This window comes from Winogradskyella bathintestinalis, assembly GCF_030407435.1.
In the GTDB taxonomy this organism is placed as follows: Bacteria; Bacteroidota; Bacteroidia; order Flavobacteriales; family Flavobacteriaceae; genus Winogradskyella; species Winogradskyella bathintestinalis.
In genome coordinates, this window is record NZ_JASDDK010000003.1 from 57672 (window position 1) to 409455 (window position 351784).

Sequence of the window (351784 nt, forward strand, 5' to 3'; positions counted from 1 at the left end):
GGTGTAAGCATAATTGCCTTGTATTAAAAAATCATGCGCTTTTAATTTATAACAGAATTCCATAGTGGCTTCCGCTCCATAATTTTGTGTTTCAGCAATGTTTTGAGGACTCCAGAAACCAGAACTTGTAGGTGTCCATTGTATAAGGTCAGTTGTTTTTATATAGAAAGCATTGAGTATGAGGTTGGCACTTTTGTATTTTATTTCCTGCCCTAAATCTATTTGATAAGAGGTTTCTGGGTCTAAATTTAAGTTACCACCTGGTTGCCAATACAAATCATTAAACGTAGGTACTCTGTAATTTTTTGAACCATTTAATTTCAACTTATAATTTTCTGAAACTTCATAAGCAACATCAAATGAAAACAACAATGGACTGCTAAAACCAGAGGTAACATCTTGTCTTAAATTAAAACCATATTGCCAAGCCTTATTAGGTTGGTATTGTAGCAAAACTGTTGAGGAAAATTCGTTTCGGTTAGGCTTACCAAAACTACTGCCACTGCCTTCAAAATAATTGTAAGCTACAATAGGTTTTAGTTTCAAGTTATCTAAGACATCAATGTCTGTAGTGTAATTAATAACATACGTATTGACTTTTCCGAAAGTAAAATTATTAGTTGTCTTGTTACCAAAATATTTAAAATGCTCTTGCAAGTGAGCTACTTTTAATTTAGAACTGGCATAATTTCCGATATGAGACCATTCTAACATGGTTCTAAAATTTTTATCTTCATATTTCGCTAACGAAGGAGAGGATAACGTGCCAGAGAATTCACGTTCTCCAACAAAAGATTGATGATAAAGCTTCAATACATCTTTATCAGATAAGATATAGCCTAAATTTGCATTTATACTTCCATTATTAAAAGCTCCGTTTTTATTACGCTGGTCTGTATTAAGATATTTATAATCATTTTTAGAGTCTATATATTTTAATCCAATATTCATGGATAGTTTTTCATTACTAAAAGACGATAAATAACTTACGTCCTTAGTATCATAACTTCCATAACTCAGCTTTACGGTATGATCAAAATGTTTGCTGAAATTTAATAAATTGTTTAAGTGAATACTTCCACCAATAGCTCCACTACCATATTGTACAGATCCACCACCAGAACGAATGTCGATACTATTAAAATTAGTAGTACTTACAGTATTAAAATCAGTTTGTCCTGTAAGCTGCGAATTAATATTAATACCATTCCATATCACGGCAGTTTGGGACGCGTTCGTGCCTCGAAATGAAGGCGATGACACCATGCCATACCCATTCTCTTTAAAATAAATATTGGAGTTAAAACGTAAGATGTCAGTTAATGAGATGCCATTTTTTTTGAGTAATGAATCACTTAAAACTGTAATTTTGTAGCCCTTGGCGTATCGCTTTAGTTTCACATCACTTAACACCACTTCATCCAACTTCTGAATAGAATCTGAAGAGATTTGTGCTTGCACGGTGCTACTAAATAGCAGTAATAAAAAAAAGCTGTTTAAATGTCTCATACTTAATCACTTTTATCCCGAAAGTTTGATTTCATTGTTGAATATGGCAGGTCTCCTGACTCGTTTTTTGTTACCTTACCTTCCCATCTCGCCTTGGCGGAACAGTGGTTTTGAAGAGTGTAACAACTCAATAAATGAGATGCCCAAATTAATTGGGTATAAAACTTACAGTTGCGGGAACAGTTCAGGACTAGAAAACTTTCGAGTTGCAATTTTTGATTTACGATGTAATAACTATTCGAAATTCTGAAATCTACAATCTATAATCTTCGCACCTGATTCCCTTTTAATCCAATCGGTTAACGATTAGAACCAAAATTCGGCGCAAAATTAAACATTTTGTTTAATGATTCACTCAAAACTTTAAATAATATTACATTTGAAACCGTAATAAATAATTTAGCATAAAAATGAAATCATCTTTTTACTTTTTAATGATACTCCTTTTTTTATCTTGTAAGAATGAGTCTCAAACAACCTTGCCCAATACATCAGTTTCTGAAACCTTAGAATTAAAATATGCGGAGGGATTTTCTGTTGATGATAATGGTATTTTTAAAGTTCTAAATATTACTAAACCTTGGCCTAATGCTGATACAAGCTATAAATATGTTTTAATTTCAAAAGAGAATATGGCCAAAACCACTTTTTTAAAAGATGAATACGATGGTTTTATAATTGATGAAATTAAAAATTTAGTAGTTACATCTACAACTCATATTCCAGCTTTAGAACTATTGGATGTTGAAAAACATTTAGTCGGTTTTCCTGGCACAAACTATATTTCTTCAGAAAAAACAAGACAATTAATAGACAACGGGAAAGTAAGAGATTTAGGGGAAAATGAAGGCATAAACACTGAAGTGTTATTGGAATTAAATCCTGATGTGGTGATTGGTTTTGGAGTAGAGGGAGTTAACAAAACTTTCGAAACTATTAAAAAAGCGGGCATACCTGTAATTTATAATGGAGATTGGGTAGAATCTTCAGCATTAGCAAAAGCAGAATGGATTAAATTTTTTGGTGTTCTATTTAATAAGGAAAAGGAAGCTGAGTCTATTTTTAACGAAATTGAAAAGGATTATTTAGCAGCAAAAAATATGGCGAAGAGCGCAAAAAAAAGACCAACCGTATTAAGCGGAGCCATGCACAAAGAGGTTTGGTATTTGCCCAACGGTTCTAGTGCAGAAGCGCAATTTCTAAAAGATGCCAACGTCAATTACATTTGGAGTGAGACCACAGGAAATGGTAGTTTAGCACTAAGTTTCGAAACCGTTTTAGACAAAGCCAATGATGCTGAGTTATGGTTGAGTCCTTCTTATTATACTAGTTTAGAACAGTTAGAAAAAGCCAATTCTCTTTACTCTAATTTCGACGCTTTTAAAAATAAGAATATTTATACGTTTTCTAACACGACTGGTGAAACGGGCGGTGTTTTGTACTACGAATTAGGCACGGCGAGACCAGATTTGGTCCTAAAGGATTTGATTAAAATTGCACATCCCGAATTGCTAAACGGTTATGAGCCTTATTTTTTCGAAAAATTAAAATAGTATAAACGAGATCTTACAAGATGTTAATACTTGTGAGATCTAACAGAGGTCATGAAAACCAACCACACATATTCATTCATTATCCTATCAGTCATTTTACTGTTTTGTTTGGTGTTAAATATTAGTTTAGGTTCAGTAAGTATACCTTTTTTTACAATTTTTGAAGGTTTATTTAGCTACACCGAAAATACAACTTATCAACTTATAATTACCAAAATAAGATTACCGAAAGCCATTACTGCGATTATGGTCGGTTCGGGTTTAGGAATTTCAGGGTTGTTAATGCAAACCTTGTTTAGAAACCCTTTAGCTGGTCCTTACGTTTTAGGCATCAGTTCTGGTGCGAGTCTGGGTGTTGCCATAGTAATTTTAGGTTCTGGACTTTTTGGTGGTGCATTGGCATCCGTTTTAATTTCAAAATGGAGCATTGTTATTGCGGCTAGTTTAGGAAGTTTTTTAGTGCTTTTGGCGGTTTTAGCAGTTTCGAGCAAAGTAAGGGATACCATGGCTATTCTCATCATAGGATTAATGTTTGGAAGCATAACCGCGGCCGTAGTCAGTGTGTTGTCTTATTTTAGCTCTGCCGAACAGTTGCAACAATACATCTTTTGGGGATTTGGAAGTCTCAGTAATTTATCTTGGGAAGAATTATTAATTTTCTTCGGACTTTACACTGTAGGATTACTACTGAGTATTGCGTCTGTAAAAGGTCTAAACAGTTTATTGCTTGGAGATAATTACGCTAAAAGTTTGGGTTTAAATTTGAAACAAAGTCGATTCATTATTATTTTAGCCACAAGTTTAATTGCAGGAACTATAACCGCTTTTGCTGGTCCTATTGCATTTATCGGATTGGCGATTCCGCATTTAACACGTCAGATTTTTAAAACCTCGAATCATAAAATATTATTACCAGCCGTATTTTTATTTGGTGCCATCGTCATGTTAATTTGCGATAGTATAGCCCAAGTACCAGGGAGTGATTATACCTTACCAATAAACGCGATTACAGCTTTGGTTGGCGCGCCTGTCGTTATTTGGTTATTGGTGAGACAACGGAAAATGATGTTTTAGGAAGTAGGAAGCATAAAGTTAGAAACGCAGCGTTTTTCTGCAAGGTTTTAAAAATCTTGTAGTAATTTTTAAAACAGTTAAAACAAGAAAGGTTTTAGTGACAGAAAATCAAAAACATATCATTCTAAAAACAGAGCAACTCGCAATAGGTTACAAAACCAAAAAGGTCGAAACCGTGGTGGCTTCAAACATCAATTTTGAATTGAAAAAAGGACAATTGATTGGTTTGGTCGGTGCTAATGGAATTGGGAAATCAACCTTATTGCGAACATTAATTAATGTACAATCTCGGTTATCAGGCGGTATTTTACTTAATGGAAATGCGATAAATTCAATATCAAATTTAGAACTTGCCAAACAATTAAGTATCGTATTAACTGAACCATTAATTTCTAAAAACCTTTCAGTATTTGAATTGGTGGCTTTAGGTAGACATCCTTATACCAACTGGATAGGAAATCTATCTGACGTCGATTTATCTAGCATAAATAAGGCCTTAGAGTTAGTAAATATTATAGATTTAAAAGACAAAAAGTGTTACGAACTTAGTGATGGTCAATTACAAAAAGTAATGATTGCAAGAGCATTGGCACAAGATACTTCGATTATTGTTTTGGATGAACCTACCACACATCTCGATATGTATCACAAAGCCTACATTTTAAAATTGCTTCAAAAATTAACAAAAGACACAGGAAAGACTATTTTATTTTCATCTCACGAAATTGATTTGGCAATTCAATTATGCGATACTATGATTGTAATGCAAAAAAATAAAACGGTTTGTGATTCTCCATGTCAATTAATTTCACAAGGTGTTTTCAATTCACTTTTTCCAAAAGATTTAATTGCTTTTGATTCTGAAACAGGAAGTTTTAGAGTCTCAAAATAGTCTTCAGCTTCATAATTTTAGTAAAAAAAGAATAGTTAGAAGTTGGTCGTTTGGATTGTGTTTAAGGTGCAACTTTAGAACTAATAGATTCCTTCACCTGACTTGTCGATTGTTCCTTCAAGCTTTTTTTATTTTCTTTAAAATATGTCTTGCTCTAGCTTTAAAAGCGGCACTTTGCATTTGGAAGTCGCGCTCTAAAATGATAACCAATTCTGTGTGTACCCAATCAAATTCAGTGCCTAATAAATTTAAGCTCACCATACTATACGCTTTAGGAGCCACTTTTTCGTCATTAATCATCCAATCAAAACACGTTTCTATAAGTCGTTCTTTGTGAGTTGAGGTTAAGCTATCTTTAATTTTAGAATCGTCTTTGCCATAATACGTCTTAGTTATAAGTTCGCATATTTTTGCTACAGGTCTAACGGCTGAGTCTAAATGCACTTTAGACATGTGCTTAGTAAATACATCTAAAAATGGAATAATAGTTTCAATATTCTTGCTACACATAAACTCAAAAACCCAAGCTGCTCTGCAAGATTTTTCATTATCCACACCAAAAAGAATGTCTAAAAGTGGAGGAATCAATTCTGGGTAATCAATTACAAGATTAGCATACTTCAACCGTTTTTCACGCGAATGATTTACGTAACTTAATTCTTTATAAAGTTCTGCTTTTGTCAATAGAAAATGATTATTTTAGTCCCGAACATTCGCTATAAAATTAATTAAAAATGAAGATTCTCAAAACCATAGGCCTTATACTTTTAATAGTTATTATAATTGCTCAGTTTTTTGGACCTGAAAAAAATAATGGTGATATCTCTTCTGTAGAGGCTTTTTATACGGATACTCAACCACCACAAGAAGTTAAATTAATTTTGCAAAATACTTGTAATGATTGTCATAGCGATCACACGCGCTATCCATGGTACGATAAAATCACACCTGTTAATTATTGGTTGGCAGATCATATAGAGGATGGGAAGAGACATTTCAACATCTCGAAATGGCACGATTATTCTGATAAGAAAAAAGATCATAAACTAGACGAGTTAATTGAAATGGTCGAAGAAAAGGAAATGCCATTACCAAGTTACACATGGACACATGGAGATGCTGACTTGTCTGAAGAGCAAATCAATGCTGTAATTTCTTGGGCAAAAACGGTGCGTTTAAAATATGTGTTTTTAGAGGAACCGCAATAAGAAAATAAATTCCAATTCCGAAAATTATCGGATCTAAATCGAAATTTTTAAGAGTAGACATTTTGAGATTTTGTGTTTAGAATTTTAGAACCTTTCATGAAAAAAGATTTACTTATCATTGGACTGGTTTGGCCAGAGCCTCATGGTTCTGCGGCTGGCAGCAGAATACTACAATTAGTAGAACAATTTCAAAATCAGAATTATACTATTACTTTTTGTTCAGCGGCGAAAATGTCGGATAAATCATTTGATTTAAATTCAATAAATGTTGAAACAAAATCGATTCGTTTAAACGATTCATCCTTTGATTTATTTATAAAAGAACTACAACCAAATGCGGTATTGTTTGACCGGTTTATGACGGAAGAACAATATGGCTGGCGCGTTGCTGAGCAATGCCCTAATGCCATAAGAATTCTAGACACCGAAGATTTTCATGGGTTACGAAAGGCTAGGGAAGTGGCTTTAAAACATAACGAGGAACTTTCAAGAGACCATTTTCAAAACGATATTACTAAACGAGAAATTGCAAGTATTTATCGTTGCGATTTGAGCTTAATTATTTCTGAAGCTGAAATAGAAATTTTATCGGAAGAGTTTAATATTGATTTGTGCTTACTTTATTATTTGCCGTTTTTATTAGAGCCCATTCAAGAAGAGAAAGTTTCGCAGTTACCGACCTTTGAGGCAAGGGAACATTTTATCACTATCGGCAACTTTTTACATGCACCAAATTACGATGCCATTTTGTATTTAAAACAAAAGATATGGCCGTTAATAAGACAGCAATTGCCCAAGACAGAATTACATATTTATGGTGCATACGAATCTCAGAAAATAACGCAACTCCATAATAAACAGAACGGATTTTTAATTAAAGGTTTTGCCAAAGATGCTAACGAAGTGATGCAAAACGCCAAAATCTGTTTGGCTCCCTTGCGATTTGGAGCGGGTCTAAAAGGTAAATTGGTTGATGCGATGCGCAACGGAACGCCTTGTATAATGACGGAAATTGCGGCAGAAGGAATGTTTGGGAATTTAGAAGCGAATGGATTTATAGAAGATAATCTTGAGGCATTTGTCGAACAAGCCGTGTCCATATATACTAGAACTGAAGTTTGGAAACAAAAACAACAAAACGGTTTTCAAATTTTAAATCAACGTTTTAATCGGCTAATTTTTGAAGACGGGTTTACTTCTCAGATAAAATGGCTTTCCGAAAACCTACAAACCCATCGCAAAAATAATTTCATAGGTCAAATATTGAGGCATCAATCAATGCAAAGCACAAAATATATGAGCAAATGGATTGAGGCTAAGAATAGTTAACACTTAGAGCACGTCTGCGATAAATAAATTGATCACATTTTTAAAAACTCAAAATCCAACCTTCCATATTTTATCGGATGCGTCAAGATATTCTGATAAGGCAGCCGAACCGTACCAGAGATAAAGTTCCGGTTTTAAGAATTTTGATTTTATTGCTGGATCAGTTTCAAGTATAAGGTTTGCGTCTTCGAGTGTAGAAACGTCTAAAATAAAAATTCCTCTGTAAGATTTTTCGTTTTTAATAAGTGGTCCAGCCACAATCAGCTTTTTTTCTTCAACCAATCGTTTAATATTGTCCATGTGACCTTTAAAGGCATTATTCTTTAGCTCTTGGTCAGTAGATGCGTTACTTCCCGTTTTAAGCATTACTAAGACGTATGTTTTCATTCCGTAGTCATCTGCGCCTAATTCGGTAGCTAATTCTGCATCATACTTTGGATTGGTTTTTTGAGCAAACGAAATATTCATAAGTAATATGAATGCGAAAATTGTAAAGATTGATTTCATAATTCTATTTTTGTTATGATGTGGTATACGAACTTAATCTTTTAGTTTCATAATGTCAAATCCAAATAAGTATGAAACAGAAATAGTATGATATCCTTATTGGTTTCTAAAAAGCTTACTAAAATTTTGAGGTAATTCACTTTTTAAAAGCATCATTTCCTTTGTAAAAGGATGTACAAATTTTAGAGAATACGCATGTAAATACATCCCTTTTCCGTTTAAAATTAAATCTTTAAAACCATAATCTTTATCGCCTAAAATGGGGTTTCCGAGTTGTGATAAATGAATTCGCAACTGATGCCGGCGTCCTGTTAAAGGTTTTAACTTTACCAAGTTTAGTTTTTCAAACCGTTTTGATAAAACAGTTGTTTCAACTTTAAATTTTGATTGTGACGGTTTATCGTCAACATCCGAAGTTATAATACCTGCATTCACCATTTTACCAATGGTAACGGCAAAATAAGTCTTTTCGATTTCTTTATTTTTAAATTGTCTGTTTAATGCTCTTATGCTACTGCTCGTTTTCCCGACTAATAAAATACCTGTAGTTGCAAAATCGAGACGGTGCACCGGTTGTGGTTTTGTGGCATCGGATAATGTACTTTGTTGTAAATTTTGAACAAGAGCATTAGCAATAGTTTTAAAGTGATTACCGCTGACTAAAATACCGGTAGGTTTATGGATAACGGCTAAATAATCATCTTCAAATAATACTTTAAGGTTTAAGTGAAATCTTTTCTTCGGAATTACATTTTCTGGCAAAGACAGTGTAATAGTTTCCCCACCATTAATAAACGTCGCGGAAGTTGCAACAGCTCCATTAACAGAAATATAATTTTTTTTTAAGGCTTTCTTTAAAGCTGATTTTGTAGGAAAGACTTCAAAAATTCCAACACCATATTCTTGGAGTCGAATAGGAGCAGAGATTTCTGGGACGATATGAGATGCTGTGCGTTTGATTTTACTTTTTTATAATAGTTTAGTAAATCTTATGCTAATATGTTTATTAAATCTTTAAGACCTTCCGTAGCCGATTTAGCTATAACCGTAATTTTTCCGCCACTTTCGATAGCAGGTTTCGGATCTATATAATAAATAGGGATATTCGGTTGCACATAATCAATTAAGCCTGCTGCGGGATAGACTTGCATACTTGTGCCGATGATTACAAGAATATCGGCTGCATCGCAGATTTTAACAGCGGTTTCAATTTCGGGAACAGCTTCACCAAACCACACAATATGTGGACGAAATTGATAACCCTTGTTGCACAGGTCGCCAAGCTTAAGGTCTTCTGACCAATCTTTTATATCAATAGGATTACCAGTACTTCTTATCTTTCGTAATTCGCCATGTAGATGTACAACATCAGAACTACCAGCACGTTCATGCAAGTCATCTACATTTTGTGTAATTATAGTGACTCTATAATCAGTTTCAAGTGCAGCTAAATCCTTATGGGCTTGGTTAGGTTCTACTTCATTTAATTGTTTTCGTCTTTCGTTATAAAAGTTTAAAACCAATTCTGGATTATGAGCAAAACCTTCGGGAGAGGCGACTTCCATGACGTTGTGGCCTTCCCAAAGACCATCCGCGTCTCTAAATGTTTTAATTCCGCTTTCAGCACTCATTCCAGCTCCTGTTAATACGACGATATGTTTCATAATTATTGATTAAGTGTTTTTTTTGAAATGCGTTAAGATCAACTTTAAATCAGCAAAACCAAATTAAGTGATTGTTCTAGATTGCGGCTATAACAAAAAAATCAAAAATTTATGAAAAAGACAATGAAATTAGCTCTAATGTTATTTATTTCTGTAGCACTTACAAATTGTAGTGATGATGATGACGGTGGAGTATTAGATGGACCAACTGGTGAAAGTAAAACCTATACATTAGGTTCTGTGGCGGATCCTAGTATTTCTGGTACAGCTAAATTTATAGAAAATTCGGATAATTCCGTGACTATTGAATTAGATATTAATGGAACTCCAGATGATGGTATGCACCCAGCACATATACATTTTAACAATGCTATAGAAAGTGGTGATATTGCCTTAACTCTTGGAACTGTTGAGGGATCTACAGGTTTTAGTTCTATAACGACCAGTACATTGAATGATGGTACTTCAATTACATATGATGAATTATTGGACTTTGATGGGTATATAAATGTACATTTAAGTGCTGATGAGTTAGGAACTATTGTTGCACAAGGTGACATTGGTGAAAACGAAATAGTAAATATGATGTCGTATCCATTGGCAACAGTAGATGTTGATGGTATCAGCGGAACAGCTAAATTTGAAGAACGTGCAAATGGTGAAACTTTTGCAACACTTTCATTAGATGGTACTCCAGATGGTGGTATGCACCCAGCACATATACACGCCGGAAGCGTGGCCGATGCGCCAGGTGACATTATTTTTACTTTTGAACCTGTAAACGGAACAACGGGAATGAGTATTACAGATGTAACGATGCTCGATGATGAAACTCCATTTAATTACGACGATGTATTAACCGTAGATGGTTATATAAATGTCCATTTAAGTGCCGATGACTTAGATACACTTGTAGCACAAGGTAATACAGGATCAAATTTTTAGAAATTTGTATAGTTAAAAAGAAACCTGATGAGTTAATTCATCAGGTTTTTTTATTTTTAGCCCATGGCAAACCTAAAACTTCTAGAGTACTTAGAAACTTTCTTAACCGAAAATAGAACAGAACGCTTCAAACAAGTACTTAAGCAACGCACCAAATATTTTACCGTAGCCACGGAAGATGTATATCAATTACACAATACGAGTGCAGTAATGCGAACCTGTGATGTTTTTGGTATTCAAGAATTAAATATTATTGAAGAAGATAACTCTAAAGATATAGATAGAGAAATAGCTATGGGCGCACAGAAGTGGGTAGATTTAAATCGTTTTGATTCGGTTAAAGATTGTATTTCTGATTTAAAAATAAATGGCTATCAGATTGTAGCTACCACGCCCCATGCTAATGATTGTGAATTAATCGATTTTGATATCACTAAAAAGTCCTGTTTTTTCTTTGGAAGAGAAACAGAAGGCTTATCACAACAAGTAATTGATGAAGCTGATTGTTTTTTAAAAATTCCGATGGTGGGTTTTACCGAAAGTCTTAATATCTCTGTTTCTGCTGCTATAATTCTTCAACATGTTACAGCACAATTAAGAAAGTCGGATATCAAATGGCAACTAACGGAAGAGGAAATTATGGAAAAACGTTTTGACTGGATTGGAAAGACCCTTAAGGATTATGATGCCATTGTAGAACGATTTAACGTTTAATTTTTAATCTTTCTTTTTATTACGATCCTTACTGCGATTAATAACTTTATACTCTTCATAGCATTCGCTAATAGCATCTAATATCTGAAGATCATTGGCTGTATTTATAAAATCTTTAGAATAGTTACATTGGTTAACAATTTCATCTAAATCGTACTTAGTAACCTGAAGTAAAACGAGTAACATTTCTCGATCGAAACGCTTAGCTAGTTGATTTCTAATCTCATCATCCTCTTTCATCTTTTTTAACTTATGCATCTCATTCGGTTTTCTACCAAACATATTGTATAAGAAATCTGCAGGGTTAAAAATAGCACCTAAAACTTTAGTGGCAATGTTAGGTTTTCCAGCTTCGTAGCCTTGACCGTATAAACCAGAAATGCGGTAGCGATTGTTTGAAGTTATAGGAATTTGCTCCATATCTACTTCTAAATAACCCGTTAATTTTAATTGTTTAACGGTCACCTCTTCAAGTGCCAAGGCCAATTCGGTCATTTGAATTTCAGTTGCTCCAAATTTTAACCAGTCATTAGTAACTCTAACTCTAATAGATTTATAACCTAAATATGATAAGTGTAGTGTATCGTTGACGTTCGCTCTTATTTCAAACTCACCATCCGTGTTGGTCGCCGTACCAACAACTAAATTGATGTTTACAATATTGGCTTCACTAAGCGGTAGTTCCGATGAAGCACTAACAAGCGTTCCTTTTACTGTGGTAGGTGTTTTGGTCGTTGTACTGTCTTGACTATAGCTGTAAACCGTAGTTAAACATAGCAGAATAAATAATAATTGGCGCATGTAATAGTGTTACGTGGTAAAGGTAACAAACAAAACGGATTTAACATATTACCCGTTTATTTTTGACTAAATATTAACTTTTTTACTCAGACTTCTATTTTCAATATAATCTAAGTTGATCCGAGTACTTTCCGATTATAGATTTAAGTCTTCCCAAATGCCAAACTAACAAAGTGTCTTTGGTTTATTTGGTTAGCAAAAAAAAATTCCAACCCTAAAGTAGTCCTTCAGTATTGGAATTTATTATTTTAAATTGAAATTTACTTACCGTCGGGAGCGCCTAGGTCGGTCCGATGATCCACTAGATTCCGATCGTCTGTCTCCTTTAGAGTCATTGAATTTTCTTTCTTGGTTATCATTTCTATTATCATTAGAACGTCTACTGCGTCTGTCGCTTCGGTTACCCGAACCTCCGTCAGAACGTCTGCTACTAGAGCGTCTATCTCCTCTAGGTTTATCGTCGCGTCTGCGACCACCGCCGCCAGAACGTCTATCGTTACCTCCACGGCCTCTTCCGCCACTTCTGCCACCACGACTTCTGCCTTTGTCTTCGCTGACTTCAACGTTAACAAATCTCCCTTCATGTTTAAAATCTGTGAAGAAGGCTAATACTTTTTCTTGTAAGCCTTTTTCTGTATTAAAGAATGAAAAGCTTTCTTTTACATCCACCTTAAAAACGTCATCTCGACCTAATTCCAATTGTTCTTTTAAGAAATCTTTCAACTTCATCCAATCGAAACCATCTTTGCTACCAACATTTATAAAATATCTAGAATCGTTGGATTGCTTATTATAGTCACGACCTCCATCTCTATCACTACCACGAGAATCTACTACGCTTAAATCTTTCGATTTTTGATAATAATTAAAGAAGCGATTAAATTCTACAGAAAAGAATTTTTTTATTAACTCCTCTTTTTCCGTATCTGCGAATAATTCATTGATATTTTCAAGATGCTTATCAATTTCATGATCGGTTTCAGTCTTATGAATTTTGTTAGCTAAAGACATTAATTGTACTTCAACAATAGACTCAGACGACGGAATTTCTTTTTTGTCGAACTGCTTCTTTATAATGCGTTCAATACTTTTAATTTTTCTAACTTCACTTTTAGAGACAATAACCATAGAAACCCCTGTTTTACCAGCACGTCCTGTACGACCAGATCGGTGTGTATAAGTTTCAATTTCATCTGGCAATTGGTAATTGATAACATGCGTAATATCATCGACATCAATACCACGAGCAGCAACGTCGGTTGCTACCAGCATTTGTATTTGTTGATTTCTAAACGATTTCATTACTAAATCACGTTGATTCTGACTTAAATCCCCATGTAAAGCTCCAGCAGAATAACCATCTTCAACCAATTTTTCTGCTACTTTTTGTGTATCACGTTTTGTACGACAGAAGATAACGGAAAATATATCTGGATTTGCGTCAGCCAAACGTTTTAAAGCTTGATAACGGTCTCTTGCGTTCACTAAATAATATTCGTGAGAAACATTGCTCGTACTTTCATTTTTATTTCCTACTGTAATTTCAATAGGGTCAAACATGAATTTTTTTGCAATGTTCGAAACTTCTTTTGGCATCGTCGCAGAAAACAACCAAGTGCTTTTGTCTTCTGGTGTGTGAGATAATATGTCTGTAATATCTTCATAGAATCCCATGTTCAACATCTCATCTGCCTCATCTAGAACACTGTATTGTATTTTTGAAATATCAACCATATTACGGCTAATCATATCTTTCATACGTCCTGGAGTTGCGACAATAATTTGTGCACCACGCTTTACTTGTCTAGCTTGGTCAGAAATACTGGCTCCACCATATATAGCGGTTACATTTAAGCCTTTGTAATATTTACCATAATGCTTAAGTTCGTTGGTGATTTGTAAACATAGTTCGCGCGTAGGTGATAAGATAAGACCTTGGGTAGTTCTACTATCAATATCGATTTGTTGCAACATCGGAAATCCGAAAGCTGCCGTTTTTCCCGTACCAGTTTGCGCTAAAGCCACTAAGTCTTTATCTTTTTCTAGTAAAATAGGAATTGCTTTTGCTTGTACTTCACTTGGTTCTGTAAAACCTAAATCTGAAATAGCTTTAAGAAGGTCTTCATTAAGACCTAGTTCTTGGAATGTGCTCATTCTTGAGTTTTATGTATTCGATTATATGCTTTTGGTGTTACAAAAGAAGCGAATCGACATACTAAACACTTAAACTTCTAGGTAACACATCCTCACCCTGAGGAATAATATGAAACTCTAATTTAACTCATTCTTTTTGTTGAGTTAAAAACTTATTAAATTAATCTTGCATTCAAAAAGGTATACAAGGTTTTATTTCTGAGTTTCAGCGTGCAAAGGTACGGTTTTTAATTATATAAATCGATTTAAATTTATTTGTCTTACAAAGCGGCCTCAAATCAATAATTTAATCGTTATTAAAATTATGATTATATGAGTAGCAGTGGAATGTTGAAGGACATATTTTGTGTAGGCAAGACGTATGAATTGAAATGTCAATAAGAAATTATTTACAAACATTTCACGATAAATTCAATCCATTTACTACATTTATAATCTATGGAATTCTTAAATCAACTACTCAAGGATTTTTCATCCTTTGCTTGGGGCTTGCCTTTGCTTATTATATTAATTGGTGGAGGCTTATATTTATTAATACGCTCCCACTTTTTACCGTTTAGATATCTGGGGCATGCTGTAAATGTGCTTCGAGGAAAATATGACGATCCTGATGATCCTGGTGAGATTTCACATTTTCAAGCCTTGACGACTGCCTTGTCTGCAACAGTTGGTATGGGCAATATTGCTGGCGTTGCTGTGGCAATATCCGTTGGTGGTCCTGGAGCTGTTTTTTGGATGTGGATTAGTGCTGTGGTGGGAATGTCCACCAAATTTTTTACGTCTACCTTGGCTATTATGTTTAGAGGAAAAGATTCTGCAGGCGCAATTCAAGGTGGTCCAATGTATTTTATTGTTGAAGGTTTAGGAAAATCCTGGAAACCTTTAGCTATATTTTTCAGTTTTTGCGGGCTTATTGGAGCACTACCAGTTTTTAATGTCAATCAGCTTACACAAGCGTTAAATGATATTTTGTTAATTCCGAATGGTGTAGAGGTGGGCTTACAATCCAATTTAATTATTGGTGCAATTTTAGTAAGTATTACGGCATTAGTGATTTTAGGTGGAATTAAAAGAATTGGTTCTGTTGCTTCGCGTTTAGTGCCCAGTATGGTTGCATTGTATTTTATCTTGGTTATAATTATTCTTGTGGTGCATAGTGATGTGTTGTTGTATTATTTCAAATTAATTTTTACAGATGCTTTTGCAGCTAACTATTACCCAAAAGATGATACGTTTTTAGGTGGGGTTTTAGGGGCGTTAATTCTTCATGGAATAAAACGTGGTGCGTTTTCTAATGAAGCTGGTATAGGTACAGCGCCTATGGCACATGGAGCCGCTAAAACTGATGAGCCTATTCGAGAAGGTTTGGTAGCTATGCTCGGCCCTGCTATTGATACACTTATTGTTTGTACACTGACCGCCTTGGCTATTTTAGTAACTGGAGTTTGGGAAACGACCTCCGATAATGGGGTTAGCCTAACGGCTTCAGCTTTTGCCAATGTGATGCCATTCTATGGTAAATATTTATTACTGCTTTGTATTGCTGTTTTTAGTATGAGTTCGTTGTTTTCTTATTCCTATTACGGTACAAAATGTATGTCATTTCTGTTTGGTGACGATAAAAAACATTACTACAATTATTTTTACATCTTAAGCATTCTCATTGGTGCAACTACTAGTTTAAGCATGATGATTAATCTTATAGATGGAGTATTCGCATTAATGGCCATTCCCACAATGACAGCTACGATTCTATTAGCACCGAAAGTCATAAAAGAATTGAAAAGTTATATTAACCGTTTAAAGCAAACTGAGCATGAAACCAAAAGAAGATCCTAGAGGGTACTGGCGAGCCAATATTAAATATGTATTAATATTATTGTCGATATGGTTTGCGGTATCTTATGGTGCAGGTATTTTATTTAAAGATGCATTAAATACTATTAAACTAGGTGGTTTTAAATTGGGCTTTTGGTTTGCACAACAGGGTTCTATGTATGTATTTGTTGTGCTGATTTTTGTATATGTAAAGTTGATGAACAATCTCGATAAAAAACATGGCTATGATGAATAATATACGTCTTATAGCAGATCTAGATGTTCAAACGTGGACTTACATTTTAGTCGGCATCACCTTCACGCTCTACATAGGAATTGCTATTTGGTCTAGAGCTGGCTCTACAAAAGAATTTTATGTCGCAGGCGGAGGTGTGTCGCCATTGGCAAACGGTATGGCAACTGCAGCTGATTGGATGAGTGCAGCATCGTTTATTTCAATGGCTGGTATTATATCATTTGCTGGTTATGATGGAGCGGTTTATCTTATGGGTTGGACTGGTGGTTATGTACTTCTGGCATTGCTCTTAGCTCCCTATTTGCGAAAATTTGGCAAATTTACCGTTCCAGATTTTATTGGTGATCGCTATTATTCCAATACCGCGCGTTTGGTTGGGGTTATTTGTGCGCTTATAGTATCGTTTACTTATGTCGCAGGACAAATGCGAGGAGTAGGATTAGTGTTTTCACGCTTTTTAGAAGTTGATATTAATACAGGTGTGATTATAGGTATGATCATTGTATTATTTTATGCTGTCTTAGGAGGTATGAAAGGTATCACCTACACGCAAGTGGCTCAATACTGCGTACTTATATTTGCCTTTATGGTACCGGCGATTTTTATATCCATACAAATGACTGGTAATCCGATTCCACAACTTGGTTTTGGAAGTACGTTATCTGATGGCTCGGGGACTTATTTGTTGGATAAATTAGATGGTTTAAGCACTGATCTTGGTTTTAGCGAATATACCGAAGGTTCAAAATCAACAATAGATATTTTTGCGATTACGTTGGCACTGATGGTTGGAACGGCAGGATTACCACATGTAATCGTAAGATTCTTTACTGTAAAACGTGTAAAAGACGCCAGAAAATCTGCAGGTTTAGCCTTATTGCTCATCGTGATTTTATATTCCACAGCACCAGCAGTTTCTGTCTTTGCAAGAACTAATATGATTGAAACCGTTTCCAATCAACCTTATGCAGATATGCCAGAATGGTTCAAAAAATGGGAAACGACGGGATTAATTACGTTTACGGATAAAAACAAAGACGGTATCATTCAGTACGTAGCAGATGCTTCAAAAAACGAATTGGTGGTAGATAATGATATTATGGTTTTGGCAAACCCAGAAATTGCCCAATTGCCCAATTGGGTTATTGCTTTGGTGGCAGCAGGAGCATTGGCCGCAGCGCTATCTACAGCTGCGGGTTTGCTATTGGTCATTTCGTCGTCAGTATCTCACGATTTAATTAAAAAAATAATCAATCCTAATATTTCTGAAAAGGGCGAGTTAATTGCGGCGCGTTTGTCTGCTGTTATAGCAGTTTGTGTTGCTGGTTATTTCGGAATCAATCCTCCAGGTTTTGTAGCAGCGACTGTGGCTCTTGCATTTGGGTTGGCAGCAGCGTCATTTTTTCCTGCTATAATTTTAGGCATTTTTTATAAAAAGATGAATAAAGAAGGTGCCATTGCTGGTATGATTGTAGGTATAATGAGTATGTTGTTTTATATGACCAAATTTAAGTTTGGTTGGTTTGGTAGTGGAGAAAAAGCGGACTGGTGGTTTGGAATTTCGCCAGAAGGGTTTGGAACTATTGCGATGTTATTTAATTTTATCGTATCCATAACCATTATGAAATTTACAAAAGCACCACCTCATAATGTACAAGAATTAGTAGAAAATATTAGAATTCCTAGTGGAGCAGAAGAAGCAGTTGAACATTAATTTAATTTATAGGAATAAATTTCCCCTATCTAAACAGCTCAAAAATTGTCTTTATTTATTTATCGAAGCTTTAAACTGCTGTGGAGTCATCATCTCTGTTTTTTTGAATTGTCTATTGAAGTAACTTGTATTATTGAATCCAGATTGAAATGCAATTTCAGACATCCTCAAATGTTTCGATGCTTTAATTAACTTTTTTGAAAACTTAATTTTTTCGGAATTAATATAATCAATAGGAGAAATACCTAAGGTGTTCTTAAATTGCTTATGAAAGTGAGATGTGCTCATGTACGCTTTCTTGGCTAATTGGTCTACGGAGATGTCTTTATTAGTTAAATTGTCTTTAATATATTTAATAACCGTTCCAATTCTCGTATCATTAAAAATATGCGTGTCATTTATAATTAAGGACTTAGCTTTAGTTTGAAGCAATCTTACAATCAATTCTTGTATCATTAAATCTACTAGAACATCTTTAGATTTGTTGCCATTTGTAAACGTGTAGGTCAAGCGTTCTATTAAATGACTAACATCCACATTGTTTATTAAATGCGAAGCGGATTCGTCTAAACTCCAGGAATTGTTCTCATTTTCAATAGCGACATTATAATTGAATTTTTCAACGACTTCTTCAATCTTATAGGCATCAATACCTAAAGCCAAACACTGTGTCGGTTTATTTTTTGTAGCCAATGGAAAATCAATTACCATTTCTTTATTTGTTGGCATTACCACAGATTCACCAGGGAAAAAATCGAACGCATCAAAACCGTCCAAATGCATTACTTTTTTTCCTGTTAACATGCTTGCAATAATAGGAAAATTGAATGTTAAGGATACTTTTTCGGCAATGGCATGGGTTTCATATATATTGAGCTCTGCATATTCTGCATTGTATGTTGTCCTATTTTCCACTAATGTAGATAATTTTCGTAGACTCTTATGTCGCGTTAATAGGTTGCTCATCATCAATATTACAAAAAATATATCTTAAAATTTGTTAATAAGAGATATGTTCAAGAATATAATCAATTTGTTCTATTTGTTTGCAATTTGATAAAATAACTTTATAAAAAATAAATTATCAGTAAAATTTATAATAAAAAATTAAACAAACAACAATTGTAATGAGTTATTCTAAACCACAATTCAAAGAAAAATATGCCAACTTCATAAACGGAAAATTTGTACCTCCAATAGGTGGTGAATATTTTGAAAACACATCTCCGGTCGATGGAAGTTTAATAGCAAAATACCCGAGATCTCAAAAAGAAGATGTAGAAAATGCTGTTGATGCAGCAAATGCGGCAAAAGAAGCATGGGGCAATACTTCAGCCGCGGAGCGTGCTGCACTACTATATAAAGTGGCAGATATTATTGAAGAGAATTTAGAAGAATTTGCTGTTGTAGAAACCTGTGATAATGGAAAACCGATTCGTGAAACATTAAATGCCGACATCCCTTTGGCGGTAGATCATTGGCGTTATTTTGCTGCTTGTATAAGAGCGGAAGAAGGCAGTGCTACAGAATTAGACGAGAATACCTTGTCCATGAATATTAAAGAACCATTAGGTGTTATTGGACAAATTATCCCTTGGAATTTTCCGTTATTAATGTTATCATGGAAATTACCGCCAGCATTAGCCACAGGTAATTGTGTGGTTTTAAAACCGGCCGAACAAACCCCATCTTCAGCCACCTTATTAATGGAAAAAATTGCGGATGTATTTCCTCCTGGCGTGCTGAATGTGATTCACGGATTTGGACCTGAAGCAGGAAAACCGTTAGCCTCAAGTTCTAAAATAGATAAAGTGGCTTTTACCGGAGAAACAACTACAGGACAATTAATTATGCAATATGCGTCCAAAAACTTAAATCCAGTAACTATGGAGTTAGGTGGGAAATCGCCTAACGTATTCTTTAATAGTGTAATGGACGAGGACGATGCCTATTTAGATAAAGCTATTGAAGGAGCAGTTTTATTCGCATTCAATCAAGGCGAAGTTTGTACTTGCCCTTCAAGAATTTTAGTGCAAGAGGATATTTATGAAAAATTTATGGAACGTGTGGTCGCTAGAACAGAAGCCATCGTACAGAAAAGCCCTTATGATATTGAAACAATGGTAGGAGCGCAAGCGTCTAATGATCAGTATGAAAAAATTCAATCTTATTTTAAAATAGGAAAAGATGAGGGTGCAAAGGTGTTAACCGGAGGAGACGCTAACAAATTGGATGGAGATTTAGCAAACGGCTTTTATATAAAACCTACCATACTAGAAGGGCATAATAAAATGCGCGTATTTCAAGAAGAGATTTTTGGACCAGTTGTTTGTGTCACTAAATTTAAGGATGAAGCGGAAGCTATAGAAATTGCTAACGATACCATGTATGGGCTTGGGGCAGGAGTATGGACGCGGGATGCACATCAATTATATCAAATACCAAGGGCTATAAAAGCGGGTCGTGTTTGGGTGAATTGCTATCATGCTTATCCGGCGCATGCTCCGTTTGGAGGTTATAAAAAATCTGGTTTTGGTAGAGAAAACCATCTTATGATGATGAGTCATTATAGACAAACAAAAAACATGTTAATTTCTTATGATAAAAATAAATTAGGCTTTTTTTAGAATTGATTAGTAGCAATTTGAAGCTGTCTAGAATCTAATTATTAGCTCTTTAGGCAGTTTCTTTTTTTAGATCTTCATTTTATGAAACTTGTATATTCAAATTTTAGCCATTTGCAGAACAATTATTAGTCAATAACAGACCATATAGAAAAAATAAATAAGATACATGAAACGCGTAGAAATTACAGAGAAAGCGGCAGAAATTGTAAAGCAACTGAAAGCAAAACATGGTGAATTAATTTTTCATCAAAGTGGTGGCTGTTGTGATGGTTCTGCTCCGATGATATTTGAAAAAGATGATATGTACCTCGATGAAAGTGATAATTTGTTAGGAGAAGTTGAAGGTGTTAAATTTTATATGAATCAAGATCAATTTGAATATTGGAAGCATACACACTTAACAGTGGATATTACTGTAGGTCGAGGAGCGAGTTTTTCTTTGGAAATTCCTTTAGGACTTCGTTTTTTAATTCATTCTAGATTATTAACTGAAGAAGAAGCTTCATTTTTTAATTCAAAATAACTACCTTTTTAAGCTCAAAAAATAACATCTACGAAATGAGTAATTACCACATCAAACAGTTTGAAGAATATTTTCAAGTTTATAGAAAATCAGTACGAAATCCAGAACAGTTTTGGGAAGAAATAGCCGAAGAACATTTTGTATGGAAAAAGAAATGGTCTAACGTATTAAGCTATGATTTTAAGAAAGCTGAATTCAAATGGTTCGAAGGTGCCAAACTTAATATCACCGAAAATTGCATAGATAGACATTTACATACCAGAGGAAATAAAACAGCACTTTTATTTGAGCCAAATAATCCTAATGAGTCGGCAGAGCATATTTCGTACAAACAATTGCACGAGCGGGTTTGCAAATTTGCTAATGTCTTAAAAGATAAAGGCATTAAAAAGGGAGATGTAGTTTGTATTTATTTACCTATGATTCCAGAATTGGCTATTTCAGTTTTGGCTTGTGCTCGTATTGGTGCGATTCATTCTGTGGTGTTTGCTGGATTTTCTTCAACAGCTGTTTCCTCTCGAATCAACGACTGTAATGCCAAGATAATCATTACCTCAGACGGTTCATATCGCGGTTCAAAGACAATTGATTTAAAAGGCATCGTCGATGAAGCGTTAGAACATACTCCAGGGATTGAATCTGTTTTGGTCGCTAAACGTATTGATTCAGAAATTAACATGAAAGAAGGTCGAGATCATTGGTTAACACCGCTTTTAGAAGAAGCGTATTCCGATTGTGTTGCAGAAGTTATGGATGCTGAAGATCCATTATTTATTTTATATACCTCTGGTTCTACGGGGAAACCAAAAGGAATGGTTCATACCGTGGGAGGCTATATGGTATACACGGCTTATACGTTTAAAAACGTCTTTCAATATCGTGAAGATGATATATATTGGTGTACGGCAGATATTGGTTGGATTACAGGTCATAGCTACATTGTTTATGGGCCTTTGGTAAATGGAGCCACTTCGGTAATGTTTGAAGGTGTGCCGAGTTATCCGGATTATGGACGTTTCTGGGACATTGTAGAAAAAAATAAAATTACACAGTTTTACACCGCTCCAACGGCGATTAGAGCCTTGGCAAAACAAGGTGCTGAATTTGTTGAAAAATATGATTTATCCTCATTAAAAGTTTTAGGCTCTGTAGGAGAGCCAATAAATGAAGAAGCTTGGCATTGGTACGATGAAAACGTCGGTAAGAAGAAAAGCCCTATTGTAGATACGTGGTGGCAAACCGAAACAGGCGGTATTATGATTACACCTATTCCGTTTTCTACACCGACGAAACCAACGTATGCAACTTTGCCATTTATTGGAGTGCAACCGGCCTTAATGGACGAAAACTCACAGGAATTAAAAGGCAATCAAGTAGAAGGCCGATTATGTATAAAATTCCCTTGGCCAGGTATGGCGAGAACTATTTGGGGAAATCATCAACGTTATATTGATACCTATTTTTCGGCTTACGATAATATGTATTTTACAGGAGATGGAGCATTGCGAGACGAAGTAGGTTATTACAGAATTACGGGTCGAGTAGATGATGTCATTATTGTATCTGGACATAATTTAGGAACTGCACCTATTGAAGATGTTATTAATGAGCATCCTGCAATTTCAGAATCTGCCATTGTAGGGTTCCCGCACGAGGTTAAAGGCAACGCTTTGTATGGTTATGTAACGTTAAAAGATGTAGGTGAAAGTAGAAACCACGATAATCTTAGAAAGGAAATTAATCAACTCATTACAGATCGTATTGGTCCGATTGCCAAGCTCGATAAAATTCAATTTACAGAAGGTCTGCCAAAAACAAGATCTGGTAAAATAATGCGTCGTATTTTACGGAAAATTGCGGCAAATGAAACCGATCAATTGGGAGATACAAGTACACTTTTAAATCCTGAAGTAGTTCAAGATATCATGGATAATGTGTTGTAAGAAGTAAATATCCAAGTAAAGAAAAATACAAATTTCATAATCTTTAGATGCTTAGCGCTAATTGTGATTTCGCCCTGTAGAAATCTATTAATTATCGTTTTTATTTGCCTGTTTGGCTTGGTCTACAATAGCCTTTAGCCTTGCCTTACGCTCAGCATCTTTAGATTTAATCTTATTCTTTTTTTGCGCAATTAGTTTGCTGTGTTTGGCTTTGTTAGCTGTGTTTTTCTCACGTCCTTTTTTTGCCATTTTATAATATTTAATGGTTTTACGATAATAAGCGAGACATTTCAAAACGATATTACCATTATATTAATAATGAGAATTCTCGTTGCAGTCGAAATAACACTTTACTATCTTCGTGGCTAAATTAATATAATTTATGCTAAAAGCTGTTTTATTCGATATGGATGGTGTAATCGTTGACACCGAGCCCTTACATCGAAAAGCCTATTATCAAATGTTTAATGATTTTAATATTGTTGTTGATGACACCCTTTACGAATCGTTTACAGGGCAATCTACAATCAATATTTGTAAGCGTTTAGTGGATCATTTTAACTTGAAAGATGCACCAGAGGCTTTAGTCAACATTAAAAGACAACACTTCAAATATTTATTTGAAAATGATTCTAGTTTGGTTTTAATTGATGGAGTTTTAGAACGAATTAAAGACTATCATGCCAATGGTTTAAAGTTAGTGGTGGCGTCTTCTGCTTCTATGCCAAATATAGAACGGATTTTTAATCGATTTGATTTGAATAAATATTTCATGGGAAAATTTAGCGGGGCAGATTTAGAAAAATCAAAACCACATCCAGAAATATTTATCAAAGCCGCCGCGCATACAGAATATAATAAATCTGAATGTATGGTTATTGAGGATTCTACCAATGGTATTAAAGCTGCACATGCTGCAGGTATTTTTTGCGCTGGTTTTAAAAGCGAACATTCTACAGGTCAGGACTACACATTGGCTAATGTGGTGGTTTCTAATTTCGTACAGTTGGCTTATACAGAGGCCAATCATTTTTTTAAACATTAAACATATCCAAACATGATTTGATTTGCTTTTTTCTTAACTTTAAAGAAATAGAAAATTTAAAATTATGGAAGTCAATGCATTTGCGGCAAAAAAGGCTGGCGAAGATTTAGAGAAATTCAATTATAACTTACCGGTAATTGGCAAAGAACACGTCGATATTAAAGTCCATTATTGTGGCTTGTGCCATAGTGATTTAAGTATGGTTAATAATGATTGGGGGAATTCGAAGTTTCCACTTGTTCCTGGTCATGAGATTGTCGGTGAAGTTGTCGCTTTAGGTGATGAGGTTAAAGGACTGAAAAAAGGAGACAAAGTTGGTTTAGGCTGGTTTTCAGAATCTTGTATGCATTGTGATCAATGTATGGACGGGAAACAGCATTTATGTAGTGATTCAGAAGGCACCATTGTTGGTCGCCATGGCGGATTTGCAGATCATGTAAGAGGGCATTGGTCTTGGGTAACTAAATTACCAGATGGTATTGATATGTCTAAAGCTGGCCCACTGTTCTGCGGTGGCATTACGGTTTTTAATCCAATTGTACTATCTGGCGTGCAACCAACCGATAAAGTTGGAGTCATTGGTATTGGAGGCTTGGGCCACATGGCCTTAAAATTTTTAAAAGCGTGGGGTTGTGAAGTTACAGCGTTTACATCTAACAAAGATAAAACAGAAGCCTTAAAGAAAATGGGCGCACATAATGTTGTGGATTCTACGGATTCTAAAGAATTGGAAAGTATAGCAGGTTCGTTAGATTTTATTTTGAACACTACTAATGTGAAACTCGATTGGGTTGCATTTTTAACCACCTTAGCACCACAGGGAAAATTGCATACGGTTGGTGCTGTTTTAGAGCCCATGGAAATTCCTGCTTTTAGTATGATTAGCGGTGAAAAATCCGTTGGGGGAAGTCCACTCGGAAGTATAGCCTTAACAAGAAAGATGTTAGATTTCTGTGTAAGGCATGATATTTATCCAGCTGTTGAAGAATTTAAAATGGAAGATGTCAACAAAGCTATTAAGCATTTACATGATGGAAAAGCAAGATTTAGAGTAGTGTTGAAAGCTTAAAATGGAATGCGTTAACCTATGAATGGATTCGAATAATTTTACCTGATGATTTGATGTAATTTTATATCATCTTCAGAAATAATGATTTGAAAAAATATCGATAGTTGGTAGAATCGATAGGTTGATGGTTGAAAAGCGTCTCTAAAGTATTGGAGACGCTTTTTTAATGTTTATACTAAACTATATAAAATGACAAAAAATTATTCATTACTAATATTGGCTGCATTATTTTGTGTGAGTTGTGCTTCAAAAAAGTATAAGGATATTCCTTATCAAGACAACGAGACTGTCAACAATTCACATCAACTCAATGTATTTAAACCTCGAAATTCAAGTATTAAAAAGCAACCTGTTGTCATTTTTGTGCATGGAGGTTATTGGACCGAAGGAGATAAGGATATTTACGGTTTTCTCGGTCGAAATTTTGCGAAGAATGATATCGTCACAGTTATTCCGTCATACACTTTGAGTCCAAATGGAAACTATAATACTATGGCGCATAATGTTGTAGAAGCCTTAAAATGGACAGAAAATAATATTGAATCATTCGGTGGTAATTCAGAACAAATATATTTAATGGGCCACTCCGCTGGTGGACATTTAATTGCGCTTGTAACCACTAATCCAAAATATTCTGAAGATACAAATTCCGTAAAGGGAGTAATTCTTAATGATGCAGCCGGTCTAGATATGTATTCTTATTTGCAGAAAAACCCACCAACTACGGAGTATCATTACCTAACTACTTGGACTAAAGATCCGAAATTATGGAAAGATGCATCTCCGTTATATTTTATGACTGACAAGATGCCTCCTTTTTTAATATATGTAGGTCAGAAAACATATGAATCCATTAAAACCCAAAACGCAAAATTTGTCGAAAAATTAAAAAATTATCAACCAAATGTTGAAGCGATCTACTTGGATAAAAAACATGTGCCAATGATGTCTCAGTTTTTTTGGCCTTGGAATGATCGTTATGATGAAATTTCAGCGTTTATAAATAAGAATTAATTTATTCGAATTTTGTTATTAAGTTATCCTGCCTAATCACAATCAATGTTAAGTTTTAATTGCTGAATTTTTCCTGTAAATTACGCACCACATCAGCAATTTTTTCATCCTTTTGCTTCGATAGAATAATTTTTGGCTCTACTTGTCTAACATCGCAATTCTGTATAGTACAACGCTCACAAGTTACACCAACTTGAGTGGTAGGTAAAGATTTACTTTTGGCAAACCCCACCTTTCTATTAAATTGATTGTTGATTTGAATTCCAATACTGACACTTCTATAACTCTCAGCTACAAATGGATCTGCTGTCGCAGAAGACAATACTAAATAGCTTTTCGCTTCATTTGGATAGTTAGAAATCTGAATTCCAAACTCGTGAGATTTGTTAGATTTACAGAGGTCTTGTATAACTTTTAGGGATATCCATCGTCTGCAATAGTGTTCATTAGTCTCATTGGCATGCGGAGATTGTTGTTTGGATAGATGCAATTCTTTATTCAATTTAAAATTTGAACTATTTTTTTTGTGAGAAAACCTTAAAAAGAATAGGCTCTTTAAGTTGAAATCTTTTGGTAATATATTAGTCATCCTTTGGTAAATGGATTCAGGGGATGCATTGTAGTTGTTTATAATGTGTTCAAAATCAGTATTTCTGAACGATTTTTTAGAGAATAACGATTTTAAATCGGCAACCAATCTAGCTCTTGGAATAATTAATGCACCAGCAAAATATGACGCGTAGAAATTATTGAGAACCTGATCAAAGTTTTCAAATTTAATCCAAGAAAAGGTGTAAAGTCGTTCACTGATATCTAAATAGTTATAAGCAATTTCTTTAGCATAAATAAAAGTTTTTTGCGCATCGTCAATATGTTTTGCTAATAACAGTGTTTTCGTTTTAGGCACGAAAACCGAACGTAAATTATCTAAAGCAGTGTGTGATTCTAATTCAGAGGTATTAATTGTGTAACCGTATTCTTCAACCAAAATCTCTTCGAGTTCTTTAGAATGAAGTGGTTGTGTTAAATCCACTTGATAGGTTTTTGCAACAGCAATAACGGCTTGTTCCAAATGATTAAAATAATTATTATTAGCTTCCTGAAAAGACCGTACCGAAGCTAAATAAAAACTTTCTTTACTAAAACTATAATTTTTGGCAATCTCAATAATGGTACTTATAAACGCGGTTACTTTTGAAGGAGCGTTCGATATGATGTCTATCATGGTACTTTCCTGAATCCCGAATAACTCTAACGGAATTTCCTTTAGCAATTTTGACTGTAAAATTTCACCAATAGGTGCTAAATTTTTATCCAATTTTAATGAAACCATTTCATCATAGGGTACATCTAAATGTTCAGATAAAGCAGCAATTTTGTCTGGCTTCGGATATTTTTTTCCCTTTTCAATTTCATTGAGATAGGATTTAGAAAGTCCAGATAATTTAGAAAGACCAAACAGCGAGAGCTCTCTGTCTGTGCGGATTTGTTTAAGTTTTAATCCAAATATTAGTTTAATATAGTCTTGTTCCATAATCACAAATATACTATAATTTGCGAACTTATATTTTTAGCGAAATATAATATTTAGCGAACGTTCGCTTGTGTTTTTGAAAAATAGGTTGTAACATTGTTTTATCAAAATACATCAATATGGAAATTACAGCACAACAAAAAATGAAATTCGCTCCAGAGGTGGCCGATTTTTATCCAGCACTTTTAACTGAAGATGCCCTCAAGTTTCTTTCAATATTACAAGAGAACTTTAATGCAACGCGTTTAGAGTTATTAAATCGACGCGAAATGGAACAATCCGTTTTTGATAAAGGTGTTTTTCCGTCGTTCCCAGCAGAAACGAAATCCATTAGGGAGTCAGATTGGGTTGCAGCAGAAATTCCACAAGATTTATTAGATCGTCGTGTGGAGATTACAGGACCTGTAAATCGAAAAATGGTGATTAATGCTTTAAATTCTGGTGCAAAAACTTTTATGGCAGATTTTGAGGATAGTAATGCGCCAAGTTGGAAAAACAGTTTAGAGGGGCAACAAAATTTAAAGGACGCTAACGAACGAACTATTGAACTCATAGATGAAGCACGCGGAAAACATTATAAACTCAACGACGAAACGGCTGTGCTTTTAGTGAGACCAAGAGGTTTGCATTTAAACGAGCGGCATCTGTTAATAGATGGGCAGGAAATGTCTGGAAGTTTGTTCGATTTTGGACTATATGTGTTTCACAATTCTAAACCCTTAATGGATAAAAACTCTGCGCCATATTTCTACTTGCCAAAGTTAGAACACTATTTGGAAGCACGCTGGTGGAATGCAGTTTTTGAGTTTGCTCAAAATTATTTAGAAATTCCCAACGGCACTTTTAAAGCGACATTACTTATAGAAACAATTACAGCAAGTTTTCAATTAGATGAATTTATTTATGAACTGAAAGAACACATTGTTGGCTTAAACTGTGGCCGATGGGATTATATTTTTTCATACATCAAGAAATTTAGAAATCATGATGGATTCATAGTGCCAAATCGCGACCAAGTGACCATGGAAACCCCGTTTATGGCCGCGTATTCTAATTTGGTTATTCAGCGATGTCACAAACGAGGAATTCATGCTATGGGAGGAATGGCAGCACAAATTCCAATTAAAAATAATCATGAAGCTAACAAAGCAGCACTGGAGAAAGTAAGGATTGATAAAGAGCGTGAAGCAAAAAATGGACACGATGGTACTTGGGTGGCGCATCCTGCTTTGGTTAGCGTAGCAATGAGCGAATTTGATAAATATATGCCCACGCCAAATCAAATTTTTAATAAGCGTGAAGATCTAACAGTAACAGAGGCGGATTTAGTGGAATTGCCACAAGGTACCATTTCAGAAAAAGGCATTCGAAAAAATATGAACGTCGGAATTTTATATCTCGAAGCTTGGTTAAGAGGTTATGGAGCGGTTGCACTTTATAATTTAATGGAAGATGCCGCAACAGCAGAAATATCTAGAACCCAAATCTGGCAATGGTTAAAGAATGAAGCCTTTTTAAATGATGGGAGAATTTTCAATAAAGCTTTATTTGACACCTTGTTTAAAGATGAAGTTGAAAAAATTACAACCGAAATAGGAGAGGGCAAGATTAAAAACACCAAATTCTCAGAAGCGATTGCGCTCTTTAAGAGATTGGTGACCCAAAGAGAATTTGAAGAATTCTTAACGCTTTCCGCATATCAATATATTTAATATTTAAAAAAAATGTCTCGCAACTACTGGAATAGATTACGAGACCTAACTATCAAAATTTGGAATAAACATTAATAATCAAAACAAAATTATGAAAAATTTATCACAAAGTAACTACCGTTCGGCATTACAAACCGTAAGAGATTTAAAAGAAAAATATGGACAAACTTGGAAAGCCATAAATCCTGAAAATGCAGCAAGAATGGTTGCTCAAAATAAATTTAGTACTGGTTTAGATATTGCGAAACACACCGCAGCCGTAATGCGAAAAGATATGGCTGAATACGATGCAGATTCATCAAAATACACACAGTCTTTAGGTTGCTGGCATGGATTTGTAGCACAGCAAAAAATGATCGCTGTTAAGAAACACCACAAAACGACTAGTAAACGATATTTATACCTTTCTGGTTGGATGGTAGCGGCGTTACGTTCAGAATTTGGACCTTTACCAGATCAATCCATGCACGAAAAAACGGCAGTTCCTAGTTTAATAGAAGAGATTTATGATTTCTTGCGCCAAGCAGATGCTATTGAACTGAATGATTTATTTAGACGTCTAGAAAACGGTGAAGATGTACAGAATGCTATCGATAATTTTGAAACCCATATCGTTCCTATTATTGCGGATATTGATGCTGGTTTTGGAAATGAAGAAGCCACCTATTTATTAGCTAAAAAAATGATTCAAGCTGGAGCTTGTGCTATACAAATTGAAAATCAGGTGTCAGATGCCAAACAATGTGGTCATCAAGATGGCAAAGTAACCGTTCCGCATGAAGATTTTGTGGCAAAATTAAATGCGGTGCGTTATGCTTTTTTAGAATTGGGTGTTGACGATGGAATTATAGTTGCTAGAACCGATTCTGAAGGTGCTGGATTAACTCAAAAATTACCGGTAAGTCAAGAAGCTGGGGATTTGGCTTCGCAATATTTAGCATTTGTAGACGCTAAAGAAGTGGCTATAGAAGACGTTAAAGATGATGAAGTGTTATTGAAAAGAGATGGGAAATTAGTACGTCCCATAAGATTATCAAATGGGTTGTATAAATTTAAGGATGGTTCAAATATCGATAGAGTAGTATTAGATTGTATAACGAGTTTGCAAAACGGTGCCGATTTATTATGGATCGAAACTCCGACACCAAATGTGGAGCAAATTGCCCATATGGTTAATAGGATTAGATCAGTTGTGCCGAATGCTAAATTAGTGTATAATAATTCTCCTTCTTTTAACTGGACCTTGAATTTCCGGAACCAATCTTATGACGAAATGCTTGCAGAAGGTGAGAATATGACGGCTTATGATCGTAATAATTTAATGGACGCTCAATATGATAATTCAGAATTATGCCATAGAGCAGACAAAAAAATTAGAACTTTCCAAAGAGATGGATCAAGGGATGCGGGTATTTTTCATCATTTAATTACTTTGCCAACTTATCATACAACAGCTTTGCACATGAATGATTTAACTGAAGGCTATTTTGGTGATGAAGGCATGTTAGCTTATGTAAGGGATGTACAACGACAAGAGATAAGAAAAAGCGTGTCCTGCGTAAAACATCAAAGAATGGCAGGTTCAGATCTTGGTGATGATCACAAATCATTTTTTGCAGGCGATAAAGCTCTAAAAGCTGGTGGCGGAAAAAATACCTCGAATCAATTTGAAGTTAAAGCAACCAATAGCGTTAATGATACGTTAGGGGAGGTTGCTTAAATTTTGAAATTAGATAAGTCATTAAAATTCAATTCCATTAAAAAAGCACATTCTTTGCTGAATGTGCTTTTATCGTATTATTCTTATTAAATTTTGGATACTTTAGAAAGGTGTTATTTCTAACTTTTATTGATGTTCAAATTGTTTATTAATACAATTTTCTACAAACCAAATCTCGAATATATTATACTAAGAATATTAGCCTTCGAAATCAAAGTCATCTTCTCCGTTAGCTCCTTCACCTCGTCCAGAACGCTCACGTTTGTTGAGTTGCTGGTTAAATCTATAAATTAGAGATAAGTTTATCTGTCGCTGTCTCCATTGATTTTCGCTGTACCGCTCAAAGAATTCTGTAGTTGTTGTGCCTTGTCGTTTTCTTGAGTTTAATAAATCACGAACACTTAAAGACATCGTAAGATTATTGTTTAATAATTCCTTACTGAAAGCTAAGTCAATGGATAAAATACCATCTGAATCCGTTTGTGCATCTTGTTGCGCCCCTCTATAAAACGCATTAGTTTGCCAGTCAATTTTTAATGGTAATGAAACTTTAGAACTAAAGCGTGCAAACCAACTGGTATTCTTAGCGCTATAATCTACTCCATTAAAATCGCCATCTGTTTCAAACTGAAAAACATTAAAACTAGAATTTAGGCGTAACCATTTTGCTGGGGTGTATAAAAAACCTAACTCAGCACCTGTACGTTTGTTCGAAGACAGGTTAATAGGAATTGTTCTAATAATATTAATTCCTGTAGTTTGTTGACCTGTGTTTTCTTCCACACGTTCAAAAGAATCCGTTTCGTGCTGGTAATATATAGATGTCGTTAATGTAAAGTTTTCCCAGCGTTTTAAATACCCTAAATCGAAAGCGCTAGAATAAGCAGGTTCTAAATTAGGATTTCCTTGAAAAACGTTGGTTCTACTAGACCTAGATGGGAATGGATTAATATACCATCCACGAGGACGATTAATCCTTCTGTTGTAGCCAAGTGTAATGCTTTCTTCTGTATCTGAATCTGGATTATTTAAGTTATAAATAAGATTAACCGTTGGAAAAAGACCCAAATAATTATTGTCGAAATCTGTATCAATAGGAAAATCATATTCTGCTTGCAGTTCTTCTTCTGTTAAGCGCGAATCAATTTTTCCTTTAAGCTGTGTATGTTCTAATCTTAAACCTAATAAAAAGGAGAACTTTCCGAATTTTGTTCCATATTGAGAATAAATAGCATTCACATTTTCATCATAGTCAAAAACATTAGACACATTTTCATTGATGTCTAAATTACCAGTTGTTTCATTTTCTTGGTTTAAACGATAATCGGTAACTTCATTTTCGTAATTTCCTCTAAATCCTGCTTCAAATCTAGAATCTTCTCCGATAGGTAAAACGTAATCTGCTTGTATCAAGAATTCTTTTTGATCTTCATCTGTAAGTTCTTGTTCAATTTGAATAAAATCTGGATCAATTTGATCGCTAAAAACATAATCTTCATTTAAGAATGTAGATCCTTCTTCCTTATCTTTTTCGTATTGAAAATCAACCGTCAACTTATGGTCTCTATCGTCTCCAAATTGTTTAACATAGTTAAGCGCAAATTGGTAACTGTTGTCTTCTTCTACTTCTTTTTCGCGTCTCAAAGTTCTTTCAACTATAGCGCCATTATTGTAGCGATCACTTTCATTTAATGAAAGATCAGCATCGCTACCCAATCTATAGAATAGGCTACCTGTAATGGAAGATGTTTCGGTAAGAAAATATTCCATACCTAAACTCACATTATAATTTCTATTTAGACGTTCCACTTCTTGGTCTTCAATAATTCTTCTAAAATCTGGTGTATTTACTGTACCGTCGTCTAAAAGTTCGTCAAAATAGGTGACATCATTATAGCTATTTCTTGGAGCATCAAAATAACGCCATCCTAAATTGGTGAAGAGGTTATATTTTTCGGTACGATAATTTAAATTTGCAGAAAGTCCAACATTATCAGGGTTTCCTGCTGATAAACTCACAGACCCATTAAAGCCTAAGGTTTCCTTTTGGCGTAAAATTATATTTAAAATACCAGCCGTTCCTTCAGCATCATATCTTGCGGAAGGAGACGTGATAACTTCTACACGCTCAATCGCTTCTGCAGGGAGTTGGCTTAAAACGTTGCTATCACCAAATCCGGCTAAGGCTGATGGTTTTCCGTTTATTAAAATTCTTACGTTTTCATTACCACGGAGGCTAATAGCTCCTTCAATATCAACGGCAACAGAGGGGACATTGTTTAGTGCGTCACTCACAGTTCCGCCGGCAGTTGTAATATCCTTGCCAATATTATAAACTTTTTTATCGAGTTTTATTTCAACTGTAGTTCGCTCTGCAACGACTTGAACTTCATCAAGAGATTCAATATCTAAAGCAAGAGCTACAGTGCCCAGATTAATATTTTCGGTGATGCTTTTATTGTTGTAGTTTTTTGTTTTGTAGGATATATATTCAACAATAATATCGTAAGTTCCTACGGGCACGTCGGTACTGAATTTACCTTCAGAATCCGTAATCTCACCAGCGACAATATTATTATCGGGTTTAGATTTAAAAGTGATTGTGGCATATTCTAAGGGAATATTGGTGTCCTGTTCTACAACAGAGCCCTCGACGGTAACTTCATTTTGAGCGAAAGAAAAGGTAAAGGAGAAAATTAATAATAGTTTAGAAAAAAGGTGTGGTCTCATTACAATTGTATAAAGGTTTATGACAATAAGACTTGCAAAAATACCTTTAGTTTAACTGAAATAGGTTAATCTTATGTTAAAGCGATTTGTTAAAAAATGCACTATTAATTTAACCGAAAATTTAGACTTTATTCATTTTTATTTCTCTTATTTCTACGTTTTTTCTTCTTCTTTTTTACGACTTCCTTTTCATCAAAATCACCCTTAATCATTTCTTTAATTTTAGACATGTCTCCTTCAGAAATAAGTTCTTCAATATCTTTAAAATGTGTATTTTCTAAATTTTCAATAGCATTTTTGCGATCAAGACTATGATCAAATCTTGTTTTTAAAATAATCATTCTTTCGTCAAAGAAACTATTTATATGCTGTTTTACGATATGTTTTTGAAATTCATCCGCTTCTAAGGTCGTTATAAAGTTATCAATAAACTCTTGCTTGCGCTCATTCATTTTACGCTCTCTAGTTTCAATTTCTTTCTCAGACGGTTCTCGGTTAGTCTGCGGAATATCATTCATGTGTCTTCGTCGTTGAGCATGAATATTTAAACCGAGAATAATGGCGAATAAAATTAAAATTGTCTTTTTCATTGTGTAATATTATATGATTTCTAAAATAGATTCTGGTGGTCTACCAACTACCGCTTTGTCGCCGTTAACCACAATAGGGCGCTCTATTAGCTTTGGATGGTTTACCATAGCTGCAATAATTTCATTATCTGAAAGTGTTTTGCCTTTATAATCCGATTTCCAAATGGTCTCATTTTTTCGGACTAATTCTATTGGTTTTATACCTAATTTAATAATAATATCTTCCAGTTCTATAGAGGTAAAATCGTTTTCAAGATATTTAATGATTTCAAATGATTTACCAGATTCCTCTAGTATTGAAAGTCCCTGTCTTGATTTTGAACATCTTGGATTATGGTAAATTTTGATCATAGCTTTTTTTAGTTTATTACAATTATAATGCCGAATCTTCTTTCTGTCCCATCATCATTAAATAGGCTTTTAAGAAAGGTTCTATATCTCCATCCATAACAGCATCTACATTACCAGTTTCGTGGGCAGATCGCACATCTTTAACTAATTTGTAAGGATGCATAACATAATTTCTTATTTGGCTCCCCCATTCAATTTTCATTTTACCTGCTTCAATATCATCGCGTTGAGCCATCTGTTTTTGCAGTTCTATTTCGTATAATTGGGATTTCAACATTTGAAGCGCTCTGGTACGATTATCGTGTTGAGAACGTGTTTCAGAGCATTGAATTTGAATGCCTGAAGGTTTGTGTAGTAACTGTACTTTGGTCTCAACCTTGTTAACATTCTGTCCGCCGGCTCCACTAGACCGCGCAGTGGTAATTTCTATATCTGATGGATTAATGTCAATTTCAATAGAATCATCAACCAAAGGATAAACGTAAACTGAAGCAAAACTTGTATGCCGTTTAGCATTACTATCAAAAGGTGAAATTCGTACCAAGCGCTGCACACCATTCTCCCCTTTAAGCCAACCGAAGGCAAAATCTCCTTCAATCTCTAAGGTCACCGTTTTTATACCGGCAACATCCCCATCTTGCAGGTTAAGTTCCTTTACTTTGTAGCCGCTTTTTTCGGCATACATTAAATACATGCGCATGAGCATGCTAGCCCAATCGCAAGATTCTGTGCCACCAGCACCAGCTGTAATTTGGAGCACCGCACTTAAGCTGTCTCCTTCTTCCGAAAGCATGTTTTTGAATTCTAGTTTTTCGATGGCATTTTCTGCCGCCTCAAAACGATTCTCTACATTTTCCATGGGAGCTTCATCTTCTTTGTAGAATTCGTAGATGACTTCTAAATCTTCAAATAAGGTTTTTGCTGCATTATAATCATTTACCCAACTTTTTTTCTCCCGAATGGATTTCATTACCAATTCGGCAGCTTTAGAATCATTCCAGAAATTGGGATCGAAAGTTTGTTCTTCTTCGTTGGCGATTTCTATAAGTTTGGCATCTAAGTCAAAGATATTGTCTAAGTATGTCTAGACGGGAATTTAGATCTTTTATTTGATCTGATGTTATCATAAGTAAATAAATTTTATGCAAATATAAGTTGCCGTATTAAAGTGCCATAATTTTGAATAGTTTTTTTAGAAATTCCGTAGTTTTATCACACACTAATAATCTCATAATTTTGAGACTATTGTATTTATTTTAAATATGAAAAAATTAGCTTTCCTTATTTGTTTTATTTGTTGTAATCTTCAATCTCAGTCTTCATTTTTAGATAAGAAGGACCTTAAAGCGTTTGAAGGTTACTTCAACTTTTACTATGAAGAAAGTACGGATAAAATTTATCTTAAGGTTACTAAATTAAATGATCAATTTCTGTATGTTAATTTCTTAGCTTCTGGTGTGGGCAGTAATGATATCGGTTTAGATAGAGGACAATTAGGGGGAGAACGTATTGTCTATTTCAAAAAAGCAGGTAATAAACTATTGCTGATTCAGCCAAATTTAAAATATAGGGCAAATACCGATAATGCACTAGAAAAGAAAAGTATAGAACAGGCTTTTGCAACGTCTGTGTTGTATGGATTTAAAATTTTATCGGATAAAGATGGCGAATATCTTATAGATTTCACTCCGTTTTTATTGGAAGATTCTCATGGTGTGGCTAATCGATTAAAAGCGAAAAAAGAAGGAACTTATAAATTAGATGCATCAAAAAGTGCGTTGGCATTAGATCGTACTAAAGCATTTCCTCAAAATGTTGAGTTTGAAGCGTTATTAACCTTTAAAGGAGAACCAAAAGGACGCAACTTGCGCAGTGTAACACCGACCAGTTCTTTAGTTAGCGTAGTATTACATCATTCGTTTGTAAAATTGCCTGATAATAAATACAAACCAAGAATATTTGATCCACGAAGCGGTGCAATTTCCATGTCGTTTTTAGATTATGCAACACCTATACACGAGGATATAAAAAAGCGAATCATTGTTAGACATCGTTTAGAAAAAAAGCATCCTAATAGTGAGATCAGTGAGGCCAAAGAACCAATCGTTTATTATCTGGACCCTGGTACGCCTGAACCGGTGCGATCTGCACTTTTGGAAGGAGCACGTTGGTGGAATGAAGCCTATGAAGCTATTGGCTTTAAAGACGCATTTCAAGTAAAAATGCTACCCAAGGATGCCGATCCAATGGATTGTAGGTATAATGTAATTCAGTGGGTGCATCGCAGTACAAGAGGTTGGAGTTACGGTAACAGTGTTGTAGACCCAAGAACAGGCGAAATAATTAAAGGCCATGTAAGTTTAGGTAGTTTACGTATTCGTCAAGATTATATGATTGCCCAAGCGTTAATGAATAAGCCGTTTGCTGAACGCAATGATAACTATAAACCTATGTTAGATATGGCTTTAGCACGTATCAGACAATTGAGTGCTCATGAGGTAGGGCATACTATCGGTTTTGCACACAATTTTGCCGCTAGCACCAACAATAGAGCTTCCGTAATGGATTATCCACATCCTAAAATTTCTCTTAATAATGGTAATATAGATTTTGAAAAAGCCTATGCTACAGGGATTGGTCAATGGGATAAAGTTACTGTGGCTTACAGTTATTCAGAATTTGATGAATCCGCAGACGAGAAATTGGCTTTAAGAACAATTTTAAAAAAGGCACAAGATGATGGACTGCGTTTTATTACAGATTCAGATGCAAGGGCATCTGGTGGGGCACACGCTTTTGCACATTTATGGGATAACGGCAAAACTCCAGATGAAGAATTGAATGCTGTTTTGGAATTACGTCAGCAAGCTATAGAAAATTTTTCAGTAGATAACATTAAGGCTTATGAGCCTTATTCAGTCTTAGAAGATGTTTTTGTGCCTTTATATTTTTATCATCGTTTTCAGGTTGAGGCAGCAACTAAAATTATAGGAGGTTTGGATTATAATTATGCTGTGAAAGGGGGTGGACAGTTAACGTCTAAAACAATTGATGTGGCAACACAACGACGTACTTTAAGTGTTATTCTCAAAACACTAAATGCAGAAACGTTAACAATTCCAAAAAATACGTTGAGCTTATTTCCGCCGAGAGCGTTTGGTTATGGTCGTACTCGAGAATCGTTTAAAGGAAAAACAGGTGTCAGTTTCGATCCGTTGAGTGCGGCAAATACAGCTAGTGACATGACATTAAAATATTTATTACATCCGCAACGTGCTAACAGGTTGATTCTACAAAAAAGTTTAGATGAAAACCAATTGAGTTTAGAAACTGTTTTAAATCAACTTTTAAAAAATGCTTTCGGTAAAATATATGAGGATTCCTATTTATCTGAAATTCAACAGCAAATCAACGTTAATGTTTTAAAATATTTAATGAATTTAGCTGTAAGTGATGAAAGTTATTTTCAAACTAAAGCAATAGCCAATAAAACAATTGTGGACTTATCAACTAAATTTTTAGATCTTGATGCATTAAATATGCAGTACAGATTGATGATTAAAGAATTTTATGAACATCCGGAAAAATTTAAAATAGAAAGTTCTCCACAAATTCCAGATGGTTCACCGATTGGTAGTGGTGTCTGTAATTACAGTGAAAATTAAAATAGTATTTGTGATTGAGCATTAAAGATTTCAAAACATCTTTTTAATGAAGCTAGCTTATATGTATGTTCATACCAAACAAAAAATATGTTTAACTAAATAAGATTCCCAATTTATACGGGCAATAAATATGATAATAGACCTAAGAAGCGATACGGTTACCAAACCGAGTAAAGGCATGTTAGATGCTATGATAACAGCAGAAGTTGGCGACGATGTTTATAAGGAAGATCTATCAGTGAATGCTTTAGAAAAACGATTAGCAGATATGTTCGGTATGGATGAAGCCTTATTTTTTCCAACGGGCAGTATGGCCAACCAAGCCGCTTTAAAATTGCATACCAATCCTGGAGAACAAGTAATTTGCGACAAGTATGCACACATTTATAATTACGAAGGTGGAGGAGCGTCTTTCAATAGTGGCATTTCTTGTAAATTAGTCGATGGAAACCGCGGAATGTTTACTGCAGCACAAGCCGAGGAATCCATAAATCCACCAGATTTTTATCACAGTCCGTTGACATCTTTAATAGCTATTGAAAATACAACAAACAAAGGAGGCGGTGCCTGTTGGGATTTTGAGGAATTAAAGAAAATAAGAACGGTGGCCGATGTGCATAATTTAGGCTATCACCTAGATGGTGCACGACTTTGGAACGCATTTATAGCTAAAAATGAAAATCCAAAACAGTATGGAGAATTATTCGATACTATTTCCGTGTGTTTAAGTAAAGGTTTGGGTTGCCCAATGGGATCTGTACTTATTGGTAATAAAGATAAAATGAAAGGTGCATTGAGAGTTCGTAAAATTCTCGGTGGCGGTATGCGTCAAATTGGTTTTGCTGCTGCTGCAGGTTTGTATGCTCTAGATAATCATTTTAATCGTTTAGCAGAAGATCATAAAAAAGCAAAAGAAATAGGCGAAGTGCTAGCAAATTTAACTACCGTAAAAAAAGTAGAACCTATAGAAACTAATATCGTAATTTTTGAATTGAATGACACTATGAGTGAAACGCAATTTTTGAATAAATTAGACGAAAAAAATATAAAGATTATAGGAATGGGCAGTAATAAACTACGTATGGTAACCCATTTAGATTATACAGATCAAATGCACAACAAACTATTAGAAAGTCTTAAGAGCCTTTAATAATACCAATAATTATCCAATTTAACTTGTTGAAATCGTTCAATATAGTACATCCCTAAAAAAATTAATACATTAAGCGAAACCATTTATCTTACAGAGTAAAGTAAAGATTAATCACCCACAGATTTTTCAAGGTTTCATGTGTAATCGTTACGTTTTTATTTAAACATGTCCATACCAGGAATATTAGGCATACCTTCTTTGGCTACGGCAGCGACTTCAGTTTCGTGAACGTTAGTCGCTTTTTCAATCGCTTTATTTAACGTAAGAATTAAATAATCTTCTAACATATCTTTATCTTGAAGTAACTCATCATCTATAGCTATAGATTTAATAGTTCTATTAGCGGTTATCGTTACTTTTAATTTGTTATCGCTGCTTTCTTCGTCAATTAAAACGGTGTGTAAACGTTCTTTTGTTTCTTCAACTTTCTTTTGGGCTTCTTTTAATTTGCCCATCATTCCCATCATATCTCCAAACATATATTGTATTATTTTAAATTATTAGTTTTTTCATCTGTATATATTTATTTCATTTAAGGTTAAAAACGAAAAGTTAAGATGAGTTCAATGCAAAATTACTAAATTGCGTCACTTTTTGAACAAAAATTTTCATAAAACACCAAAATATCCCCGAGGGTTAAAATCCACTTAATCGAGAACGATATTGAAATAAATTCAGCATAAAATGACAAAAATTTCTGTAGTGAATCCACCTATAGCTAAAAAAATACCACATCAATTAGAAATGCATGGCGATATTCGCATTGATAATTATTTTTGGATGAAAGATAGAGAACATCCAGAAGTTACCGATTATCTTAATTCAGAGAATGATTATTGTGAAGCTGAAATGGCACATACAAAAGAATTTCAGAAAGATTTGTTCGAAGAAATGAAGGCGAGAATAAAAGAAGATGATTCGTCCGTACCTTATAAATACAATGGTTATTGGTATATCACCAAATTTGAAAAAGGAAAAGATTATCCTATCTACACACGAAAAAAAGACACTTTAGACAATCCTGAAGAATTATTATTCGATTGTAACGAGATGGCTGAGGGTGAAAATTATTTCAAATTAGCAGGCATCAGTATCAGTCCGGATAATAAATTGGTGTCCTATGGCATTGATACTACTGGAAGACGAAATTATACCATTCATGTCAAAAATTTAGAAACTAACGAAGTTGCCTTGGATCGTGTGTTGCACACCACAGGTTCTTCAAGTTGGGCAAATGACAATGAAACTTTATTTTATACTAAAAAAGATGAGGTTACGCTAAGGGCATTTCAAATTTATAAACACCGTTTAGGTGATAATTCTGAAGATGAACTTGTTTTTCAAGAAGGAGATGACACTTTTGGAGTGGCCGTCTATAAAACTAAATCCAGAAAATTTATCATTATTGCTTGTTACAGTACGTTGACTAACGAATATCATATTCTCAACGCCAATAATCCTGAAGGTAGATTTAAAGTGTTCCAACCAAGAATTAGAGGTTTAGAATATAGTATTTCTCATTACGATAAGCACTTTTATATTCTTACTAATAAAGATAAGGCCACCAATTTCAAACTCATGAAAACGCCTGAAACGGATACTGAAATTGGAAATTGGAGAGAAGTCATGGCGCACAGAAATAATACCTTAATTGAAGGCATCGATATTTTTAAGGACTATTTGGTGGTCAGTGAGCGCCGTAATGGCTTAAATGAAATCAGGATTAAACGATGGGATGGAAGCGAAGATTATTATTTACCGTTTGATAATGAAACCTATACAGCCTACACGGGAACCAATGTAGAATTTGATACGGAAATATTGCGTTACGGCTATAATTCAATGACGACACCTTCATCAGTTATTGAATTCAATATGCGAACCAAAACGAAAACAGTTTTAAAAGAACAAGAGGTTTTAGGCGGTAAGTTTGATAAAAACAATTACACGTCTGAGCGTATTTGGGCAACCGCAGACGATGGCACTAAAATCCCCATGTCTGTTGTGTATAAAAAAGGCATTGAAAAAGACGGTACCAATCCCTTGTTGCAATATGCTTATGGAAGTTACGGTTCTACAATGGATCCTTATTTTTCAACCATACGATTAAGTTTATTAGATCGTGGATTTATCTATGTAATTTCGCATATTAGGGGCGGTGAATATTTGGGACGTGATTGGTATGAAAACGGAAAATTGCTGAACAAACAAAATACATTCTCAGATTTTATTGCTTGCTCTATTCATCTTATAAAAGAACGCTATACTTCTGCAAAACACTTATATGCTATGGGTGGAAGTGCCGGTGGTTTATTGATGGGAGCCATTATAAATAAAGCTCCGGAATTGTACAACGGAATTATTGCAGCCGTTCCTTTTGTAGATGTTATCACCACGATGTTAGACGATTCTATTCCATTAACAACTGGGGAATATGACGAATGGGGAAATCCAAATGACAAATTATTTTATAATTATATAAAAACCTATTCGCCTTACGATAATGTTGAAGCTAAAGCGTATCCAAATATGCTGATTACAACAGGATTACATGATTCGCAAGTGCAATATTGGGAACCTGCAAAATGGGTAGCAAAATTGCGAGACATGAAAACAGATGCCAATAAACTCTATTTAAAAACAAATATGGAAGCCGGTCACGGTGGAGCTTCAGGACGTTTTGAAAGTTTAAAAGAAGATGCCGAAGAGTTTGCTTTTTTATTGGATTTAGAAGGAATTTCGAGGTAATTCAAAAAAAAATGTTACTTTTGCGAGGTTTTAGGTGTCTAATAAATAACGACTACTGAAAAATTTCGTTTATGAACAACAACAAAAATGTATTTGATAATGTGTTACAGTTAATCGGTAACACTCCCTTAATCAAATTAAATAAAATAACCGCTAACTTCGATGGTGATTTTTATGCCAAAGTAGAAGCGTTTAACCCAGGTCATTCTTCTAAAGACAGAATCGCTTTACATATTATTGAAGAGGCCGAACGTCAGGGTATTTTGACTCCTGGTGATACCATTATAGAAACGACATCAGGTAATACAGGTTTTAGTATTGCTATGGTTAGTATCATTAAAGGGTACGAATGTATTTTGGCTGTAAGTTCTAAATCGTCTGCAGATAAAATAGACATGCTGAAATCAATGGGAGCAAAGGTATATGTATGTCCGGCGCACGTTAAAGCAGACGATCCACGTTCTTATTACCAAGTAGCAAAGCGCCTGCATGAAGAAAATAAAGGTTCTATTTATATTAATCAGTATTTCAATCAATTAAATATTGATGCGCATTACAATACTACTGGTCCAGAAATTTGGGATCAGACCGATGGTCAAATTACACATTTGGTAGCTTGCAGTGGCACTGGAGGAACAATTTCAGGAATTTCAAAGTATTTAAAAGAACAAAACCCAAACGTAAAAGTGATTGGTGTTGATGCTTATGGTTCTGTGCTTCAAAAATATCATGAAACACGTGAGTTTGATGATAAAGAGATTTATCCATACAGAATTGAAGGTTTAGGTAAAAACTTAATCCCTACAGCAACTGATTTTGATGCTATCGATAAGTTTGTAAAAGTTACAGATGAAGAAAGCGCACATACCGCCAGAGAAATTTCAAATACGGAAGGTCTTTTTGTAGGTTATACAAGTGGTGCTGCCATGCAAGCTATTAAGCAATTGCAAGAAGAAGGTGAGTTTAAGTCTTCTGATAAAATTGTGGTGATTTTTCCAGATCATGGGTCACGTTACATGAGTAAAGTCTATAACGATAAGTGGATGGAAGATCAAGGCTTTTTTGATAGTAAGTCTGAATTACAAGCCACTATTGAATATATTAAGTAATCACCCTATAACGATATAGGCCTATTACAAATAACGTAATAGGCTTTTTTATGTTCAAAACTTAGTTAATAGTTCGAAAAAATAAATTATGTGGTCATCATATAATTACCTAATTTTGCAGACACTAACTAAGTTAATTTAACTAATGTTGAAAGTGTGTTAATGCTCAATTCTTAGCGTGTAGCACATAATTAATAGCAATTTTAAAGTATGAAGGATTTATTTGAAAAGATTTATAGAGATAAAGGACCATTAGGTAAATGGGCAGCGCAAGCAGAAGGGTATTTTGTATTCCCTAAACTTGAAGGGCAGATCTCTAATAGAATGAAATTTCAAGGAAAGGATGTTATTACATGGAGTATTAATGATTATTTAGGCTTGGCAAACCATCCTGAAGTTAGGAAAATAGATGCTGAAGCTGCGGCAGATTACGGTTCAGCGTATCCTATGGGAGCACGTATGATGTCTGGTCACACTGATTTGCACGAGCAATTACAAAAAGAATTGGCCGAATTTGTTAATAAAGAAGCGGCTTATCTTTTAAATTTTGGATATCAAGGTATGGTTTCTACCATTGATGCCTTGGTTGCGAAAGACGATATTATTGTTTACGATGTCGATTCACACGCTTGTATTATTGATGGTGTGCGTTTACACATGGGAAAACGCTTTACATATAAACATAATGACATTGATAGCTTAGAAAAAAACTTAGAACGTGCTACAAAAATGGCAGAACAAACTGGAGGTGGAATCTTAGTGATTTCGGAAGGTGTGTTTGGCATGCGTGGGGAACAAGGGCGATTAAAAGAAATTGTGGCTCTTAAGAAAAAATTCAATTTTAGATTTTTCGTAGATGATGCCCATGGTTTTGGAACTCTGGGTAAAACTGGAGCAGGAGCAGGTGAGGAGCAAGGAGTACAAGATGAGATCGATGTTTATTTTGCAACCTTTGCTAAATCTATGGCAAGCACAGGAGCATTTATTGCTGCTGACCAAGAAATTATAGATTACTTGAAATATAACTTACGTTCACAAATGTTCGCTAAGTCCTTACAAATGCAACTCGTTGTTGGTGCATTGAAACGTTTGGATATGTTGCGTACTATGCCAGAATTAAAAGAAAACCTTTGGACAATTGTAAATGCGTTGCAATCGGGATTAAAGGAACGTGGTTTTGATATTGGTACTACACAAAGTTGTGTAACTCCAGTATATTTAAAAGGTAGTATTCCTGAAGCGATGGCTTTAGTAAGAGATTTACGAGAAAACTATGGCATATTCTGTTCAATAGTAGTCTATCCTGTAATACCAAAAGGAATGATCTTATTAAGAATGATTCCTACAGCAACGCATACATTAGAAGATGTAAGGGAAACTCTAGATGCTTTTGATGCTATTAGAGAACGCTTGGTAAACGGTACTTATAAAAGAATGTCTGCAGCGTTAATTGCTGCCATGGGTGAATAACAAATTATTCATTTATAGAATTCGTTTAGACTTTTTTACAATTTGCTAAGAATTCAAAAAGTTTAGACTAGTTCATTGTAGAACGATCATCTCAATTATAATTGAGATGATCGTTTTTTTTTATTATCTAAAACTCAAGACATTCTGCTATAAGTTTTTTATAAAAGTCTTACGTCTAGCATAAACCTTAGGATCAAAATGTTTCCAGATCTGCTTAATGGCCACATTGTCTTCTAGTTCAGGTGTTCTATAACATGTTTTGATACCTTTTTCAGTGAAAGTTTCGTAATATTCATTGAAAATTAAGGCATGGATGCCCTTATTTTGATAGTCTGGATGTATGCCGATAAGATAAAAAATAACCTCCTTACTATTCTTTTTTGCTTTTAATATATGTGTAAATCCAAACGGAAACAGTTTGCCGTTTGCTTTTTGCAGTGCTTCAGCAAATCTTGGCATTACAATAGCAAAACCTATTAATTGGTCGTCTTTATCTAAGACAAATTTAATATATTCAGGATTAATAAAACTAATGAATTTTTTCTTGAAATATTCTTTTTGAATATCTGTAATTTCAACAAAAGACGATAATGAAGCATAACTTTTGTTAAACAGATCAAACATGCGGTCTGCATATGGCATTACATCGTCGGTTTTTGTAAAAGATAAGGCCTTCACCTTATAACGCCGTTTTATTAGTTCTACAGCTTTTTTAAAAAACTGAGGTTTCACATTACTAAACGGAAATCTACTTTCTGAATATTCTTTTTCAATTTTAAAACCATGTGCCTTATAGTGATGCACGTAATAAGGGTGATTATACCAAGTAATCATTGTTGCTAAATGATCAAAACCCTCGGTCATAACTCCAACTTTATCCAAATTAGAAAATCCAACAGGACCTTCGGTGTAACTTAACTGATGATCTCTTCCAATATTTTCAACCGTTTCTAATAGTGCTTTGCTCACTTCCAAATCGTCAACAAAATCGAACCAACCGAAGCGCATTTTTTTAATATTTTGCTTGTCAACTTCCAACCAATTTATAATAGCGGCAACTCTACCCACAACCTTTCCAGACCTGTAGGCTAAGAAGAAACGGGCCTCTGCATCATTGAAAATAGGATTTTTATCCTTATTAAAAGTTTCTAACTCTTGTTTAATTATCGGTGGTACCCAATATTTTGAATCTTTGTATAATGTAAAAGGAAATTTAACAAATGCTCTTAAATCCTTTTTTGCTGAGGCTTCTTTAATTGTAATCATGTAGTTAGGTGAGCTAAATTAAGAGTCGAAATCATCTGTTTTTTTCTTTTTGTTCTTGTTTTTTCGCATTTTGCCATTTCCATATCTTGCCGAATTACCGTTATCGATCTTTTTATCTTTGTGAAAATCTAAACGATAAGAAGCGCCAAATGCAATATTGAATATAGTAGGAGTATCTTTGGTATTAAAAGCAATATTAGCATCTAATTGAAAATCCTTGGTCCAAAGATAGGCGCCACCAAATCTAAAAATGTTATCAGCATAAAAATCACTTTGAATACCTTGTGTTTCACCAAATACTACCCACTGTGGAGTAAAAGAATGGGTAAGCGTCAGCACATATGAAAAATCGGATTGATCCGTACCAATTCTATCTTTTATTAAATTCATTACAAAAACCCAACCTCCATTAAAGTTATTTTGTGTAGCTATCATAATTTTCGGGCTAAAGCCTTCAATATTAGGCGCCACATAGGGATTGTCTTTGGTGTCAAAATTTGCGCCGACATAGACGGATATCGCTGGTATTAATGATTTCCAACTAAAACCCCTATTGGCATGGAAACTGTACAAATTTGGTTTAGCATCTTCTGCGTTTTTGTAAGGGTCATATACCAAATATTTTGCTCCTAATGTAAAATTCTTAAAATTAGAACGGGGATCTTCAACTGGAATCGTTGTATTATTATAGGTAATATTATCGTTTTGATAAATGCCCTCAAGAGACAATTCTAATTCTTCAAAAAGTAAACCATATCTCAGGGCAAAATCGAGACCAAATCCAGAAACTTCGTAATTAAGAAGAGCATGTTCTTCTTTCACAGTAAACGCTCCAGCTTCAAATTGTACAATCCCAGTACCCACCGAAAATGCACTTTTGGATACGCCTGGACGATTAGAATTAATAACCTCGGTATATTGACCGAAAGCTAAATTAAAAGAAATTGAAAGTATTACTATTAGGGTTGATTTGAGTATTCTCATTTTTTAAGGGTTTAAAATCATTCAGTCCATTGAAGATTTCAGTCAAATATATAGATTTTATACCATTTCTAATTTGAAATTTTGAAACGGAATCGATATTATGAATTTTTTAAGGAATATTAGCGCAATATAATTGATGATAATTGTATTTTTGACTATTAGATTATCATTTATTCAATTAGCTTAGTCCATGGGATTACTGAGAACTATATTAATTATTTTATTGGTTTATTTCGGCTTCAAAATTTTAGCCCGTCTTTTTGCGCCGTTATTAATGCGTTTTGTCGCTAAAAAAGCAGAACAAAAATTTGGGGAGCAATTTGGTGGATTTCAAAATGCAAACCAAAAAAGACAGCAACAGAAACAGAAAGAAGGTGAAACGGTTATTGATAAAATGCCTCATCAAAACCAAAAATCTAATGATAAAGTAGGGGAGTATGTTGATTATGAAGAAGTTGATTAATACTACTTTTTTTTTAATTTATGCTGAATATCATTCAGTAATAGTGGAACTTTAATTTGGGTTTCAAAAAATATTACTACTTTTCAGAATCATTCAATTTAATGCATTTTCATGTCAATTTCCATTAAACGTTTATTGCCACATGTCCTAATCTTAATTGGGTTTGTCGTATTATCTTTAGCTTATTTTAGTCCAGTTTTACAAGGTAAAAAAATCAACCAAAGTGATATTATGCATTACATTGGTATGGCGCAACAGCAAAAAGAATTTGCCAAAACTACAGGTGAGGAAACTTATTGGACCAATAGTGCTTTTGGTGGAATGCCAACTTATCAATTAGGAGCAAAATATCCACATAATTATATTAAAAAACTCGATTTAACATTACGTTTTCTTCCTCGACCTGCAGATTATCTATTTCTTTATTTTATTGGCATTTATATATTGTTATTGTCTCTAAAAGTAGATTTTAAACTTGCTGCTTTAGGTGCATTAGCATTTGGGTTTTCAACCTATCTGATTATTATTCTAGGGGTTGGCCATAATTCTAAAGCGCACGCCATAGCCTATATGCCATTGGTTTTATCTGGGATTGTACTCACCTTCCGAAAGAAATATATTTTCGGTTTTTTACTGACTACAATAGCTTTAGGATTGGAAATTGTGGCGAATCATTTCCAAATGACATATTATCTATTATTGTTGGTTTTGGTTCTTGGTTTGGTATATCTCATTGATGCTTATCGAAAAAAAAAGTTACCACATTTTTTTAAATCGGTAGGTCTGTTGAGTGTGGCAGCCATTTTAGCCGTTGGTCTTAATGCTACAAACATTATGGCAACCCAAGAGTACGTGAAGGAAAGTGCACGTGGACAGAGTGATTTAACCATTAACTCAGATGGCTCACCGAAAGAAATCACATCAGGTTTAGATAAAGCCTATATTACCGAATACAGTTATGGAATTTTGGAAACTTTTAATCTCTTCATTCCAAAATTTATGGGAGGAGGTAATTACGAAGATGTTGGTAAAGATTCCGAAACCTATAAAGCTTATATAAATCTCGGGGCATCACCAATTGAAGCGCTCGATGCTGCCAGAAATGCACCAATGTATTGGGGCGATCAACCTATAGTAGAAGCTCCAGCTTATGTGGGAGCGGTTATTATTTTCCTGTTTGTTCTAGGATTATTTTTAGTGAAGGGCCGTTTAAAATGGTGGCTTGTTGGTGGCACAATATTATCATTACTCCTTTCTTACGGTAAAAATCTAGGATTTTTAACGGACTTCTTTATTGATTATGTGCCTTTATATAATAAATTTAGAGCAGTTAGTTCTATTCAAGTGTTATTGGAATTATGTATTCCAATTTTGGGCGTTTTTGCATTATCGAGATTGTTCAATGATTATCAGAAGGATGAGGAAAAGCTAAAAGCATTATTATATTCAGTAAGCATCACAGCAGGTTTAGCCTTAATCTTTTTATTGTTCAAATCTGCTTTATTCGATTTTGAAGGGCTAAGAGATGATCAGTATATTCAGGCATATGGCCAACCATTTGTCGATGCTGTAGTGGACGATCGAAAATCTCTAATGACCACAGATACATTAAGAACATTGATTTTAGTTTTATTATCAGCGGGAACCATTTATTTATTTCTTAAAAAGAAACTTTCCGAAAATTTAGTTGTGGTTGTATTTGCAGTTTTGATTCTTTTCGATTTAGTAAATGTGGACAGACAGTATGTGAATAACGATAATTTTATTTCAGCCTTAAATGTCGACAAACCCTATCAACCTAACCAAGCCGATAAAGAAATATTAAAGGATAATGACCATTTTAGAGTGATGGATATGTCTTCTGAGGGTCAGCGTATGCCGGCTAAAGCGGCTTATTTTCATAATTCATTGATGGGTTATAGCGCCGCAAAACTGGGACGTGCAGAGGAATTGTTAGATTTTCATGTGTATAAAAATAACATGAATGTCCTTAATATGCTTAACACCAAATACATTATTGCAGAAGAGCAAGGCCAAATTTTTCCATATACCAATACTGAGGCCAACGGAAATGCTTGGTTTGTTTCAAAACTTAAAATTGTCGCTAATGCCAACCAAGAGATTAGGGCTTTAGATAGTTTAAACACAAAGACCACAGCGGTTTTAGAACAAAAAGTTCAGACAGATAATCGTTTGAAAACATCGTATCAAGTAGATTCTATTGCGTCTATTCAGTTGAAGGAATTCAAACCCAATTATTTAAAATACGAATCTAATAATGAAAATGAAGGTTTGGCCGTTTTTTCAGAGATTTATTATAAGCAAGGATGGAATGCATACATTGATGGCAAATTAACATCACATTTTAGAGTGAATTATGTGTTAAGAGCTCTAGAATTACCAAAGGGAAATCACACTATAGAGTTTAAATTCGAACCACAAGTTGTTGAAACCGGAAGTAAAATAGCTTTGGCGAGTTCTGCTGTTTTGGGTATTTTAATTTTGTTTGGATTGTATTTTTCTTTTAAGCAAAATGAAAATTAACTGTCATTCCGAGAATTTATGATCGTTAATAAAAATGAAGTATTGCTATAATAAAAGAACGTATAATAGTATTTAAGATTTCTGCTTTCACAGGACTATAGGATGAGCACAAAAGTACTAATCATAACTTATTATTGGCCTCCAGCGGGTGGACCAGGGGTACAGCGTTGGTTGAAATTTGTAAAATATTTACCCGAATTTGGTATTGCCCCGATCGTTTATTGTCCTGAAAATCCTAATTATCCAATTCTTGATGAGAGTTTGGTTAATGAAATTCCTGAAGATATTATTATTTTAAAGCAGCCCATTAATGAACCTTATGATTTGGCGAGTGTTTTTTCAAAAGGTAAATCCAAAAAGATAAGTTCTGGAGTCATCCCAAAAGCTAAAAAACAATCTTTAACAGAAAAAGCGATGCTGTATGTGAGAGGCAATTATTTCATTCCAGATGCTCGCAAAAATTGGATAAACCCTTCGGTACATTTTTTAACAAATTATATAAAAGAGCATCAAATTGAGACGATTATAACCACAGGACCGCCTCACAGCTTGCATTTAATTGGTTTACAATTAAATGCAAAATTAGATGTTAAATGGTTGGCCGATTTTAGAGATCCCTGGACAACAATCGGTTATCACAAAGATTTAAAATTAACAGCAGCTTCAAAAGCAAAACATTTAGACTTAGAGCAAAAAGTATTAAATTCTGCTGACGAAATTATAGTTACAAGTTATCATACTAAAAACGAGTTCCAAACTAAATCTAAACGAACTATTACGGTTATTACCAACGGTTATGATTCGCATAATATAAGTATAGCGAAGAAGGATAGGTTGTTTACCGTATCGCATATAGGGTCATTATTATCAGAACGAAATCCTGAAGTTTTATGGGAAACACTTTCAGAATTAATCGAGGAAAATGCTGATTTCGCCGCGGTTTTTAAGTTGCAGTTGGTTGGTGTAGTTAGCGATGATGTTATTTCTTCCATACACAACTACCGCTTAAAAAATCATTTAGAAGTTGTGGGTTATGTCAGTCATGATGAAGCGATAAAATTTCAAATGCGCTCGCAGCTTTTATTGTTAATCGAAATCGATTCCGAAGACACTAAAGCCATCATTCCGGGAAAGGTTTTTGAATACCTTATTTCAGAAACACCAATTTTAGCGATTGGCCCCAAAAATGCCGATGTGGAGCAAATAATTAATTCGACCAATACTGGAACCTATTTTAATTACCATCAAAAAGAGTCATTAAAAACGCAACTATTGCACTATTTTGAAGCGTTTCAGAATAATGCGCTTAAAGTAAATGCTATTGGTTTAAAGCCTTATAGCAGAAAAGCTTTGACGGAGAAATTGGCAAAGTTGATTTTACGCTCTTGAGGGGACTTGAGGAGTGTTTTTAAAAATCATTTTGGAGTTTGATATTTTATAGTTGTTATTTGTACTTCTATGGGAATCGTATTAAACCAATCTTTCAAAAACACAATAACTACTTATTTAGGGTTTGGAATTGGTGCTGTTAATACACTTTTTCTTTACACCAATTTTTTGACGGATAAGTATTATGGTTTAGTTGCTTTTTTATTGTCTGCGGCTAATATTATGATGCCGTTTATGGCTTTTGGAGTTCATAACGCCATTGTAAAATTTTATTCAACGTTTAAAACCAAAAGTAGCATCAATAGTTTTTTAACCTTAATGTTGTTTTTGCCGTTATTATTTATCCTTCCGACTGCGTTCTTGGGCTATTTTGCCTATGATAGTCTCGCTGATTGGCTTTCAAACGAAAACCAAATTGTAGAAAATTATGTTTGGCATATATTCATACTAGCAATATCGATGGCTTATTTCGAAATCTTTTTTGCTTGGACGAAAGTGCAAATGCAGACTGTTTTTGGGAATTTGATGAAGGAAATATTTCACCGTGTATTAATTATGCTATTACTTATTGCCGTATATTTAGAATGGTTGACGGTAGATCAATTTATTACAGCTTTAGTTGGTGTGTACGTCTTTAGAATGCTTATAATGAAACTTTACGCATATTCTGTTAGATTTCCGAAGTTACAATTTCAAAAACTTGGAAATCAGTTTTCAATTATAAAGTATGCAGGTTTAATGATTATTGCGGGCTCTGTGGCGATGTTAATTCTCGATATCGATAAATTTATGATTGGACTTATGTTGCCAGATATCGAGCAAGTCGCTTATTATAGTGTTGCCATTTTTATCGCTACAGTTATTGCCGTGCCGCAACGTGCCATGCATCAAATAATGTTACCACTAACAGCACAATATCTCAATGAAAAAAATCATGAAGCCTTGGAAGATTTGTATAAACGTAGCTCTATGACACTTTTGGTGGTGAGTGGTATTATTTTTTTACTAATCATTTTAAACATCAATCAGTTATATGAAATTCTTCCCAAAGAATTTACAGGGGGCCTTTTTGTTGTGCTTATTGTGAGTCTGGCTAAGCTTTATGATAATAGTTTAGGGAATAACAATGCGATTCTTTTTAACAGTGATTATTACCGAATGGTGTTGTTTTTTGGAGTACTATTGGCTTTTATGGCTATAGTTTTGAATACCGTTTTTATTCCCATCTTTGGTATAGAAGGTTCTGCTTTTGCAACATTTTTAGCAGTGTTTATTTACAACACTATCAAAATTTTATATGTAAAACGAAAGTTTAATCTATTACCTTTTACCAAGGGATCAGTTAAGGTTGTCCTTATATTGCTAATATTGGTTATGACTTTCTATTTCTGGGATTTTTCATTTCATCCTATCATTAATATCATATTAAAATCTGTTTTATTAGGTTTAATTTATGTAATCCTAATCTTTAAGTTGAATGTTTCCCAGGATATAACTAATCAGATAAGAAAGTATTTGCGGTTGAAGTGAATAGGTATAGTATTGTGAGTGTTGATTAAAAAAAATCATAATTGAAATATTATTAATAGAATTGAAATTGAAATTTGAGATTCAAACACAAAAATTTTCCGCGAGGATCAGTGAAATTCTTAGTAGATTTTATAACTAGCAAACGGAGTGCTTAGAAGTATTTTAAAATAAAGTTTCCCAACCTTTACTAAAATATATAAGAATGTCCCGTAAGGTGCTCTGAGGCATACAACATACGGGACATTCAACCAACCAAAAAAAACTTTTATCCTCTTGTACGTCTTGTTTGAGATCCAGAAGAACTTTGGTTGCGCGTTCTACCTGCACTAGATTTACTTTTTACAGACGATGATTTTCTTTTATTTTGAACCACACCACGCTGACTTGTGTTTCGTGATGTGCTCTTATTATATATACGAGATTTTGTTGCTTGCGGTTTTCTAACTGATGTCGTTCTTGTTTTATAGTTAGACACAGCACTTTTTGATCGCGTCACATTCTTATTTAAATTTCTCTGCGAAACTGTATTATTTCTACCTGTAGTTCTTATCGGCGTCTTACCAATAATGTTAGAGCGAGATGTTGATGATTTAGACGTTCGAATCGATCTTACAGGAGCTTTCGTTCTGGCGTTAGAACGTGCTGCTACCACTTTACTATTTCTACTCGTATTAGCAGAATTGATAACTCGTTTACTTGAACGTTTCGTAGTTACTGTTTGATTATTACGTTGCGTTCCAAGTCTTGTAGTGGTAGTATTACTTTTTCGTGCTGTACTTTTGTTCGAAATATTGTTATTACTAAAACGTGTTGCTCTTGTATTTGCTATCGATTTATTAACTCTTGTTGCACGAGCCCTAATGTTTCTTTCGGTTCTATTTCTAGGTGTTTGTACATAACTGTTAGTTCGTCGTGTTTTAGAATAAGAACGTCTTATAGCGTAGCCATTATTATGTTTTCCGATATTGTAATAGCGCACATTATTAATGTAAGGTCTGTAATAAATGTGTCTCGTTGGTATATAATGTTGTCTATAAGGATTAACATGTACTACAGAATAATTAATGTGAGGTGCAGCATAAAATCTGTGCCATGGTCTATAGACATAAGATCTGTTATGAATATTAATAAATCCATCGTATCTCCAAAAGGTGTTATTTCTGTAATAGACATTAAGCCCACCAACCCTGTTTATTCTTCCAAAACTATTGTAGTTAATAAAGATATTTCCAATTTGATTTACACGACCATAATAATCATAGTAAATTGGCGTATTTTCAATTTGAATGATAGCACCAAAACTATCATACTGAACATAAGGGTTATAATCATAACCAGAATTGAAACTTAAGCTAAAACCTGGGCGATTAATATTTACGCTGACATCGGGACCGTAATTTGCGATGTAAAAATCGAACTGGCCGTCGGCGAATACTGAAAATTCAATTCCTGCCTCATTAAATATGAAAGAATTACCATAACCTCTAACATAGTTATCGATGGAAGCGTTAGATTCTGCTGTAGTGCTGTTGGTGGCGAATACAGTTGTGCTTATAGCGACAAAAGCTGCAAATAAATATAGTAGTCGTTTCATAATAATTGGGTTTTAAATTAAACTCGTTTAGTAAACTACAAACAACGTGCCAATATTACAAACAGCTGATTATCATTAGTGTTGTCAACTTTTAAGTTCATAAAGTTATGTTTGTGATATGAAGCGGATGCTAAATTTTATTTTTATACTTTAGTTTTCATATTAAGAAATAGTAATCTGTTAAATTGAAAGTTGTTTAACTTTTGATATTTATGCATCAATCAACATGAAAATTAATCAGGTAAAATGTAAAAACTGTGAACAGCCATTTGATGAAGGTTTTCAGTTCTGCCCGCACTGCGGACAAAAAACAAACGACGAATTAACGATTGGAGTTTTGTTCTACAATACCATAAGCAATTATTTTTCATTTGACGCCCGTTTTTTAAAAAGCTTTCTACCATTATTAACTAAGCCAGGTTATTTGGCTAAAGAATTTATAAAAGGAAAACGATTGCTGTATCTGCATCCAGCACAGATGTATTTATTTATCTCCGTTATTTTCTTTTTTATTTTTTCATTTAAGGCGCGCAAACAAGCTGAAACTTTAAATGAAGAATTGAAAAAAACGTTAACCACAGAACAGGTTGTTGAATTAGATTCCATTATGACGGACAAAAGAATGTCTGATTTAAAAATTGAAGATTCATTGTCTAAACTTGAAATAAGAAAAGCACTAAAAGATAATCAGTGGATTACACAAATGTCGAATAAGGAAATTGACTCTATTCTAGAACTTAAAAATATTCCAAAAAAAACGGATGTATCGTTTGGTTTTAATGAGTGGAAAATAGATTCGCTAATAAATATAAAAGCGACAGATGAGGAAATTTATAAAGAAATGGGGTTGGACGACGACGACGGTTGGTTTATGAGAAAATTATACACCCAAGCTCTTAAATTTTACCAGGCAAGAGATGGCGGCAATGTTTTACAAGCATTTTATGATACTGTACCGATAGCTTTATTTTTCTTGTTACCAATTTTTGCAGCTATAATTAAACTGTTGTACTACAATAAAGGCAGATACGCACATCATTTGGTGTTCAGTTTCTATTATTTTTCATATTTATTTACAGTTTTTAGTGCCATATTTGGTTTTAATTTAATTTGGGATATACCAGATTGGATCGATTTTCTTATCGCGTTATCCACCTTTATATATTTAATGATTGCTTTAAAACGCTTTTACGGACAAGGATGGCTGCTAAGTTGGCTAAAATGCAGCGTTGCTACATTTACATTTATTGCCATCATTATACCGACGGCCGCAATAATTATGGGCTTACTTGCTTTTATGATTTATTAATTCTAAAACGAAGAAAAACCTGTTATAATTTTTCTTGAAGATATGTCCCTGTCACTGAATTTTTGTTCTTTACAACATCTTCAGGTGTTCCCGATGCAACTAGCTTTCCTCCATGTTTTCCACCTTCTGGTCCAAGATCAATAATATAGTCGGCACATTTAATTAAATCGATATTGTGTTCAATAACTATAATAGAATGCCCTTTGTTTATTAAGGCCTGAAACGATTTTAATAATTTCTGAATATCATGAAAATGAAGTCCTGTAGTTGGTTCATCAAAAATAAACAAAGCATTATCACTTTTACTGCCTTTGCCTAAAAATGTGGCTAGTTTTATACGCTGTGCTTCACCACCAGATAGGGTAGAGGAAGATTGTCCTAATGTTACGTAACCTAAGCCTACATCTTGAAGAGGTTGTAATTTCTTTCGGATTTTAGATTGGTTATGGGCCTTAAAAAATGTAATAGCATCATCTATTGTAAGATTTAAAATATCAGCTATAGATTTGTCTTCGAATTTAACCTCTAAAACTTCTTTCTTAAAGCGTTTTCCGTTACAGGTATCACAGGTTAAATGAACATCGGCCATAAACTGCATTTCAATGGTCACTTCTCCTTCACCTTTACAGGTTTCGCAACGTCCACCATCAACATTAAAACTAAAATGTTTGGCCGCATAATTTCTTATGTTACTCAATTTTTGAGCTGCGAACAAGGCTCGAATATCATCATAGGCCTTTATATAAGTAACAGGATTAGAACGCGATGACCGACCAATAGGATTCTGATCTACGAATTCCACATGTTGAATATTGCTAAAATCTCCAGCTATTTCTGAAACCTGACCAATTTTATCGCTAAAACCTGTTAATTTCTTTTGTATCGCTGGAAATAGTATTTTTTTGACCAAGGTACTTTTTCCACTACCAGAAACGCCCGTAATAACGGTTAGCATTTCTAATGGAAATGTCACATCTATGTTCTGTAAATTATTTTCGCGTGCACCTATAATATCAACACTGTAAGGTGAAGTTCTACGTTTTTTAGGCACTTCAATCTCTAATTGACCGTTTAAGTATTTTGCAGTTAAAGTATTGGCAGCTAAAATGCCATTAAAATCTCCAACGGCAACGACTTCTCCACCAAAAGTTCCGGCTTCAGGGCCTATATCTATAATGGCATCAGCAGCTTTCATAATATCCTCATCGTGTTCAACCACGATTACTGTATTTCCTAAATCGCGAAGAGATTTTAATACTTCAATTAAGCGCTCAGTGTCTTTAGGGTGCAAGCCAATACTAGGTTCATCTAAAATATACATTGATCCTACAAGGCTACTCCCTAAGGATGTTGCCAAATTAATTCGCTGACTTTCACCACCAGATAGGGTGTTCGATTTTCGGTTTAGTGTTAAATAACTTAACCCAACATTGGTTAAAAATTCTAGTCGTGTATTAATTTCTGTTAGAAGTCGTTTCGCTATTTTGGCATCGCTTTCATTTAATTTTAAATTTTTGAAAAACACAATCAATTCATCAATTGGTAAATCCACTAATCCTGTAATAGTTGCTCCGTCAACTTTAACATAATTGGCTTCTTCACGTAAGCGTTTACCGTTGCAAACATTGCATTTGGTTTTTCCACGATAACGCGAAAGCATCACACGATTTTGAATTTTATAAGCCTTTGATTCTAGTTCAGCAAAGAAGCCATCTAACCCTTCGAAATATCTATTACCTTTCCAAATTAATGCTTTATGGGCATCACTCAACTGAAAGTATGGTTTATGGATGGGGAAATCGAAATGATGCGAATTGTTCACCAATTGGTCTCTGTACCAGCTCATACTTTCTCCACGCCATGGAAAAATAGCGTTTTCATAAACTGATAAAGCCGTATTTGGGATCACTAAATCATCATCTATTCCAATAACATCTCCATAGCCTTCACATTTAGAACAAGCTCCATAAGGATTATTAAAACTGAATAAATGAGCATTAGGCTCTAAAAAAGACATGCCATCTAGTTCAAATTTATTATTGAAAAGCGTTTGTTTATTATCCGCAAGCGATTCTATAACACTCGTACCAACACCTTCATAAAAAGCTGTTCCAACCGCATCGGCTAGGCGATTAAGAAAATCTTCATCATTTTTAAAGACTATCCTATCGACAACTAGGAATAAATTTTTATCAGTTTTGATCTTTGTTTTCAAGGCATCATCAATTCTAACAACGTCATTTTTCACTTTTATTCGAGCATAACCTTGTTGTTGAAGCGTTTGAAGTTTATTTTCAATGGTTCGTCCTTCCTCTAAAATAATTGGTGCTAAGAGTAAAAGTTTACTGCCTTCTTTAAATGTTGAAATAAAATTAATAACATCAGAAACTGTATGTTTTTTTACTTCATTGCCTGAAATAGGCGAGTAGGTTTTTCCGATACGAGCAAATAATAATTTTAAATAATCGTAAATTTCTGTGGTGGTCCCTACTGTAGAACGTGGATTGGTAGAATTTACTTTTTGCTCAATCGCAATAGCTGGAGCAATACCTTTTATATAATCTACTTTGGGTTTGTTCAATCTGCCTAAGAACTGACGCGCATAACTACTTAAGCTTTCTACATAACGTCTTTGACCTTCGGCATATAATGTATCGAAAGCTAAACTCGACTTTCCAGAACCTGATAAACCTGTAATTACTACCAATTTATTTCTAGGAATAACAACATCAATATTTTTAAGATTGTGCAATTTTGCACCCTTAATAATGATATTTTCTTTTGGGTTAACGTCTAAAACAGTAGTATTCATAGGTTCTATTCAGTATCTAAGTTTGCAAAGATACTATATTAGAAAATAATGAATAAATTATGCCTTATAATTTGTGAGCGTACCTGAATTAAGGATTTAATGAAAGGTAACTTTGTTTTTAATACATCGATTTTATCTGAACATAGAACACTTAAATAAATAAATTTTTACGAGGTCGAAAAAAAAAGAGGGTGTAAAATTTTGTGTATGTTTTTTAACCAACTAATAAAGAGCGTATTGAACGAAATATATTGTTAGTTTTCTTCTGAAAGGTTATATCTATAAAAGGAATATTTTATCCGATAAAATGTTAAATATTTTCGTTTTTTTTTGTTTTTTCGGAATGATTGTTGTTATATTTGGAACTTATTCATATATAAACACAAACGCGTATAGCATAAAATTACTTTAAGAAAACAGCTTTTAACCCCAGACTTAGTAGATTTTTACTAGGCTTTAAAGTAATTATTATGAACAAAGAACTTACCCAAGACGCGGTGTTGGTTAGCAACTACATTAATGGAAATGAGCAGGCATTATCTATATTAATAGAAAGGCATAAGCAAAAAATTTACAGTTTTATTTATAGCAAAGTTTATGATAGAGATGTGACTGAAGATGTTTTTCAGGATACATTTATAAAAGTGATTAGAACTTTAAAACGAGGTAAATATAATGAAGAGGGCAAATTTTTACCTTGGGTAATGCGAATTGCTCATAATTTAGTGATTGACCATTTCAGAAAAAATAAGCGGATGCCAAAATTTCAGAATGCAGGGGATTTTAGTATCTTCTCAGTATTAAGTGACTCTAGTTTAAATGCCGAAAAATCTTTAATTAAAGACCAAGTAGAATCTGATGTAAGACGTATTATTGAAGAATTACCAGAAGATCAAAAACAAGTACTTTTAATGCGTATCTATCAAGATATGAGTTTTAAGGAAATATCGGAGCGAACTGGCGTAAGTATTAACACAGCATTGGGTAGAATGCGTTATGCCTTAATAAATATGCGTAAAGTAATAGATCAAAATAATATTGTTTTAACTAATTGAGTAGCACCTATCAATTTTAAGACGATTTAGTATTTTCATACAATAAAAGAAAATTAGTTTCGTTTTTGCTATATAGAAACTCATAAATAGTTAAAATGGCGAAAATTTACTCTAATCCTTCCTCAAAAAATGAAAACCTAGCACCAAAGGGTGAAACGATAAGTTTTCTGTTAAATTACTCAAAAGCTTTAAGTGTTATAAGTTATAATAAAATGAAGTTTGAAACACTTCTAAATTAATTTAACTTTAGAAAAAATCCTGATGCGAGAGCATTAGGATTTTTTTGTTATTAAATTTCTTAAACTGTAGACTTAGTTTTAATGCTTACAAGTGTTTCAAGTCTTAACTAGGTGGAATACTCTTCAAATTTTACAGAAGCTTACTAATCTAAAAGAAATACTAATTCCTACGGTTGGGATCACTATAATTTAAAAGCCGTACACAAAAAAAAAATCCTAAGCCGATGCTCAGGATTCTTAAACTTATAATGTATGCTTTTGATATTGATGTAAAGTTCTACATATTATTTAAAGCATCTACTAATTGTGTCTTTTTATTTCGACTTAAGGGGATTTCATAAGCGCCAACTTCGACATTTTTACTGTTAAATCGGTCAATTTTATCAAGATTCACAATGTAGGATTTGTGAATTCTTAAAAACTTACCTTCTGGTAATTCCTGTTCGAATGCTTTCATGGTAGATAATACTACCAAGCTATTTTCTTCTGTAACTACTTTTACGTAATCGCCAAGAGCTTCAATCCATTTAATATCCTTAATATAAACTTTACGTTTTTTAAGATTGCTTTTTACAAAGATGTGCTCACCATCAGTTTCGTTAAAGTCTAATTTCAATTTATGCTGCTCAATAGCTTTTTCTACGGCAGTATTAAAACGTTCTTTTGTGATTGGTTTCTGAAGATAATCGGTGGCATCGTAATTAAATGCTTTAAAAGCATACTCTGTTTTGCCGGTAACAAAAATAATTTGGGGTTTGTTGTTGAGTACATCTAGTAATTCAAAACCGTTTAATACGGGCATCTCTATATCTAAGAAGATAAGATCTACTTTGTGGGTATTAAGACCGTTTTTTGTTTCTAACGCACTACTGTACTCTGCAATAAGATTAAGTGAGGAATGATTCTCAATTAACTTTACTATAGAGAGACGCTGAATCGCAGAATCATCAACAACTACACAGTTTAAAGTCATAACATTATTAATTTTAGGTTAAGATATCGACAATAGTACGATAAATTCGGTTAAAAAACAAATATTACCGACAAAGCGTATTATTTAACATATTTTATTCGTTAAAGTACTAATATAGTTATTACAATAAAAAAACGTTGCCTAATCTAGAATTAATATGTATTTTTGCAGCCGTTTTAACAATAAACAAATATATTTATTATGAATCATTATGAAACTGTTTTCATCTTAAATCCCGTTTTATCTGACGATCAGATAAAGGAGACAGTAAAGAAATACGAGGATATGCTCGTTTCTAAAGGTGCTAAGATGATTGCCAAAGAAGATTGGGGACTAAAAAAGTTAGCTTACCCTATCCAAAACAAAAAAAGTGGTTTTTACCATTTATTCGAATTTACCGTAGATGGTGAAGTCATTGAACCTTTAGAGTTAGAGTTTAGACGTGATGAGCGTTTTATGCGTTACTTAACTGTGAAATTAGACAAACATGCTATTTCATGGGCTGAGAGAAGACGAGAAAAAATGAAAGTTAAAGCAAAAGCAAAAGCGTAATTATGTCATCAATAGAACAACAAGCAAAAGGAAAAAAAGACGGAGAAATTAGATATTTAACTCCTTTAAATATCGAGACGTCTAAGACTAAAAAATATTGTCGTTTTCAAAAATCTGGTATCAAGTATGTAGATTATAAAGATGCAGATTGGTTATTAGGATTTGTAAACGAGCAAGGTAAATTGTTACCAAGACGTTTAACAGGAACGTCATTAAAGTATCAAAGAAAAGTATCTGTGGCAGTAAAAAGAGCTAGACATTTAGCCTTAATGCCATATGTTGCAGATTTATTAAAATAAAATATCATAACACAATGGAACTTATATTAAAACAAGACGTTGATAATTTAGGATTTAAAGACGATATTGTATCTGTTAAGAACGGTTATGGTAGAAATTTTTTAATTCCTCAAGGACAAGCTATAATGGCTACATCTTCTGCTAAAAAAGTATTAGCTGAGACATTAAAGCAAAGAGAATACAAAGAAAAAACTATTATTGCTGATGCAGAAAAAACTGCTGAAGGCTTAAAAGGTTTAGATATTAAAATTACAGCTAAAGCTGGAACTGGCGCAACTGCTGGTGATAAACTTTTTGGTTCTATTACCAAAATGGATTTAGCTGCTGCACTTAAAGACGCTGGTCATGAAGTTGACAAAAAGTTTATCGCTATTACAGGTGGTAACATTAAGCGTTTAGGTCAGTACGAAGCTGCAATTAGATTACATAGATCGGTAACTGTAGATTTAACTTTCGATGTTGTTGCTGAAGCTTAATCTTTATTAAGATAATTTTTAAAACCGTTTAGTTTTCTAAACGGTTTTTTTATAATTTTTTTTTAGACCTGAATTAACAGGTTTTAATTATATTCTATTATGAAACAGTATTTTATAATTTTATTTGTGTTGATTTCTCTCGGTTGTAAACAATCTAAAGAATCAATACCAACGCCAGATATTCAACCGTCTAAGCTCATAGCACTTTTTAAAGCTTCAAAATCCGACTTTCCAAATATTAGTGTGCATCGCGGTGGAAAAGGATTAGTGAATTATCCTGAAAATTGTTTAGAAACTTTACAATTTGTTAGCGATAGTATTGTTGCTATATATGAAGTCGATGTGGCTCAAACAAAAGATAATCAATTGGTGTTACTACATGATAAATCGATTGATAGAACTACAACAGGAAGTGGAAAAGTTGTGGATTTAACATACAGCGAGTTGAAACAATTTTATTTAGTGGATGATCACGGAAATGAAACTGATTTTAAAATTCCATTGTTTGCCGACGTATTATCCTGGAGTAAAAAGAATAATGTAATTCTTACTATTGATATTAAGAGAAGTGTGCGTCCGGAAGTTGTGATAGAAGCTATTAGAAAAGCAGAAGCTGAGGATATTAGTATTATTATCACATATGATGTAGATCAAGCCATAAACGCATACAATTTGGCCCCAGATTTATTATTGTCTGTTTCGGCTAGAAATAATGATGAATTCGAGCGTTTATTAAATGCTAAGATACCTACAGAAAATATGCTAGCTTTTACTGGTACACGACTGTCTGACGCATCGCTTTATAAAAGATTACACGATAATAATATCGTATGCATGCTAGGAACTTTAGGTAACTTAGATCGAAGCGCACAAGCCAATGGAGATGAATTATACATTGAATGGAAAGAAAAAGGTGCGGATATTATGGCTACTGATAGACCTTTTGAGGCCTATAAAGCAATAAATTAATTTATTAATAGAATAATTTACTGAACATGAAATATTCAAGATTAACCAAAGAACAATTCGAAGAATTACACAAAGAATTTATCAATTTTCTAGCTACACAATCGATAACAGGTGAAGAGTGGGAAGATATAAAAAAGAATAAACCAGAAACGGCTGAGCAAGAATTAGATGTTTTTAGTGATTTAGTTTGGCTCGGTGTCTTGAGTAAAGTCGAATATCTCGAGCATATTTCAGCACAACAAATCCATCTTTTTCAATGTAACGAAAAAAGTATGCGATTAATCGCTTTACGCATAGATAAATCAGAAATAGATCTTACCACTAAAGAAGGGTTTAATTGGTTAAGGGATAATTTATTATCGGATTCTGTAGAATTTTTTAATGCGAAAAAAGATTACTCGGAAGATAAGCATTTAGATATTTTCAAAATGATTCAGTCTGGTGCGAATATCACCAAAGGAGAACTGTTTAATTATTTTGCTAATTTGGTGAAGGGGTAACACACACCAACTGCAAAGGCAGTTGATCATTTTTAGCTTCTTTTATCTTTTTATTTTTTTTTGAATACAATTAAAATTCAATAGTTTCATATTGATAATTGATTACATTGGTGATTATATTGCCCATGAAATTAAATACGATAGTTGATTTTGTTGGGTAGCCTTGGTCATTATATTCATAAGTTGTTGTTGCTCCATTTCCGTTATCTAATATGTTATTTTGGTTAGCTCTTTCATCAATCCAAAAACTAGCGTCAGTTAGTCCCATAGCAAATTCAGGTCGTTTTTTGTTGTCATATGTAAAACCTGTTGAACTGCCTCCACCTTCTCCATCTGTGCTGTTTATTTCAGAAATATTACCATTTGAATTATACACAAATTCAGTTTCACAACAATATATATTATTATCATATTGAATATCTATTGTTTTTTGGCCAAGACTATTGTAAGTGTACTCTCTAGTAGTTATGATTCCTTCTTCATCCGGTGAGTTTGTAGCGATTTCAATTAGACCTGATGAGTTATATGAATAAGTAGAAAACCATTCTCCATAATCTGTTTTTATCAGCAGGTCTTCATTGTCATATATATAATCCCCAATATATGTACCAGAATAGGTATCGTTTATTATCCGTCTTAAATTTCCATTCGAATAGTATTCATAATTCGTAGTTTCAATATCTCCATCATTGCTAATTTCCGTTTTTTCAACTAATCTATAATAACTAGAGTTTTGATTAATATTTTCATTACTATCAGAACTACAAGAATAAAGAAAGGTTGTAATTATTATTGACATTAGAATTTTTTTCATTGTAATTTAATTTTAACTATTTCATAATTATACAAAATTAAACTCTAACTATAAAAGGAAAATTTCTTTTAAGATTCCTACCTTCGCAAGAATTTAGCTACTCATAACGCAGACTCTCAATAGGATCTAACTTCGCCGCTTTTGTAGCCGGATACAATCCAGAAACTACAGCTACAATAAAAGCAATACTCGTCGCCCAAATCATCGCGACCCAAGGAGTTGAAAATTCAAGGTCAAAACCATTAGCAACGGCTAGGCCGATTAAAATCCCTAGAATGGTACCTAAAATACCTCCAAGCTGACCAATGATAATTGTTTCCATAAAAAACTGAAATGCAATGGTTTTACTTTTAGCGCCAAGCGCTTTTCTAACACCAATTTCTCGAGTTCGCTCACTAACGGAAACCAACATAATATTCATCAAAGCAATCGTAGATCCGAATATAGTAATGATGCTAATGATCCATGCCGCCACATAAAGTGCAGCCGTATTTTGTGCGACTTGGTTTAATAGATCTTCACTGCGTTCTATACCGAAATCATTGTCTTCAACAGGATTAAGACCTCTAATATTACGAAAGGTTAAAATAGCATCTTCTTGAGCGGCTTCAAGCATATCATTCTTGTCTACTTTTACACTCAAGCTATAGTTAATATTGGGATTGGTAAATATAGAGCGGGCTTTCTGTATAGGAATAAATACACGTAAATCTTGGTTATTGCCAAATGTAGAACCTTTCTCTTTTAATACGCCAACCACTTTAAATTTAGAACCTCTAATACTTATGGTTTTGTTCACTGGATTTTCGACAGGAAACAACGCCTTTTGTAAATCGCTACCAATCACACACACGGCATTACTATTGTCTACATCAAATACATTCAACGAACGCCCATTTTCAATTTCTAACCCTGAATTTTCAATGTAAAACTCATTAGCACCAAAAACGCCAACTTCAGGATCTGTTTTTTTACTGTCATATTTTACTTCAGCAGTCATCGTTCCTGTAAATGAAACGGCAACCGTAGTGAAAGGGAAGTTATAATTATCTTCAAAATCCTTGACATCCCGATAGTCGATAACCGGATTTACCTTCTGGCGTTCTCTACTACTCTGACGTTGGTTAGTAAATTCGTAGCGTTGAAAATTGAACGTATTAGAGCCCATAGAAGAAAAATTACTAGTAATCGTATTTTCTAATGCAGACACACCACTTAGAATTCCGACCAAAGCCATAATACCAATAGCGATAATTAAAACCGTTAAAATGGTACGTAATAATTGACTTTTTATAGAATCGAACGCAATTCTAATATTCTCTCTAGCTAATGAAAACATAGTTATATTTCAAGTTAGTTGGGTTGTTTAAAAGTATAAGACTACTTAAACACGATAAAGTTACTATAAAATGAAGATATCTTTATAAGACCTCTGAAAATTATAATATTTTTGTGACTCGATAATAGAAACTTTGAGTTTTTATTATCGAGTCACACTGAGCGAAGTCGAAGTGTTTGTGTGAGGAAAATAAAAATATATCGGCTGTACTCAATATAACAGTTGAGTTCAAATTAATAGAAGTTTCACTAAATAAGATTTCCACTTTTGTGGAAAGTAAACATGGCACAAAAACCAAGTATACCAAAAGGCACAAGAGATTTTAACGCAGAAGAAGTGGCGAAGCGTTCCTATATCATGGAAACGATAAAAGCGCAGTTTCAAGTTTATGGATTTCAACCGATTGAAACCCCAAGTTTTGAAAACTCGGATACCTTAATGGGAAAATATGGTGATGAAGGAGATCGCTTAATTTTTAAGATTTTGAATAGTGGCGAGTTTTTGAAAAAAATCTCGGATAACGATTATAACTCTAAATCTGAAGGAGTATTAACATCTAAGATTTCAGAAAAAGCGCTTCGCTATGATCTTACAGTTCCTTTCGCAAGATACGTGGTACAGCACCAAAACGAAATCGAATTCCCTTTCAAACGTTACCAAATTCAACCTGTTTGGCGTGCAGACCGTCCGCAAAAAGGACGTTTTAGAGAGTTTTTTCAGTGTGATGCCGATGTTGTGGGATCTACGTCTTTATTTCAAGAAGTCGAATTTATACAATTATATGACGCGGTTTTTTCAGCTTTAAATCTAGAAGGTGTTACCATTAAAATTAATAATCGTAAAATCTTATCGGGAATTGCAGAGGTGATTGGTGCACAAGATAAATTGATTGATTTTACGGTCGCTTTAGATAAGCTAGATAAAATAGGTGAGGAGAAGGTTAAAGAAGAAATGCAAAGTAAAGGTATTTCTGAAGACGGTATTTCTAAGCTTCAACCGTTGTTTATATTAAAAGGAGATTTTGGAAATCAAATAGAAAGTTTAAAAGCGATTTTAAGTTCGTCTGAAATTGGATTAAAAGGCATTGAAGAACTTGAATTTATTAATACAGCGATTTCAAACTTAAAATTGAAAACGGCAACCTTACAATTAGATGTTACATTAGCAAGAGGTTTAAACTATTATACAGGAGCTATATTTGAGGTTTCTGCACCCAAGGATGTAAAGATGGGTTCAATTGGTGGCGGTGGACGCTACGATGATCTCACAGGAATCTTTGGTCTTAAAGACATGAGTGGAGTCGGTATTAGCTTTGGACTGGATCGCATTTATTTGGTGTTGGAAGAATTGGGTTTGTTCCCAGATACTATTGCTGATTCTACAAAAGTACTGTTCATTAATTTTGGGGAGAACGAAGCTATGGCTTGTTTGCAAACCGTTACTAAATTGAGACAAAACGGATTAAAAGCAGAATTGTATCCTGATGCGGCAAAAATGAAGAAGCAAATGAATTATGCAAACCGTCGTAATATACCGTTTGTGGTTTTAGTTGGAGAAGAGGAATTAAAATCTGAAGTTTTCACCTTGAAAAACATGAACTCTGGAGAACAGCATAAAGTAGAATTTAAAGAACTTGAAAGATTGTTAAAATAAAGAAAGCCCCAGTAAACATCATAAAACTGGGACTTTCTAATCACTAACTAATTACCAAATGATAAAATTCATTTGATATAAACAAACAATCAACTAACTCATTATTATATTTTTGCTCATTTCAGCAACATTTTCGGTTTTAACTTTATTATATAAATTCTAGTTTTTAATAACATATCTCGCGCTGAACGTTAAATATCAATTGCCTCGTAATCTAAAGCAATATTCTCTTGTTTAAAAAATATTTAATTAATAGACTATTTTGATTCCAACCTATATATAATTGAAATATCAGAACAATCGTCAATTAAAAAGATTTCGTCATCTTAATCAGTCTTACTATCAAAATTATTCCGAATTTTCATCCAGATTTATAGTTAATTTTCTAGTGACTGTAAATTCAAATGAATTTAAATCTTGAGTAAAATAATGCTCGCGACAAAATAAATTACAATCGAAAGTAAATGCGGTCTTTTAACAAAATTGGTATAGACCTTTATTTTTGGTTTTCTCCGTTTAAGACTAAATTCTTCGACAAACATACGTTATTAATCTTTAAAACGCAAATAAATCCGATAAAGTGTATTTTTTGTGTATAATGTACTTTTTAGAATTAAAAGAAAATGATTTAATTTACCTGACGCTTCACGTTTTGTTTAATAAAACTGGGTCTTAATAGCTGGCTTTTGCATTCTTTGGGGGATTATTTCAGTTTAAAACAGAAGTTTTTACTTTTGTTAAAGTAATATTTTTCTTATTTTTTTGATTCATTTTTTGCGAAGGAATTCTATATAAAAGGTCGTATATTATCTTAGATATTTTATTTCAATGGATTACATTACAGTTGTAATTTTTCTTACGTTTAAAGCAAATATTTATGAAATGTAAATAAAAAAAAATGATAACTTTTTGATAATGATTTGAATATTTACGGTTTAACTCGTTTCTTTGTAATCCCAAATTTACTAAAAAATGAAAAAATTTTACTTTACAGCATTAGCTGTAGCTTTTTGTTATACTACAATAGCTCAAGATTTATCTAGTACTGTGCATATAAGTGCTGGTACCACAGTTATCGTGTCATCAGGCACAGAAGTTTCTGCATCAGAAATAAACCTTAAATCCACATCCGATCGCTTTGCATGCTTATTTCTAAACGACGAATTAGATCCTACTACAGTTGTAAATTATGATCGTTATGTTAACAAAATTGGTTCATCAAGCCAAGGTGTTGGTAACGATTTAATTTCTTTACCTGTAAAGACATCAGCCGACGCTACGTTTTCTGAATTTTTAACGTATACAGATGGTACTAACATAAATTCATTGATTATACCTAATGCACCGTCCGTGCCTACGATATTTGCCTTCGGCCCTTATAATAATTCTAATCGATCTTACACCAATTATAATGCCATGACTGATGGCGGTGTAATACTTAAAAGGGGAGTAGGCTATAGAGCTGCAAGCTATAACGGACAGACCGTAAGGTTTACTGGTACGGCAACTATAGCATCTGAAACCGTTGAAATATCTACAAATAATAATTCATGGAACTCAGTAGGTAATCCCTATACGACGTATATAGATTCTCAGGCTTTTCTATCTGCAAATTCTGAGGTTTTAGATCCTAGCGCACAAGCGATTTATGCTTATAATAGTGGAACCAATACGGACACCGGTGCTGGGACCTTTGGTAATTTTACAATAATTAACGCATTAACCAATACAGACGTAAATATTGCGCCTGGTCAAGGATTTTTAGTAGCAAACGATCCTATAGATTCTACAAATCAGTTAAGCTTTACTACAGCTATGAGAATTTATGAAGGCACAGATGATTTTATATTAGGTAGAAATGCCAATCAAAATCAAATGCTACGTCTTAAAGTTGAAAATGGTACGGATAAGTTTGCTACAGAAATTTATTTTAATGCGAATTCATCTCAAGGTTTAGATCCTGGCTACGATGCAGCCCTTTATGGTGATAATAATCTGATGGTTTATTCACATTTGGTCGAAAATAACCTTGGTAAGAATATGGCTATTCAAAGTCTTGGACTAAATGATCTCAATGATATTAGTATTCCTTTAGGGTTAAAGGCAGCACAAGGACAGGAAATTATCTTCAGTATAGAGGCAAATACATTGATAAATGAATTTGATGTTTATATAGAAGACACCAAAGCCAATACCTTTACCTTATTAAATACTAATAGCTATTCGTTTACCGCTAATAATGCTATTTCTGGTACAGGACGATTTTATCTTAGATTTGAAGACCGTGCACTGTCCACTACTGTTATAAATACGGATGTTTTGCAAATATTGGCAAGCGACCAAACGCTTCAAATTAATGGACTACTTTTGGCAGATACTCAAGTCTCGGTTTATGATATACAAGGCCGTTTAGTGCTTTCTTCTATCTTAAAGGAAGCCTCAGATAGCAACGAAATTGATGTAGCAAGTTTAAGTCAAGGCATCTACGTCGTTAAGTTATATAATAACGCACAACAGCAAACAAAGAAAGTGATTTTTAAATAAATTTTAATTTACGCTTTTATGCCTATTAGTTATGCTAATGTTTTTACCCTGCTATTATATATTATTAAAATGGTGGATTACTTATAAAAACAAAATATAACCAAATATGGTCTTTTTAAGGCCGTTTTGAATGAGTGTCAGATTAGTACTCAGAAAAATAAAAACAATCATCTTCGAGATGAAACTATTCATTTATCCCAAATATACATTAAACTCACACCTCTAAATTATGAAACATTTTAAAACATTACTATTTAGTTTTTTACTTACCGTTACTGGATTATCCACTGCACAAGTAGGCATTGGCACGGATGAACCAAATGCATCATCGCTTTTGGACTTACAATCTAACAATAAGGGGTTGTTAGCGCCACGTATGACAACCTTAGAACGCGAAGCAATTGCTAGTCCCGCAGAAAGTCTATTAGTTTTTGACACGAATTTAAAGGCGTTTTATTTTTATAATTCTACAACTAGCTCTTGGGTAGAATTAGCGAATAACAACTCCGTTAAAAGAAATAATTACAAACTCATAAAATCTGCAGACGATTTGGCTCCAGAATTAACTGCAGGTGGAGGCTCTAGTTATCAACTAGAAGAAAACACCTATTATGAAATCAACGGAACGATAACATTATCATCGCCTATTGATTTAAATAACGCCTACATTTCTGGCTTAGATGCTAATGAAGATGTGCTTTTAGCAACAGGAGTTGTTTTTAAAGGTAGTACTGGTGGTGGTATCAGAAATGTAACACTAAAAGGAACTAAAGCTTTTGAAATTACCGGTCCAGGGTTAGCCACTTCTTCATCGCTTATTGTACAGAATATAATTATCGATGGTATGTCCTCAAGTGTAGGAAGCATTTCAGGACTAGGATTAGTTTTTGGTAATATTATTCAGTTTATAAATAATACAAATGGAATTACTTATTCTGAAATTGGCAATTTATTATTGAATAACCAAGCATGGTTAAGTAGCAACAACGGAACTTTTGAAACCTTTTCGGGTAACTTTGGGCTAATAGAAAAAGTGAGTGGTTTTAGTACAGTAGATGGCTCTGATGTCGCTATGGACGTTAGTGATGCTAGTCTTAACGTTGGTACTGGTATCTTGCAGGGAACTGTTTTTTCAGGGACAACTACGGCGCCTTCAGAATATATTAATGGTTATGCTACAGGATCTTATCTAGATTATAACTTTAATAGTGACTGGTCTGTTAGTGCACCTGGAATTCCTAGAGAAAATGACGATGCTAGTTCAGGTAACTTGTATTATGACGAGTCTAGTCCAGCTCCTATTGTTGATATCACTAATGCTACCCCTTTCAAACTACCTGTGAATACAGAAGCGATAAGACTTTTTAGAATGGCAGAAGGTACGGGTGTTAATAGTGAAAACCGTATTATATATAAAGGTGAAACAAGACGCGCCTTAAATATTTATGCAACAACTTCGTTTACTGCTACCGCCGGAACCCGTTTGGCCTTCTCTATTTATAAAAACGGTACTAAAGTGACCGGAACAGAAGCCATAGTAGATGTGATAGAAACTAATTCTAGACAATCGGTTTCAATTATCGGAACTGTTAATGTTGTTCAGAATGATTATATCGAAATATATGCTAGAAAAACCTCTCCAGATAATGAACAATTTTTAGTTACTTCTTATAATTTAATTGTGAACTAAATTCTTTTCTAAATCTAATTTCTAAAGCCTTCGGTAATTGATATCGAAGGCTTTATTTTTTACAATAAATAATCGGTTAAGATTGTTCAGAGCTCATCATTTCTGAAAATCCTTGGTTCCGACGCTGTCGGAATTTTGGGGTTCCTTATATAGTTGCTATTATTTACTAGTCTTCTTTATTTTCATAAAAAAACTATAGTGAACTTACCGAAAAATTACACTTTATAGTAGATTTTAACACTTCATCTGATTTTCTTACAGCCGTTTTGAAAAATGGTTTAACTTAAGTTCAATTCCCTGAGTGTTATGTCCTTAGTAACACAGAACTACATAGTTCGTTGTTGATACACGATAGTTTTACAGTATCCAAAAAATTGGATGTTGGTAGCTATAGTGTTTATTGTTAATAAGAACTACTAATCAACCCACTAAGTTATGCCTTTAAAAATTTCTACTTGGAATATAGAACATGCTAAAGCATTAATCGTTGATCAGCCAACTGACTCTGTGGTGGATAGAATCCGTAGGGTAGAAGAAACTATACGACATATTAATCCAGATATTCTCTTAATAGTTGAAGGTCCAAAAGGTGAAGCGGATATCCTGAAGTTTTGTGATCTTATCCTCAATAACCAATGGCTTCCTGTACTGCTTAAAGGAGGCCATGACCACGTTGGTGATTGTGATCGCGCTTATGGTAATCATATGGGAGGTACGCAGTGGTTATGGTATTTGGTAAAACCGGAAATTGCTGATAGGTGCCGTTTACAGGAAGCTTCGGTATGGCAAGCTTTTATCGGTGCCGATCGCTGGCGTGTGAATTATTGGGGTAAGATTGAGCCGGATAATTATAAGCATTACCGGCACCCGCAAGTGCTCATTTACCAATGTGATAATGGTCAAGAGATTGAGTGCATTGGTGTGCATCTCAAATCTAAAATAAATTTAAACCGTATTACCAGAGATAACAATGGTAATCTTACTGGTAAATATATTGAAACCGCATTAAAAGCTAGAGTTAAACTAGCGACCCAAGCCCGCAATATTAGACATTATATAAACGCTAAATTTAATCAATTGGAAGCTCCCGGAATTATAATATTAGGCGATTGTAATGATGGGCCTGGACAAGATTTTTTTGAAACCCAATACCTCTTTTTTGATCTTATTCAAAACTTGCAAGGTGATGTTATGCTGGCTGAACAGTACTTTAATCATGCGTTGTTTGATTATTCTGCTGAGTTGAGGTGGACGGCAAAATATAGAGATCCTATACTTGGTTTATCTGCCAAGAATAACCCATTACTTTTAGACCATATATTAATGAGCCAACCGCTTTGTGATGGTAGTTTTCCATTGAAGGTAAATGCTAAAGCGGGGAAGGTGGAACATGAGATTTTTGAACGTGCCAATGCTGGTTCTAATGGCCATACATGTACTAGTGATCATAGGCCTGTGTCTGTGGTTTTGTCGGAGACTATAGTTGTATAGTTAGTCCAATACCTGGCTTCAAGTTATTTTTTTTCAAATAATTGTAACTCAGAGCAAATAACTTAAATATGCACAAGAATTTCGGAAATTTATAAAAAACAAGGATGAGCAATGACTAACCACATCAACCGAATTAACCTATTAGGATGAATCCACTTTATTAGGTGAATTTTGGCGATATTATTAATATTTACTACTAACTAAATAACCAACCAGATTATGAGAACTAAATACGTCTTTTTAATTTTTCTTCATGTTTTTGCCGTTACTATTACAGCACAAAATTTCAAAGTAGGTGATTTAATTAAACTAAATAATACTGTGCCTGTTAATGACGCAGTGGTTTCTATATATTCCGATGATTCAAATTCTGAAAAAACAGTAAATCATCTTGAATCTGGAATCATATTTAGAATTTTAGAACTATCGAATACAGAGGTAAAACTCATAGCATTATCTTTTAAAACTAAAACTGAAAAACAAAAAGAAAAATTACTTGCTAGTAGGTCGAGCGAAAAACTTAAAAGTGATTATTACAATAATAAAGTCTATACCATCTCTCTAAAAGACTTTAATGCCTTTGCTCAATCCTTTCAATTTGATGATAGAATTAGTGTAGGTTTGATAACGCTACCATTTAGAGCAAGACCACAAGATGACTTCTCATTTGACATAGAATTTAATCTTAGTACTACTGTTAATATCAGAATCTTCGATGTATTTGGTTCATCCCTAAATGCACAATTAGGTGCAGGTATAAGTAGTGTGGGTTTAAACTCAGAAAACGCTTTGGGTATTACAGGAGGTGAATCTCAGGATGTTGCTACGTTGACAATGTTTAGTGGCTTAATGCTTCAATACAAAAAAGTGCAAATAGGCCTATATGCTGGAGTCGATCAAATAAATAATCAATCTAATTATCAATGGAAAAGTAATGGCAACCTTTGGTTTGGTTTAGGAGTAGGTTTTAATATTTTCACTATATCTATTTCAGACCCTAAAAACAAACAATAAGTATAAATCGAAAATATATTAAATAAATAAAATATGAACTATTATAGTAAATTACTAGTTTTTGTTTTGGTAATTCAAAGTTGCGCCATAACAAAAGGATCTGAAAATACAAATGTTGTTGAAGCAGTTAAAATGCAGCAAGCAGTGCTTGACGATGATTTGTTTTATAAAATTATTAAAGAAATGGATTACGAGAATAGTATTGACTGGAGCAATGGTAGATTAGACTATGTCAACCCAGAAGAACTCTCAAATTATAGCAATAATGGGAGTTGGTTAATAGATCAATACAAAACAGTTGGGGTTTATAATATAGACGAGGTATTTTTATGGAGTAAATGGAATCCATTTTCAAGTACAACCGCTGTGACTAATAAATGCATTAAATCTACAAAACTTAATAAACACAACCTAGATAGAACGAAGTATTCGATTCTCAATACATTAATACATGAGAGGGTGCACTCCTTTTGTGTAATTCATCCTAGTCAACAGAGTAAGGGGCAAGAATGCGATCCGTCATACATTGTTGGTGACCTTGCTCAGATGCTAGCATTATATCGTGACGGAAAAGATTTAAGTGCCTTCGAAAACGAGTTATGTGACGGACTAAGATCAAAACTTTTAAAGTATAATATTTTAACTAAATAAATATAAAAAGCTTGTTTTTGTAATTGCTTGTCACAAGCCTATTTACAGTTGATATATTGAAATTATACAAATTATTGTGTTAATGTAAGCGTATTTAAAATCACTGATCAAGTTGAACTGATTCAATTAAAATGTATTATTCATTTTCTTTTCCACAAAATCCGCGTATTATTTGCAGTTACAATCACCTAATTTAAGCCAAAATGAATTGCGTGTTAATTAAACATTAAGTCTTTGGTTTTAAGTAAGTTTTAAGGGTTTTACAACATCTAATTAGCGTTTTAAATCGTATCTTTATGGTAAGAAAATTGCTTTAAATTATGAAACGTTTACAACACTTAACCAACCAGCTGCGAAAATTTACATTTAGAAGATTTCAAAAGGCTCAGAATATTAAACAAACAAGTCCGCAAATATTCATTAGCAAATCGTTTTCTAAAGATGAAGATTCGTTTATGTTTATATAAATGAGTTGTTTTAAAATTAAAATTTGGCGTGTCTAATTTCACTATCCCATTTTTTACTTTTGAAACAGTAATTAATACGTCAGCTATTTACATCTTATATCTAAGGGAAGCTCATTAGATTCAATAAGAAATGTAAAGCCAGAGACGGCTCGAAAACCTAAAGATGGTTTAATTTCAAAATAAGCTAAAAAAATTAGTTAGAAGATAGAGCGCAGAAAGGATACCGATAAAACCACTCTAATTTGGGTGGTTTTTTAATAGAAAGCTATTACCTTTATTTTTTATTAATAGGACGTTTAAATTTTATGGACATAAAACTTGCTGTACTTATAGATGGAGACAATATTCCATCGGCCTTTGTTAAAGAAATGATGGAAGAAATTGCCAAATACGGCAACCCCACCATTAAACGTATTTACGGGGATTGGACGAAGCCGCATTTATCGAAATGGAAAAATATGCTATTAGAGAATGCTATAACACCCATTCAGCAATATGGTTATACTACTGGTAAAAATGCTACCGATTCTGCCATGATAATAGATGCTATGGATATCTTGTATTCAGAAAAGGTAGATGGGTTTTGTTTGGTGTCTAGCGATAGTGATTTTACACGTTTGGCTACCCGTTTGCGTGAAGCTGGCATGGCTGTTTATGGGATTGGTGAGAAGAAAACACCTAATCCATTTATTGTGGCTTGTGATAAATTTATTTATATCGAGATTTTGAAACAACAATCGACCGAGAATGAATTAGAGTCCACGGAAAAAACGATCGCGACTAAAAATCAATACGATAACATTACCGATAAGGATATTAAATTAATCTCTTCGACTATAGATGATGTTGCGGATGATGATGGTTGGGCTTTTTTGGGCGATGTTGGAAGTTTACTGCAAAAGAAACAACCTAATTTTGATTCCAGAAATTATGGATTTCAAAAACTAACACCTTTAATTAATTCTATTCCTACTTTCGAAATAGAAAGACGCGAAGATTCAAAGGGGCATAGGAAACTGATTTATGTGAAGCTAAAAGAGGAATCGCCTAAAGGGAAAAAGCGGTAGTCTAGAACTTTAGTGTCAACTTTTTGTTTATGTTTTAAAGATACGCTCCGTTATGCTTTCTGCTATTCCAATATTATAAATTTAGAAGCTGATGATATTCAAAACGTAGTAGAAAATGCGAATGCCGATTTTTCAGAATGCTAAAAAATAAAGTTACGAGAGCATTTAGGAAATCGCCCAAAATACGTGGTTTTAGCTAAGTAGTAATTCGTGTTTAAATTTCACCATAGTTAATAAATTATTCTGAATTATGTTGAATTACACAACGAAAACCATTAAAACAATTTATAACAAAGCAGACAGTATATTTGTAAAAAATTTTTAAACCCTTAATTTTTATCGCGGGACTTAAAATTATTTTTTGTTGCGGCGATTGTAATTTTTATCTCCTCTAGTCTTTGGTTTTTTATACTTTTTAGCTATTTCTCGTCGGTAAGAACCGCCTAAGTTTTCTTTAGAATTCTTTTCTGATTTTTCATGAAACGCAGGTCCGGGAGCATCCTCATCTCGTCGTTTAGTCGGATTATTTCGCTCTCTAATCTGTGGCCGTTCTTCTTCAATTAATTCGGTCGAAATTTCCACATGTTCTGGAATTGCTAAGGTAGTAATCGACATTTGCATTAAATGCTCAATGCGTTCTAACCCTTCTTGTTCTTTCTCAGTAGATAATAAAATAGAATGACCTTCTTGCTCTGCACGACCAGTTCTACCAATTCTGTGCATATAGTTTTCAGGGTAGTCTGGTGTATCAAAATTAATAACATGGGAAACACCTTCAATATCCAAACCTCTCGCCATAACATCGGTGGCAACCAACAATCGGTTTTCACCTTCTCTAAATTGTTCTATACTTCGTAATCTGTAATTTTGTGTTTTATTAGAGTGAATTACGCAAGATTCATTAGGAAATAACGCTTCAAGTTTGTCGAATAAACGGTCTGCCATTTTCTTATAAGCGACAAAAATCAACACTTTTGAAAACACATCTTTATCGTGAAGCAAATGTTCTAATAAATTGACTTTAGTGTAAAAATTTGGCACATTGTAACGTTCTTGCTTAATGTTTTCCAAAGGAGTACCAGATACTGCAATGGAAATTTTTGTAGGATTGGTGAAGAAATCAGTGATTAAATCATCCACATCCTTAGTCATGGTGGCGGAATACATAATGTTTTGGCGACGTTGAGGAAGAATATCGAAAATATTCATCAATTGGTGTCTAAAACCTAAATCGAGCATTACATCTACTTCATCAATGACTAATTTCTGAATGGATTTGAGTTGTAATACTCTGCTCACAGCCAAATCATACAAACGTCCAGGTGTTGCTACAATAATATCTTGGCCTTGAGCTACCGCTTGTTTTTGCGTGTTTATGTTGGTACCACCATAAACGCCTAACACACGATTGTTAATGTATTTCGAAAATTTTTCAATTTCACTGACTACTTGTACCACCAATTCTCGCGTTGGTACCAACACCAAAACCCTTGGATTATCTTGTTTTGAGAATTTAAGATTTCGCAGAATAGGCAACATATACGCAAGTGTTTTACCAGTACCTGTCTGTGCAATACCAACGACGTCTTTTCCCGAAGCCACTACACTAAATGATTCTTCTTGGATCGGTGTAGGAGTTGTAAACCCTAAATCGTCTAAGGCGTTGTATAAAGGTGTATTTAAATTAAGATCTTGAAAAGTCACGTTGTATAGTTTTGCTGCAAAGCTACTATTTTATTAAACAACTTAAGATAAAAGGCTGTTTTCTATTTCAATACTATAACTAGCCTCAAATGTAGCACCAGCGTCTAGACTTAAAATTCCTTCCTTATTTTCTATTTTTTGATCTGTAGTTTCATTATCAGCTATACCAAGCCAAGGTTCAATACAAACATAAGGAGCGTTCGGTTTTGCCCAAATACCTAATTGTTTAAAATCTTTAAATTTCAAGGCTAAAATTTTGCCTTTCGTTTTATGTTTCAAACTCACTATTCTTGAGTTTAAATCTTTAAAAATTAAAGCATCCTCGTTAAATAAATCGGGTTGTAAATTAATTTTATTCCCTTCTTTAAATATTAGTTTTGTTTGATTGGTTATCAAACCAGAAATCCTATTTAATAAGTAGGAAGTGGTGTCTTCACTGTGTTCAAATTCCAAATAATAATCGGTATATAGTTCATCATTCGAAATAGGACAATTAAATGCAGGGTGACCTCCTAAAGAGAAGTAAAGTGTTTTATCATCGGCATTTGTAACCGTATGATTAATCGTTAGCTGGTTGTTTAAAAGTGTATAGGTAATTTCAAACGAGAATAAAAATGGATAAATTTTATAGAGCGCATCATTTGAAACTAGCGAAAACGTAATGCTCGTTTCGGTACGATTCTTTATTGTGAAGTCATCATTATGTCTTACAAAACCATGCTTCGGCATTTGGTAAAACTTGTTATTGTAAGTGTACGTATCATTTTTTAAACTCCCAATAATAGGGAACAAATTCGGAGCATGACTTGCCCATATCTTTGGGTTTGCCTGCCAGATGAATTCAGTGTTATGTTTTACTGAAGTCATGTTGCATAATTCTGCTCCTTTATTTTTTATATTAATTTGTAAGAGGGTGTTTCTTAAACTATGCATTGGTTTATTTTTATTGAAATATACATTCTTATTATATATTCTGCAAAATGTAGGTTTAAGTTGTTTCCGCAGTTAACTTGTAAATATTTTAATTTTATAGGCAATAAGGTTTTAAAAATCCTAATAGGTATCTTACTTAAAGTTCAGTAAATTGCAGCAATTATTTTTCTATTGAGAACTACACAAATTCATCAGCCTAATGACATCAAAAACTTTAAGCAAAACATTCTGCTTTGGAGCCAGCAATTTGATGAGGTGGTTTGGTTAGATTCTAACAACCATAAAGATCAATATTCTAATTATGATGCCGTTTTGGCTGTGGAGGCTTTCACCGTTTTACGTACCGATTTTTTTGATGCTTTCGAAAGACTAAAAGAATACCAAAACACAACAAACGATTGGATTTTTGGTTTTCTGACCTACGATTTAAAAAATACAACAGAAAAATTAAAATCCGAAAATAACGATGGATTAGATTTTCCTGAACTCTATTTTTTTCAACCTAAAAAGTTATTTTTAATAAAGAATAACCTAGTAGAGATTCAGTATCTCAACATGGTAGACGATGAGATTGAAACGGATTTGGACGCCATTAATTCTTCACACGACTATCTTACTAAAAATAGTTTAAATGCGGACGAAAACAACATTAAAATCAAACTCCGAATTCAAAAAAATGAGTATTTCGACAAGGTTACAAAGATGTTAGCACATATTCATAGAGGAGATATTTATGAAGCCAATTTTTGTCAAGAATTTTTTGCAGAAAATAGTGAAATCAATCCACTGGAAACTTTTAAAAAGCTCAATACTATTTCTAAACCACCGTTTGCCAGTTATTTGAAATTTGAAGATAAATATTTAATGTCTGCATCACCAGAACGCTATATTAAAAAGAGTGGGACTACAGTAATTTCTCAACCTATAAAAGGCACCGCAAAACGGTCTGATAATAAAAAAGAAGATTTAAAATTAGCAGAAGATTTAGCAAAAGACCCAAAAGAGCGCAGTGAAAATATTATGATTGTAGATTTGGTGCGTAACGATTTATCACATACGGCTACTAAGGGGAGCGTAGAAGTTAAAGAATTATGTAAGGTTTATTCTTTTCTGCAGGTGCATCAAATGATATCAACCCTGCAATCTGAAGTGCCATTAAAAACCAATCCACTAGACATCATAAAAACAACGTTTCCTATGGGGAGCATGACTGGGGCTCCCAAAATTTCAGCAATGAAAATTATTGAAGTTTTAGAAGAAACAAAACGTGGGTTATATGCGGGTTCTGTAGGATATTTTATGCCAAATGGCGATTTCGACTTTAATGTTATTATTAGAAGTATTCTTTATAACGCATCAAAAAAATATGTTTCTTATTCCGTAGGAAGCGCAATTACAGCCCAAAGTGATCCTTTAAAGGAATATGAAGAATGTTTGATTAAGGCTAAAGCTATGCGTGAGGTTCTGGAAAATTAATGTCAAAAGTTGTTACAAATGAAACTTCCTAGGTTGATTTCCGTATTATTTAGCCTAATATTCCATCAACCATCAACCATCAACCATCAACCATCAACCAACAACCAACAATCTTAATCAATATGTCGTCTAAAGGTTCGCTTAACCTTATCGAAGATAGACTCCACTCGTTTTTGTTCAATTTTTTTAATTTTTGAAATAGACTCAAAATCGAGTTTACCAAAAATGTATAAATCCATTATATTAGAGATATTAAAAGGCAACCAATTATAAAGTTGACCAAAAACTTGGGAAGATTGTTTGGTCGATAAATCTTTGACCTCAAAAGCTTTTAAAATTGAAGATTCTTTATTGGCATACAATTGCAACGGATCTTCTTGATCTTGGTGGTAAGAGATGTCGGTAAGTTCTGTATTAAGTATATAATCAAAATCAGCGTCTACCGTAAAATTCTCGCTTAATTTAGAAAGTTCTTTTTTAAGAATGTCGTCTGTGCTAATGGTGTTTTTATGGTAAGCTTCATTTTTAAATAGCACATTCATATAACGATCTACAATTCTGAATAGTTCCAATTTCACAGCCATTGGTTCAGCATCTACATTAAATCCTTTATCGTACAGTATAATAATGCTTTCGTCAATAATTCCATTCGAAGAAAACATGTTTTTGGGTAAAATTCCAGTGGTCTCAGCGATGTATATTCTATGTTTTACGTAAGGATGTAAATGCGGTAAGGCAGAAAGTACCTTTTTGTCAAAGGAGGTTCGTGCAGATTTCGATGTTAACTCTTCAAGTACACTCATGGCTCAAAAATTTTAAATTCCATTAAAGTTAATTAAAAAGAAAATATGTTGTTATGATATAGGTCATTTTAACTTTAGAAGTGTCGTAATTTTTTTAATAAAGTGTAACTCCAACTACGTTCATGCCTCTAGTAATATACTATCAACAATCATCATCTTTTATACCTTAACATTATAACACCAATAAATAATTTCAATACCTTTGAGAAGTGCAAGACGTCTTTAAAAATCATATTTATAAAAACCTTTCATTTCTAAACGAAAGTCAATTTATTATTGCCATTTCTGGCGGAATTGATAGCGTTGTATTAGCTCATCTATGCCATTCACTAAAACTCAAGTTTTCCCTTGCGCATTGTAATTTTAATTTGCGAGAAGAAGAAAGTAATAAGGATGAAGAATTTGTTATACAGTTAGCGGAACTATTAGACGTTGAGGTTTTTATTCAGAATTTCGATACCGAAGTTTATGCTAAACAATATAAACGGTCTATTCAAATGGCTGCGCGCGAATTACGTTATCAATGGTTTAAGGAGTTGGCAGCACAATTAAAATTCGATTATATCTTAACGGCACATCATGCGGACGATAACCTTGAAACTTTTCTAATTAATTTTACAAGAGGTACTGGACTCAATGGTTTAACAGGAATTCCGATGATTAATGGCAATGTGGTTAGACCTTTATTGCCATTTTCAAGAGCACAAATTGAAGCTTATGCTACACAAAAAAATATTTATTGGCGCGAGGATGCCAGTAATGCATCTACAAAATATCTCAGAAATAAGTTACGGCATGAGGTTGTTCCGATTTTAAAAAGCATCAATCCTCAGCTGCTAGAAAGTTTTCAAAATACATTAACTAATCTCAATGATACTGCAGAAATCGTCAACGAAAGTCTAAATGCTTTTGAAAAAAAGGCTATCGTGAAACGAGATGACAGTGGAATTACTTATAACATTTCAGAATTTGAAAACGTAAATAATCCAAAGGCTTATTTATTTGAATGTTTTAGTAAATACGGCTTTACGGAATGGAATGATATTGTAGACTTACTTAATGCGCAATCAGGAAAATTGGTGAAATCGAATACACATCGACTCATAAAACATCGTGAACATTTGATTTTAGCAGAGTTAAATTCTACACCTAAAATGGATGTTACATTGAGTGCAATAGATGTACAAAACGGAGCCGTTGAGACACCATTAGGCATATTATTTTTTAATGAGGCCGATGCCATTACAGAAACCTCTAAAAATACTATTTACATTGACCAAAGTAAATTAAAATTTCCGCTAGAATTACATATTTGGATAGAAGGCGATAATTTTCAGCCTATCGGTATGACGGGAAAAAAGAAAGTTAGTAAATATTTAAAAGACGAAAAATCATCTTTAATTGATAAAGAAAACACGTGGGTTTTAAAATCAGATAATAAAATAATTTGGCTAGTCGGCAAACGTGCAGACGAGCGTTTTAAAGTTACAGAGAGAACGAAAACAATTCTTAGGATTACAGTAGGATGATACGTGAAAATTCACTTAAAAAATCATGTTTAGGATTTGCGTAGATTTGTGTAATTCGTATAAATAAATATAATTTGAAACTAAAAGGAAACATTGTAGACATCGAAAACCGTAAAATTTTTAAAGGTGAAATTACCATTGAAAACGGAAAAATAAAAAACATAGAAGAGAAAGACTGTAAAGAAAATCATTATATCTTACCTGGTTTTGTAGATGCACATATTCATATTGAAAGTTCTATGTTAGTGCCTAGTGAATTCGCTAAAATAGCGGTAAAGCATGGAACCGTTTCTACAGTTTCCGATCCCCACGAAATAGCGAATGTTCTTGGAGTTAAAGGTGTAGAATTCATGATTGAAAATGGTAAACAAACTCCGTTTAAATTCAATTTTGGAGCACCAAGTTGCGTACCAGCAACTAAATTTGAATCCGCAGGAGCTGTTATTGATTCCGACGCGATTAAAAATTTAATGGAAAACGCAGATATTAAATATTTGGCGGAAATGATGAATTATCCTGGAGTTATTTATGATGATGACGAAGTGCTCAAAAAAATAGGGTGGGCAAAACATTATAATAAACCTGTCGATGGGCACGCACCAGGATTGCGTGGAGACGATTTAACCAAATATATTTCAGCCGGTATTTCTACAGATCACGAATGTTTTACTTATGACGAAGGATTGGAGAAACTTAAAAAAGGCATGAAAGTCATTATCAGAGAAGGTAGTGCAGCAAAAAATTTTGAAGCCTTAATTGGTTTACTTGACGAACATTTTGAAAATATGATGTTCTGTAGTGATGATAAACATCCTGATGATTTATTGCTCAGTCACATTAATCAATTGTGCGCAAGAGCAGTAGAAAAAGGGATCGATATATTTAAGGTATTACAAGCGGCTTGTGTGAACCCTGTTAACCACTATAAATTAGATGTTGGTTTATTGAATGTTGGAGATGACGCAGATTGCATAATAGTTGAAGATTTAAAAAACTTTAAAACACTTCAAACCTATATTAATGGTGAATTGGTTTACGATAAGGGGATTTCAAAAATAAAACATGTAGACTTTGATAATTTAAATAATTTTAAAACAGATAAGAAAGAAATTTCAGATTTCAGATTAAATTCTAAATCTAAAAAAATTCGTGTCATAGAATGTGTTGATGGCGAATTGGTGACTAATGAATTAATAGAGAATGCAACGTTTAAAAATGGAAATTTAGTTTCAAATACCAAAACCGATGTTCTAAAAATGGCAGTGGTCAATCGTTATGAAAACCAAAAACCAGCCATTGCATTCATCAAAAATTTCGGATTAAAAGAAGGCGCTATTGCAAGTTCTGTAGGGCATGATTCTCATAATATTATTGCGGTTGGTGTCTCTGACAAAACCATTTGCGACGCGGTAAACCTTCTTATAGAAAATGAAGGTGGCATTTGTGCCATATCTGAAACAGACCACAAAGTTGTTGCGCTTCCGGTCGCTGGTATAATGAGTGATCAAAATGCTGAAACCATAGGAAAACAATATTCAGAATTAGATAAAATGGCGAAGCAAATGGGCAGTAAGCTTAATGCACCTTATATGAGTTTGTCGTTTATGGCTTTACTAGTTATTCCTGCATTAAAACTCAGTGACAAAGGTTTGTTTGATGGTGGAAAATTTCAATTTACTACAGTTGAAGTCGAATAAATTTTAATCTCAGTCTAGCTATTTCTTATTAGAGCGATAAATTGATAATATGATTTAGTTTATTAGGTTACATTTAATTTATCGTTTTGAAATTGGCTTGCCAGACCTGTATTTTTTTCTTTAAGAATTTCCTGCAAATTAAAACCACAACCTATAAATACAAATTAGTTATCTTTACGTTTTCCAGAAAATGAAACAAAAAATGACATTCCACAAAGCAGCACTCTATTTTGTAATTCTTATTATATTTTCAAATTGCAGTCCAACAGAAAAATCTATGAATAAAGGTTTTAAAACTGTTGAAACATCCGCTAATGTTGAGATTGAAAACGTTTATAATCCAGAAGATCATTACACCAAAAAAGAAGTAATGATCACCATGCGAGACGGTATTAAATTGCATACCACAATTTATTCGCCAAAGGATACCACTAAAGATTATCCGATATTAATGAAACGTACACCATACAGCTGTAGACCTTATGGTGAAGATGCCTTTAGTAGCCGTTTAGGACCTAACAAATATTTGATGGAGGAGGGTAATATTATGGTATATCAAGATGTGCGTGGACGCTGGAATAGTGAAGGCGTTTATGATAATATGCGAGCTTATATTCCTAATAAAACAGGCAATCAGATTGATGAAGCCAGTGACACGTATGATTCCATCGAATGGTTGGTAAATAATGTAGAAAATAACAATGGTAAAGTAGGAACTTACGGAATTTCATACCCTGGTTTCTATGCTACTTATTCTTTGTTAGATTCACATCCGGCGCTTAAAGCTGTGTCACCTCAAGCTTGTATTGGCGATTTCTTTTTTGATGATTTTATTCATAATGGAGCATTTTTATTAAGCTATTGGAGAGCGACTTCTGTGTTTGGTTATATGAAAGATCAACCGACAAAAGAAGCGTGGTATAATTTTCCTGATATTGGGACTGAAGATCAGCATCAGTTCTTTTTAGATCATATGCCTTTAAGTAAATTGAATGCGTTTTACGATAGTACTAATGTGTTCATGGAACAAATAAAAACACATGTCACTTATGATGATTTTTGGAAATCGAGGGGCATAATTCAACATTTAAAAGATATTAAACCAGCCACTATGATTGTCGGTGGTCTGTTTGATGCTGAAGATTTGTACGGTCCATTTAACACTTATAAAAGTATCGAAGAGAATAGTAATAACTACAATACCGTAGTTTTCGGACCTTGGAGTCATGGTGATTGGGCGAGAACTAGTGAACGCCAGGTGGTTGGGAATATTCATTTTGGAGATGAATTATCTGATGATTTTCAAAAAAATGTGGAAACTAAATTCTTTAATCATTTTCTAAAAGGCGAAGCCAGCGGAGAAACCGGTTTACCAGAAGCTCAAATGTTTAATACGGGAACAAAACAATGGCAATCGTTTAACACATGGCCACCAGAAAACACCACTAAGCATAATTATTATCTGCAACAAGAAGAGCTCTTAACCCGCTCACTCAATAATGTACAACAATCCTCAGATTTTGTGAGTGACCCTAAAAAACCTGTACCATATACAGAAGATATAAAAGTTGGCTTTACACCCCGTAAATTTATGACAGATGATCAGCGTTTTGCATCACGACGCCCAGATGTTTTAACTTTTGAAACCGAGATATTAGAAAATGACGTGACGCTTGCAGGAGACATTATGGCAAAGCTAAAAGTCTCTACAACAGGAACAGCAGCCGATTGGATTGTTAAGGTGATAGATGTATTTCCTGCAGACACAAAAAATACAGATGACGTTCAAGACCATTTAAAGCTAAGTAATTATCACATGATGGTGCGAAGTGAAGTTTTGCGCGGCCGTTTTAGAAATAGTTTGTCTAAACCAGAACCTTTTGTGCCGAACGAAATAACGGATGTCATTTTAAAATTACAAGATGTATTTCACACCTTTAAAAAAGGGCATAAGATTCAAGTGCAAATACAGAGTACTTTTTTCCCATATATCGATGCGAATCCACAAACCTATGTTGACAATATTTTTGAAGCGACGGAAGCCGATTTTCAGAAGCAAACACATAAAGTTTATAATGATTCCTCTATAGAGTTTCAAATATTAAGCAATTAAATTATAAAAGTTTTTGGTTTGAGCACTACAGTGTGGACTACCAGAAAACTACATAAGAAGACTCAACGTTGTGCAGAGCGTTATTACCTTATAGACATATCGTTTTACAATAATGAAAAATGGTATTAACATAATACTGAGACTGCGAAATTCTATTTTTATTTTTGCCAACTGAAGACTGAAAACTGCTGACTGAACCATGCCAATATTACAACCCACTTACAAACCACCATTTTGGGCAAAGAAGAGTTTTGTATCCACTGTATTTTCTGGATTAGCTCGAAAAGTTAAAGGAATTACCCAAACTCGAGAACGCATAACATTACCAGATACCGACTTTTTAGATCTAGATTGGAGCTATGCACAACAAAGGTCGAATAAAGTAATAATTCTTCTGCATGGATTAGAGGGTAATGCGCAACGACCTTATATTACAGGAACGGCAAAACTATTTAATGATAATGGAATTGATGCATGCGCAGTGAATTTTAGAGGTTGTAGTGGGGAGCCTAATTTATTATTTCGAAGTTATCATTCTGGTGCCACCGAAGATTTGGATGCTGTAATAAAACATATATTAACGAAAGCGAAATATACAGAAATCTACATTAAAGGGATCAGTCTTGGAGCCAATATGGCCCTAAAATATGTTGGTGAAGACCGAGATATTCCAAAAGAAATTAAAGCCGTTATCGCTATTTCCACTCCATGTGATTTAAAAGGATCTTGTGACGAATTATTAAGTTGGAAGAATAGACATTACGCTATTCGGTTTTTAGGACATTTAAAACAAAAATTACAACCTAAATTAATTCAATTTCCTAAAAACTTATCGATTACAGATTTTAATAGCATTAAAACGTTAAAAGATTTTGATGATAATTATACCGCAAAGGCACATGGTTTCGAAGATGCCTTAGACTATTATAAAAAGGCGAGCTGTTTACAGTTTCTACCGAATATAAAGTTACCCTGTTTAATGATCAACGCACTTAATGATTCATTTTTATCCGCGAAATGTTATCCTGTAAAGGAAGCCAAACAGAATTCTTATCTTTTCTTAGAAATGCCAAAATTTGGAGGTCATGTGGGTTTCATTGATAAAGGAAACGTGTATTATAACGAGCGGCGTGCTTTGGAATTCGTAATAGAAAATTAAATTTGTGGAGATGAGTTTATTCAATGTTATATCTTATAATTGTTTTGACATCTATCCTTTTAGGCTAAATTAGATCTAGTTAATAATTAAATAATATAGGTAACATTATGATGTAGTTATTGTAATTATCAAATAACACTGACGTAATATTTTAAAGGTTTTAATTTCATTTTTTTGTTAAATGAAACTGAAACCCTTTTTTATAATCCAGATTTGTGCTTTTCTAATTTTTATAGCAAGAGCCTACCAATTTTATTTTTTCGGAGCACCTTTTAGAGCAATTCTATGGGATGAAAGCTTAATGAGCCCTATAGTCGAGAATGTTTTTAACACATCTTGGTTTGATTATGCAACAAGTTCTAAAACTGATACAGGTATAGGTATACTTACCTTATTTTTTAGCATCATATTATTTGTATCAGCATTTGTCAGTCTTTTTTGGAAACAGATTCCTTATGTAAAATTTAAAAAAAGCATTATTGGATTTAGCTTATTCATCTTATTTGTACTTGGTATTTGCATGGTGAAAGATAAAAACTATGATTTTTTACAATTTTTTGAGCTTACTATACAATTTGCAGCGCCTTTAGTGCTCTTTTTTACTAAAGATTTTGAAACACTTAATAAGCAAAAACTTATTTTTTGGTTAAAAGTATCAATCGCAATGACGTTTATTCCGCATGGCCTTTTTGCTATGGGTCTAATTTATGTACCAGGTCATTTTATAGATATGACCATTAAAATATTGGGAGTAACAGAAACCCAATCTAGACAATTATTATTTGTCGTAGGATTTCTAGATATACTAGCAGCAGCTTTTTTATTCATTCCTAAATTAGTAAAGTCTGCTTTTATTTATATTATCATTTGGGGAATCTTAACGGCATTTGCCCGAATAGTTGCTGGTTTTAATTCTGATTTCTTCCTTAATTCAATTCATCACTTTTTCTACCTAACAGTTTATAGATTACCTCATGGTTTACTGCCCTTAGCTACTTTAATGTTATACGGCATTTATGATAAAACACTTAAAACAAAATACTAATACTAAAAACAAATCCTTATTATGAAATTAAAATTACCCTTAATGTTTCTAATTTTGTTAGGCTTATTTCGCTTAGGTTATGCAAATAATGACAAGTACAGACTGATTCTTGTAGATAATCCGGCAACAACAATTACTGTAGCTTGGAATCAAATTTCTGGTTCTAATGCTTCTGTTTATTATGATACCATAGATCATGGTACTGATTTTAGTGCATATGCTTTTAATAAAACGGTAGACAGAGAAACGTCGGCAAAAGGAATGACCAATCAGTTTGCTAGATTATCAGCTTTATTGCCAAATACAATATATTACTTTTTAATCCATGATAGCGAAGGTATAAGTCAACCATTTTGGTTTAAAACAGCACCAGATGATGATAGTCGATTATTTTTTATCGCAGGTGGCGATTCTAGAAATAACAGACTTCCAAGACAAAATGCCAATCAATTGGTGAGTAAATTAAAGCCACATGCCGTCTTTTTTGGTGGTGATATGACGGACTCTGATAGCAACACAGAATGGCAAGATTGGTTTGAAGATTGGCAATTAACTACAGCAGCTGATGGAAGAATGTTTCCAATTGTACCAGCTAGAGGTAATCATGAAAACATATCTTCAATATATGATTTATTTGATACGCCAAACCAAGATTCTTATTACGCAATAACGTGGGGGAATAATCTGATTAGAACGTACACGCTAAATTCTGAAATTTCAGTTCTTGGTGATCAATTGACTTGGTTAGAGGATGATTTAAACATGTCTTCTAATTTAACATGGAAAATGGCACAATATCATAAACCCATGCGCCCACATACGTCAGGGAAATCAGAAGGAAATGCACAATATGGAGCATGGGCACAATTATTTTACGACCAACAAGTAAGATTGGTTGTAGATTGTGATTCGCACATGGCTAAAACCACATGGCCAATTAAACCGTCTTCAGATCCAGGAAATGATGAAGGTTTTGTTATTGAGGAGCAAGGCGGAACGGTTTACACAGGAGAAGGCTGTTGGGGAGCTCCATTAAGAAATAATGATGATGATAAAATTTGGACAAGAAATTCTGGTTCTTTCAATCAGTTTAAATTGGTTTTTGTAGATACTGAAAAAATCGAATTAAGAACTATAGATGTAAATAACGCAGATGAGGTAGCCGAAGGAAGTAATACAGATCCTTTTGCCTTGCCGGAAGCCTTAAATATCTTTTCACCAGAAACAGGAAGTGTGGTTACCATTTCTAATGCTAATATACCTGACAATCCTTGTATTGTTGTAGGTACTACCTGCAATGATGAAGATGATTCAACATTATATGATGAAACGGATGGTTTTTGTAATTGTGAAGGTGTACCTGATTTGCAATTAGTAGAAGAAACTATTGCAGTACAAAACAGTAGTGATGATGCTGAAGAAGAAATTGGAACCGGTTTAGTACATACAACAAGTACCAATTTAGAATTGATCCATGATGATGCCGATCAGTTAGTGGGTATTCGATTTGAGAATGTTCAAATTCCTCAAGGTGCGACATTATATAGGTCTTATATTCAGTTTCAAACTGAAGAAACAAGTGCTGAAGAAGATGAAACTAATATAATTATTAACGGAGAATTATCATTAACTAGTGAAGCTTTTACTTCTAATAATAATGATATTTCAATAAGACCATTAACGGTTAGTAATGTAAATTGGAACGATGTTGCACCATGGGAGACAGTAGGAGAAGCTGGCGTTAATCAACGTACACCTTACTTGAATAATGTAGTAGATGAACTTATTTCTCAATCAGGTTGGGAAATCGGCAATACAATGACATTTATCTTGTCGGGTTCAGGATTAAGAAGAGCAGAATCTTTCGATGGTTCAGCAGCACCAGAATTAAAATTATTCTATCAATTGCCATGTAATCCAGTAGGAACAGCTTGTGATGATGGCGATTTAAATACGGTTTTAGATTTTGAAGATGGTAATTGTAACTGTATCGGAGTAGAAGAATCAGGTACATTGAATTACCAAATAAATCATAATGATGATGATGCCGAAGAAGCAGAGTTAGGAGGATTAGTATTTACAAATAGTTCTGATTTAGAATTAGCTGATGATGCCTATGAGGACCAACTTGGTCAAACTATTGCGTATAGCCAAACTATTGGTATGCGATTCAATGGAGTCACTTTACCAAAAGGTGCCGTAATTTTAGATGCTGCCATTCAATTTACAACAGATGAGTCTAATACAGTTGAAACTAACTTAGTTATTAAAGGAGAGAAAGTTATTAATAGTTTGCGTTTTACAACAGATGCTTACAATATTACAACAAGAGAAAAAACAGATGCCACCGTTCCTTGGAATAGTGTACCGGCTTGGGAAGTTGTTGGTGAAGCAGGAGACAATCAGAGTACACCGAATTTAGCAACTATTGTTCAAGAAATTGTAGATCAACCAGATTGGCTACCGTATGGTTCTATGTCCTTTTTTATATCAGGTTCTGGTGTAAGAACAGCAGAAGCGTTTAATGGTGACTCTGAAGCAGCACCTCAATTAGTCATTGAATATTCACTTTCTAATTTATCTGTAAAGAATGAAAACATAGAAAATGCTATTACATTATATCCGAACCCCGTTACTAATATATTAAATATTGAATCGAATGGTGTTATTGATCAAATAACTATTTATGATATAAATGGTAGACGTATTAATAGCCTTAAAAAAAATAAATATTCAACAATTAATGTTGACGGTTTATCAAATGGGGTTTACTTTTTAGAAATTCAATCTGGTATTAATAAAACAATTAAAAGGTTCGTTAAAAGCTAGATATTATATTGTATTATAACTATGAAGCCTTTCAATATATATTGAAAGGCTTTTTCGTTCATGTTAAAAGTATCCTATAAAATAAATCACACCTTATTTTATAAACTTCTCTTGCAGTTGCGCCAGTTGGTGGTACTGAACAATTAATTTCTTTTTGGCACTCAACAAGCTTACAGTTAGTGTATTGGTACTCTAGAAACCATACCTCCGTAGTATCTTTAAGATTTTTGATTCAATATAGAGAACTCTTTTATATATACGATTTTGTTCTAGCGGTGATTCTTTATCAACATAACAGTTTAATAATTAGAAACTAAAATCGAGTACAACTGCTAGTGTTTATGTTGGATGTTCTTTTCATAGTTAAATTAAATTGGGAAAACTACCCAGAAGATTATTCTACATTTAAACAAATAGAATTCTTTAAAATGTATTAAAATATTTAATGAATCACACGTTTAATAGTTGTCTTGTTGTAGATTTTTTATAATTAATGTTAAAAAAAAAGTATTTTTAAAGCTGTTTTTCGATTCTTAAGTCCACTATATATTCTAATTGAATAGTTTAACTTCCAACAGTATTAATATCGATTTAATATTGAGACATCAAATCAATACATGTGTTAATAGAAATGATGTTACCAGAGAGAAGGGCAAAATTTTAAATTCGTTGAATTGGATATCTTAAAAAAAATGATGTTTCATTTAATTCAAGAAATCTATGTGGTAGTGCTTTTAATTAGTTTTGCGAGTACGTCAAAAGCGACAGATTCTAAAAGTGTCAAAATTTTTAGTTAAAGATAATTTAGCTAAAAATCATAAATTTACTATACGTTGAAAAGAGATTTGTAATTAATTGATTTAAAATACTTTTCATACATTTATGAGTAAATAAAGGTTTATGCTCAAAAAAGTTTTTGCCAGTGCCGTTTTTGGTGTGGAAGCGTCCACAATTACTATTGAGGTCAATGTAGATAAAGGCGTTGGTTATCACTTAGTCGGACTTCCAGATAATGCGATCAAAGAAAGTAATTACAGAATCGCCGCAGCACTTCAGAATAACGGTTACCGAATTCCGGGTAAAAAAATTACCATAAACATGGCACCAGCCGATCTACGAAAAGAAGGTTCAGCATACGATTTAACTTTAGCCATTGGCATTTTAGCAGCAACAGACCAAATTAAAGCCGAGAATTTAGAAGATTATCTCATTATGGGTGAATTATCTTTAGATGGGAGTTTGCAACCGTTTAAAGGAGCATTGCCCATTGCAGTTAAGGCAAGAGAAGAAGGTTTTAAAGGTATTATTCTGCCAATCCAAAATGCAAAAGAAGCAGCCATCGTCGATAATTTGAAAGTGTATGGTGCAGAAAATATAATGCAAGTAATTCAACACTTTGATAACGGTGATCCTTTAGAACAAACCATAATTAATACCAGAGAAGAATTTTATAAAAGTTTAGATTTTCCAGAATTCGATTTTGCTGATGTCAAAGGTCAGGAGTCCATAAAACGCTGTATGGAAATTGCTGCAGCTGGAGGTCATAATATTATTCTCATCGGCCCACCAGGATCTGGAAAAACTATGTTAGCAAAGCGTTTACCAAGTATTTTGCCTCCTATGACTTTACATGAAGCTTTAGAAACCACAAAAATACATTCGGTTGTTGGTCGTGTAAAAGCACACACCGGACTTATGGCACAAAGACCCTTTAGAAGTCCACATCATACGATTTCGAACGTCGCTTTAGTCGGCGGTGGAAGCTATCCGCAACCAGGCGAAATTTCCTTATCGCACAATGGCGTATTGTTTTTAGATGAATTACCAGAATTTAAGCGCGAAGTATTAGAAGTAATGCGCCAACCTTTAGAAGATCGGGAAGTGACGATTTCTAGGGCAAAATTTACGGTTACTTATCCGTCTTCATTCATGTTAGTAGCAAGTATGAACCCGAGTCCAAGCGGATATTTTAATGATCCAGATTCGCCAATCACTTCATCGCCTGCCGAGATGCAACGTTATATGGGAAAAATTTCAGGACCTTTATTAGACCGAATTGATATTCACATTGAAGTTACACCTGTACCGTTTGAAAAATTGGCGGACGAAAGAAATGGTGAAACTTCTGTAGATATCAGAAAACGTGTCACTAAAGCCCGAGAACATCAAACGAAGCGTTTTGAAGATTTAGATAATATCCATTACAATGCACAGATGAACACGAAGCAAATTCGAAAGTACTGTAAGTTAGATGACTCCTCCATGAATTTGCTAAAATCGGCCATGGAAAGACTTAATTTATCTGCTAGAGCTTATGATCGTATTTTAAAAGTTGCAAGAACCATTGCGGATTTAGAAGGGTCCCAAGATGTTCTGGGAACCCATATAAGTGAAGCTATCCAGTATCGCAGTTTGGATCGCGATGGTTGGTTAGGATAATTGATATTTGCAAAAGCGTTATTCTCGAGCTAACAATTCAATAAGGTGGCTAATTACCTTTGCTGACAAGAGATACGGTTGAGCAAAAATTTTTATCGAACTGTAAAATCAATAATGTTGAATGACCTTCAGAACATTATAACTTTAATAGTATTGAATACATTTTTGGAGATAAGAACTGAAAATAAATTTAGATAATTTCATTCAGAGGAAAAGAAGTATTTACAAAAAATACCGCAACCTTTTCTGTTTTTTTTCATCTTATAATAAAACAACAACCATGAAAAATAAAATTTCACCTTTAGTATTTGCTCTAATAATTTGTTTACTACTCGTCAATTGTAATAGCGACGATGACAGTAGTGCGTTTATAGATCCCGTTACTGTAACCATTCCTGTAATAAAATCGAAATCTGAAATGCGGAATTCAATAACAATTATGGATCCACAACCGACAAATTCAGATGGAAAAATTTATGTTTATGACGATTTATTATTTTACATAGCTCAAAACTCAGGAATACATATTTTTAATAACCAAAATCCTGAAAACCCTCAAAATATAGCGTTTATACAGTTAGAAGGAGTGAATGATATTTCTGTGAAAAATGATATTTTGTACGCTGATAAGTTCATGGATTTAGTAGTGTTTGATATAAGTAGTATGTCGGATATTCAGCTCGTTAATATTGAGGAGGATATGTTAGTGTATTATGCCATATATCCTGATGGTGTTGAATATTATCAATCTGATATATCCCCAGCCAATGAAGATGAGTTTATAGCAACTTATTCAACGGTTGATATGGAAAGAACTGACGTCGAAAACAATCCGAATTTTTATTATTGGGGTTCGGAGATATTTATTAGTTTTAATGATGCAGCTTTAGCTAATAACGTTGGTGTTGGTGGATCGTATGCAAAATTTCAGATTTATGATAATGCGTTGTACACATTAGATGATTATAAATTAAACACTTTTGATATTTCCGATTATAATAATATCACTTTAACGTCGGAGACTTGGATGGGAGGCTGGTTTGGTGGTGAACTTGAAACGACCTATATTTTAAAAGAAAATTTGTTTATAGGTGCTACTAATGGTATGCATATTATAAGTTTAGAGGATGAATTTAACCCTATATACACATCGTCCTTTACACATGCTACAGGTTGTGATCCAGTGGTTGTTGAAAATTTCACAGCGTATATTACGGTAAGAGGTGGCAATTCTTGTGGTGCTATTGAAGATCAAATAAATGTAATAGATGTCTCAAATTTAAGTGCGCCTGTAGAATATTCTACATATTTTTTGTCTAGTCCGTATGGTCTAGGAATTAAAGAACACATATTATATGTGTGCAATGAAGACGGAATCAATGTATTCGATGCGCAAAATCCTAACAATATAATCTTGAAAAATACGTATGTTACGACGTCTAAAGATGTCATCCCATTATCATCTCATTTAATTGCTGTAGGAAACAATGTAATTCAACAATATAATTATGTTGATAATTTTGGACTAGAACTTATCAGTACACTACAGTTTTAATTGTTCTAGTATCTTGTTACTCGTATTGTGTTTTTTCCTAGTTTATTTTTAGGATCACCAAAATCAGGCAACGCTTTTTCATCTGTAGTGGACGTCGTTAAAGAGGGGACGTTATATCCAAGTACCACTAAAGTTTTCTTATCATATATTAAAAGCGAAAAAAATTGATATATCATTTGGCATTGGTGGAAATATAAACTTCTTAACAAATAACAGTCCGTTTCTAAACAATGAATATATAGGTGAAAGTTTAGGTGTGGACACTACAATTTTTGGAGCGACACTAAATGCCAATATATCTTATGAACGAGTAAAAAAAACGATTCTATTTGTAGAACCAAGTTATAATTTTTTTGAAAAACCCATTGTTTGTAGCGATCAATTCAAATTTATTTCTTTTTAAACATACTATTCATAATTGTATTGATACCAATGAATAAAAATGAAATTGCCAGTATGCACAATATTATTGAAACGATAAGTAGGGGAATGTACAGTGATTTGTCTTTATTGTCTAAAGTGAGGTGCAGTAAAGTAGGGCCAGCAAACATAAGTAAAAGACAAATTCCCATTTGTTTTAAACCTTTAGTTAAGATGTCCTTGTTAGTTCTGTTATTTTCGTCCATGAGAAATACTTTTTCTTACGCTTTTATGTTCGCTTAATAATAATGAAGCGTCTTCTTTGCTGATTTTTAATTCATTCATAATCATTTTTATGCCTCTATCCACCAATTTATCATTGCTTAATTGCATGTCTACCATTTTGTTGCCCTTTACTTTTCCTAATTGGATCATTGTAGTTGTGGTAATCATATTAAGCACCAGTTTTTGTGCTGTGCCAGCTTTCATTCTTGAACTTCCTGTTAAAAATTCAGGACCAACAACCACTTCAATAGGAAATTTAGCGGTCATCGCTAAAGGACTATTTACATTACATGTAATACAACCTGTAATGATATTTTGCGCGTTACATTTTTCTAAAGCACTTATAACGTAGGGCGTTGTTCCAGACGCCGCAATACCAACAACAACGTCTTTATGAGATATATGTTGTGCTTCTAAATCCTCCCAACCTTGCGTTTTCGAATCTTCAGCATTCTCAACAGCCTTTCTTATAGCATGATCTCCACCAGCAATTAAACCTATAACCAGATCGTGAGAAACACCAAAAGTAGGCGGACATTCGGAAGCGTCAAGAATACCTAGTCGTCCACTAGTACCTGCGCCGATATAAAATAAACGTCCTCCATTATTTAATTTTAACACCACTTGCTCAATGAGTGAATTAATTTGTGGTAACGCTTTTTCTACGGCTATAGGAACTTTTTGATCCTCTTTATTTATATGACTTATAATCTCGTTAATCGACATTTTTTCGAGATTATTATAGTCTGAGTCTTGCTCAGTTGTTTTTGTAAAATTCATGGTATAAAGGTAAGAATTAATTTTAGCGGAATGAGAATCTATATGATTGAAAACGCATAATTAATATCTAGAAATTATATTTAAAATCTGTGAAACCTAAGAAAACCCTATAGAAAATAATATATATGTTCTGTTTTGTGATTTTTTCAGTATACATTTTTAATGTAATGATAATCAGTGTATTGAAAATTAAAATTGCTTTCAAATTTCCGTAAATACCAAACATGTTCTCTTTAAGTCATCGGAAACATATTCTATATTAGAAGTCAAATATTAAGAATTACATTAATTCAAAATCTAAAAACCAATGAAAAAAATTACAATCTTATTAATGCTGTTTATGAGCATTGCTGCTTTTTCGCAAGTAGAAATTCTTGAGAATTTTGATGACACTCCAGTAAGCCAAGTTCCGATGGATTGGACCACATCGGCTATGGGTGGAAATACTGAAGTTTTTAAGGCTAATACACAATTTACCTGTGGTACAACAGGAAGTAACGTTAATGCCAATGTATTTGGTGGATCTAATTCTACATTAATAACACCAAATTTTACGACAGTTACCAACGCAACTGATTTAACCGTAAGTTTTGATTACAATGTTTTTGGACTTGCCTTTGGATTTCCTCCATCAGCAGTTGTACCACCAGCAGGATGGGGCAGTATCGCTTTGGAATATACCATCGACAATGGAAGTACATGGATTAACATCATAACTTTAAATGATACTGATTTTACTTTTGATAGTGCAAATACGTGTTCTAGTTCGGGAGTTGTTAATGCTGGTGAACTTGCAGCGGGCTTGGATTTCCAAGCACGATTTGTGGTAACTAATGATTCAGAAGATCGATTATTATTTTCAATAGATAATATTTCTATTACACAAGAAGCCATTACAGTTCCAAATTGTGACGCGACACTAACATCTCCTTTAGCAGATTCTAATACTGCAGAAACAGATGTTGTTATAAGTTGGCAAACTGCTTCGGGTATTGCAGAGGGCTATACAATTTCAGTCGGTACAACATCTGGAGGAACAGATGTTGTGGATGCCGTAACAACAACCGATACGAATTATAACTTAACGGGCTTAACATACAACACGGAGTATTTCGTAAATATTGTACCATATAATAGTTTTGGAAATGCAACGGGCTGTACAGAACAAAGTTTTACCACAAGAACGCCTCCATTAGATGGTGCAAGTTGTGGTGCTCCTATAGTTGTTTCTTCATTTCCATTTCTTGATTTAGGTGGTGATACAGCTGATTTTGAAAACAATATTGATGATAGCCCTTGTAATAGTTTTTATATGAACGGTAACGACGTTTTTTATGAGATTACACCAACAATGGATATGTCTGTTAACATTGAAGTTAATGGAATCGTTCCAAGTACAAGTAATAGAGCTAGCTTACATGTTATAAAGGATTGTCCCGATGTAGCTACGGAATGTCTTGCTTATGAAGGCTCATTTTCTGGCGATACGAGAAGTGCTTTAGACATTGTGTTGCGCACAGGTAATACCTATTTTGTAGTTTTAAGTAGTTCAAATACGAACAATACTTATGAATATGATTTAATTATTACTCAAAATAGTTGTATCAACCCAACAATCGATACCTTAACTCCAGTTTCAGATTGTGATAATGGTGAATTTTTTGTTGATGTAGATATATCTTATTTAGGTGATGCATCCTCACTAACATTATCAGATGACGTTGCTGGTTCAGCCGATATTACTAACATCACCGAAACAGGAATTGTATCTGCAGGACCTTACCCAAGTGGCACAATGGTTAACTTTGTGTTGACTAATGATGACGATGACACTTGTTCTTATATGGATTCGGCATTTTATTATTGTCCACCGACAAATGATGACTGTAGCGGAGCTATAGACTTAACTGGCTCTATAAACGCTGACAATTCATGTAATATGGTTACTGCAGCGTCTAATGCAGGCGCAACCGACTCAACAGGCGACCCAAGCAGTTGTTCTGGCGGTTCTAATGATGTGTGGTTTAGTTTTGTGGCTTCTTCTGAAATTATGATTTTAGAATATTTAAATATAGATTCTGCCCCTGGTTTTCCAGCAGGTGGTGTTATTCAGTCTACCGAATTATTAACTGGTTCTTGTGGTGACTTAACCAGTGTAGCTTGTTTTGGGTCTAATTATGTAACATTTACAGGATTAACTACTGGTACAACTTACTATGTTAGAAATAGAACAAACTTTGGTAGTTCGCAACAAAATTATGATATCTGTTTAAGTAATGCAGCATCAGCACCAGCAAATGATGAGTGTTCTAATGCAGCAGTAATAACGGCTTCTACAGATGATATGTGTACCAATCAAGTATCAGGATCTACTACAGGGGCTACCTTATCGTCTGGCAATTCTTGTAATACCGAAGGCTATGGTGATGTTTGGTATGTTTTTAACCCAACACAGAATGGTGTTTATGAGTTTACGTATGAACGATTAAGTACGACTCCTACATCGTCTTTTGCCGTTTATGAAGGCACTTGTGAAACATTGATCGAAAAAACAGATGGTTGTACAAATTCAAATCAAGCACTTACTTTAGATAGTGCGTTAACGTATTACGTTATGGTTCAATCGAGTCAGTCTGGTGCTGGAGTGGATTTTAATCTATGTATTACTCAATTACCAGATGCTGTGGCAAACAATGATTGCTCAGCACCTACGGTAATCTCAGAGTCGGATAGTACTGGAAACAATTCAATTTCAGGAAATTTAGAAAATTCTTATCCATCTCCAGAAAATTGTAATACAAGTAACAATGCAATATGGTACAGTTTTACTCCACAATATACAGGTGAATATAACTTCGATTTTACTAGAGGAGATATTGGCTCAGTATGGTATGCAGTGTTTGATACGGATGATTGCTCAAATACAAATGAAAATTATATTTCAGGATTCAACAGTTGTTTTAACTCTAGTGCAAAAACAGGAGATTTAATAGCTGGAAACACTTACTTAATTAGTGTCCATGATGATAACCCTGGGAATTTTGATTTCTTCATCTATCCTGACCCAGCTCTAAGTGTGGATTCAAATAGTTTTGAAAGTTTCAAGTATTATCCAAATCCGGTCAAAAATACATTGACAGTAGAAGCTAGAAGCTCTATTTCACAAATTAGCATACATAATATTATGGGGCAAAAAGTTGTGGAAACTATACCTAATAACTTAACAACTTCAGTTGATATGAACGATTTAGAAACCGGAGTATATTTTGTAACCGTAAAAATTAATAATGCTCTTAAAACCTTCAGAGTTATTAAGGAATAATTTTAATAAAATTGATCAATAGCTGAAAGGGCAACATGAAAATGTTGCCTTTTTTTGTTTTTTATAATTATGTCATTTAAAACGATGGTTAGGCTATTTTTTAATTTTTGATTAAATTTTAATACCTAATAATGAGAAGCCTTACTTAAGAATATCAGTTGATTATGGAAAAACTGAACGAGATTACATTACCCTTTCTCGGCTGAGCAAAGTTTGTTCTTTTAGAAAGTTTGTTATATTTACTATTTAACAATCGTTAATTGTTAGATTCTAATTTTTGAATAAAAGAAGATAATGCTCCAAGGTAAAAATAATTGGTGCTCTAGAATGATACATAAAATCCCTTGTTTTTATAAAAACATACGCTCAATTTGCTTTTGGGTTTGTCTTACTTTGGCATATTTTAGTCATTCACAAGAAAATGATCTCATTATTAAAGCACGCGAATTAGTGTATTCAGATCCTGATGAATCTATTAAAATAGCTAAGCATTTATTAAATACTAGTCAACATTCGCAGCAAAAAGTGCTATCAAATATTTTAATTTCTGAAGCTCAAATAGTAAAGGGGAATTATCATCAGGCTGTAATTTATGCATTTGATAAGCACAACTTGTCAGAATCCATTAGTGAAAATACTCAGATAGATTTAAATCTTCTCAAGGCCCAACTCCTAAGGCGTATATATTTAGACGAACAGGCTCAAAAGTATTTAGAAATTGGGCAATCATTAGTAGAAAAGTTACCTCAAAATACTTATAAAGATTCTATACGTAAATTAATAAGATTAGAACAAATCTATACGGATATTAATAGGCGAAACAATAATAAAGCCTTAAGGTCAATCAAAGATACGGAAGTCGAATTCGGCAAGTTTTTAAAAAACAATTCAATTGATAAACAAGCCTTGTACTTCGCGAAAGTTAGGGTCTACAACAAATTATCTAAGCACGACTCTACTAAAATTTATATCGAAAAAACTTTGGGTTTAGTTAATACTTCATCAATAAGCAACCTCTATTTAAAAGCTCTAATTTATAAAGAATTAGGAAATCTGCAACTGCAGCAAAAGGAATTTAAGGAAAGTGAAGAGTCCCTTTTTATAGCTTCAAAATTTGCTGAAATATTAGACAACCCAATGCTTTTAATGGGATTAAATAGAGATCTTTCAACGAATTATTTGGCGTCCGGGCAAAATATAAAACACAAAGTATTTAACGATAAGTATTTAACTTTAAATGCTGAGGTTGAGCGAACGGAGCAATTAGCTGTGAATACTTTGTATACTATGCTTTCGAATCAAGAAGAAGATGTTTTGAATGCAGAAAAACAAACCCATAACAATTACTTATATCTATTAATAGCTGGTTTTGTTGGTGTCTTGGTTATTGGTAGTTATATGGTTTTAAAAGGAGAAGCTAAAAAAAAGCGACATAAGGAAATTATTAGCTATTTAGAAATCGTTAGAAATAATGAAATTAAAACCAAACCAAGTAAAAAAGCAAGACCAAAGCGCATTGCTATACCTCAAGAAACGGAACAACTCATTCTGTCTAAGTTAAAACGATTTGAAAGTTCTAAAAAGTTCTTAAATAAAGATATTTCATTAGCTGTACTGGCCGGACAATTTGACACGAATACCAAATATCTTTCGGGTGTTATTAATAAACATTACGATGATAATTTCAACACCTTTATAAATAAACTTCGTGTTAATTATGTGATCGATAAATTAAAAAACGATTCAAATTATATTAATTATAAAATTAGTTTTTTAGCTGAAGAAAGTGGCTATTCTTCTCATAGTAGTTTTGCTACGGTTTTTAAATCTATTGTGGGTATGTCTCCAGTTACTTTTATAAAATTGATTCAGAAGGAACGTGCTGAATTAAAAAAGAAAAACATTACTTAGATGAAGAAAGGATACTTTAGCCGTTTTCTCGTTTTGGTATGTTCTATACCATGGTTTTTATTTGCGTCCTCCATAAAAGAAGGCAAACAAATAGACAGTATTTTAGAAGCGACACGATTTAGAGTTTATGAAAACCCTGATGAAGCTATAGATTTGGGACTTTCTGTATTTGATGAATCAGAGTATAGTGAAAAAACCAAAGTTAAAGCACTAATGTTGGTGTCTTTGGCATATACATCTAAAAGAGACTACCAAAAGGCACTAGATTATATTGAAAAAGCTGATAAGCTTTCCAAAAAACTCAACGATAAAGTATTACAAATTGAAATTTTATTTAGAACAGGGATATTATACCAACAGTTGAAAATCTTTGATAAATCAATTGAATTTTTAGAGAAAACAGAACAAATGGCTTTGCTATACCCAGATCGTGATGCTGTAAGTAAATATATTGCTAATAGTTATACGGTAAAAGGGTTTATATATAAGGATAATCTTAATTGTGATATTGCTTTAGAGTATTTTGACAAGGGCATTGAGGAATATCAGAATGTTAAAAATGAGGAAGTAAATACCAATCTTAGTATTGTATATTATAACAAAGGCAACTGTTACACCTTACTTTCTCAATATGGGAAGGCCAAAAATAGTTTTAATCGATCTATCGCATTAGGTCAACTAGCCAATGCAAATAGTCTCATAGCATTTGCAGAAAAAGGCTTGGCTTCGGTATTTACTGAACAAGGTGAATACCAGGTAGCTATAGACTATCTAAAATCGGCTTTAGAACAATCTAAAGGTGTTGGTGATATTGTACTGAATTCAAGTATTTATAATGGTTTGGCAGAGAATTATTTAGCGTTGAATCAATGGGAAGACTATCAGACCTATTATGAGCTTTATGCCAGCAGTCAATTAGAGATTAAAATTGCCGAACGGAATTCAGTTAGTGATTCTTTGGATGACAATACAGATCGTAAAAGCGAAAAACTTGCCGACCTTCAAAATCAAACTTCTAATAGGTTAAAATTATTTCTTTTCTTAGTGGTACTTATCTTTATTAGCGTGTTTTTTATTTATAAAAAGAATAGAAAATTAATAACTGCGTTGAAGAATAAGATCAAAATATTGCAAAATCAAAAATAAACTTTTCAAATGTTGTATTAAACTTATCGAAGGTTTAATTTATTGAAAACAAGACAAATAATGTGGTGTTTTAGTTTTTGAATTTCCGTAAATATCAAATACAAGCCTTATAATTGAGGTGGGTTTATTCATATATTTATACAGTTCATTAAAACAACTAGAAAATATCACATCATGAAATTTGAGTCACAACCCTCCCAAATTACTAATAGCTTTTTTTCATTCGGTCAGTATATAAATCCAAAATTTTCTAAACATAATTCAAAAGACAAGAACTTGAGCGTCGTCTTTATTTTAGTTTTTACCATATTTTTTATTAACCAAAGTTTTGCACAACTTACCGAGAATTTTGATAGTGGTATTCCCAGCACTTGGACGCTTATTGATAATGGAGTAGGAACCCTAAACTGGTCGGCAACGACGGATGGTTACTTAGGAACGAACGGCACCTCGATAAATCTAAGCGCAGATAATATTGGAGACCAAAATACGGCGCAATATTTTATGGTAACTCCACAGATATCTGTTCCTGTAAATGGTGAAATACAATTTTACACCAAACAAGCCAATGAAGCTGATAATGGTGCGCAGTACGAAGTAAGACTTTCTACAGCTGCACAACCCGACGTCAATGGTTTTAATATCCCACTCCAAACTTATACAGAAGCCAATTTAAATAATGGTGCACAAACCAATTATGAAAAAAAGGTTATTGAGATACCCACCTCAATTCCTCCAGGATTGGATATATATATAGCATTCGTAGCTATAAATACACAAAACGGTGCCACGCCAATAGGAGATGAATGGTTTGTAGATAATGTGTCCATATTAGAAGGTTGTACGGAAATTGATGAAGAAGATGTGTCTGTTGATGATATTACCGTTAGTGGAGCAGAAGTAATATGGTCGCATCCAACGGCAACAAATTTTGAAATTCAAATTTTACCGGTTGACGGAGTGCCTGCAAATAGTGGGATTCCTGTGTCTGGTTCTTCATACACCTTGTCTAACCTAGACGAAGACACCGAATTTGACATCTATATTTCTGCCATTTGTGATAATGATACTCAAAGTGAGTTTACAGGGCCTTATACGTTTAAGACCTTAAAATTTGGACTGTCGTGTGAAGCTCCTATTGAAATTCCAGATATTTCGACTACACCTTATGTTTTTCAAGATAATTTGGACCAATGGGCAAATCCTGATGTATCTTATTCTACACAAGGTGCCAATTGTATTTCGGGTACATCGACCAATAACTATTTAAATGGAAATAAAATATTCTTTAGTTATACTCCTGCACAGGATGGCTTAATCTCATTAACCCAAACAACGTTTACACAAGCGGGTGGTGGCGAGGACAATTGTTTTAACACTAGAAGTTCATTATTTGTTTATGATAGTTGTGCCGATGTTGGCGTAAATTGTTCAGCAGGTATAATTACCTTAAGCGCATTCGATCCTAAAACCATTTCTAATTTACTGGTTGAAGCTGGACAAACTTATATTATAGTCGTGTCCTCTGAATTGTCGGCATCAGCAGGTATATGCTTTGAACTTGAAGTTACGGCACCAACTTGTGCACCTCCAAGTGAAATTACTTATAGCAGTTTAACCGATAATAGCGTTAATTTTTCTTGGGATAATATTGGTGGATTTGCAGATTCTTGGGAATATATGGTAGTACCAACAGATTCTGGTGAGCCTACAGGTACAGGAACAGCAACCAGTACTAACATGAATAACAGTATCAATACAGGTCTCGCACCAGGAACCACTTACGATATGTATGTAAGAGCGGTTTGCGACGGTTCACCAGGTATTTGGAGCGATCCTTCTACTTTTACGACCCAATGTACAGTTTTTGATACTCCTTATGCAACTGACTTTGATGATGCCACCCCTGTCAATCCTGAACCGTGCTGGACAACTATTGATGCTAATGGAGATGGAACATCATGGTCTTTCATTGGAGGCTATGCTACCGTAAGAACCAATTTGGCACAGTATGAAAACCATGATCTCTATGTGTCGCCTCAAATTACTTTCGATGGTTCACCAAAACGATTAAAATATAAATATAGAGCAACACAAGGCTCATCAACATACTCCGTAAGGTTATCTACAACGGGAGTTGGAGTGGATGAATTTACTACCGTTGTTGTACCAGAAACTACCATTAGCAATACAGGCTTCATTGAAAATATGGTTGATTTTCCCGAAGGTATTACTGGAATTGTTAATGTCGCTTTTATTGTAGAACCTAATTCTACCGAAACAGCATTACGCTTTTCAATAGATGATGTGGTCATTGAAGATAAGCCATCTTGTCCAGATCCAATTGATCCTTATGTGTTAAATTCAAGTATAACAACGAACTCGGCTTGGTTTATTTGGGATGCAGGTGAGAATGAAACGCAATGGCAAGTTGCGATACAAGATCAAGATTCAGGAATTCCTACTGGTGATGGAATTATAGTTGATAATAACGCGCCATATATGGCTACGGATTTAATGCCAGGTACACGTTATGAATATTATGTTAGAGCTTATTGTGCTGCGGATGATCAAAGTCAATGGGTAGGACCAGTTCCTTTCATAACACTATGTGAGTCTTATGATACGCCATTTTTTGAAAGTTTTAATGATCAGGATCCTGATACTCAAAAATTTTGTTGGAATACCGACAATGGAGCATGGGTTATATCCGAAAACATAGCTGAGATATCAGGAAGTGGTCATAATGCTTATTTAATTTCTCCACAAATAAATATGGATGGAGTAAAAGAGTTGAAATTCAAATATAGAGCAGAAATTGGTTTTATTTTAGGAAATTTAATTCCGCCTCGTGCAGGTTTGGAAGTCCTAATGTCAACAACAAATACCAATGCTGGTAGTTTTTCTGTAATTTCTCCTTTTGAAGTATTTACCCATTCTGGTTATATTGAAAAATCAATAATTATCGAACATAATGGTCCAATTTATATAGCTTTTAGAGTGCCACCTGCGTTTACTGGAAATGCTTCAACCTTAAATATTGATGACGTAAGAATTACTGATCCGCCTGAATGTCCTAATCCTTCAGATTTAATGGTTGATACAGTCCTAACGGACGGAGCAGATTTATCGTGGTCGGCAGGATATCTAGAAACCGCATGGAATGTTGTGGTACAGCCAGTAGATTCTGGAGTGCCAACGACAGATGGCGTTCCGGTTACAACAAATAGTTATTCGGCAACAGGTTTGGATTCAGATACCGAATACGAGTTTTATGTCATGGCTAATTGTGCCAATGGTGATAGTCAATGGATGGGACCAGTAACGTTCCGTACAACCTGTCCTCCGTTTACAACACCATTTGTGGAAACATTTAATTACGATTCCACATCAGAAAGTTGTTGGACCGTAATTGATAATAATGCCGATTTAGATACTTGGGAATTGGATAGTGGTGCATTTCCTTATGAAGGTGATCAAGCAGCAGCCATGTTTACAGGTCATAATGGGCAAAATGAGGATTGGATGATCTCTCCAACCATAACCATTACAGAAAATCAGCGTTTACGTTATTATTACAGGGTAAATGATAGCTTTTTTACAGAAGATTTAGAAGTATTATTGTCCACTAATGGTATTGGTTTGGACCAATTCACAACGGTGCTTTATGATAATGATAACGACACTGAAATAATAAACAACGTAGAATATAAAGTAAAAATAATTAATCTTCCCGCAGGTATTGTTGGTGATGTTAATATTGCATTCCGTGTACCATTTTTTGCAAGCTCAGGACCATACAGAGGTCAGACTTTAGTAATAGACAATATTAATATTGAGGATATTCCAGAATGTGCCGAAGTTACTAATGTTACCTTAAATAACCTTACTGATACTGGAGTACAAGTCAGTTGGGATGAAAACGGTTCAACCGCACCTTGGGAAATTTCGGTACAACCTTCAGGAACTGATGCGCCCGTTGGTGACACGGATCCAGAATATTTGTATAGTGCGACATCAAACCCGTTTACAGTTACTGGGCTTACCGCATCAACGATGTATGATATTTATGTAAGGTCAGTTTGTGATGGCAGTGAAAGTGAATGGACAGAAGCAGAAGTAGTAACCACCAAATGTAGTTTTGAAAACCTATGTCAATATACATTTAAACTTTTTAGTGATTCTGATATCTCATCAACATTAGATATTACCCAGAATAATCAAGTAACGCAATCATTAGAGTTTACTGGTGTAGAAGATGGAGAGTCTTATAATGTATTGTTATGTTCAGGTGTTGAGTTTTCATTGTATTTTGATACGATTGGTACATCTGCACCACAGTACGAAAATTATTCATTTGAAATTACGGATGATGATGGAACAGTAGTTTATACAAGCACAGAAGCTTTATTGCCAAGAACGACAGTCTATTCTGGTTATTCATCTTGTGGCGATCTTTCTTGTCCAGAGCCAACAGATTTATCTATTACGGATACTTCAGTGATGTCTTGGACACCAGGTGGCAGTGAAACCCAATGGGAAGTCGCTATCCAACCTGTAGGTAATGGAACTATTCCTCAGTCTGGAACATTGGTTTCTACAACTTCATATACACCAGTTGTATCTGATTTTAGTGATCCCTTCGCTGTAACTTACGAGTATTTTGTGAGGGCTGTGTGTGGCACTGATGATGAAAGTTTTTGGTCGGGACCGTATGTGTTTGTTCGAAATGATGATATCACTAACGCGGTAACTTTACCAATCAATGCTACAGAGGTATGTACAGAATCTTCCATGGATGTTTCCTTTATTAATACAACGTTTTCATCGGAAGCCATGAGTTGTGACGTAACAAACGGAGGAGATATTTGGTTCGATTTTACGGCAGAATCTTTAATCCATATTTTTGAAATAAATAGTTTCACAGGAAATTTAAGAGGTGAAGCTAACCAACAATCACCTTACCCAGAAATTACCATGACCTTATATAAGGACAATGGAGCAGGAGCTCTAGTTGAAATGGCTTGTACATACGATAAGGTTCTTGTTGCCATGTATGCCACTGAATTAGTTGTTGGTGATAATTATAAATTACGATTAACACTTGATGGAACTGAGGAAAATCTATATAGATTCAGTCTATGTGCTAAAACACCAGAAGACCTTTGTGATTTTAACATGGCCGTTAATGGTGGTTTTGAATCACCAAACATTGCAGGTCTAAGTGGTGTAAATACCATAGTTTCATTGAGAACCGTACCAGGATGGCGACAAAATATGCCAGAAAGAAATGCTGTTTTTATGTGGGAATCGTTAAATGCTCCAGGATTTGTTCCTTATGAAGGTGGTCAAGTACCACAGGTTTTATCAGAGCAGATTCCGGTAAGCCCAGATGATATGGATATTAAAGGACTTTATAGGGATTTTGACACTTCTGAAGCCACTTTATTAAATTACAGTTTTGCTCATTATGCAAGGTTTCCGGACAATTCTATGCAATTATTAGCTGGTCCTCCAGAAGGGCCTTTTGTATCTTTGGCCGAACATGTAGGTGATCAATCTTGGCGTATAGTTTCTGGCGACTATGAAGTGCCAGAAGGACAGGACGTCACCCGTGTTTTCTTTAGGGCTTATGGTGAAGATACCGTAGGAAATCTTATAGATGCCGTAAGTTTTGTAGCTAACAATGAAATTATTACGGAGCCATTTACCGTAGATTGTGATAATACAAATGCAAATGTTGAAGCCAATGGTACTGGTACTTGGATTCCAAGTGATTCTAATCCAGGAACGGCTTCAATTACAGATGCCAACAGCAACACCACTTCGATAACTAACTTCACCCAACCTGGTGTTTATACCTTTACATGGCAAACTTTATATTGTGCTTACGACATAGAAATCACTTACAATGGTATTGCAGAGACACCAGAAGTAGAAAGTCCTGTGGAATATTGTTTAGGAGATACTGCAGAACAATTGACAGCTTCAACTTCTGATGCCTACAATTTAATGTGGTTTACACAAGCAACAGGGGGAACTGGTAGTGCAATTGCACCAACGCCAGATACATCAGTTGTGAATACAACTTCATATTATGCCGCTTATGTAGATGCTGAAGGTTGTGAAGGTCCTCGAGCAGAAATTCAAGTTGTGGTTAGTGAATCGTTTACTCCAGAATTGATTTTTACTTATGACGATACATGTGTTGTGGCAACCGAAAACCCTTCACCTATGTTTGTAGATGGTTTTGCTACAGGCGGAATGTTTTCTTCAACAACATTAACTGTAGATGCTACAACAGGTGTTATTGATATCTCTTCAGCTTCAACAGGTCAACATAACGTAATATACACTTTTGATGGAAATGAAGAGTCCTGTACTTCCGCAGGTTCTTTTATGGCAACCATAACATTTACTTCGGGATCAGCTCCTATTACGGTTTTTAATTATGGAACCACGGATTATTGTGTATTATCAACAGAGACAATTAACCCAACTTTGGCGAATAACTTTACAACAGGAGGTACATATAGTGCTACAACATTAACGGTTAATGAAGCTACTGGTGCCATTGATTTATCTAACGCTACAGTTGGGAGTCATGAGGTAACATATACAGTTGAGGCCAATGCTGCAACATGTTCGGATTCAGGATCATCTGTTACTACTGTTCAAATTATAGCGAGTACAAGTCCAGTTACGGAATTCACTTTTGCCGAAGATATATATTGTGCAGATAGCAACTTTATACTTCCAGAAATGGTTGCTGGTTTTACAACAGGAGGTTTATTTAGTGCTACAGATGGTTTAGCTATCAATGGGAATACTGGTGAAATTGATGTCACATCAAGTGCTGTTGGAAATTATGATGTTACCTACGAAATTGCAGAGGATGTTTCAAATTGTGTTGAAGCTTCCACAGGAACATTCAATATTACGATATTAGATGCTATAGAAGTTGCTATTGGTGGAGGCTGTGATGGTTCTGATTATAAATTAACGGCATCACCTGTAAACAATTCCTTCAACACCAATGAAGCTACTTACACTTGGAAAGATGTTAATGGCAATACGGTTGGTCAGAATTCAGAAGACTTTAATGTTACCAATTATTCGAATTTAAATCCAAATGTAACAGCACCATTGCAGTTTTCTTTAACTGTAGATTTTGGAGGTTGTTCTACTACAACTTCATATACCACCGAACGTTTAGCCTGTGGAACGATACCTCAAGGTATTTCGCCAGATGGCAATAATAAGAACGATACGTTTGATCTGACAGGTTATGGCGTTAATTCGTTAATTATTTTTAACCGTTATGGAACCGAGGTGTTTAAACATAGTGGCACTTATACCGATCAATGGTTTGGACAAACAAACAATGGAGATGAATTGCCAGACGGCACTTATTTCTACAGTATTGAGAAAGAAGATGGAGAAGCTATAACTGGATGGGTTTATATCAACAGAGCACAATAATCATAAACGAAAATAAAGTAATTTACAGATGAAAAAAATATATTTCACAATCGCTTTCGCACTTATGATTATAGTAAGTGTTAGTGCACAGCAAGATCCACAATATACGCAGTATATGTATAATATGAATGTTGTAAACCCAGCTTATGCTGGTTCTAAAGAAGCCTTATCCATCGGATTATTATACAGATCACAATGGGTTGGTATTACAGACGCACCAAAAACGGGAACTCTGGCGGTTCACAGTCCTATAGGTAAAAATGTAGGTTTGGGACTATCGGTAATCTCAGATAAAATAGGACCCGTTGAAGAAAACAACGTCTTTGCCGATTTTTCATATACCTTAAATTTAGGAGGTGAACATCGATTGGCTTTTGGGCTTAAAGCCGGAGCTACGTTTCACAACATAGGCTTGTTTAGCGATATAGGAAATGGCTTTGTGCCAGACGCAGGTGATGAAGCCTTTAGCGAAAATACAAGCAATACGTATTTGAATATTGGATCAGGTGCCTTTTATTATACGGATAAATATTATGTGTCTTTATCGGTACCAAATATGCTAAAAAGTACTTATTTAGATGTAACGAATAACGGCCAGGAAATCAACTACGGATCAGAGGTTTTGCATTATTTTCTTTCTGCAGGTTATGTGTTCGATTTGGCGGCCAACACAAAATTTAAACCTTCATTTTTATTAAAATCAGCTTTTGGTGCACCAACATCTTTAGATCTTTCAGCAAACTTCTTGTTTTATGATAAGTTTGAAGTTGGAGCCACCTACCGTTTGGATGATTCGGTCGGTGCCATGGCAAATTTTGCGGTAACACCAGATATAAGAATTGGGTATGCCTACGATTACACAACCTCAGACCTTAATATAAAATCATCGGGTTCACATGAGGTCATGTTATTGTTCGACTTAAATTTTGCCAAAAAAGTATCCATTTCACCTCGATTTTTCTAACATTCTAAACATATTAAAATGAAAAATATATATCGTCTTTTAAGCTTGTTTTTAGTAATTACGTATTCAAGTTTCGGACAAAATAAACACACAGAAAAAGCAGATAAACTTTACAATGGCTATCAATATGTTGACGCTATTGAAGCTTATCAAAAAATTGTTGCCGATAATGAGGCAGATACCTATGTCTATAAGCAATTAGCGGATAGTTATTATAAAATATTTAATATAGCAGAAGCTTCAAAATGGTATAAAAAAGCATTGGAAAACAATCAAGATGCGGAAACCCATTTTCGCTATGCACAAGTTCTAAAATCGCAAGGTGAGTATGATGCTGCCAATAAACGAATGGATGTATTCGCAAAAATGAATCCAGAAGATGTACGTGCAAAGGCGCATTTAAAAAATCCTAATTATATGCCACAATTAGCTGATATTTCTAAAACATTTAATGTTGAAAAAGTTGACATCAATGACGACAAGCAGAGTGATTTTGGCGCGGTGCTATCTAATGACAATATCCTATATTTTGTAAGCACAAGAAAAACATCAGGAAAAGAAGACGCATGGACTAATCAACCTTATTTGGATATTTATAAATCAGTGAGAAATGATGATGGTACATTATCAGATCCTGAAGACGTTGAAGATTTAAACACAATGTTTCATGATGGTCCTATATCGATTACTGCAGATGGAAAAACCATGTATTTTTCGAGAGATGGCCATACCGAAGGGTTTTTTAAGAAGAACAAGAAAAAACGTATAAAAGTTGCGCAACAAGGTATTTATAAAGCGACTTTAATTGAAGGCAAATGGGAAAATATTAAAGCCTTACCAATAAATAGTAAGGATTATACGGTAAGTCACCCAAGTATAAGCAGCGATGGTAAAACCCTTTATTTTGCGTCAAATATGCCAAGTGGGTTTGGAGATACCGATATCTGGAAAATAAGTGTCAATGAGGATACATACGGAGAACCCGAAAATTTAGGGCCACTTGTAAACACTTCAGGCAAGGAAGGCTTTCCCTATATAAGCGAAGATAGAATATTGTATTTCGCTTCAAGTGGACGACAAGGTTTTGGGGGACTGGATATTTTTAAATTTGATGTAAATGAAAATAAAGAAGCAGAAAATTTGGGAAACGCACTAAACACTAAAAGAGACGATTTTGCTTTTAGTGTGAACAATACATTTAAAGTCGGTTATTTTTCTTCAAACAGATCTGGAGTTGATAATATTTATATAGCCACTCCTATTTGCCAGTTTCAAACTGTAACTATGGTCAAGAATGCAGAATCTGGTGCTGTTTTGTCTAATGCAAATGTTACGATATTAGATGGACAGCTTAATGAAATGGCTTCAAAAAGATCCGATAAAAACGGTAAAGCAAGCTTTAATGTCAGTTGCGATAACACTTATACGCTACATGTGTCGATAGATGGTTATGAATCAGGTTCTTTTAAAGTTGAAAAGTCCGATGGAAAAGAAGTGATCGTCAACGCAAATTTAAAGCCTATAAATGAAATGATTACGGATACCGAAGTAAAATTGAACAACATTTACTTCGAATTTAATAAAAGTAATATTACTAATCGGGGAGCATTGGAATTAGACCGATTGGTAGAAGTCATGAAAGATCATCCAGATATGAAAATTTTGGTAAGATCGCATACCGATTCTAAGGGAAGTGCGGATTACAACTTGAAACTTTCTGATAAGAGAGCACAGTCAACCATGCAATATTTAATTTCTCAAGGCATCAATGCTGATCGATTATCTGCAAAAGGTATGGGACAGACGGATCCGAAAATAGATTGTAAATCTGATTGTACCGAAGACGAGGATGCACAAAATAGACGTTCCGAGTTTTTAATTGTTACAAAGTAACAACCAAATATAACGATATTAACAGGCAAATTTTTTTTAGAAAAGATTTGAATCATATACTTTTATATCAATTGATGATTGATAAAAATTGAATTTTAGTTTCTATAAAAAAGTAAAACACAACAGACAAGACTTTGACCTTTTAAAAAATTAGAAGCATTAAAGTCAGTTTGTTAGGCAGATGCATAAAAATAATAAATGAAGAAGATTTTACTCTTAATAATTTGTATAGTACTTTTTTCAAACCTACAAGCACAAGAACCAAATGATTGTATTGATGCTGTAGTAATATGTGGTAACGGTACATTTTCATCTAATGCAACAGGATCTGGTGATGATTTTGAGATCAACGGTTGTGGAGGTTTTGAGCATAACTCATTGTGGTTAGAAGTAAATATAGTTCAGGCAGGGACTTTAGGCTTTAATCTCATTCCTGATGATCCAGACATTATGGTCGATTATGATTTCTGGGTATTCGAGGCGAATAGCGTGTGTTCTAGTTTGGGGCCTATAATCCGTTGTGCCACTACAAACCCAAATGCAGCAGGACTTTCCGATAACCGAACAGGAATTAATGGAAGTACAACGTTAACCCAAACAGGACCTGGTGCTAATGGAAATGGTTATGTCTATTGGTTAAATGTCGAAGTCGGCGAATCTTATTTTATCGTTATTGATAGACCAGCAGGTGAAGGTGGATTTCAGTTGGAATGGACAGGAACAGCTACAGAAGGCACTGGAGCTTTTCCCGCTCCACCAGAAGCTAATGAAATTGAAGATGTTAAGCAATGCAGCAGTAATCCAGATATTGCTGTATTCAATCTTGACGGTTTAAAACCGAGTATCAATGCAGAATCAGATATTACCATAGACTTCTACGAGACAATTGCGGACGCCACAGACGATATTAATGAATTACCTGGAATATACGCTAATACTGACAATCCGCAGCAAATCTATGCCAAAGTAAAATCTGGAGTCACCGATTGTTATACTTTAGTTGATTTTAATTTAGTGGTTACACCGATCCCTACAGCTGCAGTAGTAGCGTCGAGTGCCGCCATTTGTGAAGGAGAAGAAGTGATATTTACCATCACGGCTACACCAGATTCTATGGTGCGTTATAATATAAATGGTGGCACAACGGAAGAAATTATTATTGATAATACAGGTACGGCGACCTTAGTTCAAAACCCAACCATAGATACGGTATTTAATCTAGAGGATGCACAAATTTTGAGTGCAACAGATACTGTAGTTTGTTCCCAGGTATTGACCGACATGGCTTCGGTCACCGTAAGTTCCAATACAGCACCAACCATAGTTAATAATTCGCCAATTTGTGAAGGAGATGATGGTGAGCTACAGTTTTCAGGTGATCCTAATGCCACAATTTCTTATGCTATAGAAGGTGGGGTTACTCAAAACTTTAATTTAGATGCCTTAGGAAATTTCACGCTAACACTGCCTGCATTAAACATCAATACTAGTATTGAAATTATTTCAGTAACCAGTGCAGCACCATCTAATTGTGAACAGATCTTAAATATTTCGGAAAGCATTATGGTGAATTCGTTGCCAACCGTTATAGATCCAGAGCCTTTATTGGCATGTGATAATGGAATTAATCCTAATTCCGCACCATTTAATTTAGACGATCAAAGTGCAGCTATTTCCAATAACGCACCCAATGTTACAGTTACTTATTACGCTACACAGTTTTTAGCCGAAGCAGGAAATACAACTGATGCTTTGACATCTCCATATAATAGCATTTCCCCGAATCAAATTATTTTTGTTCGTGTTGAAAGCGATTTGGGATGCACCGCATTTACTACAATGAGCTTACAAGTTGTTGGCGCACCCATTGCTAATACGGCTACAGCTTTAATATCATGTGACACGAATAATTTAGGAATCGGAACTTTTGATTTAACTCAAGCCGAAGCTGAGGTCATCGCAGGAAACACATTTACTGTTCAAGTTTCTTATTTTATGTCATTGGCAGAAGCCGATGCGGGAATGCCTTTCATTACAGACCCAACGGCATTTGAGAATACAGATCCTTATAACCAAACCGTTTATGTTCGTGTTGATACTGATGCTAATGGAACTGATTGTTATAACACGTCTACATTAAATTTAGAAGTATTCGATACTCCAATTATTACCACTCCAGAAGCACTTGAAACTTGTGATGATGCTAGCAACGATGGTTTGGCATCATTTAATTTGGATGATCAAACACCAATAATATTAAATGGGGCGACTGGAATTACTGTAACGTATCACGAATCACAAACCGATGCAGAAAACAATGACGGTTCTCTTCCAAGTTTATATACGAATGATAGTAACAATCAAACCATATATGTTCGTGCAGAAAATGATCTGAACACTGATTGTTTTACAACTACCACTTTCGATCTTATAGTGAACCCGCTTCCAACCTTAATAGCGGCAACACCTTTAGAAGTCTGTGATGACGGAAATCCAGATGGTCTTACTGAAATGGATCTGAGTATTAAAAATGCTGAAATAACAGGAAATAATCCCAACTATTCGGTAAGTTATTATGAAACTATAGCAGATGCAATTTCAGAAACAGATGCGCTGCCAACGTTATATACTAACACCAGCAACGGACAAATTCTACAGGTCCGTGTAGAAAATACCATTACGGAATGTTTTAATTTTTCAACTTTAGAACTGCTTGTACAACAAGCACCGGTGGCAAACGATCCGACACCTTTAGATTTCTGTGATCCCGATAGCGATGGTTTCGGAACCTTTGACTTAACGAGTAAGGATGATGAGATAACAGGTGGCGATGCGACATTAACGGTTAGTTACCACGAAACGATGGCAGATGCCGATAACAACGTCAACCCAGTATCAAGTCCTTACAATAATATTGTGATAAACTCGCAAACACTTTATGCTCGTGTGGAAAGTTCCACGATTTCTACGGATTGTGATACCATAGTGACCATGGAGATTATTGTTAACCAAACACCACAGTTGGGAGGTACAGCACCCGAACCTTTTGAGATTTGCGATGACAGCTCAGTAGATGGTTATGGGCAGTTTGACCTTACGAGCAAAGTTTCTGAGATTCTTCAGAATATAGCAGACCCAACATTATATACCGTATCATTTTATCTGAACGAAACCGATGCGGATGAGGCATTAAATGCTATAATGAATGAAACGAACTATACTAATAGTGATGATTTTAATCAAACTTTATGGGTTAGGGTAGAAGATAATGTATCAGGCTGTTATAAATTGACAACATTAGAGTTACTCGTAAATCCAATTCCTATATTGGTTCAAACCGTACCTTTAATGCTTTGTGATGATAATAATCCGGGTGATCAAATTGAAGCCTTCACGTTGGAAGATGCTTCAAATGAAATACTCAACGGGCAATCTGGCATTGATTTAACGTATTTTGAAACACAAGCTGATTTAGATGCTGATACCAATCCGCTTTCAAGTCCTTATGAAAATATCGAAAACCCACAAACTATATTTGTAAAAGCGATCAATTCTGAAACTGGTTGTGTTAATACATCATTATTAACATTACGGGTAAGGCCAATTCCGTCCCCAACAGCCCCAATGGATTTAGAACTCTGCGACGATGATGCAGATGGATTTACCGAATTTAATTTAGAAGATAGAACCATTGAAATTATGGGCGGGGAATTAGATATTGAAATAACGTATCACGAAACTCTAGAAGATGCCAATACTGGCAGCAATGCTATTGCAAGTCCATATACCAATATTGTAATTGATGAACAAACCATTTATATCCGAGCCACTAACACTGTAACAGGTTGTTATGATATTTCCAAAACAATGACTATTCGTGTTTTAGAAATACCACAAGCACCAAATAATATAGAACCATATACTATATGTGATACAGATGCCAATGGTTTCGCACAATTTGATTTGACTTTAAAAAATTCAGAAATTATAGGAAATCAAACCGATGTTAATCTAACCTATCATATTTCACAGGCTGATGCATTATTAGGAAATAATCCGATATCAACCCCTGCAAGTTACACTAATACTGCTAATCCACAGACCATTTTTGTTCGTTTGAAAAACGATAATAACGTTTGTTCTGATTTAGGTTCTTTCGAAATTAGCGTAGAGTTACCACCAGAAGCCATACAGCCATCACCATTGGAACTATGTGATGATGACATTGCCGATGAAATTACGACATTTAACCTGACCGTTAAAAACGATGAAATCACAGGAGGTGAAGGGAGCTGGAGTGTTGCTTATTATGAAACATTGGCTAATGCACAAGATGAAACCGATGCTGTAAATGCAGAAGCTTATACCAACACAGCCATAGGTACTGCGGAAGCCAATCCACAAACCTTAATCGCTGTTGTAACTGATACTGATACGGGTTGTACGGATATGGTTACACTGACCATCCGCGTAATACCTAACCCAACACCAACAGCGCTATTGCCAGATTTGGAATTATGTGATGTTGAAAATACTGGAGATATGGAAGAGGTATTTGATTTAACGACCAATGAACTTTTAGTGTTCAATGGGGAAGCAAATGTGTCCGCAAGTTATTACGATAGCTACCAAGCAGCAGAGATAGGACTCGATGCCATAACTGATCCTACACAGTTTCAAAATACAAGTACTCCTCAACAAATTTATATACGTGTTGCCAACAACATTACTGAATGTTTTACTATTGTGGATTTTACTTTAATCGTTAATCCATTGCCAGAAGTGGTTGCAATCACGGATTTTATACAATGCGAACTTTTTACCGACGGCATCGCCAATTTTGACTTGAAGACCAAAGACGCCGAAGTATTGAACGGACAGGATCCCTCACAATTTATAGTGAGTTACCATGAAAGTCAAACCGATGCGGATGAAGGCATGAACGCCGTGGTAAGTCCATATATCAACACCATGAACTTGCAAACAATCCATGTAAGGATTACCAATAGCGATACCGAATGTTTTGTTAGCTCACAGCTGTTTACGCTCGAGGTTCAAGAAGCAGCGCAGGCCAATCCTAATATGGATGCGATACTTTACGAGACATGTGATGGCAATATGGAAACGGACGGTAATCCAGCCAACGACAGTGCACAATTTAATTTAGCAATAAAAGACACAGAGGTGTTAGACGGCCAAAATCCATTAAATTATATGGTGACTTATTATGCTACCGAAGATGATGCAAATAATAATGTCAATCCATTACCAACCTTGTATGAAAATGTAGTAAATCCACAAGTGATCTATGCAAGGGTGGATAATGATACGCCAGATACAATAACAGGAGAGGACACGTCCATTTGCTATGCTTTAGCCGAAATAACGCTGAAAGTCAGTCAGTTGCCAGAATTCGACTTGGATGATAGTTATACCTTGTGTGTAAACACGAACGGTAGTGAAGTTTTGGATACATTGGTTATAGATACGAACTTGTCTGCAACGGACTATAGTTTTGTGTGGTATTTTAATGAAACAGAACTGAAAGGTGAGACTGGACCGAGTCTAATGCCCAGCCAAGGAGGTACGTATCGTGTCGACGTTACCAATTTGATTACCAATTGTTTTAATACGGATAGCGCAGAGGTACACGAAAGCGGCCCTCCAAACATTTCCGTTACTCTACTATCACAAGCTTTTGCGGATAACCATGTTATAAAAGTGGAAGTGATATCGGGAGATGAATTTGGTGATTATGAATTCAGTCTCGATGATGGCCCATGGCAAGATGAAACCTTATTTAATAGCGTATCACCAGGCCAGCATCATATCATAGCAAGAGACAAAAACGGCTGTGGTTCTACTACCGAATCCGTATTTATCATTGATTACCCGTTATATTTTACGCCTAATGGAGATGGCCAGAACGAAACATGGAATATCGATGGTATCGATGGTTCTGCAAAAATCTACATCTTTGATCGTTACGGAAAGCTGTTGAAGCAGATAAGTCCCACAGGTTTAGGCTGGGACGGTATATATAATGGTAATGCTATGCCAACTAATAGTTATTGGTTTACAGTAGAATATAACGAGCCTTTGACTGGAGAACGTAAAGAATTTCGAGCGTATTTTACTTTGAAGCGGTAAACGAAATTATTTTAGAAATAAACTGGATGATAAAATGATCATTCAGTTTTTTTTTATAGAAAAGTTTAAATATTCACCACGCATTATAATTTCTTTTGTTTTAGTTCAATCCTACATAGAAAACAAAACGATTTCTGCCAATTCAACTTTTAAAGTTGAATAAAATGATGGTGAATGACTTATCTAAATGTTCATGGAATAATTACAAAACCTTTATTTTTTTTTTAAGCATTAAAAGTTATGCTGTAATATTATCCGTTTTAGCACTTTAATAATTTTATCCTAAGATTTATCTTTTTCGGGTAATTATCTATAATTTTGAAATGAGCAGTTAATCAGACACTAATATTTTTTAAGTGCCAATTTTTATCTCTTTTTAGTATAAGACATGTATTAATTAAATTGGTTTTCTTATACTGACGATGTGTAGAACTAATAAATCTGGTCAAAATTATGTGCTACGATATCAAAGCAAGTTACGAAGCTCAATTAAAAAGGGCAAAAAGGCGAGGTGATAAAAGAGCTATTGAAGAAATTATTGAAAATTTAATTCCTTATACGGATTTACCAATTTTCCATGCATCTGGTTTTAAGCATCCAGAAATGCTTATATACCCAGACGCTTCAACGGATTATCCTATAGTTGCAACTTGGGGAATGGTTCCGCCCTGGATTTCAGATCAAGATCAAATAAAATCGATATGGAATAAAACATTGAATGCGAGAGGTGAAACGATATTTGAAAAACCGTCCTTTAAAACCGCAGCATTACACAATAGATGTTTGATTTATATCGATGGTTTTTATGAACATCACCACTTCGATAATAAAGTATATCCTTTCTTTATTCAACGACAAGATGAACAGCCAATTGCGTTAGCAGGTCTTTGGAATGAATGGGAGAATCCTGCAAATGGTGGTAAGATGACAACATTTTCAATAGTAACCACAAAGGGTAATTCTTTAATGTCTAAAATACATAATAACCCCAAATTAAAAGGGCCAAGAATGCCGTTGATTCTGTCTCAAAAATTAGAAGATGAATGGCTAAAACCTATCGTTAATAACGATGATAAATTAAAAATTAAAGAAATTACCGAAGCTTCACCTAGCGTTGAATTAAAAGCACACACGGTAAATAAATTGAGAGGTAAAGATTATCTTGGAAATACAGAGTGTATTTCTAAAGCGGTAAATTATAAAGAATTAATTTTTTAAATATACAAGATATATGATGAGATTTCACACCAGAAAATGGGTAAAACCAGAAGATTTAAATCCAAATGGTACATTATTCGGAGGACAACTTCTAGCATGGATCGATGAAGAAGCCGCACTTTATACTATTATTCAACTCGAAAATTCTAAAATTGTTACCAAATACATGTCTGAAATTAACTTTATGGCTTCTGCTAGACAAGGTGACATCATTGAAATAGGAATTGAAGTAACTAAGTTTGGAAAATCGTCAATTACCTTAAAATGCGAAGTTCGTAATAAAATGACCAGAGAAACGATTCTTACGGTAGATAATATTATAATGGTTAATCTGGGTGCTGATGGTAACCCAAAACCGCATAATAAAACTGAAGTTGAGTTTGTAAAGGACCGATTAAGTAATTAATTGGTTTATTTACCTAAGGACAATTCATATATTTCTAATTCAAAATACTTGACGGCTGCTAAAACATGGTCAAAGATATCTCCAATTATAAATTCGTAATTTTCCCAACGTTGATCTTTACTAAAACAATAAATTTCCATAGGTATTCCCTGTGAGGTCGGTTCTAATTGGCGCACCATTAAAGTCATATTTTCATTAATCGCCGAGTGTTTTTCGATATAAGTTTGAAGATATTTTCTAAACACCCCAAAGTTGGTTAAATTAATGCCATTAATTAAAACCGATTTGTCTGCTCCGTGTGCGATATTGTAATCTATAACTTCTTTAGATTTGGATTCAATATAATCTGAAACTAATTGAATTTTTTTCAGTTTTTCAATATCTTCAGCATCTAAAAATTTTATAGTAGAAACCTTTATAATAACGGATCTTTTAATTCGACGACCTCCAGAATCCTTCATACCACGCCAATTCTTAAAAGAATCTGAAATTAAAGCGTAGGTCGGAATCGTTGTAATGGTCATATCCCAATTCTGTACCTTAACGGTGGCCAAATTAATTTCGATAACATCACCATCGGCACCATATTTTTCAAAAGTTATCCAATCTCCAATCCGAACCATGTCATTTATGGAAACTTGGATACTGGCTACAAAACCGAGAATAGTATCTTTAAAAATGAGGATAATGATTGCCGATGCTGCACCTAGGGTAGTTGCAAATTTTACGAAAGATATACCCGTAATAATCGCAATAGCAGAAAAGGCACCAATAAGCCAAGCAAATATCATAAATACCTGAATGTAGCTATCTATTGGTTTATCTCTATATTGGGATTTTGTTTTAAGATAATCTTTTATAGATTTAAGAATACTCCTTATAATGCTCAGCGTTAGTATTATACCAATGACCATCAGCGTTTTTTGAATGATCGTTTCGGCATAACTAAAATCGGAAAATACTTGAGGCACAAACTCAATTAATATAATCAGAGGAATAATATGTGCAATATTTCTAGGAAGTTTATTATCTAATAGTATATTATCAAAATTAGTTTTTGTGCGTTTAGCAACACCTGCAGAAAACCTCCAGAGTAACCGTTTTGTCACATAATCTATTATAAAAGCAAAAAACACTACGGCACATAATAAAATAAGCATATTAATATAGCTAGCCGTATCTTCTGATAGTCCTTTTTCTACTAGAAAATCGAAAATAAAGTGTCGAATATTAGACATTCTTTTTAGATAAAAATTTCTTATCTACATAAAAGGTTCCAAAGGGAATGATGGATGCTGCTAAAACAGTGAATAAAGTTCTGTTGTTCCATTTCAAATCGCTACTAATAATTACCGCTATTACAATATAAGCTATAAATAAAACTCCATGTGGCATTCCTAGCATTTTTACATATTGGGGATCGTTATTCATATATTTTATAGGCACCGCTATAAACAATAATAAGAGATAGGATACCCCTTCTAATAAGGCAGTAATTCTAAAGATTGGCATTAATAGTCGCATCGTTCTAAATTTGTACAAAAATATGTTAGAATTAGATAAAAAGCGTGGTTTTTAACAGCTTTTAAGAAATTATACGATAATAAAATTCTTTAATTATCTTTATGCATACTTTTCAATTATTAAACATCAATTTATGAAAAAAATTCTAATTCTAGCACTCTGTTCATTTATTGTGCTCTCTTGTGCCACAGCACAATCTACCGGCAAACAAAACAATAGTTCCAAAACGACTCAGACCACTTCCAAAAATCCTAAAAATAAAACTAATGGAATAAAAGATTATAATAAAATTATAACAAAAGATGCCGTAACTGATACAGGGTTGTTTGATGTTCATGTAATTGGTGAGAAGTACTATTTTGAAATACCTATGGAGCATCTCAATACCGATATGCTATTAGTAAGTCGGTTTGCGAAATTACCATCAAATCTAGGTGGTGGCTATGTTAATGCAGGAACAAAAACCAATACCCGGATGATAAATTGGGAGCGTTTTAAAAATAAAATTTTAATCAAAGAGAAGTCGTCAAGTGCTGTTGCCGCTGATAGTTTACCCATTAACGTTTCTGTAAAATCCAATAATTACGAACCTACTTTATATGCATTCGATATTAAAGCATTTTCAGAGGATTCGACTACGGTCGTAATCGATGTTACTAGTTTTTACGGAACTGATGTAAAATCTATTAGTGGTTTAGGTTCTCGTTTACGTTCCACTTATAAAGTAAAGAATTTAGACAAATCTAGAAGTTTTATTAATTCGATGAAAAGTTTCCCCGAAAATATAGAAGTTAAACAAGATTTTACATACAATGCGTCTAAACCACCAGTTAATACAGGCGATGAAACCATAAGTGTGCAGATGAATCAATCTATGATTTTGTTACCGAAGGTTCCTATGCAACCACGACTTTTTGATGAACGTGTAGGCTGGTTTACCTTAAGCAAATATGATTATAGTAGTGAAGAATTAAAAGCTGATAGAAAAACATATTTAAGACGTTGGAAATTAATTCCTAAAGATATTGAGGCTTATAAACGTGGAGAATTAGTAGAACCTATTAAACCCATTGTTTATTACTTAGATCCTGCCACACCCATGAAATTTAGATCGTATATGAAAGAAGGCATTGAACTTTGGCAAACGGCCTTTGAAGCTGCAGGATTTAAAAATGCCATCATCGCAAAAGATCCTCCAACAAAAGAAGAAGATCCTGATTTTAGCCCAGAAGACATTAGGTATTCTGTTGTAAGATATGTTGCCAGTACTACAAGAAATGCTACGGGCCCAAGTGTATCAGATCCTAGAAGTGGGGAAATAATTGAAAGCGATATAATTTGGTATCACAATCATTTGCGCTCATACAGAAATCGTTATCTATTGGAAACAGGAGCTGCAAACCCATCGGCTAGAACTTTAAATACTCCAGAAAAAGAGATTGGAGAAATGATGAAAATGGTAATTGCACACGAAGTTGGGCATACCTTGGGATTACCACATAATATGAGTGCAAGTTATGCTTATGATGTGGAAAATTATAGAAATGGCGATTTTACGCAAAAAAATGGGATTGCCGCAACCATAATGGATTATGCACGTTATAATTATATTGCACAACCTGGCGATGAAAACATTAGATTTATTAGACAATTAGGACCTTATGATGATTATGCAATAAATTATGGTTACCGTTATATAGATAACGCAAAGTCTGCTGATGATGAAAAAGAAATTTTGAACAGTTGGGTTTTGGAGAAATCAAATAACCCTATTTATAAATTCGGAAAACAAAGTAGTCGATTTGATCCTACAGCACAAACTGAAGATATTGGAAATAACAGCATAAAAGCTAGTACGTATGGTTTAAAAAATTTGAAGATTGTTTCTAAGAATTTACCACAATGGACCAGTGATAAAACGGATAAATACGAAGATCTTGAAGAACTTTATGGCGAATTGTTAAGTGTTTGGGGACGTTATGTTGGGCATGTTGTTTCACATGTAGGCGGAGTAGTGGAGGATACTAAAACTCCATCTCAAGATGGTGCTGTTTATAATCCGGTTTCAAAGACTTATCAGCAATCGGCTATAGAATGGTTACATGATAATGCTTTTGAAACCCCAAGCTGGTTAATTGAAAAATCGATTCTTCAAAATATAGATTATGCTGGTTATACTGATCGCATTCGCCGTCTTCAATCGCGACATTTAAATAACTTATTAAATTTTGAACGGTTAGGACGTCTCATTGATCATAACGCTCTAGATTCTAAAAATTATTCTGCACTAGAAATGTTACAAGATATTAGAAAAGGAATCTGGTCAGAAACTAGGAGCGGACAAGATGTTTCGGTATTTAGAAGAAATCTTCAACGTTCTTATTTAGATGCGATGTCTAAATTAATGACGGAAGATTTAGATCCAGAAAGAAGTAGACAATATTTTAATGTTAATCAATCAGATGTTAGAGCTATAGTGAGAGGTGAGTTAAATATAGTTAAGAATATGCTTAACGCTGCATCAAAACTGAATGTAAATACAGAAACGAAATATCATTACAAAGATGCTATCGAACGTATTAATGTACTTTTTAATCCGAAATAACTGATTTTATATTAACAAAATAACCTGATAAGATGATAAAAGCCTAACTGAATTATGTATTTATATTAAAGTTTTTTAGGTAAAATAAAAAGTCGAGATGCGTTAATTATAATATTTGGTATAGAAATTGTATCTTTGTGATTAGTTTATTGAAGATATACTACACAAATAACAGTTCTCATAAGTTATTGTACTAGATTTTAATACTATTCATTGTTAAGTTAATTAACTTGGTTTGCATTATAAATATTTTCAAAAGCACACAAACATATTAATTTTTAAAACTACGAATGGCTAAATCACAACAGACTTTTAGTAAAAGTGAAAAAGAAAAAAAACGATTAAAAAAACGAGAAGACAAGCGCAAGAAAATGGAAGCGCGTAAACTCGAGAAAGAAGAAAACGGAACAGGCGGTATCCCTTTGGCTTATGTAGACCATAATGGGAATCTTACAGATACACCACCAGATCCAGCAATGAAGGTTAAAGTTAAAGCTAAAAACATTGTTCTTGGTGTACCTACAAAAGAGGAGTCAGATGAAGATCCTTTTGATCCAGTTAGAACAGGAAAAGTTTCTTTCTACGACAGTTCTAAAGGTTTCGGATTTATTATTGATACCGAAACAAACGAAAAACATTTTACGCATGTCAGTGGTATCATTGATGATATTGCAGAAAATGATAAAGTAACGTTTGAGTTAGAAAAAGGACAACGTGGGATGAATGCTGTTAAAGTGAAACAAGCATAACATTTTAAATTAAAATAATTAAAGCCATTATAGTATTGCTATAATGGCTTTTTTATGCGCTCTAAATTTGACGGATAATTAAAAATAAATGGGTTTACTGAATATTGTCCATAAAAAACAATCATAAAAAAATTCCGTAGGTAAAATGACAATATATTTAAATTAGGATTAGAATTAGTTTTAATAATAGATTGGTGTTTGTTACGAACTCTCAAAAGCACAAGTATTTTTTACTTGTGCTTTTTTTATACCTTTATAAATGAAAAAAAAAATGATGTCTTATATTATACAAACTAAATGAATCCAGAAATTAAGCAATGTTCAGAGAAAAAACTAATAGGCATATCCTCTAGTATCAATAAAAATGAACATCATAAAATAGCACAACTTTGGAAACAATTTATGACAAGGATGCGTGCCATAATAGACACTGATTATAAGGAAAAAATAGCAATACAAGTTTTTCCTAAGCATACAAATGCCCAAAATATTAGTGAATATACGATTTGGGCAAGTATGGATGTTTCAAATTTTGATGCTATTCCAAAGGAATTTGAGCTTTTTACTATTCCAGAAGGAAAGTATGCCGTCTTTATTCACAGAGGAATGAATGCTTCGGAAACATATCAAAAAATTATGACCGAATGGTTGCCAAATTCAGGCTATGAAATAGATAATCGACCGCATTATCAAGTGATGGGAGAAAAATATAAAAATGGAAGTCCAGATTCTGTAGAGGATTTTTACGTACCTATAGCAAAAAAAATATAGAAAATACTTCTAGAAAAAGTATTGGAGAATTTGTTAATCTATAAATGAAACTAGGTTTGATTATTATAAATATTAGAATTCAATCATTTGTTGGAATACTTCCATACCTTATTAAATATTTAAAATATTTAGCTTCAACCACTACTAATTGATATCTAATAAAAACAGATTAAAAACTTCATACCTGAACTTAACTTGTGTTAGCTAGCTTTTTTATTTTTTTAAATAATTATCTAAAAGCACATTGGTTTGGTTCTGAAGTTTTGTTTTGAATATCTGCAATCCACCGAAGAATATACCCTTTATTCCCATGGCTTGTTTTGCCCATTTATGAAGATTGAATTCGTCGGTATGTTTTATAATTAAATCGTCTTTAAAAACAAAAGAAGCATTAATTTTATTATGAACTTTTCGTCCTGTTTTGCTGAAAGTATAAATCGCTTCCCAATCTGCTGAACCTTTGTTTTCTTTAACTTCAACATTACAAAATTCAACATTAAATGCTTTATTTTTTTGAGTTTCGCAAAGCATTAACCACATGGCTTTAGCACGTTCACCTTCTAAAATACCGAAGGCGGGATCTTCAAAAATTATATCATCATGGTAACAAGCAACCATAGATTTACCATCACAATTATTCAATGCATTGTAGAATTTTTCAATTGTATTTTTCATTAGGTATAAAAATTTTTACGTTTTTAAAAACCACCCCTCACAAAAATACGTAAGTATTGTGCTATTGATTTATATTCATTCAATATTTATGTTGAATGGGGAATTGATTGTTATGAAGGGAAGGAAGGGCCATCTTTAATTAGATGGCTTTTTTACTTTAAAATAATTTATTAGCTCAAGCATATATCGCTATGCCTTTGATAAAAATAAAAACGCATGGTTGTACTGATTTCAATGCCAATTAATAGATTCAATCTATAATACACCAGCGTCATTTGTATATTCTAAAATACCATTCACACTTCAAATATTAATTATAATCTCTTTATAATTTAGCAAAAGAGGCACTTCTTATTACTAAGGCTCTAATCTAAATAACGCTTAATTTTATTCATAACTATTTGCAAATTAGAATATACAAACGCATTGGTTTTAGCATAATAAAACGAAATAAAGCAGACCAAAGAAAGAAAGACTATAGCTCCGACTATGGCTTGCCAAGGTAATAACGTTCTGCCAATAATTTGATGCAGACCTAAACCTGTAAAACTGCCGTAGATAATAATAAAATGAATGACATATATTGATAACGTTTTTTGACCAATTTTTAAGATAAGAGGCTGTTTAATATAGCGTTCTGCTAAATAGAATAAAGAGAATAAAATTAAAACATTACCTAAGCGTGTAAACAAATAATTATAATAGGCCACATCTTTAAAAATTGAAAAATCTAACCATTTATACAGTTCCATAAATGACCAAGATGATTTAAATATGAGCATAATTCCCACTATAAAAAAGCTAGATACAATAGCCAATTTAAATTTAGGTCGCTCCACATATCGATAAAATAATGTGGAAATAAATGCTCCAAATGCAACATAGCCAAACCACGGTATAATAGTAAAGACAGAACCATTAGCTTTAGATAAATAATTAGACAAAACTATAGGTATTTGAGGTAATTGTAAAGAACGATAAAGTGGTTCACTAATAAATATTATGGAGCCCGTAGCAAACATAATAATCGAAAAAATCAACGTCTTTTTTAAAGTTAGTTTGTAAATTATCACAATTAGAATAAGCGATAAACCAATACATTGTAAGACGTCTATAATAAAAAAATAATTATTGAAAATCCCTAATAACCATTCAAAAATAGGGATACGTAGAAGGTATCCTATTCCAATTAGCATTACTCCTCGTCTAATGCCTTTTCGCATACGTTCATTACTATTTCCATCTTTTTTTGCTTTAATTAGTAAATACGAAAAAATGAGTCCAGAAATAGTAAAAAATGTAGGTGCGGTAATTCCTCTAAAATATTCCCAAATTTGAAATATGGTATTACTTTGTTCTCTATAAGAAGTGTCGAGTAGCGTATCAATAAAATGGCCCTGCAGCATCATTAAGATGGCGAATGCTCTTACGGCATCGATAAAATATAGTCGATTTGAATTCAAGTTAAAGTTGGTTGCTTTACAAATGTACTACATAGAAAAGAAACAGGTCTGTATTGTTTTCAAGAATTAACTGGATTCAAAAAATCAATCAGTTGCGCAACGGCTTTTCCACGATGCCCAATTTTATTCTTTACGTCTAAAGAAATTTCCGAAAACGTTTTATCATAACCTTCAGCTTTAAAAATAGGATCGTAACCAAAACCACCGTCTCCGTGTATTTGGTTTGTAATTTCACCTTTACATATTCCAGTAAATGTGTGTAGCTTACCCTTATAATGTAGAGCAATTACGGTCTTAAATTGGGCTTTACGATTGGTGTTATTTTTAAGTTCGCTGAGTAGTTTATCAATGTTATCTTCAGCATTGCGCTGTGGTCCCGCATAACGCGCAGAAAACACACCAGGATCGCCATTTAGAGCTTCGACTTCTAAACCTGTATCATCGGCGAAACAATCGTAACCATATTGTTTTTTTAGATAATCTGCTTTTTGTACAGCATTACCTTCAATAGTAGATTGTGTTTCAGGAATATCCTCAAGACAGGCAATATCATTCAAACTTAAAAGTTTAATATGTGGTGGTAAAATAGCTTGTACTTCCTTTAATTTATTTAAGTTATTTGTAGCGAAAACGAGTTGCATAATGTAATGATATTAATGTAGCTTTGTTTATATACCTGCTTTGTAAAAATATGAATCTAAACACATATCTATTGCTAAAACCTACAATATTTAAAAAGACTTTATTATTAAAGTGCCTTTTACTTTTAGGATGCTGTTACAATGTTTTGACAATAAGTGCACAAAATTTTGATGAATTAGATTCTCTACTTATTGATAGGAATATTGAAAATTATTCCGTTCGTCTATTTACGAATTTTAAAGTGAACAAATTTAATATTAAAAACCAGGATTCTAAGATAAGATTTGTGCCTAATAATAGGCATGGCATTGGTTTCGGTTTTGCCAACAGAAAAATAATTTTAGATATTGCTTTTAATCTTAAGAATCCGAATAGAGAGGAAACCCGAAAGTTCGATTTACAAGGTACAACCATTATAAAAGATCGACATTATATAAATTTTTACGGACAAAGCTATAAAGGTTTTACGGCTAAAAATAATATCGACGAGCCATTTATATTTAGAAGTGATATGCGTTCAGTTAGTATTGGTTTTAATTATTTATACACTTTCGATGGTATTGAATTTTCTTACGCCCTTTTAAAAGCAGGTTTGTCTGAAAAAAGGCATAGAAATATCATTATAACGGGCGGTGTTGGTGCTTTTGCTAGCTTTGATTATTTTTCTGCAAACTCCAGTATTTTATCAGAAAATATCAGTCCTTATTTTAATGAAGAGGGAAATATTGAAAGGTATAAAGGTTTATCATTTGGGGTTTTGGCTGGTTTTATTTCTTATTTTAAACTTCCTGAAGGTATTGTTGCGACAGTTAATATAATACCTGGAATCGGATTTATGGCTAAAAAAATTAACTTACCAAATGGAGGTTATAAACCAGCTGATCCTATGTTGTATAAATTAGATTTTTCAATGGGAGTAGGTTACAGTTTTAATCAATTTTATGTCAACCTAACTTATAGTAATGGCATGTACTCCACTGATCTAGACTATGGGAATAAATACCTTTTAAACCTCACTAATGCAAAATTAGCTTTGGGTTACCGGTTTAGTGGTCATAAAAGAAATAATCTAAAATAAGGGTTAACTACCAAAAATCATATATTTAGCATTCCAATTAAAAAAAATATTAATGAAGCCATTTTTTTCTCTAATTCTAATATTAGGCACTGTATGCTACAGTAATGCTCAGCAAACGTTTAAATATCCAGATGTTTCAAAAGATTCCATAACTGATGTTTATTTTGATGATCATGTTATGGATTCTTACCAATGGATGGAAAACCCAAACGATCCGAGATTAGAAAATTGGATAAAAACTCAAAATAAAATAACAGCCAGACAACATAAAAAATATGTACAAATGTGGAGATTAAAAGCGCAATTGTCTACAATGTATAATAAAACAAAGGTTGAACAAAAAAAATCATACCAAAAGGAATCCGATAGTTTAAAATCTAAATATGAATTTAAATATACGCACACCTCTTCGAAACGCGCAAATGATTTAAATTATAGATTACGTGGAGCTAAAAATTATAAAAAATTAATAAACCTAAAAGATTTTAGATTAGACAAAGATGACAATGTAAGTATTACTAAACGTTATCTCAATGAAGACTTTAATTTAGTGGCTATTGAACTATCGCATAATGGTAGTGATTGGAGAGAGGTGTATTTTTTCGATTTATTAACGGGCGAACAATTTGCTAACAAATTAACGAACATTAGGGCTGGTAATGGCATCATTTGGAAGGGAAGAGATGTTATTTATAATGCTTTTGAAACTCCAAAGGAAGGGCGGGAGTTATTGGATAGAGCTAAAGGTCAAAAGTTATTCTATCATAAATTAGACAATAAGCAATCTGAAGACAGAATGTTGTACCAAAACCCTGATGTTTCGGGCGCAAACACATTTAAGTATTATGAAAAAAATGATAAACTGTTTTTTAAACATTATTACAATGTTAGAGGACAGATAGTCAAAGCTTTGTCGGTTGCACATATTCAGCCGGAATCCTTTTATTTATCGAATTTTTTATTGTACCCTAATTCAGAATCGATCTATGTTAATATTGAGCAAGTTAAAAATGATACGGTTATCTTGAGTACCAATTGGCAGGCACCTAATGGTAGAGTGCTTCAATCTAATATTACAGAATTAAATAAAGTTTCAGAATTAGTGCCTGAGTACGATTTGCAATTAATTTCAGTACATAAACTAGGAAGTAGCAAAATTGCCTGTATGTATGCCAAGGAAGGGAAAAACCTAGTAATGATATTTGATTTAAATGGGCAGCTTTTAAGAAAAATTGATTTCCCTGAAGGTAAAAAAATAAATCATTTTTATGAACATGAGGATAATGCTACCCATACAGATTTCAGTGTGTCTTCATTTTTTCATCCAGAATTATGGTTTCAATTGTCCCTTTCAGATCTTACTTTCAAGCCTGCACAAGTATTACGTGTGCCTTATGATCCAGAACGTTTAGAAACAAGGTATGTTAAATACAAATCGAAAGATGGCACAGAAGTACTTATGTATATAACATGTGCAAAGGATACAAAGTTGAATGGTGAAAATCCAACATTATTATATGGTTATGGAGGCTATGGCAATACCGTAGTCCCAAACTTTAATGAATCATTAACACTTTGGTTGTTGCATGGTGGTATACTCGCAGTGCCTAATATTAGAGGTGGTGGAGCACATGGTACAGATTGGAGTCTTGCAGGCAGACGATTAAATAAACAAAATACCATTGATGATTTTATTGCGGCAGCAGAATTTCTTATTACCGAAAAATATACAAATAGTGATAAATTGGCAATTAATGGAAGTTCGCATGGCGGATTACTTGTCGGTGCTGCTATTACTCAGAGACCAGAATTGTTCAAGGTTGCAATAGCAGAATCAGGCGCTTTTGATATGTTACGGTTTGAGAATTTTACGGTAGGCTCAGCTAATACGAATAGAAATGAGTTTGGGACCGTGAAGGACACATTAGATTATCAAAATTTAAAGTCTTATTCGCCAATGCATAATATTAAAGAAGGTGTAAAATATCCTAATGTTTTACTTATTGTTGGTAAAAATGATGATAGGGTTCCGCCATTTCACTCCTATAAATTCTTAGCTAATTTGCAAGAAAAAGGGAGTAATGAATCGCTATACGAAATTTTTATCGTGGAAGGCACCGGGCATGGTGGAGCATTAAATAATCAAGATTTTACACAGAAACTAATGCATAAGTATTCATTTTTATTTAATTTATTAGAAGTTAATATTAATTAAGTATTGCAAACCATACGTATATCAATAATTTAATTTTTTATCAATTATTTATGATATTTATCAGTCTAGTAATATCTATAATCCTTTATCTTAGACAAAAGAATTATTCATTTAAATACGATAGATTATGACGGTAAATTTTCAATATGTAAACATCGATACAAGTAATACGCTTTCTAGATTAACGGAAGAAAAACTAGAAAAATTAGCTAATAAATTTGAGTTTTTAATTTCAGCTCAAGTCTATTTTAAACAAGATGAAAAAGACCACGAGGCTGGTAAAATATGTAATATAGAATTAAGTTTACCTGGCCCACGAATATTTGCAACGTCTAACGCAAAAAATTATGAAATGGCAATGAATGAAACTATTGACGACTTAATTAGACAGCTAAAAAAACGTAAGGAAGTTTATAAAACACATTAGACTAAGTTCTTAGTTGCAGTCTCAGCAGTAGACTCAATTTTTTGAAGTGCTGAGATTGCGACTGAGACTTTTTTTTATTTGATTATGCAGAGCCTGTGATTGAATGTAGTAAACGTTAACTTTAAAAAAGCGATAATCAGAATTTCTTAAGGTGGCACACATACCATGAAAAATTATCGATGATGATAAGGTTCATTACGAAGAATTGTAAAACCGCGGTACAATTGCTCAATAAAAAACAAACGCACCATTTGATGTGAAAACGTCATTTTAGACAAACTCAATTTACCATTGGCTCTACTATATACAGCGTCCGAAAATCCATAAGGACCACCAATGATGAAAATCAAGGTTTTTATACCAGAATTCATGTGTTTTTGTAAGTAATTTGAAAAGGCAACAGAATCAGTTTGTTTACCATTTTCATCTAAAACAATAAGTACATCAGAAGTTTGCGTTTTAGCTAAAATCAGTTCCCCTTCCTTTTCTTTTTGTTGTGTTTCGGATAAATTTTTAACTTTCCTTAAATCTGGAATCACTTCAAATTCAAACTTAATATAAAACCCAAGACGTTTAGTATAATCCGTAATTAAGGCTTGCATATTCTTGTTATCGGTCTTGCCAATGGCTATAAGTTTTATATTCATGTTTCAAAGTTATAATTTTTTGGAATTTGATATTTAGTTTTTGATATTATTAATCTTTCAATTCCTATTTTTACATTAAATAAATGTCTAGATGATTTCAAAAGCACAATTCGATAAAGAAATAGAACTTATAATTTCTAATGCCATTAGAGAGGATGTTGGCGATGGTGATCATAGTTCGTTAGCCTGTATTCCGGCTTCGGCACAAGGTAAAGCAAAACTGTTGGTAAAAGACAAAGGAATTATTGCTGGCGTAGAATTTGCTAAACAAGTATTTTCTTATGTAGACAACAATATGAAAATCGAAACTTTAATCTCAGATGGCGAAAAAGTAAATCAAGGAGATATAGTTTTTTATGTTGAAGGAGCATCGCAATCTATTCTTAAAGCTGAGCGTTTAGTGTTAAATGCTATGCAACGTATGAGTGCTATTGCGACTAAAACAAATCAGTTTGTGAAATTATTAGAAGGAACCGGAACAAAAATATTAGATACCCGCAAAACAACACCAGGAATCAGAGCGCTTGAAAAATGGGCAGTGAAAATTGGCGGCGGGGAAAATCACAGATTTGCATTGTACGATATGATAATGCTTAAGGATAATCATATTGATTTTGCAGGAGGAGTAACTAAAGCTATTAACCTTACGAAACAATATTTAAAAGATACCAATCGTGACTTAAAAATTATAGTTGAAGCGAGAAATCTCGAAGAAATTAGAGAGATTTTAGCCTCTGGAGGCGTTTATCGCATACTTATTGATAACTTTAATTATGAAAATACACGCAAAGCGGTGAAGCTTATTGGTGACCAATGCTTAACGGAATCCTCTGGAGGCATCAACGAAAATACACTGCGGAAATATGCTGAATGTGGAGTAGATTATATCTCGTCTGGCGCATTAACGCACTCTGTCTATAATATGGATTTGAGTTTGAAAGCGGTATAATTATTTGGCTGTATTCAGTTGTAATTTTAAGTACCTATTTAGTGAATAAAAAATATAGAATAAGCAAATCACAAATCACAAATCACAAATCATAAATCGTACATCGTAATTCGTAATTTCTTTCATGTCCAAACCTGTAGAAGATAAAATTGATAAAATTCCAGTAATCAATCATTTGATGCGGTTTTTTAAACAGATTAAACTGCCAGGGTTTGAAGGTCTATCAATTTACGATTTGTTGGAGCTTTACATTATGGGTATTGTAAATGGTGCGTTAACAACTAGAGCTAGTGCAATTGCATTTAGTTTTTTTACGGCTATTTTTCCGTTTTTATTATTCGTAATTATTATAATTCCTCATATACCGATAGATGGATTTCAGATAGAATTTTTAAGTTTTTTAAGATCCATCTTACCACCACAAACTTCAGAGTTTTTTATTGATAGTATTTTTCAAGATATGAGTAGTAATTCAAGTGGAGGTATTATCTCTTCGGTGTTTTTATTATCAATATTTTTAATGTCAAACGGAGTAAATGCTGTTTTTTCTGGTTTTGAAACTTCGTACCACAAGCAATTATATCGCAATGTGTTTAAACAGTACGGTATAGCCCTTGGTGTAGCCTTGATTTTAGCGTTTCTCTTGTTATTAACCGTTGCCGTATTTGGTTATTTTCAAATTTATATTATACAACCGCTTTATGAAAGTTTAAGCGGTAATGCATTTGCAGAAGACGATAAAGGATTGGGCTGGATTATTTTGGCAAAATATTTGTTTTTTGTAATAATGGTTTATTTAGCTACAGCAACATTATATTATTTTGGAACTAAAGAGGGGAAGAATTCAAAGTTTTTTTCCGTTGGAGCTCTATTAACAACGTTATTAATAATGTTAACGTCATTTTTATTTGGTATTTATATTGAAAATTTTTCTCAATATAACGAGTTATATGGTTCTATTGGCGCCTTATTAATTTTGTTATTGTATTTGTGGTTGAATTCTAATATTTTACTTTTAGGTTATGAATTAAACGCTTCGCTACAATATTTACGAAAACACCCTAAGGCAAGAAAAGAAATTAAGCAAAAAGATATTGAAAAACATATTAGTTAAACTGCTTTAAAAATTCTTCTTTACGCCGCACCGAAATAGGAACTTGAGCATCGTTGGACATAAGTACATAACTTTGTTTACCCTTATAATATTTTTTTACGTTTTCTAGATTAATTAAGTGCGATTTATGCGTTTTAAAAAATGAATTATTAGCCAATAAATCTTCATAGAACTTTATAGGTTTGGAGACTAGGATTTTCTGGGTTTTCGTAAATATATGAGTGTAACTGGTATCTGCTTCCATATGTATAATATCTTCAATTTTAAGTGTTTCGAAACCGGTTAAGGACGGAATGGTAATCACTTTCTTCTGATCTGGTTTTAAATTTCTGAACAAATTCTGAAATTGCTGCTCCATATTAGAGGTCGACATATTTTTTTTTAGTCGAGCTACCGCATCATTAAAATCATCAGTATCAATCGGTTTTAATAAATAATCTATAGCACTAAATTTGAAAGCTTTTATAGCGAAGTTATCAAATGCGGTAGTAAATATAACTTTGAAATTAACAGAAGCTAAGTTTTGTAAAAAATCGAATCCGGTCTTATCATTTACTCTTATATCCAAAAACACTAATTCTGGTTGCAATTTGGGTACCATTTCAAGGGCGTCGTCTATATTATCTATAACTTTAAGTACCTTAAACATGTTTGGATGTTGATTAATGAGGTTTAAAATTCGATCCGAGCAATGTGCCTCATCTTCAATAATTATAGTTGATATCATATTAGTAGGCCAGTTGCATTGGTAGTGAAACGTCTATTCTTGTGCCTTTCGGTTTGTCAGTGATCTTAACTGTACCGTTGGTGTTTTTTAATTTATTAATAATTTCAATTCTACTTTTGGTGATTGCGATTCCCATCGATTTTTTATTTTCGGGTGTAACCGATTGATTACGGCCAACACCATTATCATCCACGCTACAAATTAGCATGTCACTTTCTTCCTTAAATGAAATTTTTACACGTCCCGGTTCATCTTTATGAGACAAACCATGAATAATGCTATTTTCAATAAATGGTTGAAGAATCATTGGTGGTACTAAAATATTGCTAGGATCTAAGTTCGCTTCAACCTCGATAGAATAATTAAACGTACTGTTGAAACGTTTACGCTCAATATCCATATATGTTTTAAGGAGCGAAATATCATCACTTAAAAAAACCTCTTTTTTTTCTGAATTTTCCAATGTGAGTCGCATCAGTTTAGCAAACTTGCTTAGATAGTCACTAGCCGATTGTGTGTCATTTTTTAAGATATAATCACCAATGGAATTTAAGGAATTGAATATAAAATGCGGATTCATTTGCGAGCGTAATGCTTTTAGTTCAGTGTCTGAAACTTTAGCATTAAACTCGGCTTCCTTAGATTTAGATACGGCATCTTGTTTTCTTCGGTATAGTACAAATCCAATTATGGAAGCTAACACAAGTCCAGATCCACCAACAATAGAAGCATTTTTGATCGATTTCTGACGTTCAATTTCTACTTGCGATATAGCACGATCTTTATCAGCTTTATACTGAATTTGCTTTCGAGAAATTTCGAGTTTTCGATCTGCATTTATCAAGCTATCTCTGAGTACAATATGTTTTTGATAAGTTAATAATGCATTTTTATAGTCTTTTTTTTCAGTATAAACGTTAGCGAGTGTGGCCAAAGCACTTTTTTCTGTGTATAAATTATTCAATGATTCGTTTAGGTTTAAGCTATTAAGCGCATAATATTCTGCTTTTTCAATATCCCCATTTTTCAGATAGATTTCCGCTGCATTTATGTAAGCAGGAACGCGTAAAGTTTCAATATTATGTTCTTCGATTAAATCTAGACTTTCAGTGGTGTTTTTTAAACCTTCTTCACTGTACCCTGCATTAGTTTGTATTAAACCTAAATTCGTTTTTATGTTTGCAATATAGAGTAGTTGCTTATTTTCTTCTGAACCAACTAGTGCTTTCTTATAGTAGTACATCGAGGAGTCTAATTTTTTTTGATCGCCATAGACATTTGCAATGTAGAATTCCGTTATATATTTAGTCTTATTTTCGGGGTTACTCAATAATGTTCTAAAGCTACTCAACGCTTTGTCATACTCTTGCTGCTCCAAACTTATGAGCCCAATATTAGTAAGAACGCTCAAGGCATATTTATTGAATTTGGGGTCATTATCAAAAATAGCATAACTCTTTTGGTAATAGTCAAGACCTTCTAAAGGATCAGACTTAAAATAATGATGGATGATTCCCAAATTGTTATATGAAATAGCAATTCCTTTAGGATAATTGAGGTGTTTAGAAATATCTAACGTTTTATTTATATAATCAATCCAAGTTGTATCAGTAGGTGTTAGAAACAATTTCCTTGCCGTATATTTAATTCTTAAGTTCACATAAGTAGTGTCTTCAACTTTATAATTGTTGATAACGTTTTCTAACGAGTCGAGCATTTTATTCTGAGAAAAACAAAACTGAGACAGCATTAAAAAGAAAATGGTTGATAATCTTTTCATACAGAATTTAAATAATAGCTGGCTTAAAAATAATAAATATATGTCTAAAATGTACTACTATTTGGGCGTTAATATATTCAAAATCAACGTTTATAGGTTGGTGCGTGCTATTTACCAATAATAGTGGTTTCTTTATTAGAGATTAATTCAAAAAATAAAAAAATGATGAACTTCAATCCTTTAAAAACCGTATTAATACTTTCACTATTCATTTTAAGCTGTTCTAGCGACGATGATAGTTCACAAAGTAACACTGTTTATGGTATTATTCAATTATCAGGTCCCGATACATCTTCTGTAGGTACGTCTTTAACGGTTGGTAATGTTAGCGCTAATGCATTAGGCTCAACAGGTACTTCTAGTTCTGTAATTTTGGTTGATGAAAACACTGAAATTGAAAATGGTGTACCTAATCCTAGCGATTTTTCTAATGTCTTTGTTATTGTTGCTGCCGAATTTACAAATGCTGATAATGCGGCGGTTAATAAATCAATTTCCATGACCATAGTTAAGAACGGTGATGAATACCGTTACGTATGTTCTACACCGGCAATTAATGCAGCAGATGATACCGACTGTGGTACTGGTTTTAGTGTAAATAAAGTGACTAAAATAGTAGAGTTTGATAATACTACAGTTATTAACACCGAATCTGGAACCATTTTAACAATGAATGGAACTATAAATTATAATTAATAAATTTTGTATGATCTATTAATTTAAATCTATCAGATGATGATCTACTGTAAAACTATATAATTCATTTAATCTTATATTATGAAGTCCATTAGTACTTTCCCTCGTATAATAATAATCGTAATACTCATTCTTTTTCTTGTACCAACATCGAGTTGGTCTCAAGAGAAACGCATTAAAGTACCAAAACGAAAATCCAAAATTACGAGTGTCGATAATTTTGTAAAACATTCGTTTGAATTGTATCATAAAATGTTTGTTTACGACAGTTTAACAAAAGTAGGAGTAGATATTCCAGCAGATATTGAAAATGAATTAATAAAACACGCCGAAAGTAATATTGACAGCCTTTGGCAACAAGTCCCCGATATTGCAGATGATATTAGTGATGCTCCTTTTATGCGACAAGCTAAAGCCACACTCAATTTAAACAAATCCAAAAAAGCTTTAAAATTTTGTATGCTTTCTGTAAAATCCTATTTCGTAGGCAACGAAGAAGAATAGTTGCAGTTCATAAATTCTAATATAATGAAACTAATAATATCAATTTTCACTACGTTCTCAATGCTTATAGTCGCTAATGCACAAACTTATAAAAGTGACTTTAGAGCAGACGTGTGCGAATGTCTGGAAATAGAAAGTCAAAAACGAACACTTACAGAAAACGCATACAAAGCATGTTTACGGGAAATGCTTCCAAAATATGCGGAGGAAATTGACGCGCAAATTGTGGAAGAAGATATAAATAAAAAATTCCATTTAGGACAATTAGCCCGTAAAGAGCTTTTGTTTGCGATATCTTCAGAATTAATCTATAAATGTGATGTTTATTTCCAGCATCTCGATTACCAACGAACAAGCCAAAAACTTATAGCTAGAGAAAATGCTAAGGAACACGAATTAGAAAAATATAATCAAATGGTAGCTTTAACCCCAAATGCAATGGCTTATTTTATGCGTGCAAAATTGCATTTTAATCTAGGAAACATTGAAGCTACAGAAGCCGATGTTAATAAAAGTTTAGAACTTAATCCTAATAGAGATAATGTAAAATCTACAAGACATGAACTTTTGCTGTTGGCATTTGTTTACGAAGAACAAGAACGGTTCTCTGATGCTGTTAAAATCTACGACGATGTATATTTTGGGGATTTAGATACTCAGGTAGCAAGATTACGAGCGCTTGCCAATAAAAAAGCTGGGGGAACTATGTCTACGATTCCCAAAACAGAAAAATCTGAAGTGACAAAAGCAAATTCAGCGATTACTAATCGTGAAAATACACAAAGAAATAGGAATTCAAATACTAAAAATGCATCAAGAAGAACGCTTAAACCTAGAATCGAAAAAAAGAAGGACTCGTCTTCTATTCGAAAATTATTTAAAATTGATAACGGATAAATTTTTAAAACATAAGGTTAGAAAATTAATGTAATACCCAGGTATGTTAAATAGTTATAGTAGTGACTTAAATCACAACAACTGGGTAAGAGCTAAGAGATTTAATACGTTAAATTGATGGTGACTAGAGTCAAACTATTAGAAAGCAAATTCAAATATTTACGTCTATTATTTAGAACCTAGACATACGATAACTTGCGGCAACTCGATTTAGATTATTAAAGGTGGAATTAATAGCTTAAATTTCACGACATAAAATGAAAAAGTACATTTAAAATCATAAAATAATAAGTGGTAGATTTTGAAATTATATATTGAAAATCCATTTCAATTCAAGATGATTTTTTCTATAAAGGTCTTACTTTTGAAGTATGCTACATTTTATAGACGTCATTCTACCAATACCGCTTCAAAAGGCATTTACTTACCATATTACTGAAGCAGAATCTAAGTTTTTATCAGCAGGAATGCGTGTGGCAGTGCCTTTTGGCAAAAGTAAGATATATACCGCTTTAGTTTATAGTATTCATCAAAATCCACCTACGGCTTATGATGCAAAAACGATTCATCAAATTTTAGACGATACTCCAGTAATTTCTTCAACTCAATTAGAACATTGGGAATGGATTGCTAAATATTATATGTGCAGCATAGGTGAAGTGATGCGCGCCGCTATGCCAAATGCTTTTTTATTAGAAAGTGAAACCATAATTTCTAAAAATGACAAAATAGATATTAAAGATTCGGAATTAAAGGATGATGAGTTTTTAATTTACGAAGCATTACAACATCAGTCATCTTTAAAAATTAACGAAGTCGTTTCAATTTTAGATAAAAAACGCGTTTTACCAATTATCAATAGTTTAGTAAAAAAAGGAGTTCTAAATTTACAAGAAGAGCTTTATGAAAAATACACTCCTAAATTAGTACGCTACGTAAAATTGCATCACAACCATAAATCTCAAGAGAAGCTTCAAGAGTTGTTAGAAGAATTAAGTCGTGCGCCAAAACAAAGAGCAGTTGTTTTAACGTTATTTACCATGGAAGCATCACTAAAACAACCTATAAAAGTTTCCGAATTATCGGAACGAAGTGGAGCGTCTTCGAGCATTATAAAAGCATTAATTGATAAACATATTTTAGAAGAATACCATGTTCAAACGGATCGTGTGCAGTTTGAAGGTGAAGGTGATAGAGTAGTCAAACGGTTAAGTGAAGCTCAACAATTAGCTTACGATGAGATTGAGGCTATTTTTAAAGAAAAATCAGTAGCGTTATTGCATGGTGTGACATCATCAGGTAAAACCGAAATCTACGTTCAACTCATTCAAAAACAATTAGAAATAGGAAAACAGGTTCTGTATTTACTTCCAGAAATTGCATTAACGACTCAGCTGGTAAACCGACTTCAGGATTATTTTGGAGAACAAGTGGCTGTTTTTCATTCTAGATATTCTGGAAATGAAAGGGTAGAGGTTTGGCAAAACATGCTGATAAATTCCGAAAAGGCACAAGTCATTATTGGTGCACGTTCAGCCTTATTATTGCCTTTTACAAATTTAGGGTTAATCATTATTGATGAGGAACATGAGCAATCATTCAAACAATTCGATCCTGCTCCACGTTATCATGCCAGAGATGCCGCCATTGTATTAGCGAATTTATTTAAAGCAAAAACGCTCTTAGGTTCGGCAACACCAAGTTTAGAAAGTTATTTTAATGCCAATCAGGGCAAATATGGTTTGGTAGAATTAAATACACGTTATAACAATGTATTAATGCCAGACATTGAATTGGTGGATTTGGCTGATAAGTATAAACGTAAACGTATGAAAGGTCATTTTAGTGACCGACTTATTGAAGAAATGACGGAAACCTTAGAAGAAGGATTTCAGATTATATTGTTTCAAAATCGCCGTGGATTTTCGCCTATTATAGAATGTACAACTTGCGGCACATCACCACAATGCCCTAATTGCGATGTGAGTTTAACCTATCATCAATATCGCGATCAATTACGTTGCCATTACTGTGGCTACAATTCAGCGATGCTTAAGCGTTGTCAGGGATGTGGAAATTCTACATTAGATACTAAAGGTTTCGGAACCGAACAAATAGAAGAAGAAGTTAAAGTGTTATTTCCTAATAAAAAAGTGGCACGAATGGATTTAGATACCACACGAGGAAAATACGGTTTTGAAAAGATTATAAACAGTTTTGAACAACGTGAAGTAGATATTTTGGTGGGCACGCAAATGCTAACTAAAGGACTCGATTTTAGATTTGTAAAGTTAGTTGGTATAATGAATGCTGATAATTTGCTCAATTTTCCAGATTTTAGAGCTCACGAACGTAGTTACCAGTTAATGGCACAAGTTTCTGGTAGAGCAGGACGAACAGATTTGCGAGGCAAAGTACTGATTCAAACTTATAATCCACACCATAATATATTGCAGCAAGTTTCTACAAATTCATATAAAGAAATGTTTGCTGAGCAAATGAATGAACGGTATAATTTCAAATATCCTCCAATATATCGATTGATAAAAATCACGTTTAAACACAAGGATTACAATCGTGTGAATTTAGCTGCAGAATGGTACGCGAAATCACTGAAACAGCTCTTTAAAACCAATGTTTTAGGACCTGAATTTCCGCCGGTTTCTCGAATCAGAAATTTATATCACAAAAATATATTGATAAAAATTCCACACCAACAATCGCTAGTAAAAACTAAAGAAGCCATTAAGAAGATTGACAACAGTTTTAACGCTATTAAGGATTTTAGACCAGTTAGGGTGGTTATAAATGTAGATAACTATTAATTAAACTTTTATTTATGAACTGAAAAAATCTGAGCGATTTAACAAAACATCAGATTTTTTTTGTAAAAAGTAATTCCTCATAGTTTTGAGTTGTAAGATACTCTTGCTGTAATGCTTTAAGATACTTAACGGTTTTTGCTTTTAAGGGATGTTTATCTTTTAAGCAGTTATTTATATTCTCATCATATATAGTTAAAACAATATACCAATGACCAGTTCTACTGGTATAATTATTTTCAAAAATTTTTAAGCCTGCCTTATGATCCAAGACTTCATCGGCAACTACTAATGGTAAATTAAATGTTTTGTCTTCGTGATTTGCTTCATAATACGATAAATACAATGTTTGGTCTTCAAGTTGAAATGATGCATTTATGCCGACGTCCACGTTATTCTGTCTAAACTTCTTATTAACGTATTGATAGAATTCATTGGCATTTTTTGAATCTTTAAATATAAAAGAGGTTTCTCTCGGCATTTTGCGCTGAAATTTCTTCGCTTGCATAATTTTATAATCTTGATTCTTAAATTTTGGGGCGATCTTAACAGGAATGCATGATGTTAAAATAATTGTTGAAGCAATAAATAGAAGTTGTTTCATGGATTGATGAATTTCCTAAAAACGCCACAATAAATATACCATAAATGTAATTTTATTTGAAGTAAAACTATTAGCCAAACTATGAAGTTAATTAGATCAACAGAGAAAACACGACAAATTTATAATAAAAAATTTGTTGGAATTTTTGAAAAAACTGAATTGTGAAAAATTAAAATAACGTTACTTAATCTCTAAAAACTATGGACGTTACAGAAATTTTACTTCTTTTTCTTAAAATAGTCATTCAAAACCGTTTTTCTGCCAATAGTTTTGGTGATAATATCTTTATCCAAATTCCAGCCGCGAGCAGGTGAATATTCTCTACCATACCAAATAATTTGAAGATGAAGATCATTCCACAAAGCTTCCGGGAAAATACGTTTGGCATCTTTTTCGGTTTGTACTACATTTTTTCCGTTGGTTAAATTCCAGCGATACATTAAACGATGAATGTGTGTATCTACTGGAAATGCTGGGATACCGAACGCTTGCGATAATACAACCGCCGCCGTTTTATGTCCCACGGCAGGAAGTGCTTCAAGTGCTTCGTAAGTTTGAGGCACTTCACCATTGTGTTTATCAATTAAAATTTGAGATAAACCATGAATACCTTTGCTTTTCATGGGTGATAAGCCTACTGGTTTTATAATTTCTCGTATTTCTTCTACACTCAATTTAATCATGTCATACGGATTATCGGCTCGCTCAAACAATAATGGTGTGATTTTATTTACACGTACATCCGTACTTTGTGCAGACATTAAAACCGCGATTAATAAGGTATAGGGATCTTTATGGTCTAATGGAATGGGAATAACAGGATATAATTTATCTAGTGTATTAATAACGAAATTTACTTTTTCTTGCTTAGTCATTTTGTATTTTTACCTTATTAGACATTTATATACAAATTTACATAATATGACACACTTAAAAGAAGGTAATAAGGCACCAAATTTTACAGCTAAAGATGAACAAGGCAATACGATATCACTATCCGATTATAAGGGTAAGAAATTAGTTGTTTTCTTTTATCCAAAGGCAAGCACACCAGGTTGTACCGTAGAAGCCTGTAATTTAAATGATAATTATGAACGCTTCAAATCCCAAGGGTATGAGATCTTAGGAGTTAGTGCGGATAGTGCCAAAAGACAAACGAATTTTAAAACTAAACATGATTTTCAATATCCTTTAATAGCTGATGAAGATAAAACTGTTATTGAAGCTTTTGGTGTTTGGGGTCCAAAGAAATTTATGGGAAGAGAATATGATGGAATTCACAGAACGACCTTTGTTATTGACGAAAACGGTATTATTGAAAACGTAATTACCAAAGTTAAGACTAAGGCGCATACCGAACAGATATTAGATGTATAATACTATGTAAATATTAAAAACATTATTGAAAAAAAAATGCGTGCTGATCTTAACATCAGCACGCATTTTATATAATCTAACTATTTTAGTTTAACTTTTATGAGTTACTTCTTCAGATTCAAAACTAAATAGACTTTTCGCTTTAATTAGTTTAGAAACTCCTTCCGGAAGCATTGGTTCCCATCCTTGTTCTCCTTCGGCTATCATTTTAAGAACAGTTCTAGAGAATACAGACAGATTAGACGTATCTATATCAGTAATATCAACTACTTTACCATTGTATTTAAAGAATTTATATAGCTCTTTCATACGTGGGTGTACTTTAAGGTTTTCGCTAGTCGTTAAACTACCGTCCTCATTTTGCATAGGGTAAAGGTACACGCGCAAATCTTTATAGAATAATTTACCAAAAGCTTCTAAAATTCCACCGCTTAAATGGCGGTAGTATTTCTCGTCAAATATATCTACAAGATTATTTACTCCCATAGCTAATCCCATTCTCGCTTTGGTATACTGAGAGTAATATTCAACTAATTTATAATATTCTTGAAAGTTGGAAATTAATACGGTCTGACCTAACGAACATAATAGTTTAGCCCGATCCATAAAATCTTGTTCATCAATTTTCCCTTCCGCTCTTAAATTAGATAATGTGATTTCGAAAATAACCTGAGATCGCTCTTTTTCTACTTTATTTTCTTTTATGAACATGTCGTAAGATTTTTCAAACATATCCATATTCACCTTGGTTACGGGTCTAAAACTTCCTCTAAGAGTTAAGATGTTCTTTTTGTATAGTACTCGAGCTGGCAATACATTGTTACCATCGGGAGCAAACATAACGGCATCTGTCATTCCGTTTTTAACCAATTGCAGACTCATTAAACGATTATCTACATTTTTAAAAACGGGCCCAGAGAAATTAATGGTATCTATTTCTAATTGATCTTTGTCTAAATGATCGTATAGGTAACGTAATAATTTACGTGGCTGATTGTATTTGTAAAAAGCACCATAAACCAAATTAGTTCCTAGCTTTCCTAGTGTTTCTTGTTGCAGACGTGCATCTGTTTCTTTAAATCTTATGTGTAATACAATATCATTATATTCACCGCCAGGCTTCACTTGGTATTTAATACCAACCCAACCATGACCTTTATATTTTTTTGCAAAATCTATAGTAGCCACCGTATTTGCGTAGGAAAAGAATATTTTATTAGGATGTTTGTCTCTAGTAATACGCTCTTCTGTTAAACTTACTTCATGGTTCAACATTTTACGAAGTCTAGCCTCGGTTACATAGCGTTTATCATCTTCAATCCCGTAAATGGCATCACTAAAGTCTTTATCGTAGGCAGACATTGCTTTAGCAATTGTACCAGAAGCCCCACCAGCTCTAAAAAAATGGCGGACAGTTTCTTGTCCTGCACCAATTTCAGAAAAAGTACCGTAAATATCAGCATTTAGGTTAATTCGTAAGGCTTTGTCTTTAAGCGACGGAATATTTTCAAAATCCGAGTCGCCTGTGTACGTTATATCCTTCATAAAGATTGGGTTTACATCATTGAAGCAAAGGTACAGTTTTACTATTGCAAACAAAAAAATAAGTTTATTTTTGTTGTGCTACATTAGCATAAGCATTACTCAACGCAATACTATTGAAAATAACATTTTTAGGTACTGGTACATCCCAAGGAATTCCAATAATAGGAAGTGAGCATCCTGTATGCTTAAGTGAGAATCCTAAAGACAAACGCTTACGTGTTTCGATATTAGTAGAATGGAATGATTATACTTTTGTAGTAGATTGTGGCCCAGATTTTAGGCAACAAATGCTGAAAGCAAAAGTCACTAAAATTGACGGAATTATTTTTACTCACGAGCATGCTGACCATACTATGGGATTAGATGATATTAGACCGTTTTTCTTTAGACAAGGCGACATTCCGTTGTATGCTCATCAGCGTGTTTTTAAATCTTTAGAAAAGCGTTTTGACTATATTTTTACAACAGAAAAGAAATATCCAGGTGTGCCTAGTGTAACAAAATATGAAGTAAAAAATGAACCTTTCTTAGTAGGAAATCTTAATGTTTCGCCTATTGAAGGCTTGCATTACAAGCTTCCAGTCTTTGGGTATCGATTTCAAAATTTTGCTTATTTAACTGATATGAAAACTGTTTCTGATATTGAGATTATGAAACTTAAAAATTTAGACGTTTTAGTCATTAATGCTTTAAGAATTGAACCACATATTTCACATTTCAATTTAGAGGAAGCTCTTAATTTTATTGCAAAAGTAAAACCGAAACGAGCCTATTTAACACATATAAGTCATCTTTTAGGATTTCATGATGAGGTACAACAACAATTGCCAGAAAACGTTTTTTTAGCTTACGATAACTTACAAATTACCCTTTAAATATGAAGCACAAAATTATCATGTACTTGTTTATTTTTTCTGTTCTATTACTTATTTTTCAATATGTGAATTCAAAAAATATTATTGATAAATATGAAACTGATATTGTAACCGTAAAAGCGCAGTTATCAGAAAGTGAAAAGACAGTTAAGTCTTTGGAAGAGCAAAATTTTGAAATGAGCTATTTTAATATCGATAGAAACGAAGATGCATTGACTTATTTTGAAGCACAAGGTTATAATACTGAAAAACTAATTCCGGCTATATTAGATGGACTATATAGTATGAACGATTACGAAGGTGACGATCACCCTATTGTTCCTTATGTATCTATGACGGACTCTAAGTTATTGATTAATAAAATTAGAATCTTAAATCATAAATGGATTATTGCAAATTTTACGGACGGCGAGTTCTGGGGTGAAATTTTTGTAAGTTATGAGATTGATGATAATAATCAATTAAAATATAAATTGGTTGAGTACTTAATGTATCCAACAATTAATTGACTTTAATTTATTAAAAATTCAATTATTTAGTACTACCTCGTAAATTATTCCAGAGAAAATAAAGTAAAATATGCGTATTCATTTTCAACAATAGAAATTCTTTCAGAAAAGAAACAACTAAAATTGGGTTTTGTGTATTACAGTCATCATTGAATCAACTAGAAGTTCTAAGTTAAATATGCTTAACCAACCAAGCTTTTAAATCGTAGAAGTTCTGTGGTGCGACTCCATGCCCTACAGGATATTCTTTATACACATGGTTGATATTGAGCGCTTTTAAAAATTCGGGTGCTTTTTGAGCCCAAGTTACAGGAATTACTTGATCCATTGACCCATGAGAACAAAAGAAATTTAAATGTGCAACTTCTTTTTCTTCAATGGAATTTGGTACAATATCCTCATTGATATAGCCACTTAATGCTACAATATTATTTACTTTATCAGGATATGTTAAGGCCACAGCATAACTTAAAATGGTGCCTTGGCTAAACCCTAACAAGGTGACTTTATTTGAGTCTACAGCATAGCTATTACAAGCGTAATCGATAAATTCAGCAATTAAATTCACAGATTCCACAGCTTGTTCATTATCGCTCCATTTCCCTTTTTCAGCATCAAAATTAATAGCATACCAAGCATTGCCATACGGTTGCATAGCATAAGGTGCTCTTAGTGAAATGATAAATAATTCTTCTGGCAATTCTGACGCAAAAGAAAATAAATCGTTTTCATCACTGCCGTAACCATGACACATTATTAAAAGTGGTGCATTTTCTTTAAGCGAAGAAGGTCTTGTGATATATTGTAATTTAGACATAATTATTGGCCAATTGATTTGAAAAAGTTTTGGAAAACATCTCCTAACATAGGGATTTTATTTAGTTTTCCTGTAATGGCACCAAAGATACCATAGATATATAAAACCGAAAAGAAAATCCAAAAGGACATACTAGCCATCATGCTATCCAAACTGCTTACTACAAAAGCAATGATGATATAAAGTAAGCCCAAACCCAACCCTTGCCTTACATGAAAAGCGGTGAACGGGTTTCGTTTATCTTGGTTCATGAAAAAAGCAATTAGTGTACCGAATAACGTTAAATAGGCAACTAGAGCCATCGTTTTTCCTTCTTCTACTGTACTATTATCCATTATTTAAAATTATTTTATTGTTGGCAACGATGCCGTAAGGTTTGCCTCGTAGAGCATTTCCTAAAAAAGCACTATTCTTTGAACGCGATGAAATATTACTAGTGTTAAATTCGTAAGTGATATCAGGATTAAACAATGTTATATTGGCTATTTCACCTTCGTTAACTGTTGTTTCAGATATACTAAACCTAGATTTTCCTTGGGTTAAAATGTGTATGGTTTTTTTAGTGGTAAAGATATTTTGTAACACGCCAAAAGCGGATTCTAAACCAATAGTTCCATATTTAGCATAATCGAATTCAATCTTTTTAGCTTCAATATCTATGGGGTTATGATCCGAGGTTACCATATCAATAGTACCATCCTTTAATCCCTCAATTAGAGCTTCACAATCTGTTTGTGTTCTTAGCGGAGGAAGAACCTTAAAATTGGTGTCAAATTCTTGTAAAACATCATCAGTAAAAACTAAATTATGAATAGCAACACTACAGGTTACATTCAACTTTTTAGCTTTTGCAGCTCTGATCAATTCTACAGATTTAGCGGTAGAAATCGTAGGAATATGAACTTTACCTTCGGTATACTCTAATATAAATAAATCTCTAGCTACTTGGAGTTCTTCTGCTAAAGCCGGATTTCCTTTCAATCCTAATTTAGTGCTATTAATATGTTCATTAACGACTCCGAGTCCAGAAATTTTAGACTCTTGTGGAAATGAAATAACCAAACCATCAAAATTACTTGCGTATTGTAAAGCAATTTTCATCAAATTTGGATTCGAAATGGGTTCTTGATAATCGTAAAAAGCAACGGCACCTGCGTTAGACATATCAAATAATTCTGCTAAATCTTCACCTTTACTGCCTTGGGTTAAAGCACCAATAGGGTAGAGGCTAACCGCATTATCTTGGGCTTTAGATTTTACAAATGTAATATCGGCATAACTATCAATAACCGGATTAGAATTGGCATTAAGAGCCACAGCCGTAAAACCAGAATGCCCTGCCGTTTTTAAGCCGTTGGCTATAGTTTCTCGCTCTTCGTAGCCAGGCTCACCAAAAGATACACTGCTATCAAACCAACCCTGAGAAACATGAAGATTATCTAATTTTATTTCTTGGTAGTTGTTAAGATTGGAAATGTGATTTGAAATTTGAGTAATACGACCTTTTTCAATTAAAATATCAACCATTTCATTGTGAAATTTACTTTTAGAATCAACGATGGTTGCAGATTTTATGAGTGCATTCATGGGTGCGTGTTCGTTTCAATTTAAATTATAAATTACTTCTGTTGCTGGTTATAATGATTAAAAGGTGAATAATGAAGGTCAATAAAGTCACCACAAATAGCCAATTAATATAGTTGCTTATTGAATTTTAAAATAATTATTCCCAATATTTTAAAAGTAACATTTCTATGAGCAAAAATACCAATGCAAAAATAACAAACCATTTCCATAACGCATTAATTGTTGTGTTACTTTTTATATTATTGATGGTCGTTGCCAAGCTTGATTCTACATTAATATCAGCTAGTGCATTTAAATCATAATAGCTTAGATTACTTTCTGTTCTGTTATAATTGAAACTTATATTTTGCAGAAAAATGTCTTTGTTATTCACATTTAGAATGCCAGCGGTATCTGGAAAATCGTCCATGTCAAGGACTACAGATTTGCTATAGGTTTGTTGCAGAGGAATAACAGATGTTGATTCAGAATTTAAAGTCAATATTTCGTCTTGTCCAATAGACGTCTGAATTGCGACAGAATTTGGCTCACCAATCGTATAATAGAGTTTAGACAATTTCAGACTTTGTAATCCTAAATTATATAATACAGGAATGATTAATTGTGAATTTTTAAAATTAGAATTATCTGAGTTTAATGCCGAAGAAAATACGTAGGTATCCCTGTTTCCAACTAAAAAAGGAGAACCATCTTCATAAGATAAAACGTTGTTTGAATTTGAAGAAAAACGATATGATTTTTTGACTTTCGGATACTGAAAATTGGAAACTTTAGAATAGAAAGCATTTGTTAGTAGTGGATGATTATAATTGATGTTTGTAATACGCTTTTCGTTACTATTTTCATTTTCAAAATCATGTATCTCTAATGATTTAAGAGTCTGATTATAAGACTCTAGATTGATTCCGTCGGATGGAATAATTAACTGTTTACCACCATCGGCTTTAAATGCAATTAAGGCGGTTTTTAAAGCATTTGAAATGGTTGTAAGCTCATTGAGAACAATGAGATTCTGATCAGGAATTAAATTAAAATTAAGCGCATTCCACTTGTAGCTTTTATAGTCAAATTCATCATCTGTATAAATCCGATTTAAAAAGGAATCATCGGCGGCTTCATTAATTGCTAGCACCTTAATTTTCGGTTTGGCATTAATATTAAAAAAGAATGTGTTATCATACTGTAAACCAGCATCAGCTATCATTAATTTTCCATTAATCACCTTATTGTTCGGGACTGTAAAAGTGGCTTCAGCGTCTTTATCGATATCAACAGCACTTTTAGTGAGCAATACATCGTCATTAAATAAAGAAATGGTGACATTATCGATAGGTGCGGTTTCATTAGATAATTTTACTTTTAACTCTATAGTTTCTGCGGTTATATTTGAAATGTAAGTACTATCGATACTTATGTTTGAAATCAATGTAGATTTTGGTTGAACCAATTTAAGTTGTACCGTAGAATCGACCTCAAAATTCAACAGTTTATCTGTTTGTTGAAAGTCCGATACTAAGACCAAATTCTGAGTCGCCGCACCTCGATTAGAAAATAATTGTTTGCCTTTTAAATATGCCGCCTCATAATTAAGTTGAGTTGGTGAATGCGTTAATTGAATTAAATCGTTTTTTAAGGATTTAACGGTAGTGGTTTTATAGGTAGCGTTGTTTGTAAATAAACTTATATTTTCATCCTCGGGCACCGTATTAATAATATCTTGAATTGCTTCGTTTAGCAAAGTTCCGTTATTGCCTTTAGCTTCCATACTAAAGGAATTATCTAAATAAATAACCGTTTTTTGTGATTGGTTAAAATCTTCAGTATTCGGAATAAAAGGTTGAGCAAATGCAAAAATGATACAAGTTAAAAGCAACATACGTGTTAAAAGTGTAATCCATTTTTTTAGCTGTGAACTTTTTCGAGTTTGAAGCTTTACGGATTTTAAAAATTTAACATTGGTAAATTCAACTTTCTGAAAACGTCGCAGTTGAAACAAATGTATCAGTATAGGAATAACCAGCAAAAATAATGCGTATAGTAATTCTGGATTTTTAAACTGCATGCGTAGTTATTATGATTTTTAATGACCAAATAGGTTAACTATTGAAATAAGTTCAGCATAGAAAACCTGGAAGATCTCAATATTTCAAATATATATAATCATAAGAGATTACAGAGTTTCGCTTTTGAGAAATTTAACAGAAAAAGAAATAATCTATCATAGATTGCATTTTTTGCTTTCTAAAATAACCTTTAATTTCCCTTTGGGCATTACTATTGGCAACAGTTACAATACTCTGTGGATTTTTAAGTGTAGTCAAATAATCAAAATTAAATAATTCTTGATCGTAAATATGTTTGCCTATTTTCTTCGGGTTATCACAAATCCAAAAAAATGGAATATTTTGTTTCAGTAAGATTTTGGCTAATGTTTTACCTTTATGTCCGGCTCCCCAAATGGCCAAGGGTCGCGACGCGTCATAGTTCAACTCTAAAAAATAATGAACCTTAAGGTCTAAAAAAGAATTCTCTGCATAATGCTCGTGAGTTCTAGAGGTTCTAGTGCTGTAATCGCGCCAAAGTAGTAGAGTTTTATCACAAGGAATACATTTAAAATTAGCTTTATAAAAACGAAATGCTAAATCGTAATCTTCAGGATAAATATTCGGATTAAAGCCATCGCAGGCATCAAAATCATCTCGATGCAGCATCCAACAAGGCGAAGGAATAACACATTCCTTATAAATTTCAGTATAGTTTTTACCTTCTACCGTTAAACTATTTAGCCATTTCTCGTAACGTGCAAAACCATCACTAAGACCATCGGCTCTAAAATATTTTACTTGTCCAACGGCTAGATGTTTCCGGCCATATATTTTTAGATTGGTGATCATAGTTTCTAATCGCATGGGCGTCATTAAATCATCGCTATCCATTCTTGTAATATATGCCCCGGAAGCATGTTTATATGCCGTTCTTAAAGCGTCTATGATTCCGTTGCCATCATTTGTATAAAGTTGTACTCGGCGCTCTTTTTTAATATAATCGCTGACTATCGTATATGAATTATCGCCAGAATTATCATCGATAAAAATAGCTTCCCAATTAGAATAGGATTGCGTTCTTATAGAATCTAAGCATTCAGCTATGAATGCTTCTGTATTTTTGAAAGGAACTAATATGCTAATTAAGGGTTGCGACATGCTGCGAATTTAACAAAACCTTTAGATTTAAAGTGGTAACAGATTGTAGATTTGTAAGACTATTTATAAAAATTTTTAAACATGAAGAATTATTTGGCCATACTTGGCTTGAGTATCGTTTTAGTGAGTTGCGGGTCTGCAAAAACAACAGTCGATGATTTAGCAGTAAATAATCCTATTGTAACAGCCTTAGATTTAACCGCTGTAAATAATGATAGAGTTCCTGTAACTATTAATCCCGGACGTTTTACAACGGAAACTGTAACGTATAGATTGCCAAGAGTAGTACAAGGTACTTATTCTGTTAGTGATTTCGGAAAATATGTTGATGAATTTAAGGCTTTAGACTATAACGGAAATGAATTAACAGTATCCAAAGATGATACTAATACTTGGACAATTACAGACGCTACAAAATTAGATAAACTTAACTACTATGTTAATGACACTTTTGATATAGAAACTAATGGAGGCATTGGTGGTGAACAACCCTTTTCCCCTGCTGGTACGAATATAGAATCGGATAATTATGTTTTAAATCTTCATGGATTTATTGGTTATTTCGATTCGTTAAAGAACAATCAATATGCTTTAGATGTTACAGCTCCTGCTGATTTTGAAAGAACTTCAGCTTTAGAAGACAAAGGAACTAAAACTAGTGAAGATGGTTCCGCTATAACGAGCAGTTATTTTGCACAGCGTTATTTTGATATTACAGATAACCCAATGATGTACGGAAAGTTGGACGTTGAGGAATTTATGGTTGGTGACATCAAAATTGTTTTAAGTCTTTTTTCACCCACAGGAAAACATACAGCGGAAAGCCTAAAAGAAACGGTCTATAAGATGATGGAAGCTCAAAAGAGCTATTTAGGTGACGTAAATAGTACACCACGTTACGATATATATGTGTATCTCTCAAAAGGTGATGAAACTTCTCCAAAAGGATTTGGCGCTTTAGAACACCATACATCAACGGTTGTAGTCTTTAGTGAAAACAGTAGTTTAGAAGGTTTGAAAGCTTCCATGATTGATGTGGTTGCTCATGAGTTTTTTCATATTGTAACACCACTCTCAGTACATTCAGAAGACGTGCACTATTTTGATTATAATGAACCTACATTTTCTAAGCATCTCTGGATGTACGAAGGTGTAACAGAGTATTTTGCACAACATTTCCAAGTGTATGAAGGGTTGGTAGATAATTCTACATTTTACAATACTATGAAGTCTAAAATTGATGTTTCTACACAACGTTTAGACGATGCCATGAGTTTTACTATAATGAGTGAAAATGTTTTGGATGAACCTTTTGCAGCACAGTATTATAACGTTTATATGAAGGGAGCCTTGATAGGTATGTGTATCGATATTTTAATGCGAAAGGAAAGTGATGGTAACAGAAGTATGTTGTCATTGATGAAAGAACTCTCTGCAAAATATGGGAAAGAAAAGCCATTTGTAGATGATAATCTTATCGCTGAAATTACAGAAATGACCTATCCAAGTGTGGGAGAATTTCTTAAAACACATGTTGAAGGTGATGTCCCTATTAATTATAACGAATTTTTTGATATGGTTGGTTTAAAGACGGGAGAAACCCAAGTAGAAACTAATTATATTTTTGCAGGAGGACAAAACGTAATATTTGATGGTGATCAAGAAAAAGGAACTATTTTCTTCTCCCCAGTAGCACTTAAAAACTCATTCTGGAAAAAACAAGGAATTCAAGAAGGGGACGTTATAAAAAAAGTGAATGGAACTGAATTAATCATGGCAAATGCACAACAAATAATTGGTGGCATGTTTGCCTGGCAAGAAGGTCAAGAAATTACTATGGAATTAGAACGAAACGGAAAGTCTGTTGAGATAAAAACTACTTTAACTAAAGCGTTCGCTACGGATGAATCTATTATAGAGGATGAAAATGCCACAGATGCACAAAAAGCACTTAGAGCGGCCTGGTTGAAAGGATAATTCGATTTTAAAATATTAATAAAAGCGTTAGTAATTCTTATTACTAACGCTTTTTTATTTTTCAATAGTGAAAGTAAAAGTACTTCCTTTACCAACCTCAGAATTTATCGTAATATGGCCATTCAATTTTTCTACTAGGTTCTTCACTGAACTCAGTCCAATTCCAGTGCTGGATTTACTAAAATCGCCTTGTATGGTTTGAAAAATATCGAAGATGGTTTCTTGCTGATCTACAGGAATTCCAATACCGTTATCGTCTACGGTGAACTGATGATGATTCTTTAACGAGTCGTAACTGATTTTCACAATACGTTGCGATTTATCATTATATTTTAAACCGTTATCTACAAGATTAATCAAAATCTGAGACAACGCTGATTTATTTATATTCTCAACGATCCTATTAGAACAAATTAATTCATCGTTCTTAACGATTAAAATTTGACTTATATCTTGGCATAAATCACTAAGTTCTATAGTTTCCCGCTTTGATTTAATTAATTCATCGGTCTTATAATGTTTAAGAATACCATCAATATAATTTTTTAAGATGTTCGCAGATTCTTCAATAGAATGAATATATAGAACAGTATCTTGAGTGAGTGTATCATTATTTTCATCTTTTAATAAATTGGTTAACGCTATTATATTAACTAAAGGAGATTTTAAATCGTGAGACACATGACTGGCAAACTTCTTTAACTGCTTGTATCGTACTTTTAGCTCATCGTTGGCATCTTGTAATCTATAATTATTTCTTCTAGATTCAAATAATTTTACAACCTGTTTGCCCAACGTTTTTAAAGCTTTTATTTGAGAAGGGCTGAATTCTCTTGGTTTGTGATCAAAAGTACAGAGTGTTCCAATTTTATAGCCTTCAGGATCTATTAAAGGGACACCAGCATAAAATATAGCTTGTTGCTCCACAACTAAAGGGTTATCTTTAAAGCGTTCATCTTTCCGAGCATCTTTAATAATTAAAATATCGTCACCTAAAATGGCATGACCACAAAATGAAATTTCTCTAGGAGAATCGTTAAATGGTATGCCGTGATGCGATTTAAAAAAATTACGATCTTCATCAAGTGCCGTAATTAACGCTATTGGTGTGTCGCAAACGGATGCCACAAGCTCAGTGATATCGTCATAATCTTGCTCTGGTAAAGTATCTATAATATTATATGACTTTACAGCTGCCATTCGCTGTGTTTCATTTTCAGGAAATTTAGGACTTATCATATTTGGGGAAATTAAGCTAAACAGATTTAACACTTTACATGCTAAAATAATCAAGAGGTTTATAAAAAACTATTAAGACAAGAATAATATTTAATATTTAGCCGGTTTCCCCTTTGGTAATGAGTGACTTATAAATTCTCTTAAATCGTCGTTGGCTGTAATTAAATCAACATTTCTGAGATACATCATGTGACCACTTTTATAACCTTTAAATGAAAAGCGATCTTTCATTTTGCCACTCGGGTCTATTTGCCATTGCGAATATTTGGCTGAAAAATAGGTTGTTGCACCGTCGTAATAACCAGATTGAGTCAATACTTTTAAGTAAGGATTCTGTGCCATGGCTTGGCGTAAACTTTCTCTTGTATCATCATTGGTTCTATCCCAATTTCCTGTATTGCCAAAAACATTATATTTTACATCAGTTTTAAAACCCAATTCATTCTGAATATAATAATTAATAGCAGGAGTAAAGGAATGTAGCCAAGAGCTAAGCTCTGCACTATAGTCTGGACGATCACCGGTTTCTACTTTGTCGATGCCAATATATCTCGAATCTAACCTGCCGATGGTTTCACCAGTGGTATTACGTAATAATTCTTTCCAGAAAAAACGATTTGGAACATCTAAATTTTGTTGTAAAATTACCTTTTCAGATACCCCTGAATAATAACTCATTTTCTTTGCAATAGCATTTTTTTCGGTTTCCCCAATAAATCCCCCTTTTGCTAATGCGGGCATTAAATCGTTAATGGCAAAATCTTCGGCCTCTGGTAGAATTTCTAATAAATCTTTATTCTGAAGAGTAGGTGAAAGCATGTTATGATACCAAGCAGCTGCTGTATAATACGGTAAATTTAAACTAGAGGATAAAGGACCACCAACACGCAAAACTTTATAATCTGCAGGAGACACCAAAATTACACCATTAAGATACATCCATTGGTTATTCTGTAGCTCTAAAGATAAACCCATAACGCGTGTGCCACCATAACTTTCACCGATAATATATTTTGGTGATTGCCATCGATTGTGTCTATTGGTAAACGTATTCATCCAACTTGCTAAATATTTAATGTCTGCATTTACACCAAAGAACAATTTATCGTCCGGCAATTTTCCTTCTTCATTGGCTACTTTTCTCGAATAGCCTGTATTTACAGGATTTATAAATACAATATCAGCTACATCTAAAATAGAATTTGGATTGTCTTTAATGCCATAAGGTTGTGTAGGATAGCCTTCGTCGTCAATAATTAAGATTTTTGGACCTGTATAAGCAATATGCATCCAAAGCGACGCTGACCCGGGTCCACCATTAAAAGAATATATAATTGGTCGATTGTTACCTTTAGTATCATTAGTACGTTTGTAATAGGTGTAATAGAGTGAAGCTATGATCTTGTCTTCATTATCCCAAACCGGTTGAAACCCAGTTTCGGCTTTATAATTTATTTGTTTACCTTTAATAGTGACTGAATGATTACTGACTATTGTGGTATCCACCGGAATTTTTAAATCTTGAGAAAAACTTAAAGTGAAACAAACTAAGAGTAGTAATGTGCTATGAATTTTCATGACAACGAATATTAATTAAAAAGATTAAAGATATAAATATAATTGTCATTCTTGCAAAGGCAAGAATTCAATATCAACCTATAAGTTTTTGTCTTTGCGATACGATTAAAATCCTTCAAAAATGCCTAAACCAAATAACGCAAAATCATATTTTACAGGATCTTTTGAATCGAGTTTACGGAGGGCTCTATCTAATTCATTTAAGGCCTTGCCATCATTTTGCTTTCGTTTTAGTAATCCTAATTTGCGAGCCACGTTACCAGAATGCACATCTAATGGGCAGCTTAATTGTGATGGGTATAACGTTTCCCATATTCCAAAATCTACACCGTTGTTATCCTTACGCACCATCCAACGTAGAAACATATTAATTCGTTTTGCTGCCGAATTTTTTAGCGGATCGCTGACATGTTTTTTAGTGCGTTCTAGATGTGGTTGCTCAAAAAAGACGTTCTTGAAATTATGGATACTATGTTGAAGCGAAGTATTTTCAGCATGCTTGGCAAACACAGCTTCTAAACCTTGGTGATTTTGATAAATGTGATGCAGACTTATTACAAACTGTTTTAAATCTTCGCTATTAAAAGTACGGTGAACAAAACCTTCAAAACGCTCTAAGTCTGATTTTTGATGTTGTGTAACAAACTCAAAAGGGGAGTGATCCAACATTTCCATCATACGATTTGCATTTTTTATAATGCTTTTTCTATTGCCCCAAGCAATAGTAGAGGTTAAAAAAGCTGCAATCTCAATATCTTCTTTTTTAGAAAATTGATGCGGAATTTGTATAGGATCGCTCTCAATAAATTTTGGGTTATTGTACAGAATTACTTTTTCTTCTAAGAAGTCTTTTAAGTCTTGTTTTTTTAGTTTCAATATTATATGTGTTTATAATAACCATTTAAAACTTTAATAGTCATATTTCTAGTAAAGTATATTTTTTTAATTTAAAATAGCTTAAAGAATATCCACTGAATATATCTTAACTTTAATAATAATGACGTTTATTGATAAAAGTATATGTATCTATAGTTAGTTAAGAATGTTTTTATATAAATAACAGTAATTATTATAAATGACGACAACCAACATTTAAAATAAAAAACCTATTGAAAACGCAAGGTTTAAAACAAATTACATAAAAAAATAGATTAGTTTTTTTTAGGATTTCATTTGTGATTTAAAGAAAGTATTACATGCAGTCTACGTAAAAGATAGAACCCATTAAATCTTTTGAGCTTTTAACGGTGCGCGATAAGCAGGAAAGTACCCCACGTTAAAGTCTTCATTATCTAAATCACTCTTGAAATGATTTTTGGTTAATGCTTTATAAGCTTTTTCATCAACGATATATTTCCAAATTTTAAAAGTTTTATGCTCTTTTGAAAAACCACGTTTAAATTTGAAAAGTGAATCTTCTTCACTTCCTAACCCACCTCCTAGATTAAAATATTTGTAGCCTTCATTAGTAGCATTAACACGCATTTCATCAATAAGCAGTTTTATAGGGTTTAGCTGAAAGTATTCATTACTAAGACCCGATAAATGATATTGAACTATATTACCCATTTTCATAAATAGGGCGCCGGCAATAATTTCTTTTGTTTTTTTATGTTGGCAGAGCATTAACTTCGTTTCAAATTCTTTGCTTGATAAAAGTTGATGATAATAATCGGTATCAAAAAAATAGTGATCGTCTGCATTAACACGTCTCATATTTTCTTCGTATAATCTAATAAAAATATTGAGATGTTCTTCTTTATTGCCTTCAAAAACACTACACAGTTTCCGTGCTTTATTTACATAGGTTTTTAACCTTCTATTATATTTTGCGCGTTGAACGTCTTGTGGATCAGTTAAATCTATATAAACGACTTTCCCAAGTTCTATAATGGTGCCTAATCCACTATGAAGATCTTCTTGATGATGGATATAGGGATGAAGTCTAGAGAAAACTGAAATAATTTTATTTTCGTTAAAATAAGCATTCAGCTCTTTATGGAAATCGGCTTTATTAAATTGTGGATCTAATTTTAAAACTAAAAGACCTGAATAACCATACACAGAAGTAGCGTCTTTATATATAGAATTTTCTATAGCTCTTAAGAGTAAAGGAAGTACTAAAATAGTGTTTCCCGTAGTGTATTTTAAAAGAATAGGAGACTCTTTTTTGGTTTTTGAAAGATGATGATAGTCGTAAGTATGATAGAAGTCCATTTCTTTCACCTTCGCTAAAAGTTCATTCCATTCTTTCTTATCTTTTATTACTTCAATCATTAAACCTGTGTATTAATAGCTCGTTGTTTTTTCAAAATTATAAGTTAACTTAAATAAATATAATAATTCTTAAAATCAATTTTTAACTTGTAATTTTCAGACTCAATATTGGTTAAATACTGAATCTTGAAATGTGATAATATTATATTCTAAACATAGCACCATTTGGTTTTAAACCCGCATATGCCATTCCAGCTTGATTCATCCAATGTGGTTGAACTATACCATGCTGTAGTACCGCATGTATATCTCTATGCGCACGTTCTATTTTGTATTTGGTATATAATGAAGCTGTGCCTGTAACAGCAAATATTTCCGTTACTAAAGCTCTGGACGATGTCGCTGCTTCAATTGCCGCAGCCCAAACGTCAGCCAATTGCACATCGGTGAACCTGTTCCCTTTCTGAGCTTCTTCCCATAATATGCCAACAGAATGATAAAGTTGTGTGCGTCTAGCATCTAAAGTCGTCTTACTTTTGGCGATAGCAGATTGAACTGTAGCTCGGTCTCGAATATCAGGACTTTTGTCTGGAGTCACTCTATCGAGACAAATACTTATTAATTCGTCTGTAGCAGACTTTAATAAGCCCAAGGCTATGGACGCACACCCCGCAGCATTTAAGCAACCAATGGGCAGTCGGTTGTAAGCATTATCCACATGCACCATACTTTCAAAATCTACAGCAAATGATTCTTTTACAAACGTATCTTTTATTTCTACATCATGGCTTCCGGTGCCTCGTAAACCTCCAACACTCCATGTATCTATTACGTTAACAGCTTCTTTTGGAATGAAAAATAATTTTAATTTTGCCCCCGGACCCAATGACTTAGGAAGATCATCGGAAGTGACTAGACAGCGCATAACAAACCAATCTGATAATTCACATCCAGATACTAAAGTCCAACGACCAGAAACATTATAACCGCCATCAACTATTTGGGCAAATCCTTCAGGACGTGCTGAGTTGGCATAAACGTGAGCTGAATTATTATATATCTCTCTCATACTTTCTTCATCTAAGAATCTGCCAAACGTACAGGCAAGATGATTGTTCCAAACACTCCAGGCCACCGCAGCTTCCCCACTACTCAATATTTCATAGGTCTTAAGAACTTCTATTGGATTATCTTCCCATCCACCAAGAAATTTTGGTAAACCTATTCTGAATAATCCCAACTCCTGTATTCGGTTCACTACAGCAGGAGCAAGTCGTCTTGATTCCTCCGTTTCTTCTCTGTGAGAAATTGATAATTCATATATTTCCTTAGCGGCTTCTGTAGGTCGTTTTGGTATGATGTTTAGTGTAGATGAATTCATAAAGTGAACTTTGTAAACTTTGTAAATTGATATGTAATTAATTTACAAAAATATTTTATGTAACTTTTTAAAATTTAAGGCTTTAGGGCTATTAAGATATTGCTAATCTTTAATTAAGAATATAATTTGCTGCTTAAATGCAAATAAAACTGATAATCTGAGTGCTCTAATTAAAGGTATGGATATTATCCGTTTTATAAAAATCCAAAAAACTATGCCTTCACAGCAATCATACTAATTTCTACATTTACAAACTTAGGTAAATTGGCAACTTCTACAGTTTCTCTTGCTGGAGCAGTAGCTTCATTAAAATATTTACCGTAAACTTCATTTATTTGTTTAAAGTTGTTCATGTCACTAATAAATATCGATGATTTAATAACATTTTCGAACGTCATGTCAGCAGCCGCTAAAACGACCTTCATGTTTTCCATAACCTGTTTGGTTTCGGTTTTAATATCATCTAAAACCAATTCCATTGTTTCTGGATGTAAAGCTATTTGACCGGATGTATAAAGGGTATTTCCTGTTAAAACCGCCTGATTATATGGTCCTATTGGTGCAGGTGCTTTTGAGGTATTTATTATTTTTTTCATGTTAAGCTGAATTTGTTCAGATATGTTCTATTATTTAAAATCTTATTCGCGTTATACTATATTTCAAATTTAACATATTTTTTGAAGAAAGGAATTGTTAATACGTTCAATTTGATTGCCAAAAAACAGCATAGCGATGGTTGTCATCGTAAAAGTTTTAAAGTTTTTAGCGTCTTAAAAAAAGAGGAATTGTCAACGTTGTGTGTTGCTGTAAAAGCTCGAAACTCTAACCTAATTCCCAACGCGTTGATCTGGTCGTTTACGCTGATCGTATTTTAAATCTTTTAGAAGACTAGACTTAATACCAATAAAGAAATTCCATGACGTACGTTCACTAAAGGGAATCCAAGAAAAATTCATTTTCCAACTTAATAAATCGCGTTCAAAGCGTAATTGGGTATAGGTAAATCCTTGATTTAAAAAATCGTAACCAGATGACGCTCCGACACTCCAACGTGGAGAGAGATCAACATCACCCGAAAACATTAACGAATGTGAAGAGATTTGATTTTCTCGTCTAGTATTACCGTAATTAGCAGCGTATGCCAATCTTAAACTCCAGGGCATCTTATAATTATAGAATTCATTATTTTCCTCTTCATTGTCTAAATTCTTATCGCTGTCTGAAAGTCGGCGATCCGCAAAATCTTGAGCTTTACCAAATAAGTCATCAGCGCGTCCTCCAGATCGCGTAGACTCTTCAAAAGAGGCTTTATCTTCTTCAGACGCTCTACCAGAAAAACTGTCGTTAGATAAGGTGTAGCTCATATTTATATTGGCAGAGGTCAGCCTAAATAAACTTCCGCCGTTATTAATATTGTAGGTATTAATAACGTTGTTATTGCTGTTTAAAGCGTAAGGATTAAGCGTCATTCCAAAATTAATACTCATTTTTTTATTTAAAATTTGAGTACCACCACTAACGCGTACAGGACTCCACTTAAGTGAATCTGCAGCAATATTATAAGAGGTTGAAAAATTAAGATTATTTAAGATGAATATTTTTTCAGGTTCTGTTTTTGTTGAATCTTTTGAACGGATTTTCGCTTCAAGGTTATTTCCTAAAGCAAGACCGACACTACTAGAGTAGACATTGCCTGGTCTTCCGTATAATGAATTTTCAAATCGGGTATATTCAACCTGGTCTAATATAGTATTATTGTCTGCATCTATCACATCGTAGGTTTCATAATACTGGTCGAATTTAGGGTTTACAGTATAACTGATAGAAGGTCGCATAACATGCCGAATTGCTTTTATTTTCTTATTCTCACCTTTTTCTTCAAAATTATACATGCCATAAATGGTGGTTCCAACACTGGCTCCAAAATTGTAGGTTAAGAAGCGATCAAATCCATTTTGGTCTATTAATACTTCTTGTTGTTCAGTTTGATCGTAGAATTTTTTAACGGTTTTTAGGGTCCATGATTCTTCGAAATTAGCGTTGGTACTAACGCTAAAATGATCGAATACTTTAAAATTGGTTGTAATAGGAATACTGTGACGCATGCCTACTTTAGCGTCATCAAACATTTCGCTTTTACCAAATATAGAATCATTGGTTTGAATTGAGTACTCTCCTCTAGTATTCAATTGAAAGTTAATATTGTGAATAGCCCCTTTTTTTGCTCCCGTTTTTGGTGCAAAAGGATAAATTCTACCCATCGACATTTGAAGGGTAGGCAAGGTCACATCAATATCTCCTGTGTTAGTATTTTGCCTGTGAGAAGCTGTTAAACTAACATTAACTTGTGGTTCACCAGAAAAAGTTTTCGAATACGAAACCGAAGAGGCTAATGTATTATTCAAAAAATTAGATTGATTTAACTGATTTATGGATTCTTGAAAATAAGTGCTACTTCCTAAATTCACAGATGCTGAAAAACGTGAATTCGGATTTGCTTTCGCATCTTGGCTATGTGACCACCTTATATTATATACGGTACTTTGACTAAAATCTGGAAATCCACGCTCACTACTTAACAAATTTTCATATCTAAAACTAACGTTTCCTCTATATTTATATCGAACTGCGTAACTGTTTTCTATACGCAAGCCGTAACTCCCATTGGTGTAATAATCTCCAAGTACAGCTAAATCTAGATAATCACTTATAGCAAAATAATAACCCCCATTTTGCAAGTTATAGCCGCGATCATTGTCTTCACCAAAGGAAGGAAATATAATTCCCGAAGTCTGCTTTTTTGTCATAGGAAAAAAGGCAAATGGAAGCGCAATTGGTGTTGGTATACCATAAATTTCCATATAAGTCGGACCTACAATCACTTTTTTGTTAGGTACTAATTTCATTTTAGATGTCACAAACTGATACTCTGGATCTTCTTCATCCTCAGCAGTTGTAAACTTGCCGTTTTTCATGAAATAAACCGAATCATTTTCTTTTTTAGTGATAGGGGAATACACTTTAAAACCCATTTGTTCCGTTCTAGAATTAAAAACTAGAGCTTTTTTAGTTTCTGTATTAAAAACAATAGAGTCGGGCTCAATGACGTTTTGCCCTTGTTTAAAAACAGGGCGTTGTGTATAACCAGTAGAATCTTTTATTCGACCAGCATATACCAAATTTTTACTATAATCAATAACAATAATACCAGCCTTTATTTCCATGTCTTGGTAGATCACTTCGGCTTCGTTATAAAGGTATATTTCTTTCTTTCTTTGATTTAGAGCTACATAATCGGTAGCTTTATAATTTACAATGGCCGCTAAAAGTCCTTTTTTCTTGGTGGAATCCTTTTTGGTTGAGTCAATTTCTTTTATATTCAGTGGTGGTTTTAAAATGGAATCAATGGCAATTGCATCAACATCAATAGCTGTAGAATCTGTAGAATGTTCAGCAGGAATTGATACGTTCTTTTTAGGTAATTCTTGTGCGAAGCTAAAAGTGTTTATAAACACTGTAAAACTCAGGGCAAAAAGTATGTGTAATCTATTTGTACGCAATCCTTTTAAATGTATTTTTGTAAAAGTATGGCTCGGTTTTTGAAACGCCAAAAGTACAGATATTTTTTGTGAATAATTTATTAAAATGATAAAGTTGAAAAATACTGTTATACAATTGATACCGTGTAATAAACCAAGTTTATAAACCGTTAAATTAAATATGCAAACGAAACAAAAACCTACATTATTATTCTTATTACTTCTATTTATAAGTACTTTAACATCATATTCAAACTTGAGTGCTCAAGCTGATGAGTTCGTGGTGGTTTTAGATGCTGGACATGGTGGTCATGACTCTGGAAATGTTGGAAACGGGCACAGCGAAAAAAATATAGCTCTTAAGGTGACATTAGAAGTCGGAAAGGAATTAACTAAAAACCCAGATATAAAAGTAATATACACACGCAAAACGGATGTATTTGTTGAGTTACACGAACGGGCCAATATCGCCAATAAAGCGGATGCAGATCTTTTTGTGTCTATTCATTGTAATGCACATAGTTCGCAAGCAAGCGGAACGGAAACTTTTGTATTAGGAGAAAAAAATACAGGTCGAAATTTTAATGTTGCAAAGCGCGAAAATGAAGTTATTTTTTTAGAGGACAATTATCAAGAAAATTATGAAGGTTTTGATCCGAGCTCACCAGAATCTACAATTGCCATCGGCATTGAGCAAGAAGTCTATGTAGAACAAAGTATTGTTTTAGCGCGTAAGATTGAAGATAATTTTATAAACAAAGCTAAACGCAAAAGTCGTGGACTAAAACAAGCAAGTTTATTAGTAATAAGAAATACATATATGCCAAGTGTTTTAGTTGAAGTGGGATTTTTAACTAATAAAAGTGAAGGGAATTATCTCAATACTAAAGCAGGGCAATCTAAAATGGCAACTGCAATTAAAGCTGCTATTTTAGATTATAAAAAGGAATTGGATCTAAATGTTGGAAATCATATTTTTAGTGTTGAACCAGAGATAACGATTGAAGCTGATGTTCCTCCTAGAATTATTGAAGGGGTTATTTTTAAAGTTCAGATTGCCGCGAGTTCAAGGACATTAGAACCCAAGCCTTATAATTTTGAAGGGCTTTCAGATATTTCTAGAGAAAAATCGGGTAATATATATAAATATTATAGTGGAAAAACTTCAGATTATAATAAGATAATACAGCATCAAGAAAAAGCTAAAAAAAGTTATTCTGGTGCATTTATCGTAGCATTTAAGAATGGTAAACGAATAAGTATGACAGAAGCATTGAAATCGACATCAAATTAAACTCGCATTTATATCAACTTTATTTATATATTTATTCCTAATTTTGTTTCAAATCAAAGTACAGCCCATTGAAAATTTCTAGAGAAGTTAAAACCGCCATATTAGTATTATCTGGTATCGCCCTATTTATATTTTTATTCACTTATTTAAAAGGCGAAGATATATTTTCAAGTTCCAATAATTACTATACAGAATTCGAGTATAACGGATTATCCATGTCATCTCCTGTTACTGTAAAAGGTAATAAAATTGGTAAAATTGAGGAGATAAGATACGATTTTGATTCTGGTAAAACCATTGTTGAATTCTCGGTTACACCGCAATTAAAATTTTCTAAAAACAGTAAGGTTAGTTTGTATCAGACAAGTTTAATGGGTGGCAACGCTTTAGCAATTCTAGATGCCAACGATGGGCAGTTAGCCGAACCAGGAGATTTTATTCAATCACACGTTAAAGAAGGTATCATAAATGCTTTAGGAGATGATTTCTCTGGGATAAGTAAAGACTTAGGAGTGACGCTTAGGTCTGCAGATACTTTAGTAAGTAGTTTAAATACACTTGTTGTTGATGAATCTGATGACGGTTTGCAAAACACTATTGCTGAATTAAATTCAACGTTAAAATCTTTTAAAAGTGTAGCCAATTCCGCTAATAATTTAATTAGCAATAATGATAAAAAAATCGCTTCAATGTTAGAAAATTTTGACAAGACTGCTGCAGAAATAGCAATTTTGGTCAACGGTTTAAATGACGCTAATCTTGCAAATACGGTTAAAAATTTAGACGAAATGGTTTTAAAATTTAATCAATTGGCAACCGGGTTAGAAGCAGGAGAAGGCTCCATTGGAAAACTTTTAAAAGACGAATCGCTCTACAATAATTTAGATAATGCTTCGAAGGAATTACAATTGTTATTGTTAGACATAAAACTACATCCGGCAAGATACAGACGTATTTTATCTAAAAGAGAAATTCCTTACGAGGAACCAACACAAGAAGAATTAAACAACAACTAGAGCCATCCAATTATGGAATACTTACCAAATATCATTTTCGCCATAATTCTAATCGCCGGTGTCGGTTATTTTGCGAGAAATATTAACAAACTGATTCGTAACATAAAGTTAGGTCACAAAGTTGATGCAAACGATAATACCGCCGAACGATGGAAAAATGTCGTTAATATCGCATTAGGCCAAAGCAAAATGGTAAAACGACCAGTATCTGGTTTTCTTCATGTTATAGTATATGTAGGTTTTATAATTATAAATATTGAAGTTCTAGAGATTATTATCGATGGTGTTTTTGGCACCCATCGCATTGGTTTATCAATATTACCAGAGTCGGTTTATGGTTTCTTAATTGATGCGTTCGAAATATTGGCACTTTTAGTTTTGGTGTCAGTGATTGTATTTTGGATTCGTAGAAACGTTATTAAAATTAGACGTTTTATAAGTTCAGACTTAAAAGGTTGGCCTAAAAGCGATGGTAATATTATCTTATATTTCGAAGTGGTTTTAATGGTTTTGTTCTTAGTTATGAATGCCACCGACACTCCATTTCAGAATTTAGAAGCTGGTAATGTGATTTCACAATTTATTGCTCCTTGGTTCGAAGGTTTTTCATCAGAAACGCTTTATACAATAGAAAGAGCAGCATGGTGGTTGCATATTGTGGGTATCCTTGTGTTCTTAAATTATTTATACTTCTCAAAACATTTACATATTCTATTGGCTTTTCCAAATGTATATTATGGAAAAGTAGTGCCTAAAGGACAATTTAATAATCTCGATGCGGTTACAGCCGAGGTAAAGTTAATGATTGATCCCGATGCAGATCCTTACGCAGCGCCACCAGAAACTGCAGAAGATGAAGTGCCAGCCAAGTTTGGTGCCAGTGATGTCATGGATTTATCACAAGTTCAACTTTTAAATGCTTATACCTGTACTGAATGTGGACGTTGTACAAGTGAATGTCCTGCAAATCTAACCGGAAAGAAATTGTCTCCTCGTAAAATTATGATGGACACACGAGATCGATTAGAAGAAGTAGGGAAAAATATCGATGCCAACAACGGCGTATTTAAAGATGATGGAAAACAGCTATTAGGAGATTATATTACTAATGAGGAACTTTGGGCTTGTACTACTTGTAATGCGTGTGTAGAGGCTTGTCCTGTAAGTATTGATCCATTATCCATTATTATGGATATGAGAAGATATTTGGTAATGGAGCAAAGTGCAGCACCAATGGAATTGAATAATATGATGACCAATATAGAAAATAACGGTGCACCTTGGCCTTATAACCAAATGGATCGTTTAAATTGGAAAGATGAGTAAAAGTTTATTTTTCTGGTTAGTAAATGGTAGTGATAATCTGCTATCAACACAGAATGTGAATTTTTAAAACTTTATAAAATGAGTTATATATTGAGTGTGAAGCCGCAACTTAGATTACAAGTAGGAATATTGATTTCTATCGTGGCGCTAATAGCAATAGGTGTTGTTTGGAATTCTGAAGTGGGATTTTTGGCTGGCTTTATAGCAGGTATACTTTTAGGTTTAGGGTTGGGCTTAATATTAACTTATAAGAAAACGAATACTAAATTATGAGCGAGCAACTAAAAGTGCCAACCATGGCAGAAATGATGGCAGAAGGCAGAAAACCTGAAATCTTATTTTGGGTAGGTTCGGCAGGTAGCTATGATGATAGAGCAAAGAAAATCACCAAGGCTTTTGTAAAGATTTTAAACAAAGCCAATGTTGATTTTGCCGTTTTGGGAACAGAAGAAAGTAATACGGGTGATGTGGCGAAACGTGCTGGTAATGAATTTTTATTTCAAATGCAAGCCGTGATGAATATTGAAGTGCTTAACGGGTACGAAATAATGCGTATTGTAACGTGCGACCCACATTCTTTTAATTGTTTAAAAAACGAATATCCTGGTCTTGGTGGTCATTACGAAGTTATTCATCATACTCAATTTATTAAAGATCTTATCAGCTCGGGGCGTTTAACTTTAGAAGGCAATACTTATAAAGGTAAACGAATTACATTTCATGATCCTTGTTATTTAGGAAGAGGTAACGGTGTTTACGAAGCACCACGAGACGTCCTTAAAAAGACAAATGCTACTTTAGTCGAAATGAAACGTCATAAAAACACCGCTTTATGTTGTGGTGCAGGTGGGGCACAAATGTTTAAAGAACCTGAAAAAGGTGATAAAGATGTTAATGTTTTAAGAACCGAAGAAGCATTAGAAACTCAACCCGAAATAATTGCTACAGGTTGTCCCTATTGTAATACTATGATGACCGATGGTGTAAAGTCTAAAGAAAAAGAAGATCAAATTAAGGTTCTCGATATTGCTGAGTTGATTGCAGATGCTTAATTTGTTTTAAGTTTTTCATTATATCATTCATTCAAGAGGTTATAGAAGAGCGCTGCTTAAGAAGACATTTTTTTAAGCGCTATCAACTCGTTAGAAAGATTCAAAATAGTTGTAAAACAACAACAAATCAATTTAAATGACGTTCAAAAATCTTCAAATACAACCAGAAAGTTTACCAAAAGTTGAAGATTTAATTCTAAGACCTATATCAAAATCTTACTTTAAAATAATTACGTTAAATAAATTAGCGATTTATGCTGGATTAATAGGTTTGGCATTTGGAGTAGTTTATTTTGTTGAAAAAAATGAAGAAGTTCAACTTAATTTATGGTACATACTTTCTATATTATTAGGATTTTGTATCGTTAATTTTATCATTGGATATTTGGCTTTCAAAAACCGAAAATATGCCATAAGAGAACATGATGTAGTGTATGCTAAAGGGCTAATAGTTCATTCTTTAATTACGATGCCAATGTCCAGAATCCAACATGTAGAAGAATCTCGAAGTTGGTTGGCCAGACATTTTGGGTTATCTACACTCAAAATATTTACAGCTGGAGAATCTGGAAGCGATTTAAGCATTAAAGGATTACCACGCATAGAAGCTAAGCAGATAAAGGAAATAATTAGTGCCAGGTTAAATGGAAGCAACTAATTTCTCACAACCTTTAAGACAATCATCCAAAGGCATTATTATCATTTTTGCTTTTAATGCTGTTCAATTTATTAAGAAATTTTTCGTGCTTTTTATAGCATTTGGCGTGTCGTTTATGAGACGACAATCCTTTGGTGGCATAACACCGACTATGATAATTCTTGGACTTATAGCCATAATGTTAATAATTTTAATTATTGCTATTTTAAAATATCTCAATTTTAAATTTCATCTCAGTAAAGACGATTTTCATTTGGCTACGGGAATTATTAATAAGGACAATACCATTATTCCGAAGACAAAAATTCAGAATGTCTATATCAAACAAAACTTTCTACAACAGCTGATAAACGTGGTGTCGGTTAAAATTGAAACGGCAGGAGACAAAAAATCTGAAATTGAAATCAGCGCCTTAGATAAGCCTACAGCACTCTTGTTAAAAAAGAAGTTGTTTCTTAAAGCGGCCATTGAAAATACCCCTTTAGAACAACATGAAAAACGTAATGTATTTTTTAAAATTTCACCAAAACGTCTTTTTTTAGAAGGGGTGTCACAAAATCATTTTAAAAGTTTCCTATTAATTTTTGCTTTTATTTTTGGACTATACAGTGAGTTTCAACAGTATTTGGAGGAACTTAAAATCGAGGAGCGTATTGAGGATATTGTTCAATTAGATGAGGACACACTTTTTAATCTCTTACTTACCAATATCGTCATTCTTATTCTTGTGGTTTTAGTTTCGTTCTTGTTTTCCATAATTAAAACTTTTATAATCAATTTTAATCTCGAAGTTGTAGAACATCAAAAAACGATAGAGATTAATAAGGGACTTTTCAATAAAGTGTCGTTAAGCCTAACACCAAGTCGAATTCAAAATTTAGTCATTAAAACAAATCGACTAAAACAATATTTTAATTTACATAGTTTGTCAGTTAAACAAGCGATGGTAAATGCGAAGCAACAGAAGAATTTTAAGATTGTTGCTCTCGAAAAAGAACAACTCAATTATTTAACCAATAAACTCTTAACCCATTATAATAGTGAGATAGAATCTGCAAAACCGAGACCTTATTTTATGCGAATTTCCGCACTGAAAATGTTGATCTTTGGTGGTGTAGTCAACATTATCACTTTAGGTTTAATTGGAGTGGAATTATTATGGATCAATGCGGTTTTTATTCCAATAGCTATGCTGTACGTATACATTGGGTACAAAAAGGCGTATTATAAAATTACGGATCACTTTATAACTATTGGAAGTGGCATAATTGACACTACGACTAATATCCTTGAAATTCATAAAATTCAAGCTATAAAATTGAAACAAACGGTTTTTCAAAAACGGCAACAGATTTCTTCTGTTATAATTTACACAGCTTCCAAATCGGTGACTATCCCTTATATTAATGAAAAAGATGCGCTACATATTTACAATTTCTTATTATATAAGGTGGAATCTCAAGATAAAGATTGGATGTAAAATTGTATTTTTGCATTGAATTTGTAATTTTTTGATAGAACCAAAACTTGACGTTCATTCGTAGACTTTATTTTGTTTAATTATTAGAATTTAGACAAGGTTCTAAGTTTAATAGAATAGTGGTCTTCAACCATTTTTATCAAAATTAATTAAAATGAAAACTCATAATATATGCTAGTCGATTTTAATACTTTACCAGAAGAATCCAGAGTTTGGATTTATCAAGCTAACCGTTCGTTTTCTGATGATGAAATAGCGCAACTAAAAACACAATTAGATACATTTATTGAAGCTTGGACAGCACACGGTAAGGATTTGCAAGCAGGTTATAAAATTGTTTATAGACGATTTATAGTAATTGCATTAGACCAAAAGTTAAATGTGGCAACAGGTTGTTCTATTGATTCATCCGTGAATTTCATTCAACAGATAGAGAAACAATATAATGTGGATCTCATGGATAAAATGAATGTATCCTACAAACAAGGAGAGTTTATTGCCTATAAATCACTAGTTGATTTTAAAAAAATGGCGAAACAAAAAGCGGTTTCTAAAAATACAATCGTTTTTAATAACCTAGTTACGAATATTGCTGAATTTAATGAAAATTGGGAAGTGCCAGCAAGCGAAAGTTGGCACAATAGATTTCTTAAATAATGGTTTTGAGTTTGCGAATTCCATTTAAATAAGACATAATTTTTATATAATTCACATCTTCAATAATTTTTATAATTCAATTAGAATTTTGATTTTTACGATTGTAAAAAAACTATAGTGGCCACAGATATCTTTTTATTAAACATTTCAGGACAAGACAAACCCGGACTAACGTCGTCACTAACCAGTGTTTTAGCAGATTATGACGCTAAAGTTTTGGATATAGGACAAGCCAATATTCACGATACGCTGTCCTTGGGGATTATGTTTGAAATTAAGAAAGGTAAAAAATCCTCTGCAGTACTAAAGGATTTGTTATTTAAGGCCTATGAACTTGGTATTAAGGCAAAATTCACACCGATTTCGCTTGACGATTATGAAAGTTGGGTAAACCAACAAGGTAAAGACCGTTATATTGTAACCATTTTAGGAGAAAAATTAGCAGCCGAACAAATTTCGGAAGTCACAAAAGTTATTTCAGAAAAGAACTTGAACATCGACTCCATAAAACGTTTAACGGGACGATTATCTTTAGTGAAAAAAGAAGAGTATCCAAGAGCTTCCATTCAATTATCTATTAGAGGTAAAATAAACGACAAAACGGATTTCACCACCAAGTTTATGGAGATTTCCAAGGAGCTAGATGTGGATATTGCTTTTCAGGAAGATACCATGTTTAGACGCAACCGACGTTTGGTTTGTTTTGATATGGATTCCACCTTAATTCAAACCGAAGTTATCGATGAATTAGCAGAGCGTGCAGGAGTAGGTGAAGCGGTAAAAGCAATTACCGAATTGGCGATGCAAGGTGAAATTGATTTTAATGAAAGTTTCAAGAAACGGATGAAACTATTAGCAGGTTTAAGCGAATCTGTGTTACAAGAAGTTGCTGAGAATTTACCTATTACTAAAGGAGCCAAACGCTTAATTGATACGCTTCATTACTACGGTTATAAAACGGCCATTCTATCTGGAGGATTTACTTATTTTGGTCATTACTTACAGCAAAAATTAGATATTGATTATGTTTATGCTAATCAATTAGAAATTAAAGATGGTGTTTTAACAGGCGGTTATTTGGGGGATATTGTTGATGGTAATAAAAAAGCTGAATATCTACAGCTATTAGCAAATAATATGCATATAGATATCAGTCAAACTATTGCAGTTGGCGATGGTGCAAATGATTTACAAATGCTAAATCTGGCAGGATTGGGTATTGCATTTCATGCCAAACCAAAAGTAAAAGATAATGCTCAAAGTTCTATTTCTAGTATTGGATTAGACGGAGTATTATATTTATTAGGCTACCATGATAGACATATTGATTTAATGTCATAATTTTTAATAGCGATTTCTAATTGCATTCGTGATTCAAGCTATAATTAAATGTTTTGATCTCGATACTCAAAATATAAATTTTGTTATTTATAATTCTCATTTTTTGAATTAGAGCCTTCATTTAAATGGTGAAATTAATAAGTAATTATTGAGATAAATGTGACTTCACAAAGTGGTATAGCTGCTTTTTCCTGTTAGGTAAATTATCCATATCAAAAATCTATCATAAAGTTTTTTTACTTCCTATTAAATATGCTAATTTGGCATACTATTCGTTATTTAATTTAGAAACGATAAAAGATTATAAATGCGTTACTTTTTCCTTTTTCTTATTTGCAGTTACTACCAAGTTAATTATGCACAAAATTATACTGAACATCCACTTCAGACCATAGATTCTATTCAACAACAAAAGTGGGTAGACGATCTTTATAATGGAATGACCATTGAAGAGAAAATAGGCCAATTGTTTATGGTGCAAGTGTTTTCGGATAAAGGTAAAGTACACGAAAATGAAATTGCTAAACTTATTACCCAACAACATATCGGGGGTCTAATTTATTCTAAAGGTGGTCCGGTGCGCCAAGCAAAATTAAATAACGAATTACAGGCAGGAGCCAAAATACCTTTGCTTATTGGTATGGATGCGGAATGGGGTTTAAATATGCGGTTAGATTCTACTTACGCGTTCCCTTGGAATATGACTCTTGGGGCAATTTCCGATAATAAATTGGTAGAACAAACTGGTCGACAAATCGGTGAACATTGCAAGCGATTGGGGGTGCATTTTAATTTCGCTCCGGCCGTAGATATCAATACTAATCCTAAAAATCCGATAATTGGTAATCGCTCTTTTGGAGAAGATAGAGATAACGTTACTGATAAAGGATTAGCCTTTATGAAAGGAATGCAAAGTGCGGGTACATTAGCAAACGCCAAACATTTTCCTGGCCATGGAGATACGGAAACAGATTCTCATTTAGAATTGCCAACTATTAATTTCAGCGCAAAACGAATAGATTCAATAGAACTTTATCCTTATAAAAAATTAATTAAACAAGGGCTAGCAAGTGTGATGGTTGCGCATTTAAATGTGCCAAGTTTAGAAGCGAGAAGAGGATTTCCTTCGTCATTATCTAAACATATTGTAACAGATATTTTAAAAGAGCAATTAGGATTTAATGGGTTGATTTTTACCGATGCGCTAACCATGAAAGGTGCTGCAGATTATGTTGAAAAAAGTGTTGACGGAACAAAGACGAAGAGTCTAGTTAAAGGAGGCGAAATAGATTTAATGGCATTTTTGGCCGGTAATGACGTTATGTTGATGTCTGAAGATCCTGAAAAAGGCATCGCCAAATTTGTTGAAGCATATAATAATAAAACAATTACTGAAGAACGATTAGCACATTCAGTTAAGAAAATATTAATGGCGAAATATAAAGTTGGTCTTCATAATTATTCACCAATTGGTATTTACAATTTAGAAAACGATTTAAATAGAATTAAAGATGATGCACTTTATGAGGAGCTCATGGAAAATGCTATTACGGTAGTAAAAAATACCAATTCATTATTACCACTTCGAGACTTAGAAACAAAAAAGATAGCGTATGTAACACTTGGTGATGACGACGGTTCTATATTTTTAGAAGAATTGAAGAAGTACACCAAAGTTCATGAGATAAAAGCAGATAAGTTAGATGAAATTATCACAAAGCTTCAGAATTATAATACTGTAATCATTGGATTTCACAGATCTAACGCAAATCCTTGGAAGGATTTTCAGTTTTCTCAAAAAGACATGGCTTGGTTATATGAAATTGCGAGGACTAATACCGTTATTCTAGATGTTTTTGCTAGACCTTATGCCTTAAATGATTTATTGTCTATTGAAAACATTGAAGGTATTGTAATGAGTTATCAGAATAGTAAAATAGCTCAAGAAAAATCGGCTCAGCTTGTTTTTGGTGCAATTGCTGCAAAGGGAAAATTACCTGTGAGTACTGGAGCATTTTTTCCAGTCGGTACTGGTATAGCCTATAATTCTTTAATGAATTTAAGTTATGGTTTACCAGAGCGCGTAGGCATGGATTCAAAATTGTTACGTCGGTTAGATTCTGTTGCTAATTTTGCTATCGATGGAAAAATGACACCCGGAATCCAGCTGTTAGTCGCACGAAAAGGTAAAGTGATTTACAATAAAAATTTTGGTTATCATACCTACGCCAAAACGAATAAAGTTGATTTTGATGATCTTTACGATGTGGCCTCTCTAACTAAAATATTAGCGACATTACCAGTTTTAATGGAGCTTGAGGAAAAAGGTTCTTTATCGTTAGATGATAAATTGAGCAAATTAATGCCAGTTTACAAAAACACGAATAAAAAGAACGTAACCCTTAAAAAGATGTTGTCGCATTATGCACAGCTTAAACCATGGATTCCTTTTTACTATGCTACTTTAGATTCGTTAACTAAGAAGCCAGACCCTAAATATTACAGAAAATCTAAAACTAAAGGTTTCGAAATAGAAGTGACCAATACGCTTTTTATGCGAAATGATTATAAGGATTCTATTCAAAAAATTATTCAGGAAAGTGATTTATTATCGAGCTTGCGTTATCGTTATAGTGATTTACCTTATTATATATTGAGTGATTATTTAGAGGATTTTTACGGTAAACCTTTAAGTGAAATTGTTGAAGATCGATTTTATAAATCTTTAGGAGCAAATTACACAACGTATAATCCGCGGAAAAAATTCAGTCTTAAAAATATTGTACCAACTGAGATCGACAACTATTTTCGCTATAGTAAAGTGCATGGTTACGTACATGATATGGGAGCGGCAATGCAAAATGGAGTAGGAGGACATGCTGGTATTTTTAGTAATGCTAATGATGTTGCAAAAATTATGCAAATGTATCTACAAAAGGGCTTTTATGGTGGAAAACGCTATCTTGAAAATGATACTGTAGATAAATTTAATTACTGTTATTACTGCGGAAATAACAACAGAAGAGGTGTTGGCTTTGATAAACCACAGCTGGGTGAAGAAGGACCAACTTGTGGATGTCTTTCTATGTCTAGTTTTGGACATTCAGGTTTTACAGGAACATATGCTTGGGCCGATCCAGAAGAAGAAATTGTATATATATTTTTAGCTAATAGAACTTATCCTCAAGCTGGTAAGAACTTATTACTCAGAGAAAATATCAGAACGGAGATTCAACGCTTAATTTACGAGGCCATTATAGAATAAAACATTTATAACCTACAAGGTCCTCGGAAGAAAATGCTAAAAGATATACGTTAAAAAGTACTTAAAGTTAGAGTCGTACATCTATGAAAAAACTAACTTTAAAAAGTTTACATTATAAAGCAACTTATTTTAAAATTGAAGAAAGGAATTTAGCGAATTCACGACTTTATCTCAATACGAACCTTTAAACAGGTTTAAAATTTTAAATACTTAAAACTTATCAATGAAAATAGGAATAGTTTGTTACCCAACGTTTGGAGGAAGTGGAGTTGTCGCTACAGAATTAGGTTTAGAACTTTCTAAGCGAGGACACGAAATTCATTTTATAACTTACAGTCAACCTGTACGTTTAGAATTATTAAGTAACAATGTTCATTTTCACGAAGTCCATGTCCCAGAATATCCTTTGTTTTTATACCAACCTTATGAGTTGGCATTATCGAGTAAATTAGTGGATATGGTAAAGTTACATGGTATAGAGTTGTTGCATGTACATTATGCTATTCCTCATGCTTATGCTGCTTATATGGCACAACAAATGCTTAAGGATGAAGGGATTCTAATTCCCATAGTTACTACCTTGCATGGAACGGATATTACCTTAGTAGGGAGTCATCCATTTTACAAGCCTGCAGTAACTTTTAGTATCAATAAATCTGATGCCGTAACTTCTGTTTCGGAAAGTTTGAAGAAGGATACTATGCGTTTATTTGATATTAAAAAGGACATTCATGTCGTACCCAATTTTATCGATTTAGAAAAGCATCAGCCAAAATTTACAGATTGTCAACGCCAAATGATGGCAGCTGATGACGAACGTATAATTACGCATATTAGTAACTTTAGGAAAGTGAAACGTATTCCTGATGTGATTAAAATTTTCAATAATATTCAAAAAGAATTGCCAGCAAAATTAATGTTAGTTGGTGAAGGGCCAGAAAAAGAAGGAGCAGAGCAATTGGTTGAAGAATTAGGAATTTCTGAACGTGTAATTTTTCTAGGAAACAGTAATGAAATAGATCGAATTCTATGTTTTAGTGATCTATTTTTATTGCCTTCACAAACCGAAAGTTTTGGTTTAGCAGCCTTAGAAGCTATGGCTAGTAGCGTGCCTGTGATTTCTACAAATTCTGGTGGTTTATCGGAAGTTAATAAGGATAATTTTTCAGGATATTTAAGTGAAGTTGGAGCAGTAGAAGATATGTCTGCCAATGCAATTAAAATATTATCTGATATTGAAACTTTAAATCAGTTTAAACTTAATGCTAAAGCACAGTCTAAAAAATTCGATTTACATAATATTGTGCCTATGTATGAGACTATTTATGAGGAAACCTTGAAAGCATTTATGGTGCATTAAATAGAGCTCTGAAAAGTCGATAGCTTTAATTACCAATTGCGTTCCTTTCGTCATTTAGGAAATGTCGTTTTACGTAAACTTCAATTATTAGTATTATTTTATAACTTTCAATTTTAAGCTACAACTTAATCTACCACATCTCACTGACTTCTTGTTTAATAAAAGCAAGTGCAGCTTTGCTTGGTGCTGGTTTGTTCATAAGTTCAGTTAATACCACTTCACGTAATTTATTTGCTGTGTCAGTTTGCTCTAGCATTGTAGATTTTCTAATTAACTGAATAGTGGCATTTTTAGCGGCTTGGGCAATTGACCAACATTGGTCACTAACATAAATTTGCTGTGATAAATTATGTTCAAATTCCTGTTCAATTGTTGCTATAAGTAAACTTTCATAATCTTCTTTCAATGAAGATGTTGGATTTACTCTAGTTAGTAATTTAGAAGGTGAAATGCGTTCTAAGAAAAGTGCCAAGCGTTCGTAGGCTTGTAAGCGTAAGGGGAACGTTTCCTTTTGTAAATCTTTTTGTAGTAGAAATCGCCTTCTGCTGTTCTCGTTTTCTATATGTTGTTTAAAGAAGTAATAAGCAATCGCGCCAACAATAAGAGCGGGAGCAATACTAAAAATGAGTTCTATAATATTATCAATATCCATTAAAACTGGTTTTATTTGGTTGGGTTAAGATTTATTTGTTATTGGTTAAGAATTTCATAACCTATTATGTAAATTCAATCACGAATTTGTAAAGTTAAATTATTTTGAAGATTCTAAAAATATATCGTTAAACTATGAATAAAAAGTATAAAAAAATTGGGGTAATAATAGCTATTGTATTAACGGTTATATTGATAACAACCTTTGTAGTAAATATAGTTATAGAAAATAAAATAACCACCGCTATCGAGAAGTTACCTAAGTCTGTTAAGATAAAATATGAATCGGTTGATGCCAATATTTGGACAGGCAATTTAGAGATGATAGCACCAAAAGTAATGGTTATTGGGGAAACCACTCAAAAAACTATTCTAGATGCAACGTTGAATACTATTGAAATTAATGAGATTAGTTATTGGAATTTTTTAATGAACGATAAAATTTCGGTTGAAACATTAATTGTAAACCAGTTGGTAGCCAAGTATAAGCATAACCCTGTAGTGAAGAATGACGATTATAAAAGTGGCTTTCTAGAGAATATAAATCAAATTATTAATATTGAAAAAATAAACATTAATAATGCGGATATTTTAATTACCAATTACAATACCGATTCCACGATTCTAAGTATTCCTAAACTTAATTTTGAATTAAAGGACATTAAAATCAATCCTGAAGCCTCCATAACCAAAAATAAATTTAACTATAGCGATTTTAATTTAGCGGCTAAAAATTTACAATGGGCCACTAATGAATATGATAAATTATATGCAGATTCGGTTCATGTAACTAATGATAAGTTGTCTTTAAAACATTTCAAATTAAAAACTAAATACAATACCACTGAGTATTCTAAGATTTTAAAAACTGAACGCGATCATTTTAATGTTCAGGTAAAAGAAGTGATATTTTCTAATATGGATTTCGGTTTTAATACTGCTGAGGAATTCTATTTTAAATCTAAAGAAGTTCTTTTTAATTCTCCAGAAACTGAGATATATAGAGATAAATTAGTCGCTGACGATACCACTTATAAGCCCTTATACGGAAAGATGTTGAGAGATTTGAATTTTAAATTAGGTGTGGATACGCTAAAAATAGCGGATGGGAAAATATCGTACTTAGAGAAAGTTAAATCAGACAAACCTGCAGGGCGCTTAGATTTTTTAGATATGAATGCTACAATTTCAAATTTAGGAAATACGTTTGGAAACGATGAGACTAGAATTAAGGTGAATACCATGTTTATGGACAATTCACCGGTGGAGGTTAATTGGAATTTTAAAGTGGCAGATACCACAGACCAATTTGTGTTTAAAGCAGATTTAGGAGTGTTTAACGCTTTGCATATGGATCAGTTTACACAACCTAATCTCAATGTGGATCTCAATGGTGAATTGGAACAAACTTATTTTACCATTAGTGGAAATCCTAGTACGTCTCATATCGATTTAAAAATGAAATATGATGATTTTGAAGTGTCAATATTAAAAAAGGATGGTGAAGAGAAAAATAAATTTTTATCTACAATAGCTAATTTATTTGTTTCTAAAGACAGTCAAGATGATAAGAAAGAATTTCGTTACGGACAGGCAGAATCCGTAGAACGCGATGTTACCAAATCTGTTTTCAATTATGTTTGGCTAAATATAAAAGCAGGATTGTTGTCCGCAATGACTGGAGATGGAGAGCAGGATAATTAAATTGAAAATGCATTAGTAATTTAAATTTAGTTTTAAAATTATTAACATTTATAAGTTAGAGTTTTACTTTACTTAAAATTAAGTAATAATTTGATACTCTAAATTATAAGTAAATGTAACAAGTATTATTTAAGCCATTTAGCCGAATTTTGAGAATACTTCTTCGAAAATTGGTTCAGTTCGAAATCCCATTGTCTCTTTAATTATTATTAAGGATAGAGTTACAGAAAAAGGTCATCTAGAAGGCGAGAAACAAAACGTTTTTTAGAAAATATCTCATTTCAATGCGGAAAACTATAAGACTATCCGTAATTTTACAGCTTCAAAAAAAATTAGCTTGGAAAAGTATCTCAGTCAACTTAATGACGCACAATTAGCACCCACAATTCAGGTAGATGGCCCAATGATTATCATTGCTGGAGCTGGTTCTGGTAAAACTCGTGTATTAACTTATCGCATCGCTTATTTAATGAGTAAAGGTGTGGATTCTTTTAATATTTTGGCATTGACTTTTACGAATAAAGCGGCCAAAGAAATGAAAGGTAGAATTGCCGATATTGTAGGTGATAGCGAAGCTAAAAATCTGTGGATGGGAACATTCCACTCAGTCTTTGCAAAAATTTTACGCTTTGAAGGTCATCATTTAGGTTATCCAAGTAATTTTACCATTTACGATACGCAAGATTCACAAAAATTAATGGGTTCTATTATTAAAGAAATGGGACTCGATAAAGATATATACAAGACTAAACAAGTCTATAGCCGTATTTCTTCTTATAAAAACAGTCTAATAACGGTAAAAGCCTATTTTAAAAATCCGGAATTGATGGAAGCCGATGCCATGGCAAGACGACCACGAATAGGAGAAATCTACAAAGAATATGTCGATCGCTGCTTTAAGGCTGGCGCTATGGATTTTGATGATTTATTATTAAGAACGAATGAACTCTTAACTCGTTTTCCTAATGTCTTAGCACAATACCAAAATAAATTCCGCTATATCTTAGTAGATGAGTATCAAGATACCAATCACTCTCAGTATTTAATTGTTAGGGCTTTGGCTGATCGTTTTCAAAATATCTGTGTGGTGGGTGATGATGCACAAAGTATCTATGCCTTCCGTGGAGCAAACATCAATAATATTCTAAATTTTCAAAAAGATTACGATGATGTAAAAATGTATCGATTAGAACAGAATTACCGTTCCACCAAAAATATTGTTGGTGCGGCGAATTCGGTCATTGAGCACAATAAAACCAAACTCGATAAAATTGTTTGGACAGCCAATGATATTGGTGAAAAGGTTATTGTTCATCGTGCTATGACCGATGGAGATGAAGGTCGTTTTGTGGCAAGTACTATTTGGGAAACCAAGATGAACCATCAACTTCAAAATAGTGATTTTGCAGTATTGTATCGTACCAATGCCCAATCGAGAGCTATTGAAGATGCGTTGCGAAAACGAGATATTGCATATAGAATTTATGGCGGGTTATCGTTTTATCAACGAAAAGAAATTAAAGATGTCACTGCTTATTTGCGCTTAATATTGAATCAAGCAGATGAAGAAGCCTTAAAGCGTGTTATTAATTATCCTGCTAGAGGTATAGGTCAAACCACCGTAGATCGTTTAATTGTTGAAGCAAATGCGTCAAATAAAACAATTTATGATGTCATTAAAACTATTGATTCGATTTCTATAAATATCAATAATGGCACAAAAAATAAACTGCGCGACTTTGTAACATTGATAGAAAGTTACAAAGTGATGAATCAAACAGCAAATGCATTCGATTTAGCAGAACATGTTACTAAAACAAGTGGTTTAATAAGAGAATTAGGAAAAGACGGTACGCCAGAAGGAATCACTAAATTAGATAACGTTCAGGAACTGCTGAATGGTATTAAAGATTTTGTTGAAGGCCAACTGGAACTAGCAGATGCAGGTGATTCATTGGCTGAGTTTTTAGAAGATGTAGCTTTAGCAACGGATTTAGATGCAGATAAAGGTGATCCTGACCATGTGGCATTAATGACCATTCACTTAGCTAAGGGATTAGAATTTGGCCATGTGTTTATAGTAGGGATGGAAGAAGATTTATTTCCTAGTGGCATGAGCATGAATACCCGAAGTGAGCTAGAAGAAGAACGTCGCTTATTTTATGTAGCTTTAACGAGAGCTGAAAAACAAGCTTATTTAACATATACCTTATCTAGATATCGCTGGGGAAAATTGATTGACGCAGAACCTAGCCGTTTTATTGAAGAAATAGATGATGAGTTCGTGAATATTACAACCCCATTAAAAGAACGATTTAATCCCATGTTAGATGCTTCCATATTTGGAGATATTGCACCTAACAAAGTCCGATTTGCAAAACCAAAAACAGCAAAAATGCCGAAAAAGAAAACAAAATCTAAACCTGAAAATTTTGAGATAAGTGCACCTAAAAAAATGGTGCCTGTAAGTGAAGCTGAAAGCGATAGCGATACCTTAAATACTAAATTAGAAGTGGGTAGTAAAGTAAATCATCAACGTTTTGGTAGAGGTGAAGTCATAAAATTAGAAGGAAAGGGAGCAGATGCTAAGGCCGAAATTAAATTTCAAAAAGGTGATACTAAAAAGTTATTGCTTCGTTTTGCCAAACTTCAAATTATGAGGGAATAACTTGCTATAATTAAGTTTTTATTAATTTTATTTTCAAGGTGCTATCCATTAGATTTAGTCCAACCCAACCATGGCCTTCATCAGTATATAATTCAGTTCTTCATAGATTTCAGAAGAATCTTATGATGTAATTATTTCGTTATCAGTGTCATTTTACGTGCATGAGAATAAAGAAAGGAAGCACACTTGTAGGATAATTACATTTTTTAAATACGCCATGTATTCCTACTTATTGAAAAAAATACTTACTTTGTAAACGTATTTGTAAGATTGTTATTATGGCTGAATTCATTAAAATATATCCAGAGAACCCTAATCCCAAGGAAATTCAAAAAGTTGTTAAAATTTTGAAAGGAGGAGGATTAGTAATCTATCCGACAGATACTGTATATGGTTTGGGCTGCGATATTACCAATATAAAAGCCTTAGAGCGGATCGCATTAATTAAAGGTGTAAAGCTTGAAAAATCGAATTTTTCTTTTGTTTGTGAAGATTTAAGCAATCTTAGTGATTACGTAAAACAAATAGACACTACAACATTTAAAATTTTGAAAAGGGCATTACCAGGGCCTTATACGTTTATTCTTCCAGGTTCTAAAAATTTGCCAAATCCGTTTAAAAAGCGAAAAACGGTGGGTATTAGAGTGCCAGATAATTCTATAGCTCTAGCTATTGTTTCCGCCTTGGGAAATCCTATTGTTTCCACTTCAATCAGAGATGAAGATGATGTTTTAGAATACACCACGGACCCTTCTTTAATCCTAGAGAAATGGGATAATTTAGTCGATTTGGTAATAGATGGCGGATTCGGAGATAACGAAGCTTCTACTATTATAGACTTATCGGTTGAACCGCCAGAAGTCATTAGAGAAGGTAAGGGAGGTTTGGAGATTTTTTAGGTTTGAAATATGACGTGAATTTTCTATAAACATAATATAAAATCCAACTTACGCCGTTCTTAATACCTTTCTAACGCTTTGATTATTAATATAAAACAATGCCAAAGAAATTAATCCACATACTAAAAAACCAACGAATAAAGGGGTCACAGAATTTTTTACATAACTCCCTATAAAATTTGCAATTGGTACAGCCATTACCGTAGAAATAAATCCATTTAGCGCTGAGCCTATACCAGCAATATGTCCCATAGGCTGCATTGCTAAGGCTCGTAGATTTCCAAATAAAAAGCCAATACAGAAAAATTGAAGCGCAAAAAAGACAATTAAAACTTCAATACTAGGATTATTACCAGAATAAAAGAGTATAATGAAAATTAAGGATGTAAGTATGAAACATAGCATAGCCACATGCACAATTCGTTTCATTCCAAACCTTACCACCAATTGACTATTTAAAAAAGTAGCCAAACCGACCGAAATAGCTAGGCTAGCAAAAATAAGCGGAAATTCCTCGGCTAAATTATACTGCTTTTCAAATATTTGTTGAGATGTACTAAGATATACCATAAAAGACCCAGTTATAAACCCAGACAGTAATGTGTAAATTACAGCTGATTTTATTTTTAGAAATTGAATGGTTCCAGTTTTGAAAATGGAAAGTCGATAGGGAATTTTATACTTATCTTTTAATGTTTCAGGCTGTCTTAACCAAAACCATATCATCACCAGTACCCCAAAAACCAAAGTGAATGTAAATATAAATTTCCAGTTGTAATTATTCATTAAAAATTGTCCTAAAGTAGGAGCCACAACAGGAACCAAAATAAATACCATAACCACCACAGAGATTATTTTCGCCATATAGTCACCATCGTAAGAATCTCTAATCATGGCTATACTCATGGTTCTTGGCGCCGCTAAACCAATGCCCTGTAAAACACGACCGAACAACATCATTTCAAAACTTTTAGTGGTAACACAAATGATAGAAGCAATAATAAATAGGATAAAACCTACATATACGATTGGCTTACGGCCAAAACTATCTGATAATGGACCAAAAATAAGTTGTCCAAAGCCTAGTCCTAAAAATATGAATGTAATTAATTGTGGAGTTTTTGAAGAATCAATTAAGTTTAAATGCTCTCCAATTAATGGCAATGCCGGTAAAACCGCATCAATTGATAAGGCTACTATGGACATTAATGCTGCCATTAAGACCACAAATTCTAATTGGGATGTTTTTTCATTTTGCATTGCGCAAAAATAAGTGATTTATCACCTATTTTTGGATGGATTGTATTTTATAATCATATATTAATATATAAGAACTATATACTATGATTACCGACACACTAATAAAACTATATAAAAGAGATCTTAATAAATTAATTGAAGAAATAAAGCAATATAAAGACGAATCTAATTTATGGAAAATTAAGGGTTCCCTGACTAATTCAGCTGGTACCTTATGTCTTCATTTAATTGGTAACCTAAATCATTTTATTGGAGCAACCTTTGGAAATTCTGGATATAAGAGACAGCGTGAATTAGAATTTACCTTGAGAAATGTTTCTAAATCAGAACTCATACGACAAGTTGAAGAGACGATAATTATAGTAGAAAACACATTAGAAAAATTAACTGAGGAAGATTTAAAAAAAGCATACAACCGACGTGAGCTAGAAGAACCGATGACTGCAGAATATTTTTTAATTCACTTAACCATGCATTTAGCCTATCATTTAGGTCAAATTACTTATCATAGACGTTTACTAGATTAAAGTTCTAACGGATCGATTGTTTTAATAGCAATTTGTAAACGTATCTTTACGCAAACTTTAAATACGTATGCAGCATCTACGAGATACCACTAAAAGACCTAAGTCCGATAAGCCAAAAGTTACCATAGCAACAGCTTTTAAAACCATAATTTGGCCTAGGCGTAATTTAGTTTTTATTGGTTTAATACTTATTGTTATCCGCAGTTTATCAGGACTTATTTTACCATGGCAAAGTAAAGTTCTATTAGATGGTGTTGTTCCAAATAAAGATTTTGATGGACTCTATACACTTATCGGCATCGTCATTGCTGCTATACTGGTTCAAGCTGTCACATCATTTTTATTAACACGAATTTTAAGTGTTCAAGCGCAATACTTAATTTCAGAATTACGCGCTCAAGTTCAAAAGAAAGTACTTTCCTTACCAATAAGTTTTTTTGATAATACAAAATCCGGAGCTTTAGTTTCAAGAATTATGACCGATGTAGAAGGGGTTCGGAATTTAATCGGAACAGGATTGGTTCAACTAGTTGGTGGCACTTTTACGGCTATTGTTTCTTTAGTGATACTAATTAACCTAAACGCCTGGATGACTCTATTTGTATTTGTTCCCCTATCGATTTTCGGAATTGTGGCTTTAAAAGCTTTTAAATATATACGACCTATTTTTAGAAGTCGTGGAAAAATTAATGCGGAAGTTACAGGTAGATTAACTGAAACGCTAGCAGGTGTGCGAGTCATAAAAGCCTTTAATGCAGAAGAACAAGAGAACAAAACATTTGAAGTAGGGGTGGAGCGATTATATCAAAATGTAAAAAAGAGTTTAACAGCAACTGCATTAATGACTAGTTCTTCAACATTTTTAATTGGTATTGCTACCACAGGAATAATGGGAATTGGAGGTTATTATATGATTGATCAAAGTATGACAACCGGTGACTTTCTATTTTTCACTTTAGTTTTAGGTTTTATGATTGCACCCATTGTGCAAATGAGTAATATTGGTAGTCAATTAACTGAAGCATTAGCGGGTTTAGATAGAACGGAAGAATTGATGAATTTAGCCACTGAAGATGAACAAGTAGGCAGAGTGTTAGAGTTGGAAAATATAAAAGGCGATATAAAATTTAAAAATGTATCGTTTTCTTATGAAAAAGGAAAACCTGTATTACACGATATCAATTTCGACGCTCCATCAGGATCTGTTATTGCGTTGGTAGGTAGTTCGGGTTCTGGTAAATCTACAATTGCTGGTCTATCCGCCACATTTTTAAATCCTGATTCTGGTATAATTACGATTGATGGTAAGGATTTATCTAAAGTAAAACTCAGTAGTTTTAGAAAGCACTTAGGTGTGGTGCTTCAAGATGAATTTTTATTTGAAGGCACCATCCGAGAAAATATTATGTTTCCGAGACCAAATGCCACAGAAGCACAACTACAACATGCTATAAAAACAGCCTATGTTAATGAGTTTACAGATCGTTTCGATAATGGTTTAGAAACTTTAATTGGCGAACGTGGTGTGAAGTTATCTGGAGGTCAACGGCAACGACTGGCTATTGCTAGAGCAATATTAGCAGATCCTAAGATTATAATTTTAGATGAGGCCACCTCTAATTTAGATACCGAAAGTGAAGGTTTAATTCAGAAAAGTTTGTCAGAATTAACCAATAATAGAACGACCATCGTTATTGCGCACCGCTTAAGTACTATTAAAAAAGCAGATCAGATTTTAGTTATAGAAAATGGACGAATAGCCGAACGAGGAACACACAATGAATTATTAAAAGTTGAAGGGCGTTATTACGATTTATATACGTTTCAGGCTAAGATTTAGTAATTAGAAAGAATTTTAATATTACATAATTAACAAAAAATAAAAGCCTCACAGGTTTTCAAAATCTGTGAGGTTTCTTTATTTAATTCTTTTTAATTTAAAGCGGAATATTTCCGTGTTTGCGATTCGGCTTAGCAATTTCCTTATTCTCCAACATACCAAAGGCTTTTATCAATTTACGTCGCGTATGTTGTGGCAAAATAACATCATCTACAAAACCACGTTCGGCTGCGCTATATGGATTGGCAAACAATTCCGCGTATTCGGCTTCTTTTTCTTTCCATTTGGCATCTTTGTCTTCCGCTTTTGAAATTTCGCGTTTAAATATAATTTCGGCGGCACCTTTAGCTCCCATCACAGCGATTTCGGCATTTGGCCAGGCAAAATTCATGTCTGCGCCAATGTGTTTAGAATTCATTACATCGTAAGCTCCTCCGTACGCCTTTCTGGTAATCACCGTAATTCTTGGTACAGTAGCTTCACTGAAGGCATATAGCAGTTTTGCCCCATTTACAATAATACCGTTCCACTCTTGGTCAGTTCCTGGCAAAAATCCAGGGACATCTTCCAAGACTAATAACGGAATATTAAAGCAATCGCAAAAACGTACAAAACGTGCCGCTTTTTTAGAGCTATCCACATCTAAAACCCCTGCCAGAAACATGGGTTGATTTGCTACAATTCCGACACTTTTTCCACCCAAACGTGCAAAACCTACAATAATATTTTCTGCATAATCTTTATGGATTTCATAGAAGGAATTTTCATCTATAATACCTTCGATCACTTGATGCATGTCGTAAGGTTTATTTGGATTCTCTGGAACAATAGTTGTCAGGGATTCTCTCACTTCGTCTTTAAGTTCAAACGGAAGATCCTCCGCTTTTCTTTTATTACTTTGTGGTAAATAGCTCAATAATTTTTTTATATCTTCTAAACATTCCACATCATTAGTAGAAGTTTTATGAGCCACACCAGATTTAGAGGAATGCACGCTTGCACCGCCTAATTCTTCACTCGTCACTTCTTCGTTAGTCACCGTTTTCACGACATTTGGTCCTGTAACAAACATATAACTGGTATCTTGAACCATCAAGGTGAAATCAGTCATCGCTGGGGAATAAACCGCACCACCAGCACAAGGGCCTATAATTGCCGATATTTGAGGAATTACACCAGAAGCTTGAACATTTCTGTAAAAAATATCCGCATAACCAGCCAAAGAACGCACGCCTTCTTGAATACGTGCTCCACCAGAATCATTGAGTCCTATAATTGGTGCGCCAACATTAACCGCCATATCCATAATTTTACAGATTTTCTCAGCATGAGTTTCAGACAATGATCCACCAAAAACTGTAAAATCTTGTGCAAATACGTAAATTAATTTACCGTTAACCGTTCCGTAACCCGTAACCACACCATCGCCATAGAAAACTTGTTTATCCATACCAAAACTTTTGGTTCTATGAGTAACCAATGCTCCGATTTCTTCAAATGAACCTTCGTCTAATAAATACATCACGCGTTCTCTTGCAGTGAGTTTTTTCTTTTGGTGTTGTTTGTCTATTCTAGATTGACCTCCTCCTAGTTTAGCTAATGCTAGTTTTTCGTTTAGGGTTTTTATTTTATCGTTCATGTTTGTAGTATTCTGGCTTTTTTTTCTCGCAATTCCGATTACGATCAGAAGCAAAGATGCAAAGTTGCATTTTTTAAAATTTGTTTTACACTAAATGCTTAAGACTAGTTCGGTACTCGTAAAATTTTACGTTCCCCTAAATAATGCCTCAATGCAATTTTTGCTGCAATTTCAGCTTCTAATTTATGTTGTTCTTCTAAAAGACTAGGTGAGTAGTACTTTTTTACAAAATGAGTGTCAAAGTTACCACTTCTAAAGGCATCATGCTCACAAACGAAACGTCCGAAAGACAGGGTCGTTTCTACTCCTTTAATATGATAATTGTCAATGGCTTTAATCATTATCTCAATGGCTTCCTCTCGTGTTTCCCCATAAGTAATGAGTTTAGAGAGCATTGGGTCGTAATAAATCGGAATGTCCATGCCTTCCTCAAAACCGTTATCGACTCTAATCTTATCTCCCTCAGGTAATTGGTAAGTTTCTAGATTTCCTACACTCGGCAGAAAATCGTTCATTGGGTCTTCTGCGTAAACTCTAAGTTCTAAGGCGTGACCGTTAATTTTTAAATCGTGCTGTTGAATATCTAATTTTTCTCCTCGCGCTACTTTAATTTGAAGTTCTACCAAATCTACTCCTGTAATCCATTCTGTAACAGGGTGCTCGACCTGAAGTCTGGTATTCATTTCTAAGAAATAAAAATTCAGATTTTCATCTAAAAGAAATTCTACAGTTCCAGCTCCTACATAATCACAAGAACGTGCCACATTAATGGCTGCTTGTCCCATTTTTTCTCTTAGTTCTGGCGTTAAAACTGCCGAAGGTGCTTCTTCTACTACCTTTTGATGGCGCCGTTGAATAGAACATTCGCGCTCAAATAAGTGAATAACTCTTCCATGCGTATCTGCCATCACTTGGATTTCGATATGCCTTGGTGATGCTACATATTTCTCTATAAAAACAGAGCCATCGCCAAACGCATTTTTAGCTTCACTGATAGCTCTATCCATTTGTGATTCAAATTCCGATTCTTTTTCTACAATTCGCATGCCTTTTCCACCACCTCCAGCGGAGGCTTTGATGAGAATAGGAAATCCGATGTCTTTCGCTATTTTTTTAGCTTCCGGAATATCGGTAATGGCTTCATCTGTACCTGGAACCATTGGTATATCGTAAGCTTTAACCGTGTCTTTCGCCGCTAATTTACTACCCATCACTTTTATGGCTTTAGAACGTGGGCCGATAAAAATGATATTATTGGATTCACACAATTCTGCAAAATCAGCATTTTCACTTAGAAATCCGTATCCTGGATGAATAGCATCGACATTAAGTGATTTTGAAATTTCAATAATTTTGTCACCTTTTAAATAAGATTCGTTAGATGGTGCCGGACCGATACAAACCGCTTCGTCCGCATATTTTACATGAAGTGCATTACGATCGGCTTCAGAAAAAACAGCAACTGTTTTAATGCCCATTTTCTTTGCAGTTCGCATAACTCTAATGGCGATTTCTCCTCGGTTTGCTATTAGTATTTTTTTCATGAAAAATTTTAATTTTTCGTTCCCATGAAAATGGGAATCTCATTATATTTAATATTTACAATATTTTGACTTCGACTTCGCTAAGTCACCAAAAAGGTTGCAGGATAGAAAACAATTATATTTTAGTTTCAAACTCAATCAAAAGTGAATTTTTATCTACAGTTTCGCCTTGTTTTACATGTATGGATTTAATTTTTCCTTCTCTAGGGGAATGAATAACATTTTCCATTTTCATGGCTTCTAAAATTAATAAAGGATCGTTTTCTTTTACTTCTTGGCCCTCCGTTACATAAATTTCTAAAATTAGCCCTGGCATTGGTGCTTTAATATCTGTCACTTTTTTTGATGCTCCGATTTCAAAACCTAAAGCTTCAATTTGTTGGTCTAAAGCATTATAAATATCTACTTCATAAGTATTGTTATTCACTTTGATGGAATACATTTTATTGTTAAAGTCACTCTTTACAATTTCAGCTTTTATAGAGGTGTTATCATGTAAAATATGGAAGTCATTAGTAGAAGTGACTACAATGTCTAAGGATTCCAAGCTTTTCTCTGAAATATTAAAAGTTTGGTTATCGCTAACTTTTATTTTGTACATAGAATTGAGTATATTAAATAATTAGTAGGTAATCATTAAATTCATGGCAAAATATGAAATTATAAAGGTTTATTTTATGAATTTCACAAAGATTTAAAATTTGAATCTTTTTGATGGCGTTTTATCGCTTTTCGAGATAATGCGATTCCGATAATTAAAGAAACAAATGCACCAATAGAAATGCCTGGAATAAAATTGATAAATAGGAAGAAATCATAAGCACCATGAAACAGTACGGCCAAAAATAATCCCGCCATATTAAGTACAAATCTATATTTTGAGAATTTAGCCTTTCCCATGAAATACCCCATTAATATACCGAATGTCGCATGAGCAGGAACTGCTGTAAAAGCCCTTAAAATAGCAGTTTGATAACCACCATTGATAACATACATAATGTTCTCTGTACACGCAAAACCCATGGAAACCATTACGGCATAAATGATACCATCATACGGTTCATTGAAGGCTTTTTTGGTTTGTGCAAAGTATTTAACGATGATATATTTGCTGAATTCTTCTGATAAAGCAACAACGATGAATGCTTGTATAAATTGTTGTCCTACATTGTATTTGTCAGTTATAGGAATGAATCGGCCCGTAAATGCATATAAAATAAAAACAAGAATTATACTTACGATGGCACCAAGAAAAAAATTTAAAATTAGTAAACCTTTTGGCTCTTTTTCATATTTATCTTGTGCATAAATGTAAGTAATAATAGCAAGAATTGGAGCAATTGCAATGAGTATTAAATTCATAATTTATGTTTTTTAGTAATGGTTTTTGATATGAATTTGTAATAATCTGCATTGTTTGTTACAAAGTGATTATTAGTCTTGCTATTTTCTAAAAGTATTTTAAATTCTTCAAGTGAAACTAACTTTAGCGCTTCAACTTCCGCTTCTTGAATATTTAGTTGATTTAGTGGAGTTTTTAATTCAGCGATAAAAACCTGATGAAATTCATTGTCTTGGATCTGACCGTCAGCATAACTCGTTTCATGAAGAAAAACACCAATATGTTTTAGATCATTTGGTTCTAATCGTAATCCTATTTCTTCTTTAGTTTCTCTTAGTGCAGCTTCAATAAAAGTTTCACCAGCATCAATGTGGCCAGCAACTGAAACGTCCCAAAGCAGTGGGTAGATCGTTTTTTTATGCGAGCGTTGTTGTAATAATATTTCGGCTTTAGAGGTATACAACCAAACATGAACTGTATTATGGTATAAACCTTTGGAATGCGCCTCAGATTTTAAAGCGATTTGTCCTGTTGGTTTTCCAGATTTATCAACGATGTCAAGATATTCGTCCATAAAATTAAAAAACCTCAAAAGTTTGATACAGACATGAGTTCAGTATGCACTAACTTTTGAGGTTTGTTGTAGTTAATCGAAATAACTAAAAGTCTCTCCGTCTTTTATGTTAAGCAAGGTTTCATAAATTAATGTAATAACGTTTTCTACATCGTCTTTGTGCACCATTTCTACGGTTGTATGCATATAACGCAACGGTAAAGATATCAGTGCCGAAGCCACACCACCGTTACTATAAGCAAAAGCATCGGTATCTGTACCTGTAGCTCTTGATAAAGCTGCGCGTTGAAACGGTATCTTTTTGGCATCTGCAGTTTCTGTAATTAAATCACGCAATTTTTGTTGTACGGCAGGCGCATAAGCTACAACTGGACCTTTGCCAATTTCAGCATAGCCTTGTTTTTTCTGCTCAATCATTGGTGTTGTGGTATCGTGCGTTACATCTGTAACAATAGCCACGTTTGGTTTTATAGTTTCAGTAATCATTTGTGCACCACGTAAACCGATTTCTTCTTGAACAGAATTGGTGATATACAATCCAAAATCTAATTGTTTCTTGTTCTCATGTAGTAAACGCGCTACTTCGGCAATCATAAATCCTCCAACTCTGTTGTCTAAAGCACGACAAACAAATTTATCGTTATTCAAAATATGAAATTCATCGGGGTATGTGATGACACAACCGACATGTACACCCATTTCCTCGACCTCATTTTTATCTTTAGCACCAATATCAATGCAAATATTGTCTGGTTTCGGTGCATCTTCTTTCGATTTATTTCTGGTATGGATAGCTGGCCATCCAAAAACACCTTTAACTATGCCATTTTTAGTATGAATGTTAACCAATTTACTTGGAGCAATTTGGTGGTCGCTGCCACCGTTTCTAACCACATATAGCAAACCATTATCCGAAATATAATTTACGTACCAAGAAATTTCATCCGCATGGCCTTCAATAACCACTTTGTATTTCGCTTTTGGATTAATAACACCTACGGCAGAACCATAAGTATCTGTAATAAATTCGTCCACATACGGTTTTAGATAATCCATCCAGATTTTTTGGCCTTCCCATTCATAACCTGTAGGAGAGGCATTATTTAAATATTTTTCTAAAAAGTCCATTGACTTTTTATTTAGTAGTTGCTTTTTAGCCATAAGTGTAAAATTTTGCTTAAAAATAATAATATTAATACGAATTTAAGGTTTATGGATATATTAATTCATAATTTTGAAAATTGCCGAAAAGTTACCTTGTTTGGAATGATTTTAGCATGATAATTACTCATGAAGTATATAGTTTACATAACCTTATTATTTGCTTTTGTAGTGCATGGACAGCAAGATCCTGTTAAACAAGATTCTACAATAGTGAATTACATGATTATTGATGGGGATTCTATACCTGTTACCGCTGTAGAATTGAACGAAGTTTTGGTTTTACCGAGGTTAAAATTTGAAGACAAAGCGTCTAGAATCCGCTATATAATTCTAAGACGAAAAACTTTAAAAGTGTATCCATACGCAAAGTTGGCGGCTGAGCGTTTAGAAGATTTACAAAAGCGCTTAAATGCATTAGAACGTAATAGCGATAAAAGACGCTATGCTAAAATCATTCAGAATTATATTGAAGACGAATTTTCTGCTGAATTAAAAAAATTGACTAAAACTGAAGGTCAAATATTAGTAAAATTAATTCATAGACAAACTGGCAAAACAACGTTTGATCTTATTAAGGAACTACGAAGTGGTTGGCGTGCATTTTGGTTTAATAATACTGCCAAGTTGTTTGATATTTCTTTGAAGAAAGAGTTTGATCCTATCATTGAGGAAGAAGATTATTTAATTGAAGATATTTTACAACGCGCCTTTAGGAATGAACGGCTAAAACGCCAAGAACCAGCTTTTAATATTGATTTTTACGCTTGTGTAAATAAATGGTCTAAACCAAAGACGTCTTCTAATTCTAAAAGTTGATATGCGAATTCAAACCAGGCTCGAAGAACAACTTAATACTTGGACACATGGTTTTGGAGCACTTCTAGGTATTATTGCTTTAATTTTATTGATTACTAATGTAGATGATTCAAAACCTTGGCATTTATTTAGTGTTATAATCTACGGCGCATCTATTGTAATTTTATTTATGGCTTCATCTATTTATCATGCGGTAGAGGGCGAGACGTATAAACATAATTTTAGAATTGTTGATCATATTAGTATTTACTTCTTAATAGCTGGTACATACACGCCAGTTTTACTAATCTGTCTTACAGATAGTTTGGGTTGGCCTTTGTTTTGGACCGTATGGGGAATTGCTAGTTTTGGCGTTATTTTAAAACTCTTTTTTACAGGCCGATTTGAAATTGCTTCAACATTGTTGTATTTGGTAATGGGTTGGCTGATTGTTTTAGACCTTTCTAATGTGTCGGAAGCACTCGGATCGGGAGGCATGTTATGGTTGTCTGCAGGTGGTTTATTTTATACGGTCGGAATTATTTTCTACATAATAGAGCGTATTCCTTATAATCATGTGATATGGCATTTATTCGTCTTAGGCGGAGCAATTAGCCATTTTTTTATGATCTATTATTATGTATTATAAATGAATAACTAATCATTTCCGTACACCAAATTTATAAAATCCAACTTTTCAAATTGCCCAAAATAATTTTCAATGGAAACGTCTTTAAGTACATTTTTAATTTGAGGTTTATCATAAGGTACACCAATCAGTAAATTTTCAATTTCAGAAACGGGTTGTCTTCCAAAAAAATCTCCAAATATTTTAAATTCTGAAATTAATCCTTTTTCAACAAAAATTCGAAGGTCAATTTCACCTATAGAAAAGCGCTTATTTCGTTGAATATTAAATTTAGGGGAACGTCCAAAATTCCAATCCCATAAATCATATTTTTCGGCTTTTAACTCATGTACTGCTTTCCATTCGGCTTGAGTTAACTTATAGGTTTCAAAAGGTTCACTAGCTTCATACAAACCTATAAGTAATTGTTTTTTAAATTCCGCCATGGTGATTGGGGCTTTTAAGAACTCACTTATATTAGCCACACGACTTCTCACGGATTTATGACCTTTAGACTGTATTTTACTCATTTTAACTTGAAGCGCTTTTACCACTTCGCCCATATCGGTGTCGAACAATAATGTGCCATGACTAATCATACGTTTACCTGTGGAAAATTGAGCCGTTCCAGAAATTTTCTTCTCATCAACCAAAATGTCATTTCGACCCTTCAATTCGGCAGCAACTCCCATGTCATTCAGAACACTGATTACTGGTGCAGTAAATTTTTCAAAATTACTGATGCTTTTTCCATCGTGATTAGTAATAAAACTAAAATTGAGATTTCCCAAATCGTGATAAACGGCACCACCACCCGAAATACGTCGAACAACATGAATGCCATTGGCCTCAATATATTCTTGGTTAATTTCTTCTAAGGTATTTTGGTTACGACCAATGATAATGGATGGTTCGTTGATATAAAATAATAAATAATCGGTAGAGGAATCAAAATGTCTTAGGGCATACTCTTCTAATGCTAAGTTCAATTTTGGATTAGTGTTTCCCTCGTTATCAATAAAAATCATAGGAATTGTTTTTCTAGTAGCGCACCAAATTAATTATCTTATATTGTATTCGATGCTATGGTTATAATTCGAAACGCTTTATTCTATATTTAGGGTTAATATATAGTCTTGTCTTTCTGATATATTTTCAATGAAAATCTATCAGTTAAAATATTGAAAATCATTAACCCAATTTATTGGTAGAGAAAAAAAAATTAGCTCTTTGGTACGGCGAACCCTCGATCTCGCATTAAGGCATCAATTTTTGCATCTCGTCCTCTAAACATTCTATAGGAGTCCGCAGGATCCATGGCGTTACGCGGTGCAAATAAATATTTCACCAATTTATCAGCAACTTCTTTATCATAAAAACCACCTTCGGCTTCCCTAAAGGCTTCAGACGCATCACTTGTTAATACATCGGCCCACATGTAACCATAATATGCCGTGGCGTAACCTTCACCAGAAAATACATGCCCGAATTGCGGTGTTCTGTGACGCATAGGTAGCTCTTTTGGCATACCCAATTCATCTAAGGTTTCACGTTCAAATTTATCGATATCAATATCAGTTGGGTCCGCTAAATGCAATTTCATATCAATTAAAGCAGAGGCTAAATATTCTGTAGTACCAAATCCTTGGTTAAAGGTCGAAGCTTTCTTTATCTTTTCAACTAAAGCAGCAGGAATTGGTTCTCCTGTTTTATAGTGTACCAAGTATTTATTGATAACTTGGTCTGTAGATAGCCAACGCTCTAGTAATTGCGATTGGAATTCTGTATAGTCTCTAACCCCTCCATTTAAGGTTGGGTATTTTACATCGGCAGAAAAGAAATGCAATGCATGACCAAACTCATGAAAAAAGGTAGTCGCATCATCCCAAGAGACTAAAACAGCTTCCCCAGGTGCAGGTTTTACAAAGTTAGAATTGTTAGAAGCTAAAACATTTTTTTCGCCTTCAAAAGTATCAGAACTTCTATACGTGGTTGCCCAAGCTCCCGAGCGTTTACCTTCACGAGCATAAGGGTCTAAATACCATAAACCAATGTTTTTTCCAGAATCTTTGTCCGTAACTTCCCAAACTTTCACATCCTCATGAAATACTGGAACAGTACCTTCAGCAACTGGTGTGAATTTGTAATTAAACAGTTCGCCAGCCACGAAGAACATAGCATCGGTTAGTTTGTCTAACTGTAAATATTGTTTCACTTCGTCGCTATCTAAATCGTATTTCTTTTTACGCACTTTCTCTGCATAAAATCTGTAATCCCAAGGCTCTATAGTTATATTGTTACCAAGTTCGTTAGCTACCGTTTGCATATCCGCTACTTCTTCTTTAACTCTTGCGGTTGCGGCTGGCCAAACTTTTAACATAAGATCCATAGCGTTTTTAGGTGTTTTTGCCATACGGTCTTGTAATCTCCATTCGGCATAATTGTCGTAACCCATTAACCCAACACGCTCTTTACGTAATTTTAAAATTTCGGCAATAATATCGTTATTGTCATATTCATCGGCATTATCACCTCTGGAATAGTAGTTTTCCCAAACTTGTTTTCGCAATTCACGCTCCGTAGAGTAGGTGAGAAATGGATCGATTGACGAGCGCGTATTAGTAATAGCATATTTACCGTCTTCTCCTTTGTCTTTAGCTATTTTTGCAGCCGATTTTATAAATCCGTTAGCTAATCCGCCTAATTGATTTTCATCTAAATAGGTAATATAATTTTCTTCATCGTGTAAAACATTGTTGGCAAAATCGGTATAAAGTGTAGAAAGTTCTTTGTTGATTTCGGCATATCTTTTTTTCTGATCGGCATTAAGGTTGGCGCCATTCATTTCAAACTGCTTATAGGTTAAATCTACGACGCGCTGTTTTTGAGGTTCTAAAGGTGTTTTTTGAGAAGATTCATAAACTGTCTTAATACGCCGAAATAATTTTTCGTTTTGAGAAATTTGAGACCTGAAATCCGAAATTTTAGGTGCTAACTCTGACTGAATAGCTCTAAATTCTGGTGATGAGACATTACTTCCCATTATACCATAATAAGTATAAACACGGTTTAAGGCTTTACCTGCACTTTCCATAGCAACAATAGTATTTTGAAAAGTAGCAGCTTCTGGGTTGTTGGCTATAGCTTCAATTTCTTCAAGATTAAGCTCCATAGCTTCTACCATTGCTGGTTTTATAGATTCAATAGACATTTTATCAAAGGCAGGAACACCATTATAAGGTCCGGTCCATTCTTGGAGAAGTATATTATCGTTCATGGCTTTTTCGCTTGTTTTTTTCGTGTCTTCGTTACAGCTTGCAAATAAAACAAGACTGCAAATTATGGTAGCTTTAATCGACTTGGAAATCATTTGTGGTAGTTTTTAATGGTCTAAATTTGATGAAAATTTTTTAAGCATTCAAGGTAAATAAAATCCCGTAGTAGAGTCTTAAATATTTTATAATTATTAGTCAATATTTATAAATAAAGGTTGAGACTCCCGATGCTCAGGGAGCTGATATGTACACTAAGATATCAATACAAATTTTAGTATTCGATAATCACTGAAATTGTTTGAAAATATTAATCGATAATTTCCACTTTCTTAATATAAACATTCTTCAAAGGCCACTCACCATCATCGGTTTCTACTTCTGCAATTTTATCCACCACATCCATTCCTGAAATGACTTCTCCAAAAACGGTATAGTCGCCATCGAGATGTAAAGCTCCGTCTGATTTCTGAACAATAAAAAATTGATAAGGAGAAGCTAGTTTGTAGGCGTTTTCAATTTCACTGCTCGGCATACTAACCGCTCCTCTTTTGTGGATATAACCGCGTTTAGTATCTGGAGGTAAAAGATAACGACCTATTTTCTTTCTTTTGTCGTAAAGATTATAACCATCACCACTGCCGCCTTGAATGACAAAATTATTAACCACTCTGTAAAATTGTGTGTTATTAAAATAGTTGCGTTTGGTTAAATAGATAAAATTGGCACGATGAAATTTTGTTTTATCATAAAGTTGAATATCTATAATTCCAAAATCTGTGGTTATTCGTACTTTATCTTCCTTGTTATCCTTTTCGTATTCCAAAAAGAATTCCATAGCATTGTCGTCTGTTAGTTTTGGATATTCTGACGGTATTTTCTTTTTTGATTTTTTCTTAGTTGCAGCAATAGTTGAATCTTTTGCAACAGTTGTATTTGTTTTTTTTGAACTTTGTTTATCTTCACAATTCAGAAGTAATAATCCCATGGTTATAAACATTGGAAACAATAATTGAAATCTCATAAATGCTATTTAGTACGTTTTTAGAATCTGTAGTAAAAATAAAACATCTAGAATTGTCTGGCGAAGACTCGCATGCTAAAATGTCTCCTCCTTATCGTTTAGAGCTGGCAGAGAAAATGAAAGCGAAATCTAAACCTCCTAGAAAAGCGGCTGTTATGGCATTATTTTATCCAAATACCGCAGATGAAACTCATTTAGTACTTATTCTTCGTAAAACGTATAGAGGCGTGCACTCCGCACAAGTTGGTTTTCCCGGCGGAAAATATGAGGATGATGATAACAATGATTTACAGCAAACTGCCATAAGAGAAACCGAAGAAGAGATTGGGGTTGCGCGCATGCATATTGATGTTTTAAAAAAAATGTCTCCATTATACATACCGCCAAGTAATTTTATGGTGCATCCATACATCGGAATTTCCAAAGAATATTTAATTTTCACCAAGCAAGATGAAGAAGTAGAAGCAATCATTGAAGTAAAGCTCACGGATTTTTTAAGTAAAAAAAACACATTAACGGCAACAGTACCAACTTCTTTTGATGTCGAAGTTGATGTGCCAGCTTTTAAATTTAACAATCATATTGTTTGGGGAGCAACCGCTATGATGCTTGGAGAAATAAAAGACTTGCTTAAACAAGTTTTATAGCGTATCTTATTTATTACATTTGCAATCGATAAAATTTGAAAATTTACTATGGGATTATTTAAAAGAAATCCTTTCGGACATATACTTTGGGTTAAGAAATGGTTGATTAGAATCTTAGGAGCTGCCACACACAGACGCTTTAGAGGATTTAATGAATTACAGATAGAAGGTTCTGATATTATTAAGAACTTACCTGATACCAATGTGTTGTTTATTTCTAATCACCAAACCTATTTTGCTGATGTCGTTGCTATGTTTCACGTATTTAATGCGAGTTTAAGCAATCGCGAAGATTCTATTAAGAATATCGGTTACTTATGGAACCCTAAACTTAACATTTATTATGTGGCTGCTAAGGAGACGATGAAGGCCGGACTTCTACCTAAAATTTTAGCGTATGTTGGTTCTATTAGTATCGAACGAACATGGAGATCAGAGGGCAAGGACGTTAACCGGCAGGTAAAAATGAGTGATATTTCTAGTATTGGAACCGCTTTGAATGATGGTTGGGTAATTACGTTTCCGCAAGGCACAACGACACCTTTTAAACCTATACGAAAAGGAACTGCACATATAATAAAGCGCTACAAGCCAGTAGTTGTACCCATAGTGATAGATGGCTTTAGACGTTCTTTCGATAAAAAAGGACTAAGAATTAAAAAGAAAAACATTTTTCAATCTTTTGAAATAAAACAACCATTAGAAATAGATTACGAGAATGAATCGATTGATAGTATCGTTGAAAAAATTGAGTATGCCATTGAGCAACATCCTTCATTCTTGAAAGTAATTCCACAAGATGAACTTGAAGAAATGGAACGTATGAATCAGGAATTACGCGATATGTAATTTAAGTTTTAATAGGCGGTGCGCAATTTTAATCTGTGACGTAGGAATCTAATTCACTTTTTTTATTTGCACCGCCGCTCCAATATCTATTTAGATAGTAAAAATTTTATAATTTAATTTCCTTAGGGCAGATAAATCTTTATTCGTTAGGCATCACATTTCACGTTTCTCACTTACCACTTCCTGCTTCCAACCTTCTTATACTTCCAGCTTCTTCAATTCTTTGTAATTCCTGTTTAATCTTTTAATTAATATTCCATAGATTAACTTGTAAAATAACCAAATAAAAACTAGAAATATAGTCGTAATTCCAATAGCAATTAAGGCCATAATAACCAATTGCATAGTTGTTGCAGCTTCTAATTGCTGTGTGATTTCAGGATGTTCATTAATTGAAAAATACAGCGATACGGGGATGCTGATTACTGCAATTAATAAATTGTAGAGCACATAATATTTAATCACCTTTCTGGTCTTTAAAATACTTTCCATAAGTTTCTTTGCATTATCAGTAACCGAGATTGCTTTGTGTGCATTCCAAAGAAGATATACAAATAGAATTATAACTGTATAGCTTAAAATGTTTAATCCAATATATATCCAACTATGGCTCATGTCTTCAAGTTGAGCTTTCATTTTATCGGAAACCATGAAAGGTAAACAATTAATTAAAATCCAAAATCCCAATTCAGCAATACTTATATAAAATAAAGTTTTTACAATTGAAGATGACTTTTTATGTAGCATTGGATATAAATCAACGTCCGAGTAATTCTTAAACGCTGCGGTATCTTTATTCCAATTTTTCTTTAATAATTCTAATTCATCCATAATATTACGGATTTAGTATGGTTCTTAATTTCTTTTTCACACGATTCATTTTTACTCGTGCGTTAACTTCAGTTATACCTAAGGTTGCACTTATTTCTCTGTAGTTTTTATCTTCTAAATACAAAAAAATTAATGCCTTTTCAATATCATTGAGTTGATGGACCGCTTGGTATAATAATTTTAATTGCTGCTCTTCTGTATCATCATATTCATCCGCTTTTATTTTGAATTCTACAGCATCAAATTCTTGAGTATTAATGCGTCTTTTCGATTTTCTGTATAACGTAATGGCCGTATTTAATCCAACCCGGTACATCCAAGTACTAAACTTAGCCTCACCTCTAAATTTAGGAAATGCGCGCCATAACTGTATGGTGATTTCTTGGAACAAATCGTTATGCGCATCTGCATTGTTGGTGTATAATCGGCACACCTTATGTACAATGTTTTGATGTTTTTGCAACTGTTCTACAAAACTATGTTCTAGTTCTTTATTCAATTGATTAAATTGGTTGGTTATATAATTAGTATTGCAATATTATGTTTTGTTACAAATTTATTCAACTATTGTTTTAAAAGGTGATTTTCGTTTCGAATATTCGTATTTTTGTTTGTGAAAATCCAATTATTGTTTAATGAACATTCCCCAATCAAATTTACCAAGAGTTGTCATTATTGGTGGTGGCTTTGCCGGTATTAATTTAGTGAAAACATTAGCCAATAAAAATTTTCAAATTGTACTAATTGATAAACATAATTACCACACCTTTCAACCATTATTGTACCAAGTATCAAGTTCTGGGCTAGAACCAGATTCGATAGCATATCCCTTACGAAAAATTATAAAAAAGCATAAAACTAGTTTTTTTCGTTTGGCCGAAGTACAACAGGTAATTCCAGAAAAGAATGAAATTATTACGTCTATTGGTCATTTAGCTTACGATTATCTCATCATTGCAACAGGCACAACAACCAATTATTTTGGTAATAAAGCGATTAAAGATAGCAGCATGCCTATGAAATCTGTGCCAGAAGCTCTTGATATAAGAAGTTTAATTCTACAAAATTTTGAAAAAGCAGCGATTGCAGATTCTCCTGAAAAACGACGTGCCCTATTAAATTTTGTTATTGTTGGGGCTGGCCCAACCGGTGTAGAACTTGCAGGTGCTATTGCGGAACTCAAGAATAATATTTTACCTAGGGATTATCACGATTTAAATCCAAAAGACATGCATATTCATCTGTTGGAGGGGGCCGAAAGGGTACTACCACCGATGAGTGAGCACGCTTCTAAAAAAGCCAATAAATTCTTAGAAAACTTAGGAGTAAATGTGCATTGCAATACGTTTGTAAAACATTACGATGGTTTCACGGTTACCACCAATACTGAGTTGAAAATGAAATCTGAAACCTTAATATGGGCAGCTGGGGTAATAGGTGCTCCAATACAAGGTTTAAAAGCTGAAGCTTTAATGGAGAAAACAAATCGTTATCGTGTAAATCAATATAATCAAATTGAAAATTACACCAATATTTTTGCTGTTGGAGATATTGCTCTGATGTCAACCAAGGCTTACCCTAATGGACATCCTCAAGTGGCTCAACCGGCCATTCAGCAGGGCAAATTATTAGGGAAGAATTTACAAAGGTTAATCGATAAGAAGTCTTTAAAACCTTTTGAGTACAATGATAAAGGTTCTATGGCCACCATTGGAAGAAATAAAGCCGTGGTAGATTTAAAACATTACAAATTTGGAGGTTTTCTTGCTTGGTTTATTTGGATGTTCGTACACCTTATGTCTTTAGTCGGATTTAGGAATCGCGTAATCATTCTTTTTAATTGGACTTACAATTATATTAATTTCGATAAAGCCGCTCGCTTGATAATTAGACCATTTAGAAAGTAACATTTTAACTATTTTTCAATTTCAAAATTCCTATAACAATTAGATATTGTGCCAATGCATAGGTCACCATAATACTAATATTGGAATAGGGCATAGGTTGATAAAACTTATTGAGGGCTAAGATACTATCTGAAATCATAAAAAATAAAGCACCTATAAAAACTAGACGGTAACTCCATATATTCACTTTCTTAATTCTTAAATAGGAAGAAGTAGCCATACTTAAAATAACTAACATATATATAATAACAGGAATAAGCATTACGCCTAAATTATCCTTCAAAAAATAGAATAAACCCGTCGCATATATTAGTAATAAAATTATAAATCCGACTGGTGACTTTTCTTTATTGCGATGTTTTAGAAACACTATAACATACATGATATGTGCCGTTAAAAAGGCTAGCAAACCCAGCGTAAAAAAGTGTGGTGATTTATCTACAAACATCAATAAAATATCACCAAGTAGAGAAAATACGAGTGCTAGTAGTGTTAAGTTTTTAATAGATGTTGTTAGAGATTCAGAAGTTCTTACAAACAAAATTATTAAGCTGATGACTATAGCTGGTTTTGCGAAGTAATGAACCATATGCAAGGACTCTAAACTTGCGGATAAAAGTTCTATAAGTACTATTACCAAAAATAAGGCACTAAAATATTTTTCGTTTTTCGATAGCATAAATGTTGATTTTAATCAAAGATATTCAATTCATCAATAAAATTATACAATTCAGAATATTAGAATTCTTTTAGGAAATGAAATTATAGAAGTTTGTCTCATCAATTGGTCTTGAATGTGTTTCAGGGCCTTAATCTTAAAAAAACGAACTTTAAATTAACCAAAAGATGAACAAGCTAATCACTTTCATAATTATACTATTTTTTAATATAGGTTATACTCAAACCACTATTTCTGGAAATGTAATCGATGTAAATAATCAACCACTAATTGGCGTAAACGTATATTTAGATGGCACTTACGATGGTGCAAATACTAATGAAAATGGAAATTTCTCATTTTTAACCAATGAAAAAGGAACACAAACATTAATTATTTCTTTTCTATCTTTTGAAACAAAATCAATTATAAATGAGGTGTCAACAATGCAGAATCTTATTATTAAATTAAGGGAAAGTGTAGAAACTTTAGAGGCTGTGGTTATTAGCGCAGGAACTTTTGAAGCTAGCGACAACAGTAAAGTTTCAGTTTTAAAACCTTTAGATGTCGTCACCACTGCAAGTGCTTTAGGAGATTTTGTTGGTGCGTTGCAAACCTTACCAGGAACATCTAATGTTGCAGAAGATGGGCGTTTGTTTGTGAGAGGCGGTAATGCAGATGAAACCCAAATATTTATCGATGGTATTCGTGTTTTTACACCTTATACACCAACCACCAATAATATTCCTACTCGTGGAAGATATTCTCCATTTTTATTTGATGGTATAACGTTTTCCACAGGCGGTTATTCTTCAGAATTCGGACAAGCATTATCTAGTGTTTTACTTTTAAATACTATAGACGAACCCGTACAAGAAAAAACTGATGTTAGTATTATGACTGTTGGAGCAGCGCTCGGAAACACCCAAAAATGGGAAAAATCATCCCTAAGTTTTAATGTGTCTTTCATCAATTTGGCCCCCTATTTAGATATTTTTGAAGATAAAAATAACTGGCACAAACCCTTTCAAGGTGCGCAAGGTGAAACCGTTTTTAGACAAAAATTAAATAATGGTCTGTTAAAATTTTATGCAGCTTTTGACACTTCTAAATTTGAATTAACTCAAGAAGATATCAACTTAAGCGAAGGATTAAACTATAAACTAAGCAATAATAACTTCTATCTAAACTCATCTTACAAAGGAAGTTTAGGGAAAAGTTGGAGTATCCAAACTGGCTTAAGTTATACGTTTGCAGATACAGATATTGGAATTCAGACGAGCGAAATTATTGATATAGAAAATTCTGCCCATATAAAAGTGAAGTTAAAAAAACGTTTCAGTAGTCGGTTTAAACTTAGTTTTGGTGCCGAACAATTTATAACAGATTTTGAAGAAAATTACAAGGACGACGCATTAGAGTCCACTTATGGTTTTAATAACAATATAACAGCTGCATTTGTAGAAACAGATTTGATTTTTTCAAAAAAACTAGCTTTAAAATTAGGATTACGAGCCGATTATAGTTCAATTTTCAAAACAACCGACATTGCCCCTAGAGCAGCAATTGCTTATAAAAGTTCAAAGAATGGTCAGTTTTCATTAGCCTATGGTAATTTTTTTCAAAACCCAAATAGTGCGATTCTAAAATTTAATACAGATGTAAGTGCCGAGCAGACTTCTCATTATATATTAAATTACCAACACGTTAACAACGGTAAAATTTTTAGAGCAGAAGCTTATAAAAAAAATTATGAGAATTTGATAAAGTTCGATTCTGAAGTTGAAAGCTTTGATAGGAATTTTAATTCCTCAGGGCATGGATTTGCACAAGGAGTCGATTTATTTTGGAGAGATAATACTGGTATTAAAAATATGGATTATTGGGTAAGTTATTCCTATTTAGATACCGAACGCAATTACAGAAATTTTCAATCTACTGCCCAACCGAGTTATGCGACTAATCATAATTTGTCTATTGTTGGAAAGTATTGGTTAGACCATTGGAAAAGTCAAATCGGTGTGTCTTATGGTTTCTCATCTGGAAGACCATATACCGACCCGAATACGAATGAATTTTTACGTGAGCGTACAAAATCATTCCATAATCTGAGTTTAAACTGGGCGTATTTACTCAGCCCTCAAAAGATATTATACTTTTCCGTTAATAATGTTTTAGGATTTAAGAACATAAACGGGTATCAATATGCCGATACTCCAAACTTTAATGGACAATTTAGCAGAAGAGCATTAACGCCAGCAGCAGACCAATTCTTTTTTATGGGGTTCTTTTGGACGATTAGCGATAATGGGACTGATAATCAGTTAAATAATTTATAGGTTTTATTTTTTCGATTTAAAGGTTAACATGATTTTTGTCATGCTTTTTCTCTTTATTGATGGGTAACTTTATAGTATAAAATTATTCGTCATGGAACTCAAAAAAAACCCGAAAGCCAATGTAGGTCGAAACAGCAGTTTATATTTTGCTGTTGGCTTAAACGTAATGTTACTCCTTACATATTTAGGATTAGAACATAAGACTTACGATACGCAAAACACGAAAATCGATATTTTAATGGTCGATGATTTTGAAGATGAAGATATCCCAATTACAACGATAGATATACTTCCTCCACCAGCTCCTCCCACTCAAAAAGCAATGGTTACAGAGGTCATTGCCGTTGTGGAAGACGTTGTAGATATTGAAGAAAGTGTCATTGAAAGCACGGAAGTAGGACAAGATGATATTATTGACGATCGTGAGGTTGGTATTGAAGATGTGGCCGTTGTAGAAGTAGAAGAACATATTGAAGTACCTTTTGCGGTGATTGAAAAAGTACCACAATTTCCAGGATGTACAGGTAATAACGCAGAATTAAGAGCATGTTTTGAACAAAAAATTCAAGAACATCTTCAGAAAAATTTTAGATATCCTGTCACCGCTGCAGAACTTAACATACAAGGTAAAGTATTTGTATTCTTTTTAATCGATCATACAGGAAAGGTCACAAAAATTAAAAGTAGAGGTCCAGATCAACTATTAGAAACTGAAGCCGAGCGTATTATAAGTTTGCTTCCAACAATGATACCTGGCAGACAACGTGATAGAAGTGTGAGCGTACCTTATAGTATTCCTATAAATTTTAAATTACACCAGCAATAGCATCTTAAAATTTTTATAATAATAACAACAGAATCCCAGAAATGGGATTTTGTTTTATATAAAAGGATTTTTTAAGTTATACCAATTATGGCGTACGTTGTTATATACAAAAGAGCCTGAAACCGACATGCCAATGTTTTTTAAAATAGTGTTAGAAGCCATATGATTAACGTCTGCAGCTGCCGCAATTTCCTTCAGTCTTAAATCTTTAAATCCATAATTTAAAGATGCTAAAGCCGCTTCTGTAGCCATACCCTTTCCCCAAAATTGTTCTTTAAGCCTGTAACCCAAATCGTAATAATTAAATTCTTTTCTCAAATGTCTTTCATATTTAATTCCAGCCCAACCTATAAATTCATTTGTAGATTTTTCAATGACGGCCAATCGACCTAATCCGTACGTTTTATATTGTTCTAGGATATTTGCAATCATAGCTTCAGATTCTTTAATAGTTTTTACGGGTTTATTTCCTAGAAATACATGAACCTTTGGATTAGAGTCCAATTCGAAAAAACCCTGCAAATCTGCTTCTGTAATTGGTCTTAAGATGAGTCGTTTTGTAGTGATATTATTAAAATTCATATATATTACTTAAAACTTTTATATGCATTATATAGACTATAGCGTATACTTTTTTCAATATTTACATTGATAGATCGAAACAAAAGTAATGCTAGAGATTATTATGAATTACTGCAATGCGTTTATAGATACTATTCTTGTTTTACAATTGTATTAGGCTTATCATAATATTTCTTTTTTAGCCTAAACGATATTCTAACTAATAATATCAGAGCGGGCACTTCAACCAAAGGTCCAATAACACCTGCAAAAGCTTGTCCTGAATTCAATCCGAAAACAGCTATGGCAACGGCTATTGCCAGTTCAAAATTATTTCCTGCTGCGGTAAATGCTACGGCAGTTGTTTTATCGTATTCGGCACCGGTCGCTTTTGTAAAGAAAAAACCGATGATAAACATTAGTGTAAAATAAATTAATAATGGTATCGCAATGATAACAACATCCATAGGGATTTGAACTATTAATTCACCTTTTAATGAAAACATTATTACAATTGTAAATAATAAAGCAATTAAAGTTAATGGTGAGATGGCTGGTATAAATTTAGTTGAATACCAGTCTTCTCCTTTAAGTTTCACTAAAATCAAACGGCTTAAAATTCCCAATGCAAAGGGTATTCCTAAATAAATGGCGACACTTTCTGCAATAGTGGCAATTGAAATGTCAACGATTGCACCTTCGAATCCGAAATAGGGGGGGAGTACCGTAATAAAAATCCAAGCATAAAAACTATAAGCAAAGACTTGAAATATACTATTTAAAGCTACTAATCCTGCACCATATTCACTACTACCTTCGGCTAAATCATTCCATACTAAAACCATAGCAATGCAACGTGCTAAACCAATTAATATCAATCCGACCATATACTCTGGATAGTCTCGTAAAAATAAGATAGCCAAAAAGAACATTAAAACTGGGCCAATTATCCAATTGAGAATTAATGAAATTGATAGAATCTTAGTATTTCGAAATACCCTTGGCAAAAGCGCAAAATTTACTTTGGCTAAGGGTGGATACATCATAACAATTAAACCAATAGCAATTGGAATATTGGTGCCGCCACTACTATAAGAATTCACAATTTTTGGGAATGATGGATAAAAATAGCCAATGCCAACACCAATCGCCATCGCTGCAAATATCCATAGCGTTAAATAACTATCTAAAAAGTTAAGTTTTTTTAATGCCATTTTTTAGGAATTAATTTGAGAGAAAATGTAAAATAATTCAGTAGCAATTTGAAGACTCCGCTCGTTATATTTTTCTGCTTGTTGCGGTGTTTGATCAAAAGCCTTTGGATCGTCAAAAGTTATGGGTATTCGCTGTTCTGCGCCAGGTATAAACGGACATGCGTCATCGGCTTGCGAACAAGTCATTATGGCTGCAAAATTTGATTTAGGATTAAAATCATCTCCAAAGTTTTTCGAAAAACCAATTATTGGTGCATCGTTATCGGCGTATTTAATACTGTAAATGGGATTCTTTCCTTCGGAAAGGGTATTAACTATGAAACCAGAATTTTTTAAAGTTTCAGCAACCATCGGGAACAAAGCTGTCGCTTCTGTACCACCAGAATAAGAAAATACATTTTTAATATTAAAGTATTTTGCCATGGTCTGTGCCCAGACTTGAGACAAGTGACTGCGTCGCGAATTATGAGTGCAAATAAAACTAATTATAACGTTCTGCTGATTAGACGCCTTCGTTTGAATAAATTCAATGAGTGGTTGTAAAACAGTTTTGCGTTCCTCAGAAATAGTTTCGGGCTTGAGCGTCTTAATTATTTTCTCTATTTCTGAATATAATGTGTCTTGTGAAGATATCAATTTTCATATAATTATTAATGAATGTTCAACTAGCAGCAACCACTTCCAGGTGCGCAAGAATTTCCAGATTGGATTTCAGAAAACTGTAATTTTGGTTTTTCTTCAGGAATACCACATTGATCCTTCGCCAAGCAATCGGTTTGTTTATTGGTCAATAAGAAATGGACACCATCAAAGTCAAGACCGAATTTTCCAATGGTATCTCCTTGGTATTCTACTTCTATTTCTAAATCTTCGATGCCTAAAACTTTTTCGGACAATTCAATAATGTTTATCAATTTTTCAGGGTGCAATCTATGGTCGTAATCGTTAGCGTTCCATAATTGAAAATTAACCACTTCTTCGTTTCTTACCGTGCCACCGCAATCAATAAAGTGTTTAGTTATTTTTCCCACTTCAGTAACGTGAAAGTGGTTTGGGACTAATTCACCATTTGGTAATTGAAAAGAAATGGTTTCTAATTGATTCAGTTTGTTTTTTACGTCTGATAATTTCATAATATATTTTGGTTATTTGTTTATTGCGATTATACGATTAATGATTTGAAATTTTTTTAGCAACATTCCGTATTAGAGAGGTCTTGATCTAAAAACTGAAGCATAACTTCTTTCATTTTAGTCCAATTTTCGGTATCTATACAATAGCAAACACTGGTCCCTTCAACATTTCCTTTTATGAGACCTAAATGTTTCAACTCCTTTAAATGTTGAGAGATGGTAGGTTGCGCTAATCCAATTTCGTTGACCAGGTCACCACAGACACAAGTATTCATTTTATATAAATACTGTAAAATTGCTACTCTTGCAGGATGCCCAAAAGCTTTTGCAAACAAGGAAATCTCGTTTTGCTGATCAGTAAATATTTCAGTTTTTGCTAATCCCATTATTATTTAATTTGTTCATTGCAATATTACGATGAATATGTGGTCAGACAAAATATTTTAACACAAATTTCAAAAAACTGAAAATATGTAAGAACATGGTGGACTTTGAAATTGCCGATTAGTTAAACCAAACGGCATAACCTTCGCGACGTAGTTCTAAGGCAATTTGTTCTTCTGCCTCTAGCGCTTCGGCTCTTGTGAAAAAAGGGTCTATGTGATTAAAAAGACTAGGGCGCAAATACGTACCATATTTCTCGACAATATTAGAAGAAATTTTGTGACCTTTCTTATTCCTATGACCAGTTTTATGTTGCAAAAAACGCTCTTTTGGTGATTTGCTCGTCATACCAACATATAGACATTCTAAAACTCCGTTAAATTGTGGGTTGGCCTTTCTGAACTTTGTGTTTTCAGTATAAACCCGTTTAGAAAGTTCAATAACGTATATTGTATAAAGGGTTTTTGGCATTTCACTAAAAGATGTGAATTAACTCTAAATTGAAATTAAAATTTAATCTATAAACCTGCAATTAAATATCAGTTATTCAGTCTTTTTTAAAAGAAGCTTTAGTTAAATTATTGTTGAATTTTATGTCTGACCAATTAACATTAACCCAAGGATCGTCAGAAACGTCAGCGTTCCAAGTCGAGGCTTTATATTGTCGTTTTGTAGGAATTAATAAGCCATCAACAGACTCATATTGAAGCGTCATTAAAAAAGGAATTTCCATTTTTCCGAAATCCGCAACTGTAAATAAAAATTGATCAACCAAAGATGTGTCTTTATTTATGTATAATTGATAAATATCTGTAGGTGCATCAGTATCTGTTTGAAACGTAATTTTTACAACGTTGTAATTTTTACCGTCAATAGATGTCTCTTCAATGAATTCATAATTTAAATTTGGATCTAGCAATTTTTGAAACATGGTGAACCAATAGAAGTTTGTTGGCCTATTAAAAGCAACTTTTTCTAAATACGCTTTCTCGTTTACTATTTTTCCCTCGTGTTTTAACCAAAATTCTTTCCCGTCATAACCTTGTTCAATTAAACCATTTAGTTCAGCTAAAGTGCGCTCATGTTTATTATAAGCACCATACGATAATTCTCCATCAAACATATATTTCTCGGTTGAAATATCCGTCTTTCCATCTGGTGTTTGGTAAGTGTAGGTATAAATTACGTCTTTCTTTTTACTAAGTTGACTATAGTTTCCCACTTTCTGAACCATATTATACACAAGTTCATGACCTTTATTTTGAAATACTTGGTTTGTTTCACTAGTTGTTTCAACGTCTTTTTCATGGATTGTTTTCGGATTATCATTTTTACAAGACAAAACAAAAGTTATTAATAGAATATTGAATAAGTATGATAATTTCATGTAATAGGATTTTGGTTAATTGATTTTAATTAAAATGCGTTGGTCTTAGCGCAATAAGAAACCTTTCAAATCATTATAAGAATTAATTTTAACTGAAACTTTAGTCTTATCCATTACAGCTTCAATTTGCGATGGTAAGGGCACCTTTTTTTCAATAACTTCTTCAACGACATCTAAAAATTTTGTGGGATGTGCCGTTTCTAAGAACACTACATGCGCATCATTATTTTTTAAATAGTCTTTTGCTCCCAAATAGCCAACAGCTCCATGAGGATCAGCCACATAATTGTAATCTTTATATAGTTCCAAAAGTGCCGTTTTAGTTTGGTCATCTGTATAACTGAAAGATGATAAATTTTTTTTCAACGTTTCGAAATCGTTATTATGCAATTTTTGGATACGTATAAAATTACTAGGATTTCCAACATCCATGGCATTACTAATGGTTTGTATAGATGGTTTGGGATTATATGTTTGCGAAAGCATATAATTTACAACGGTATCATTGGCGTTATTGGCCGCAATGAAATGTTTAATAGGTAACCCTAATTTCTGGGCCACCATACCAGCACAGATATTCCCAAAGTTACCACTTGGAACAGAAAACGCAATGTCCGTATATTTCGATTTTAATTGTTTATAGGTGAACATAAAATAGAATAACTGGGGTAACCAACGTGCTATATTAATAGAATTTGCAGAAGTCAATTGCATTTTACTTGTCAATTCCTTGTCCATAAAGGCTTGTTTCACCATATCTTGGCAATCGTCAAAAACGCCATCAACTTCTAAAGCTGTTATGTTTTGTCCTAAAGTAGTCAATTGTTTTTCTTGTATATCACTCACTTTTCCGCTTGGATATAGAATTACCACGTTTACACCTTTTACACCTAAAAATCCATTAGCTACGGCACCTCCAGTGTCTCCAGAAGTAGCGACTAAAACCGCAACATCATTGGTGTTAGTTTTATTAAAATAACCTAAGCAACGTGCCATAAATCGTGCACCAACATCTTTAAATGCCATAGTTGGACCATGAAATAATTCTAACGTAGAAATGCGCTCATTGATTTTTACCACAGGAAAATCAAAATTCAACGTTTCTTTGATAATGGTTTTTAAAACATCCTCTGGTATTTCAGGAACAATAAATTGCTTAATCGCTTCAAATGCAATATCCACATTAGATTTATCTTCAATGTTTTCAAAGAAAGAAGGATCTAATGGTGTTATCGACTCAGGAAAATATAAACCTTTGTCTGGTGCAAGCCCTCTGACGACAGCATTTTCAAAAGTTGTATTAGGCGCTTTTTTGTTAAGTGAATAGTAGTTCATTATAATATTTTTATTCCTTCTGTATTAATTTTAGAAACATAAGTTTCAAATTTGATATCTGTTTTTGAATATACGTCTCTAATGGCCTTTTCCACATTTGTCGCTGTAGCCTCACTTTTGCTTAAAGCAAAAATTGAAGGTCCTGAACCAGAAATAGCACAACCCAATGCACCAGCTTCCATAGCCGCTAATTTTACTTCGCCGAAATGAGGAATTAACTGTTTACGATGGGGTTCAATCACCACATCAATCAAAGCATCTTTAATTAAATCATAGTTGGAAGTATGCAATGCATGAACCAAGCTGCCAACATTTGCCCATTGTGTTATCGCATTTTGAAGGGGAATTTCTTTTGGAAGAATAGCTCTAGATTCTGATGTTTTTATTTCAATTTGTGGATGGATTAATGTGGCATACAAATCGGAAGGAGTAGGGAGCTCTAGGATTTGCAATGGATGAGCACTTTTAACTAAAGTAAAACCTCCAAAAATTGCTGGAGCCAAATTATCTGCATGTTCACATTTGCTCGCTAAAGCTTCTCCTTTCATAGCAAAATAAGTGAGCTTCGTTTTATCCAATGGCTTTCCTAGTAGCTCATTTATGCCATAAACACTACCGGCTGCGCTTGCAGAACTGCTGCCAATACCGCTTCCTGGTTTAATATTTTTGTAGATTTCTATTTCAAATCCACAGTCTGGCAGTAAATCATTGTACATAGCCAATGCGGAAACTCCTGCTACATTTTCTTCTGTTTTATAGGGTAAATCGTGACCTTCAATTTTTGTGATTCTTATGCCTTTTTCAACTGTTTTTCTAATAACCATTTCATCTCCAATAGTATCTAAACAAAAGCCAAGTACATCAAATCCACAAGCGACGTTAGCCACGGTTGCAGGTGAAAATATTTTAATTTCTTTCATATATTTATTTGTCGCATACGCGGTAATCTAATTATTGAGTGATATGATTATTACGTTAGTTGAACTAGTGAACAAATTAGATTGCGCGATAACTTAATTATTCTAATTATTAGCAATTCTAATAATATCCGCAAATAAACCAGAAGCCGTGACATCTGCCCCAGCGCCGGCACCTTTGATGATCATTGGTTGTTCTGAGTAACGTTGAGTGTAAAACATAACGATATTGTCCTTTCCTTTTAAGTTATAAAATGGATGTCCTTCGGGGATTTCTTGAAGTCCAACTTTAGCTTTTCCATTATCAAATTCGGCAACAAATTTTAATTGACAGTTGTTCTCTTCGGCCGACTTATATAAACTTTGATAATACGCTTCGTCCTTTTTTAAAGTTTCAAAGAAATCATCAACAGAATTTGCGTTCATGGCATCTTCAGTTAAAAAATTATCACTTTCTAAATCCAATAATTCAATAGCATGACCACTTTCTCTTGCTAAAATCAACACTTTTCTCGCGACATCAATTCCACTTAAATCAATGCGTGGATCGGGTTCAGTATAACCTTCTTCTTGGGCTTGTTTAACCACATCATGAAATGTGGTTTCGGCATTAAAATTATTAAATATAAAATTAAGACTTCCAGACAATACGGCTTGTATCGTATTTACATTATCGCCAGATGTAATTAAGTGACTCAAAGTATCAATAACGGGTAATCCTGCACCAACATTGGTTTCAAATAAAAATGACGCGTTATATTGTCTAGAGAGCGCTTTTAGTTCGTTATAATATTCAATATTACCAGAACACGCTATTTTATTACAAGCCACCACAGACATACTCTGTTTTAAATAGTTGCTATAAATATTTGATACGGCTTCGTTTGCCGTGATATCTACAAATACTGAATTTCTTAGATTAAGATTTTTTGCATGTGCAAAGAAACCGTCTAAACTTGCTTTTTCGCCTGCTTCTAATTGAGCTTTCCAATCTTTTAAATTAATACCTTCATCATTAACAATCATGTGTCGAGAATTGGATAAACCAGCAATTCTCATATTTATTTTATAACGTTCCTTAACATATGCTTTTTGCTGTTTTATTTGCTCAATTAAACGTTCACCAACATTACCAACACCTGTAATAAATAAATTAATTTGCTTGGTCTTGATTTCAAAGAACTGCTCATGCAAACTATTTAATGCTTTTTTTACATCATCTTTATGGATTACGGCAGAAATATTTCGCTCAGAGGCTCCTTGTGCTATAGCCCTAATATTTACATTGTTTTTTCCTAATGTACTAAACATTTTACCACTAATACCTTGATGACTTTTCATTTTATCGCCAACGACAGCAATTATCGATAGACCTTTTTCTACAACTAGCGGGTCAATTTTTTGAAGCGCAATTTCATATTCAAATACAATATCAATAACCTCTTTGGCGCGTTCGGCATCACTTTCTGAAATACCTATGCAGATGGAATGTTCAGAAGACGATTGTGTAATTAAAATAATATTGATTTTCTCTTGTGCAAGTGTTTCAAACAAACGCTTACTAAAACCTGGTACCCCAACCATACCATTACCCTGTAAGGTTAAAAGTGCAATATTATCGATATTACTAAGCCCTTTCACAGGAAAACCATTTGCTGTAACTTCCTGAGATATTGTGGTGCCAATGGCGTCCGGATCTAAAGTGTTTTTAATTACAATCGGAATTTTCTTTTTAAGCACTGGCATTACGGTTGGTGGATATAAAACCTTCGCCCCAAAATGCGATAGCTCAACAGCTTCTTGATACGTTAATTGAACGATTGGAGCAGCTTGTTTTACTAATTTTGGATTGGTAGTAAACATACCACTAACATCTGTCCAAATTTGCAATTCCTTCGCGTCTAAGGCGGCAGCAACGATAGCTGCTGTGTAATCGGAACCGCCTCGTCCTAATGTCGTAATTTCACCACTTGCAGATTTGGATACAAAACCTGGCAATAATACTATAGAGTGTCCATTAGATTCAAAAAATGATTGAATATTAGTGTTGGTGAGCTCAAAATTAACAGTAGCATTGTTATAATTTAAATCAGTAACAATGAGTTCTTGCGCGTTTTTTAAAGTAGCATCTAAATTTCTCGATTTTAAAGTATGATGTATTATTGTAGATGATAATGCTTCACCAAAACTTAATAGCTTGTCTTTAGTTTTTGGAGATAATTCATTAATTAAATAGATACCATCCAGAAGGTTTCTAATGTCGCTTAATTTTTCTGTAACGAGATCATTTAACTTTTCATGATATTTTTGAAGCCTTTGATCATTTTCTGAATTTTCAAAGAGTTCTTCCACCACAGTATTATGCTTGGTCCAAATAGCATTATATTTTTGTTTATATTCTAAATTTTTATGGCAAGCTAAATTCGCCGCTTCTAAAAGTTTATCGGTAATACCACCAACAGCAGATACGACGACAGCAATTTTTGATGTTTTGGATTGTTGATCTAAAATTGAAATGACCTTATTTATATTTTTGGCTGATCCTACAGAGGTGCCACCAAATTTGAGAACTTTCATGTGCTTACGTAATTTAAGAGAATAAAATGTCTATTGAGACAATTAGGGCCGGAGTACATATTTATCGATTACCCAAACGGGTAATAAAAATAGTTGAAATGAAAAACATAGAAATCGTCATGTGGTTAGTATTACCCATTTGATGTGATGATATTTTATTTTTTTTCTTCATTACATACCAAAAGTATTATTTTTATATCTACGAAAAAAACTAATCTTACCTTTTTAAGGAATTTGTAAAAAAGGGCACAACTTTAGTTAAAAAATGAATTATAACTAACAAATTGCAATAGGAATTAAATTATTCACATCAAGATTATAACTGTAGCATCCAAATATAACTCTCGAATGATTTATAGTGCATTCCATAAAACTTGTCAAATAAAATAAAGCAGATACATGAAATTATTTTCAAAAGAACAGATTTACGAAGGAGATAAACTTACCACAGAGCGTCAAAAGATATCCTCAACAGAACTAATGGAACGTGCAGGCACTCAGATTTTTAATTGGATGCATACGCGCATGCAAGGTGCACAGGTGCCTATTCATGTATTCTGTGGTATTGGCAATAATGGAGGAGATGGCTTGGTATTAACTAGGCACCTTATAACTCATGGTTATAATGTGGTGTCCTATATTATAAACTGTAGTGATAAGCGTTCAAAAGATTTTTTGATTAATTATGATCGTGTTAAAAATGTAACTAAGGATTGGCCGCAAATGAAAGGCTGCAAAGAAGAATTGGATACCATAAAAATTGGTGCTGATGATATAATTGTGGATGCTATTTTTGGTATTGGTTTAAACCGTCCCCCAAATGATTGGGTTCAATCATTATTCCAAAAATTTAGAGCCTCTAAAGCTTTTACATTATCTATTGATATTCCTTCTGGGCTGTATACAGATGAAGCTGTTAAAGATGAGAATGCGGTGGTCCATGCTCATTTTACCTTAAGTTTTCAGTCTCCAAAATTAGTCTTTTTTCTACCCGAAACGGCTCAATTTACTAAAGAATGGGAGGTGCTAGATATAGGCATAGATCGTGATTATCTAATAGAAACGGAAACCGTGGTAGAACTTATTGCTAAGCGAGAAGTGTTACCTCTTTATAAACCCAGACAAAAATATTCGCATAAGGGAAATTTTGGTCATGTTTTGATAATTGGCGGAAGTTATGGAAAAATTGGAGCAACTAATTTGGCCAGTAGAGCAGCATTGAGTTCTGGAGCAGGATTGGTATCTGCTTATGTACCAAAATGTGGCTATCATAGTTTGCAAACTGCGATACCCGAAATTATGGTGGTAACTGATGAAAATGAAACTAATATTTCAAGTATAAATTTTGAAATAGAACCAACTGTCATTGGTATCGGCATAGGAATGGGAACTTCGGATAGTACAGCAAAAACATTTGAATCATTTCTGAAGTCTAATAAAACTCCCTTAGTGATTGATGCTGACGCTTTAAATTTATTATCTAAAAAGAAAACTTTGTTACAATTATTGCCAGATCTAACGATTTTAACACCGCACCCTAAAGAGTTAGAACGTTTAATAGGAAAGTGGTCTGATGATTTTGAAAAGCTTAAAAAAGCAAAGGATTTTTCAAAAAAATATAATGTAATTGTAGTGATTAAAGGATCTAATACAATTACCGTTTATCACGATAAATTATATGTAAACACCACAGGCAATCCTGGTATGGCCACTGGCGGAACAGGTGATGTATTGACTGGTGTCATTTCGGGCATGCTCGCTCAAGGTTACGAGCCTTTAACAGCGACTATTTTTGGGGTTTACCTTCATGGAAAATCTGCAGATATTGCTTTAGAAGATTATGGTTATCAAAGTTTAATTGCAAGTCATATAATTGAAAATATGGGAGATGCTTATATGGACTTATTCAAACAATCAGAACAGGCACAGGAAGAAGTGCAAAAGGAGTCCCAACAGAAATAATAAGAAGCAAAACGGTTAGCAAAACGCAAGAATACTCACATAAAAAAAGCCTATTTAATCTAAATTAAACAGGCTTTTAAATTTAAAAATTATTGAATATTAAATACCCAATTCATCAAATAATTCAATTAATACTGTACTTGAAGGTCTTGGTGCATCTGCATTTACAATATTTCCTTCAGGATCTACCAAGATAAATCTAGGAATACCATTGATTTTATAGTCTCTAATAAAGGTTGATTTAAATCCATCATCTGCTATTAATTGCGTACCACCCAAATCCTTATCGGCCACCATTTTTTTCCAAGCTTCATATGCGGCAACTTTATTACCTTTGTAACCTCTACCTTCATCAATAGAAATACTGACAAATTGAATATTTTTGTCCTTATATTGTTCTTCTATTTTTTTCAACGAAGGAATTTCTCGAATACAAGGTCCACACCAAGTAGCCCAAATATCAAAATATACATATTTGCCTTTAAAATCTGAAAGCGACATTTCACCACCTGCAAAGTTTTCGTAATTTTCAAATGCAGGAGACGGAGACCCTTTCGGAAATTCATCTCTTGTTGCTAATTTGGAACTCATAAACCTCGATAGTTGTTGAATAGTGCCTTCAACATTCTTATCCATTACAGCAACTTGTACAGAGTCTACATCCGCATATTTATTTTTAAGTCCCTCATAATCGGACTTGTAATTTTCAATAGCTTTTTCTACGTCTTCTTTAGTGCCAGAAGAAATAAGATCTTCCGTAAAATACTGTTTAGAAATCAAAAATGACTGTACTGAGAAATTATTAATATCAGAAGCATCACCTTTAAATTCCATAGAATCTACAAAAGCATTATTATCAGTCTCAAAAGTGGTATGGTTATTATTCTTCAAATAGATTTGTCCATATTCCTTTCCATGTTGAAAACTATAATGTCCTGCCACAACTTTTAAGGTGTCATTAAAAGTACCATCGTCATTTACAGTAATATTTTTTTCGTAGTTTCTACCTTGAAAAACTCTTATTATTTTACTCTCATCTGGATTTTCAATTTTACCAGAAAGTGTCGCATAATCTTTAGGCTCACTTTTACACGCTATTATGGTAAACCCTAAACAAAGTACTAATATTTTTCTCATAATTTATTTTAAATTCAAATGCAAACATAGGGATTATATCGTAAAGCTTATTTTAAAATTTTTATAAAATGAGTTAAAAATAGTGCCAGATTCGCTTTTTGCAGTTTACATTATACCTTGCTTCCCTTAAGGACAACAAGCGCTATTTTTGTTATTAATTTATAATATTTTATAGATTTTTATAAATAGCTTGAATTTCATTTTTTAAAATCCATATTTTTGAAGTCTCAGCCTTCTAATGCTGTATTTCTATAATTTGAAAAATAACTACCATCCTAAAAACCTAGCGGTAAAGCTTAATGCCAAAGGAGAACAATTTGTTGTAAAAGGACACCCATGGGTGTTTTCTAATAGCATTGTAAAGATAAGCGATGACCCCAAAACAGGTGATTTAGCCATAATCTTTAGTAAAAACAAAAATAAAGTCATTGGTTTAGGTTTATACGACGCTAATTCTCCTATTAGGATAAAAATCGTGCATAATGCTGAAAATAAAGCAAAAATCGACGCTAACTTCTTCCATTACAAGATCAAAATAGCTTTTGAAAAACGTAGTGAATTATTAAGAACTAATACTAATAGTTACCGGTTGTTGTTTGGGGAGAATGATGGCTTTCCAGGATTAATTGCCGATGTGTATGATAGCGTTTTAGTTGTAAAATTATATTCTGAAATTTGGTTACCATATTTGGAATCTATTTTAGATAGCTTGCAAAAAATTTCAAAAGTAGAAACGGTAGTCATGCGATTAAGCAGAAGTTTGCAAAACCATAAAAGCCATAATTATACGGATGGTGATGTGATTTTTGGAACGCTTAAAAAAGAAGTAATAGAGTTTATAGAACATGGAGTAAAATTTTCAGCTAATGTCATTAAAGGTCATAAAACAGGTTACTTTTTAGATCATAGAGCCAATAGAAAACGTGTAGGTGAATTGAGTCATGGAAAAACGGTTTTAGACGTATTTTCATACGCTGGGGGATTCTCAGTCCATGCATTGGCTAATGGCGCTGAGCAAGTTACTAGCTTAGATATTAGTAAACAGGCTTTAGATATGGCTCGAGAAAATGGAAAATTAAATGATTATTCTGGGATTCATAAAACCATTTCGGGTGATGCCTTTGACGAGATGAAATCTTTAATTAAAAACGGAAAAACCTATGATGTGGTTGTTATAGATCCCCCAAGTTTCGCCAAGCAACAGTCTGAAATAGAATTAGCCAAAAAGAAATACGCGCAATTAGCAGAGCTAGGTGAACAGCTAACGGCAAAAAATGGCATTTTAATTTTAGCGTCTTGCTCATCTCGGGTAACAGCACAGTCATTTTTCGATTTAAATTCAAGAGTATTAAATGCCCAATCTAGACTTTTTGAAACAGAATTAAAAACCACACATGATAGTGATCATCCAATTTCATTCCCTGAAGGAGCATATTTAAAATGTGGGTATTATCGATTTTTAGAGTAAAATCAACATTTTCTATTTTGAAAATATATAGCGTTCTTCATTATTCTTGAAGTGTTTGTAATAGTTTGCTTGAAGGTAATTGGTTTTCATATGCGACTAAGGAATTCCACAAGGTATTATGCGTGCATAATAAATTTATCTATATTTGTATCTCAAACGAAGTTTAATTAATTCTATTCCCGATTTTACGGGTAGTTATCATGAAAACCAAACTAACTGAACTCCTTAATATTAAACATCCTATTATTCAAGCCCCAATGTTTTTAGTTTCTAATGTAGAGATGGTTACAGAAGCTATGAAAGCTGGCATTGCTGGATGTATTCCTGCTTTAAATTATAGAACTATTGAAGAATTGAGAGCAGCAATTAAAACACTTAAAGCTAATAAAGTGGATGGAGGTTCGTTTGGATTCAATTTAATTGTAAATAAATCTAACGTAAAATATAAGGGACAGTTAGAAACCTTATGCGAAGAAGGGTGTGACTTTATAATTACATCTTTAGGAAGTCCGGAAGAAACTATAAGACAAGCACATGCGGTTGGCATTAAAGTATTTTGTGATGTTACAGATTTGCGATTTGCAAAAAAAGTAGAGCAATTAGGAGCCGATGCTGCAATAGCGGTAAATAGTGAAGCCGGAGGTCACCGTGGTAATTTATCTCCAGAAGAGCTAACAAGTTTATTGAAAAAAGAATTAACGATTCCTGTGATTTCGGCTGGTGGAGTAGGTTGTAAAGCGGACGTTGATAGGATGATAAGTTATGGTGCTTCAGGGGTTTCAGTAGGCAGTCCATTTATTGCTTCAGTTGAAGCTGGTGTTACGGACGAGTACAAACAAGCTTGTGTCGATTATGGCGAAAAAGATATCATTATGACAGAACGTATTTCTGGCACACCATGTACGGTTATTAATACACCATACGTTCAGAAAATAGGAACTAAAGCGACTTGGATTGAAAACTTGTTGAACAAAAATAAAAGTTTAAAAAAATGGGTTAAGATGATTCGTTTTTCTATTGGGATGAAAGCTACAGAAAATGCCGCTAAAAAAGCGACTTATAAAACGGTATGGGTTGCAGGACCTAGTATTGAGCATACTAAAGAAATACTTCCTGTGAAAGCTATTGTTAATAATCTAACGCACTAATTTTTGAAAGCTCTTTACTATATTTTAATCATAGGTTTTTGTGTTTCATGTTCTAACACATCTCAAATAAAGTCTGGTGATATTGTGTTTAGAGGAGCAATTAATAGTGGTCTTTCTGAAGCTATAAATGATGTTACCCAAACTTCAAAACTCACGAATTATACACATATTGGAGTGTGTAAGGTTGAAAATGGTAATGTTGTTGTTTATCATTCTGATTTAGGAAAAGGAGTTGTTAAAGAACCTTTGGAGCAATTCATTAATGCAGAAGATTCTATAGATTATCAGGTGGATCTATATCGCATAAAAAACATAACTTCAAAACAAATTCAAAATGTGCTGTCGGCTGCTCAGAAGTTAGTTGGTAATTCGTATAATATCACCTATATTTTAGAAGATGAAGGTTATTATTGTTCTGAATATATTTATGAGATATTTAAAGCGGATTCCATCTTTGCGTTAGAACCTATGACGTTTAAAAATTCCGAAACTGATACCTTTCATAATGGTTGGATTGAACACTATGAAAATCTAGGTATAGCAATTCCAGAAGGTAAATTAGGATGTAATCCTAACGGCATGGCGAATAGTAACACTATAGAATTTATAAAAAAGATAAATTAGCGCATTTATTTATTAATAACACCACTTTTCTTGTTACAAATTAGAGCTTACAAGTAAGCTCATCTATTCTATTATTCTAATAATAAAATATTTAGATGGCATTTCTTGCAAGAAACTTTGTTGTTCTATTTTTTGATATTCTATGGCAATTTTAATAAAAAGCATATTTTTTTAAAATTTCCCCTGCTCTAAAATATATAATCATATCAGTCCTAAAATGATGTAATTAGGTTAAAATTCTTCATTTAGAAATCTTAACTTAGTGGTTTGCGCATATATTATAAATCCATAACCAATTCATGTCGAAACGTAACATACTTATAACATTTTTTCTCGTTATATTGGTAATAGTCCTGTCTATATATTGGTCTGTAGCTAGTACTGATAAAATAACATCTAAATCCGTTCTTTATAATATTGAGAATGCGGAAACCACAAATTTTAGAACCTATGATTCTGTGGAGTTATTGCCAAGTGACTTGTACAAGGCAGACGACGTTAAAAAAGTAATTCAAGGGGAGCAATATCGTGCGGCTTGGTCAGCGAAAATAAAAGTACCGATTGTTTTTTTAGATACTTTAAAAGGTGGTATGACTATGGTTGAAAAAGGGGGTGGTAAACAAACCCATTCATTAGAAATGCTTGGAGCGGATGGAATTACTTATACATTGCGAAGCGTAAATAAAGATGCAAAATTGTTGATTCCTGAGTTCTTAAAATCTTTAAAGTTAGAAAATATAGTCGTTGATGGAATATCTGCACAACATCCATTTGCCGCAATTTTGGCGGCGGAATTAGCTGAGAAAGCACACGTTTTACATACAAGTCCGCGAATGCTATTCATACCTAAGCAAGAACGATTAGCACACTATAATACCGATTTTGGTAACAAATTGTACCTGTTAGAATATGAAACTAAAAGTGAGGTTAATTATACCACACTTAAGAATGTACAAGACATAATAGACACTGATAATTTGCAAGAATTAAAACTTCAATTAAAAGATTCTCTACATATAGATGCACGCGCTTTAGTGAGAAGCCGCTTGTTTGATATGCTAATTGGCGATTGGGATAGGCATACAAAGCAATGGGGTTGGGCGATTCAAAAAACGGAACGTGAATATACGGCGATTCCTGTTGCTGGGGATCGAGACAACGCCTTCTTTAAAACGGATGGTTTAATTCCAACCTTAATTGCTAATAGGCACGTAGTAAAAGAATTAAGATCTTTTGAGAAAGATATCGATTTTATGGAGGGGCTAGTATATCCTTTTGATAATTACTTTTTGTCTCAAACACCAGAAAGTATTTTTATCGAAGAGGCTGAAAAATTACAATCGAGGCTTACCGATTCAGTATTAAATGCCGCATTAAATGTTTGGCCTCAAAATATTAGGGATTTAGATGGTGCTGATATTGTATTAAAAATTAAAGAACGACGAGACGATTTGAAAGAATATGCGATTCAATTTTATAAAATAATTCAAAAAAAAGGCAAAGTTACTAAGCCATTAAAAGGATCTGAAGACTTAGAATTAAGCAATGATTTTATAGGATGTTTTGAATGTGGATGACATCCATAGAGTTTGAAAGAATCGAATTATTTTGTATTCGTATTATCTCTATAGTGTATATGTGTTTATTAAAGCATTTCACATTTTTAATATGGAACGAAATTTGTTCGTAACGAAACAGCATATTTTACGACGTATTAGTAGAATGAAAGTTTAATAAAAATTAAAAATGTTATGATACAATTTAAAGGAGCATTAGTTTTAGGCACAATATTAGGAGCAGCCGCCGGAGTTTTATTAGCTCCAGATAAAGGAAGCGTCACCAGAGATAAATTAAAAAGGAGGGTAAAGCGATTAAGGATCAGCTTGCAAATGATTTTTCAGAAGTTAAAGAAGATTTATCTAAAGCAGCAAACTCTGGGAAAGATAAATTTAAACAAGATTTGGAAGATTTTTCTTCAAAATCGAGTTATAAAACAGAACAAGCAATCACGTTTCTCGAAAAACAATTAGCGATTCTTAAAGAAAAGAATAAGACTTTTCAGAAGACGAGCTAAATAAATTTTTAATGAAGCATTACCAAGCGGGCAATAAGGCTTTTTATATTATAAAATATGAGACCAATAATTTATGCTTTATTTATATGGTAGTCATGGCCATATATATACTTTTTATATAAGGTCATTTTGATTATTTGCTGGTTCTTTTAGGTCATTTTTTTACACCAAATTATTTATCAATTCCACATTAACTTCATGTTTACCTGCAAAAGGTAGTACAATCAATCTATCGTTAAAAAGCGATTGTGCTTTTTCCGATTCTAATTGAATTCTATGCTCATCTAAGTATTCATCTTCAGTTCCATAAATCATTTTCACTTTGGTATCTTTAGATAAATACTTAAAATCTTCTGCATCTAATTCTTTAGGAATACCTCCAGAATGTAATATCAACTGATGGCATTGTAAGTTTCGTTTGGCTAAATATCTCATAGCTATACTGACGCCCTGTGAATACCCGAAAACTATAAGGTTCAAATCCTTATTAATATTCTCAGCTTCTAATACCGCATCGAGATAGTTCAAAATATTTTCCATTCCAGTTGCTGTATTATCTCGAGTTAACCAATTTGCTCCAACATGCATTTTGGGTTGAATATAGTATTTACTAGGAGCTTGAGGTGAAATGATGTAATTTTCATCGGAATTTAAATCTTTAAAATATCTTAAAAAATAACGGCTCATATAACCCATACCGTGAAAAACTAACCAAACAGTTTTTGTACGTTTGGTTAGCGTATTTAAAGTAGAGTAGGAGTTGCTGGTTGTATATGTGATTTCTTTCTCTTGCGAATTCATTATTCTAGGTGGTTTCTTTATCTTTGTATTCCAAGTTTAAAAATACAGTATTCTATGCAATTATCTAAAGAAGACATGCTAGCAAGAGCCAATGCCGCCAGCAAAAACACATTAATGGAAACCTTAAGTATTGAGATTGTGGATTTTGGTGATGATTTTCTTGTGGCTAGAATGCCTGTAACCTCAAAAGTGCATCAGCCAGATGGTGTTTTACATGGTGGAGCAACAGCAGCTTTAGCAGAAAGTGTTGGTAGTTTTGCATCGCATATTTTTATTGATACGGAGAAATTTTTTATTCGCGGACTAGAAATCACTGCTAATCATTTAAAAAGTATTAGTGAAGGATATATCTATGCTAAAGCAACGTTTTTACACAAGGGACGTACAACTCAACTTTTGGATATTAGAGTAACGGACGACGATGAAAATCTGATTTCAATTTGTCGATTGTCAACCATTTCACTTCCAAAAAAATAATAAAGAATGAACCACGATTCATTTTTTGAAACTCTAGAAACACAGTTTACCAATCAATTACCATTTGTGGTTTATAGCAGACCTATAAATTCTGTTGTAAAATGTTGGTTGCAAAAGGATGATGAATTGCATAGCACCGAATTTTTTACGGAAAGCGGATTTGTATTTGCACCATTTAATTTATCAGAAAAGAGTATACTTTTTCCAAAGGATAAATGCGAATATTCTGAAATTAGATGTGAAAATCTAGAGATTGAATCTGTGGAATCAACTAAAATTACAGTTGATGAATACGATAAAATTAATCATATAAACTTAGTTCTTAAAGGACGAGAAGCCATTAACAATGGTGATTTAGAAAAAGTAGTCTTATCGCGTTGCGAAACAAAAGTAATTCAAAATAATAACCCCATTTCTATTTTTAAGCAACTCTATAATAGTTATAAAAATGCTATGGTTTATTGCTGGTATCATCCAAAAGTGGGATTATGGATTGGTGCTACACCAGAATTGTTATTTAAAACTGAAGGCAAACAACTAACCACAATATCGTTAGCCGGTACACAACCATATAAACAAAATTCCGAACCAACGTGGACAGAGAAAGAGTTTGTGGAACAGCAAATTGTTACAGATTATATAACACGGCAATTAAAACCATATACAAAACAAATTGAGGTATCTCAAGTGAATACGGTTAGAGCCGGAAAATTATTGCACCTTAAAACTAAAATTACAAGTATTATCCATGAAAAAGCGCAATTAAAGTCAATTATTGAAGCCTTGCATCCGACTCCAGCAGTTTGTGGTTTTCCTAAACCTGAAGCAAAGACATTCATTCTTCAACATGAAAATTATAATCGCGAATTTTATACTGGTTTTTTAGGTGAATTAAATCTGAAAATTTCTAAGACAAGAAATACCAACAGACGAAATGTTGAAAATAATGCCTATGCCGTGGTAAAATCACAATCTAATTTTTATGTGAATTTACGCTGCATGCAATTAAAAGGTTCTAATGCCAGTATTTATGTTGGTGGCGGAATAACAAAAGATTCTAACCCAGAAAAAGAGTGGGAAGAAACCGTTAATAAAACTGCAACTATCGTTAACGTTTTAGATTAAAATAATTAAATTTTAAAAAAAAATGTTTTTTCCTTTTGAAAAGACGGAAGATGGGCTTATGAAATATTCCAAAATCCCTTTATCGCAAACTATCGTCACGTTATGTAAAACACATAATATAAAGCATATTGTTATTTCCCCAGGCAGTAGAAATGCCCCTTTAACCATTGGTTTTACACACGATGTTTTTTTTAACTGTTACAGTATTGTTGATGAACGTTGTGCCGCATTTTTTGCTTTAGGTATAGCACAGCAATTGCAAGAACCTGTAGCCTTGCTTTGTACTTCGGGTAGTGCATTACTCAATTATTATCCAGCGGTTGCAGAAGCGTTTTATAGTAATATTCCACTTGTAGTTTTATCTGCAGATAGACCAAAACATTTAATAGATATTGGTGACGGACAAACCATTAAGCAAAAAAACGTTTATGGGGATCATGCTATATATAGTGCAAATTTAAAGCTCGATTTAAAAGAAACAGAGAATGCACAGTTGGCAAGCGAAATGCCAATAATTAAAAGTCTTGAAAATAAATTAGAACGATTTTTAGGGCTTCAAAAAGATATTCAGACTTATAACGAATCTGAAATTCACGATGCTTTGACTGTTGCTAAATTAAATTCAGGACCAGTTCATATTAATTGCCCCTTTGATGAACCGCTATATGAAACCGTGGAAGATTTAGATATAAACCCCAAGCCTTTTAAAATTCAAACACGACAAGAAAAAGTCGATGATTTTGAAATTAAAAGTCTACTCGATGTTTGGCATAGCGCAAAACGAAAGATGATTCTGGTTGGTGTATTACAGCCTGATGCTATTGAAACAAAATGGATTCAGGAAATAGCTGATGATGATAGTATAATTGTGTTTACAGAAACGACATCTAATTTGCATCATCAAGACTTCTTCCCTGGTATTGATAAAATAATAGCTCCTTTAGATGAAAACGGTTTTAAAGCGCTTCAACCAGAAGTTTTGCTCACCTTTGGGGGTTTAATTGTTTCAAAAAAAATTAAATCCTTTCTAAGAACCTATAAACCAGAATACCATTGGCATGTTGATTTATACAGGGCTAATGACACTTTTTTCTGTTTAGACAAACATATAAAGTTACGACCTAATACATTCTTATCCGCATTTTTACCGCAAGTAACACATCACACTAAAAGTAATTATAAATCGATATGGTTAGAGGTTCGACAAAGAAGACGGAAACTTCAAGCCAATTATTTAGAACATTTACCGTTTTCCGATTTTACCGTATTCAGTACCATTCTAAAAAGGTTGCCAAAAAAAAGTCAATTACAGGTTGGCAATAGTTCTGCTATTCGCTACACCCAATTATTTAAAATGCCAAAAAGTGTTGAAGTTTTTTGTAATAGAGGCACCAGTGGAATAGACGGAAGTACAAGTACAGCTATTGGAGCCGCAGTGGCTAGGCAAAAACAAATTACCTTTATTACTGGTGATATAAGTTTCTTTTATGATAGTAATGCCTTGTGGAATAATTATATTCCAAATACGTTTAGAATTATAATTATTAATAATGAAGGAGGCGGTATTTTTAGAATTCTTCCGGGTCATAAAGACACAGAAAATTTTGATACTTTTTTTGAAACCAAGCACCATTTAAAAGCGAAACAACTTTGCGACATGTATAATTTAGATTATATGGAGGCTTCAGATGAGACATCGTTATTAACATATTTAGAGGACTTTTATGAGGTTAGTGACAGACCGAGATTATTGGAGATATCCACTCCTTCCGTCGTAAATGATAGAATTCTTCTCGATTATTTTGAAAACATCAAATAATTAATGTTTACTTAAAGTATCGTTAAGATGTGACTTTACCGTTTTTGGAGTTTCTAAAAAATAGTTATATTTAAGGAAACTAATTATTTAATTTAAAACGGAAACTACAATGAGTAAAAGAGATGATTTAATCGAAAAATATGCAGCAGATTTAAAAGATAAATGTGGAATTACTGCAGATATGGATTTACTAACTAATGTAACAATTGGTTTAGGTCCTTCTGTTTATAATGCTGACTCTTCAACGGTTTCTGGGTCTGATGATAAAGAATTAGCCACAGTTAAAAATAACTTTTTAATAAATAAATTAGGATTAAAAGAAGGTGCTGATTTAGATAAAGGCATTGATACGGTAATGGATATTTACGGAAAATCCAACAGATCAAAATATAGAGTTGTCGTTTATTATTTATTAACGAAGCATTTTAATAAAGAAGCAGTTTACAAATAAAAGCTGTTTAAACATATGTAATAAGCACTGTAATTTAGTAATTGTAGTGCTTTTTTTATACAGCATAATATGTAATATCTATAAAATTTATTTTCCACATCTATTTAAAATATCAATACCTTTGCAACATGATACACTTAGGAGAATACAATACATTAGAAATTTTAAGAGATACAGAACCTGGTTTGTTTTTAGGAGATGGAAATGAAGGAGAGGTACTTTTACCTAACAGATATGTGCCAAAGGAATTTGAAATTGGTGATAAAATTGAAGTATTTGTATATCTCGACAATGAAGAACGACCTGTTGCAACCACAGATCAGCCTTATATAAAAAATGGTGATTTTGCTTTATTACGTTGTAATCAGGTAACCGATTTTGGCGCATTTTTAGATTGGGGATTAGTTAAGGAATTGTTTTGCCCGTTTAAAGAACAGGCATTTAAAATGAAAGCAGGCGGTTGGTATTTAGTGTATTGTTACCTTGATGACGAAACCGAACGCTTAGTCGCATCGAGTAAAACCAATAGCTTTTTAGATAATAAAGAATTAACTGTTGCTCAGTTTGATGAGGTGGATTTAATTGTTTCTCATCCATCAGAATTGGGTATGAATGTTATTGTTAATAAAACCCATTTAGGCCTTATTTTTAACGATGATATTTTTAAAGATATTAGCGTTGGCGATCGATTGAAAGGTATTGTAAAAAAGGTTAGACCAGATAATAAATTGGATATTTCCTTAAATCAAATCGGATACAGAAATATAGAACCAAATGCTGAGCATATTTTAAACGAACTGCATGATAATGGTGGATTTATACCTCTACATGATAAATCTGATCCAGAGGCTATTAAAACGCAACTTCAAATGAGTAAGAAAAGTTTTAAGAAAGCCATTGGTACACTATATAAAGATCGCCAAATCACCATTGAGTCGGATGGTATCCGTTTAGTTTAATGTATAACTGCATGCTTTTTTGACGCCTATTAATTCATTATCTGGCGCTATCTAATATCAATTGTATAAGTAAATCGTACGGTTTGTTTTATACATAGACAATATTAATGGCTACGCTTTCATTAATTTTTGTCATTATGATAAAGAGTATTCATATCAGTAATCGTATTTCTATTAATCTGTTCTGAATTAATAAATCATTTTTAAGACAAATTTTCTTTTACCCAATTTATAGCATAATCTAAATCTTTAAATGCTTTTCTATTGTAGGTAAAAAAATGATTTTCTATTTCAAACACCCTTTCTGTTAAACTATTATAGATAACTAAGGCATAAACCTTTAAATTTGGAAATTCTTTATTAAATAAATTTGCATCATTCAAATTTATAGAATACGAATGGCTTCTGTTGGCGATATAACCAAATGGTTTTTCTTTAAAATAGTTTTTAATCAAGAGAGCAACTTCATAAAAAGTTTTAAAATCGACATCTACACCTTCATCAAAATTGGTCACTACAAAATTTTCAAAAATATAAATATCACCTAAATTAGTATTATGTGTTTGGTACTCATCATTTAATGAGTCAAGGAAATTAATCATTAAGGGTTAGGATTATATTAACAGGGTTAGGATTAAATAATAAAGAGTAAATATATACTATAGCCGAGAAAAATCAAACAAATTTACCTTTAGACCCTTGTTAATAATTCCTTATTTTTGCTCTCTAAAACATAAAATAATGAGCTCTATAGATTGGAAAGTTGCCAAGACTTATGAAGATATAACGTATCATAAATGCAACGGAGTTGCTAGAATTGCCTTCAACAGACCAGACATAAGAAATGCATTTAGACCGAAAACGACTTCTGAGCTTTATGATGCATTTTACGATGCAGGTGAAGACGTAAATATTGGTGTCATACTTTTAAGTGCTGAGGGGCCTTCTTCTAAAGACGGCATTTGGAGCTTTTGTTCAGGTGGAGATCAAAAAGCTAGAGGACATCAAGGATATGTTGGTGAGGATGGTTACCACCGTTTAAATATTTTAGAAGTACAACGCCTTATTCGATTTATGCCCAAAGCCGTTATTGCTGTTGTGCCAGGTTGGGCAGTCGGTGGAGGCCATAGTTTACATGTGGTTTGCGATTTAACTTTAGCCAGTAAAGAACACGCTATATTTAAACAAACAGATGCAGATGTTACGAGTTTTGATGGTGGCTATGGATCTGCATATTTAGCGAAAATGGTTGGTCAGAAAAAAGCTAGAGAAATATTTTTCTTGGGCAGAAATTATTCGGCTCAAGAAGCTTATGAAATGGGTATGGTAAACGCTGTGATTCCTCATAACGAATTAGAGACTACTGCTTATGAGTGGGCACAAGAAATATTAGCAAAGTCGCCAACATCTATAAAAATGTTGAAATTTGCCATGAATCTTACTGATGATGGTATGGTTGGTCAACAAGTATTTGCTGGTGAAGCCACACGATTAGCTTATATGACGGACGAAGCTAAAGAAGGTAGAGACGCCTTTTTAGAAAAAAGAAAACCGAATTTTCCTAAAAAATGGATTCCATAATTTAAAGCGGGTTAAATGAATAAAATTAAACCATGGTTATCAGCCATGCGCTTAAGGACGTTACCACTTTCGGTTTCTGGAATAATGCTAGGCAGTTGTTTTGCTTACTACAATGGGCGGTTTAATCCTTGGATTTTCGTTCTGGCTATTCTTACCACAATTAGCTTACAAATATTATCCAATTTAGCAAATGACTATGGTGATGGAGTAAAAGGAACTGACAATGATGAACGTGTGGGGCCACTGCGTGCTATTCAGAGCGGTGAGATTACTCCTACGGACATGTTTAAAGCCATAAGATTCAATATTCTAATTGTAATAGTGTTAACGCTTGCTCTGCTATGGGCGGCTTTTGGTTCAGATAATTTTCTTTTTATATTGCTTTTTATTCTACTTGGCGGCTTTTCGGTGTATGCTGCTCTAAACTATACTATGGGCGATTCTCCATATGGTTATCGTGCTTTAGGTGATATTTTTGTATTTATATTCTTCGGATTGGTAAGTACTATCGGAAGTTATTTTCTTTATATGCACACTTTAGATCATGTGGTTATACTTCCAGCTATAGCTTTAGGAATGTTAAGTGTTGGGGTTTTGAATCTTAATAACATGCGAGATATACGGTCCGATACAAATGCAGGTAAAATAACTCTAGCTGTAAAATTAGGTTTAGAACGTGCCAAAACATATCATTATACTTTAATTATTGGGGCCATGATAATTACAGTGATATTCTCTGTTTTGTATTATGTTGAATTGTATAATTTTATGTATCTACTTGCTTTTATTCCTTTAGTACAACATGTTAAAAAGATAAAAGCAGCGGTTCAACCAAATGATTTTGATAGTCAGTTAAAAGTTTTAGCGCTTTCAACTTTTCTGTTTTCTATTCTATTAGGTGTTGGTTATATTTTGTTTTAATGGTTTGGAAGTTTCAATACTTTTCAAAGCAAAATGTTGAAAAGTTTTCAAAAACGAACGTTAGCACATTCTCTTCTCAAATTAAAACGATGTGTTTTATACGTTGATAAACACTATTAGTATTGATCATTATAACGAATTAATTTAGTCTTATATTTTTCATTTCCATGTTAAGATAAAATACATGCTCTTAACGTGGATTATGTAGCACTTAAAAAGTAGGGCCGTTACACTTACTCAAAAACAATGAGAAACTTCGTCACTAAATGAATCTAAGAAAAAAAGCAAACCTTTATAGTCTGCTTTTTTACACGTTATTTTTAAAATTAATCTAATTAATTATAATCTTTTGTGTTTTACTCTGATTATCACTTATAACTTTTACAAAATATACACCACTACCAATGGTTGAAATATCTATGGTGTTCAATAAATCGTATTGATTAAGTGTTTTATGTAATACCAAGCGTCCTTGTATATCATATAAATCTAATTTTGCAGAGCTATTCAACTGCCCTTTTATATTCAATAATTTTGGTTTCGTCGTGGTATAGATCTGTACAAAATCCAATTCATTCTGGATATCAGATAATACTGAAGAGGTAAATCTAAGATAGAAGCGGCCAACTCCATTTAAGTCGGTGGTCGGCGTAAGTACGTAATCACCTGAATTTAAAGAGAAATTTGTGTTCGTTTGATTATCTTCTAAATACACCTCAACATTATTTGGCAATGTAGTTTCACTTATACTAAAAGTTATTTGCTCACCTTGATTTGCATTAACTCCTAATGGAATTACCAGATTTTCTAAATCTGAAGGATTTAAAGCCTGTAAAGCAATTGGAAGCCCTGTGTTCTCTAATGCTAAATGAGAGTACACTGCAAAATTAGGTGCCTCATTGCCTAAAATTTTACCGTCGTATCCTAGGTCTAAACCTTGACTTGCATTTTCATTAAAATAGAATTCAGTACTATAATCAGTGTTAGAAGTACTTAAATTAAGCTTAATAAAAGTTACTCCGTCTGAATTTCTACCCGCAATGAAATCATCATCTGTACCGATTACTCTCATCGAAGGATCAAAAACTATGTCAAAATCATTTACAAAATCAACATTTGCTGCTACAAAGAATCCTTGTCCTGGTGCCATAAATTTAAGACTAGAATTGGCTAATGTTATAACCTCCCATTCATTAGCTGTAGCACTTCCTGTATAACCATAAATACCAGAAATATCCTCTAAAATATCTATATTTCTCATAACTGGATCTATTCCGTTATCAAATAAAACAAATTTTAGAAACATGTCCATATCGAGATAAGTAGGGTAGGGATTACCTATTAAGTTCCAATCTGAAAACATTGCTCCAGTATGCAATATATTTACATTAATTGCTGATGTTGGCACTATACCTGCAAAGGTTAAAGTACTTCCATCATCTGTGGCCGCTCTGTAACCCTTTCCGCTTATTAAATCTATATTATCTAAATCATTTTGTGAATTGGTATAATTAACATAGTCACCAACAGTCTTGTCAAACGGACCGAAAGCATAGGTTGTTGGGTTGGTATTGCCATTATCCAATAAGCCCATAGCGTTATTATCCGAATTTAAGAAATCTTCCCATGATTGTCCTGAAAGCGGAGGAGAAACAAGATCGTTACCTCCAGAATTGGCATTAACATAACGTTCATATTTAATTGCCCCTTCAATTGTTCCATTAACCATTAAACTAGAATACAACTGAGAAGTTGACTTTAAAGTCGTTGTGTTTGCTGATAACGTTATGCCAGAATTTACAGTTAAAGCAGCACCAGCTTCGATAGTTATTGCATCTATTTCAGTATTCATAGAAATTACGGCCTCACCAGTTTCGACTATAATTATATCGTTATTACTTGATATATTATTAGGATCACGCGGAGACCACCCATTGTTAATATAGGTATAAGTTATTGGGTCTTCACAGATTTTGGTAACCACAAGATCATCAATTCCAGCCTCAATAATATCACCATTAGATAGACCATCAGCTGCGGAAACTCTAATGACTAAACTTGAGTTTTCTGGAATTTCCACTGTGGCTTCAGTCCATTGTGCTTGTACTGTTTCATCACCATAGGTGGCAAGTGTAATAAAGTTAGTTCCACCATCAATTGAATATTCTAATATAAAATAATCACCGGAATCGTCATTAGCATCTCGTTGACCAAAGAAATACCAAATTGATAAATTGGAATTTTCAGTAATGGTATAGACGGGTGACGTAGCAATAGAAACACCACCGTCAATATCATCAGCGCCTTCTGATGTATTTGTTGCAGTAAAAAAAGCGTTTATTCCTGATGCACTATGATCATCTTCGGGTTGTGTTTGTACATTTGATGCTGTTTGTGCTGTTGGATCTGCTATAGTGAATGCTCCAGTAATTGCGTCTCCTGATGTGGTCCAATCCGTACCGCTACCATTTTCAAAATCTATATTAATTACAGTTAAGTCAATGCCTTCACATGGGCAAGCATTTGCACAAGATCCTCCACAATCAATCCCTGTTTCATCACCATTTTGAATGCCATCAGTACATGTTGGTGTTGGTTCAGTTTCAATAATCTGTAAAAATTGATTAATTGCCGGATTAAGAATTTCATCCACAATTCCTGAAGGCCAGCGAACAACTACTTTATCTACTTGCGTGCTTACTCCAATACCGAAATGCTGTGTAAACGAATTCACTAAACCATAGCCTTCTCCCGAACGAACATCTCTTATTTGTTTCCCCCAAGTACCATATAATTCCACTCGAGCTCCAATACCATTTATATTACTTACTGTACCTTCTAATTGAATATTAAGATAGTTGTTTGAGTTGCCTTGATTTAGCCAAATTCTGTCTTTTATTGAAGTTGGTGAATTAAATCCATTAGCATATCCAGCATAAATATCTAAGAAACCATCATGATTAATATCCCCCACAGAGAACGAATGAATTTGATTGGAATTAAAAGGGTTTGGCGCATTCTGGAAAGTGCCATCTCCATTATTATAGAAAAGAAAGTGACTATTGGTTCCTGATACCATTAAATCTATATATCCGTCATTATTGAAATCTTTAAAGAAACCTTGAATAGCAGTAATGTTTTGTGAATTTAGAGTTGGTATTAAACCGCTACCTGATGTGATTTCAGTAAAGGTTCCATCTCCATTGTTTCTCATTAAATTAGGGCCTTCATAATGGTTAATTATAATGGCGTCTAAATCACCATCATTATCAATATCGCCGAAATCAGATAACCACGTTTGAGCTCCTATTTTCAGATTAGCTTGTTCAGCAACTTCCGTGAAATTATTATCACCATCATTTTGCCATAACATATTTAATCGTCTTGGATCACTACTGCTAGTAACGCCACCTCTACATTTAGATATATATAGATCTAGATCTCCATCATTATCATAGTCCATCCACATGCTGGCATAGTTTCCAGAATTGTCACTAGCCGGCGTTGTAAAAGTTCTGATTAAACTTTGATCGTTAGAGAGTGTTCCATCCTGATTGTTAAGAAATGTTTTTGATTCTGCATCATCATTACAAGCAAAAATGTCAGCCCAACCATCATTATCTATATCGATAAAATTTGATCCTTGTAAAAATAAATAAGAGTCTGGTATAACAGACTGCGAGTACGAATCATATCCATTATTATTTTTGATAATTTTTAAGTAATCATAAGCACCACCTGACATAACATCATTATATCCATTACGATCAAAATCAGCAATGGCCGTTCCCCATTGGTTTTTATAACTAACAATACCGTGATAATGGCTCGTAAATTGTTGCCCATCAGCATTCTGATATTGAATACGAAGTTCTCTAGAATTATTAAACTGTACAATATCATCTTTTCCATCTCCATTCATATCGATGACTCCCATAGGTAACCCGCTATAGTTGTTTTGACCTAAAAGACTAGTTCCATCAGAGAATGAAACCGTGTTTCCACCAGGATTACTATTATTTACAGCAATAGAAGTCTCGGCTTGGTCAGATTGGAGACCATCATTGACAGTTAACGTTACTGAAAACTCAGCTGAACTTGTATAAACATGACTAGTTGTTACACCTGTAGCAGTATTACCATCACCAAAATCCCAAAAATAAGATAATGTGTCTCCATCAGCATCAGTTGATGCAGAGGCATCGAAACTAACACTCAATGGGGCAGGTCCATTTATTGTAGAAGCCGAAAACAATGCCACTGGTGGAGACGATGTTGTTGGTGTAAGACTATTAATCCAATCTGCAATTAATTGTACACCTTCAGTATCAACAACATCTTTTGCTAATGGTGGCATTTCTATACCAGTTTGGGTAGAATTCATTCTGAAATGTACCATTGAATTTGTAACATCTTGAGGTATAATTACCTTAGGATTATTCAATCCTTCATCATAGATTACATCACCATATATGATATTTTGATTTTCTAATAGCGTTGTATAACGAGCGTCAAACATAGCAATATTATCGACAGTTGGATTATGACAACTTGAACAGTTGACATCAATATAAGATCTGGCTCTATCTTCAAGCGAAGCACTTAAATCATCTTTTGCTGCAACAGCCGAGTAACTACTCACATTGCCGGTAGTTATAGTTTCTGTTATAAGTCCAAGTTCACTAAAATTGACGAGCTGGTTCATCGTAATACCTGAACTAGGATATAGGATAGACATATTAAGGTTTCTTGTTTTTGGCCCTAAGACACTACCATTTTGAGGAAAGTGACAAGATGCACATTCGTTTCTGCTTGGATAATGCCAAGATTGAGTAACTCCATTCACAACAACGTTTTCATCAACGGCATCATCTAGTAATGTGGCGTCTGTTTGGGCGCTATTCCACTTATACGTTAAATAGTAATAAACGTTATCGTCTCCCTTAACTTCAAATCGTGTTTCAAGACGTTTTCCACCAATTTCAAAATGTTTAATAAGTACTGAGCCTTGCGGAAAGTCCCAAGCGTCATCATTTGAAAACGTTATTTGTTCGTTAGCTGTATCGTATGAACCATCGTTTGGTATGGCCATCCACCTTTTTTTAGTTGCTCCATCAGACCAAAAAGGCTCAATCATGTCATACGGAATAAGACCAGGACTAGGGGACAACGTATTCAAATTAGAAAAAGCACCAGTTTGTGAGAGCAAGGTTGGTATACCATTGTTGGCTGTAGGAGTTGTAGATGGTAAATTTCCATTTAGAAATTTTGCAATTGCTACAGCGTTAATAGCAGAATTAAACAATGCTATGTTTTCAGAATTATCTGAGTTTACAGCAGTACTATTATTAAAAGCGGTAATAGGATGGTTCTCATTAAATTGTTGGATGCTGAATGATCCTGAAGTCAGTTTTTCATGATCAGCAACCGCCAAAATTTCATAATCTGAATAATTTGAAGTATCAATTCGTGATTCATTAAAATATAGAATCGCGAGCGCTGCAATTGCTACAGTAAAAAGTGTAATAAATTTTTTGTTGACCATGTTCTTAGTGGTATTAACAAAAAACAGGCAAAATACTCATAAGCTATTTATACATAGACGATAACGAAAATGTAAGGCGGAATTGTAAGCTAAAATGAAGAATGCATTGCGTAGTTTTATGCCATGTTTTTATTAATATTGTTTAGTTAAATAGGTTTGAAAATAATTTCAAAATTGGTTATGCGTGTAAGATGATAATTAATTCCGCATAACTATAATATTCTCGTTTATTGTATACATTTACAGGCTATAGTACCACTTTTTTGTTTTCAACGTGTTGCTTTTTAGGGCTTTAAAATATTTTTAGGGAAAATATGAAAAAGAACTAAAGGTTACAACAATCATGGAATATGCAGACTATTTTTGAGTTAACCAATTCAGAAAATTAAGACCGGAGAAAATGTTTAGATCGATAAAATTGTAATTATAATGCCTTATAATTAACAATAGGTAGTTTTCGTTCTTGCTTCATTTCTATTCTATCTATTATTAGGTATTAGTTATAATTTATATTAATTTTAAACGGCATTTAGGCCTTTTATAAACTTATTCAATATGAAACGTTACATACTTAATTTTAATAATCAATAGATGATTTTAAAATTGTTTCATTTGATCCTTAAAAATTTAAATTTATGAAAATAACATTTTACGGTCATGCTTCGTTAGGCATTCAAATTAAGGATATTAATATTCTAGTAGATCCGTTTATTACTGGAAACGAAAACGCTTCAGATATAGATATTGAGATGTTAAAAGCCGATTATATATTGGTAACGCATGCCCATGAAGATCATATTTTAGATGTTGAAGCTATTGCTAAACGAACTGGGGCAGTCATAGTATCGAATTTTGAAATCGTAACACATTACCAAAACAAAGACTTAGAAGGACACCCAATGAATCATGGTGGCTCTTGGGATTTTGAATTTGGAAACTTAAAATATGTCAATGCTATACATACGTCATCATTTCCAGATGGCAGTTACGGCGGGCAACCAGGTGGTTTTATAATTGAAGGCGAGCACAAAACTATATACATTGCAGGAGATACAGCTCTGACCATGGATATGAAACTTATTCCAATGCAGACTAAACTCGATCTTGCTATTTTACCGATTGGCGATAACTTTACAATGGGTATTGATGATGCCATTCTCGCCAGCAATTTTATAGATTGCGATAAAGTTCTAGGTTGTCATTTTGATACTTTTGGTTACATTGAAATTGATCACGAAGAAGCTAAGCGGAAATTTTATGATAAGGGTAAGGATTTAATGTTGTTAGAAATCGGTGAAAGTATGGAACTGTAGTTTTTTATATAAACACCTAAATCATGAAAAAATCACTATTTATATTATTGTTAGCAATCATTGTATTAAGTTGCAAAAGCACACCTCAATATAATGATCCGGTTCCGGAACACGATAATTTCAATATCGCCTCTAAAATTGTCAATGAAACCAGAGTCATTAATGTATGGACACCACCAAATTATAAAACGAGTACCGATTCTTTACCAGTGTTATATATGCCAGATGGTGGGGTAGTGCAAGAGGATTTTCCTCATATTGCTAATACAGTGGCGAAATTAGTTAAGAATAAAAGTATTGCACCAATAATTCTTGTTGGAATTGAGAATACAGAAAGAGGTAGAGATTTAACTGGTTTATCAGAAACCGAAGCCGATGCACAATATTGCCCATTAACAGATGGTGCCAAAGATTTTCGTGCTTTTATCACAGAGGAATTAATGCCTGAGATAAACGAGAGATACAGAACTACCAATGAAAAAGGTATTATAGGTGAATCTTTAGCAGGGCTTTTTGTTATGGAAACTTTTTTTCTTAACCCAGAAACATTCGATTTTTACATTGCTATGGATCCCTCATTATGGTGGAATAGTCATTATTTAGAACAAAATGCGAAACGCTATTTAGAAAGTTTTCCTGATAAAGACATCAGACTTTGGTTTGCAGGTTCAGCGGTTGAAGATATTTCTGAACATACTAACAATTTAGCCAAAACCTTAGAAACTGAAGCACCAAAGCAATTAACTTGGAAGTACTCCGATGAACCTTCAGAACAACATAATACCATTTTTAGAGCGACCAAGGAAAAAGCTTTAATTTGGACTTTGAATGTTAAAAGTCAATAAAATTGTGTTGAAATATTTAAACAGAAATGGTGAACTTTTCTTAATTTTTTTGCTTTTCTAGATTGTGTATGAAACGAACATTAGCTAAATTTAGAAATAGCGCTTTCCGAAAATTTATTCGAAGACATGAAAAATATGCCCCAGTTATATTTTTTATTGGTGGTTTTATTTTTGACACATTAACCCTGGGGCGTGTAGATCGCTTATATGATATGATTGTGCTATGCTCTCATATGACGCTTCTAACCATTACGCTTTATCTCTATAATTTAGCAGACGATTTTAAATGGAGAATCGGGTTTTTGGACCGCTACAAAATATATTTTCCCTTAGCCATTCAGTTTTTCTTTGGAGCGCTGTCTAGTGCCTATGTCATATATTTTTCAAGAAGTGTATCTCTATCCAAAACCATGTCATTTTTTATAATTCTGCTAGCCTTATTGTTCACAAATGAATTGCTTAAGAAAAGAATATCAAATAAATATTTACAATTTAGTGTCTACTTTTTTATAAGCTTTACTTTTTTCTCATTTATGATTCCTGTATTAATTAAACAAATGAATACAAGAGTATTTATAATATCTGGTTTAATTAGTTTGGTTTTAACCTTACTATTAATACTAATTATTTATAGAAAAAGTCCCAGTACAAGAGCTGAAGTTAAAATTGGTAAAGTCATCGGAATCGTGATTTTGATGTATACTGTAATTAATATCTTTTATCTATTTAATCTTATTCCGCCTGTACCACTTGCTTTACAAAATGGAATAGTGGCACACCAGGTAACAGTTAAAAACAATAAATACGTTGTTAGTTATGAGAAGGAAGATTGGTATCTGTTTTGGCGGGAACATCAGCTCGATTTTCATGCGTTTCCAAATCAACCTATTTATGTTTTTACATCTATATTCGCACCTACAGAAATAGAAAAAACAATTTTTCACCGCTGGAAATGGTATAATCAAAAGACCGAGGAATGGGAAATTAAAGATAATATTGGCTATAAAGTTTCTGGGGGGAGAGATCGTGGCTATCGTGGCTATACGTATAAAAAGAATACGAAAGAAGGTCTGTGGAAAGTAGAAGTTATTACAGAAGAAGAATTAATTATAGGTGTCATTGATTTTGAAATTATTATAAATAACACATCCAATTCAAAAGATTTGGTGCACAAGAAATTTTGAAATATAAGAATTTAGTTTACTCTGATTTCGTATTTTTTTCTAACCATTCGTTACGTAAATCATCACTCGATTTTCCACTACCGTCATGTTTCCAACCTGGTGGTTTTAATAAATAATACACTCTACTTTTTAGAGTTTTACTACCAGAAAATGCATCTTTAAATAGGTACGTCCATTCTAAAAAAGCAATTTTTATTGGGTTGTAGGTATTAATGTTGGTAACCAAACCATAACTAACTTTTTCATGTTTTAATTCGGGTTGAAAAGTGCCAAATAAACGATCCCAAATAATTAAAATTCCTGCGTGATTACGGTCTAAGTAAATAGGATTACTACCGTGATGTACTCTGTGATGCGAAGGAGTATTAAAAACAGCTTCAAACCATTTCGGCATTTTATCTATGGCTTCCGTATGGATCCAGAATTGATATAACAAACTAATAGACATTTGTAATAGTATCATAGCCGGATGAAAACCAAGTATAGGTAGCCACAGCCAAAAGATGAATGTATAAAAGCCACCCGACCACGTTTGTCTAAGCGCTGTACTTAAATTATAATGTTCAGAAGAATGATGCACCACATGCGACGCCCAAAATAAACGACACTCATGTGAGACTCTGTGAAACCAGTAATAAGAAAAATCGTCAACAAAAAATAATAAAAGAAAAGACCACCAAGCTACGGGTATAGTAAACAACCTAAAGTTATCATAAACCCAAAAAAAGACTAACAACACCAATGCCTTACTTGCAAAACCTAAAACCACATTGCCTAAGCCCATCGCAATAGACGAAAAAGCATCTTTAGTTTCGTAAGATTTAAATTGATGCTTTGCGGTTACATATAACTCTAAAAGCATAGCCAATATAAAAAATGGAATGGCATATAGAATGATATTTGGGAAATCGGGCATCAGTTTTTCTTTAAAAATAATATTTTTTTTCTAGTGATTGAAACTTTTTTATGTTGTAGCTCCCGTCAACTCTATTTTATTTTGACGATAATGAATCTAATAATCTAATATTTCGACTCATTTGCATTTTCCAAGTTTTAAGTCTTTGTGGGTCGTCATTAATAAACTTTTTAGGGTAAAGTTTTATAGAGGGATTACAAGAACCTAAAACTTGAATCCCATCTTCTGGTGAAGTGAAAAATAATCATTCTTTATTTTCTAATAACAGAGGCGTACTACAACCGCCAAACTCAGTTTTTATTATAGTTTTAGGTTCACCCTTATAAACTTTTATAAGCTCTAGTTTTGCTTCTTGATTATAGTTTTTGATATTTGAATTAGTTACACTCAAAACATGAGCACTAAATACAGTATCAAAATTTTTATAAGCTTTCTTATAATTATAACTACAAGTGCAATTAGCAGTTGTGCCAACATCAGTTACCCCAAAAACGACAAATATTAATAACGCTATATTTTTTACAACCATAAGCTGAAGTTATATTAATCATCAAACATCACAGTCTCATAAGCGCCACAATCTGGATTAACAGAATCGCGAAGATTACCTAATAAATCATTTCCTGAAGAAAATTGTGTAGAAGCCTTTCCATTCGCACCAGAGGCTTCGCCGATACGCATCATATTTTCTAATGGATTTTCAAAATCCGGGTTGTCATTAAAAACATTGTCTACATAGAAATTTGTATCGTCAAAATCATAATTTCCAGTGCCTTCAAGGTTGTTATTTTCAAATCTTAATAAGCAATTGGTGAATTTATAATTAAAAGCATCACCTTCATTTTCTAATAAAAATTCAGGATTATCATTTCCATAAATAATACAATTTTCAAAATTTGCTTCGGTTAAATCATTGGTGAAAACGGTATTGTCTTCATCTATAATAAAATCATTTAAGAGTAATGCCGGAAATTGTCTAAAACTATTATTCCAATAATTGGCAATGGTACAATGTGTAAAATTGTATTTTCCTCCATAAGTACCAGCAAAAGCCGATTGTCCGCAATTATTAATGACCACATTTTTGGCAGTAATCGATGTGGCAGTACCTCTAATGCCAAAACTACTAACATTATATATTTGCGAGTTTGTAATGGTTAATTTATCATTTGTGGCATATTGATTACCATCGGCAATAATACCTACTGTTGCATTTTTAATAGTAGCATAGTTGATGGTATTATTAATGCTTCCATCAAACAACCAAATGGTTCCCCATTGACCTGGAATATCGGAGTACAACGGCTCTAAACGATCGCCTTCTAAAATAACTTCGTTAGCGAGTGTTTCTTGGTCTGGGCTATAATCTCCATTAATATTTAACGAGCCATTATTTGTTACAATTATGCCAGATTCGGCATGAAAATGAACACGCGCACCAGCGTCCATCGTTAATGTTTTTCCAGCTCCTACGCCTGCATAACCATAAATTACATAAGGTTTTTCGTTGGTAAATGTAAGTTCTTCATCTGTAAGAAAACGTCCTTGTAGGTTAGTATCATCTTGTATGCCATCACCATCAACATCAAAAGTTAGAGTCTCTACAATATTTGTAACGTCATCTTTGTTAGGATAAATAAAAACAGCGTCCTTTACTAAAGTAACCACATCAATATCTTGTTGATTACTTCCAGAATCGAATAAAATTCTATCTGTATATAAAAACTGATTTTCTAATGCTCCCAATTCTGGTGAAGAGATATCTATAGTCGTTTCGATGAATATGAATAAACTATCATTGGCCAATAATTCTACATTCTCAAAGAATTTACCTTCTTGTTCTTCCGATAGTCCGGTTGCTCCATCGACATTCATTCGGTACCGAGAATTTAAACCGTTTTCAAACTGTATTGTAGGAATAACAATATCATCATCACTGCGGTTATAAACTTTTAAATTGTAAGTGCTAGAGCCAATAGTTGAAAAAACGGTATCTAAATAGATGGTGTCTTTGGCGAACTCTAACTGTCCTTTACTTGGTGAAAATTCAAAATCGTCGCGACAAGAACTCCAAAATAATAAGATTCCGAAACACAGTAAAAATGATAGCAATCGCTTCATAGTTTATAAAATAAGGTTTTTGTTTGTGACAAAAAAAAATAAATAAACCCTCGTCGACCATTGGCCGTTTATTTGTTTTTAATCTCAAAAGCTTTAAAAAGCTTTAAAACGCTTTGCGATTTTCGAGGCATTATTTTTCTAAACAATTTTAGTATTAAAAATCGAATATAATTGTTCTTTGTAACGTACGTAAATTAGGGCTTAAAAATATAACTTTTGAGGTTAGGATGAGTTATAGTTCAGCATTAATTACATCAATCAATTAATCTTTAATGACATTTTCTTCTCCATATTGCTCTAAAAGAATCAAAAATAGCTGGCTATTTAAAACCAATTCTTCTAATAATTGCATTTTGTTTTTATCTTTCAGTAATTCGGAACTAATTCCTTTCGCTTCACAGAAATCATAAAACAGGTATATTTTATCGTTTGGAATTTCTAAATTCTTTGACATTAGATGCTTGTTGAAAAAAGCACTATTTTGAAACAATGAATCCATTTGTGTGTAAGAAATTGGGTGATATATTGGTGAATCTTTTTTGTTTTTTTTCTTTAACAACTTACCAACTAAGCTCAGAAGTGCCAATATATTTCCACCTGCAGGTTTGTACAAGTGCGGATTGTTTTTAATGTCTTCTTTTAAAATGTTTTTTAGTTCAGCATTATAAGTTTCCTCTGTAAAAATAGGTTGTTTAATTTCAGATTTAATTTCTACTTCATCGAGTTCAGTTAAAATTTCTTTAACTTCAAACACAGCAACACCTTCAAAATGTGAGTCATTTAAAACTATGGCTTTGGGATGGTAAAATATAGATTCAAATAATAGGGTGTCATTAACTTTGGCGCTAAGACTAAAATCACCTTCACTATTAGTTATTGTAAGTTTCTTCTGAGTTTCATTATAAATTTTAATATTTTTTGCAACTCCTTTAGCATCGTAAATTTTGCCGTTGAGAGTTTGGGCATATTGAGCCAAAGGCCAACATAAAAGAACAAACAAAATAGTAATATGACGCATATGGAGTAGGTTGATGCGTTAAAGAAAGTTATTTTGAATGAAAACAACGCTAAAGTTAAATAAATTTTAACCTAAAACAATGTTAATTCCCTTTTGTGAAAGTGTTCTATATAAGGCATAAACGAAATTTAATTATATAAAATCGAATCGTGGTAATATTCCTTTCAAAAGGTTAAAATAATTGATTTATTTCTGAAACTATTCGTGTGGGGCGCTGTGTATTATTATCTATTAGACACCATTTAGCTTCAGATTTAACAATCAATTGGTTAGTCTTTATATTAATGATTTCTACATGTCGTGTTGTAGAAACGTTTTCAATAAGAGGAACAAACGTTTTTAAAAGTAATTTATCTCCGAGCAACGCCTGATTTTTATATTCAATAAAATGATTGACCAAAAACCATGAGTATTTTTCCAAAAGATCTTCTGTTGCATAGGCTAACCAATGGGCTTTTGCAATATCTTGAACCCACTGCACATAACGCACGTTATTTACATGGTTAAGATCATCGATGTCATCTATAGTTACAGTTATGGTTTTTTCGAATATTTGCACTTTGTTTTTTCTGCTTAAGGGGGTGAATAATGAAAATGTTTATTTTTTCAATTTGTTGAATTTAATTATTTGGTTCATCAAATTAGGTCTAAATGAATCACGACTATCTATCAAGTTGTCCAAGTCTTATTTCTAATTTCAAATAAGCGCCGCAGTCTACGGTCTTTTTCTATTGTTTCTTAATGGTAACTTCAAAAAGTTTGTCCCAATTTTTTCCGGTCACAAAAATAGTTTTGCGCTCAGGATGGTAGGCAATACCATTTAAAACATCTAGTTCTGGGTGCTGCTTCACTAACTTTCTTAATGGTTTAAAATCAATGACACCTTCAACACCGCCTGTTTTGGGATTTATAATTACAACTCCATTACGCTGATATATGTTGGCAAATATTTTGCCGTCAATCCACTCCAGTTCATTAAGACTAGGTATTTTCCCTTTTTCGGTATAGACCTCAATATGGCCTTGTTCTGTTAGATTATCAGGATTGAGCATGAATATTTTTTCCGTTCCATCAGATTTAAACAAGGTTTTGCCGTTATTACAAATGCCCCAACCTTCTTTACTTGTACCATAATTAAAGGTGCTTATCTTTTCAAATGTATTAACATCGTAAACAAAACCGCGTTTGGCTTGCCATGTTAATTGATATATTTTATCATTAAGAATGGTAAGACCTTCACCAAAATATTGATCATCTAAATTGATATTGTTTAACACTTCCCCAGTTTCAAAATTAATTTTTCTCAATTTCGATGCTTTCTTCTGTCCTGTGCTTTCATACAATTCACCATTATAAAACTCTAGGCCTTGAGTGTACGACGTAATATCATGAGGAAAGGTGTTTACAATTTCGTATTTATAGATAGAAGGGATAATATTATTAAATACTGTAATAGTTTTAGTAACAGTTTCAGTTTTATCTTCTATTTGTACTGTTGCGGTGATGGTTTTATTTCCTAAAGTCACATTATTTAATATAGCGTTATTTTCTATAGGTTTACCATTTAGCGCATAGCTAACATTGGTGACTTCTAGTTTTTTAGGATTATTGATGGTTAAATTCAGCGTGTCACCAAGCATAAACGATTTTTCCTTGGTATCTATAGATAAACGCGATTGATTTGCTGATGTTGTATCACCACAATTAGACAAAGCTAAGCTTAAAGTAAAGAGAATGAAATATTTAGAAAGTTGCATAAGGTCTGTTTGAATTTTGAGCAAGTTATTAAATAAAATTCAGTTTAAAAATTGATACAAAATCATTGTGTAAATATATAAAGGTTGTATCTTTGCAGCGGCAAGTCCTACACAACCAGCTCCTGCTTAATCCTCCAGGACGGGAACGTAGCAAAGGTACGCGGTCGTAGCGGTGTGATGTAGGTAGCTTGCCTTTTTTTGTACACAAAACTCAAATCTTGAATTACCTTTGGTGACTCAAGATTTTTTTGTTTTGGTAAAGCCCATTCTTATAGTACTAAACTATTCAGATTTTTGGTAGAGTGGGTAAATAATACGTCTACGAATTTTGTAATTTGCAAATTGAAATTTATAACTCATTATGTCTAAGGTAGTTTTAATTACAGGTGGTTCATCAGGAATAGGAAAATCGGTAGGAGAATTTCTGGTAACTAAAGGATTTAAGGTTTATGGTACGAGCCGAAATCCAGAGAATTATCCTAATAGTAAATTTCCTATTGTGGCATTAGATGTTACTAAATTGGAAACTATTTCTACTTGTATTGACCAAATCTTAAAAAAAGAATCTAAAATAGATGTATTATTAAATAATGCAGGAGCAGGAATTACAGGTCCTATTGAAGAGATTCCAGATGTGGAAATTAAACGGAACTTCGAAACTAATTTTTTTGGACCAATCAATGTTATAAAAGCTGTTCTGCCGACTATGCGGCAACAGAATTCCGGTTTAATTATCAATGTAACCTCCATTGCTGGTTATATGGGATTACCTTATCGAGGGATTTATAGTGCTAGTAAAGGTGCACTAGAGATAATTACTGAGGCGTTTAGAATGGAATTAAAAGGGTTTAATATTAATATGACCAATGTGGCTCCAGGCGATTTTGCTACTAATATTGCTGCAGGTCGCTATCACGCCCCAGTTTTGGAAAATTCTCCGTACAAAGCATCTTACGGCCAAACCTTAAATACAATGGACGAGCACGTGGATAGTGGAAGTGACCCACGACAAATGGCAGAAGCTATTTACAAAATTATAGAATCAAAAAATCCCCGTATTCATTATAAGGTGGGTGCTTTTATGCAAAAATTCTCCATTGTTTTAAAAAGAATTCTTCCAGATATTGTCTATGAGAAATTATTGATGAATCATTACAAATTGTAATATTTTAAATACAATAAATGCTGATATTTAAAATATTGGTATGCAATCTTATGCTATTATCCTTTTTATTTTTTCTCGTTAACATGTTATAGTCTTATAGCTATATCATTTGTAATGAACTGGAAGAATTATTTTCCAGTCCATAAAACAGTGATTATCTCTTGGTTTAGAAAACTTGTTTTAAAGAATCAATTAGAATGTAGAATGACAGAATAAAGAGGGATCAGTAGATTTATAATTTGAGCAGACGTTAAGATATTCTATATAATCATTTCCATATATAAGGCTTAAAATCGTAAATTTGCAACAATTTTAAACGAACTCCTTTTTAACAGGAATAATAAAACTAGTTTTTCTATGAAATTTTTTATCGATACAGCAAACCTCGACCAGATTAAAGAAGCTCAAGATATGGGTATTCTAGATGGTGTTACTACAAACCCATCATTAATGGCCAAAGAAGGCATTACGGGTACAGACAATATTATGAAGCATTATGTAGACATCTGTAATATTGTAGAAGGTGATGTTTCAGCAGAAGTGATTTCTACCGATTTTGATGGTATGGTGAGAGAAGGTGAGGCGTTGGCAGAACTGCACGACCAAATCGTTATTAAATTACCTATGATAAAAGATGGCGTGAAGGCATGCAAATATTTTTCGGATAGAGGCATAAAAACGAATGTGACTTTAGTATTTTCCCCAGGACAAGCACTATTGGCTGCTAAGGCAGGCGCAACTTATGTTTCCCCATTTATTGGTCGTTTAGATGATATCTCTACAGATGGATTAAATCTTATTGCTGAAATTCGCCACATTTTTGATAATTACGGATTTGAAACTCAAATATTAGCTGCTTCGGTACGTCACACCATGCACGTTATCGATTGTGCTAAATTAGGTTCTGATGTAATGACGGGGCCATTAAGCTCTATTACAGGTCTTTTAAAACACCCATTAACAGATAGTGGATTAGAAAAATTCTTAGCAGATTATAATAAAGGAAATTAGAAAAGTTATAAGGTTCTTTTCAAAGAACATCATAATTTCTAAATCATAAATTAAAGGGCATCTTGTTTAACGATAAGATGCTTTTTTTGTAGCAATTCTTCAAGTGTTTGATTAAATTCTGAACTAAAAATATTAGCATTGGGATGTAATATTAGACCGTTTTCATCAACAATGATAGCTTTGTTTAAATAATTAACCGCTAAGGTTCTTCGCGCTTGTTTAGAGTTTTTGAACTTAAACTCATGAATGGTAGGAAAGCTGTAATTGTCAATAATATTTTTCCAGAATCGATCGTCATTATCATTCACATTTATTGAAATAAAATCCATATGTGCGAATTGTTGCTTTAACTTATCGACCATATAATGACTATTTCGATATTGCGCTTTAGAATTAGACGACCAAAAATAAATAATCGTTGGTTTTGTAATTATAGACGTAATAAAATGCTCTGTATCGTTATAATTAACTAAGGCAATATTAGGTAACGGATTACCTTGTCGTAACAATTTTAAAGACGATACTAAATCTTTCATGTAAGTTTTGTCTTCTTCATTGGTGCTTTTTTCTAGATAGTAATCGAGTAACTCATTAGCATCATCTTCGGTGTGATTATAACTTATATACTCTCTAGCTTTATATTTTAATAAGTTGTTTTTTATTGTAGGTTCAGAAATAATACTATCAATTAAATCGAGTTTAGATTTGTTGTAACCCATAGCATGTCTATTAAATTTACTATGAAACGGGTTGTTTTTGTAATATTCGCTAATTGCTAAATTATCGATATGCGAAAACAAGAAACGATTATAAGCAAAGAAGTGACTTAATTGACTGGCGTTATAATCGATGTGATTTCTATGATCAAAAAAGTTTTCTGGCAAATCCTTTATATGAATCATTTTATTATTACCAAAATAGGCAAAGGGATAAATTTCTTTATCCGCATACGTGTTGTAATTAATATTGGCCTTAATGATGGATTTAAAAAATTCAGATTCCTCATTCACAGTTAAGAATTCACTAAATTCATTGAGTTGACGTTGGCGTCGTTCTTCAACAAAATCGTTAAAGTTTTCAGGCTCCATTTTAGAATACTCTACTAATTTTTTAGCTTCTTTTTCGTTCGATAAATAGGTTTTTATAAGATAATTATTTTTTTTCGACCCATTTCCAGTAAAGACTAATGATTCATCAAAATCGTAAGTATTTAATCGAAGCATAATACTATCATTAGGCTCCAAAATTAAAACCTGATATTCTCCGCCATGGGTTATGGAATGTAAGCCTGATTGTAGATGCTCAATTTTATGTAAAAACCTATTATTATCATCTAATGTTATAGAATCAACAATTTTTCCTTTAGTGTTGAATAGCACAACACTTTTGTTCTTAGGATTAATAATTTCACCCCCAATATAGGCATGTTCGCTAAAATCATTGCTTTTGAATTGACATCCAAAATTGAGGCATAGCAAAGAAAGAATAACAATTAGACGTGATGCAAGCATGGTTATTTTGTAAGGTTTAATAAACAAAAATATAGGTTGCATAGTGCAACTCTTGTTAATGCCTCGTTAAATCTTGTTATAGCCGCTATTTATTTCGTGCAGTCGCTTTAATTTTCTACTTTTGCATTCTCAAAAAAATAAGGTTAATACTATAAAGGTTTAAGATATGTTATCAGTTTCTAATTTATCAGTTCAATTCGGAAAACGAGTTCTTTTTGATGAAGTAAGCACTACATTCAATAATGGTAACTGCTACGGAATTATCGGCGCTAATGGTGCTGGAAAATCTACTTTTCTGAAAATTATTGCAGGAAAAATGGATCCCACATCTGGAAGTGTGCATTTAGAGCCAGGCAAACGTATGTCAGTATTAGAACAAAATCATAATAAACACGATGAGGATACTGTTTTAGAAACCGTGATGAAAGGTAACAAACCTTTATATAAACTGAAGACCCAAATAGATGCGCTTTATGCTGATTATACAGATGAAAATGCTGAAAAAATTGGTGAACTTCAAGTACAGTTTGAAGAAATGAATGGTTGGAATGCAGATAGCGATGCCGCAGCGATGTTATCTAACTTAGGCATAAAAGAAGATAGTCATTACACCTTAATGAAAGATCTGGATGGTAAGCAAAAAGTTCGTGTGTTATTAGCACAGGCTTTATTTGGTAGTCCAGATTTGCTAATTATGGATGAGCCAACCAATGATTTGGATTATGAAACTATATCATGGTTAGAGAACTTTTTGGCAAATTACGATAACTGTGTTATTGTGGTATCTCACGATAGACACTTTTTAGATTCGGTTTGTACACATATTTCGGATATCGATTTCGGAAAGATTAACCATTTCTCTGGTAACTATACCTTTTGGTACGAATCGTCTCAATTAGCAGCGAGACAACATGCACAACAAAATAAAAAGGCGGAAGAGAAGAAAAAAGAATTAGAAGACTTTATTCGTCGTTTCTCTGCTAACGTTGCCAAATCTAAACAAGCAACTAGTAGAAAGAAAATGATTGATAAATTAAATATTTCTGAAATTAAACGTTCTAGTCGTCGTTATCCTGCTATTATTTTTGAGCGTGATCGCGAAGCGGGAGATCAGATTTTAAATGTTGAAGGACTCAGCGCAAGTTTAGACGGTGAAGTTTTATTCAAGAATATTGATATCAACTTAAATAAAGGAGATAAGGTCGTAGTGTATTCCAAAGACTCTAGAGCTACAACGGCTTTTTATCAAATATTAAATGACAATGAGAAGGCTGATTCAGGTAAATTTTCTTGGGGAGTTACTACTACGCAGTCGTATTTACCTTTAGACAATAGCGCATTTTTTAATAATAAATTATCGTTGGTAGATTGGTTGCGTCAATGGGCACAGACAGAAGAAGAACGAGAGGAAGTAAATATTAGAGGGTTTTTAGGAAAAATGATTTTTAGCGGTGAGGAAGCGTTAAAAACTTCAGATGTTTTATCGGGTGGTGAAAAAGTGCGTTGTATGCTTAGTAGAATGATGATGATGAGAGCTAATGTTTTAATGTTAGACGAGCCAACTAATCACCTAGACTTAGAGAGTATTACAGCGTTTAATAACTCACTGAAGAATTTTAAAGGTACCATTTTATTAACTACTCACGATCATGAGTTTGCGCAAACCGTTGGTAACAGAATTATTGAGTTAACACCTAACGGAGTCATTGATCGTTATATGACCTTTGATGAATATATGAGTGATAAAAAGATTAAGGAGCAACGAGAGAAGATGTATGGTGAGACTATAGCATAATAAAAAAAAAATATTTTATTATGTATTAAGTAGATGCATTCATTTAATTTGTAACGCGGTTTACAAACACTGTTGCCATGTCTAAACCTTTATAATAATTATAAAGTTCTTGATAATCATTACTAATTATTCTTTGGTCACGTAATCGTTACGATTCCCCCTCATTCTTAATTAAGGGGGATCTCTGCTACTTTTAATTCATTCTTAACTATTGCAATTGGAATGATACTTCCGTCGTATATTTTGTGTTGTTCGATACTGCTAATTTGTTTAATCTTAAAGTTTACTATTGAGGTTAATTTTCATATTTCACTTAAGAAGTTTTAGAACTGTTACGCCCATTTTTTGTTTATTTAGGAAGCTTCCATTTCAGCTTTAACACGGTTCACGATTTCCATAGCTTTATTCACTTCATTATTATGGACATATATTTCTTGATACCCCTGATTCATTGAACCATATCCTGCCAAACGTTGCGATTCACCTTCGTCTTTAATAATCGGGACAATACCGACATGGTTTAATTCATCTTTAACTCGTGTTACTAAAATAAAATTACCGTAATAGACTTTTGTATATTCTGTAGTGCTCATAATAATAGGTTTATAATTTATACAGTAAGTTACAAAAAACTTAATAACCTTACACTATCATTTTATTTAAGCGACAAATTATTTTACTGTTTACTAATTTTTGAATCTACCATTATTAAACTGATAATGGTTTAAAACGATTTTAATGAGAGATTTAAAAACGAATAAAGGTTATGTCGTCATTAAAAGAAAATTGAACAAAATATTAATCGTAAGTCTACATTTTTTAAATAAAAAATTTAAGAGTGTCATCATTTTTAAGCCAATCTTTTATTATCACAAAAAGTTTTCTCGATTTCTCTTGTTAGATAACACATCAATGTCACCTAAAATAGGGTGCTTTTGAAAATCATATCTATTATTCTACTAACCAATAATTACCTATCGCTCACAACGCTTTAAGAGATTTCGTGTGTTGGTTCAATAAAAAAAGGGAAATTCCAGATACACTGAATATTAAGATTTTTTTAATATTAAAATTATCTAATATTTATTAACTTCATAATGAGTAGTTTATTAACCAATAAAATAGAAAATTTATGAAAGCATTATGTTATCACGGTAAAGAAGATGTAAGAATCGATAATGTACCAGATCCTAAAATAGAAGATCCAAGAGACGTTATCATTAAAGTAACATCAACAGCAATATGTGGTTCGGATTTACATATTTATGGCGATTTAGTACCTACAATGAAAGAAGGCGACATATTAGGACATGAGTTTATGGGAGAAATAGTAGAAATTGGAAAGGACGTCAAAAAATTTAAAAAAGGAGATAGAGTAGTGGTGCCTTTTACCATTGCATGTGGTTCTTGCGAATATTGCGATGATCATAAATTTTCTTTATGTGATAACTCAAACCCCAATGAAGAGCTTTGTAAGGAAAATCTAGGACATTCCATTTCAGGTCTTTTTGGGTATTCGCATATGTTAGGCGGTTTTTCTGGTGGGCAAGCAGAATATGTTCGTATTCCTTATGCAGACGTGGGGCCTATAAAAGTTCCAGAATCGCTTACAGACGACCAAGCGCTGTTTCTTTCAGATATTTATCCTACAGGATATATGGGAGCTGAAAATGCAGATATTAAACAAGGAGATACCGTAGCCATTTGGGGATGTGGTCCTGTGGGTCAATTTGCAATTCAAAGTGCTTGGATGTTGGGCGCGAAACGAGTTATTGCTATCGATATGATTAAGGAGCGCTTAGACCTGGCAGCAAAAACAAAAGATACTGAGGTTATACGGACCATAGATCCTGATGAAGTGTACGCTAAACTTATGGATATGACCGATGGGCGAGGTCCAGATTGTTGTATCGATGCAGTAGGAGCAGAGGCACATGGAATGGAAGGCTTTAATAAAGATTTAGACAAGTCGCAACCCGATGCCTTAGCACAAATATTCAAAAGTTGTAAAAAGGGAGGAAATGTTTCTATTCCTGGTGTTTACTTAGGGAAGGTGAAAGAATTACCTTTCGGCATAGCAATGAATAAATCGCTTAATCTAAAAATGGGACAAACACATATGCAACATTATTTAGATCCGTTAATGAAAAAAATTGAAGAAGGAAAAATAGATCCATCTTTTATAATTACTCATAAGATGAAACTAGACGAGGCTCCTGATGCTTATAAGAAGTTTAGAAATAAAGAGGATGGTTGTGTTAAAGTAGTACTAACCCCTTAAATATTGTTGGAATTTTAAATGCTTAAACGTTTAGCGTTATCATAAATTCTAAAAAAATAAAACCAGAATAGTCGTGTATTCTGGTTTTTTTAGATTTTTAAATTTTATACTGAGATGCTTACTGAAGTATCTAATCGAGCATATTATATAGAAAGATTTTTCAAAGCAGCTTCCATATCAATTCCCTTTCCAAGAATTTTTTTAAATCTATCTTTGGTATTTTCAATATGTTGAGGCACCGTTTTTATAGTATAATCTTCAATCCTTAAACCAGATTTTACTTCATTCCAAAGTAGAGGTGTAGATACGGTAGCGTTAGGACGAGGTCTTACACTGTATGCTGAAGCGATAGTTTGACCTTTTCGATTTTGTAAATAATCCAAATAGATTTTAGAACCTCTTTTTTTTATGGAACGTTCTAGGGTCGTTAAATCTGGTAATTGTTCTTGAATATATATACAGAGCAATTTCGTGAAATCTCTAGCTTCAGCATAAGTATAGTTACCGCCTAAGGGAATATAAATATGTAATCCTTTAGATCCCGATGTTTTACAATAGCCTTTTATTCTTGCTTTATTCAATATAAATTTAACGGCTTGCGCTGTTTCGATAACTTGCTCAAAGTTGTTATCTTCCGAAGGATCTAAATCGATAATGGAATAATCTGGTTTATCCAATTGGTACATGGTTGAATGCCATGGATGTAATTCAATACAACCTAAATTATTCATATAAAGTAAGGTTGCTTCATTCTGACAGAGTAAATAATTGATTTCTCTTTCAGAGGATTTCGAATAAATAGGAATAGTTTCTACCCATGCAGGTAAATTGTCATTATCTTTTTGATAAAAAGATTCCCCTTGAATACCGTTTGGGTGTCTATGCAAACTTTGCGGTCGGTCTTTGAGATAAGGAAGAATAACATCAGACATTTTAATGTAATAATCCAAAAGGTCGTATTTCGTTAAATTCGCATTTGGCCAATACAGTTTATCTATATTAGTAATAGGCACCTCATTATTATTGAGTCTTAATGATGATTCCGGAGCTTTAGTCATTTTATTGATTTCATGCTTTGATGAGGATACATTGATTTTACCCACAGTAACCGATTTATCCTCACGCAACCGTAAAAATATAGGTTGACGCATGATATTATTTGGTGTCCACTCTGAGAACTTTACTTCGCAAATTAGTTTTGGCAACATCCAAACGGGTTTTCTTCCTTTTAAATGTTGACTAATTTCAAAAACAGGTCGTTCTGTAATATATACTTCAAATTTTTTATAAAGTTCATCTATCTCATTATCTGAAAATCCAGAGCCGCACGTACCCACATATATCAATTCTTCATTTTTTACCATTCCCAAAATGAGTGAAGCAAACTTTCTCGATTTGGTTTTAGATAAGGTGAAACCACAAATTATCGCTTCGGTATTTTCAATTTTCTTAAACTTTAACCAATCAGGTGAACGCGAATTGGTATAGTATTTTGAGTTGGCTTTTTTTGCAATAATGCCTTCCATTCCTAATTCAATAGCCTGATTGTAAACGGTGATACCCATTCCTTCCACATGATCGCAATAAGAAATATGTGAGGTGTCCGGAAGTAAATTTTTTAAAAGTTCTTTTCTATTAATTAACGGCAGTTCCGTGGTGTCGTGTCCATTTAGAAATAATACATCGAAAACATAATATGCTAAATGGCCTTTTGTAGTTTTAGGATTGTAGTTTTGTAATGCATTAAATTGAGGTATTCCCTTTTTATCTAGAATTACTATTTCGCCATCTAAAATAGCTGAATGTTCGATATTGTTTAAGTCGGTATGAATAGCTTTAAAGGTTTCATTGAGAGAAATTCCGTTTCTCGAATATAACTCTACTCTCCCAGAATCTATATTGGCTAAAGCTCGGTAACCATCATATTTTAATTCATAAATCCAATCCTTATTATTAAAAATCTCTTTTGCTGGAGAAGCGAGCATTGGTGTTATATAAGATTTTAAATCGATTTTATTACCTAAGGATTTTGAAGTTGTATTAAAACCTTCAGTAATATAATTTTCAGCATTATAATTTAGACTGGTTGCCACCTCATCCTGATGTTTAATAAGTAGCCATTGATTTTTTTTATGCATTGCAGAAGAGCGAACTAATGTAAATAGACCTTTCAGTTTATTACCTTGAAATGTAAGTTTTAGTTTTCCGCTGGTGTAATCAGTTATTAAATGCGCATTGTCATACAGACTTTCATAATAGCCGCTATCCCAAATGGTCATTTTTCCGGCGCCATAATTTCCTTTAGGAATGACACCTTCAAAAGTGAGATAATTTACTGGGTGATCTTCGGTATGAACCGCTAGACGCTTATCTTTTGGATTCATAGAAGGTCCTTTGGGAATTGCCCAGCTTTTAAGAACGCCCGCTATTTCTAAACGTAAATCATAATGAAGATGACTAGCACGATGGCGTTGCACTACAAACCTAAATTTATGCTCATTACTGTATATATCTTTAGGTTCTGGTGTTGTGGTGAAATTCCGCTTTCTTCGATATTCGTCTAAACCCATGTTAGGAAGCTTTCTTCTTTTTCTGTTCTAAACTTGCTTTTAATTTGGCCATTAAATCCTTAGCGGCGGTCGGTTCAACTTCTAATTTTTCTGCCTTTATTTTCTTTCCAGTAGTTTTAGATTCAATAATTTTAAGTAACTGAGAATTATAGACATCCTTGTATTTCTTGAAATCGAACTTTTCTGTATAGTTTTCAATGAGACTTTCGGCCATGGCGATCTCTTTTTTGGTGCTCTTAGTTTTGGGCACTTTGATATTATTTGGGTCTCTAATTTCTTCTTCGAATCGTATGACATGTAATACCATTACATTCTTGTAAATACCAATAAGGCATAAATTTTCTTTTTGCCGCATTACAAAAGTAGCTACCCCTAATTTTCCTGTTTTTTTAAGTGAATCTCGTAATAAATTATAAGCTTTACCCCCTTCTTTTTGCGGTTCTAAATAATAGGGTTTTTTGAAAAGCATGTCTGCAACTTCTGTTTCTTCAACAAATTCTTCAATATCTATGGTCTTGTTTTTTTTAATATTGGCCCTTTCAAAATCTTCTTTTTCTAGAATAACGTATCCATCATCTTTCTTAAAACCCTTTACGATATTTTTCCATTCTACCTCTTCGCCCGTATCTTCATTAACTCGTTTGTACCGAATGCGTGCATTGTCGTGTTTATCGAGCATGTCTAAATCGAGCGCTCTGTCTTCAGATGCAGAATACATTTTAATAGGTATTGATACAAGTCCGAAGCTAATTGAACCATTCCAAACTGATCTCATAATATAAATATTAAATTAATTATTCCCCTAGTGTATTAAAAACAGTGCTAATACTAATCTTGTGGTTGTCTTTCTTAAATGATTTAGGGGAAATCTCGAGTATTAGCGAAGCAAAATCGGATCAATAGCAAAACATTTAATGTGTGTAAATTTTTCTGAAACGTCTGAAAAAAATTAATACGGCGATTATGGCAAAATTATGACTGTATCAATCCATAATAATAGTGATAAAACTTTCTATTATGACGTGTTTTTTTTGTCATTTTTTTGCTCTACATGCGACCACCGTTCAATTTGATAATAAAGTGATACACTTTAAGTCGGCAACTCCAATCGTCAAGAAATCCATCAATATTTTTCGGCAATTTTACATAATTGCTCAAATTATTAAAGATCTTTAAACCACTAAGATTACGCTTAAAGTCATCGCCATTAAATCACTTACTTTGAAGGTGCTAAACATCTATTCTCCTTTGTTTCGAGATAAACCAATTGAGCTAAATAATTCCCATTCATGTTGATAATTTATCATACTAAAATGTTGCAAATGACTACGTCAGACGTTCAGTGTATCCAATTATAATTTTCGAATATGGTTTTTTTTTGTGTATCGTTCAGATTAATTTAATAGGAATCAAAATAAACCAGCTTCATAATGGATTATATTACTTTAAATTTAAAATGCTATCATCATGCCCAACATTTTCTTCAGGAATAGCATCTATAAACTCGTGAATTTCCAAATCAGCAGTAGGACCGTACGAATTAATAATCGTTCCTTTATGATCTTTATCGGCTTCAATAACATATAAAATTGACATATCGGAAGGATTGCTCATACCTTCATATCTATGCTCTGCCACAATTGATACATCTTCAGAACTGTAGATATAATCTTTATTTCCAATGAGTTTACCATTCTCAACCCTAAAGTTGATAGTATAGCCCTTGTCTTGATACATTTTAAGAAAATTCATTTCATTCTTTGCGTCTGGATCGCTGTAATCTGTGTTTTTATCGTTCATAATATAGATATCATTTATTATTAATGTGTTCAATAATCTAAAATTATTAAATTATACTTTAATAGTTAATTCATATGCGTTAATTGTTGTCTGTTATCAACAGAGTAGTTTAAAGAGTAAATAAATTTTAATTGTTTAGTTATTTATAATTCACTTTGTTTTCAGCATTAATACTATTAAGTACAAACATTGAGACACAAAATGTTTCACTGTTTCTAGTAAAACTTTCTGTTATCGCACTTGTCCCAACTTTTATATGAAGCTAATAATGTTATGGCTAGTTGATGATAAAAGAATATGAATTTAGTTCTTAATATTAGTGAAGGTTTTAAAAAATGCCAATAAAGCCGATTTTGTGTAATTGGTAGACATGTAAGACTTCGAATCTAATACAGCTATGTGTGGCTCGAGTCTCACTGCATGTAGAAAACTCGAGGAGAAAACTTCGCTTTTTTTTGTATGAATCCAGTAAAAATTTCCTCAACTTAATAGCATTTGATTGGGTTTAGTTCTGTTTAGTTGAAGATCCATTAAAGTATCATTATTTACTAAGTAACTTTAAAAAAAAATCTCAAGCTTTATCAAATTTGAATACAACTGACCAATATCAGTTTTTTTCAGAATAACTTATTCTATTTTTATAATCTTAAATCATTTTATTATGGAAAATATACTCTTATTAACAGACTTCTCAAAAAATTCTTTAAAGGCCATTGACTATGCCATGAACCTATTTAAAGGCAATAGATGTAATTTCTGTATACTTCATGTAAAAAGTTCTATTTCATATACAAGCGATGACATTATGGTATCAGGAAATGAAAGTATATATGATTTAATTGTCAAAGATTCAAAAGATGAATTGAATGGAATAGCGCAAAATTTGAATACAAGGTTTAAAACTGAAGCTTATGAATTTGAAACTATTGTTGACTATGATAATTTAACTGATGCTATTAATCAGGTGGTAAAAGCCAATGCAATAGATTTGATTGTAATGGGTACAAATGGTGTAACTGGTGCGAAAGAGGTTGTTTTTGGTAGTAATACTATTAATGTTATAAGACAGGTGAGTTGCCCAACTTTGATAGTTCCTGAAGGTTTTCATCTTAGAAGAACCAAAGAAATACTTTTGCCATTAGATGTTCAAGATACTATGAGCGGTAATGCATTTAGCAATGCTTCAAAATTTGCTCACCGTTTTAGTGAAACAATTCATGTATTAAGGGTTGATCCGAATAGTGAGAATTCAACAGAAGAGAAAGATAAAGAGAACTTAAGCTATTTTATTAAAGATATGAATTCTGAATATCATGTAGTCAACGATATACCAATGCGTTATGTGGTAGACTGTTATATTCAAACTCACAAAATAGACCTTTTAGTTTTATTGGTGCAAGAAGAAAGCTTTTTAGAACGTTTTTTTATGGGATCTTCTACAACGAAAATTAGCAACACGATCCGAGTTCCGCTTTTGGTTTTTCATTCTTAATTAGTTCATAGCTTTTATCAGATTTCTATTTTGATTATATTTTTTTAATCAAACCCTCTTTTTCCAAAGTTTTTATAATTGCATTTACGTAATCGGTAATGGACTTTTTATATTATTAAGATCAACCATATCATAAGTTCCAGACCATATTTTAGATATCTGAACCTTCTGTAAAACTGTAAAGTGAAGTTTCTATGGTAAAAACATCATACCTATCATAGTTTTGTTCGTTGAAAAACGTATCTTGATATGCCAGATAATAACCAATAAATTTTCGCAATCTGTAATCTAACTTAGAAGATTTTCCACTGTATGACACATTGTTCTCAATACCTTTTACCACAGAAATAAGTATAGCATCATAACCAGTAGCCATTAATTTTTCGAGTTTAGCTTCAATTTCCACCTCTGTGTTTTTCGAATTTTGAAACGATTTATCGAAAACAACACTACTTTGTAAGGCATTGACCTTTCTGGCATTTAATTTTCTTATAAATTGAAATTCAAAAGCTTTACGAACTTCTAAATCTGGTGTAACACCAATTACTAAAACATTTTTAGGAACAAAATTAGGATATTCCGGGTTTTTCCATTGTTTGGTCAATTGGGTTGACGCACAATTGAAAAGTAAAAACATAATTAGTGTAATACCAAATACTCTCATAGTATAATCTATACTGTCTAACAATCGTCAGTTTATATCTTTTTTAATGAAGATTTTAACTTTCTCACTAAATCTTCAAAAAATAAAAACTCTTTTCTAAAAATCAATTCTGACATGGAATAACTAAAAAAGGAACTATAGGTTTAAATCCGATTTTTTTAACAATAGGTTCTTTAATTATATTTTCTATAAAACTGTGCTTGTAATTTATCATCGTTAATATATTTATATCGAGTTCTTCAATAAAATCATTAATTTCTTTTGTCTTTTCGTCATAATCTGGCATCCAATGAAATGTGTGCGGATAGTCCTCTAAATAAACTTTCAGCATGGCCAAATTATAATCTTGATTTTTTTCAAAATTATTCTCATTCGAAATATGAACAATTCTAATTTTAGAGTTGTGCAATTCAGCAATACGCTTTAGCGGTAATAATTCTTCGCCATAAAAACGCTTAAAATCTGTTGGAAACGCAATTTGTTCGGGTTTTACAAAATCGAACTCATCCGGAACTATTAAAATCGGACATGTCTTTGTTGCTTTAATTAGATTTACTGTATTACTTCCAAAGAACATACCCTTTGCTTTTGTCGCACCTTTTGTTCCCATAACGACTAAATCTATATGGTGTTTTTGTATTGCGGTTTCTATAGCGTCATCTAAATCGCACTCATTTAAGATAATGTGAAAATTGTGATTGGCATTTGCGTTAGCTTTTTCTGCCATATCCTTTAATTCATTAAGGTCGTTTAGAGCGTTTTCTAACATAGTTCTATTTAATTTATTAGAAATATTAGACATCATAGACACTTTTATTATTGATGCATGTAAAAAATAGAAATCACATTCTTCTTCTGCATATAGTTTTAATGCATATACTGCTGCACTCCAGGCATTATCCGAAAAATCTGTTGGTAAAAGGACGTTTTTTTTCATGGTTTAATTTTTAAGTTATATCGAGAGTTAATTATTATTAGTTTCTTAAGCGATGGTATAAATTAGTATGAATTATGATTTTGATCGAATCATTAAAAATGATGTATTTAGGTAAAATCCTATTTGATTAATCGTAGATTTAAAGAACAGATTTTCGAAAAACAAGTGTTTATTATTAATCATTATGAGTGAATTTATTTTGTGCTTTACTTGAAACTCATTTACGAAAATCATTTCTGTCGGTTTTATTTTGAGTGGTAAAATTAGAAAGTATAAAGCACAAGAACGATGATAAATATCATCTCAATCTTATTGAGACTAATGACTAATATCATTCCATACTGAGTATAATCCCTATAATTTTATCGTATCAGCAAAAATTAAAACCAATTATAAAATTGCTATGATAAGATGTAGATAAGCTTGAAGATACTTTTGATACTGATGCATCTTGCTGATTAGAAATTTTTTTTTGATTGTTTAAACAAACATGTAGAACTTCAAAAAAAAGTAGGGTTGTTAACGTTATTAAATCAAATTAATCTAAAATTATGAGTATTCATATAGAAGCAAAAAAAGGAGAGATTGCAGAAACGGTATTGTTACCAGGCGACCCAATGCGCGCCAAATGGATAGCAGAAACATTTTTAGACAATCATAAGTGTTATAACGATGTGCGCGGTATGTTGGGCTATACTGGTTTTTATAAAGGTAAACGTGTTTCGGTGCAAGGTACAGGTATGGGAATACCATCTGCACTCATTTATTGCCATGAACTCATTAACGATTATGGCGTTAAAAAATTAATTAGAGTGGGTTCAACAGGTTCTTATCAGAAAGATGTAAAGATTAGGGATATTATAATCGCTATGGCAGCATCGTCAACCTCTGGTATTAATAATTCTCGTTTTTTTAATGCAGATTATTCGCCAACGGCCAACTTTGATTTGTTTATGAAAGCTGCGCTTTACGCTAAAGAAAATAATATTACTATTAAAGCTGGTAACGTCTTATCTGCCGATGAGTTCTATGAAGATGATTTTAATAGCTATAAAAAATGGGCAGAATATGGTGTGTTGTGCGTAGAAATGGAAACCGCAGGTTTATATACCATTGCAGCAAAGTTTAATGTTAAGGCACTTTCTATTTTAACCGTTTCCGATTCGTTGGTTACTAAAAAACGCACATCATCAGACGAAAGGGAAAGCACGTTTAAAACTATGGTTGAGATTGCTTTGAATACGTTGTAGCATATTAAAAATATCTAAAAAAAACTGAATTCCTTCGAGTATTATAAATTAGTCAGCTATGTCAGCAATAGAATTAATTAAAGAATGGTTAAATGCGAATCCATTTGTATGGAACATAATTAAGTTTTTAACTATATTATCTATTGCTTTATTGGTTATTCAGATACTAAGACGTTTTTTAAAAAGAAAGATTTCTAATACTGTAATTCGTTATAAAACTCAAAAAGCGATAGAAATTTTAGGCTATTTATTACTGGTTTTTTTTACCATTACTTATTTTTCTGGAGCTATAAAAGATTTTACCATAATCATTGGCTTATTTACAGCAGGCTTGGCATTTACTTTACAAGAACTGATATTAAGCATCGCTGGCTCTCTGTACATTGTTCTAGTTAAAGTTTATCAACCTGGTGACCGCATTGAAATTAATGGTATTAAAGGTGATGTAATTGATGTGGATAGCATTTACACAACCATGATGGAAATTGGCGAATGGGTAAGTGGCGATAATTATAGTGGTCGTATCGTAAAATTAAGTAATGCCTTTGTATTTAAAGGGCCCATTTACAACTACTCTCAAGATTTCCCTTTTATTTGGGATGAGTTTGATTTACCAATACGATATGGGTCTGATATAGATTTAGCAAAATCAATTGTCATTAAAAATACTTCGGAAATCTTAGCAGAATATACTACAAATTCAAAAGCATAATGGATGGACGTTGTCAAAAAATACTATATAGAAGATGCCCAAGTAGAACCAACATTGGCTATTTCTTTGACTGATAATTGGATTAAATTCAATTTAAGGTACATTGTAGATTTTAAAAAACGACGTCATACAAAACATCTACTAAGTGATGCCATTAGAAAAGGATTCGAAGGCACAAATGGAAAAGTCGTTTTAGCTTCAACAACTATAGAGTTAATTAAAATTCCTGATTTGAAAATAAACTCAGACGAATCAAAAAAACGTCATAATAACTAAAAAGTTAATGGTTAAACAAATGGAGGAAACCCACCAACATTATCAAATTTTAGGTAAAAGAACAGAGCTGTATTTTGCGATTCTTTGTGGTATTTTTTTACTCATAGGTTTTTTAATTGCAAAATTAACGGGCTTAGCAGATTGGACTTTTTTATTGAGTTACATTGTAGCCTACTTTTTTGGTGGTTTCTTTATCACAATAGAAGCTTCCAAAAAAATACCCAAAGGAGATTTTGATATCGATTTTTTAATGGTTGCAGCAGCGGTAGGTGCAGCCTTTATTGGCAGTTGGGCAGAAGGTGCATTATTATTGTTTCTTTTTAGCTTAGGGCACGCTTTGGAGCATTATGCCATGAATAAAGCCAAAAAATCAATTGAAGCTTTAGGCAACCTCTCACCAAAAACAGCACTTGTTAAGAAAAACGGGGAACTAGAAGAAGTCGTAGTAGAGGCATTGAAAATTAATGATACTATCGTCATAAAACCAAATACAACAATTGCGGCAGATGGCGTAATTACAAGTGGTAGCAGTAGTATTAATCAAGCACCAATAACAGGAGAAAGTATTCCAATAGATAAGACATTTATTGAAAGCACAGATAGTTTGCTAGACTTTAAACATATTGATAAAAACCATGTTGTATTTGCTGGCACAATAAATGGCGATAGCAGCCTTGAGGTATTGGTTCTTAAATTAAGTGAAGATTCTACCGTTTCACGATTGATTAAAATGGTTAGTGAAGTGGAAACTCAAAAGTCACCTACACAACGACTTACAAAAAAGTTTGAAAAATGGTATGTACCAATAGTGATATTAGTTGTGTTTTTATTGTGCTTTGCATTTTTAATTATCGATGAAAATTTCGACACAAGCTTGTATAGAGCTATTACAGTTTTAGTTGCAGCCAGTCCTTGCGCCTTGGCAATTTCTACGCCTAGTGCTGTATTGAGCGGAATTGCTAGAGCGGCTCAAAAAGGCGTACTAATTAAAGGCGGAAGAGCTTTAGAAGATTTAGGCGAAATCAAAACCATAGCATTTGATAAAACAGGCACATTGACTGAAGGAAGACCTAAACTCACCAATCTAATTCCGTTGAATGATATGGATGAAAACGAGTTGGCGAAATTAGTTTTAGAGGTAGAAAGTTTAAGCAATCATCCATTGGCAAAAGCCATTACTAAGGATTTAAAAGTAAAGCACAACATAGAATCCCTAAATAAAGCGTCTAATGTCAACGCCATTCAAGGTAAGGGCATACAGGCAGATTATGACCGTAAAAAAGTATTTATCGGAAATGTAAAACTTATGGATGATTCAGGTATAAAAGTAGATGATACTATCGCTTCTCATATGGAGGAGCTTCTACAAAATGGACATACCGTAATGTTAGTTGCATTTCAGAATGAGATTGTTGGTTTAATAAGTGTCATGGATTTACCTCGAAAAACGGCTGCTAGGACGCTAAAGCGATTAAAGGAAATTGGCATTAAAAACATGATTATGCTCACAGGTGACCATCAAAATGTTGGAAACGCCATTGCCAATCAAATTGGACTTACAGAAGCCAAAGGGAATTTATTACCAGATGATAAGGTTACAGCTGTAAAAGCATTACTTAAAAGAGATAAAAAAATAGCCATGGTTGGCGATGGTGTCAATGATGCACCAGCAATGGCACTAAGTACAGTAAGTGTAGCCATGGGAGCAGCAGGAAGCGATGTGGCACTTGAAACAGCAGACGTTGCTTTAATGTCTGATAAAATTGAGAATTTGCCTTTTGTTATTGGTTTAAGTAGAGCATCTAAGCGGATTATTAAACAGAATATTTTTATTAGTCTCGGTGTCGTCGTTTTATTAGTTCCAGTTACTATTTTGGGGCTAACAAATATTGGCCTAGCTGTTGCTTTTCACGAAGGATCTACAATTGTGGTGGTCTTAAATGCTTTACGATTACTTCGCTTTAATATGGGTGAATTATAGTCTATAATTCCAATTTTCTTAGAACAAAAAATCCCATTCTTACGAATATAGAAATGTATAATCTTACATTTAAAAACTTCAATAGATCCAATTAGTCTTCATTTTATCCAATTATTATATAACTGACCAAAATCATGGTTTTAGATATAAATACGAGTTAAATTAGCGGTAACACTAAAACCCAATACCATGATTAGGATTCTAAGTCAAATCGAAAGCACAAGAATTTTGACATCAAATTATATTGGCAACTTAGGCTACATCTACAGAAATAGGCCTTATGTAGTGCCAATCACATACTTTTTTGATGCTGAAAATAATGTGATTATTGGCTATTCAGCAGAAGGCCATAAGATTAGAGCTATGCGGAAAAATGAAAATGTATCGCTTTCAGTTTCAGAAGTTGATTCGGTTAATTCATGGAATTCCGTAATGGCTCAAGGTAGATTCAGTGAACTTTCAGGAAGTGATGCCAAAGCACAATTACATATTTTCTCACTGGGTGTTAAGGATTTAATCATTAATAAAGAACATCGGAAACTGGATTTTATAAGTGATTTTTCAAGCAAAATCTATAAGGATGATTTACCAATTGTATTTCAAATTAAAATTGATGAAATAACAGGTAGAATTAGACGAAACTAATTTCAAATTAAATGACTATGAAATATTTATATGTGCTATTGCTATTCGTAATATTATCAGCTTGCAAAGACGATAAGCAGAAAGAAAACATCATCGATAGTGAAATTATTGAGGATATAAATCCAGTTGCGAAAGAAACCTTACAATTTAAAGATGAAGACATCGAATCGTTGGATAAATCAATTACAATTAAATTAAAACAAAAGAGACTCATCCAAAAAGCGGATGAGAGTGAAGAACTTGAGGAATTGATTATCGACAAAAAATATCTCGTAGAAAAAGATGACTACACCATCAACTTCAAATATCCTTTACTAAATGAAACCTACAAACCAACCAATAGCAATTTCAACGAGTTTATTAATGACTATTATGTTAACATCACCAAATCCGAATCAGACATTTTAGAAAGTAAATTATTATGCGATAGTATTGAGGCTAAAACATTTCGTGAAGAACGCTTTATAGATTATAAAATCTATAATGTCAATGACCAGCTCGTAAGTGTGCTGTTTTACAAAGAGAATTTTTATTCAGGTGCCATGCATCCCAGTTATTCTTTCGACGGTTTTAATTTCGATTTAAATAGAGGTGTTTTCATGACGTACGAAGACTTTTTTAATCAAGGGTCAGAAGAAGAATTGGTAGGCATAATTAACGAAAAGATTAACGAACAAATAGGTGAAGGCGACATGTATTATGATTGTTGGGAATTGTCTTTAGATGATTTTTTTACAAGCAAAAACAACTTTGTACTTAACGATACTTATGTTGAATTCTATTTTGACGATTGTGTAATTTGTCCATCTTATACTGGCACGTATTCTATTGAACTTCCATTGACGGACCTACTATCAGTTTTAAAGAAATATGATTTAAATCCGTTGATTTTTTAATAAGATTTGAAACTTTATAGAAAATGAAAAAATCGCAAATAAAATTAAACTAATCCATCTGCTGTTTCTTGGCTTCTTTTTTCGCTTGTTGTTCGAGTTTTCTGAAATAACCTCTAGTTAAAAAATTATGTTTTAAAGCTTCCATGTTTTGGTTGAATTTATCTGTGCCTTCATTCACATTTTTAAGCGTAGACGATAAACTATGCACCATAGACGTATCTTTTACTATATAATTATAAGCACCTTCGCTAGAATTAAAATCTTCGACAATTGTATTTGCATTATTTAATAAAGTCTCAATCAACTACCGCAGAATTGGCAGTATAACCAATGCCTTCAGTTCTTTTGGCGCAATAATAACCTTTATAACAATCCACAATTCCGATAGCTAATCCAAAAAAGAAAGATTTGATAGTAGCAGGAATAATGTCACCATATACTATGGAATCAAAAACTTGATTAAAGTATAATATAAACGATACATTGCCTTTAAGGTTTTCAACTAAAAAAGAGCCAAAAAACTCAATGGCAACGCCAATAAGAACCAATAATAGTAACATTAACGTAACGGTCAATACACGAGTAACAACAAAAGTATTGGAATCATAGATTTTAGAAAATCATATCATTTGGTTGATATATATCATCTTAACTTTCTCTGTTTGAGCTTTTTATTAACCATCAGTATTTATCATTCCTTCTAATGACCTATGTCATCTTAAATGTTGAATGTGCGAGTTAATTTTGTCTTATCATTTTAGTTTATATCAACATGCAACATATTCTGATTCCTACCGATTTTTCATCTAATGCACTAAATGCAGCGCATTATGCGGTGTTGCTTATGAAAGATGAACCTTCTATATTTTATCTTTTGAATACCTTTCAAATAACCGCGCACCATCCAGAATATTTAACCCAGGAGAACACAGGAACTTCTGTTATGGAATACGCTTTTGAAAATTCAAAAAAGGGTCTGAAACAACTTGAAGAAACCTTAAAACTAGAACATAAAAACCCACGTCATACCTTTAAAAAAATTTCTACAACTGGTTTGCTTACTGATGTCATTGAAAACTACATCAAAAAAAAGAATATAGAGCTAATAGTGATGGGAACTCAAGGTGTAACGGCAGAGGCTAACAGATTTATTGGCTCAAATATGCTCGAAACCATTAAACAAGTCGATTGTCCTGTAATCGCAGTTCCAGAATCTTACAAAAATAAAGTGCCAAAACAGCTGCTGCTCTCAACTGATTTGGGCGAACAAACCCAAAACCCCTTTTTACAAAATTTAAGGGCTATTGCCAATTTGCATCAAGCAACCATCAATATACTGAAAGTAAATAAAGAAAAGCAATTGAGCGATGAGTGTGTTGCAAATATGAACCATTTGGAAACTGTTTTCAAGGATCAAACATGTGTGTTTCACCTGGTAGAAAGCAAATCGGTATTGAGTGAAATTGAAAGGTTCGATAATGAAAATAAAATAGATTTATTGGTAATGATAAACAATAAACGCTCTTTTTTTAAGAGTTTGCTTTCCACACCTATAGTTAATAAAATGGTGTTGCATACCAAATTACCATTATTGGTTTTGCCTTCATCTGTGCAGCACAAAGGTTCAGCTAAGAAAGAAGAGAACACGTCAAAACAGCATTAATATATGGTTGCTTTAAAAAAAATCAGATTTAAAATCGTAAAAGCTTCTGGCGACACAACTGAGTTTTCGGAAGAAAAATTACGTAATTCATTAAGTAGAAGTGGTGCAGACAAGCACACCGTTGATCAAATTGTAAATACCGTTAGCAATGAACTGTATGCAGGCATTTCCACCAAAGAAATTTACAACCGTGCTTATGCGATACTTAAAAAGCACCGACCTGTTTACGCTTCAAAGTATAAATTAAAAAATGCCATCTACGAACTCGGTCCAACAGGTTATCCTTTTGAAAAATTTATTGGCGCTATCTTAATGTATTCTGGTTATGAAGTGGCCGTTGGACAAATAATGCAAGGCAAATGTGTTACACATGAAGTCGATGTGGTTGCGCATAAAAACGGTAAGTATATCATTGCAGAATGTAAATTCCACAGCGATTCTAAACGCAATTGTGATGTTAAAATACCGCTGTATATCCATTCACGTTTTCATGACATCCGAAATAATTATACAGATAAAACACTAAGCGAAAACACGCCAAACGAAGGTTGGTTAGTAACAAACACACGTTTTACATCTAATGCCTTACAGTTTGCCGAATGCTCAGGACTCTATGTTTTAAGTTGGGACTATCCAAAAAACCACAGTTTAAAAGATCGTATTGACAGGCTTGGCTTATATCCAATTACAGTCACCAATCTATTGTCTAAAAGAGAAAAACAGTTTTTATTGGATAGAGATGTGGTGCTGTGCAGACAACTTTTACAGCAAACCTATCAGTTGGACCATTTAGGTCTTTCCGAAAGTAGAAAACAACGCATCATTAAAGAACTGAAATTATTGTCTCATGAATAAAAGTCATCACATGTCACAAATAACATTGCAATTTTTAGGTGCCTCTGGCACAGTAACAGGCTCAAAATATCACATCGTCACACCAGAACAATCTTTTATGATTGATTGTGGCATGTTTCAAGGTCTAAAAGAACTTCGACAATTAAATTGGGAAGCTTTACCCATAGACGTTCCTGCTATCGATACGGTTTTGCTCACACACGGTCATTTGGACCATACAGGCTATTTGCCACGATTGGTAAAACAAGGTTTTAAAGGCAAAATTATTGGTACAGCACCAACATTGGCAATTGCAGAAATCATTTTAAGGGATAGTGCAAAAATTCATGAAGAAGATGCAGAACGTGCCAATAAGGAAGGCTTTTCAAAACACGAAAAAGCATTACCTTTTTATACCGTTGATGATGCCGAAAACACAATTAAATTATTCAAATCCAAACCAAAAGATGAATGGATTACATTGAGTGAAAATATCAGCTATCGGTTTAAATATAATAGCCATATTATTGGGGCCACTTTTATAGAATTGGACGTTTACGGCAAACGTTTTGTATTTTCTGGCGATATTGGTCGCTCTAATGACCATTTGTTATTTCCACCTGCAAAACCTCAAAAAGCAGATTATTTGTTTTTAGAAAGCACCTATGGTAACAGGTTACATTCTGAAGAAAGCGTTACCGAAAAACTAACCGAACTCATCCATAAAACCATTCAAGAAAGAGGCACGCTAATTATACCATCTTTTGCGGTTGAACGCTTACAGACTTTAATGTATCTATTGTGGCAGTTGTATCAAAAAAACAAAATACCAAATATTCCAATTTTTGTAGATAGCCCAATGGGAAACCATGTGCTTTCCGTATTTCAAAATTTTCCGGATTGGCACAAACTTTCCATGAAAGAATTTTACGCTATGAATGATAGAGTGACCATTGTTCAATCTTACAAAGAAACTTGGGAAACCATTGATGACCCTCGACCTAAAGTCGTCATTGCAGGAAGTGGGATGGTTACTGGTGGCCGTGTTATGACCTATCTCAAACAATTGATAGACGAACCTTCTACAAACGTATTGTTAGTTGGATTTCAAGCGGAAGGCACAAGAGGCAGACAATTATCGGAAGGTGCTCACGAAATTAAATTTTATGGACGATATTATCCAGTAAAAGCATCCATACATCATATTCAAAGTCTATCGGCACATGCCGACCAAAATGGCCTGCTCGATTGGACAAGTGCCATTGAAACCAGCCCAGAACAAGTATATCTTGTACATGGTGAACCTTTGGCTGCCGATGCTTTGCGTGTAAAATTGCAAGATACTTATAAGTGGAAGATTAGTATTCCAAAACTATATGATAAGCTAACGATTTCCGTAGCTAACTAATTTTTGAGGCCATTTTAATAAGGTCGAAACACTGTTTTTTAAATATGAAAATTATCAAGAATAAAAAAGTAGAAGAAAATTAATAAAAATGACAACCTCTAACTAAGCGTTTTTTATTTTTATAGTTCTAAAAGTTACACTATGCAATTTCTCAAAATTGATGATGGAAGTTTATATAAAGGTATATTTGAAACCTCTGTTGAAGGTATTCTCGTGGCTGACAAGTCAGGTGTTATCGTTAAATTAAATGCTGCTGCCGAAAAAATATTCGGTTATGACACTGATGAACTTTTAGGCGAAAAAATTGAAGTACTTATTCCAAAGGAATTAAAGCAAAAACATGTTGGCCATAGAAACCGCTACTCCAAGAAGCCCGAAGTTCGCCGAATGGGTCAAGGCATGGACTTATCGGGCGTTCGGAAAGATGGCAGTTTATTTCCCTTGGAAATTAGTTTAAGCCCATCGGTTATTGATGGCAATCCTATAGTTGTGGCGTATGTTATCGACATTACCAAACGTCTTGAAGTCGAAAAAAACCTTAAAAATAGTGAGGCAAAAAATAAGGCAATCATTCAGGCACTTCCAGATTACATTTTTGTAGTTAATAAGGAACGCGTTTATACCGATGTCCATTCTTCCAATTCTGAGATTTTAAAGAAAATAGAATCCTTATTGGTGGGAAATAGCATTTTTGAAATGTTACCTGAAGGCATGACAAAAAAAGTGAAAGCTATTTTTGACAAGGTCGAAAAAACCGGTAAAAATGAAACGTTAGAATACACTTTTCTAGTGGAAAACAAATTAAGGCACTACGAAGGGCGAGTGGTGCTTACAGACCAAGATAAATTTTTGGTGGTAGTTCGAGATACGTCCGAACAAAAAGAGGCTGAAAAGAACCTGTTTATCAAAAATAGAGCCCTGGATTCAGCTGCCAATGGTATTATCATTGTAGATGCGACATTACCAAAGCATCCCATTATCTACGTCAACGATGCTTTTTCTAACATTACAGGGTATTCTAAAGACGACGCCATCGGAAAGAACTGGGGTTTTCTGCAAGGTAGTGACAGCGACCAAAAAGCTGTACGAGATATTAAAAGAGCTATGTCAATAGGTCATTCGTGTAACGTTCAACTTCGCAACTATAAAAAGGATGGTAGCTTATTTTGGAATGAGGTTACCATCACACCTGTATTTGATGCCAATGAAAAATTGACCCATTTTATTGGTGTTCAAAATGATGTAACCACTAGGAAGAAGGAAGAACTTTTAAAAGAAAACTCGAACACCATTCTAGAAATGGTAGCTAAGCATCAATCCATAGAAACCATATCAAACAAAATTATTGAGACTACAGAAGAGCAGATAGATAATGCGCTAGTTTCTATTTTAAGATTGAATACTAAAGAAAAAACTTTACATAAATTATCAGCACCAAAAGTACCAGAAGGTTTTAACACAGCAATCGAAGGTATTAAAATTGGTCCCTCCGTAGGTTCATGTGGTACTGCAGCATACACAAAGAAAGAAGTTATTGTTGCCGATATTGAAAATGACCCACTTTGGAAAGATCATAAAAAAATGGCACTAAAGAATGGCCTCAAAGCGTGTTGGTCGTTTCCTATACTATCTTCAAAAAAAATAGTTTTGGGCACTTTTGCGGTTTATTGTGAAACCTGTAGAGAGCCTACTTCAGAAGAAAAAAATGTATTAACAGATGCTACCAAATTATTATCAATTGCTTTAGAACAAGAGCAAATGTATATAACCATTCAAAATAATCAAGATGAACTAAAATCCTATGCAGACCAATTAGAAAAAAAAGTCAAAGAACGTACAAATGAATTGAGCGAAACCGTGGCTCAACTTATAGATGTTAATGATAATCTTGGTGTACAGATTGAAGAAACAAAGCTTGCGGAATTGAAAGCCTTATCTAGCCAATCATTATATTTGGCTATTGCTCAACAATTTCCAAATGGTGTTATTGTAATCTTTGACAAACATTACAAAATTTTATCTGTGCATGGCGAAGATTTGAAACGTTTGGGGTTGGATGAAAAATGGATGATGAACAAAACTGTTGATGAAATCCCAAATTTTACTGAAGAACGAAGAGAAAGATTAAAGGCAGATTTGAATGAAACTCTTAATGGAAACCATAAATCCTTTCAAGTTGAATTTGGCGAATATGATTATGCCGTTAATTCCTTACCATTGTACAACGGTTTAGAAACAGCAGAACAAGCGCTTTTTGTGTATACAAATATTACAGAACAGAAAGACATAGAAAAAAAGATACACAAATCATTGCAAAAAGAAAAAGATTTGGGCGAACTAAAATCGCGCTTTATCTCAATGGCATCTCACGAGTTTCGGACACCTCTAAGTGTCATACTTTCCTCGGCCACTTTAATTGAAAAGTTGAATGCTGCCGGACAAGAAGAAAAACGTGAAAATTATGTAAAACGCATTAAATCTAATGTTAAGCATTTAGTAACTATTCTCAATGATTTTCTTTCGCTTGGTAAAATTGAAGAAGGGAAACTCACGACATCACCACAGGAATTAGATATTGTGATATTTTCGAAAAACATAATTGAAGACTTGGAATTCAATTTAAAAGAAGGACAGGCCATTCAGTTTTCAACAGATAAAGATGAGATAATGGCATTTTTAGACGAAAAACTTTTACGCCATATTATTTTGAACTTAATGTCCAATGCCATTAAATATTCCAACGAAAACAAACAAATAATTTTAGAATTAAAGACTAATAAATCACAGTTTACAATAGAGGTGACCGACGATGGTATAGGCATCCCAGAAGATGAGCAGGCCAATTTGTTCGACCGCTTTTTTAGAGCACAAAATGTCACCAATATTCAAGGTACGGGACTTGGGCTTCATATTGTGAAACGCTATGTCGAAATTCTTGGCGGCAGTATTGCGTTTAAAAGCGAACCAAATCAAGGTAGTACCTTTACCGTGATATTACCATTAAAACAATCAACAAATGAAGAAACTTTTACTTATTGAGGACAATCTCGATGTGCGGGAAACCACCGCTGATATCTTAACGCTTGCAGGTTATGATGTGCAAACTGCCGAGAATGGGAAGATTGGCGTTGAAAAAGCAAAACAATTTTTACCAAATATTATTATTTGCGACATTATGATGCCTGTGCTCGATGGTTATGGGGTTCTTCATATTTTAGGAAAACATACCGAAACAGCTCATATCCCTTTTATCTTTTTAACTGCCAAAGCAGATAAAACCGATTTACGAAAAGGTATGAACTTAGGTGCGGACGATTATTTAACCAAGCCTTTTGAAGAAAATGATTTGCTCGATGCTATAGAAATTCGTTTGAAAAAAAATGATATTCTTAAGAAGGAATACAGCAAGAATATTTCTGGTATCAACGCTTTTTTTGATGAAGTGTCACAGTTTACGGAATTTAAAGATTTATCAAAAGATAGAAGCGTGCAATCGTTTTCAAAGAAAATGGATATTTTTCAGGAAGGGTTTCGTGCAAACCAACTTTATTTTATTGAAAGTGGAAAAGTAAAAACCTATAAAACTTCAGAAACTGGAAAGGATTTTATTACTGGAATGTATGGTTCAGGTGATTTTATTGGCTATATGCCATTATTGGGTGAAGATAACCTGTATACTGAAAATGCAACCGTTTTGGAAGATGCTAAAATATGCAGTATCCCAAAAGACGATTTTACAACATTGATTTATGGCAATAAACAGGTGTCAAAAACTTTTATTAATATGTTGTCCAATAACTTGTTAGAAAAAGAAACTCAGTTGGTAGAAATAGCCTATGCCTCCGTAAGGCAGCGCGTTGCAAAAGTATTGGTTGACCTCTATACAAAGGAAAAAACACCTGATAGAAAAAATGTAGAATTATACATTACCAGAGATGATTTGGCTGGATTGGTAGGTGCTGCAAAAGAAACCGTAATTCGTACATTATCCGGATTAAAGGGTGATAACCTTATAGAAATTGAGAGTAAAAGGATTATCCTAAACGATGTGGATATGTTAGAACGTATTTCACAATCGAGTTATTTATAAATTTTTGATATGAAACCCTATAAAATAGGTTTGGCTTTATCTGGTGGTGGCGTTAAAGGCGTTGCTCACATCGGTGTGCTCAAGGTTTTGGAAGAGCATAATATCTTTCCCGATTGCGTCTCGGGTTCAAGTGCTGGTGCTATGGTTGGTGCGTTGTATGCTTCAGGGAAAAAGGCTGATGAGATTTTTGAAATATTCCAAAAAGCGTCCATTTTTAGTTTTTCCAATTTTGCCTTTGGAAAACCAGGTTTGATTGACCTAGAACGTTTCAAATCACAATTCGAGACCTTTTTTGAAGTTGATTCGTTTGAATCGCTTTCTACCAAATTGTTTATTAATACCACTGATTTGGTTAAAGGACGTACGAAGGTTTTTAAAAAAGGCCCTTTGGTAGATACTATTTTGGCGTCTTCAGCTTTTCCATTAGTTTTTTCGCCATACAACATCAACGGTACGCTTTATGTTGATGGTGGTGTGGTTAATAATTTTCCTGTAGAACCTTTGGTCGCTAAATGCGATTATATTTTAGGTGTTTATGTTGACCCTTTAAAACCTATTGAGGCCAGTAAATTAACCAATTCTTTTAAAGTTCTGGACCGTGTGTACCAAATAACGACACGCTATACATCATTACAAAAGTTTGATAAATGTAACCATATTATTCTTCCGCAGAAATTGGAACATTATGGAACATTTGATATGAAAAAAGCCAAAGAGATCTTTGATTTAGGCTATGAAGAGGCACAAAAACACATTCCTGTTATTTTGACAGAGTTAGAAAACATAAAATCAAAGAACTTACCAACCGAGCAAAATTCTCTTTAAGATAGTCCGGATTTTTACGTTGTTGAAATTGATTTAAAATCAAAATGCTGCTATTCTTTAAAACGAGCTCAAATTGTTCGTTTAATTCCAGTATTGTGTTAGTGTTATACATTATGGCCTTTACTTCAAAACTGCGAATATCTAAATTCGCAGTATCTATAGAATATTCCACATTATAACTCCCAATAATTATGAAATGTGAAAAATCACGTTGGTATAAACAAATTGTCACACCGCTATCCCATTATAGTTTAGGTTGTTTGCAATGTGTTTGCAGTGGTTTATAGATAATATTTAGGCAGTCATTCCACCATCAACACTATTTACAGTACCTGTTATAAATGCGCTTTTATCACTTGCTAAAAATTCCACTATATAGGCAACATCTTCATTTGTGGCGTATCTGCCTAAAGGGATACCGGCTTCAAAATTTTTCTTGGCATTTACAGCATCATCTGGTGCAAAACCTGCTTCTAAAGAACGCATCATACGGTTATCTACTGGCGAAGGATTTACGGTATTTACCCTAATATTATGTGGTGCACCTTCTAGAGCTGCGGTACGCATCATTCCTATAACAGCATGTTTACTAGTAACGTAGGGCAATACATTTGCTGTGCCTTCAAGGCCTGAGACCGATGAGGTTATAATAATGCTCCCACCATTTTCTTTCATTACAGGAAATACATGTCTAAGTCCGTAATAAACGCCCTTTATGTTGACGTCTATTACTTGGTTAAAAATATCCAAAGGGTATTCATCTAATGGCAACACTTTTCCTTCAACACCAGCATTGTTAAAAAAAATGTCAATACTACCAAATTTTTCTACGGTAGCGTCCACGTATTTTTTTACCTGTTTTTCGTCTGTTACATTTGCTTTTATGTAAGCTAAATTGTCGTTATTTAATTTTTCCGAAGTACTTTTTAAAGCTTCTTCATCAATATCCACTAACATTACGTTTGCACCTTTTTTAAGAAATAATGCTGCGGTTGCAGTTCCAATTCCACCAGAACCACCTGTTATTAATACGGTTTTATTACTAAATTTTTTCATTTTTAAAATTTTAAGAGTTATTATTTATTGAGCCATTCAATAGCATCATGCATCTCTGTAATTGTAAATAATTTGAGGTCTAAACCTGGTGTAACAAAGTCTGCGGTTTTTATTAGGGCATTAACTTTTTTATCTGAAACGAGTGCAATATTTTTAATTTTTCCGTAGGACGAAAATGCCATTTTTAAATCTTCCCAAAAAGCCTGAAGCGTCAATCCTTCAAAATCGCCCATTTCTATAAGCAGCGATACTTTTTCGTCAAAATGTGCCATTTTTTTTTTTAGAAAGGTATAATCTGCTTTGGTAAGCGTTTCGTACACTAACAAATGCAAATAGCCTTCTTACTGCATTATTGCCATACCATGTTTTTCGTTATCTGTTGGTGCGTTTATCCAATCGATAGCTCCTTGTATGTCATCCTCATCAAATCTTTTCATAGGGATACCAGGTGTAAAAATGTTGCCCACCGGAATGAGGTTTTCTAGCCAATCTACGTCTGTCACGACAGCATATTTCCGCATATTTTTTACCGCAAACCATTTCAATTCGGATATAAAACCTACGCTTTTAAAATTTTTAATGTTAGAGGCATCTTCTACTTCAAGCAAAAGATTAAAAAAACCTTTCTTGGCATTAATTTCTTTCATCTGGTCAAAAACCATTTCAAAATCATTTTCTGTAGTGGTACTATTTATTATCATATGTACCGTTGTGTCTGTGTTAATCATTGTGTTCTTTATTTTAAATTATAGAAGGTGGTTATTTTTTTTAATGTTATAGCAAGCATGATATTAAACAATCCAAGGGCAAAAAATGTGAGCGCAATTAGAATGATAATACCAAATTTACCCACTACAGGATTAAATAATATAATGACAGCCATCAAACCGGTTAATATAGCAAGAACTAAAACAGGTGTTGTTTTAGTGATTTTGAGTTTTTTTGCTTCAGAATTAAAACCTAACAATAAAAACGAACGCAGCAGCAACCATAACCCAAAATAATAAGGGAGCAACATCATTGTAAGTTCTGTGTTCTGAATAAACAGAACACCTACAAATAGACTTATTATACCACTAAAAAAACCTAAAAATTTAAGTTCTGATTTCTGACCAAAACGGCTGTGCAATAATTCGCCAATACCTGCAATGATAAGTGCAATGCCCAAGGCGATCGTTACATATTCGTAACTTTTAAACGGATAGAAAAAGATAATACTTCCAAGGACTATAAATAGTATCCCGAATGCCAAAGGTATCCACCAACTCACTACGTGTTCTTTCAAAAATTTAGATATTGAATATTCCATAGTACTTGTATTTAATTAAGTTATTCATAGCGTAATGCTTCAATTGGATTCAATTTTGCCGCTTTTCTTGCTGGAAAATAGCCAAATGCTATTCCAATAACCGCCGAGAATCCGAAACCAATAGCAATAGCATAGCCTGCTGTGGGAATATAAAAATCGGTAGCTTGGTAAATAATTTGGTTGCCTACAATACCTATGGCAATTCCAACAATTCCACCTGCAGCACTTAAAACAATAGCTTCGGTTAAAAATTGGGTAAGGATATCACTTTCGCGAGCGCCAAGTGCCAATCGTGTGCCTATTTCACGAGTTCGTTCTGTAACGGAAACCAGCATAATGTTCATGATTCCTATCCCACCTACAAGTAATGAAATACTAGCAATAGCCCCTAATAAAATGGTAAGAATATCTGTAATTTCTCCTGTGATTTCGTTGAGCTCTACTTGTGTTGTAATGTCAAAATCATCTTCTTGGTCTGATAGTATTTTGTGAGCTTCGCGTAATAAAATAGTGGCTTCAATTTCTGCATCATCTATTTTATCCTCACTAATTGCCGATGCCATAAATACATTAAAATTGGCATTACCAAAGAGTCTGTTTTGAACTGTAGTATAAGGAGCAACGACCATATCGTCTTGATCGCTACCCATTCCGCCTTGTCCTTGTTCTTCAAGCAAGCCTACAATGGTAAAAGGCACTTTATCTATTCTTATGGTTTTTCCAATCGCGTTTTCGCCACCAAACAATTCTTCTTGTATGGTTTTTCCAATTAAGCACACTTGTTTTGCAAGTTTCACATCCAATTCAGAAAATGCTTCACCTAAAGTGACTTCGCGACTCATAATATCAAAATAATCTTGTGACACACCATATACAATGGTCGTTTTATAACCTTGATTACTTATGGCTTGTCCTCCTGCAACAACCATAGGCGATATTTTCTTTAACCAAACGGAATTATCTCGTAAAATTTCATAATCTTTTTTGCTTAATTCTTTTCCTTTTCTAACAGAAATACCACCACGACGTTCCTGTTTTACTTGAATAATTAACAAATTGGTCCCTAAGCCAGAAATTTGGTCCTGTACTTGTTTTGTGGCACCTTCACCAGCAGAAATAGTCATGATAACTGCTGCCACACCAATGATGATACCCAACATAGTTAATAGACTTCTTGTTCTGTTTTTATAAATGGCTTGAAATGCCACTTTGAATGTTTTAAATAACTGTTTCATCAGACTTGTTTTGCGGTTAATTCTAGTTCACGAAGAGCACTTTCCTTGGTGGTTCTATTTTCTATACGTTCGTCTTTTAGAATTCTACCATCTCTAAAAGTTACCATTCGTTTTGCAAATTGCGCAATATCTGGCTCGTGGGTAATCATGAGAATCGTTTTCCCTGCATCATTAAGACGTACAAATAAATCGGCAATATCAATACTTGTTTTACTATCCAAGTTCCCTGTTGGCTCATCAGCTAATATCAATGTTGGGTCATTAACTAAAGCTCTTGCAATGGCCACGCGCTGTTGTTGTCCACCCGAAAGCTCATTGGTTTTATGATAAATTCGGTCTTGTAAACCTACTTGAATAAGTGCATTTTTAGCCATTTCATCAGGGTTGTCAAAACGTCCTGTTCTGTCGTAAACTAACGGTAAGGCTACATTATCTAAAGCTGTTGTTCTAGATAATAAATTGTAACTCTGAAAAATGAATCCTATTTTTTGATTGCGAATATCTGCCAATTGGTTTTTTGAAAGTGAATTAACATGAACACCATCAAGAAAATACTCGCCAGACGATGGTAAATCTAAACAACCTATAATATTTAAATAGGTTGATTTACCAGAGCCGGAAGCTCCCATTATGGATACAAACTCACCTTGCTTAACAACCAAATCTACATCAGTTAGCGCATGTACTTCAATTTCGCCATTTTTGAATACACGACTCACTTTTTTTGTTTCTATGACTTTCTTGTTTGCCATAATTTAATCTTGAGATTTAATACTATTAACAGCTTTGTTGCCAGATTTTAGAGGTGTTCCGTCTAAAAAACGTGTTATTTCAGATTGTAAACCTGATTTAATTCCTATTTCTACAAACTTAAAATCGAGTTTTCCATCAGGACCTTTATAGAAAAAACCATCAAATTTAGAAGGTAATTTCTTTTTATAATTAGCAGGTGTATATGTTTCATCATTATTTAAAGCGCTTTCAAAATTTTGCTGTAATGAATCTGGTAATAGACGGTTTGCTTTTTCAATTAATAAAGGTTTGATTTCTTCTAACATGTCTTCAGTTGGACGAAAACGAAAAGCGGAATTATTTAATAAAAGTACATTTTTGGCAGTTTCTGTAATAAACTCAAGATTAGCAGTCATTCCTGGTAATAATTTCCCTTCTCTATTATCAACATCAACTACAACTTGATAATTAACTACATTATTAACTTTTATGGGTTGTAATCTAATTTGACTTACATTTCCTAGGAAATAAGTCTCTGGATACGTTTGCACAGTAAACCGTACTTTCATTTGGTTTTTTATATAGCCAATATCACTTTCATCCACATCTGCTAAAATTTGCATTTGGGATAAATCTTCTGCAATAATAAATAAGGTAGGTGTTGAAAATGAAGCTGCAACGGTTTGACCTTCTTCTACACTACGTTCTGTAACTGTTCCGCTAATTGGTGATGTTATTTTAGCATACCCCATGCTTACCTGAATATTTTTTACTGCTGCAGAAGCCGCATCACGCGCGCTTTTTGCCTGCTCGTATGTAAATTTAGAATTGGTAAATTGACGTTCTGGAATGACCTTCTGGTCATACAAATTTTGATCTCGATCAAATTCAGTTTTTGCTTGATTGAGTTGTGCTTTACTCACCGAAAGATTAGCCTTTGCACTGATTAAATTGGTATTGAGCAGTTTTAAATCCATCTCTGCCAAAAGTTGTCCAGCGACTACTTTGTCATTATAATCCACATAAATCCGCTCGATAGTTCCAGAAATCTGCGTACCAATCTCAACTGTATTTATAGCTTCCAAAGTACCTGTACTGGAAATATTGGCTTCAATATCGCCTATTTCGAAAGTGGTATAGGTAAATTCAAGATTTTTGGCATCTAAACGTGGTTTCATAATGAAGTATCCAGCTAATGCTATGATGAGAATTACGGGAATTATCCATTTTAATTTTTTCATGTTGTTTAGTTTAAATCGTTTCCGATAAGTAATTGATAATCGTAAAAAGCGTTTTTATAATTTGAAATGGCTTGAAGCCAACTTAATCTCGATTGTGTGTAAGACAGCTCAGCATCGTTTACTTCTAAAAAAGTACCAACACCTAAGTTGTAGCGTTTTTTTGCGAGTGCAAGTGCCTCGGCAGTGAGTTCCATATTTTCTTTTTGGACTTCGGTTTTTTGAAGTGAAAAGTTGAGGTTCGTCATTATTTCTTGGTAACGCATGCGGTATTGGTCTGTGGCATAAGCCTTCTCTTTTTCGGCGATATCCTTACTGATTTTTGCCTGTTGCACTTTGTTGTTTGTAACGGTTCCATTAAAAATGGGAATGTTTACCTGCAAACCTACCAAACTGGTGTGGACCCAATCGTAATTGGAAACTTCAAAGTCATCCGCTTGCGCCTGATAGACATAATTCCCAACAAAATCTACATTTGGATAATAGGCTGATTCTGCCATTTTTATCTGTGTTTCAGCAATGGAAATATCGAGCTCCAATTGTTTCAATCGGCTGTTGTTTTTGAGCATGCTTTTGATACTTTCGTTCATCAATAATTCCTTTTCCAATATCGAAATGGAATCGGTAAGCTGAACATTTGTGTCAGGCGAAAGACCTAGCACCAATTTCAAAACGTTGGCAGCCGGCACTATGCTGTTTTTCGCTTCTAACAAATTAGTGGTTGCATTGGCTACCTGAACACGAGCCGAAGTAATATCAAATTCTGTTAAAATTCCTTGTTTTACTCGTTTTTTAATGTCTTTTAAAGTTTCCGAAGCATTATTCAATCGGTGTTGTTGCACCATGACCACTTCTTGCGCTATCAAATAATTGAAATAGGCCTTTTTAGTGGTATTGACAATAGATTGTTCCGTGCCTCGTGATACCTCTTGCTGAAAATCTAAGCGATTTTCTGAAAATTGTTTGTTGACAAAATTATATTTTGAAAAAAGGGGCATAGACAGATTTAGGGAAGCACGATAATCATTGTCTGAACCCAATTCGGTGGCAGCACCACTCATTCCAAAACCATTGGGTAAAAAGATCACCTGACGGTCTATGTTCCGATTATAATTGGCGCTTGCCGATAATTTTGGAAGAAAATTACCTTTGGATTCTTTTAAAGCAAATTCTGAAATTTCAAACTGTTTTTGGGATATTGAAATATCTATATTTTGTTGTTTTGCCAAATTTATGGCATCATCTAAAGTCAAGGTGACTTGCTCTTGAGCCTTGATTTGTTGCCCTAACGAAAAGACGAACAATATTATTAATATATGGTAAGACTTCATTTGCTGTGTTGTTTCAAGCAAAATTAGCACAGTAATACATTGAAAATAATGATGTATGTCAGGCGTGATGATGATACAAATCATCTATAAGAAAGAGGTATCTATTCAAAATTTTTACTCTGTTCTCTTTTTTTGAGTTGAGATTTTAGCTTCGTCTAGTCACTACTCAATTATTATTTAATAAAAATTTTAGCATCACGAAATAAGTATCTGAAATACGCAATATTTCATTACAAGGAGTAGAAGTGTATTAATATTTAAGTAGTACGGATTTCAAAATTGAAGACGTAGAAAAGCATTAGGCTAATTATAGAGACAAGCATCTGCTGTATTATCGAATATTATTAAGTCATTATTCAAAATAAAATTTCATATTATGGAAAATTTTAATGTATTACAGCTCGATTTTGATTTTGAAGTCAAACCAGTACTATCAAAGGAAAAAGTAGTAACCCCAACTAAAAAAGAGAATAGCGATTTTGTCTTATATTTTATGGACTGTTAGGCAAGTCCAATTATGGTTTTTAAAAATTTGCATGGCAAGATAACATACCAAAAGACATTTTGGGTAGAATAAAAATGTAACGAATAATCTGTTCTATGATGAAAGAGAATATAGCATCATTAATTGAAAATCTGGCTTTTATCAAGACAAAAAAGCCTCACTTTTTCTAATATGGCTTTTTGTGATCGCACTAGTCCCGACGCTTCAGGAGAACCTAGGGGCATTTCTATCTAAAAAATAGAATGTTCTAACTGTAGAATTCAATTATAAATTGTTTTAATTAACGCGATTTATTGGAAGGTAGAAAGTACTAACATCAAGACATAAAAAAGCCTAACTATATATTTAGTAAGGCTTTCTGTGATTGCACTAGTCCCGACGCTTCAGGAGAACCTAGGGGCATTTCTATCCAAAAAATAGAATGTTCTAACTTTAGAATTCTATTATTAAATGTTTTAATTAACGCGATTTATAGGAAGGTAGAAAGAACTAACATCACGACACAAAAAAGCCTCACTATATATTTAGTAAGGCTTTTTGTGATCGCACTAGTCCCGACGCTTCGGGAGAGCTAGGGTCATTCCTATCTAAAAAATAGAATGTTCTAACTTTAGAATTCTATTATTAAATGTTTTAATTAACGCGATTTATTGGAAGGTAGAAAGTACTAACATCAATACACAAAAAAGCCTCCCTATATATTTAGTAAGGCTTTTTGTGATCGCACTAGTCCCGACGCTTCGGGAGAACCTAGGGGCATTTCTATCTAAAAAATAGAATGTTCTAACTTTAGAATTCTATTATTAAATGTTTTAATTAACGCGATTTATTAGAAGGTAGAAAGTACTAACATCAATACACAAAAAAGCCTCACTATATATTTAGTAAGGCTTTTTGTGATCGCACTAGTCCCGACGCTTTAGGAGAACCTAGGGGCATTTCTATCCAAAAAATAGAATGTTCTAACTTTAGAATTCTATTATAAAATGTTTTAATTAACGCGATTTGTAGGAAGGTAGAAAGTACTAACATCAATACACAAAAAAGCCCAACTATTTCTAGTAGGGCTTTCTGTGATCGTACTAGTCCCGACGCTTCGGGAGAATCTAGGGGCATTTCTATCCAAAAAATAGAATGTTCTAACTTTAGAATTCTATTATTAAGTGTTTTAATTAACGCGATTTATTGGAAGGTAGAAAGTACTAACATCACGACACAAAAAAGCCTCACTATTTCTAGTAAGGCTTTTTGTGATCGCACTAGGATTCGAACCTAGGACCGCCTGCTTAGAAGGCAGGTGCTCTATCCAGCTGAGCTATGCGACCATTAGAGTAAAACTCTAAAAATTCAATAAAAAAATTAGGTGGCAGTTCCGACACTTCGGTAGAATTGCGACCTTAATAAAGTCGGGGTGGCAGGATTCGAACCTGCGGCCTCCACGTCCCAAACGTGGCGCGATAACCGGGCTACGCTACACCCCGAATTGATTATCTAAAATTACTTACAGTCGCATACGCTGTAGTAAAATTTGCGGAGAGACAGGGATTCGAACCCTGGGTAAGTGTTTCCACCTACGACGATTTAGCAAACCGCTCCTTTCGGCCACTCAGGCACCTCTCCAATACATAAAAGAACATTCCTTTAAATGCGGATGCAAATGTAACGCAACATTTTAAAGAACGCAACAATTTTTTTGAGTTTTTTATAAAAATTATATTACCACAATTTAAGTGTATATTTATCAGACATCTATGTGCATCTTAATATGAATTGTATTCAGTTTACCTAAACTCTAAAAACATAAAAATTGCGTTAATCTAACTTTAATCTTAAAATGTCTTACTATAAAAACGATAGAGCTTTCACCGATTTTGTTCACAAACAATTAGCTGTGCCGTTAATCTATGCATCCTTAGGATGGAGTGAAGTACAGTTAAGAAAAGATTATGCCAATTATATTGACATGTTAGATGGCATTGATTATGTTTTTAGAAATGGTGATAATGTAATGAGTGTTCAAGAGCGCTTTAGAGATGAAAAATATAAACAATTTACAGATTTCACTATTCGTTATCGTAGAGATGAAAACAAAAATGAATGCCGACACGAGTCTGAATATTATAAAATGAAAGCCCATTATTTTACTTATGGTATTTTAGACAGTACAAAAAAAGAGATTTCAAAGTCATCGTCGTTTTTGAAATATGCCATTGTGGATCTTAAAAAGGTCTATGAAAAATTAGATTCTAAATCCATTTTTATTTCTGATAACCATAAAAATAAATGTGAGATTGTAGATGGCTGTAGAATTGAATGTCCGATTAAATATAATAGTGATGGGTCCTCTTCATTTTTTCCAATCGATATTTCTTATCTGGTAAAACTATGGGGAAATGATATGATAGTTGACCAACAAGGATTTCTTTAATTTAAATATCACTTCATATGTGTTAATATTTAACGTTATTTTACTAATAAAATTTACACATAATTGATAGCTTGTTGCAGATTTATAGAACATCTATGCAACTCATAAAATTCACAAAAAAGGGAATTTATTGTCCACGAGGCAAATTTTATTTAGACCCTTGGTTTCCTGTTGATTATGCCATAATATCTCATGGACATGCAGATCATGCACGTTGGGGAATGAAAAGTTATTTATGTCATAACGAATCTAAAGCCATATTACAACATCGTATAGGCGCTGATATTAAAATTGAAAGTCTAGGTTATGACGATCCAATACTTATCAATGATGTAAAAGTCAGTTTTCATCCTGCGGGCCATGTTATTGGTTCTGCACAAATCCGATTAGAATATAAGGGTTATGTCGTAGTGTTTTCTGGGGATTATAAAACACAACCTGATTTTATTTCCACACCATTCGAACCTATTAAATGCAACACCTTTATTACCGAAAGTACTTTTGGATTGCCAATTTATAATTGGAAAAGTGAAAAAGAACTACAAGCCGAATTACACCAATGGGTAGAGACCAACAAAACTAATAATAGAACCTCTGTCTTTCTTGGCTACTCTTTAGGAAAAGCTCAGCGCTTAATGTCATTGTTAGATGGAATGGATGATGTTTACGTACATTCTGCTATCCATAATTTGAACGAAGCAATTTCAAATTCAGGTATTCAATTACCAAGAACAACATTATTAGTAAACGACTTCGATAAAAAAGAAATTCAAAATAGAATAATCATAATGCCACCGGGTTTATTGGGTTCAAAATTATTGAAACGCGTGCCAAATGCTGCAACCGCTATTTGTTCTGGATGGATGCAAATACGAGGTAATCGACGTTGGCAATCTGTTGATGCTGGCTTCGCCGTTAGCGATCATGCCGATTGGAATGGTCTACTGTCAGCCGTGAAAGCGACTGAGGCAGAGCAAGTATATGTTACACATGGTTCACAAGCCATTTTTTCTAAATATTTGAATGAGATAGGAATTAAAGCTAATGAATTAAAAACCGATTATGGTGATGAAGCTATGGTAAAAGCGGAAAAGGAATCTGAAAATAAAATTGGAGTATGAAACAGTTTTCAGAACTCATAAGTGCCATCGAGATCACCAATAAAACCAATGCGAAAATTGAAGCTTTGGTCAATTATTTTAAAGTGGCACCAGATAAGGATAAATTATGGCTTATCGCATTATTTACCGGAAAACGACCTTCAAGACCTGTAAAAACAACTTTGATGAAGCAATGGTGCATGGAAATTACCGAATTGCCAGAGTGGCTATTTCTCGAAAGTTACAGTACTGTTGGCGATTTAGGAGAGACGATTGCGTTGCTTTTACCTGATCCAAAAAATCAAATCGATTTGACACTTAGCGCATGGATGTCACAACTCAAAACCTTAAAACCAAAATCAGAAAGCGAAAAAAAGAAATATGTTTTAGAAGCTTGGAATGGTCTTAAACAACAAGAACGATTAATTTTTAATAAATTGATTGGAGGCAGTTTCAGAATTGGAGTATCAAAAAAGACCTTGGTCAATGCACTTGCAAAGCTTACTGAAATTGATGCCAATCAACTGATGCATAGTATTATTGGAAATTGGGATATAGATACCATTTCTTTTGACGAACTCATCAACGGTTCACACATTAATTATGATAATTCCAAACCTTATCCTTTTTGCTTAGCCTATGCTTTGGAAAAAGAATTGCCAGAATTAGGTGAACCAAAAGATTGGATAGTTGAGCAGAAGTGGGATGGTATTAGAGGGCAAATCGTAAAACGAAATAATGAAATTTATATTTGGTCGCGTGGAGAGGAATTAGTCACAGAACAATTTCCTGAATTAGTAGAAACGATTTCTAAATTTAAATATGATTTTGTTATCGACGGAGAAATCTTGGCCATGAAAGATAATTCCGTTCTTTTATTTAATGATTTGCAAAAACGACTTAACCGTAAAAATGTAACCAAAAAATTACTTGATGACGTTCCTGTTGGTTTTTATATTTATGATATTTTAGAATGTAATGATGAAGATATTCGAGTAAAACCTATGATAGAGAGACGTTCAATTTTAGAAGAACTTTTTCATTCTATTGAACCACAACATAATTTAAAATTATCTTTTCTGGTTGATTTTAATTCTTGGGACGATTTATACCCAATTCGGGAAAATTCTAGAGCTATAAATAGTGAAGGTTTAATGCTGAAACAAAAGGCCTCACCATACCATACAGGTCGTAAAAAAGGCGATTGGTGGAAATGGAAGGTAGATCCGCTGACTATAGATGCTGTAATGATTTATGCCCAAAAGGGTAGTGGTCGTCGAAGTTCAAAATATACAGATTATACATTTGCTGTTATAAAAGAGGATAAATTAGTTACCGTTGCCAAAGCATATTCAGGATTAACGGATAAAGAGATTACCGAAATATCGCGATGGGTCAATAAAAATGCGATTGAAAAATTTGGACCGGTAAGAACAGTAAAACCAGAATTAGTTTTCGAAATTGCCTTCGAAGGGATTGCGTTTAGTAAACGACACAAATCTGGTGTAGCTTTACGTTTTCCGAGAATAAAACGTTGGCGAAAAGATAAACCAGTAGAAGAAATTGATACCATTGAAAACGTTAAGAAACTAATCACAGCACCTTGAGTAAATTCAACGAAAGCATAGGTTTACAAATTGTCGAGAATTGGATGGCAGAAAAAGGTCAAAAACCATTTCCATTCCAAAGTCAGACGTGGCAACGTTATAGCAATGGTTTTAGCGGCATGGTGGTGGCACCTACAGGTTTTGGTAAAACTTTTTCTGTTTTTTTAGCGGTTGTTATCGATTATCTAAATCATCCTGAAAATTATCCAAAAGGCTTAAAATTATTGTGGATAAGTCCACTGCGTTCTTTAGCAAAAGATTTAGCAAAAGCTATGACTGAAGCGGTTGATGCTATTGGTTTAGATTGGTCCGTACAAGTACGTAATGGTGATACACCAACTAGTATTAGAAGAAAACAAGAACGCTTAATGCCAGACATATTGTTAACGACTCCCGAAACCATGCATCTTATGTTTTCACAGAAGAAAAATAAACGTTTTTTTAAAGGAGTAAAATGTGTTGCTATTGACGAATGGCACGAATTGTTGGGAAATAAACGAGGTGTTCTTACTGAATTAGCGATTTCACAATTAAGATATTATTCACCGAAACTTCAAATTTGGGGTATTACGGCCACCATTGGTAATCTCGAAGAGGCAAAAGAAGTGTTATTACCTTATGCAGATTTAAAAATCACGCAAATTAAAGCTAAGGAAAGAAAGAAAATTGATATTGTTTCCGTGCTTCCCGATGAGATAGAAGTCTTACCGTGGGCTGGCCATTTGGGAGCGAAAATGGTTGATAAAATTTTACCCATTATTGATGCTAACACCACCACGTTAATTTTTACCAATACGAGAGGACAATCAGAATTATGGTATCAATTATTATTAAACGCCAATCCAGAATTGGCTGGTGTCATGGCTATTCATCATGGTTCCATCGATAAAAAATTACGAAACTGGATTGAAGACAGTATTTCTAGTGGGTATTTGAAAGCTGTAGTTTGTACCTCGTCTTTAGATTTAGGAGTCGATTTTAAACCTGTAGATTGTGTCATTCAAATTGGCTCGGCAAAAGGTATCGCTCGTTTTATGCAGCGTGCTGGCCGAAGTGGACATTCGCCTTATGAACGCTCTAAAATATATTTTGTGCCCACGCATTCCTTGGAATTGGTAGAGGTTTCCGCTTTAAAAACGGCGGTAAAGGAAAACCAGATTGAATCTCGAGAACCGATGGTTTTAGCCTTTGATGTGTTAATTCAATTCATGGTCACTTTGGCGGTTGGACAAGGTTTCGATTCCGAAAAATTATTTCAGCGTATCCTAGAGGTTCATGCTTTTCATTATATCACTGAAGACGATTGGCGGTGGTGTTTGCATTTTATTACCAAAGGCGGAAAAACGTTGAGTTCCTACGAAGAGTTTCATAAAGTGCTACAAGATGAAAATGGTTTGTATAAAGTTAAGAGCAGACGAATAAGTATGTTGCATCGCATGAATATTGGTGCCATTGTAAGCGAAGCTTCTATGATGGTAAAGTATTTTTCTGGTGGATATATTGGTATGATTGAAGAATTCTTTATTTCAAAATTAAAACCCGGTGATAGTTTTATTTTGGCTGGACGCATTTTAGAATTGGTGAAAGTCAAAGATATGACCGCATTAGTACGACGTAGTAAAGCTAAAAAAGCAGTGTCGCCAAGTTGGTTGGGAGGACGATTGCCGTTAACCTCTAACTTAAGTCATTTTTTAAGATTAAAATTGTCCGATGCTTTGGAGCCAGGACGTTTGGAAAAAGAATTACGATTCTTAAACCCTTTAATGATGCGACAGGAATCACATTCGCATATTCCAAAGGCAGATGAGTTTTTAATAGAACTGATAGAAACTAAAGACGGCCACCATTTATTTATGTATCCTTTTGAAGGTCGCTTGGTTCATGAAGTGTTTTCAGCATTGATGGCTTATCGCATCAGTAAATTAAAACCTTTAACTTTCACCATCGCCATGAATGATTATGGTTTTGAGTTATTAAGCGATCAACCTTTACCTATTAATGACGATAATATTTCAGCATTATTAAGTAGAGACAATTTAATGGACGATGTTATTGCCAGCATTAACGCCTCGGAAATGGCATCACGAAAATTTAGAGATATTGCCGTTATTGCTGGTTTAGTAGTGCAATCGCAACCAGGAAATCGAAAAAATAATAAAAGTTTGCAGTCTTCATCAGGATTGATATTTAGAGTACTAGAAGATTATGAGCCCGATAATTTATTATTACGACAAGCTTACGCCGAAGTTTTTAATCAACAATTAGAAGAAGTCCGTTTGCAATCAGCCTTTGAAAGAATTTCGAAAAGTAAAATTATCATTAAACGCGCCAAATCCTTTACACCATTGAGCTTTCCTTTAAAAGTGGATAGTTTGCGTGGCACTATGACCAATGAAAATTTGGATAAACGTATTCAGCGCATTAAAGCGCAAGCCTTCAAAATTGATTAAATGACGCTTATAAAAAAATCCATAGACATAAAAGATGAAGAATTGATTTTAACTAATCAACGCGCTTTATTTTGGAAACGTGAAAATGTCCTTGTCTTATCTGACATTCATATTGGGAAAACGGCTCATTTTAGAAAACATGGAATTCCTATGCCAGATAATATTCTAGATAATGACTTAGAACGTTTAAAATCACTGATTCTACATTTTGAAGCAAAAAATATCTGGATTGTTGGCGATTTATTTCATGCTGAGAACAATGGAAATATGGCTACGTTTAAATCGTGGTTACATCAATTTGAAGATTTAAAAATTACCTTAATTAAAGGTAATCATGATAGGCTCTTAAATGAAATCATGGATGATTTTAATATTAAGGTTGAAACAGAACTGAATGTTCCGCCATTCAAATTTATACATGAACCAACAAATGATAATAACCAATTATTTACAATAGCTGGTCATATACATCCAGGTGTGATGATTAAGGGAAAGGGAAGGCAAAAATTAAGATTACCTTGTTTTCAGGTATCTGATGAGCAACTGATTTTACCAGCGTTCAGTGAATTCACGGGTTTAAACACGCGATTAAAACCTGAAAATTGCGTTAATTTTGCATTCACAGAAACCGCTATTTTTGAATTCTAAATTTTTGAACAAATTAAAATAATTTTATCATTATTTAAGTTGGTAGTGAAAAACAAATACGTTGTTCCGCCGTCTTTTACTTTCAATTTTTTACGGATTTCATTAACCGATAATGGAAAGTTTCGGGTGGTTATATTGGCTTTTGTTATTTTCGTTTTTGAAAAGGTTTTTTTATGAAAAGGCAACACATTGTCAATTTTAAAGCGTCTGCCTGGAAAATCCAAAAGGGTTTCGGAAGTATATAAATGCGAATGCTTATGAAGCTTATCAACATTCAAAAGTTTGCTAATAGCATTGAAACTGCCCGATTTTAAAATGGCTGCATTCGGTTCGTATAAATAGGTGAGTGGCTGGCTGTAATTTGCGGTGACGTTGGATTCATGATTAAAATAAAATTCAAAGTGCTGGGAAGTGTGTTTTTGCAAATTTACGGTCTTTCCTATAACATCGGCTTCGAAATTGCGTTCCAAAATCCAAAGTAATTCCTTAACTTCATTATTAACAGCCACGACATGGATTTCTTTGACGTGCTTTAAGTCAGCCAGTGTTGCCGATATATCCAATAAGGGTGATGTTTTAATCATCACATTTTTGGCGTATTGAAGCAATACTTCTTGGTGTGTTTTTATATTGGGTTCGCAATCGGCAAGTAAAAACACTTTCTGTTTGGAATCATCACGACGAGATGGGTCAATATAAATCCAATCGAAAGGTTGGTCGATGCGTTGCAATGCATCAATACCATTTTCATTTAAACAGTTAATATTTGTAGTATTTAAGATGTCAAAATTATGTGTAACGATTTTTGAAAGCTCAGCGTTAATTTCGCAATGTGTGACGTTTTTTATTTGTTTAGAAAAATATAAAACATCAACACCAAAGCCTCCGGTGAGGTCGATAATGGATTTTCCCGATACTAATTGAGATTTATAATTCGCCGTCCTTTCTGATGAGGTTTGTTCAATATTTAATTTATTTGGGAAATATATATTTTTCGCATTAAACCAAGTCGGTAGTTTCTTTTGGCAGCGATTTTTGGCTTCTATCTGTTCAATAATTAATTTTGAATCAACGCTTTTAAACGGAATCCCTTTTAATAATAATTCAGACGTATTTGAGTTTAAATTATTATTTATAAATTCTTGAATTTCAGTATGTAATAAGTTGTTGTTCAAATCGAAACTATAAGTCTTTAGTTAATTTTTTTACGATGTTATAATCTGATAAAAATTCCTTTAGAATAACTTTGGCTGCAGTATAAGCAGGGACAGCCACGATCATTCCAACGATGCCAAATATTATACCTGCAATAATAATGACTAGGAAGATTTCTAATGGATGGGATTTAACACTTTTTGAAAATATGTATGGCTGACTAAAGAAATTATCGATCAATTGTGCAATAATAAAACCAATCATCACATAAGTAGTTTTAGGTAAAATAACCTCGCTAAAACTCTCACCTAAATTACTAGACATGTTCAATAACAACATTAGAAAACCACTAACTAAAGGCCCCACATACGGCACTAAATTGAGAAGTGCGCACAAAAATGCGATAACTATAGCGTTGTCAATACCAAAAACCAAAAGGATAATTGTATAGATGACGAATAGAATTAATATCTGAAATATTAACCCAACAAAATACCGCGATAGCAAATCTTTTATTGCGGTAATAGAGCGTTTTGAACGTTCCTCATTTCCTGTTGGCACAAAAGTCATAATGCCCTCTTCGAATAGTTTGCTGTCTTTTAAAAAGAAAAATGAAATAAAAAGCACTGAAAATAAACCGATACTAAAACTGCCTAATCCACTAATAAAGTTATTTAGGAAATTTGGAATAATAGCAAAATCGAGCTTAGCAAGTAAATTATAATCTTGTAGAGATTGCTCTATATCAATATGGTTAAATTCAAAATAGGTGATAATTTGATTGTAAAGATTCTCAATATTATCTTGGAGTTGTTCAATATTGAGTAATGCTAAATTATGGCCTTGCTCTACAATCAGCGGAATGAAGAGATCAATTAAGCCCGCTAATAGCCCTAAAAGTAGAGTCATAGTAACTACAACAGCTATGGTGTTACTAAAATTTAGGTGTCGTCTTAAAAATAATATTATTGGTCGTCCAATGAGCGAAACAACCGCAGCTATAGCAATATAAACTATTACGGATTGAATTTTATATAAAAAAAAGAAGACTAGAGCGATAGCTAAAATTATTCCTATAGCTCTTAATATTCCGTTGGCTATTATTTTTGAGTTCATAGGATAAATATACTTAAACTAGACTATAATACATTTTTAAAATTGAGCTGCTTCGTTATTTCATAAAGCGCAATACTCGTAGCTTGTGCTACATTCATACTACTATTGTTACCATACATATTAATATGTACCACTGCATCAACCTGCGTTAAAATTGTATCAGAGACTCCAAAATTTTCATCTCCTAAGATTAATGCTATGGGTTGTGTGGTACGAAGTTGAAACTCAGATAAGGCTTGGCTATTTTTAGTTATTTCTAAGGCAATGAGGAAATAATTATTGGCTTTCAAATCTTTTATTTGCGCTTCAATATCGTTATTTAAGGAATGGTTTACATACTTTTCTGTAGAGCGCGATGTTTTTGCCATGCGTTTACCCAAGGTGATATCGGCACCACAAAATATAAGTTCTTTTATGCCAAAGGCATCTGCTATACGAAACAAACTTCCAATGTTAGGTGCATTAGTTACATTATCACAAATAACTTTAATAGAGTGCATTCGTTTTTTGAAGTTGGTATTATAGTGAGTGAGTTGCAATGGATTTTTTAGGTTATTAATAACGCTTTACGAAGGCTTAGGCAAATCTAAAATCGTAAAACTAGAATAATGGTTCGTTTTAGTTTTCAAAAACATATTTAATAATGTTAGCTCCCATTTTTAAAGCTTTTTCTCTAACATCTTCTGGGTCGTTATGTACTTCTTGATCTTCCCACCCATCACCTAAATCGCTCTCTAAGGTGAATAGTAAAACTAATCTGCTGTCGTGGAAAATTCCAAAAGCCTGCGGTGCTTTGCCATCGTGTTCGTGGATTTTAGGTAAACCGTTGGTGAATTCGAAAGCCGAACTGTATAGGCTATGATTTTTTGGTATTTCTACCAAGTCACTATTCGGAAATACTTTTTTGAGTTCTTTAGTGATATAAGGTTCCATGCCATAGTTGTCATCGATATGCAAAAAGCCGCCAGAGATTAAATAATTTCTCAAATTTTCGGCAGCCTCATCACTGAAAAATACGTTGCCATGTCCCGTCATATGTAAAAAAGGAAATTGAAAAATATCTGTGCTACCGACCTCAACTGTTTGAATGTTTTCGTTGATGTTAGTATTAATATGTTGGTTGCAATATTTTACTAAATTGGGAAGCGCAGTGGGGTTACTGTACCAATCTCCTCCACCTTGGTATTTCAATACGGCAATGTCTTGTGAGAAAAGAAAAATCGTAAAAAATATAAAAAATAATGTAAAACGAAACTTCATCTGATTATTCATTAGTATATGAAACAGAATGACAAGCTGCGATTGCGGCGGTTTCTGTTCGTAAACGTGTCGCACCCAAAGTTACAGGAATATAATTATGTTCCAAAGCCATTTCGATTTCTTTAACGCTAAAATCACCTTCTGGACCAATTAAGATAGTACAATCTGTAGCTGGTTTTAATTGTGATTTTAAAGATTTTTTGTCTGTTTCTTCGCAATGCGCTATAAAAGTTTGACCTATAAAAGTTTGTTTTATAAAATCCTTAAAATTTTTAGGATCATTTAGTATAGGTTTATGATATTGCAGTGATTGTTTCATAGCAGACTGAATGATTTTTTCGAAACGCTCAGTCTTAATTACTTTTCTTTCGCTATGGTCGCAAATAACTGGGGTAATAGTTTCAATACCAATCTCGGTGGCTTTTTCTAAAAACCACTCAAATCGGTCGTTCATTTTTGTTGGTGCAACAGCCAAATGCAAATTGAATTGGCGCTTGGGTTGGTAACTTTTTGAGGTTAATGAAACGATGCACTTTTTAGGTTCTGCCAATGTGATTTTTGCTGTAAATAGCCAACCATTGCCATTGGTGATAGCTAGAATATCGCCTTCCTTTTTTCGTAAGACTTTAGCAATATGCCGACTTTCCTCTTTGTCGAACTTAAAACTGGTATCGTTTTCGGTGATATTTTGGTTATAAAATAACTGCATTACTCAAGGTTTTCAGAAAATTTTAATATTGTAATCTCTTCAATCGGGGTTCTGTTTTCGGTTTTAATAACGAGATAATATTTTTGGTTTTCAATGTCATCAATCGAAAATATATCATTAATATTATGGTTATCATTAAATGCCACATCGTCAAATGCTTTGGACATATCACCAGCTTTTATCCAACCTGTATCTCCACCTTTTTTAGATGTACGTCCGGATGAATAGTGTTTTGCCAAATCCTTAAATCTGTAGCCTTGATTGTATTGTGCTAATATGTTATTACGTTTTGTTTTCGCCACATCGTCAGAAGTCTTAGAAGCATCTATTACAATAATTTTAAACTTAATATAATCGACATCCGCTTTATCAATTACTTTGTAATACGTTTTCTTAAAATCTGATTTGATAATTTTTGTTCCACCTTTTGAGAGGTTAAATAAATCATCTGCTAATCTGGTTTTATGTTTTACTTTATTGAACGTTAATAATTTACCATGCTTTGGTTTGTTTTCTTTTAAGAAGAGAGTAGCTTCATCGGGAGTAGAAATAGAATCTAATTGTTGTTCGAGAGCCATCTGGGAAAAACCGATGCATGGGATAAAAAGTAGTAGCGTAAATAAATTTTTCATGTTGATTGTTTAATTTGGGGTTATCAACTACAAAACAACTAAATTTTAAGATATGATGGAAGTAGAGATAGAAACGATGTTAACAGATGTTTTAACAATTTGAAACAAGATGCACTCAGAGTAATTTTTTTTGAGTCAGTTAAGTAAAGGTTACAAAGAAATCAGCACAATTCATAGCTTCACTGGTTCGCGACTATGTTTGATCTTTTCATATCAATATTCAGTGCATTCACTAAATTTTTAAACGTGCAGTAGCCATGACATCAAAATTGGAGAAATCCTTTTCTAAGTACTTCAAATATCCAACAATGGCTATCATAGCAGCATTATCTGTGGTGTACTCAAACTTAGGGATATAGCTTATCCAGCCATATTTTTGTTCCGCATCTTTTAAAGCTTTTCTAATTCCGGAATTGGCAGACACGCCTCCGCCAATTGCAATATGTTTAATTCCTGTTTGTTTTACCGCTAATTTCAACTTCGCCATTAAAATACCAATTATAGTGTATTGGATAGAAGCGCAAATATCATTTAGGTTCTCATCTATAAAATTCGGATTCTTTTTTACTTCACGCTGTATAAAATAGAGAATGTTCGTTTTTAATCCCGAAAAACTAAAATTTAAACCATCTACTTTTGGTTTGGTGAACTGATAGGCTTTAGGATTTCCAAGTTGAGCCCGTCTGTCTATTTCGGGGCCAGCAGGATAACCGAGCCCTAAAATTTTTCCACTTTTATCGTAAGCTTCACCAACAGCATCATCTATAGTTTCGCCTAAAACATCCATCTCAAAGTAGTTTGTCACTTTTACGATCTGCGTATGTCCACCAGAAATAGTCATTGCCAAGAACGGAAAAGGAGGTTTATTGTGGTTTTCTTCGTCAATAAAATGAGCTAAAATATGCGCTTGCATGTGGTTGACGTCAATAAGCGGAATATCTAATCCGTAAGCTAGAGATTTTGCAAAGGAGGTGCCAACCAACAAAGATCCCATTAAGCCTGGACCTTTGGTAAAAGCTACAGCATTTAATTGCGCTTTAGTAATGCCAGCCTTTTCTATAGCTTGGTGTACTACCGGAACAATATTTTGTTGATGTGCGCGAGAGGCCAATTCTGGCACTACACCACCATATTCGGCATGTATTTTTTGGTCAGCGACAACATTACTCAAAATACGATCGTTACAAAGTATCGAAGCACTAGTATCATCGCATGACGACTCAATGCCGAGGATGTAAATATTTTCTTTTTCCATAGTCGATATTCGGTACAATAATTGTTAATTTTACCAGTTAAAGTCCAATGCTATAAAATATAACGTATTGTTATGCAAAGGTAGTAAAGATTTAATCTGAATTTGGTTATAAATAAAAGGATATTTTTTTGTTTTTAACTAATTGATGACGATTTCAAAACTATTAAAAAGACTATTTTATTAAGCATATTTTAAATTAGTATTTAAACTAAAAAACAGATAAATTCTATCAAACGGATACTCAAAATAATAGGAAAAATAATAGGAATTATCTTGCTCCTGTTTTTTATATTATTTCTAATTTTATCCATACCTGCAGTACAAACTAAGTTGGGTAGATACGTCACAGAATCTGTTAACAACGATTTTAAAACCAATATTAATGTTGGTCGTGTAGGACTTCAACTTAACGGTGATATAGAGTTGAAAGACATACTGATAAGAGATTACAAAAAAGATACGCTAATTAGTGTTGGTGAATTAAATAGTTCAATAATTAGTTTTCAAAACCTTATTAATGGTAAGTTGAATTTTGGAGATATTGACCTTCAGAATGTCATTTTTAATTTAAAAACTTACAAAAACGAAACAGATACTAATTTAGATGTTTTTGTGGCTAAATTCGACAATGATAATCCGAGATTAGGGCCAAGTGAATTTCTGTTTTCGTCTAGTGATGTTTCTATAGAAGGTGGTATTTTTAGATTAATAGACGAAAATTTAGAAGTTCCAAAAATCTTTGAGTTTTCAGAATTAAAAGCCAATACAACTAACTTTTTAATCAACGGGCCTGAAGTTAGTTGTCGTATTAATAAATTAGGATTTAGAGATAGTAGAGGGATTGCCGTAAAGAATTTAATGGCAAATTTTGAATACACATTAGACCATATGAGTTTTGGTGATCTCAATATTACAACAGCACTATCAGAACTAAAAGGTGATTTAAGATTTAACTACAAACGTGAAGATCTTAAATATTTTAAAGACAAAGTAAATGTCGAGGCCAGTTTTAGAGATTCTGACATTTCATTAACAGAACTAAATGCTTTTTTTGATGAATTTGGCACTGATCAACACGCCGTTTTCAATGCAGATTTATCAGGAACTTTAAATAATCTTGAAGCCAAACGTGTTAACGCAAGTACCTCTAACAATACGAGAATAGTTGGAGATATTACTTTTAAAAATCTGTTTAGTAAAGAAGATGACAGTTTTGCTTTACGCGGAAATTTTCAAACGTTAGCCTCAAATTACAATGATTTAATAGCGCTTTTACCGAGATTATTAGGAAACTCAGTGCCTAGTGTAATTTCTAAGGTTGGTAATTTTAATATAAATGGAACCACTTTTATTACGGCAAAACGGGTAGAGGCCAATATAGAAATCGATACAGATTTGGGTTTTATAAATTCCGATTTACAATTAACCAATATCGATAACATTGACAATGCAAATTATATCGGTAATGTTGTTTTAGATGAGTTTAATATCGGAGAATTGATTAATGATCCGTTAGTTAAATCTACCTCACTAAATCTCGATTTAGATGGTAAGGGATTTACTATAGATAATCTAAAAACTAATGTTAAAGGTGAAGTTTTTGTGTTAGATTATAACGGTTATACCTATAGAGATATAACGCTATCGGGCAATCTTGGAAATAAAATATTTAACGGAGTTGTAAAAGCGGAAGACCTTAATTTAAAACTCGATTTTAACGGTCTAGCGGATTTTTCTGAAGATCTCAAAAAGTTCGATTTTAAGGCCAATGTGGGTTATGCTAATTTGAGCGAATTGAATTTTGTAACACGAGACAGTATTTCAGAATTTAGAGGTTTGGTTACCATGTCTGCAAAGGGGACATCCTTAGATAATGCAATAGGTGCAATTAATATAAAGAATACGACTTACAAAAATCAAGATGAGATATATAATTTTCAAGATTTTGATATTATTTCTACCTTTAACGAGGATGAACGTACGATCTCTATAAATTCGCCAGATATCATTCAAGGAAAAATTACTGGGCAATTTAAAATTAAAGATATTTTTGGCTTGGTGGAAAACTCGGTGGGAAGCATTTATACCAATTATATTCCTAATAAAGTCGATTCAGGTCAGTATATAGATTTTAGATTCAATATATATTCTAAAATTGCTACTGTATTTTACAAAGAGCTAACGTTAGGAAAGAACACGTTTATAGAAGGTAGAATAGAAACCGACGAAAAAGGATTTGAACTCACCTTCAATTCGCCTGAAATTAAATTCAAAGATTATTTTGCAAATAATATCAATCTCAGTATTGATAATAGTAATCCTTTATTTAATACCTATGTAGAAATAGATAGTTTGAATGCTGGTATCTATAATGCTTCGCAATTTAGTCTTATCAATGTAACAAAACGCGATACATTATTGTTTAAGTCTGAATTTAAAGGAGGTAAAAATAATGCAGATACCTTTAACTTAAATCTGTTTTATACCATAGATGAAACTAATCAATCCATTGTTGGTATTAAAAAATCGGATGTTAAATTTAAAAGTTATGAATGGCTTCTAAATGCTCAGAAGGATACTTTAAACAAAATTCGCTTCGATAGAAATTTTAACACCTTCGATATATTTCCTATTAAAATAACTCAAGGGGATGAAGAAATTTTGGTATCTGGTAAAGTAAAAGACTCTACCAATAAAAATTTTAATGTCGATTTTAAGGATGTGCAACTCGTTAAAATTACACCACGCATAGACAGTTTAGCATTAAAAGGTGTGGTAAACGGCAAATTAGATGTGGTGCAAAATAATGGAGTATATCTGCCAAAATCTAATGTAGAAATTAGCGGTTTGTTTGTTAATGACTACGATTTAGGAAATTTAAAAGCTAAGATTGAAGGCAACAATTCCATCACTAATTATAATGTCGATGTAACTTTAATTAATGATAATCTAAAATCGTTGGATGCTAAGGGCATGATTGATGTTTCAAACAAAAATCCAACTATTGATTTAGAAGTCGAATTCGAAGAGTTTCTATTAGATCCTTTAAATCCTTTGGGTGAAGGGGTGATAAGTAACATTAGAGGATTGGTTTCTGGTTATGCCAATGTTACCGGAAGTTTAAAAAAGCCAGCAATTTATGGAGAGTTATTATTGGATAGAGCAGGGCTGTCTATTCCTTATCTAAATGTTGATTATGGTTTCGATTTCGACTCTAAAGTATCGCTTAGAGGTCAACAATTTATTTTTAATAATGTGGCCATGACAGATTCTAAATATTTTTCAAAAGGTAGTTTAAACGGTTTTATTGCGCACGATAATTTTACGGATTGGAAATTAGGATTAAAATTAACGACCGATCGACTTTTAGTATTAAATACAGAAGAATCTGAAGACGAATTATATTATGGTACAGGATTTATATCGGGAAGAGCAGAAATAAAAGGACCAACCGACCAACTAGTGATTCAAGTTATAGATGGAAGGACCGAAGCCGGTACTGAGTTTTTTATTCCACTTAATGATTCTGAAAGTTTTGGGGATAACTCTTTTATTCATTTTTTAAGTCCAGCAGAAAAAGCAGCACGATTAAGAGGAGAAATATCACAAGTTATTGAAGTAAAAGGTTTAGAACTCGATTTCGATTTAAATGTCAACCAAAATGCACTTATAGAAATTGTAATAGATAAGGAGGCCGGTAGCACCATAAAAGGTAGAGGCGTAGGAGGTTTAAATTTTTTAATTAATACCAACGGCACGTTTAATATGTGGGGTGATTTTGTGGTATACGACGGTACCTATAATTTTAAGTATGGTGGTGTGGTAGAAAAGAAGTTTAAAGTAGAGCAGGGTGGAAGTATTGTTTGGGAAGGTGATCCTATGGATGCCGAATTGAATTTAAAGGCAATATATGAAGCTAGTGCTAATCCTTCAGTTTTACTAGATAATCCTATTAATCAAAGTATTGATGTTGAAGTCGAAATTCATTTAACAGGAAAATTAGAGCAACCAGATCCACAGTTCGATTTTAGATTTCCTAATGTAAGTTCTACCGTTAAATCTGAGCTAGATTATAGATTGTCTTCTAAAGATGAAAAAGATAATCAAGCATTGATGTTTTTAGCGACAGGTGGGTTTTCTAGTAGTTTAGGCGGTGCCAATTTTACGGGGACGATTTCAGAAAGACTTACAGGCATTGTAAACAATTTATTTGGGTCGAGTAATGGTAATTTAGATGTAGGTATTGATTTTGAATTAGGACAAGATACACCAGAATTGCAAACCAACAATAAGGTAGGTGTAACACTTCAAACTAAAATAAGCGATAAAATATTAGTTAATGGTAAGGTCGGTGTACCATTTGGCAGTGCTAGCCAAACCGTGATTAGTGGAGATGTGCAAATCGATTTGTTGCTAAATGAAGATGGTACTTTAAGAGCCAAAGTTTTTAATAGAGAAAACAGTATTCGAAATTTTGGGGAAGAAATCGGTTATACACAAGGGGCTGGTTTATCATACAATGTTGAATTTGATTCTTTTAAAGAATTAATTCAGATAATTTTTTCTGGTAAGAACCGAAAAGATAAAAAAACGGATAATTCTAAGAATCAAAAGAAAAATGATGACGAGAATTTAATGCCAGATTATATGACCATGAAGGAAAAAAAGTCGAAAACAAAGACTTAAAACCCAAAAAACGTTAGGGTTATTAAAATACTTATTAACGAAAACGTTTGAATTACCTCTACCTTATTTAATTTATGACAATAGTCACTTTTTTATATATATAGTTTATTAATTTTACTGTAAATAAATTAAATAATGCTACATACAATAAGAAAGATAGGTGTTTTAACTTCAGGAGGAGATGCGCCAGGTATGAATGCCGCAATTAGAGCTGTAGTAAGAACATGTGCTTTTCACGATATAAAATGCTACGGTATTTATAGAGGTTATGAAGGGATGATAGAAGGCGATTTTATTGAAATGGATGCGCGAAGCGTAAAAAGTATAATCAATAAAGGAGGTACAATTTTAAAATCAGCACGCTCTAAGGAATTTCGAACTAAGGAAGGAAGAGCAAAAGCTTACGAGCAACTAACAAAAGCAGGTATTGATGCTTTTGTCGTAATTGGTGGCGACGGTAGTTTTACCGGTGCTATGGTTTTTAATCAAGAATTTAATTTCCCAGTTATGGGTATTCCTGGTACTATTGACAATGATATTTACGGAACTTCACATACTTTAGGATACGATACAGCTTTGAATACCGTTGTAGATGCCATAGATAAAATTAGAGACACAGCTAGTTCACATAATAGATTGTTTTTTATAGAAGTTATGGGAAGAGATGTCGGCCATATTGCCCTAAACGTTGGTATAGCCGGTGGTGCAGAAGAAATTTTAATTCCTGAAGAAGACTTAGGTTTAGATAGACTCGTTGAATCTTTACGACGCAGTAAAAAATCTGGAAAAACTTCGAGTATAGTTGTCGTGGCTGAAGGTGATAAAATAGGAAAAAGTGTTTTTGAACTTAAAGATTATGTCGACCAGAATATGGAGGGTTACGACGTAAGAGTATCTGTACTTGGACATATGCAGCGTGGTGGATCTCCATCATGTTTCGATAGAGTATTTGCAAGTAGAATGGGTGTGAAAGCCGTGGAGAATTTATTAATAGGAAAAAGTAACTATATGGTTGGTATGAAAAACGATGTTATTGAGTTAACACCGTTTGACCAAGCCGTAAAAGGAAAATCTAAAATAAATAAGGAGCTTTTAAGAGTTTCTGATATAATGTCAATATAAACACGAATAAAAATTAAAACAAAGATAGAGCAATGGCAAATTTAAAATTAGGAATCAACGGATTCGGTAGAATAGGAAGAATTGTATTTAGAGCAACCGTAAAGCGTAACGACGTAGATGTTGTGGCGATTAACGATTTATTGGATGTAGATCATTTAGCATATTTATTAAAGTACGATTCTGTTCATGGAAGATTTGATGGTACAGTAGAAGTAAAAGACGGACAATTAGTTGTAGACGGTAAAACAATTCGTGTAACCGCTGAAAAAGATCCTAAAAATCTTAAATGGGATGAGGCCGGTGCAACTGTGGTTGCTGAATGTACAGGTATTTTTACAACCTTAGAAACTGCGCAATACCATATTGATGGTGGTGCCAAGAAAGTTGTAATATCTGCACCAAGTAAAGATGCTCCAATGTTTGTAATGGGAGTTAATTGCGATACTTTAAAAGCAGATGATACTATAGTTTCTAATGCATCATGTACTACAAACTGTTTAGCGCCTATAGCAAAAGTAATTGAAGATAATTTCGGAATAGAAGAGGCTTTAATGACAACAATTCATGCCGCAACTTCTACTCAATTTACAGTGGATTCTCCATCTCGTAAAAATTACAGATTAGGACGAAGTGCAATAAATAATATAATTCCAACTTCAACAGGAGCTGCAAAAGCAGTAGGGAAAGTGATTCCTGAATTAGACGGGAAACTTACAGGTATGGCGTTTAGAGTACCAACGGTAGATGTATCTGTGGTAGATTTAACAGTTAAAACTAAAAAAGAAACATCTTTAGAAGAAATTAAAGCAGCTATGAAAAAAGCAGCTGATGGATCTATGAAAGGTGTGCTTGGTTACACTGAAGATGCTGTAGTGTCTCAAGATTTTGTAAGTGAAGAAAGAACTAGTGTATTTGATGCAGATTCGGCCATCGAATTAAATTCAACTTTCTTTAAATTAGTATCTTGGTACGATAATGAATTTGGTTATTCAAATAAATTGGTGGATTTAGCTAAAAAGGTTAATAGTCTTTAATATCAATTATTAATTTAGAAAATTCCGTAGGATATTGAATTCTTATAAACTACGGAATTTTTTATTCCAATTATTATAACATATAATTGGCATTATATCTACAAAATCATGATTTTAATTACAGATGGAGGATCTACAAAATGCGATTGGATTGCAATCGATAAAAACGGTAAACAAGCTGTTGATAAAATAAGAACCAAAGGTTTAAATCCTGCTACAGTTGCAGAGAAAAAACTCAATAAAACTATTCGTAAGAGTAAAGAGCTAATGGCAATCGCCGATGATGTAACGCACATTTACTTTTATGGAGCAGGTTGTGGAACAGAAAAACCAACACTGTTATTAAAGTCTATTTTAGAATCCTATTTTGTTAATGCAGTTGTTGAAGTGAGGGAAGATACCTATGCCGCAGTAAGAGCATGTATTGATACTAATGACGAAGCAGCTGTAGTTTGTATTTTAGGTACAGGTTCTAATTGTAGCTATTTTGATGGTAAAGATTTGCACCAGCGCGTATCAAGCTTAGGATTTATTCTAATGGACGATGCCAGTGGAAATTATTTTGGTAAACAATTAATTAGAGATTACTATTTTAATAAAATGCCAGATACAATCAGCGTCGCTTTTGCACATAAGCATAATCTAGATGCAGATTTTATAAAATATAATTTGTATAAGCAAACTAATCCTAGTGCGTATTTAGCCGATCATGCTGAATTTATGTTTATTAATAAAGATTCCGATTATATAAGTAATATCATCACAAAGGGAATTCGATTGTTTGCTGAAAATATGATTCTTCAATTTAAAGAAGAGTTGAAAGCTGGCGTTCCTGTTCATTTCGCAGGTTCCATTGCTTATTTTGGTCAAGCGGAAATAAAGCAGGTTGCAGAAGAATACGGTTTCAAAGTGGGTAATTTTGTAAGGCGGCCAATAGAGGGATTGGTGGATTATCATGTTAAGAATTTATAATAACAATTAATAGTTTAGCTAAAAAATGTTCATTTCCTGTTAATAAAACTCAGTTTACCTGTTGTAAAACTTATTAATTGGTTATATCTTTGTACCAACAAAACGTAAACGAAACAACAATTATGTTCGAATTTGATCAATATTTAGGATTTTTAGCATTTTTAACCATATTAACAATTGGATTTTGGTTAATGATTTTCCTTTTAACCTTCGTTATTCCTTATTGGATTTTTGGTTCTTCAATTGAACGTTTTAAAGAAATTAAGGAAGAGAGAAAAGCTAAGCGAACAGCTGCAACGCACTAAAAATTTCAATATATAATATACAAAGAGTTCCTTTCTAGGAACTCTTTTTTTTGAAAAATACCCAATATTGGGTATTTCAAGGTTTTAGTTTGTAAAGTATTTTTCGGCATATTTAAAAAATAAAATATTATGAAAAAAATTACTTTTATGATCTATTTGCTTTCTATAAGCATTTCTTTTTCTCAATCAGAACTAAAATCTTCGCTAGACCAGTATTTTGATAGTTCTACCTCAACTTGGCAAAATAACTATGGCCAAAATTTCAATTATGATGCTAATAGCAGACTGTCGTCTATTGATAGTTATTTTTGGAATGGCTCTCAATGGGAACCGGAATCTAAATCGCAATATACATATAGCAGCACTCAAACAATTTTTACAGATCAAGTTTATAATACTAGTAATAGTAGTTTTGAAAATGACTATAGAACCACTATAAATATTGACGGCAATGGTGATTTTACAACATTACTAGATGAGTATTGGGACGGTAATCAATGGGTTGTTGGTGGAAGATTAACCTATAGTTATGATTCAGGACGTATATCACAAGTTCTTTTTGAAGAATGGGACAACGTGGGTATGCAATGGCAAATTTCAGATAGAGGTACTCTAACATACAATACCAATGGGAATGTAGCATTAATTGAAACGGAAGAATATATCAATGGTGCATTTACACAAAGTGATAGAGAAATACAATCCTTTAATTCCAATGGTTATATTATTAGTTCTGTTTTAGAAATTTGGAATAGTGTTAGTATGAGCTACGTTGAAGATCAGCGAAGAGAATTTACTATTGATGGTAATGGAAATCGACTGTCTTCAACTGATTTTTATGACGGCACCTCGTATACAGAGAATTACAATTACGACTTTACTGAATTGATGAGTGACTATGCAAACCCATTTGTCAATGCAGAAGGTTTGGAGTATATAACGAGTGATTTTCCATTTTATAATAAAATAACAAGTGTTACGAGTAATTCTAATACCAATAGAATACTCTATAATTACGAAGATCGCATTGCGCTTAGTACGGATGATTTAGAAATACAAAATGATGTTAAGATATTTCCTAACCCTACAAGTTCAGTATTAAATATACAAACAAATAAAATAATAGACGTAATAGAAATTTACGATGTATTCGGAAAAAGAATTTCTCAGACAAACCAAAAAACTATAAACACTAGTCATTTAAGCAGCGGAATTTATATGATTAAAATATCAAATATTGAAGGCCAAAGCGAGACGAAGAAATTTATAAAACATTAAATTATTATTAATTTATATTTCAAAGAGTTCTTTAAGAGAACTCTTTTTTTATGCATTGTATTTCGGTAAATTAGACTTCGTAAATTACAGATACATGAAATTAATTCAATTGCTTTTTTTAAGCTTTATTTTTAATCTTAACGCTCAGCAAATTTTAACAGAGCGCCAACGAGCAGAGGTTGTTGATAACATTCTCAAAGATAGATTCGACAATTTATTACCAAATTTGATGGATAAAACAGACATTGATATGTGGATTTTAATTTCGAGAGAATATAACGAAGATCCAGTATTAAAAACAATGTTGCCAGCGACGTGGCTTAATGCAAGACGTAGAACGATATTAGTATTCTACAGAAATAAAGAAAATAATACCATCGAAAAATTAGCTGTTGCACGCTACAATTTCGGTGAAAATATAGTTTCAGCTTGGGATAAGGAAAAAGAACCTAATCAATGGAAACGCTTGATTGAAATAATTAAAGAACGAGATCCAAAATCTATTGGGCTTAATTATTCAGAACACTTCAATATAGCAGACGGATTAGTTAAAACAGATTATGACGCTTTTATGTCGTATCTGCCTAAAGAATATACATCTAAGGTTATATCTGCAGAAAAATTAGCCATTGGTTGGATTGAAACTAGAACCGAAACAGAGATGGTCGTTTACAATCAGTTAGTAGATATTACACACAATATTATAGCTGAAGCCTTTTCAGAAAAAGTAATTACTCCAGGTGTCACAACCACTTCTGACGTAGAGTGGTGGATGCGTGATAAAGTAACCTCACTCGGTCTAGAAACGTGGTTTCATCCAACGGTAGATGTTCAAAGAACGGCTAAGGAAATAGATGAAGACCAATACGCTTTTTCAAACCGACCAGAAGATATGGTAATTCTACCAGGAGATTTAGTGCATTGTGATTTTGGCATTTCGTATTTAAGATTAAATACCGACTGCCAAGAGTTAGCCTATGTCTTAAAGCCTAAGGAAACAGAACCTCCAAAATTTTTAATAGATGCACTAAAGGATGGAAATAGAGTTCAAGATATTTTTACTTCAAATTTTAAAACAGGTAAAACAGGAAACATGATTTTAAAAGAATCATTAGATGAAGCAAAAAATAAAGGTTTAAAACCATCAATTTATACACACCCATTGGGCAGTTATGGTCATTCATCTGGGACCACTTTAGGGATGTGGGATTCGCAAGGTGGTGTTCCATTTACGGGCGATTATCCTTTACATGAAAACACAGTCTATGCCATAGAATTAAACACCACCGTAAATATTCCTGAATGGAAACGTGATATAAGGATAATGCTTGAAGAAGCAGGTTTTTGGGGGAAAGATGGTTTTAGGTATGTTAATGGTCGACAAACCAAATTAATGACAATACCTAGAGCTCAGGAACACCTAAGAAATTAAGCTACTTTCATTTTTGAATGCCTATAAAATAGCAATGACGCCACTAACCCAATCAATGTGAAAATTCCCATAATGCCAAACGCATTTTGTAAACCAACGGCCCCCTTATCAGCATCGATAAAATACCCCATAATCAATCCTGCAAAAATATCTGGAGTATAACCAACGATTGAGATAAAGCCAACAGCAGTTCCTGTTACGGCTAAAGGTATTTTGGCTTCTTCTAAAGTAGCAAAATAAAGTACTCGAGCAGAATACACTCCGACTGCCATTGTTCCGATTGATAGCACAAATAAAAGCGTCTTGGTATTATCTATAACCCCTATATATAATACAAAACTAGTTATGACCATTAATAAGAAACCGATAACAATCCACAAAGTTGCTCTTGTTTTGTCTGCTAATAATCCTATAAGAATACCAATAACTGGTCGCATATATAATAAATAGGTGCCAACCTTTGCAGATTCAATTTTATTATATAGCATTACCTCTTCAGCATATTTGCTAAAAATGTCTGTCATTTTATAACCGTAATATGCACATAGTATAATTATCATTAATAACCATACGGCTTTATATTTCAGTACTTCTTTAAAATTATTTATAGTTACTAATTTCGAGATTTTATTTGAATGTATTTTTTCATGTTGCGAAAATCTTAAAAAGAAAAACACAAGAAACCCAATACACATTACCGCAATAGAGGTATAAATTATAACTTCTTTAAATGCTTGCCGACGTTCATCAATACTTGTAAGCTCTATATTTTTAGTGATAAATAATGAAAAAATAAGCACTCCAATGGAACCGAATAGTGCAGCTACCAGTCCGCGCCCTCCATCTAAAAATCCAAAAGCAATCCCTTGTTTTTCTGAACCGCCCCATATCCTAGTGGCTTTGATCATAGCTGCCCAAAATAAAAATATTGTGGTAAATCCCCAGTAGCCATATAATATATGGAGATTAGTAAGAGTAGGATAGGTGGCTAAATAAAACCCTCCTAGAGCTGTCATTACCAAGGCTACCGACATTAGAAGGTTAGGTTTAAATTTATCTGCAAGAGGCCCTCCAAAAAGATAGGAGACGAGAGCAACCACTCCATACGCCGAGAAACAACTGCCTAATTGCGTATCAGAAATTGAGAATGATTCTGTAAAGGTTGTTCTAAAAATCCGTTGCAAAACAAAAGGTAAAATAAAAACAGCCTCTGCTGCTAATATCAATAATAATATTACATACAGTGGCTGTTTTTTATTGGTTTTGTTTGGCATTTTAAACTTGCAATACTCCCATATTAAAAGGTTTTTCGATAGGTGCGTGGTTGGCCGCTTCAATACCCATAGATATCCACGTTCTTGTATCTAAAGGATCAATAACAGCATCGGTCCAAATTCGGGAAGCTGCATAATATGGAGATACTTGATCGTCGTACCTCGATTTTATTTTATTAAATAGTTCTTCTTCTTTTTCTTTAGTAATTGTTTCACCTTTCTTTTTCAGTGAAGCTGTTTCTATTTGAAGTAATACTTTTGCGGCCGAGTTTCCACTCATTACAGCCAATTCAGCACTTGGCCATGCTGCAATTAATCTAGGATCGTACGCCTTTCCACACATGGCATAATTTCCGGCACCATAACTATTTCCTAAAACAATAGTGAATTTAGGCACCACGGAATTGCTCACCGCGTTCACCATTTTGGCACCATCCTTAATAATGCCAGAGTGCTCTGATTTACTTCCAACCATAAAGCCTGTAACATCTTGTAGAAACACTAACGGAATTTTCTTCTGGTTACAATTAGCAATGAACCGTGTAGCTTTATCTGCAGAATCGTTATAAATTACCCCGCCAAATTGCATTTCACCTTTTTTGGTTTTTACTAATTTTCGTTGATTAGCAACAATACCAACAGCCCATCCTTCAATTCTAGCATAAGCTGTGATAATAGTTTTACCATAATCCTCTTTGTACTCCTCAAATTCTGAGTTGTCTACTAAACGCTTTATGATGTCTTTCATATCATATTGATCCGCTCTACTTTTTGGTAGTAGTCCGTAGATATCATCTGGGTTTTCTTTTGGTTTCTTTGATTCAGCTCTGTTAAATCCCGCTTTTTCAAAATCACCAATTTTATCAACAATAGATCTTATTTTATCGAGAGCATCTTTGTCATCTTTAGCTTTATAATCAGTAACACCCGATATTTCACAATGTGTGGTAGCTCCGCCTAAGGTTTCATTATCAATAGATTCTCCAATGGCTGCTTTAACTAAATAACTTCCAGCTAAGAAAATACTTCCTGTTTTATCAACAATCAAAGCTTCATCACTCATTATTGGTAAATAGGCGCCTCCAGCGACACAGCTACCCATTACAGCGGCAATTTGGGTAATTCCCATGCTACTCATTACGGCATTATTCCGAAAAATGCGACCGAAATGTTCTTTATCAGGGAAGATTTCATCTTGCATCGGTAAAAATACACCAGCACTATCTACCAAATAGATAATTGGTAATCGATTTTCTATGGCAATTTCTTGGGCACGTAAATTCTTTTTGCCTGTAATAGGAAACCACGCTCCTGCTTTTACGGTGGCATCATTGGCAACAACAACACATTGTTTACCTTTAACATAACCCATTTTTACAACCACACCACCAGAAGGACAGCCACCATATTGTTCGTACATACCTTCACCAGCAAAAGCACCAATTTCAATAGATTTAGCTTTAGGATCGAGAAGATAATTAATCCGCTCGCGAGCCGTCATTTTACCTTTACTGTGATGTTTTTCAATGCTTTTTTCGCCACCGCCTAATTTTACTTGTGCGAATCGCTTTTTAAGATCAGAGACCAATAGCTTATTGTGATCTTCGTTTTGGTTGAATTTAATATCCATATGAGTTGCCCACAAAAATGGGGATCTTTTAAGGTTATAACTTATAATTTATTTGCACGAATTTACAAAACGAAACGAAGTTGCGAAAGTGAATATTTTGTTAAAATACAATACATGGAATTATATTCCTTGGAATATAATTGAATTTATTGTAAATTTATAATAGAAAAAAAACAAAGTATGAAACAAATAATAGTATTTGCTGGTAGTAATAGTTCGGATTCTATTAATAAAAAGTTAGCCACATATGCAGCTTCATTAATAGATAATGTAACAGCGACAATTTTAGATTTAAATAATTTCAATTTACCTATCTATAGTAAAGATTTAGAAACAGAAGAGGGTATTCCAAAAAATGCAACGCGATTTTTAGAAATATTAAAAAAAGGTGATGGTATTGTACTTTCTTTAGCAGAAAATAATGGAGCATACTCCGCCGTGTTTAAAAATTTATTCGATTGGTTATCTAGAGCAGAACAGAAAAACTGGTTGGGGAAACCTATGTTGCTAATGGCAACTTCCCCTGGAGCAAGAGGAGGGCAGTCAGTCTTACAAATGGCATTAGATCGTTTTCCTAGACACGATGCCAATATTGTTGGTCAATTTTCATTTCCATCATTCGATGCTAATTTTTCCGATGGAATGATTACTAATACAGAACTAAATGATCAATTATTAAAGGAAGTAGAACAATTTAAAAACAGTATATAATTATGGAATTAAAGCATGAAGAAACTACAACTAGAAATAGATTTTATTTGGTTGATAAGGATATGGAAGTAGGCGAAATTACGTATGCCTATATGAAAGATCATATTATAGATATTAATCATACCGAGATACACGAAAAATACCGAGGTCAAGATCTTGGCGAAAAATTAGTGGAAGCTACCGTTAATTTTGCTAGGAAAAAAGAAGTAAAAATTACAGCAAGTTGTCCATATGCCAAAAAAGTATTAGACAAGGCAGATAAATACAACGATGTGATTGCCTAATTTTTTAAAAAATATTGATATAATTTGGCAATAATGGGAAACTTAGAGAAAGATATTAATTCAGTTTTTGAGAATAACCGTGTAAAGGCGTTATTGAATATTATATACACCGCCAATTGGATAACAAGTGCTCAAAACGAATTTTTTAAACCTTATGGTATTTCGCCACAACAATATAACATATTAAGAATTTTAAAAGGGGCAGGCGAGCCCATTAAAGTTCAAACGATAAAAGATAGAATGTTAGAGCGCTCTCCTAATGCAACCCGTTTAATGGATAAACTTTCTGCCAAGAACTATATTGAACGTTTATCGTCTGAACAAGACAGGCGTGTAGTGAAAATTACAATTACAAAGCAAGGGCTTGCATTATTGGAGTCAATTCCTAAACATTTAAATAAAGATTTACTTCAAAATTTAACGGAAAGTGAGGCTGAACAATTAAGTAATCTATTAGATAAAATGCGATAGCAAGTACATTCAAATTCACGAGTCTTACCCATCAGCTTATTTTCTATTTTAATAACCAAGAGTTAAGAAATAAAGATTTTAAGTCATAGGTTTTAAGATACATACTTTAATATTCACAATATTAACGACATTAAATATTATATGAAAAAGATAATACATAAATCAAACAGCAGAGGGTTTGCCGACCATGGCTGGTTAAAAGCCCGTCATTCCTTTAGTTTTGCGAGTTGGAATAACTTAGAGCGAATTAATTTTGGAGCGCTACGTGTTCTAAATGATGATATAATTGCACCTAAGATGGGTTTCGGAACACATCCTCACGAAAATATGGAAATTATTACTATTCCATTAAAAGGAGTTCTAAAACATCGTGATAACATGAATAACGATTGGCAATCTGTAAACCCTGGTGAAGTACAAGTAATGTCGGCAGGTACAGGAGTTCAACACTCTGAAATTAATGGATCAAATACCGAATCTTTGAGTTTATTTCAAATTTGGATCATTCCACAGAAACAGAATGTTGAGCCACGCTATGCTCAAAAAATGTTTCATGCTGAAGATCGTAAAAATAAATTTCAAACGTTAGTCACTTCTTTCGACGATATTGAAGAAAAAAGTTTGAAAATTCATCAAGATGCAAAAATTTCTAGATTAGATTTATCAGAGGGAAAGACCATAACATATACCTTAAAAAGTGACAATCATGGCGTATATATGATGCTCATTTCTGGAGAAATCGTTTTAGATAAGGAAAATTTTGAAACCAAAGATGCTATTGGAATTTTTAAAACAGATAATTTCAAATTTTCAGCTATAACTCAAAGTGAATTACTGTTTATTGAAGTTCCTATGATAAAATTATAAGAGAAGCATTACAATTAGTGATGTTTTTTTTATTTAAAATACGATATTTGTAGTTCAACTAAAAATTAAAAGTTTACGAATATGGCAATGAATAAAAATACAGTACTGTCTTGGGCCACATGGATAATGATTTTTGTGGGATGCGGATTAATTGCTCTAGGCGCCTTTAGATACGATGATGTCGCCGGTTGGGGATTTGCTGCTGTAGGCGGTGGTTTTTTCTGTATTGCATGGGTTTTTAATGCACTAAAAGGACGAGTTTAAAACCTTAGTAATGGAGGACTTATTAAAATTGAAATAAATGATTTTTTAAATTAAAAATTTGAGTTTTATAAATGGTAGCATTCAAAACTCAAGAAGGAGTGAGACAAAGGTTCGCATCAAAATACCAAGCATTGATGGGATTAATGATAATGACGTAACAAACTACAATTAAGAACAAAAAGCAATGAGTGACGATAAAAAAGTAATTTTCGCAATGTCTGGTCTAACAAAGACCTTTTCTGGAGCAAATACTCCTGTGTTAAAAAATATATATCTAAGTTTCTTCTACGGCGCAAAAATTGGAATCCTCGGACTTAATGGGTCGGGAAAATCTACTTTGCTTAAGATTATTGCGGGTGTAGATAAAAACTATCAAGGTGATGTTGTCTTTCAACCTGGTTATACCGTAGGTTATTTAGAACAAGAGCCTCAATTAGATGATGAGAAAACTGTAATGGAAGTGGTGCGTGAAGGTGCCGCTGAAACCGTTGCTATTCTCGATGAATATAATAGTATTAATGATCAATTTGGCTTAGAAGAAGTGTATAGCAATCCAGATAAAATGGAAAAGCTAATGAACCGTCAGGCTGAGCTTCAAGATCAGATAGATGCTGCCGGGGCATGGGAGTTAGATACCAAGCTAGAAATTGCAATGGATGCACTGCGCACGCCAGAAGGCAGTAAAAAAATTGGTGTACTCTCTGGTGGTGAACGTCGCCGAGTAGCATTGTGTCGTTTGTTATTACAAGAACCAGATGTATTATTATTGGATGAGCCTACCAACCACTTAGATGCAGAATCTGTACATTGGTTAGAGCATCATTTAGCACAATATAAAGGAACTGTTATTGCTGTAACACACGATAGATATTTCTTAGATAATGTTGCGGGCTGGATTTTAGAACTCGATAGAGGCGAAGGGATTCCTTGGAAAGGTAATTATTCATCTTGGTTAGATCAGAAGTCTAAACGAATGGCTCAGGAAAGCAAAACAGCTTCTAAAAGACAGAAAACCTTAGAACGAGAGCTAGACTGGGTTCGTCAAGGATCTAAAGGAAGACAGACCAAACAGAAAGCTCGTTTAAAGAATTATGATAAATTAATGAGTCAAGATCAAAAACAACTTGACGAGAAGTTAGAAATATATATCCCAAACGGGCCGCGATTAGGAACCAATGTAATTGAAGCTAATGGTGTTGCTAAAGGGTATGAAGATAAATTATTATATGATGACTTAAATTTCAATCTTCCTCAGGCAGGCATTGTTGGAGTTATTGGCCCAAATGGTGCTGGTAAAACTACTATTTTTAGAATGATAATGGGAGAGGAAACGCCAGATAAAGGAGAATTTAAGGTTGGTGAAACAGCGAAAATCGCATATGTTGATCAAAAGCACTCTAATATAGATCCTGAGAAAACTATATGGCAAAACTTTAGCGACGAACAAGAGTTAGTAATGATGGGAGGTAAAGAAGTAAATTCTAGAGCCTACTTAAGTCGATTTAATTTTTCGGGTGGTGAACAAAATAAAAAAGTGAAATTACTTTCGGGTGGTGAGAGAAACCGTTTGCATTTAGCAATGACACTTAAAGAGGAAGGTAATGTGTTACTTTTAGATGAGCCTACTAATGATTTAGATGTCAATACGTTACGCGCTCTAGAAGAAGGTTTAGAAAATTTTGCTGGTTGCGCCGTTGTTATTAGTCACGATAGATGGTTCTTAGATAGAATCTGTACCCATATTTTAGCTTTTGAAGGGAACTCGCAAGTGTATTTCTTTGAAGGAGGATTTAGTGAATATGAAGAAAATAAGAAGAAACGTTTGGGTGGAGATTTGATGCCTAAGCGAATTAAATATAAAAAGTTGGTGCGATAATAGAGCCCATTCAGATTTTACAAAAAAGAGCTGACATTATGTTGGCTCTTTTTATTTATTATAAACATGATCCGCTTTCATGTAATATTTATTTTGTACCTCTAAGTTGTCTAACGTTCTAAAATTAGTATCAAAATTATCCAATTCTTCTTTAAGAGTTGTGTCGTGTTCATGAGCATATAGATCAGATTTACTATAAATGATGTATATGATGAAAAATATAAAAAACGGGATTAATAATAAATAAGACATTTCAAGCATTTAATGGTCTCCATAGAGATGTCCACTCGGTTCATTTTTTCTAGATTCCTCATAATCTTTATAAGCATTGGTTTGCATTAATTTTTTATTTTCTGCTTTCAGCTTATACATCTTAATTATAGCAATTAAAATAAAAACTAGAAATATAGTTGCTACCACAATTAAAATCATGGTGAGATGAGTAGTCGAGACTATTAAAGATATAGAAAACAGGTTGTTAAACATAATACATAGTTTAGAAATGGGTTCTATATGGCTAAGATAGAAAAATTCTCAATGTTAAATACTTAATTGTAAAATATTTACACAATTTAATTAACAATTATACCGATTAAATGATTGATTACTTCGGTAATCCACAATGTTTTTGGGAAAAAATTCAACATTCTATCGTTTTGTGCGAAAAAAAAACAAATCATTTTCACCCTTTAATTTTAAGTAAAAATTTCTATTATAGAATTTTTAAATTATTTTAATTCTGACTTCATAATACCCATCGATTATCTTTTATATTTAAAGAAGTGTAACAATTTAAACTTTTTACCTACCTATATTTTAGAAGTAAAGTTTTTAAAGTCTTAAAAATTTACCGAAATTGTTATCCTAAAATTGTTCAACTTAATACCATAACTAAAATATGTCTGATGATTTTGATTTATTAGAAACGAACTCCAACGATAAAACTGAAAAAGTAGATGTTAATTGGGGAAAAGCCATAGACCAAATGAAGTCTAAATTGGCGCAAGAAGATGATCCAGAAAGTCGTCAGAAAATACTTAACGCAACATTAGATAATGTGGTGGATATGGCGGAAAAAGATAGAACGACGCTTTTAGATGCTATTAAGGATTTAACCGATTATCAAGACGAAGTTGGTATAATGTTCGAAGGTTTTTCGGCGTTAAACGCCAAAGAACAAAAAGTTATTGACGATGCTGTAAAGCGTTTAGAACGTGCTAAAGTAGAATTAGAAGACGCAAAAAATAAACCAGATACTTGGTGGAATAATCTTTGGGGACGTAAAAGTAAAATTAAAAAAGCCGAACAAGAACTTGAAAATGCGCAGAGAGAACGTGATGCATCAGATAATAAAGCAAAGGCAATGTTTCAACAACGTATTGAAACTGCTGATATACAGACTTTGTTAAATGAGTTATCTTTTAAAAGTCAAGCTGCAATAAAACGTCTAAAAGACAGGGAAATTGAAATTAAAGAAGTTGAAGAAAGTCTAAAAACAGCTATTGTAGAAGCTTCTAATAATCATACAAAAGCACTTCAAAAGAAAAAAGAAATAGAAGATAAACTCGAAGAACAATATGCACTTCTAAAACAAGCACGTCAAGCGTTAGAAGAAGTGGCGGATAAACAATCAACTGAATATTCAGATGCATTAGCTAAAGTCACCACGTTAGAGCAAAAAGTAGAGGAGCTAGAAGGTCTTAAAAATGCGTATACCACTTTGGCTGCTTCAAAAGACAGTTTCGTCCATAAGCATAATCTTACAATTAAAGTATTGACATCGTTACGTAGTAATTTACAAACGCATCGTGCAAAATTAAAATCAGATACCGACGAGCGTCTTAAATATTATGATGGTTATGTGGTGGCTTTAAAAGCCAGAACTGACCAAGAATTTGCCGCAATCTTAGAACATTTAGGTGTTAAAACTGATGAGCATATTGGTGAAACTCTAGCAGCAATGCATACCGCCAGTGCTAAAGCTCGTCAAGAAATGATGGATAATATTCCGGTTCATGAAAAAGTAATGCAGGGAGTTTATGGAAGTTATGCCGAAGCTTTAGGGGAAATTAGAACTAAAGATGCAGCAATCCAGAAAAATTTTGCGGATCGCTATGGTATTGACATGAAAGAAATTTTTGATGAATATTATAAAGCAGATCCAAACGCACCATCTGATGGTGGAAGTAGCAATCCAGCTGGTGATCCAAATCCAGAAGCGAGTGATGACCTTTTAGGATAAAATGTAGTTTTAGTATTCAGTTGGTATTAAATACGAATTGAATACTAAGACCAACGGCAATAATATTTAATAAATTTTTTTAATACTGCCTTTCAAATATTAGAGGCCCACTGCAAACTGAATACTGCCAACTACCAACCAAAATGATAGTTACACCCTTAGATTCCGCAATATTAGATTCCAAAGAGCAATATGTGTTCTATCATAAAATGATAGATTTCATATTAAAGGAACTTATAGTTGCCGTTCAACATAATAAAATTTTAAGCCAACAAGAAGTGTTGTTATTTAAGCAATACAGCGATTTATTACTTTATTCTATTGAAGCCATGCGTATAAAATATATGTATGATGACGAGGAAAACATGAAAGTAGATTTAACCGATTCGGGCTTTCCAAATTACTTAGAATTTAGATATTTATTCAACGATTTAGAATTACGTAAGGACTATTTAGGCAAACTAACCAGTATCGATGTTTTAAAAGAAGAGTTTTTAGATTCCTTATTGCGAAAGAAAGAACCGATTTCTAAACGTAAACTCTTTCAGGCATCATCCATCGTATATTATACCTCTGCGAAGAAAGAATATATTTTCAACCGCTTTGTGCAAGGCAAAATAATCACAGCACCAGAAGGTTCAGAAGAAGCGTTTTTAGTGAGTTGGAGTTTCTATGATGTGTCGCACAATAGACCGTACATTTGTTATATGTACTTTAATTGCGATGGTAAAAATATACAAGATTATAAAGATGAAATTTACACTGTACTTAAAAATACAGCCGATCGCGACATGAATTTAGATACCATGGCTTACGCGATCGACAAGCGTTTACCAAAAGTATTTCCGAAAAGAATAAGACGAGTAGATTTAGGGCCATTGCATAATATATTTGCTAAAGACGAAAACAAAATTACTCATGCCATTTTACAGAGTATCGCAAATAAGGAAATTCCGTTGGAATCATTTGCAATTTCATTTAAAATAGACGAATTAAAATCTGGAAGCGAATTTAAAGAAGGTAGCTTTTTTAGTAAGCAAATCTTTCAAAGGTGGAATACGGTTTTTAGACAACGCTATCTCTTTGCACCTCATAGAATCATACAATTGTTATATAATAAAACCCCTGAGGTTATGAATGGTTTGGCTCAAGCACCAATTCAGATTTCAGAATTAAATGTGAAATAAAAAGTTTAAAGTCGCAATTTCTATTTCCAATACATTACGATAAATAATAATATAATTACACATAAAATGAGTTTCGAGATTAAAAGAAGATAAATAACGGTTTTCTAAGACGGAGACTTAAGACTAAAAATAATGGAACACAATTCAACCTTTCCAATAAAAAAAAACGAACTAAACATGCTTCGCGACGAAGCTACATCGTATCTTAAATCCATACAATGGGAGCAAAGTCAACGTGCCAAAAACAAAGATAATGATATAAAAGATGAATCTATTCTTTTGTATTTATCGAGAGCGAATAATGGGAGTAACGTCAATGTCACTTCGGTTTCAAAAACCATTTTGGCGTTAAAAAAGCGTTTGTTGCCAGAATCAGTTGCGCTTCCTATTTATTTAAACCAAACATTATATGCTGTTCAAGAAAGTTTAACCCTTGGCATCTGGATAAAGGACTCCTTCTACGACGCCTCAGGTTTATCAAGCTTAAGTGAAAATAAATCGGCATTAAATAGTGCTGGCAAACGCGAGTATGAAAGTAAAATGCACACAGCAACTGCTTTTATGTTGTTCGCCACGGCATATAAAGTTTTACACGATTTAAAGCCTTATGCTTCGGACGATTTGGCGGTTATGAAACAGAAATTTGCAGGTATTCCTGAAGTGTCATTTCTTACACCGTTAAAAGGCATTTCTTGTCAAATGTTTTATTACGATAAGTATTTGGGACATCCGGAAATCATTAAATCCGATAAGGATGTCATTGATTTTACGGTGGTTTATTTTGAAGCCTTAATAGATGAAATTCAACTAAGAAAAAGTAGTTTAGAATACACAGAAACTATTTCAGATAGAACTTACAAATTAGAAAATAGTGACTTTGCTGTATCGGGTTGGGAAAATGTGTTTCAGGGGACAGCAAAGAGTGTTGAGTTCAATAAAATTCAATTCGAACAAATAGTAGGAAACCGAGATGCGAAACATTTTGCACGGCGATTAACTGAGCGTTTGTTGAGTTACGATTTTGAAACTCAAAAAAATCCCTTTCAAGAATTAGGTGGTTTTATGCCAGTATTTATGGGTTACGGAATTCCGGGAACAGGAAAAAGTATGCTTATTGCTGCTATTGCAACCAGATTAAAAGAACATTCCGATAATTTAGATATTCCGTTCCTCTTTCATCCAATGCCTGATACCTTGATTAGCACATTTCAGGGGGGGTCGGCAGAAAAAATGGTAGAATGGATGAAGCCATTGCAAGATCCTAGCAAACTGATCTTTGCACCAATCGATGATGCTGAGAATAATTTACAAGAACGGACGGCACAAGGTGTTTCCGCTGGTGTAAAAGAAGTGATTGGTGTCTTTTTAAGATATACGGAAGGTGCTTATGCGGTTAATTATGGCAATAGTTCCATCGGGCTTTTTACCAATTTACCCGAAATGTTGGATAAGGCGGTGATTTCTAGAGTGCAAGGTCGGTTTAAAATCGATGGTGCACGTACAGAGCACGATTTTGTAGATCAAGATTACATTTGGTGGAAGAAGTTAAAGGAGACGATGCCAGAATTTGTAAACATGAATGATCCTGAGGTTTATAAATATCTGTCTGATCAAGGTTTGGCCAATAGTATGGGCGAAATTTTAAATGCTATTGATCAGCCAACGGAAGAACGTGTGCATGATACTTTTGATAAAGTTGAAAAATTGCATCAAAACAATGATCACATGTTTTATGCTGCCTTATATAAGGAAATTCAAAAGATATTTCCATTTTTCTCATCTAGAGATGTTAGAAATATTCAATCGGCCATTTCATTGCGTTTAACGGATTTCGATCTTGAAATTGATTGGTTTGAAAATCCTGAGAAATATTTCAATAGGGATTATGATACCAAATTCAACATGCTTCAAGAATTAATGAAAGCGAATATGAAAGGCTTGAACTTTTCAGATATTAGACGACAAGAAGTGATAAGATATTTAGATAACGTAGCCACCATTGCAGATACCGATTTTAAACGAAAAGTGGATGCAAGGATCAATCAAATGAATATTGAGAATGAGGCGAGAGCGCAATTTGGGGAGAATGATTGACGGTGTCCAATTGTAAATTTTAGAATTAATCTGTGAAAAATAAAAAAAATCAGTGTCAGAATTAAAAAACATAACAGAAACCATCCTTTCAAACGAATGGGCAACATTAAAGAGAATTGATTACGATTATAAATTTGAGAACGGCGAATGGCGACGCTTGTCAAGAGAATGTTATAACCGAGGGAATGGAGCCGCTATTCTATTATATAATGCTGAAAAAGGAACGGTGATTTTAACCAAACAATTCCGAATGCCAATATATAATGTAAACAGTGAAGAAGGCATGTCTATTGAGGTCTGCGCAGGGGCCATAGATAACAACGATAGTGCATTAGAAACTATTATTAGAGAAACTGAAGAAGAAGTGGGTTATAAATTAAACGATGCAAAACAAGTACTAACCGCCTACACGTCTCCTGGTGCATTAACAGAAAAAATGTTTTTATTCATTGCCGAATATAATGACCACATGAAAATTACAAATGGTGGTGGATTAGAAAGTGAAAATGAAGAAATAGACGTTTTAGAACTGAAATTTTCAGAAACATTAAAAATGATAAATAATCAGGAAATTGTTGATGCAAAAACGATTATGTTATTACAATATTTTCAAATAAATAATGTGTTAAATAATAAATAATAGCAATACTTCGAATCGCTGTGTAACTCAGCGAAACTAAGTGTAAACTATGAGATTCCCACTTTAGTGAGAAATAAATATGCAAAAACTAAAACAAGCAAATCTATACAGAAGTGAACTTATTCCCATCAGTGGCAAACTAGTAGAGCGATACAATAAATGCTTAAGAACGTTGGGTTTTACTGAGACCAAGCTCACGTCGTTTTTTATCGATGGTATTGGCTGGAGTCCAGAGGTGGCCGAGGAACGGAAAGACATGCATTATCTCAATCATGGAGATGCAAATCCGCATGGTATCATCATTACTCCGTTGCAAAAAGGAAAACCGGTGTATCTACCTTTTCATTCGTTCGATAAGGAAATGATGCAACATATATTTAGAACGCATGGTCAAAAAATTAATGATATCACAAGAGACTCGGCTATATGTATCGATTTCGACCAGAATATTGATGTGTACTATGAGCCTTTAGATGTATTAAAATATGATAAAGTTAATATTACATTCAGACTCATAGATCATCTTGAACGCATACAGAAAGATCAACTAAAACTTGTCGATAAGTTTAATACTGATAATAATTTTATAGATGAAAATATTCATCAGCAATTATTGGATTCTGCCAAAACTTATGGTGATTTGAGACATCGGGATTTAAGATTACATCCTCTGTATTTTTCAACAAGTTCGTTTTTTACTAGAGCTTTTGATGGAGTGTATTTGTTGCGTGATTTTATTAAACCGATTGTAATATTTGAAAGTAAAGCACATTATAAAGAAGCTATAAAAGACACTATTCATGATGTGTTAATTTATCATATAGAACAACCTGAATTGGTCGATAAATTAAAAGATTACATTATAATAGAGTGTGACTTGGAATATATGATAACGACCCCAAATTATGACAGAATTAAGAAATACGAACTCGCACAGTTTTTAAATGAAACCGAACATGCTATCGTTGATATATTAGATAATAAAGTGTTGTTTAAGAGTTATTTAAATAAAATTGAAATTAATGCGCGTAAACAAATTATGGGTGTTGAATTATATTTGGAAAAATTAGAACGCAGTAATGCTTATAAAGTTGAAGATATGGTCGATCAATCCTTATATTTTGCTTTGCATCAACCACATTCATCGTTGTCGGCTGAACATCGCGATTTAATCCATAAGTTACTGATCAATATTGCACCAAAGGACGTCTTATTTTTGTATTGGTATGACAAAGAACAGTTTTACAAGAATTATGAGACTTGGGAGGATTCCTTTAAGGACTGGGTAATTGCACGGATTCGTAACAATATTTGAGTTTTTTAGACTAATTTAGTAGAGTGCCTTTTTTGCACGTAAAGATGCCAAGGCGCAAAGAAAATATTAATTTAAGTTATAAGCGCAGAACTTCATGCTTCGTGCTTCCAACTTCTAACTTTTTAACCTCATGGGAATAGAATTAGTAATATTCATATCAGCCATTTTATTTGGAATTTTTCTCTATTGGAGAGAATCTAACGGTAATGGAGCTTATCGTTTTTTAAATAAGGTCGTTAATAGCAAAGAATTACAAATGAGTGCTAACAATCCCAAAGGTTTTGTTTACAAACAATCACTATTGCCACGTATATTATTTGTAGTAACCTTGGTTTTAGTCGCGGCTTTAATTGTTGAATTTTTAACACCAATCGCTGTGTTTAGTAGTTATAATGGTGTTTCTGCTTTTGCTTCATTTGCTGTTGGAACTTTATTAGGAACTTATATTGCCGCGTTTATAATAACCTCGTCAGATGTTATTGAAGAACAAAGTGAATCGTTAGAAGATAAATTTGATGATGTTGTGGAAAAAGGAAAAGACTTTTTTGAAGATTTAAAAAATAAAGATAATAAAGCAGTAGAGGAGGCCAAAAAAGAAATTGAAAATACGCCAGAAAGCAAAATGAATGAGAAAAGCGCTAGAGATCGTCTAAAAGATAAGGGGTTGATGTAATACTTTACTGCGAAAGCGGAAATCTTTAAGGTAATCCAACTAAAAAATAATAATAAAATAACGAGATTCCTGCTTTTGCTGGAATATGGGAGACATGATAAAAAATTATTGGAACAAAGGGAGTAAACAAAAACGGATTACAATTTTAGTATCCTTGTTGTTATTAGTGCTATTGTTTTTTTTCAGGGACGATTATCAACCTGTTTTATTATTTCTACGTAAATACATATTCGTAATCATTACCAGTTTACTGGTTCTATTTTTCGGTTTGCGTAAATTCAGAAAATCTGTAAATGTTAGTGGTCGGTTGGTAATTTTAGCATTGCTCATTGTATTTTTCGGAATTTTATATGTTGTTGGCTGGCATTATAAAATGTACGACTATATGAAAACCTATAATGTTTTTAACGATCTAAATAAAGTTGAAATAAATGAATTACCATTAACTCAAAACGAACGAATTCAGCCACTAAGAAATGTGTTTTCCATGGCTAACGAAAGTGTTGGCGAAACTAAAGATGTGTCCTTACCTCATTTAGTACGGATAGGCACGGAGAATAAGTGGACTATGGCTATTCAACCTAGTGAGAAGTACGTTATGCAACGTATTAGTGACAATACAGAAGAAGTGTTTTCGGTAAGCAGTACGTCACCATTTCCTAGATTTTCAAATGAAAACCGTATCGATGTCACTTTTTCAATAGGCGAATCCCTAAAATTCAGCAGAAACACGTACAATGCCGTTGTACAACGTTTTAATCCTTGGATGCTTTTTAATTATGAACCCAGCGACACGTTTTACATGAAAAACGACGAGAATAATTGGGTTGAAGTGGTGAGTTTAATTAAGTGGAAAGGTTTCTTTTTTCCTTACCCAAGTTTTGGCGGCGTGATGATTATAGATAGTGGTGAACACGATTTTAATGATTATTTAGAACGTATAACGATTGGTAAGGGAACTTTTGTGAGTCCGGATGAAATTAAAAACTATCCATTTTTAAATAAACAAAATACCTTGGCGGAAGTGGTTTCGCAATTACAAGCAGAATCTCTAAAGTTTTTAGGAGGTTTTAGTGATCCGTTGCCTTGGAATATGGAAACTGCAGTCAAAATTCCATTAATGCCAAAGGATCAAAATCAACAACCTTATGTTACCGATTTTGACTTTGCTGGGAGTAATTCTGATGCTTATAGTGGCTTATATCATTGGTTTGGATTAGAGCCTGTTGGTAATGAACGTACTAGCTTAAGTTATAGTGTATTTATTCCTGCAGATGGTAGTGACAAATTGTATTATTACGATCATGCGACTAAAAAGCAAGGCTATGCAGGCGTTTCGGCTATGCCATTGAAAGTAAAGGAGTCTCGAAAAGAATACGATTGGAATGCTAGTACGCCCGTAGAATTTAGACCTTACATAAAAGACATTGCTGGTAGAAAACGTATGTTCTTCTTAGGCACAATATCTTCTATAAGTTCAACAGACGCAAAACAGTTTGATGGCTCTGCAACACCAGATTTAGTTTTAATAGATAGCGAATATAGAGATGTTATTTGGATAGACGTTAAACACCCAAGCACTTGGGATGAGACAGTTTACAATCAGCTCAATGAAGCTTGGCGATCTAGTGAGGGGATTGGTTATTACTTTAAAGAAGCGCCAAAAGATGAAGATATTTTGGAACAACAAATGGAATCTATTATAGCAATTCCTAAAATTGATAATAATACAGATAAGATTGAAGCCTTACAACGTGAGTTAGATTCTTTAAAGCGTGTAAGAGAACAATAACCTCAGATGAAATTCTAAAAATTCAATAATAGAGCTTTCTGGTTTTACTCGTGTATATATTCTTATGATAGCTGTTGTATCTTCTATATTACATTAAAAATTCAGTAACATCTTTATATCAGCACGTTCGTAAGGATTATCTTTCTCAAGTTCCAATTCCAAAAACCCATACTTGCGATATAAATAAATCGCATTTTCTAATTTAGTGTTAGAATAGAGTAGAAGGCCTTTCAACTTTTTAGCTCTGCTAAAATCAATGCAATGTTGTAATAACTGTTGACCAATATGTTGACCACGTTCTTCAGGTAAAACAGCCATTTTAGTAAGTTCTAAAATCCCTGAGGTTTTAGTTGGCATTAAAGCTACCGTACCAACCACCTTATCCTCTTTAATGGCAAAAAATATAGAACCTCCTTTATCGATTATGTACTCCTCAGGATGGCTTAAAACCACTTCATCAATAGTTTCAACATAAAAATGAGTTTTTAACCACTCAATATTTAAATCGTAAAAATTTTGCGCATGTTTTTTATTGAATTCAATAATTTTAATTTCCATTGGCTCTTATGAAATCAGTAATTATATAGGTAATCAATTTTCCAACATTTGTTGTTGTATGTTCTTGCGGTGCAGCCTCACAAATATGTAAGTAAGTGGCATTTTTATGCTGTCCGAAATAATTCGTAAATTGTCTAACTTGTTTTACGCTAAATCCACTTGGCGTCATGGCGCTACTAGGTATGTTTTCAATAGCATCACAGTCAATTTCAATACCAAATTTCTTAGAAGAGACATGATTCAAGGCCGATTTCATTTCCGACTTAAAATCGATTTCATGTCTAACTTCTAATGCTTCATAGGTATTATATTTAATAGATTTTACTTTTTTTAGCGTTTTAAAAAGAGTATCAGAAGTATAATTTTCATGAAGTCCGAAGATGAAATAATTTTTCATAAATCCTTCAGCATAAGCATAACTAAAACCATTACCACTATGTCTGCCTTCTTCAGCTCTGAAATCGGAATGCGCATCAAAATTTACGACATTAATTCTTTCGTTATGAGCCAAGGCACAACCTTTAATATTTCCGTAAGCATTGTTGTGGCCACCCCCAATAATAATTGGAATCTTTCCCGCTGCAACAATTGAAGACACAATATGAGTAACATCTTTATCTATTGAAGCCACAAAATTTCGGATCTTAGAGAGTTTTTTCTTTTTTGATATATCGAGTTCTAGTAAAGCCTCACGTTGATCCTTATAATCTAAATGACCTAAAATTAAAACACGTTTCGCTTTCGTAAAAGTATTACTCTGTACATTTAACAAAGTTTTTAAAGCGGCGTCCCATGAATTATAAGCACCTGTGTGTCCGTAGTTTCCATAAATACCGATATCCTCTTTTATGCCAAATAACACATAGTCAACGTCTAAATTAAGGATATCATCGTATATAACATTGAGGTTAGATACTATCTGAACATGTTCTCCAAACTTTGATTCACCTTTACGTTTCTTTAAAAGCTGTTGTCTGTTATTTTCAGTAAACAAAGTAAGATCATGCATTTGGTCTAAAAATTTAATTTTAGAATAAAAGTACAGTTTTATTTAATTATTTTAACCTCAAATAAACATTTTTAAAATAACAATTAACAATACTTAAAACCAAACAATTTATGGAAGGTTCTCAATCATCAAGCACAGGATTAAAAGTAGGCTTAGGCATATTATTAGTATTATTCTTAGGTACAGCTTTTTACACCTCTAAACTTTACAGCGAAAAGCAAGAAAATGAAAAATTATTAGTTAGCGAAAAGCAACAAGTAATGAATGATCTGAATAATATGGCTCAAGATTATGACGAAGCGATTGCGGAGAGTGAAGTTAAGAATCAAGATATTATTGAAGCTCGTGAACGTATTCAAGGGTTAATGGATTCTCTCAAAGTATCTCAAAATAGTGTTGGCAGTTTGTGGAGGTACAAAAAGAAGTATTTGGCTTTGCAAGAAGAAATGGACATTTTATTAACGGAAAATGACCGTCTTAAAGTAGAAAACCAGTATTTAGCAACGTCGTTAGATAGTACTAATGTTCAATTGGCTGAGCGCACTATGTTTACAGATTCTCTTTTAGTTCAAAATACTGAATTAACTTCTGTAGTAAAAGATGCGGCAGCACTACAAACTGTAGGTTTAATTGGGATGGGAGTTATAGAAAGACGAAGCGGAAAACAAATTCCAACAGAGCGTGCAAGTAGAAGTGATAAACTTAAAATATGCTTTACCGTAGCCAAAAATACGCTGACCGAAGCAGGTGATAAAGAATTGTATGTACAAATTATAGATCCATTAAATAATGTTTTAGGAACGAATGATCAAATAGAATTTGAAGATCAAGTCTTAAACTACAGCTTAATTAGCCGTTTTAATTATGAAAACAGAAACTTAAATATTTGCGAATATATTAGCGAATTAGAAGATGCAAAATTCGAAAAAGGCCGTTACAAGGTGAATGTCTTTAATGATAAAGCAATAATATCTTCTTCAGAATTTGAGTTGAAATAAGAATAAAACACTAAAATTATAATATAAAATCCAGAAGATATCTTCTGGATTTTTTTTATAAAAGTTGACCATTTATTATCACCTGCTCAACAGGGTTATGAGCATAAGCATAAGGGATTTCACTATAATGATCCATGGGCTTCGTTATAATGAGGTTGGCTTTTTTACCTCGTGTAATACTACCGTACATATTACTAATTCCCATGGCATAAGCACCATTTATGGTAGCCGCATTTATGGCTTCTTCGGGAGTCATTTTTAGTTTCACACAAGCGGCACTAACTATAAAATTCATATTTCCGCTAGGTGAAGAACCTGGATTGTAATCAGTTGCAATGGCTAATGGTAAGCCTGCATCAATAAGTTGGCGTGCCTTTGTATAAGGAATGCTTAAAAAATAAGAACAGCCAGGAAGCGCCACAGGGATAGTCTCACTATCTTTTAATGCTACAATATCGTCTTCGTTTAATTCTTCTAAATGATCCACGGAAAGTGCGTTGTATTTTACTCCTAGCGCAATTCCTCCTAAAATATTAAACTGGTTAACATGAATTTTAGGTTTTAAATTGTAATTTTTTCCAGCTTTTAAAATGGCTTCGGTATCGTTAATATCAAAATAACCTTCTTCACAGAAAACGTCAATATAATTCGCAATATGAAGTTCGGCTGCTTTCGGAATTAATTCTTCTGTAATATATTTAATATAGTCTTGTTTTTTAGTTTTGAATTCCGATGGAATAGCATGAGCTGCCAGTAATGTTGGGGTAATAATAGCCAGACTTTCACGTTTAAGACGTTTAATGACCCTTAGCATTTTTAACTCGGCATCTAGTGTTAATCCATAACCTGTTTTTATTTCTACAGCTCCAGTTCCCATGGCAATTATTTCATCTAATCGTTTTAAGGATTGCTTATATAAAATCTCTTCTGAGGTTTTTTGAAGAAGTTTAGCCGAATTTAAAATTCCACCACCTTTATTAGCAATTTCAGCATAGGATACCCCTTTAATTCTATCTACAAATTCAGAAGTTCTGTCTCCCGCATATACTATATGAGTATGCGAATCGCACCAAGAAGGTAAGACTATTTTACCCGTAGCATCTATGATGGTATCAGCTTCAATAGTTTGATAATCTTCCATTTTACCATATTCTATAATGGTGTCGTGATCAATATAAATATAGGCGTTTTCTAAAATTGGTAGTTCTTTCATGTCCGCACCTTTTACAATAGTAACGTTAGAATCATGAACTTGAAGCAATTGTTTTATATTTAAAATGAGTACGGACATGTGGATTGGTGTTTTTGTAAAGATTGCTAATTTTTTGAATAAAAAAAAACGCTAGTAAAAAATTACTAGCGTTTTTGACGTTTCATACTTCAAAATACTTGTTTTTTTATGAATATTGGTAATCATTCATAATCATCAAAGTTTCTTCATACTAAATATTTAGGTGCCTGTCATTTTATTTTATGCTTCCTACCATATGTTCTGGTTTTACCCATTCATCATAATCTTCAGCAGAAACATAACCTAAGTTTACAGCTTCTTCTTTTAATGTCGTACCATTTTTATGTGCAGTGTTCGCAATCTCAGCCGCTTTATAATAACCGATTTTAGTGTTTAATGCGGTAACTAACATTAAAGAATTGTTCAATAACTCTTTAATCACTTGATGGTTTGGTTCAATTCCGCTAGCACAATGTTCTTCAAAACTTACGCAGGCGTCACCTATTAATTGTGCAGATTGGAGAATGTTCGCTGCCATCATCGGCTTAAAAACATTTAGCTCGTAATGACCTTGGGTGCCACCAACAGTAATTGCGACATCGTTACCCATTACCTGAGCACAAACCATAGTTAAAGCTTCACATTGCGTAGGGTTTACTTTTCCTGGCATTATTGAGCTACCTGGTTCGTTGGCAGGAATAATTATTTCTCCAATTCCAGAACGTGGTCCTGACGCCATCATTCTTATGTCATTGGCAATTTTATTTAACGAAACGGCCAGTTGTTTTAATGCTCCATGAGTTTCAACAATGGCATCATGAGCAGCTAAAGCTTCAAATTTATTTTCAGCAGTTACGAAAGGTAAATCCGTAAATTCTGCAATGTATTTTGCTACCAAAACATCATATCCTTCTGGTGTATTTAAACCTGTACCTACAGCAGTGCCTCCTAAAGCCAATTCGCTTAAGTGTGCTAGAGTATGTTCTAAAGCCTTTAATCCATGATCTAATTGAGAGACGTAACCCGAAAATTCCTGACCTAACGTCAATGGAGTCGCATCCATTAAATGAGTTCGTCCTATTTTTACAACTTCCTTAAACTCGAGTGATTTTTTATGTAAAGTGTTGCGCAATTGTATAACTCCAGGTATGGTTGTTTCTACAACCTTTTTGTAAGCCGCAATATGCATTCCGGTAGGAAAGGTATCATTTGAAGATTGCGATTTATTAACATCATCATTTGGTTGAATCGTTTTTTCGTCTTCACCAATAATTTTCCCAGCGATTTGATGTGCTCGGTTGGCGATTACTTCATTAACATTCATGTTGCTTTGTGTACCAGAACCTGTTTGCCAGATCACTAATGGAAATTGATCATTATGTTTACCCTCCAAAATCTCATCACAAACCTTAGCAATCAGATCACGTTTTTCTTTTGATAAAACTTCGAGTTCACAATTAGTATAAGCAGCGGCCTTTTTTAAGTAAGCAAATCCATAAACCACCTCTAAGGGCATAGATGCCGGAGAACCAATTTTAAAGTTATTACGAGAGCGCTCTGTTTGTGCTCCCCAAAGTTTATCGGCAGGTACTTCTACCTCCCCCATAGTATCCTTTTCTATACGATATTTCATTTGTATTGTATTTAGTCCTTTACAAAATTAATGGTTTTTAAAGTTGAATAAGAAAATATTAAAGATTTATTTAAGCATGTTTTTCTTTAAATAAAAACAAGTTATCTCATTGTGGTCATCAAATTATATCAATTTGGAAATTTTCAATTAACATGAAGGAAGAATTAATAAAAAACAAAAAAAACAATTGATATTAATGAAGCCTTTTCAGTTTTAATTACGATATTTAAAAATGGTTATTCTAAGTGGCATACTAATCTATTAGTTTTCAAGACCTACTGCATAAAATATTGGTGTAAATATTGTATTTTTGCCGACTATTTTTTTTATTTAACTTATTAAAAACTAAACAATTGAAGGAAGAACATTTTAAATGGTACTCACCAACACTGAGCAAAGATATAGAGATGCTTGTATTTGGTCATTCTGGATATCCTGTTATTTTGTTTCCTACCACAATGGGCAAGCACAATGAATGTAAAGACATGAAACTTGTGGAATCTGCAAGATGGTATTTAGAAGAAGGCCTTATTCAAATTTATTGCCCAGATGGTATTAATGAATTAAGCTGGTACAATAAGCATATCCATCCTTCTCTACGAGCAAAAAATCATGCAATCTACGATACGTTTATTATGAACGAAATTGTTAATAAAATTTGTGATGAAAAAGGGTTGCAAAAAGTGGCTATGGCAGGACCAAGTTTTGGTGGTTACCAAGCTGCTAATTTTGCATTTAGACATCCTGAAAAAGTGAGTCACATGTTTAGTATGAGTGGTTCTTTTGATATTAAATCATTTGTGGATGGTCATTACGACGATAATGTGTTTTTTAACAATCCCGTTGATTTTATGCCAGATGCAAACCATCCTGACTTATGGAATATGAAAATTATTTTGGGTGTTGGTGAAGAAGACATCTGCTTAGATGCCAATCGAAGAATGGCTAGTATTTTAGAAAAGAAAAACATTCCTTTTTGGTATGATGAGCGAAAGTGGGCAAAGCACGATTGGCCTTTATGGCGAGAAATGTTTCCACATTATTTATCCAAACTATAACAGTAAATTAATTAATCCAACAAATTCATTTTAAATATGAAAAAAATAGGCATTTTATTCGGTCAAGAAGATACATTTCCATGGGCATTTATTGACAGAGTTAACGAAAAAATTAAAGCTCAAGGTATTAAAGAAATGATGGCAGAAGCTGTTTCGATAGATACTGTAGAACAAGCAAAATCTGACGAGTATGCAGTGATAATAGACAGAATTTCTCAGGACGTGCCATTTTATAGAGCGTATTTAAAAAATGCGGCAATTACAGGAACAGCCGTTATTAATAACCCATTTTGGTGGAGTGCAGACGAAAAGTTCTTTAACAATGCATTAGCGCAATCTATTGGTGTACCTGTACCTAAAACTTTTATTTTACCTTCAGCTCAACGGCCACCAGATACAGATGAAAAATCTTTTAGAAACATGAAATTTCCATTCGATTGGGAAAAAATGTTCGATACAATCGGTTTTCCGGCATATATGAAACCTCATGATGGAGGTGGATGGAAAAGTGTTTACCGTGTAGAAAATCCCGACGATTTATGGGCAAAACATGGGGAAACTGAGAACTTAGTAATGATGCTACAAGAAGAAATTAACTTTACAGAATATTTTAGATGCTACGTTTTAGGTACAGACAACGTACACATTATGCAATATGAACCTAGAAACCCACATCATTTACGTTATGTCTTGGATGGTGAGCCTGTAGACAGTAAGATTTTAGATTTGGTTGAGAAATATTGTATCGATTTAAATAAAGCTTTAGGGTACGATTTTAATACCGTTGAATTTGCAGTTAGAGATGGTGTGCCTTATGCGATTGACTTTTGTAATCCTGCTCCTGATGCAGATATTAAATCCGTAGGACAAGATAATTTTGAATGGATTGTAGAAAATGCCGCTAATATGGCAATTGTAAAAGCAAAAGAATACGAAAAAGGAAAGATGAACCTTACATGGGGTACTTTTGTTAAAGACCAAATGAACATCTCCGCTTCAGATAAGAAAACATCAGTTAAAAAATCTATCGCTAAAAAAGCAACCCCAAAAAAGAATGCCGTAAAGAAATCACCAGCAAAGAATGTGGTAGCAAAAAAGACAACTACAGCAAAAAAGGCGGTCAAAAAAACACCTGCTAAAAATGTTGTAGCTAAAAAATCAACAGTAACAAAGACTTCAGGTAAAAAGGCTACGACAAAAAAGAGTTCAGATAAACAATAGATTATGTATTAGCCTGATTAATTGAATAATCAGGCTTAATTTAACCATCTCCTTATATGAAGTTTACATTAGGCATTGAAGAAGAGTATCAAATCATTGATCCCGTTTCTCGCGAATTAATTTCACACGATCAGCAAATTGTAACAGAAGCGGCTAAGGTTCTTAAAGATCAGGTAAAAGCAGAAATGCATCAAGCCGTGGTAGAGGTGGGGACACATATTTGCCAAGATATTACGGATGCTAGGTCGCAAATTACACATTTACGAAAATCTATTTCTGGTATAGCTAATGATTTAGGATTTAAAATTGGGGCAGCAGGTACACATCCATTTTCTAAATGGGAGCACCAACTGATTACGCCAAATCCTAGGTACGATGAAATTGTTACCGAGTTACAAGATACCGCACGGTCTAATTTAATTTTTGGTCTGCACGTGCACGTCGGAATGGAGGATAAGGAAATGGCGATTCATTTAGTAAATGCATTACGCTATTTTTTGCCACATTTATATGCATTATCAACCAATTCACCATTTTGGGAAGGTAGAAATACTGGATTCAAGTCCTTTAGATCTAAGGTGTTCGATAAATTTCCAAGAACAGGTATTCCTGGTATTTTTGAAAATTATGCGCAATATGAAAATTACGTTAACGTTTTAGTAAAGACCAAATGTATTGATAATCCGAAGAAAATTTGGTGGGACATAAGAGTGCATCCATTTTTTCCAACTTTAGAAGTGAGAATTTGTGATGTACCTTTAACTGTTAACGAAACGGTTTGTATTTCGGCAATAATACAAGCCTTAGTGGCTAAACTATATAATTTAAGAAGACATAATCTTAATTTTATGAATTACCACCGTGCTTTGATTAACGAGAATAAATGGAGAGCAAGTCGGTATGGTATTGATGGAAAAATGATTGATTTTGGAAAAGAATCTGAGGTAGAAACACGACTTCTAATGCTAGAATTACTTGAATTTATTGACGATGTTGTTGATGATTTAGGATCAAGAAAAGAAATAGAATATATTCATCAAATGCTTAAAAATGGAACCGGAGCAGACCGCCAATTAGAGATATTTAAACAAACAAACGACCTTACTAAAGTGGTGGATTATATCACAGAACAAACCATTTTAGGATTATAAAATAACCTACTTAAATTGATTACCGCAGTTATGGTAATAGTAATATGAAAAACGATAAATTAAAATTAGCAATTTTAGACATGAATAATGACGAACCCAACCAAGGGTTACGTTGTATTACTGAGATAGCTAATTCCTTTAATGCAGATGTTGATGTTCAAATCTTTAACGTTAGAGCAAAGCATGAAATACCTGACACAAGTTTTGATATTTATATTTCAAGTGGTGGGCCCGGAAGTCCACTAGAAGAAGGAGAATGGAGAAAACCATATCTAAATTTGATACAAGATCTTTGGGATTTTAACAAAACATCGCATCATCAGAAAAAATCTGTATTCTTTATTTGTTATTCCTTTCAGGTGATATGCGATTATTTTCAATTAGGGGAAATAAAACCTAGGCGCAGTACTTCATTCGGAATTTTACGAGTTCATAAAACAAAAGATGGGAAAAAAGACCTTCTTTTATCTGGTTTAAATGATCCATTCTATGCCGTAGATTCACGCGATTGGCAATTAATTCAACCAAACCTTAAGATATTTAAAAGTCATGGGGCTAAAATATTAAGTATCGAAAAAATTCGTACGCACGTAGAATTAGAACGTGCAATTATGGCTGTTCGATTTTCTGAAGAATTTGTAGGTACTCAATTTCATCCTGAAGCTGAACCTATAAGTATGGAAGCTTATTTTGGTTTAGAAGAAAATAAAAAAAAGGTAATTGATAGTTTTGGTAAAGAGAAATACTACCAAATGATGACTCGTATGGACGATCCAGACAAAGTTGCGATGACGTACAAAACAATTTTGCCAAAATTTATTCAGAATGCAATTATAAAAGTTAAACAACCTGTAATGTCGTAATTTAAGATGATAAAGCCAATCAGAGACGCCTATAATGCAAATTTTTCGGAAGAAAAATATAAAGCCTTTTTAAAAGATATTGATGACACGTTTAATTACCACGTTCCTTTTAAAATAGCTGAAACACCTGTTTTTATACCAAACGTTTTAAAACAAAAACTGATAGACGCTTGTAATGATATTATGACGGTAATTAATAAACCGAATTTTAAACAGTTAACTGATGGTGCATTTTTCGACACAAACACCATTGTACCAAATGAAGATAACCATGCTAAGTTTATTCAACTCGATTTTGGGATTTGTAGAGATTCACAAGGCCAATTAACACCAAAGTTAATAGAGTTACAAGGTTTTCCTTCGTTGTATTATTTTCAAGAATTATTAGGCAATAAATACAGAACACATTTTGGTAATGTTATTCCAAAAGGATTTTCTCAGCATCTCAATGGAATGACTTCCGATGATTATTTACCTTTATTAAAACAAGAAATTATTGGTAATACCGATCCGAAACACGTTATTTTATTAGAAATAGAACCAGAAAAACAAGCCACTGCTATTGATTTTTATGCTACTGCAGAAAAGTTAGGTATAAAAGTACTTTGTATAACCCACTTGAAAAAAAGAGGTAAATCTTTATTTTATTTCGATGAGAATGGTGAAGAGGTAGGGGTTTTAAAAATATATAATCGTATAATTTTTGACGAATTACATCAACGTACTGATCTTAAAACTGAGTTCAGTTTTCAAGATGAGATTGATGCAGAATGGATTGGTCATCCTAATTGGTTTTACAGAATCAGTAAATACACGATGCCCTTATTAAAGGGTGATTATGTGCCAAAATCTTATTATTTAGATCAATTGGAAAGCATTCCAACAGACTTAGAGAATTATGTTTTAAAACCATTATATTCATTTGCTGGAGCGGGCGTTCAAATTCATGTAACCAAAAGCATGATTGATGATATCACTAATAAATCCAATTACTTACTTCAAGAAAAAGTAGCCTATGCACCCGTAATTGAGACTATGGATGAGCCTGCGAAGTGTGAAATTAGAATGATGATGCTCCACAACTCCAAAACGAATAAAACAGAAATCGTTAGTAACTTAATGCGATTAAGTAAGGGTGAAATGGTTGGTGTTAAGTACAATAAAGATAAGACCTGGGTTGGCGGTAGTACTGGATTTTTTGAATGATGAATTTTCTAATTTTTATGATTTTGTATAAAAATCATCATTCTGACTTATCTGGTGCGGGCAAACTAGCATGAAATTCCGCAGCGATACGTTTCGTATAATGATCTAACAGCTCCAAAACCCGCTCGCTAGAATTAGATTGAACAATTAACCCAATATGCCAATCTTTATGCATACGCCAAACGATTTCTTCGTCGGTAAAGCTTGAAGTATCTGGATGTTTAAATCTACTTAATGAGACCACAATACCAGAATATTGGTCATTGGTTTTTGGAAGCTTGTAAACTTTTTTTGTAAGATTTGTAATTTCGATTCTTGCCCATTGCACCCAAAGATTTATACCCGAGGCAGCTTCTACCATTTCTGCCAAATTGGCTCCTCCAACTCTCGAAGACGTTTCTAAAAAGAATAATTCCCCAGTGGCTTTAGATTGAATGAATTCTGTGTGTGATGCGCCAAATTGCATTCCAAAGGCTTTCATGACTTCAGCGTTCATTTTTTGCAATCCTTTTTCAAATTTAGAGCCAATTTTTGAACTGGCTGATCTAAAGATTCCTCCTCCATGAGCGACTTCGAAAGGGGTGTCTAAATATTTACTAACTCTTGCAAAAGCGACTTTACCATCTACATTTAATCCATCAACGTGATAAACATCTCCTGGAGCAAATTTCTCCACTAAATAGTTATCGCGTTCATCACCTAAATCATTCACAATTTGCCACAAATCGTTTTTAGAATGAATTTTTTTAATGCCAGTAGCTGACGCCTCCATTCTTGGTTTAATTAACCATGGCGGACTCACTTTATCCGCATAATTATTGATGGTTTCGTCATTAAACAAATCCGTAAAATCAGGCACATTTACACCTTCTTCCTTAGCTTTAACTCGCATCGCAAGCTTATCTCTAAAATAATGCGCAGTGGTTCTACCCATGCCTGGCATTCTAAAATGCTCCCTTAGCAATGCTACTTTCTCAACATCAAAATCATCGAGCGCTACAAAACGATCGAATTTAATAGTTCTAAATTTATAGGCAATGCCTTTAACCACATCATTATGATGCCATTCGTCTATATAAAACGTATCATCAATAAATTCCCATGGCCAATTTTCGTGCTGCAGTTTATTTTTGGTTAATAAATAAACATTATTACCTTCTGCTTTCACACTTTTTAAAAAATCTTCACCTTTAAAATAGGTGGAAATACAAAGAAAATTTAATGGTTTTTTAGACATGGTTTAGTATTTAGAATCAAGTCCGCTTTGCTGTTAGTGCTAGGCTAGAATTAGCTATTTTTATAATTTAATTATAAGTTATTAAGTTAATAAAAAAAATGAGTTAATAAGGCATAATGACTATATAACCTTTCAAAATGGTAGTATACGCTTAGCTCATTACTTTAGATTTAATAAATTCAGTAATTAATTGAATTCCAAAACCAGATGCGCTTTTCATTTTAGCATAAGGTGAACTTCCAAAAGAAACTCCTGCGATGTCTAAGTGCATCCAATTTTTATGTTCTTCGGTAAATGATTCTAAAAATTGAGCGGCGTTTGTAGCACCAGTTATAGGTTTGCCACTAAAGTTTCTCAAGTCTGCAATATCACTATGGAGGTCACTTTTATATTCTTCAAACATTGGTAGTTGCCAAACACGTTCGTGAACATTATAGCCAATTTTAGACATAGTGCTTGCCATTTCTTCGTTATGCGTAAACATGCCTGCAGCTTCATAACCTAGAGTTCTTACGACACTTCCGGTTAAGGTGGCTAAATCTATTAAATATTCTGGCTGTATTTTTTTAACAGCATAACTTAAACCGTCTGCCAAAACCAAACGACCTTCAGCATCAGTATCTATAATTTCAATTGTTTTACCAGAGTAGGAGTTAATTACATCACCAGGTCTATAACTTTCTGCATCAACAGCATTTTCGGCTGAGCAAACAATACCCACAATGTTAATATTAAGTTTTAATTTCGCAACCAATTCTATTACTCCTAAAACCACCGCGGCACCTCCCATATCACTTTTCATATAGTGTAAATTAGTAGAAGGTTTAATGGATAATCCACCAGAATCAAAGGTGATGCCTTTACCCACTAAAGCGATATCGATTTTTGTACTCGAGTTACCGTTGTACTCGTTTATGATGACTACAGGTTTATTAACACTTCCTTTTCCAACTGATAAAACAGCCTCAAAACCTTGGTTTTTAAGTTCTTTATGTTTTAAAACCGTACATTTATAATTGGCGAATTTTGAAGAATCTTCTGCCCAATTACCTAAATATTCGGGTGTTTTTATATTTGGTGGAGCATCAACTAAGGCTTTTATTCTATTAATAGTTTCGCCTGTGTATTGTCCTTCGTCTAAAATTTTGTTAGATATTTTAGTTGAAGCGAATGTTATGGAGGTTTCATTATTTTTCTCTTTTTTAGATTTGAATTCACCAATGTTATATTGCCCCATTTCTAACCCAATCACAGCTTTATTAACTTCGCTTTCCGATAAATTTTCAGCATAAACCTGAATCGATTTACTCCAATATTTCTGAGTTTCGAAAGCTAGTTTTTGAAAAGTTTTTTCTATTTGCGCACTATGTTTTTCTTCTCCTAAACCAATGAGGTAGATGCGGTTGCCAGTCTTACCATAAAGTAATTGATGCGTAGAAAAACTACCGTCAAAATCGGGTTTGTCAATAGGCAAAAATTCTTTTATTGTATTAAGATTATCTTTTCTACATGGAAGGATAAAATCTTTTGAATGATCTAATTTTTTAGAATGTGTGAATGTCATAATTAAGAATTAAAATAGAGCCATTGTACGGCTTTTGGGAATTCTTCTCGCCAGTGCATTTCGGAATGAGCGCCTTGCTCATTAATAGAAAAATGAAAATCGATGTCATAACCTTTAATCATTTTTTCTTGGATTATAAAGCCTAATTTATAGGCATTGGGCAAATGTTCCGCACTTTCTTTGCCTCCAGAATACAGATATATTTTCGATTTTTCTAAAGGCTGAAAGGTTTTGGTGTTTTTAAAAATTTTATTGGAAATCCATAAACTTGGTGAAAAAATCATCATTTTACCAAAAACTCCAGGGTTCTTAAGCCCTGCATGTAAGCTGATTAATCCACCCATAGAGCTACCACCAATGCCGGTGTTTTCAAAATCGGGTAAGGTTCTATAATGGCTATTGATATAAGGCATTAACTTTTCAAGCATAAATTGAATGTAAAAATTACCTTTCCCTTCACCAAATCGAGGATGAAAATAGGGTAAGTATTCGCTTATGCGCTCTTCATTTCCATGATCGACTGCTATAATAATGAGATCACCACGTCCTTCTTCAGCTAATTTTGCCATAGATTTATCAATCGCCCAATCACCGAAAGGCGCTTCTGGATTGAATAAATTTTGACCATCTTGTAAATAGAGTACAGGATAGCGTTTCTCGGTTTCGTAATAATCGTGTGGTAATAATGCAGAAATTTTACGTGTGGCATTAAGATGTGGAATCTCGTAGGCTTCTTCCAGAATTTCAATAATAGGTTCGAACTCCGTCACTGTCATAAATTTTAATTTAGGTCTTGAACTCAATGATTTATTTTCATGTCTTAACAGTTAAAAAAAATCAATATAAGTTCAAAGCGAAAATACTATTTTATGATATGAGTTACCATAAAAATTTAAACAGATGTTAACAAAAGGTTATATATGAGAGATTTTTCTTTAAAATTTTACAATATAAATTAGAGTGTCATTGACACACAAAAATAGAATCTACAAATCCGATTGGATTTTGTAATATTAGAATGGGAGTTTAACTCATAACGTTGATGCTTTTAAGAATATAACCGTCGAAAGAAGAAGTACACCGACTACAATCTGGTACCGTTACATAAAAAATAGACTAGCTATTTATACATCTCGCGAGTCAATTGCCAAACATGTTCTTTTGCAAATTCGCTAAAGAAGCTTATATAATTTCCAGTGTTAGAAATAACTGTAAAGCTCAAACAAGGGTAATGGTGTTTAAAAAAATGGTGTTCTACAGTTCCGTTAGGGTCTTTTTTCCATTCTACAATACCCTTATATTTTTTTAAACCTTCATTATCTTTATAAATGTATATAGGTTTGATTTGGGCTATTTTATCTAAACCATTTTCGAGCTCGTTAAACCAGTTTTTAATCCACATTCTATTTGATGTACTGGTACTATTACAGCGATCTTTCCCTGGATAATAAATTATAACTATTGGTTTATTGGGAATCAATACGTTGTTCAACAGTGCCTTCGAGTAAAGATTTTAATTTTTGAATATCGGTTACCTGTCCGTGTTGCTCTCTAAATATTAATTTTTTTTGATTTGTGTATTCGCCTGGAATCTCTAGAAAATTATGTGTTAAAAGCAGTTTTTCATACTCTGATTTAGTGATTTCTATATTGTGGTGATCAAAATATATTATGTTTTGCGGTGCTAGTTTTGTTGAAGAACAAGAGCTAATAAAAATAACGAGAATTAAAATCTGTAGTATTTTTTTCATAATTGGTATATGTAAGTGGTTTGCCTAACTCACAATCTTACCATCAACCATAGTCAGTTTTCTATCAGCCATATTCGCTAATTCTTGGTTATGAGTCACAATTACAAATGTTTGATTAAATTCATCTCTCAATTTAAAGAATAAATTATGTAATTGCTCTGCAGATTCACTATCTAAATTTCCAGAAGGTTCATCCGCAAAAATAATATTCGGATTATTGATTAAAGCTCTTGCCACCGCCACACGTTGTTGTTCTCCGCCAGACATGCTATTAGGTTTATGGTGAATGCGGTCTTTTAAACCTAAATAATCCAATAATTCCTTAGCGCGTTTTTCAGTATCAACTTTCGGGGTATTATTAATAAATGCAGGAATACACACATTTTCTAAGGCGGTAAATTCAGGTAATAACTGATGAAATTGAAATATAAATCCAATATTCTTGTTCCTGAATTTTGCCAAGGCCTTATCATTTAATGATTTTATCGCTTCGTCATTAATTATCAATTCGGTTTCCGAATTATAATCTGGCTTATCTAAAGTCCCCAGAATTTGTAGTAAGGTGGTTTTGCCAGCTCCAGAAGCTCCAACAATAGAAATAACTTCACCTTCTAAAATGGTTAAATCAACCCCTTTTAAAACTTGAAGTTCTTTATAGGCTTTTACAATGTGTTTTGCAGAAATTATTGTTTTATTCATAAGGTGTGAAAATAAGACTTAAAGAAATAATGTACAATTATATAACCAAGATTTGTGATTCTAGTATGGGTAATTAAATTTTATTGACTTGGCAATAACAAGTGACATATAATTAGAGCAGGCTTTAATTTTTATACAGACCCCACTGAATTGTTTTTTAAGATTTTCCAAACGTCGATTTCAATCCTTGAAAATCTATAAAATACTGCACACGCACTGAAAGTGTATGCTGAATTGGCTGATCGAATAAATTATCTATACTTTGAGAATAGTCATTTTCTGCCAAGGCATTACGGTTGAATAATTGATTTCTATACAAAGCGGTTAGAAAACTTCCAGGAGCAAATTGCCATGAATAACTGAAATCAATATTCCAAGTACTAAAGTTAATATTTGGATTATCCGCTATGGTATTAATCGTATAACCAGAGTTCTGGTTTAAGCGGCCAGAATCTAACAAGGTGAATAGGTCATTATCATAAATAACCGTATCCCAATAATGTCTAAAACTCAGCGCTAAAGCATTAAAAGGGTTGAAATTGTAATTAGCCGAAATACTATTGGTGACTATTTGCCGATTACGTTCTCCAAAAATAGGTTGACCATCTACACGATCAGCAAAACCGCGATCTCCATTAGAAAAATCATAAGAAAAACTATACAATAATAATAATTTATCATTAACTCTCAAACGAGGTTCAATTTCAAAATCATAAGTAAATAAGTCTCTACCACCCTCAAATAATGCTCCAACATTAGCTCTTAAATCTAATGCAAATTTTCGATTGTAATTAGAGGAAAGCCAACCACCAGTAGTTACGAAATTTTCATAAATAAAAGGTCTTCCATCTCTAGATTCAAAATAATCTTTCTGTTTTCCGGGTTCTACATCAACACTAAATCCAAAACCATCAAGTTGCTTTGTAGTAGCACGATATGCAAGGCCGAAGTTAGTTTTAGAAAACACATTCGGACTTACCAAACGTTGATAATTAACATAACTACTTATTCTATAATTGTTAAGATTTCCGCTTGGCTCAAAAGTTTCATAAGAAATATCAGTACCAAAATCACTATAATTATTTCTATAGATCAGTCCTAAGTCATTAATATTAAATTTAGTATCGGCGTAACTGTGATCAAAACTATAACGTAAATTCCCATAAACTTTTCCCACCTGTACAAAACTGCTAAAACCGGTTTCTGAGTCTGCACTTTGATAATTGACATTACTCATTCTTAAATCGGTATTTATACTATACGTGTTGCGCTTGTTTACCAAATTAGCGACTAAGGCAGTGGCATTAGCATCTCTAAAATTTCCTTCACGCATTACGTTTGTATTAATTAAGCCAACAGAAGAGTTGCCATTAAATTGTTGGTCCACCACCAAAATATTATAGTTGGTAAAAGGTTCCACAATTTCGGTTCTGGTAGTGTTAGTAATGGTATCTCTAATTGATGCGTTTGTTTTTTCGGTAATAGCATTAAAAAGACCAATACCTAAACCGTTCTTAGTTCTGCCAGACACTTTAAGTGCATTTAACACTTTGACGTCTCTTGGCACATTGGCTCTTTCGTTTTCATTGAGATAAAGTTCTCCACTGGCTTTGCCACCAACGCGTCTTGAAAAAAACAGATCGCCTTTATTAAATAAATCGACACCTTCCGTGAAAAACTGACGCTGTTCAGAGAACGTTTGCTCAAAAGGGCCAAGGTTTAATTCCACATTATCAAATCCAGCCTGACTAAAATCAGGAACTAATGTAGCATCTATAGTAAAATTATCGGTGAGTCCGTATTTTACGTCCATCCCAAATTTTAAATCGGTATCCGTTTTACCATCAAAATTATTGAATAATCCAGTTGTGAAAGGGTAGAGGTTTAATCGCACAGGCGGTTCGATATTTTTAAGGCCTTTTAATTCTCCGTGATACAACCCAGTATTACCTTTTTTTGGATTTATAGCATTCCACGTAAACTGTGCTCTAGTGCGCCTAAAATGTCTATGAAATTGTAAACCCCAGATGGGCTCATCTTGCTGAGCAAAGCGCAAGGCTCTATATGGAATTTTCATTTCCACAATCCAACCGTCACTTACAATTTTAACGGCGCTATCCCAAACGGCGTTCCAACCAAAATCTTCACCTATAGTTGGATTTGCTATAGCATCCGCTTGAGTCCCAGAACTGAAAACAAAAAATTCAGTATCATTTTGGGCGTCATTATTCGGGTTTAGCATAACCGCAAAAAAATCATTTTGACCAAAATTATCTCTGCTGGTCAATTGCTTCATAATTTTACTCGGATCATCATATAGATACGCTGCAACGTAAATAGCATTATCATTGTAAGTTATTCTTACTTCTGTACGTTGTTCTTTTGAAGTTGTTTCGCCAATTTCAGGTTTAAAAGAAATGAAATTAGTGGCTATTTCAGCATTTTGCCATATATCTTCATCTAAAACACCATCTATTTTGGGAGCTTCAACCGTTCGTGATATATGTAAGGTTTTTTTATTCTGAGAAAATAAATTTAGAGAAAGTAAGATAATGCATAAAAATGACAGAGAACGAAAGGTCATGTTGAATAAGTCGTAGGTGATTAAATTTTGAAAATTTCCGTGATTATATTATAATAGCAATCACGAATTTTGCAAATCTAAGTTCTCACCCTGTGCCATACTCTTAATGAAAAGTTAAAAAAAGCCGTATATCCATTCAACACAACTTATTGAAGAGATAACGGCTATTCCCATTATTGATTTTTGTCAAAAATTTAGTGAACGCCCCAAATTCTTTTAATATTTAGTGCGTTCACTAATGCATATAACACTATTATTTTGCTACCATTATAGATTTAGTATTTACAAATTCTTTCATTCCAAATCCACCATGTTCTCTACCGAAACCAGAATCTTTTACTCCTCCAAACGGCATATTTGGCTCTGCTAATCCGAATTTATTGATAAACACCATACCCGTATCAAAATGCTTTTCTGCTAATTCTATGGCACGTTTATCGTCTTTTGAAAATATCCCGCCACCAAGACCAAAACGGCTGTCATTAGCAATTCGCATGGCATCTTCTTCATCTTTAGCTTTTATCAATGCCGCTACTGGGCCAAAAAGTTCGTCGTCGTAAGCAGGCTGACCAGAACTTACCGATTCTAGAACCGTTGCCGGATAATAAAATCCTTCACCATCTGGTATTTCTCCTCCACACAATAATTTGGCGCCATTTTTTATACTTTTCTCTACTTGCTCGTGTAAGGTTTCACGCAAATCCTTTCTTGCCATAGGTCCCATATCAGTTTCTTTATCCGTTGGATCTCCAACTTTTAAATCTTTCATGGCCTTAACGAAAGCATCTCTAAAATCGTCATAAATGGCATCGACGACCACAAAACGTTTTGCAGCAATACAAGTTTCTCCATTGTTATAGATTCGCCCTTGTACACAGGTTTTTACGGCCAATTCTAAATCGGCATCCTCGAGAACAATATAGGCATCATTACTACCCAATTCAAGAACTGATTTTTTAAGTTCTTTCCCTGCTTTTTCACCAATGGCTTTTCCGGCATCTGGACTACCCGTTAAAGTCACACCACGAACTAATTCATGTTTTATAATGTCGTTAGATTGATCATGATCAATAATTAAAACACTAAACAAACCTTCTGGTAAACCTGCTTTTTTAAATATCGATTCTAATAATTTTGCCGTTCCTGTAACATTCGAAGCATGTTTTAAAAGCACACTATTACCTGCCATAAGATTAGTAATACTGTAGCGTATTACTTGATAAGCTGGGTAGTTCCATGGTTGAATACCATAAATAATACCAATAGGTGAGTAGGTAATAATACCTTTACCACCATCTTGTAATTCCCTTTCTTCATTTTTTAAAAATTCGGCGGCATTATCGGCCGAATAATCGCAGATTCCAGCGCAGAGATCAACCTCTTGTTTGCTTTGTTTTAGAAGTTTTCCCATTTCGTCGGTCATCAGTTCTGCCAATTCCGATTTATGGTTTTTTAGTTCTTTTCCAATCGCTTTTATAATCTTCCCGCGGTCTTCAAAAGATTTTGTTTTCCAATCAATAAAAGCGTTGTGCGACTTTTTTAATGTACTTTCAATTTCTTCATCTGTGAAATAGTTATACGTTTCAATTTCTTTTCCGTTAGTAGGATTAATCGTTTTAAATGTATTTTTTTTTGTTGTCGTTCCCATAATTAAATTTTTGGTGTTTTAAATAAATTTTTTACTGTTGTTCACTCGGTACAATGTACACATCGTTAATATTAACACGTGCCGGCTGAGACAATGCATAATGAATGGCATTAGCTATATCCTCAGCTTCTAAGGTGGTCATAGACTTCATATCCTTCATGTTTTCCTTAATGTCTTCATCTGTAATTGTATCTGTTAATTCGGTTGCCACGGCGCCAGGTTCAATAGATGTAACGTTAATACCATATTTTGGTGCTAACTCTTGTCTTAAACCTTCCGAAAACATTTTTACTGCAGATTTTGTGGCGCAATACACAGCACCTCCGGGGAAGTAACGATTTGCCGCCATAGACGAGATGTTAATAATGTCTCCCCCTTTATTATCAATCATTTTTGGTAATACCGCAGCGACTCCGTTTAATACACCTTTAATGTTTACATCTACCATCTTATCCCATTCATCAGTCTTTAATTTCTGTACATAAGAAAGTGGCATTAAACCAGCATTGTTTATCAATCCGTCAACTTTACCAAAAGCTTCCACAGTTTTTGAGACTACATTTTCGAAATCCTTCTTTTTTGTCACATCGCCCGAAGCAACTAATGCTTTTCCACCGTCTTTTTCAATGGCGTCCTTAATAGTATTTAATTTATCTTCACGTCTGGCCATTAATACAACGTTCGCACCATCGGATGCTAATTTTTTTGCCGTTGCTTCTCCAATTCCGCTTGATGCACCTGTAATTATTATTGTTCTGTCTTTTAAACTCATCTTGACTATAATTTTTATGTTATTTTTTAAATACCGTTAAAGATGGCGATATCCACTTAACTAAATTGACGTGATAGTGATATTTCTTGACTTATTTCCCTATTGGCTGTTACAGGGCCATATAAATTATAATGTTATCTAAAAGCATTAATATTATTTGGAAATGCGCTAAAATGAAGTAGGACTATTGGTTAGTTTTAGACTATGAACTTTCCTGAAATAGGTTGACTAAAAATTAAGCAATTAATTACAGTCACTTATGAAAACACAAAATGAACACTGGCGAAAAAAAAGCTATCAAAAAGCAACTTTAGAGACTAAACTTTTAGTCG

The 351784-nt window shown here is 33.5% G+C and carries 287 protein-coding genes, 3 tRNA genes, 1 other RNA gene, 1 pseudogene and 1 riboswitch (1 of these 293 running past the window's edge); of the genes and pseudogenes, 164 read left to right on the forward strand and 128 right to left on the reverse strand.

From position 1 onward, the window contains the following. Positions 1 to 1509, reverse strand: partial view of a TonB-dependent receptor plug domain-containing protein gene (locus tag QMA06_RS09810; protein WP_290206674.1) — the 5' portion only. It extends 342 nt beyond the left edge of the window; only the first 1509 of its 1851 coding nucleotides appear in the window; it begins with the start codon at positions 1507 to 1509; the stop codon falls past the left edge of the window. A gap of 28 nt (positions 1510 to 1537) precedes the next feature. Then, a riboswitch (cobalamin riboswitch) is annotated at positions 1538 to 1841 on the reverse strand. A gap of 78 nt (positions 1842 to 1919) precedes the next feature. On the opposite strand from QMA06_RS09810, the gene QMA06_RS09815 reads away from it, so the two are divergent. The 3 genes from QMA06_RS09815 to QMA06_RS09825 all read left to right on the forward strand — a co-directional run bounded on the left by QMA06_RS09815 (position 1920) and on the right by QMA06_RS09825 (position 5028). Then, on the forward strand, positions 1920 to 3062 hold the full coding sequence (locus QMA06_RS09815) for an ABC transporter substrate-binding protein (RefSeq protein WP_290206675.1): 1143 nt from the start codon (positions 1920 to 1922) through the stop codon (positions 3060 to 3062). A gap of 51 nt (positions 3063 to 3113) precedes the next feature. Then, the gene (locus tag QMA06_RS09820) at positions 3114 to 4136 is read left to right on the forward strand and encodes a FecCD family ABC transporter permease (protein ID WP_290206676.1); all 1023 of its coding nucleotides are present in this window, start codon (positions 3114 to 3116) and stop codon (positions 4134 to 4136) included. 97 nt (positions 4137 to 4233) lie between these two features. Then, positions 4234 to 5028: an ABC transporter ATP-binding protein gene (locus tag QMA06_RS09825; protein ID WP_290206677.1), complete on the forward strand. Its 795-nt coding sequence runs from the start codon at positions 4234 to 4236 to the stop codon at positions 5026 to 5028. 117 nt (positions 5029 to 5145) lie between these two features. Here QMA06_RS09825 and QMA06_RS09830 read toward each other — a convergent pair whose 3' ends face one another. Next, positions 5146 to 5712, reverse strand: coding sequence for an adenylosuccinate lyase (locus tag QMA06_RS09830; protein WP_290206678.1), 567 nt, complete (start codon positions 5710 to 5712; stop codon positions 5146 to 5148). 50 nt (positions 5713 to 5762) lie between these two features. On the opposite strand from QMA06_RS09830, the gene QMA06_RS09835 reads away from it, so the two are divergent. Together QMA06_RS09835 and QMA06_RS09840 are read left to right on the forward strand one after the other, a co-directional pair. Next, on the forward strand, positions 5763 to 6236 hold the full coding sequence (locus tag QMA06_RS09835; protein WP_290206679.1) for a heme-binding domain-containing protein: 474 nt from the start codon (positions 5763 to 5765) through the stop codon (positions 6234 to 6236). Between the two features lie 96 nt (positions 6237 to 6332). After that, entirely contained in the window at positions 6333 to 7565 is a 1233-nt protein-coding gene (locus QMA06_RS09840) for a glycosyltransferase (RefSeq protein ID WP_290206680.1), read from the forward strand. A 48-nt stretch (positions 7566 to 7613) separates the two neighbouring features. Here the strand turns inward: QMA06_RS09840 and QMA06_RS09845 are convergent, their stop codons facing one another. From QMA06_RS09845 to QMA06_RS09855, 3 genes are all read right to left on the reverse strand, one after another. Beyond that, a complete protein-coding gene (locus QMA06_RS09845; RefSeq protein ID WP_290206681.1) occupies positions 7614 to 8072 on the reverse strand; it encodes a YciI family protein in 459 nt (152 codons plus the stop codon). A 96-nt stretch (positions 8073 to 8168) separates the two neighbouring features. Beyond that, the gene (locus QMA06_RS09850) at positions 8169 to 8834 is read right to left on the reverse strand and encodes an RluA family pseudouridine synthase (protein ID WP_318036599.1); all 666 of its coding nucleotides are present in this window, start codon (positions 8832 to 8834) and stop codon (positions 8169 to 8171) included. A 227-nt stretch (positions 8835 to 9061) separates the two neighbouring features. Further along, positions 9062 to 9736, reverse strand: coding sequence for an SIR2 family NAD-dependent protein deacylase (locus QMA06_RS09855; RefSeq protein ID WP_290206682.1), 675 nt, complete (start codon positions 9734 to 9736; stop codon positions 9062 to 9064). Between the two features lie 111 nt (positions 9737 to 9847). Here QMA06_RS09855 and QMA06_RS09860 point away from each other — a divergent pair, with 111 nt between their 5' ends. Together QMA06_RS09860 and QMA06_RS09865 are read left to right on the forward strand one after the other, a co-directional pair. Next, entirely contained in the window at positions 9848 to 10681 is an 834-nt protein-coding gene (locus tag QMA06_RS09860; protein WP_290206683.1) for a hypothetical protein, read from the forward strand. A gap of 63 nt (positions 10682 to 10744) precedes the next feature. Then, the gene (locus QMA06_RS09865) at positions 10745 to 11395 is read left to right on the forward strand and encodes a TrmH family RNA methyltransferase (protein WP_290206684.1); all 651 of its coding nucleotides are present in this window, start codon (positions 10745 to 10747) and stop codon (positions 11393 to 11395) included. A gap of 3 nt (positions 11396 to 11398) precedes the next feature. On the opposite strand, the gene QMA06_RS09870 is transcribed toward QMA06_RS09865, so the two are convergent. After that, on the reverse strand, positions 11399 to 12196 hold the full coding sequence (locus QMA06_RS09870; protein WP_290206685.1) for a carboxypeptidase-like regulatory domain-containing protein: 798 nt from the start codon (positions 12194 to 12196) through the stop codon (positions 11399 to 11401). A gap of 264 nt (positions 12197 to 12460) precedes the next feature. Next, a complete protein-coding gene (locus QMA06_RS09875) occupies positions 12461 to 14350 on the reverse strand; it encodes a DEAD/DEAH box helicase (RefSeq protein ID WP_290206686.1) in 1890 nt (629 codons plus the stop codon). Positions 14351 to 14788: 438 nt separating this feature from the next. Here QMA06_RS09875 and QMA06_RS09880 point away from each other — a divergent pair, with 438 nt between their 5' ends. The 3 genes from QMA06_RS09880 to QMA06_RS09890 are packed head-to-tail and all read left to right on the forward strand — an operon-like array spanning position 14789 to position 18138. Beyond that, positions 14789 to 16189 carry an alanine/glycine:cation symporter family protein gene (locus tag QMA06_RS09880; protein WP_290206687.1) on the forward strand — a complete coding sequence of 467 codons (1401 nt, stop codon included), beginning with the start codon at positions 14789 to 14791 and terminating at the stop codon, positions 16187 to 16189. Further along, positions 16167 to 16424, forward strand: coding sequence for a DUF4212 domain-containing protein (locus QMA06_RS09885; protein WP_290206688.1), 258 nt, complete (start codon positions 16167 to 16169; stop codon positions 16422 to 16424). The genes QMA06_RS09880 and QMA06_RS09885 overlap by 23 nt, the downstream gene beginning before the upstream one ends. Continuing rightward, entirely contained in the window at positions 16414 to 18138 is a 1725-nt protein-coding gene (locus tag QMA06_RS09890; protein WP_290206689.1) for a sodium:solute symporter family protein, read from the forward strand. The genes QMA06_RS09885 and QMA06_RS09890 overlap by 11 nt, the downstream gene beginning before the upstream one ends. Before the next feature lie 51 nt (positions 18139 to 18189). Here QMA06_RS09890 and QMA06_RS09895 read toward each other — a convergent pair whose 3' ends face one another. Then, positions 18190 to 19104 carry an AraC family transcriptional regulator gene (locus tag QMA06_RS09895; protein WP_290206690.1) on the reverse strand — a complete coding sequence of 305 codons (915 nt, stop codon included), beginning with the start codon at positions 19102 to 19104 and terminating at the stop codon, positions 18190 to 18192. A gap of 161 nt (positions 19105 to 19265) precedes the next feature. Here QMA06_RS09895 and QMA06_RS09900 point away from each other — a divergent pair, with 161 nt between their 5' ends. From QMA06_RS09900 to acs, 3 genes are all read left to right on the forward strand, one after another. Next, positions 19266 to 20765, forward strand: a complete 1500-nt coding sequence (locus QMA06_RS09900; protein WP_290206691.1) for an aldehyde dehydrogenase family protein — start codon at positions 19266 to 19268, stop codon at positions 20763 to 20765. 166 nt (positions 20766 to 20931) lie between these two features. Further along, positions 20932 to 21288 carry a DUF779 domain-containing protein gene (locus QMA06_RS09905; protein WP_290206692.1) on the forward strand — a complete coding sequence of 119 codons (357 nt, stop codon included), beginning with the start codon at positions 20932 to 20934 and terminating at the stop codon, positions 21286 to 21288. A gap of 35 nt (positions 21289 to 21323) precedes the next feature. Then, positions 21324 to 23231 carry an acetate--CoA ligase gene (acs, locus tag QMA06_RS09910; RefSeq protein ID WP_290206693.1) on the forward strand — a complete coding sequence of 636 codons (1908 nt, stop codon included), beginning with the start codon at positions 21324 to 21326 and terminating at the stop codon, positions 23229 to 23231. A gap of 87 nt (positions 23232 to 23318) precedes the next feature. Here acs and QMA06_RS09915 read toward each other — a convergent pair whose 3' ends face one another. Then, a complete protein-coding gene (locus QMA06_RS09915; protein ID WP_290206694.1) occupies positions 23319 to 23480 on the reverse strand; it encodes a hypothetical protein in 162 nt (53 codons plus the stop codon). A gap of 133 nt (positions 23481 to 23613) precedes the next feature. Here QMA06_RS09915 and QMA06_RS09920 point away from each other — a divergent pair, with 133 nt between their 5' ends. The 3 genes from QMA06_RS09920 to QMA06_RS09930 all read left to right on the forward strand — a co-directional run bounded on the left by QMA06_RS09920 (position 23614) and on the right by QMA06_RS09930 (position 26359). After that, on the forward strand, positions 23614 to 24276 hold the full coding sequence (locus QMA06_RS09920) for an HAD family hydrolase (RefSeq protein WP_290206695.1): 663 nt from the start codon (positions 23614 to 23616) through the stop codon (positions 24274 to 24276). A 64-nt stretch (positions 24277 to 24340) separates the two neighbouring features. Beyond that, positions 24341 to 25345: an NADPH-dependent aldehyde reductase Ahr gene (gene ahr / locus QMA06_RS09925; protein WP_290206696.1), complete on the forward strand. Its 1005-nt coding sequence runs from the start codon at positions 24341 to 24343 to the stop codon at positions 25343 to 25345. A gap of 189 nt (positions 25346 to 25534) precedes the next feature. Further along, the gene (locus QMA06_RS09930; RefSeq protein ID WP_290206697.1) at positions 25535 to 26359 is read left to right on the forward strand and encodes an alpha/beta hydrolase; all 825 of its coding nucleotides are present in this window, start codon (positions 25535 to 25537) and stop codon (positions 26357 to 26359) included. Between the two features lie 55 nt (positions 26360 to 26414). Here QMA06_RS09930 and QMA06_RS09935 read toward each other — a convergent pair whose 3' ends face one another. After that, positions 26415 to 27893, reverse strand: a complete 1479-nt coding sequence (locus tag QMA06_RS09935) for a helix-turn-helix domain-containing protein (RefSeq protein WP_290206698.1) — start codon at positions 27891 to 27893, stop codon at positions 26415 to 26417. Positions 27894 to 28012: 119 nt separating this feature from the next. Between QMA06_RS09935 and aceB the strand changes: the two genes are divergently transcribed. Continuing rightward, complete coding sequence (gene aceB / locus QMA06_RS09940) at positions 28013 to 29605, forward strand: malate synthase A (protein WP_290206699.1); 1593 nt, start codon at positions 28013 to 28015, stop codon at positions 29603 to 29605. 91 nt (positions 29606 to 29696) lie between these two features. Then, on the forward strand, positions 29697 to 31325 hold the full coding sequence (locus tag QMA06_RS09945; RefSeq protein WP_290206700.1) for an isocitrate lyase: 1629 nt from the start codon (positions 29697 to 29699) through the stop codon (positions 31323 to 31325). Positions 31326 to 31523: 198 nt separating this feature from the next. On the opposite strand, the gene QMA06_RS09950 is transcribed toward QMA06_RS09945, so the two are convergent. From QMA06_RS09950 to prfB, 4 genes are all read right to left on the reverse strand, one after another. Further along, a complete protein-coding gene (locus QMA06_RS09950; RefSeq protein WP_290206701.1) occupies positions 31524 to 34055 on the reverse strand; it encodes an outer membrane beta-barrel family protein in 2532 nt (843 codons plus the stop codon). A 128-nt stretch (positions 34056 to 34183) separates the two neighbouring features. Then, positions 34184 to 34645 carry a hypothetical protein gene (locus tag QMA06_RS09955; RefSeq protein WP_290206702.1) on the reverse strand — a complete coding sequence of 154 codons (462 nt, stop codon included), beginning with the start codon at positions 34643 to 34645 and terminating at the stop codon, positions 34184 to 34186. Positions 34646 to 34654: 9 nt separating this feature from the next. Then, on the reverse strand, positions 34655 to 34996 hold the full coding sequence (gene arsC, locus QMA06_RS09960; protein WP_290206703.1) for an arsenate reductase (glutaredoxin): 342 nt from the start codon (positions 34994 to 34996) through the stop codon (positions 34655 to 34657). A gap of 22 nt (positions 34997 to 35018) precedes the next feature. Then, positions 35019 to 36123 (reverse strand): peptide chain release factor 2 gene (gene prfB, locus QMA06_RS09965; RefSeq protein ID WP_290206704.1). Its coding sequence is split into 2 segments (ribosomal slippage): positions 35019 to 36059 and positions 36061 to 36123, totalling 1104 coding nucleotides; the frame shifts between segments, so codons are not numbered across the junction. Between the two features lie 135 nt (positions 36124 to 36258). Here prfB and QMA06_RS09970 point away from each other — a divergent pair. Both QMA06_RS09970 and QMA06_RS09975 read left to right on the forward strand, forming a co-directional pair. Further along, positions 36259 to 38661, forward strand: coding sequence for a zinc-dependent metalloprotease (locus tag QMA06_RS09970; RefSeq protein WP_290206705.1), 2403 nt, complete (start codon positions 36259 to 36261; stop codon positions 38659 to 38661). A 130-nt stretch (positions 38662 to 38791) separates the two neighbouring features. Then, the gene (locus QMA06_RS09975; RefSeq protein ID WP_290206706.1) at positions 38792 to 39811 is read left to right on the forward strand and encodes a threonine aldolase family protein; all 1020 of its coding nucleotides are present in this window, start codon (positions 38792 to 38794) and stop codon (positions 39809 to 39811) included. Positions 39812 to 39969: 158 nt separating this feature from the next. On the opposite strand, the gene QMA06_RS09980 is transcribed toward QMA06_RS09975, so the two are convergent. Further along, on the reverse strand, positions 39970 to 40293 hold the full coding sequence (locus tag QMA06_RS09980; RefSeq protein ID WP_290206707.1) for a YbaB/EbfC family nucleoid-associated protein: 324 nt from the start codon (positions 40291 to 40293) through the stop codon (positions 39970 to 39972). Positions 40294 to 40498: 205 nt separating this feature from the next. On the opposite strand from QMA06_RS09980, the gene QMA06_RS09985 reads away from it, so the two are divergent. The 3 genes from QMA06_RS09985 to QMA06_RS09995 all read left to right on the forward strand — a co-directional run bounded on the left by QMA06_RS09985 (position 40499) and on the right by QMA06_RS09995 (position 45141). After that, on the forward strand, positions 40499 to 42562 hold the full coding sequence (locus tag QMA06_RS09985) for a S9 family peptidase (RefSeq protein WP_290206708.1): 2064 nt from the start codon (positions 40499 to 40501) through the stop codon (positions 42560 to 42562). A 71-nt stretch (positions 42563 to 42633) separates the two neighbouring features. Next, a complete protein-coding gene (locus QMA06_RS09990) occupies positions 42634 to 43671 on the forward strand; it encodes a PLP-dependent cysteine synthase family protein (protein ID WP_290206709.1) in 1038 nt (345 codons plus the stop codon). Positions 43672 to 43881: 210 nt separating this feature from the next. Continuing rightward, the gene (locus tag QMA06_RS09995; protein WP_290206710.1) at positions 43882 to 45141 is read left to right on the forward strand and encodes an aminotransferase class I/II-fold pyridoxal phosphate-dependent enzyme; all 1260 of its coding nucleotides are present in this window, start codon (positions 43882 to 43884) and stop codon (positions 45139 to 45141) included. Between the two features lie 147 nt (positions 45142 to 45288). Here QMA06_RS09995 and QMA06_RS10000 read toward each other — a convergent pair whose 3' ends face one another. Next, entirely contained in the window at positions 45289 to 46407 is a 1119-nt protein-coding gene (locus QMA06_RS10000; protein ID WP_290206711.1) for a GNAT family N-acetyltransferase, read from the reverse strand. 18 nt (positions 46408 to 46425) lie between these two features. Then, positions 46426 to 47391 carry a transporter gene (locus QMA06_RS10005; protein ID WP_290206712.1) on the reverse strand — a complete coding sequence of 322 codons (966 nt, stop codon included), beginning with the start codon at positions 47389 to 47391 and terminating at the stop codon, positions 46426 to 46428. A 190-nt stretch (positions 47392 to 47581) separates the two neighbouring features. Between QMA06_RS10005 and QMA06_RS10010 the strand changes: the two genes are divergently transcribed. From QMA06_RS10010 to QMA06_RS10025, 4 genes are all read left to right on the forward strand, one after another. Continuing rightward, positions 47582 to 47854, forward strand: coding sequence for a DUF4834 family protein (locus QMA06_RS10010; protein ID WP_290206713.1), 273 nt, complete (start codon positions 47582 to 47584; stop codon positions 47852 to 47854). Positions 47855 to 47965: 111 nt separating this feature from the next. Continuing rightward, the gene (locus tag QMA06_RS10015; protein WP_290206714.1) at positions 47966 to 50398 is read left to right on the forward strand and encodes a YfhO family protein; all 2433 of its coding nucleotides are present in this window, start codon (positions 47966 to 47968) and stop codon (positions 50396 to 50398) included. Positions 50399 to 50500: 102 nt separating this feature from the next. Beyond that, complete coding sequence (locus QMA06_RS10020) at positions 50501 to 51787, forward strand: glycosyltransferase family protein (RefSeq protein ID WP_290206715.1); 1287 nt, start codon at positions 50501 to 50503, stop codon at positions 51785 to 51787. 69 nt (positions 51788 to 51856) lie between these two features. After that, positions 51857 to 53317, forward strand: a complete 1461-nt coding sequence (locus tag QMA06_RS10025) for an oligosaccharide flippase family protein (RefSeq protein ID WP_290206716.1) — start codon at positions 51857 to 51859, stop codon at positions 53315 to 53317. Positions 53318 to 53582: 265 nt separating this feature from the next. On the opposite strand, the gene QMA06_RS10030 is transcribed toward QMA06_RS10025, so the two are convergent. Beyond that, a complete protein-coding gene (locus QMA06_RS10030) occupies positions 53583 to 54911 on the reverse strand; it encodes a hypothetical protein (protein WP_290206717.1) in 1329 nt (442 codons plus the stop codon). A 226-nt stretch (positions 54912 to 55137) separates the two neighbouring features. On the opposite strand from QMA06_RS10030, the gene QMA06_RS10035 reads away from it, so the two are divergent. Next, positions 55138 to 56220, forward strand: a complete 1083-nt coding sequence (locus tag QMA06_RS10035) for a DUF3667 domain-containing protein (protein WP_290206718.1) — start codon at positions 55138 to 55140, stop codon at positions 56218 to 56220. 22 nt (positions 56221 to 56242) lie between these two features. Here the strand turns inward: QMA06_RS10035 and uvrA are convergent, their stop codons facing one another. Beyond that, a complete protein-coding gene (gene uvrA / locus QMA06_RS10040) occupies positions 56243 to 59032 on the reverse strand; it encodes an excinuclease ABC subunit UvrA (RefSeq protein WP_290206719.1) in 2790 nt (929 codons plus the stop codon). A gap of 470 nt (positions 59033 to 59502) precedes the next feature. On the opposite strand from uvrA, the gene QMA06_RS10045 reads away from it, so the two are divergent. Then, complete coding sequence (locus QMA06_RS10045) at positions 59503 to 60087, forward strand: RNA polymerase sigma factor (protein WP_290206720.1); 585 nt, start codon at positions 59503 to 59505, stop codon at positions 60085 to 60087. Between the two features lie 516 nt (positions 60088 to 60603). Here QMA06_RS10045 and QMA06_RS10050 read toward each other — a convergent pair. Next, positions 60604 to 61299, reverse strand: coding sequence for a LytR/AlgR family response regulator transcription factor (locus QMA06_RS10050; RefSeq protein WP_008271090.1), 696 nt, complete (start codon positions 61297 to 61299; stop codon positions 60604 to 60606). A 201-nt stretch (positions 61300 to 61500) separates the two neighbouring features. Between QMA06_RS10050 and rpsF the strand changes: the two genes are divergently transcribed. From rpsF to QMA06_RS10075, 5 genes are all read left to right on the forward strand, one after another. Next, a complete protein-coding gene (gene rpsF / locus QMA06_RS10055; RefSeq protein ID WP_290206721.1) occupies positions 61501 to 61851 on the forward strand; it encodes a 30S ribosomal protein S6 in 351 nt (116 codons plus the stop codon). Further along, positions 61851 to 62150 (forward strand): 30S ribosomal protein S18, encoded by a 300-nt coding sequence (gene rpsR / locus QMA06_RS10060; protein ID WP_173280593.1) that lies wholly within the window; start codon positions 61851 to 61853, stop codon positions 62148 to 62150. The genes rpsF and rpsR overlap by 1 nt, the downstream gene beginning before the upstream one ends. A 14-nt stretch (positions 62151 to 62164) precedes the next feature. Further along, entirely contained in the window at positions 62165 to 62626 is a 462-nt protein-coding gene (rplI, locus tag QMA06_RS10065; protein WP_290206722.1) for a 50S ribosomal protein L9, read from the forward strand. 99 nt (positions 62627 to 62725) lie between these two features. Continuing rightward, positions 62726 to 63595, forward strand: coding sequence for a glycerophosphodiester phosphodiesterase family protein (locus QMA06_RS10070; protein ID WP_290206723.1), 870 nt, complete (start codon positions 62726 to 62728; stop codon positions 63593 to 63595). Between the two features lie 26 nt (positions 63596 to 63621). Further along, positions 63622 to 64095: a DUF6495 family protein gene (locus tag QMA06_RS10075; RefSeq protein ID WP_290206724.1), complete on the forward strand. Its 474-nt coding sequence runs from the start codon at positions 63622 to 63624 to the stop codon at positions 64093 to 64095. Between the two features lie 70 nt (positions 64096 to 64165). Here QMA06_RS10075 and QMA06_RS10080 read toward each other — a convergent pair whose 3' ends face one another. Beyond that, complete coding sequence (locus tag QMA06_RS10080) at positions 64166 to 64909, reverse strand: hypothetical protein (RefSeq protein WP_290206725.1); 744 nt, start codon at positions 64907 to 64909, stop codon at positions 64166 to 64168. 97 nt (positions 64910 to 65006) lie between these two features. Continuing rightward, positions 65007 to 66248: an ABC transporter permease gene (locus QMA06_RS10085; protein ID WP_290206726.1), complete on the reverse strand. Its 1242-nt coding sequence runs from the start codon at positions 66246 to 66248 to the stop codon at positions 65007 to 65009. Positions 66249 to 66530: 282 nt separating this feature from the next. Here QMA06_RS10085 and hisS point away from each other — a divergent pair, with 282 nt between their 5' ends. The 7 genes from hisS to QMA06_RS10120 all read left to right on the forward strand — a co-directional run bounded on the left by hisS (position 66531) and on the right by QMA06_RS10120 (position 76825). Continuing rightward, complete coding sequence (gene hisS, locus QMA06_RS10090; protein ID WP_290206727.1) at positions 66531 to 67901, forward strand: histidine--tRNA ligase; 1371 nt, start codon at positions 66531 to 66533, stop codon at positions 67899 to 67901. Positions 67902 to 68873: 972 nt separating this feature from the next. Beyond that, entirely contained in the window at positions 68874 to 70445 is a 1572-nt protein-coding gene (locus tag QMA06_RS10095; protein WP_290206728.1) for a T9SS type A sorting domain-containing protein, read from the forward strand. A 229-nt stretch (positions 70446 to 70674) separates the two neighbouring features. After that, on the forward strand, positions 70675 to 72135 hold the full coding sequence (locus tag QMA06_RS10100) for a hypothetical protein (RefSeq protein WP_290206729.1): 1461 nt from the start codon (positions 70675 to 70677) through the stop codon (positions 72133 to 72135). Between the two features lie 435 nt (positions 72136 to 72570). After that, positions 72571 to 73626, forward strand: a complete 1056-nt coding sequence (locus tag QMA06_RS10105) for a hypothetical protein (protein WP_290206730.1) — start codon at positions 72571 to 72573, stop codon at positions 73624 to 73626. A gap of 219 nt (positions 73627 to 73845) precedes the next feature. Then, positions 73846 to 74640 (forward strand): hypothetical protein, encoded by a 795-nt coding sequence (locus QMA06_RS10110; RefSeq protein WP_290206731.1) that lies wholly within the window; start codon positions 73846 to 73848, stop codon positions 74638 to 74640. A gap of 33 nt (positions 74641 to 74673) precedes the next feature. Beyond that, complete coding sequence (locus QMA06_RS10115; protein ID WP_290206732.1) at positions 74674 to 75291, forward strand: hypothetical protein; 618 nt, start codon at positions 74674 to 74676, stop codon at positions 75289 to 75291. A 772-nt stretch (positions 75292 to 76063) separates the two neighbouring features. After that, complete coding sequence (locus tag QMA06_RS10120; RefSeq protein WP_290206733.1) at positions 76064 to 76825, forward strand: NYN domain-containing protein; 762 nt, start codon at positions 76064 to 76066, stop codon at positions 76823 to 76825. 354 nt (positions 76826 to 77179) lie between these two features. Here the strand turns inward: QMA06_RS10120 and QMA06_RS10125 are convergent, their stop codons facing one another. Both QMA06_RS10125 and QMA06_RS10130 read right to left on the reverse strand, forming a co-directional pair. Next, positions 77180 to 78529 carry a DEAD/DEAH box helicase gene (locus tag QMA06_RS10125; protein ID WP_290206734.1) on the reverse strand — a complete coding sequence of 450 codons (1350 nt, stop codon included), beginning with the start codon at positions 78527 to 78529 and terminating at the stop codon, positions 77180 to 77182. A gap of 42 nt (positions 78530 to 78571) precedes the next feature. Beyond that, a complete protein-coding gene (locus QMA06_RS10130) occupies positions 78572 to 79462 on the reverse strand; it encodes an aldose 1-epimerase family protein (RefSeq protein WP_290206735.1) in 891 nt (296 codons plus the stop codon). A gap of 171 nt (positions 79463 to 79633) precedes the next feature. On the opposite strand from QMA06_RS10130, the gene QMA06_RS10135 reads away from it, so the two are divergent. Continuing rightward, positions 79634 to 80938: an anthranilate synthase component I family protein gene (locus tag QMA06_RS10135; protein WP_290206736.1), complete on the forward strand. Its 1305-nt coding sequence runs from the start codon at positions 79634 to 79636 to the stop codon at positions 80936 to 80938. Positions 80939 to 81051: 113 nt separating this feature from the next. Here QMA06_RS10135 and QMA06_RS10140 read toward each other — a convergent pair whose 3' ends face one another. After that, complete coding sequence (locus tag QMA06_RS10140) at positions 81052 to 81741, reverse strand: hypothetical protein (protein WP_290206737.1); 690 nt, start codon at positions 81739 to 81741, stop codon at positions 81052 to 81054. A 209-nt stretch (positions 81742 to 81950) separates the two neighbouring features. Here QMA06_RS10140 and tilS point away from each other — a divergent pair, with 209 nt between their 5' ends. The 8 genes from tilS (at position 81951) to QMA06_RS10180 (ending at position 96107) form a co-directional block, all read left to right on the forward strand. Continuing rightward, on the forward strand, positions 81951 to 83270 hold the full coding sequence (gene tilS / locus QMA06_RS10145) for a tRNA lysidine(34) synthetase TilS (protein WP_290206738.1): 1320 nt from the start codon (positions 81951 to 81953) through the stop codon (positions 83268 to 83270). Between the two features lie 74 nt (positions 83271 to 83344). Beyond that, positions 83345 to 84967, forward strand: coding sequence for an adenine deaminase (gene ade / locus QMA06_RS10150; protein ID WP_290206739.1), 1623 nt, complete (start codon positions 83345 to 83347; stop codon positions 84965 to 84967). Between the two features lie 277 nt (positions 84968 to 85244). Further along, entirely contained in the window at positions 85245 to 87080 is a 1836-nt protein-coding gene (locus QMA06_RS10155; protein WP_407704310.1) for a CocE/NonD family hydrolase, read from the forward strand. A 199-nt stretch (positions 87081 to 87279) separates the two neighbouring features. After that, the gene (locus QMA06_RS10160) at positions 87280 to 88239 is read left to right on the forward strand and encodes a YheT family hydrolase (protein WP_290206741.1); all 960 of its coding nucleotides are present in this window, start codon (positions 87280 to 87282) and stop codon (positions 88237 to 88239) included. 181 nt (positions 88240 to 88420) lie between these two features. After that, positions 88421 to 89284, forward strand: coding sequence for a hypothetical protein (locus QMA06_RS10165; RefSeq protein WP_290206742.1), 864 nt, complete (start codon positions 88421 to 88423; stop codon positions 89282 to 89284). Between the two features lie 21 nt (positions 89285 to 89305). After that, the gene (locus QMA06_RS10170; protein WP_290206743.1) at positions 89306 to 92113 is read left to right on the forward strand and encodes a T9SS type A sorting domain-containing protein; all 2808 of its coding nucleotides are present in this window, start codon (positions 89306 to 89308) and stop codon (positions 92111 to 92113) included. A gap of 900 nt (positions 92114 to 93013) precedes the next feature. Further along, positions 93014 to 94552: a YifB family Mg chelatase-like AAA ATPase gene (locus QMA06_RS10175; RefSeq protein ID WP_290206744.1), complete on the forward strand. Its 1539-nt coding sequence runs from the start codon at positions 93014 to 93016 to the stop codon at positions 94550 to 94552. Between the two features lie 280 nt (positions 94553 to 94832). Then, a complete protein-coding gene (locus tag QMA06_RS10180; RefSeq protein WP_290206745.1) occupies positions 94833 to 96107 on the forward strand; it encodes an LVIVD repeat-containing protein in 1275 nt (424 codons plus the stop codon). Between the two features lie 389 nt (positions 96108 to 96496). Here the strand turns inward: QMA06_RS10180 and QMA06_RS10185 are convergent, their stop codons facing one another. Together QMA06_RS10185 and murQ are read right to left on the reverse strand one after the other, a co-directional pair. After that, entirely contained in the window at positions 96497 to 96733 is a 237-nt protein-coding gene (locus QMA06_RS10185; protein WP_290206746.1) for a DUF6095 family protein, read from the reverse strand. Further along, entirely contained in the window at positions 96720 to 97532 is an 813-nt protein-coding gene (gene murQ / locus QMA06_RS10190) for an N-acetylmuramic acid 6-phosphate etherase (protein ID WP_290206747.1), read from the reverse strand. Before murQ ends, QMA06_RS10185 begins: the two co-directional genes overlap by 14 nt. 307 nt (positions 97533 to 97839) lie before the next feature. Here murQ and QMA06_RS10195 point away from each other — a divergent pair, with 307 nt between their 5' ends. The 9 genes from QMA06_RS10195 to QMA06_RS10235 all read left to right on the forward strand — a co-directional run bounded on the left by QMA06_RS10195 (position 97840) and on the right by QMA06_RS10235 (position 122024). Further along, complete coding sequence (locus QMA06_RS10195) at positions 97840 to 100854, forward strand: T9SS type A sorting domain-containing protein (RefSeq protein ID WP_290206748.1); 3015 nt, start codon at positions 97840 to 97842, stop codon at positions 100852 to 100854. A gap of 393 nt (positions 100855 to 101247) precedes the next feature. Beyond that, positions 101248 to 102765: a helix-turn-helix domain-containing protein gene (locus QMA06_RS10200; protein WP_290206749.1), complete on the forward strand. Its 1518-nt coding sequence runs from the start codon at positions 101248 to 101250 to the stop codon at positions 102763 to 102765. After that, a complete protein-coding gene (locus QMA06_RS10205; RefSeq protein WP_290206750.1) occupies positions 102766 to 103911 on the forward strand; it encodes a tetratricopeptide repeat protein in 1146 nt (381 codons plus the stop codon). 174 nt (positions 103912 to 104085) lie between these two features. Continuing rightward, the gene (locus QMA06_RS10210; RefSeq protein ID WP_290206751.1) at positions 104086 to 111393 is read left to right on the forward strand and encodes a choice-of-anchor J domain-containing protein; all 7308 of its coding nucleotides are present in this window, start codon (positions 104086 to 104088) and stop codon (positions 111391 to 111393) included. Between the two features lie 28 nt (positions 111394 to 111421). Next, on the forward strand, positions 111422 to 112357 hold the full coding sequence (locus tag QMA06_RS10215; RefSeq protein WP_290206752.1) for a PorP/SprF family type IX secretion system membrane protein: 936 nt from the start codon (positions 111422 to 111424) through the stop codon (positions 112355 to 112357). 18 nt (positions 112358 to 112375) lie between these two features. Next, positions 112376 to 114250 carry an OmpA family protein gene (locus QMA06_RS10220; protein WP_290206753.1) on the forward strand — a complete coding sequence of 625 codons (1875 nt, stop codon included), beginning with the start codon at positions 112376 to 112378 and terminating at the stop codon, positions 114248 to 114250. Positions 114251 to 114448: 198 nt separating this feature from the next. Then, complete coding sequence (locus QMA06_RS10225; protein WP_290206754.1) at positions 114449 to 120400, forward strand: T9SS type B sorting domain-containing protein; 5952 nt, start codon at positions 114449 to 114451, stop codon at positions 120398 to 120400. A 453-nt stretch (positions 120401 to 120853) separates the two neighbouring features. Next, positions 120854 to 121618, forward strand: coding sequence for an SOS response-associated peptidase (locus QMA06_RS10230; protein ID WP_290206755.1), 765 nt, complete (start codon positions 120854 to 120856; stop codon positions 121616 to 121618). 16 nt (positions 121619 to 121634) lie between these two features. After that, a complete protein-coding gene (locus tag QMA06_RS10235) occupies positions 121635 to 122024 on the forward strand; it encodes an acyl-CoA thioesterase (protein WP_290206957.1) in 390 nt (129 codons plus the stop codon). A gap of 5 nt (positions 122025 to 122029) precedes the next feature. On the opposite strand, the gene QMA06_RS10240 is transcribed toward QMA06_RS10235, so the two are convergent. Together QMA06_RS10240 and QMA06_RS10245 are read right to left on the reverse strand one after the other, a co-directional pair. After that, positions 122030 to 123262 (reverse strand): mechanosensitive ion channel family protein, encoded by a 1233-nt coding sequence (locus QMA06_RS10240; protein WP_290206756.1) that lies wholly within the window; start codon positions 123260 to 123262, stop codon positions 122030 to 122032. Beyond that, a complete protein-coding gene (locus QMA06_RS10245) occupies positions 123255 to 123548 on the reverse strand; it encodes a DUF3817 domain-containing protein (protein WP_290206757.1) in 294 nt (97 codons plus the stop codon). Before QMA06_RS10245 ends, QMA06_RS10240 begins: the two co-directional genes overlap by 8 nt. 133 nt (positions 123549 to 123681) lie before the next feature. Between QMA06_RS10245 and QMA06_RS10250 the strand changes: the two genes are divergently transcribed. From QMA06_RS10250 to QMA06_RS10260, 3 genes are all read left to right on the forward strand, one after another. Beyond that, the gene (locus QMA06_RS10250; RefSeq protein ID WP_290206758.1) at positions 123682 to 126153 is read left to right on the forward strand and encodes a zinc-dependent metalloprotease; all 2472 of its coding nucleotides are present in this window, start codon (positions 123682 to 123684) and stop codon (positions 126151 to 126153) included. Positions 126154 to 126443: 290 nt separating this feature from the next. Then, positions 126444 to 126902, forward strand: a complete 459-nt coding sequence (locus tag QMA06_RS10255; protein ID WP_290206759.1) for a cold-shock protein — start codon at positions 126444 to 126446, stop codon at positions 126900 to 126902. A gap of 297 nt (positions 126903 to 127199) precedes the next feature. Beyond that, entirely contained in the window at positions 127200 to 127673 is a 474-nt protein-coding gene (locus QMA06_RS10260) for a GyrI-like domain-containing protein (RefSeq protein ID WP_290206760.1), read from the forward strand. 213 nt (positions 127674 to 127886) lie between these two features. Here the strand turns inward: QMA06_RS10260 and QMA06_RS10265 are convergent, their stop codons facing one another. The 3 genes from QMA06_RS10265 to QMA06_RS10275 all read right to left on the reverse strand — a co-directional run bounded on the left by QMA06_RS10265 (position 127887) and on the right by QMA06_RS10275 (position 130452). After that, positions 127887 to 128348 carry a nuclear transport factor 2 family protein gene (locus QMA06_RS10265; protein WP_290206761.1) on the reverse strand — a complete coding sequence of 154 codons (462 nt, stop codon included), beginning with the start codon at positions 128346 to 128348 and terminating at the stop codon, positions 127887 to 127889. A gap of 365 nt (positions 128349 to 128713) precedes the next feature. After that, on the reverse strand, positions 128714 to 129811 hold the full coding sequence (locus QMA06_RS10270; protein ID WP_290206762.1) for a heparan-alpha-glucosaminide N-acetyltransferase domain-containing protein: 1098 nt from the start codon (positions 129809 to 129811) through the stop codon (positions 128714 to 128716). 59 nt (positions 129812 to 129870) lie between these two features. Further along, positions 129871 to 130452: a non-canonical purine NTP diphosphatase gene (locus tag QMA06_RS10275; protein WP_290206763.1), complete on the reverse strand. Its 582-nt coding sequence runs from the start codon at positions 130450 to 130452 to the stop codon at positions 129871 to 129873. 50 nt (positions 130453 to 130502) lie between these two features. Between QMA06_RS10275 and QMA06_RS10280 the strand changes: the two genes are divergently transcribed. From QMA06_RS10280 to QMA06_RS10290, 3 genes are all read left to right on the forward strand, one after another. Further along, entirely contained in the window at positions 130503 to 131531 is a 1029-nt protein-coding gene (locus tag QMA06_RS10280) for a DUF4421 family protein (protein WP_290206764.1), read from the forward strand. Positions 131532 to 131583: 52 nt separating this feature from the next. Further along, positions 131584 to 133746 carry a prolyl oligopeptidase family serine peptidase gene (locus QMA06_RS10285; RefSeq protein ID WP_290206765.1) on the forward strand — a complete coding sequence of 721 codons (2163 nt, stop codon included), beginning with the start codon at positions 131584 to 131586 and terminating at the stop codon, positions 133744 to 133746. A 127-nt stretch (positions 133747 to 133873) separates the two neighbouring features. After that, positions 133874 to 134173 carry an HPF/RaiA family ribosome-associated protein gene (locus tag QMA06_RS10290; RefSeq protein ID WP_290206766.1) on the forward strand — a complete coding sequence of 100 codons (300 nt, stop codon included), beginning with the start codon at positions 133874 to 133876 and terminating at the stop codon, positions 134171 to 134173. Positions 134174 to 134346: 173 nt separating this feature from the next. On the opposite strand, the gene rlmH is transcribed toward QMA06_RS10290, so the two are convergent. Next, a complete protein-coding gene (gene rlmH, locus QMA06_RS10295; protein WP_290206767.1) occupies positions 134347 to 134820 on the reverse strand; it encodes a 23S rRNA (pseudouridine(1915)-N(3))-methyltransferase RlmH in 474 nt (157 codons plus the stop codon). Positions 134821 to 134911: 91 nt separating this feature from the next. Between rlmH and nadC the strand changes: the two genes are divergently transcribed. Then, positions 134912 to 135769, forward strand: a complete 858-nt coding sequence (nadC, locus tag QMA06_RS10300) for a carboxylating nicotinate-nucleotide diphosphorylase (RefSeq protein WP_290206768.1) — start codon at positions 134912 to 134914, stop codon at positions 135767 to 135769. A 124-nt stretch (positions 135770 to 135893) separates the two neighbouring features. Further along, positions 135894 to 136883 (forward strand): YihY/virulence factor BrkB family protein, encoded by a 990-nt coding sequence (locus QMA06_RS10305; RefSeq protein ID WP_290206769.1) that lies wholly within the window; start codon positions 135894 to 135896, stop codon positions 136881 to 136883. Here the strand turns inward: QMA06_RS10305 and QMA06_RS10310 are convergent. Together QMA06_RS10310 and QMA06_RS10315 are read right to left on the reverse strand one after the other, a co-directional pair. Further along, positions 136876 to 137610, reverse strand: coding sequence for a LytR/AlgR family response regulator transcription factor (locus tag QMA06_RS10310; RefSeq protein ID WP_290206770.1), 735 nt, complete (start codon positions 137608 to 137610; stop codon positions 136876 to 136878). The two genes, QMA06_RS10305 and QMA06_RS10310, sit on opposite strands and share 8 nt — an antisense overlap. Position 137611: 1 nt before the next feature. After that, on the reverse strand, positions 137612 to 139390 hold the full coding sequence (locus QMA06_RS10315; protein ID WP_290206771.1) for a tetratricopeptide repeat-containing sensor histidine kinase: 1779 nt from the start codon (positions 139388 to 139390) through the stop codon (positions 137612 to 137614). A 162-nt stretch (positions 139391 to 139552) separates the two neighbouring features. Between QMA06_RS10315 and QMA06_RS10320 the strand changes: the two genes are divergently transcribed. From QMA06_RS10320 to priA, 4 genes are all read left to right on the forward strand, one after another. Further along, complete coding sequence (locus tag QMA06_RS10320) at positions 139553 to 140086, forward strand: hypothetical protein (protein WP_290206772.1); 534 nt, start codon at positions 139553 to 139555, stop codon at positions 140084 to 140086. An 81-nt stretch (positions 140087 to 140167) separates the two neighbouring features. Beyond that, entirely contained in the window at positions 140168 to 140590 is a 423-nt protein-coding gene (locus tag QMA06_RS10325) for a hypothetical protein (RefSeq protein ID WP_290206773.1), read from the forward strand. Between the two features lie 24 nt (positions 140591 to 140614). Beyond that, entirely contained in the window at positions 140615 to 141487 is an 873-nt protein-coding gene (locus QMA06_RS10330; protein WP_290206774.1) for a tetratricopeptide repeat protein, read from the forward strand. 371 nt (positions 141488 to 141858) lie between these two features. Then, positions 141859 to 144312 (forward strand): replication restart helicase PriA, encoded by a 2454-nt coding sequence (priA, locus tag QMA06_RS10335; protein WP_290206775.1) that lies wholly within the window; start codon positions 141859 to 141861, stop codon positions 144310 to 144312. A gap of 49 nt (positions 144313 to 144361) precedes the next feature. On the opposite strand, the gene QMA06_RS10340 is transcribed toward priA, so the two are convergent. Both QMA06_RS10340 and QMA06_RS10345 read right to left on the reverse strand, forming a co-directional pair. Next, positions 144362 to 144913, reverse strand: a complete 552-nt coding sequence (locus QMA06_RS10340; protein ID WP_290206776.1) for a hypothetical protein — start codon at positions 144911 to 144913, stop codon at positions 144362 to 144364. Between the two features lie 218 nt (positions 144914 to 145131). Further along, complete coding sequence (locus QMA06_RS10345; RefSeq protein WP_290206777.1) at positions 145132 to 145788, reverse strand: endonuclease III domain-containing protein; 657 nt, start codon at positions 145786 to 145788, stop codon at positions 145132 to 145134. A 46-nt stretch (positions 145789 to 145834) separates the two neighbouring features. On the opposite strand from QMA06_RS10345, the gene bcp reads away from it, so the two are divergent. Next, a complete protein-coding gene (bcp, locus tag QMA06_RS10350; protein ID WP_290206778.1) occupies positions 145835 to 146290 on the forward strand; it encodes a thioredoxin-dependent thiol peroxidase in 456 nt (151 codons plus the stop codon). A 90-nt stretch (positions 146291 to 146380) separates the two neighbouring features. Here bcp and QMA06_RS10355 read toward each other — a convergent pair whose 3' ends face one another. Further along, a complete protein-coding gene (locus QMA06_RS10355; protein ID WP_290206779.1) occupies positions 146381 to 147835 on the reverse strand; it encodes a TonB-dependent receptor in 1455 nt (484 codons plus the stop codon). Between the two features lie 113 nt (positions 147836 to 147948). Here QMA06_RS10355 and QMA06_RS10360 point away from each other — a divergent pair, with 113 nt between their 5' ends. Then, positions 147949 to 148710 carry an MBL fold metallo-hydrolase gene (locus QMA06_RS10360; RefSeq protein ID WP_290206780.1) on the forward strand — a complete coding sequence of 254 codons (762 nt, stop codon included), beginning with the start codon at positions 147949 to 147951 and terminating at the stop codon, positions 148708 to 148710. 2 nt (positions 148711 to 148712) lie between these two features. Beyond that, on the forward strand, positions 148713 to 149219 hold the full coding sequence (locus QMA06_RS10365; protein ID WP_290206781.1) for a thioredoxin domain-containing protein: 507 nt from the start codon (positions 148713 to 148715) through the stop codon (positions 149217 to 149219). A gap of 172 nt (positions 149220 to 149391) precedes the next feature. Here QMA06_RS10365 and QMA06_RS10370 read toward each other — a convergent pair whose 3' ends face one another. From QMA06_RS10370 to QMA06_RS10390, 5 genes are all read right to left on the reverse strand, one after another. Further along, positions 149392 to 150036, reverse strand: a complete 645-nt coding sequence (locus QMA06_RS10370) for an alpha/beta hydrolase (RefSeq protein WP_290206782.1) — start codon at positions 150034 to 150036, stop codon at positions 149392 to 149394. Between the two features lie 2 nt (positions 150037 to 150038). Continuing rightward, entirely contained in the window at positions 150039 to 150371 is a 333-nt protein-coding gene (locus QMA06_RS10375) for a hypothetical protein (protein WP_290206783.1), read from the reverse strand. After that, entirely contained in the window at positions 150364 to 151623 is a 1260-nt protein-coding gene (locus QMA06_RS10380; protein ID WP_290206784.1) for a dihydroorotase, read from the reverse strand. Before QMA06_RS10380 ends, QMA06_RS10375 begins: the two co-directional genes overlap by 8 nt. A gap of 136 nt (positions 151624 to 151759) precedes the next feature. Then, entirely contained in the window at positions 151760 to 153685 is a 1926-nt protein-coding gene (locus QMA06_RS10385) for a BatA domain-containing protein (RefSeq protein WP_290206785.1), read from the reverse strand. A gap of 133 nt (positions 153686 to 153818) precedes the next feature. Beyond that, positions 153819 to 154826, reverse strand: coding sequence for a glycosyltransferase family 2 protein (locus QMA06_RS10390; protein ID WP_290206786.1), 1008 nt, complete (start codon positions 154824 to 154826; stop codon positions 153819 to 153821). Positions 154827 to 154907: 81 nt separating this feature from the next. Here QMA06_RS10390 and QMA06_RS10395 point away from each other — a divergent pair, with 81 nt between their 5' ends. Next, a complete protein-coding gene (locus tag QMA06_RS10395) occupies positions 154908 to 156803 on the forward strand; it encodes a M61 family metallopeptidase (RefSeq protein WP_290206787.1) in 1896 nt (631 codons plus the stop codon). 54 nt (positions 156804 to 156857) lie between these two features. Here QMA06_RS10395 and QMA06_RS10400 read toward each other — a convergent pair whose 3' ends face one another. From QMA06_RS10400 to QMA06_RS10430, 7 genes are all read right to left on the reverse strand, one after another. Next, entirely contained in the window at positions 156858 to 158042 is a 1185-nt protein-coding gene (locus QMA06_RS10400; protein ID WP_290206788.1) for a sensor histidine kinase, read from the reverse strand. A 90-nt stretch (positions 158043 to 158132) separates the two neighbouring features. Then, complete coding sequence (locus QMA06_RS10405) at positions 158133 to 159620, reverse strand: S10 family peptidase (protein WP_290206789.1); 1488 nt, start codon at positions 159618 to 159620, stop codon at positions 158133 to 158135. Positions 159621 to 159725: 105 nt separating this feature from the next. Further along, positions 159726 to 160502, reverse strand: a complete 777-nt coding sequence (locus QMA06_RS10410; RefSeq protein ID WP_290206958.1) for a TIGR02757 family protein — start codon at positions 160500 to 160502, stop codon at positions 159726 to 159728. Positions 160503 to 160844: 342 nt separating this feature from the next. Beyond that, on the reverse strand, positions 160845 to 161897 hold the full coding sequence (locus QMA06_RS10415) for a peptidoglycan bridge formation glycyltransferase FemA/FemB family protein (protein ID WP_290206790.1): 1053 nt from the start codon (positions 161895 to 161897) through the stop codon (positions 160845 to 160847). 142 nt (positions 161898 to 162039) lie between these two features. Further along, a complete protein-coding gene (locus QMA06_RS10420; RefSeq protein WP_290206791.1) occupies positions 162040 to 163218 on the reverse strand; it encodes an acyl-CoA dehydrogenase family protein in 1179 nt (392 codons plus the stop codon). Positions 163219 to 163430: 212 nt separating this feature from the next. Then, positions 163431 to 163814, reverse strand: a complete 384-nt coding sequence (locus tag QMA06_RS10425) for a Rid family detoxifying hydrolase (RefSeq protein WP_290206792.1) — start codon at positions 163812 to 163814, stop codon at positions 163431 to 163433. A 231-nt stretch (positions 163815 to 164045) separates the two neighbouring features. Beyond that, the gene (locus tag QMA06_RS10430) at positions 164046 to 166829 is read right to left on the reverse strand and encodes a putative LPS assembly protein LptD (RefSeq protein ID WP_290206793.1); all 2784 of its coding nucleotides are present in this window, start codon (positions 166827 to 166829) and stop codon (positions 164046 to 164048) included. Positions 166830 to 166938: 109 nt separating this feature from the next. Between QMA06_RS10430 and QMA06_RS10435 the strand changes: the two genes are divergently transcribed. The 11 genes from QMA06_RS10435 (at position 166939) to bshA (ending at position 180206) form a co-directional block, all read left to right on the forward strand. After that, a complete protein-coding gene (locus QMA06_RS10435) occupies positions 166939 to 168051 on the forward strand; it encodes an N-acetylmuramoyl-L-alanine amidase family protein (RefSeq protein WP_290206794.1) in 1113 nt (370 codons plus the stop codon). 68 nt (positions 168052 to 168119) lie between these two features. After that, positions 168120 to 169067, forward strand: coding sequence for an MlaD family protein (locus tag QMA06_RS10440; protein ID WP_290206795.1), 948 nt, complete (start codon positions 168120 to 168122; stop codon positions 169065 to 169067). Between the two features lie 12 nt (positions 169068 to 169079). Further along, on the forward strand, positions 169080 to 170393 hold the full coding sequence (locus QMA06_RS10445) for a (Fe-S)-binding protein (RefSeq protein WP_290206796.1): 1314 nt from the start codon (positions 169080 to 169082) through the stop codon (positions 170391 to 170393). A 78-nt stretch (positions 170394 to 170471) separates the two neighbouring features. Then, a complete protein-coding gene (locus QMA06_RS10450) occupies positions 170472 to 170666 on the forward strand; it encodes a hypothetical protein (protein ID WP_290206797.1) in 195 nt (64 codons plus the stop codon). After that, positions 170663 to 171445, forward strand: coding sequence for a (Fe-S)-binding protein (locus tag QMA06_RS10455; RefSeq protein WP_290206798.1), 783 nt, complete (start codon positions 170663 to 170665; stop codon positions 171443 to 171445). Before QMA06_RS10450 ends, QMA06_RS10455 begins: the two co-directional genes overlap by 4 nt. A gap of 136 nt (positions 171446 to 171581) precedes the next feature. Continuing rightward, positions 171582 to 172103: a PH domain-containing protein gene (locus QMA06_RS10460; RefSeq protein ID WP_290206799.1), complete on the forward strand. Its 522-nt coding sequence runs from the start codon at positions 171582 to 171584 to the stop codon at positions 172101 to 172103. Continuing rightward, positions 172090 to 173583, forward strand: a complete 1494-nt coding sequence (locus tag QMA06_RS10465; RefSeq protein WP_290206800.1) for a PH domain-containing protein — start codon at positions 172090 to 172092, stop codon at positions 173581 to 173583. The genes QMA06_RS10460 and QMA06_RS10465 overlap by 14 nt, the downstream gene beginning before the upstream one ends. A gap of 171 nt (positions 173584 to 173754) precedes the next feature. Beyond that, positions 173755 to 174240, forward strand: a complete 486-nt coding sequence (locus tag QMA06_RS10470; protein WP_290206801.1) for an ABC transporter ATPase — start codon at positions 173755 to 173757, stop codon at positions 174238 to 174240. 117 nt (positions 174241 to 174357) lie between these two features. Continuing rightward, positions 174358 to 175581 carry a phosphoserine phosphatase SerB gene (serB, locus tag QMA06_RS10475; protein WP_290206802.1) on the forward strand — a complete coding sequence of 408 codons (1224 nt, stop codon included), beginning with the start codon at positions 174358 to 174360 and terminating at the stop codon, positions 175579 to 175581. 307 nt (positions 175582 to 175888) lie between these two features. Next, positions 175889 to 178846, forward strand: a complete 2958-nt coding sequence (locus tag QMA06_RS10480; protein WP_290206803.1) for a glycoside hydrolase family 3 N-terminal domain-containing protein — start codon at positions 175889 to 175891, stop codon at positions 178844 to 178846. 223 nt (positions 178847 to 179069) lie between these two features. Continuing rightward, a complete protein-coding gene (gene bshA / locus QMA06_RS10485) occupies positions 179070 to 180206 on the forward strand; it encodes an N-acetyl-alpha-D-glucosaminyl L-malate synthase BshA (protein WP_290206804.1) in 1137 nt (378 codons plus the stop codon). A 130-nt stretch (positions 180207 to 180336) separates the two neighbouring features. Here bshA and QMA06_RS10490 read toward each other — a convergent pair whose 3' ends face one another. Further along, entirely contained in the window at positions 180337 to 180858 is a 522-nt protein-coding gene (locus tag QMA06_RS10490) for a DUF7935 family protein (RefSeq protein ID WP_290206805.1), read from the reverse strand. A gap of 134 nt (positions 180859 to 180992) precedes the next feature. On the opposite strand from QMA06_RS10490, the gene QMA06_RS10495 reads away from it, so the two are divergent. The 3 genes from QMA06_RS10495 to QMA06_RS10505 all read left to right on the forward strand — a co-directional run bounded on the left by QMA06_RS10495 (position 180993) and on the right by QMA06_RS10505 (position 186128). Continuing rightward, the gene (locus QMA06_RS10495) at positions 180993 to 182561 is read left to right on the forward strand and encodes a hypothetical protein (RefSeq protein WP_290206806.1); all 1569 of its coding nucleotides are present in this window, start codon (positions 180993 to 180995) and stop codon (positions 182559 to 182561) included. 337 nt (positions 182562 to 182898) lie between these two features. Next, the gene (locus tag QMA06_RS10500; RefSeq protein WP_290206807.1) at positions 182899 to 185229 is read left to right on the forward strand and encodes an ATP-dependent helicase; all 2331 of its coding nucleotides are present in this window, start codon (positions 182899 to 182901) and stop codon (positions 185227 to 185229) included. A gap of 278 nt (positions 185230 to 185507) precedes the next feature. After that, positions 185508 to 186128 (forward strand): L-threonylcarbamoyladenylate synthase, encoded by a 621-nt coding sequence (locus QMA06_RS10505; protein WP_290206808.1) that lies wholly within the window; start codon positions 185508 to 185510, stop codon positions 186126 to 186128. Between the two features lie 48 nt (positions 186129 to 186176). On the opposite strand, the gene QMA06_RS10510 is transcribed toward QMA06_RS10505, so the two are convergent. Further along, positions 186177 to 187388, reverse strand: a complete 1212-nt coding sequence (locus QMA06_RS10510; RefSeq protein WP_290206809.1) for a multidrug effflux MFS transporter — start codon at positions 187386 to 187388, stop codon at positions 186177 to 186179. Between the two features lie 83 nt (positions 187389 to 187471). Here QMA06_RS10510 and QMA06_RS10515 point away from each other — a divergent pair, with 83 nt between their 5' ends. Then, the gene (locus QMA06_RS10515) at positions 187472 to 187915 is read left to right on the forward strand and encodes a DinB family protein (RefSeq protein ID WP_290206810.1); all 444 of its coding nucleotides are present in this window, start codon (positions 187472 to 187474) and stop codon (positions 187913 to 187915) included. 67 nt (positions 187916 to 187982) lie between these two features. After that, positions 187983 to 189755 carry an ABC transporter ATP-binding protein gene (locus QMA06_RS10520; RefSeq protein WP_290206811.1) on the forward strand — a complete coding sequence of 591 codons (1773 nt, stop codon included), beginning with the start codon at positions 187983 to 187985 and terminating at the stop codon, positions 189753 to 189755. 97 nt (positions 189756 to 189852) lie between these two features. On the opposite strand, the gene QMA06_RS10525 is transcribed toward QMA06_RS10520, so the two are convergent. From QMA06_RS10525 to QMA06_RS10550, 6 genes are all read right to left on the reverse strand, one after another. Continuing rightward, the gene (locus tag QMA06_RS10525; RefSeq protein ID WP_290206812.1) at positions 189853 to 191394 is read right to left on the reverse strand and encodes an acyl-CoA carboxylase subunit beta; all 1542 of its coding nucleotides are present in this window, start codon (positions 191392 to 191394) and stop codon (positions 189853 to 189855) included. Positions 191395 to 191498: 104 nt separating this feature from the next. Then, the gene (accC, locus tag QMA06_RS10530) at positions 191499 to 192938 is read right to left on the reverse strand and encodes an acetyl-CoA carboxylase biotin carboxylase subunit (protein WP_290206813.1); all 1440 of its coding nucleotides are present in this window, start codon (positions 192936 to 192938) and stop codon (positions 191499 to 191501) included. A 115-nt stretch (positions 192939 to 193053) separates the two neighbouring features. Beyond that, positions 193054 to 193539 (reverse strand): acetyl-CoA carboxylase biotin carboxyl carrier protein subunit, encoded by a 486-nt coding sequence (locus QMA06_RS10535; protein WP_290206814.1) that lies wholly within the window; start codon positions 193537 to 193539, stop codon positions 193054 to 193056. 83 nt (positions 193540 to 193622) lie between these two features. After that, positions 193623 to 194300 carry a PrsW family intramembrane metalloprotease gene (locus tag QMA06_RS10540; protein WP_290206815.1) on the reverse strand — a complete coding sequence of 226 codons (678 nt, stop codon included), beginning with the start codon at positions 194298 to 194300 and terminating at the stop codon, positions 193623 to 193625. Further along, the gene (locus tag QMA06_RS10545) at positions 194297 to 194854 is read right to left on the reverse strand and encodes an NUDIX hydrolase (protein ID WP_290206816.1); all 558 of its coding nucleotides are present in this window, start codon (positions 194852 to 194854) and stop codon (positions 194297 to 194299) included. The genes QMA06_RS10540 and QMA06_RS10545 overlap by 4 nt, the downstream gene beginning before the upstream one ends. Before the next feature lie 72 nt (positions 194855 to 194926). Further along, positions 194927 to 196015 carry a M42 family metallopeptidase gene (locus QMA06_RS10550; RefSeq protein WP_290206817.1) on the reverse strand — a complete coding sequence of 363 codons (1089 nt, stop codon included), beginning with the start codon at positions 196013 to 196015 and terminating at the stop codon, positions 194927 to 194929. 129 nt (positions 196016 to 196144) lie between these two features. Between QMA06_RS10550 and QMA06_RS10555 the strand changes: the two genes are divergently transcribed. Further along, on the forward strand, positions 196145 to 196834 hold the full coding sequence (locus QMA06_RS10555) for a DUF4294 domain-containing protein (RefSeq protein ID WP_290206818.1): 690 nt from the start codon (positions 196145 to 196147) through the stop codon (positions 196832 to 196834). A 1-nt stretch (position 196835) separates the two neighbouring features. Then, positions 196836 to 197462, forward strand: a complete 627-nt coding sequence (trhA, locus tag QMA06_RS10560; protein ID WP_290206819.1) for a PAQR family membrane homeostasis protein TrhA — start codon at positions 196836 to 196838, stop codon at positions 197460 to 197462. An 8-nt stretch (positions 197463 to 197470) separates the two neighbouring features. On the opposite strand, the gene QMA06_RS10565 is transcribed toward trhA, so the two are convergent. The 3 genes from QMA06_RS10565 to QMA06_RS10575 form a co-directional block, all read right to left on the reverse strand. After that, on the reverse strand, positions 197471 to 198469 hold the full coding sequence (locus tag QMA06_RS10565) for a lipoate--protein ligase (protein ID WP_290206820.1): 999 nt from the start codon (positions 198467 to 198469) through the stop codon (positions 197471 to 197473). 194 nt (positions 198470 to 198663) lie between these two features. Next, the gene (locus QMA06_RS10570) at positions 198664 to 200811 is read right to left on the reverse strand and encodes a M3 family metallopeptidase (RefSeq protein WP_290206821.1); all 2148 of its coding nucleotides are present in this window, start codon (positions 200809 to 200811) and stop codon (positions 198664 to 198666) included. A 212-nt stretch (positions 200812 to 201023) separates the two neighbouring features. After that, positions 201024 to 201737 carry a peptidylprolyl isomerase gene (locus QMA06_RS10575; protein WP_290206822.1) on the reverse strand — a complete coding sequence of 238 codons (714 nt, stop codon included), beginning with the start codon at positions 201735 to 201737 and terminating at the stop codon, positions 201024 to 201026. A gap of 2 nt (positions 201738 to 201739) precedes the next feature. Here QMA06_RS10575 and QMA06_RS10580 point away from each other — a divergent pair, with 2 nt between their 5' ends. Next, a complete protein-coding gene (locus tag QMA06_RS10580; protein WP_290206823.1) occupies positions 201740 to 202384 on the forward strand; it encodes an NUDIX hydrolase in 645 nt (214 codons plus the stop codon). A gap of 48 nt (positions 202385 to 202432) precedes the next feature. Further along, complete coding sequence (locus QMA06_RS10585) at positions 202433 to 203233, forward strand: lysophospholipid acyltransferase family protein (protein ID WP_290206824.1); 801 nt, start codon at positions 202433 to 202435, stop codon at positions 203231 to 203233. 198 nt (positions 203234 to 203431) lie between these two features. On the opposite strand, the gene QMA06_RS10590 is transcribed toward QMA06_RS10585, so the two are convergent. Both QMA06_RS10590 and QMA06_RS10595 read right to left on the reverse strand, forming a co-directional pair. Beyond that, positions 203432 to 204064, reverse strand: coding sequence for a hypothetical protein (locus QMA06_RS10590; protein WP_290206825.1), 633 nt, complete (start codon positions 204062 to 204064; stop codon positions 203432 to 203434). A 4-nt stretch (positions 204065 to 204068) separates the two neighbouring features. Continuing rightward, positions 204069 to 204563 carry an RNA polymerase sigma factor gene (locus tag QMA06_RS10595; RefSeq protein WP_290206826.1) on the reverse strand — a complete coding sequence of 165 codons (495 nt, stop codon included), beginning with the start codon at positions 204561 to 204563 and terminating at the stop codon, positions 204069 to 204071. A gap of 136 nt (positions 204564 to 204699) precedes the next feature. Between QMA06_RS10595 and QMA06_RS10600 the strand changes: the two genes are divergently transcribed. Beyond that, a complete protein-coding gene (locus tag QMA06_RS10600) occupies positions 204700 to 205971 on the forward strand; it encodes an NAD(P)/FAD-dependent oxidoreductase (RefSeq protein WP_290206827.1) in 1272 nt (423 codons plus the stop codon). 4 nt (positions 205972 to 205975) lie between these two features. On the opposite strand, the gene QMA06_RS10605 is transcribed toward QMA06_RS10600, so the two are convergent. Continuing rightward, entirely contained in the window at positions 205976 to 206650 is a 675-nt protein-coding gene (locus QMA06_RS10605; RefSeq protein ID WP_290206828.1) for a lysoplasmalogenase, read from the reverse strand. Between the two features lie 167 nt (positions 206651 to 206817). On the opposite strand from QMA06_RS10605, the gene QMA06_RS10610 reads away from it, so the two are divergent. Both QMA06_RS10610 and QMA06_RS10615 read left to right on the forward strand, forming a co-directional pair. Next, a complete protein-coding gene (locus tag QMA06_RS10610; RefSeq protein ID WP_290206829.1) occupies positions 206818 to 208968 on the forward strand; it encodes a TonB-dependent receptor in 2151 nt (716 codons plus the stop codon). Between the two features lie 91 nt (positions 208969 to 209059). Then, the gene (locus tag QMA06_RS10615) at positions 209060 to 209794 is read left to right on the forward strand and encodes an energy transducer TonB (RefSeq protein ID WP_290206830.1); all 735 of its coding nucleotides are present in this window, start codon (positions 209060 to 209062) and stop codon (positions 209792 to 209794) included. Positions 209795 to 209848: 54 nt separating this feature from the next. Here QMA06_RS10615 and QMA06_RS10620 read toward each other — a convergent pair whose 3' ends face one another. From QMA06_RS10620 to thrA, 10 genes are all read right to left on the reverse strand, one after another. Next, a complete protein-coding gene (locus QMA06_RS10620) occupies positions 209849 to 210376 on the reverse strand; it encodes a GNAT family N-acetyltransferase (RefSeq protein WP_290206831.1) in 528 nt (175 codons plus the stop codon). A 131-nt stretch (positions 210377 to 210507) separates the two neighbouring features. Beyond that, positions 210508 to 211569 (reverse strand): ACR3 family arsenite efflux transporter, encoded by a 1062-nt coding sequence (gene arsB / locus QMA06_RS10625; RefSeq protein WP_290206832.1) that lies wholly within the window; start codon positions 211567 to 211569, stop codon positions 210508 to 210510. Between the two features lie 3 nt (positions 211570 to 211572). Continuing rightward, positions 211573 to 212205: an arsenate-mycothiol transferase ArsC gene (locus QMA06_RS10630; RefSeq protein WP_290206833.1), complete on the reverse strand. Its 633-nt coding sequence runs from the start codon at positions 212203 to 212205 to the stop codon at positions 211573 to 211575. Between the two features lie 29 nt (positions 212206 to 212234). Further along, a complete protein-coding gene (locus QMA06_RS10635; protein ID WP_290206834.1) occupies positions 212235 to 212702 on the reverse strand; it encodes a DUF6428 family protein in 468 nt (155 codons plus the stop codon). A 56-nt stretch (positions 212703 to 212758) separates the two neighbouring features. Then, entirely contained in the window at positions 212759 to 213088 is a 330-nt protein-coding gene (locus tag QMA06_RS10640; RefSeq protein ID WP_290206835.1) for an ArsR/SmtB family transcription factor, read from the reverse strand. 118 nt (positions 213089 to 213206) lie between these two features. Further along, positions 213207 to 213557, reverse strand: coding sequence for a GIY-YIG nuclease family protein (locus tag QMA06_RS10645; protein ID WP_290206836.1), 351 nt, complete (start codon positions 213555 to 213557; stop codon positions 213207 to 213209). A gap of 76 nt (positions 213558 to 213633) precedes the next feature. After that, complete coding sequence (locus QMA06_RS10650; RefSeq protein WP_290206837.1) at positions 213634 to 214473, reverse strand: hypothetical protein; 840 nt, start codon at positions 214471 to 214473, stop codon at positions 213634 to 213636. A 45-nt stretch (positions 214474 to 214518) separates the two neighbouring features. Then, a complete protein-coding gene (gene thrC, locus QMA06_RS10655; protein ID WP_290206838.1) occupies positions 214519 to 215808 on the reverse strand; it encodes a threonine synthase in 1290 nt (429 codons plus the stop codon). After that, positions 215808 to 216728: a homoserine kinase gene (locus tag QMA06_RS10660; protein ID WP_290206839.1), complete on the reverse strand. Its 921-nt coding sequence runs from the start codon at positions 216726 to 216728 to the stop codon at positions 215808 to 215810. The genes thrC and QMA06_RS10660 overlap by 1 nt, the downstream gene beginning before the upstream one ends. 102 nt (positions 216729 to 216830) lie before the next feature. After that, positions 216831 to 219302: a bifunctional aspartate kinase/homoserine dehydrogenase I gene (gene thrA, locus QMA06_RS10665; RefSeq protein ID WP_290206840.1), complete on the reverse strand. Its 2472-nt coding sequence runs from the start codon at positions 219300 to 219302 to the stop codon at positions 216831 to 216833. Between the two features lie 399 nt (positions 219303 to 219701). On the opposite strand from thrA, the gene QMA06_RS10670 reads away from it, so the two are divergent. Continuing rightward, the gene (locus tag QMA06_RS10670; RefSeq protein ID WP_290206841.1) at positions 219702 to 221264 is read left to right on the forward strand and encodes an NAD(P)H-hydrate dehydratase; all 1563 of its coding nucleotides are present in this window, start codon (positions 219702 to 219704) and stop codon (positions 221262 to 221264) included. A gap of 99 nt (positions 221265 to 221363) precedes the next feature. Here the strand turns inward: QMA06_RS10670 and QMA06_RS10675 are convergent, their stop codons facing one another. Beyond that, positions 221364 to 222401 (reverse strand): TlpA family protein disulfide reductase, encoded by a 1038-nt coding sequence (locus tag QMA06_RS10675; RefSeq protein ID WP_290206842.1) that lies wholly within the window; start codon positions 222399 to 222401, stop codon positions 221364 to 221366. A gap of 256 nt (positions 222402 to 222657) precedes the next feature. Here QMA06_RS10675 and QMA06_RS10680 point away from each other — a divergent pair, with 256 nt between their 5' ends. From QMA06_RS10680 to QMA06_RS10700, 5 genes are all read left to right on the forward strand, one after another. Beyond that, entirely contained in the window at positions 222658 to 223869 is a 1212-nt protein-coding gene (locus QMA06_RS10680; RefSeq protein WP_318036600.1) for a class I SAM-dependent rRNA methyltransferase, read from the forward strand. 200 nt (positions 223870 to 224069) lie between these two features. Beyond that, positions 224070 to 225017, forward strand: a complete 948-nt coding sequence (locus tag QMA06_RS10685; RefSeq protein WP_290206844.1) for an NAD(P)H-dependent flavin oxidoreductase — start codon at positions 224070 to 224072, stop codon at positions 225015 to 225017. Between the two features lie 3 nt (positions 225018 to 225020). Beyond that, a complete protein-coding gene (locus QMA06_RS10690) occupies positions 225021 to 225641 on the forward strand; it encodes a YiiX/YebB-like N1pC/P60 family cysteine hydrolase (RefSeq protein WP_290206845.1) in 621 nt (206 codons plus the stop codon). A 299-nt stretch (positions 225642 to 225940) separates the two neighbouring features. Next, a complete protein-coding gene (locus tag QMA06_RS10695; RefSeq protein WP_290206846.1) occupies positions 225941 to 227218 on the forward strand; it encodes a hypothetical protein in 1278 nt (425 codons plus the stop codon). 174 nt (positions 227219 to 227392) lie between these two features. Beyond that, entirely contained in the window at positions 227393 to 227671 is a 279-nt protein-coding gene (locus tag QMA06_RS10700) for a YtxH domain-containing protein (RefSeq protein WP_290206847.1), read from the forward strand. Between the two features lie 206 nt (positions 227672 to 227877). Here the strand turns inward: QMA06_RS10700 and QMA06_RS10705 are convergent, their stop codons facing one another. Then, positions 227878 to 228516: an alpha/beta hydrolase gene (locus tag QMA06_RS10705; RefSeq protein ID WP_290206848.1), complete on the reverse strand. Its 639-nt coding sequence runs from the start codon at positions 228514 to 228516 to the stop codon at positions 227878 to 227880. A gap of 54 nt (positions 228517 to 228570) precedes the next feature. On the opposite strand from QMA06_RS10705, the gene QMA06_RS10710 reads away from it, so the two are divergent. From QMA06_RS10710 to QMA06_RS10730, 5 genes are all read left to right on the forward strand, one after another. Further along, a complete protein-coding gene (locus QMA06_RS10710; RefSeq protein ID WP_290206849.1) occupies positions 228571 to 228993 on the forward strand; it encodes a PaaI family thioesterase in 423 nt (140 codons plus the stop codon). A 6-nt stretch (positions 228994 to 228999) separates the two neighbouring features. Continuing rightward, positions 229000 to 230118: a chorismate-binding protein gene (locus tag QMA06_RS10715; protein WP_290206850.1), complete on the forward strand. Its 1119-nt coding sequence runs from the start codon at positions 229000 to 229002 to the stop codon at positions 230116 to 230118. A 58-nt stretch (positions 230119 to 230176) separates the two neighbouring features. After that, positions 230177 to 231937 (forward strand): 2-succinyl-5-enolpyruvyl-6-hydroxy-3-cyclohexene-1-carboxylic-acid synthase, encoded by a 1761-nt coding sequence (gene menD, locus QMA06_RS10720; protein WP_290206959.1) that lies wholly within the window; start codon positions 230177 to 230179, stop codon positions 231935 to 231937. 109 nt (positions 231938 to 232046) lie between these two features. Beyond that, positions 232047 to 232388: a DUF2853 family protein gene (locus QMA06_RS10725; RefSeq protein WP_290206851.1), complete on the forward strand. Its 342-nt coding sequence runs from the start codon at positions 232047 to 232049 to the stop codon at positions 232386 to 232388. 128 nt (positions 232389 to 232516) lie between these two features. Beyond that, positions 232517 to 233347 carry a CvfB family protein gene (locus tag QMA06_RS10730; protein WP_290206852.1) on the forward strand — a complete coding sequence of 277 codons (831 nt, stop codon included), beginning with the start codon at positions 232517 to 232519 and terminating at the stop codon, positions 233345 to 233347. A gap of 203 nt (positions 233348 to 233550) precedes the next feature. Here QMA06_RS10730 and QMA06_RS10735 read toward each other — a convergent pair whose 3' ends face one another. Beyond that, positions 233551 to 233949, reverse strand: coding sequence for a hypothetical protein (locus tag QMA06_RS10735; RefSeq protein WP_290206853.1), 399 nt, complete (start codon positions 233947 to 233949; stop codon positions 233551 to 233553). Positions 233950 to 234088: 139 nt separating this feature from the next. Here QMA06_RS10735 and QMA06_RS10740 point away from each other — a divergent pair, with 139 nt between their 5' ends. Next, complete coding sequence (locus QMA06_RS10740) at positions 234089 to 234928, forward strand: 1,4-dihydroxy-2-naphthoyl-CoA synthase (RefSeq protein ID WP_290206854.1); 840 nt, start codon at positions 234089 to 234091, stop codon at positions 234926 to 234928. A 15-nt stretch (positions 234929 to 234943) separates the two neighbouring features. After that, positions 234944 to 235849 carry a 1,4-dihydroxy-2-naphthoate octaprenyltransferase gene (gene menA / locus QMA06_RS10745; RefSeq protein WP_290206855.1) on the forward strand — a complete coding sequence of 302 codons (906 nt, stop codon included), beginning with the start codon at positions 234944 to 234946 and terminating at the stop codon, positions 235847 to 235849. Positions 235850 to 236180: 331 nt separating this feature from the next. Here menA and QMA06_RS10750 read toward each other — a convergent pair whose 3' ends face one another. Continuing rightward, positions 236181 to 241394 (reverse strand): FG-GAP-like repeat-containing protein, encoded by a 5214-nt coding sequence (locus tag QMA06_RS10750; protein ID WP_290206856.1) that lies wholly within the window; start codon positions 241392 to 241394, stop codon positions 236181 to 236183. Between the two features lie 635 nt (positions 241395 to 242029). Here QMA06_RS10750 and QMA06_RS10755 point away from each other — a divergent pair. The 3 genes from QMA06_RS10755 (at position 242030) to QMA06_RS10765 (ending at position 244736) form a co-directional block, all read left to right on the forward strand. After that, complete coding sequence (locus QMA06_RS10755) at positions 242030 to 242707, forward strand: metal-dependent hydrolase (RefSeq protein WP_290206857.1); 678 nt, start codon at positions 242030 to 242032, stop codon at positions 242705 to 242707. Positions 242708 to 242730: 23 nt separating this feature from the next. After that, a complete protein-coding gene (locus tag QMA06_RS10760) occupies positions 242731 to 243552 on the forward strand; it encodes an alpha/beta hydrolase (protein WP_290206858.1) in 822 nt (273 codons plus the stop codon). Between the two features lie 68 nt (positions 243553 to 243620). Continuing rightward, entirely contained in the window at positions 243621 to 244736 is a 1116-nt protein-coding gene (locus tag QMA06_RS10765; protein ID WP_290206859.1) for a DUF2914 domain-containing protein, read from the forward strand. Positions 244737 to 244752: 16 nt separating this feature from the next. Here QMA06_RS10765 and QMA06_RS10770 read toward each other — a convergent pair whose 3' ends face one another. The 6 genes from QMA06_RS10770 to QMA06_RS10795 form a co-directional block, all read right to left on the reverse strand. Continuing rightward, the gene (locus tag QMA06_RS10770) at positions 244753 to 245652 is read right to left on the reverse strand and encodes a sterol desaturase family protein (protein WP_290206860.1); all 900 of its coding nucleotides are present in this window, start codon (positions 245650 to 245652) and stop codon (positions 244753 to 244755) included. Between the two features lie 244 nt (positions 245653 to 245896). Then, complete coding sequence (locus tag QMA06_RS10775) at positions 245897 to 246181, reverse strand: hypothetical protein (RefSeq protein ID WP_290206861.1); 285 nt, start codon at positions 246179 to 246181, stop codon at positions 245897 to 245899. A gap of 14 nt (positions 246182 to 246195) precedes the next feature. Further along, a complete protein-coding gene (locus QMA06_RS10780; RefSeq protein WP_290206862.1) occupies positions 246196 to 247773 on the reverse strand; it encodes a right-handed parallel beta-helix repeat-containing protein in 1578 nt (525 codons plus the stop codon). A 262-nt stretch (positions 247774 to 248035) separates the two neighbouring features. Then, positions 248036 to 248791 carry a hypothetical protein gene (locus QMA06_RS10785; RefSeq protein WP_290206863.1) on the reverse strand — a complete coding sequence of 252 codons (756 nt, stop codon included), beginning with the start codon at positions 248789 to 248791 and terminating at the stop codon, positions 248036 to 248038. A gap of 172 nt (positions 248792 to 248963) precedes the next feature. Further along, a complete protein-coding gene (locus QMA06_RS10790; protein ID WP_290206864.1) occupies positions 248964 to 249350 on the reverse strand; it encodes an acyl-CoA thioesterase in 387 nt (128 codons plus the stop codon). 169 nt (positions 249351 to 249519) lie between these two features. Further along, entirely contained in the window at positions 249520 to 250548 is a 1029-nt protein-coding gene (locus QMA06_RS10795) for a glutaminyl-peptide cyclotransferase (protein ID WP_290206865.1), read from the reverse strand. Positions 250549 to 250646: 98 nt separating this feature from the next. Here QMA06_RS10795 and ffs point away from each other — a divergent pair. The 3 genes from ffs (at position 250647) to fsa (ending at position 252724) form a co-directional block, all read left to right on the forward strand. After that, positions 250647 to 250745, forward strand: an RNA gene (gene ffs / locus QMA06_RS10800) — signal recognition particle sRNA small type. 164 nt (positions 250746 to 250909) lie between these two features. Further along, positions 250910 to 251713: an SDR family oxidoreductase gene (locus tag QMA06_RS10805; protein ID WP_290206866.1), complete on the forward strand. Its 804-nt coding sequence runs from the start codon at positions 250910 to 250912 to the stop codon at positions 251711 to 251713. A gap of 357 nt (positions 251714 to 252070) precedes the next feature. Further along, the gene (gene fsa, locus QMA06_RS10810; RefSeq protein WP_290206867.1) at positions 252071 to 252724 is read left to right on the forward strand and encodes a fructose-6-phosphate aldolase; all 654 of its coding nucleotides are present in this window, start codon (positions 252071 to 252073) and stop codon (positions 252722 to 252724) included. 50 nt (positions 252725 to 252774) lie between these two features. Here the strand turns inward: fsa and QMA06_RS10815 are convergent, their stop codons facing one another. Next, positions 252775 to 254277 carry a TlpA family protein disulfide reductase gene (locus QMA06_RS10815; RefSeq protein ID WP_290206868.1) on the reverse strand — a complete coding sequence of 501 codons (1503 nt, stop codon included), beginning with the start codon at positions 254275 to 254277 and terminating at the stop codon, positions 252775 to 252777. A 124-nt stretch (positions 254278 to 254401) separates the two neighbouring features. Between QMA06_RS10815 and QMA06_RS10820 the strand changes: the two genes are divergently transcribed. Further along, entirely contained in the window at positions 254402 to 256030 is a 1629-nt protein-coding gene (locus tag QMA06_RS10820) for an ABC-F family ATP-binding cassette domain-containing protein (RefSeq protein ID WP_290206869.1), read from the forward strand. A 353-nt stretch (positions 256031 to 256383) separates the two neighbouring features. On the opposite strand, the gene QMA06_RS10825 is transcribed toward QMA06_RS10820, so the two are convergent. Then, positions 256384 to 256623, reverse strand: a complete 240-nt coding sequence (locus QMA06_RS10825; protein WP_290206870.1) for a putative signal transducing protein — start codon at positions 256621 to 256623, stop codon at positions 256384 to 256386. A 539-nt stretch (positions 256624 to 257162) separates the two neighbouring features. Between QMA06_RS10825 and QMA06_RS10830 the strand changes: the two genes are divergently transcribed. Beyond that, positions 257163 to 258311 (forward strand): zinc-dependent alcohol dehydrogenase, encoded by a 1149-nt coding sequence (locus QMA06_RS10830; RefSeq protein WP_290206871.1) that lies wholly within the window; start codon positions 257163 to 257165, stop codon positions 258309 to 258311. Between the two features lie 143 nt (positions 258312 to 258454). Here QMA06_RS10830 and ligD read toward each other — a convergent pair whose 3' ends face one another. The 3 genes from ligD to QMA06_RS10845 all read right to left on the reverse strand — a co-directional run bounded on the left by ligD (position 258455) and on the right by QMA06_RS10845 (position 262714). Beyond that, the gene (gene ligD, locus QMA06_RS10835; RefSeq protein ID WP_290206872.1) at positions 258455 to 260881 is read right to left on the reverse strand and encodes a DNA ligase D; all 2427 of its coding nucleotides are present in this window, start codon (positions 260879 to 260881) and stop codon (positions 258455 to 258457) included. Between the two features lies 1 nt (position 260882). After that, entirely contained in the window at positions 260883 to 261656 is a 774-nt protein-coding gene (gene ku, locus QMA06_RS10840; protein ID WP_290206873.1) for a non-homologous end joining protein Ku, read from the reverse strand. A gap of 665 nt (positions 261657 to 262321) precedes the next feature. Then, a complete protein-coding gene (locus QMA06_RS10845) occupies positions 262322 to 262714 on the reverse strand; it encodes a hypothetical protein (RefSeq protein WP_290206874.1) in 393 nt (130 codons plus the stop codon). 628 nt (positions 262715 to 263342) lie between these two features. Here QMA06_RS10845 and QMA06_RS10850 point away from each other — a divergent pair. Continuing rightward, complete coding sequence (locus QMA06_RS10850; RefSeq protein WP_290206875.1) at positions 263343 to 264173, forward strand: universal stress protein; 831 nt, start codon at positions 263343 to 263345, stop codon at positions 264171 to 264173. A gap of 151 nt (positions 264174 to 264324) precedes the next feature. Here the strand turns inward: QMA06_RS10850 and QMA06_RS10855 are convergent, their stop codons facing one another. Together QMA06_RS10855 and QMA06_RS10860 are read right to left on the reverse strand one after the other, a co-directional pair. Continuing rightward, complete coding sequence (locus tag QMA06_RS10855) at positions 264325 to 264810, reverse strand: hypothetical protein (RefSeq protein WP_290206876.1); 486 nt, start codon at positions 264808 to 264810, stop codon at positions 264325 to 264327. A gap of 130 nt (positions 264811 to 264940) precedes the next feature. Continuing rightward, complete coding sequence (locus QMA06_RS10860) at positions 264941 to 265774, reverse strand: universal stress protein (RefSeq protein WP_290206877.1); 834 nt, start codon at positions 265772 to 265774, stop codon at positions 264941 to 264943. 551 nt (positions 265775 to 266325) lie between these two features. Between QMA06_RS10860 and deoD the strand changes: the two genes are divergently transcribed. From deoD to QMA06_RS10890, 6 genes are all read left to right on the forward strand, one after another. Continuing rightward, positions 266326 to 267024 carry a purine-nucleoside phosphorylase gene (gene deoD, locus QMA06_RS10865; protein WP_290206878.1) on the forward strand — a complete coding sequence of 233 codons (699 nt, stop codon included), beginning with the start codon at positions 266326 to 266328 and terminating at the stop codon, positions 267022 to 267024. A gap of 58 nt (positions 267025 to 267082) precedes the next feature. Beyond that, on the forward strand, positions 267083 to 267736 hold the full coding sequence (locus QMA06_RS10870; protein WP_290206879.1) for a mechanosensitive ion channel family protein: 654 nt from the start codon (positions 267083 to 267085) through the stop codon (positions 267734 to 267736). 3 nt (positions 267737 to 267739) lie between these two features. Then, the gene (locus QMA06_RS10875; RefSeq protein ID WP_290206880.1) at positions 267740 to 268012 is read left to right on the forward strand and encodes a hypothetical protein; all 273 of its coding nucleotides are present in this window, start codon (positions 267740 to 267742) and stop codon (positions 268010 to 268012) included. Between the two features lie 19 nt (positions 268013 to 268031). Further along, the gene (locus QMA06_RS10880) at positions 268032 to 269993 is read left to right on the forward strand and encodes a heavy metal translocating P-type ATPase (RefSeq protein WP_290206881.1); all 1962 of its coding nucleotides are present in this window, start codon (positions 268032 to 268034) and stop codon (positions 269991 to 269993) included. A gap of 189 nt (positions 269994 to 270182) precedes the next feature. Beyond that, on the forward strand, positions 270183 to 270638 hold the full coding sequence (locus QMA06_RS10885) for a pyridoxamine 5'-phosphate oxidase family protein (protein ID WP_290206882.1): 456 nt from the start codon (positions 270183 to 270185) through the stop codon (positions 270636 to 270638). A gap of 17 nt (positions 270639 to 270655) precedes the next feature. Next, the gene (locus tag QMA06_RS10890) at positions 270656 to 271534 is read left to right on the forward strand and encodes an RsiV family protein (RefSeq protein ID WP_290206883.1); all 879 of its coding nucleotides are present in this window, start codon (positions 270656 to 270658) and stop codon (positions 271532 to 271534) included. Between the two features lie 49 nt (positions 271535 to 271583). Here QMA06_RS10890 and QMA06_RS10895 read toward each other — a convergent pair whose 3' ends face one another. Together QMA06_RS10895 and QMA06_RS10900 are read right to left on the reverse strand one after the other, a co-directional pair. Continuing rightward, positions 271584 to 271838: a hypothetical protein gene (locus QMA06_RS10895; protein ID WP_290206884.1), complete on the reverse strand. Its 255-nt coding sequence runs from the start codon at positions 271836 to 271838 to the stop codon at positions 271584 to 271586. Then, complete coding sequence (locus QMA06_RS10900; protein WP_318036601.1) at positions 271831 to 272094, reverse strand: ABC transporter permease; 264 nt, start codon at positions 272092 to 272094, stop codon at positions 271831 to 271833. The genes QMA06_RS10895 and QMA06_RS10900 overlap by 8 nt, the downstream gene beginning before the upstream one ends. Positions 272095 to 272306: 212 nt before the next feature. On the opposite strand from QMA06_RS10900, the gene QMA06_RS10905 reads away from it, so the two are divergent. From QMA06_RS10905 to QMA06_RS10930, 6 genes are all read left to right on the forward strand, one after another. After that, positions 272307 to 273197 carry a universal stress protein gene (locus QMA06_RS10905; protein ID WP_290206885.1) on the forward strand — a complete coding sequence of 297 codons (891 nt, stop codon included), beginning with the start codon at positions 272307 to 272309 and terminating at the stop codon, positions 273195 to 273197. A 3-nt stretch (positions 273198 to 273200) separates the two neighbouring features. After that, positions 273201 to 274052, forward strand: a complete 852-nt coding sequence (locus QMA06_RS10910) for an ATP cone domain-containing protein (protein ID WP_290206886.1) — start codon at positions 273201 to 273203, stop codon at positions 274050 to 274052. Between the two features lie 10 nt (positions 274053 to 274062). Next, the gene (locus QMA06_RS10915) at positions 274063 to 275439 is read left to right on the forward strand and encodes an MBL fold metallo-hydrolase RNA specificity domain-containing protein (RefSeq protein ID WP_290206887.1); all 1377 of its coding nucleotides are present in this window, start codon (positions 274063 to 274065) and stop codon (positions 275437 to 275439) included. Positions 275440 to 275580: 141 nt separating this feature from the next. Then, positions 275581 to 278478: a PAS domain S-box protein gene (locus QMA06_RS10920; RefSeq protein WP_290206888.1), complete on the forward strand. Its 2898-nt coding sequence runs from the start codon at positions 275581 to 275583 to the stop codon at positions 278476 to 278478. Continuing rightward, positions 278456 to 279529, forward strand: coding sequence for a response regulator (locus tag QMA06_RS10925; protein ID WP_290206889.1), 1074 nt, complete (start codon positions 278456 to 278458; stop codon positions 279527 to 279529). Before QMA06_RS10920 ends, QMA06_RS10925 begins: the two co-directional genes overlap by 23 nt. Positions 279530 to 279538: 9 nt before the next feature. After that, positions 279539 to 280354 carry a patatin-like phospholipase family protein gene (locus tag QMA06_RS10930; RefSeq protein WP_290206890.1) on the forward strand — a complete coding sequence of 272 codons (816 nt, stop codon included), beginning with the start codon at positions 279539 to 279541 and terminating at the stop codon, positions 280352 to 280354. Positions 280355 to 280648: 294 nt separating this feature from the next. Here QMA06_RS10930 and QMA06_RS10935 read toward each other — a convergent pair whose 3' ends face one another. The 8 genes from QMA06_RS10935 to QMA06_RS10970 are packed head-to-tail and all read right to left on the reverse strand — an operon-like array spanning position 280649 to position 287255. Continuing rightward, a complete protein-coding gene (locus QMA06_RS10935; RefSeq protein ID WP_290206891.1) occupies positions 280649 to 281410 on the reverse strand; it encodes an SDR family NAD(P)-dependent oxidoreductase in 762 nt (253 codons plus the stop codon). Positions 281411 to 281430: 20 nt separating this feature from the next. Beyond that, positions 281431 to 281730: a SpoIIAA family protein gene (locus tag QMA06_RS10940; protein ID WP_290206960.1), complete on the reverse strand. Its 300-nt coding sequence runs from the start codon at positions 281728 to 281730 to the stop codon at positions 281431 to 281433. A gap of 21 nt (positions 281731 to 281751) precedes the next feature. After that, a complete protein-coding gene (locus QMA06_RS10945) occupies positions 281752 to 282138 on the reverse strand; it encodes a SpoIIAA family protein (RefSeq protein WP_290206892.1) in 387 nt (128 codons plus the stop codon). A gap of 8 nt (positions 282139 to 282146) precedes the next feature. Next, positions 282147 to 282719, reverse strand: coding sequence for an HdeD family acid-resistance protein (locus QMA06_RS10950; RefSeq protein WP_290206893.1), 573 nt, complete (start codon positions 282717 to 282719; stop codon positions 282147 to 282149). A gap of 20 nt (positions 282720 to 282739) precedes the next feature. Continuing rightward, a complete protein-coding gene (locus QMA06_RS10955) occupies positions 282740 to 283954 on the reverse strand; it encodes an ABC transporter permease (RefSeq protein WP_290206894.1) in 1215 nt (404 codons plus the stop codon). Further along, the gene (locus QMA06_RS10960) at positions 283954 to 284706 is read right to left on the reverse strand and encodes an ABC transporter ATP-binding protein (RefSeq protein WP_290206895.1); all 753 of its coding nucleotides are present in this window, start codon (positions 284704 to 284706) and stop codon (positions 283954 to 283956) included. Before QMA06_RS10960 ends, QMA06_RS10955 begins: the two co-directional genes overlap by 1 nt. A gap of 3 nt (positions 284707 to 284709) precedes the next feature. Then, entirely contained in the window at positions 284710 to 285927 is a 1218-nt protein-coding gene (locus QMA06_RS10965) for an efflux RND transporter periplasmic adaptor subunit (RefSeq protein ID WP_290206896.1), read from the reverse strand. Between the two features lie 5 nt (positions 285928 to 285932). Beyond that, positions 285933 to 287255: a TolC family protein gene (locus QMA06_RS10970; protein ID WP_290206897.1), complete on the reverse strand. Its 1323-nt coding sequence runs from the start codon at positions 287253 to 287255 to the stop codon at positions 285933 to 285935. Between the two features lie 376 nt (positions 287256 to 287631). Between QMA06_RS10970 and QMA06_RS10975 the strand changes: the two genes are divergently transcribed. Next, positions 287632 to 287760, forward strand: coding sequence for a hypothetical protein (locus tag QMA06_RS10975; RefSeq protein WP_290206898.1), 129 nt, complete (start codon positions 287632 to 287634; stop codon positions 287758 to 287760). Between the two features lie 1251 nt (positions 287761 to 289011). Here QMA06_RS10975 and QMA06_RS10980 read toward each other — a convergent pair. From QMA06_RS10980 to QMA06_RS10990, 3 genes are all read right to left on the reverse strand, one after another. Further along, positions 289012 to 289085, reverse strand: a tRNA-Arg gene (locus QMA06_RS10980). Between the two features lie 81 nt (positions 289086 to 289166). Next, a tRNA-Pro gene (locus tag QMA06_RS10985) sits at positions 289167 to 289241 on the reverse strand. Positions 289242 to 289291: 50 nt separating this feature from the next. Further along, positions 289292 to 289380, reverse strand: a tRNA-Ser gene (locus tag QMA06_RS10990). Positions 289381 to 289594: 214 nt separating this feature from the next. Here QMA06_RS10990 and QMA06_RS10995 point away from each other — a divergent pair. The 5 genes from QMA06_RS10995 (at position 289595) to pdeM (ending at position 295993) form a co-directional block, all read left to right on the forward strand. Continuing rightward, a complete protein-coding gene (locus tag QMA06_RS10995) occupies positions 289595 to 290188 on the forward strand; it encodes a hypothetical protein (RefSeq protein ID WP_290206899.1) in 594 nt (197 codons plus the stop codon). Positions 290189 to 290283: 95 nt separating this feature from the next. Continuing rightward, a complete protein-coding gene (locus QMA06_RS11000) occupies positions 290284 to 291309 on the forward strand; it encodes a ligase-associated DNA damage response exonuclease (RefSeq protein ID WP_290206900.1) in 1026 nt (341 codons plus the stop codon). Then, on the forward strand, positions 291306 to 292895 hold the full coding sequence (locus QMA06_RS11005) for an ATP-dependent DNA ligase (protein ID WP_290206901.1): 1590 nt from the start codon (positions 291306 to 291308) through the stop codon (positions 292893 to 292895). The genes QMA06_RS11000 and QMA06_RS11005 overlap by 4 nt, the downstream gene beginning before the upstream one ends. Then, positions 292892 to 295345 carry a ligase-associated DNA damage response DEXH box helicase gene (locus QMA06_RS11010; RefSeq protein ID WP_290206902.1) on the forward strand — a complete coding sequence of 818 codons (2454 nt, stop codon included), beginning with the start codon at positions 292892 to 292894 and terminating at the stop codon, positions 295343 to 295345. The genes QMA06_RS11005 and QMA06_RS11010 overlap by 4 nt, the downstream gene beginning before the upstream one ends. Next, on the forward strand, positions 295346 to 295993 hold the full coding sequence (gene pdeM, locus QMA06_RS11015; protein WP_290206903.1) for a ligase-associated DNA damage response endonuclease PdeM: 648 nt from the start codon (positions 295346 to 295348) through the stop codon (positions 295991 to 295993). Here pdeM and QMA06_RS11020 read toward each other — a convergent pair. From QMA06_RS11020 to tsaD, 7 genes are all read right to left on the reverse strand, one after another. Next, complete coding sequence (locus QMA06_RS11020) at positions 295990 to 297168, reverse strand: THUMP-like domain-containing protein (protein WP_290206904.1); 1179 nt, start codon at positions 297166 to 297168, stop codon at positions 295990 to 295992. The two genes, pdeM and QMA06_RS11020, sit on opposite strands and share 4 nt — an antisense overlap. A gap of 7 nt (positions 297169 to 297175) precedes the next feature. Continuing rightward, a complete protein-coding gene (locus QMA06_RS11025; RefSeq protein WP_290206905.1) occupies positions 297176 to 298264 on the reverse strand; it encodes an AI-2E family transporter in 1089 nt (362 codons plus the stop codon). A 23-nt stretch (positions 298265 to 298287) separates the two neighbouring features. After that, entirely contained in the window at positions 298288 to 298764 is a 477-nt protein-coding gene (locus QMA06_RS11030; RefSeq protein WP_290206906.1) for a TrmH family RNA methyltransferase, read from the reverse strand. A gap of 118 nt (positions 298765 to 298882) precedes the next feature. Beyond that, positions 298883 to 299524 carry a DUF4159 domain-containing protein gene (locus QMA06_RS11035; protein ID WP_290206907.1) on the reverse strand — a complete coding sequence of 214 codons (642 nt, stop codon included), beginning with the start codon at positions 299522 to 299524 and terminating at the stop codon, positions 298883 to 298885. Between the two features lie 4 nt (positions 299525 to 299528). Continuing rightward, entirely contained in the window at positions 299529 to 300233 is a 705-nt protein-coding gene (locus QMA06_RS11040) for a 16S rRNA (uracil(1498)-N(3))-methyltransferase (protein ID WP_290206908.1), read from the reverse strand. Continuing rightward, positions 300233 to 300865, reverse strand: coding sequence for a peptidylprolyl isomerase (locus QMA06_RS11045; RefSeq protein ID WP_290206909.1), 633 nt, complete (start codon positions 300863 to 300865; stop codon positions 300233 to 300235). The genes QMA06_RS11040 and QMA06_RS11045 overlap by 1 nt, the downstream gene beginning before the upstream one ends. Before the next feature lie 232 nt (positions 300866 to 301097). Beyond that, the gene (gene tsaD, locus QMA06_RS11050; RefSeq protein WP_290206910.1) at positions 301098 to 302120 is read right to left on the reverse strand and encodes a tRNA (adenosine(37)-N6)-threonylcarbamoyltransferase complex transferase subunit TsaD; all 1023 of its coding nucleotides are present in this window, start codon (positions 302118 to 302120) and stop codon (positions 301098 to 301100) included. Positions 302121 to 302450: 330 nt separating this feature from the next. On the opposite strand from tsaD, the gene QMA06_RS11055 reads away from it, so the two are divergent. From QMA06_RS11055 to QMA06_RS11085, 7 genes are all read left to right on the forward strand, one after another. Next, positions 302451 to 306806 carry a translocation/assembly module TamB domain-containing protein gene (locus QMA06_RS11055; protein ID WP_290206911.1) on the forward strand — a complete coding sequence of 1452 codons (4356 nt, stop codon included), beginning with the start codon at positions 302451 to 302453 and terminating at the stop codon, positions 306804 to 306806. A gap of 135 nt (positions 306807 to 306941) precedes the next feature. Beyond that, positions 306942 to 307928, forward strand: coding sequence for a 6-phosphofructokinase (gene pfkA / locus QMA06_RS11060; protein ID WP_290206912.1), 987 nt, complete (start codon positions 306942 to 306944; stop codon positions 307926 to 307928). 32 nt (positions 307929 to 307960) lie between these two features. Next, the gene (gene gap / locus QMA06_RS11065) at positions 307961 to 308962 is read left to right on the forward strand and encodes a type I glyceraldehyde-3-phosphate dehydrogenase (protein ID WP_290206913.1); all 1002 of its coding nucleotides are present in this window, start codon (positions 307961 to 307963) and stop codon (positions 308960 to 308962) included. 108 nt (positions 308963 to 309070) lie between these two features. After that, the gene (locus QMA06_RS11070; protein WP_290206914.1) at positions 309071 to 309934 is read left to right on the forward strand and encodes an N-acetylglucosamine kinase; all 864 of its coding nucleotides are present in this window, start codon (positions 309071 to 309073) and stop codon (positions 309932 to 309934) included. A gap of 122 nt (positions 309935 to 310056) precedes the next feature. Next, the gene (locus QMA06_RS11075; RefSeq protein ID WP_290206915.1) at positions 310057 to 310239 is read left to right on the forward strand and encodes a hypothetical protein; all 183 of its coding nucleotides are present in this window, start codon (positions 310057 to 310059) and stop codon (positions 310237 to 310239) included. 129 nt (positions 310240 to 310368) lie between these two features. Next, positions 310369 to 311517, forward strand: coding sequence for a T9SS type A sorting domain-containing protein (locus QMA06_RS11080; protein ID WP_290206916.1), 1149 nt, complete (start codon positions 310369 to 310371; stop codon positions 311515 to 311517). Positions 311518 to 311611: 94 nt separating this feature from the next. Then, positions 311612 to 312949, forward strand: a complete 1338-nt coding sequence (locus tag QMA06_RS11085; RefSeq protein ID WP_290206917.1) for a M24 family metallopeptidase — start codon at positions 311612 to 311614, stop codon at positions 312947 to 312949. Here QMA06_RS11085 and QMA06_RS11090 read toward each other — a convergent pair. Both QMA06_RS11090 and QMA06_RS11095 read right to left on the reverse strand, forming a co-directional pair. Next, positions 312946 to 314223: an MFS transporter gene (locus tag QMA06_RS11090; RefSeq protein ID WP_290206918.1), complete on the reverse strand. Its 1278-nt coding sequence runs from the start codon at positions 314221 to 314223 to the stop codon at positions 312946 to 312948. The two genes, QMA06_RS11085 and QMA06_RS11090, sit on opposite strands and share 4 nt — an antisense overlap. Before the next feature lies 1 nt (position 314224). Continuing rightward, the gene (locus tag QMA06_RS11095; protein WP_290206920.1) at positions 314225 to 315853 is read right to left on the reverse strand and encodes an acyl-CoA carboxylase subunit beta; all 1629 of its coding nucleotides are present in this window, start codon (positions 315851 to 315853) and stop codon (positions 314225 to 314227) included. A 180-nt stretch (positions 315854 to 316033) separates the two neighbouring features. Here QMA06_RS11095 and QMA06_RS11100 point away from each other — a divergent pair, with 180 nt between their 5' ends. The 6 genes from QMA06_RS11100 (at position 316034) to ettA (ending at position 320326) form a co-directional block, all read left to right on the forward strand. Next, a complete protein-coding gene (locus QMA06_RS11100) occupies positions 316034 to 316564 on the forward strand; it encodes an NADPH-dependent FMN reductase (RefSeq protein ID WP_290206921.1) in 531 nt (176 codons plus the stop codon). A 2-nt stretch (positions 316565 to 316566) separates the two neighbouring features. Next, positions 316567 to 316848, forward strand: coding sequence for a GNAT family N-acetyltransferase (locus QMA06_RS11105; protein ID WP_290206922.1), 282 nt, complete (start codon positions 316567 to 316569; stop codon positions 316846 to 316848). A 33-nt stretch (positions 316849 to 316881) separates the two neighbouring features. Next, the gene (locus tag QMA06_RS11110) at positions 316882 to 317319 is read left to right on the forward strand and encodes a MarR family winged helix-turn-helix transcriptional regulator (protein ID WP_290206923.1); all 438 of its coding nucleotides are present in this window, start codon (positions 316882 to 316884) and stop codon (positions 317317 to 317319) included. 141 nt (positions 317320 to 317460) lie between these two features. Then, entirely contained in the window at positions 317461 to 318186 is a 726-nt protein-coding gene (locus QMA06_RS11115) for a pirin family protein (protein WP_290206924.1), read from the forward strand. 81 nt (positions 318187 to 318267) lie between these two features. Beyond that, entirely contained in the window at positions 318268 to 318450 is a 183-nt protein-coding gene (locus tag QMA06_RS11120) for a CAL67264 family membrane protein (protein WP_173301102.1), read from the forward strand. Between the two features lie 184 nt (positions 318451 to 318634). Further along, entirely contained in the window at positions 318635 to 320326 is a 1692-nt protein-coding gene (gene ettA / locus QMA06_RS11125) for an energy-dependent translational throttle protein EttA (RefSeq protein WP_290206925.1), read from the forward strand. A 51-nt stretch (positions 320327 to 320377) separates the two neighbouring features. Here the strand turns inward: ettA and QMA06_RS11130 are convergent, their stop codons facing one another. Both QMA06_RS11130 and QMA06_RS11135 read right to left on the reverse strand, forming a co-directional pair. After that, the gene (locus QMA06_RS11130) at positions 320378 to 320578 is read right to left on the reverse strand and encodes a hypothetical protein (protein WP_290206926.1); all 201 of its coding nucleotides are present in this window, start codon (positions 320576 to 320578) and stop codon (positions 320378 to 320380) included. Positions 320579 to 320587: 9 nt separating this feature from the next. Further along, positions 320588 to 320812 (reverse strand): hypothetical protein, encoded by a 225-nt coding sequence (locus QMA06_RS11135; protein WP_290206927.1) that lies wholly within the window; start codon positions 320810 to 320812, stop codon positions 320588 to 320590. A gap of 412 nt (positions 320813 to 321224) precedes the next feature. On the opposite strand from QMA06_RS11135, the gene QMA06_RS11140 reads away from it, so the two are divergent. From QMA06_RS11140 to QMA06_RS11170, 7 genes are all read left to right on the forward strand, one after another. Next, positions 321225 to 322568: a coiled-coil domain-containing protein gene (locus tag QMA06_RS11140; RefSeq protein WP_290206928.1), complete on the forward strand. Its 1344-nt coding sequence runs from the start codon at positions 321225 to 321227 to the stop codon at positions 322566 to 322568. A 143-nt stretch (positions 322569 to 322711) separates the two neighbouring features. Then, positions 322712 to 323755: a hypothetical protein gene (locus QMA06_RS11145; protein ID WP_290206929.1), complete on the forward strand. Its 1044-nt coding sequence runs from the start codon at positions 322712 to 322714 to the stop codon at positions 323753 to 323755. A gap of 132 nt (positions 323756 to 323887) precedes the next feature. Continuing rightward, positions 323888 to 325849, forward strand: coding sequence for an AAA family ATPase (locus tag QMA06_RS11150; RefSeq protein ID WP_290206930.1), 1962 nt, complete (start codon positions 323888 to 323890; stop codon positions 325847 to 325849). A 52-nt stretch (positions 325850 to 325901) separates the two neighbouring features. Further along, positions 325902 to 326489, forward strand: coding sequence for an NUDIX domain-containing protein (locus QMA06_RS11155; RefSeq protein WP_290206931.1), 588 nt, complete (start codon positions 325902 to 325904; stop codon positions 326487 to 326489). Between the two features lie 79 nt (positions 326490 to 326568). Next, on the forward strand, positions 326569 to 327804 hold the full coding sequence (locus tag QMA06_RS11160; protein ID WP_290206932.1) for a DUF6638 family protein: 1236 nt from the start codon (positions 326569 to 326571) through the stop codon (positions 327802 to 327804). A 130-nt stretch (positions 327805 to 327934) separates the two neighbouring features. Beyond that, positions 327935 to 328477, forward strand: coding sequence for a hypothetical protein (locus QMA06_RS11165; RefSeq protein ID WP_290206933.1), 543 nt, complete (start codon positions 327935 to 327937; stop codon positions 328475 to 328477). 94 nt (positions 328478 to 328571) lie between these two features. After that, a complete protein-coding gene (locus QMA06_RS11170) occupies positions 328572 to 330269 on the forward strand; it encodes a hypothetical protein (RefSeq protein WP_290206934.1) in 1698 nt (565 codons plus the stop codon). Between the two features lie 93 nt (positions 330270 to 330362). Here the strand turns inward: QMA06_RS11170 and QMA06_RS11175 are convergent, their stop codons facing one another. Both QMA06_RS11175 and QMA06_RS11180 read right to left on the reverse strand, forming a co-directional pair. Next, on the reverse strand, positions 330363 to 330827 hold the full coding sequence (locus tag QMA06_RS11175) for a GNAT family N-acetyltransferase (protein WP_290206935.1): 465 nt from the start codon (positions 330825 to 330827) through the stop codon (positions 330363 to 330365). Beyond that, a complete protein-coding gene (locus QMA06_RS11180; protein WP_290206936.1) occupies positions 330817 to 331836 on the reverse strand; it encodes a formimidoylglutamase in 1020 nt (339 codons plus the stop codon). The genes QMA06_RS11175 and QMA06_RS11180 overlap by 11 nt, the downstream gene beginning before the upstream one ends. A 110-nt stretch (positions 331837 to 331946) precedes the next feature. Here QMA06_RS11180 and QMA06_RS11185 point away from each other — a divergent pair, with 110 nt between their 5' ends. Further along, a complete protein-coding gene (locus tag QMA06_RS11185) occupies positions 331947 to 332834 on the forward strand; it encodes a chromosome partitioning protein ParA (RefSeq protein WP_290206937.1) in 888 nt (295 codons plus the stop codon). A 55-nt stretch (positions 332835 to 332889) separates the two neighbouring features. On the opposite strand, the gene hutI is transcribed toward QMA06_RS11185, so the two are convergent. Further along, positions 332890 to 334125 (reverse strand): imidazolonepropionase, encoded by a 1236-nt coding sequence (gene hutI, locus QMA06_RS11190; RefSeq protein ID WP_290206938.1) that lies wholly within the window; start codon positions 334123 to 334125, stop codon positions 332890 to 332892. A gap of 175 nt (positions 334126 to 334300) precedes the next feature. Then, positions 334301 to 335698 carry a class II fumarate hydratase gene (gene fumC, locus QMA06_RS11195; RefSeq protein ID WP_290206939.1) on the reverse strand — a complete coding sequence of 466 codons (1398 nt, stop codon included), beginning with the start codon at positions 335696 to 335698 and terminating at the stop codon, positions 334301 to 334303. 353 nt (positions 335699 to 336051) lie between these two features. Here fumC and QMA06_RS11200 point away from each other — a divergent pair, with 353 nt between their 5' ends. The 5 genes and pseudogenes from QMA06_RS11200 (at position 336052) to QMA06_RS11220 (ending at position 341197) form a co-directional block, all read left to right on the forward strand. After that, positions 336052 to 336756, forward strand: coding sequence for an esterase family protein (locus QMA06_RS11200; protein ID WP_290206940.1), 705 nt, complete (start codon positions 336052 to 336054; stop codon positions 336754 to 336756). Positions 336757 to 336792: 36 nt separating this feature from the next. Then, a pseudogene (locus tag QMA06_RS11205) lies at positions 336793 to 337740 on the forward strand (ATP-grasp domain-containing protein); the annotation flags it as partial. A gap of 293 nt (positions 337741 to 338033) precedes the next feature. Further along, the gene (locus QMA06_RS11210) at positions 338034 to 339128 is read left to right on the forward strand and encodes a carboxylate-amine ligase (RefSeq protein ID WP_290206942.1); all 1095 of its coding nucleotides are present in this window, start codon (positions 338034 to 338036) and stop codon (positions 339126 to 339128) included. A gap of 44 nt (positions 339129 to 339172) precedes the next feature. Continuing rightward, positions 339173 to 339991, forward strand: a complete 819-nt coding sequence (locus QMA06_RS11215) for a type 1 glutamine amidotransferase (RefSeq protein WP_290206943.1) — start codon at positions 339173 to 339175, stop codon at positions 339989 to 339991. A gap of 6 nt (positions 339992 to 339997) precedes the next feature. After that, positions 339998 to 341197: a hypothetical protein gene (locus QMA06_RS11220; RefSeq protein WP_290206944.1), complete on the forward strand. Its 1200-nt coding sequence runs from the start codon at positions 339998 to 340000 to the stop codon at positions 341195 to 341197. 37 nt (positions 341198 to 341234) lie between these two features. Here the strand turns inward: QMA06_RS11220 and QMA06_RS11225 are convergent, their stop codons facing one another. From QMA06_RS11225 to QMA06_RS11265, 9 genes are all read right to left on the reverse strand, one after another. Further along, positions 341235 to 342434 (reverse strand): ATP-grasp domain-containing protein, encoded by a 1200-nt coding sequence (locus QMA06_RS11225; RefSeq protein WP_290206945.1) that lies wholly within the window; start codon positions 342432 to 342434, stop codon positions 341235 to 341237. 151 nt (positions 342435 to 342585) lie between these two features. Beyond that, on the reverse strand, positions 342586 to 343998 hold the full coding sequence (locus QMA06_RS11230) for a leucyl aminopeptidase family protein (RefSeq protein ID WP_290206946.1): 1413 nt from the start codon (positions 343996 to 343998) through the stop codon (positions 342586 to 342588). 2 nt (positions 343999 to 344000) lie between these two features. After that, entirely contained in the window at positions 344001 to 344774 is a 774-nt protein-coding gene (locus tag QMA06_RS11235; protein ID WP_290206948.1) for an alpha/beta hydrolase, read from the reverse strand. Positions 344775 to 345118: 344 nt separating this feature from the next. Continuing rightward, on the reverse strand, positions 345119 to 345478 hold the full coding sequence (locus tag QMA06_RS11240) for a hypothetical protein (protein ID WP_290206949.1): 360 nt from the start codon (positions 345476 to 345478) through the stop codon (positions 345119 to 345121). Further along, complete coding sequence (locus QMA06_RS11245; protein ID WP_290206950.1) at positions 345465 to 345749, reverse strand: hypothetical protein; 285 nt, start codon at positions 345747 to 345749, stop codon at positions 345465 to 345467. Before QMA06_RS11245 ends, QMA06_RS11240 begins: the two co-directional genes overlap by 14 nt. Before the next feature lie 24 nt (positions 345750 to 345773). Further along, positions 345774 to 346436 (reverse strand): ABC transporter ATP-binding protein, encoded by a 663-nt coding sequence (locus QMA06_RS11250; RefSeq protein WP_290206961.1) that lies wholly within the window; start codon positions 346434 to 346436, stop codon positions 345774 to 345776. Positions 346437 to 346605: 169 nt separating this feature from the next. After that, positions 346606 to 349032: a DUF5916 domain-containing protein gene (locus tag QMA06_RS11255; RefSeq protein ID WP_290206951.1), complete on the reverse strand. Its 2427-nt coding sequence runs from the start codon at positions 349030 to 349032 to the stop codon at positions 346606 to 346608. 253 nt (positions 349033 to 349285) lie between these two features. Continuing rightward, positions 349286 to 350680, reverse strand: coding sequence for an NAD-dependent succinate-semialdehyde dehydrogenase (locus QMA06_RS11260; protein ID WP_290206952.1), 1395 nt, complete (start codon positions 350678 to 350680; stop codon positions 349286 to 349288). Positions 350681 to 350711: 31 nt separating this feature from the next. Continuing rightward, entirely contained in the window at positions 350712 to 351452 is a 741-nt protein-coding gene (locus tag QMA06_RS11265; RefSeq protein WP_290206953.1) for an SDR family oxidoreductase, read from the reverse strand. Positions 351453 to 351784: the final 332 nt, after the last annotated feature.

Coding starts and splice junctions, on each gene's coding strand:
- QMA06_RS11120 (WP_173301102.1), top strand. CDS start 318,268: ATGGCAATGAATAAAAATACAGTACTGTCTTGGGCCACATGGATAATG.
- QMA06_RS10010 (WP_290206713.1), top strand. CDS start 47,582: ATGGGATTACTGAGAACTATATTAATTATTTTATTGGTTTATTTCGGC.
- QMA06_RS09970 (WP_290206705.1), top strand. CDS start 36,259: ATGAAAAAATTAGCTTTCCTTATTTGTTTTATTTGTTGTAATCTTCAA.
- QMA06_RS11130 (WP_290206926.1), bottom strand. CDS start 320,578: ATGTCTTATTTATTATTAATCCCGTTTTTTATATTTTTCATCATATAC.
- QMA06_RS10925 (WP_290206889.1), top strand. CDS start 278,456: ATGAAGAAACTTTTACTTATTGAGGACAATCTCGATGTGCGGGAAACC.
- QMA06_RS10935 (WP_290206891.1), bottom strand. CDS start 281,410: ATGAAAAAATTTAGTAATAAAACCGTATTAATAACAGGTGGTTCTGGT.
- QMA06_RS09885 (WP_290206688.1), top strand. CDS start 16,167: ATGAAACCAAAAGAAGATCCTAGAGGGTACTGGCGAGCCAATATTAAA.
- QMA06_RS09945 (WP_290206700.1), top strand. CDS start 29,697: ATGAAAAATTTATCACAAAGTAACTACCGTTCGGCATTACAAACCGTA.
- QMA06_RS10565 (WP_290206820.1), bottom strand. CDS start 198,469: ATGATTTTTATTGATAACGAGGGAAACACTAATCCAAAATTGAACTTA.
- QMA06_RS11245 (WP_290206950.1), bottom strand. CDS start 345,749: ATGAAAAAAATACTACAGATTTTAATTCTCGTTATTTTTATTAGCTCT.
- QMA06_RS10785 (WP_290206863.1), bottom strand. CDS start 248,791: ATGCGTCATATTACTATTTTGTTTGTTCTTTTATGTTGGCCTTTGGCT.
- QMA06_RS09845 (WP_290206681.1), bottom strand. CDS start 8,072: ATGAAATCAATCTTTACAATTTTCGCATTCATATTACTTATGAATATT.
- QMA06_RS10750 (WP_290206856.1), bottom strand. CDS start 241,394: ATGGTCAACAAAAAATTTATTACACTTTTTACTGTAGCAATTGCAGCG.
- QMA06_RS10050 (WP_008271090.1), bottom strand. CDS start 61,299: ATGACTTTAAACTGTGTAGTTGTTGATGATTCTGCGATTCAGCGTCTC.
- QMA06_RS10115 (WP_290206732.1), top strand. CDS start 74,674: ATGAACTATTATAGTAAATTACTAGTTTTTGTTTTGGTAATTCAAAGT.
- QMA06_RS09915 (WP_290206694.1), bottom strand. CDS start 23,480: ATGGCAAAAAAAGGACGTGAGAAAAACACAGCTAACAAAGCCAAACAC.
- QMA06_RS11175 (WP_290206935.1), bottom strand. CDS start 330,827: ATGGAAATTAAAATTATTGAATTCAATAAAAAACATGCGCAAAATTTT.
- nadC (WP_290206768.1), top strand. CDS start 134,912: ATGATTTCAAAAGCACAATTCGATAAAGAAATAGAACTTATAATTTCT.
- QMA06_RS10005 (WP_290206712.1), bottom strand. CDS start 47,391: ATGAGAATACTCAAATCAACCCTAATAGTAATACTTTCAATTTCTTTT.
- QMA06_RS10265 (WP_290206761.1), bottom strand. CDS start 128,348: ATGAAAAATACAATTGAAAAATTCTACAATGCATTGAATAATTGTGAT.
- QMA06_RS10390 (WP_290206786.1), bottom strand. CDS start 154,826: ATGTCGCAACCCTTAATTAGCATATTAGTTCCTTTCAAAAATACAGAA.
- QMA06_RS10670 (WP_290206841.1), top strand. CDS start 219,702: ATGAAATTATTTTCAAAAGAACAGATTTACGAAGGAGATAAACTTACC.
- QMA06_RS10900 (WP_318036601.1), bottom strand. CDS start 272,094: ATGTTACTATTATTGGTTCTTATTGGCGTTGCCATTGAGTTTTTTGGC.
- QMA06_RS10480 (WP_290206803.1), top strand. CDS start 175,889: ATGCGTTACTTTTTCCTTTTTCTTATTTGCAGTTACTACCAAGTTAAT.
- QMA06_RS10280 (WP_290206764.1), top strand. CDS start 130,503: ATGAATCTAAACACATATCTATTGCTAAAACCTACAATATTTAAAAAG.
- ku (WP_290206873.1), bottom strand. CDS start 261,656: ATGAGATCAGTTTGGAATGGTTCAATTAGCTTCGGACTTGTATCAATA.
- QMA06_RS09880 (WP_290206687.1), top strand. CDS start 14,789: ATGGAATTCTTAAATCAACTACTCAAGGATTTTTCATCCTTTGCTTGG.
- QMA06_RS10465 (WP_290206800.1), top strand. CDS start 172,090: ATGGAAGCAACTAATTTCTCACAACCTTTAAGACAATCATCCAAAGGC.
- QMA06_RS10970 (WP_290206897.1), bottom strand. CDS start 287,255: ATGAAGTCTTACCATATATTAATAATATTGTTCGTCTTTTCGTTAGGG.
- QMA06_RS09980 (WP_290206707.1), bottom strand. CDS start 40,293: ATGTTTGGAGATATGATGGGAATGATGGGCAAATTAAAAGAAGCCCAA.
- acs (WP_290206693.1), top strand. CDS start 21,324: ATGAGTAATTACCACATCAAACAGTTTGAAGAATATTTTCAAGTTTAT.
- QMA06_RS11040 (WP_290206908.1), bottom strand. CDS start 300,233: ATGCAGTTATTTTATAACCAAAATATCACCGAAAACGATACCAGTTTT.
- QMA06_RS10340 (WP_290206776.1), bottom strand. CDS start 144,913: ATGAAACAACTTCTATTTATTGCTTCAACAATTATTTTAACATCATGC.
- QMA06_RS11210 (WP_290206942.1), top strand. CDS start 338,034: ATGAAGTTTACATTAGGCATTGAAGAAGAGTATCAAATCATTGATCCC.
- QMA06_RS11025 (WP_290206905.1), bottom strand. CDS start 298,264: ATGAACTCAAAAATAATAGCCAACGGAATATTAAGAGCTATAGGAATA.
- murQ (WP_290206747.1), bottom strand. CDS start 97,532: ATGAATTTTACAAAAACAACTGAGCAAGACTCAGACTATAATAATCTC.
- QMA06_RS10775 (WP_290206861.1), bottom strand. CDS start 246,181: ATGGTTGTAAAAAATATAGCGTTATTAATATTTGTCGTTTTTGGGGTA.
- QMA06_RS09950 (WP_290206701.1), bottom strand. CDS start 34,055: ATGAGACCACACCTTTTTTCTAAACTATTATTAATTTTCTCCTTTACC.
- QMA06_RS09840 (WP_290206680.1), top strand. CDS start 6,333: ATGAAAAAAGATTTACTTATCATTGGACTGGTTTGGCCAGAGCCTCAT.
- pfkA (WP_290206912.1), top strand. CDS start 306,942: ATGCTACATACAATAAGAAAGATAGGTGTTTTAACTTCAGGAGGAGAT.
- uvrA (WP_290206719.1), bottom strand. CDS start 59,032: ATGAATACTACTGTTTTAGACGTTAACCCAAAAGAAAATATCATTATT.
- QMA06_RS10710 (WP_290206849.1), top strand. CDS start 228,571: ATGCAATTATCTAAAGAAGACATGCTAGCAAGAGCCAATGCCGCCAGC.
- QMA06_RS10385 (WP_290206785.1), bottom strand. CDS start 153,685: ATGCAGTTTAAAAATCCAGAATTACTATACGCATTATTTTTGCTGGTT.
- QMA06_RS10310 (WP_290206770.1), bottom strand. CDS start 137,610: ATGATATCAACTATAATTATTGAAGATGAGGCACATTGCTCGGATCGA.
- QMA06_RS10095 (WP_290206728.1), top strand. CDS start 68,874: ATGAAAAAATTTTACTTTACAGCATTAGCTGTAGCTTTTTGTTATACT.
- QMA06_RS11170 (WP_290206934.1), top strand. CDS start 328,572: ATGATAAAAAATTATTGGAACAAAGGGAGTAAACAAAAACGGATTACA.
- ligD (WP_290206872.1), bottom strand. CDS start 260,881: ATGGGTTTAGACGAATATCGAAGAAAGCGGAATTTCACCACAACACCA.
- QMA06_RS10695 (WP_290206846.1), top strand. CDS start 225,941: ATGTCGAAACGTAACATACTTATAACATTTTTTCTCGTTATATTGGTA.
- QMA06_RS10230 (WP_290206755.1), top strand. CDS start 120,854: ATGTGCTACGATATCAAAGCAAGTTACGAAGCTCAATTAAAAAGGGCA.
- QMA06_RS11045 (WP_290206909.1), bottom strand. CDS start 300,865: ATGAAAAATTTATTTACGCTACTACTTTTTATCCCATGCATCGGTTTT.
- QMA06_RS10880 (WP_290206881.1), top strand. CDS start 268,032: ATGGAGGAAACCCACCAACATTATCAAATTTTAGGTAAAAGAACAGAG.
- hisS (WP_290206727.1), top strand. CDS start 66,531: ATGGCACAAAAACCAAGTATACCAAAAGGCACAAGAGATTTTAACGCA.
- QMA06_RS10185 (WP_290206746.1), bottom strand. CDS start 96,733: ATGGACGAAAATAACAGAACTAACAAGGACATCTTAACTAAAGGTTTA.
- ahr (WP_290206696.1), top strand. CDS start 24,341: ATGGAAGTCAATGCATTTGCGGCAAAAAAGGCTGGCGAAGATTTAGAG.
- QMA06_RS11235 (WP_290206948.1), bottom strand. CDS start 344,774: ATGACAGTGACGGAGTTCGAACCTATTATTGAAATTCTGGAAGAAGCC.
- gap (WP_290206913.1), top strand. CDS start 307,961: ATGGCAAATTTAAAATTAGGAATCAACGGATTCGGTAGAATAGGAAGA.
- QMA06_RS10545 (WP_290206816.1), bottom strand. CDS start 194,854: ATGGACGAATATCTTGACATCGTTGATAAATCTGGAAAACCAACAGGA.
- QMA06_RS09985 (WP_290206708.1), top strand. CDS start 40,499: ATGACAAAAATTTCTGTAGTGAATCCACCTATAGCTAAAAAAATACCA.
- QMA06_RS10460 (WP_290206799.1), top strand. CDS start 171,582: ATGACGTTCAAAAATCTTCAAATACAACCAGAAAGTTTACCAAAAGTT.
- QMA06_RS10045 (WP_290206720.1), top strand. CDS start 59,503: ATGAACAAAGAACTTACCCAAGACGCGGTGTTGGTTAGCAACTACATT.
- QMA06_RS10505 (WP_290206808.1), top strand. CDS start 185,508: ATGGCTGAATTCATTAAAATATATCCAGAGAACCCTAATCCCAAGGAA.
- QMA06_RS09895 (WP_290206690.1), bottom strand. CDS start 19,104: ATGAGCAACCTATTAACGCGACATAAGAGTCTACGAAAATTATCTACA.
- QMA06_RS10615 (WP_290206830.1), top strand. CDS start 209,060: ATGGAACTCAAAAAAAACCCGAAAGCCAATGTAGGTCGAAACAGCAGT.
- QMA06_RS10535 (WP_290206814.1), bottom strand. CDS start 193,539: ATGTACAAAATAAAAGTTAGCGATAACCAAACTTTTAATATTTCAGAG.
- QMA06_RS10515 (WP_290206810.1), top strand. CDS start 187,472: ATGATTACCGACACACTAATAAAACTATATAAAAGAGATCTTAATAAA.
- QMA06_RS10215 (WP_290206752.1), top strand. CDS start 111,422: ATGAAAAAAATATATTTCACAATCGCTTTCGCACTTATGATTATAGTA.
- QMA06_RS09815 (WP_290206675.1), top strand. CDS start 1,920: ATGAAATCATCTTTTTACTTTTTAATGATACTCCTTTTTTTATCTTGT.
- QMA06_RS10660 (WP_290206839.1), bottom strand. CDS start 216,728: ATGAAAGAAATTAAAATATTTTCACCTGCAACCGTGGCTAACGTCGCT.
- bcp (WP_290206778.1), top strand. CDS start 145,835: ATGACACACTTAAAAGAAGGTAATAAGGCACCAAATTTTACAGCTAAA.
- QMA06_RS10875 (WP_290206880.1), top strand. CDS start 267,740: ATGGACGTTGTCAAAAAATACTATATAGAAGATGCCCAAGTAGAACCA.
- QMA06_RS11100 (WP_290206921.1), top strand. CDS start 316,034: ATGAAACAAATAATAGTATTTGCTGGTAGTAATAGTTCGGATTCTATT.
- QMA06_RS10490 (WP_290206805.1), bottom strand. CDS start 180,858: ATGGATATTGATAATATTATAGAACTCATTTTTAGTATTGCTCCCGCT.
- QMA06_RS10740 (WP_290206854.1), top strand. CDS start 234,089: ATGAGCTCTATAGATTGGAAAGTTGCCAAGACTTATGAAGATATAACG.
- QMA06_RS10965 (WP_290206896.1), bottom strand. CDS start 285,927: ATGAAAAAATTAAAATGGATAATTCCCGTAATTCTCATCATAGCATTA.
- aceB (WP_290206699.1), top strand. CDS start 28,013: ATGGAAATTACAGCACAACAAAAAATGAAATTCGCTCCAGAGGTGGCC.
- ettA (WP_290206925.1), top strand. CDS start 318,635: ATGAGTGACGATAAAAAAGTAATTTTCGCAATGTCTGGTCTAACAAAG.
- QMA06_RS11255 (WP_290206951.1), bottom strand. CDS start 349,032: ATGACCTTTCGTTCTCTGTCATTTTTATGCATTATCTTACTTTCTCTA.
- QMA06_RS10730 (WP_290206852.1), top strand. CDS start 232,517: ATGATACACTTAGGAGAATACAATACATTAGAAATTTTAAGAGATACA.
- QMA06_RS10755 (WP_290206857.1), top strand. CDS start 242,030: ATGAAAATAACATTTTACGGTCATGCTTCGTTAGGCATTCAAATTAAG.
- QMA06_RS10455 (WP_290206798.1), top strand. CDS start 170,663: ATGAGCGAGCAACTAAAAGTGCCAACCATGGCAGAAATGATGGCAGAA.
- QMA06_RS10165 (WP_290206742.1), top strand. CDS start 88,421: ATGAAACTGAAACCCTTTTTTATAATCCAGATTTGTGCTTTTCTAATT.
- QMA06_RS10020 (WP_290206715.1), top strand. CDS start 50,501: ATGAGCACAAAAGTACTAATCATAACTTATTATTGGCCTCCAGCGGGT.
- QMA06_RS10945 (WP_290206892.1), bottom strand. CDS start 282,138: ATGATTAACACAGACACAACGGTACATATGATAATAAATAGTACCACT.
- QMA06_RS10675 (WP_290206842.1), bottom strand. CDS start 222,401: ATGAGAAAAATATTAGTACTTTGTTTAGGGTTTACCATAATAGCGTGT.
- QMA06_RS10000 (WP_290206711.1), bottom strand. CDS start 46,407: ATGATTACAATTAAAGAAGCCTCAGCAAAAAAGGATTTAAGAGCATTT.
- QMA06_RS10855 (WP_290206876.1), bottom strand. CDS start 264,810: ATGTTTTTACTTTTCAATTGTGCGTCAACCCAATTGACCAAACAATGG.
- QMA06_RS11265 (WP_290206953.1), bottom strand. CDS start 351,452: ATGAGTTTAAAAGACAGAACAATAATAATTACAGGTGCATCAAGCGGA.
- QMA06_RS09900 (WP_290206691.1), top strand. CDS start 19,266: ATGAGTTATTCTAAACCACAATTCAAAGAAAAATATGCCAACTTCATA.
- QMA06_RS09875 (WP_290206686.1), bottom strand. CDS start 14,350: ATGAGCACATTCCAAGAACTAGGTCTTAATGAAGACCTTCTTAAAGCT.
- QMA06_RS10795 (WP_290206865.1), bottom strand. CDS start 250,548: ATGCAACTTTCTAAATATTTCATTCTCTTTACTTTAAGCTTAGCTTTG.
- QMA06_RS09995 (WP_290206710.1), top strand. CDS start 43,882: ATGAAGGATTTATTTGAAAAGATTTATAGAGATAAAGGACCATTAGGT.
- QMA06_RS10370 (WP_290206782.1), bottom strand. CDS start 150,036: ATGTCTAAATTACAATATATCACAAGACCTTCTTCGCTTAAAGAAAAT.
- QMA06_RS09820 (WP_290206676.1), top strand. CDS start 3,114: ATGAAAACCAACCACACATATTCATTCATTATCCTATCAGTCATTTTA.
- QMA06_RS10930 (WP_290206890.1), top strand. CDS start 279,539: ATGAAACCCTATAAAATAGGTTTGGCTTTATCTGGTGGTGGCGTTAAA.
- QMA06_RS10870 (WP_290206879.1), top strand. CDS start 267,083: ATGTCAGCAATAGAATTAATTAAAGAATGGTTAAATGCGAATCCATTT.
- thrA (WP_290206840.1), bottom strand. CDS start 219,302: ATGAAAGTTCTCAAATTTGGTGGCACCTCTGTAGGATCAGCCAAAAAT.
- QMA06_RS09930 (WP_290206697.1), top strand. CDS start 25,535: ATGACAAAAAATTATTCATTACTAATATTGGCTGCATTATTTTGTGTG.
- QMA06_RS10645 (WP_290206836.1), bottom strand. CDS start 213,557: ATGCCAAAAACCCTTTATACAATATACGTTATTGAACTTTCTAAACGG.
- QMA06_RS10395 (WP_290206787.1), top strand. CDS start 154,908: ATGAAGAATTATTTGGCCATACTTGGCTTGAGTATCGTTTTAGTGAGT.
- QMA06_RS09870 (WP_290206685.1), bottom strand. CDS start 12,196: ATGCGCCAATTATTATTTATTCTGCTATGTTTAACTACGGTTTACAGC.
- QMA06_RS10910 (WP_290206886.1), top strand. CDS start 273,201: ATGGTTGCTTTAAAAAAAATCAGATTTAAAATCGTAAAAGCTTCTGGC.
- QMA06_RS10620 (WP_290206831.1), bottom strand. CDS start 210,376: ATGAATTTTAATAATATCACTACAAAACGACTCATCTTAAGACCAATT.
- QMA06_RS10950 (WP_290206893.1), bottom strand. CDS start 282,719: ATGGAATATTCAATATCTAAATTTTTGAAAGAACACGTAGTGAGTTGG.
- QMA06_RS10495 (WP_290206806.1), top strand. CDS start 180,993: ATGAATAAAAAGTATAAAAAAATTGGGGTAATAATAGCTATTGTATTA.
- QMA06_RS10080 (WP_290206725.1), bottom strand. CDS start 64,909: ATGAAAAAAATTCTAATGTCAATAATAATTACAACCTTTCTTTATTCT.
- QMA06_RS10445 (WP_290206796.1), top strand. CDS start 169,080: ATGGAATACTTACCAAATATCATTTTCGCCATAATTCTAATCGCCGGT.
- QMA06_RS10355 (WP_290206779.1), bottom strand. CDS start 147,835: ATGAAGGATATAACGTACACAGGCGACTCGGATTTTGAAAATATTCCG.
- QMA06_RS10400 (WP_290206788.1), bottom strand. CDS start 158,042: ATGATAAGTCCTAAATTTCCTGAAAATGAAACACAGCGAATGGCAGCT.
- QMA06_RS11230 (WP_290206946.1), bottom strand. CDS start 343,998: ATGACATTCACACATTCTAAAAAATTAGATCATTCAAAAGATTTTATC.
- QMA06_RS10700 (WP_290206847.1), top strand. CDS start 227,393: ATGATACAATTTAAAGGAGCATTAGTTTTAGGCACAATATTAGGAGCA.
- QMA06_RS10290 (WP_290206766.1), top strand. CDS start 133,874: ATGACGGTAAATTTTCAATATGTAAACATCGATACAAGTAATACGCTT.
- QMA06_RS10600 (WP_290206827.1), top strand. CDS start 204,700: ATGAACATTCCCCAATCAAATTTACCAAGAGTTGTCATTATTGGTGGT.
- QMA06_RS11215 (WP_290206943.1), top strand. CDS start 339,173: ATGAAAAACGATAAATTAAAATTAGCAATTTTAGACATGAATAATGAC.
- menA (WP_290206855.1), top strand. CDS start 234,944: ATGAATAAAATTAAACCATGGTTATCAGCCATGCGCTTAAGGACGTTA.
- QMA06_RS10905 (WP_290206885.1), top strand. CDS start 272,307: ATGCAACATATTCTGATTCCTACCGATTTTTCATCTAATGCACTAAAT.
- QMA06_RS10420 (WP_290206791.1), bottom strand. CDS start 163,218: ATGAATTCATCTACACTAAACATCATACCAAAACGACCTACAGAAGCC.
- QMA06_RS10070 (WP_290206723.1), top strand. CDS start 62,726: ATGAAACAGTATTTTATAATTTTATTTGTGTTGATTTCTCTCGGTTGT.
- QMA06_RS10170 (WP_290206743.1), top strand. CDS start 89,306: ATGAAATTAAAATTACCCTTAATGTTTCTAATTTTGTTAGGCTTATTT.
- QMA06_RS11030 (WP_290206906.1), bottom strand. CDS start 298,764: ATGCACTCTATTAAAGTTATTTGTGATAATGTAACTAATGCACCTAAC.
- QMA06_RS10160 (WP_290206741.1), top strand. CDS start 87,280: ATGCCAATATTACAACCCACTTACAAACCACCATTTTGGGCAAAGAAG.
- QMA06_RS10450 (WP_290206797.1), top strand. CDS start 170,472: ATGAGTTATATATTGAGTGTGAAGCCGCAACTTAGATTACAAGTAGGA.
- QMA06_RS09855 (WP_290206682.1), bottom strand. CDS start 9,736: ATGAAACATATCGTCGTATTAACAGGAGCTGGAATGAGTGCTGAAAGC.
- QMA06_RS10760 (WP_290206858.1), top strand. CDS start 242,731: ATGAAAAAATCACTATTTATATTATTGTTAGCAATCATTGTATTAAGT.
- QMA06_RS09975 (WP_290206706.1), top strand. CDS start 38,792: ATGATAATAGACCTAAGAAGCGATACGGTTACCAAACCGAGTAAAGGC.
- QMA06_RS10825 (WP_290206870.1), bottom strand. CDS start 256,623: ATGAGCACTACAGAATATACAAAAGTCTATTACGGTAATTTTATTTTA.
- QMA06_RS10320 (WP_290206772.1), top strand. CDS start 139,553: ATGATGAACTTCAATCCTTTAAAAACCGTATTAATACTTTCACTATTC.
- QMA06_RS10765 (WP_290206859.1), top strand. CDS start 243,621: ATGAAACGAACATTAGCTAAATTTAGAAATAGCGCTTTCCGAAAATTT.
- QMA06_RS10890 (WP_290206883.1), top strand. CDS start 270,656: ATGAAATATTTATATGTGCTATTGCTATTCGTAATATTATCAGCTTGC.
- QMA06_RS10585 (WP_290206824.1), top strand. CDS start 202,433: ATGGGATTATTTAAAAGAAATCCTTTCGGACATATACTTTGGGTTAAG.
- hutI (WP_290206938.1), bottom strand. CDS start 334,125: ATGTCCGTACTCATTTTAAATATAAAACAATTGCTTCAAGTTCATGAT.
- QMA06_RS11160 (WP_290206932.1), top strand. CDS start 326,569: ATGCAAAAACTAAAACAAGCAAATCTATACAGAAGTGAACTTATTCCC.
- QMA06_RS11150 (WP_290206930.1), top strand. CDS start 323,888: ATGGAACACAATTCAACCTTTCCAATAAAAAAAAACGAACTAAACATG.
- QMA06_RS11260 (WP_290206952.1), bottom strand. CDS start 350,680: ATGGGAACGACAACAAAAAAAAATACATTTAAAACGATTAATCCTACT.
- QMA06_RS10470 (WP_290206801.1), top strand. CDS start 173,755: ATGCTAGTCGATTTTAATACTTTACCAGAAGAATCCAGAGTTTGGATT.
- QMA06_RS09835 (WP_290206679.1), top strand. CDS start 5,763: ATGAAGATTCTCAAAACCATAGGCCTTATACTTTTAATAGTTATTATA.
- QMA06_RS10510 (WP_290206809.1), bottom strand. CDS start 187,388: ATGCAAAATGAAAAAACATCCCAATTAGAATTTGTGGTCTTAATGGCA.
- QMA06_RS10635 (WP_290206834.1), bottom strand. CDS start 212,702: ATGAAATTATCAGACGTAAAAAACAAACTGAATCAATTAGAAACCATT.
- QMA06_RS10275 (WP_290206763.1), bottom strand. CDS start 130,452: ATGCAACTCGTTTTCGCTACAAATAACTTAAATAAATTAAAGGAAGTA.
- QMA06_RS10235 (WP_290206957.1), top strand. CDS start 121,635: ATGAGATTTCACACCAGAAAATGGGTAAAACCAGAAGATTTAAATCCA.
- QMA06_RS10955 (WP_290206894.1), bottom strand. CDS start 283,954: ATGAAACAGTTATTTAAAACATTCAAAGTGGCATTTCAAGCCATTTAT.
- QMA06_RS10770 (WP_290206860.1), bottom strand. CDS start 245,652: ATGCCCGATTTCCCAAATATCATTCTATATGCCATTCCATTTTTTATA.
- QMA06_RS10715 (WP_290206850.1), top strand. CDS start 229,000: ATGAACCACGATTCATTTTTTGAAACTCTAGAAACACAGTTTACCAAT.
- QMA06_RS10860 (WP_290206877.1), bottom strand. CDS start 265,774: ATGAAAAAAAACGTCCTTTTACCAACAGATTTTTCGGATAATGCCTGG.
- QMA06_RS10130 (WP_290206735.1), bottom strand. CDS start 79,462: ATGCATAGTTTAAGAAACACCCTCTTACAAATTAATATAAAAAATAAA.
- QMA06_RS10315 (WP_290206771.1), bottom strand. CDS start 139,390: ATGAAAAGATTATCAACCATTTTCTTTTTAATGCTGTCTCAGTTTTGT.
- QMA06_RS10590 (WP_290206825.1), bottom strand. CDS start 204,064: ATGGATGAATTAGAATTATTAAAGAAAAATTGGAATAAAGATACCGCA.
- QMA06_RS10725 (WP_290206851.1), top strand. CDS start 232,047: ATGAGTAAAAGAGATGATTTAATCGAAAAATATGCAGCAGATTTAAAA.
- QMA06_RS11140 (WP_290206928.1), top strand. CDS start 321,225: ATGTCTGATGATTTTGATTTATTAGAAACGAACTCCAACGATAAAACT.
- QMA06_RS10975 (WP_290206898.1), top strand. CDS start 287,632: ATGGAAAATTTTAATGTATTACAGCTCGATTTTGATTTTGAAGTCAAA.
- rpsF (WP_290206721.1), top strand. CDS start 61,501: ATGAATCATTATGAAACTGTTTTCATCTTAAATCCCGTTTTATCTGAC.
- QMA06_RS11145 (WP_290206929.1), top strand. CDS start 322,712: ATGATAGTTACACCCTTAGATTCCGCAATATTAGATTCCAAAGAGCAA.
- QMA06_RS09905 (WP_290206692.1), top strand. CDS start 20,932: ATGAAACGCGTAGAAATTACAGAGAAAGCGGCAGAAATTGTAAAGCAA.
- QMA06_RS09890 (WP_290206689.1), top strand. CDS start 16,414: ATGATGAATAATATACGTCTTATAGCAGATCTAGATGTTCAAACGTGG.
- QMA06_RS10210 (WP_290206751.1), top strand. CDS start 104,086: ATGAAATTTGAGTCACAACCCTCCCAAATTACTAATAGCTTTTTTTCA.
- rplI (WP_290206722.1), top strand. CDS start 62,165: ATGGAACTTATATTAAAACAAGACGTTGATAATTTAGGATTTAAAGAC.
- QMA06_RS10380 (WP_290206784.1), bottom strand. CDS start 151,623: ATGAATGCACTCATAAAATCTGCAACCATCGTTGATTCTAAAAGTAAA.
- QMA06_RS10435 (WP_290206794.1), top strand. CDS start 166,939: ATGCAAACGAAACAAAAACCTACATTATTATTCTTATTACTTCTATTT.
- QMA06_RS10205 (WP_290206750.1), top strand. CDS start 102,766: ATGAAGAAAGGATACTTTAGCCGTTTTCTCGTTTTGGTATGTTCTATA.
- QMA06_RS10015 (WP_290206714.1), top strand. CDS start 47,966: ATGTCAATTTCCATTAAACGTTTATTGCCACATGTCCTAATCTTAATT.
- QMA06_RS10085 (WP_290206726.1), bottom strand. CDS start 66,248: ATGTTTTCATTAGCTAGAGAGAATATTAGAATTGCGTTCGATTCTATA.
- QMA06_RS10180 (WP_290206745.1), top strand. CDS start 94,833: ATGAAAAATAAAATTTCACCTTTAGTATTTGCTCTAATAATTTGTTTA.
- QMA06_RS10025 (WP_290206716.1), top strand. CDS start 51,857: ATGGGAATCGTATTAAACCAATCTTTCAAAAACACAATAACTACTTAT.
- QMA06_RS10830 (WP_290206871.1), top strand. CDS start 257,163: ATGAAAGCATTATGTTATCACGGTAAAGAAGATGTAAGAATCGATAAT.
- QMA06_RS10225 (WP_290206754.1), top strand. CDS start 114,449: ATGAAGAAGATTTTACTCTTAATAATTTGTATAGTACTTTTTTCAAAC.
- QMA06_RS10175 (WP_290206744.1), top strand. CDS start 93,014: ATGCTCAAAAAAGTTTTTGCCAGTGCCGTTTTTGGTGTGGAAGCGTCC.
- QMA06_RS10415 (WP_290206790.1), bottom strand. CDS start 161,897: ATGATTGAAGTAATAAAAGATAAGAAAGAATGGAATGAACTTTTAGCG.
- QMA06_RS10140 (WP_290206737.1), bottom strand. CDS start 81,741: ATGAGTGTACTTGAAGAGTTAACATCGAAATCTGCACGAACCTCCTTT.
- QMA06_RS10780 (WP_290206862.1), bottom strand. CDS start 247,773: ATGAAGCGATTGCTATCATTTTTACTGTGTTTCGGAATCTTATTATTT.
- QMA06_RS10850 (WP_290206875.1), top strand. CDS start 263,343: ATGGAAAATATACTCTTATTAACAGACTTCTCAAAAAATTCTTTAAAG.
- QMA06_RS10605 (WP_290206828.1), bottom strand. CDS start 206,650: ATGCTATCGAAAAACGAAAAATATTTTAGTGCCTTATTTTTGGTAATA.
- priA (WP_290206775.1), top strand. CDS start 141,859: ATGCTACATTTTATAGACGTCATTCTACCAATACCGCTTCAAAAGGCA.
- deoD (WP_290206878.1), top strand. CDS start 266,326: ATGAGTATTCATATAGAAGCAAAAAAAGGAGAGATTGCAGAAACGGTA.
- QMA06_RS11105 (WP_290206922.1), top strand. CDS start 316,567: ATGGAATTAAAGCATGAAGAAACTACAACTAGAAATAGATTTTATTTG.
- QMA06_RS11135 (WP_290206927.1), bottom strand. CDS start 320,812: ATGTTTAACAACCTGTTTTCTATATCTTTAATAGTCTCGACTACTCAT.
- QMA06_RS10260 (WP_290206760.1), top strand. CDS start 127,200: ATGAATCCAGAAATTAAGCAATGTTCAGAGAAAAAACTAATAGGCATA.
- QMA06_RS10110 (WP_290206731.1), top strand. CDS start 73,846: ATGAGAACTAAATACGTCTTTTTAATTTTTCTTCATGTTTTTGCCGTT.
- QMA06_RS10250 (WP_290206758.1), top strand. CDS start 123,682: ATGAAAAAAATTCTAATTCTAGCACTCTGTTCATTTATTGTGCTCTCT.
- QMA06_RS09935 (WP_290206698.1), bottom strand. CDS start 27,893: ATGGAACAAGACTATATTAAACTAATATTTGGATTAAAACTTAAACAA.
- QMA06_RS10885 (WP_290206882.1), top strand. CDS start 270,183: ATGATTAGGATTCTAAGTCAAATCGAAAGCACAAGAATTTTGACATCA.
- QMA06_RS10555 (WP_290206818.1), top strand. CDS start 196,145: ATGAAGTATATAGTTTACATAACCTTATTATTTGCTTTTGTAGTGCAT.
- QMA06_RS10610 (WP_290206829.1), top strand. CDS start 206,818: ATGAACAAGCTAATCACTTTCATAATTATACTATTTTTTAATATAGGT.
- QMA06_RS09955 (WP_290206702.1), bottom strand. CDS start 34,645: ATGAAAAAGACAATTTTAATTTTATTCGCCATTATTCTCGGTTTAAAT.
- QMA06_RS10345 (WP_290206777.1), bottom strand. CDS start 145,788: ATGACTAAGCAAGAAAAAGTAAATTTCGTTATTAATACACTAGATAAA.
- arsB (WP_290206832.1), bottom strand. CDS start 211,569: ATGGCATTAAAAAAACTTAACTTTTTAGATAGTTATTTAACGCTATGG.
- QMA06_RS10640 (WP_290206835.1), bottom strand. CDS start 213,088: ATGGGATTAGCAAAAACTGAAATATTTACTGATCAGCAAAACGAGATT.
- QMA06_RS10375 (WP_290206783.1), bottom strand. CDS start 150,371: ATGGATAATAGTACAGTAGAAGAAGGAAAAACGATGGCTCTAGTTGCC.
- QMA06_RS10285 (WP_290206765.1), top strand. CDS start 131,584: ATGAAGCCATTTTTTTCTCTAATTCTAATATTAGGCACTGTATGCTAC.
- QMA06_RS11035 (WP_290206907.1), bottom strand. CDS start 299,524: ATGAAGTTTCGTTTTACATTATTTTTTATATTTTTTACGATTTTTCTT.
- QMA06_RS10580 (WP_290206823.1), top strand. CDS start 201,740: ATGCTATTTAGTACGTTTTTAGAATCTGTAGTAAAAATAAAACATCTA.
- QMA06_RS11220 (WP_290206944.1), top strand. CDS start 339,998: ATGATAAAGCCAATCAGAGACGCCTATAATGCAAATTTTTCGGAAGAA.
- QMA06_RS10405 (WP_290206789.1), bottom strand. CDS start 159,620: ATGAAAATTCATAGCACATTACTACTCTTAGTTTGTTTCACTTTAAGT.
- QMA06_RS09865 (WP_290206684.1), top strand. CDS start 10,745: ATGGCAAACCTAAAACTTCTAGAGTACTTAGAAACTTTCTTAACCGAA.
- QMA06_RS11115 (WP_290206924.1), top strand. CDS start 317,461: ATGAAAAAGATAATACATAAATCAAACAGCAGAGGGTTTGCCGACCAT.
- QMA06_RS09990 (WP_290206709.1), top strand. CDS start 42,634: ATGAACAACAACAAAAATGTATTTGATAATGTGTTACAGTTAATCGGT.
- QMA06_RS10550 (WP_290206817.1), bottom strand. CDS start 196,015: ATGGCTAAAAAGCAACTACTAAATAAAAAGTCAATGGACTTTTTAGAA.
- QMA06_RS10120 (WP_290206733.1), top strand. CDS start 76,064: ATGGACATAAAACTTGCTGTACTTATAGATGGAGACAATATTCCATCG.
- QMA06_RS11090 (WP_290206918.1), bottom strand. CDS start 314,223: ATGCCAAACAAAACCAATAAAAAACAGCCACTGTATGTAATATTATTA.
- QMA06_RS11070 (WP_290206914.1), top strand. CDS start 309,071: ATGATTTTAATTACAGATGGAGGATCTACAAAATGCGATTGGATTGCA.
- QMA06_RS09920 (WP_290206695.1), top strand. CDS start 23,614: ATGCTAAAAGCTGTTTTATTCGATATGGATGGTGTAATCGTTGACACC.
- QMA06_RS11085 (WP_290206917.1), top strand. CDS start 311,612: ATGAAATTAATTCAATTGCTTTTTTTAAGCTTTATTTTTAATCTTAAC.
- QMA06_RS10100 (WP_290206729.1), top strand. CDS start 70,675: ATGAAACATTTTAAAACATTACTATTTAGTTTTTTACTTACCGTTACT.
- QMA06_RS10650 (WP_290206837.1), bottom strand. CDS start 214,473: ATGAAATTATCATACTTATTCAATATTCTATTAATAACTTTTGTTTTG.
- QMA06_RS11110 (WP_290206923.1), top strand. CDS start 316,882: ATGGGAAACTTAGAGAAAGATATTAATTCAGTTTTTGAGAATAACCGT.
- QMA06_RS10995 (WP_290206899.1), top strand. CDS start 289,595: ATGTCTTACTATAAAAACGATAGAGCTTTCACCGATTTTGTTCACAAA.
- QMA06_RS10685 (WP_290206844.1), top strand. CDS start 224,070: ATGAAAACCAAACTAACTGAACTCCTTAATATTAAACATCCTATTATT.
- QMA06_RS11000 (WP_290206900.1), top strand. CDS start 290,284: ATGCAACTCATAAAATTCACAAAAAAGGGAATTTATTGTCCACGAGGC.
- QMA06_RS10960 (WP_290206895.1), bottom strand. CDS start 284,706: ATGGCAAACAAGAAAGTCATAGAAACAAAAAAAGTGAGTCGTGTATTC.
- QMA06_RS10075 (WP_290206724.1), top strand. CDS start 63,622: ATGAAATATTCAAGATTAACCAAAGAACAATTCGAAGAATTACACAAA.
- QMA06_RS10805 (WP_290206866.1), top strand. CDS start 250,910: ATGTCTAAGGTAGTTTTAATTACAGGTGGTTCATCAGGAATAGGAAAA.
- QMA06_RS09860 (WP_290206683.1), top strand. CDS start 9,848: ATGAAAAAGACAATGAAATTAGCTCTAATGTTATTTATTTCTGTAGCA.
- accC (WP_290206813.1), bottom strand. CDS start 192,938: ATGAAAAAAATACTAATAGCAAACCGAGGAGAAATCGCCATTAGAGTT.
- QMA06_RS10520 (WP_290206811.1), top strand. CDS start 187,983: ATGCAGCATCTACGAGATACCACTAAAAGACCTAAGTCCGATAAGCCA.
- QMA06_RS11185 (WP_290206937.1), top strand. CDS start 331,947: ATGGAAGGTTCTCAATCATCAAGCACAGGATTAAAAGTAGGCTTAGGC.
- tsaD (WP_290206910.1), bottom strand. CDS start 302,120: ATGGAAAAAGAAAATATTTACATCCTCGGCATTGAGTCGTCATGCGAT.
- QMA06_RS10815 (WP_290206868.1), bottom strand. CDS start 254,277: ATGCAACCTATATTTTTGTTTATTAAACCTTACAAAATAACCATGCTT.
- fumC (WP_290206939.1), bottom strand. CDS start 335,698: ATGAAATATCGTATAGAAAAGGATACTATGGGGGAGGTAGAAGTACCT.
- QMA06_RS10705 (WP_290206848.1), bottom strand. CDS start 228,516: ATGAATTCGCAAGAGAAAGAAATCACATATACAACCAGCAACTCCTAC.
- menD (WP_290206959.1), top strand. CDS start 230,177: ATGAAATATTCCAAAATCCCTTTATCGCAAACTATCGTCACGTTATGT.
- QMA06_RS11165 (WP_290206933.1), top strand. CDS start 327,935: ATGGGAATAGAATTAGTAATATTCATATCAGCCATTTTATTTGGAATT.
- QMA06_RS11225 (WP_290206945.1), bottom strand. CDS start 342,434: ATGTCTAAAAAACCATTAAATTTTCTTTGTATTTCCACCTATTTTAAA.
- QMA06_RS10305 (WP_290206769.1), top strand. CDS start 135,894: ATGTCCAAACCTGTAGAAGATAAAATTGATAAAATTCCAGTAATCAAT.
- QMA06_RS10330 (WP_290206774.1), top strand. CDS start 140,615: ATGAAACTAATAATATCAATTTTCACTACGTTCTCAATGCTTATAGTC.
- QMA06_RS11080 (WP_290206916.1), top strand. CDS start 310,369: ATGAAAAAAATTACTTTTATGATCTATTTGCTTTCTATAAGCATTTCT.
- QMA06_RS10240 (WP_290206756.1), bottom strand. CDS start 123,262: ATGTCTAATATTCGACACTTTATTTTCGATTTTCTAGTAGAAAAAGGA.
- QMA06_RS10030 (WP_290206717.1), bottom strand. CDS start 54,911: ATGAAACGACTACTATATTTATTTGCAGCTTTTGTCGCTATAAGCACA.
- QMA06_RS10035 (WP_290206718.1), top strand. CDS start 55,138: ATGAAAATTAATCAGGTAAAATGTAAAAACTGTGAACAGCCATTTGAT.
- QMA06_RS10425 (WP_290206792.1), bottom strand. CDS start 163,814: ATGAAAAAAATAATAAATACCTCAAAAGCACCTGCACCAATAGGACCA.
- pdeM (WP_290206903.1), top strand. CDS start 295,346: ATGACGCTTATAAAAAAATCCATAGACATAAAAGATGAAGAATTGATT.
- QMA06_RS10245 (WP_290206757.1), bottom strand. CDS start 123,548: ATGCGACTATTAATGCCAATCTTTAGAATTACTGCCTTATTAGAAGGG.
- QMA06_RS10575 (WP_290206822.1), bottom strand. CDS start 201,737: ATGAGATTTCAATTATTGTTTCCAATGTTTATAACCATGGGATTATTA.
- arsC (WP_290206703.1), bottom strand. CDS start 34,996: ATGATCAAAATTTACCATAATCCAAGATGTTCAAAATCAAGACAGGGA.
- QMA06_RS11095 (WP_290206920.1), bottom strand. CDS start 315,853: ATGGATATTAAATTCAACCAAAACGAAGATCACAATAAGCTATTGGTC.
- QMA06_RS11075 (WP_290206915.1), top strand. CDS start 310,057: ATGTTCGAATTTGATCAATATTTAGGATTTTTAGCATTTTTAACCATA.
- rlmH (WP_290206767.1), bottom strand. CDS start 134,820: ATGAATATAAAACTTATAGCCATTGGCAAGACCGATAACAAGAATATG.
- bshA (WP_290206804.1), top strand. CDS start 179,070: ATGAAAATAGGAATAGTTTGTTACCCAACGTTTGGAGGAAGTGGAGTT.
- QMA06_RS10255 (WP_290206759.1), top strand. CDS start 126,444: ATGGCTAAATCACAACAGACTTTTAGTAAAAGTGAAAAAGAAAAAAAA.
- fsa (WP_290206867.1), top strand. CDS start 252,071: ATGAAATTTTTTATCGATACAGCAAACCTCGACCAGATTAAAGAAGCT.
- QMA06_RS11005 (WP_290206901.1), top strand. CDS start 291,306: ATGAAACAGTTTTCAGAACTCATAAGTGCCATCGAGATCACCAATAAA.
- QMA06_RS10155 (WP_407704310.1), top strand. CDS start 85,245: ATGAATAAAGGTTTTAAAACTGTTGAAACATCCGCTAATGTTGAGATT.
- QMA06_RS10915 (WP_290206887.1), top strand. CDS start 274,063: ATGTCACAAATAACATTGCAATTTTTAGGTGCCTCTGGCACAGTAACA.
- QMA06_RS10540 (WP_290206815.1), bottom strand. CDS start 194,300: ATGAATTTAATACTCATTGCAATTGCTCCAATTCTTGCTATTATTACT.
- QMA06_RS11180 (WP_290206936.1), bottom strand. CDS start 331,836: ATGCATGATCTTACTTTGTTTACTGAAAATAACAGACAACAGCTTTTA.
- QMA06_RS10220 (WP_290206753.1), top strand. CDS start 112,376: ATGAAAAATATATATCGTCTTTTAAGCTTGTTTTTAGTAATTACGTAT.
- QMA06_RS10920 (WP_290206888.1), top strand. CDS start 275,581: ATGCAATTTCTCAAAATTGATGATGGAAGTTTATATAAAGGTATATTT.
- QMA06_RS10525 (WP_290206812.1), bottom strand. CDS start 191,394: ATGAACGATAAAATAAAAACCCTAAACGAAAAACTAGCATTAGCTAAA.
- QMA06_RS10735 (WP_290206853.1), bottom strand. CDS start 233,949: ATGATTAATTTCCTTGACTCATTAAATGATGAGTACCAAACACATAAT.
- QMA06_RS10570 (WP_290206821.1), bottom strand. CDS start 200,811: ATGATTTCCAAGTCGATTAAAGCTACCATAATTTGCAGTCTTGTTTTA.
- QMA06_RS10820 (WP_290206869.1), top strand. CDS start 254,402: ATGTTATCAGTTTCTAATTTATCAGTTCAATTCGGAAAACGAGTTCTT.
- QMA06_RS10325 (WP_290206773.1), top strand. CDS start 140,168: ATGAAGTCCATTAGTACTTTCCCTCGTATAATAATAATCGTAATACTC.
- trhA (WP_290206819.1), top strand. CDS start 196,836: ATGCGAATTCAAACCAGGCTCGAAGAACAACTTAATACTTGGACACAT.
- thrC (WP_290206838.1), bottom strand. CDS start 215,808: ATGAACTACTATTCACTTAACAAAAAAGCGCCTAATACAACTTTTGAA.
- QMA06_RS10365 (WP_290206781.1), top strand. CDS start 148,713: ATGAAGCACAAAATTATCATGTACTTGTTTATTTTTTCTGTTCTATTA.
- QMA06_RS10195 (WP_290206748.1), top strand. CDS start 97,840: ATGAAAAAAATTACAATCTTATTAATGCTGTTTATGAGCATTGCTGCT.
- QMA06_RS10105 (WP_290206730.1), top strand. CDS start 72,571: ATGCCTTTAAAAATTTCTACTTGGAATATAGAACATGCTAAAGCATTA.